Origin of the sequence: Nocardia implantans (assembly GCF_035544775.1) — a bacterium.
Taxonomy (GTDB): Bacteria; Actinomycetota; Actinomycetes; order Mycobacteriales; family Mycobacteriaceae; genus Nocardia; species Nocardia implantans.
In genome coordinates, this window is the sequence record NZ_JAYKYQ010000002.1 from 55,237 (window position 1) to 516,609 (window position 461,373).

The window sequence follows — 461,373 nt, forward strand, 5'->3', positions numbered from 1 at the left end:
TCGAAACCCGTGACCGCGAAATAATTGAGAAGAAAAGGAATACGACAATGATCATTCTCGGCCTCATCCTCTTGGTCCTGGGCTGGCTGCTCGGTATCGGGCTGCTCACCACCGCGGGCATCATCGTGCTGATCATCGGGCTAGTGCTGCTCGTGGCCGGTTCGGTGGGCCGTCCGGTGGGTGGCCGCCGCTGGTATTACTAGGAATTCCTCATGAAGTTCGACGATCGCCTCGCGCACCGAGTGCAAGCGAGCAGGGGCAGCGTGAAGAAATTCCTCGGCCGAGCGACCGGTAACTCCCGGCTGGAGGCCGAGGGGCGGCGGGAGCAGGCCCGCGGCAATCTGAAACGCGCCGCCGACAAACTGCGGGACGCTTTCAAGCACTGACCGCACACCGCACGCCGGTGCCGGGGGAAGGACGATGGCCTTCCCCCGGCACCGGCGTGTTCGCGTTCGGCCTCGGTCAGATTCCGGCGACGCCGGCGAGCTGCCCGATGCCGTAGGTGACGCCCATCGCCAGCGCGCCGCCCAGCACCACCCGCACCACCGCCCGGCCACGGGAACTCCCGCCGAGCCCGGCGCTGACCGACCCGGTGAGCGCCAGCGCGGCCAGCACGGCGGCGAACGTCACCGGGATGCGCGCGGTGACCGGCGGCAGCAGGATGGCGAGCAACGGCAGCATGGCGCCGAGTGTGAAGGCCACCGCCGAGGACAACGCCGCTTGCCATGGGTTGGTCAACTCGGTGGGATCGAGGCCCAATTCCGCCTCCGCGTGCGCGGTGAACGCGTCGTGCGCGGTGAGTTCTTCGGCGACCTTGCGCGCCGTTTCCGGCGTCAGTCCCTTGGCCTGGTAGATCCCCGTGAGCTCGATCAGCTCGTAATCCGGCTCGTCGCGCAACTCCCTGCGCTCTTTGGCCAGCAGGGCCCGCTCGGAATCGCGCTGCGTGCTCACCGAGACGTATTCGCCCACCGCCATGGAAATCGCTCCTGCCGACAGACCCGCGATGCCGGCGGTGAACAAGGCCGGTGTGTCGGTCGTCGCCGCCGCGACGCCGACGACCAGACCCGCGGTGGACACGATGCCGTCGTTCGCGCCGAGCACACCCGCGCGCAGCCAGTTGAGCCTGGACGCGAAGCCGTCGCCGTGCGGTTCGTGCGGATGTGCGTCGGTCGTGTGAGCCATGAGAAGCACACTAATCACCGCCGCACCGCGCGAGTGCCGACCGCGACGGGCTAGTCGCGGGGGTGGCGGGGAACCGCCATGGGATGCGGCACCATCGTGCGGTGGATGATCTGCAGGATCAGCAGGAACAGCATCGCCAGCGCGGCGGTGACGAGATCCCCTACCAGCACCGCCAGTACGGCGAACGCGCCGAACACGGGAAATTCCAGCACCGCGCACCAGCGCAGGATGCGCAGCCGTCTGGCGTTGGCGGACAGCCGCTGCACACCGTCGTCGATGATGGTCAGCGCCGTCTCGTAGCGCACCATGCCGTCGCCGACCTGGACGAACATGTGCACCGCCTGGTCGCGGCTGAGTTCGCCGAGCCAGGCCCGGTCGATCAGCCGCTTGCCCTCCTCGGCGACCTCCTTGATAACCGCGTCCATGCGGCCCCCTTCCCAGTCGATCGGAGATTCTAGCGACCGAATCGCGGCTTCCCAGCGACGATTCGAACGCCGCCGGCCGCGCCGGATCGCCGCGAAATCGTCCCGGATGCCGTTCTGTCACCCGAAAGTGTCGTGCGGCTGGCCGCTTCCGTGCGCCTCCGCGCGGCGCAGGGCGGTAGGCGTTGTGCCCCACCACCTTCGGGCGCAGCGGGTGAAGGTCGCCTGTTCGGAGAGCCCGATCAGCGAGGCGACCTGACTCATCGGCATGTCCGTCGTGGCGAGATACCGCCGCGCCGCGTCCCGCCGCACCTCGTCCAGGATCTCGGCGAACGAGGTGTGCTCGGCGGCGAGACGGCGCTGCAAGGTGCGCGGATGCACCGTCAGCAGCCGTGCCACCGCGCCGATCTCGGGCGCGGACGTGCCGAGCAACTGCTGCACGGCGGCGCGCACCTGCGGGGCGAGCGCCGCCGCCGCGTCACCGGACTGCTCGGCGAGAAAGGCCATCGCCAGCCGGTGCAGGTTCTCGTCACCGCCGGTGAGCGGCCTGCTCGCCAGGCTGCTCGGCACCCGCAGCGCCGGGAACGGCCGCCCGGCGCGCACCGGGGCGCCGAAGAATTCCTCGTACCGGGCGAGCGCCGCCTCGGGGCGATAGGGCAGCTCGACCGAGCGCAACCCGTACCTGTCGTCCACCAAGCGCTGGATGGTGCGATGCACGAAGGCCAGGCCCAGGTCGGTGCCCTGGACGGGTGTGGGAAGTCCCGGGCGCACGCCGTAGCGCAGCGCGATCACGCCGCGGTCCCCGTACGGGTCCGGTTCCAGCGTCAGGCTCAGCGACCGCGCGTGCAGGAACAGATAGCGCGCCGAGCACTCCAGCACATCCGCCAGCGACGGCGAATTCCGGATGGCCAGCGCCAGCGGGCCGAGCATGTCCAGATCCTGCCGCTGGGAGATCCGCAGGCCCAGGTCGGGACAGCGCAGCTGGTGCGCGGCCAGTTCCAGCACGGCCGCGACCCGCTCGTCGGGTACCAGCAGGTCGTCGGCGTCCAGGGCGGCCACCGGCAGGCCGCATGCCGAGGCCAGCGCCTCCGCGTCGCCGCCCAGTTCGGCCACGGTCGCGCGAAAGCCGCGCAACCCCGCGGAGCGAATCACCGACATGTCGTCGAGGATCAAATAGTTGTCGCGCAAAGTCAAGAAAGCGACCCCATCGGGCTCGCACACTGGAGACATGACGCAGACCGATGCAGCACCGGAACACCTCGATGTCGTGATCGTCGGCGCGGGACTATCCGGTATCGGCGCTGCCTACCGGTTGCAGACCGAGTGCGGGGGCAAGACCTACGCCGTCCTGGAAGCCCGCGACTCGCTGGGCGGCACCTGGGATCTGTTCCGCTACCCCGGCATCCGCTCGGACTCCGACATGTTCACCCTCGGCTACCCGTTCAAGCCCTGGCGGGACGCCAAGTCGATCGCGGACGGTCCCTCGATCCTGCGCTACATCACCGAGACCGCGACCGAGAACGGCATCGACCGGCACATCCGTTTCCGCACCAAGGTGCTCGCGGCCGATTGGGACAGCGCCGCCGCGCGCTGGACTTTGACCCTCGAGCGGCGCGACGCGTCCGGCTCGCCCGAAACGCACACGCTGACCTGCGGCTTCCTCTACGCCTGCGCCGGGTACTACGACTACGACCAGCCGTACGCGCCGGAATTCCCGGGCATCGCGTCGTTCACCGGCCAGGTGGTGCACCCGCAGTTCTGGCCCGAGGACTTCGACTATCGCGGCAAGCGGGTCGTCGTGATCGGCAGTGGCGCGACCGCGGTCACCCTGGTCCCCGCGATGGCGGAGCAGGCGCAGCTGGTGACCATGCTGCAACGGTCGCCGACCTGGATCAGCGCTGTCCCGGGGCGGGACAAGGTGGCCGACCGGATCCGCGAACTGCTGCCGCCGCGTCTGGCGCATCGCCTGATCCGCACCAAGAACATCCTGTTCGGCATCGGCTTCTACCAGTACTGCCGTCGCCGTCCGGAAGCGGCGCGCAAGCTGCTCACCGGCCTCACCACCCGCATCCTGAAGGACGAAAAGGCCGTCGCGGAGCACTTCACGCCCAGCTACAACCCCTGGGACCAGCGTCTGTGCGCGGTCCCGGACGCGGACTTCTTCAAGGCCATGAAGAAGGGCAAGGCCGAGGTCGTCACCGATCACATCGACACCTTCGTCCCGGAGGGCATCCGGCTGAAGTCCGGCCGGGTGCTGGAAGCGGACATCGTGATCACCGCGACCGGGCTGCAACTGCTGGCCTTCGGCGGCATCGTGCCCAGCGTCGACGGTGTGCGGGTCGACTTGTCCGAGCAATTCGTCTGGCAAGGGGCCATGCTCACCGGCGTCCCGAACTTCGCCGTGTGCATCGGCTACACCAACGCGTCGTGGACGTTGCGCGCCGACCTCACCTCCCGGTTGGTCTGCAAGGTGCTCAACCACATGGATCGCAAGGGCTACGCGGCTGTGGTGCCCGAGCCGCGTGGCACGCTCGAGGAGCACCCGCTGCTGGATCTGGCCTCCGGCTACATCCAGCGCTCCATCGGCGACTTCCCCCGTCAGGGCGGCCGTCATCCGTGGAAGGTGCGGCAGAACTACTTGCTCGACTCGGCCACCACGCTGCGCACCGACCTGGGCAAGACGCTCACCGGGACGCCGAAATCGGCCGTCCGGCGGCCGGCGCCCGTCGCCTGACCCGCGGCGCGGTCAGCGCGCCCGCAGGACGACGATGCCAGGGGTCGACCGGACGTACTCGGCGAAGGGTGAATCCACCACCTTGTCGTTGCCGGCGAGCGAGGACGCGTTGCGGAAGACCGGGCCCGCGTCGGTCATGACGAAGATGCCGACGTGGGTGACGTCCAGTCCCGGTTGGTCGGCGTAGGCGCCGATGTAGTCGCCGGTGCGCAGCCCGCTGACGACGTCCTGGCCGACGGCGGCGCTGGGAATGTAGGTGATCGCGCGATCGACCACGGGCAGCCCCGGCAGATACATGCCGCCGTCGGCTTTCGCGTTCAGGTGCCGGGTGACGGTCACCGCGGCGGTGCTCAACGTCGCCGTGATGTCGGTGGCCGCGATCTCGGGAACGTGCGCCCAGTCGGTGAAGAAGTGTTTGCGCTGCTGGAAATCCACGCGGCCACCGGCGTAGCGGGTGCGGATCAGGTTCGTGGTGAACTGGTCGCGGTCGGTGGCCGCGGTGAGCGCTTGGACGTAGTCCAGGAAGGTGAAGCAGTCCACCCGGCGCAGGTCGACGACCAGTTGTTCGGGCCGGGTGGCCGATCCGACGAGCATGTTCGCGCCGTAAGGCGTGCCGAGGAAGCGGCGCGACAGCAGTTCGATCAGCTCCGCCTTGCTCGCCGAGGCGGGCGCCTGAGCGCGCAGCGACAGCAGTTCGTCGAGCTTCTTCGCGGTCACGTCGTCGAGGTGCACGGCCTGCGGCGTGCCGAGCGCCACGGCCGGGGCGCAGACCGCAGCGCAGGCGAAGGCCACGAGGGCGAGCAGTACACGAGCGATGGTGCGCAAGACGCCTCCAGCAGCGGGAATCGGTAGATCCGTACACGACAGCGACCCCAACGGTAGCCCGGCGGCACGACCTAGCGCCGTCCAAACAGCCTTTCTGGTGGACTGACGCCGGGTCACGAGGTGGCCCCACGTCCCCACCGAAAGGGTTATCCGACATGACGAGAATCGTTCGAGCCACCCTCGCCCTGGGCGGTCTGCTCGCCGCGGGTGCGCTGCTGGTTCCGGCAACCGCTTCCGCGCAGCCGCAGCCGGGCGGACTGCTCGAGACGACGTGCAGCTTCGCGCAGATCGACGCCGCCGTGCACGCCCAATTCCCCGACGCCGCCGCCCGGCTCGACGCCCACCCGGACCGGAAGGCGAAACTCCAGGAATTCCTGAGCCTCCCGGTCGAGCAGCGCAAGCAGCGCGCCAAGGAGTTCCTGGACCAGCACCCGCAGGCCAAGAGCAGGTTCGAGGAGCGCAGGAACTCGCCGGAGGCGCAGCAGCACCGCGAGAAGTTCCGCGTCATCGCCGACACCTGCCACAACTACTGAGCACGGTACGGGCGAGGTGTCGGACTCGCCCGTCCTGCGCTACTCCCGCGCGCGAGGGAGGTCGACGGTGACGGCCAGACCGCCCTCCGGCCGGGCCGTCGCGTGGACGGTGCCTCCGTGGGCCTGGGCCACCGAGCGCACGATCGACAAGCCGAGCCCGGCGCCGCGGGCCTCGGAAGCGGCCAAGCGCTCGGCGGTGGACAGTCTGCGGAACGGCTCGAAGAGACTGTCGACCTCGAACGCGGGCACCCGGGGGCCGCTGTTGGCCACGGTGAGCACGGCGCGGTCGCCGCTCGTCGTCGACCGGATGGTCACCCAGCCGTTCTCGGGCAGGTTGTAGCGCACGGCGTTGTCGAGCAGATTGTGTACGAGGCGTTCCAGCAACAGCGGATCTCCCTGCACGGGAGCCGGTTCGAGATCGGCGGTGATCTCGGCCCCTGGCCGCTCGGCCCAGGTCCCCACCGCGTCGGCGGCGATGTCGGCGAGGTCGGCGCGGCGGTGTTCGGTCAGCCGCTGTTCGCTGGTGGCCAGTACCAAGAGGCCGTCGATGAGTCGTTCGTGCCTGCGGTTGACCTCGAGGAGCGTGGCGCCGAGCCTGCGGGTGGACTCGGGCGCCTCGGGGTCTTCCAACGCCACCTCGATCAGCGTCCGGTTGATGGTCAGCGGTGTGCGCAACTCGTGGGAGGCGTTCGCCACGAATCGGCGCTGTCCGTCGAAGGCGCGATCCAGCCGTTCCAGCATCGCGTCGAAGGTGTCGGCCAGGTCCTTGATCTCGTCCTGCGGACCGTCGAGGGCGATGCGCTCGTGCAGGCTGGTGTCGGCAACGCGCCGCGCGGTCGCGGTGATCCGCTGCAACGGATGCAGGGCGCGTCCGGCCAGCAACCAGCCGAAGCCACCCGCGGCGATGCCCACCGCGCCCAGGGATACCAGCGACCACATCAGCATGGCGCGCAGGGTGTCGCGCCGATTGCGTTGGGCCTGCTCGCTGAGCGCGTTGAAGAGTTCCGTGGAGATCGGGGCCCGGTTCCGCTCCGCCCGCTCGATGAGATATTCGCGCACCACTTGCTGCGCACCGCCGCCGGGCCGCCGCTCCAGCGACTGGTTGAGGTAGAAGTACGTCAACGCGATCAGCACCGCGCCCGCCAGGAAGAACGCGGTCGCGTACAGCAGCGTCAGCCGCAGCCGGATCGTGCGCCCGCTCATCGGATCCGGTAGCCCACGCCGGGCTCGGTCTCGATCAGCCGCGGGTCGCCCAGTTTGCGCCGTACGTTCATGATCGTGTACCGCACCACGCCGGTGAACGGGTCGATGTGCTCGTCCCACGCCTTCTCCAGCAGTTGCTCGGCCGAGACTACGCCGCCGTCCGCGCGCAGCAGTTCGGCCAGCACCGCGAACTCCTTGCGCGACAGGGTGACCGGCTCGCCGTTCCTGGTGACGGCGAACCGGTGCTGGTCGAGCCGGATGCCGGAGCGCTCCAGCACCGGGGGAGCGGCGCTGCGCGCCCGCCGCCCGAGCGCCTGGATTCGGGCGACCAGCTCGGCGAAGGCGAACGGCTTGGTCAGATAGTCGTCCGCGCCGAGCCCCAGACCGGCCACCCGCTCCGCCACGGCGCTCGCCGCCGTCAGCATCAGGATGCGCGCCGAGCCGCCGGACGCCACGAGCGTGCCGCACACCGCGTCACCGGAGACGCCGGGCAGATCGCGGTCGAGTACCACCACGTCGTAGTCGTGCACGCCGGTACGCTCCAGCGCCGCGGCGCCGTCGTACACCACGTCGACCGCCATGGCATGCCTGCGCAGGCCGTCGGCGATCGCGTCGGCCAGCAATTTCTCGTCCTCGACAACAAGCACCCGCACCCCGCCATCGTGCCCCTTCCGCTGTTGGGCGGGCGTTGGTTCGGCTCCGGCAGCCAGATCTGGGTAGGCTCGCGCACGACCCGGCGCACCCTACTCCCTAGGAGAGACAAGCCATGGCAGGCGACTGGAACACCCAGATCATCGAGGAATTTCGCGCCAACCAGGGCAAGGTCGGCGGCCCCTTCGCAGGCCGCGAGCTGCTGTTGCTGACCAGCACCGGCGCGAAGTCGGGTCGCCCGCGCACCAATCCGCTCGCGTTCATTCGCGACGGCGAGGACATCGTGGTGGTCGCCTCCAAGGCGGGCGCTCCCACCAATCCCGACTGGTACCACAACGTGCGCGCCCATCCGGAGGTCACGATCGAAATCGGCACCGAAACCCTCGAGGCGACCGCGACCGCGATCACCGATGGCCCGGAACGCGATCGCCTCTACGCCGCGATGGTCGAGGTGATGCCCGGCTTCGCGGAATACCAGGAGAAGACCGATCGGGTGATTCCGGTCGTCAAGCTGACGCCGCGCTGAGCGGAGCAGTTCGCGGCCGCGAGCGCGCTCATCCCGCCCCCACCGAGGACAGCAGCATGGGCAAGGCGTTCTGCATCTGGATCTTCCAGGCGTCCCAGTTGTGTCCCTGGGCGGGCACATAGCGCTCGTCCACCTGCGCGCCGAGTTCTTGCAGGCGGTCCACGAAACGGTAGTTCTGTTCGTAGGCTGCGGATTCCACGGGATCGCCCTTGCCGTAGGAGACGAACAAGGGGATGCCGGTGAGATCGGCGGCCCGGCTGTAGGGGTTGTTGGCGACCCAGATGTCGCGGTTGACGGTGTAATCGCCCCAGACTCGTTTCCAGTCGGCGGCGCAGCCCTGGCCGGGCTTGTCGGGTTCGCCGGGGGCGCCGGAGTCGTGCAGCGGATCGACGTTGCCGCTGAAGGAAGCGGCCGAGCGGAACCATCCCTGGTGGGCGGCGGCGAACTTCATCGCCCCGAGGCCGCCCATCGAATTGCCCGCGATGGCGCGGGTCGCATTGGCGCGGTAGCCGGTTTCCAGCAGGGTGCGCACGTCGTTCAACAGGTAGCTCTCCCACGCAGGCGGGCCGCCGTGGCCGTCGTTGTACCAGTCGGAATACGCGCTGCACCAACTGGTCTCGGGTAGTACGAAGATCGCTTCCCGTCCCGCGGTCAGCGCCGCCAGATCGCCTTTGTCGGTCCAGGATTTGTGGTCGTCGAAGCCGCCGTGCAGAACCCACACCGTCGGCCAGGTGCGGGCGGCGTCCTTGGACCAGCCAGGGGGAAGCAGCAGTCGCACCACCTTGACGGACCAGTCCGGGCCCTCGAGGTTCGGGGAGGACACTCCGATGTCGAGAATCCGGTCGCTCACCCTGGTCTCCCAGCGCACCGTCGGCGCCGCGTGCGCGGAGGCCACGGATAGAAAAGGCGCGATGAGGCCCGCGACGACGATGGTGAGGGCTATCCGGATCAGGCGATGCAACGGTCCAACCTTTCGCTTCGCGATCGTGTCGGAACGATCGCTGCCGCAAGTCGATTCACCGCTCATCATGCTCGGCGAACATTGGTGTTCGCAAGAGTGGTCCGGCACCGGCGGCGGAACGAGCCGGTCTCGGCCGGATGCCCTCAGCCCGCCGTGATGCTGGTGATCAGCGTTTGATCCGTTCCGGTTCGGGTCGTGATGAACTGCGTGAAGGTGTTCGCGTCCTCGCCGGGAAACTGCTGCGTCAAACGCACTTCCCACCGCGCCTGGCCGTCGGGCCCGTCCCCGGCCCGGGAGATCTGCACGCAGTAGCGGGTGCCCGCGGGCACCTGATTGATGCCGCGCTGGATCTGATCGGCGGGTGATACGGCGGCGTCGGGGGCGACCACCGCGCGCGCCCGGTAGCCGGACCGTTCGGCGTAGTAGGCGTACTCGAAGGCGAAGATGGCGTCGGGGCCGTTGCCGGTGCCACCCGGATCGGTGCCGGAAATGACGTCGCCGGTGCGTTTCTGCTCGCATCCCGGCGTGGCGATGGCCCACGGCGGCCTGACCCGCGAGGTTGATGTGGACGTAACCGGTGCGGGCCCGGCCGCGCGCGGCGGCGACGTCGCCGCCGGCTTGCGGGAATTCGACTCGGAACCGTAGATCATGGCCATGCCGATCGAGACGGTGGCGATCGCGATGCCGAGGACGATCAGGACGGTCAGCGAACGGTTGCCGCGCTGCTGATCGGTGCGCCGCGGACGCCGCACGGGGGTGCCGGGATGGATGCCGGATCGATTGACGACGGCGGGCGCAGGGACGTGGCTGTCCTCGGCCTTGACCTGCTCCGGCTCGGCCGGTGCGCCGCGCTGCTGTGGGGCAACGGGTTGCGCAGCCCGCACCGCGGCGGGTGCGGGCTCCAGCCATTGCTCCCATTCGCCGAAGCGCGGCCTGGTCTCTTGCCGCTGCGGCTGACGCGGTGGTTCCGGCGCCTCGTACTGCGGTTCACGACGACGGGTCTGCTTGCGGCGCCCGGGCGAACGACGTCGTTTGGACGGCTTGCTCGCGGGGATGCGCAGCATCGGCAGACCCGTGTCGAACGGGTTGGCCTGGCCCGCGCCCTGACTGGGATGCTCCCGGTCAGGGGGCGTCATCGTCGAATTCGCCCAGCACCGGCACGACCGCCGTCACGGCGGACGGGATGGTCACGCCGAGTTGGCCGTCGCGCGGCTTGTGTTCGTGGTCCTCACCGCCGGGCGGCGCGGCGGGCGGCACCACCATGCCGCCGGTCGGGCCGGGGTGCGCCGGATGGTCGGGGTTGCTCGCGGGCGCGGGCGGCGCGGAATCGGCGGGCGGGATGACCGCGGGCGCGGGCCTGCTCTCCGGCTTCGGCACGTCCGCGCGGGCGGCGGGGGCGGAGTTGCCGGGCGGGATCACCGAACCCGGGCCGCTGGTGGACGGCTTGTGCTCCGGCGATCCGCCGAAGTCGAACAACTTCGAGGAGTTCTTCGAGTCGTCGCCGTTCGAGCCGGGATTGGTGGTGGACCCAGGGTTGATCAGCTCCGGGATCGCCTTGTCCGCGGCCGCCGCGACGGTGTCGATGCCGTGGATGCCGACTTCGGCGATCTTGTCGATGATGTGCGTGCCGATGTCGACGCCCGCGTTGATGGCCGTGGTGCCCAGATCCACTCCCGCGGAGATGAGCTGCTGCTGCAATTGCAATTGCGCGACCATGGCCGGGTCCATCGGCTGGGTGGTGGCGGGTGCCGTGGTGCCGGGCACGACTTGACCGGTGCTGCCGGGAGAGACGGCTTGCCCTTGGGAGACGCCGGACGGTGTGGTGACCGTGAGCGGACCCATCTCGTCGAGTCGCCTGGTGTGGTCGTCCATTTCGGTGCGCGCGGCCGTCACGGTGGTGAGCGCGTCGCGCAGCGCCTGGGTGGCGCGGGTGATGACGGCGTCGGTCTCCGGTGCGGAGGTGGCGTTGTCCAGGATCTCGCGCGCGTCGCGCCGGAAGTCGGCGATGATCTGGTCGACCCGCCGCGCCGCGCGCCCCGAGGTGGCGTGCGCGTCGGCGAGCACGGACAGATAGGCCGGACCGCGATCGGAGATGTCGCCGATCTGGGTCTGCGTGGTGCGCATCGCGGGCACCGCGCTGTCGGCGGCCTTCGAGGTCCAGGTCGACTCCAGCGCGTGCAGGCCTTCCCGGTGCGGACCTTCGGTGTCGGCCGCCTGCGTGGAAGCGGCCGACAGCGCCCCGGTCGCGGCCGCGCTCGGCACGCCGACGCCGGTGCCGAGCGAGGAGCGAAGCGTCAGAAGGGGTTCGACCAGCGCGGCGACGATCGGCGGATCGACGCCCGGTTCGGTGCTCAGCGGCCGGGTGGTCTCGGTGGCGGGCTGGGTGACGTGCGCGCGTTTGCGCAGTCCCATCAGGCTTCTCATGCCGACGCCTCCCCGGACCTGGTGATCGCGCTCGCCGTCGCGGCGTCGACATCCTGCGCGCTCTCGCTGTAACCGCGCAGCACCTGGCCGTAGGCGCCGACCAGCTGGCCCGCCGTCGACAACGCTTCGGCGTGTTCGGAGACGGCCGCGGAGAAGCGCGCCGCGAATTCCGCGCCGACGAGCCCGAGATCGGCGGCCAGCCGTTCCGGATCCACCGCGCCGGAGGCGACCGTGGCCGCCGACGCCAATTGTTTCGACACCGCGTCCGCGATTGCGGTGTAGGCGGCCACCGCCGCCGGGTCGAGCCTGAGCGTATCCACTGTTCCCCTCCCGGATCCCAGTCTGTCGCTACCGCGCCATGATTCACCGCCAAGGGTACTGTGCCGGAGGCCCGCCATGCGCCCGTTCCTCGGTGGTCGGTTCCGCGCGTGGGCGACTCCTGGGCGTGTCCGGTGCCCGCCCCTGAGTGCGGGTGATGCCTCCGGCATCCGCGGGCGTGGCCGGAGGGATCGGCCGACATCCCTGTTCACGAGCCATCCCGCGCCCCTTGCCGATCCGGCCGCGGTGCCATCGACCTCGGCGAACGTCTGCGTGTCGAGATTGTTATCCGGAACAACAAATTAGCTGTTGTGCGCTGTGTCACAGTGGAATATGTTGCTGTCCACAACATTCGTTCCACTCCGACCGGCCGGGGCATCGTCTCGGCCGGTGATGAAAGGCCCACTCATGCGTAAGGGCATCTTCAGCGCCGCCGCGCTGTCGTTCGCGCTGCTGGCCGCCACACTCACCGCGTGCGGCGACTCGGGGGACTCCGGCGGCGAAACCCGGATCGGCGTGATCCTTCCGGACAGCAAGACCTCCGCCCGCTGGGAGACGGCGGATCGCAAATACCTGCAACAGGCGTTCGACGCCGCGGGCGTCAAGGCCGATATCCAGAACGCCCAAGGCGACAAGAACGCCTTCCAGACCATCGCCGACCAGATGATCACCAACGGCGTCTCGGTGCTGGTGATGACCAACCTGGACAGCGGCACCGGCAAAGCGGTGATCCAGAAGGCGAAATCGCAGGGCGTCACCGTGATCGACTACGACCGGCTCACCCTGGGCGGCGGCGCGCAGTACTACGTGTCCTTCGACAATGTGAAGGTCGGCAGTCTGCTCGGTGCGGGCGTCGCGCAGTGCCTGACCGATCGCAACGCGGTGCGCCCGGTGGTCGCGTACCTGAACGGCGGACCGACCGACAACAACGCCACCCTGCTGAAGACCGGCTACGACGGTGTGCTGAAGCCGCGATTCGACGCGGGCCAGTACGTCAAGGGCCCCGATCAGGCCGTCCCGGAGTGGGACAACACGAAGGCGGGCACCATCTTCGAGCAGATGCTCACCGGACGGCCTGACATCGGGGGCGTCGTCGCGGCCAACGACGGATTGGCCAATGCCGCGATCGCGGTGCTGAAGAAGCAGAAGCTCAACGGCCAGGTGCCGGTCAGCGGGCAGGACGCCACGGTGCAGGGCCTGCAGAACGTGCTGGCGGGCGACCAGTGCATGACCGTCTACAAGGCGATCCAGAAGGAGGCCGACGCGACCGCGAAACTCGCGGTCGGGCTGGTGAAAGGGGAGCAGGGCACGACCAACGGCACGGTGCGCGATCCGGAGTCGAACGCCGACGTGCCGTCGGTGCTGCTGGAGCCCAAGCCGATCTACCCGCGCGACGTCAAGGACGTAGTGGCCGACGGCTATGTCACCAAGGCCGAGCTGTGCACCGGCGAGTTCGCGAAACTCTGCGCGGACAACGGGATCTGATATCGCACGCCCCTTCCGCGGTTCGATGAGGGGAGCGCGGAAGGGGCTCCTTCCCTTGGCGAGGAGCCACCCATGTCCGAACCGCCGGTCATCGAATTACGCGGAGTAGAGAAGAGTTTCGGCTCTGTCCACGTGCTGCACGAGGTCGCGTTCAGCGCCTATCCCGGCGAGGTCACCGCGCTCGTCGGAGACAACGGGGCGGGCAAGTCCACGCTGGTCAAATGCATCGGCGGAACCCATCCGATCGACGCGGGGGAATTCCTGTTCGACGGCGCGCCGGTGCAGGTGCACAGCCCGCGCGACGCGGCGGCGCTCGGCATCGAGATCGTCTACCAGGATCTCGCGCTCTGCGACAACCTCGACATCGTGCAGAACATGTTCCTCGGCCGGGAACGCAGGCGCGGTCTGGTGCTCGACGAATACGCGATGGAGGAACTCGCCGAGAAGACGCTGGCGAGCCTGTCGGTGCGCACCGTCAAGTCGGTCCGCCAGCAGGTCGCGAGCCTGTCGGGCGGGCAGCGCCAGACGGTGGCCATCGCGAAAGCCGTGCTGTGGAACAGCAAGGTGGTGATCCTGGACGAGCCGACGGCCGCGCTCGGCGTCGCGCAGACCCAGCAGGTGCTCGAACTGGTCCGCAAACTCGCCGACCAGGGCCTCGCGGTGGTGCTGATCTCACACAACATGAACGACGTCTTCGCGGTGTCCGACCGGATCGCCGCGCTCTATCTCGGCCGGATGGCCGCCCAGGTACGGACCTCCGACGTGACGCACGCGCAGGTCGTCGAATTGATCACGGCAGGCCGCAGCGGCGCGCTCGGCCTCGAGGCGAGCGGAGTGACCCGATGACCGCGGTGACCACCGAGCGGCGACCGGCGGCGCCGGTGACCGACCTGATGACCGGCTACGTCGGCCGGATGCGCGGCGGCGACATGGGGGCGTTGCCGTCGGTGATCGCGCTCGTCGTGCTGTCGGCCGTCTTCTGGGCGGCGCGCCCGGTCTTCATGTCCGAGGCCAACTTCGCGAATCTGTTCACCCAGGGCGCGGCCATCGCGGTGATCGCGATGGGGTTGATCTTCGTACTGTTGCTGGGCGAGATCGACCTTTCGGCCGGATTCACCAGCGGGGTCTGCGCCGCGGTGCTCGCCGTGCTGCTGACCGACGAGGGGTGGCCGTGGTACGCGGCGGTGCTGGTCTCGCTGCTCACCGGCGTTGCGATCGGACTGGCGATCGGCACGGTCGTGGTGAAGATCGGGATCCCGTCGTTCGTGGTGACGCTGGCGGCGTTCCTCGCGTTGCAGGGCGTGGCGCTGAAGATCATGGACAACGGCCGCAACATCTCCATCCGGGACGAGACGATCGTCGCCATCGCGAACAAGAACGTGCCGCCACTACTGGGCTGGGTGCTGTACGCGGCGCTGATCGCGGGTTTCGCCCTCGTGCAGTACCGGAAGTGGCGGGCGCGCGCGAAACTCGGGCTCACCGGCACGGCGGCGCGGGTGGTCGTGCTGCGGGTCGCGCTGCTCGCGCTGGTGGCGGGCGCGGCGGTGCTGGTGCTCAACGGCGAGCGCAGCCGCAATCCGGCCGTGCACTCGCTGGCGGGTATGCCCATCGTGGTGCCGATGATCGTCGCGCTGTTGCTGCTGTGGACGTTCGTGCTGGACCGCACCGCGTTCGGCAGGCACATCTACGCGGTCGGCGGCAACGCGGAGGCGGCTCGGCGCGCGGGCATCGCGGTGGATCGCGTGAAGATCACCGCTTTCGTGCTGTGCTCGGCGATGGCGGCGGTGGGCGGGCTGATCGCGGCATCGCGGGCGAACTCCGTCGATCCGAACACCGGCGGCAGCGACGTGCTGCTCACCGCGGTGGGCGCGGCGGTGATCGGCGGCACCAGCCTGTTCGGCGGGCGCGGGCGGATGCTGGACGCGGTGCTCGGCGCCGCGGTGGTCGCCGTGATCAACAACGGCATGGGGCTGATGGGCTACAGCGCGGGCACGAAATTCGTTGTGACAGGATTCGTGCTGCTCTTGGCGGCCGGAGTGGACGCACTCTCCCGTAAGCGTGCGCTCCCGCGGCGATGAATCCCAGCCCCCGTGACGAAAGCCCGGTGAATGCGAGCAGCACCTTCGCCCGACGAGATCCGCACGCGCAACCTCGCCGCGTTGTTGCGGCACGTCCACCGCGACGGAGCGGTGTCGCGCGCCGCGCTCGCCGAGCGAATGGGGTTGAACCGCAGCACGATCCTCGCGCTCACCACGGATCTGGCGGCGGCGGGGCTGGTCAGCGAGGAATTGCCCGGTCAGACCGGGCGGGCGGGCAGACCGTCGCTGGTGGTGCGCCCGCAGGCCGAGCGCGTCTACGTCGTCGCGCTGGACGTCGGTGCGGACCGGCTCGCCGCCGCCCGGGTCGGGCTGGGCGGCTCGGTGCTCGATCGCACCGCGGCCGCCCGCCCCGGCGGCGCGTTCGACCCGGACGACGTGATCGCCGCGCTCGCCGCGATGGCGCGGGAGATGATCGCCGCCGCAGCGCCGGACGCCCGGTGCGTCGGGGTCGGGGTCGCGTTCTGCGGCATGGTCCGCGAACAGGACGGCGTCGTGCGATACGGACCGAATCTCGGCTGGGTGGATGTCGCGTTCGGCGCCGCACTGACGCGGGAACTCGGTCTCGGCCTCCGCGTCGCGGTCGGTAACAACGCCAACCTCGGCGCGCTGGCCGAACGCGAACGCGGTGTGGGCGAAGGCTTGGCGAACCTGATCTACCTGCACGGTGACGTCGGCATCGGCGGCGGCATCATCGTGAACGGCGAATTGCTCGGCGGCGAAGGCGGTTACGGCGGGGAGGTCGGGCACATGATCGTCAATCCTGGTGGGCGGCCGTGCGCCTGCGGTTCCCGTGGCTGCCTCGAAGTCGAAGCGGGTGAGCTCGGGTTGATCGCGGCGGCGGGACGGACCGAGCCCGCGGGTCAGGCGGCGGTGGACGCGATCATCGAGTCCGCCGCGCGCGGCGACGCGGCGGCACGCGACGCGCTGCACCAGGTCGGCGAATGGCTCGGCTACGGCGTCGCGAATCTGGTGAACGTCTTCAATCCGTCGATGGTGGTGTTCGGTGGCGTGCTGCGGGAGATCTATCTGGCCTCGGCGGCCCAGGTGCGCAGCCGCGTCGCGGTGAACGGCCTGCAAGCCCTCCGTGAACGAGTCAGGTTGCGCACCAGCGCGCTCGCGGGCGACGCCACCTTGCTCGGCGCCGCGGAGCTGGCCTTCACCGATGTGCTCACCGATCCTTTGCAGACTCTGTCGCGCAGGCAGGCCGCGCGCGCCTGACGGGCGCGGCGGGGTTCACGCCGCTCCCGCGGCGCTGAACTCCGACAGGTGGCTGGTCAGCAGTCGTACCCGAACCCGCTGTTCCTCCGTGGTCTCCTCGGGGTGATGGATCTCGATGCTCAGCCGGTCGTCGAAGGTGCTGATGATGATGGTGCCGCTCGGCTGCTGCAGCCGGTGCCCGGTCTTGTCCGGCTTGCCGAGCATGATCGAGCGGAAGTCGGTGATGCGCAGCTCGTCCGGCACTCCGGGCCTTTGCACGCGTCCCCAATTGGTCGCCAGCACGATGCCCGGTGCGCGCGGTGGGGGACCGGCGGCGATCTCGGGAATGTGCAGCGGGGTCTGCTGCACGAGGCCGGTGTGCAGTCCCGCGCGCAGCGTGTCGCTGATGGCGCGGGCCAGTTCGACCAACGTCGTGCCGGTGGTCGGCGTCGGGGCGAAGTTGGCGAAGCCGAGCACGTTGGTGCCTTCGGTCGTCCCGATCGGCGGGGTCACCCGGGTGCGCAGGTCCACCGAGTAGGTGTAGGCCAGTTCGGTCAGCGGCAATCCGCGCAGCTCGGCTTCGGTCAGCAGGATCGCGGCGGAGGCGAGGCCGTTGATCGTGGTGTTGTTCCGGTGCCCGAGTTCGATCAGCGCGGCGGTCTGCTTCCTGGTCAGCCTGCACCGTGCGGTGCGCGGGACGAGGTAGCCGGAATCTTCCGGCTCCGAGTGGCTTCCGGCGACGCCGGCGGGGCGGTGCGGCGCGACCGGTGTGCCGATCTTCCGCACGCCGCGCTCGCGCAGCAGCTCCTCCACCGAGCGCGGGAAGCCGTGCGGCGGCAGTTCGGCGGATCGGCCGCGGGTGCGGTCGGTGTAGCAGGACAACAGCTCGGCGAACACGGCCAGCGAATGACAGGCATCCGCGATGCTGTGGTGAGTCACCAACGTGACGCCCGCGCTGTCGCCGTCCCGGACCACGCACAGCGAGGCGAGCGCCTCGCGCTGGTCGAGGCGGGCGCCGGTGAGCAGTTGTTCGGGATCGCCCGCGGCGACCGTCAGCTCGGGTGCGGCGCCGGGGGATTCGAGCAGCAGGTGGCCGCCGCGCCCGTCCGGCTCCAGATGGGCGCCGAGGATCGGACGGGAGCGAACCACGGCCTCGAACGCCGCCGACAGCGCGGCGAGATCCAACCGGCCCGCGACCCGGATCGAATAGCCGACGAGGACTTCGCTGTTGGCGAAGATGGCCTCGCTCGGCGCCAGCGGGCGGATGGCGGTTGCTGCGGTCATGTCGCTTCCTTCACCTGGGCCTGTCCCGAGGCTAGTCCGAAGCCCGGACGCGCCAGGCTTTTTCGGCAGCATCGTGTGCTTGCTGTATCGGGCGATCCGGCGCCGTTGTTTCGTCTCTTCGCGGCGGCAGCACCTGGTCCTGCTCGGGCCGCCGCGACCGCAGCCCGCAATTAGCTGCGAGGCTCTGGAGTGCTACTCTAGAGTTCTGCTCTAGAGGAGGCTGTCATGACCGAACTCGTCACCTACCGGCTCGACGACGGCGTCGCCACGGTCACGCTGGACGACGGCAAGGCGAACGTGATGTCGGAGCACATGCTCGGCGCCATCGCCGCCGCCTTGGACCGGGCCGAGGCGGACCGAGCCGTCGTGCTGCTGACCGGCCGCCCGCGCGTGTTCTCCGCCGGTTACGACCTGGCGACGTTCTCCCGTTCCGCCGACGACATCCGCCGCACCCTCCGGGCCGGCGGCGACTTGGTCCACCGGCTGCTCGGCTTCCCCTATCCGGTCGTGGCGGCATGCCAGGGGCACGCCATCGCCCAAGGCGCGTTCACGCTGCTGGCCACGGACGTGCGGTTCGGCGTGACAGGCGATTTCAAGCTGGGTCTCAACGAGGTCGCGATCGGGCTGACCATTCCGCACTACGGTGTGGAACTGGCGCGGCACCGGCTCACCGCGCCCGGTTTCGACCGGGCGGCGAACACCGGGATGCTGGTCGGGCCGCAAGAGGCAAGGGAATTGGGCTTTCTCGACGTGCTCGCGGCCGATGCCGACGACCTGCGCACGCGCGCGACGGCCGAAGCGCGCCGGTTGACCGGAATCGACTTCGCGGCGCACGCGGGGACGAAACTGCGTGTGCGCGCTCAGGTGCTCGCCGCGGTCCGTTCCGGCATCGACGCCGAGTTCGGCGAGTAGCCCGGCCGTGCGCACTCGTGAGCGCATTCTGGCCGAAGCCACGCGCCAGCTGCTGGCCAAGGGGTACGCGTCCTTCACGGTGGCCGGTGTGCGGGACCGGCTCGGCTTGTCCAGCGGCAGCATGTTCCACGCGTTCGGATCGAAAGCCGAACTGGCCGCCGCCGTCTACGTCTCCGGGATGCTCGATTACCAGCGGACGGTGCTGGAGCGTCTCGACGCGCCGGACGCAGGCGCCGAACAGGCGATCCGCGCGATGCTCGCGGCCCATCTCGGTTGGGTGCAGGACCACAGGGAGCTGGCCCGATTCCTGTTCGCCACGCTGCCGGACGAGGTAGTGGGTTACGCGGAACCCGAACTGGCGCAGCACAACCGGGTCTTCTTCGGCGCGCTGCAGCGCCGGTATCTGGAGCTGCTCGGCGCCGCGGAGGCGGGCGGCGAGGGCTACCCGGTGGCGCACGCGATCTGCGTCGGACCGGCGCAGGAGTACTGCAGGCAATGGGTGCGCGGACGCGTCACGGCGCCGCCGCGCACGCTGACCGCGACCTTGCAGGAGGCCGCCGTCGCCGCCCTGGCCACGCTGACCCGCTGAGCGGCGACGCGCCGTGCGGCTCATCGGCGCAGGACGACGCGACCGCGACCGCGACGATGCTCGCCACGCCGGTTGCGGATCGGCCACGGGTGATCGACAGTGGTTGTCGAGTTACGGTGCGGCGACGGGAGGCCACCATGGACCGTGCGGACGTCGTTGTCGTCGGTGCCGGATATGCCGGGCTGTGCGCGGCGCGGGCGTTGCGAGCGGCGGGCCGGGAAGTCGTCGTCCTGGAGGCGAGTGAGCGCGTCGGCGGGCGCACGCTGACCGCCCGTGCCGGTGACGGATGGGCCGTCGACCTCGGCGGCCAGTGGATCTCGGCCGCCCATACGCGATTCGCCGCGCTGGCCGAGGAGTACGGCGCCGCGACCTACGCACCGCCCGAAGGGGCCGACCTCCTCGTCGAGGGTGTGGTCAGGCGGCCGTTCACCGGCGCGCGTCCGCCCCTTCCGACGTTCGTCCTTGTCGTGCTCGCACAGGCCATGTGGCGGCTGGAACGGCTGGCCGCCCGGCTGGATCCGGCGCGTCCGTGGGCCGCGCCGGACGCCGATCGGCTGGACGCGATGACCGCGGCGACCTGGCTGCGCCGGAATCTGCCGGAGCGGCGGGCGCGGAACCTGGCCGAGGTGATGATCGGCGAGGAACTGTGCGTCGATGTCGGCAGCATCTCGATGCTCGGTCTGCTGACCACGATCCGTTCGGCGGGCGGCGTCGAGGCGGGGGTCACCGCCGAGACGGTGACCCGCCTGTTCGTCGACGGCGCCGACGGGCCGGCGCGCGCGGTCGCGGCGGAACTGGGCGGCGCGGTGCGTCTCGGCGCGCCGGTGACCGCCATCCGCGGGCAGGCGGACGGCGTGGTGGTGCGCTTCGACTCCGGCGAGGTGCACGCCGAGCACGTGATCGTGGCGGTGCCGCCGACCCTGTCCGGGCGGATCGCCTACGACCCGCCGCTGCCCGCCGCGCGCGACCAGCTGACCCAGCGTATGCCGATGGGCTCGGTGCTGAAGGCGTTCGCCGTCTACGAGCGGCCGTTCTGGCGTGACGACCTGCTCACCGGGCAAGCGCTGAACCTGCACGATCCGGTTCCGGTCACCTTCGACGCCACCCGGCCCGGCGGTCCAGGCGTGCTCGGCGCGCTGGTGCCGGGCCGGGCCGCGCAGCGACTGGCCGCCCTGCCCCCGGCCGAACGACGCGCCATGATCATCGGTTCGCTCGTGCGCGCCTTCGGGTACACCGCGCGAGAACCGATCGAGTGGCACGAGAAGGTCTGGGCCGACGATCCGTACACGCGCGGCGGCTACGGGGCCTTCTTCCCGCCGGGCGTCCTGACCACCGTGGGTTCTGCTCTGCGCAGGCCGGTCGGCCCGATCCACTGGGCCGGCAGCGAGACCGCGACGGAGTGGTCGGGCTACATCGAGGGAGCGATCCGCTCGGGCGAGCGTGCGGCCGCCGAAGTGCTCGCGGCCGAGCGGGTCACGGCCACGGCATGATTGCCATGGTGTTGCCGGAAAGCTGGCTCCGGCTCGGCCGAGGGCTCACAATGAAGAGGTGTTCCAGCGGATCGTGGTGGGTTACGACGATTCACCCGGCGCCAGGACCGCCTTGACGATGGCGCTCGAGCTGGCGACGGTGCACCGCGCCGTGCTCACGGTCGTCGCGGTGGAGGAATACCTGCCGCACTACGGGCCGGTGGTCGGCGAGATCGAGGACGAACGCTCGATCGGCGAGCTGACCTGCCGCCGTTGGCTGGCCGCGGCCGCCGAGACCGCGCAACAGCGCGGCATCGCGGTGCAGGCCGAGATCCGCGCGGGCCAAGCGGCGCGCGAACTGGCGACGGCCGCCGCCGATCACGGCGCCGACCTGCTGGTGCTCGGGCGCAGCGGGCACTCGGGCATCTGGGGGCGGTTCATCGGCAGCACCGCGGAGAAGGCCGCACGTCATGTCGGCTGCTCGGTGCTCGTCGCGCACGACGGCGACGGAGAGGCCGAGCGCCGGTGAGCGCGGCGGCGGGGTGACCGGCGGTGGCGGCGGCGCGGGCAGTCGGGTAAGAGATCTGCGTGGCGGGTGAACTGATCGAGGAACCGACCGGCGTCGCCGATCGCGCGCGTGGCCGCGCCCGGCGGCGGGACTTCTGGCGTGCGCACGGGCCGGTGTCGGTCGTCGTCGCGTTCGGCGGTGCGCTCGGCGCGCTCGCTCGCTACGGCATCGCTCAGGGTTTGCCCGCTCACCCCGGGCACTTTCCGCTCGCCACCTTCGTCACCAATGTCGCGGGCTGCTTCGCGATCGGAGTGCTCATGGTCGCGGTGACCGAGATCTGGGCCGCCCATCGGTGGCTGCGTCCTTTTCTCGGCGTCGGCGTCCTGGGCGGGTTCACGACCTTCTCCACCTACGCCAACGAGATCCGCGCACTGCTGCGGCCGGACACGCTCGTCGTCGCGGCCGGTTATCTCGCGGGCACGCTGATCTGCGCCCTGTCGGCGACACTCGTCGCCATGGGGCTTACCAGGGCGGGATACGAACGCCTGCGACGCGCGCGGAAGGCGGCTCGATGACGGTTGTGCTGGTCTTGGTGGGCGGCGCGATCGGCGCACCGCTGCGGTATCTCATCGATCGCGCGGTGCAGGATCGTCGCGACAGCCTGTTTCCGTGGGGAACCTTCGCGGTCAACCTGATCGGCTGTCTCGTGCTCGGCGCTCTCAGCGGCGCGGGATCGGCGTTGTCCTCGCCGCTGTTCGCGTTGCTCGGCACCGGTTTCTGTGGAGCGCTGACCACTTACAGCACCTTCAGCTACGAAACCGTGCGGCTGGCCGAGCGGGGCGCGTACTTCTACGCGGTGACCAACGTGGTCGCCGGTGTGTCGGCGGGGTTGATCGCCACCGTGGCGGCTTACGCGGCGGTGCACGCCCTGTTCGGCTGATAGCACGCCGAAGGCGTATGCGACGTGATCCAGTTCACTCCGCTGCCCTGTCGCGCACCGCTCGGGGTGGGTTAAGCTACCCACAACAGATGCAGATATGCGCATACATCAGGTGCTGGAAGGGTTGGTCGATGGGACACGAACACGGTCACGCGCACGGGCACGGGCTCTCCGGTCAGGCCGATCGCCGTTGGCTGACCATCGCGCTCGCCCTCATCGTCGGCTTCATGTCGGTCGAGGTCGTGATCGGCCTGCTGGCCAACTCGCTGGCCCTGCTGTCGGACGCGGCGCACATGCTCACCGACGCCGCGTCCATTGTCCTCGCGCTCATCGCGATCCGGCTGGCGGCGCGTCCGGCGAACGGCAAGTACACCTACGGCTACAAGCGCGCCGAGATCCTCTCGGCACAGGCCAACGGCGTCACGCTGCTCGTGCTGGCGGGCTGGCTCACCTATGAGGCCGTGCGCAGGCTGCTGGAGCCGCCCGAAGTCACCGGCGGACTCGTGCTGGCGACCGCGCTGGCCGGTGTGGTGGTCAACATCGCGGCCACCTGGGCGATCAGCAAGGCCAATCGCTCCAGCCTGAACGTGGAGGGCGCCTTCCAGCACGTGCTCAACGACCTGTACGGGTTCATCGCCACCGCGGTGGCCGGTCTCGTCGTGCTGACCACCGGCTTCGCCAGGGCCGACGCGATCGCCACGTTGATCGTCGTCGCGCTGATGGTCAAGGCGGGGCTCGGGCTCGTGCGCGAATCCGGCCGGATCTTCCTGGAGGCGGCGCCCGCCGGCGTCGATCCCGACGCGCTCGGGCGCGGCCTGGTGGACATCGATGGCGTCGACGAGGTGCACGATCTGCACGTCTGGCAGATCACCTCCGGTGACATCGCGCTGTCGGCGCACGTGCTCGTCCGGCCGGGCGCCGACTGCCACGGCCTGCGCCAGCGGATCGAGCACCTGCTCGACCACGACTACGGCATCACCCACACCACCTTGCAGGTCGACCACTCCCACGCCGTTGCCGCCTCGGCCGAGGTGGACGCGCATCGCCTGCTGCCGGTGCTGGAAGACCACTGCGACGACGCCCACGGGCCGGTGCATCGCGACCGTCCGTCGTCGGAGGCGAACGCCGTCGCGCCTTGACCTACCGGCGCGCCACGAGCACGACGCCTCTGGGCGCCAGAAGAGCTGAGGGAGTCCGGAGTCCCCTCGAGGGGCGGGCGATCCGGCCCGTGCTCGGGCGATCCCGCCCCGCGCTCGGGGGAACGGGCGCCGCGCTCGGAGGAACAAGGCCCCGCGCTCGGGTGCAGTGGCCCCGCGCTTGGGTGTCCCGCGCGGGTGGAATCGCTCAGCGATCCAGACGGGGAAACGGCCGCTCGGCTTCGATCAGGTAGGCCAGCTCCAGCAGGGTGCGCTCGTTGCCACGGGTGGCGGCGAACTGCACGCCGATGGGCAGCCCGGCGTCGGTCAGGCCTGCGGGAACCGTGATGGCCGGTGTTCCGGTGATGTTGTTGATCGGGGTGAAGCAGACGTAGGCGCGCAACCGCTCGATGAGTTCGTCGAACGGCACGGTCGGGCTGAGATAGCCGAGTTCGGGTGTGGTGTGCCCGAGCGTGGGCAGCAGAACCGCGTCGTAGGGTCCGAGCGCCTGTTCATAGGTGGCAGCCGCCGCGCGGAGGCGGTAGAGCGTCAGCGGCGCGTGCAGAGCCCGGCGCAGGAACAGAGCGCGCAGGCCGACGGTCAGGTCGTCCACGCGACGCGCGTCGAACCGGCGGTCGAGGAACCGGCCCGTGGTGGTGATCGCGGCCGCGAGCAGGCCCCAGTAGTGCAGAAAGGCGCTCTCGATGGTGGCGTCGAACGGCAGCGGCACGGGCTCCACCGAATGACCGCTGGATTCGAGTGTGCGTGCGACGTCTTCGACAGCCGTTCGGGTAGGCCCTGCGGCCAGCGGCCCCGCGAGGTTGTCGAGCACCAGCGCCACCCGCATGCGTCGGGTCGGGGGACCATCCACGTGTCCGATCGGCCGGAGCGCGGGATTGCGCCAATAGTTCTCGGCCGCTGCGGCGTACGCCGCCGTGTCGCGCACCGTCCTGGTCAGTACACCTTCACTGACGATGTCGACCGGCAGCGTGCGCGCCAGCCCGGACACCACGTGCCGCCCCCGCGTCGGCTTCAAACCGACCAGACCCGCGCACGCCGCCGGGATCCGGATCGAACCGCCGCCGTCGTTGCCGTGCGCGATCGGGACGACACCCGCTGCCACCAGCGCCGCCGCCCCACCCGACGAGCCGCCCACCGAATGGCCGGTGTGCCAGGGATTGCGCGTTGGCGCGAGGTGCGGGGTCTCGCTGCTGGCGTTGAAGCCGAACTCGGGCATGGCGCTCTTGCCGAGCACGGTGAGGCCGGTGCTGAGGAACTGCCGGGTGTAGCCGCTGTGCGCACGGGCCGGCCGCGCGCGGAACGCGGCCGTGCCCTGATTGGTCGGCATGCCGGCCACGTCCGTGTTGTCCTTCACGAAACTGGGCACGCCGTAGAAGGCGCCGCTCCGCTCGGCGGGCAGCAGCGGTTGCGCGTAACTCCGGTAGGCGACGGCCGCCAGCTGTTCCACCTGTTCGGCGCGCGCCACCGCGGCGGCGGCGAGTTCGCGCGGCGAGACCGCGCCGTCGCGCACCAGCGCGGCCAAGGCGACGGCGTCGTGATCACCGAGCGCGTCGTCGCCGAAGGCGTGGACGCGCGGGGGTAGCGGAAGATGAGCATCGGCGGTCATGCCCCGAATCTAGTGTGTGCTTCAGGTGGTTCGTCCAGAACGGAAAGGACAGCAGGTGGCCGCGACATACCCGGATCCGGTGCCACCGAAAGGCCGAGTCGGCTCGCTGCTGTTCGCCTTGCCGCCCGCGGGCCGGCGGTGGAGCGTGGCATCGCGCGCCGCGCTGGCGTTCGCCGTACCCGCCGCGATCATCACCGGCGCCGGTCATCCGGATGTGGCGGTGTTCGTCATGTTCGGCGCCTTCGCCGTGCTCTACGGGGAGGGACGGCCGTTCCGAGTGCGCGGCAGGGTCGTCCTCGCCGCGGGTGCGGCGCTGCTGGCCGCGGTCGGCTCCGGTGCGGCGATCGGCGGCCTGCTGGACGCGGGCTTCGGCTCGTCCCTGCTCATGGTCGCCATGGTGTCGGCGATCGCGGTCGTGGCCGTGTTCGTCATCGACGCGTTGCGGCTTGGCCCGCCCGGGGCGTTGTTCTTCGCGCTGGTCTGCGCGGGTGCGATGAAAGCCGCGGAGGCCGGGACCGCGGTGGCGACACTGCTGTTCTGCACGGCTTGCGGTGTCGTCGCGTCGATCGTCGTCTCGATGGCCGGGGTGCTGCGGGACCACCGCAAACCCGAACGCGTGGCGGTCGGCACGGCGGTCCGGGCGGTCGAGGCCTATGCCGCGGCGCGAGAGGCGGGAACCCCCGCCATCGATCTGCGCCACCGGGCGGGCGCCGCGATGGCCGACGCGTGGGCCGCTGTCTACGACGCGGGCCTGCCTTCGGACCCGAGGGAAGCCGAGTTGCTCGCCACCTTGCAGCAGGCGCGGCGCGACCTCGCCGGGCACGCGCCCGACGACGACACCGACGATCTGCTGGTCGACCCCCTGGTCTCGTTCGCACGGCCCGGCATCGGCTTCCGGCTCCAGCGTTCCCTGTCGTTCTCCTCGCACGCGGCGATCAGCGCGATGCGTGTCGCCGCCGGCTGCCTGGGCGCGGGCTGCCTGAGCGTGCTGCTGGGTCTGGATCGGCCGCACTGGGCGGTGCTCAGCGCCCTCATCGTGTTGCAGACCGGGCCCGATCGGGTGCGCGGGCAGGTGCGGGCCATCCACCGGTTCGTCGGCACCATCGCCGGTCTCGGACTCTTCGCGCTGATCTACCAGCTCGGGCCGACCGGATACGCGCTGATCGCGCTGGTCGCCGCACTGCAGTTCTGCATCGAGCTGTTCGTGCCGCGCAACTACGCGCTGGCCGTCGTCTTCATCACGCCGGTCGCCCTGATCGCGGGCGGAGTCGCCACGACGGGCGGGCCGATCGGACCCGTGATCCGGGATCGGCTCTGGGAGACGCTGCTCGGTGTCGCCGTCGCCGTGCTCGCGCTGCGCGGGGTCGCGCCCCACGGACACCGGCGCACCTTCCATTGGTTGGAACACCGGGTGCGCGCCGCCGCCCGCGCGCTGCTCGACCGGCTGCGCCGTGAGCCGATGGACGCGGCGGCGTGGGTGCTGGTCCAGCACCTGCAATTCGAGCTGGTCGGCGTGGTGCGCAGCGGCATCGACTCGGCGACCGACGACCCGGAGTGGACCCGCGAACACTGGCCGCAGCACGCGGCCCTGGCGCACTTCGGTCATGATCTGCTCGCCGCCTGCTGGGTGCTGCGGCCGGACCAGCGGCTGGCGGACGTGGACGGCTGGGCGTACCGCTTGGCGGCGGTGCGGTCGCGGCCGCAAGCGGCGGGCGCACCGCCTGCTAGCGTTCGGCGCATGCACGACAGCGTCACGGTCCGGATGGCCGCCCCGGCGGACAAGATCTGGGAACTGGTCAGCGACATCGAGAACACCGGGCGGTTCAGTCCCGAGACGTTCGCCGCGGAGTGGCTCGGCGGCGCGACCGGCCCCGCGGTCGGGGTGAAGTTCCGCGGTCATGTCAACCGCAACGGCTGGGGACTGAAGTACGCGACGGTGTGCCGTATCGACGCCTGCGAGCCCGGCCGGGAGTTCGCGTTCACCGTGCTCGGACCGCGGGGCATGCCGATCAACACCTGGCGCTACGTTTTCCGGCCGGTGGACGGCGGCACCGAGGTCACCGAATCGTTCCAGCTGCACAGCAATCCGGTGCTGCGACTGTATTGGCTGTTGGCCGGTTGGGCGCGCGGCAAGACCAACGTCGAGGGCATGCGCGAGACCCTCGAGCGGATCAAGGCCGTCGTCGAATGATCGGTGCGAGCCGCCTGCGCGCGAACGAGTTCCCAGCTGGCCGATCGGACACGTCGGTGGCGACCGGCCCGGTGGGTGATCGGCCGCGGCGCGCCCCAGGTCGAACGCCGCGCCAGGCCGGTATCGGGTCCCGGACCCGAGGCGGACAACGATGACCGTGCTGCTGGTGCTCGGCGCCGGTCCAGGCGTCGGGCTGTCGGTCGCCCGCCTGTTCGCCGCCGACGGCTTCACGACGGTGCTGGCCTGCCGGTTACCCGAAGAGGCCGAACCGCTGGCGGCGCAGTTGCGCGAGGAAGGGTTCGAAGCCGAAGGCGTCGGCGTGGATTTGCGCGACCCCGCCGACGTGGCCCGCGTCGTCGCGGGAGTGGGCGAGCGGCACGGCCGCATCGACGTGTTGCACTTCAACCCCAGCGTTTTCCGGGAGGCCGATCCGTTGCAACTGACGGTCGCCGAGCTGATCGAGGACGTCACCGTGGGCGCGGGGGCGCTGCTGCCGGCCGTGCAAGCGGCGCGTCCTTTTCTGTCCGAGGGCGCCCGCGTGCTGGTCACCGGCAGCGCGGCCGCGGACAAGCCCTGGCACCGAGCCGCCTCGCTCGGTGTGCAGAAGGCGGCGGTGCGCAACCTGGTCGCCAGTCTGGACGCCACCCTCGCGCCCGACGGGATCCGAGCGGTCGCGGTGCAGGTCAACGGCGTTCTCGGCGAGGGAGCGTTCACCAGGGACCGGGTAGCGGAGGCGCTGTACGCGGCGGCCATCCGCCCCGCCGAGGGCTGGACGCCGCACGTCTCCTACGACGGCTGAGCTACCGGGGAGCGATCGCGGCGAATTCGACGGGCAGGTGCGCGGGCCCGCGCAGGTTGACGTGCTCCCGATACGGTGGCGGATCGACCGTCAGCCGGGGTGATTCGACGCGTTGCGCGAACCGGGTCAACGCCACTCGCGCCTCCAGGCGGGCCAGGGGAGCGCCGAGGCAGAAGTGGGCCCCGAGGCCGAAGGCCAGGTGACGGTTCTCCCGCGCCGGATCGAATCGGTCGGGGTCGCCGAACATCGCCGGGTCGCGGTGCGCGGCGGCGATCAGCAGCACCACCAGGTCACCGCGCTGGATGTCCGTGCCGCCGACGGTCAGGTCGTCGGCCGCGATGCGCGGGATCAACTGGACCGGCGGGTCGAAGCGCAGCGTCTCCTCGACGACGCCCTGCGCCCGGTCCGGGTCCGCGCGCAGGGCGGCGAGTTCGTCCGGCCTGCGCAGCAGGGCGAGGGTGGCGTTGGCGATCAGGTTGACCGTCGTCTCGTGCCCGGCGACCAGCAGCAATGCGCAGGTCGAGATCAGTTCCGCATGGGTGAGCGCGTCTCCGGCGTCTTCGGCGGCGATGAGTTCGGACAGCAGATCGGGGCCGGGGGTGTGGCGGCGGCGGTCGATGAGTTCTTCGAAATAGGCGTACAAATCGGTGCCCGCGCGCTGGATCTCCGCCGGGTCGGCGCGGAACTGGGCGGCCGCGCGCGAAGTGGGGTCGAGCGTGCGCGACAGCAGCGCGGACCAGGCGCTGAGCCGCGCTTCGTCCGCCAGCGGGACGCCGAGCAGTTCGCAGATGACGGTCACCGGCAGCGGATAGGCGAAGTGATCGACGGCGTCGAGGCTGCCCGCGCCGGCGCGCTGATCGAGCAGGTCGTCGACGATCTCGGTGATCCTCGGCTCGAGGCTCCGCACGACGGGCGGGGTGAACGCCTTGGACACCAGGCGGCGCAGGCGAGTGTGGTCGGGCGGATCCAGGAACAGGAACGACGGTTTCGCCCGCGCCGCACCGTTTTCCCGGGTGCCGTCGTAGATCGGCATGGAGCCGAGCTGCAACCGGGCCAGCGACCGGTCGACGCTCGCGCGCGGATCGCGCAGCACGGCGGCGCAGTCGGCGTAGCGGGTCAGCACGACCACCGGAGCCGTGCCGATCCGGAACGCGGCGGTCTCGCGCAGCCGTGCGAAGACGGGATACGGGTCGGGCCGCACCGCGGGGTCGAGCAGACGCACGTAGTCGTCGGTCGGGTGGTTCGTGGTCGTCATCGACACTCCCAGCTGTCCGGCCCGGAACGGGCACCGGTCTCGATCAGTATTATTCCGATACTGCCGGTAGGAAAGCAATACCGCAGCGAGATGCGAAGATGGCGCCATGACACTGCGGCGTCCGGTCGACGATTCGGTCACCCGCGTCGTCGAACTGCTCGGCGACCGGTGGACCATCCTGCTCATCGCCGAGGCGTTCTTCGGGGTGCACCGTTTCAGCGATTTCGCCCGCAATATCGGCATCACCAACCGCAATCTGCTCACCAGCCGCCTGCGCATGCTGATCGACGCGGGAATCTTCACTCGCACCGACCACGGCGGCGGCCGGGTCGATTACCACCTGACCGCAGCGGGCCGCGAGCTGTATCCGATCGTCACGGCGATGATGGTCTGGGGTGACAACCACCTGGCCGGGCCGGAGGGCAGGCCGGTCGTCCTGGAACATCGCACCTGCGGCCACTCGACCTCACCCATGCTGGTCTGCGACCACTGCCGCGAACCGATCGACCCGCGCGACGTGGAACCCAAGGCCGGGCCCGGCTTCCATCAGCCGCCGGGGGGCGAGCAAGCCGGTTGACATCGCCCGCCGGAACGTTCGACGCGCTCCCCGGCTCAGCTGGCTCTGTGAGTGGTGTATGTCTGCGTGCCTCTGGCCCGGCGGCGATCGCGCTGTATCGGTCCCCAGCTCAATCCAGCAGGTTGACGAGAGATTCGGCCAGATAGAGCGGTAGGAGTAGGTAGTACAGCAGCATCGCCATCGAGCCGGCTCCGATCGTCAACGCGGGTCCCACGCGGTGCCGTCGCGGGTACGTCGCGCGGGGAGGGGAGACCGGGTGGTCTCGCGAGTGCAGGAATGTAGTGCAGCTTCCCGCCATCGGCAAGACCGGCCGGTGTGCCGGCTCTAGTGGAGCGCGCTGCCGCGCACCCACTGGTCCCAGGGCACGCCCCAGTCACCGTTCTGCCAGACCTCCAGCGGGGCGCCGCCGGTGTTGCGGACCTCCACCACGTCACCCGGGACGGCGAAATTGAAGAACCACTGGGCGTTCTCCCCGCTGAGATTGAGACAGCCGTGCGAGACGTCGGTGTTGCCTTGGGCCCAGATGGTGGAATCGAGCTGGTGCAGGTAGATGCCGTCGGTGCTGATCCGGGTGGCCCAGCCGATGGCCTCCTTGTAGCCGAGACGCGAGTTGATCGGCAGGCCGTAGGTGGAGGAATCCATGATCACCGGATTGGCCTTGTCCATGACCGTGTAGATCCCGGGCTGGGTCCAGAACGTGATCGTCTTGCCCCCGACGACCTCGCTGCCGCCCATCCCCATCGAGGTAGGCATGGTGCGGATCAGCCTGCCGTTCTCGAAGACCTGGATCTGTTTGGTGTTGTCATCGGCGATCGAGATGTGCGATGCGCCGATGGTGAACGTGGTCTTGGTGTCCTCTTGGCCGTAGAGGCCGCCGCCCAGCTCCTGGCCGTAGATGTTCGCCGCCACGCTGACCTTGGTGCCCGGCGCGTAGTACTCCTTCGGACGCCAATGCGCGTTGCGGTCGTCCAGCCAGTACCAGGCGCCCTCCACCGGCGGATCGGTGGTGACCGAGAGGCGTTTCTCGGCGGCGGCGCGGTCGGGGATGTTCTCGTCGAAGTGGGCCACCACGACGGTGCCGACGCCGAAGGTGCCGCCGTCGGACAGCGGCGTGCCGCCCGTGGTGGTCAGTGACAGTTTCGTCTGATTGTTGGGGGTCAGCGTGGAGAAGGTCGATGTGGTCGGGCCCGTACGGCCGGTGATGCTCAAACCCTCCGCGGTCACGGTGTAGGTGCGGCCGTAACCGAGCGGCTCGGTGGGCTTCCACGCCGTCTTGTCCGGCGTCATGATGCCCTCGACGGCCTTGCCCTGCTCATTGGTCATCCGCACCGAGGTGAGCTGGCCGTCGGAGGTGCTCACCTGCACCGGCGCCAGCGGATCGACATCGCGTGCACCGGAAGCGGGCGTGATGGTGATCGGCGCGGGCGCGGAACCCGCCGCACCAGGTGCGCCGCCCGGCCCCGGCGAGGACGAGCACGCCCCGACGAGCACCGCCATGACCAGGGCCAACCCCGCGACGATGCCGGATCGGACGGGACTGGTCGCCATGCATTCTCCCTGTGCTCGCCCGGCGCGACAAATGGCGCACGCGCGCCCACTTTCCCCCTCGCAGTTTACCGACCGACCCCGGCACGACCTCGAGCAGAAGTTCACTCACGGCGTATTCCCAGCCATCGCAAAGGAAACGTTTCGGCGGGTGAACCGCTGGCCCCCGACCGCAACCCGCCATACGTTCACCCCGCATGGAGATCGACTATCGCTGGCGCTGACCGGCAGCGAAACGGGCTTCTACGACTGCGCGGCCACGCGTGACGGCCGAAAGTACCGATCGGGACCGCGCGGACGCGTGCCATGCTGAGGGCCGGAGTCGACCGAGGGGAACGAATGCAGAATCGCCCATCGGCAGCGGAGTTGCTGGACTCGCTCGCCGAGCTGCTCGAGGAGACGCTGCTGCCCGCCCTGCCCGCGGGATTGCAGCACAAGGCGCGGGTGGGGGCCAACCTCGCCAGGATCGTGCGCAGGGAGATCGAATCCGGTCCCGCCGCGGCCGAGCGGGAGCGTGCGCTGCTCGCCGCCGTGGCCGAGGGCGATGACGAGCAGCTCTGGGCGGCGCTGGTCTCCGTCGTGCGGGCCGATCTGGCGATCGCCAAGCCGGGGTACGACGAGTGGGCGGCCGAGTGAGCGCCGACCTGGCGCGCGGCTTGGCCGAGTTCCTCGGGGCCGGGAACCGGTCGGTGACGGTGACGAACGTCGAATATCTGTCCGCGGGCGCCCGCCGCCGCAATGTCGCCTTCGAGGCCGATCTGGGCGGCGGGACGCGACGGCTGGTCGCGACCATCGTGCCGGGCGCGATCGAGCTGGTCCCGGTGGACGTGGAGGCCGCGGTCAGGGAACTGGCGCGCACCCACGGCGTCCCGGTGCCGCCCGTGGTGGCGATCTGCACCGAGGCAGGCTATGTCGGTGGCCCGTTCGTGGTCTCCGAGCGCATCGATGGAGAGACCGTGCCGCGCAAGGTGTTACGGCTGGCCGAGGCCTCGGGCCTCGGCGAACGGGTGGCCGAGCAGTTGGGCGAGGCCATGGGCCGCCTGCACGCGATCGATCCGGCCGCCGCGCCCGCGCGGCTGCCCGCAGCGGCGGCCGATCCCGAGCGTCAGCTGGTCGAGGCCGCTGCGCAGGTGCGCGCACTGCTGCCGGACCGCCCGGTGTTCGCCTTGGCGCTGCGCTGGCTGGAACGCCACTGCCCGCCCGCGCCGCCCCGCACCGCGCTGCTGCACACCGACCTGCGCAACGGCAATATCGTCGTCGGTCCCGACGGGCTGCGCGCCGTGCTCGACTGGGAGGGCGCGCAGCGTCAGGGCGATCCGATGCGCGACGTGGCCTGGCCCGCGCTGCGCATGTGGCGCTTCCGCGCGGACGACCGGGAGTTCGGCGGCCTCGCGGGCCGTGAGGCGTTCCTGCGCGGATACCACCGCGGCGGCGGCAGCTTCGACGAAGACCGGTTCCGCTGGTGGAAGGCGATGTGCACGCTCGGCTGGGGCGTCGGACTGGCCGGGCAGGCCGCGGCCCACCTGGACGGCAGCGTGCGCGACATCGTGATGGCCGCCAGCGGGCGCCGCGTGTCGGAAATCGAATGGGATCTGCTGATGCAGATCCGACCCACTGCGAAAGGCTGACTGCCGATGGATTTCGAGCTACCTGCGGAACTGGTCGATTACCTGGCCGAACTCGACGCCTTCATCGACCGGGAGATCACCCCGCTGGAGCAGGCCGACGACAACATCCGCTTCTTCGACCACCGGCGCGAGGACGCCCGCACCGACTGGGAGCGCGGCGGCCTGCCGAACGCCGAGTGGGAGGAGTTGCTGGCCGAGGTCCGCAGGCGCGCCGACGCCGCAGGGCACCTGCGGTACGCGTTCCCCGCGGAATACGGCGGGCGGGACGGCACCAACCTCGGCATGGCCGTGATCCGCGAGCACCTGGCCCGCCGTGGCCTCGGATTGCACTGCGATCTGCAGAACGAGCACGCCATCGTCGCCAACAATGTCGGCCTGCTGCTCATGCTCGAGTACGGCACACCCGAGCAGCGGGCGCAGTGGGTGGACGGGCTGGCCTCGGGAACGAAGTTCTTCGCCTTCGGCATCACCGAGCCCGAGCACGGCTCCGACGCGACGCACATGGAGACCTCGGCGGTCCGTGACGGCGACGCCTGGGTGATCACCGGGCGCAAGACCTGGAACACCGGCGTGCACATCGCCGACGCCGACCTGATCTTCGCGCGCACCTCGGGCGGTCCCGGCGACGCCGCGGGCATCACGGCGTTCCTGGTGCCCACCGACGCACCGGGGTTCGTGGTCGAGGAGTACCTGTGGACCTTCAACATGCCCACCGACCATGCCAGGGTCGCGCTGAACGGCGTCCGGGTACCGGACACCGCGGTCTTCGGCGGCGAGGGACGCGGCTTGGCGGTGGTGCAGCACTTCTTCAACGAGAACCGCATCCGCCAGGCCGCGTCCAGCCTCGGTGCGGCGCAGTACTGTATAGACCAGTCGGTGGCCTACGCCAAAGAGCGCAAGCCCTTCGGTAAGGCGCTGGCTACCAACCAGGCGATCCAGTTCCCTTTGGTTGAGCTGCACACCCAGTGCGAGATGCTGCGCGCCCTGATCCACAAGACCGCGTGGTCGATGGACACCTACGGCACCTTCGCCGTCTCCGAGCAGGTCTCGATGTGCAACTACTGGGCCAACCGGTTGTGCTGCGAGGCCGCCGACCGCGCCATGCAGGTGCACGGCGGCCTCGGCTACTCCCGGCACAAGCCGTTCGAGCACATCTACCGGCACCACCGGCGCTACCGGATCACCGAGGGCGCCGAGGAGATCCAGATGCGGCGGGTCGCGGGGTACCTGTTCGGTTTCATGGGCAGCAGAGCCCCCAAGGGGGTGTGAGCCGGACGGCTCACACCCGGCGGATGCGAGCCAGCCACGCGGCGGCGTCGACCTGTCCGGACTCCGAGATCTCCAGGCCCGTCACCTGATCGGCCACCACGTCGGTGACCCGGCCCCGGTAGCGGGTCGGCCGCAGGTCCTCCACCGTCCAGCCGTCGCGGAACGACTCCCGGATCAAGGTGTCGCTGATGCGCGGGCCGAAGCCCGGCTCGACATCCGAGAGCGCGAGGACGTGGAGCGTGCCGCCCGGCTTGCACACCGCGTGCAGACTGCGAACGTACGCGGCGCGCGCCTCGTCGTCGGTTCCGAAGACGTGGAACAGCGCGCTGTCGACGACGGTGTCGAACGCGGGGGCGGAGCCGGGCGGGTCACCGGCGAAGTCCGGCCGGTCGCCGAGGGCCAACGCGTCGGCCACCTCGAACACGGCCGACGGCACACCGTGGCGGGCCGCGTTGGCGCGCGCGTACGCCACCGCGCTCGGCGACATATCGATTCCGCGCACGTCGTATCCCAGCCGGGTCAGCAGGATCGTGTGCTCACCCGCGCCGCAGCCCGGGTCCAGTACACGGCCGGTGATACCGCCCTCCCGTTCCAGCGCGACGATGGCCGGTTGCGGCTCGCCGATCACCCAGGGGGCGGTGTCGTTGTCGTAGACGGTGTTCCACATTTCCACTGGACGAGTCATGCGATCCATGCTCCATCCTCAACCGCCGTTGAGGTCAAGGCCGGTTCCCGTGCGTGGCACAGCGAGCGGTGTCGGCCACGTCGGCGCGGGTACGCGCGGGTTATGAGCACACCGAATATCGATCCGGAGACGGCGGAGTCGATGCAGCAGGACGCGGATTTCGCCGACGAGCACACCAAACCGACGCACGCCGACGAGCACCCCGCCGGTGAGCAGCTCGAGACCGACGAGTCGACCCCGCGCGGCCACGGCGGAATGGATCGGTGAGCACGGCGTGGCACGGTCGCGCGGAAACCGTGCCACGCACGCTCACGCGACGGCGACCATCCTGGCCGCGTTGGCGGCCTCGTCGTCAGCTGCCTGGTTGGCGGCGAGTTCGGCGCGCACCCGCTCGCGGTAGCGGCTGATCTCCCGCTCGGTGGCCGCGGCGTCCCAGCCGAGGTGCGCGCCGATCAGCCAGGCCACCTCGGGCGCGGCGGCGAGACCGCGGTCGGCGGTTTCGATGGAGACGCGGGTGCGGCGGGTGAGCACGTCGTCCAGGTGCAGCGCGCCCTCGTGCGTCACCGCGTACACCGCCTCCGCGCCCAGGTACTCCGGCGCGCCGGTGAGCGGGCGGCCCAGTTCGGGTTCGCGGGCGATCAGGTCGAACAGGTCGGTGATCGCCGAGCCGTAGCGGCCGAGCAGCCGCTCGACCGTCGCGCGCGGCAGGCCCGCCCGCTGCGCCAGGCTGTCGAGGTCGGCCGCGAGTTCCTGGTAGCCCACCGCGCCGAGGATCGGCAGGTGTTCGGTCACCGACGGGGCGACCGCGCGGCCGAGGCCCGCCACCGCCGCGTCCACGACATCGGCGGCCATCACCCGGTAGGTGGTGTACTTGCCGCCCGCGATCACGAACAGCCCGGGGACCGGTTCGGCCACCGCGTGCTCTCGCGAGAGCGTCGCGGTGTCGGCCGACGCGCCGGACAGCAGCGGGCGCAGCCCCGCGTAGGTCCCGACGATGTCGTCGCGGGTGATCGGCTCACGCAGCACCCGGTTGACGTGGTCGAGCAGATACTGCACGTCGGCGTCGCTGGCGGCCGGGTGATCCTTGCTCAGCGACCAGTCCGTGTCGGTGGTGCCGATGATCCAGTGACCGTGCCACGGAATGACGAACAGCACGCTCTTCTCGGTGCGCATGATCAGGCCGGTGTCCAGATGCAGGCGATGGCGCGGCACCAGGATGTGCACGCCCTTGGACATCCGGACATGGAACGGGAACTCCACGCCGGTCATCCGGTTCATCTCGTCGGTCCACACCCCGGTGGCGCTGATCACCCGGCGCGCGCGGACCGTGTGCACCCGGCCGGTTTCCAGGTCGGTGACCTCCGCGCCGACGACGCGTTCGCCGTCGCGCAGCAGCGCCGTCACCTTGGTGCGGGTGAGCACGGTCGCGCCGTGCTGGGCGGCGGTACGCGCGATCATCATTGTGTGCCTGGCGTCGTCGACCTGCGCGTCGAAGTACCGGATCGCTCCGGTGAGCGCGTCCTCGCGCAGCGCGGGCGCCAGCTCCAGCGCGCGGGTGCGCGACAGGTGCCGGTGCATCGGCAGCGCGCGGGCGCCGCCGATGGTGTCGTACAAGGCGACGCCCGCGCCGAGGTAGGCGCGCTCCCAGACCCGATGCCGCAAGGGCAGCAGGAACGACACGGGCCGCACCAGGTGCGGGGCCAGCCGGTGCAGCAGCAGGCTTCGTTCTTTCAGCGCCTCCCGCACCAGCCAGAAGTCCAGCTGCTCGAGGTAGCGCAGGCCACCGTGGATCAGTTTGCTGGAGCGGCTCGAAGTGCCCGCCGCGAAGTCCCTGGCCTCCACCAGGGTCACGGTCAGGCCGCGGGAGGCGGCGTCGAGGGCGGCGCCCGCGCCGACCACGCCGCCGCCGATGACGAGTACGTCGATCTCGGTGTCGCCGAGTGCGTTCACCGCGCCGGCGCGGTACTGGGCGTCCAATCGTGCGGACACAGCGGTATCTCTCCTTGTTTCGGTGTTATTCGGATAGGACGGCGTCGCCCCTCATTCGTCGACGTCGATCCAGTCGAGGGTGCGGGCGACGGCCTTCTTCCAGCGCCCGTAGCCACGCTCGCGCTGCTCCGCCGACCAGGTCGGATGCCAGCGCTTGGCTTCGTTCCAGTTCTGTTCCAGCTCGTCGGTGTCGTTCCAGAAGCCGACCGCGAGCCCCGCGGCGTACGCCGCGCCGAGCGCGGTGGTCTCGGCGACCACCGGACGCGACACCGGCACGCCGAGGAAGTCGGCCTGCAACTGCATGCACAGCTCGTTGGCGGTGACGCCGCCGTCCACCCGCAGCACGTCCAGCCGCACGCCGGAGTCGGCCTGCATCGCCTCGACCACGTCGCGGGTCTGGTAGCAGATCGATTCCAGCGTCGCCCGCGCGAGGTGGGCGTTGGTGCTGTAGCGGGACAGGCCGACGATCGCGCCCCGCGCGTCCGAGCGCCAATACGGCGCGAACAACCCGGAGAACGCGGGCACGAAGTACACCCCGCCGTTGTCCTCGGCCTGGCGGGCCAGCGATTCGCTCTGCGCGGCACCGGAGATGATGCCCAGCTGGTCGCGCAGCCACTGCACCGCCGAGCCGGTCACCGCGATGGAGCCTTCCAGCGCGTACACCGGCTTCTGCGCGCCCAACTGATAGGCCACCGTGGTCAGCAGGCCGTGCTGCGAGCGGACGATCTCGGTGCCGGTGTTGAGCAACAGGAAGTTGCCGGTGCCGTAGGTGTTCTTCGCCTCGCCGGGACGGAAGCAGACCTGCCCCACGGTGGCGGCCTGCTGGTCGCCGAGCACGCCCGCCAGCGGGACCGCGCCGCCGAACGGTCCGTCGGCTCGGGTGGTGCCGAACAGGTCCGGGTTCGCCGAGGGGGCGATCCTGGGCAGCATCGCCCGCGGCACCCCGAACACCGACAGCAGTTCGTCGTCCCAGTCCAGGGTCTCCAGGTCCATCAGCATGGTGCGGCTGGCGTTGGTCGGGTCGGTGACGTGCACGCCGCCGTCGACTCCGCCGGTCAGCTGCCACAGCAGCCAGGTGTCGGTGGTGCCGAACAGCGCGTCGCCGCGTTCGGCGTCCTCGGCCACCCCGGGAACGTTTTCCAGGATCCAGCGCAGCTTGCCGCCGGAGAAGTAGGTGGCGGGCGGCAGGCCCGACTTGCGCCGGATGATGTCGCCGTGCCCGGCCCGCTCCAGGTCGGCGGCGATGCGATCGGTGCGGGTGTCCTGCCAGACGATCGCGTTGCAGTACGGCCGCCCGGTCTTGCGGTTCCACACCACCGTGGTCTCGCGCTGGTTGGTGACACCGACCGCGGCCAGGTCGCTCGCGACGAGATCGGCCTTGGTCAGCGTGGTCTGGATGACCGCGCGGGTGCGCTCCCAGATCTCGGTGGGATTGTGCTCCACCCAGCCCGGGCGCGGCAGGATCTGCTCGTGCTCGAGCTGGTGGCGGGCGACCTCGTTGCCACCGTGGTCGAACACCATGAAGCGGGTGCTCGTGGTGCCCTGGTCGATGGCGCCGACGTACTGGCTCATCGCGGTCCTTTCGGGAAACTATTGGACGAGAGAAGGATTCAGAACAGCAACTGCGCGGCGAGTCCGGCCAGCGCGCCGCCCAACAGCGGGCCGAACACCGGCACCCAGGCGTAACCCCAGTCGGAGTCCTTGCCGCGCGATTCGGTGTCGGCCGATTCGGCCGGTGCGGGGGCGCCCGCGCCGACCGGGACCAGGACCGCTTCGGCGTGGGCGGGTTTGCTCACCGGCAGCAGCGCGTGCGCGATGCGCGGACCGAGATCGCGGGCGGGGTTGATGGCGTATCCGGTCGGTCCGCCCAGCGAGGCGCCGATGCCGACGACCAGCAGCGCGGCGGCGGCCGGGCCGAGCCCGCTCGGAGTGTGACCGAAGGTGAGGATCACCAGGACGAGGGTGAACGTGCCGATCACCTCGGTGACGAAGTTCCAGCGCAGGGCGCGAATCGCGGGGCCGGTGGCGAACACCGCGAGCTTCTTCTCCTCGTCGGTCTCGGCGTCGAAGTGGCGCTTGTAGGCCACGTAGGCGACGGTCGCGCCGAGGAACGCGCCGGCGAATTGGCCGCCGAGGTAGGCGAGCGTCGTCGATCCGGAGATCGCGATGCCGGGGGCGAACTCATCGGCGCCGCTGAACAGGATGCCGACGGTGACCGCGGGATTCAGGTGACCGCCGGTCTTGTAGGCGACGTAGACGCCCGCCAGGACGGCGAACCCCCACCCCACGTTGATCAGCAGCCAGCCGCCGTCCAACCCTTTGGATTTCGCCAGCAATACGTTCGCGACCACACCGACCCCGAGGAGCACCAGCACGCCTGTGCCGAGTGCTTCGCTGAGGAAGATCGAGCCGAAGTTCATCGTTGAGCCTCCGTTCGCCCCACAGGTCGCGGACGCGACCGTGCGTGAAACGGAAATTACGGCGGGACGTGGAACCCGGATACCGCTGCCGTTCGACATTGTCGAACGCCTCGACTGGTTGCCGGAAGGCGGCGCCGTTACCGTCCGACCCGCGAGGAGGATGTATGGCGCAGCTCACACTGGGTTTCGATGATGTTGCCCAGGTATTACCAATCGTTCGACATTGTCGAATCACGACGCGGGTAGGTTGTCCGATATGCCGGGTGCGATCCAATCGATCGAGCGGGCGGCGGCCGTGCTGCGGCTGCTGGCCCGTGGTTCCGGGCGGCTCGGCGTCGGCGACATCGCGGGCGCGCTCGATCTGCCGAAGCCGACCGCGCACGGCATCCTGCGCACCCTGCACGGCGTCGGTTTCGTCGAACAGGACCCGGCCACCGGCAAGTACCAACTGGGCGCGGCGCTGCTGCACCTGGGCACCAGCTACCTCGACGCGAACGAGTTGCGCTCCCGCGCGATCAACTGGGCCGACGCACTCGCCGCGCGCACGGGCGAGTCGGTGCGGATCGGTGCGCCGATGGACGGCGCGGTGGTCGTCGTGCATCACGTGTTCCGCCCGGACAACACCCAGCAGGCGCTCGAACTCGGCGAACTGCTGCCGCCGCACGCCACCGCGCTGGGCAAGGTCCTGCTCGCCTACGACACCGACCTGGCCGCCACGACGCGCCGCGCCGAGCTGGCCCCGCTCACGCACCGCACCCTGGTCGACCGCGCCGCGCTCGCCAGGGCGCTCGGCGGCGTCCGGCAGGCCGGATGGGCGGGCGACACCGAGGAATTCCGTACGGGCGAGGCGGGAATCGCGGCGCCGATCCGGGCCCCCGGCGGGCTCGTGGTCGGCGCCATCGGCATCACCGGCGCCGTGGACCGGCTCTGTGACGCCCAGTTGCGGCACCGGCCCGCGCTGGTCGGTCAGGTGCTCGACGCCGCACGGGCGGTGTCGCGTGATCTCGCTGCCGGGGACTGACTTTCGTCCCGGCGGTGACCAGCCGATGCCGAGCAGGAGCAGGAGCAGCCGAGCATGAAGCAGCGTTACGTGCTGGCCATCGACCAGGGCACCACCTCCACGCGGTGCATTCTGTTCGACCAGCGTGCCCGGCTGGTCGGCGTCGCGCAGCGCCCGCACCGGCAGCACTATCCGCGGCCGGGCTGGGCCGAGCAGGACGCGCTGGAGATCTGGCGCAACGTCGAGCGCATCGTGCCGCAGGCCCTGCGGGATTCCGGCGTGACCGCCGACCGGATCGCCGCGCTCGGCATCGCCAATCAGCGCGAGACCACCGTGGTGTGGGACCGCCGCACCGGCACGCCGATCGGGCGCGCGATCGTCTGGCAGGACGTGCGCACCGAGGAACTGGTCCGCGACCTGGAGCGCAAGCCGGGCTCGGAAAGGATTCGCGAGCTGTGCGGCCTACCGCTGGCCAGCTACTTCGCCGCCCCACGGCTGCGCTGGATGCTGGACTCGGTGCCAGGACTGCGCGAGCGCGCCGAGCGCGGCGAAGTGCTGTTCGGCACCATGGAGACCTGGCTGATCTGGAACCTCACCGGTGGCCCCGACGGGGGGCTGCACCGCACCGACGTCACCAACGCCAGCCGCACCCTCCTGCTGAACTTGCGCACCCTCACCTGGGACGACGAACTGCTGGAGTTCTTCGGCATCCCCGCACGCATGCTGCCGCGCATCCAGCCTTCGACCGCGTCCTACGGCAGCACCCGCCGGGTGGTGCCCGGTATCCCGATCGCCGCCGCGCTCGGCGACCAGCACGCGGCGTTGTTCGGCCAGACCTGTTTCGCGCGCGGGGAGACCAAGTGCACCTACGGCACCGGCGGTTTCCTCATGATGAACACCGGGCGTGACCTGGTGCGCTCCGAGCACGGTCTGCTCACCACGATCGGCTACCAGATCGGCCCGGAGCCGGTCTACGCGCTGGAGGGTCCGATCGCGGTCACCGGCTCGCTGGTGCAGTGGGTGCGCGACAACATCGGGCTGGTCACCAGTGCGCCGGAGATCGAGACCCTCGCGCGCACGGTCGAAGACAACGGCGGCTGCTACGTCGTGCCCGCGTTCTCCGGTCTGTACGCGCCGCATTGGCGCAGCGACGCGCGGGGCCTCATCGCCGGACTGACCTCCTACATCACCAAGGGCCACATCGCACGCGCCGTGCTGGAGGCCACCGCCTGGCAGACCCGCGACGTGGTGGAGGCGATGAACGCCGACTCCGGCCTGCAAGCGGCGGCACTGCGCGTCGACGGCGGGATGACCTCGAACAACCTGCTCATGCAGATCGTGGCCGACGTCTTGGACGTGCCGGTGTCGCGTCCGTTCGTCGCCGAGACGGTCTCGCTGGGCGCGGCGTACGCCGCGGGGCTTGCCGTGGGATATTGGCCCGACCTGGAAGGCTTGCGCAACAACTGGCGCCTTGCCGCCCAATGGGTTCCGCGGATGGACCCGCAGCTGCGCGAGGACGAGTACGAGAACTGGAGACGCGCGGTGGAGTTGACGTTCGGCTGGGTGCGGTCGAGGAATCGGGCGGCGCGGCGGTGAGTTCGGCGACCGGTCGCCGTGTCGGGGGCGTGGGTTAGCGTCGAAAGCATGCGGCTTCACGTGGGATGTGCGATGTGGGCGCACGCGGCCTGGCAGGAACGGCAGCTCTCCGCAGGGGAGCGGCTGCGCTGGTACGCCACGTGGTGCAACGCGGTCGAAGGCAATACGACGTTCTATGCCACGCCGTCGCGGCGAACGGTCGAATCCTGGGCGGGGCAAAGCGATCCCACGTTCCGATTCGTGCTCAAGTTGCCCAAGCCGATCACCCACGAACGCAGGCTGACCGGCGTCGAGGAGCAGCTGCGGTCCTTCCTCGCCGCGATGGAGCCGCTCGGCGAACGCATCCACGCCCTGTGGGTGCAGTTGCCCGGTTCGTTCGGACCCACCGATCTCGGTGTGCTGGCCGGGTTCCTGCGACAACTACCGCGCACCTACCGGGCCGCCGTCGAGGTACGGCACCCCGCGTTCTTCGAAGACGAGCAGGCGGCGCGCAGGCTGGAATACGTGCTGTCCAGGGTCGGCGCCGAATGGGTGCCGTTCGACACCACAGTGCTTTTCGACGGTCCGCCCACCAGCGCGGCGGAACAGGAAGCGGCCGCGAAGAAGCCGCGGGTGCGCCGCCGGATGCGGGCGCTGACCGAATACCCGATCGTGCGGTACCACGGCCGCGACGACGTCCGGCGCACCGTCGAGGGCTGGCGGCCGTGGGTCGGCACGGTCGCCGAGTGGCTGCGGGAAGGCCGCTCGCCCACGGTGTTCCTGCACACGCCGGACAACGCGGGCTCGCTGGAGCTGGCCCGCCGTTTCCACGACGAGGTCAGAGCCAGGCTGCCCGAGCTGGAACCCCTGCCGCAGCCGGCCGCCGCCGAGCCGATGACGCTCTTCTGACCGAAAACGCCTCCCGCGCCGGCATCCGAGCGCGGGAGGCGCCGGGGATCAGGCCTGCAGGCCGACCTCGACCTCCAGGGTGAGGGTGATCTTGTCGCCGATCACCGCGCCGCCGTCGGGCAGCGGCATGTCGATGGTGATGCCGAAGTCGCGGCGGTTGATCACGGTCTTGGCCTCGAAGCCCGCGACCGGCCCGTTGCCCATGCCCGGGTTGACGCCGAGGAACTCCACGTCGAGCGATACCGGCTTGGTGACGCCGCGAATGGTGAATTCGCCGTCCACCACGAAATCGTCGCCGTTCACCCGGAAACCGGTGGACTTGAACGTCGCCACCGGGAACTGCTCGGCCTGGAAGAAATCCGCGGTGCGCAGGTGGGCGTCGCGCTGTTCGTTGTCGGTGGTGACCGAGTCGACCCGGATCTCGGCCTCGGCCGAGGCGCTGCCGTCCTCGCCGATCACCAGCTTGCCGGAGAAGTCGGTGAAGCGCCCGCGCACCTTGCTGACCATCAGGTGGCGCACCGAGAAGCCGAGGGTGGAGTGGGCGGGGTCGATGGCCCAGGTGCCTGCGGTCAGCGCGTTGGTGGTTCCGGTCGACATGTCGTGCTCCTTGTTGGTTGAGAAATGAACTAGTTGCGGGTGTGGGTGGGGCGGATCGGTCGGAAGAAGATCAGTGCGTGCCGAGCAACTGTGCGAACGGCACCGGGTCCTCGTACGGATCGGCGGCACGCGGTCGCGGCCGCTTGGTCAGCTGAGCGGCGAATTCCGCTGCGGCGCGCTCGATTCGGGAACTCAATCCCTGCGCTGTCGCGGACGCCCAGTCTTCGGAGGCGGCGTAGACGGCGGTGGGCGTGACCACCGCGCGCAGGTAGCTGAACATCGGTCGCAGGGCGTGTTCCAACGCGAGGGAGTGGCGCGCCGAGCCGCCGGTCGCGCCGAGCAGCACCGGCATCCCGGCCAGCGCGTCCGGGTCGAGCACGTCGAAGAACGTCTTGAACAGGCCGCTGTAGGAGGCGTTGAAGATCGGCGTGACGGCGATCAGGCCGTCGGCGCCGGTCACGGTGTCGATCGTCGCTCGCAACCCGGTCGGCGCGAATCCGGTCAGCAGGTTGTCGGCCAGATCCCTGGCGTGCTCGCGCACTTCGACCACGTCGACGGTCACGTCCGCGCCGGACGCGGACAGCGCGGCGCCGGTCGCCGCGGCGAGCCGATCGGCCAGCAATCGGGTCGACGAGGGCTGCGACAGGCCGGCGGATACGACGGCGATGCGGGTCATCGGGTCGCCTCCACGGCGGCGTCGCGGGCGGCGACCAGGCTCGCGTGCGTCGGAGCGTCCGGCACGTGCGCCGGGCGCAGGGCCGCGAATTCCTTGCGCAGCACCGGCACCACTTCCTCGCCGAGCAGGTCGAGCTGCTCCAGCACGGTCTTCAGCGGAAGGCCCGCGTGATCCATCAGGAACAGCTGGCGCTGGTAGTCGCCGAACGTCTCGCGGAAGGTGAGCGTCTTGTCGATGACCTGCTGCGGGCTGCCCACGGTGAGCGGAGTCTGCTCGGTGAACTCTTCCAGCGACGGGCCGTGCCCGTACACCGGCGCGTTGTCGAAGTAGGGGCGGAACTCACGCACCGCGTCCTGAGAGTTCTTGCGCATGAACACCTGTCCGCCCAGGCCGACGATCGCCTGATCGGCGGAGCCGTGGCCGTAGTGCTCATAGCGCTGCCGGTACAGCCCGATCAGCCGCTGGAAGTGCTCCTTCGGCCAGAAGATGTTGTTGGCGAAGAAGCCGTCACCGTAGTAGGCCGCCTGCTCGGCGATCTCGGGGCTGCGGATCGAGCCGTGCCAGACGAACGGCGGGACGTCGTCCAGCGGACGCGGGGTCGAGGTGAACGACTGCAAGGGCGTGCGGAACTTGCCTTCCCAGTCGACCACGTCTTCGCGCCAGAGCCGGTGCAACAGGTGGTAGTTCTCGATCGCCAGGGCGATGCCGTCGCGGATGTCCTTGCCGAACCACGGGTAGACCGGCCCGGTGTTGCCGCGACCGAGCATGAGGTCGACGCGCCCCTCGGCCAGGTGCTGCAACATCGCGAAGTCCTCGGCGATCTTCACCGGATCGTTCGTGGTGATCAGGGTCGTCGCGGTGGAGAGCTGGAGCCGCTCGGTCCGCGCCGCGATGTAGCCGAGCATGGTCGTCGGTGACGACGGCACGAACGGCCGGTTGTGGTGCTCGCCGGTGGCGAACACGTCCAGCCCGACCTCCTCGGCCTTGCGCGCGATCGTCACCATGGCGGTGATGCGCTCGTGCTCACTCGGCGTCCGGCCGGTCGTGGGGTCGGTCGTCACATCGCCGACCGTGAAGATTCCGAACTGCACGACGCCTCCTTCGTTCTTCAGTCTGACTCAATTTGGTGGATATGGCAACCAAAAGAACCGGATGGCGTGCGCCGGTATTCCCCGCCCGTCGGTGTGGCGTGGGTTACGGCAGGTATTCCGCCAGCCAGGTCTTGGTGAGTTCGCGCGTGACCTGCGCGCCGGTGTCGAGTTCGGTGGTGCCGAAGGCGTGTTCCAGGAAGGGCAGCTCGACGTAGCGCTGCGGGACGCCCGCGGTCTCCAGCGCGGCGGCGTAGGCCGCGGTGTGCTCGGCGAGCACCAAGTGATCGCTCGCCCCCTGGATCAACAGGGTGGGCGGGGAGGCCCTGGTGACGTGCGGAGCGGAGCTCGTCGCGGTGTAGCGCTCGGGGTACTGCTCGGGCGTGCCGCCGAGGTACTGCCGCGCCGCGTCGACGCCGAGGGCGGTCTCGGTGCCGGACGCGACGAGATCGACCGCCGGATACAGCGCGATCGCGGCGCGCACCCGCGGCAGCTCCGCGGCGCTGCCGCAGCTGGGCCGCAAGGCGCCCGCGTTGATCTTGTCGGCGACATTGACGGCCAGATTGCCGCCCGCGGATTCGCCGAAGGTGGCGACCCGCCGCATGTCCCAGTTGTACCGCTGCGCGTTCGCGGCGGCCCAGATCAGTGCGCAGGCGACGTCGGCGTCCGCGGTGTCCCAGCGGTGGTCGGCGGCGCCGGAGAGCCGGTAGTCGACGTCGATGACGGCGTATCCGTTGCCGGCCAGCCACGAGGTGTAGGCGTCGGTGCCGCGGCTGCCGGTGACGAACGCGCCGCCGTGAATGCTCACCACCAGCGGTGCGGGTGCCGATCCCGGTGCGGGCAGGTACAGATCCGCTTCGATCGGCTGCCCGTCGAGGGTCGCGTAGGTGACGGTCTCGTCGGGCGGGTCGCCGACCGCGCGGAACGGGACGGCCGGAGCGAACGGAACCCAGACGCCCGCCGCGTCGTGCGCCGCGAACACCAGCGTCGCGCTGGTCGCGACCGACAGCGCCAGCCCGGCGACGGCCACGCCGGTCACCGTGCCCGCCAGCCGCCTTCCCCGCTCGCCCGAGCGAAGCGCCGCCAGCGCGAGCCCGGTCACGACCACGGCGAGCGCCATGTTCCACGAGCCCAGCGCGTCACGGACCGCGCCGAGCAAGAGCACCGCCGACTGCGCGATCGCGTTGCCCAGCAGCGGCATCGTCCAGGAAACCGGCAGGATCGCGAGCACTTGACCGAGCGCGAGATACACCGCGAGCGCTCCGGCGAGAACCAGCAGCGCGAGGCGGGCCGGGCGACGCGAGGTCGCGGGCTTTCCGGGAACGGCCACATCCGCTCCTCGCTCGTCGGTCATCCAGGTCTCCGCTTTCCGGTCGGGACTGCCTGCCCCTCCAACCTAGGTCGGTCTTCGTGCGCGCCGGATCCGGGTGTCGCTGTGTCCGACGGAATCGGGTAGCCGACTACGCGCGATTTCCGGTGGCCCGCCCGCAGAATCGGTCGCCACAGGATCTCGACCATCGGGTTTCGAAGGGATTGGCATGGCTGGTTATCACGATTGGTTGGCGCCCGCTCCGAATCCGGAGCCCCCCTTGGACAGCAGCGGGCGCGCCGAGGCACGCGCTCCCGAACCCGTCCGGGCGCTACCGTGCCGCGCGCGGCCGCGCGCCGGTTCGGGCCCGGCGAGTGCCGGGGTGCGCCGCGCGGTGCGGGGAAGTCATGCGTCCGCGGCGCGGGCGGGGGACGAAATCGGATCGTCCGCACGGCGGTTCGCCGAGTCGGCGGTGCGCATCGCCCTCGAGGTGTTCGACCGCAGGAGACCCGTGCCGCAACTGGCCGTGGTCGCCGACGCCACGGTCGTCGCCGCGGTGCGCACGTTGCTCGACGCCGGTCTCGTGCCGGGTCGCGGCCTCGGCGTCGCGGTGCCGATCCGGGTGAGCGTGGTGCTCGTCGACGCGAGGACCGCCGAGATCTTCGCCGCTTACGCGCGCGGCGGACGCCGCTTCGCGTTTGCCGGGCGCATCGTGCGCGGCCGCTCGGCCGGCTGGCGGCTGACAGCGCTGCGCATCCGGTGACGCCGTGCGCGGCGGTACGCACCACCGCCGCGCTCACCAGCGGGACGACTTGCATACCGCGGAGGCGGGGATCGGCGGTCAGCCGAGCTGGACGATCGTCGCGCCATGTCGAACCAGTAGCCGTCGATGACGGTGCGCAGCGTTCCGAGGTCCTCCTCGCCCGCGCCGAGCGCGACGAACAGCGGTGCGAAGTGCTCGGCACGCGGGTGGGTCAGGCGGTCGGCGGGCGCCTTGCGCTCGAAATCGAGCAGCGCGTCCACCATCGCACGCGGCCAGCGCCTCGCCGCCCCAGGCATCGAATTCGGCGGTGAAGGAGTGCGCCTGCTCGTCGTCGGACGTCATCGCGCGCAGGTTGTGGGTGAAGAAACCGCTGCCGACGATCAGCACGCCCTGCTCGCGCAGCGGCGCCAGTTTCCGGCCGATGTCCAGCAGCGCCCTCGGGTCCAGCGTCGGCATGGACAGTTGCAGCACCGGCACGTCGGCGTCCGGGTACATCTGTCTCAGCGGCACGTAGGCGCCGTGGTCGAGGCCGCGCTCCGGCACGTCGGCCACGGCGACGCCGGGTCCGCGCAACAGGTCTCGCACGCTCTCGGCCGGCTCCGGCGCACCCGGCGCGGGATAGCGCACCTGGTAGTAGCGCTCGGGGAAGCCCCAGAAGTCGTAGACCAGCGGCACCGTCTCGGTGGCGCCGAGCGCGATGGGTGCGGCTTCCCCGTGCGCGGAGACAATCGGTGGAGGCGTGGAGACCAGGTGGCTGAACGCGCGTGAGACGCAGGTGTGGCACAGCTTCCTCGCGGCGGGCGCGCTGGTCGGCCGTGAGGTGGAACGGCAGCTCGAGCGGGAAGGGTTGTCGCACACGCAATACGAGGTGCTGGTGCGGCTCGCCGACGCGCAGGAGGGCCGCCTGCGGATGACCGAACTGGCCGACGCGCTCTACACCTCGAAAAGCGGGCTGACCTACCAGGTGACCCAGCTGGAGAAGGCCGGATTGCTGATGCGCGAGACCTGCCCTACCGACGTGCGCGGCGTCATCGCCGTGCTCACCGCCGCGGGCCGGGAACGGCTGGCGCAGATCGCCGGAGCATGTCGCGACCGTTCGCCGAGTCGTCGTCGACGTGCTCAGTGCCGGGCAGCAGACCGCCGTCGCGGAAGGGCTCGGCGAGGTCGCGCGCCGGCTCGCCCCCTGACTCAGGCCAGCGACGCGAGCCAGTCGTGCATCCACGTCAGCGCGGTCGCCCTGCCGTCGACGCGGTAGCTGCCGTAGGCGGTGTGCGCCTCGGAGCGGTAGAACTCGTCGAGCAGCCGGGCGCGTTCCTGGTTCGCCGACTCGGACAATTGGCTCTGCAGCAAGGGGATTCCGCCGTTGGACATCAGATCGCCGACGATGGCGCCCATTTCCAGCTGGTAGCGCCAGAGATCGGCGGGATCGGGATGGGACGTCTGGGCCAGGAAACCGGCGAAGCGGGTCACGAAATCGTCCGAGGCCGTGGCGCAGTACAGGTCGCCGACCGCGCAGATGGTGCGGGTCTGCGGGGTGACCCAGCCGAAGCCGCCGATGCGGGGACCGCCCGCCCCCGCGCCGCCCACCGGCGGACCCACCAGCGCGTCGGTGGGGGAGCGGCGCGGGTCGGAGATGAGCCCGACCGCCGCGATGCGCTGCGGCGGCACGACGCCGAGCCCGGTGCCGATCTCGGCGGCGAGATCGCCCGCGGCGTCGGCGCCCTGGCTGTAGCCGAGCAATGCGATCTTGGTCGCGCCGCACGCCCTGGCCATCGCCCCGATCATGCCGCGCGCGTTGTCGACGGCCTCGCGTTTGGAAGCGCCGTAAACCTCGCTCTCCCAGGGGAAAGCGGTCGCGGCGTAGCTGACGTAGTCCACCCGCACCGAGGGCGGCAGTCCGTTGGTGACTCCGGCCAGCATGCCAGGGCCGGGGCGCTCGCCGTCCGGCCGATCGGTGGTCTCCCAGGTGCCAGGGATGGCCACCACGTACATGCTCGGGCACTCGGGCTCGGCGACGGCGGGCCCGCTGCCCGTTCCGACGCACGACAGCGCCATCACCGTGAAACCGATGGCCGCCGAGATCAACTTCGATCGCATGGCGTTTGCTCCTGGTAGTACAGGCGCCGCAGGCGCTCCCCGGCAGGAATCGGCCTCCGCCGGGCGCCGTGCGGTGGTCGAACCCGGCCCCGTCGAAGGCTGCATTGAGACTCGATGGTCTCAAAGTGCAGCCAGGATAGCGAGACTGTGTGAGACAGCACAATCCAGACTGTAAGTGATGCACATCACACTCGATTCGACTGTGCCGACGCTCCCGGATTGCTAAGTGTCCTGGGCGAGTAGGACCGCCATGGCCTGCGCCCATCGGTCGATGGTTGCCCTCGCGGCGCGCTCGGAGGTGCGCAGCGGGCGGGACATGGCGGTGCCGCGCAGTATCGCGATGGTGAGATCGCGGACGGCCGGATAACCCGGATGGGCGATGAGCTCCGGCCCGAACAGCCCGTCCACCACGCGCCGTAAGTCGCGCCCGGCCGCGCGTTCGGCCGCGCGCAACGCCTCGGCAAGCGCCGGATCGGTCCGCGCGGCCGTCCAGAGTTCGAACTCGGCTTGCGCGGCCGGCCGCGCCATCGACTCGTACAGGGCGGTCAAGGCCCGCAGCACCGGATCGGCCCCCTCGCCGAGTCCGGCCGCGACCTCGCGCACCGCCGCTTCGTTGCGCGCGACCAAATGGCCGACCAATGCGGTGATCAGCGCGCCGAACGTCGGGAAGTGGTGCAGCAGCGCTCCGCGGCTGACTCGCGCGGCGCGCTGCACGGACAGGGTGGACAGCGCCCGGTAGCCCTGTTCGGCCAGCAGGTCGGCGGCGGCGTCGAGGATGCGGGCGCGGGTCGCCCGCTTCTGCTCCTCGCGTAGTCCGGCCATTCCCCGGCTCCCTTCGTCGGCGCGGCATTTCACAGTCAATATTGACTGTGAAACCACGGTTGCGCCAGACTGCGGGGACGGGTTCCGCAGCGTCGAAGGGAAAGCGATGACCGACAGTGACATCCAGGCCGATGGCGGCGCGGGCGCGTGGTATCGCGGGTGGACCGAGCAGCCGGACTCGCCGTGGGCCGGACGCCCCGACCCGGACGACGCACGCGAGTACCGGACGCTGACCTACGAGCGGGACGGCCGCATCGCCCGCATCACCTTCGACCGGCCGGAGAAGGGCAACGCGATCACACCCGACACGCCGAACGACCTCGCGCACGCGGTGGAACGCGCGGATCTGGACCCGCGGGTGCACGTGATCCTGTTGTCCGGGCGCGGCAAGGGATTCTGCGGCGGATACGACCTGAGCCTGTTCGCCGAGCAGAGTTTCGCGGTGGCGGGCGGCCCCGGCGACGCGGCGGGGACGGTCGTCGATCCGGTGGTGCAGGGCCGCAATCACGACCCGGCGCGCACCTGGGACCCGATGATCGACTACGCGATGATGAGCCGGTTCAATCGCGGTTTCGCCAGCCTGATGCAGGCGAACAAGCCGACCGTGGCCAAAGTGCACGGCTTCGCCGTGGCGGGCGGCAGCGACATCGCTCTGTTCGCCGATCAGATCATCTGCGCCGACGACGCCAAGATCGGCTATCCGCCCACCAGGGTCTGGGGCGTCCCCGCCGCGGGCATGTGGGCGCACCGCCTCGGCGACCAGCGCGCCAAGCGCCTGCTGTTCACCGGCGACTGCCTCACCGGCAGGCAAGCGGTGGAATGGGGCCTGGCGATCGAATCCTGGCCCGCCGACGAACTCGACGCGCGCACCGAGGAATTCGTCGCGCGGATCGCGCGGATGCCGGTCAACCAGCTGATGATGGCCAAATTGGCGCTCAACTCGGCACTGTACGCCCAGGGCGTGGCGAACTCCGGCATGATCAGCACGGTCTTCGACGGCATCGCCCGGCATACCACCGAGGGTTACGCCTTCCAGACCCGCGCCGCCACCGCCGGTTTCCGCGCGGCGGTCCGGGAACGCGACGAACCGTTCGGCGACCACAAACGCGACCGGTCCGAGGGATGACACCCTGCTGAGACGTCCGAACTTCGGATCAACGGGCGCGAACGGCGAGGGGCGGTGGTCGGGTGACCACCGCCCCTCGCGCGTACTCGGCAGAATCCGTCAGCGGACGGGCGGGACCTTCCCGGTCGCCTCGTCCTCGATGTCGTAGCTCAGCCGCACATCGTGGGCCACCTCGCCGCCGCTCACCGTGATCCGGCTGGTGACCGCGGGGTAGCCGCGTGCGACGACGGTGTAGTCGCCTTCGGCGAGATCCGTGACGACATAGCGGCCGTTCTCGTCGGTGCGCGTCGTCGCGGTCAGGACGCCCGCCGCGTCGAGCACGCTGATCTGCACGTCCGCGGCCGCACGGCCGCCGTCCGACCACGCCGACCCGGCCAGCACCGCCATCGGCGTGAGATCGATGTCGTGGTGCAACAACCCGCTGTCCGGCACGGTCAGCGCGGACGCGCTCGGACGCATGTGCTCGGCGACCGCGACGACGGTGTAGGTGCCCGGCACCACGCCGTGGCACACGTAGCCGCCGTCGGCGGCCGCGGTCGCGGATCCGACGACCTCGCCGTCCAGGTCGGTCAGCGTGATGGTCGCGCCGGGCAGCGGCTCGCCGAGAGTGCTCGACCGGACCACGCCGGAGACCTCGCCGGAGCCCAGCAAGGTGATGTCGCATTGCTGCGGCCGGTCTGCGACGGTCACGTTCACCGCGGCGGGCTGATGCCCGGCGGCCGACACGATCAGCACGTAACTGCCCGCATCGGGCGCGCCGACGAGGTAACTGCCGTCCGCGCCGCCGCTCGTGCGCGCGGCCTGCCGCCCCTGATGGTCGATCAGCGTCAACGCGGCAGCCTGCACCGGCCTGCCGTCCTCGCGATGGACATAGCCGCTGAGCGAACGGCCTTCGTACTCGGCGCCGTCGAAACTCGCTCGCGGCTCGCGCAGGTATGCGCCGTTGCCCGCGGCATCACTCGAGCCGTAGCCGCCCGCGGCTGCGGCGAGCACCGGTTCCGGCTCCGACAGCGCCTGCGCGGCGCCCTCCCACACCTGATCCGCGTCCCAGTGCGACTCGGCGGCGCCGGTCTTCTCGACCGGCGTCTGCGCGACCGGCGCCGGAGCGTCCTGGAGCGGAATCTCCTTCATGAACATCAGCACCACGCAGGCCAGCAGCGCGACCCCGCCCGCCGCGTAGAACACGCCGTGCATGGAGTCGGTGAAGCCGGTGAGGATCGGCACCTTCAGCGCGTCGGGCAGCGCCGCGATGCCGCTGGTGTTGGACTGCATGCCGCTGAGCTGATCGGCGCCGAACCCGGGCGGCAGCGCGCCGCCGAACGCGTCGGTGATCCGGTGCGGCAGCAGGTTGAACAGGATGGTCAGGAACACCGCGACGCCGAGCGTGCCGCCCATCTGCCGGAAGAACGTGGCCGACGCGGTGGAAACTCCCATGTCCGAGCGCGGCCCGGCGTTCTGCGCGGCGATGATCAGCGTCTGCATACAGCAGCCGAGCCCGAGCCCGATCAGTCCGCCGATCGCCAGCGGCTGCCACAGCGGGCTGTCGTACTGCACTTGCGCGTACAGGACCGCGCCGACCGCGACGATGAACGTGCCCGTCACCGGCAGGATCTTGTAGCGGCCCGTGCGCTTGGTGATCCGCCCGGCCGCCTGGGAACCGATCGTGATGCCCAGCACCAGCGGCAACATCAGCAGGCCCGCCTTCGTGGGTGAATAGCCCCGCACCACCTGGAAGTACTGCGGCACCATGGTGATCGCGCCGAACATCGCGACGCCGACGATGAACCCGCCCGCGATGGTGACGCTGAAGGTGGAGTTCTTGAACAGCCGCAGCGGAATCAGCGCCGAGTCCTTCATCAGGAACTCGACCGAGACGAACAGCAGCAGGCCCGCCGCCCCGATGCCGTAGCAGAGCAGCGACCGGTGCGACGACCAGCCCCAGTGCCGTCCTTGCTCGGCGACGATCAGCAACGGAACGACGCAGATCGTCAGCGTCAGCGCGCCGAACCAGTCGATCCGGTGGCGCTGGCGCTGGTGCGGCACGTTGAGCACCTTGGCCACCACGAGCAGCGCGAGCAGGCCGACCGGGACGTTCACCAGGAACACCCACCGCCAGCCTTCGATGCCGCCGAGTTCCTCGTAGTCGGAGAAGAAACCGCCGAGCACCGGGCCGAGCACCGTCGCCGTGCCGAACACCATCATGAAATAGCCCTGGTAGCGCACCCGTTCGCGGACCGGGACGATGTCGCCGATGATGGTGAACGCCAGCGACATCAGCCCGCCCGCGCCCAAGCCCTGGAACGCGCGGAATGCCGCGAGCTGGTACATCGAGGTGGCGAAGGTGCAGGCCACCGAGCCGATGACGAACAGCCCGATCGCCGTGAGATAGAAGGGCTTGCGGCCGTAGATGTCGGCCAGTTTGCCGTACAGCGGCGTGGTGATCGTCGCGGTGATCAGGTAAGCGGTGGTCGCCCATGCCTGTTCGTCGAAGCCGTGCAGGCTGTTGGCGATCTTGACGATCGCGACGCTGACGATGTTCTGGTCGAGCGCGGCCAGGAACATGCCGAGCAGCAACCCGGACAGGATGGTCAGGATCTGCCGGTGCGACAGTGACGTGTCCGCGGCTGCGTCCGGGTTCCGCGGAGCCCGGGTGGTGGAAGTCGTCATGAATGAGCCCTATTTCGGATCGGCTGGGTGTCGGGTGGTGGTCTCTATTCCTGCGGTGAGCCGGTCGAGCAGCGCGGTCAAGGTGTCGCGGTCCGGTGCGGGCCAGTCGGCCAGGATGCCGGCCAGCCATCGGTTGCGCTGCGCGCGATTCTCCTCGAAGACACGAACGCCCTCCGCGGTGGCGGCGAGCACGCACGCGCGGCCGTCGACCGGGTCGGCCCGGCGCTCGACCAGGCCGTGCGCCACGAGTTGTCTGCTCTGTCTGCTGATGGTGGACGCCTCGGCGTGCAGCAGTTCGGCGAGCCTGCCCGCGCGCTGCGGTCCGTCGTGCACGAGCGAGAACAGCACGGTGTAGGCGAGTCGCTCCAGCCCGTCCGGTCCCGGCCGGACAGGTTGCCATTTCGCCCGGTTGACCGCGCGCATGAACCGGACCAGCCGCTGACCGAGTTCGTCGGCGGCCGCTAGTTCGGCCGCCGTGATCTCGTGCTCGCGAGCGGTTGCGGACATGACACTCACCTCGACGTTCCCCACCGGCAAATTGATTAGCAACTACAACTAGTTGCTTTAAGCAACTATACCTCCCGGTTGCCGGAGGTCTGCGAGGTGGGTCACGCTGCCCTCGCGTTGCTACCGTCGATGGCGTGTCCGAGTCGCTTCTTCGCTTCCGTGCCGCCTTGCCGTCCGATTGCCGCTGGGAGCCGGTCGGCGGCGGAGCGTCCGGCGCCGAGGTGTTCCGGTCCGAAGACGCGTCCCGCTACGCCAAGTGTGTCGACGCCGGACAGATCGCCGCCCTCGCGCTGGAGCGGGACAAGGTCGCCTGGCTCGACGGCCACGAAATCCCCGGCCCCGAGGTGCTGGACTGGCGGGCCGACGATAACGCAGCCTGCCTGGTCACCAGCGCCGTCCGCGGCGTGCCCGCCGACACTGTCTGCGCGCAGACGCTCACCCGCGCCTGGGAATCCATCGCGGACGCGGTGCGACGCCTGCACGATGTGCCCACCGAGGAGTGCCCGTTCGATCGTGGCCTGGCACGCATGTTCGCCATGGCCCAGGACGTGGTGGTGCGGGGCGCGGTGCACACCGAATTCCTCCCGGAGGAACAGCAGGACATTCCGCCCACCGTCCTGCTCACCAGGCTGGCCGGTGAGCTGGAGCCGAGGATGACCACGGAGTTCGCCGAAGCCGTTGTGTGCCAGGGCGATCTGTGCCTGCCCAACATCATCCTCGATCCCGAAACGCACACCGTCGCCGGTTTCGTCGACCTCGGGCGGCTCGGCATCGCCGACCCGTACGCCGATATCGCCCTGCTGCTGGCCAACTCCAGGGAGTCGTGGCAGGACGAGCAGCGCGCCGCGCACGCCGACCGAATCTTCGCCGAACGCTACGGCATCGATCTCGACCGCGATCGTCAGCGCTTCTTCCTCCATCTGGATCCGCTGACCTGGGGGTAGCTCGATCAGGGGAACCGCCCTCCGGCATTTCGGCCTTGTCTGTTGAGCATTCGACCGACAGAATCCGGAGAAATATGCAATGTTGTTATTGCGCAACGGCATTGAGAGGGAACCCACGGCGGCCGAATAGGCGCCGGTAAAAGGGGGTGCGGCGAGATCATGTCGTCGAACACGTCCGAGCCCGGCGGCCGACGCGCCCGCCGAGGCCAGGTCAGGGCCGAACGCGTGCCCACGTGGCCAGGGATGATCTCCGCCCACGAGCCACCGCCGCGCAGGGAACGCGACCGGCGCCGGGCCCACCGCGCTCGGCGCCGTGCTCGGCGTGGCGCGCGCCGCGCCTGGCTGGTCGGCGGCGCCGCATCGGCCGCCTCGCTCGCCGCCGCCGCGCTGGTGCTGGTCTACACCGATGCCGCCTCCGCGCCGCGGCAGTCGGCCACGGTGGCCGACCCGGTCCTCGGCGGCGGGCCCGGTTGCGAGCCGACGCGTGGCGCGCAGTTGGTGCGCGGCAACGGAACCGGCTCCACCGCGTCGGGCCCGGATGTGATCCTGGCCTTCCAGCACGCCTATTACGTGACCCGGTCGGGAGCGGTGGCGCGGTCGCTGACGCTGCCGGACGCCGTGGTGCCACCGGTCGCCGTGATCGACGCGGGCATCGCTTCCGTTCCCACCGGGACGCAGCACTGCGTCATGATCACCCCCATGCTGGACGGACGTTACGACGTGGTCATCACCGAGCTGCGCCCCGACGCGACCAGCCGCACCTACCGTCAGTTCGTCACCGTGGTCACCGCCGACGACGAGTCCACCATCAGCAAGATCACCGCACCGAACTGAGCGCGGTACTCCCGATGCGCCGTTCGGGCGCGGGGACTTTGGCTACGATGCCACTGCCGGAGCGGTCGATCGGCGCGAAACGCAGTGCGGAAGCGGTCGAGCCAAGGGGAGGTCGTCGATGGTGTTCACACGGTGCTGCGCGGTTGTCGGAACGGCTCTCTCGGTGCTGCTGGCGGCACCGGGCCCGCCGGCGCAGGCGGAGCCGGATGTCCCGGTGGTGACGGATCCGCCGCCGCCGGAGCAAGACCCCTTCTATCGGCCGCCCGCCGAGCTGGTCGGCTCCCAACGGCTCGGCGGGATTCTCGCCGCCCGGCCGATCACCGTCGCCGACCAGCTGCCCGCGGGGCTGGACACCGAGGCATGGCAGATCTCCTATCGGTCGAACAACAGCGCCGACCAGCCGATCGCCGCCGTCGCGACGTTGCTGAAACCGCGTGCGGCGAACGGGAAGCTGGTGTCGCTGCACGCCGCCGAGGATTCCACCGGGCTGTTCTGCGCGCCGTCCTATACGGTGCGTCGGTCGATGCCGGCCGGTCTGCTGGACGGGCAGATCGATCAGTTGCGTAGCGCTCCCGCGCTGTTGGCGCAGGGGTGGACGGTCGTGGTGCCGGATCATCAAGGGCCGAACTCGGCGTTCGCCCACGGCCCGCTGGCCGCGCGGATAGCACTGGACGGCATTCGCGCCGCACAGCGGTTCGGTCCGGCGGGACTGCCGGGACCGGACACCCAGGTGGCGATGTGGGGCTATTCCGGGGGCTCGGTTCCCACGCTGCACGGCGCCGAGCTGCGCAGCTCCTACGCGCCGGAGTTGCATCTCGTCGGCGTCGTCTCCGGCGGTACCGACGTCGACCTCGAGGCCTTGTCGCTGGCGGCGAACAAGGGGCCGGGCGCTGGCCTGGTCGCGGCCGCCGTCATCGGTCTCGCTCGCGAGGAACCGGAACTGGACGCCTACCTGCGGGCGAACGCCACGCCGCTGGGACGGCGGTTGCTGGAGGCGAAGGACAACGGGTGCGTGCTGTACCAAGCCGCGACGGAGCCGTTCCTCGACATCGACAGCCTGGTCCACGGCGGTCTGCTGCGCACGCCGGTGCTGCGCGCGGTCTTCGAGCGCACCAGAATGGGCAAGTCGGCGCCCGACGCCCCGGTCTTCCTCTACCACGCGACCGCGGACTGGCTCGTCCCGATCGGTCCCGCCGACGCGCTCGCCGCCACCTATTGCCGCGACCCCGCCGCGCGCGTCACCTACATCCGTGACCACGCGAGCGAACACCTGACCCTCAACACCCTCGCCGAGCCGAGCGTGCTCGCCTGGCTGCGCGACCGATTCGCGGGGGTGCCGGTCGAGCAGGGCTGCTCGGTCAGGGATATGGGGTCCATCGTGCTCGGACGATGACGCGGGCTGTGCAGTCGGCGTGGAAGCAGGAGCCCACCGGAAGCGCGGCTCAGCCCACGCGGGCCGGGATCATCGGCTTCCGGGCAGAGGACGACGTCAATCGAGCCCAGCGACCTTCCTGCAGCGCCATTCCAGGTAGTTGATCAGCATCCAGAAGTCCTTGAACGCCGGGTTCGTGGTCTGCCCGTGGTGATAGCGGTAATAGATCTGCTGGGCGATGACGGCCAGCCGGAACAGGCCGAAGACCTCGTAGAACGGCCAGTTCTCTGCGGAGCGGCCGGTGCGCGCGCAATAGTGTTCGACGATCTGCGCGCGGGTCAGCATGCCGGGCAGGTGACTCGGCTGACGACGCGAAGCCCGCATGACCTCGTCGTCGTCGGCCTGCACCCAGTAGGCCAGCGCGCCACCGAGATCCATCAGCGGATCGCCCAGGGTCGCCATCTCCCAGTCGAGCACGCCGACGATCGCGCCGGAGCCGGACGGATCCAGCACCAGATTGTCGAGCCGGAAGTCGTTGTGGATGACGGTGGTGGCGACGTCCGCGGGCTGATTGGCGTCGAGCCAGGCCATCACCGCTGCGAAGTCGCTGACATTGTCGGTGCGAGCGTTCACGAAGCGCCGCGACCAGCCCGCGACCTGGCGGCCGACATAACCCGCGCCTTTGCCGATCTCGGTGAGACCGGCCGCCTCGGGGTCCACCTGGTGCAATTCGATCAGGCAGTCGAAGGCCGCGGTGGACAACCGCTTCGCCTGCTCGGGGGACAGGACGGCGCCCTCTGGCAGATCGCCGCGCAGGATCGTCCCCGCCACGCGTTCCATCACATAGAAATCGCTGCCGATCACGTCCGGATCGGCGCACCGGGCCACCATCCGCGGCACGTAGCGGTAATGCGGACGCAACCGCTGCTGCACCAGGAATTCCCGGCCCATGTCGTGCGCGGAAGCCGCCTTGGTTCCGCTCGGCGGGCGGCGCAGGATCAGGTCGCGATCCGGGTAGCGCAGCAGATACGTCAGATTGGACGCGCCTCCGGAGAATTGGCGCACCTCGGGCGGACCGCTCAGTCCGGGCACCCGTTCGGCGAGCCAGGCGTGCATGGCGGCGACGTCGAAGGCGTCCTCCGCGCGGACGGCGGTGGCCTCCGCGGCAGTCACCGGTCGTTCCCGTACTTGCGCAACTCCTGACGGGCGATCACGCCGAGGTGCACCTCGTCGGGACCGTCGGCGAAGCGCAGCGAACGAATGCCCGCGAACGCGCGCGCCAGCGGGAAGTCGTCGGAAAGCCCGGCGCCGCCGTGCAACTGCATCGCCATGTCGAGCACCTCTTGGGTCATCCGCGGCACGACCGCCTTGATCTGGGAGACCTCGCTGCGCGCTCCCGCCAAGCCCTTGGTGTCCAGCAGCCAGGCGGTGTGCAGGACGAGCAGCCGCGCCTGATCGATCGCGACGCGCGCGTTGGCGATGCGCTCGCGGTTTCCGCCGAGGTTGGCCAGCGGCTTGCCGAACGCGGTGCGCGACAGCGCGCGACGGCAGGCCAGTTCGAGCGCGCGCTCGGCCAGGCCGATGGCGCGCATGCAGTGGTGGATGCGGCCGGGGCCGAGGCGGCCCTGCGCGATCTCGAAGCCTCGCCCAGGCCCGGCGATCACGGCGTCCAGCGGCAGGCGCACGTCGGTGAAGGTGACTTCGCCGTGGCCGAAGGGTTCGTCCAGGTAGCCGAAGGTGGTGAGCATCCGTTCGACCCGCACGCCCGGGGTGTCCAGCGGCACCAGCACCATCGAGTGCCGCTGGTAGGGGTGCGCCTCCGGATCTGTGAGGCCCATGAAGATGACGAACTTGCAGTTCGGATGGCCGACGCCGGTGCTCCACCATTTGCGGCCGTTGAGCACGATCTCCTCGCCGTCCACCACGGCGGTGGCGGCCATATTGGTCGCGTCCGAGGAGGCCACCTCGGGTTCGGTCATGCAGAACGCCGAGCGGATCGTGCCGTCCAGCAGTGGCCGCAGCCACTGCTGACGCTGCTCGGCGCTGCCGTAGTGCAGCAGGACCTCGGCGTTGCCGGTGTCGGGCGCGTTGCAGTTGAACACCTCCGGCGCCCACCCGGAACTGCCCATCGCCTCCGCCATCGGGGCGTACTCGACGTTGCTCAGCCCGGCGCCGAGTTCCGGATCGGGCAGGAAGAGGTTCCACAGACCCGCGTCCCGCGCCTTCTTCTTGAGCTCATCGACCACCGGAGGGACCGCCCACGGCGACTCCCGCAGGGCGGCGGCGTGCTCCTCGTCGCGCGGCTCGATCTCCTCGCGCACGAATTGCCGCACCTGGTCGGTGAGGCGGACGGCTCGGTCGGAATGCGTGAAGTCCATACCCATCCTCGAGGTCTGCTGAGCATTGCTCAACTTCCGGTCCGGTCATTGGTAGCATATTATTGAGCATTGCTCAATAGAGGAGGGTGGATGACCGAGGTGGCCGTGGAGTCGGGTGGCCGCCGCTCGGCGGACGACCGGCGCAGGCAACTGATCGGGATCGGTCTCGGCATGCTGATCGACCGGCCGTGGCACCAGATCACCGTCGACGCGGTCGCACAGCAGGCGGGCATCTCGCGCGGACTGCTCTTCCACTACTTCCCGACCAAGCAGGACTACTACGCGCAGCTGGTCCGTGCCGCGTCGCAGCGATTCCTGCGCGCCACCGGCCCTGATCGCGACGCCGCCGACCCGCTCGCGTCGATGATCGCGAACTTCGTGAGCTACATGCGCAGGCGCAGTGGACCGCTGGTGGGGCTGCTGCGCGCCGCGGGGCAGGACCCGGTGCTCGAGTCGATCATGGAGCGGATGCACGACGAACTGACCGATCGGGTGTTCGCCGCGCTCGGCAGGCCCGCGCGCTCGACCGCGGAGCGCCTGGTGGTGCGATCGTGGTGGGCGATGGCCGAGGACCTCACGGTGCAGTGGCTGTCCCGCGACGACGTCGACCAGGATCGGCTGGACCCGCTGTTGTTCGACACGTTGTCCCGGGTGCTCGACTCGGTGGAACCCGTGATCGATCCCGAGTGAGTGGTTCGCATTCCTGGGATCGCCCCGCGCAGCACCCGACCGGGGCTAGGTGTTTCGCGCTCGGCCCCTGAGTCGCGCTGCGGCATAGCCGAATCCGCGATCCGTATGGTCGTGCGCCGGAATGTACGGCGGGCTCATAGATGAAATACCCAGCGTGATCGGCCCGGTGCCGCCGAGGGGCGAATCTCGGCGGCACCGGCGTATCCGAACGCGCTGCGGGAGCGCACGCGCCGCCGCGAAGGGAAAGCGCGCACGTTCAGCATAGAGCGATCAATGGTCCGCTGCGCGGCGGAAGGAAGTGCCTGCGCCCGCCGGGAATCACGACCCGTCGCGTGTGTCGTGCGCGGCACGCCGAATAGTTTTGCGAGATGGCAAATGAACAGTTTCGCCAGTAGCGGTGGATCGACTATGAATAAAACGTGCCGTTGCCATACGTGATCACTTGTCTGCCATCGCGTCTCCCGTGCGGGGAGCGCTGATGGTCATCGAACATCCCATCGAGGACGAGGTTACACAGCTGGCGAGGCGGGTCGAGAAGGCCCGTGGACGGCTCGCCTACCAGTTCGATCCCGCGCTCACGGAGGCGTTGTCGGAGGACGAACTGTATGCCGAACGTGAACTCGCCGAACGGATTCGCACCCAGGAGCGCGGACAGCGCTGGAAGGAGGCGCAGGCGGCTGCCGCGGCATCCGACCGCGCCAGGCAGACCACCGAAGCGATCGAGAAGGCCGACATGCGAGACCTCCTGCTCGCCCGCAAGGCGATTGCCGCGCAACGACGCGAATCCAGCCCGCATGCGAAGCTGGCCTCGCTGTATCGGCATCGGTCCTGGTCGCTGCGCGCGCTGGCGGGTGTCGTCGCGGCGGGCATGCTGTGGTCGGCGGTCAACGTCCAGCACAACATCGCTCCCGGCGGCGCGACCGATCCGCTGTACTGGTTCAGTTACCTGCTCGAAGGCATGATCAGCGTCTGCCTGATCATCATCATGATCGGCACCAACAAGGTCGCCGAATGGGGCGTGGTGGACAACCGCCGCCAGGTCGCGGCCGCCGAGGTCGCCCTGCTTGCCCTCACCGTCAGCCTCAACACCTATCCCTACCTGCGCGCGGGCGCCTGGTACGACGCGGCCGTGCACGCCATCGCGCCGGTGATGATCGGTGTCGCGCTGCTCATCCACGACGCCGCGAGCGCCCGCTACGGCCTCGCCATCGCCAGGGCCACCGAGCAGGTCCGCGATCTGCCCGACCCGGCCGAGCAGATCCGGCTCACGCTGCCGCGATACCGCATGCCGGCCGCGCCCGAGGCGCCGAGCGTGCCGCACGAACAGGTGCACCAGCAGCCGGAGCCCGTGGTGGCGGCGCCCCCGGTGCAGACCGTCGAGCAGGAGGTGGTCGAGGTCGCCGAAACGCAGTTCCCGTCGGAGGTTCCCGACGAGCAGCCCGTGGCCACGGTGAAAGCGGAGAAGAAACGGCCGCCCGTCGAGGCCCCGCGCAAGCCGGTGCTGCCCGAGTCCATCGAGGATCTCGACGCGATGGAAGCCTTCACGTCGCCGGTGCGGGTCAAGGACGCCGACACCATCGTCACCAATGGCGGTGCGCCTGCCGCCAACGGGAAGAAGCTCGCCGCGGCCGAGCCCGTCGCGCCGGTTCCGGCCGTCAAGTCCGAGGACCGGCCCGCCGCGCGCGTGCCCGCCGAAGAGCCCGCCCCGGCGAAGGTGGTCGTCCGGCAGACGCCGCAGGCCACGCCGCGCCCGGCGGTGTCCGAGACCGAGGCCGCGACGGCGGAGATTCCGGCCGTCACCCGCCAGCCGCTGGCCGATGTCAAGAGCGACAGCACGATGCCGGAGCCGAAGAACGGCAAGGACATCCCCAAGCCCGACGTCGCGCAGCCGCCCACAGCCCGCCCGCCGGACATCTACGACACCGGTTCGTTCCGCGTCGCCGACATCCTCGAGCAGGAACTCGCCGAACTGCAGGCCGAACGCCGTCGCGCCCGCACCAGCAGGCAGCGTTCCGCCTCGACCGCCGGTCGCGAGTCCTAGCGATCCCGTCCCGGCCCGAGATGCCCGCCCCGCTGCACGCGCCCGGCGGGCATCGCCGTCTTCGCGGCCGGCATCATCCGGGGCTCCACGGATTTCGGGGACGCCGTTCATGATCGGTCGCTCGACTGCTGAGAGCGGATCTGCCCAGGGCAGCAAGGGTGCGGTCCGGCGTCGCGGGTACGGCACGGTGGAGCCATGGCTCACGATGACAAGACTCCGATGTTCAGCTGGCGGGCCCGCGAGCAACTGCTCAGCCGCCGCATAGTCGTGCTCGACGGCGCGCTCGACGACGACAACGGGACGCTGCTGATGACCCAGCTGCTCACCCTCGCCGCCGAGGATCCCGAGGCGGGTATCTCGCTGTGGATCCATTCGCCGGGCGGATCGGTGCCCTCCATGCTCGCCATCCGCGACGTGATGCGGCTGGTGCCGTGTGAAGTCTCCACGCTCGCGCTCGGATTGGCTTGCAGCGCGGGTCAATTCCTCTTGTCGTCGGGTAGCAAGGGGAAGCGTTTCGCGTTGCCGCACGCCAGGGTGCTGATGCACCAGGGATCGGCGGGCATCGGCGGCACCGCGGTCGACGTCGAGGTGCAGGCCGACGATCTGCGCTACACCGTGGACACGGTGCTGGGGATCATCGCCGAGGACACCGGCCAGCCGTTCGACCGGATCTACGAGGATTCGCTGCACGACCGCTGGTTCACGGCCGCACAGGCCAAGGAGTACGGCTTCATCGACCACATCGTCGACTCCTTCGGACAGATCGTCCCCCAACGCCAGCGCATCGGGATCTCGGCATGAACGGTCAGGCCCGGAGGCGGCAGCGCAGCGTGACCACGGAGGGCCCCGTTCATGCCGGAATCAGGCGGAGCATGAACGGTCAGGCCCGGAGGCGGCAGCGCAGCGTGAAGGAAACAGCATGAGCACTTACACCATCCCCAATGTGATCGCGCAGCATCCGCGGGGCGGCGAGCGGATCACCGACATCTACTCCCACCTGCTCGCCGAGCGCATCGTCTACCTCGGCACGCCGATCGACTCGGGCGTCGCCAACGCGCTCATCGCACAGTTGCTGCACCTGGAGTCGGAGAGCCCGGAGCAGGAGATCAACCTCTACATCAACTGTGAGGGCGGCGACCTGTCCTCCATGCTCGCCGTGTACGACACCATGCAGCACATTCGATCGCCTGTCCAGACCACTTGCGTCGGCCAGGCGATCGCGGTGGGCGCGGTGTTGCTGGCGGGTGGCGAGCCGGGTCGTCGCGCCATGCTCCCGCACGCCAGGGTGGTGCTGCACCAACCCGCCGCGCGCGGACAGGGCGCGATTCCCGACCTGATCCTGCAGGCCGACGAGCTGGTGCGGCTGCGGGCGGAGATCGAGTCGATCCTGTCCCGGCACACCGGGCAGTCGGTGGAGCGGCTGCGGCACGACACCGACCGCGACCGGGTCTTCACGGCGTCGGCCGCGATCGAGTACGGCCTCGTCGATCAGGTGCTGGGGCGACGCGACTGATCAGGCCGCCAGCGCCATGAGCGTGGGCCCGGTGCCGGAACGCGGCGCCGAGCGCGGCAGCAGGGCGATCTGGCGGCGCGCGCGCAGGTCGTCGGCCACCTGGCCGGTGAGCTCGCCCAGCGTGGTGCCGAGCGACCCGGCCAGGGCGGCGATCATCTCGCTCGACGGCTCCTTGCGGCCCCGTTCGACCTCCGACAGATACTGCGGGGAGATGCCGGCCCGCCGGGCCGTCTCGACCAGCGTCTCGTTCCGGTCCAGCCGCAGGGTGCGCAACTGTTCGCCGAGCACCTCGCGCCACAGGGGTTCCGGAAGCGTCCGCGAGTCCGGTTGGCGGGGACGGTCGTCGCGTCCACCGGGAATCGAGTGCAGTCTCGGGTGCTCGCTCATGAACTGAGCGTAAGGTCCGCGGGCGCGGGTCCGCCCGGCATTACGCTCAGGGCGGACGAGCGGCGGGTCGGCGTGGATTCGGCGTGGTCGCCGCCGCAATCGGTGCGGAGGCGAGCATGATGGGAAACCGTGCCCGAGAATTCGAAAGTCCCCGATTTGAAGCCACGCAGCCGCGACGTCACCGACGGCCTGGAGCGGACCGCCGCCCGCGGGATGTTGCGCGCGGTCGGCATGGGCGATGACGACTGGGAGAAGCCGCAGATCGGCGTGGCCTCCTCGTGGAACGAGATCACGCCGTGCAATCTGTCCCTGGAGCGGCTCGCCCGGGGTTGCAAGGACGGCGTCTTCTCCGGCGGCGGCTTCCCCATGCAGTTCGGCACCATCTCGGTGTCGGACGGCATCTCGATGGGACACGAGGGGATGCACTTCTCCTTGGTCTCGCGCGAGGTGATCGCCGACAGCGTCGAGACGGTGATGCAAGCCGAGCGACTCGACGGTTCGGTGCTGCTGGCCGGCTGCGACAAATCGCTGCCGGGAATGCTGATGGCCGCGGCCCGGCTGAATCTGGCGAGCGTGTTCCTCTACGCGGGGTCGATCCTGCCGGGGATCGCGAAGCTCTCCGACGGCAGCGAGCGCGAAGTGACGATCATCGACGCCTTCGAGGCGGTCGGCGCCTGTGCCCGAGGGTTGATGAGCCGGGACGACGTCGCCGCGATCGAGCGGGCGATCTGCCCCGGCGAGGGCGCCTGCGGCGGCATGTACACCGCGAACACCATGGCCAGCGCGGCCGAGGCGCTCGGCATGTCGCTGCCAGGCAGCGCCGCGCCGCCGGCGACCGACCGGCGCCGCGACGGTTACGCCCGCCGCAGCGGCGAGGCCGTGGTCGAGTTGATCCGCCAGGGCATCACCCCGTCGGACATCCTCACCAAACCGGCGTTCGAGAACGCGATCGCGGTCGTCATGGCGTTCGGCGGCTCCACCAATGCCGTGCTGCACCTGCTGGCCATCGCGCACGAGGCGAATGTCGATCTGTCGCTGGACGACTTCGCCCGGATCGGTCGCCGGGTGCCGCACCTGGCGGACGTCAAACCCTTCGGCAACCATGTCATGACCGATGTGGACCGGATCGGGGGCGTGCCGGTCATGATGAAAGCCCTGCTCGACGCCGGGTTGCTGAACGGTGACTGTCTCACCGTGACCGGACGGACAGTGGCGGAGAACCTGGCCGACATCACCCCGCCGGACCCGGACGGCAAGGTGATCCGTGCGATGGCTGCGCCGATCCATCCGACCGGCGGCATCACCATCCTGTCCGGATCTCTGGCACCGGATGGCGCCGTGGTCAAGTCGGCGGGCTTCGATTCCGACGTGTTCACCGGCACGGCACGGGTTTTCGATCGGGAACGGGCCGCGATGGACGCGCTCGAAGACGGCACCATCGCGGCGGGCGACGTGGTCGTCATCCGGTACGAGGGTCCGAAGGGCGGTCCGGGGATGCGGGAGATGCTGGCCATCACCGCGGCCATCAAAGGCGCGGGCCTGGGCAAGGACGTGCTGTTGCTCACCGACGGGCGCTTCTCCGGGGGCACGACGGGCCTGTGCGTCGGGCACGTCGCGCCGGAGGCCGTGGACGGCGGCCCGATCGCGTTCGTGCGCGACGGTGACCGCATCCGCCTCGACGTCGCGGCGGGCACGCTGGACCTGCTGGTCGACGCCGACGAACTCGCTGCCCGCCGCACCGACTGGAAACCCTTGCCGCCCCGCTACACCCGCGGCGTCCTGGCCAAGTACACCAAGCTGGTGGGCTCCGCTTCCGGCGGGGCCGTCTGCGGCTGACGACGCCCGATCCTGCGCCACTACGGCCTGGATCGGGCGGCGCGGACCCGCCGCTGATCGGTGGGCCGAGGAAAGGGACGCACATGCCAGGCTCGGTATCCGATGCGGCGCACCGGATACTCCGGCCGAGTGCGGTAGCCGCGCAGGCGGAAATCCGCGCCATCCAGCTGGGTCGTCGCGGCCCGCACGGAAGACTCTCCTGCCGCGCGGGCCGCGTCGCGTGACCGCGGATTCCTAACCGGCGGCGGCTCGGGCGATGAGCTCAGCTACCACGTCGGGAGCCGACACCGAGACGGCGTGCGAGGCCGAGACCTCGACGACTTCGGCGCCTGCGCGTTCGGCCATGAACCGCTGCGCTTCCACCGGGATGTTCTTGTCCTCGCCGGTGACCAGCGCGAACGACCGGATGCCCCGCCAGGCGGCGGCGGTCGCCGGCTGTTGCAACGCGTCGAGGGCGACCGGCCGCTGGGTCGCGGCCATCAGCTCGGCGGTGGCGGCGGGCACGTCGGCGGCGAACTGCCGGTGGAATTCCTCCTGCCGGATGTAGAGCTCGGTGCCGGCGCCCCCGTCGGGCAGTGGATAGGACGCCGCCCGGGTGGTGGGCCCGAGCGTCGATCCGGGGAACTTGTCGGTCAATTGCAGCGCGCTCTCGCCCTCGTCCGGAATGAACGCGGCGATATAGACGAGCGCTTCGACATCGGTTCTGCCTGCGGCGGCGACCGTGATGACGCTTCCGCCGTAGGAATGGCCGACCAGAATGCTCGGCCCTGCCACGGAATCGAGGACCGACGCTACATAGGCCGCGTCACTGTCGAGGCCGCGCAGCGGGTTCGCGGCCGCGATCACGGAATGTCCTCGGGCGCGCAGACGCTCGACGACTCCGTTCCAGCTGGATGAGTCGGCGAACGCGCCGTGGACCAACACGATGGTCGGCGCGGAAGGATTGGTGGGCTCGGTGCTCACGAATGTGGTTCCTCCGAATCGTTCAGTCGGTGTACAGAGCGGACCGCAGCGCCGCGACGGCCTGCGCCACCGCGGCTTTGGCGGCGTGGGTGTCGTGCAGCGAGTTGACCATCACGAAGTCGTGCACGATCCCGCCGTAGCGCACCTGGGTGACCGGCACGCCCGCGGCGCGCAACTTGCCCGCGAAGGCCTCGCCCTCGTCGCGCAGCACATCGGCTTCGGCGGTGATCACCAGCGCGGGCGGCAACCCGGCCAGCTGCTCGGTGGTCGCCCGCAGCGGTGACGCGGTGATCCGGGCGCGATCCTCCGCGCTGGTGGTGTACTGATCCCAGAACCACTTCATGCCCTCGCGCGTGAGGAAGTAGCCCTCGGCGAACCGCTCGTAGGAGCCGGTGTCGAAGTTGGCGTCGGTCACCGGGTAGAACAGCACCTGCTGAACGAAGGAGACATCGCCGCGCTCCTTGGCCATCAGCGTCAGCGCGATGGCCATGTTGCCACCGACCGAGTCACCCGCGATCGCGATGCGGGACGAGTCGAGGCCCTTCTGCGCGCCCTCCGCGGTGACCCACTGCGCCACCCGGTAGGACTGCTCGTTGGCCACCGGGTACCGCACATCGGGCGACCGGTCGTACTCGGGGAACACCACGGCGGCGTGCGTGCCGACGGCCAGGTCGCGCACCAAGCGGTCGTGGGTGTGCGCGTCGCCGAACACCCACCCCGCGCCGTGGGTGTAGATGATCACCGGCAGCGTTTCGGTGACTCCCTGCGGCTTGACGATCCGGACCCGCACCGAGCCGGTCGGGCCGCCGTCGACGGTGATCCACTCCTCGTCGATCTCGGGCTTGAAGATCGGCGCGTCCTGCACCGAGTCCACCGCCTTGCGCCCCTCCTCGGGCGGGAGCTGGTACAGGAACGGCGGCTGCGAGGTCGCGTCGACGAACTCCTGCGCCGCCGGTTCGAGCGAGATGCCGTGCGGGTTACCTGACATGGTCGTGCCTCTCTGGAAGGGGGTGGAACTACTGGAACTCAGGCGGATTGCGCGATCGCGTCGACGATGACGGCCACGACTTCGTCGGGGTGGGTCTGCATCACCAGGTGTGGCCCGTCGATCTCGACGGCCGCGCGCACTCCGGCGCGCTGGTAGCCGAACCGCTCGACGTCGGGATTGATGGTGCGGTCGGCGCTGGAGACGATGCCCCAGGCCGGTTTCGTCTTCCACGCGGCCGCCGAGGCGGGCTCGGTGAACGCGAAAGCCGACAGCGGCCGTTGCGAGACCGCGAGGACCGCGGCCTTCGCCGGATCCAGGCCCGCGGCGAAGACCTCGGGGAAGGCCGCGACGGCGACCGAGACGTCCGTGCCCGGCTCGGCGCCCTCGATCGGGTACGGCGCGTAGACGAGGTTGGCCGCCAGATCGGAATCCGGGAACCCGCCCTGCAGCTGCCCCAGGCTTTCGCCTTCTTCCAGCGCGTAGCCGGACACGTAGACCAGGCCGACCACGTTGTCGGCGACGCCGGCGACGGTGATGACGGCGCCGCCGTAGGAATGCCCGGCCAGCAGGACCGGGCCGTCGATCCGCTCCACGAACGACTTGATGTAAGCCGCGTCCGCCGAGAGGCTGCGATTGAACACCGGGGGAACCAGGACGCGATGGCCCTGGTCGAGCAGCCGTGCGGTGACGGGAGACCAGCTCGAAGCGTCGGCGAAAGCGCCGTGCACCAGAACGATGGTCGGATCAGCCGGGGCGGACATATGTTTCCTCTCTTCAGCGCTCGATCAGCGGCGCTGTGGCCGACTCAGTCTCGGCCGCGGCCCCCGCCGCGCGCCCCTCCCCACGGGCCACAAAAGCCTCCAATCAGGACACGGCCTGCTCCAGCGCCGGATCGGTCCTGACGGTCGACCGGAAACGCTGCTGGTACTTGCGCGGGGAGATGCCCACGCGCGCCACGAACGCCCGGCGCAACGCCTCGCTGGTGCCGTACCCCGCGGCCATGGCGGCCTCCGTCACGCTGTATCCGGCGTGCAGCATGTCCCTGGCGGTGCCGAAACGGATGAACGCGACGTATTCCGCGGGCGAGCGTTCGAGTTCCGCGCGGAACAGCCGGGTCAGATGCCGGACGCTGACCCGCGCGTGCGCGGCCAACGTCTGAACCGTGTGCGGGTACGCCGGGTCGGCACAGATCAAGTCCACCACTCTGCGTACCAGCGGACTGCGCGGCGCTGGTCCGCTCAGCGACGCGGAGAACTGCGACTGGCCGCCCGCGCGCTGCATGGGGACCACGAGCGCCTGCGCCACGCGCCGCGCGACGTCGGCGCCGTGGTCCTCTTCCACCAGCGCCAGCGCGAGATCGACGCCCGCGGCGACCCCGGCCGAGCTGTACAGGTTGCCGTCTCGCACGAAGATCGCATCCGGGTCCACGTCGATCGCCGGGTAGCGCCGCGCGAGTTCGTTCGCGAATTTCCAGTGCGTGGTCGCGCGCCGGCCGTCGAACAGGCCCAGATCCGCCAGCACGAACGCGCCGCTGCAAATGGAGGCCAGCCGCCGGGTGCTGCAGGACAGATGCCGCGCGGCGGCCATCACCTCGGGTGTCATGAATTTGCCCGGCGGCAGCTCGCTGCCCGGGATCACCACGGTGTCGAAACGGCCCGCGTCCGCCGCCGCGCAGCTCACCTCCACCCGGGCGCCGATCGAGGTCTGCGCGTCTTTGCCGTCGGCCGAGATCAAGACCACCTCGTAACCCGCCACCGACTGGTTCGCCTCGACGAACACCTCCGCCGGCCCGACGAAGTCGAGCATCTTCACGCCGTCGAAGACCAGGATGCCCACCCGTTTGCTGGGCGAGGCGGCGAAAGTGTTGGACATGTCATCATTATTATGGAGTGGTGCCTCCAGAACAAGCGGTGTGCGCCACCTCGCACGCCGATTGGTACGGTGAGCACATGGGACGGCCGCGGCGATTCGACGAGTCGAGTCTGCTCGACGCCGCGACGGAGCTGTTCTGGTCGCAAGGTTTCGACAGCACCTCGGTGGAAGACGTCTCGCTCGCGACCGGCGTCGGCAACGGGAGCATCTACGCCGCCTACGGCAGCAAGCGGGGATTGTTCCTGGCGGCGTTCGAACGCTATTGCGAGCGCCGCGCGCGTCTGGTGCGCGAGGCCATCGGTTCGGCGGGCGGTTCGGCACGCTCCGCGGTGCGCGCGCTGTACCAGGCGATCATCGAAGACTGTGCCGCGCAGCCGAACCGGCGCGGCTGCCTGATGATCAACAGCATCGCCCATCTCGGTACCCGCATCCCCGAAGTCGCCACCATCGGCCGCCGGACCACCACCGAGATGGAGCGGGGCGTGGCCGACCGGCTGCGGTCGGCGATGCACGCCGCGGGAGACGACGACGAAGCCGTGCTCTCGGCGGTCAGCGCCAATGTGGTGCTGGTCGCCCAGGGCCTGATCCAGCTCAGCCGTCAGGGATTTTCCGCACAGCGTTTGCACGAGATCGCCGATGTGTCGAGTGCGGCGCTGCCACGGGCATGGGCCGACCAGCTCGTGCACTGATCCGGCCGGCCCGGACGGCGTGCGTTCATGGCGGCGTGCCCGCCGCGCGACCGTTCGCGACGCGCAGATCACGCAGTGAAGGAGCCGCCATGCCGTCGACCATCGTGATGACCGGGGCGAGTCGCGGCATCGGCCGCGTCGCCGCGGAGCGCATCGTGCACGCGGCGCCGCAGACGCATCTCGTCGTCGCCGCGCGCGAGGCCACCGGCGCACGGCTGGCGGCCGAACTCGGCGCCGGCGGGGGGATGGTGTCGCACGTCCCGGTGGACCTCGGCGTACTGGACAGCGTGCGGTCGGCGGCGGACGAAATCCGCGGCAGGCTCGACCGCGGCGAGCTGCCGCCGCTGCACGGTTTCGTGGGCAACGCGGGAATCCAGTACACGAACGCGCTCACCGCGGGGCCCGACGGGCTGGAGTCCACCTTCACCGTCAACGTGCTCGCCAACCACCTGTTCGTGCGCCTGCTCGAGGATCGCTTGCGCGCCCCTGGCCGCGTCGTGATCACCGTGAGCGACACCCACTTCGGCGACTTCCGGCACAACATGGGTATGGTGCCGGGCCCGGCTTGGCGGTCCCCGGACGTCCTGGCCCGCCCCGGCGCGTTCTCCGCGCCGCGCACCACCGCCGCCGGCCGCACCGCGTACTCGACGAGCAAACTCGCCGCCATCTATCTGGTGCACGAGTACGCCCGCCGTCTGCCGACAGGGATCGATGTCATCGGCTTCAACCCCGGCTTCGTCCCCGGCACCGATCTCGCTCGCAACGCGGGCCCGGTCTCCCGGTTCGCGATGCGCCGCATCCTGCCCGCGCTGACCCGCACGCCGTTCGCGAACAGCCGTGCTGCCGCCGGGCGCGAGCTCGCGGACGTGGTCCTCGGCGCCACGGCCGCGCCGACCGGATCCTACGTCGACCGTGGCCGGGTCGCCCGCTCGTCGGAGGAGTCCTACGATCCGCGGCGCGAAGCCGAACTCTGGGCGGCCGTGGAGCAGCTCATCGCGCCTCACACGCCCTGAGCGGCGCGACCGGACCGGCCGGATGATCACAGTGGGCGCAGGTTCCCGCGAAACCTCACAGGTAAGGGAAGCAATCGATATCGCGGTGCGTCAAGCAGGGCTGCTCGACCGGCCGCAGCCAGCGAGCGGGGACTCGCAGCGGTTCGACCTCGGGCAGCCGCACGGGCCGGTCCTCGCCGTCGAACAAGGTCCCGCGCACTCGGAACACGCCGACCGGCAGCCCGAGTTCATTGGCTTGCTCACCGGTCAGCACCACGGCGATGCGGGAGTTCGCGGTGATCCGCAGCCCTTCGACGGTGGTCGGATCGCTGGTGTGGTCGATGTCGGTGACGGTGAGCCGGAACCGGCCACCGCGCAGCCACGACCACGCCCAAGTGAGCGAACCCGGCTGGTCGCAGTCGGGGTATCGACTGCGCGGCAGGCGCTGCGGGACCAGCACCATATAGGTGCACCCGACCTCGATATCGCGGGTCCGCATACCTTTCAGCGTGACCGCAGTACCGGCTCATCGCAAGGAAACCGGCAAATCAAGGGCTACACCGGGGCGTACTCGAGAGCGGACGCAAAGGGCGGCCGGAACCGCAGCACGAGCCGATTGCCGAGCCGTCCGAGGGTGGCATTCAGCAGTGGCGAGCGGGTGACCGACACCTTCAGACGGTTCAGGATGGGGGCGAGCGGGCGGGGATCGACGTCGGCGAGCGTTTCGGTGAGCAGGCGGACGGGTTCGGCGCAGGAGTCGTAGCGCTCGCCGGGGGCCTTGGCGAGTGCCCGGTGCAGGATCGCGTCGACCTCGGGCGGGATCCAGCGGTGGCGTGTGGATAGCGTGGGAGGCGGTTCGTTCAGCTGCGCTTCGGCGGTGGCCATGAGGTTGCCGCGAGCGAACGGCGTGTGCCCGGTGAGCAGTTCGACGGCGGAACAGGCCAAGGCGTACTGGTCGGTCGCCGGTGACACTGTGTCCGCTCGCAGCAGTTCCGGTGCGGCATACGGCACCGAGACGACGACGAACCCCTCGGTGGCCAGCGGCGGCTCCGGGCGGTCCAGCCATCGGGCCGAATCGAAATCCGAGATCTTCACCGTCGCGGGCTCGTCCGTCCCGACCAGCACGTTCGCCGGTTTCACGTCGAGATGGACCACTCCGTTGGCGTGTGCGAAGTCCAATCCCGCCGCGACGTGCGTCAGCACGTGGAGCACCTGCCGCAAGTCCGGGTACCGGCGCGGCGATCGCACCAACGTCGAACCCGTCGCGCCCGCGACGTACTCGTGAGCCGACCACAACCTGCCATCGGTTTCCCCGTGGGTGTACATCCGCACGATGTCGGGGTGCCGCAGCGCCGACAAGATGTCGAACTCGTGCACGAATCGAGCGCGCGCCTCTGGCGACCGGCTGTCCTCGGGTCCGAGAATCTTCAACGACACCGGCCGCGACCACTCCGGATCCTCGGCCAGGTACACCTGACTGCTGCCGCCGTGTCCCAGTGGGGCCCGCACGACGAAGCCCGCGAACTGGTCACCTGGTTCGAGCAGCACCGCCTCACCATAGTGCTAGGCGATCCGCCGCACGCGGATGTTTGCCTCGGGTGTGCCCAACGGCACTGTCTGCTCGGAGACGAGCAGGCGTCCGTGCTCGCCGGCCGGGGGCGGGCTGGGCACGGACTTCGCCCGCCGTCCCGGAGGTCGTGCCACGACTCATCGGGCCGGCGGGCGGAAGGCGTACGTCAGACGATGGTGACCTTGAGGGTGTAGCCGGCCGCCGAGCCGTCGGCGGAGGAGACGACGATCTGGTAGTCGTTGCCGTCGGCGACGAGATCGGCGTGCGGAACCTCGTTGGCGACCTGCGGGCCGATCAGCGGGGCCACCGAGACGCGGGCATTACCCGCGACGTCGAAGCTCAGGCGCTGCCCCGGCGCCGTGGCGATGGAGTAGCTGTCGGCCTTGCCCTGCGCGACGTTGCCGCTGGCCTCGATGCTGTTGTGGCCGGGAGCGATCTGCAGGCGCTGCACGACGCCGGGAACCGAGGGAATGCCGGGCGCGGCTTGGGCGGTCGCGACCCCTCCGGCCGCGGTGAAGCTGAGGACGGCGAGCACCGCGGGTGCGGTACCCACCAACGAACGAATCAGTCGAGAAGCGGTCATGGGCCACATCTTTCCTCAACGCGTGTGCGAGATCTCATGCGGCTGCGGTGGACAACGCCGAGCCGGGGAGTTTGTCGGTGCCTCATGCCACACTGACGGCGTAGTCACCTGGCCAGAGGAGAACGAATTGGCCGAGATTGATGACCGCCCCATGGTGCGACTGGTCGCGCATTGCCGTCGCTGTCACGGTTGGCTGCTGTCGCCGCAATCGGTCGCACAAGGAATCGGCCCGACTTGCGCGATCCGTGAGCGCGCCGAGCTGCGCGCCCAATCCGCGGGCGAGCTCACTCTTTTCGACGTCGCGGCGTGAGCTGCGGATTCGTCCGCTCGCCGACCGTCGGTCCGGTCGGTGCGGAAGCGTCGAGTGCGCGTCAGAGCACTCGAGTTCGGGCGCGACGCCGCTTGCTGTGGTTAAGATGAGCAACGCTCATTTTCAGTGAACGGGCGGGAGGAAGTCATGCCGCCGAAGGCTGTGGGTCAACGTCGTCGTCCCGCTCAGGCACGAGCCAAGGCGACCAGGGAGCACATCCTGGATACGGCGGCGCGGCTGTTCGGTGAGCGCGGTATCGCCAACACCTCGACCAACCGGATCGCGGCCGAAGCGGGCGTGAGCATCGGCACGGTCTACCGGTACTTCGCCGATCGCGGCGTCCTGGTCGAAGAACTGCTCGAACGGCTGCTCGAGACGGTGGAACGGCGCTTCACCCAGCGCGTCTTCGACGTGTCGGGGAAAACGATGCAGCAGGTCGCCGCCGACATCCTGGGAGTGATCACCGAAGAGTTGGTGGCCAACGCGAAGTTGGTGCGCGCGCTCGTCGCCGGCGTCCAGTTCTACAGCAGTGGCATCCCCGAGTTCGAACCGCGGCTGCGCCTGCTGGTGAAGGTGATGCTGATCCAGATGCTCGGTCCCGGTGACGATCACGAGTACGACGTGATGACATTCGTCGTGATCAACACCGGTTTCGCGGCGGTGCTGCGCGCGTCCGCCCTCGAGGTCGACGATCCGGTGCGCGCGGAGGCGATCGACATGACGGCGCGGATGATCGGCGCATGGGCCGACGCCGAGGTCGCGGCGCGCGCCGCCGTATGAGCAACCGCGGCGCGCCGCGCAAAAAGTGAGTACCTGACCATGTATGTGCTGCGGATGGGCTTCCGAAAGCGGGTGGCCGTTCATGATATTGCCTGGTCAAACCCACTTTTTCCGTTTCGGTACCGAGCGGCCGAAGCGGAGTAGCAACTGAGTCGGCCTGCGGTTTACCGTTTTTCCACAGACCGAACGGCAGGTAGCGCCGCGGACATCGCGAGGTGGTCACGGTCGCATCCAGCGCACATCCGGCGCGGCCTCGGCTCCACGGCGACAAGGAGGTCACCAGTGACGATCGAAAGCATCGCCAACCCCGGATCGAACCAGGCACGGCAGACCGTGCCGCTTTCCCCGAAAGCCCAGCGCACGGCCGCGAAGGTCGTCGCGCACCTCATCGATTCCGCCGCTCTGCCCGGCGGCACGGCCGAAGCGGAAGTCGCTGTCGTGGTGCGGATGTGCTTGGACTGGGCCGTCCAGCGCTTGAACGGGCAGGATTCGACCGGACGGACCGAGATTCTGCGGACCGCCGCGGCGGGATGGGCCAGGAAAGGCATCCCGATCGACGGCATCCTCCACGCGATCCATGCCGGGTTCAAATTCGGCCTGGGCATGCTGCTGGCCGACAAGGGCGCGACGGACCGCGCCCACCTCGTCACCGGCACCGCCGTCACGCTCGAGCTGCTGAATCTGATCACCGCGACGGTCAGCAAAGCCTATGTGCGAGAGTGCAAAGCCGTAGCGGCGGAGGGCCACACCGCGATGCACACCCTGACTTCGGCGCTGCTCGGCGGTCACGCGACCTCGATGATGGCTCGGGAATGCGGGATACCGGTCGCCGAGGAGTATTTCGTGCTCGCGGTCGCGTTACCGGCGCATCCCGACGAGCGTCTTCCCCAGCTCGACAGCCGAGTCGTCGCCCGGCGTAAGCTCCGCCGGCTCCAGTCCGGTCTCGCCGACCTGTTCGACGGCCGCGCGCTGTCGCTGCTGTCGGTCGACGGAGGAACGATCCTCATTCCCACCACCCAGGTCAGCGCGCTGGATCTCGACAGCGTGGTGGACAAGCTCGCCGCGGCGGCGCGTGTGCCGATCACCGCCGCCGTCGTGACCGCGGGGCCGAGGCAGGTCTCCGCCGCCGCTGCCCAAGCCCACGAACTGCTCGACACCGTCGAGCAACTCGGACACGGGCCCGGCTTGTACCGATTCACCGAACTGGCGCTGCAATACCAGCTCACCCGCCCCGGCATCGGCCGCGATGTCCTGAGCACCCAGGTCGCGCCGCTGATGGAGCACCCGGACCTCCTGGAGACATTGCGGATTCACATCGACAACGACCTCAACCGCCAGCGCACCGCCCGGCACCTCCATGTGCATCCCAACACCGTCGACTACCGGCTCCGCCGAATCGCCCAGCTCACCGGTCTCGACCCCGCCGACCCCAGGGGACTGTGGTACCTGCGTTCGGCGCTGATCGTCTGGACCGAGGACGGCACCCGGCGGATACCGGCCGGTGCCCGGCGCATGGCCGGCTCACGGTAGACCGGCATTCCGGCTACGGCGCTGCGTCGCGCCCTCGACAATTCGCGGTCCGGGTGCGAAGAATATCCGGACGTGCGACGCACGCCGCGCGGATGCTCATGGAGGTGCATGCCGTGGCCGATCGAGTGCCCGGAGGACGTCTGGCCAGGAGCGGTCGGTTGGGCAGACTGGCCGCGGGTCAAGCCGTGCGCGGGGTCGGCACCCGGTTGTCGATGATCGGCCGGACCGAAGAGGCCCGGCGAGTGCTGGCCGAGCGTTCCACGCTCGCGACCGCGCAGCAGGTCGTCACCGTGCTCGGCAGCATGAAAGGCGCGGCGATGAAGCTGGGCCAGATGTTGTCGGTGCTCGACGCCGACTTCGTTCCGGAATCGCATCGGGAACTCTTCCGCGGCAAGCTGGCCGAACTCCGCGATCAAGCGCCCGCCGTACCGTTCGCGGCGATGTCGAAGGTCATCGAGGACGATCTCGGGCCGCTCGCGCGCGTCTTCGCCGATTTCGACGAGACGCCGATCGCCGCGGCATCCATCGGCCAGGTCTATCGGGCGCTGCTGCACGACGGGCGCGCCGTCGCGGTGAAAGTGCAGTATCCCGGCGTAGACGAGGCCGTCCACGCGGACATGCGCAATCTCGAAACGCTCAGCAAGCTGTGGAGATCCATGCTGCCCAGCGCCGCCGACAGTGCCGTGCTGGACGAGATCGCGCGCAACATCGGCAACGAACTCGACTATCCGCGGGAAGCCAGGACCCAGCATCGCGTCGCGATGCGGTATCGCGGCCATCCTTTCATCACGGTGCCGGACAGTATCGAGGAATATTGCGTCCGAAGAGTTCTCGTAACGGAATTCGTCGCAGGAGAGAATTTTCAGCAGCTCCGGACGCTGCCCGACGCCGAACGCGATCGCTTCGGTGAGCTGATCTACCGCTTTTACATCAGTTCGCTGTTCCAGGACAACGAATTCTGCGGCGACCCGCATCCGGGAAATATCCTCCTCGCGGCCGACGGCCGGCTCGCGTTCGTCGATTTCGGGCTCTACGACCGGATGGACCCCGCGCATGTCGATTTCGAGCGCGCGTGTCTGCGGGCGGCCGGAGAACACCGCGCCGGAGACCTCTACGAGGCCTGGGTCGGACGCGGCATCATCGACCCGGACGCGGGTGTCGCCGCGGAGGAGTGTTTGGAATACGTCTGGGCGGCGGCGGGGTGGCATTTGCTCGACGAGCGGATAACGATCACCCCCGAGATCGCCACCGGCGCGGTGATTCTCGCTGTCGATCCTCGTGCCGCCGAGTTCAAAGGTATGCGGCAGCAGTTGCTTCCGCCGGAGCACGTGTTCTCCCGGCGTGCGGATCTGTTCACCTTCGCCGTGCTCGGTCAGTTGCGGGTCACCAACAATTGGCACCGGCTGGCAAGGGAGTGGCTCTACCACGAGCCTCCCGTCACCGAGGTCGGGCGCGCCATCGCGAAATGGCGGGACAGTTTGTGACACCCGCTACCGCTTCTTTCCGATCGCCTGCCGGAAAGGGGAGGTGGCGCGGTTTCTCACCGGCCGCCCGTCCTCGCCAGGTGTAGCTCGCGTTCCGCCGTTCTGTGGCCGCTCATATATGAGCCCGCAACTTCGCAGTGAGCCGCCCAGAGTCCCGCGCTGACCAGCATTTTCCACTGATCGGCGTCCTATCGTTGCTGCCGTTCGACATTGCGAGGCGCGCCTGCCGGCAAGGACAACGATGTCGAGATACGGAAAGGCATTCGATGAGATCAAGCGTCAGTCGGCGAATACTGCGTACCGCCGTATTCACCGTAACCGCGACCATGACGATGGGGTTGAGCGTGCTGACCGGGCACGCGGCGCCCGAGGCAGGACCGACGGAGCAGCAGCTGGCCGATTACATCGCGGCGGGCCGTAAGGCGGCGCCGGTGGCGGATTCGGGAAGCGCGGGGTCGGGTTCTGCGTGTACGTCGGGGAGTGGGGCCGGGTCGGGCAACGGCTCCGGTGACTGTTACGGAGGGTCGGGCAGCAGTTCGGGATCCTCGGGCGGTTACGCCAGCGACACTGTGGGTTTCGGTCCGCCGATGACGTCGTGGCTGGCGGCGTTCGGATACGGATTGACGCATCCGGACGTGGCGCCGCCGGGGACGAACGACTGGGCGTGTAAACCGACGGCCGAGCATCCGCGTCCGGTGGTTCTGGTGCACGGAACGTGGATGAACGCGTACAACGGATTCGCGTTCATGGGCCAGCCGATCAAAGACGCCGGATTCTGCACGTTCACGTTCAACTATGGGCGGTCGAATCTCCTGGAAGGCGGGGGCCTGGGATCGGTGCTGCCCGGGGTGATGGGCACCGGTTACATCCAGGATTCGGCCAAACAGCTGGCGGTGTTCGTGGATCGGGTGCTGGCGGCGACCGGCGCTTCGGAAGTCGATATCGTGGCGCATTCCCAGGGTGGATCGATGTCGAACTGGTACACGAAGTTCGAGGGCGGTGCGGCGAAGGTGAAGAATCTGGTCACTTTCGGCGCCACGCACCACGGGACTAGTTTGGACGGCATCGGCGCGCTCGGGCGGGCGATCAACAACTTCGGTATCGATGTGCTCGGTTTCGTGGAGATCTTCGTCGGGCACGCGGGAATCCAGCAGACGATCGGCTCGGATTTCGTCAACAAGCTGAACGAGCACGGCGACACGATCACGGGGGTGGATTACACGATCGTCGGCACGCGGTACGACGAGATCACCAATCCGTATGACCTGACGTTCCTGAAGGCGGCGCCGGGGGTGGCGGTGCAGAACATCACGCTGCAGGACGGGTGCGAGCAAGACGTGTCGGATCATCTGACGATGATGTATTCGCCGCGCGCGTTGTCGATCGCGCTGCGGGCTCTCGATCCGGCTGGTCACCCGAATCTGGAGTGCACGTTCAACCCGTGGCTGCTGGGCGGCGGCGGCTCACTCTGACGGTCCGCGCCACGGCGAAGTGCCCATCGAGCGACCTGGTCCCTCGCTCGATGGGCACACCCATGTGACCGGGACGACCGCCTGGTGACGGCGATTCGGTCAGACCGACTGCTTCGCAGGCTGATTCGTCTCCGACCGCCCGTAGTCGTCTTCGAGGCGGACGATGTCGTCCTCTCCGAAATAGTCGCCGTGCTGTACCTCCACGAAAACCAGTGGGGTCGGACCGGTGTTGTGAATGCGGTGAGCGGCGCCCAGCGGGATATCGATGGCCTCTCCGGTGCGCACTTCGACGGTGTCGCCGTCGAGCGTGACCAGCCCTTCTCCGGCTACCACGAACCAATGCTCGGCGCGGCGCGCATGTTTTTGGTAGCTGAGGCGCCGGCCGGGGTGTACCTCGATGGTCTTGACCTTGAAGCCGTCGCCTTCGGTGAGGATGGTGTAGCTGCCCCATGGGCGCTGAGAGGATTCGGTCACGGCGCTATCCTGCCTCAGCAGTCTCGTCCGGGAATCCGTCGGGGTGCGCACCCTGCGGTGGGGCGGGCCGGCGGTCGAACCGCTCAGTCGGCGGTCTCCCAGGCGAAACCGTCCGGGTCCACGAACGGGCCGATAGTGCCGCGGATGGCGAATCGGTGCGCCCCGGAGCCCTCTGGTGCGATGCCCGCGTCTTTGGCCGCGGCGCGCCGCCCGTAGAGCGCGAGTTTGACCGCATCGGCCGGGGTGGCGAACTCTACATATTTGCTGCCGAAGCTCTTCGCCACGGCCAGGCCGCGGTCGACGTAGAACTGCTTGGTCGCTTTGACATCGTCGACCCCGAGGAGCACTACGAAACTGTCGACTTCCCGGGTGGCAGGCCCGGTGTTCTTCTTCGCCGACGTCGCCACCTTCCAGATCGCCCCGTCCGGAGCCTGCACCACGCCGCCGTAGCCCCAGAAGCTCTTCTTGACCGGCTTCAACGTCGTCGCTCCCGCGTCGACGGCGGTACCGACGAGGCTGTCGACGGTGCTCGGCTGCGACACCACAAGCGACAGCACGTAACCCCGAAAACCGGTGGTCGCAGCGTCGGAGGCGCGCAAGCGCACCTTGTCGCCGAGTCCGAACGCGGCAGCGTAGAAGGCTTCGGCGGCGTCCGGGTCCGGCACCTCGAGCACGACGGAATCGATCGCGGCCTGATCAGTGGTGAGGTTCATGCCCCCAACGCTAGGCGCCCCGCGGCGCGCGCCGCTTCTCGATTCCTGACCGGTCGGTCGCGCCGCCTGGCATCCGGTCCGAGACCATCCGGCAGCTCGGGCGACGGACGAATCCGGCGGAGCGCTCGCCGGGGCGACCCTCATGGGTCGAGGTTGTCGCCGGGAGGGAATACGTCCCGGACGACGGCGCGGACCACCTCACGCAACAACTGGTGTTCCGGTTCGCTGTCGTAGGCCGGATGCCACCACATGGCCTGCACCAGCGGGTCGAGATCGACCGGGCACGGCCGCACCGACAGGCCCCGGCGGTAGGCCGGGTCGTCGGCCAGGTGAACGCAGTTAGGCCACCGACGGCGCGAACTCCATGCCGGCACAACTCAGTTGGACCAGCGACCCCCTCCCGACGACATCGACATGGTCGGCCACCCCGAACTACGGAACTGCGCGCCCGCGGCATCGAGCCGTGGGCGCAGATCGTGACCGAAACCTTCCTCACGGTCGGAGTCCGGGAAGCCGCCTACCACATCGAACCGGCGACCGGAGTGTGGTTCGTCTCCGGTCGCCACGATGCAGGCCCATCGCGGATCTGGGTCGCCGCACAACCGGCCGAGGCCGCAGCGCAGGGTCCCGGCGGGTCGCTGAAGCCGTCGACGTGCTGAGCCTGCTCGGAGCGGTCGGCGCGCCGTCCGGCGAACACGACACGGAGGTCACGCCGCACGGGAAGGTTTGAGCGGCCCTCGCCGCTCGGGGTGAGCACAGTCGTCGAAGGCGCGGACCCTCAGCGGGGCACCCCATGCAGGATGAGCGTGTGCTCGATGCAGCGCGCGATGAATTCGTCGTCGAGCGGACCATCCACCACCAGGAGACGGAAATATATCGGGGCGGAGAGGGTTTCGAGCACTTCGCGGGCATCGACGTCCGATGGCAGCTCGCCGCGATCGACGGCCCTGCCGATGACGTGCGCGGTTCGGTCGAAGCGGTCGACCCAGAAGCGTCGGCGCGCCTCGGCGACCTCGGGGTCGGCCGACAGGGCGATGGTCGTGCCCAGTAGCCGCGCGATGCCGGGGCGCGAGAGCAGGTGGGAGATCTGTTCGGCGAGTTGCCGGAGATCGCCGCGCAACGTCCCGGTATCGGGAGCGGGGTTGCCCGCCGCCGCCAATTCGGTGACGGTCTCGGCGATCAAGGCCGTGCGCGTGCCCCAGCGCCGGTAGATCGTCGTTTCCGCCACGCCCGCCCTGGCCGCGACATCGCCGATGGTCAACCCCTCGATCCCGTGTTCGGCCACCTGTTCCAGCGTCGCGGTCAGTACCGCCTCGCGTACGCGCGCCGACCGTCCCCCGGTCCGCTTGCGCGGGGCCGGGGGCGGTGACAGTTCCTCGATGCTCGCGTCGCGTCCGCGCCGGTCCATGCCCCTGTTCTACTCGATGCGCGAGCCGGCGACCGGCGGACCGGGCCGCGAGCGGTTCGGTCAGCGCGGATACGCGGTGATCCGGTTGCCGAACTCGCAGGCCAGATGCCACTCGTGTTCGGCGATGTGCAAGAGCCGCAGGGAAGATCACCCGCGTGGTCAGGATCGACCGATTCCTCTCGTCGGGCGCTTAAAGCTAGGAACACTTGCGTTTGTGAGGGTGTGGGATTACGTTGACGCTGGTCTGCCTCGTGGTTAGCCAACCGCGCTCCCCGAGCGGGCGGACGTTGGTTCATCCCCCGTCGACGGAAGTGGCCGGGACGGAAAGCGGAGAGGAAGGCGAGGCTCATGGGCGAGTCCATCGCGATTCGGACGTACCTTGGCGGCGAACAAATCTCGCGGGAACGAGTACGGGCATGGGAAGCCCGCCGCGCCGAAGTGGTGCTGACCAAACTCGCCCGCCGTCTGGGAGCGCGAGCCTTCGCCGAACTCGCGCCGGGAAAGCGTTTGGACGACCTGCTCGGCGCTCCGCTCGACGCGCAACGATCCGCGTTGACCTCGATGAAGACCCGCCTGGGTCACGCGGGCGTGTACGCCGCACTCAAGCGTGACCTCGAGATCTCCGAGCGGATGACGCGCACCGGGGTGGCGCTCAGCCGGGGCCGCACCGGGCACGCCGTCACCCGCCTGGAGGTTCCCGGTTACAGCGCCGAACGATTCGCCGCCTGGTTCTCCGACCTCACCGCCACCAACGCCGAGACCGATATGGTCGCCGCCTGCCCCGACCACTACCTCCTGCGCGGACTTCCCGACGGCCGCCAGGAAGTCGTCGAAGCCACCGGCGGGTCACCCCTGGCCACCCGATTTCTCGTCGACTACGGCAGAACCGAAGCACTCACCATCCCTGCCGACCCCCGCTACCCCCAGCAGATCGCGGGCCATGCCCTGCTCGACGACGGCCTCGTGATCGGCGGCGTACGACACCAATTCCTCGACCGCCGCGGAACGATGGAAGCCCTGCTGACCGTGCAGTTCCCGGCGAGTCTGCCCGCCCGGTTCATCCGCGAGCACCGATGGCACCTGGCCGTGGAATTCGGCAACTGGATCATCGCCGCCGCATCCACAGCCGCCACGTCGTAAGTCGCCTCGGGCTCCACCTCGACGCCGATGACTCCGCGGGCGGGCAATGCGATGACAGCGTGTCCGTCCGGTGACCTTCGGGCCAGCACTACTCCGCCAATCGAGTCGGGTCCGCTCCAGTCGGGTGCCCGGCCGCCACTCGAACGCGGTGCCGGTGTGCTTGTCGAGGACGCGACCTTCGTCGCCGCCGGTGGACAGATAGGGGACATCGCCGTCGCCGGTACGAACCACGCGGTTCGTGACCTGCGGTACGTAAACGAATATCTGCAACGGCGCCTGCGGCCGGATGACCGGCGCGATCAACGCCGACCGCCTGTGCCAGCAAACATTTCGCAGGGATCAAGTGTGGGGCGGTCCGGCAGATGGGCCAGGAATCGGAACAGGTCAGAGCGGTTTTCCGGGGGCGCCTTCGTGCGGGAAAGGGCCCTCCGACACGCGGCTCGGGCGAGCGTCACGACTGACGGGAATCTGTGCGCGAGAGGGGACTTGAACCCCTACGTCCGTGGACACCAGAACCTAAATCTGGCGCGTCTGCCAATTTCGCCACTCGCGCTTGATGGTACGACCGTCCAAACTCTACCGGGCCAATCGGTCATAGCGAAGCATTGGGTTGGCGTGGCGTACTGGTCAGTAACCCCACCTGGGATTATAACGATTTGATGAACCTCAATATGAGGGGCACTCATGTTTCGTACGCGTTGGTAACCCGATGGACCAGGGAGTTCAAACATGAGGCGGAGTCATGTTCACGACTATTCTGGTACGTACGTACTGAAATACTCCTAAGTAGCGGCCACGCCCGGAGGCAAACGTGAGGATTTCCTCATGATTTTGTGCCATCCTCGCCCCTATCAGGCCGATCACCCGCGATCACTCGTGAACCGGTAGGGACCGGCGTGTCGCCGAGGCATGTCGCATGGAGAAGGAAGTCGAAGCGTCTTGACGATCAACGAGAGCACCAAGACCGAGTCCGGACAGAGCACGAAGGTGGCCGGCGCCGCCGGGAAGGCCGCGTCGGGCGGGGCGCGGTCGCCGCTGTTGGATCGTCTGCTCGGCGGCGTGCCGTACGCGCTCGCCTTCGGTGGGCAGGGCGCGCAGTGGCTGCGTGAACTGGAGGAGATCGGGCGCGACAGCGCGCTGGAGCCGGAGCTGACCGCACTGGTCAACGAGGCGGCGACGCTGCTCGAGCCGGTCGCGGCGCAGTTGCTGGTGGTCCGTCCCGTCGGCTTCGATCCCATCGGGTGGATGCTCGAGAACGAGCTCGCCGACGGCGACGAGGGCGAGGCGTCCGCGGCCCCGTCCGAGGCGGTGCTGCGCTCGGCGGCGGTGTCCATGCCCGGTGTGCTGCTGACCCAGGTGGCGGCCGTGCGGGCGCTGCGCCTGCAGGGTCTGGATCCGGCCGAGCACGCGCCGGTCGCGATCGTCGGGCACTCGCAGGGCCTGCTCGCCGCCGCGGCGGTGGAAGCCGGTGGCGCCCGCGACGCGGAGCTGCTCGCGGTGGCCCAGATGATCGGCGCCGCAGCGGGTTTGGTGGCGCGTCGGCGCGGGCTGATGCCGGTGGGCGAGCGCTCGCCGATGGTCGCGGTGTCCAACGTCGATCCCGAGCAGCTGCGCGCCGTGGTGGCCGAGGTGTGCGCGGGAGCCGATCCCGCCGCCGCCGTGGTGGTCTCGATCCGCAACGGACGCCGCCGCGCGGTGCTGTCCGGGCCGCCCGCGCAGTTGGAGCGGGTGCGGCAGCGGTGTGCGCAGCTCCACGACGAGCAGGCGCGCGAACGCGACGCCAAGGTGCGCGGTGGCTCGGTGTTCGCTCCGGTCTTCGAGGACGTGGCCGTCGACGTGGCGTTCCACCACCCGGCGCTGGCCGACACGGTGGACTTGGTGAGCAGCTGGGCCACCCAGTGCGGCCTGGACGCGGAACTGGCGGGCGAGCTGGCGCGGCAGATCCTGGTCGATCCGATCGACTGGGTGGAGGTCGTCGAAGGCGTGATCTCCGCAGGCGCGGAGTGGATTCTGGACCTCGGCCCCGGCGACCTGCTCTCCCGCGTCACGGGCGGCACGCTGAAGGGCACCGGCCTCGGCATCGTCGCCGCCGCCACCCGCGCCGGTCAGCGCAGCCTGCTCACCCCGGGCGCCGCGCCGGAGCCTGCGACCCCCTGGTCGGCGTTCGCGCCGCGGCCGGTGCGGCTGCCCAACGGGCGCATCGTGGTCGAGACCGCCTTCACCAAGCTGACCGGACGCTCGCCGATCCTGCTCGCCGGCATGACCCCCACGACAGTCGACGCGAAGATCGTCGCGGCCGCGGCGAACGCCGGCCACTGGGCGGAGCTGGCCGGTGGCGGACAGGTCACCGAGCAGATCTTCGCCGACCGGGTTGCCGAGCTGAAGAAGCTGCTGCATCCGGGGCGTTCGGTGCAGTTCAACTCCTTGTTCCTCGATCCGTACCTGTGGAAGCTGCAGCTGGGCGGCAAGCGGTTGGTGCAGCGGGCCCGTTCGGCGGGCGCCCCGTTCGACGGCGTCATCGTGACCGCGGGCATTCCGGAGCTGGAGGAAGCCGTCGCGCTGATCCAGGAGCTCACCGAGGTCGGGATCAGCCACGTCGCGTTCAAGCCGGGCACCGTCGCCCAGATCAGGGCCGTGCTTCGCATCGCCGACGAGGTGCCGGACTACCCGGTGATCATGCACATCGAGGGCGGCAAGGCCGGCGGTCACCACTCCTGGGAGGACCTGGACGACCTGCTGCTGGAGACCTACGCCGAGCTGCGCAACCGCGCCAACGTGGTGGTGTGCGTCGGCGGCGGCATCGGAACGCCCGAGCGCGCCACGGAGTACCTCACCGGCCAGTGGGCGGTGCGGCACGGCTACCCGGTGATGCCGCTGGACGGCGTTCTGGTCGGTACCGCGGCCATGGCCACGCTGGAAGCCACCACGGCGCCTGAGGTCAAGCAACTGCTCGTGGACACCCCCGGCACCCCGGACTGGGTCGGTGCGGGCACCGCGTCCGGCGGCATGGCCTCGGGCCGCAGCCAGCTGGGCGCCGACATCCACGAGATCGACAACGCCGCTTCGCGCACCGGCCGGCTGCTGGACGAGGTGGCGGGTGACGCCGACGCGGTCGCGGCGCGCCGGGACGAGATCATCGCGGCGCTGAACGCCACCGCCAAGCCGTACTTCGGCGACCTGTCCACCATGACCTACCAGGAGTGGCTGGAGCGCTACATCGAGCTCGCCGTCGGGCTGGACCGCCGCAAGGACTTCGACTGCGGCAGCGACCTGGGCGACGCGATCGCGGAGGCCACCCGTTCGGTGTGGCTGGACATCACCTGGCGCGACCGGTTCGCGGAGATGGTGCGCCGCACCGAGTCTCGGCTGCACCCGGCCGACCGCGGCGAGATCCCCACCCTGTTCGCCAGTGACGAGGACTTCGAGGACCCGGTCGGCGCCCTGTGCGCGCTGAAGGACGCCTACCCCGCTACGGCGCAGACGCTGCTGCACCCGGCCGACGTCCCGTTCTTCATCGCGTTGTGCAAGACCCCCGGCAAGCCGGTGAACTTCGTTCCGGTCGTGGACGGCGACGTGCGCCGCTGGTGGCGCTCGGATTCGCTGTGGCAGGCGCACGATCCGCGCTACTCGGCCGATCAGGTGTGCGTCATCCCCGGCACGGTCTCGGTCGCGGGCATCACCCGGGTCGACGAGCCGGTGGGCGAGTTGCTCGACCGCTTCGAACAGGACACCGCGTACTCCCTGGTGCGCGCGGGCGTGGCCCCGGTCCCCGTGGACGCGCGCCGCACGGCGGGCGTCACCGGCGGCCCGATCGACGCCGTGCTCGCCGCCCCCGACGTGCAGTGGGCCGGGCGCACCGCGATCAGCCCGGTGCACCGGCTCGGCGACCTGTCCGAGTGGGTCGTCGACGGAAAGGGCGCGGTGCATCCGCCCAGCGGCGCGACGCTGGTCGAGACCACCGGTCCGGAGCCGGAGCACGCCTACGTTGAGCTGACCGTCCCGCTGCTGGCGGGCAACGCGGTCCGCATCCGGATCACCGTGCCGACCTCGGTCTACAACGGCGGCGCCCCGGTCGTCACCGAGGCCGACGCCGACGAGGCCATGTCCGCGCTGCTCGCGGTCGCGGCGGGCCAGGACCTGCCCGAGGTCAAGGGCAAGGTCGCCCACGTGAACCTGGCCTGGACGCCGGACCTGATCGCCGATCACGCCGGGGTCACCGGCTCCGGCCTGCCCGCCACGCTGAGCACGCTCGGCCGTACCGTGCCCGACGTGCTGGTCGGCGCGTGCTGGCCCGCCGTGTTCGCGGTGCTCGGCGCGACCCGCACCGCGCGGGGCGAGAGCGTCATCGAGGGCATGCTCGACCTGGTCCACCTGGACCACCAGGTGCATCTCGCCGGTGCGCTGCCCGCCGAGACCAGCGTGCTTGCGGTGCGCGCGGAGGCGGGGGAGACCGTCGACACCGACCTCGGCCGCGTGGTCGAGGTGCACGTGCGGATCACCGCCATGCTGGACAAGCCCGAGACCGGGATGTCGATGCCGGTGCTGGCCACCCTCACCGAACGGTTCGCCATCCGCGGACGCACCGGAGCGGGCGAGCTCGCCGATCCGCCGCGCGCGGCGGGCACGGTGTCCGACGCCGCCACCGACACCCCGCGCCGGCGTCGCCGCGACGTCACGATCGTGGCTCCGCGAAGCATGCACGCCTTCGCCGCCGTCTCCGGCGACCACAACCCGATCCACACCAGCGATGCCGCCGCCAAGCTCGCCGGGCTCGGCGGTCCGATCGTGCACGGCATGTGGCTGTCGGCGGCCGCGCAGCACGTCGTATCGGCGGTGGATCCGGCGAGTTCGGTACCCGCGCGGACGCTGACCGCATGGACCACCCGGTTCCTGGGCATGGTCCGCCCCGGCGCGCAGATCGATGTGCGCGTCGAGCGCGTCGCGCTCGACGCCGGCAGCGAGATCGTCGAGGTCTCCTGCCGCACCGAAGGCGAGCTGGTGATGACCGCCACCGGTCGCACCGCGGCGCCGAAGACCGTCTACGCCTTCCCCGGCCAGGGTATCCAGCGCAAGGGGATGGGGCTGGACGCCCGCTCACGGTCGAAGGCGGCCAAGGAGATCTGGGACCGCGCCGACAAGCACACCCGTGCGGCGCTTGGCTTCTCGATTCTCGCCGTGGTGCGGGACAACCCGACATACCTGAAGGCGCGCGGCGTCGAGCACCGGCACCCGGACGGCGTGCTGCACCTGACCCAGTTCACCCAGGTCGCCATGGCGACCCTCGGCGTCGCCCAGATGGCGGAGCTGCGCGAGTCCGGCGCGTTCGTCGAGGGCGCGCTGCTCGCGGGCCACTCGGTGGGCGAGTACAACGCGCTGGCCGCCGTCGCCGGAGTGCTGCCGCTGGAGGCGGTGCTCGAGGTGGTGTTCCAGCGCGGTTCCGCGATGCACGAGCTGGTGCCGCGGGACGCGCAGGGACGCAGCGACTACCGGATGGCTGCCATCCGGCCCTCGCAGATCGGACTGCCCGACGCGGAGGTCGTCGACTTCGTCAACGAAGTCGGGAATCGGGTCGGGGAGTTCCTCGAGGTGGTCAACCTGAACCTGCGCGGTTCGCAGTACGCGATCGCGGGCACGGTGGCCGGGCTGGACGCGCTGGAGCAGGAGATCGACCGCCGCCGTGCGGAATTCGGCGGCAAGCGCGCCTTCATCCTGGTCCCCGGCATCGATGTGCCGTTCCACTCGACGGTGCTGCGCAAGGGCGTTCCGGAGTTCCGGCAGAAGCTCGAACAGCTGCTGCCGGTGGACCTGGACCCGGCGACCCTGGTCGGCCGCTACATCCCGAACCTGGTGCCGAGGCTGTTCTCGCTGGAGCGGGCGTTCGTGCAGGAGATCGCGGACCTGGTGCCGTCCGAGCCGCTCACCGAGGTGCTGGCCGACTTCGACAGCTGGGCGGCGCGGCCGGTCGACCTGTGCCGCGTGGTGCTGATCGAATTGCTCGCCTGGCAGTTCGCCAGCCCGGTGCGCTGGATCGAGACCCAGGACCTGCTGTTCACCGACCCCGCGCAGGGTGGGCTCGGAGTGGAGCGGTTCGTCGAGATCGGTCTCGGCGCCACGCCGACGGTGGCCAACTTGGCCAGCCAGACGTTGAAGCTGCCCGCCTTCGGCGGAGCCAAGGTGGAGGTGCTCAACATCGAGCGCGAGGCGGCGATCGTCTACGCGACCGACACCGATCCCGCCCCGGTCGACGAGCCGGTGGACGAGCCGGCCGCCGCCGCGGCTCCGGCAGCGGTCGCCGCCGCCCCCGTGGCCGCGCCCGCGCCGAGTTCGGGCGGGCCGCGTCCGGACGACATCGCCTTCACCGCCGCCGACGCGACGCGCGTGCTGATCGCGCTGTGGACCAAGCTGCGGCTGGACCAGATCGGCCCGGTGGACACCATCGAGGGCCTGTGCGACGGCGTGTCCTCCCGGCGTAACCAGCTGCTGGTCGACCTCGGCTCCGAGCTGTCGCTCGGCGCGATCGACGGCGCCGCCGACGCCGACATGGGCGCGCTGTCGGCGACGGTGGAGCGGCTCGCCCGCACCTACCGTCCGTTCGGCACGGTGCTCACCGACGCCATCGGCGACCATCTGCGCAAGGTCTTCGGCCCGTCCGGCAAGCGTCCGGCCGCCATCGCGGACCGGGTCAAGAAGGTCTGGGAACTCGGCGACGGCTGGGCCAGCCACGTGACCGCAGAGGTGTCGCTCGGCACCAGGGAAGGCACCAGCGTGCGCGGTGGCGACCTGGGCGGGCTGGTCTCCGGCGCGCTCGGCGACGCCGCCTCGGTCGACGCGGCCATCGACGCGGCCGTGCAGGCCGTCGCGGCCCGCCGCGGTGTCGCGGTGTCGCTGCCTTCGGCGGGCGGGGGTGGCGGTGCGACCGTCGACGCCGCCGCGCTGGGCGAATTCACCGAGCAGATCACCGGCCGCGACGGCGTGCTGGCCACGGCCGCGCGCGTCGTGCTCGAACAGCTCGGTTTGTCCGAGCGCGTGTCCGCGCCGGAAGCCACCGAGGACTCCCTGGTCGATCTGGTGTCGGCCGAACTCGGTTCGGACTGGCCGCGTCTGGTCGCGCCTGCGTTCGACGCCCGCAAGGCGGTGCTGCTGGACGACCGGTGGGCCACCGCGCGCGAGGATCTGGCCCGACTGTGGCTCGCCGACGACTCCGACAGTGCCGACCAGCCGGTCACCGGGTTCATCGGCGCGGGTGAAGCCGTTGCAGCCCAAGCCAACTGGTGGCGGCAGCGGGCGATGCACGAGGCGCGTTCGGTGCTGGCCGGACTGTACGAGCGCATCGCCGAGGCGGCCCTGAGCACGGAGGAGCCCGGTCTGTGGTCCTCCGACATCGCGGTGATCACCGGCGCGAGCAAGGGATCGATCGCCGCGGCGGCGACCGGAAGGTTGCTCAGCGGTGGCGCCACGGTGGTGGTCACCACCTCGTCGCTCAACGACGAACGTCTCGCCTTCTACCGGAAGCTCTACCGCGACAACGCCCGTCACGGCGCGGCACTGTGGGTCGTTCCCGCCAACATGGCGTCCTACCAGGACGTCGATGCCCTGATCGACTGGATCGGCACCGAGCAGGTCGACAGCGCGGGCGGCGCGAAGATCAAGATCAAGGACGCGATGACGCCCACCCTGCTGCTGCCGTTCGCGGCGCCGCGGGTGGCCGGTGACCTCGCCGACGCGGGCGCGCGCGCCGAGATGGAGATGCGCGTGCTGCTGTGGTCGGTCGAACGGCTGATCGGCGGGCTGTCCAAGTTGGGCGCCGATCACGACGTGGACGCGAAACTGCACGTGGTGCTGCCGGGTTCGCCCAACCGGGGCATGTTCGGCGGCGACGGAGCCTACGGCGAGTCGAAGGCTGCGCTGGACGCGGTGGTCGCCAAGTGGCGGGCCGAGAAGTCGTGGTCGAGCCGGGTCACCCTGGTGCACGCCCTGATCGGCTGGGTGCGCGGCACCGGCCTGATGGGCCACAACGACCCGATGGTCGAGGCGGTCGAGAAGGCGGGCGTGCAGACTTGGTCCACCACCGAGATGGCCGACGAGCTGCTCAAGTGGTGCACCTCGCGGGCCCGTCAGGTGACCGCGAGCGGCCCGCAGCAGATCGACCTGACCGGCGGGCTGGCCAGGGCCAAGCTGGACCTGCCCGCGCTGGCCAAGCAGGCCGCGGAGCAGACGGAGGCGGAGACCGACGCGGACTCCGGCCGCACGATCGCGGCGCTGCCCGCGCCGCCGACCGTGACCTCCGCGCTGCCGGTCCCCGAGTGGGGCGAGGTGACCGCGGACCCGGCCGACATGGTGGTCATCGTCGGCGCGGGCGAGCTCGGCCCGTACGGCTCGGCGCGCACCCGCTTCGAGATGGAGGTCTCCGACGAGCTGTCGGCGGCGGGCGTGCTGGAACTCGCCTGGACCACCGGCATGGTCACCTGGGAGAACGACCCGAAGCCGGGCTGGTACGACGCCGCGTCCGGTGACTACGTGCCCGAGCACGAGCTGGCCGAGCGTTACCACGACGCCGTCGTCGCCCGGTGCGGTGTGCGGCGCTACGAGGACGACGGCGCCATGACCGACAACTCGGCGCCGCTGATGACCTCGGTCTTCCTCGACCAGGACCTGTCGTTCACGGTGGGCGGCGAGGCCGAGGCCCGCGCCTTCTACGCCGCCGACCCGGAGCACACGGTGATCACGCCGGTCGAGGGCTCCGGCGACTGGACGGTGACGCGCAAGGCGGGCACCGAGATCCGCGTGCCGCGCCGGGCCAAGCTCTCGCGCACCGTCGGCGGCCAGATCCCGACCGGCTGGGACCCCACCATCTGGGGTATCTCGCCCGACATGGCCGCTTCGGTGGACCGGGTCGCGCTGTGGAACATCGTCTGCACGGTGGACGCGTTCATCGGCTCCGGATTCAGCCCCGCGGAGCTGATGAGCTGGGTGCACCCCTCGCTGGTCGCCAACACGCAGGGCACCGGCATGGGCGGCATGTCCTCGATGCGCTCGCTGTACATCGACAACCTGCTGGGTGAGTCGCGCCCGAACGACATCCTGCAGGAGGCGCTGCCGAACGTGGCGCTGGCGCACGTGGTGCAGTCCTACGTCGGCAGCTACGGCGCGATGGTGCACCCGGTGGCGGCCTGCGCCACCGCCGCGGTGTCGGTCGAGGAGGGCGTCGACAAGATCCGGCTCGGCAAGGCCGACCTGGTCGTGGCCGGCGGTTACGACGATCTCGGCATCGAGGGCATCGTCGGCTTCGGCGACATGTCGGCCACCGCGGATTCCGCGGCCATGAGCGCCAAGGGCATCAGCGACCGGTACTTCTCCCGCGCCAACGACCGCCGCCGCGGCGGATTCGTCGAATCCCAGGGCGGCGGCACCATCCTGCTGGCGCGCGGCAGCGTCGCGCTGGAGATGGGTCTGCCGGTGCTGGGCGTGGTGGCCTACGCGCAGTCCTTCGCCGACGGCGTGCACACCTCCATCCCGGCTCCCGGTCTGGGCGCGCTGGGCGCCGGTCGTGGCGGGACGGAGTCCAGGCTGGCGACCGAACTGCGCAAGCTGGGCGTCACCCCGGACGAGATCGCGGTGGTGTCCAAGCACGACACCTCCACCGCTGCCAACGACCCGAACGAGTCCGAACTGCACGAGCGTCTCGCGACGGCCATCGGACGTTCGGACGGCGCTCCGCTGTTCGTCGTCTCGCAGAAGAGCCTCACCGGGCACGCGAAGGGCGGCGCGGCCGCCTTCCAGCTCATCGGCCTGTGCCAGGTGCTGGAACAGGGCGTCATCCCGCCGAACCGCAGCCTCGACTGCGTCGACGAGAAGATGCTCGCCTTCCCGCACCTGGTGTGGCTGCGCGAACCGCTGCGCCTGGGTGGCCGCCTTCCGCTGAAGGCCGGTCTGGTCACCTCGCTCGGCTTCGGCCACGTGAACGGTCTGCTCGCGGTGGTGCACCCGGAGGCGTTCATCCAGGCCATCGAGCCAGGGCGGCGCGAGGAGTACCAGCGCAGGGCGCAGGAGCGTCAGCTGGCCGGACGGCAGCGGTTCGTGGAGGCGATGTGCGGCGGCGCTCCGCTGTACGAGCGTCCCGCGGATCGCAGGCTCGGCGGTGAGGGCACCCCGTCCCAGCGGGCACGGCAGCTGGAGGCCGACGTGCTGCTCTCGCCGGAGGCGCGCTTGGACCAGGACGGGGCCTACCGCGCGAAGGGCATCGGATGCGCGTAACCGGAAGCGCGGCGGGGCAACTCGCCGCGCCGGGTCCGCGCGCGGGCGCGCCGGGCACGTCGTAGGCTGCCCGCCTATGACGATCCTCGGTATCGGCTTGGACTTGGTGACCATCTCCGAGTTCGCCGAACAGCTCGAACGCGCCGGAACGACCATGCTCAGGGAAAGTTTCACCGCGGGAGAGCGGCGTTACTGCCAGAGCAAAGGGACCGACCCGGCGCGCAGCTACGCGGCGCGGTGGGCGGCGAAAGAGGCGGTGCTCAAAGCATGGGCGTCGTCGCGGTTCGCCCGCCGCCCGCAGATCGGGGACAACCCGTATCCGCTGATCGAAGTGGTCAACGACGCGTGGGGCAGGCCGAGCATCAAGCTGCACGGCCTGGCCGCGGAATTCCTGCCCCGGGTGCGGGTCCACCTCTCGCTGACGCACGACGGCGACACCGCCGCCGCCATGGTGGTGCTGGAGGACCCGGGCGAGCTGGCCGACCTCATCGAAGGCCGCGACAGCGCGGGCTGAGCAGCGCGGTGGTCCCGGTCGCGGCCGGGACCACCCGTTATCCTTCGCCGCCGGTACGCGATTCCTTCTCCGCGACCAGCAGGTAGGCCACCATCAGGCGCTTGAGTTCGGCGACCGCTTCGGCGCTGCTCTGCTCGTCCTGCACGGAGAAATTGAGCATCGAATAGACCACGTGCACCAGCACTTCGGCCATCATGGTGCGCCGTGCCCTCGGCGTGCGCGGCGTGAGCGGCCGCAGCATCTGCGAGACGACCTCGGCGAACTGCTTCTCGTGGATCGCCCCGGTGGCCCGGGTGGACGGCGTGGACTGCATGGCAAGCCACACCTCCCGCCGGGACGGGTCGGTCATCCAGAGGTTGGCCAAGTGGTCGACGAACTGGTTCATGTGCCGCAACCAGTCCAGGGAGGGAATCTCACCGTGGAAGTCGGCCAGCTCCTGGGAAACGGCAACCAGGTCTTGGCGATTCAGCTCACAGACGATGACGTACTTGTTGGCGAAGAACTGATACAGCGTGCCGATCGGCACCTCCGCCCGTGCCGCCACCTCTTCACAGGTGAACGACTCGAACCCGACCTCGACGAGCAACTCCCTGGACGCCTGGAGTAAGGCGTCGAACTTTCGTTTGCTGCGTTCCTGCGTCGGCCGGCGTCGCGGCATGAGCTCCTGTGGGTCGGCCTGCAGCTCCAACGCAGGGTCCAGACGGTGCTTCACCCTGGCCTCCGCGCGTACTTCCACGCATCCAGGCTAACGGTAGGGGCAAGCGTGCGATACGCGCATCCGCCGTTCGCGTCCAGTCGGCTGGATTTCCGCTACCCATCCGTAACCGATGCGGCATCGAACATATACCGAGCGCGCGTGCATCGCGGCGTGTGTTCCGAGCAGGGGAATCCATGGGGCTCATGGCTTTCGGCAAGCCCGTGAGCTCGGTCAATGCACAGAGGGAAGGCGTGATCAGTGGTAGCTGAATCTGTGGTGACTCTCGGCGTTTCGACCGAACGCGGTGCCGTGCACGCGGTGGCGCTCGCCGACGGCAGGAAGCTGGCCGATCGAGTGCTGCTGCGCCGGGTCGAGCGAACCGGCGGCGACAGCAAGGCGGACGTGGCCGCAGCGGTCGAGGCCGCGCTCGACGCCGTGGCCGCGGGCCTGGGCGCGGAGCGGGAAGTCGGTGGTGTGGCGGTCGCCTATCGCGACGCCGCGGAGCGGCGCGCCATCGTGACCAGATTGGCGGCGGGCCGGTGGCACAGCGCCTCGATGGTCTCGGTGAAATCGGCCCACCTGAGCGTGGCGAGCATGATGACGTGGCTGGACGCCTACGACAACCTGCTGGTGTGTGAGGTGGTGCCCGGGTACCACGCGTTCACTTTGGTGGACCGGGGCCGCCGCCGAGTGCTCGCCGCGGTGGGGCAGGCGGGCCGGGCGACGCCGCGATCGCTCGGCATGGGCGTCACGGCCGCGTGGGATCAGCTGGACGCGGCCGGCGCGCGGCCGGACGCGGTGGCGCTGATCGGCTCGGCGGGCGCGGGTTCGGCCGTGCTGACGGCGGTCGAGAAATTCGGGGCTCCGGTGATCCCCTGCACCGTAGGCGCTTTCGCCTCCGCCGCGGGCGCGGCGTTGAGCGCACGGCTGGAGCAGGACAGCTACGCAGGCCCGGTGAGCGAGTCGAATCGACCGCGCGGCGGGGTGGCGGTGTTCGCCGCGGCCGGTGTGCTGGCCAGCGGAATGGTCATCGGCGGGAGCTACCTGCTGAACGATTCGTCTCGGTCGGTGCCGACCGTCGTGACCGACGCCAGGATCGAGGGCGCCGGTGCGACGCATCCGGTGGAGCCGGTCCGGCCCGCCGGTACCGAGGCGGACGAGTCGTTCGACGGCCCGCACGGTGGCGATGCCACCACGACCGGAGTGTGGCTTCCGGACCAGCGCTGGGGATCGTCCCCGCGGCACCGTCCGTTGCCGCTGGTCGCCGCCGATGCCCCTGTCGCGCCGGAGCCGGAGGCCCCGGAGCCGCTCGTGCCGGGGACCGGAATCCCGTCCGATCGCCAGGTGGGCGCGCCCGACGGCGCGTTGCTGTTCCCCGGTGAGGCTCCACCGCCCGCGGCGTTCACCCCGGAAGCGGCGGACTGGTGGGACGAGCACCTTCGCCTGATGGCGCAATGGGCCGCCCAGCAGGTTTTGCAGGCTTGATCCACCCGACTCCGGCCCGGCGCCCCTGCGGCGCCGGGCTTTTCGCTGCCCCGTGGGCTACACCGACAGGTCGCGGCGCAGCTTGGCGACGTGACCGGTGGCGCGGACGTTGTACTGCGCGAGGGCGATCTTGCCCGCTTCGTCCACCAGGAAGGTCGAGCGGATGACGCCGACGACCGTCTTGCCGTACATGGTCTTCTCGCCGTACGCGCCCCAGGCGGTCAGCACGGCGCGATCGGGATCCGACAGCAGGGGAAAGGTCAGTCCCTCCGCGTCGCGGAACTTGGCCAGCTTGGCGGGCTTGTCCGGCGAGATGCCCACCACGTCGATGCCCGCGCCGTCCAGGTCGGCCAGGTTGTCGCGGAAGTCGCAGGCTTGCTTGGTGCAGCCGGGCGTGCTCGCGGCGGGGTAGAAGTACACGATCACCTTGCGACCGCGGTAGTCCGACAGCGAGACGTTCTTGCCGTCGGCGTCGGGCAGCGTGAAGTCGGGGGCGGTGTCACCCGGGGAGAGTCGTTGGTTGGTGGTCACCTCCAGCACGGTATCCGAAGGTCGGGACCGCAGATCCGCGCACGGCCGGATCGCGCCGCGTGGCGGCGGATAGACTCGTCCGCGAGCCCCGGGTACTGCGCGAACGGCCGAGCGTGCGGCGTGATTCTGCACCGGGTGCGGCAATCGACAACAGGAGGGTGGAACGTGGCAAGGGATACCGAGCGGATCGAGCAGGAGATCGAGGCCGCCCGCACTCGGCTGGCGAGCACGCTCGACGAACTCGCGGTACGCGCGGACCCGCATCGCATCGCGGACGACACCAAGCAGATCGTGGTTTCGAAGCTGAACGAGCCGAAGGTGAAATACAGCCTGATCGGCGCCGCCGCCGTCTTCGTCGGGCTGGTGCTGCTCAAGATCTTCCGCTGAGCTGGAGAAACGACGACACCCGGTGGGCAGCTGCCCACCGGGTGTCGTCGTTTCGCGGTCGGTTCAGACCGTCGGGCAGGCGAAGCCGTCGCCGTCGGGATCCAGGTGCGGGCCGAAGCCGGGTTCGCCGCGGAACAGCGGCGCGCGACCGGCGGCACGGGCGTCGTCGCAGTTGGCGAAGGCGCCACCGGCCGAACCGGTCTGCGACAGACCGGCCGAGCCGGTCGCGGCGGAGCCGGTGTCGACGGCCGAGGAGCCGGTTCCGGCGGATCCGGACGGAGGGGCGGCTAGGGCGGCGGGAGCCGCGAGAAAGGTCAATCCCGCGACGGCCGCGCTGACGGAGAGCCGGCGAACGTTCATGTATTCCTCTATGTGGTTGCTGCGGTGGATGGGCGTCCGACCGGACGCCGCATCCACTGTTGTGACGGGCCGCTCCGTTGTCAACCTCGGGGGGACGGAACTAGGGGATTAGGGGATCACACCCGGTGCGGCCGCTCAGGCGGTCGTCCCGGCGCCGCGGATGTGTTCGGCGGGGATGTTTCCCATGCGTCCGGCCTGGTAGTCCTCCATGGCTTCGATGATCTCGGCGCGCGTGTTCATCACGAACGGCCCGTATTGCACCACCGGTTCCCGGATCGGACGTCCGCCGAGCAGCAGGACTTCCAGCGCTCCGGTCCGATTGTCTTGGCGCGCATCGGCGGTCACGCTGATCGCGTCTCCCTGACCGAAGACGGCGAGCTGCCCCTCGGCCAGTGGCCTGCGCTCCGCGCCGACCGTGCCGCTGCCCGACAGCACGTACGCCATCGCGGTGAATTCTTGCGGCCACGGCGTTTCCAGGATTCCGCCGGGTGTGATCGACGCGTGGGCGTAGGCGATCGGGGTGTATGTCGAACCGGGACCGGTGAATCCGCCGACCTCGCCGGCGATCAGCCGGACCAGCGCGCCGCCGTCGTGCGAACTCACCAGGGTCAGTTCGCGAGCGCGCAGGTCCTGGTAGCGCGGGGTGGCGAATTTGAGCGCGCGCGGCAGGTTCACCCAGAGCTGGATGCCGTGGAACCAGCCGCCCGAGGCGACCATCTCCTCCGGCGGGACCTCGTCGTGCAGGATGCCGGAGCCCGCGGTCATCCATTGGGTGTCGCCTTCGCCGATGACGCCGCCGCCGCCCTGTGAATCGTGGTGCACCATGGTGCCGTCGAGCATGTAGGTGACCGTCTCGAAGCCGCGGTGCGGATGCCACGGCGCGCCCTTGGCCTCGTGCGGTTCATAGGCGACCGGACCCATCTGGTCGAGCAGGATGAAGGGATCGGCCGTGCGCAGATCCATGCTGGGGAACGGCCTGCGCACCTCGAAGCCGGCGCCTTCGCGCTGTCTGTGCGCGGTGACCACGCTGCGCACCGGCCGTTCACGCAGGGTGGCGTCGGTGCGCGGGAGGCGTGGCAGGACCATGATGTCGGGAACGGTGACGGCGGGCATCGGGACCTCCTCGGGAGTTGGTGTCCATGTCAACCAACCGTGACTACACTTCATTCCCATGGTCCGGTGGTTGAGTGACGACGAGCAGGCGACGTGGCAGGCCTACGTGCGGCTGCGCCAGCGTTTGGACGGGGCGATTTCCGCCGGGTTGGCCGAGGACGGCCTGTCCCTGGCGGACTACGAGTTGATGGTGGCGTTGTCGGCGGCCCCCAACGGGTGTCTGCGCGCCAAGGAGCTGGCCACCGAGGTGTGCTGGGAGAAGAGCCGGTTGTCCAAGCATCTGGCCAGGATGGACGCGCGCGGACTGGTCGAGCGGCGGCCCGCCGAGGAGGATGCTCGCGGCATCATCGTGCAGCTCACGCCGGAAGGGCGCGTGGCGCTGGAGCGTGCCGCGCCCAATCACGTCGATCTGGTCCGTCGCGTCTTCGTCGAGCTGATGACGCCGGGTGAGGCGCGGGCGCTGCGCGCGCTGGCGGAGAAGGTGATCGCCGAGGTGGAACAGGTGACCGAGCTCGGCGCCTGATCGCCGGTTGCGGCGCTATCCGGCTTCGGTGCCGTGCCGCCGCCATCGACGCCACCACGGGCGGCGCGCGCGCGGCGCGATGTGTTCGTCCGGCGTCGGGGCGGCCGCGGTGGCCGCACGGCCGGGCTGCGCGCGCCGCGGCCGGTCGGCTTCGCGCGCGTGCCGCCATTGCTCGACGATCTCGTCCGCGTTCACCGGAGCGATCGGGACGAACGGCCCTTGCGGCATCCGCAGCCAGTCCACGATGCGCTTGTTGAGTTCGCTCACGGCGGCGCGCACCTCCCGTTCGCCGGTCGCGTCGCGCACGGTCTCGGGCAGGTGCTCGATATCGCGTCGCAGCACCAGCGACGGAGGAAGCAGCGCGTCACCGCTGACCCCTTCGCGGCGCAGATACGCGCGCAACCACCAGTCCTCGTCGGGGGTCGTGCCGGCTCCGGGAATCGGCTTGCCGGTGCCGGCCAGGTTGTCGAATTCGCCGCGCTCGGCCGCCTCGCGGATCTGTTTGTCGACCCACGATTCGAAGGTCTGCTTCGGCGGCTTGCGCTCGGTCATCGGGACGGCTGGGTCTGCTGGTCCATAACTCTACTCTACGTAATTCTGTAGTAGACGTGAGAAATGTTGCGGCACAGCATATTTGGCGGATCATCAGGTCCATGGTGTGATCGGCGGCTTCACCCAGAGCAGCTTCTCGTCGGTGTGCTCCCGCCGCGCCGAGGGATGCCGCGGATGGCGGGCGGCCCAGGCGTCCTTCTCGGTCAGCAGTCGCGCCACCGCGGTCCAGGTCTCGTCGGTGCTCGGCGGATTCGTCCCGGCGGCCCTGGCCAGTTTGCGCCGAATCGGCGCGGGCATCGCCAGCACCTCGGGTTCGGTGATGCCTCGGTGCCAGAGGTAGCTCGCCAGCCGGCGCGCCTTCTCGGCGCGGCTCTTGGCGGCCGCGTCGCTGTGTGCGTAGTCGGTCACGGCAAGGTCCAGTGGTCGCAGGTGTGCCGACCATTATGGCCGGAGCTCGGCCCGTCGATCGCCCGGCGCACGGCCGGGAGCCGGAGGGACGCGTCAGGCCGACGGCGCGGATCGGCCGGAAAGCGCCACAGCCTCCCCATCAATGGATGGGGAGGCTGCGTGGCGGGATGGCTCAGTACGCGCTGTTGACGTTGTCCATCGAGCCGTAGCGGTGCGCCGCGTAGTTGCAGGCGGCGACGATGTTGGCGACCGGGTCCCAGATGTCGAAGGGCGTGCCCGCGACGTGGTAGGTGGCGAAGGTGGGGTCGATCACCTGGAGCAGGCCCTTGGACGGGATGCCCATGGCTGCGTTGGAGTCCCACAGGTTGATGGCCTGGGGGTTGCCGGTCGACTCGCGCATGATGTTGCGGTAGATGCCGTTGTAGGTGCCGGGAATGCCGTTCGCCGACATGATGTCCAGCGCCTGGCGGATCCAGCCGTCCAGGTTGTCCGGGTAGACCGGCGGGGCCGGGGCGGGCATCGGGGCAGGCTCGGGAGCGGGCGCGGGAGCCGGGGCGGGCGCGGGTGCGGGCATCGGTGCGGGGATCGCCTCTGCGGCCGGAGCGGCGACCTCGGCGGCGACCGGAGCGGCGACTGCCTCCGGCTGCTGCTCGGCCACCATGGCGATGCGAGACGGGACGCTGTTGTCGGCAACGGACGCCGCGGAGCAGGCGGCCACGGCCACGACACCGGCGGCGGCGAATCCGACGGTGACGGTTTCGCGGAGCGAGGGGCGACGAAGGGCGGAAAGGCGTCTGTCAGGCATTGCGAATCGGTTCCTTGATCGGGGACTTACTCGATCCGGCCGCAGTTGGGCAGCACGGATCCTGCGGCGTACGCTCGTGTGCGTTCGCCGAAACGGCCATGTGCTGTTGTGTGGTTTTGTTGTGGGGGACGCTGATGTCCCCGGAACGCGACGCTTCGTGCGTACGGCACCGGATCGCCCTCGGTGGGGCTCGGCCGCTTGTCGCGTGAGACTCCGCATCCTCGATGCGGAGAGACGGGCGGAAGTATGGGATTGCGGGTCCGTTGCCGGATTCCGCTCCGCCGATCACGTGGCGGGCAGTGCCTGCCGTGTGATCGTTACCGAATCGGTGTCTACAACTCCTCGGGCTGACCAAACTTCAGGTCGCTTTGTGACCTGATTGCAGAATGGTCACGCATGGTTAACAGAGGGTGAACTGATCATGAATGGCAGGTGCTGCCGATCTTGGAACGCCCAGGGCGCGGTTGCCGAATCGTTATCCAAGCTGGGAGTTTGCTGCTAAACCTCTTGTGCTGTACATCACAGAACTTTTCAGCCACCGAGGTGGATTTCAGGGCCGCGACGGGCGTATCGCTGTCCGAATCGGGACAGCAGGTGCATCTGGGAAAGAGGCCAGGTCACGGTGATGTCACGGGAATCGGGACGCCGTGGAGACGAAAGAACCGTGCCCTTGCCAGCCGATGACTGACAAGGGCACGGTTCTCGAATTGTGCGCCATCAGGGACTCGAACCCCGAACCCGCTGATTAAGAGTCAGCTGCTCTGCCAATTGAGCTAATGGCGCTTGCTCCGTGTTCCGGTGCGGGACAAACCTTAACAGGCTGGGGCCGCAGAAGTGAAATCGTGTCCTGACCGGCGCGGATGTGATGTCCTCCCGCGCCGGTAACGCGGGGGTGCGGCGTGTTGATCTAGAGGGTGGTAACGCTGCAGTGACGGACGAGGTGTTCACATTGGCCTGGACGTGACGCACTGGCAGAATGTCCGATTGTGGTTTCGACCGCCCGCGTACACGGCGGGGTGAGCGGCGTGGCGGTCGGCATCCGAAGCCATCGGTGTGTCCTGGAGCACCGAGACTTTGAAACGGGGTTGAAATGAGTGTTGGTCTGGGTCGGCGCGAGCGTAAGCCGGCCAAACGGTGGTCGCTACGCACGTTCGCGGGGCCGGTGATCGTCGTGGCGGTCGCCGCGCTGGCATCGACGGGATGTTCGGCGTCCGACGCCGCCGATGCGGCCCAGGTGGCCATCGACCGCAACCCCATCACGGAATTGATCAAGCCCAAACTGATGTCGCCGGTGAAAGACGGTGAAGTCGGTGTGTCGCCCGGCGTCCCGCTGGCGTTCAAGGTCGAGGACGGCAAGTTCACCAATGTGACCTTGGTCAGTCCGCAGGGCAAGACGGTGGAGGGCAAGCTCGCCGCCGACGGCCGGTCGTGGGAGACCACCGAGGTGCTCGGCTACGGCAAGACCTACCGGCTGAAGGCGGACGCGATCGGGCTCGGCGGCGCGAACTCCGCGACGCTGAGTTTCACCACGAGCTCGCCCGGTAACCAGACCAAGCCCTACCTCGTCCCCGGTGAGGCGGAGGTCGTCGGCATCGGCCAGCCGGTGGCCGTCCAGTTCGACGAGAACATTCCCGACCGGAAGGCCGCGCAGGATGCGATCAAGATCACCACGGAGCCGCCCGTCGAGGGCGCGTTCTATTGGGTGAACAATCGTGAGGTGCGCTGGCGGCCGGAGCATTTCTGGGCGCCGGGGACGAAGGTCACCGTCGATGTGAACGTCTACGGGCGCGATCTCGGCAACGGTCTGTACGGCCAGGACAACATCCACTCGTTCTTCACCATCGGCGACGCGATGGTCTTCACCGCCGACGACAACACCAAGCAGGTGACCGTGGAGCTGAACGGTCAGGTGATCCGCACCATGCCGACCTCGATGGGCAAGGACAGCACGCCCACCGACAACGGCGTCTACATCGTGGCCGACCGGCACGAGAAGATCATCATGGACTCCTCGACCTACGGCGTCGCGGTCAATTCGCCCGACGGGTACAAGACGCCGGTGGACTTCGCGACCCGGCTGTCCTACAGCGGCATCTTCTTCCACTCCGCGCCGTGGTCGGTGGGTGCGCAGGGGTACAGCAACACCAGTCACGGCTGCCTGAACCTCAGCCCGGCGAACGCGCAGTGGGTCTTCCAGAACGCCAAGCGCGGTGACATCACGATCGTGAAGAACACCGTGGGCGGCACCCTGTCCGGTGTGGACGGCTTGGGTGACTGGAACATCCCGTGGCCGGTCTGGAAGGCGGGTAACGCCGAGGACAACCGCTGAGCCGAAACCAAAGCCGAACGGGCCGCCGGAGCGAATCCGGCGGCCCGTTCGGCGTTCACGGTGCGTTCACGGCAGCATGTTGCACCCTAATTGGGCGTCGCCCAGGATCGCGATGGCGCTGCCGGTGGCGGCGCACAGCAGCTTGCTGCCCGCCGAACCGGTGCCGGAGGAACCGGTGGTGGCCAGGCCGCCCGCCGATCCGCTCGACGCCGAGCCGGAGTCGGGCAGCGTGGGCAGTCCGATGCCCGCGACCGCGGTCCCGCTGGATCCGATGACGAGGGTGGCGCCGACGAAGGCTGCGATTACCGCGGAACGCATCACGAGGTGTGTCTTTCTGGTCGAACCGGGAAGGCGCCCCAGCGACACCGTCCCACGTGCACCGCAGTCTACGGACGAGTGGCGGATTCTGGAGTGGATTTGTTTCACATCGCGGCGAATGGGCGCGCGGTGGAAAGGATTGGGGCGCAGTGGGAAAGCCGTCGTGGCTCGGTGCCGCGGCAGCATCGGCGGCTGCCTGGCGAGCGCCGCCTGCGGTGAAACGGCTGCGATCGGCCTGCTGGCGGGCGTTGCTCGTGGCCAGGACATACTTCGGAAAGCCGCTCGGCACCGCGGTCATACGCACACCGTCGATCAGGTCGTGCTAGGCCGACGACCATTTCGCGCCGTCGCCGACGCTGGGAGGATTCCGCGAAGCCTCCGCTGTGGCGGATGAACAGAGAGGAAGAGGCTGGTCTGGTGTGCGAACCGCCCCGGAGGACGGTTCGCACACCGCGACACCTGGGGTGAGCGACGGGACTCGAACCCGCGACAGCCAGGATCACAACCTGGTGCTCTACCAACTGAACTACGCTCACCATCGCCGGTGAAGAACCGGCGGGCTAGATATTAGCGTGTCAACCCGCCCTGGCCCTAATCGGCGTCTGGCGACCCGTTGACCTGCGCCGATTCGGACCGCTGCGTGGCGCTCTCGGCCACCTCGGCGGCCACGGCGGCGATTTCGGTGGTGGAAGGGCCCGGCGGTGCGACGAACGCGGTGCGCCGGTAGTACTCCAGCTCGCGGATGGACTCCTGGATGTCGGCCAGGGCGCGATGGCTCAGCCCCTTCTCCGGCTGGCCGAAGTAGATACGCGGGTACCAGCGGCGGCACAGCTCCTTGATCGAGCTCACGTCGACCATCCGGTAGTGCAGATGGGCATCGAGCAGCGGCATGTCCCTGGCGATGAAACCGCGGTCGGTGGCGATCGAGTTGCCGGCCAGCGGCACGGTGCGCGGGGTGGGGATGTACTGGCGGATGTAGTCGAGCACGCGATGCTCGGCCTCTTCGAGGGTGACGGTGGAGCGGCGGACCTCATCGGTCAGCCCGGACCGCGCGTGCATCTCGGCGACCACGGCGGGCATCGCGGCCAGCGCGTCGTCGTCGGCGTGGATGACGATGTCCACGCCCTCGCCGAGGATGTTGAGATCGCTGTCGGTCACGAGTGCGGCCACTTCGATCAGCTTGTCGCTGTCCAAGCGCAAGCCGGTCATCTCGCAATCCATCCACACCATGTATTTGTCGGACACCCGTGCAACATTAGCCGGGCGAAGGGCCGGTGCAGGCGGTACGGCACGGCAACCCCGAAGCCGCCGATGTGGCCATGAACTCGACCAGCGGAGATACAGTTTCTTCTGGTTCGCAACCAGGTGTTTTCGGGGCCGCGGCAAACAGTGAGTGAAGCAGTCGGGTCGAGCCAGGACGGAGACGTGCGATGACCACTCCGCAGGAGAAGGCGGCCGCGGCGCGTAAAGCGGCCGACGAGGCGGCGCGGATCGCGGCGGAGGCGGCAGCCGCCGCGGAGGCGGCGGAACGGGAACTGGCCGAGCAGACAGCGGGCGGAGCCGGTGCGCAGAGGCGGGACGAACCGTCCGAGGGCCAGGCCGCCGCAGGGGAGATCGCCGCAGGCTACGCGTTCGAAGGGGATGCGCTGGATCTGGGCACCGTCGTGGTCGACGGGACGGTGGATCCCGGCGCGCGCATCCGTATCCCGTTGCGGATGATGAACCGGCACGGCTTGGTCGCGGGGGCGACCGGAACGGGAAAGACGAAAACCCTGCAAAGCCTCGCGGAGCAACTGTCGAGCGCCGGGGTTCCGGTGGTGCTGGCCGATGTCAAAGGCGATCTGTCGGGGTTGGCCGAGCCGGGACGAACGAGCGAACGACTCGCCACGCGCATCGCCGAGACGGGCGCGGACTGGGCGCCGACCGGCTTCCCCACCGAGTTCGTCTCGCTGGGCACCGCCGGGGCCGGGCTTCCGATCCGCGCGACGATCAGTTCGTTCGGTCCGGTGCTGCTGAGCAAGGTGCTCGGACTGAACGAGACGCAGGAATCCACCCTCGGCCTGATCTTCCACTGGGCGGACCGCAACGGTCTCGCGCTGCTGGATCTGAAGGACCTGCGCGCCGTGATCACCCACCTGACCAGCCCGGAGGGCAAGGACGACCGGAAAGGTATCGGCGGTGTCTCCGCGGCCACCGCCGGCGTGATCCTGCGCGCACTGGCGAATCTGGAGGCCGACGGCGGCGACACGTTCTTCGGCGAGCCCGAACTCGACCCGGCCGACCTTGTGCGGATGGTGGACGGGAAAGGGGTGATCACGCTCTTCGAGCTGGGCGCGGACGCGGCGCGGCCGGTGATGTTCTCCACCTTCCTGATGTGGGTGCTCGCCGACCTGTTCCAGACCCTGCCGGAGGTCGGCGACGTGGACCGGCCCGTGCTGGTCTTCCTCTTCGACGAGGCGCACCTGCTGTTCTCCGACGCTTCGAAGGCGTTCCTGGATCAGGTGGAGCAGACCGTCAAACTGATCCGGTCCAAGGGGGTGGGTGTGTTCTTCTGCACCCAGCTGCCCACCGACATCCCGAATCCGGTGCTGTCCCAGCTCGGCGCGCGCATCCAGCACGCACTGCGCGCGTTCACCCCGGACGACCAGAAGGCGCTGGCCAAGACCGTCCGTACCTATCCGACGACCGGTGTCTACGACCTGGAGCAGGCCCTGACCTCCCTCGGCACCGGCGAGGCGATCGTGACGGTGCTCTCCGAGCAGGGCGCGCCGGCGCCGGTGGCCTGGACCAGGATGCGGCCGCCGCGGTCGCTGATGGACACCATCGGCGCGGACGCGATCCGCTCGCGGGCGCTGTCCAGCCCGCTGGCCTCGAAGTACGCCGCGACCATCGACCGCGAGTCGGCCTACGAACTGCTGGCCGCGAAGGTCGCCGAGGCGCCGCGGGAGCCGCAACCGGCGCCCGTCCCCGGCCGCAGCGCGACCCGCGTGGAGGAGGAGTCCGCCGCCGAGCGGATCATGCGGAATCCCGCGGTGCGCGGCTTCCTGCGCTCGGCGGCCAGCGCGGCGGGACGTGAGATCACCCGCGGCCTGTTCGGCACCAGGCGCCGCTGAGCGGACGGCCGGATCAGCGCCCGACCTCACGGGCGAGCAGGTCGGTTGTCGTCTCCCTGCGGATCAGTTCGCGGGCGCGGCCGTGGCGAACGGCGATGATCGGAGGACGCCCGACACTGTTGTAGGACGAAGCCAAGCTGTGGTGGTAGGCGCCCGTACACGGCACCGCCAGCACTTCGCCGGGACGCAGATCGGCGGGCAGCCGCACGTCGGCGGCGAGGATGTCGCCCGCCTCGCAGAAGCGACCGGCGACCGTCGCGGTCATCTGCGGGCCGCACGGGTGACGGTTGGCGACCACCGCGTCGTAGCGCGCGCCGTACAGCGCGACGCGCGGGTTGTCGCTCATCCCGCCGTCCACGGTGACGTAGGTGTGCCCGCCCTCGACGTGTTTGATCGAGAGCACTCGGTACAGCGTCACCCCGGCTCGGGCGACGATCGCGCGGCCGGGTTCCAACGCGAGCACCGGGCGCGGGAAATGGTGGCGGGCGCAGGCGGCGTCGAGGGCGTCCTCCAGGATGTCGGCGAGTTCGGCGAGGTTCATTTCGGCGTCGCCGCCGCGATAGGCCACCGCGTGGCCGCCGCCCAGATCCAGCTGGGTCAAGACGACACCGTGGTCTTGCCGCACCTGTGCCATCGCCGCGACCATGCGCCGCACCGCCTCGCCGTAGTGGTCCGGCTGATGGATCTGTGAGCCCAGATGGCAGTGGAAGCCGACCAGGGTGAGGTTCGGCCTGCGCAGCACCCGGTCGATCGCCTCGGCGGCCGAATCGCCGCCGAGCGGAAAGCCGAATTTCTGGTCGTGTACGCCGGTGCGCACGGCCGGGTGACCGTGGACATCGATGCCGGGCGAGAGCCGCAGCAGCACCTGCTGCGATGTCGTGGTCAGGGCGGACAGCAGCGTGATCTCGGTGTGCGAGTCGATCACGATCCGGCCGACCCCGCCGCGCACGGCGGCGGCCAGTTCGTCGAACGACTTCCCGTTGCCGTGCAGGACGATGCGGGCGGGGTCCACCCCGGCCGCCAGCGCGACGGCCAGTTCGCCAGCCGAGCACACGTCCACCGAAAGCCCTTCCTGGGTAACCCAATCCAGCACCGCCCGGACAGTCAGGGCCTTGCCCGCGTAGATGATCTCGGCCTCCGGGAAAGCCTTGCGATAGGCCCGGCAGCGCGACCGCACCTCCTGCTCGTCCAAGACGTAGGTGGGCGTGCCGTACTGATCGGCGATATCGGCGAGGGCGACGCCGCCGAGGGTGATCCCGCCGTCGCCGTCGTAATGCGTTTCTCGCGGCCAGACCGTGGCATCCAGGCGCGAAGACGATCCCGAGCGCAAGGACGGGATGATGTCGAGCAGCGTCACGATGTTCTCCTGGGTCGCCCCCGCTTTCTCGAATTGCGGGGCCGATGCCAGGACTACGCCGGGTACCGGGCCGGTGGGCGCGTCGTTTGCGGATCCTTGACCACCCGGCGTCGCTTCTTGACGGCTCGCTGACGCGGTGGGCTCAGCTGCCGAGTTTCCGGTAGAACGCGCCCGCGATGGGGGCGGTGACCGCGCGCGGAGCATACTGTCCCGCCACGCTCATGCCCTTGCTGATCAGGCCGGGGACCACACGCATCTTGTTGCGGGCGAGCGCGTCGATGGACACCTTGGCGGTGTACTCCGAGGAGACCCACATGAAGTCGGGCACCATCCGGTCGACGATGGAGGCCTCGGCGGGGTCAGGGGTCTCGGTGCGGACGGGGCCGGGGGCCAGCAGGGTGACATGCACCCCGGAGCCTTTCAGCTCGCCGCGCAGCGATTCGGAGAACGTGTTGGCGAACGCTTTGCTCGCCGCGTAGGTGGCGTTGTTCGGGATCGGCATGTTGCCCGCGGCCGACCCGCTGATCAGGATGCCGCCGCTGCCGCGGGCGAGCATGCCGGGCAGCACGGCCAATGTCAGATCGTGCACGGCGACGGCGTTGAGCTCCATCTGCGCGCGCTCGTAGGCCGGGTCGAGTTCGGCGATCGCGCCGAAGGTCGCGATGCCCGCGTTGTTGCACAGGACGGCGATCTCGCGGGTCGCCAGTTCTTTCACCAGCACACCGCGCTGGTCGCGGTCGGCCAGATCGACCGCGCGCACCTCGGCGGTGATGCCGTGGGCCAGGGTCAGCCGCTGCGCGAGCTCGGTGAGCAGTTCCTCGCGGCGGGCGACGAGGATCAGCGAGTAGCCGCGGGCGGCGAGTTCGGCGGCGAGCGCGGTGCCGATGCCGGAGGAGGCGCCGGTGACGACCGCGCGGTTCTCGGAGGTGGGGGAGGGCAGGCTCACCCGATGCAGCCTAGGCGACGCGACGCGGTGGCCGGCCGCACGATCCCCGGCGCGGCATCCGTGCCGGGGCCGAGGCGGCCGGCGCGCGGCCCGGCCGCCGTCCGCTCACAGCCGCGCGGCCAGCCGGGTGCCCTGGTCGATGGCGCGCTTGGCGTCCAGTTCGGCGGCCAGATCGGCGCCGCCGATGAGGTGCGGGCTGATCCCCGCGGCGCGCAGCGGGGCCTCCAGATCACGCACGGATTCCTGGCCCGCGCAGACGACGACGTTGTCGACCGGGATCAACTGGGGCCGTTGTCGTTTCTCCCCGAAGCTGATGTGCAGGCCGTTGTCGTCGATGCGTTCGTAGTTGACGCCGCCGATCTGCTCGACGCCCTTGGCCTTCAGCGCGGCGCGGTGCACCCATCCGGATGTCTTGCCCAAATCCTTGCCGAACGGCGTCGACTTGCGTTGCAGCAGAACGACTTCGCGCGCCGCCGGCGCGGGCCGAGGCGTGGTGAGCTGTCCGCGGACCTGCTCGTCGTCGGAGGTGACGCCCCACTCCTGCTTCCACTCGTCCAGCTCGAGCGTGGGATGCCCTTCCACGGTGAGGAATTCGCTCACGTCGTAGCCGATGCCGCCCGCGCCGATCACGGCGACGCGCTTGCCGACCGGCTTCTCCTCCCGCACCAGCTCGGCGTAGGACACCACCATGGGGTGGTCGATACCGGGGATGTCGGGGATCCGCGGCCGCACGCCGGTGGCCAGCACGATTTCGTCGTAGCCGCCAGCGATGAGCTCGTCCGCGCCGACCCGTTTGTTCAAGTGCACCGTGACGCCGGTGAGCTGGAGCATCCGGGTGTAGTACCGGATCGATTCGCTGAACTCCTCTTTGCCCGGGATGCGGCGGGCGATGTCGAACTGGCCGCCGATCTTGTCGTCGGCCTCGAACAACTCGACGCGGTGGCCGCGTTCGGCGAGGTTCACCGCCGCGGAAAGCCCGGCCGGGCCCGCGCCGACCACGGCGACGCGCTTGCCGCGGCGGGTCGGCAGCAGCTTCAGCTCGGTCTCGTGCCCGGCGCGCGGATTGAGCAGGCACGACACGGTCTTGTGCTGGAAGGCGTGATCGAGGCAGGCCTGGTTGCACGCGATGCAGGTGTTGATCTCGTCGACGCGATCCTGCGCGGCCTTGTTCACCCACTGCGGGTCGGTGAGGAAGGGACGGGCCAGCGAGATCAACTGCGCGTCACCGCGGGTCAGGATCTCCTCGGCGACCTCGGGCATGTTGATCCGGTTGGACGCGCACACCGGGATGTTCACCCGCGCGGAGATCTTCGCGGTGAATTCGACGAAGGCGGCGCGGGGCACCGAGGTCACGATGGTGGGCACCCGCGCCTCGTGCCAGCCGATGTCGGTGTTCAGGATGTTCACCCCGGCGGCTTCCAGTTCCGTGGCCAGGGCGACGATCTCGTCGAATGTCTGCCCCTTCTCCACCAGTTCGGCCATCGACAGGCGGAACACGATGATGAAATCCGGGCCGACCGCGGCGCGGGTGCGGCGCACGATCTCCACCGCGATCCGGCGCCGGTTCTCCGGGGAGCCGCCCCACGCGTCGGTGCGCTTGTTGGTGCGCGGCGCGAGGAACTGGTTGATGAAATACCCTTCACCGCCCATGATCTCGCAGCCGTCGTACCCGGCGAACTGAGCGAGTTTCGCGCAGCGGGCGTAGTCGTCGATGGTGCGCTCGATGCCTTTCGCCGACAGCGCGCGCGGCCGGAACGGGTTGATCGGGGCCTTGATGGACGACGCCGACACGCTGCCGGGCATATACGAATAGCGACCGGCGTGCAGGATCTGGATGGCGATCTTGCCGCCGTGCTGGTGCACCGCCCTGGTGATCGTCCGGTGCCGGTACGCCTCGGTCTTGTTGGTCAGCTTGGCGCCGAACGGCAGCAGCCAGCCCGCGCGATTGGGCGCGTAGCCGCCGGTGATGATCAGGCCGACACCGCCGCGGGCGCGCTCGGCGAAGTAGGCGGCCAGCTTGTTGGTGTCCCAAGCGCGGTCCTCCAGCCCGGTGTGCATCGACCCCATCACCACGCGATTGCGCAGGGTGGTGAAGCCGAGATCCAGCGGCTCGAGCAAATGGGGGAACGAACTCATGGCTGCGGTCGCCTTTCTCCGTCCGCGTGCGGGGCTGTCGCGCGCGGGTGCAGTGCTTGCAGAACTTCGTCGCACCATTCGACGAATCCCGCCTCCACGCGGACGCCCGCGCGCAGGACGAGGTACTGGTGCAGGGCCGTCCCGGCGAGCCGGCCGGGGTCGGGGAAGTCGCGCTTCTCGATGTGCCGGTACAGCTCGAGCCGCTGGGCGTGCTGGTCGCGGTGGCGGGCCACCTCGGCACGCAACGCGGTGACATCGCCGTAGGCCGCCGCGCGGATCTTCACGGCGAGTTCGTTGCGCGGAGTGGCGGTATCGCTCGGCGCCGCTATCCAGCGCGCGAGTTCGGCGCGTCCGGTCTCGCTCACCGAGTAGACCTTCTTGTCCGGCCTGCCCTCTTGGACCACCGTCTCGCCGTCCACCCAGCCGGACTCCTCCATGCGCTTGAGCACGCGGTAGATCTGCTGGTGGGTGGCACTCCAGAAGTAACCGATGGACTTGTCGAAGCGGCGCGCCAGCTCGTAACCGGAGCCGGCGCGCTCGGTGAGCGATACCAGCAGCGCATGCTCGAGTGCCATGCGGTGAGAATAGCCGTGACACTCGGTACTATGCAACTGGGTGCATAGCAATGCGGCCGGTCTCGATTTCGGCCGGACTCGTGACGTCCGCGCGCATTAAGCTGCGCGGCATGACCGAGGTGAACGCCAGGGCGACCGTCGGGCAGGCCGCCGGGCGCGGGCAGGTGGTGGCGTGGGGGCTGTGGGATTGGGGGTCTTCTGCGTTCAACGCCGTGATCCTCACCTTCGTCTTCTCGGTGTATCTCACCGACAAGGTGGGTGACGATCTGCCCGGCGGTGTCTCCGCCAGCGCGTGGCTGGGGTGGGCGCTGGGCATCGCGGGGTTGATCGTGGCGTTGACCGCGCCGGTCAGCGGGCAGCGCTTCGACGCATCGGCGAAACGCAAGGGCTCGCTCGGTACCCTGACCGCGCTGACCATCGCGGCGATGACGCTGATGTTCTTCGTGCACGACGACTACCACGACCTGTGGTTCGGCTTGGCGCTGCTGGCGTTCGCGTCGGCCTGCTTCGAACTGGCGAACGTGCCGTACAACGCGATGCTGCGACAGGTCTCCACGCCGCGGACCGTCGGCCGGGTCTCCGGGTTCGGCTGGGCGATGGGCTATTTCGGCGGCATCTTCCTGCTGCTGATCTGCTACTTCGGCTTCATCGCAGGCGAGGGCGACAACCGCGGGCTGCTCGGTGTGCCCACCGACGAGGGGCTCAACATCCGCTTGGTGGCGGTGCTGGCCGCCGTCTGGTTCGCCGCCTTCGCCCTGCCGGTGCTGTTCGCGGTGCCCGAGCTGCCGCGGACGGACGCCGATCCCGGCGCGGCGAGCGCGGGCCTGCTCGGCTCGTATCGGGTGCTGTGGCGCGACCTGCGTGAACTGTGGCGCGTCGACCGGCGCACGGTCGGGTTCCTGGTGGCCAGCGCCGTCTTCCGGGACGGCCTCGCCGGGGTGTTCACCTTCGGCGCGGTGCTGGCCGTGCGGGTCTACGGGATCGCCGACTCGGACGTGCTGCTGTTCGGCATCGCCGCGAATGTCGTTGCGGCGCTGGGCGCGATCGTCGCGGGGCGCTTCGACGACCGGGCCGGGCCCAAGATCGTCATCGTGGTGTCCCTGGCCGCCATGCTGGTGTGCGGGCTGGCGCTGCTCGTGGTGTCGGGGCCGATGATGTTCTGGATCTTCGGGTTGCTGCTCACCGTCTTCGTCGGTCCGGCCCAGGCGGCGGCGCGCTCGTTCCTGACCCGCCTCGCGCCGCCGGGCCGCGAAGGTCAGCTCTTCGGCTTGTACACGACGACCGGACGGGCGGTGTCCTTCCTCGCGCCGAGTCTGTTCGGACTGTTCGTCTGGCTGTTCGGCACGGACCGGGCGGGCATCGTCGGCCTGCTGGTGGTGCTCGCGGCCGGGCTCGCGGTGCTGCTGCCGGTGCGGTCACCCGATCCGGTCGCCGTGGCGCGCGACGGCGTCGAGGACGCGCGGCCCGTCGAGTGAGCTAGCGCCGCTTCGGTGGCCGCCAGCCGCCCATGCCGAGCGCGATCAACCGCATCTGCTGGACGGTGCGGTCGATGATCGCCTGCTCGTCGCGCGGTGCGGCCGACACGTAGGCGGCGATCCCGTCGGTCACCGTGGTGACCATCAGGTCGGCGGCGATCTCCAGGTCTCGCGGTGTCCAGGAGTCAAGGGCCCGGATCCGGGACAGATCGGCGACCAGTTCGCGCACGATCAGTTGGATCTCCCTGGCGATGGCCGTGCGCAGCGCGGCGGACCCGCCGTGGCGCTCCCTGGTGAGGAAGCCGAACAGTTCCCGTTTGGGGCCCACTTGCGCGAAGACGAAGCGCACCGTGTCCGACAGCCCCGCGTCGGCGTTGCGGCGGACTTCCCGCAGCGCCAGCCGCAGCGCCGTGACGCCGTCGTCGACCAGAGTGGCGCCCAGGTCCTCCAACGACGCGAAGTGCCGGTAGAACGCCGTGGGCACGATGCCCGCCGAGCGGGCGATCTCCCGCAGGCTGAGCGCGGCGAATCCGCGCTCGGCGGCCAGCGCGAGGGTGCCGTCCAGGAGTGCCTGCCTGGTCCGCTCCTTGCGTTCGCCTCGGGTCGCTGCCTGCTCATTCATCCCGGTGAGCATACATCCGTTCACCATTCGACCTATCCCCAGATGTAGTTCGAGTCACATGTTTCGCCGGTTGACACCTAGCCCCGGTCATCGGTCACACTAGTTGAGTGTACAGACGTGCACTGAAATTCGGTCGCACGTCGTCAGCCCGACAAGAGGCACGGAGAACTAATGGTGGATCTCATCAACCTGGTGCAGACCCTGACCTCGCCACACCCGCTGGACCGCTATCTGGAGCTGGTCCGCCCCACCCTCACGGTGCGGGACATGCGGGCCGAAATCACTCACGTGCGCCGCTCGGCGCCGGGTTCGGTCACGCTCACGCTGCGCCCGACCCGGCAGTGGAAGGGCCACGTCGCCGGACAGTACGTCCAGATCGGCGTGGTGATCGATGGTGTGCGGCACACGCGGTGCTATTCGCCGGTGAACCCGGAAGGCGATCGGGATCGCCGCATCCAGCTGACCGTGAAAGCGCATCCGGACGGCTTGGTGTCGCAGTACCTCTACCGCAACGCCGCCCCCGGCATGGTGGTCGACTTGACACCCGCCGACGGCGTGTTCCGGCTGCCGGAGCCGCGGCCGCGGCGTGTGCTGCTGATCAGCGGCGGCAGCGGCATCACGCCGGTGCTGTCCATGCTGCGCACGCTCGCCGCGGAGGAGCATCCGGGCGAGGTCGTCTTCCTGCACTACGCGAAATCGCCCGCCGCGCTGCCGCATCGAGCGGAGCTGGACGCGATCGCGCGACGGCACCCGAACTTCCGCATCGAACTGCGCTACCCGCGCCGCACGCGGGACCTGCCGCCGAAGGTGGATCCCGATGCGCCGTGGGTGGACCTCGCCCAGCCGAAGGGCGACGGATATTTCGGCTACGACGAACTCGAGCGCGTCGCGCCGTGGTTCGCCGATGCGCAGACCTTCGTCTGCGGCCCGCCGGCGCTGATGGACGCGGTGCGCACGATCTACGAGGCCGAGCAGCTCGCCGACCGGCTGCACTCCGAGGAGTTCACACTGTCGCTCGCGCCGGTGGACGCCGCCGACGCGCACGGCACCGTCAGCTTCTCGGCCAGCGGCGTGAGCGCGCCGAACAACGGCGCCACGCTGCTCGAGCAGGCCGAATCCGCCGGTCTGAGTCCCGAGTACGGCTGCCGCATGGGGATCTGCTTTTCCTGCACCGCGGTGCGCCGCTCGGGCTGCACGCGCAATCTGCGCACCGGCGAAACCGACACCGACCCCGACCAGCCGATCCAGCTGTGCATCAGCGCGCCGGTCGGCGACGTCGACATCGACATCTGATTCACGAAGGGGAACGAATCATGACCATCCTGACCGAAACCGAGAACGGACCGCTGGTCCTGAGCCCGGACCAGATCGAAGAGCTCGGCCGCGAGCTCGACGAGCTGCGCGCCGTGATCGTCGCCGACCTCGGCGAACGCGACCGGGAATACCTGTATTCGATCATCAAGGCGCAGCGCGGATTCGAGATCGCCGGGCGCGGCCTGATGTATCTGGGCTTCCTTCCGCCCTTCTGGCTGGCCGCGGTGGCGGCGCTGAGTGTGTCGAAGATCCTGGACAACATGGAGATCGGCCACAACGTGATGCACGGCCAGTACGACTGGATGCGTGAGCCGGGCCTGAATTCCCGTGTCTTCGAATGGGACACCGTCTGCCCGGCCGACCAGTGGAAGCACTCGCACAACTATCTGCACCACACCTACACCAACATCCACAACAAGGACCGCGACATCGGCTACTCCATCCTGCGCATGGACGAGGCGCAGGAGTGGAACGTGCTGCGGCTCGGTCAGCCGCTGTACGCCTTCGTGCTCATGATGCTGTTCGAGTGGGGTGTCATGGGCCACGACCTCGAGGTCGAGAACATCCTGGCGGGGAAGAAGAAGTGGCCGGAGGTCAAGCGGCTGCTGCTCGGCCAGTGGCGCAAGGCCGGCAAGCAGGTGCTCAAGGACTACCTGGTGTTCCCCGCGCTGACCGGGCCGCTGTTCTTCCACACCTTGGCCGGTAACGCCACCGCCAACCTGGTGCGCAACGTGTGGGCCTTCGCCATCATCTTCTGCGGTCACTTCCCGGCCGGCGTACAGACGTTCACCGAGGAGGAGACCGCGGACGAGACCCGCGGCGAGTGGTACATCCGGCAGATGCTCGGCTCGGCCAACATCACCGGCAGCAAGCTGTTCCACATCATGTCCGGTAATTTGTCGCATCAGATCGAACACCATCTGTTTCCCGACCTGCCCGCGAGCCGTTATCCGGAGATGGCGCCGACCGTGCGCGCATTGTGTGAGAAGTACGGTTTGCCGTACAACACCGGCCCGCTCGGTAAGCAGATCGGCTCGGTGTGGAAGAAGATTTTCAAGCTGGCACTTCCGCCGCGCTGGGTCGAGAGCGAGCCGTCCCCCGGTGTTATCGTGATGCGTCAGCGAAAGGCGAGCGAAGCGGGCGTGTGAATGATCGGGAAATTCGAGAGCCGCAAGGATCTCATTCAGGAATTGACGTCCTCCGGCGCCAAGCACGTCGGCAATATCGCCAACATCATCACGGGGACCGTCGCCGAGGTCACCAGGGAGATCGGTGAGTGGATCACCGACGCCATCGAGATGAACGAAGCGGCGGCCGCGGCGCGCAGGGACGCGCAGGCGCAGCGGGATCTCGATCGTGACCTCGGTGACGAGGCCGAGGTCACGGTGCCGAAACCGCGGGCGGACGCGACCGAGGCGTTTCTGGACGCCGAGGTGGTCGAGCCCGGGGTGGACGAGCCGCGCTGATCACCACACCGGCAGCCTGCGCCGGTGCTGGAGGACGTCGGTGATCAGATCCTGATACCCGTCGAGCAGCTCGGCCAGCCTGGACCACTGCAGGTGGGCCTCCCCGCCCGCCTGCGCCGGGTGCGGCCCGGTCGTGATCTCCTCGTCCAAAGAGTGACGAGCCGCAACCCATTTGGCCGCGATTCGGTCGACGACCGCGCCGAGCGTCTCGGTATGCAGGGAAGCGCCTTCCCGGTGCTGCACGTTCGCGGCCACCCAGGCGTCGATCCGCCCGATCCATTCGGTGCGGCAGCCGTCGATGTCCTCCACTTGCTGGGTGCACGCCGCGACGCGGGTGCTCGATGCCTCCGGGGCGTGTGCCCGCTCGAGCGCCCGCTGCCGTCGCTCATGGCAGTCGACGAGTTTCCGCGCCGCGTGCAGCACGCTGTGCCGGTGCTGGTTGTCGCCTGGTTCGCGAATCGCGCGAAGGAGTGCGGCGGGCGGCGGAAGCTCTTCGGCTCCGAAACTGCGCTGAGCGTATTCGGTGGGCATGACCTACCTCTGCGACACGACGAATCCTGGATACGCCAGGGCCGAGGGGGATTTCGGGGAGGGGCGCCCCTCGGCTCCGGCGCAGTCCCGCACCCGGCTGCCATCCCACGTTCCACCGGCACGGCAGAGAAACCGGGAATTCCGCGACGATGCGAGAGAAGACGGTCCGAGAAATCAGGACACTTTCCAGGAAAGCGCGGTAGCCGAAGCCGCGCAACACTCTGGTCTGCGAATCCGAAAGCTGCCGGGAAATCGTTATGTTCCGTTACGGATCGGTCAACCGGGCGCCGGCGTTCTCGGAATTGCCGAGCGTATGAGCGGCAACCGATTCGGCGCGAGCGCTGCGCGCCGGTGCGCGATCGGCTAGCCTCGGTATTCGTGCCCGCCTACGTGTCATCGCCGGAGCTGACATTCGGCTTCATGTTCGCGCTGGAAGACCCTGAGCGAATCGCGGAGGTCGTGCGTAACCTGATCGTCCGCAAGACCGTCTCGGTGTTCCGGCTCGCCCGGCTGTCCGACGACGACGGTCCGCCGGAGCGCTACGTGGTCAACTGGGCGGTCATCCCGCAGATCTCGATCACCACCGCCGCGCCGGACGAGGAGGAGCTGCGCACCACCCGCACCATGCTGGTCAACGCCTTTCTCAGTGAGGACGGCGAGGTCAGCCTGTATTCGGCGCAGGCGAGCGGACCGGCCTGAGGCCGGCCGACCCGGATGACGCGCGTCCGGGACGGCCGGAGGCGTTCAGCCGATCGGGACGGGCGCGTCGAGCCGTCCGGACCGGGCGAGCGCGAACAGCCCCGCCGCCGCGACGGCGCCGACGGCGACGAGCGCGGCCCACGACAGTGCACTCATTCCGGCTTCCCTGGTGCGGTCCAGCAGCGTTCCGATGCCGAGATTCCCGAGCAGGATGCCGACGCCGACAATGGTGTTGTACAGGCCGTAGTGGGTCGCCACCAGGCGGTTGCCCGACAGCGCGACCACGGTGTCCATCTCGAACGGAAACACCGCTGCCGCACCGATTCCCAGGACGGCGGCGGTCACCAGCAGTGCGCCGATCGCGGGCCACACACCGATACCGGTGCCGGGGATCAACACCAGCGGAACGAACGCGGACGCGAGTATCGCCATGCCGATCGCGAGGCTGTGCGCGCGGCCCCATCGCCGACCGAACCAGCGGGTGATGCGCAGTTGCCCGGCGATCGCGATCAACCCCGACAGCACGAACACCGCCGTCATCAGCATCGTCGCCGAGTCGGCCGCGATCCGCGCGGCGTGCACGGGTAACGCCAGATAGACCTGGAAGGCGAGGACCGAGGAACTGATCATCGCCCCCGCGAACAGCAGGAACGGGCGGTTGGCCAGCACCACGCGCCAATCGTCCAGCACCGAGGTGGTTTTCGGCTCCGCCCGGTGTTGCGGGAGCGCGCGTAACTGGGCCACGGTCAGCACGCCGAACACCACGGCGGCGCCCGTGGCGGTCGCGCGGAAGTCGACGGCCATCAGCGCGAGCCCCGCGATCGGTCCGAACAGGATGCCGGCCTGGTAGAAGACGTTGAACACGGCGAACGCCTCCACCCGGCGCTCACCCGAGTCCGCGGCCAGATACGCGCGGACCGCGGGGTTGAACAGCGCGCCCGCGAAGCCGGTCGCGGCCGAGGCCACCAGCAGCGCCGGCAGCGTGTCGGCGACCGCGAGCAGCGCGAAACCGGCCGTGCGCAACAGACATCCGGCCACGATGAGCGGTTTGTAGCCGAGCCGGTCGGCCAGCGTGCCGCCGACGAGGAACATGCCCTGCTGGGCGAAGTTGCGGATGCCGAGGACCAGCCCCACCGCCCACGCGGCGAGTCCGAGCGAGGCGGCCAGGTAACCGGCCAGGTAGGGCATCAGCATGTAGAAACCGGTGTTGATGGCGAACTGATTGACCATCAGCATGCGGCTGGGCCGGTTGAAGCCGCGGAAGGTGGTGATCAGGCCGGTCATCGCGTCCGCTCCTTCCCGGCGGCGCCACGGGGATCGACGACCGTCGTGCATCGGGTCCACGAGACCGCGACGGCCTCGCCGGGATGCGCGATACGCCGCGGTGCGGCGGGCGGTGCGACGCCGAGCAGGCCGTGCTCGCGGCAGTAGTCGTCGTTGTACACGGTGTCGAAGTAGCGCAGCGGACCGTCGGGGAAGACCGCGGCGATCCGCGTGGCCGGATCGCCGGTGCGGGCCAGCCAGCCCGCGACCAGGGCGACCGCGCCGACGCTCCAGCCGCCGCTGGCGTGGTGGGTCGCCGCGAGCCTGCGGCAGGCCCACACCGCCTCCGCGGGCGCGACCCAGTGGACCTCGTCGAACGCCGAATAGTCGACGTTGTCCGGATGGATACTCGAACCCAGCCCGCGCATCAGCCGCGGTCCCGCGGGCTGTCCGAAGATCGTGGACGCCACGGTGTCGACGCCGACCAAGCGCAGGTGCGGAAAGTACCGGCGCAGCGTGCGCGTGATACCCGCGGAATGGCCGCCCGTGCCGACCGAACAGACCAGGACGTCGATCCGTCCCAGCTGGGCGACCAGCTCGAGCGCAAGGGACTGGTAGGCGTCGCTGTTGTCGGGGTTGCGGTACTGGTCCGGGCACCACGCCCGAGGTTCGCGCGCCAGCAGTTCGGCGACGCGGTCGCGGCGCGCCTGCTGCCAGCCTCCGGTCGGGTGCGGCTCGGTGACCAGTTCCACCCGCGCGCCGTAGGCCGCGAGCATGCGGTGCATGAGCGGCTCCATCCCGGGATCGGTGACCAGCGTGACCGGGTGGCGGTACACCATGCCGGCCAGCGCCAGGCCCGAACCGAGCGTGCCGCTGGTGGATTCGATGATCGGTGCGCCCGGTGCGAGGTCACCGCGCGCGATGGCGCGCTCGACCATGTGCAGCGCGGGCCGGTCCTTCATCCCGCCGGGGTTGGCGCCCTCCAGTTTGGCCCAGAAGCCGCGGCCGTCCGGTCGCGTCGCGCCGTCGAGCGGTTCGGTGATCCAGAGCACCGGCGTGTTACCCACCATGGTGGCCGGACGCGGACAGCGCTGGGCCGCCGTCAGGAGACTCGCCGGGCTGGCGAGCGGCAACGTCTCGCCTGGAGCCGGATCGGGCACAGCCGGGTTCTGCAGCGCAGAAGTCATGAGGAATCGTCGATTCTGTGCGGTCGCCGTGCGGCGACGGTGTGAGTGCGGGACTTCGCACGAACACCGGCCGGGCCCCGGCAGGCTCCGGCCTGACGCTGACCGATCAGTTCCGATCGATGCCGAATCGAGTGAGTCTGTCTCTGCCCGGATATACCGGGAGGGTCGCGACCGGGGGCGCGCGCACACCGCCCGCGAGCGCGGACACGGGCCTCATGAGCAACACCGACACGGACGCGAGCAGCAACAACAGCAGCAGCGAGACAGCGCGCGGCAGGGCGGCGAGTACCCCATCGGCCGGCACGTGCGGGTCCGGCTCGGCGACGTGCTGATGCCGGTCGGCGAGGATCGCCGGGGAGACGGTGGAGACCATGACCGGCCCGGCGGCTTCGATGTGGGCGTGCGAGGCGACGACGTGGCCGAAGACATGGCACTGGGGCACCGCCATGGCGACCACCCAGACGGTGTACGCGAGTACCACGATCACCCGGATCACCGGTAGTCGCAGCGCGCCGAACGTCACGCCTTCCGATGGTACAAGTCCGTCCGCACCGGGATCGGCGGGTGGGAACGACGATGCGAGTGATATCCGCTGCGGCGCAACGCGGGTCGTTCGCCGAAGACCGTCGTGCACCCCGATTCGTTGGCGTGTCGGTATCAGATGGTGCCGTTCGCGGGCAGCCGGATACGCGACAATCAGGACACCTACTGGTTGTGGCATGGATCACAGCAACCATAAGGAGCGTTGCTCATGGAACTCGAGAAGCCCGCCGCGCCGTCCAGCCCGATTCGTGTTCGAGGCGATCTGGACCCCGCGTTGTCCCGGTGGCTGTGGCTGGTCAAATGGCTACTGGCGATTCCGCACTACGTTGTGCTGTTCTTCCTGCACATCGCGTACGCGGTGCTCACGGTCGTCGCCTTCGTCGCCATCCTGGTCACCGGCAGGTATCCGCGGCGGCTGTTCGACTTCAACGTCGGCGTCATGCGCTGGGGATGGCGGGTGACCTTCTACGCGCTCTCGGTACTCGGCACCGACAAGTACCCGCCGTTCAGCCTGCAACCGAACGCGGAGTACCCGGCCGACTTGGAGATCGACTATCCGGAGACGTTGCACCGCGGCTTGGTGCTGGTGAAGTGGTGGTTGCTCGCCATTCCGCACTATCTGATCGTCGGCGCGGTGGTCAGCGGCGGCATCGCGGTCGCGGGGAGCGATGGTGACGACTGGGGCGGCGCTTCGATCTCGTTGCTGAGCATCCTGCTGATCGTCGCGGTGATCGCGCTGCTGTTCTCGGCGCGCTACCCCCAGGGGCTCTACGACTTCGTGATGGGCGTCAACCGCTGGATCATTCGGGTGCAGGCCTACGCCAGCCTGATGCGGGACGAGTACCCGCCCTTCCGGCTCGACCAAGGCGCTCGCGAGTCCGACCGAACCTGATCGCCACCGAATCCGCCCGCCGAGGTCAGCGGGCGGATTCGTATATCCGCCTGACCACGTCCTCGATCTCGGGTTCTTCGATCGACAGGTCCCGCACTTCGGCGCGGTCGGACACCGCGGCCAGCAATTGCGCGGCCGTGATCCGCTCCGGATCGAAGGCCAGCCGCTGCCGCATGCCGTCGCCTTCGCTGCCGAGCAGCTGGGCCGAGGGCAGATCGTCGAGGTCGGGCGCAGGTTCGGCCAGATCGACCACCAGCACGCGGCGCGCTCCGACGGTGGCCGCCAAGCCGGCCAGCGACCCGTCGTACACCAAACGGCCGTGGTCGACGACGAGCACACGCTCGCAGAGTCTCTCGATGTCGCCCATGTCGTGTGTGGTGAGCAGGAGCGTGGTGCCACGCTCGGCCCGCTCGGCGCGCAGGAATTCGCGCAACCGCTGTTTGGACAGCACGTCCAGGCCGATCGTCGGCTCGTCCAGGATCACCAGCTCGGGTGAATGCAGCAGTGCGGCGGCGACTTCCGCGCGCATGCGCTGGCCCAGCGAGAGTTGGCGCACGGGTGTGTCGAGTGTGTCGGCCATTTCCAGCTGCTCGATCAGTTCGTGCGCGCGCTCGCGCGCGGCGGCGGGCTCCAGCCGGTGGATCGCGGCGAGTATCGAGAACGATTCGCGCAGCGGCAGATCCCACCACAGCTGAGAGCGCTGGCCGAACACGACGCCGATCCGCCCGGCCAGTTCGCGTCGCTGCCGCACCGGGTCCAGCCCGCAGGTGCGCACGGCGCCGGAGGTGGGGACCAGGATGCCGGTGAGCATTTTGATCGTGGTGGACTTGCCCGCACCGTTGGCGCCGATGTAGCCGACGGCGGCGCCCCGCTCGATCCGGACGGTCATCCCGTCGACCGCGGTGAGCGTCTCGCGGCGCCTGCGCCAGCGGCGGCCGTCCTTGCGATACAGAGTGAATTGCCTCGTGAGGCCCTCCATCTCGATGATCGGCTCCTGGCTGCCGAACCGGTCGGTGCTCATCCGCCGCCTCCCTGGTAGTGCCGAGTGCCCGATCGCCACAAACCCAGCGCCAGCAGCCAGACCCACAGCGCCGCCACCGGCGTGAGCCAGGCCAGCCAGGTGGGCAGCAGCGGCGGCCCTGGCAGGTCGAGCAGCGCGAGGGTGGGCAGGTAGGCGGTGAACGAGACCGGGATCGCGAACCCGAACAGCAGTCGCATGGGTGTGGGGAACACCGAGGCGGGTTGCGTCGCGGCGAACGAGCCGCCGTAGGTGAAACTGTTGGTGAGCTCGGAACCGTCGATCAGATAGAACTGCAATCCCGCCGCGCAGACGAATACCCCACCGAACAGCGCGATACCTCCGACGAGCGTAAGTGTCAGCAGCGCGGTGGTTTCCGGGGTCCAGGCGATGTCGTTGCGCGCCGCACCGGCCGCGAGCGCGACGATCGAGACCGAGGCGCGCGCGAACCGGCGCAGGGAGATGTCGCTGGTGATCAGTTGCAGCAGCAGCGGTTGCGGTCGCAGGTGGTATGCGTCGAGCTGGCCCATCCTGATCAGCACCGGCAGCGTGTCGAGATGGCCGAACAGCACTTGGGACAGCGCGAAACTCGTGTTGCTCAGACCGAACAACAGCAGCGCGGCGTCCAGGTCGAGCCCGCCGAGGACACGCGCGGTGCGGAAGATCAGCCACACTTCGGCCAATTCGACCAAGCCGACCAGGAACGCGCTCAAAAGCTCACTGGCGAAGGACAATCGGTAACTGCGCTGCGCCCGGATCCTGGAGCGCAGAACTGCGACATACGGCGTCGACCACGATCCGGAGCGCGCGGTGGCGTCAACCACCCTGCACCTCCAGCCTGCGGCGACCCGCGATCAGCAGCACGCGCCCCGCGATCGCGGTCACCAGCACCCAGAACACCTGGACGCCGACGACCGACAGCGCCTCCGCGCCGGTGAGCCGCCCCGAGAGCACGTCGATCGGGGATTGCAGCATCGACGGAAAGGGACTGGCCGCCGCGATGGCGCCCAGCCACGACGGGAACATGTGCACCGGCACGAACAGGCCGGCAAGGAACGTGCCGCCGGTGTAGTACAGCACCCGGATGCCACGGGTCTCCACGACCCAGAAGCCGATCAGCACCACGAGGAACCGGCACAGGAACGAAACCACCACGGCGAGCAGGATGCTCACCGCTCCGAGCAGGTAGGGACCCGGCGTGACCGGCATCGCCAGCCCGAAGGTGAGCGTGCCCACCAGCACGCTCGGCACTCCGCGTGGGAGGAAGGTGCAGGCCGCGCGCCCGAGATCGTCAGCGAGATAACCGCATTGGATATCGACCGGGCGCAGGAAATCGATCGCGATGTCGCCGTTCTTCACCCGATCGTCCAGTGGCCCCAGCGGCCCCATGAACTGCAGCGCGCCGAGCAGACCCTGGGAGAGCCACACGTAGGCGCCGATGCTGCCCCGGTCGTATCCGCCGAAGTCGCCCGCGGCGTCCACCGCCGCGGCGAGGACGGCCGCGCGGACGAACCCGAACACACAGTTGGTGAACAGCCCCGCGAACATGGCCATCTTGTATTGCCACTGTCTGCGGAATCCGGCGCCCACGAGCGATGCGTAAAGGGCGACGGCGCTGCGAAATCGTTCCTCGACGGCACGCTGTCCGCCCCCCTCCGGTCTGCCGCGCACAAGGAGTCGACTCTACCGGCCCCGCTCGGCCCGGGAAAGGCTTCGACGCGGTTTCGGGGAAAAGGCCACATCGGGATGCCACCGATGTTAGAAACACTCTCACTTCAGATTGTGGAGCGCTCGCGCACGACGAGTAAGGAACGCCGATGACCGTCGCCGAGATGACCGTTTTCGAGGCACTCGAATCGAACGTGCGCGGGTACTGTCGCTGCTGGCCCGCCGTCTTCGACACCGCCAGCGGCGCGTGGTTGCGCGACGAGACCGGCAAGGAGTACCTGGATTTCTTCGCCGGGGCGGGTTCGCTCAACTACGGTCACAACAATCCCGTGCTCAAGCGGGCATTGCTGGACTACATCGCCGGGGACGGCATCACGCACGGGCTGGACATGTCGACCATCGCCAAGCGGCGGTTGCTGGAAGCGTTGCGGGACACCGTCTTCACCCCGCGCGGACTGGACTGGAAAGTCCAGTTCCCCGGGCCGACCGGAGCCAACGCGGTCGAGGCAGCGTTGAAGCTGGCGCGCAAGGTGACCGGGCGGCAGACGGTGCTGAGCTTCACCAACGCTTTCCACGGGATGTCGCTGGGCGCGCTGGCGGTCACCGGGAACGCCGCCAAGCGGTCGGGCGCCGGGGTGCCGCTCGGGTATGCGCTGCCGATGCCCTATGACGGGTATCTCGGTGGCGCCGACGATCTGCTGTGGATGCGTAAGGCGCTGGACGACCCGTCGTCGGGATTGGACAAGCCCGCGGCGGTGATCGTGGAGACGGTGCAGGGTGAAGGCGGCATCAATGTGGCCAGGGCGGAGTGGTTGCGTGGGCTGGCCGAGCTGTGTGCGGCCCGCGGCATCCTGTTGATCGTCGACGACGTGCAGATGGGCTGCGGGCGTACGGGGCCGTTCTTCTCCTTCGAGGCCGCGGGGATCACGCCCGATATCGTGACGTTGTCGAAGTCGATCGGCGGCTACGGTCTGCCTATGGCGTTGGTGCTGCTGCGGCCGGAACTCGATCAGTGGGCGCCGGGAGAGCACAACGGCACATTCCGAGGCAACAACGCGGCGTTCGTCACCGGGCGTGTCGCGCTGGAGCACTATTGGTCGGATTCCGCACTGGAACTCGCGACCGTGGCCAAGGGGGAGCGGATCGCGCAGGCGCTGCGTGCGGTCGTCTCGGCCTTCCCCGGCGTCTCGACACGGGGACGGGGCCTGGTGCACGGCGTCGTGTTCGAGGACACCTCGCTGGCGGAGAAGGTCGGCCGGGCCGCTTTCGATCGGGGCTTGCTGGTGGAGACGTCCGGTTCGATGGACGAGGTGATCAAGTTGATGCCGCCCCTGACGATCGCCGACGACGAGATCGACCACGGCATCGAGCTACTGACGGCAGCGATGGAAGCGGTTTGCCGGTAGAGATTTTCGGGCGTGTTGCGGAAGTATCTCAGCCCGGCCGAAGTGTCGGTGAGGGGCGAGTAATCGCGCCGCGACGAAGGCAAACGAGTCGCGACATCGTACTAATCCGGACGCAACAGTCCGCTGGTGTCCTGGTAGCCATGCGAATGCCCTCCTGGCTCGGGAAGAGCAAGACAACCAGCAGCATCTACGACAAGATCGGCGGTCACGAGGCGCTCGAGATCGTCGTGGAGGATTTCTATACCCGCGTGCTCGCCGACGACGAGCTGGCGGGCTTCTTCACCGGCACGAACATGTCGCGGTTGAAGGGAAAACAGGTCGAGTTCTTCGCCGCCGCTCTGGGCGGGCCCATCCCGTACACCGGCGCTCCGATGAAGCAGGTCCACCAGGGCCGTGGCATCACCATGCACCACTTCGGCCTGGTGGCGGGTCATCTGGAGGCGTCGCTCACCGCCGCCGGGGTGCCCGCCGATCTGGTTGCCGAGATCCTGGGCGCGATCGCACCGCTGGCCGACGACATCACCTCGTCGCCCGCGAAGATTTGACGGCCGTCCCGCCGGGCGCCGAGCGCTGGCCTCGATCGCGCCGAGACCGGCAGACGCGGGGTGGCCACGCCCGCAACCGGCTCGCAAGTTTCGCGACGACTTCGGCGGGATCCGTGCGGCACGCGCCGTCCGGAGCACATACGGGCGAAAGTTTCGCGTGTTTGAGCCTCGCGCGTCCTGGGTAATAGGACTGGAGACCCACAGCTATAGCTGCGGGTCTCCAGTGTGCTGCGCCCCCGGCAGGAATCGAACCTGCGACCTAGGGATTAGAAGGCCCTTGCTCTATCCAACTGAGCTACGGAGGCAGCGGGTTCTACGATGGCCGACATTGGCCGTGCTGTCCAGCGAGTCGATTATAGCGACCGTCCAGGTGACCGGAATCTCAGCGTTAGCAACGTTTCAGCCATTCCGAGACAGTAGGTGACGCGCCCGTGGTGACGGGCCAAGGATATCGGTACAAACCCGGCCGGGCCACGGAATACTCGCCGACTACGCTCAGTCGTATGTCGTCCGCCCCCACCTCGTCCGCCGCTCCCCGAGCCGAGGCCGCTCGCTCCGGGGCGACGTTCGCGACGATCACCGCGCTGGCCGGCGCCATCGCGGCCGTGGTCGCGGCGCTGGTGGTGGGGTTGTCGGCGGCGCAGGCACTGAGCCTGCTCGGCATCCCCGACCCCGGTGTCCCGACCACCTACGGCCTGCCCGCGGTCCGGGCGCTCGCCGATCTGTCGGCCGCGCTGACGGTCGGCTCGCTGTTGTTCGCGGCCTTCCTGGTACCGCCGCAGCCGAACGGGCTGCTGGACGTCGATGGGTATCGCGCGGTGCGCAGGGCGTCGAATTTCGCGGTGGTCTGGGCGTGCTGCGCGGCGCTGCTGGTGCCGCTGACGGTGTCGGATACCACCGGACGGCCGGTGACCGACGTCCTGCGGCCGCAGGAGCTGTGGCATGCCATCGCCCGGATCGAACTGGCCGGAGCCTGGCGGACGACCGTCGTCTTCGCCCTGATCGTCGCGGTGGGCTGCCGGCTCGCGTTGCGCTGGGGCTGGACTCCGGTCCTGCTGGGGGGCGCGATCGCCACCATGATGCCGCTGGCGTTGACCGGCCATTCGTCCTCGGGCGGGTCGCACGACGTGGCGACCAACAGCCTGATCCTGCACCTGATCGGGTCGGCCGTCTGGGTGGGCGGTCTGTTCGCGGTGCTGGCGCACGCCCTGCGCGGCGGGGCGCACACCGATGTGGCGGCGCGCCGCTTCTCGCTGACCGCCACCGTCGCGTTCGCCGTGATCGCGGTCAGCGGCGTGATCAACTCCTGGGTCCGCGTGCCGCTGGACGAGCTGTTCTCCAGCACCTACGGCAGGCTGGTGCTGGCCAAGGCCGCCGCGCTGATGGTGTTGGGGGTGTTCGGCTATCTGCAGCGCCGCGCGGCGCTGCCCGCCTTGGCCGCCGATCCCGGCGACCGGTCGGCCCTGGTGCGGTACGCGGGCGTCGAGGTGCTGATCTTCGCCGCGACCATCGGCCTCGCGGTCGGGCTCGGCCGCACGCCGCCGCCCCCGCCGGACTCCGTGCCGACCCCCGTCGAGGTGGAGTTGGGCTACGACCTGGCCGGACCGCCCAGTTTCGCCCGCCTGGTGTTGGACTGGCGGTTCGATCTGATCTTCGGAACGCTGTCCGTCGTGCTCGCGGTGCTGTACCTGCTCGGCGTGCGGCGGCTGCGAGCGCGGGGCGACGCGTGGCCGGCCGGGCGGACGGTCGCCTGGCTGTCCGGTTGCGCGGTGCTGCTCGTCACCACCTCCTCCGGCGTCGGCCGGTACTCGCCCGCCATGTTCAGCGTGCATATGGGAGCGCATATGGCGCTGTCCATGCTCGCGCCGATCCTGTTGGCTCTCGGTGGCGCGGTGACGCTGGCGCTGCGGGCGCTGCCCCCGGCGGGCCGCGGTGGCGTGCCCGGTCCGCGGGAGTGGCTGCTTGCCGCGGTGCACAACCCGGTGTCGCGGTTCCTGACCCACCCCATTGTGGCCTCGGCGATCTTCGTCGGCGGCTTCTACGCGCTATACCTGGGCGGCATCTTCGACGCCTACGCCGACTCGCACGCGGCACACCTGCTGATGAACGTGCACTTCCTGCTCAGCGGTTACCTGTTCTACTGGGTGGTGATCGGCATCGATCCCAAGCCGAGGCAGGTGGAGCCGCTGACCAAGCTCGCCATGGTGTTCGGCTCGCTGCCGTTCCACGCGTTCTTCGGCATCGCGCTGATGAGCACGACCACGGTGCTCGGCGGCTGGTTCTACCGCGGCCTCGGCCTGGGCTGGCACGGCGATCTGCTCGGCGATCAGCGCACCGGCGGTAGCCTCGCGTGGGCCAGCGGCGAGGTCCCCCTGGTGGTGGTGATGCTGGCGTTGCTGATCCAATGGTCGCGCAGCGACCAGCGGCTCGCGCAGCGCACCGATCGAGCCGCCGAACGCGACAACGACGCCGCACTCGCCGCACACAACGCGATGTTCGCCGAACTGGCCAAGCGGGATGGAGAAGTGCGTAAGTGAGTGAACGCGCCACCACGGTCCAGCCACACAGACCGGTCGGGCGGGTGGAACGGTCGGACGTGCGATCCGCACGCAGGCGGCTGGCCGGGCAGATCCGCAAGACACCGGTCTTCCACACCTCCATCGCGAGCCCGTCCGGCCCCGTGCCGGTGACGATGAAGCTCGAGCACCTGCAGCACGGCGGGACGTTCAAAGTGCGCGGCAGCCTCAACGCGCTGCTCGAGTCGGGCGCGGGCGTCGATGAGGTGGTGATCGCCTCCGGCGGTAACGCCGGTATCGCGGCGGCGCTGGCCGCCGCGCGGCTCGGCAAGTCCTGCACGGTCGTCGTCCCGGAGACGGCGCCGCACACCAAGGTCGCCGCGATGTGGTCGCACGGCGCCGAGGTGCTCTGGCACGGCACCTCCTACGCCGAGGCCTTGCGGCACGCGACGGAGCTGGCCACCGAACGCGGCGCGCTGCTGCTGCACGGCTACGACCTGCCCGCGGTGGTCGCAGGCATCGGCGTGGTCGGGCTCGAACTCGAAGAGCAGGTCCGCGGCAGGCCGCCGGTGCTGGCCGCGGTGGGCGGCGGCGGGCTGGTCGCCGGGATCGCGGCCGCGGTCGGGCGCCGTCAGCGGGTGATCGGTGTGGAGCCCGACGGCGCCGCGATCCTGCGCGCTGCGTTGGGCGCGGAGCGTCCGGTGGACATCGTCGGGTCCGGAATCACCGTCGACTCGCTCGGCCCGACGCGGATCGGTGACATCGCACTAGACCTCGCCCGCCGCCACGGCGTGCGGTCGCTGCTGGTCAGCGACGACGCGATCAGCGCGGCGCGGGAGTATCTGTGGCGCGAGTTCCGCATCCTGGTCGAAGTGTCCGGAGCCACGGCGCTGGCCGCCGTGCACAGCGGCGCCTATGTGCCCGCTCCGGACGAGCGGCCGGTGATCGTCCTCTGCGGCGCCAATACCGACGTGGCGGTGTTCTGACCGCGCGCGGAACGCTCGGTCTTCACATCTGGGGAAGTTGTCCACATTCCTGAATCGAATCGCTCGGGTCCACGGAATCGGCGCACGCTGGAAGAGCCCTCCTGGAGGGGAGGAAATCCCGGGTGATTCCGGATCCGAATGTGAAGGGGCGTGGATATGTACGAGGCAAACGCGACGGTGATCGGAACGATCGCCACTCATCCGGTCAAGCGCGACCTGACCAATGGCGAGCAGGTGGTCACCTTCCGGCTGGCGAGCAATTCCCGCCGACTGGACCACACGTCGGGGCAATGGGTGGACAACGGCACCCTGTACCTCACCGTCAGCTGCTGGCGCAGGCTGGTGGCGGGTGTCGACGCGTCCCTGCGGCGCGGGGATCCGGTCATCGCCTACGGCCAGCTGCGCTCCCATGAATACCGCAGCAAGGACGGCGTGGAACGGCGGGACCTGGAGATGCGCGCCACCGCGGTCGGACCCGACCTGGCCCGCTGTGTCGCGCAACCGACGCGGTTGTCCGACCTGCCGCCGCGGAATACTTCCGGGCTGGTGAGCGCTGAAGGTCGGGTGCCGGTCGCCGACGCGCCGGGGGAGAATAACGCTGCCGTCGGTTCGGCGCCGCCTCACGGCAGTGCACCCGAGCCGGTCGACGCCTGATCCCGCGACCGGTTTTCGTCCCGGCGGCAGGGTAGCTCTGCTTCGTCCTCCCATCTCTCGCACCGATAGGCTTCACACTTATGGCTGAGTTCATCTACCAAATGAAGAAGGTTCGCAAGGCGCACGGCGACAAAGTCGTGCTCGACGATGTCACCTTGAACTTCCTTCCCGGCGCCAAGATCGGCGTCGTCGGCCCGAACGGCGCGGGTAAATCCAGCGTGCTGAAGATCATGGCCGGACTGGACCAGCCCAACAACGGTGACGCGTTCCTCGCCGCGGGCGCCACCGTCGGCATCCTTCAGCAGGAGCCGCCGCTCAACGAGGAGAAGACCGTCCGCGGCAACGTCGAGGAGGGCCTCGGCGAGATCAAGGTGAAGCTGGATCGCTTCAACGAGATCGCCGAGCTGATGGCCACCGACTACTCCGACGAACTCATGGAGGAGATGGGCAAGCTGCAGGAGGAACTGGACCACGCCGACGCGTGGGACCTGGACTCCCAGCTCGAGCAGGCGATGGACGCGCTGCGCTGCCCGCCGCCGGACGAGCCGGTCACCAACCTCTCCGGTGGTGAGCGCCGCCGCGTGGCGCTGTGCAAGCTGCTGCTGAGCAAGCCCGACCTGCTGCTGCTCGACGAGCCGACCAACCACCTCGACGCCGAGAGCGTGAACTGGCTCGAGCAGCACCTGGCGCAGTACCAGGGCGCCGTGCTCGCGGTCACCCACGACCGGTACTTCCTGGACAACGTCGCCCAGTGGATTCTGGAGCTCGACCGCGGCCGCGCCTACCCGTACGAGGGCAACTACTCCACCTACCTGGAGAAGAAGGCCGAGCGGCTCGAGGTGCAGGGCAAGAAGGACCAGAAGCTGCAGAAGCGGCTCAAGGAAGAACTCGCCTGGGTCCGTTCCGGCGCCAAGGCCAGGCAGGCCAAGAACAAGGCCCGCCTCGGCCGGTACGAGGAGATGGCTGCCGAGGCGGAGAAGATGCGGAAGCTGGACTTCGAGGAGATCCAGATTCCCGCGGGCCCGCGCCTGGGCAACGTGGTGGTGGAGGTCGAGCACCTGGACAAGGGCTTCGGCGACCGTCAGCTGATCAAGGACCTGTCGTTCACCCTGCCGCGCAACGGCATCGTCGGCGTGATCGGGCCCAACGGCGTCGGTAAGACGACGCTGTTCAAGACCATCGTCGGGCTCGAGTCGCCGGACAGCGGCGAGGTGAAGGTCGGCGAGACGGTCAAGCTCAGCTACGTCGACCAGAACCGCGCGGGCATCGACCCCAAGAAGACGGTGTGGCAGGTGGTCTCCGACGGCCTCGACTACATCGAGGTCGGCCAGCAGGAAATGCCGTCGCGCGCCTACGTGAGCGCGTTCGGCTTCAAGGGCCCCGACCAGCAGAAGCCCGCGGGCGTCCTGTCCGGCGGTGAACGCAACCGGCTGAACCTGGCGATGACGCTCAAGCAGGGCGGCAATCTGATCCTGCTGGACGAGCCGACCAACGACCTGGACGTCGAGACCCTCGGCTCGCTGGAGAACGCGCTGGAGAAGTTCCCCGGCTGCGCCGTGGTCATCTCCCACGACCGCTGGTTCCTCGACCGCACCTGCACCCACATCCTGGCGTGGGAGGGCGATTCCGACAACGAGGCCAAGTGGTTCTGGTTCGAAGGTAACTTCGAAGCGTACGAGGCCAACAAGGTCGAGCGGCTCGGCCCGGAAGCGGCTCGCCCGCATCGGGTTACGCACCGCAAGCTCACCCGCGGCTGAGTTCGCCCGCACAGGGCGGGTGCGCGGTGTGGCCGCACCCGCCCTATGCGACGCACGGCCTTGGATCTTCTGGGCGGCCCGGGGTGCCGGCCGCCGCAGCGGTTCGAGGTCGTCGTTCGGCGAAGGATCTCGCCCGTGGAGCTCTCGGGCTGAATGCTCGCATACGAGTGCGGTGCGTTTGGGGGTTGATAGGGGGCAGGACGAGGGCGGGGGACGCGTATGAGCCAGGCCGGGGCACGGGGCTGCAACCGCGCTGCGACAGCGTGATCCTGTCCGGCCCGTGGCGAGCAGGGACAGTGGTTCGGCTCTGTTCATCGCCGGTGGTTGTGCGACCGATGGCGCTGCCCGGCATCTCCGCGGAGATCGCCCGCGCGGGTTACGTGCAGGGCGTTCGACACGGCTGCCTGCGGCGACTCCGGACAATATCGCCGAGGTGCGCTCGCAGGGGTACCGCTGCCTGCTTCGACGAGCGGGCGCTGCCTGGCGTTTGCTGGTGTGGCGTGCGGTGCGGGTAGGCCCCGAAATTCGGGTCGGAAGCAGGGGATGAGAGCTGCGGTGGGGTGGAGCGAAAAGTCTTTCCGGGGAACGCGGAACAGGAGTGACACCTACCCGCGCGTAGCTCGCTAGGGTGGGAGTTGTGAATGCGCAGGCGCAGTTCGAGCAATCGGTGGCATCGACCGCCGACGCGGTGGCCGAGCTGACCCGAGGTACCGGTGCGGCGCCGCTGCCGCCGCGGATACGACCTGTAGCGCTCACCTGACATTCGCGGGTCCGACTTCTGTGCTGTGCCCGAGGTTGTCGCGTGCGATCTCGGCATACGAGCGGCGAACTCCGCCGTCGTGGTGAACCACCGGATGTGAAAAGGGAATTCACCCACGCGTCATCGGCGCACAGTTACCCTCGGACCGGCGTCACTTTGTTACGGAACCGATATCCGAGGGAGTTGGCGAAAAATGACCGTCTCGTCCGAATTGTCCAGCGCGGCGTGGGCCGCGGGTTTGCCGCAGTCGCTGCGCGGCGAACTCGCGACGCTCGAGGAGGCGTACTTCCGCCACGTCGACGCGGGCGATGTGGACTGTGCGATCACCGGCATCACCCAGATCTTCCGAAGGCATCTGGAGTTGGCCGTCACCCGCCGCCCCGGTCGCGCGCTCGTGCGGGTGTATCACCCGGACGATCGCTCCGGAATCGGTGCGGCGGTGCAGATCGTCACCGACGACATGCCGCTGCTGGTCGAGTCGATCAGCTCGTCGCTGAGCCGCCTCGGTGTCAGTGTCAGCGAGATCATCCACCCGATCTTCGAGGTCGAGCGAGACGAAGAGGGACGGCTGACGCACGCCGCCGCGCACGAGGTGGACGGCACCGGTGGCGCGGGGCTGCGCGAGTCCTGGATGCATGTGCAATTGCACCCGTCGACCAGCGCAGCGCTGCTGGCCAAGGTCGAGTCCGCGGTGCCGGACGTGGTGGACGACGTGCGTCAGGTGATCGGTGACACCGAGGCCATCGAAGCCGTGCAGAGCAAGCTCGCCGACGATCTGGAACAGGCCGCGCGATCCGGGTCGGCGCCTTTCCCGGCCACCGAACTGACCGACACCGCCGCCTTGCTGCGCTGGCTGGCCGGGGGCAACTTCACCCTGCTCGGATACGCGCGCTACCGGCTGAGCTCCGACCAGGGCCGGGAGTTGTCCACCGTCGTGCCCGACACCTGCCTCGGCGTGCTGCGCCCGGACGTCGGCACCGACTTTCACGTGCCGGTCAACGGCGGTGACCGTCCGCTGCTCACGCTGACCCAGGGTCTGGTCCCCGCCACCGTGCACCGTGCGGTGTACCCGTACTTCGTCGGCGTAGCGGATTTCGACGCCGAGGGAACGATCGTCGGCGAACACCTGTTCATCGGCGTCTTCACCGTCACCGCCGTGCACGAGAACGTCCTGGACATCCCGGTGATCGAACGCCGGGTCCGCTCGGCGATCGAGGCGAGCGGATTCGACCTGGATTCGTTCTCCGGTCAGGCCATGCTCGAGGTGATCCAGTCCTTCCCGCGCACCGAACTGTTCTCCGCCGACGGTGACACGCTGCGCCGCACCGCCACCGCCGTGCTGAGCGTCGGCCTGCGGCGCCAGGTGCGCCTGTTCCTGCGCGCGGACACCTACGGCCGCTATGTCGCCTGCCTGGTCTATCTGCCGCGTGATCGGTACACCACCAGCGCGCGACTCGAGATGCAGGAGATCCTGGTCCGCGAACTGGGCGGCGTGTCCATCGACTACTCCGCGCGGGTGGGCGAAAGCGAATTGGCGCGAGTGTATTTCACCGTGCGCATGCCGGAGGCCGAACTCGGTGTTCCGCGTCGTACGCCGCCCGCCGTCGACACCTCCGAGCCCAACCGGCTGCGTTTGCAGAGCCTGCTCGCCGAAGCCAGCCGCACCTGGGACGACCGGCTGAACGACGAGGTGAGCACGTCGACGGTGCTCGATCCCGCGGTGGTGCAGCGGTACGCGGAAGCCTTCCCCGAGGGCTACAAACAGGATTTCGCCGCGGACCGCGCGCTGAAGGACATCGTGCGCCTCGACCGTCTGCGCGACGGCGACATCGACCAATTCCTGTACCGGAAGCCCGATTCGGCGCCGGGTTCGTGGCGTTTCACGCTCTACGTCGGAGGCAGCGGCATCTCGTTGAGCCAGGTGCTCCCGCTGTTGCAGAGTCTCGGCGTGGAGGTGGTCGACGAGCGGCCGTACCAGATCGAGCTGGAGGCCGCGGCCGACAGCGCCGGCGGTGAGCGGTGGATCTACGACTTCGGCCTGCTCGCTCGCCCGGAGTTGCTGCGCAGTTCGCTCGATCGCGATCTGGACGCCGAACTGCTCGAGTCCTCCAAACGCGCCGACGTGCTGGAGGCGGAGGTGCGTGGGCTGCGGGAACGGTTCGTGGAAGCCTTCGGGGCCATGTGGTACGGCCGCGCGGAGGCGGACGGCATGAACGAGCTGGTCCTGCGCGCCCGGCTGCCGTGGCGGGCCGTGTCGATCCTGCGCACCTACGCGAAGTACCTGCAGCAGGCCGGTTTTCCGTACAGCCAGGCCAATATCTGCCGCGTGCTGCTCACCTATCCGGATATCGCGCGCCTTTTCGTCGACCTGTTCGCGGCGCGCTTCGACCCCGACACGGTGTCCGCCGAGCATGCCACGGAGCTGGAAACCCAGGTGCGGGGGCGGATCGACGAGGTGGTCAGTCTGGATGCCGACCGCATCCTGCGCGCGATCCTCGGCCTGATCAAGGCGACCTTGCGGACCAATTACTACGTGACCGACGCGGAAGGCAGGCCGCGCGACTTCGTCTCGGTGAAGGTGGAACCACGGGAGATCGCCGAACTGCCGAAGCCGAAGCCGCAGTTCGAGATCTTCGTCTACTCGCCGCGGGTGGAAGGCGTGCACCTGCGCTTCGGTCCGGTGGCGCGTGGTGGTCTGCGGTGGTCGGACCGGCTGGAGGATTTTCGCACGGAGATCTTGGGTCTGGTGAAGGCGCAGGCGGTGAAGAACGCGGTGATCGTGCCGGTCGGCGCCAAGGGCGGTTTCGTGGTGAAGCAGCCGCCCGCGTCCACCGGCGATCCGGTCGCCGACCGGCAGGCGTTGGGTGCGGAAGGCGTGGCCTGCTACCGCACGTTCATCTCCGGCCTGCTGGATGTCACCGACAACGTGGATCGCGCGAGCGGGGAGGTCTTGCCCCCGGCCCGGGTGGTGCGGCGCGATGGGGACGACACCTACCTGGTCGTGGCGGCGGACAAGGGGACCGCGACGTTCTCCGACATCGCCAACGAGGTGGCGCAGAGTTATGGCTTCTGGTTGGGTGACGCGTTCGCCTCCGGCGGTTCGGCGGGGTACGACCACAAGGCGATGGGCATCACCGCCAAGGGTGCGTGGGAGAGCGTCAAGCGTCATTTCCGTGAGATGGAGATCGACACGCAAACCCAGGACTTCACCGTGGTCGGCATCGGTGACATGAGTGGTGACGTGTTCGGCAACGGGATGTTGTTGTCCGAGCACATTCGTCTGGTGGCCGCTTTCGACCACCGCCACATCTTCCTCGATCCCGACCCGGACGCGGCTCGCTCGTACCGGGAGCGGCAGCGGATGTTCGCGTTGCCGAGGTCGTCGTGGGCGGATTACGACACCTCGCTGATCAGTCCCGGCGGCGGGGTGTGGGATCGCACCGTGAAGGCCGTGCCGATCAGCCCGCAGGCCAGGGCGGCCCTCGGACTGGGCGATGATGTCGTGTCGCTGTCGCCGCCGGATCTGGTGCGCGCGCTCCTGCTGGCGCCGGTCGATCTGCTGTGGAACGGCGGCATCGGCACCTACATCAAGGCCAGCACGGAGACCAACGCGGAGGTGGGCGACAAGTCCAACGACGCGGTCCGGGTCAACGGAAACCAACTGCGGGCCAAGGTGATCGGCGAGGGCGGCAACCTCGGCGCCACGGCGCTGGGCCGCATCGAGTTCAACCGCAACGGCGGCAAGATCAATACCGACGCGCTGGACAACTCGGCCGGCGTGGACTGCTCCGATCACGAGGTGAACATCAAGATCCTGCTCGACGCCGTGGTCTCCGGCGGTCAGTTGCCGCAGGATGAGCGCAATCCGCTGCTGGCCTCGATGACCGACGAGGTCGCCCGGATGGTCCTGCAGGACAATGTGGCGCAGAACTTCCTCATGGGCCTCTCGCGCACCGAGGCGCCGCAGATGCTGAGCGTGCAGACGCGGCTGATCGAGGAACTCGAGGAGCGGCGCGGCCTGGACCGCGAACTCGAGGCGCTGCCGTCGGATCAGGAGATGAAGCGCAGGCTGGAGGAAGGCTCCGGACTGGCCTCACCGGAGCTGGCGAATCTGATGGCGCATGTGAAGCTGTCGCTGAAGTCCGATCTGCTCGGGTCCGATCTGCCCGACAGCCAGTACTTCGCGGCCCGGCTGCCGGAGTACTTCCCCACACCGCTGCGGGATCGTTTCGCGGCGGCGATCAAGCGGCACCGGCTGCGCCGGGAGATCGTCACCACCATGATCGTCAACGAGATGGTGGACTACGGCGGCATCACCTACGCCCACCGGTTGAACGAGGAGGTCGGCGCCACCACCACCGACGCGGTGCGCGCTTTCGCCGCGGCGAGCGGGATCTTCGACCTGCACGAGCGATGGGCGCGAATCCGCGCTTGCGACGCGCCCACCCCGGTGCGCGACCTGCTGGAACTGGAGACGAAGCGGACCCTGGACCGGGCGTCCCGGTGGCTGCTGAGCAACCGCCCGCAGCCGATCGCGGTGGGCTCCGAGATCAGCCGGTACCGCGCCGACGTACGGGAACTCGCACCGAAGGTGCCGGGATGGCTGCGCGGGCACCACGTGTTCACCCTGACCGACCGGTCCGCCGAGCTGATCGCTCGCGGCGCGCCGACCGACCTGGCCACCGAGGTCTTCGGCCTGCTGCACCTGTTCCCGCTGCTGGACATCGTGGACATCGCCGACATCACCGACCGGGACGGTGACGAGGTCGGTTCGCTGTACTACGCGCTCAACGATCACCTCAAGATCGACTGGCTGCTGCAGGCGGTCAGCCACCTCGAACGCGGCGACCGCTGGCACGCGCTGGCGCGGCTGGCCCTGCGCGACGACATGTACGGGTCGCTGCGCTCCCTCACGCTCGATGTGCTCTCCGGCGGCGACCCCGAGGAGACGGCGGACGAGAAGATTGCATACTGGGAGTCGAAGAATCAGTCCCGCCTCGGGCGAGCCAGGGCGGCGCTGTCGGAATTGTTCGAGTCCGGAACCCACGATCTCGCCACGTTGTCGGTTGCAGCGCGGCAAGTGCGGAGCATGGTGAGCGGGGTGGGCGCTCAATCGGAGGTACCACGTTGACGAGTTCGGTGAGCGGAAGCGGGAAGGCCGCGGGCAGCCTGGTACTGCCGCGGCGGTTCCACGCCAAGGTGGACGTCAGGTGGTCGGACATGGACGTGTTCCAGCACGTCAACCATGCCCGGATGGTGACGCTGCTGGAAGAGGCGCGGATTCCGTGGCTGTTCGAGGACGGCCGCCCGACCGCGCCGCTGCGTGAGGGCTGTGTCCTCGCCGACCTGCGGGTGCGCTACCGCGGTCAATTGCGGCACGAGGACACGCCGCTGGACATCGCCATGTGGATCGAGCAGTTGCGCGCGGTCGATTTCACCATCGGCTACGAGGTGCGTGCGGCGGGCGCGCAGCCCGATTCGCCCGCCGCCGTGGTGGCCTCCACGCAGATCGCGGCGTTCGACATGCGAGCACAGCGATTGCGCAGGCTCACCGACGCCGAGCGTGATTACCTGTCGGAATGGATGGAGTGAACGACCGCGCGCCGATGGTGGCCGAGTGCTGACGGCGGAGCAGCCGTGATGACGGAACAACGAGTGCTGCGCGTGCCCGATCCGGCGGAGCGGGAGAATCTCGCGACGTTCCTGACCAGGGCCGTGCGGCTGGACCCAGCGGCGGTGGTGCGCTTGCGCCGCCGCGGGGAGAAGTACGTCTCGGCCTGGGTGGCGACGGGCTTCGAGGCGCTGGCGATGCGCACCGTGGTCGCCGAACTGGGCGTCGACGACGTGACGGTCGGCGCCGACCTGGTGCTCGCCGGTTCGGCTGTCGGCGGTCCGATCGACCTCGGATTTTCGATGGACTCCGCGTGGCGCGGCGCGCTGCCACCCACCGACGGTTTCGTGCACGTCGACGATGTGCCCGCGCGCACGCTGGTCGAACTCGCCGAGCAGGGTGCGCAGCTGGCGCGGGAACACGGCAGCGGTCACGGTCCGCCCGCCTCGCTGCTGGATCAGGCGGTGCTGACCGTGTCCGGCGGAGGCACTCGGGTGCAGGTGCCGATGCGCGTGGTCTTCGCGCTCACGGCGATGGACTTCATCCCGCACTCGGGGGAGAAGGCCGACCCCCGGCGTATTCCACCCGCCGAGATCGTCCGTGTCCGCGCGACCAGAACGTGGCTGCGGCTCGACGCCCGCTACGGTTCGGTGGCTCGTCGGCTCGGCGGTGGGATTCCCTTACTGCCGCAGTGAGTTTCGCCAGGGTGCTCAGGGGTATGCGGGGCAGGTGATTCGCGCGGGGACACAAGCGCTTCGCCGTGCAAGTGGCTATGTGGATAGCTTCCTCGGCCCGGCCGACTCACCCCACGAGCCATAGCCAGCGGCGACGCAGGCTATGCACTTCTCGTGCCGTTCCGCGTGCCAGGCGAAGGCCCGAACGTAGCAGATCGCGAGGTCGAGGCCGGTTCCGGCAGCGTTGGTCCCGAGAGTCCTCCAGCCGGTCGAGGGTTGGATTCGGGTGGCCCGGAAGGCGGATCAGATCATGCTGTTACGTTTCCGCGCACCCCTTTCGCGGTGAAGGGTTCCACCGTGATTTCTCGCGTAGCAAACAATTGCTCGGAAGCGATCGATGGGTAGGCGGCGCCGTCGGCAGGAGGGGACGGCGCCGCCTGCCTCTGTGCGAAACCGGCTGTCGCGCATCCCGGCTAGGCGACGCCGAGCAGGCGGATGAATGCCGTTGTCGCGGCGGCGGCGAGAATCACCAGCAGGATCGGTTGCCGGAACCAGGCCACCAGCCCACCGGCGAGAACGCCTGCGGGCACGGCGAATCCGAGGTCCGCGGTGCCCAGCGGCAGGGTGGTGACGGCCACGAGCGCGGTGAGCAATACGACGGCGCCGATCTCCAGCAGGCGCACCACACGCGCGGGCAGGCGTACTCGGTCGCGGAGTGCGGGTCCGGCCCAGCGGAAGGCGTAGGTGCCCGCGGCGAGTGCGACGACTCCGGCGGCCAGCATCACGCCGCTCCCGTCACGGTCGCCTGCCGCGGCTTCTCCCGCGCCGCGACCAGCACCCCGGACAGGGCGAGCAGCACCGGCAGCCCCGTAGGCAGGAACGGCGCACTGACCAGAGCGACCGCGGTGCCGACCGCGACCGCGGCGAGGGTGGTGCGCTCCCGCAGCGCGGGCAGCACCAAGGCGAGCAGAACCGCGGGGAACACGGCATCGAGTCCCAGCGCCGAGGTGTCGGTGACCACCGATCCGATCAGCGCTCCGACGGCGGCGCCGCCCGGCCAGGCGAGCAGCACCCCCGCGCCGGTCATCCAGTAGGCCGCGCGCCTGCGTCGCGCGTCCGGTTGCGCGATGGTCATCGCGACGGACTCGTCGTTCATGAGATGGACCCCTAGCGAGCGCCGCCAACCCGTGCCGACCGCATCGGGTACCGACAGCCCGTAAGGCACGTGCCGGGCGTTGACCAGCAGCCCGGCCAGCACCGCCGCGATGGGATTGCCCCCGGCCGCCACGATCCCGAGAAACAGGAACTCCGAACTCCCGGCGAGCACCACGCACCCGAGCAGCACCGGCAGCCAGACCGGAAAGCCCGCCGCGACCGCGGTCGCCCCGTAGGAAATCCCGATCACCCCGACGGCGAGGCAGACCGCCCCGATCCCGAGCAGCGCATCCCGATCCAGTGTTCGCCATATCGAACGCATGTTGTTTATAGTGAACACAGCGCCGCGCTTCGTCAACATGGTTTCCCCGGCGAAAGCTTCGTCCGGGCAAGCACCGGCGGGGCCGGGCCATTCTGCGGCAGGCGTGTCGCGGAGCATGGTGCCAGGGAGCCGGATCACCGGCGGTGCGCGAGAAGGATGGTTGCGAGATGCCCGGCGCTTCTGTTCCGGGGTGAGCCTGATCGGCACCGTGGCGGCCTCGCCCGTCCCGCTGCCTCGGTCACGCGGTCCTGGGCCGCAGGCAACCAAGGCTCGCGCCGCAACCGAGCCAGGCCGCCCAGCGCAACACCAGGCCGCCGGCGCAGCAACAGACGCCCACAGCGCCAACTGCCCCTCGCGCAGCAAGTGCCTCGCGCTGCAGCAGGTCGTTCGCAACAGCAGGCCGGTGGCGCGACAGCGGGTGGTATCGCACGGCAGGCGTTCCCGCCGAAGCGTCAGCGCCGGGTGGAACCGCAGGACGAGACCACACAGCCCGACCGCAGGTTCCGAGCGGAGCGAGACCTGGCATTGTCGAACACGCCGCGACGAAGTCGCGGCCGAACAAGCACAGCGAACACCAGCGCCGCAGGCGCTGGAAGAACCAACGGAGCGGGAGATGACGCAGCAAGACGCGACGACGACCCCGAAGGCGGTGATCGCCGCCGCCCTCCGCCGCGAGCGCACTCGGGCCGGACTGTCGTTGAGCGAGGTCGCCAGCCGGGCGGGCATCGCGAAATCCACCCTGTCGCAACTGGAGTCGGGAACCGGGAACCCGAGCCTGGAGACCTTGTGGGCGTTGTGCGTCACGCTGGACATGCCGTTCTCCCGCTTGCTCGACCCGCCGCGCCCGAACGTGCACGTCATTCGCGCCGGTGAGGGCCCGGTCGTGGCGGCGGAGCGATCGGAGTACCGTGCGACGCTGCTGGCGGCCGGACCGGCCAATTCTCGCCGCGACCTGTTCCGCATCACCGCCGAACCGGGGCATGCCCGCCGATCGGATCCGCATATCCCCGGTGTGGTCGAGCATGTGCTGCTGGCGGAAGGGCGTGCACTGGTCGGCCCCGTCGACGCGCCTGTCGAATTACACCCGGGCGATTACATCGCGTACCCGGGTGATCAGCCGCATGTCTTCGAGGCACTGGCGTCGCCGACCTGGGCGACGCTGGTGGTGGAGTACACCTGATCGATCAGGCGGCGCCTTCGCCGAGATACTGCAACCACACCGGGTCGAGATCGGCAGTGGTGGACAGCAGGCGCCAGTGCGGGCCCTTGGGGGAGACCAGCGGGGCGCGCAGCGTCCAGCCCAGCTCGCTGAGCAGTTTGTCGGCTTTGCGATGGTTGCACGGCGCGCAGCTGGCGACGCAGTTCTCCCAGGAATGTTCCCCGCCGCGGCTGCGCGGGATGACGTGGTCGATCGTCTCGGCCTTGCCGCCGCAGTAACCGCAGCGGTAGCGATCGCGGTGCATGAGGGCGGCACGGGTCATCGGCACCCTGGCGCGGTACGGAACGTGCACGTAGGTGCGCAGGCGGATCACCGAGGGAATGGTCACCGACGTGTCGGCGGAGTGCACTACCGGTCCCTCGTCGTTGTGGTGGACGGCGTCGGCCTTGTCGCAGATGAGCAGCACGATCGCGCGGCGCGCGGACAATGCGGTGAGCGGCTCGTAGGTGGCGTTCAACAGCAGCACCCTGGTCTTGAGCCAGTTCGTGCCCTCGGACGGCGGGGCGGTGGGGCGGGGTCCGTGGTCGTGATGACCACGATGTCCACCCGGATATCGTTCGGACAAGATGTGCAGCGGAGTAGCCCCCGACCCACGATTGTGGACGTCGGCGGGCTGGAGTTGTCGGTGCGCTCGCGCCTCTGATCGGGCGCCGTGCCGCTGCTTCATCTCGACCTCGATTTCATGATTGGCAGGATCATGTGGTATCTGCAAAGCAGAGACTGTCACCCAGTTGACCATGGAATGTCGGGCATTGCACGGTGATTTTCGACAATGTCCGGTTAACTGTGGCTGAAGTGCCATTCCGGCGCGATGTTCCGGTTGCCGATCGGCGGTGCGAGGGCGGTGCGGCGGCGGTGCCGGGGCGCGGGCACAATGGACAGCGGCGCATCCGGTGAAGCGAGAGGGTCTATGACTTCGGGCGAGCAAACGGCGACGTCGTTCTACGAGGCGGTCGGTGGGGCGGAGACGTTCCGGCGGCTCGTCGCGACGTTCTATCGCGAGGTGGCCGCCGACGAAGTGCTGCGTCCGCTGTATCCGGAAGAGGATCTCGGTCCGGCGGAGCGTCGTTTGCGGATGTTCCTGGAGCAGTACTGGGGCGGTCCGCGCACCTACTCCGACGAGCGCGGCCACCCCCGGCTGCGCATGCGGCACATGCCGTTCACCATCGGGCCGATCGAGCGCGACGCGTGGCTGCGGTGCATGCATATCGCGGTCGCGGAGATCGAGCCGGAAACCTTGGACGACGAGCACCGCAAGGCGCTGCTCGACTACCTGGAGATGGCGGCCAACTCATTGGTGAACGCGCCGTTCTGACCACGCGCCCAGCACGGCGGCGATGGTGTGTTTTCTACCGCGTTGTGGTGGTGAAAAATTCGCTGATGAACAACGGGTGACGCGGTGCTTGCCCGCGAGAGACGGAGCTGAGCACCGTTTTTCGCTCATCCCGGTGACGGTGCTGAATATTTGCCCACGATTCGAAGCGGGGTGACGCCTGAAGGCTTTCGCGTCGGAACTTTGGCACTATTGCGGATGTGAGTGATGCACCAGCCTTAACGGCGCCGGTGGATCGTGCCACGCAGTCGTGGTGGCGGTCGGCCGTGTTCTACCAGGTTTATCCGAGATCCTTCGCGGACTCGAGCGGAGACGGGATCGGCGATCTCGGGGGAGTCCGGGACAAACTGGGCTATCTCGAACTGCTCGGCGTCGATGCCCTGTGGATCTGCCCCGTGATGCGTTCGCCGATGGCCGACGGTGGCTACGACGTTGCCGACCCCCGCGACATCGATCAGCTCTTCGGCGGGCTCGCCGCGATGGACGCGCTGATCGCCGAGGCGCACGCCCGCCGGATCAAGGTCACCATGGACTTGGTGCCCAATCACACCAGCGACCAGCATCCGTGGTTCCGCGCGGCGCTGGCGGCGGCTCCCGGCAGCCCGGAGCGCGACCGCTACATCTTCCGCGACGGCCGTGGCCCCGGTGGCGCCGAGCCGCCGAACAATTGGCCCAGCATCTTCGGCGGCCCCGCCTGGACCAGGATCACCGAACCCGACGGCACGCCCGGCCAGTGGTACCTGCACCTGTTCGCTCGTGAACAGCCCGACCTGAACTGGTCGAATCCCGAGGTCGCCGCCGATTTCGAGCAGACGCTGCGGTTCTGGCTCGACCGCGGGGTGGACGGATTCCGGATCGACGTCGCGCACGGCATGGCCAAACCCGACGGTCTGCCCGACATGCCGGAGCTGTCCGTCTCGGCCCTGCTCGCGCACGACGACAGCGACCCGCGCTTCAACAATCCCGCCGTGCACGACATCCACCGCCGGATCCGCAAGGTGGTCGACGAGTACCCGGACGCGGTGCTCATCGGCGAAGTGTGGGTCGAGGACAACGCCCGTTTCGGCGAGTACGTACGCGCCGACGAACTGCACCTCGCGTTCAACTTCCGCCTCGCGGAATCGGCGTTCGACGCCGACGCGGTGCGCGACGCCGTGGACAACTCGCTGGCCGCCGTCGCGCCGGTCTTCGCCGTGCCCACCTGGACGCTGTCCAACCACGACATCGAGCGGGAGGTCACCCGGTACGGCGGCGGCGCGCTCGGCGTCGCGCGGGCACGGGCGATGATCCTGCTGGAACTCGCGCTGCCCGGCGCGGTGTTCATCTACAACGGCGCCGAACTGGGCCTGCCCAACGTCGACGACCTGCCGGACGAGGTCTTGCAGGATCCGGTGTGGGAGCGCTCCGGCCACACCCAGCGCGGCCGCGACGGCTGCCGGGTGCCGCTGCCGTGGGAAGGCGCAGCGCCGCCGTACGGGTTCACCACCGGGACGCCGTGGCTGCCGATGCCGCTCGGCTGGGCGCCGTTGACCGTGGAAGCCCAGCTCGAGGAGCTGGGATCGACCTTGTCGCTGTATCGCCTTGCGATCGAGTTGCGTGCCCAGCGGCCGGAGTTCGCCGGGGACCGGATCGAGTGGTACGGCAGCCCGCCGGGTTGTCTCGCGTTCCGCAGGCCGGGTGGACTGGTGTGCGTGCTCAACGCCTCGGACCTGCCGATCCAGCTCCCGCCGGGAGACGTGCTGCTGTCCAGCGCGCCGACCGACGGCGGCCAGCTGCCGCCGAACGCGGCCGCATGGTTGGTTTGAGGAAAACCGGAAAGACCCAGCTCACGGTGGGTGCACCGGACACGGGCGGCACTCCGGCTCGACCGGACGGAGAACTACTACAGAGGATCGTCTACCTTTGATCCGTGAGCATTCTCGAGACAGTGCTGATCTTCGCCGGCATACCGCTGGTGATCTACGGCATCATCGCCGGATTGTCGTTCCTCGGTAAGCCGCTGCCTGGCGAGAAGCCGGTCCACTTCACCCTCGGTCAGAAGTGGACCGCGTCGCCGGTGCTGTGGAGTGCCACCGAAGAGGTGATCGGTTCGGGTCACCACTTCGCGGATACACCGCATGAACCCCATGCGGCCATCGAGTCCACCGCGGTGGAGCTGATCGGAGGACGGGCAAGTGGCAGGTTCTAAGTGGCCCGCGGTGGTCGAAGCCGATCTGCCGCACGGATACGCGATCACCAGTAGCGGCCGCGTCTCCGGCGTGCACGAGGCGGGCGACGTGTTCAAGGAAGCGCCGTTCGACGACGTCGAGCGGCTCACCATGGACAACGTGCTCACCGAGGCGACCCGCGCGACGAAGGTGCGTTTCAACGTCTACATCGGCGATCTGGGCGAGGACCCGGCCGCCGCGGCGGACGCGATCTTCCCCGGCACGCCCGAGGCGGCGCACTCGGTGCTCATCGCCGTCTCGCCGAACGAGAAGGCGATCGAGGTGCGCTCGGGCCGGGCCGTCGCCGACCGTGCGAACGATCGGGTCTGCCAGCTCGGCGTCACCGCCGCGCTGAGCTCGTTCCGGCAGGGCCAGCTGATCGATGGCGTGGTCTCCGCCGTCCGCGTGATGGCCGCCGCCATCGGCAGGTAGGGACAGCGAAACCCCGTACCGGCGCGTCCACCCGTCCAGGGTGGACGCGCCGGTTTCGTTCTACGGCTGCGCGTCGAAGGCGCGGGCGCGCAGCGAGCGTTCGATGCCCGCCTTGCCCTCGCTGACCAGCCGGCGCAGCGCGGGCGGGTGATCGCCGGCGAGGAACTTGTCGGCGACGGCTACCGCGTCCTCGCTGATCGCCCAGTGCGGGTAGAGGCCGACCACCACGGTCTGGGCGACCTCGCTGGAGCGCCGCTCCCAGACGCCGGGCACCTCGGCGAAATACCGCTCCACGTAGTCGGCGAGCAGCTCACCCTGCCCGGCGGGCGCGAAACCGCTGACGATCGAGCGCGCGGTGACATTGGGCACCGAGTCGTCGCCCATCACCGTCGTCCACGCCTGCTCCTTCACCTCGGCGATCGGGCGCGCCGTCGCCGCGGCGGCCGCCTGCCGCTTGCCCGCCGCCGTGGGATCGTTGGCCAGCTCCTCGTCGATGACCGGCGTGTGCAGCCCCTCGGCGTCGATCTCACCCGCCGCCGCGAGCGCCGTCACGATCCGCCAGCGCAGGTCGGTGTCGACCACCAGGCCGGGCAGGCCGACCTTCGCCGGGTCGCCGTCGCGCAGCTCGCTGAGCACCTCGGTGTGCCAGGCCGACAGCTTCGCGCCGGTCAGCGCGTTGACGAAGGCGAGCTGGTGGTCGGAGCCCGGTTCGGCTTCGCGCGCCAGCTCCAGCAGCCGATTCGCGTATTCCGGCCAGCCGGTGGTCGCGGCCCATTCCGGCTCGGCGTAGCTGCCGAGCGCGGTGTTGGCCTGCATCAGCAACCGTTGCACCACACCGATCTCGCTCTCGGCGCCGACACCGCGCTGGACCAGCGCGACGAAATCGCGGGCGCGGAACTCCGCCTGGCGTGTCATCTCCCAGGCCGCCGACCAGGCCAGCGTGCGCGGCAGCGGCTCCGCGATGTCGGCGATGCGGTTGACCAGCACGTCGAGCGAATCGGCGTCGAGCCGGATCGAGCAGTAGGTGAGGTCGTCGTCGTTGACCAGCACGAATTGGCCGCGCGGCACGCCGACCAGCTCGGGTACCTCGGTGCGCTCGGCGGCGTCGAGGTCGAGTTCGACGCGCTCGGTGCGCACCAGTTTTCCGTCCTGATCGTCGTAGACGCCGATCGCCAGACGGTGCACGCGCCGCTCGCCCGCGCCCGGCTGCGCGCCCTCCTGCACGACCGCGAACGAGCTGAACCTGCCTTCGGCGTCCACCTCGAACTCGGGGCGCAGGATGTTGAGGCCGGTGGTCTTGAGCCACTGCGCGCCCCAGGTGGACAGGTCGCGGCCGGACGACTTCTCCAGCGCCGACAGCAGGTCGTCGAAGGTGGCGTTGTCATAGGCGTGGTCGGCGAAGTACGCGCGCAGGCCGGCCAGGAACGGCTCCAGGCCGACGTAGGCGACGAGTTGCTTGAGGACGCTGGCGCCCTTGGCGTAGGTGATTCCGTCGAAGTTGACCTCGACCGCGGCGAGGTCGGGGATGTCCGCGGCGATCGGGTGCGTGGACGGCAGCTGGTCCTGCCGGTAGGCCCAGGACTTCTCCACGTTCGCGAAGGTGGTCCATGCGTTGGTGTACTCGGTGGCCTCGGACTGGCACAGCACCGAAGCGAAGGTGGCGAAGGACTCGTTCAGCCACAGGTCGTCCCACCACTTCATGGTGACCAGGTCGCCGAACCACATGTGCGCCATCTCGTGCAGCACGGTCTCGGCGCGGCGCTCGTAGGACGCCCTGGTGACCTTGGACCGGAAGACGTAGTCCTCCAGGAAGGTCACCGCGCCCGCGTTCTCCATCGCGCCGGCGTTGAACTCGGGGACGAACAGCTGGTCGTACTTGCCGAACGCGTACGGGACGCCGAAGTTGCGGTGGTAGAAGCCGAAACCCTGCTTGGTCTCGGTGAACAGCCGCTCGGCATCCATGTGCTCGGCCAGCGACGCGCGGCAGTAGATGCCGAGGGGGATGTCGCCGTGCTCGTCGGTGTAGACGTCGGTCCATTGCGCGTACGGGCCCGCGATGAGCGCGACGAGGTAGGTGCTCATCTTCGGGGTGGTGCGGAAGACGTGCTTGCCCGGCTCCGCGACGAGCGTCTGCACGACGGCCGCGTTGGAGATGACCTGCCAGTCCTCCGGCGCGGTGACGGCGATGTCGAAGGTGGCTTTGAGGTCGGGCTGGTCGAAGCAGGCGAACATCCGCTTGGCGTCGGCGGTTTCGAACTGCGAGTACAGGTAGACGGCGTCGTCGGCGGGGTCGACGAACCGATGCAGGCCCTCGCCGGTGTGCGAGTACTCGCAATCGGCTTCCACCACCAGCTCGTTGCGCTCGGCCAGGTCGTTCAGCGTGATGCCGGTCGACTCGTCGTAATCGGAGACGTCCAGCGCGGTCCCGTTGAGCACCGCCGAGCGCACGCCGCGCGCCACGATGTCGATGAACGTGCTCGCACCCGGTTTCGCGGTGAAGGTCACGGTGCTGCGGGAGAAGAAGGTCTGCTCGCCCGGCTTGCCCGCGCCGTCGGTGAGATCCAGCTCGACGCGGTAGTTCTCGACCGACACCGTCGCGGCGCGTTCGATCGCCTGGTCGCGAGTGAGATTGGGTGCGGACATAAGGCTCCTTCGTGGTCGAAGAACTGGCACGGGCGACACCCACGATGCCATTCGTCATGGCAGTTCGCGCGGGAGTTTCCCGATCAACCCTAGTGTTCACGGGCACTCGCGCGCCGGTTCGGCGGCGCGACCGCGACGGCGCGGCGGGCGCGCTCGGGGACGGCGGTATTGTGCCTGGTACAGCGCAGGTTCACCCCACGGATTCGGAGGCTCGACGTTGAAGCATGTGCACGCCGGGAAGGTGCGTGACCTGTACGAGGACGGCGACACGCTGCTGCTGGTCGCCTCCGACCGGGTGTCGGTGTACGACGTGGTGCTGCCGACGCCGATCCCGGACAAGGGCGCTCTGCTCACGCAGCTGTCGAACTGGTGGTTCGAGTACTTCACCGACGTGCCCAACCACGTCGTCTCGGCCACCGACGTGCCCGCCGAGTTCGCCGGTCGCGGCATCCGGGTCAAGCCGCTGAAGATGGTGCAGGTGGAATGCATCGCGCGCGGCTACCTGACCGGGTCGGGGCTGGTGGAGTACCGGCAGACGGGCTCGGTGTGCGGGATCGCGCTGCCGCCCGGCCTGCGTGAGGGCGACAAGCTGCCCGAGCCGATCTTCACGCCGACCACCAAGGCGTCCGAGGGGCACGACGAGTCGATCACCTTCGCGGACGTGGTGAACCAGGAGGGGCGTGAGGTCGCCGAGCGGCTGCGCGAGCTGACCTTGCACATCTACGCCCGAGGCGCCGAGCACGCCGCCGAACGCGGTGTGATCGTCGCCGATACGAAGGTCGAATTCGGCTGGGACGGTGATGTGCTCACCCTCGGCGACGAAGTGCTGACGTCGGATTCGTCGCGGTTCTGGCCCGCCGACGAGTGGGAGCCCGGCCGCGCGCAACGCTCGTTCGACAAGCAGTTCGTCCGCGACTGGGCCACCTCGACGGGCTGGAACAAGGAGGCGCCAGGCCCGGAGATCCCGGCCGAGATCGTCGCGGCGACCCGGCAGAAGTATGTGGAGGCCTACGAACTCGTCACCGGCCGCAGCTGGGCGGGCCTGCCGCGCTGACGGTCAGTCCGCGAGCAACTCGGCCAGCCGATCCAGACAGGGTCGCTGCCCCGCGACGAGCTTGTCTCGCGCGGTGGCCGTATCGAACCACTCCGCGCGGTCGACCTCGGGGAACTCCGCGAGGCGACCCGAACGCGGCGGCCATTCCAACTGGAAGGTCCCCGGTACCACGGCGGCGGGATCGAGATCGCCTTCGACCGCCCACACGGTGAGGATCTTCTTGCCGCCGCTGTAGCGCACCTCGCCCAACGGCAGCCACGTGCCAGCCGGGACCGGCAGCCCGAGCTCCTCGGCGAACTCGCGGCGCGCCGCGGCCTCGGCGTCCTCCGTCTCCGGCTCGTACTCGCCTTTCGGAATCGACCACGCGCCGAGGTCTTTTCGCGCCCAGAACGGACCGCCCATGTGTCCGAGCAACACCTCGGCGGCGCCATCGGAGTTCCGGCGGAAAAGAAGGACTCCCGCACTGTGTTTGCCTGCCACCCGGGATAGTCTGCCCGGTCGCGATCGGCCGAGTGCCCTCGCGTGGCGGTGCCCGGCGCGTCGCCGGAGCAGACGCTTCCGACGAACGTATCGCCGGCTTCCGGTGACGCCGAACCGGGAATGGCGCCGCCGCCCACCTGAAGCAAGGAATCCGCTCAGTCGGTGAGGTTCACCCGCGCTTCGTGTCGCAGCCGTGCCGCACGGATGGTCAGATAGTCGCGCTCGGGCACGCTCGTCGTGCGCGCGGCCGCCTTGGTGTAGCAGTCGATGGCCGCGTCGACCGCACCGGCCATCTCGTACAGATGGCCGCGCACGGCGTCGAGCCGGTGCGTGCCGGACAGGTGGTCGTCGAGGGTCTCGACCAGCGCGAGACCCGCTTGTGGTCCCGCCACCATCGCCGTCGCCACCGCCCGGTTGAGCGTCACCATCGGATTGTCCGAGAGCCGTTCGAGCCGGTCGTACAGCGCGAGGATCTTGGTCCACTCGGTGTCCTCCGAGCGCGGAGCCTGCGCGTGCAGGACCGCTATGGCCGCCTGGATCTGGTACGGCCCGCGCAAGCCGCCTGCGAGCGTGCCGGTGACCAGGGTCGTCCCTTCGGTGATCAGCGCACGATCCCACCGCGCGCGATCCTGCTCGGCCAGCGGGATGAGTTCGCCGTGCGCGCCGGTGCGTGCGGCCCGGCGGGCGTCGGTGAGCAGCATCAGCGCGAGCAAACCGGTGACCTCGCTGTCTTCGGGCAACAGCCGGTGCACCGCTCGGGTGAGCCGGATCGCCTCGTCGGACAGGTCCGTCCGCTGCAACGTGTGCCCCGAGCTGCTGGTATGGCCCTCGTTGAAGATCAGGTACAGCACGTGCAGCACCGCGCCGAGCCGCTCGCGCCACCGCTGATCGCCCGGCTGCGCGAAGGGACGCTCGACCGTGGCCAGTTTCTTCTTCGCCCGCGTGATGCGCTGCGCCATCGTCGCTTCCGGCAGCAGGAAGGCGCGGGCGATCTGGTCGGTGCCGAGACCGCCCACCGCGCGCAGCGTCAGCGCGATGGCGGCGGCGGGCGTCAGCGCCGGATGGCAGCACAGGAACAGCATGGTGAGGGTGTCGTCGTGATCGACGGGCACGGCGTCGGTGACCTCGCGGTCGAAAGCCGTGGTCTCCCTGCGCCGCCGAGCCACCTCCGCGCGCACGGCGTCGGCCATCCGGCGCTGCGCGACCTGGATCAGCCAGGCCCGCGGATGGTCCGGCAGGCCCTCCCTCGGCCACTGGGTCGCGGCCGCGAGCAGCGCTTCCTGCAGCGCGTCTTCCGCGGTGTCGAAGTCACCGAACCGGCGGACGAGCGTTCCGAGGACCTGCGGCGCCAGTGTGCGCAGCAGGTCCTCGGTGCTCGCCGGGAGCGGTGTGTCGTCGGGCACCGCACTCCGGTCGCTCATTGCTCGGTGGCGGGGGCACCCATCACCGCGCGAACTTCGATGTACTCGCCGATCGGTTTACCGCCTGGGCCGGGTGCGGCGGAGGCCTGCGCGGCGATCTCGTAGGCCCGCTCGGGGCTGTCCACGTCGACGATCCAGTACCCCGCCAAGAACTCTTTGGTCTCCGGGAAGGGCCCGTCCGTGACCACCGGCGCCGACCGGCCGTCCGAACTGACGATCCGCGCCTCCTCCGGACCGGCCAATCCCTGCGCGTCCACCAACTCGCCCGCCTCGGCCAGTTGCGCACCCAGCGCGCGCTGGAAGTCTATGTGGGCCCGGATCTCTTCCGGGGACCATTCGTTGATCGGTGTGTCGCAGTACGCGGTCGGCCCGTAGGTCTTCAGCAGCATGTACTTCATGATCGGTTTCCTCTCCGGCGTTCGGTCGGATGCAGCGCGCGGGTGGCGCTCGCGATGGGGTCGGAGCGCGGCGCGCGCATTCGACACATCGCGGAGGTGATCCACGTCACAGCGGCGCCGAGGTGTCGGCCAGCCGATCCGGATCCACCGGTTCGCCCGCCAGAATCAATTCCTTGATCCGGTCGGTGACGTCCCAGACGTTCACGTTCATCCCGGCCAGCACCCGGTTGTCGGCGTCCAGCCAGAACGCCACGAATTCACGTGCCGCCTTGTCGCCGCGCACGACGACCCTGGCGTGCTCGCCCGGCGCGGCGAACCCGGTGTACTCCATGCCCAGGTCGTACTGATCGGTGAAGAAGTAGGGCAGCCGGTCGTAGGAAGCCTGCTTGCCGAGCATGGTCGCGGCGGCGACCGCGGGCTGATTGAGCGCGTTCGCCCAGTGCTCGACCCGGACCCGCCTGCCGAGCACCGGGTGCTGCTGGGCGGCGATGTCGCCGACCGCGACGATGTCCGGATCACTGGTGGCCAAGCGCTCGTCGACGAGCACGCCGTCGTCCACGGCGAGTCCGGCGTCGGCGGCCAGTTCCACGTTCGGGCGCGCGCCGACGGCGACCAGCACCGCGTCGGCCTCGATCGTGCTGCCGTCGCCGAGGCGCACGCCGTTGGCGACCGCGGTGGCGATGGCGTCCTCGGTGGTGATCGCCTCGACCTGCGCGCCGAACCGGAAGTCGACGCCGTTGGCGCGGTGCAGGTCGGCGAACACCTCGCCCATCTCCGGCCCCAGCACCGCCAGCAGCGGCAGGTCGGCGCGTTCGACGATGGTCACCGCCACGCCCGCCGCCCTGGCCGCGGCGGCGACCTCCAGGCCGATCCAGCCCGCGCCGATGATGACCAGCCGCCGCGTCGCGCCGCTGAACAGCTCGATCAACGTGTCGGAGTCCTCGATGGTGCGCAAGGTGTACACGTTGGGCGCGTCGGCGCCGGGAACGGGCAGGGTCCGGGGCGTGGAGCCGGTGGCGAGCGCGAGCTTGTCGTAGGAGAGCGTGGAACCGTCGGGCAGGGTGACCGTCTTGGCCGCGGGGTCCAGCCCGGTGACGGTGGTGCCCAGCCGGACCTCGATGTGGTGATCGCGGTACCACTGAGCCGGATCGATCGTGAACTCCGGCAGCGACTTCTTCCCGGCCAGATGCTCCTTCGACAGCGGCGGTCGATCGTAGGGCAGGTGCTCCTCGGCGCCGATCAGCGTCACGGTTCCCTCGAAGTCGTTGGCGCGCAACGCTTCCGCGACCTTGGCCGCGCCCAGTCCGCCGCCGACGATGACGAAACGCTGGTCAGAACTCATCGCGGACTCCTTCTCCGAAGGGAACCAAGCTCCTGCCGGTCAACCCTACTGGCAGCCGTGCGCGCGGCTCGGGAAAACGGGCGCCGCGGGTGGGAACGAATCGCGAGCCGCCGTGGTTGCTCGGTAGGGCGGCGCAGTGTGCGGCCGCCTGTCCGCATGCGATCGAGAGGAAGCCGCCCGTGACCGACGAAGCCACCAAGGACGTCGCCGATTTCTGGTTCGACCCGCTGTGCCCGTGGTGTTGGATCACGTCGCGCTGGATCCTCGAGGTCCAGCAGGTGCGCGACATCGAAGCCCGATTCCACGTGATGAGCCTGTCGGTGCTGAACGAGGGCAAGGATGTGCCGCCGCAGTACCAGGAACTACTGGACACGGGGTGGGGCCCGGTCCGCGTCGCGATCGCCGCGGCGCAGGAGCACGGCGACAAGGTGCTGTCGCCGCTGTACACGGCGATGGGCACGCGCATCCACAATCGGCGGGCGGAATACGAACGCGAGAGCCGCAAGGAGACCCTCGCCGCGGTGATCGCCGACGCGCTGGCGGAGGTCGGCCTGCCCGCCGAGCTGGCCGCGGCCGCCGAGAGCACCGACTACGACGAGGCGCTGCGCAAGAGCCATCACGAGGGGATGGACAAGGTGGGGCCGGATGTGGGCACCCCGACCATCCACATCAACGGCACGGCGTTCTTCGGTCCGGTTCTGTCGCGGATCCCCCGCGGCGAGGAGGCGGGCAAGCTTTGGGACGCTGCGGTGGCGCTGGCGTCCTACCCGCACTTCTTCGAGCTGAAGCGCACGCGGACCGAAGATCCGTCGTTCGACTGAGCACCGTGCCCGGGTGCCGTCGCGCGGCACCCGGCCCGGTCACAGCACGGACTTCGGCGGGCCTGCCGGCGCCTGGCCGTAGGAACTCGCGTAGCCGCCCGTGGGCACAGCGGCGCCCGCGGGCGGCGCGGGGCGCAGGAACAGTTTCCCGTGCCTGCTGCGATCGCGCAGCGCCCACATCCGCCAGGTGAGCACCGGGTGGCTGGACAGAGCGTTCACCATCCAGACGAAGAACCCCTTCTCGACGGCCGCCCGATCGGCCATCTCGTCGAAGCCGACCAGCCGGTTCATGTACTTGCCCGCGGCGAGCGTGCCCATGGCGGCGGACGCGCCGGTGTGGCGATTGCAGAAGCCGTGGTTGTCGGCGGTGTACTCCTGCGCGCGGATCAAGCTGTTGCCGATGATCGGCAGGAACGGCACGAGGAACATGCCCAGCTGCCGCCAGTACGACGTGTGCCCGGCCGCGATGTGACCCACCTCGTGGCCGATGATGAACGCCAGCGCGTCGGGTTCCCGTGCGGCGCCGCCGATCTCGAACAGGTCGCTGTAGACCACCACGTAGCGCCGGAACCCGTGTCCGCTGGCGAACGCGTTGATCTGGCCGTTGCCGAGCACCACGTACGCGTCCGGCACCTTCGCCATGCCGAAGCGGGCGGCGGCGTCCACCACCATCTGATAGCCCTCGGGGAACTGCGTGGGCGACATCTTCACGCCGTTCACCCGCTGGCCCGCGTAGTTGATACCGCGACCGAACCACAGCAGCAGCGGGGCGGCCGCGAACGCGAGGACGTACTGGTCGAAGTTACCGGTGGCGAGCAGCAGCAGCGCGATCAGATACGCGAGCACGGTGAGCACCACCACGACGACGAGCATGGGGATCTCCCAACTGTGCCGGGCGGGCATGCCGAACGGTGACAGGCCGCGCGGCTGCCGCTGCGGCGGCGCCACGGGCGGCACCGGGGCGCCGGGGTAGGACCCGTAGGGCGCCGGGTACGCAGCCGGGGGCGCGGACGGATACGAGCCCGAGGTGTACTGCTGGCCGTAGGACGCGGCAGGCGTGCTCTGAGCCGGGACCCACCCGCCCTGCGGGGCGTACGGGTCGGCCTGTCGGCCCGCCTGGTCGGACGGCTGGGGTTCGAACGGCTGCATGGGATGAACTCTATTCAGTTGCCGGGAAGTGGGTCGGCGCGTCGGCGGTGTACGCGGGCGCTGTGGCCGTGAACACAACTGGCGCATCAGTCGATTCGCGCAGGCCCGCCGCGGTGTTAATGGCGGGGCAAACCCTCTCGCCGCCGCGACGCGGTCACCTGACACAATGCCTGGCATGCGCGTTTACCTGGGTGCCGACCATGCCGGTTTCGAACTGAAGAATCACGTCAAGGCCCATCTGGAGCAGGCGGGCCACGAGGTCGTCGACTGCGGCGCGCTCGAGTACGACGCGCTGGACGACTACCCCGCCTTCTGCATCGAGGCGGCCCGCCGGACCGTCGCCGACCCGGGCAGCCTCGGCCTGGTGTTCGGCGGCAGCGGCAACGGCGAGCAGATCGCCGCGAACAAGGTGCCCGGCGCCCGCTGCGCGCTGGCCTGGAGCGTGGAGACCGCGAAGCTGGCCCGCGAGCACAACAACGCGCAGCTGATCGGCATCGGCGGCCGCATGCACTCGACCGAGGAGGCGCTGGCCATCGTGGACGCGTTCGTCGCCACCCCGTGGTCGGGCGAGGAGCGCCACCAGCGGCGCATCGATATCCTGGCCGAGTACGAGAAGACCGGCGTCGCCCCGGCGGTACCCGCGTACTGAGCGCACCGGGATCGTAACCGGCTGTGCCGGAAGGACATACGCTGCACCGCCTCGCGCGGCTGCATCAGCGTCGCCTCGCGGGCGGTGTGGTGCGCGTATCGAGCCCGCAGGGCAAATTCGCCGCGGGCGCTGCCCGGGTGGACGGGCAGGTGCTGACCAGAGCCGAGGCGTGGGGCAAGCACCTGCTGCACCACTATGACTCCGGCTTGGTGGTGCACGTGCATCTCGGCCTGTACGGCACGTTCACCGAATCCGCGCTGCCGATGGGGCAGCCGGTCGGGCAGGTCAGGATGCGCCTGTTCGGGCAGCGGGACGGGCAGCCCGGCTTCGGCACCGATCTGCGCGGACCTACCGCCTGCGAGATCCTGCTTCCGCCCGAGGTGACGGCGCTCACCGACCGGCTCGGGCCCGATCCGCTGCGGCGCGGCGCCGATCCGGACCGGGCGTGGCGGCGCATCCATCGTTCCCGTAGGCCGATCGGCGCGCTGCTGATGGATCAGCAGGTGGTCGCCGGGGTCGGCAACGTCTATCGAGCGGAATTGTTGTTCCGCCACCGGATCTCGCCCCACCGTCCCGGCACGGAACTGTCCGCGGGCGAATGGGCCGACATGTGGTCGGATCTGGTCGCGCTCATGCGGGTGGGGGTGCGCGTCGGAAAGATGGTCGTGGTGCGGCCAGAACACGATCACGGCGAGCCCTCCTACGCCCCGGATCGTCCGCGCACCTACGTCTATCGCCGCCAGGGCGCCCCGTGCCGTCTGTGCGGCACGCCGATCGCCCATCAGGTGATGCAGGCGCGGAATCTCTTCTGGTGCCCCACCTGTCAACCCGGCTGACCCCGGCCGGCCGCGTGGCAGCCCGGGTCAGCCTGCGACGGCGGTATCGATGTCCGGCTGGTCCGCCAGCGCGAAGCGGCGGCCACCCGCCGTCTTCGCGGAGTACATCGCGCGATCGGCGCGGCGGAGCAGATCGGTGAAATCGAGCGGGCTGCCCGGCGGGTTGTAGGCGGTGCCGACGCTCGCCGACACCGGAACGGGGCCTGCCGAGGACCAGACCGGGTCGCGCAGCGCGGCCACGATCCGGTGCGCGAGGTCACCGAGGTTGTTGTGGTGCGGGTTGGTCGCGAGCACGAATTCGTCGCCGCCGTACCGGCAGATCACCGTGTCCGGCGGACACGCTTCGCGCAGCCTGCCCGCCAGTTCGACCAGCACCTCGTCACCGATCGCGTGCCCGTAGCCGTCGTTGATCTGCTTGAACCGGTCCAGGTCGATCAGCAGCAGCCCGACGCCGCGCGTCGGGTCGGTGGCCATCAGGCGCACCTTGTCCTGCAGCAGCGTCCGGTTGGCCAGATCGGTGAGCGCGTCGTGGGTGGCCTCGTGGCGCAACCGGTGCTGCAGCGCGGCGATCTCCTGCACACGCAACGACACCTTGGCCGACAGGTTCTGCTCCTGCTGCGCGAGCGCGCGCTCCTGCAGCGCCTGGGCGTAACTATCGATGGCCTGGCTGGCGATGAAGGGCCAGCGCGTGGCCACCAGGGAACCGGGAGCGCCGGAGGGGAAACCGAGCAGCCAGCGCGTGGCCTGCGCCAGCATCCGGATGCGGTCGAACGGCGCCTCGGCCAGTCGCGCGCCGAGCATCCGTGCTTCCGGGACCGGGAACGGCTCGGACCTGGCGAGCGTGAGCAGGCGCTCGACGATTTCGATCAGCACCGGTTCCAACTGCTGGGGCGCCGCGCCCGAACCGGGCTCGGCGCAGACCGCACGGGCCCATGCTCGGGCCATGGCGGCTACCGGGGGCTCGATGTCGGTCGACATCGGACTCACCCGGTGTGGGCGACGTCGGTACCCGGGTGCCCTGTAGTCACACAGGCGCCGGCGTCACCCTGATCGTTCCCACTGCTACGCGGTTGTGTCCACCTGGTTCGGCGCACGGTCACCGCCCCCTTTCCAGATACCCCCGTCCGGCAAAAAGGATCCTAGCAAGCCACTCGGCATCGAAAAGCGGCGATTTGCAACGTGTTCTCGACGCCAGGCGAATGGCGATCGGGTATGTGATCGTTCCCGTCGCGTTGGTGTTACACCCGATTCGGGTTCGCCGCAAAATCGCGCCGCGACGCGCTGGCGACACGCGGTGCGAGGTGTGCGGAGAGTGGGGCGTGAGCCGCGGTGACGGTCCGGACCGGCCCCGCGCCGCCTGCCTCACGAGAATCGGTTCTCGCACGCGACGTCCTCGTCTTCCCTGTCGAGTTGCGGATGGTTGTTCCTGGCGTGTTGCGGGTCGCCCGCACGTGGTCGTCCGGCCGGGGCGGCTCGGGGTGTGTCCGCCGTCGCGAGGCACGAGGCCGGATACCTCCGGGAACGGGATGAGGGCGCCTTCCCGTCGCCGCCCTGCCGGGAGCCGGGTTGCCGTGCGATCGGCCAAGTGTTCGCCGGACGCACTTCTCGGCGCGCACCGCCCGCTATGCCCGGTGGGGCGGCCGTGGCCGCCCCATACGCCGAGCGCGTCGGCTGTGGCGGCGAGTCCTGCGGTCCTCATCGGAATTCCCTCGAGCGAAGTTCCTGGCGTGACATGTGTGTCATCCGAGTTTCGCCCACCGGAATCCGACACGCCAGAGTTTCAATGAAAAATCACCTTTAAAATTTCCGATCGGCGCGGTATCGAGTGCCGACGGGCCTGGCGTGCGACACTGGTGCGGCAACCCTCGAGCGCTCCGCCGGGCAACCTGCGACATCGCGCTGCGCGGGGGGCTGATTGGCGTTTCGCAAGCCGGGTTCGGTACAGTCGGATCGCACACGACATCGTGGCGATCCCATCGGTGTCGTATGCCTGCGGGTGTAGTTCAATGGTAGAACCTCAGCCTTCCAAGCTGATGGTGCGGGTTCGATTCCCGTCACCCGCTCCACGGAGTATTCATCCTCGCCTGCGGTTCCGGTCGCAGGCGAGGGCCACGGGGTGTAGCGCAGCTTGGTAGCGCATCCGCTTTGGGAGCGGAGGGTCGCAGGTTCAAATCCTGTCACCCCGACCATCGTTCGGGGGCGAGGTTCGCACAGGGCTGATCGGTAGTCGGCGGTGGGGTCGCGGGCGCGGTCCGCTTTGAGATGAGCATGGCCATCGCGGCGCCGGCCTTCCGCGGATCGGTATACCTACGTATCGCAGAGGAATTCACGCGGGCGGGAACGGGTGGACAACGCGCAGCCGCTACGAACGCCCGGATCACCGCTTCCGTCTTCGGGTCGGCCGCCGGGCACCCTGCGGCAACCCTTCGGCACCGGTCCTGCGTAGCCGAGTTCGGCGATTCGCCGAGCCCCGCGTTGGACGGGCTACGAGCCATTCCGTCCGCCGTCCCCGGCGCAGCACTCGAAAGGCCCGAAGGATTTCGTCTACTTAAGTATTGGACGGTGCCGGAAGGAAATTGGAGAACGGTCGGTTCGCGGCGCGCGCTGTCACTGTTCGGCTTGCGCTTGCGGGGTGGTCGCCACCGGCGGCAGCTCCGAGTGCCGGGCGAATGCCTGATCGATCAGTTCCGACGTGGCGCGGGTGACGATCAAGCGGGCGATCGCCAGGTCGGTCTCCAGTTTGGTGCGGTCGCGCGGGGTGCGTGCGGACTCTTCGTAGGTCTGCCCGGCCAAGCGGAAGAACAGCTCGGTGGCGAACCGGTCGGCGATGCGATCGCAATCGGCGCGCAGGCGTTCGACCAGCTGGAACGTGTCCTGCATCGGCAGCCCGGTGTCGTGCAGCCTGGTCGCCAGATCGCAGCACCGCGGATTCGTGACCCGATACGCCTCGAGCGGGTCTTCGCTGGAGGCCAGCGCCTGCTTCGCGTAGTCGGGCAACTCGGCGTAGCTGTCCTGTGGCTCGGTGGTGGCTTCCGATTCCGGTTCAGCCGCGTTCTGGTTCTTCACGCCGAGCACATCGGCGAGTCCGTCACCGCGGTCCCAGGCTTCGAGCAGTTCCCTGATCCCGTTCAGCTTCATGCCCCGCCCCAGCAAGCGGCTGATCGTCTGCAGCCGGTTGAGGTGGTCCGACCCGTAATACCCGATCCGCCCGCGCACCTCCGGCGAGGGCAGGAGACCTCGCTCGTGGTACACGCGGACGCTGCGCACGGTGGTGTCGGCTGCCCGCGCCAGTTCGTCGATCGTGAATTCAGAGTCCGCAGCCATGTTTAAAAGGAAACCATAGTAGAGCCCCCGTGGAAAACGGTCCGTTTCATAACGTGCCGTTAAAGACGGTAGCTGGGTGTTGCTTCAAGGTCAACGAGCCGTTACATAGCGGCACAAAGGGTTGTGGTCTGGGCAACAGTGGGCTACCGTGCGTAGACCAGCTTATCGCGGCTGGGTTCCGGGGACTGTTGAGCAGCCCTGATGACGTCCGATCCATGGGCCACGCACCTGCCAGAGGTGTGTGCTCGGCATCCCCGGAGATGGCTATGAGCATTACGCGAACCCTTCCGATGGACACGGGATCCATTGCACCGGCAAAGATCTCGTCGATTCCGGCAAAGTCGAACCAGCGGCCCCCGTGCGCCGACGTCCCGGACAACTGGGACATGGACACCGGGAATCCGGATGCCTGGCGAGCGGCAGTGCGCACCTGCCAGAGTTGCCCCTTGCTCGCGCAGTGCCGCCAATTGGCGCAGGCGCTGACCACCCGCGGTGACGGTCCGCGCGCGATGATCTGGGCGGGCGTCGCCTATGACAACTCCGGCAGCGTCATCGAGAACCTGGACCGCCACCGCGCCGCGCCGATCGACCACAAGCGCCCGATGCGCATCATCCGCAACGGACCGCGTCCGCTGCGCACCGTATCCACTCTTCCCGCTCCCCGCAGGCACATCGTGCTCGGGCAACCCCTCAAGCCGACCGGAACCGACGGTCTGTGACTATGCTGCGTGCGGTCTTTCGCGTCGAGTCCTCCGGTGGTGCGTAACTCATGACAGTCCTGGCATTGGCAATCGGTTCGTCGGGCTTCGCGGCCAGCCGTATCGCCGACGACGTCGATACCGAGGACATCCGGAGGATTCCGATCCCGGAGGCCGACGCCTGGGATGAATGCAGCCAACTGCTGCTCGAGGTCGCCGGCGGTGGCGAGGTCACCGACCTCGGCATCGCTTCGGCCGGCCCGATCGACATGGCGGCCGGTGTGATCGCGCCGCCGGATGTTCCGCAGTGGCGAACCGGCTTCGGCATCGTGGAAGCCGCGCGGAAACTGTTCCCGAAAGCGACCGTTCGGCTCGCGCTGGACGGCGTCTGCCTGGCGATGGCGGAGCGAACTTTCGGCGCGACGGGCGCCGTGATGGACAGCTTGGCGATCGATGTCTCCGATCGCATCGCCGGCGGGGTCACGGTGGGCGGCTTCGCCCTGGTGGGACGGACCGGCAACGCCGGGCACGTAGGCCATGTCCTGGTGCCGGGCTTCGACGACCGGTGCGCCTGCGGCGGCCGCGGCTGCTTGGAAGCCGTCGCCGGTGGCCTGGCGGTGGTGCGCTGGGCGCAGGAGCAGGGCTGGGCGGGCACATCGATCCCGGAGCTGCTCGAGGCCGCCCGCGTCGGCGAGGACATCCCGGCCGCGGCGCTCGGCCGGGCGGGCACGGCGCTCGGCCGGGCGATCGCCTCGGTGGCTGCGCTGCTCGACCTCGATCTCGTCGTGCTCGGCGGCTCGCTCGCCGAGGCGGGGCCCGCGCTGTGGAAGCCGCTCGGCGAAGCGGTCGCCACGCACGCCAGGCTCAGCTTCCTGCCCGGATTGCGGGTGGTTCCTTCGCGGCTCGGCGACGCCGCGACGATCATGGGCGCGGGCGTGCTCGCCCTCGCCGGCGCGGCCGCCGCCTGATCGACCGCGGGGAAGGCTCATGGCGAGGGGGACCGCGCGCCGCCGCGCGTGGCATTAGCCAAGAGAGTGCCATCGGCTCCCGGGTGCGGCGCCCGTTGTTCTCGCGCACCGGTTTGCGATGGATGTGCCGTTGGGCCGCGCGCCGGTCGAGGAGCGGGTCTGTCGTAACTCCACGTGAACAAAATGAACACCCGCGCGCGTGTCCGGTGAACATGACGCAGACTGCAGGAGAACCGGCCGCCATGTCACGGGTTGATTGAGCCGCTAAATAACGGTACATTGCCTGAGTCGCAAGAGGTCTCATCCGGGTTGAGGCGGATCCGGAGGAACGGCTGGTCGGGCAAGTGCGAAGCGAAGTGGCGCAGTGATTCCATGGGTGACTATCGAGACGTTGGCGCCGGACGGTATGTCCGTCGCCTCGGTGGGGGATGCACCGCGTGAGTTCGCGAGCTGGCAGCGAGTACTGCAGCGAACGCTGTCCAAGACGCCCGCGTTGTACGACAAACTCACCACCGCGGCGCTGACGGAGGCGATCCATACCGCGCACGATCAAGCGCAGGACGTCGACCTGGCCATCCAGACGCGCGCGGGAAGGCATCAACTGCTCATCCGCCCCATCTTCGGCCCGGCCGGCGACGTGCACGCGGTGCGGCTGTGGCTGGGCCCGGCGTCCGAACGGGTGCCCGCGTTGCGCCCGGCGGTGGGCGCCATCTGGGACCTGAGCAGTCAAACCATTCAGCAACCGAGCGGCATCACGCGGCTGTCCGGCAGCACCGCCGAACAGTACGTTCCGCGGATGTCGATCGCGGAACTGTTCCACCGGGTGTCGAGTTTCGATCGGCACGCGGAGGTTCTCGATCTGCTGTACGACCCCAAACCCGGTGAGCGCATGCAATTCGACACCACCGTGGTGCACGGATTCGGGCGTCCGGCCCAGTGGCGGATCACCATTCGCGCCCGGGACGACGAGCGCACCCGTGGCGCCTGGTGGCTGATCGAGGACGTGACGTCGGAGAACGCTCCGGCGGCGTGGCCGACCTTGGAGCGAATCGGATTGCGCGAGGCGCATCGCCGCGCGGGCACGCATCTGGCCGTTGTCCAGCTCGAGCACACCAGCATCTCGCACTGGCTCACCGATCCCGCGCCGTGGGTCCGGTGGGACTATCTCTTCCGGCCCGTCGACGTCTTCCATCCCGAGGACCGTCCGCGGCTGGTGGAACTCGGCGACCGGCTGCGGTCGGGCGACAGCGCCGGTGTGACGTTGCGGGTGCTCAACTACGGCGGCGGTTACACGCCGACCTCGCTGCTGCTGTATCCCTATCCCGGGTACTCCAGCAGACAGCTGGCGATCGCGCAGCTGGTGCGCGTGGCCGACGACGTTCCGTTGCTGGAAACCCATCGTCAGGTCCTCGAGCCACGGCAGCGCAGCGCGCCGATCGGCTATGACGAACAATTGCGGCATTGGCTCGCGGGGAGAATGAAAAGCAGCCCGGCCTGCTGATGATTAGTTCCCACGGATGGGAACTACCGGCCGGTTAAGAAGGCCTGTGCTCTCTACCATTTCGGGAGTGAGGACAGTGGTTCGGGGACCGGCAGATTCGGGTGAGGCGCTGCTTCGCCGGATGGCCGCCCGCCGCCGTCGCGACAACATCGTGGTCGCGGTGCTCGCCGTGCTCGCCGTGCTCGGCGGTGGCCACGCGATCCTCAGCGTCTTCGATTCGGGCCCGCCCGCGCCGTCGGACGATTCGACGACGGCAATCGTCGGGCATGCGCAATTGGCCGGTTCTTTCGCCGAGCAGTTCGTCGTCGCCTATCTCACCGCCGTTGGGGGACAGCAGGATCGAATCGGCGAATTCGTCGGTTCCAATCAGCAGATCACTTTGCCTTCGTCCGCACGTCAGGTCTCCGACCCCGCGGTCGTCTACGTTTCGCGCGCGGTCGCGGCGGGCGGGCTGGAAGTGTGGTCGGTGACGGTGTCGGTCCGCGTCGGCAAACCCGGAGCCGCCGCATCCGACCAGCGGCAGTTCTACCGGGTCGCGGTGTCGCTGACCGATGGGCGGCTGCGTGCGCTGTCCACGCCCGCTGTGGTCCAACCCCCCGGCAAGGGCGTTGACCTCAAACTGGCCTACGGAGCGCCCTGTGCACCGGATACGCCACTCGGCCAGGTCGCCTCGGGTTTCCTCAGCGCCATGCTGACCGGAAACGGCGACGTCGCCCGCTACACCGTCCCGGATTCCGGGCTGGCCGCGCTGAAGCCGTCCCCGTTCACCGCCGTCGAGCTGACCTCGCTCACCACGGACGATTCCAGCTGTGGCTCCGGCGGCGCGAAGGCCCAAGTACTGGCCACCGTCAACCCCAAAGCCGACACCGGCGCCACCGCGACATTGGCTTACCCGCTCACCATGATCCGCAACGCGGGCCAGTGGCAGGTGGTGTCCATCGATCCGATCCCCGCATTGTCGAGTCCGCTTGCGGTGGTGGTCGGCGGGGATGCGCGCGGCGGAGCGCCACCTACGTCGACCACGACTTCCTCGCCGACGGTGACGATTCCGCCGGCGACACAGAACTGATCCGAGAGGCAGCCCGATGGGTAATCTGAGCAACATCCTCTATGGCATTCTGATCTTTGTCCGGTGGGGCGGAATGATCATCATCGCCATCGTCACGATCGGTGTGGTGATCTCCGAGGCGGCGAAATCCCGGCTGTCGCCGTCGCGGATCATCGTCGTCTTCGGATCGGGCTTGATGGCCGGGGTGGTGATCTGGATTCTGCCCACGACCATCAACTACGCCCGAACGGATGCCAACCTCATCGTCCCCGATCACCCCATCGGTGGCTATCGATGACGACCCAAGTCATCAAGGTCTTCACGCCGGTCAAACGTGTGCCGACGATGATCGGCAAGGCCCAGAACGGGCAGAAACTCCCGTTCGGCCCCTACACCCTGCCCCAGGTCGCGGCCGGCGTGGTGATGATGTCGGTGTCGTCGGTGTTCGCCATGACGCTGCCGGTCAACCCGGCCGTCACGTTCATCACGGGGCTGGCCCTGACGATCTTGGCGGTGTTCGTGCTCGGACTAGTGCCGTACACGGGCGTCCGGATGACCTCACGCGCCCTGTGGCTGGGCAGGCTCATCGTCTACCGCAAGCCGGTGTCCGCCTCCGGCATGCCGGTCACCAGCGACTCCTCGCGCAACACCGTTTTCGTCGACGAGAGCGTAGTCCTCTTGCTGCCCGACCGCTCCGATGAGGCGATGGCCGCCGCGCCGAAGTCCGGTGTCCGGCTGCTCGAGGTGATGAGTGGTGGCGGAAAGGTCACCGACCTGTGGCAGCGACTGAACGGCAACGACGAAGACAACGGTAACGGCAGCGGCCAGGCCCCCGGAGGACGCCCCTGATGGCACTCGGACGAGATCTACAGCCCACCGCCGCGATTCGCGGCAATCTCCAGTTCACCCATTCCGGTCTGGTCACCGCGACGTACTTCATCAATCCCCTCGGCTACGGATTGCGTAAGGCCAGCGACAAGTACGACGTGAAGCTGGCGCATCACGCCCTGGTCAACAACTTGCCGAACGGGTCGCTGCTGCTCGGTATCCAGGCGCGGCTGAACACCATCGACGTGCTCACCAAGATGGTGGAGGGCGTTGACCTCGACGAGTGCGAGGACTACGCCGACGAGGTGGTCGCCTCCTACGAGCGCGTGCACGCGATCATGCCGCAAACCCGGATCTTCCTGCTGTCGATCCCGGTCGGGGCCAGCAACTCGAGCATTTCCGCGCTGTCGCGCCTGTGGCGCGGCAGCACCGCCACCATCGACGCGACCGCGATCTCCCGCGCCGACCTGGACGAGTACGACGAGAAGGCGAACGAGATCCTGTCCAGGATCGGCGGCGACTTCGATCCGGTGCCGGTGCCCGCGGCCCTGTTCCAATGGCTGTGGGAACACTATCTCTCGCGCGGTGCGGCGGGGGACCCGGTGGCGCCCACCCGGGCCGGCGCGCTGGACGACGCGACGGCGGCGGTGTTCCGCTCCGCGGCGCTGGACGAGGGGGCCCAGGCCGACAGCAACCGGCGTATCCGGCCGTCGTTCGTCCCCGTGATCAAGGTGGTCCAGCCGGATTTCGATTACCGCCCGTCGTATCAGGCCATGCTGACGCCGCACTCGTTCCCGTACGCGGGCATGACGTTTCCCGGCGGCAGCGAGTTCCTCAACGTGCTGGAGGGCCTCGGCGACGTCACGGTGGACTGGGGCATGCGGATCTCCACCAAGCCCGCCGACGAGGTGCTCAAGAACAACGAACTCAGCTTGCGCAGGCTCGGCGAGCAGATGGATCAACGGGATCAGGAGATCTCGTTCGCGCAGAACACGCTGGCGTCGAAGGCGCAGATGCTCAGCGAGTACAACCAGCACTTCGAAGTCAACGGCGGTGAATCGGAGGTCTCCTTCACCACCGTGATCGCCATCGGCGGACCCACGCGGGACGCCACGATGGACGCGGTCAACACGCTCAAGCGGCGCTACAAGCGGTTCCAGGTCGACGTGACCGCGCCGGTCGGCGCTCAGGTCGACCTGTGGTCGATGCTGGTTCCCGGCAGTCCGCCGCGACGCGCCTTCGACGATTTCGCCCATATCGTCCCCTCGGACATGTGGGCCGGATTCGTGCCGTTCACCACCAGCCAGATCGGCGACGACAGCGGGCCGGTGATCGGCGTCAACCTGCTGTCGGGCCATTTCGAGCCGATCCACTTCGGCATCATGGAGGCCGCGCTGCACGACCTGTCCGCCTCGTTCGCCGTGACGGGCGAACTCGGTTCGGGCAAGTCGTATTTCCTCAAGCTGATGGCGGTGCTCGTGCACGACATGGGCGGTCAGTTCCTCGCCATCGACCGCAGTCAGGTCGGGGAATGGGAGCACTTCGCGCGATCGATCGATGACGCGGTCATCATCGATCTGGCCAATCCGACGGTCTCCCTGGATCCACTGCGGCTGTTCAACCCGCGGATCGCGGGCGAGCGCGCGCTGGATTCGATCCTTCCGCTGCTGGATCTGTCACCGACCTCGGGCGCGGGCGCGGCGGCGAGCAATCTGCTGTCACCGCGAGGCATGGCCGAGCACAAGATCAAGAGCCTGCTCGACCTGTTCCATGTCGTGCGCCGCCTGCGGGAGCACCCGGAGCGAGGGGAGGAGTACGCCGATCTCGCGGCCCGGCTGGGCACCGTGGTGGAGCGGGTGCCGGTGCTGTTCGATCCCAAGCTGCGACCGCTGCGCCTCGACGCCGCCGCCACCGTTGTGCGCAGCCACAACCTGCAACTGCCGAGCGCGGAGGAACTCACCACCCCCCACCTGTACAACCGGTTGCCGCTGACGAAGCGGCTCGGCACGGCGCTGTACGAACTGGTCGGCGTCGCGGCGCGGGAGGCGTTCCTCTCCGACAACGGCAGGTTCGGCCTGCTGGTCGGCGACGAGGCGCACCACTTCACGCAGACGCAGGTCGGCTCGGCGGTCACCTCGGACTTCAGCCGCGACGGCCGTAAGCACCTGGCCGCGATCGGGCTCGCCTCGCACGACCCGGCCACCGACTTCCAAGGCGCGGCGCACAATCTCATCCCGAACCGGTTCGTCTTCCGCCAGCGCGACGAGACGCTGGCGCGCAACAGCCTCGAGTGGCTGGGCGTCGATCTGGAGGAAGCGCCGTTCCTGTTGCAGATCCTGCGCGAGGAGACCTCGCCGCCGGTCGGGCCCGGCCGTCAGATTCCCGAGGAGCGCCGCGGCGAGATGTTCATGCGCGACGCGCTGAACCGCATCGGGCGAGGCAAGGTGCTCGGTCCTGCGCGTCCGGACCGCGCCGCGGCGATCACCAGTACGCCGACCAGTGCCAATGGCATGCGTTCGGCGCTGCCGGAGCGGTCGGTGCGCTGATGAGATCTCCGCTCGGGTCGAGCACGCGCGCACGTCAGGCGTCCTTCGGCATGCCGTGGGAACCGCAGTTCTGGGACGCGGAACGCTGGCGGCCGCAAATGATGTTCCGGCGCTTCCGGTCCTGGATCGCCGCGTCGCGCCGTCGCCGTCGGGTCGCGTGGATCGTCCTCGCGCTCTTCGTGCTGTTCGTCTGCCCTGGCCTAGTGCACGCGGTGTCGATCGCGCAGACCGGCACCCCGACTCAGGGAGCCGCGCCCAACAGCGCGACCAGCTGGATGAATGTCAAAGACTCCTTCGGGGTGAATGTCTCGAGCTATCGCTTGGTGGTCGATCAGGGCGGAGTGTTCAACCTGGGCAATTTCGCGCTGTGGATCATCCTCATGCCGCTGTTCGCGGTCTGGCTGCTCTGTTCGACCACGGGGGTCTGGCTACCCGGCGAGGCGATGAGTTTCGGGTGGTTGAATCTGATCACCGCGCCGTTGCGCGGTATGGCCCAGAACTTCACGGGGACCATCGCGACGCCCCTGCTGGCGGGGACGGCGGCGACGATCGGCGCGTTCTTCGTGGCCTATTTCCTCGTGCGCTTCTTGATCGCCAAGGCGGTGATGCAGATCGTCACCATGATCGTGGTCGCGATCGTGGGCGTGCCGATCCTGGCCGACCCGTTGGCCGAGGCGCTGTCGGCCGACGGCTTCCTGGTGCAAGGGCGTGATCTGGGGCTCTCGGTCGCGGCGGGATTGAACGGGAACAACAATCCGAATCCGGACCAATTGGTCAGCACGCTGCAGGCGACCATGGCGGACAACTTCGTACGGCTTCCCCTGCAGGTGTGGAATTTCGGGCACGTGGTGGACAGCAGTCCGTCCTGCCGGGCGGCGTGGTCGTCCGGCATGACGGCCGGCAGCGACGACCGCGTGAAGAACGGCATGAAATCGTGCGGCGACAGCGCGGCCTATGCCGCGGTGGAGAATCCGAGCGTCGGTCAGATCGGCGCCGGACTGCTGCTGTTGCTGTGCGCGATCATTCTCCTCGCCTTCGCCGCGTACTTGTCCATCAAGATCATGTGGGCGGTACTCGATCTCATCTATTACGGGTTCGCGTCGGTCTTCGGGTTCGCCGCGGGGGGATACATCTACGGTCCGACGCAGACGTTCACCGTTCGCTGCGTGGTCCACGGCTTCATCGCCGCGGGCAAGATGGCCTTCTTCGTCATCGCTCTCGGTGTCTACGAACTCTTGCTGGGTAGCCTGTTCCGAGCGGCGAACGGCCAGGTCATGGTGGTGTTCGTCATCGGGGCCGGCGTAGAGATCGTCGCCATCATCCAGGTGCGGCGGCTGAGCAGGAATATCGACGAGGCCAACGACTGGGTGACCAACCGGATCGGGGCGGCGATCCAGAGCGGCGGATCGACAGGGGGCGGTGGCGGCGGCGGAGGCGGCTCCGCGCTGGGCATGGGCATGGGCATGGGCAATTCGAATGTGGCCAGCTCGATGACTCCGCTCGCGATGGTCGGCGCGATCAGCACCATCAACAGCTCGCCGCTCACCGCGTGGCTCGCCGGTGGTCGCCTCAACCCGCTGAATCCCTTCTCACGGGTCGACTACATCGACAAGAAGAACAAGGCGAAGGGACTGAAGACCAAGGACCTGCGCGAGGCCGCGCACGCTGGACTGTACGACCGTGTCGCGGCGGCGAACGCGGCGCGGCGCGGTATCCGCCGCTCCGGCAACAGCCAGCGCAGTGAGCGGGGCGCCGCGTTCGCCATGGAGAATGTCACGCACCTGTTGGGTAGCGGCGGCCCGCAGTCCGGTGGATATCACGCCCTGCTGATGGCAGGTGTCCCCGAGCACATCGCCCAACGGGCTATCGAGGCGCGAACGGACATCATTCGGCACGCCGACGCGGAGCCGCTCGCCTCGAAGCACCTGGCGAACGTGGTTGCCGCGCACAAGCATCTGGAGAATGCGTTCAACTCGAACGACCGGCACATGTACATGGCGAGGCTGCACGGGCTGGAGGCCAGTGTCGATCGGTATCGAGGTGACTATCCGGGCGGCGTCTCCTTCGAGAGGTCCGCACTGAACCGCCTCGGCCTTTCCTACATCCGGAACCCGGAAGAGAAGTTCATCAAAGATCTGCAGACCATCGCGAGCGGTCCGGCTGCGGGTAACCACATCGAACTCGGCGGCCAGCGAGTTTTCATGACGGCGAACGAAGCCGACCGTATGCGAAGCTGGATCTCGAACGAGCATGCGCTCCGTGTTCAGGCGGCCACCAATTGGGTGGCGGAGAATCCGAACGACTTCCAACGGATCCGTGCGCTTCGCTCCGAGGTCGACAAGGCCGCCCAAACCGACCAATGGGCAGCGGGCCGGAGTATCACGGGCGCGGTGTCGCTCCCGCAACCGAGCGCCGCTCGCCGCCTCCCGACGCCCGCGGGCAACCGCGATCGCAACGAGCCCATCCCGGAGCGGTTGCTGGACGCGATCAGGTTCCAGCGCGCCCACCCCTGATCGGATTCGCGTTCGCGCGACCTGGTGACACGCACAGAAAGGTAGTCGATGATCGGTCGTCTGTTGACGTTCGTCCTGATGCCGCTCTGGGTATGGGTGGTGCTGGGTGGCGTGAGTGTCGTGTCCCTGCTCCTGATGGTCCTGGTGCTGGTCATCGGCGGTGCGACCTCGTCGGTCGCCGCGGACCTGCATTACCAGTGCGACAGCGCGGTTGGTCCCGATCCCTCCGTGACGGTGACCGCTACCGCCTTGCCCGCGGCGCCGAGGACGCAGGGCGCTCCGGTGGCCGGTGTGACGACCGCTCCGACCACCAACCCCTACGCGAAACTAGAGATCGAAGCGGACGACACCAATGTGTCGGACTGGCAGCGCGCCTGCGTGTCAGCGCTGAAAGACGCGCCGTATCAGAATTCTCCGTTGCTGGAGGGCAGCTCGGGAATCGGTGCGGCGTGCGCGCGTCAACTCGCGCTGGCGAGGGTCTCGGCGACCGGAGACGTGAACGGCTCCGGGGACGGCCAGACCGCCGCGGAGTTCACCAGGTCGGTGATCTATCAGGCCTCGGTCGCGCGATCGACGGGACGGTGCGAAGCGACCTCGGGCACGGCGGCGCAGGCAGGGGGCCGATCGAGCGGTTCGGAGCGGCGGGCGTGCGGTCAGCTCGACGGCGCGGGGGTCGTCGAGCTGCCGAATACCATCGCGGCACAGGGTGCGTGCGGTCAGCGGGTCGATCCTTCCGCGGTATCGGCGGGAGACCTCGTCTTCTGGAGTTATCGAAGCAACGCTCCGACCCGGGTCGGCGTCGCGGTCAGCGATTCCCGGCTGGTCACCACCGATGCGTCGACCGGCGGTTTCGTGGAGTTGGTCATCCCGAGCACGACCGACGTGCGGGTGAAGCGAGTGCTCGGCAGCGAGAGGTGACGAGTAGACGATGCCGCCGACAGAAGTAGAACCGAGGACGGATACGGGGGAGGAGTCCGGCGCGCCGGCGGGGCCGGTGACACCGTGGTCGCACCCGCCGGATCAGCAACGGCCGCGACCGGGCGGGGTGCCGGGGCAGTCCGGCGGTCCGTCTCCCGGATCGGAGCGGTCCGACTCGCCGGAGCCGGGCCGATCGGCGCCGGTTCAGCCGAACAGCGCCGGTGAGCCCGGTGTTTCCGGCCCGTCTCAGCCGGGTCCGTCCGGCCAGGCGGCAGCGCCGGGGCACCCCGGAACAACGCCGGGCACCTCCGGTCAGGGCGCTGCGCCCGGTGATGGCACAGCGGCGCCGGGTGGTGCCGTGACTCCGCAGATCCAGCGGGTGCCGCCGGTGGATCATGAGCCGCCGCCGGTGGATCCGGAGTTGGTGGCGGATGTGGTGCCGGTAGCGGCGACGACCGGGGCCATGGCGATGGCGATGCTGCCGATGATCGCCTCGGCGTTGGCGGGGCTCGGCAGTGGCGGTGGTGGTTCGGCTCCGGTGGCGTCGGATGGTTCCGGCGACGGCGGGTTGTCGCCGGAGGCGGCGAAGGCGCTGGATGTGTTGAAACAGTTGGAGGGCGTGTACGGGGAGGCGGATCCGACGGATCCGCGGGCCGGACAGTTGCCGCAGCATTCGGCCATTTCGTCGGGTAGTGGGGCGGGGGCGCGGTCGCTACGGGCCGAGCAGTTGTTCCAGCAGAACGCGGCGGAGGCGTTGAGCGATGTGGACGACCAGTTGACCTCGTATATGCGGGGTTTGGCGGGGACGAACAAGATCGACAAAACGGAGATCAGCGGACTGGCGCGCCAGGCGAACACGGCGCTGGCGGAGCTGGGGCCGCAGGCATATACGAGGGCCGGGCGGCAGAAGGCGCACCAGATCCTGGCCGCGGCCTTGCAGAGGGCGCATGCGATCGTCTCGGGTGGGCAGGAGACCACCAGTGATATCGCCGTCGCCATCAATCGGCTGACCAATCAGTATCTGGGCGACATCGCGGGGAAGCGCTCCACGTGATCCGCGAGCACGGCCGGTATCTCGGACGGCCGAATGCTCGGGCTGGTCGGCGGGGCACAAGTCATCCGGTGTTCCCGTAAGCGGGAACACGGCGGGACTGCACCTGGATCAAGCTGCGGATACGCTTCGAGGCGAGCCTCGGGGAAGAGTCCGTCCGAGTCGGATGAGCCGGCAGCGGGCAAGGCGGCACCAGGGCGATAGGCGGGTCCGGTGCGGGTACCGAAGCGTCTGGCGGAAGGTGGATCATGGCTGCCTCTGTGGTCACCGCGCGTAGCCCGCGGGCGTCTCGGGGGCACTGATGGCACCGGTGAATCGCACCCCGCCCGACGCGGATCCCGACGATCCCGGCGGTGTTCGCGACGGGCGGGCGAGCGCCACCACGTCCGCTCCGCGCCGTTCCGGCAAGTCCGCGACGCGCACCGCTCCCACACCGATTCCGCGGCCACCGGCAGGTGCGCCGACCGCGGCGCCGCAGGCAGGCGCGGCGGCGCAGGGGCGAGCCCAGAATGCGCCCACGGTATCCGAAACAGCGTCCGCGCCATCGGTTTCGACAGCCGCGCCACGGTCGGATGCGCTCGGCATGGCCGGTTCGTCCACACCGATGGCGGCCGCGGCGATGGGCGCGTTGGCGGCCATCGCGGCCCAGTACGGTGACCACACGCCGACCGCCGCCACGGGGCAGCCGTACGCGCCGCCGGATCTGGGCGCCGGGCGGCCGAGCGGACCCGTCGCGTGGGACGGCGCGCTCGGCTCGCAGTACGCCATGAGCGATCAGAATCGAGCACGCCACGGCGACGCGACGCAATCGATGAACGCCGAGCTGGAACGCATCCTCGGCGGCGCGGTCGACAGCACCACGCAGGGTCGCGCCGCGATCGGCGCGATCATCGCCGAGGTGAACACCGCTCTGACCGCGCTCGGAACCATCCAGGACGCGAACGCGAGCAGGCAGCTGGTGATCTCGACCATGGAGAACGCCTTGCAGCGCGCGGGTTCCGTGCTCGGTCAAGGGCAGACCGCGGCAGTGCTCACCGCCGATCGGGTGGCCGCGCTGGCCGACAGCTACTTGCGTGAGTCGCGACCGTCGCCGCCGCGCCGATCCCGCCGCACCTCGCACTCCGGCCTGCGCAGCGGCGGTCCGCCACGCACGCGGCCGTCCGGGCAACAGGGCCAATGGATCAACGAGGCGTTGCAGGTACTGCGTCAGCACGGGTACGACACGCGCCAGATCGATACGGCCGATATCGCGGCGATCATCCAGCACGAGTCCGGTGGCAACCCGAACGCCATCAATCTCTGGGACAGCAACGCGGCGGCGGGAATCCCGTCGAAAGGCCTGATGCAGACCATCGATCCGACGTTCAACGCGTATTCGCTTCCCGGGCACCGTGATATCTGGAATCCGGTGGACAACATCGTCGCGGGCGTTCGCTATGCCATCGATCGTTATGGATCGGTCAGTAATGTGCCGGGAATCGTGCAGATGCGCGGCGGAGGTTCGTACGTGGGATATTGATGCCGCCACCGGTCGTGAGTTCGGCCATCGCTCGCCCGCCCCGTGTCCCGCTGCCGAGGGCAGGTCCGCGGAGCTGCGACGCGCCGGGAGCCGCCTCGCGCAGCCCAGGCTCGGAGTCGAGATTCACCGCTCCTGATGCCGCGCGACCGCCCGACCGAACCGCAATGCGGACCCGCGACCGGCACCGGGCCAACCCGGATCCCGGCCGTCCTGCGTCGACCGACGGCCCGGTGCGGGCAGCTACGGAGGACGGGGCGACGGGAGCGCCTGCCGCGCCGGTACAGCAGGCGTGCTGGGTGATTCGTGCGGTTCGGTATGCGTTCCGCGGGGCACGTGGTCAGGCCGTACGAAGGAAACCCCGGTTCCCATCAGTGGGAATCCTCGACAATGGTGATGTCGAGAGGACTCCCGAGCATGGTCGATGTGCAGCCGCAGGACCAGGTCGCCTTACCTCGTCTACCTGCGGCGACAGCGAACGGCTTGGCTCGATAGATACTCGCTGCGCGTCGAATGGGTGAAATCGCATGGGCTTGTTCGGTCTCGAATGGAAAGATGTCGTCTCGGGCGTAGCCAGCGGTGTCGGATTCATGGTCGGCGGTCCGGTCGGCTCCGCGATCATCGGCGGCGCGGTCAGCGGCATCTGGACCGGCATCGAGCGGGGGTCCTTCGAAGAGGGTTTGCAGGCCGGCTTGATCGGCGCGGCGGTCAGCGCGATACCCGGCGGTGTGGTCGGCGGTGCGACGAGGGGCCTGACCGGTGGTGGGCTTCAGGCCTTGGGCATGGCCGTCCGTGATGCCGGCCAGCTCATGACCCAGCGGGGCTTGGGGGGACTCGGGTCACGGTTGGCTCTGTCCAAGATGTATATGCCGCGATTGGGTGCAGGCGCGGCGGTCGCGGGCCTCGGTAACGCTCTTGCCAGTAAAACGTACGACGCCGTGCATCCCGTGCCGGGGCCTCAGCAGCCCAAGCAGCAGGATATTCCCGATACGCTGCCCACCCGGCCTGCGGGTGCGCAGTACAGGGGTACCAGTTCTGACGCACTGGTGTATGCATGAGCGACGACATGCCGATGCTGGTGGTTCCGGATGTCTATTCGCCCAAGTGGCCGGCGAAAAGGCTCAAACTTTTCGCCACCATTCACGATTGGCTGGATGTAGACAAAGGGGATGACAAGTCCCTGCACACGATTCTCCAAGAGGACTGGAGCGCTCTCGGTGACGGCGAGAAGGACGACGTGCCCGACAGCGGCACGGTGCCGCAAGTCGAACTGAACAGTACGCACATCAGATCGTTGTTGTTCACCAACTACGCCAATGTCAACAGCGCGCTCAAGGACAATTTCGACCAAATGCTGGAGCGGGATGCGAAGCTCGCCGCGAAGGTCAACGATTCGAAGATTTCCGTCGACAACGCCAGGAGCAGTCTGAAGAAACTGATCTCGTTCCTGAACACGGAGGCCGCGAGACCGCCTGCCGATATGGACGAGAACAAGCATGTCATGACGTATGTGTCGAGTGGCTTGGAGGCGGCGCTGGGCACCATGGACACCGCGAAGACCGAACAAGAGAAGACGGCGGACGGCATCGATGAGCAATCGGCCGCCAACAAGGAACTCGCCGACCGGATAAAGGCGCTGGAGGCAGCCCAGAAAGCCGGGGCGGCCCAACCGGACGATATCAAGCAGCCGCAGGTCCCCGGCGTCAACGACGGCACGAAACCGAACGATGTCGGCAACCCGGATCCGGGCGATGTCACGAAGAACCCCAACGGCACCGACGACGGCACCAAGCCGAAGGACGTGGACCCCTCCGACCTGGGCGACTCCACGAAGGACAACACCGGCACCGACAGCACGAAGCCGCAAGATGTCGACACCTCCGGCCTGGGCAACGGGACAACCCCCGGGACGAACGGTCTCGGGGACACCTCCGGCGTAGGTACACCCGCCGCTTACACGCCGACGTCCAGCCCGACTCCCGGCATGGATCTGGGTTCCCTGCTCGCGCAGCAGATGATGATGCGAAACCTCGCCGACCAGGACATGAACAACCGGCGGCGGGACCTCGATCCCAGCCGCTACGACGACGAGATCGACCCGGTCGCCCCACAGCCGGTGGCGTCGCCGGTCACCGCGCAGCCTGCGGCCGCGCAGCCCGCCTCGACAGCTCCGGCGTCGACGCAGCATGCCGCGGCGCCCGCGAGCGCGACGTCTACCCAGCCCACGGCGGCGCCCGGCCGCACGCCGGGCGAGGACGGCAGCGTCGTCTACACGTTCCCGAACGGGAAGACGCAGAAGGTGTCCGTCACCACCGCCCAAGGTCTCGACGCCGCGTTCGGCAACCACAGCGGCACCGACGCGCAGAAGGCCTACGAGAAGACGCCGGCGAAGTGGTCGGACAAGAAGCAGATCGGCCAGCGGGTGGGTGACTTCCAGCTGATGACCGGTGACGTCGCCACGTGGACGAACTCGACCGCGATCCTCGTCGTGTGGCCGCCCGAGGAAGGTGGCACGGAGGCAGGCACATTGGAGGTCATCGTCAAGGGCGAGCTGAAGCCGTTCGACCCGAAGATGCCCGAGATCGCTTCGGACACGAACTTGTTCGAAGGATTCGCGCATCCGAACGGCATCGAGGTGACCGCGCCGGCGGACGGGGCCGCGCCTCAGACGACGCCGGGCACGGCCGATCAGCCCGCGGACGCGGCAATGCCGGTTGCCGCGATGCCCGCGGGCTGATCGCGCGGGCCAGCGCGCGGATGAGGAGAGGAGGTCGCGATGGTGCTCAAGGTGGATCCGCAGGAACTCGTCGCCGTGGCGTCGAGACTCGCCGCGGTGGCCCGTGATGCCGGGGCGGCGATGCCCACCGGGTGGGTCGTGCCCGGCGGCGCCGACCCGGTCTCGGCCGCCGCGGTGCCCGCGCTGAACAAGCAGGCCACCTCGCTGCTCAACGGAGTGGCGAGCGTTCTGACCGATGTCCAGCGCACCGCCTACAACATCGGCGCCGCCGCCGCCGACTACACCGATGCCGATGACCGCGGCGCCAGGACCGTGAACGGCAGCGGCGGCGAGATTCTCGCGAATCCGGTGGGTGAAGTGCAGGAGATCGGGCGGCGCAGGATGCCTGCGATCCAGTTCCCCTCCGCCGGCGGCAGTGTCGATCCGTTGACTTTCGCTCAGCAGTTGCACTCCGGCCCTGGAACGAGCGCGGCCAAAGGTTTCGCGGACTCACTGCGCCGATTCGCCGGGAGCGCGCATCTGGCGGCCATCGAGGAAGTGAGCGCCGCGTCGAAGTCGATGCAGAACTGGGAACCGGTCGGCACGGCGGCGGCGGGGGAACTCGACCAGCGGCGCGGGTTCCTCGACCAGCTCGGCACCGGACTCGGGCTCCTGGCCGACGGCATCGATACCTACAGCAACGCGTTCCAGACCGCGAAAGCCAAACACCCCACGCCGGAAGAGATCATCGCCACCCGCAAAGAACTCCTCACGGCGATGCGCTCCAAGAACGAAGCCGCCATCGCGGCCGCGATGGCGAAATTCAACGAGCAGAACGCGCGTTCGGCGGAGACGATCACCGGCTACTCCACCGAGGTCGGCGCGAAAGTCGGCGAGAGCGAAGCGGGCAGTTCGACCGGCAGCGACGGCAAGACCGGCAGCGGCAGTGGCGACAGCAGCAGCAACATGCTGAGCCAGATGCTGCCCGCCCTGATGAGTGCGATGTCGGCGGCCGGAACGCCGCTGAGCCAGCTCGGGCAGTCGGATTCGGAGGCATACGACGACTACGGCCTCGACGACTACGGCTACGACGACCTCGGAATCCCGAGCGGGCTCGGCACGGGCAGTCCCAGCGGAATGCCCGTCGGCAGCCCCGGCGCCGGTATCCCGGACGTCGAGGCCGAGACCGTTCAGGCGACCGCGTTGCCGGTGGCCTCGGCGGCCAGTCTGGGTTCCGGTCTGCCGCGCACCTCGGTGATCGAACCCCTCGGCACGTCCTCGGCATCCGGCGCGACGGCCGCGCGAGGCAGCGGTTCGCCGATGATGCCGTACATGCCGATGTCGCCGGGCATGGGCAACTCGAGCGGCGGCAACGACCGCAACCGCGTGGTGGCGTGGCATCCCGACCGCCTGATGTACGTCGACGACACACCGCACACCGAAGCGGTGATCGGTGAGCGGCCGACCATCGCGCCGACCGTGACCCCGCCGACGCCCACACCGGGCAACCAGACCCCGACCCAGACCGGAGGTAACGCATGATGAGGGAGTGCCGCGAACGAACAACCGGCACAGCCGCCATCGCGGTGATGACGGAGCCGAGCGCGGGCGAGGTGGCGTCGTGAGTTCCGTCCACCCGGACGTGCAGGCGGCTCTGGACGCCGCCCGCAGCCTGCGGCACCGGATCGCGGAGATGCGGGAGAAGATCGACAACATTCGCGCCCGCAGACCGTCGCCGAGCGGTGCGGTCATTCCGGAAGTCGATGCCATGGGCAGGCTGACCGACCTCTACCTCGCACCCGGGACCGCCGCGCGGCTCACCTGTCCCGAACTGGTCGCCGAGATCATGGCCGCCATCAGGGAGAGCACCGCCGACGCGGCGCGGCAGTACCAGAGCGTCATGGAGGCGCCCGTCGAAGAACCCGGAACGGTCGCGAGCGCTTGGGGGCGGACCGGATGACCGAGCCCGCCCCTGAGGTCACCGTCGCCGACACCGTGCGGTGGCTGCACGACGAGGGGCTGGTCCGGCTGGCCGGCGTGGCGGACGGCATCTCGGAGACGATCGTCGCCTACACGATCGACGTCGCCACCGGGACCGTCTCCGCGCATCCCGCGACCGGGGGCGGGGTCGGCGCGGACGTGGTGTCCCTGGCCGCCGACGACCTGCCGTACCCGGTCGGCACGGCACGGCGTCTGGTGATCGCCGGTGTCACGAGTACGGACGCGGTGCTGGTGATCGATTTGGCGGCGACTCTGACGATCGCGATCAACGCCGACCGCCCAGAGCACACGGCCCGATCGTGGGTGTTGCAACTGCTGTTGAATCCGGAGATCACCATCACCACCAACAGCGCCGACGTCGCGATCGGCAGCAGTGCCAGACTGCGGCAGAGTTTCATCCCTGGCGGCGGCGCGACACTGGTCAACGTCGACGACACCCGCCCGCCGTTGACCGCGGTGACGTTGAATCCGTCCACCGAAGGCCCCGACCATCTGGACGTGGCCCCCGACGGCACCGGCGAGCTGTATCTCGGCGCCCGGTTCTGGCAGATGCGCCAGGTCATGCGCATCGAGGACGCCGCCTGGTCCGCACTGGCGGCACGCCTGGAATCGGTGACCGACGATGCCGATTACCTGATCAATCCCCGTCCCGGCGACCAATTCTCGGAGAGCAGCCGATGACCGACATGCATTCGATCCACATGGACGACTACGACTACGACGACATCGATGAGGTCGACGAGCCGGTGGCGGCCGAGCCGGACTGGCGGAACATGACCTACGAGGTGTTCAACCCCGACCACACCGTCGGCGTCGGATGCGACCGGGACGGCGAGATCATCGGTCTGTACATCACCGACGACGCCCGCGACAACGGCGACGAGTGGCTGGCCGCCCAGATCGTCAAGCTCGCGCGGCTGGCGCACGCGAAGTCCCGCGTGGGGCTGCGTGCCGAGATGGAGTACAAGGGCACCCGCTCGTACACGATCGATTCGTTCGACCTTCCCACCGAGGCGTCGTATCGCGCCATGGAGCAAGCCGAGTTCCGCCAGACCTGAGTGCCGACCGCCGCAACGGCGAGACAGGACAGCGACATGACCGACAAGTTCGATACCGACGACCCCCACGAGGTGGTCGCCGTCGCGCAGAAATTCCGGACCGCGATCAACACCGTCGGCAGCCAGGTCGGGCAGATCAGCGGTGATTTCGTCGTGCCACGGCGGCCCGAATCGGAGATCGATCGGCGGTTGACGGCGCACACGCAGTGGATGAAGACGACTTTCGAGCGCGCCGTACGGGCCAACGGCCGCCGGGTGGACGCGACGACAGAAGTCACCACCCAGGTGACGTACACCCACGGCGATGCCGATCGCGCGGGCGCCGCCGCGGTGCGCCGTCGCGCCGAATCCGTCTGACTCGCGCATGGAGCCCGAGCGCGACAGTCCGTACTGGGATGCCATCGTCGGCGACAACTGGCCTGCGATCTCCCCGGGGGACTGGAGCGCGCTGGAACGTCTCGCGCGCGACGGCGCGGGGGCGTTGGATCTGCTCGACGCCGACGGCAGACGGCGTGAGTTCGACGATCGGGTTCGTTCCAGCGCCGGTCTGCTTCCGGTCAAGCTCGACATGCTGCGCCAGCGGATGAACCCGCAGGCGTTCGCCGACGCGCTGGAAGCCGCGGCGGACACCTTCCGAGACTTCTCCGATCTGGTGTACCGCACCCGGCACAAGATCCTGGACATCGTCGACGACACCACCGCGCGGATCAACGCGATCAAACGACGGGCCGCGGCGGAGGAGGACGAATCCGATGCCCAGGCCCTCCGCAACCGGATTCCCGGGATGATCGCCGCGGCGAGGGAAGACGTGGAGGACGTCGTCCGCGCGGCGCTCAACTCGATCAGCCCGCAGGGCCTGCCCAGTCTCGCCGCCATCGCCGACGCACTGGGGCAGCCGGGACCTTGGGAGCCGGGCCACCGCTATGCGGACGACCACAGCGGGACCGACAACGGGCAGCACCGGCAGGCCACCGACCACTCTGGCGATCCACGGCACGACGGATCGCCGCGGACCGATCGGCCGAAGGACGATTCGCCGGTCGTGGTGTCTCCGGAACACCCCGCCGATCAACCGGCCGCCGACCCCGTCGATCCGCTGCTCGGTGACGAACCCGGACAGCAGACGGATCCCGTTGCGACGGAAGAGATCCCGGTCGACCCCTCGTCGACGGGCGACCAGTACACGCCCGGAGGGACGACGACCGTCCCGGTGAGCAATCTGCCGGGCGGGACATCCGATCACGGACCCGGCCTGCCCGCCGCCGGTGTCACGCCTCGCGGGCAGATTCCCGGCGCCGACCCGTTCGTTCCGGGCCGGTCCGCGCCGGTGGACGGCCCCGACGGGGTCGTGCCGGCGCACACCTCGGACGGGGCGGTGCAGGCAGACGACAACCATCAGAGTGTCGCGGACACGAATACGCGTGATGCGCAGGGAAGGGATCCGGATGCTTCCGGTCACGGCGCCGAACCCGCGACACCCGATGACTCGTCCACCGCTGCGGCAGCGGAACCGCACGACGCCGCCGAAGCGGGCCGGTTCACGAGTACCGCTGTGTCCGCGGCAGATCCGGCCGCGTCGATGCCGCCGCCGGTGATCCTTCCGCCACCCGTCGTGGCGCCCGGTTCCATCGCATCGTCCGCACCGGCCGCCTCGGTCGCTCCCCCTGGATCGCCGGTGTCCGCTCCGGCGGCGCAGGGGAGTTCGACGCCGCCGCAAGCCCAGGCGAAGCAGACCGCAGCGGCCCCGCCGAGCGACGCGCGTCCGGCTGCCGTCGCGCCCAAGGTCACGGCGGTGAGTTCGGGGCCGCCCCCCGGCGCGGGCGGCGCGGGCAAGGCGCAGCCGCCGGAGCGAATCGAGCAGCGCGCGGACGCCGCGAAGGACGAAGACGACGGCGACGAGTCGATCCGCACTGCGGTCGGCGCCGCGATGGTGTCGGCGGCCGCCCCCGCGTTCGTGCTCGGCGAGCGAGTGGACGGCGACCTGGTGCTGGCCCGCACATTGCTCGGCGGAATCCTGGCCGCTGGTGGCGACGCGGTCCTCGGGCTCGGGTGGGCGGTGTCGGTGATGCGCAATCCCAGCGGCATCACCGCGTTCGTCACCTCGAACGAGGGCCGTGGCTGGCTGCCTGCGGGCTTGTTCCTGCCGCGTGAGTTGTCCACGCCGTGGGTGTGGGAGGTGGCCGAGAACGCTTGGGAGGGGGTCGCCGACCCCGCACGCGTGCTGGCCGAATTCGGGATCGCCTGGGGACGCAAGTCCGGCGCCCGGCTGACCGCTGTCGCCTCATCGGTGGAAGTCGATGCCGGGCTGCGACGGCAGTTGGGCGAGGTGCCGATCGAGGGCTCGGTGGCCGCCTCGTCGGCGATGGATTTCAGCGCACCGAAGCCGACCCTGGCCGACCGTCTCGAATTGGTCGGCGCGCCGGCGCTGGTCCGGCGTGCCGTGACCACACCCGAGGCGGAGATCGGGGTGCGGCGCTGGGAATTGGCCTCGGACGCGCACGTCCGCGTCCACAAGGCCGGGCTGGGCTCGCCGGCCGCGCTGGGGGCGCCCGCTGCCCGCGAGCGGATTCTCGGTGCGCTGCGGCGGGGCCGTGAAGTGCCGCAGGAGTGGTGGGACGAGCTGCGGGACGCCGACGACCTGCTCACCGCGTCGATGCTGTCGCGGCGCGCCGACGTGTCCAGGGTCGCGCTGGGTGAGTTGCGTGCCGACCATGCCGAAGGGCGGTCGGCGTCGGAGGCGGGCGCTCTGCGCGCCATGGTCTTCGAGCGGCGATGCGATGAACTCGTGCTGCTGCTGGCGGAGGACGCGACTCGGCAGAGCATGCGCGACGCGGTGTACGCACACGCCCAGATCGTGGGCCACCCGGCTTTCGTCGCGCCGGCCCCCGCCCCCGCCGCTCCGGCGCCGCGTCGCCCGACCATCACGGCGGGGCCGGGGCGCTGAGCAGGGCGGAGTCGGATCCCGAGCGCCACCGCGAAAGACTCCCCATGTATGGGAAGGATCGACAATGGGGAGACGTGTGGTGGGAAAGGATCTGATCGAACATGCCGGAAAACAGCATGGAAGTCGACCCTGTGGTTCTGCGCCAGCTGGAGGAACAGCACCGCCGAGTCGGGCGCGACATCACAGAGTGGGCTAAACCGCCGACGGAGTGGCTCGCGAATTTCCTGCCCACTTACGGCAAGATCGCTTACCCGGTCTACGAAGCGCTGGTGCGGTATTACGACGCCCGCCAGCGTGCGGGGGAGGCGCTGGCCAAAGAGCACGAGCGCACGGCCGACTCGTTGCGTGCGTCCGCCGACGCGTACGAGCAAGCCGACGAGGATTTCGCCAATCAGATCCGTAAGTCCAACGACCTGTTCGATCAGGCGTCCCCGACGGGCCCCGGCACCAGCCACAGCCTTCCGTACCCGAGCCAATCCACGCCGACGCCGTCCGCTGCCACGCCCGGCGACGGACCGGCGACGGCCGACCCGTCCTCGGCCCAGCCGTCTGCCACCGATCCCACGACCGCCAGGCCCACCTCGACCGCGCCCGACGGCACCCAGGCCGACCCCGTGGGCACCTCGCCCGGTGGACCCAACGGGACATCTCCCACGGGCACGGGCGTGCCCGGCGCTCCCGGCGCTCCTGGCGAGCAGGTCGGCACCAACGGCGCGGGTACGCCGAACGCGAACGGAACGACACCTCCTCCGGGCGGACCGTCGAGCTCCGGAGTGACGGCGCCCGCGGCGGCGGGCATGCCGCCGGGCGGTGTCGGCCCCTTGAACGCAGGCCCGGAGGATCGAGGCGCCACACAGCCGGCCGACGGCGCGGGGCGGTCGGACGCGTCGCCGATTCCGGTGCCTGCCGCGAGTCCGTTCGCCGCCGCCGTCGCCTCGGCGAAGGACAAGGAGGCCGAACCCGCGTACGTGGTCGGCAGCCAGGTGAACGACGACCTGGTGCTGGCCAGAACGCTGCTCGGCAGCGTGCTCGCCGCCGTGGACTCGCCGGTGGGCATGGCCTGGTCGGTCGCCGTGATGCGCGGTCCAGGCGGGGTCGGCGTCTTCATCACGTCGAACGAGGGCCGCGGCTGGTTGCCCGCGGGGCTGTACCTGCCGCGTGAGGTGTCCACCCCGTGGAACTGGGACGAGCTGCTCTCCGCCGACGACGGCGCCGGATCGCCGTGGGAGGGCGTCACGGATCCGGCCCGGATCCTGGCGGAGTTCGGTCTGGCCTGGGGCGCGAAGGCGAACGCGAGCCTGTCGGCCCTCGTCTCGTCCGGACCGATCGATCCCGGCTTGCGTTCGCGGTTCGGCGAGGCGGCGATGGAAGGACTCGTGGGCCCCTCTTACGACGTCGACCTGCGCCAGTTCACCCCGGACACGGCCGACCGCCTCGGGCTCGCCGGTTCGATCGCCGGACTCGAGCACGTCTCCTCGGTACCCGACACGGGGGTGCGGTCGCGTTGCGTGGAACTGGCCGTGGACGCCCACGGACAGCTCGGGCGCTCCGGACCCGCACCCGCGGAAGCCGCTACCTCGCGCCGGGTCCGGGAACGGATTCTCGCCGATCTGCAAGCCGGACGGCCGGTGGCGCGCGAACTGTGGGACGAATTGCGCGACGCCGACGATCTGCTGGCCGCGTCGATGCTCGGACAGCGGGTCGACGTGGGCCGGGTCGAGATCGGTCAGCTGCGGCTGGACGCGGGAACCTCCCCGTTGCGGAACATGGTCTTCGAGCGGCGCTGCAACGAGTTGGTGCTGCTGCTGGCCGACGAGCCGAGCAGGCAGACGCTGCGAGACGCCGTCTACGCGCACGAACAGATCACGCTGCATCCGCAATTCGTCTCCACACCGGCGCCCGTGTCCACCACCGCGCAGCCCGAGCGCGTCGCCCGCCCCGCCGCGGTTCCCTCGGTCACCGCGCCGGAGGTCGCCGGAGGGCCGCCGCCCACCGTGGTGGCTCCGCCGTCCACCGTCGTCGCGCCGCCCACCTCACCGCCATCGGCGAACTCGCAGCGGTCGTGAATCGCCGGTCGTGACATCGTTTCGGTGCTCCGGGCCGTGGCGGGGCGCTCCCCGCGACCCGGACACCGAAACGGCCCTTGTCACGAGGGCCGCACGAGAAGACGGTGTGCCGTGGCTGCTCGACGGCACACCGTCCCGCAGAGCGAGTAGAACGATTCGATCAAGTACGACTGCCGCTGGCATCGGCATCGTGCCGGCGAGCGACCGCCGCGGTCAGGGCGAAGACGCTGCTGGATGACGGCCGAGCGCGCGAATCACGCCGGAGCGCTGGATCCTTCCCAACCGAGTGATCGGCCCTCGCGTCAGCGTGGTCGAGCGCGCGAATCACGCCGTATCTTCGGACGGGTCGTTCCGAGCGGGGGTGGTCGACGCTCACGTCAACGGGGTCGGCGGCACGCACCGAATGCTTCCGAGCGCCGCGCGAAAGATCGCTCGGCGCGACGGCTACACCTCGATGACGGCGCCCGCGTCCTGATCGGGCTGTTCGTCGGTCGTCGCGTCCTGCGTGGACCCGTTGGCCGGCCGATCGGCCGCCGACACGTCCCTGGTCCGCCGGGCCTGGACCACGCTGGGCGTCGTGCCCGCGGTGGAAGTCCCATCCGGCTCGGGCGGCGGCGCGGTATTCGCGGCGGGGGCGGCGGTGATGCCGCCGGGTTGTGCGGTGGCTGTTTCCACCGCGGCGGGTTGCGCATTCGGATCGCCCGGCTGCGGTGCGGCGGCGGGGGCGGCTTGAGTGCCGGGCGGCTGTGTCTGACCCGGCTGGCCCGGCTGTGGCTGGCCGTTCTTCCGGTCTTCCTCTGCCTTCTTCTGCTTCTGCTCTTCGGCGTTCTGCAACATCTGCGGTATCTGCTGGACCAGCGGTAACGCCATCATCGGCAGCATCGCCAACGACGAGAGGAGCGAGGACAACCCGCCGTCGCCGCCGCCACCGGAGCCGGCCGCGCCGCCGGTGCCGCCGGCGGCACCGCCGCTGCCGGAGCCGTTCGATCCGCCGGAGCCGCTGTTGCCGCTCCCGCCGCCGTTGGCCATCTGCTCGTTCAGTTCGGCGATCGCGATGACCTTGTCGTACACCGCGTCCACGGCTTGGGCGACCGCCTTCAGCAGGGACAGCTCCTGCGCCGATTTCAGTTTGCCGGTGCCAACGGCCTTCAGGGTGGTGTTGAGGTCCTCGACGATGTTCTCGATGGAACGCAGTGCCTGTACCTGCTCGGCGGCGACCGTCGCGGAGGTCTTGATCACCTTGTCGTCCATCTGCAGCAGCTGCAGCTGTCTGGCTTCGACTTTGTTGACGGTCGCGCGGTATTCGTCGTCCGCCTTGCCGCTGCCGAGGGTTTCGTAGATCTCGGGCTCGAGCAGGTCGGACACTGCAGGCGGCAGCGTCGTCATGCCGCGGCCGAGGAGGTCGACGGCGGTTTGGATGGCGGTCTCGGCCATGGCGATGTAGGCGCGCAGCCCTTCCGAGGCTCCGGGCGGGCAGTACAGCTTCACCACCCAGAAATGCTTGCCTTTGGAGGTGGTCGTCGTTTTCTTGGCTTCGGTTTCCGTCGCCGTTGTTGCCATACCGCCGCCACCGCCTCTCAGAAGTCACCCCCATTGTCTCGGCTTCCCGATTATGGGAAGTGGCGCATAGTTCGATTACCCACCCAGCGATGGGAATACGGCGGGATCGGCTGGGGCGACACAATAGCTGGAAAGTGTGAGAGGCGGTCGGTGATGAGCGATGGCGAGTTCGAATGGCGCCGGCACTGACGAACGACCTGGACGGTGTGCTCCGCTCGCTGCTCGCGCTGTACGGCGACGGCCAGCCCGCCGGCCAGGCGGCGAGGACCACCGAAGCGCTGGCCGGCGGGCTGTCTCCCCAGGCGGGGGCAGTGGCGCTGCGGTACGGCGAGGCGCAGAGCATGCAGCTGTCGGTCGCGCAATCGCATGCGGGCAAGGACAGCATCGTGAGCAAAGCCGTCGGCGAGTCCGGTGACGGAACGGTCAACGGCCGTGGCCGCCTGAACAACCACATCGCGGATCTGCAGAGCCGGATCCAGGCGATCGCCGCGGTGGGCGACACCCGTTTCAGCGGTCCCGCGCTGCTGGATGCCGCGCAGACCACCATCTCCAACGCCACCAGGCAGGTCGACGCCGACGTCGCCGCCGCACGGCAGCAGGCCGCGCAGATCATGCCGCCCGCGACACCCGCGACCCGGCAGACCCGGCGCGGCACCACCCCGCGCAGGCGGCGACGGACGCGCTCGAGGTCCAGGTCCGCTTCCCGGTTGCGCCGCGGCAGCACCGTGCGTTCGGACGGCACGCGGGGCAGCAACGCGGTGCTCGCCGCGAGCGAATGGCTCGGCACCCCCTATGTCTGGGGCGGTGGCGGCGCGGGTGGTCCCAGCGGCGGCGGATTCGACTGCTCCGGCCTGACCCAGTACGCGATCGCCCAGGCCAGCCACGGCGACGTGGTGCTGCCGCGCACCACCTACGAGCAGATCTACAGCGGCGTCCGAGTGCACCCCGAGGACGTGCGCCCCGGTGACCTGGTGTTCCCCGCCAGCTCGTTCAGCACGCGAGGACCGGAGCACGTGCAGCTGGCCGCGGGCAACGGCATGGTCATCGAGGCGCCGTACACGGGTTCGACGGTGAAGTGGTCGCGGATGCCGAGCGAGGCCGTCGTCGTGCGGGTGCTGTGAGCCGGTGACCGGGGAGGAGAGTGCGGCGTGGCGATCGAGATCCCCAGCGAGGTAGCGCTCTTCCTCAACATCTGCGGCATCCCGTACCCGGACATCGACGAGGACGATGTGCGCGCCTTGGCCGGGCATGTGCGCACATTCGCCGCGCAGGTGCGCGACACGCACGAGTCGGCGACGGGCGTGATCGGCCAGATGGGCGCTTTCTACTCGGGTGAGTCCTACCAGCAGCTGGTCGCCACTTGGTCGCACATGAGCGCCACGCACATGCGGCGACTCGAGGGCGCCTGCGAGCTCGTCGGCGGCGCCCTCGACGTGGCGGCGACCGTGATCACCGTGGTCAAGGCCGCCGTGCTGGCCGAACTCGCCGCGCTGGCCGCGACTTACGCCTCGATCATGGTGACGCCGCCGCTCGCTTCGTCGGCTCCGCTGGTCGCCGCCGCCGCTCGCCGGGTGTGCGAGCAGATGTCGCAGTACCTCATCGGCTACATCGTCGCCGAAGTGGTCGGCAAGGCGATCGAACCGCTGGAGCAGGCGATCGACGACTTGGTCAGGGGGATCGTCTACGACGCCACCCGCGACGCGCTCGGTGTCCCGTCGTCGAGTCGCCCCCAGCCGCTGCACATCGACCCCGACGCCGTGCAGCACTTCGCGAAGGTGCTCGACGACCACGCCGACGACATCATGCGGCACGCCGCGGACTTCGCCGAGAACGTCTCGACACTGGACTTCACGACCTCGACGCTGCTCGACGACGCGGCGCGGCACGCCGTGGCCGACGCCGGACCGGCAGCTCCGGGCCACACCGCGCGGGACTATCCGCTCGGGCGCGGCGAACAGCGCGCGGGGCTGCCCGCCCCCGCAGCGGCATCCGGTCTGGACGGACAGGGAACCGGCGGTGCGCCTGTCCCGGTCGCGCCGCGCGATGCGGCGAACGCGGTCGGTGTCAGGGAACGGCCCGTCGACAGGCATTTAGCCGATCGGCATGAACGCGAAAGCGGTGCGCGAGTACCGATCCGGGGCGGTGACAGTTCCGCCTTGCCGCCTTCGGCGGAAGGCCCGGTGGCCGACCGTTCTGCCTCGGCCGCATCGGCGCAGAGCCGGGTCGCCGACTCCGCGCGGCACCCGCAGATCTCCGCGGTCGCGCCGAAGGACGCGGCGGACCTGCTCGATGGACTGATGAGCCCTCCTGCGACGTCCGCGCACGCAGGCGCACCTGCCGGAACGGCGGTCGGCGGCGACGCGGTGTCGGAGGTGGCGCAGCGACCCGCGTCCGACTGCGAGCCTCGCCGAAGCGGCTCGGCCACCGAGCCGGTCGCTTCCGCCGGTCAGGAGCCTTCGGCCGATGCGCCGGTCGCGGGAGTCGCGTTCTCCGCGCAGCAGAACCCGGGAGCGACGGCCACCCCTTGGGGACGTGCCGCGCAGCCGCCGGGTACGCCGAACCCCGTGCCGGCGAAGCGCGGTCGTCTGGAGACGATCTCGCCGAAAGTGCGCAGGCCCGCGGTCACCCCGTGGAGCAAGACCCGTCGTTCCCGGGAAGTTCCCGCCGTGGTGCACGCACCGTCCACACGGCCGCGACTGCGCTTGGTCGGGGAGAAGGGCGCCGAAGCGCACGGCGCCGAGCTCGCCGACGCGAACTCGGTGCGATCGCGGGTGGCGGCACCGGCGCCCGAGCACGGGGACGCGCCTCCCACGCGCGGCTGAGCGAGGCCGCCGAAACGCGAAAACCCATTCCCAAGAACGGGAATGGGTTGCTGAGTCGGATCGACGGCAGTGGTAGACGTAGAAGCGTCGTTCGGCGGGAAGTCCTACCCCCACAACGGCCGGTGGCCTGCCGGTGCCACCGGCCGTTGCTTATTGGGTTCAGATCGTCAGGATGAGGGACTGGCGATCTGTGTTCAGACAGTACCCTCTTCTGTCGGAACGTTCAATAGTGTGCACCTAAATAGCGGCAAGAATTTTCGCGGGGTCCTCCGACCTGCTGCGCGGCGGCTGGGGGACCGGATCGCGGCTGGCCAGCCGCCGCCGAAGGGGCCGTCTGCAGGCGGATGATTGCCGGCCCCGAGGTAAACATACCGTTAACCGACGGCACGTTCAAACCTGGCATGTGACAGCACGGTCTCCGCGGTGACGACTGCTTCCCATGACTGGGAAGGCGCTGGACCCGGGGTCCGACGCCGGAATCTATCTTTTGAACAGGCTAGATCGGCGGAAGGGAAGTCCGAGTGTCAGCGGCCGAGGACGCGTTCTACACGGGTGTTCAGAATCTTGGGTTGGTCGCGGGTGGCGTGCGCAACGAGCAGCACGCGGCGGCGGCGTTTCGGGCCGCCACCGACCTCGACCCGGACATGTGCGATGCGTGGCTCGGGCGGGCCATGGCCGGCGAGGTCACCTCGGAGGTGATCTACGGCGCCTACCGCTCGGTGCACAATCTCTACCGCGATCAGCAGCGGGCCGGTCTGGTCGACCGCGCCCTGTGGTGCCAGGTCGAGATCGGCATGTACGGCCTGCGCGTCGCGATGGCCGATCGCGACCAGATCGCGATCGCGCAGGCGTGCTCCTATGCCGAAGGCGGTGAATGGCAGGAAGCCGCGGCGATTCTCGACGAGGTCCCGCGCGACGACGTCTCCGACTTCGTGCGCATGTCGCTGTACTTCCGGACCAAGCAGTGGCCGGAGGTGCTCGCCGCACGCAACGCGCGGCCGGTGCTCGAGGACGGCCTGCTCGACATCGCTGCCGAGCTGATGACCGCCCAGTCGCTGGCCCATCTGGGACGCTTCGGCGAGGCCATGCCGCGCGCGCAGCGGATCGTGGAGGACAGCTCCTCGGGCAATCTGTCCTACATCTGGGCCGACGCGCACTTCCTGCTCGGCATGCTCATGCGGCACAACGGCGATCACGACGCCGCCGACAAGATCCTCAAGGGACTGCAGGGCTCGGCGCTGTGGCCGGAGCGCGAGGAATGGCAGCGCGCGGTGCGCGACAAGACTTACCGCTTCGAGATCGCCACCGCGGAACTCATCGCGTCCAGGACCAACCGGTGGGACCCGAAGACGGGTGACGATCCACGAGAGGCGGCCGCCAGCGCGGCGCGCGCCGAGCGCGAGAGTCTCCTCGCCGAGGCCTCCGACCTGCTGCAGGCGCAGATCGGCATGGACTCGGTCAAGGAGCAGGTCGACCGGCTCAAGTCCGGCGTGCTGATGGACCAGGTGCGCGCCAAGCGAGGGCTCGCGGTGGATTCCAAGTCGCAGCACTTGATCTTCTCGGGGCCGCCCGGCACCGGCAAGACGACCATCGCCCGCGTGATCGCCAAGATCTTCGCCGGTCTGGGCGTCGTGGAGAACGCCGATGTCATCGAGGTGTCACGCAACGACATGGTCGGCACCCACCTGGGCCACACCGCGCCCAAGACCAACGCGCTGATCGACACGGCGCTCGGCGGCGTGCTGTTCATCGACGAGGCGTACACGCTGATCCAGGAAGGTCTTTCCGGCGGCGACGCGTTCGGCAAGGAAGCGGTCGACACGCTGCTGGCCCGGATGGAGAACGACCGCGACAAGCTGGTCGTGATCATCGCCGGTTACGAGGATCAGATCGATCGGTTCCTGGCGTCGAACGACGGCCTGGCTTCCCGTTTCACCAAGCGCATCCGTTTCGCCAGTTACGGTGCCGACGAACTGGTGCAGATCGCCGAGCACATCGCGCGGAAGAAGGATTCGATCCTCTCCGAGGAGGCCCGCGAGGTGCTGCGGCTGCGGTGTGAGGAACTGGCGGGGCAGACCAAGAACGGCAGGCGGCTGATCGACCTGGCCGGCAACGGCCGTTTCGTGCGCAACGTGGTCGAGGCCGCCGAAGCCGAGCGGGACTATCGCTTCACCAGGGAGAACGCCGATATCGCCGCGATGACCGACGAGGAACTCATGACGATCGACGCGTTCGACATCACCGCGGCGCTGGAGGGTTTGGCGCCGAGCACGCGGGTGTGAGGCGTCCGCTGGTCCGCTGTTCCCAGTCGCGGGAATAGCGGTCGTATTCATGCTGTGACCGCTGGTTACGGTTTGGTGAGGGCGGCGGAAGGAACGAGAACCGGTGGCGCGCTTCCGGGTTGTGACCAAACACCAGATCTCCGGCTGGCGTTTTCTGCTGCGCCGGATCGAGCACGCGCTGGTCCGACGCGACGCGTCGATGATCGATGACCCGCAGCGCGGTCGCTCGACCGCGCTGTCCATCGGCATCGCGCTGGCCTGCGTGATCATCGCGGGCGCTGCGGTGCTGGCGTTCTTCAAGCCCGCCAAGAAGGTCGGGGACTCGAACATCGTCGCGGAGAAGGACACCGGGGCCCTGTTCGTGCGCCTGAACAATCGGCTGTTCCCGGCGCTGAATCTGACCTCGGCCCGGCTGATCGTCGGTTCTCCCGACACCCCGGTGAAAGTCTCCCGGGACGAGCTGGCGAAATACCCGCGCGGGCCGTGGGTGGGCATCCCCGGAGCGCCCGCCAGCATCGTCGATACCGACGAGCGGGATTCCTCGTGGACGGTGTGCGACACGGCGCGCACCGGCGCGGCGGCGCCGGTCAACCCCAGCACCGGTCTGCCGACCGTGAGCCGCTCCGCGGTGCGCACGACCGCGATCGGCGGCCCGCTCACCGTGGACGGCGACGCCAATCGCCCGTTGGGGGACGGCGAGGCCCGGTTGCTGCGCGACGACACCACGACCTGGCTGGTGTACGGCGACGCCGAGAAGGGCGTGGTGCGCGCCGCGATCGATCTCGCGAACACCGCGGTGGCCATGGCGCTCGGCATCGATTCGACCGCTCCGGTGATGGCGGCGTCCAAGGGCTTGATCAACGCCATTCCCGAGGCTCCGCCGCTGCGGGTGCCCGAGGTGCCGGGTAAGGGCGAGTCGATCACGCTCAACAACGGATACACCACGCCGGTCGGATCGGTGCTCACCGTGTCGGTGCCGGACCAGGGCGTCTCGTACTACCTCGTCTCCCAGTCGGGACTGGTGCGGATCAGCACGGTGCTCGCGGCGATGGTCCGCAACGCGGACTCGCAGGGTTCGGTGTCCACCCGGACGGTGGGACCCGACGTGATCGCGGCGAATCTCCGCCCTGGACAGTGGCCGGGCACCGCGACCTACCCGCCCCGTCCCATCCGCCTGGTCGACCCCGAACGGTCCGGCGTGACCTGCCTGCACTGGTCGCGCTCGGGGAACGATCCGAACGCGGCCACCGAACTGCTGGTGGGCAGGCAATTGCCGCTCACCAAGGAAGAACAGGGCCGCGCGGTCGACTTGGTGACCTCCGCGGCCTCGCGCGGCACCACCGCGGACGCTGCCTACCTGCCGCGCGACACCGGTCGCTTCGTCCAGGTGACCGGAGCGGAACCGGGGTCGCCGCTGCGGGAATCGCTGTACTGGGTCTCCGACAGCGGCGTCCGCTACGGCATCATCACCGACCCCAGCAGTATCGGCGCCGCCGACCCCACTCTGACCTCGCTCGCGCTGCGGGCCCCGGTCCCGGCGCCGTGGAGCATCATCTCGCTGTTCGCGATCGGACCGGCCCTGTCCCAGAAGGAAGCTCGCATCCAACACGACGGAATTCCGAACAACAAGATCGTCGCGGGGCTCGGGGGTTCGCAGTGACCACCACTCGCCGATTCGTCCGGCCCGCCAGGATGGTGCGCGGCCCCAAAGCTCCCGCCGTGACCGAGCTGCGGCTGCAACCGCCCACCGAGCTGCCCAAACCGGTGCCGCCGTCGCGGCTGCGCATGATCATGCCCGTGGTCATGGTGGCGGCCATGTGCGGGATGATGGTGATGATGTTCCGCGGCGGCGGAACCATGAACCCGATGATGCTGATGTTCCCGGCCATGATGCTGGTGTCGATGTTCGGCATGATGGGCGGCGCGTTCGTCGGCAACTCCAGCGGCGGCGCGGCGAGCCTGAACGAGGAACGCAAGGACTATCTGCGCAGCCTCACCGACAACCGCAAGACGGTGCACGCGGCGGAAGCCGAGCTGCACGCCTTCCTGCGGTACACCCATCCCGGTCCGGATGAGATCGCGCGGTTGATCGGCGGCAAGCGGATGTGGGAGGTGCAGGTCGCCAGTCCGCAGTTCCTGCGCGTGCGGGTCGGTCGCGGGCGCATCGCCAACCAGGTGCGCGTGATCGTCCCGGAAGCCGCACCCACCTCGGATCTGGATCCGGTCGGCGTCGTCGAACTGACCCGCTTCGCCAAGGCCTACTCCACGGTCGGCGGCATGCCGGTCGCGATCAACCTGCTGTCGGCGCCGCAGGTCGGCATCGACGGCGACCCGGAGCTGGTGGCCGGGCTGATTCGCGCGATGATCGCCGAGGTGGTGGTGCTGCACGGCCCGGACCAGGTGGCGGTCGCGGCGGTGCTGTCCGACCCGGACGCGCCGGAATGGTCCTGGCTGAAATGGTTGCCGCACACCCAACATCCGAGCGAGACCGACGCGATCGGCTCCAGCCGGATGGTCTACCGCACCGTGGCCGAGCTGCGCACCAAGGTGCTCGCCGGACTCAATCGCGGCCCGTTCTCGGCCAATTCGCAGCCCACCCTGGACCGCACGCACTTCCTGCTGATCGTGGACGTCGGGGGACCGGCCAGCGACCGTGACATCTCCGGCATCGACGGCTGCACGTGGCTGCGGCTCGGCCCCGCGGAGCAGAATCTGCCGCGGGCGCTGCGCTTCAAAGTGACCGAGGACCGGTCGCTGAACGAGGTGACCCCGCGCGGATTGCGTCGCGTCGGAGTCGCCGACTCGCTGTCCACGGCGGCGATCACGGCGATGGCGCGCAGCATTTCGCCGTACCGGTTGTCCACCGTGGTCGAAGCGGTGGCCGCCGAGCAGGCCAGCGGCGGCACGTCCTGGGAAGAGATGGTCGGGATCGACGACCCCGGCGCCATCCGGGTCGAGCAGGCGTGGGTCCGGCGTCGCGACCAGGACCGGGCACGCCTGAACATTCCGTTCGGCCATGACCCGGCCGGTGGCGTCGTCTATCTGGACATCAAGGAATCGGCCGAAGAGGGCATGGGCCCGCACGGCATGTGCATCGGCGCGACCGGATCGGGTAAGTCGGAATTCCTACGTACCCTGGTGCTTTCGGCGGTGGCGACGCATTCGCCGGATGTTCTGAACCTGCTGCTCGTCGACTTCAAGGGCGGCGCGACCTTCCTCGGTTTCGACCGGCTGTCGCATGTGACGGCCATCGTGACGAACATGGAGGAAGAAGCCGACCTCGTCACCCGTATGGAAGACGTCATCAACGGTGAAATGGCCCGGCGGCAGCGCATTCTGCGTGACGCGGGGAACTTCGCCAACGTCGCCGATTACGAGCGTGCCAGGGAGCAGGGCGCGGACCTGCGCCCGCTGCCGACATTGCTGATCATCCTCGACGAGTTCGCCGAACTGCTCGAGCAGCATCCCAGCTTCTCGAAGCTCTTCGTGGCCATCGGCCGGTTGGGCCGATCGCTGCGTATCCACCTGCTGCTCGCGTCGCAGAAGGTGCCCGCGAACCGCATGGGTGAGCTGGAGGCCCATCTCTCCTACCGAGTCGCGCTGCGCACCAACCAAACCAGCGACTCGCGTGACGCGATCGGCACCGCGGACGCCTACCACCTGCCGAAAAAGCCCGGAGCGGGCTACCTGCGCGTCGGCTCCGGCGACCTCCAGCGCTTCCAGGCCGCGTACGTGGGTGAGAAGTACGCGCCGCCCGCGCAGATCTCCGCGGCCTCCGCGCAGCGGGCGCGGCGACCCGGTGGGGGGTACCGGCCGCCGCAGCGCTTCACCGCCGGTCATATCGTCGACACGCGGCCCACGGTGGTCGAGCCGATCGTCGTCCAGCAGGCGCCCGAATCCGCCGACGGCGAGTCGATCACGGTGATGGAAGCGGTGTTGCAGCAGCTGGCCCGGCACGGCCAGCCCGCGCACAAGATGTGGCTGCCGCCGCTGGGTACGCCACCGACGCTGGAGCGAATGATCCGCGCCGTGCCGCAAGGGGCGTTGCAGATGCCGTTGGCGCTGGTCGACAAGCCTCGGCAGCAGCGCCAGGATGTGTGGTCGGTCGATATGTCCGGCGCGGGCGGGCACATGGCGATCGTCGGCGGCACGCAGTCGGGTAAATCGACCGCGCTGCAGACGTTCATCATGTCCGCGGCGCTGACGCACACCCCGGAGCAGGTGCAGTTCTACTGCCTGGACTTCTCCGGTGGCGGTTTGACGACGCTGGCGAACCTGCCGCACGTGGGATCGGTCGCCGCGGCCAGGGACGGCGACCGCATCCGGCGCACGATCGCCTTGGTCACGAACCTGCTCGAGAGCAGGCAGTCGATGTTTTCCGAGTTCGGGATCGACTCCATCCGGAAGTTCCGCACACTGCGCGAAGGCCCGACCGCCCCGCCGTGGCACGACCGCGATCCGTACGGCGACATCTTCCTGGTCATCGACGGATGGGACGTCGGTTTCGGTACGAACGGCCCGTACTACGACGAGTACACCCCGGTGATGGAGTCCATCGCCCTGCAGGGCCTGAACTACGGCATCCACTTGGTGGTGAGCAGCTCGCGCTGGATCGCCATCCGCCCGGCGATCAAGGACCTGATGCAGACGCGCGTGGAGATGCGTCTGGGCGACCTGGCCGACACGACCTTCAATGTCCACCGCACCGTGGTCGCGGCGATACCGGCCAACCGGCCCGGTCGCTGCATCTCGACCGACGGCCTGCACATGCTGACGGCGTTGCCGCGTATCGACGGCGTCGGCGAGCCGGATTCGGCGGCCGAGGGTCTCGCCGCCGCCGTCGCCGAAGTCGCGCAGCGTTATCCCGGCAGGCGCGCGCCGCAGGTGCGACTGCTGCCGCCGCAGATCGGCATCGACGAGGTTCGTGCGGGATGGCCGGTGCCGCAGACGCTCGCTCAGCGTCTCGTCGTGCCGTTCGGCGTCCGGGAATCCGATCTGAGTCCGGCGACGATCGATTTCAGCGTGTCGACACATTTCATCGTGCTCGGATCGACGGGGTCGGGGAAGTCGACCACCTTGGCCGCGCTGCTGGAGTCGATCAAACGCCAGTACGATCCGTCGCAGGCGCGCGTGTTGCTGATCGATTACCGGCGTAGGCATCTGGAGACGGTGCCGCAGGAGATGCTCATCGGGCACGTCACCAACGAGCGCGATGTGCGCGAGGCGCTGCCGCCGCTGGTGGAGAAGATGCGCTCGCGGCGCCCACCGGAGAACGTGACCACCCGGCAGCTCGCGGAGCGGTCCTGGTGGTCCGGGCCCGAGGTCTTCGTCGTGATCGACGACTATCACATGATCGCGCAGCGCGGTGCGATGAACCCGCTGGAGCCGCTGAAGGACATCCTGGTCGACGGACGCGACACCGGCTTGCACGTCATCGCCGCCCGCAATATCGCCCAGGCGGATACGGCGTTGTACGACAACGTGATCGGTCAGATGAAGAACCTCAATTCCTCGGGTCTGATCATGGACGGTTCGAAGCTCGACGGCGTGCTGATCAGCGACGTGCGCGCCACCAAGCAGCCGCCGGGCCGCGGAATCTACGTGGAGCCCATGAGTTCTCGGCGTGACCTCGTCCAAGTGGCCTGGATTCCACAGCAGATCTGACCTCGGCGCTCCATCCCAAGGTTGGGAATAAATTACCGTTTTCCTTAGCAGCCGCTCGATCCGAGCTGGTAGTCACGCTCGATTGGAGTCTCGCCATGGCACTCCCGGATCTCGGCATCGCGCCGCCGGACGTGCGGGAGGCCGCGACCGAGTTCAGGCGCATGCTCGGTTCCATCTCCGGCAGCGTCGCCGATTCGCGCAGGTCTGCGAGCCGGTCGCGGGGCGGACAGTCGCGTTCGGCCGCGAGGCGCCATCGCGCCGCAGACGGGACGCCACCGGAACGACGGGAAACTCTCTGTCCGGCGGCGGTGTTCGTCGCCGGAGAAACTCAGGAGGTGCCGGTACTGGAGAGATCCCCTGTATTCGGTGTGGTCGAGGACGTCGATGGCCCGAGCCGCGCATCGACGATTGCGACGCACACGCTGTCAACGTCCTCGGCGAACCCGTCCGAGGCAACGTAAACGCCTTATAGGATAGGAACAGATATGCCCATCGGCTACACCGGCGACCCGTCCGAGATCAACGCCGCCGCCAAGAAGTTCTTCACGCACGCCGATACCTTCAAGAACCACCAGGGTATTCTCGAGGGCATCAAGATGGAGTACGCGCCCGCTGTCCAGGGCGCGACCGGAAACGCCATCCAGGCGGCGATGCAGGGAGCCCTCGACAAGGGGTCGAAGCTGCACCAGACCTTCATGGAAATCGTCGACGCGCTGAATGCCGCAGGTGCGACGTTCGACAGCCAGGACCAGGAGAACGCGTCGCAGGTCAACAAATACAACCTCAATTTCTGATGCCGGATCCGCAGCAGAAAACAATCAGGAAAGGTTTCGGAAAATGGCTTTGAAGAATGATTACGATGCCGTCGAGGGCCTGGTCATCCGCACCGACCAGGTGCTCAGCAACATGATGGTCGACGCGGGCGAGCGCGACACGCTGGCCAAGCTGCTCGCCGAGAACTTCCAGGGTGACGCCGGTACCTCCAACGGCGACCTGCAGACTCGCGTCAAGCAGCAGATCGACCAGTACAACGAGGCGCTGACCCAGCTGAAGGCGGCCACCAAGGCTGTGTCCGGTATCGACGGTCAGTTCCGCGTCGTCGACACCGGTCAGGCCATGCGGTTCTCGCAGATCGGGATCTAGCGACTCCGCTCGGGTCGCTGTCGCGCGCCCGAGGCGAGACCACGATATCCGCCATCGCCCTCGACGAGTTCGCTCGAACGGACTTCGTCGAGGGCGATCGCATGTCATCGGTCCTATGCGGGGAGGGCGGCCCCCGGGTCGTGTCACGTGACGTGCCGCCCGTGGATGTATGGATCAATTCTGGCCCAACGAGTTTCGGCCGGACAGGGGTGGAATGCGCGTCCCGCACCGCTATCCCCAACACTGGGAATGCCTTAACGTTCTGATTGCACCGCTCGACGCGAGCACGGCGCCCTTCGTTAGGAGCTTTCCATGTACTTCAGTCTCACTCCAGGGCAACTCCCCGCTATCGCCGCGCAACTGAGCACCGGGACGGCCGCGCTGGCCGCGACGACAGGTACGACCGCGGCCGGGTGTGTCCCACTACCGCCGGGCTGCGATTCCGTGAGCGAGAAGATCACCGAGGCATTCTTCGGCTTCGCGACCGACCTCTACGACAAGACGGTCCAGGGAGTGAACCACCGCATCATGGCCGAGCCGCACCTGCCCGAGGTGGACGCCTGCTATTGCGCCGCGGACGCCGCCGGCGACAGTCACATCAGCGCGAGAGGCGTGGCGTTCGGCGAGTAGTCCGAGCCGCTGCGAGCGAGGCCGATGCCATGCCGTTCATGTCGTTCGATTACTTCGCGTTGCCACCGGAAGTGAACATCCACCGGTTGCTGTCCGGCCCCGGCGTGTCCGCGCTCACCACTGCCGCGGCCGCCTATGCCGACTTGGCCGCCGGGTTGGCGGCCACCGCCAGCGGCACGGATGGCTCGACGGCCGAGATGGGCGGGGCGTGGGAAGGACTGTCGTCCGAGCGCGCCCAAGCGGCATTTCGTCAGCACGCGGGCTGGCTGCACAGGCAGGCCGTCGTCGCTATGGATGCCGCGAAATCCGCGGCCGAGCTGGGGATGATCTTCGGCGAGGCCGAGGCAGCCATGCTGGGTGTGGAAGCGTGGCTGGCGGAATGGTATGCGAAACAGGCGGCTCTCGCCGCCGCCAGCACGACGCAGCTGGCCCCGCTGACCCTCGGGGCCATGGCGCTGAGCGAGCTCGAATATCTGGCGATCACGGCAGCGGCGGCGGGGGTGATGGCCGGCTACGATACCGCGGCCTCCGGAGTGCTGGCCGGGTTGCCGACGCCCGAGGTTCCCCTGCCGATCGTCAACGGTGGTTCGGGGCTGGAGTCGGCGCCGAACCTGCTGTCCACGCCGGATATCACGAATCCGCTGGACACCGATACCGGGCACACGACCCAGGACGTGGTGAATCACCAGACCGGTGACACCGGTAGCGATCCGGTCAAATCCAATCCCGATCCCACCGACACCAGCCAGCCGAGTGACACGACGCAGCCCGGCGACACCACGCAACCGGGCGACACGACTCAACCCGGCGACACCACACAGCCCACCGACACCACGCAGCCGGTGGACACCACACAACCCACCGATCAGCTTCCGGACATGAACAACTCGTCGCTGTCGGATTCACTGGCCAATTCGGGGATGGACGGCTCGTTCGACCAGCAAGGTCTCCTCGGAGCGTCGCAGAATTCGACCACGCTGGCGGGCTTGTACGGCGGAGCGGGCACCCTGGTGGCGCTCAACATGACCACCGGAGGACTGAACGCCATGCCCGGCGCCGCCAGCGGTTTCCGGATGCCGTCCAACTGGTCCCTCGGCCGAGGAACCGCGTTCGGCGCGTCGCCGAATCCGACCGGCGGCGGGCCCGCCTCGCGTCCGACCGCACCGCGCGGAGCGACCGCACCCAAGGCGCAGATGCGGCGGCGCAGGCGCGACGAGGACCGCAAGAAGTCGAAGGTGTTCGTGCCCGGTGAGCCGCAGGATGTCCCCGTGCTCGAGCAGCCCCCGGTGATCGGCGTCATCGAATACGGCGACGCCGACCGGCGAGACGAGATCGACGAGCCGGAAAGCGAACAGCTGCTGCTGGTCGGGGTGATCGAAGGCGCCGCGGACGAGCCGGCGACGGCCGACTCGGAGCCCGCGCGGTGAGCCACACCGTAGCCGAGGTCCGGTGCAAGGAGAGGAGGCCTTTCCCCTGGAAGCAGATCCGGTAGCCATCGATCTGAATGTCGATGCCGCCCTCGTGCTGAAAGAGCTGGTCGGCATCGACTCGTATCCGCCGGTGCTGGCGCTGCTACCGAACATCTACCGGCTCGAGGATCGGGAACGGGTGCACGCTGTCGTAGCGCAGCGACTCACCGAGGCGGGCATCATCGACGGTGACCGTGTGCACCCGGTGGTCGAGCACTGGGTGCGGTGCCTGGACCGGCCGGACGTGGAACTGGCGGCCAGGATCATGTCCACCGGATCGGACGGGCAGCCGCGAGCGATGCTGCGGTTCTCGCTGGTGCGCAGTGATGACACCCATGTGCTGGCGTTGCGCTGCGACGATGAGGTGGTGATCCAGACGATGTTCCAGGACGGGCAGAATCTGGACAACCTGACGGCCGCGCTGGCCGCCGCGCTCGGTCCCGCGGAGGCACTGCGCTTCACACCGGTGACCGCCACGGTCGAGCAACTCGGCGAGGTTCCGTCCGACCCGGACGAACGACGACAGGCGTTGCTGGAGTTGGGCGCCCAGCCGCACACCGCAGCGGTCCTGAGCCGGGCGCTCACCGAGGTGGTGCGCCGGGCCGAGATCCTGGTTATCGAGCACCGGGACGGCAGCCAGGCGCGGCCGGAGGTGTCGGTGAGCGTGCTCGACACGACGTCGGGGCGGCTGATCGTCACCCCGAGCAGGGCGATGGATGGAGAGATATGGTCCACGTTCGCCCCTGGGGACGACGCGGCCTTGCGGTCGGGCATCGGTGCGCTCATCGATCTGGTGCCCGGCCGAAGTTGGTTCGACACCAGCAGAACGAGCTGAACGTCGGACAGTGTTTGTCGAGAGGACGACGGAAATGAACCGAGCACCGAGCATCAACGGTCATGCGGCCGAGTCCGCGCGCGCTCGCGGCGGTTACGACGCGTACTTCGCACCGACGAACGACCTGGCCGACGCGGCCGTCGCGCCGGGCCCAGCCCCCGAGACCCGCCAGGACGCCGAGAATTCCACGCCCGCCGACCCCGTGATCGGCGCGCCGCGCGAGCCGCAAGCGCCCCCCGGGGAATCCGGCCCCCGCCCCACGCAGGCGGGGGTGACGCCACCTCCCGTCGCGAGTGGGCCACCCCCACGGCAGGCGAACGCAGCGGCGGCGCACCCCAATACACCTCCGGCTCCGACGAACGCGCCGCCGCAGGCGAGCACGCCCGCGCCGCATCCCCCGGCCGCACCGCCCGGAGCCGCGCAGCAGACGGCGCAACAGCATTCGGCAGGGCAGCGGTCCGCCGAGCAGTACCAGGCCGACTACTCCGCCGCCACGCCGTCCCAGGCGATCGCGCGCAACGAAGCGGCATCCGCGAATCAGGAGTGGTCGTCGAGTTCGGCGACGCCATGGGTGCCCGAACGCGTCGACCACTCCGCCTACGAGCCGACGCCGCGGATCGAGGTGCTGCCCGCCGCCCTCAGCTCGATCGAACTGCTCGCCGACATCTCCGCCGCGAAGCGGGCCCAGCTGCGCTCCAACTCCGGTGTGCGCGGCGCGCTCAACAAGGTCGGCTTCAACCTCGGCCTCTCCCCGGCCGAGCAGCGCGCCGAGGACCGCAAGGCGCGCATCCGGCGTCAGCTCACCACGACGTATCAGATCGCGGTGATCAGCGTGAAGGGCGGCGTCGGCCGCACCACCACCGCGGCGACGCTCGGCTCCACCTTCGCCAGCCTGCGCCCGGACCGGGTGGTCGCGATCGACGCCAACCCGGACTTCGGCGACCTCTCGACCCGCACCTGCAGGCACCCCTACGGTCTGACCTTGCGCGACCTGGCGCAGTCGCAGAACCTCGACGCCTTCTCGGCGGTGCAGTCGTTCACGTCGATCAACTCCGCCGACCTCGCGGTGATCGCGTCGCCGTGGAGCACCGAGGCCACCGAGGCGCTGTCGGGCCGCGAGTACAGCACCGCCGTCGAAGTACTGCGCAAGCACTTCAACCTGCTCGTGGTCGATTGCGGCACCGGTGTGCTGGATTCGGCGACGGCGACGGTGCTGCAGACCAGCGACGCCGTCGTGGTCGTCACCCCGGCCACGGTCGGCGGCGTGACCGGCGCGGTGGCCACCCTGAACTGGCTGAGTTCTCATGGGCTGCAACACCTGATCGCGAAGTCGATCGTCGGCATCGTGCATCACCAGCCGCTGAAGCCGACCGTGGACGTGGACGCGATCGAGAAGCTGTTCGAGACCGCGCAGCGCCCCACCTGTGTGCTGCCCTACGACGCGCATCTGGCCGAGGGCGGCGAAATCGACCTGCGGCTGTTGGAGAAGGAGACCGTGCTCGCGTTCGAGGAACTGGCCGCCTGGCTGGCCGATGGATTCCCTGGATACCTGGCCGGCGGCGCCGACAACTCCGGTGACCGCGGAGGATGGCGATGAGCACTGCCGTCGCGCCCGCGCCTGCCGGGACGCAGCCGTCGGCGGAGGTCGCGCGGGCCAGGATCGCCGTGCTGGTCTCCAGCTATCAGGTCGACGTGGTGGTGCCGACCAAGTTCACCATCGAGACGTTCATCGATGATCTGCTGGTCGTGCTGGCCTCGGCGATCGATGACGAGAACGTCGATTTCACGCCGCCGCAGGGCCAGTGGAGCCTCGCGCGTCCGGGCGAGCCGCCGATCCCGCGCTGGCGCAGCCTGGCCGACCACGACATCACCGACGGCACGGTGCTGATGCTGTCGGTGGTCGAGTCGGCGGAGGTGTTCACGCCGGTGGTCGAGGACATCACCGACGCGCTCGCCATGATCAACGAGCGCGAGTTCGCCGAGTTCGACGCGAAGACCGCCGCGATCGTGGGCTTGACCGTGCTGGGGATCGGGGCGTCGGCGGTGGCCGCCATGCTGGCCTGGTCGTGGACCATGACCGGTTCCACCTTGTGGTGCGGCCTGCCCGCGCTGTTGCTGGGCGGCTTGTGCTGGGCGGCGGCCGCGCAGTCGCGCAGGCGCGACGCCGCGGCGATGATCTCCCTCGGCTTGACGCTGGCGGCGACGCCGCTGCTGTTCGCCGGAGGCGCGATGCTGGTGCCGCCTGCTTACGGCCAGCCGGGTCCGTTCGCCGCGGCCAATCTGGCGGCGGGGGCGGTGGTCGCCGCGGTGGCCGCCGCCACCATGATGCGGTTGAGCGGGGTGGGCATCGCGACCCTGATGGCGGTGACCGTACTCGGCATCGTGCTGACCGCGGCGGCCTTGCCGCTGACCTACGCGGACCTGTCCGTGGGGCAGGTCGCGGGCGGCACCGCTTTCGTCGCGGTCGTGCTGCTGACCATGGCGCCACGCCTGGCCGTGGTCATCGCCCGCATCCGGCCGCCGGATCTGCCCGACCCGGGCAACGAGGTCTCGCCGACCACGCTGACCGACATCTTCGACGCGGAGACGGTACGCGAGGGCGACGAGCACACCGCGGTCGGCGAGCAGCAGCGCAATGCCAACGAAGCGGGCATCGAAAGCCGCGCCCGGCTGGCGGTGACCAGCCTGCGCGGCCTGATGGCCGCGATCGCCACGGTGCTCGCGGTCTCCGCCGTGGTCGCGGCCGCGGCGAGCCCGGGTGGTATTCGCGAAATCGTCATGGCCGCCGCGATCGGCGGTCTGCTGGCGATGCGCGCGCGCTGGCATCCGGACCGGGTCCAGGCGATCGCGCTCATCGCCGGATCCGCCGTCACCGTGTGCGGTGTCGGTTTCGTCTTGGTCGGCGCGTACGAGACTCCGGTCGCCCGGTTGGTCGTCGGGCTCGTGGTGGCCTCGGCGGCGTGCGCGGCGTGTCTCGCGGCGCTGCGGCTGCCGGGCAAGCGGTTGTCCCCGGTCACCCGCCGTGTCATCGATCTGGTGGAATACGCGCTCATCCTGGTGGTTCCGGTGATCGCCTTCTGGATCATGGGCGTCTACACCGCGATGCGAGGGATCTGATGAAGGTCGGCAGTGCCGCTGCGGCGGTTCTGGCGGGGGTGATACTGGCCGTTGCGGCCGCCCCCGCCCTCGCCCTGGAACCGCCGCAGGTCGTGGTCGGCGCGCCGCCCGCGGACGACCCGCCGGGGCCAGAGCAGCCGATGAAGCAGGAAAAGGGCTGTCTGGCCGCGGGTGTGCTGCCCGACAGCGACCTCACCCGCACTCCGCCCGCGGAGCTGGCGCTCGATCTGCGCCGGGCCAAGGCGCTGAGCCGGGGCGCGGGGGTGACCGTGGCCGTCATCGACACGGGAGTGCAGCCACATCCGCGCCTGCCCAACCTGATCGGAGGCGGCGACTACCTCGCGGCGGGCGGTGACGGCCTGTCCGACTGCGACGCGCACGGCACGCTGGTGGCCGGGATCATCGGCGCGACGTCCGATCCCGCGGACGGATTCGCCGGCGTGGCCCCGGACGCGCGCATCGTCTCCATCCGCGTCCGCTCCGGCGCGTTCAGCCCCGAACGACCGGGTTCGGACCCGAACCAGCGGAAGGCCGTCGACATCAGGACGCTCGCGCGGGCGATCACGCGCGCCGCGAATCAGGGCGCCTCGGTGATCACGGTGTCGCTGCCGATCTGCCTGCCGGTGGACGCGCAGGTCGATCAGTCCATGCTGTCGGCGGCGATCGGCTACGCGGTGCACGGCCGCGGCGCGCTCATCGTCGCGGGAGCGGGCAACGCCGCCGGCGGCGACAACTGCGTACAGAACCCTGACATCGACCCGACGCGTCCCGCCGACCCGCGCAACTGGCGCGACGTGAAGACCATCTCCACGCCGGGGTGGTTCGGCCCCGACGTGCTCACGGTGGGATTCACCACCGCCAACGGCGCGCCCATGCCCGATTCGCTCACCGGACCGTGGGTTTCGGTCGCCGCCCCCGGCACCGGCATCGAATCGCTCGGTCCAGGCGGCGGTGGCCTGATCAACGGCATCGGCGAGCCGGACAAGCTGGTGCCGGTCGGCGGCGCGTCGTTCGCCGCGGCCTACGTCAGCGGGGTGGCCGCCCTGCTGCGCTCACGCTTCCCCAACGAGACCCCGCGCGAGATCGCCGCCCGCCTGCAGGCCAGTGCGCACGCCCCGGCCCGCGGCATCGACAACGTGGTGGGCGCGGGCGTGATCGACCCGCTCGCCGCCCTGAGTTACCGCACGCCGCCGCAGCAACCCGCGGGCCTGTTCCGGTCCGCGGAACTGCCCATACCTCCCGCGCCGCGGCCCAAGGATCTGCGTCCCGCCATCACCGCGACCGTCGTGATCCTCGCGGCGCTGCTGCTCGGCCTCGCGGGCAGTCACCTCAACTCGGCGATGCGGAGGCGCCGGTGAGCTTTCCGAGCGTACGGGTCGCCGGCGTCGAGCGTGGTCCGTTCGCCGCCTTCGTCGTCGTCGGCAGCCCGCTGCTGGTCGGCCTGTCGGCCAAGACGCCGTGGTGGGTGAGCGCGGTGGTGGTCACGGTGCTGGTGGCGACGGTGACCGTCCGGGTGAACGGGCGGACCGGTATGCGCTGGCTGCTCGACTGGGCGGCCTACCGCACCGGCCGATCCGCGCGGGCCCGCGAACGCACGCAGACCGCCAGGATCGACGACGTGCAGGTCGCCGCCGGCGTCTGCGGCGTCAACGAGGCGGGCAGCACCCTGATCGCGATGATCCAGCTCGCGCCGAATCTGGACCTGCCCACCGTGATCGCCGAGCGGACGCTCTACACCGAGGACACCATTCCGGTCGACCTGCTGCTGCCGATGCTGGACCAGTACGGCATCTCGGTGGACATCGACATCGTCACGACCGGACAGCGCGTGCGTTCCACCGGCAGCTACAGCATGCTCTACGACCAGCTGATCGGCTCGCACCCGGTGGTGGGCGACCGGCTGACCTGGCTGGTGGTCCGCCTCGACCAGGAACGCAACCTCGCCGCGCTGAGCAAGCGCGGGCCGTGCGCGGTGGTCGCCCCCAAAGCACTGGCCAGCGCCACGCATCGGATCGCGGGCCGGCTGCGCGAGCGGGGCATCGCCGCGCACCCGCTGCCCGCGGCCGCCCTGCGGGACGCGACGCGCCTGCTGCACGCCGGAATCGAATTGTCCGACCTGCGCGAAACCTGGAGCAACCTGCAGACGCCGGTGCCGGGCCGGTGTGTGACCAGCTTCCTGATCGACTGGTCCCGGCTGGACGGGGTCGGCCTGGACGACTGTTGGACCTGGAACCGCGGACGAACCACCTTGGTGGTGAGCCTGACCTCCGACACCGAGGGTCCGCGCGCCCTGGTGCGGTTCATCGGTCCGCCCGTCACCACCGAACCGCCGGACTATCTGCGGCTGCTCGGCGGCGACCAGTCCACGGCTCTGCTGGCGTCGCTGCCCACCGGCTCCTCCATCCGCGCCCTGCGCGGCTTCGAGTCCGGCGCCGACATCGCGCCGGAGGACCTCGCCGCCGGGCTGGCCATCGCGATCGGCCCGAACGGCCAGATCCTCGGCGCGATCAGCGGCCAGCCGCGCCACACCCTGGCGCTGCCGCTGTTCGATCCGGCCCGGTTCAACCCGCGCAGACGCACCATCGATGTCCATGCCAAGCTGCCCGTCGCCCAGCAGATCATCCTGCGGGCGATGGTGGTCGGCGCCGACGTGGAGATCCACTCGGCGCGGCCGGACAGCTGGCGTCAACTCGTCACCGCCGTCGGCGACCCGCGCTCCATGCGCTTGGCCGACCCCGGCGACGAGCACACCGGCCCAGCAAATGGGGAGGCGGAGACCACGGCCACCATCGCGGTCTTCGACCATCTGCCGCCGCGTGCGTCCAGCGCGCACACGACGGTCACCATCAGCGAGCCCGGCGGTCCGCGCAGGCGCGCTGTCGATCTCGCGATCAACCAGGTCAGCGCGACCGCGGTGGACGTGAGCATTCCCATGCGCACGGTGCGGGTCGATCTGATCGAGCCGAGAGGCGAAACCCGATATTTCGATACTGTCGACGGTCCGCCCGCGCATCCCGCGGGGGCACCAGGACCCGTGGTTGCGCCTCCGCAACCCGGTGGCCGTCGCGTGAGCTGATGGGAGCGGTCGGTTAATGTCTATCACCGTGGTAGCGGACACCCATTCCGATGGCGGCGATCTCCCTCATCAGGACGCCGGGGACGCGCTCACCCCCAGACAGGCCGCCGCGGCCATCTTCTCCAGCCGGTTGTCGGAGCTGATCGCGGAGTCCGTCGTCTCGACCGAGGACGGATCGACGCGGTCGCTGACGCTCTACTCGCTGGCGCAGCACCTGGAGCTGGCCTACCCGGACGTGCCGGTGTCGCAGTCCGGTCTGTACCGGCTGATCCACGGTGACGCGATCCCGCGCCTCGACCTGGTGATCGCGCTGGCGCGGGTGTTCGACGTGCCGCCGGAGTACTTCGTGACCGAGGAGAAGAAGCGCTGATCCGGCCTGCCGGCTGTTCTCTCCAGCGGGAATAGCGCGGTCTCGGCGGGAGGCCGCGGGCGGATACGATCCGGATCATGCCCGTCGAGGACCCGGGAGACGTCTTTCTCCGTCATCGAGGTGCGGTCCTCGACACTCTGCTCGCCGATCCTTCGCTCGGGTCCCCTGCCGCGACTTCGGTGGACAGCGTCGGCTTCAGCCGCGGCGTCGAGGTGGGCGGCGGGGAGAGCAGCGTCGCGTCGATCGGATTACCCGATCTGGACTCGCAGCCGAGCGAGGTCGCGCCGCGGCGGCGCAGCGGTGACGGTCCGAAGGCGAGCGAGCGAATTCTGGCGCTGCTGAACGGGCAGGCGCAGGATGCCACGCCCGCGATGGATTTCGCGAACGACTACTCCTCGGTCGCCGCGCGCACGAACGCGCCCGCCGAGCCGGAGCCGGAGCCGCAACGCCAGCCCGCCGCGACGGGCAACCGGCTTCCGCCCGCGCAGCAGCTCGCCAAGGACGTGCTCACCCAACTGCGCAAACCCAAGGTCGCGCTGATCGTCGCCGCGGTGCTCGCCGTGCTGCTGGTGCTGCTGCTGATCACCACCGGTGGCCAGGAGAACACGTCGAGCAATCAGGTGCTTGTCGTCACGCCGCCGCCGACCTCGGCGGCGCCGACCTCACCCGCCGCGCCGTCGAGCTCGATCATCCAGCCGAAGTCGGCGGAGTCGAAGTGCCCGCCCGGCAGCACCTCGGCGATGGACGCTTTCGGCGGTCAGACCGGCAAGGCATGGTCGTGCGTGCGCGCCTACAAGGTGGACGGTCAGGTCATCACCATCGATCTGGGCAAGACCTACCAGATCGAATCGATCGGCATCGTGCCCGGCTGGGATCACATCAGCGCGGACGGCGTCGACCAGTGGGCGAAATACCGCACGGTGAGCAGGGTTTCCTACCGGTTCGACGACAGCGCCAAGACCGTCTACACGCAGCCGACCCTCGACCAGCGAACCTTGGTGGTGACGAAGATGGAGCCCGCGGTGAGCGCATCGAAGATCGTGCTGACCGTGCTGGAGTCCAAGGGCGAACCGTCGATCAACACCACCGCCATCTCCTCCATCGTCATCACGGGGCGCTGAGGTGTCCGCGCCGCCGGAGCTGGTCTGCCAGTACTGCTCGCACCGCAACACCGGTGCCGATTCCCGCTGCACGCATTGCGGAGCGCCGCTGCGCAGGGCCGTGGACACGATGAAATCCGTCGGGGAGAAGCTGCCCACCCAGGTCGCCGAAGTCGCAGAGAAGGTCGGCGGCGAGGCGAAAAGGTTTGTGGACAAGACGTATCCGCGCTGGCAGTGGCAGGCCGTCGGCGTGCTCGCGCTGCTGATGGTGGTGGCCGTGGTGTGGGGGCTGCGGTCGTGTTCGCCGTCGCTGCCGTCGCTCGCGCAGGGGAGCGCGCCGGTCCGGGCCATGCCCGACATGCTCCGCACAGCGGCGACCTGTCAACCGCTGGATTCCGGAGGGCAGCGGGAGAAGTGCGTCGTCGCCGCCACCGACCCGATGCTGTTCGGCAATATCGCCGGCGGCCGTGACCTGACCTTCTACGCCGAACTCCTACCGCAGGATCGCTTGGCCGAGACCATCTCCCGCTGGCGCGGCGCGGGCGCGACGGCCATCGTAGACGGCCCGGTCTACGCGGCGATCGGCCCCTCGGCAACCGTCTGGTACGCCGACACCCGGACCGGTCTCCGGTTGGAGACGGGCAACTTCGCCGGGCGGACGGGCGCGCAGACTTTCCTGTCGCGTGCGGGGCTGGTCCGCTGACGTAGCAGCGCTCCCTTCCGCCGGACCCGGAAAATCCCTGATCCGGCCGCCGTAACCCATGTCGGCCCAGGGAAATTATTGTTACACTGTTGATTGTGCCGTTATCCAGCGGTACGTTATGTGAAGTACGAAACACGTACGAGCGCAGTTCTCGGGAAGGCAACGGATCGATGGTGGCAACCACCCAGCAGACGATTTCACCGAAGCGGTTCCGCGATGATCCGACCGATTTGGAAGCGGCGTACTTCCGCTGGATCCAGCCGGGGTCCTCGGCGTCGGCGATCACGGATCGGGCCGAGCGGATCTTCCGTCAGCATCTGGAGCTGGCGGCCACCCGCGCGCCCGGCTCGGCGACCACCCGCGTCTACCGGCCGGACGACAGCGCCGGGGTCGGCGCCGCGATCCAGATCGTCAACGACGACATGCCGTTGCTGGTCGACTCGGTGACCGCCGCGCTGCGCCGCCTCGGCGCCACGGTCACCGAGGTCGTGCATCCGGTGTTCGACGTGTCGCGCGACGCCGACGGCCGGGTGCTGTCCATCGCGCCCAGGGACGGCGTGGCCGAACCGGCCGGTGAAGCCGACGGGCGGACGCTGCGCGAGTCGTGGATCCACGTGCAGCTCGGCACGGGCCTGTCCGATGAACTGGTGGACCGGATCGAAGAAGCGCTGCCGCCGCTGCTGGCCGACCTGCGCCGCGTCGCCGACGACACGCCGACCATGGTCGAGGTGCTCAATACCGTTGCCGACCAGCTCGATCAGGCGGCGCAATGGGCCGGTGACGCGGAGATCCCGCAGACCGCCGGGCTGCTGCGCTGGCTGTCGGACGGACACTTCACCCCGCTCGGATACGGCTACTACCACTTCCGCCGCTCCGCGCCGAGCGCCGACGCGCCCTTCGAGCCGTGGCAGCTGCCCGGCACCGGGCTCGGCATCCTCGGCAACGGCGCCACCGCGGACATCAGCGTGCCCGTGGTCGGCGCCAAGCGCACGGTCCTGCGGATGGCCAACGGCTCGGTGGACTCGCTGCTGCCCGGTTCCAGGGACCTGTACTTCATCAGCGTGGCCGACTACGGCGCGAGCGACCCGAGCGGCCGTGCGGCCTGGGGCGACACCGTGAAGATGGTCAAGGGCGAGCACGTCTTCGTCGGCACCTTCACCGTCGCTGGCCTGCACGAGAACATCCTCGACATCCCGGTCATCTCCCGGCGCGTGCTGCAGGTCATCGAGTGGGCCGGCTTCGGTCTCGACTCGTTCTCCGGGCAGGCCATGCTGGAGATGATGCAGTCGTTCCCGCGGGTGGAGCTGTTCTCCACCGACGCGCGCAGGCTGTTCGAAACCGTCTCCGCGGTGATGAATCTGGGCCTGCGGCGGCAGGTGCGGCTGTTCATCCGGCGCGATTCGCGCAGCGACACCATCTACTGCCTGGTCTACATGCCGCGCGACCGCTACTCCACCGAGGTCCGCGTGCGCATGGGCGACATCCTGCGCGAGCAGTTCGACGCCGAGCAGATCGCGTACTCGGCGCGGGCCACCGAATCAGAGCTGGCCGTCGTCTATTTCACGGTGCATCGCAAGCCGGGCGCCGACGCCGCCGACATCTCCGAGGACAATCGCGAGCGGATCCAGGAGCTGCTGCTGGCGACGACGTGGACCTGGGGCGACCGGCTGGTCGCCGAGGCCGCGGGCGCGTCCGACGTGCCGCAGGCGCTGGCCACCGACTACGCGGCGGCCTTCCCCACCAGCTACCAGCAGGAGCACGAGCCGGCCCACGCGCTCAGCGATCTGCGCCGCCTCGAGCGGCTGTCGGACGGGGAGATCGACACCGACTTCTACCGCCAGGGCGACTCCGCCGCCCCGGAATGGCGATTCACGCTCTACGTCGCGGGCGAGGGCATCTCGTTGAGCCGGGTGCTGCCGGTGCTGCACAGCCTCGGCGTGGAAGTGGTCGACGAGCGGCCCTACCGCGTCGAGCTGGCCGACCGGCCGGACCGGTGGATCTACGACTTCGGTCTGCGGGTGACCGCCGCGCCGCTGCGGGAAGCGCTCGCCGCCGAGCCGCCCGCCCAGCTGGCGCACGCCGTCGATGCCGCGTCGCTGCCGGAAACCAGTGTGCGGCGGCGTTTCCCGGACGCGGTGACGGCGATGTGGTTCGGCCGCGCCGAAGTCGACGGCCTCAACGAACTGGTCCTGCGCGCCGGCTTGCACTGGCGTGAGGTGGCGTTGCTGCGGGCCTACGCGAAGTACCTGCAGCAAGCCGGATTCGCCTACACGTTCGGGAACATCACCCGCGTGCTGCTCACCCATCCGGCGACGGCGCGGTCGTGCATCGAATTGTTCGCGGCGTACTTCGATCCGGAGGGCGTCGGGACGGAGGCGGCCGACCGCGCCGCGGAAATCGCCGAGCGGGTGCAGGCCGAGATCGACGCGGTGGTCAGCCTGGACACCGACCGCATCCTGCGCGCGCTGTTCGGCTTGATCGAAGCGACCCTGCGGACCAACTACTACCGGCGCGACGCGGCCGGTTCCGCGCTGGACTACCTGTCGGTCAAGCTGAATCCGCACGCGATCGCCGAACTGCCCAAGCCGAAGCCGCAGTTCGAGATCTTCGTCTACTCGCCGCGGGTGGAAGGCGTGCACCTGCGCTTCGGCTCGGTGGCGCGCGGTGGTCTGCGGTGGTCGGACCGGCTGGAGGACTTCCGCACCGAGATCCTCGGCTTGGTCAAGGCACAAGCGGTGAAGAACGCGGTGATCGTGCCGGTCGGCGCCAAGGGCGGTTTCGTGGTGAAGCAGCCGCCCGCGTCCACCGGCGACGCGGCCGCCGACCGGCAGGCGCTCGGTGCGGAAGGCGTCGCCTGCTACCGCACGTTCATCTCCGGCCTGCTGGACATCACCGACAACGTCGATCGCGCGACCGGCGAGGTCCTCCCTCCCGCGCAGGTGGTGCGCCGGGACGGCGACGACACCTACCTGGTCGTCGCCGCCGACAAGGGCACCGCGACGTTCTCCGACATCGCCAACGACGTGGCCCAGAGCTACGACTTCTGGCTCGGTGACGCGTTCGCCTCCGGCGGTTCGGCGGGGTACGACCACAAGGCGATGGGCATCACCGCGAAAGGCGCCTGGGAGAGCGTCAAGCGTCATTTCCGTGAGATGGAGATCGACACCCAGACACAAGACTTCACGGTCGTCGGTGTCGGTGACATGAGTGGTGACGTGTTCGGCAACGGGATGTTGTTGTCCGAGCACATTCGTCTGGTGGCCGCTTTCGACCACCGCCACATCTTCCTCGACCCGATTCCCGACGCGGCGCGTTCCTACCGGGAGCGGCAGCGGATGTTCGCGTTGCCGAGGTCGTCGTGGGCGGATTACGACACCTCGCTGATCAGCCCCGGCGGAGGCGTCTACGATCGCTCGGCCAAAGCGATCCCGGTGACGCCGGAGGTGCGCGCGGCACTCGACCTGCCCGCGAACGTCACCACGCTGTCGCCGCCGGAGATGATCAAGGCCATTCTGCTGGCTCCGGTCGATCTGCTGTGGAACGGCGGCATCGGCACCTACATCAAGGCCAGCACGGAGACCAACGCGGAGGTGGGCGACAAGTCCAACGACGCGGTCCGGGTCGACGCGGATCAGTTGCGGGTCAAGGTGATCGGCGAGGGCGGCAACCTCGGCGCCACGGCGCTGGGCCGCATCGAGTTCTGCCGCAACGGCGGGCGGATGAACACCGACGCGCTGGACAACTCGGCGGGCGTGGACTGCTCCGATCACGAGGTCAATATCAAGATCCTGCTCGACACCGTCGTCTCCAGCGGCGAGCTCGCCGTCGAGGAGCGCAATCCGCTGCTGGCCTCGATGACCGACGAGGTATCCGAACTCGTGCTGCGCGACAACATCTCGCAGAACTTCCGGCTCGGGATGTCGCGGGCCGACGCGGCAGGCATGTCCGGGGTGCACGCCAGGCTGATCAACGACCTGGAGCAGCGCCGCGGTCTCGATCGCGAACTCGAGGCGCTGCCCACCGACGCGGAACTGGCCCGCCGGGCCGCGGATGGGACCGGGCTCACCTCGCCCGAGCTGGCGAATCTGATGGCGCACGTCAAGCTCTCGCTCAAGGCCGACCTGCTGGCAGGCGACCTGCTCGACAGCGCGGCGTTCGCCTCGGTGCTGCCCGCCTACTTCCCGGCGCCCCTGCGGGAGCGGTTCGCCGCGGCGATCGGCAGGCATCCGCTGCGGCGTGAGATCGTGGCCACCGTCGTGGTCAACGAGATGGTGGACTACGGCGGCATCACCTATGCCTTCCGGCTCGCCGAAGAAGCCGGCGCGACCACCGACGACGCGGTGCGCGCGTACAAGGCGGCGGTGGAGATCTTCGATCTGCACGAGTTGTGGGAGCGGATCAGGCAGACGCCGATGTCCACGGCGGCGCGCAACGAACTGGAGCTGGAGACCAAGCGCACCTTGGACCGGGCCGCGCGCTGGCTGCTGTCCAACCGGCCGCAGCCGATCGCGATCGGCGCGGATATCGCCAGGTACCGCGATGGCGTTCGCGCCCTCTCCGGCCGGGTGCCCGGGTGGTTGACCGGTTACCTCAGCGACGATCTCGCCGAGCGTTCGCGGCGGTCGATCGCCCGCGGCGCGCCGCGCGAACTGACCGAGGAGGCGTTCGGCTTGATCCACCGCTTCCCGCTGCTGGACGTGCTCGACCTGGCCGACATCGCCGATCGCGATCCCGCCGAGGTCGCCGAGCTGTACTACGCGCTCAACGAGCACTTCCAGATCGAACGGCTGGTGACCGCGGTGGGCAAGCTGGAGCGCGGCGGCCGCTGGCGGGCGCTGGCCCGCCTGGCGGTGCGCGAGGATCTCTACGATTCGCTGCGGTCACTGACCCGAGACGTGCTGACCGCGACCGAGCCGCAGGACAGCACCGAGGAGAAGATCGCCTACTGGGAGTCGACCAACCGGTCACGGCTGGCCCGTGCCGGCGCGTCGCTGGCGCAGATCTTCGCCGCCGAGACGCACGATCTCGCGGCGCTCTCGGTGGCGGCGCGGCAGGTGCGCGGCATGGTCAGCGGCGGTGAGTCGACCGTCGCGCCGACGGTCGCGGGCTGACCTTCCCCACGATGCCCGGAGGCAGGCGCGCGGCGTCAGCCTCCGGGCATCGGCGTTCCGCAGTTGCCGCAGAACTTGGCGCCGGGCGTCGCTTCCGATCCGCAGTTCGGGCAGTGCCTCGGTGGCGAGGCCAGGCGCGCTCCGCAGTTCATGCAGAACTTCGCGCTCGCCGGATTCGCGGATCCACAAGCGGCGCAGGAGGTCTGGGCCGTCTCCGGCGACGCGGCCGGCGGCTGCGGCGCGGGGGAGTGGTTGCCGACGTGGTGACCGATCGCGTTCAAACTCAAAGCCGCGCCGAGAAATCCGCCTTCGACGCCGTGGTGGTGTCCGCGCGCGAACCCCTGGCTCGCTCCGAGCGCGAGCTCGCCCGCGGCATAGCGCTGGAAATCACCGGTGAGGTTGATGTACTTGACGTCCTTGGCCAGGCGCTTGAGGCGCTCGGCGTCCTCCGGGGCCAGACTGATGTCGAAATTGCCCATCCGCGGGATGCGCAGCCCGTATTCGTAGAGGGTGGTGTTGGTCTGGCGCAGCACCGCCTGCTCGATGGGTTGCAGTTGCGCCGAGAGACCGAGCACCGGCCAGTCGCCGCCGGCGACACCCCGGGTCACCGCCATCTTCATGGATTTGAGCAGTAGGTCGGCGCACCAGTTCTGCACGCGCTCCTGGTCGGTGAGATCGGCCGTGCCCGACAGCGCGGTGAGCAGCTCGGCCGGGTCGCGAACGCTCAGGGCGAATTCGCCGAACACGCGCAGCGTCACCACCTGCTCGCTGACCGGGTCGAGGATGTCGTCGAGCCGTCCGCCGAAGCGAATCCCGGGGAACTCGCGGGTGGAGACGAAATACAGTTCGGCGCGGTAGAAGTTGCCGCCGGTGAGGGTGTCGACGAGCGCGCCGAGCACGGGGAGCTCGTCGGCGTCGATGCGGTGGCGCCCCGGGCCCATCGCGCCGACCACCCGCCCGGATTTGAGGAAGAGGGCGATCTGGTCGGCATTGACCATCGCGCGGCTGTACCGGCGGATGTTGATGTCCGGCCACTTGTAGACCAGTTGGTTCTTGCGGTCCTCCGGGACCGCGATGAATTCCCGCTCGAACCAGGCCATCTGCGCTCCCTCATCCGATTTGTCTCATCCAGCGTACCGATATGCGGTGGCACGATCAACGAATCTGGGGCGATCGTCGCTGCTCTGGCACCTTTTTTCGAAAGTCTTTGATGTCCAGCGTGTTACAAGTCGCGACTCGCTATTGAACGTACCGCTATGTAACGGTACATTGAGCGAAGTTATGATCGCCGTCACCTGAAAGGCCATCGCCATGACCACAGTTCGACCACCCGCGGAGGCGGCCGCGCAGCCTGCCGGGCTCGAAGACGAGGACTCGGGTTACCACAAGTCGCTGCGCCCGCGTCAGCTGCAGATGATCGCGATCGGTGGGGCGATCGGCACCGGCCTGTTCCTCGGCGCGGGTGGCCGGCTGGCCAGTGCCGGCCCCGGCTTGTTCCTCGTGTACGCCATCTGCGGCGTGTTCGTCTTCTTCATCCTGCGGGCGCTCGGCGAGCTGGTGCTGCATCGCCCCTCCTCGGGATCGTTCGTCTCCTACGCCCGCGAGTTCTACGGCGAGAAACTGGCTTTCGCGGTCGGGTGGATGTACTTCTTCCACTGGTGCATGACCGGGATCGTAGACATCACCGCCATCGCGACGTATGTCCATTACTGGGTAGCGTTCGAGGCGATACCGCAGTGGACGATCGCCCTGGTCTCGCTCGCGATCGTGGTCAGCATCAACCTCGTGTCGGTGAAGTGGTTCGGCGAACTCGAGTTCTGGGCAGCGCTGATCAAGGTGGTCGCCCTGGTGACCTTCCTGATCGTCGGCACGGTGTTCCTCGCCGGTCGCTTCAAGATCGACGGCCAGGTCACCGGCCCGAGCGTGATCGCCGACAACGGCGGGCTGTTCCCGACCGGGTTGCTCCCGCTGGTCCTGGTCACCACCGGCGTCGTGTTCGCCTACGCGGCGGTGGAGCTGGTCGGCACCGCGGCCGGTGAGGCGGAGAACCCGGAGAAGATCATGCCGCGCGCGATCAACTCGGTGATCGCCCGGATCGCGCTGTTCTACGTGGGCTCGCTGGTCCTGCTGGCGCTGCTGCTGCCGTACACCGCGTTCAAGAACGGTGAGAGCCCCTTCGTCACCTTCTTCTCGCGCCTCGGCGTCGACGGAGCCGGCTCCGTGATGAACCTCGTGGTGCTGACCGCGGCGTTCTCCAGCCTGAACGCCGGTCTCTACTCGACCGGCCGTATCCTGCGCTCGATGTCGATGAACGGCAGCGCGCCGACCATCGCGGCACGGATGTCCAACGGCGGCGTGCCCTACGTCGGCATCCTCGCCACCGGCGCGGTCGCGCTCATCGGCGTCGGCCTGAACGCGGTGGTGCCCGAGCAGGCCTTCGAGATCGTGCTGAACATGTCGGCGCTCGGCACCATCTTCGCGTGGGCCGCGATCGTGGTCTGCCAGCTGCAGCTGTGGCGCTGGTCGCGCACCGGCCGGGCGCAGCGGCCGTCGTTCCGGCTGATCGGCGCGCCGTACACCAGCTTCGCCACGCTGGCCTTCCTGGTCGTCGTGGTCGGGCTGATGGCCTTCAGCGACGACCACGTGCAGCGCGGCGCCGTGATCGCGATGGTCGTCATCATGGTTCCCGCGCTCGTCGGCGGCTGGTTCCTCGCCCGCAAGCGGGTGCTGCAGATCGCGGAGATCCGTCAGGGCATCACCGGTCAGTTCCCGGTCCTCGCCGAGCGGCCGCGCCGCGAATCGGGCGATCCGGTGGTGATCCTCGACAAGCCCGACGAAGAGTGAGGCAGTATCCGCCCCGGGCCGCTCGCCCGGGGCGGATATATTCCCAATGGCGGGAACAACCCCAGCGCGCATCGACAGGCGGCGGACCAGAATGAAACCGCGATCACACGGCGGGTCTGAGAGGTTCGTATGCCGGAGCACCCCAGCGCATCCGACCGTCCACTTGCGCACCCTTGGGCGAATCGGCGCATGCGCGGTACCGACGTGCCCCGGCGAACTTCCCACCCGTGGGCGACTCGGCATCTGCTCAAGACCGAAGTGCCCCCCCGGCTACCCAATCCGTGGTCGACACCCCAGTACGTCGCGCCACCACGTGCCCTGGCCGTCGACTCCGTTCCCAGCGCCGTCGAGCCGGACGGCCGGGAGGACGGCGGTGAGCACACCATCGGGACCGCCGAGCTGCTGCTCGGCGCACTCGAGTCCGACCCGGGTTCCGGGCGCAGCGGGCGCTCGCGGCCGAGCGGGCGCAGATTGGGCGGCGGTCTGGTGTCCATGCCCAAGGTGAGTCCGCTCGATCCGCGCACCGCGGTGATGCAGAACCCGGAAGTGCCCGAGCACAAACGGTTCTGCTGGAAATGTCAGCAGCCGGTGGGCCGCACCGCCGAAGGGAAGCCGGGGGCGGTCGAAGGCGAGTGCGGCAGATGCGCTTCGCCGTTCAACTTCCGGCCCTTGCTCCAGCCGGGGGAGATGGTCGCCGACCAGTACGAGGTCCAGGGCTGCCTGGCCCACGGCGGACTCGGTTGGATCTACCTGGCGATCGATCGAAACGTGAGCGACCGCTGGGTGGTGCTGAAGGGGTTGCAGAACCCGCTCGACTTCGAGGCGCACGTGGTCGCCCTGGCCGAGCGCCAATTCCTCTCCGAGGTGGCCTATCCCGGCATCGTCAAGATCCACAACTTCGTCAAGCACCGCTCCGGGCGCGACGTGGCCGACGGCTACATCGTCATGGAGTACGTGGGCGGGCGCTCGCTGAAGAAGATGCTGGATCTGCGCGCGCCCGAACGCATCCCGGCCTCCGAGGCGATCGCCTTCATGATGGAGATCCTGCCCGCGCTGGACTACCTGCACTCGTTCGGGTTGGCCTACAACGATCTCAAGCCCGACAACATCATGGTCAGCGAGGACGAGGTCAAGCTGATCGACCTCGGCGCGGTGGCCGCGATGGAGTCCTACGGCAGCATCTACGGCACTCCGGGCTATCAGGCGCCGGAGATCACCGAGACCGGCCCGACGGTCGCCTCGGACATCTACACCGTGGGGCGGACACTGGCCGCGCTGGTGCTGGACATGCCCAAGAACCCCGAGGGACACCAGCTGCCAGGCATCCCCTCCCCGGAGGACCAGCCGCTGCTGCGGGACTATCCGGCGTTGTACCGGCTGCTGTGCCGCGCGACCGACCCCGATCCGCGCCGCCGCTTCCCGACCGCCTACGCGATGTACGGCCAGCTCGCCGGCGTGCTGCGCATGGTGCTCGCCTACGACACCGGCAAGGAGCATCCGCAGGCGTCGCTGGAATTCGGCGCGATGCGCGGCGATTTCGGCATCGAGACGTTGATCGGCCAGACCGACGGCATGACCGACGGACGGCATCGCCTGCCCGCGCTGGACGCGCCCAGCGTCGTCGCCGCCCTGCCGGTGCCGCTGATCGACAGCGAGGACCCCAGCGCCGATCTGCTGTCCACGCTGCTGCACGGTGATCCGAGGCATGCGCTGGACGCGCTGCGCCGCACCGCCGACCGCATCGTCTCCGGGACCATCCCGGAGCCGGAGACGTTCGAACTGGAGGGCACGCTCACCGCGGTGCGCGCGCACCTCGACCTGGGCGAGGTGGTGCCCGCCTGCGACCGGCTCGCCGATCTGCGGCCCGACTACGGCACGGACTGGCGCATCGAGTGGTACTCGGCCGTCGCCGCCCTGCTGGACGGGCAGTACGAGCGCGCCTACGAGTACTTCGACCTGGTGCACGGCATGCTGCCCGGTGAGATCGCCCCCGCGCTGGCGCTGGCGGCCACCGCCGAACTCACCCTCCAGCACCTCGGGGATGCCGCGGACGACCGCTGGCATCGGCTCGCCGAGGAGTACTACCGCACGGTGTGGCGGACCAATCACGGCGTGGTGAGCGCGGCGTTCGGCCTGGCCCGCAGGCTCGCCGCCGACGGCGATCTGCTGGAGGCCGTCGAGGTGCTCGATCAGGTGCCTGAGGCGTCGCGGTATCAGAGCGTGGCGCGCATGACCGGCTGTCTGCTGCTGGTCTCGCAACCGATCCCGGAGACCACCGAGGCCGATCTGCTGGAGGCGGCCGCGCGGCTGGACGCCGCGCCCGACGAACCGCGGGCGCTGCAACTGCAAGTGATCGTGGTGGGAGCGGCGCTGGAATGGGTGCGCGCGGGCGGGCAATCCGCCACCCCCGACGCGACCCTGCTCGGTTTCCCGTTCACCACGCTGGGTCTGCAACGCGGACTGGAGACGAGCCTGCGGGCGCTGGCCAGGATCGCGCCGCACCGGCTGCACCGCTATCGCCTGGTCGACCTGGCCAACTACGTGCGGCCGAAGTCCAGGTGGTGACCGGTCTCAGGTGGTGCGCGCGGTGAGCATGAAAAGAGCTGGCGCGGCCAGGATCAGCAGCAGCCACAGCCAGGTGCCCGTGGTCACCGCGAGCGCCACCGAGAAGACCACCGTCGCCCCGGCCAGCACGGCCAGACGTGGCAGCGGGTTGACCGGCGTGACCTCGGCCGGTGGCGGTGTGCTGCCCGGCAGGTCGGCGAACAGTTCGGCCAGCTGAGTCTTGCTGGTCGCGGCCGAGACGGCCGCGCTGAGTTCGTCGAACTCGGCCAGCGACAGCCGGCCCGTGCCCAGGTGGTGGGTCAGCTCGCGCATCGCGCGCTCGCGGTCGGCGAGACTGGCCGGAGGGCCCGCGGAATCACCCATGCCGGAAGGATAGGGCGCAGCGGCGCGACCGGGCGCCGGACGGATTTCCAGCGGCGGGAAGAAGGGGCGGCCGGCGCGCCCGCGGCGGGTCGATCCGCCGCACGCAGTGGTGTTTGCTGAAACGTCGCTAGAGACCGGTCGGTCGCCCCGGCAATGGCCGCGCACCGGCGGTCGTCACGTGTTGCGATGTGGTTTCCTTGAGGTATGACTGCGGGTGTGGAATACACGATCGACGAGCTGGCGCGTGAGGCCGGTACGACCGTGCGCAGCCTGCGCGTTTACCACGAACGCGGTGTGCTGCCGCCCCCGCAGGTCAAGGGGCGTACCGGGTTCTACGGCGCCGACCACCTCAACCGGGTGCGCACCATCAGCAGGTTGCTCGATCGTGGGATCAAGCTCAACGGCATCAAGGAATTGCTCAACGCCTGGGACCGTGGTGACGACCTGGGGGACATCCTCGGTGTCGGCGAGCCCGGCTCCACCGAGGCGCCCGTCGTCGACGCCGCCGACACGATCGCGGCGACCGAGTTGGCCGAGCGCTATCGCGACGTGCCCAACGGTCTGGCCCGGGTCGTGGCCGCGGGTCTGTACGAACCCGTCGACGCGGCGACCTACCGGATCGCCGACCGCCGCCTGGCGCACAGCCTCGACCAGATGACGGCCGCGGGCATCCCGGCCGAGGAGGTCCTCGGCGAACTGGAGAAGCTGCGCGCCGACGCCGAGCGGATCGCCCGGCGCTACGTGGATCTGTTCCGTCGCACCGCGTGGGCGTCGTTCCAGGACTCCGAACGCGGCCCCGCGCAGGTCGACGAACTCGCGCAGCGGCTGGCGGCGACAAGGGCGGTCCCGGCGGAGACCACGGCCGAACTCGTGAACCGGCTCGTCGCAAGGTATCTCGACCAGGACGCGGAGCTGGCCGAGACGCTGCCGGACGCTTGATCCTCCCGCGCGGCCGCACCGATCGAAGTATTTCCGTTTCAGATTCCCAGCATTGGCGATACGTAGCGGTAACGTGCCGTTGATCAACGGTATATTGGGGTCATCCGGCGCGCGATCGCGGCGCCGAGCCGCCTGAGTTCCCCTACTTAGGTATGTCTGCGGGCAACCTACCGATGCGCCGAAGTGTCGCTTCGCCCGACAATCTCTCTGTCGCACAAGGGCAGCAGATGGGTGTGGGCACATGGGAAGCGTGACGCTGTGGATGCAGATGTCGCTCGACGGCTTCGCGGAAGGGCCGGATCAGGAAGTCCACTGGCCGGTGGTGGACGAGGAACTGTGCGAATCGTTCCTGGACGAATTGCGCTCGGCGGACCTGTTCCTCTACGGCCGCAAGACCTACGAGATCATGGCGTCGTTCTGGCCGACGGCCGACGTGGATCCGGCGATCTCGGAGTTCTACGTGGATTTCGCGCGGTGCTGGAAAGAGACGCCGAAACTGGTGTTCTCCCGCACCATGTCGCGGGCGAACTGGAACACCCGCGTGGTCGGCGGCGACCTCGTCGAGGAGGTCACGGCGTTGCGCGCGCGGCCGGGGTGCGACATGGTCCTGTTCGGCGGCGCGGAGACGGCGTCGGAGTTCATGAAGCACGACCTGATCGACGAGTACCGGTTGTTCGTGCACCCCATCCTGCTCGGCGGCGGGATCCCGCTGTTCCCGACGCCCGCGGTGGTGTCGGGATTGCAGCTGGTGGACGTGATGACCTTCGACAGCGCGGTGGTCCAGATGCACTACCAGCAGACGGCGTCGGCCAGGTAGGAACCGGCGCGGGAAGCGCGCACCGCCTCCGCGTCCGCGTGAGCGGCCGACCGGACCTCGGACGTAACCTCTGATTGTCGAGCGCGTTGCCGCGTCGTCGGCTAACTTTCGTTTTATGTCCCTGGTTCAGGCACGTGGCGGCGTGCTGCCTGCATCCACCAGTGAATTCGTCGGCCGGGAAACGGAATTGGACCGGCTCGGCGCGTTGCTGGACGGCGGCGCGCGCCTGATCACCCTGGTCGGGCCGGGCGGGATCGGCAAGACGCGCTTGGCGGCGGAGGCGCTGCGCCGCGGCGTCCGCGCCCGCGGCAGGCCGGTGTACTGGGCGCGGCTGGCCGGGTTGGAGGCCGGCAGCACCGCCACCGCCCAAGACGTCATGCAGTCGGCCGTGCGCGCCGACCTCGGTGCGCCGCCGACCCGGTCCGCGCTGGTGCGCACCTTCACCAGCGCTGACCGCTCCGCCGAGCGCGCCATCCTGGTACTGGACAACTGCGAACACCTGCTCGGCGCGGTCGCGGCGATGATCACCGAGTTGCTGGAAGCCACACCGGGACTGACCGTCGTGGCCACCAGCCGCGAACCGATCGGCTGGGCCGACGAGTACATCCTGCCCGTGCCGCCGCTGTCGCCGCGGCAGTCGCTCGAATTGTTCCGGCAGCGGGCCGAACTCATCGGGCGGGCGATCCCGGACGAGCGCGAGGCGACGGCCGTCGCCGCGCGGATCTGCCGCCGGGTCGACCACAATCCGCTGTTCATCCGCCTGGCCGCGGCGCGCCTGCGGCATCAGCCGCCGCTCATGGTGCTGCACGAACTCACCGGCGACGCGGACGACAAACGGTTGCACTGGACCCACGGGGCACGGGCGGGCGCCGAACGGCGCCACCGCGGCGTCTACGACGTGATCGCGTGGTCGTTCGCGCTGTGCGGCCCCGCCGAGCAGTTGCTACTGGAGCGGCTGTCGGTCTTCGCCGCCGGGTACGAGACCGATGACGAGTCGCTGCGCGGCGGCATCGAACTGGACGCGGCGATCGCGGTGTGCGCCGACGAGGACCTGCCGGCCGGTGCGATCGAACAGCTGCTGGAGCGGCTCACCGAACGGTCGCTGTTGTCCGCGCACCTCACCGCGACCACGGTCAGCTGGTATCTGGTGGGAAGCGTCCGGGTGTTCGCCCGTGAGCGGCTGTGCCGCCGGGGCCGCGCCGAGCTCGACCGCCTCGCCGCACGGCATCGCCGGTATTTCCGGGACAAGGTGGTCGCCGGGCAGGCCATGTGGCTCGGCCCGCAGGATCAAGCCTGGCTGGCCTGGGCGCGATCGGCTTGGAACGACATCGTGCTCGGCATCGAGTCCGGCTTGGCGGACCCGGCCGAAGCCGTGGTCGCGCTGGAGACCGCCACCGTGCTGTTGTCGATGAAGGTGCCGTACGTCAAATCCGGCGCAGGCGTGCTGACCCGGTTGACCGAACGCGCGCTGGAGGCCACCCGCGGGTGCGGCCTCGGCCCCTCCGGGCTCGCCGACCTGGCCACCGCGCTGCTCGGCTGGATCGCGCTGTGGCAAGGGCGGACCGATCACATCCCGCGACTACTCGCCGACCGCGCGGCCCTGCCGCCCGGCGCGGGCCCGCGCTACACCGACACGGATTTCGGTCTGCCCGCGCCGGTCGAGTGGATGTGGGGACTGGAACTGATGCTCGTGCGCGGCGACCCGCGCGCGATCGCCGTCCTCACCCGGGCCCGCCGCAAGTTCGCCGAACAGGGCGATCGCATCGGCGCCGAGCGCAGCGACGTGTTCGTGGTCTTCTGCGCCGCCCTCGTCGGCGACCGGCGGCAGGCGCTGGAGCACACCGAGCGGTTCCTCGCGCGGTCGGCGTCCTCCGGATCGACGCTGTCGCGCGCCTGGGCCGAGATCGCGCGCGCGGTGGCGCTGGCCAAGCACGGGTCCGCCGCGGAGGCGCTGACACTGACGCACGGCGTGCTCACCCGCTACCGCGGCGAACCGGACACCTGGACGGCTAGCTGGGCGGTCGGCGCGCACATCGTCGCGCTGGCCCAGGTGCTCGTCGCGGAGCGCGCCGAGGGCCGCGATCGGGCCGCGTGCGCCGACACCGCGACGGAGATCGCCTATCTGGTGGGGAGTTTCAAGGCGCGGCAGCGTTCGATGGGCATCTCCGTCGAACGGGTACCGCTGATCGCCGCCGAGATCCGCGGCGCGGCGGAGGTCGCCCGCGCGGTGCTCGGCGACCGGGCCTACGCCGCCGCCGAGCGCAGAACGCGGTTGCGTCCCGAACTGGACGCGCTGTGGTGCCCCACCGCGGACGCGGTCGCGCCCGCCAGGCGGCCGGATCGCCCGGCCGCCTCCAGACCGGTGTCGCGGCGGCCCGCTTCGCGCTGGGACGATCTGTCCGACGCCGAACGCGATGTCGCCGTCTTCGCCGCCGCGGGCTGGCCCAACAGTGCCATCGCCGGGCACCGGCGCAGCTCCATCCGTACGGTCGACGCGCAGGTCGCCACCATCCGGCAGAAGCTGATGATCGCCTCGCGCGCCGACATCGCGGCCCACATACCCGACGAGCTGGCCGATCGGGTCAGGTACGAAGCCGAGCGTCGGCCCAGGCGCGGTCACAGGAAAAGGACCGGTCGCAACCATTAGGCTGCTCGAGCGGTGGAGTCCCGGATCGGTAGGTGCGTCGGCATGTCGGAGGTGAACAGCGGTGGCGACAACGGCCCCGCCGCGCCCGGTGAGTTCGTGGGCAGACACGCCGAACTGCGGCGGATAGAAGCCCTGCTCAGCTCGTCGAGCGCCCGGTTGATCACTTTGGTCGGGCCCGGCGGCATCGGGAAGACGACGCTGGCGGTCGAAGCCGTGCGGCGCTATCGCGGCGCGGCCCGGCACCCGGTGTACTGGACCAGGCTGGCCCGGCTCGTGCCCGGCGCGGAGACCGGGGCGGTCGCCGAGGAAGTGCTGCTGTCGGTCGCGAAGAACGGCATCGCGGGCCGCTCCGCCTGGGACGGCTTGGTGGAGATCTTCGCCGACGGCTTCGTCGAGGGCGAGGCGCACCGGACCATCCTGGTGCTGGACAACTGCGAACACGTGCTGGCGGGCGTCGGCCCGCTCGTCATCGGGCTGCTGCAGGCGGCCCCCGGCCTGACCATCGTCGCGACCAGCAGGGAGCCGATCGGCTGGATCGACGAGCAACTGGTGACCGTGCCCCCGTTGTCGAGCGCGCACGCCCTCGAACTGTTCCGGCGGCGAGCCGAGCGCACCGGACGGCCGATTCCCGAGGATCCCGGCCAGCTCGACATCGCCACCCGCATCTGCGGGCACGTCGACAACAACCCGCTGTTCATCCGCCTGGCCGCGGCGCGGCTGCTGCACCGGCCACCCGCGATCGTGCTGCGCGAGTTGTCCGGCGACACCGACGATCGCCGCCTGCAGTGGACGCACGGCGCCAGGGGCGGCGTCGGCGAACGGCACCGCAGTGTGCGCGACGTGATCGCCTGGTCCTACGGTCTGTGCACCGCGCAAGAGCAGTTGCTGCTGGACCGCTTGTCGGTGTTCGCCACCGGTTGCGACGCCGAGGACGACGAGACGCCGTGCGGCGGGGCCGAGGTGGACGCGATCGTGGCGGTGTGCGCGGACGCGGCGCTGCCCGCGGAGCGGATCGGCGGGCTGCTGGAGCGCCTGGTCGAGCGCTCGCTGCTGTCGGCCCGCATCACCGCGTCCACGGTGCGCTACTACCTGCTGGAAAGCGTCCGGGTGTTCGTGCGCGACCGGCTGTCCGCCCGCGGCGACCACCTCGACGAGGCGCGGCTGCTCGCCCGGCACCGGCGGCACTATCGCGACCGCGTCGCCTCGGGCCCCTCCTTCTGGTACGGCCCGAGGGAACAGGAGTGGATCGACTGGGCCCGCGCGGCCTGGGACAACATCCTCATCGCCATCGAGACCAGTCTGGCCGATCCGGAAGAGGCCGTGGTCGGGTTGGAGACCGCCGCGACGCTGATGGCGTTGCGCGTGCCGTTCATCACCGGGTCCAACCGCGCCATCACCAGCCTCACCGAACAGGCGCTGGAAGTCACCGCGCAGGTCGAGCCGCCGCCGACCCGGCTGCGGATCAACGCGACCGCCCTGGTGGGCTGGATCGCCATCTGGCAGGGCAGACACGCCTACACCGCGCAACTACTGGACGAATGCGCCGCGGAGTGCCTGCCGGACGCGCGACTGCGGCGTCGCTGGCGTGAGACGACCGCCACCGATGCCGGCCTGCCCGCCGCGGTGGAGTTCACCTGGGGGCTCGAGCTGCTGCTGATCCACCTCGACATCCGCGCGGTGGACGTGCTGGCCAGGGCGCGGCGGAAATTCGCCGTGCTCGGCGACCGGGCCGGCGAGCAGCGCAGCGAATTGTTCGAAGCGCTCACCTACGCGAACCTGGGTGAGGCGGACGTCGCGCTCGCGGCCGCGCGCAGGCATCTGGACCGGGCCGTGGCCTCCGACGCGGGCTGGGCGACCTCGTGGGCCGAGCTGGCCTGGATGATCGCGGTCTCCCGGCACGGGGACGCGCGGGAGGCGGTCACGCTGGGGAATTCCATTCTGGAACGCCTGCTGATCACGGGCGACACCTGGACGGCGGGCTGGGTCGCGCATTTCATCATGATGGCGCTGACCTACCTGCTGTCCGCCCGGATCGAGGCGGGGGACACCGACAGCGCCGAGGCGATCGCCGCCGCCACCGAGATCGCCCATCTGCAAGGCGGGATCGCCACGCTGCACCGTTCCATGGGCATCGTCGCGGATCGGGTGACCCTGGTGGCCAGGGGCACCGCTCAGGCCGTCGCGGCGGTCACCGCGGTCATCGGCGCGGAGGCGCACGAGGCGGCGGTCCAGCGCGGCGCGCGCCTGCGTCCCGAACGCGACGAACTGCAATTGCTGCTGCTTGGCAGGCTGCCCGCCGACCGCCTGCTGCCCGCGCGGCGGCCGCAGGCCAGGTCGACGGCCTCGCGCTGGGACGAGCTGACGCCCGCCGAACGCGAGGTCGCCGTGCTGGCCGCCGCGGGCTGGGCCAACAGCGCCATCGCCGCGCGCAGGGGCAGTTCGATCCGGACGGTCGATGCCCAGGTGGCGACCGTGCGCAGGAAGCTGATGGCGGCCACGAGGGCCGACATCAGCTGGCATGTGCCGGATCACCTCGAGGAGCGGATCCGGCTGGAATCGCAGCGGAGGCCGGCGCGCACGCGAACACGCCCGTGACCGCGGCGGTCACGGGCGTGCCGGTGGATGGGCCGTGTCAGGTCAGCGAGCCGTCGTAGCACAGGCTCGACGAGCGCCAGGAATGCTGCGGGCCGGTGCCGGGATCGAAGGTCCACTGGTCGATCGATCCGGCGGCCTTCCACCACACGGAGCCGCGGCCGTCCGAGACCACCTGGTAGACGTCCTCGGAGCCCTCGATGAGCTGGCTTCCGACGCAGTAGTCGTTGTATTCCGTGCCGTACTGGCGGGCGCCGGGGCTGAACAGGCCCGCAGGGTGGGTGTAGGCGCCCGGGTTCGGCACGGTGCTGCCCTGCCGCACGGCGTTGCCGCGATGCCAGTAGGGCGCGCCGACCGCGTCGGTGCCGCAGCTGAAGGTCCAGCCACCCGCGACGACCGTGGTGCCCTGGCCGTAGGCGCCCCCGGCCCAGAGGCAGGCAGCGCCCTGAGCCTCGGCGGTGCCCGCGCCGAGGCTCAGGCCGCCCGCCGCCACCGCTGCCGCCGCCAGCAGGGTGAGCGTCCGTGCCGTGCCGCGCTTGTCGTCACACGCGGTCGTCCGGCGAAGCCCGTTGATCTTGAACATGGGTGTTTCTCTTTCGTGCGCTATCCCGGCCGGAGTGGATTTCCGGGATGGGTGATACTTCAAGTAGTGTGCCGCTAGATAGCGGTACGATCGGTCCGAGTGGACGTCACGGAAGGTTCGTGGGTGCAGCCGGTCCGGCGCTCACTGGCACCAGCGGGCCTGCGGACGGCAGACGGTGTAGCCGCTGCCGTCCGGGCGGGCGACGCGCGACCAGCTGGGGCTGGCCGACGAGTCGCCCGTGGTGGTGTCGGCCGGGGCGGGACGGCTCTGGCGCTGGTGATAGTCGCGGATGGCGTCGTCGTGCTCCTCCGCGCGCAGCGGGTCGTTGTCGCTGTGGTTGTAGCCCATCGGATCGATGTGGTGCCAGCCGTTGGTGTCGCCGGTGCCGTTGCGCGGGTCCGACGGGCCCGAGTGCGACTCGGCGCCTGCGATGCCGGCGGCGGCGGCGGTGAGCATGCCGACGATCGCGGTACAGGCGAGCAGTCGCCGTGCGGCGGAATGGGTGGTGGCGGTCATCGTAAGTCTCCGTTCGGGATTCGAGCCGTGCGCGGCGACACGGTTCGAGCGGCGGCGGTGCGGCGAACGTCGATGGTCGTGGTTGCCGCGCGAGGTGGGGGCGGGGAAGGGATCGGGGCGGCATCCGTCGCGGACGGCTCGTCCGCGGGCCGGTGCCGGTCGGCTCGGTCCCGGTTGTCGGGATGGGAGGAGCCCGGCCTGTCGTATCCGTGGCGGCCCGGGTCTGCGGGGCGCGGTGCCGCGACGATCGCGTCGGGCCCGGCCAGCGCATCGGCTTGCGCCGGGGTTTCCGGCGTTGCCGCTATCGCGCTCACGATCAGCGGGCGGACGAGCCACGTCTGTGTCCGTCGCTGGTGCGGCGTGATGCCGGTCATCGTTCGCGTCCGTTCATCTCGCCACCTCGGGCTCGGGGATCGGTCCGGTGGGGTCCGATCGGCGGGTCCCTATCCATCGTGCCGTTGGATAACGTCACATTAATCGACGGGTCGATCCCTTGTCGAGTGCTTTCTCGAGCATGGGAAGAGTTGCCACGTTTTCCGCGCGGCCCGGCACCGCGACCAGCGGCGACGCCAAGCGTCTTGAACCCGAGGGGCTGCGCGACCTCCCAGGGGTGGCGCATTTCCGGGCTGGAATCCGCGTACATATGCGTTGTCGACGCGCGCTGGGGTGGTCGGAATCGACGTCCGCGCAACCTCGTCGAGCGGACTGCGGTTTGCTACCCACGGGGCTGGACTTCGGTGGGCATTCGTCGTCCGAGACCGGCCGCACCGCCCGGCGAGAGGGTAATAGGTCGCGACGCGAAAAAGGGCGCCTGCCGTGATGGCAGACGCCCTTATGGGGTCGCTGAATCAGGCTTCGGTGACCGCCGCGTACGCCGGAGCCGCCGCGCCCGCGGCCGCCGCGGGCGCGCGGCTCGGCTTGGCGGCGGCGGGGTCGCGGAACGGCGCCTCGATCACGGCGCGCTCCCGCCACAGGTAGTACAGCGCCATGGCGAAGATGCTCGTGCCGATCACGTTGGCCAGGAAGTGCCACCAGATGCGGTAGGTGGACGCGCCCGCGCCCGGATCGAGCAGGCCGAAGAAGGTCGACAACCCGATCGCCTTGGTGCCGAACGCCACCGTCAGCGTGAGCGCGAGATGTTCGAGCCCGTGGATGCCCTGCATCAGCACGCCCATGCGGCCCCACTTGCGTGCCTTGCTCTCCAGGGCGTGATGGGTGACCAGTGCGACGCCGACCAGTCCGGCGAGGAAGTGGAAATTGCCGACCAGGTGCAGGATTTCCATGCCCAGCGCCGGTTTCATGTGGTTCACCTGGCCGAATCCGTTGGCCAAGCCGGTGCCCCACGGGGTCATCCACGACGGTGCGTTGGGGTGCTGGACCCAGTATCCGACCTGTGCCACGTGCTCCTGGAAGTGACCGATCTGGGCGATGACGCCCAGCGCGACGACCCCGAGCGCGGTACGGAACATCCACGGTCGCAGCGGTTTGCGTATCGCGACGGCGAGCACGCCGACGGCCGCCCACATGACGACCATCCACGCCACCATCAAGATCGCACCTAGGATGTCCAACCCGGTCGCTTCGGCTGTGTGGTTCATGAGAACCGCCCTTCTGCGCGCCCTCCGGCAACGGCGACGGATGGGGGAGTTGCTACGGAAACGCGCGAAACGCGTTGTCCGCAAGATACAAGGTGGCGACGGTCTCTGTCCGCGATTTTCTAATGTCCTGAAATCTCTCACAATTCGGCCCGAGTCATACCGAAGACGTATCGGGCGTGGTCAGGGTGTGCGCAAGAAGCTTTCGACGATGCGGCGTGCGCGGTCGGCGGCGTCCGGATCGCCGATCCGCAGGGCGGTGTTCGTCGCGCAGAGCACCGCGTCGATCTGGAACGCGGCCAGATCGGCGTCCAGCTCGGCGATCTCACCGGCGGACGCCGCGGCGCGCAGTTCCCGCGCCAGCAGCCGCACCCACGCTCGCTGGTCGCGGAACAGGGCGTCGCGCACCGGCCCCGGCTTGCTGTCGTGCTCGGCCATGGTCGCGACGCGGAAGCATCCGCCAGGGAACAGCGGCGTCGTGGCGTAGACCATCCAGTGCTCCACCAAGGCGCGCAGGCGAGCGACGCCGTGCGGCGCGGACCGGGCAGGTTCGACGACCGCTTCCACGAACCGGTCGCGCGCGTGGTCGACGGCGGCCAGCTGCAATGCCTCCTTGGTGCGGAACAGGGTCTGGATCCCGGCCTTGCTCAGCCCGGTGTCCTCGGCCAGCCTGCCGAAGCTCAGGCCGTCCAATCCGTCGAGCGAGGCGATGTCGACCGCGTGTCGCAGCACCGTGGCGCGGGTCCTGGCGCCGCGCAGCAGGCGTTTGTCGGTGATTTCGGCGGTTCGCGGGACACTTTCCATACGGTCGATCGTACTTCTGCCGGGCCGGAACCCGCACCGGCCGGGACGGAAGTCCGTCGTACGGTTCAGGCGCGCTCGTAGGGCCAGCTCCAGTCGGCGACCTCGGGGATGTCCTCGCCGTGTTCCCTGGTCCACGCGCGGGCCGTCCACCGCGCGTCGGCCATCTCCTGGCGCAAGCCCGCGGCCCGCTCGCGCAGGCTCGGCACCCGATCGATGACGTCCATCACCAAGTGGTAGCGGTCCAGATCGTTGAGCATCACCATGTCGAACGGCGTGGTGGTGGTGCCCCGCTCCCGGTAACCACGGACGTGCAGTCCGTCGTGGTTGGCGCGCCGATAGGTCAGCCGGTGGATCAGCCACGGATAGCCGTGGAAGGCGAAGATCACCGGCCGGTCCCGGGTGAACAGGGTGTCGAACTCGCAGTCGGGCAGGCCGTGCGGATGTTCCTCGCGCGGTTGCAGCCGCATCAGGTCGACCACGTTCACCACCCGGACGCGCAGCTCGGGCAGGCGTTCCCGCAGGATCGCCGCCGCGGCGAGGGTCTCCAGCGTCGGTATGTCGCCCGCGCAGGCGAGCACCACGTCCGGTGTGGTGCCCACCTCGTCGCCGTGGCAGGCCCACGGCCAGATGCCGATCCCGCGCGCGCAGTGTTCGGCGGCTTCGGTCACCGACAGCCAGTCGGCCTGCGGCTGCTTGCCCGCGACCACGACGTTCACGTAGTGGCGCGAGCGCAGGCAGTGGTCGTAGGTGGACAGCAGTGTGTTCGCGTCCGGCGGCAGATACACCCGCACGATCGAGGCCTTCTTGTTCAGCACGACGTCCAGGAAGCCGGGGTCCTGGTGGGTGAAGCCGTTGTGGTCCTGGCGCCACACGTGCGAGGACAGCAGGTAGTTCAGGCTGGGGATCGGACGCCGCCACGGCACCGCCGAACTGGCGTCGAGCCATTTGGCGTGCTGGTTGAACATGGCGTCCACGATGTGGATGAACGCCTCGTAACAGGTGAACACCCCGTGCCTGCCGGTGAGCAGATACCCCTCGAGCAACCCCTGGCACATGTGCTCGGACAGCACCTCGATCACCCGGCCCGCGCGGTCGAGTTTCTGGTCGCGCGGGTCGATCTCCGCCTGCCAGTTGCGGCCGGTGACCTCGAGGATGTCCTGCAGGCGGTTGCTGGCCAGTTCGTCCGGCGCGAAGGTGAGGAAGTTGTCCGGATTGCGCCGGGTGACCTCGCGCAGCCAGCCGCCGAGCACCTTGGTCGCCTCGTGCGAGGTCGCGCCGGGCCTGCCGACCTCGACGCCGAAGTCGCGCCAGTCCGGCAGGCGCAGGTCGCGCAGCAGCATGCCGCCGTTGGCGACCGGATTGGCGCTCATCCGCCGATCACCGACGGGTACCTGAGCGGTCAGCTCCGGTACCGGCTTGCCGTCCTCGTCGAACAGTTCCTCCGGACGGTAGGACCGCAGCCACTGTTCCAGCACCGCGCGGTGCCCCTCGTCCGAGCGCGCCCCCGGCAGCGGCACCTGGTGCGCGCGGAAGGTTCCCGCCACCTGGTCGCCGTCCACCACCGGGGGACAGGTCCAGCCCTTGGGTGTGCGCAGCACGATCATCGGCCAGTTCGGGCGCGTCCCGTCCGTGCCGTCGCGCGCGGCGCGCTGGATCCGTCCGATGCGGTCCATGCTCTCGTCCACCGCCGCGGCCATCGCCTGGTGCACGGCGGCGGGATCGTCACCGGCGACGACGACGGGCTCGTAGCCGTAGCCGCGCAGCAGCGTCAGCAGCTCCGTTTCCGGAATGCGGGCCAGGATGGTGGGGTTGGCGATCTTGTACTCGTTCAGTGCCAGGATCGGCAGCACCGCGCCGTCGCGCGCCGGATTGAGGAACTTGTTCGCATGCCAGCTGGTGGCCAGCGGGCCCGTTTCCGCCTCGCCGTCGCCGACCACGCAGAACACGGTGAGATCGGGATTGTCCAGGGCGGCGCCGAACGCGTGCAGCAGCGAATAGCCGAGTTCGCCGCCCTCGTGGAAGGAGCCGGGCGTCTCCGGTGCGCAGTGGCTCGGCACCCCGCCCGGGAAGGAGAACTGGCGGAACAGCGCGCCCATGCCCGCGGCGTCCTGCGGAATGTGGCTGTAGAGCTCGGAGTACGTGCCTTCCAGCCAGCCGCACGCGTTCGGGCCGGGACCACCGTGCCCGGGACCGGCGACGAAGACGGCGTTCAGGTCGCGCCTGCGGATCGCGCGATTGGCGTGCACCCAGACGAGGTTCAGGCCGGGCACCGTGCCGAAGTGCCCGAGCAGCCTGGGTTTGACGTGCTCGGCGCGCAGCGGTTCGCGCAGCAGCGGATTCGCCGTCAGGTAGATCTGGCCGACCGCGAGATAGTTCGCGGCCCGCCACCACGCGTCGATCGCCGCCAGCTCCTCGCGCGCCAGCGGTCCCGGCACGTCCGCCAGCCGATAGGGACGCGGTGCGACGGTCCGGCCGCCGGTGCTGCCGACGTTGTCCGCCGAAGTATCGCCACCCGCACTCGCCATGTGGGTCATGGGCCGACTCTCCTCACGCTCTTGGCATCGGGGGCGACGGCGACCGGCCGCCGTCCCGGTCCTGCAACGGTTGCCGACCGGAATCGACAACGCCGGATGGAGAATTCACCGCCAAGCCTAGCCGCAGCGGGCTCCGCGGGGCGGCCCGCGCGTGTCGCGTGAAGTCCGTCCAGCCCCGCGGCCGCTCGTGGTCTAGGGTCCGCGGCATGCACATTCTCGGACGGATCATCGGGATCGGCGTCCTCGCCGCGACCACCGTCGCGCTGGCGGCCTGCGGCTCGGACGACGAGTCCGCCACGGCCGTCTCCACGACGAGGACCACCGTGGCGGCAGGGCCTTCCGCGCAGCGCCCCGCCACGCAGAGCAAGGGCAGGGAGTGCACGGCCGACGATCTCGGGGTCAGCGGCGATTTCGGCGCCGCGCCGAAGATCACCCTGCCCGACAACTGCGACCCGCCGAAGCAACTGATCGTCAAGGATCTGAAGGAAGGCAGCGGGCCCGCCGCCGCGCCCGGTCAGCAGCTGACCATGAACTACGCGCTGGTCACCTGGTCGGACAAGAAGACGCTGGACAGCTCGTTCGATCGCGGCAAGCCGTTCCAGCTCACCCTCGGCGCGGGCCAGGTCATCGACGGCTGGGACCAGGGGCTGGTCGGTGTGAAGGAAGGCGCGCGCCGGTTGCTGATCGTGCCGCCTGAGCTGGGCTACGGCGCGGGCGGACGCGGCATCGCCCCGTACGAGACGCTGGTCTTCGTGACCGACGCCGTCTCGGTGGGGAAGTAGCCCGCCCGCTCACGCGCCGCCACGGGCACCGCCGGGTGCAGCCCCGCCGGGCCGGTCAACTAACCTGGTCGGGATGCGTGGCGTACGCCGCACCCCCTCGTCGTCTCGGCCGAGGCCGGGACTCCGGTTCGGATCGGCGCCGGTGGGGGAGCGCGGCAGCCGGCGTAGGGCCGCTTCGCCCGCCGTTCCGAACCGGGAACGCCGCGGGCGTGGCGCCGCAGAACGAACGTCAACCAGTACGAACAACGAACAAGGAGCATGTCCGTGAAGAGCACCGTCGAGCAGCTGAGCCCGACCCGGGTCCGGATCAATGTCGAGGTGCCCTTCGAGGAGCTGAAGCCGGATTTCGACCGCGCGTACAAGGCACTGGCCAAGCAGGTCCGCATCCCCGGCTTCCGTCCCGGTAAGGCGCCCGCGAAGCTGCTCGAGGCCCGTCTCGGCCGTGGCGCGATCCTGGAGCAGGTCGTCAACGACGCGCTGCCGGGTCGCTACAGCGAGGCCGTCACCACCTCCGAGGTGAAGGTCATCGGTCAGCCCGAGATCGAGATCACCAAGATCGAGGACGGCCAGGAGCTGGCCTTCACCGCCGAGGTCGACGTGCGTCCGGAGATCACGCTGCCGGACTACTCGAGCATCGCGGTCACCGTCGACGCGTTCACCGTCGGCGACGAGGACATCGAGGAGCAGTTGCAGTCGCTGCGCCAGCGCTTCGGCACCCTGACCGGGGTCGAGCGTCCGGTGCAGAACGGTGACTTCGTCTCCATCGACCTGTCGGCGACCGTGGACGGCGAGGAGGTGGCCGAGGCCGCCACGACCGGCCTGTCCCACGAGGTCGGCTCCGGTCAGCTCATCGAGGGCCTGGACGAGGCGCTGGTCGGATTGTCGGCGGGCGAGTCGAAGGAGTTCACCTCGAAGCTCGTCGCCGGCGAGCACGCGGGCAAGGACGCGGTCATCACCGTGACCGTGCAGACCGTCAAGGAGCGGGAGCTGCCCGAGGCCGACGACGAGTTCGCCCAGCTGGCCAGCGAATTCGACACGCTGGAGGAGCTGAAGGCCGATCTGCGCAGCCGCGTCGAGCGGGTCAAGAAGGTGCAGCAGGCAGGCGAGATCCGTGACAAGGTGCTCGACACCCTGCTCGAGCAGGTCGAGGTGCCGCTGCCCGACGCCGTGGTGCAGGCCGAGATCGACGCGGTGACCCACGACGCGGTGCACGGCTTCGACCACGACGAGGCCAAGTTCGCCGAGGCGCTCGCGGCGCAGGGCAGCACCCGCGAGGAGTTCGACGCCGACACCAAGCAGGCCGCCGAGAAGTCGGTCAAGACCCAGCTGCTGCTGGACGCGATCGCCGAGGCGGAGGGCACCCAGGTCGGCCAGGAGGAGCTCACCGAGCGGATCCTGTTCCAGTCCCAGCGCTACGGCCTGTCGCCGGAGCAGTTCATCCAGCAGGTGCAGCAGGCGGGCCAGCTCGGCGCGATCTTCGCGGACGTGCGGCGCGGCAAGGCGCTGGCGGGCGTGGTCGGCCAGGTGACCGTCACCGACTCCGCGGGCAACCCGGTGGACACCGCCGAAATGTTCGGCGCGCCCGCCGATTCCGCGGACGAGGACGCGGCCGAGGAGACGGCCGCGGCGGACGCCGAGTAAATCCATGGAATGTCGGCGTGATCGATGCCCGCGAGGTGCGCTGATTGCGCTGTGAGCGAAGAAAGGGCGGTACCGGGAGTTCGGTGCCGCCCTGCTTCGTTAATGTTTGTGACGGCAAGTTGGATGGCCATGTCCGACCGGGTGCGGCGTATCCAACCAGTGATGGCTATGTGGCAATCCGCAACGAGCCGGCGAGAGAAGGCAGGTATCCGTGACAATCAACCAGGCAGGGGTCATGACAACCGCGACTGCTGGTCTCAACCTCAGTGATTCGGTGTACGAGCGCCTGCTGCGTGAGCGCATCATCTTCCTCGGCACGCAGGTCGACGACGACATCGCGAACAAGCTGTGCGCGCAGATCCTGCTGCTCTCGGCGGAGGATCCCACCAGGGACATCTCGCTCTACATCAACTCGCCGGGCGGATCGGTGACCGCCGGCATGGCCATCTACGACACGATGCAGTTCGCCGAGTGCGACATCGCCACCTACGGCATGGGCCTCGCCGCGTCCATGGGGCAGTTCCTGCTCACCGCGGGCACCAAGGGCAAGCGCTACGCGCTGCCGCACGCGCGGATCATGATGCACCAGCCCTCCGCGGGGATCGGCGGCTCGGCGGCCGACATCGCGATCATGGCCGAGCAGTTCGCGCACACGAAGCGGGAGCTGAACGAGCTGCAGGCGCTGCACACCGGCAAGTCGGTCGAGCAGGTCACCGCCGACGCCGACCGCGACCGCTGGTTCACCGCGGCCGAAGCCCTGGAATACGGCTTCATCGACCACGTGATCAGCCACGCGAATCAGGCCAACGGCGCCAAGAAATAACGCACCGGATCACCCACAGGCCCCCGGACACCTCGAACGTCCGGCCGCCGCACCGACTTTGGAGACGAAGATGGCCAATTCGATCGACCCGCGCGCCGGCCTGTCCGGCATGGCACCGCAGAGCCCGCAGGCGCGCTACATCCTGCCGTCGTTCATCGAGCACTCGAGCTTCGGCGTCAAGGAGTCCAACCCGTACAACAAGCTGTTCGAGGAGCGCATCATCTTCCTCGGCGTGCAGGTGGACGACGCCTCGGCGAACGACATCATGGCGCAGCTGCTGGTGCTGGAGTCGCTGGACCCCGACCGCGACATCACCATGTACATCAACTCGCCCGGTGGCTCGTTCACCTCGCTGATGGCCATCTACGACACCATGCAGTACGTGCGCGCCGACGTCGCCACCGTCTGCCTGGGCCAGGCCGCATCGGCCGCCGCCGTGCTGCTGGCCGCCGGTACGCCGGGCAAGCGGGCCTGCCTGCCCAACGCCCGCGTGCTGATCCACCAGCCCTCGCTGGAGGGCGGCATCCAGGGTCAGGTGTCGGATCTGGAGATCCAGGCCGCCGAGATCGAGCGCATGCGCCGCCTGATGGAGACCACGCTCGCGCGGCACACCGGCAAGGACGCCGACACCATCCGCAAGGACACCGACCGCGACAAGATCCTCACGGCCGAGGAGGCCAAGGAGTACGGGATCATCGACACGGTCTTCGACTACCGGAAGCTCAGCGCGCAGAAATAAGGCGCGAATCGCCGTTCCGGCCGGTCCGGGACGGCGGGGCGAATTGCCGATCCCGGCGGCGGTCCGCTCTGAATTGCTTTGTGACAGGGAATTCCGGCCGGGAAGTACGCAATGGGGCATACCGCCCGGCCGGACCGCCCACGCGTGGCCGCGGGTTCGAGAATTCGTTCGAACCGGCGGCGCGGCGCCGCGGGCGGTGCGGAGGTGTCGACGCGGCTCCGGCGGACGCTTCGCCTTTCGGCGTCGTGACGACTCGCACAACCCGCGCGAGAAACATGCGCGAGTTGTCGACCTCCATCCCGAACACCGGGTACGGTCAACCTAGGGACCTTTGCTCCCGGTTGACGGCACTGCCCCACCGGCCACGAAATCAGCCGATGCGTTTGCGGCTGCGAAAGTGGTGGACAGCTGGCAACCTGGACGGACGGTTGCACGCGGACAAGGAAGTAGGGACCCACGAGATGGCGCGCATCGGAGATGGCGGCGATCTGCTGAAGTGCTCGTTCTGCGGAAAGAGCCAGAAGCAGGTCAAGAAGCTCATTGCGGGACCAGGGGTGTACATCTGCGACGAGTGCATCGATCTCTGCAACGAGATCATCGAGGAGGAACTCGCCGAATCCAGCGAGGTGAAGCTCGATGAGCTGCCCAAGCCCGCCGAGATCCGGGAGTTCCTGGAGAACTACGTCATCGGCCAGGACACCGCCAAGCGCACTCTCGCGGTGGCCGTCTACAACCACTACAAGCGCATCCAGGCCGGCGACAAGGGGCGCGACAGCCGCGGCGAGACCGTCGAGCTGGCCAAGTCCAACATCCTGATGCTCGGTCCCACCGGCTGCGGCAAGACCTATCTGGCCCAGACGCTGGCGAAGATGCTGAACGTCCCGTTCGCCATCGCCGACGCCACCGCGCTGACCGAGGCCGGGTACGTCGGCGAGGACGTCGAGAACATTCTGCTGAAGCTGATCCAGGCCGCCGACTACGACGTCAAGCGCGCCGAGACCGGCATCATCTACATCGACGAGGTCGACAAGATCGCCCGCAAGAGCGAGAACCCGTCGATCACCAGGGACGTGTCCGGTGAGGGCGTGCAGCAGGCCCTGCTGAAGATCCTGGAGGGTACCCAGGCGAGCGTGCCGCCGCAGGGCGGGCGCAAGCACCCGCACCAGGAGTTCATCCAGATCGACACCACGAACGTCCTGTTCATCGTGGCGGGCGCCTTCGCGGGTCTGGAGAAGATCATCTCCGATCGCACCGGCCACCGCGGCATCGGTTTCGGCGCCGAGGTGCGCTCCAAGGCCGAGATCGACACCACCGATCACTTCGCCGACGTCATGCCCGAGGACCTGATCAAGTTCGGCCTGATCCCCGAGTTCATCGGTCGTCTGCCCGTGGTCGCCTCGGTGACCAACCTGGACAAGGAATCGCTGGTCAAGATCCTCTCCGAGCCGAAGAACGCGCTGGTCAAGCAGTACGTCCGGCTGTTCGAGATGGACGGTGTCGATCTCGAGTTCACCGACGACGCGCTGGAGGCGGTCGCCGATCAGGCGATTCTGCGCGGCACCGGCGCGCGTGGCCTGCGGGCGATCATGGAGGAAGTCCTGCAGCCGGCGATGTACGACATCCCCAGCCGCGACGATGTCGCCAAGGTGGTCGTCAACGCGGACACGGTCAACGACAACGTCCTGCCCACCATCGTGCCGCGCAAGGCGCAGCGCCCGGAGCGCCGGGAGAAGTCGGCGTAATTCGGGGTGTGGCGCCCCGTCGTAGTGGGTACTCCTTCGTGAGGGTTGAACAAACAGCCTAGTTCCGGCGTTCCGCGCCGGGGCGCATCATTCCCGCGAGCGAATCCGGTTCCCGAGATCGCTCGCGGGCGACTGGACCGAGGTCCTCATGTCGGCAGGCTTGGCCAATCCCTCGTACGTTCTCACCGCTGCTCGCAATGCCGATCACCCTGCCGAGCGGCTCAAGATCTCCGTCACCGTGCCGAGCGATTCCGTCACGCTGTGCGCGCTGGCCGGCGAAGTCGATCATTACACCGCCGAAGTGTTTCGCCGCAGGCTGATCGGCTCGCTGGGCACGGCGGCGCCGCTGGTGGTGGTCGATCTGTCGAAGGTCACCTTCTTCGGGGTCGCCGGGTTGCACGTCCTGGTCGACGCACGGTCCATGCTGGCCGAGACCGGCCGCAGGATGCGCCTGGTCACCGGGCCCCGGTGCGTGGACCGGCTGCTGCAGCTGGCCGGGGACTTGGCGCGCTTTGAGACCGTGTCGAATCTCGCCGACGCCGTGCTCGACGCGGCGTGACGTGATCCCGGTCGTTACCATCGGGGCATGTTCGCCAACCGGCGCTTGGAGCGCGAGGTCGATGCCCTGCACGCCAAGCTCGATCTGATCATGCGCCATCTGGGCATCGAGGCCCCTGCATCGGCCGCGCCGCGCGCCGTGCCGTCCGTCCCGCACGGCGACGGCATGGCCGAAATCGATGCTCTTCTCGCGCAGGGCAAGAAGATTCACGCGATCAAGCGGTATCGCGAACTCACCGGGTGCGGGCTCAAAGAGGCCAAGGACGCCGTCGAACGGCGGTATCCGTACTGACCTCCGGGCGATACGAGCACCGGGCTCGACGGCTCGCACACCGTCGCTGTCATGTGCTGGTAAGGCGGCGCTTCCCGAACGACTTGTGCTGTGCCGCTGCCGAATAGACCTAGCCGTGTGCGCCCTGGACGGCGGGGGTGTGCAGCTCCACCGGGAAGTCGGCGCCCGCGCTGGACGGGCCGTCCGCCGCGGAGCGTTCCGGCAAGGGTTCGTGCCCGGTCGGGTCGGGCAGGCTGCGCACCTGCTCGGTGGCGTAGCCGATCGCGCGTCCGTATCGCGCGCTCGCGGCATCGTGGATGAGCAGGGCGACGCCGATCATCACCGGGGCGACTCCGTGCACGCCCGCGTCGAACCACCGCCCCGCACTCACGTACGGGTAGGTGTTCAGTCCCACGGTGAGCGCGAGCAAGGCCATCTCGGCCGCCGCCACTTGGCTGCGGTTGTCCAGCACGCCCCATTCGGTGACCTTGTTGGTGCCGATCATGATGATGATCAGCGACACGCTGATCATCGCCTCGAGCAGATAGCTGAACCAGTACAGCGGGTCGTCCGGCCCGCCCGGCGCGATGTTGTGCTGGACGTTGACCGCCGACCACAGCATTCCGGCGGCGACCACGCCGGCCAGCGCGCCGAGCGACCAGGAGCGGTGCCGGTACAGCGACGCCAGCCTGGCGTGCGGGCTGGAGGCGCGCCGTTGCGCGGCGATCGCCTTTCGCGCCAGCAGCAGATCTCTGATCTCGGCCTTCTCGATGGCCTCCGCGGTGTGCCTGGCCCGGTCGGCGCCCGCGGCGCCCGCCTCGGCGTGCTTCCAGCGCTGTTCGCGGTCCTGGGTGCGGATGCGTTCGGCCAGTTCGCGTTCGGCGAGCAGCTCCTCCTCCGACAGCGCGCCGGTCAGCGCGGGGTCGAACTGGTAGGCGAGCCGGCCACGGGCCTTCTCGACTCGCCTGGCCAGCCGTGCGACGTCGTCGTCCGGGGTCTGTTCGTCGAGCATGCGGCTCCAAACGGTCGGGCGGAGGGGAACTCGAGACACCGAAGACGCCGACACGGCCTATCCCGCACCGAAACTCGCGAAGATAGCTCGCAGGCCGCGGTACGGCCAGGCGACGTCAACACCTCTTATTCTTAGTGCATTCCGGGCCGTAGCGACAGCCCGGAGCGGACGCGGCGCTGAAGTGCCAGGTGAGGCCGGACCATTTCCGCAGCGCCGCGGCCGTTTTCAGGCCCAGGGCACGCGGCAGGAATCGGTGCTGAAGCCCTGCGCGGTGATGCCGAGTGCCGAATTGAACCTGGCGCGTGAGTTTTCCAGCGCGATGTGGTAGCTGAGCTCGACCACGCCCGCTCGGCCGAACCGCCGCTCCAAGTCGGCGATCTGCTCGTCGGTGACCGTGGTCGGCGTCGCCGTCATCGCGTCGGCGTAGGCGATGGCGGCGCGCTCGTCGTCGGAGTACAACGGCGAGGTCGCGTAGTCGGCGATGTGTTCCAGCCGCGCCACGTCCAGCTCGCCCAGGCGCATGAGCATGGCCCCGAAGTCGACGCACCACGAACAACCGATCGTCCACGCCGTGCGATAGACCGCGATCTCGCGGATGACGGCGGGGAGGGCGGTGCTGGCCTTGTCGACCATGGTTTCGTGGACCGCGCTCGCGCGCAGCAGTTTCGGATGGTTGGCCGTCACGGCGAAGGGCTCGGGCACTTCACGGAAGCGGCGCTTGGCCAGCCGGTACAGCAGCTTGGTCGTCGGTCCCGCCTGCTGCGGGGTGACGGCGGCGATACGGGTGGCGCCCATGTCGATCTCCTTCGATCAGCGGATGTGGTTCCTACTTCTCGGACGAGAGACCGCGCCGGAATGTGATGGGGCCGCGATGTGACGTGGCGCACCCGGCCGTCGCGCGCTACTCGGGCTCGACCCGCATGTCCTCCTGGCTCCAGTAGGCGCGCATCCCGGTGATCCGGCCTTCCTCGTCGAACTCCATCACGTCGATCGGCGACAGGACGAAGCGCTGTCCGCCGACCTTGGTGACGATGGTGAACGGGAACGCGGCCTGATTGCCCGCGATCCTGACCTCCTCCGGCCGCAACTCGGTCTCCCGATCCAGTGCGGCGATCACCTCGTAGAACTCGCGGATGGCGTCGTGGCCCCGCTTGGGCGGGGTGCCGACGGGGTCCTCCACGATCGCGTCGGGCGCGTACAGCGCGACGATGTCCTCGGTCGGACCCGAGCCGACCAGCTTGACGTACTGCTCGACCACGTCGCGTATCTGCTTGGCCACGGCGTCTCCTTCGAAATGAAACGTGTTCTAATTCGTAGCCTAGCGCGTTCGCGCGCCCGATTCGATCCCCTTCGTTTCGTTCAGTACGACGATCCGCACCGCGGTGGTGAGCTGTGCTGTGGCCGACCGGCCGCTCAGTGCGCGTCATGCGGCCCGGAATGCGGCGTGAACCCGGATTCGGATGACAGAACATCATCCGGTCGCCGCTCGCGACGACGCGGCGCGCCCGCCACGGCGGGATCAAGGCGCTGCGCACGGTACGCGACGTCAACGGTCGCGAGCACGAACGGAACGTCCACCCCGACGGAGAGGGCCGCGGCGGTCGGATGCGCCTTCGGCGAGGCGACGGTGCGATGGCTCGCCTGCCGGGCCCGCGCAGCGCCGAGGACGAAGGCGTTTCCGGCGGGGGCTCGGCCTCCTGCCGTCATGCCGTCACGGTTCGTGCGAACCGGACGATGTTCTGTTGTGCGGGCTGACAGGTCCGCCCGGTGCGACCCGGGCGGACGCGGGCGATCGCCGTTGATCTCCCAGGTTCGCCGTTGAACCATGACCCGCGCTCGGCATCTGTTGATTGTGTCGGGAACAGCGGACCGCGTGTTACTGCTCGATAGCCGCCATTTCCGGGTCGTCGCTGCCGGAGCGCCCCGTCTTCGGCACCGGCCATCCGGCGTGGCGAACCGACCGCGGAGCAGCCCGCTGACGTGATGGTCCTTTCGTCCTTTTCGCCCGGCGAGCGTCGGCCGTTCACCTGTTCCGACGGCGCGGAGCGGGGAAATTCATCGCTATTTCCGCTGTTCGTGCGCGGTGTGTCGAGCTTGCGTGCCCGGTGCCGTGCTGTTTACTCGGTCCGGTCAACCAGATGTTCGAGTGACGAGTGGAAGCGGAGGAGACATGGCACTGCCTACCATGACCGCAGAGCAGCGCACCGAGGCCTTGGCCAAGGCGGCTGCGGTCCGCAAGGCACGCTCCGAACTGATCGGCAAGGTGAAGGCGGGCAAGGTTTCGGTCGCGGATCTGCTGAAGAAGGCCGACTCCGACGAGCTGGTGAAGAAGACCAAGGTGGCCGCGGTGATCAAGGCCCTGCCCGGTGTCGGGCCGGTGAAGGCCGCGAAGCTGATGGACCAGGCGGAGATCCCGGAGGATCGCCGGATCGGTGGGCTCGGGGCGCGCCAGCGCGCGGCACTGCTCGAAGCGCTGAAGGACTGACGGGCGGGGAATTCGGAAGACGCGGCGTCATCCGCGGATTCACCGGATCACGCCCGTGGTGATCGTCCACGGGCGTCCCGGACTCGGCCGCCGGATCTGCCGCTCGGACGGCGGCGGGGGAAACGCAGCGTCACCGGTCGCGGCTCCGAGAGGGGCAGCTCGCCCCGCGGCGGCAGGAAGACGCAGACCGCCCCGCCGATCACCAGCAACAACGCCGCGATCAGGCTGGCGGTGAAACTCGCGGCGCCGAGTTCGGCGGGCTGGTGCAGCAGGTGGTACAGGAAATGGGGCACACCGAAGGTGAGCCAGCCGACGCCCGCGATGCGGGCGGCAGTGGTCCGGTTGACCACCAGCGCGGCGATCGTCACCGCAGTCAGCGCCAGGAAGAAGGCCCCCACATCGGCCGCCAGATGGTGGTTGTACGGCCCGTCCGCCGCCACCCATCGGGCGCCGAACCCCGGAAAGCTGGTGTACCAGGAGTGCGGCGCGAGCGTGGCCCAGAGACCGACGATCGCTCCTTGCACCGCCAAGACGGCCAGCACGATCCGCGTCAGCAGCAGGCGGCGGTATTGTTCGAACCGCATCCGCACCCGCAGGCCATCGGAGTTCCCCTCCACCGAAATCCGCATCGGCCGCTCCGTTCTCGCAGAATCCGTTCCGGCTCCGTGCAGTCACGGTAGAACGGGCGTCGGGCGCGGGCAATAGTGAGTCAGGCCAACAACGAGTCCGCGCCCGGAGCGGCGCGGACGCGGTCGGGAGCGGTGTACACGTTCATGGTGTCGCCGCGCAGGAAGCCGACCAGACTCAGTCCGGCGTCGGCGGCGAGATCGACCGCGAGCGAACTCGGCGCCGAGACCGCGCCGAGCATCGGGATTCCGGCCATGACGGCCTTCTGCACCAGTTCGAACGACGCGCGCCCGCTCACGATCAGCACCGAATCGTGGGCGGGTATCAGGGATTCACGCAGGGCCCAGCCGATCACCTTGTCCACCGCGTTGTGCCTGCCGATGTCCTCGCGTACGGCGAGCGCTTCGCCGTCGGCGGTGAACAGGCCCGCGGCGTGCAGGCCGCCGGTGGCCTCGAATACCGATTGGCGGTCGCGCAGCAGGCCGGGCATCGCGGCCAGTACCCGGGTATCCACCACCGGGCCGCCGGCGGGCAGCGGGAACCTGGTGCGGGTGCGAACTTCGTCCAGGGCGGTCTTTCCGCACAGTCCGCAGGCTCCGGTGGTGAGGAAGGAGCGTGTCGGCACCGGGACGGAGGTGCGCAGGGTGACGTCGAGGACGTTGTAGGTGTTGCGGCCCTTGTCGTCGGTGCCCGCGCAGTAGCGGGCCGCCACGATGTCCTCGGCGGAGCCGATCACGTCTTCGCTCAGCAGGAAACCGTGCACCAGGTCGATGTCGTTGCCGGGGGTGCGCATGGTGACCGTCAGCGACTGCCCGCCGATGCGGATCTCCAGCGGTTCTTCGACGGCGAGGGTGTCCGGGCGGTGGATCTCTCCGCTCGGCGAGATCCGGCGCATCCGGCGGCGGGCGGTGACGCGGCTCATGCTGTGTTTCCTACAGCGCGAGCGGTGCTCGACGCGCGGGGTCTGCCGCCCATGCGGCGTTGCTCGGCGGCACCAGCGAGCCCGTGTGTGGCCGCGCAGTCCTGCTGACGGACCCGGTCGGTCATGCCTTGCTCGCCTCGAACCTAATGGTGACCGCTTTGGAGACGGGCGTGTTCGATCGTTTCGCGACGTGATCCAGCGGTACGAGAGGGTTGGTCTCGGGATAGTAGGCGGCGGCGTTGCCGCGCGGCGTCGGGTAGGAGACCAGGCGGAACCCTTCGACGCGGCGCTCGGTGCCGTCGGTCCATTCGGAGACTATGTCGACCGGATCGCCGTCGCGGAAACCGAACGCGGTGATGTCGTCGGGGTGGACCAGCACCACCTTGCGGCCGTTGTGGATGCCGCGGTAGCGGTCGTCGAGGCCGTAGATGGTGGTGTTGTACTGATCGTGACTGCGCAGGGTTTGCAGGATCAGTCTGCCTTCGGGGACCGGCAGCCAGGTCAGCTCGTTGACGGCGAAATTGGCCTTGCCGGTGGCGGTGCGGAATTCGCGGGCGTCGCGCGGCGGATGCGGTAGCTGGAAACCGTTGCGGCCGCGGACTTTCGCGTTGTAGTCGGCGCAGCCCGGGACGACGCGGGCGATGGCGTCGCGGATGCTGTCGTAGTCGCGGGCGAAGCGCGCCCACCCCACCGCGTGATCGGGGCCGAAGAGCGCATGGGCGAGTTCGCAGACGATGGCGACTTCACTGCGCAGATGGTCGCTGACCGGCTTCAACCGTCCGGTGGACAGGTGCACCATCGACATCGAGTCCTCCACCGACACCTGGTTCTTGCTGCCGTCGGGGGCGAGGTCGAGGTCGGTGCGCCCGAGCGTCGGCAGGATGAGCGCGGTGCGGCCGTGCACGATGTGGCTGCGGTTGAGTTTGGTGGAGACCTGCACGGTGAGCGCGCAGCCGCGCAGCGCGGCCTCGGTCACGGCGGTGTCGGGGGTCGCGGAGACGAAGTTGCCGCCCATGCCGACGAACACTTTCGCCCGTCCGTCGCGCATGGCGCGGATGGCGGCCACGGTGTCGAAGCCGTGCTCGCGCGGGCTGGTGATGCCGAACTCGCGGTCGAGGGCGTCGAGGAAGGCGGCGGGCATCTTCTCCCAGATGCCCATGGTGCGGTCACCCTGCACATTCGAGTGGCCGCGCACCGGGCACACGCCCGCGCCCGGCTTGCCGATCATGCCGCGTAGCAGCAGCAGGTTGGTGGCCTCCTCGATGGTGGCCACGGCATGGGTCTGCTGGGTAAGGCCCATCGCCCAGCACAGGATGATGTTGCGGGAGCGGGCGAACAGTTCCGCGGTGTGCTCGAGCTCCGCCCTGGTGAGGCCCGTCGCTTCCAGTACCGTGTCGAAATCGACCGCGCGCATGTGCTTTTCGTATTCGGCGTAGCCCGCGCAGTGTGCGTCGACGAACGCTCGGTCGACCACCGTGCCCGGCGCGCGGTCCTCGGCTTCCAGCAGCAGGCGGCCCAGCGCCTGGAACAGGGCCAGGTCACCGCCGAGGCGGATCTGCAAGAAGTCGTCGGCGATCGGCACACCGGTCGTGACCCCCTTGATCGTCTGCGGGTCCCGGAAGCCGAGCAGCCCGGTCTCGGGCAGGGGGTTCACCGCGACGATCCGGGCGCCTTTCGCTTTGGCGTCGGCCAGCGCGCTGAGCATCCGGGGATGGTTGGTGCCCGGGTTCTGTCCCGCGACGACGATCAGGTCGGCCTCGGCGAAGTCATCGATGGAGACCGAGCCCTTGCCGATGCCGATCGAATTCGACAGTGCCGCGCCGGAGGACTCGTGACACATGTTGGAGCAGTCCGGCAGGTTGTTGGTGCCGTAGCTGCGCACCAGCAGCTGGTAGAGGAACGCGGTCTCGTTGCTGGTGCGGCCGGAGGTGTAGAACACCGCCTCGTCCGGCGAGTCCAGTCCGCGCAGGGTTTCCGCGATCAGGTGGTAGGCGTCGTCCCAGGCGATCGGCCGGTAGTGGGTGTCGCCGGGCCGCAGCACCATCGGGTGGGTCAGCCTGCCCTGCCGGCCGAGCCAATAGCCGGACTTCTCGCTCAGCTCCGCCACCGAATGCGCGGCGAAGAACTCGGGAGTCACCGTGCGCAGCGTGGCTTCCTCGGCGACGGCCTTCGCGCCGTTCTCGCAGAACTCGGCGGGCCTGCGGTGGCCGGTCGGCTCCGGCCACGCGCAGCCGGGGCAGTCGAAGCCGTGCACCTGATTGACCCGGGCCAGGGTGCGCGCGGCGCGGACCACGCCCATCTCCTCGATCGAGCGTTTCAACGCCACCGCCACGGCGGTGACGCCCGCGGCCTGCTCTTCGGGCGGGGTCACCGTCAGCTCGGACTCGTCGATGTCGCGGCTCGGTCCGTTTCGGTGCATGTCGCCATTGTCCTCCCCGCGCGGGCCGGACCGGACGCGACCGGGTGATCGGCTGGTCTCCGGCTCGAGGCCGACGCACCCTGCGGTCACGAACGGCGGCGTGCTCCCGCGATATCCGTCGTGCCCGTGCGTTGCGTATCGCCGCGGTGGGTGAGGACTCGCTCGCTGATGCGGACGCGCCAGCCGGGCGGGAGTTCGGTCGGAGAGGTGCTGATCCGGGTCCACTGATCGGTGCCGGGGCCTGCGATGAAGGTGCCGGAGGTGGCGGCGGCATCCCGGATGTACACCTTGCCGCCGTCCACCGACACATAGGCATGGACTCGCGAGACGTGGCGGTCACGCTGGATGACGATCGGCTCGGCGGCGGCGGTGCGGACCGCTTCGTCCACCTGCGGTCCGCGCCCGATGACGTAGGCGCGGTCCAACGGGTAGGCCGCCCCCTCTTCGGTGACCAGGGCGCCGACGGTGGCCTCCGCGGACAGCGCTGCCTGGCGCAGGCCACGCGTTCCGCCGTTGTCGGGCGCTTTGCGCAGGGCGACCGGTTCGTGCGCGGGCTGCACCTGCGACCACGCGAGCGGTCGATCCGGAACGGGCCGGGGCGGGCGCGGTTTGACGAGGGGGCGGGACGACTCGGTCGGCCGGGCGGGTGCGACGGCGTCGGCGGCGCTGGTCGGCCGGGGAGCGGGGGTCGCCTGCGCGACGGCGTCGGACGTACCGGTCTGCCTGGCCCCGGGCTTTGCCTGGACGACGGCGTCGGCGGCGCCGGTCGGTTCCGGCATCGCGGCGAAACCGGCCGCGGCCGTCGGCTCGGGCTCGCCCTGGGCGGAAGGCTCGGATGTCCGCGGCCCGGCGGGCTTTCCGGCGCGTCGTACCGCGGCGTGCAGCACGAAGCCGCCACCGGGGACCACGCCTGAGCGCAGGTCGGTGCGGGGCAGCGCGGTGGGCGGCGCGCCGGTGCCCGCGCCGATGGTGATGCGGCGCACCGGTTCGCGCACGATCTCGTCCACCCAGGTGAACGCACGCCCGCCGTCGAGGCGGCGGGCGCCCTCCGCGCCTTGGATCTCCGCGGTCACCGGTCCGCGCAGCAGGATCAGCACCCCGTCCGCGGTCGGCGCGACGACGCCGAACGGCGGCGGTTGCACCGTGCTGCCGAAGATCACCGCGGCCAAGCGCTGCGCCAGCGCGGCGCCGGGATGCTCGCCTTCGGCCACGGCTTCGATGGTGCCGAGTATTCGGTCCGTGGAGGTCGTTTCGGCCCCGAGGTAGGCGACGACCGCACCGAATCGGGCGACGAGCCCGTCGCCCGGTGCGATACCCACGGTGGACGGTTGTCTGCGCACCCGCGCCCTCCTTCCCGGCGCACTACCGGCATACCGAAGCCAGCATAGAGCGTCGGCGACAACCGAACCGGGCTCCGCGCGCATCGCGCGGCGGACATCGCGATCGCCGCGCCATGCCGCCGGATGCTCGAATCACACTCCGCCGGGCGGGTTCTCGCCAACGGTCGGTTCCGCCTTCGGCAGGGGCTGTGAGCTGCGCGTTGTGGTGTTTTCCGCAGCGAGCTGCCGGTCATGTGGGGCGATATATCACTATGTCGTGGGTCACCCACCGACGGTACGAGGACTCACCGGGGCCATGTCTCGGATCGCCTGCCCACCCGTTGTGCGAGGGCGCTAGGCGGGTGTCCCTCCGCCGTGGAATTGCGCCGTTCGTCCGAACGCCGTTCGCCCGTGGTTATGCTCACCCGATGAGCGCAGCAGCCGTCAGCCGCAGGGCCCGTCCGGCCAAAGCTCCGCTGAGCCGCGAGGTGATCGTGCAGACCGGCCTGCGCATTCTGGACCGGGACGGAGCGGCGGCGCTGACCATGCGCCGGGTGGCGCAGGACTTGGACACCGGCGCCGCGTCGCTGTACGTGTACGTCGCCAATCGCGACGATCTGATGGCCGCCATGCTCGACCATGTCCTCGGTTCGGTGCCCGAACCCGCCGGGGCGAGTTGGCGCGAACGGCTCACCGCGCTGGTCGATGCCATGGTGGCGGCGATGAGCAGGCACGAAGGGCTGGCGCTTGTGGCGCTCGGCGTGATCCCGAGCAGTCCGAACGCCATACGCCTGGTGGAGCTGATGCTCCGCTCGCTCATCGAGGCGGGACTGGACGACCGGACCGCGGCGTGGGCGGTGGACCTGCTGTATCTGCACGTCACCGCGTCGGCGGCCGAACAGAGCGCGCACCGCACGGGCGGCGGCAGCGAACAGGAGTACCTCGCCACGATCGAGCGGCGCTTCGCGGAACTTCCGGCCGACCGCTATCCGACCGTCGTGGCCATGCGGGAGACGCTGCTGGCCGGCGGCGGCGAGGCGCGCGCGGCCTGGGCCGTGCGCGTGCTGCTCAACGGCATGCTCGCCACACGGGCGGAGTGAAATGCGCTGGCCCGCCCGCCGATGGGCATTCACAATGAGCCGGTGATCCGGCCCGCGACGCCCGAAGACCTCCCCGTGCTGCAAGACATCGAGTGTGCGGCGGGCGAGCCGTTCGCGGAAATCGGCATGACGACGGTGGCCGACGACGAACCACCCCCGCTGGCGACGCTGCGACAGTTCCAGCAGGCGGGACGGGCCTGGGTGTGGACCGATGACGAGCTGCCGATCGGTTATCTCCTGGTGGGAGTGGTCGACGGGAACGCCCACATCGAGCAGGTCTCGATACGCCCGGAGCACGCGCGGCGCCGCATCGGCAAGCGCTTGCTCGACCGGGCCGCGCGCTGGGCGGCGACCGCGGGCCTGCCCGCGTTGACCTTGACCACGTTCACCGAGGTGCCGTGGAACGGCCCGTATTACGAACGCCTCGGCTTCCGGTATCTGTCGGCCGCGGAAGAGACGCCGGGGCTGATCGCGCTGCGCGCCGCCGAGCGGGCCCACGGGCTCGACCGCTGGCCGCGCGCGTGCATGCGCGCGGAGCTGTCCACGTGGTCGATGGACTGAGCGAACCGGCCCGTCAGGTGAGGGCGCGCGCGGCTGCGGGTGCCGCGGCGACCCGGTCTGCGGTGATCAGGCCGATGCGCGTGCGCCGATCCAGCAGGTCGCCGGCATCGAGCGCCCCCTCGTGGGACACCGCGAACGCGAATTCCGCCGCCAGCACGTCGATTCCGGGTGCGACCGGTTCTGCGAGCGCGGGGTCACGGCGGGCCGCGGCCAGCACGGTGGCCGCCTCGCCGCCGTAGCGGTCGATCAGTACGGGCGGGGCGTCGATGCGATCGCGCTCCGCGCCGGAGACCGCGCCCACCAGCGGCAGCCGCCGGGTGCGGCACGGTCCCGCGGTCAGGCCGCCGTGCGCGACCGCGGCGTCGATCGCGTCCTCGGCCATTTTCCGGTACGTGGTGAGCTTGCCGCCCACGATGGTGACGATCCCGGTCGGGGATCGCAGCACCGCGTGCTTGCGGGAGATGTCGGCGGTGCTGTCGTCGGCGGTCTCCAGCAGCGGGCGCAGTCCGGCGTACGAGCCGCGGATGTCGTCGCGGGTCAGCGGCTCGCGCAGGGCGGGATTGACGGTGTCGAGCAGGAAATCGATCTCACCGTCGGTGGCCTTCGGCTCGTCGGGCACCGGGCCGGGGGCATCTTCGTCGGTCAATCCCAGGTACACCCGGCCGTGCGCGGCGGGAAAAGCGAAGACGAAGCGGCCGACGCTGCCGGGCACCGGTACGGTGAGCGCTGCGGTAAGGCCACCGAAGGAGGCGGCGGAGAACACCAGGTGGGTGCCGCGGCTCGGGCGCAACCGGATGCTCGGATCCACCTGATCGGCCCAGACGCCGGTGGCGTTCACCACGGCGCGCGGCCGCACCGCGAGGGTCTCGCCGGTGCGCGTGTCGCGCAGGGTCGCCGAATTCCCGGTGACGTCTCGGGCTTCGACGCGGGTCAGAATCCGTGCGCCGTTGGCCGCCGCGGTGCGCGCCAGTGCCACGACCAGGCGCGCGTCGTCGACGAGCTGTCCGTCCCACGCCTGCAGCCCGCCGCGCAGATCCGCCCGGCGCACGGTCGGTGCGAGCCGCACCGCCTCCGCTGCGGCGACGCGCCGGGACCGTGGCAGCAGCGCCGCGGGGGTGCCCGCACCACGCCGCAGCAGGTCACCCGCCAGGAAACCGGCGCGCACCAGCGCGGCTTGCGCCGTGCCGACGTTCGGCAGCAGCGGTACCAGCTGGGGGAGCGGGCGCACCAGGTGCGGCGCCGTGGTGCGCAGGAGGATGCCGCGTTCCACCGCGCTCTCGTGCGCGATGCCGACCCGGCCGCTCGCCAGATAGCGCAGGCCGCCGTGCACCAGCTTGGAACTCCAGCGGCTGGTGCCGAAGGCCAGGTCGTGGCGTTCCACCAGCACGGTGCGCAGCCCGCGGGCCGCGGCGTCCAGTGCCGCGCCCGCGCCGGTGACGCCGCCGCCGATCACCAGGACGTCGACCTCGGCGCCGTCGCCGAGCCGGGACAGATCCGCGGCGCGGCGGGCGGCGTTCAACGCGGAATCACCGGTGTGTCCCGGATCAGGGTTCATCACGAGGCCTTTCGGTTCTGACGAGAAGCGCGCGAAACACGGCTCATCGCGTGTGCCTCGGTTCGCCGGTCTCGCGGTGGTCGAGGTATCCGTCGATCGCGCGGCGGAGTTCGGTGTCGAGGTGCTCGCCGGCCAGCAGCGGTGCGACGGTGCCCGCCGACTGCACCGCGGACTGGGCGATCAGCAGCAGCATCGTGGCCATGCGATCGGGGTCGCCCGCGCGGATCGAGCCGTCCCGCTGGCCGTCGCGGATACCCGCCGCGAACAGCTCGATCAGAGCGCGCTGGTTGCGTCCGAGCCTGCCGAAGACGTAGGTGAGCATGAGGTCGGTGTCGGTGCGGAAGATCTTGCCGAACAACGGATTCGACCGGACTGTCGCCGCCCCGGCGACCACGCCGTCGACCAACCTGGCGCGCGCGCTGCCCGCGGACGGCATCGTCGCCGCCACGATCCCGCGCAGCTCGCGCACCAGCAGTTCGGCCACCAGCGCGCCGGTATCCGGCCAGCGGCGGTAGACGGTCGGTCTGCTGACGCCCGCTCGGCGCGCCACCTCGGTGAGGGTGGTGCGGCGCACGCCGAACTCCGCCACGCAGGCGCGAGCGGCGTCGAGAATCGCCAGGTCGGTCGCCGAGAGGCGCTCGGCGGAGTCGTCGGGAGCGGTCAACGTGTCACCACCGGGAAGTAGATCGGCAAATCATTACTGCTTGACACTTTATGTCAAACTGTAACGCATGGTGGAGACAGAGCAGCGCACCCCGGCCGATCCGGCTTCCGCCGCGAAGCCCGACGTGAGCGGGCCGGCGGCGAGTATGGTCTGGGATGCCTGGGGTGTCCCGGCCGGGCACCAGCCACTCTCGGATCGGGTCCGCGGCCTGCTGACGCAGGTGTTCGGGGTATCCGGCGACTCGGTGGCGCGTCGCGACGAGGGCGACGTGCCACTGCGCGAATCGGCGTTGACGCCCGCGCGGCGAGCCGGGTTGGTCGAGGTGGTCGGCGCCGGCAACGTGTCGACCGACCACCGCGATCGGCTGCGGCACGCAGGGGGCAAGAGCACACCCGATCTGCTGCGCCGCAGGGCCGATGGCCCGCAGGACGCGCCGGACGCCGTCGTCTTCCCGGCCGGCCACGACGAGGTGCTCGCCGTGCTGGCCTACTGCGCGGCGAACTCCGTCGCGGTGGTTCCGTTCGGCGGCGGCACCAGCGTGGTGGGCGGCGTGCAACCGCTGCGTGGTCGTTTCGACATCGTGATCGCCCTGGATCTACGCAGGCTGGACACGGTCACCGAGATCGATCCGATCAGCGGCACGGCCACGCTGGGTGCGGGACTCACCGGTCCCCGCGCGGAGGAACTGCTCGGCGAGCACGGGCTTTCGCTGGGGCACTTCCCGCAGAGTTTCGAGTTCGCCACCATCGGCGGCTTCGCGGCGACGCGGTCATCCGGCCAGGCTTCGGCGGGCTACGGCCGCTTCGACGACATGGTGCAGCGGCTGAAGATCGCCACGCCCAGTGGCACCCTGGCGCTCGGGCGCGCCCCCGCCTCGGCGGCCGGGCCGGACCTGCGTGAGCTGTTCGTCGGATCGGAAGGGACGCTCGGCGTGATCACCGAGGTCACCTTGCGCGTGCACCCGGTCCCGGAAACCGTTGCCTACCAGGCATGGTCGTTTCCCGATTTCGCGACCGGCGCCGCCGCCCTGCGCGCTGTGGTGCAGGAGGGCGCGGCGCCGACCGTGCTGCGGCTGTCCGACGAGGCGGAGACCGGGATCAACCTCGCCCGGTCCGGCGACGTCGGCGGCAACCCGGTGGCCGGATGCCTGGCCATCACCACCTTTGAGGGCAGCGCCGCGCACGTCGCCGCGCGCAGCGCGGAAGCGGGTGCGCTGCTGGCGGCGGCGGGCGGCTCGGCCCTGGGCGAGACACCGGCCAGGGAGTGGGAGCACGGTCGTTTCGCCGCGCCGTATCTGCGCGACGCGCTGCTGGATGTGGGCGTGCTCTGCGAAACGCTGGAAACCGCCACCACCTGGTCCAACGTGATCGCGCTCAAGGCGGAGGTGACCGCGGCGCTGAGCGAGTCGCTCAGCGCCGAGGGAACGCCGCCGCTGGTCATGTGTCACATTTCGCACACCTACCCGACCGGGGCGTCGCTGTATTTCACCGTCGTCGCCAAGCAGGCGCACGACGCGCCGGCCCAGTGGCAGGCCGCCAAGCGCGCGGCCGGCGACGCCATCATCGCGGCGGGCGGCACCATCACCCATCACCACGCGGTCGGCGCCGACCATCGTCCCTGGGTTCCGGACGAAGTGGGTGAGCTCGGCGTGCGCGTCCTGCGCGCGGTGAAGGCCGAACTCGACCCGGCCGGCATCATGAACCCCGGAAAGCTGGTGCCGTGAACGACCATTCGCCGGTGCGCAAGGTCACCGTCGTGACCAACCCGCGTTCCGGGCACGGCAGGAGCGGCGAGGCGGCGAGCGCCGCGATCGGCCGCCTGCGCGCGGGCGGCGCCGAGGTCACCGAGGTGTGCGCGCCCTCGGCCGCCGAAACGGCCCGGCAGGTGCGGGAGTCCATCGCGGACGCGGTCCCGCCCGATGCCGTGGTCTGCGTCGGCGGCGACGGCTTGCTCAACGTGACCCTCCCGGCCGTGGCGCAGACCGGCGTCCCGCTCGCCATGGTTCCCGCAGGCACCGGCAACGACCTGGCCAGGGAACTGGGTGTGCCGACCGACGACCCGGTCGCCGCCGCTGCGCTCGTGCTGCGCGGGCGGACCAGGACGATCGATCTCGGCAGGATCGAATCGCCCGGCGCGCCGATGTGGTTCGCCACGGTGACCGGCACCGGGTTCGACGCGCGGGTCACCCTGCGCGCCAACGAGATGCGCTGGCCCAAAGGCAGGCTGCGCTACACCCTCGCCGCGCTGTCCGAGATTTCCGGCCGCTTCACCGTGCCCTACCGGGTCGAGCTGGTGGACGCGGTGACCGACGGTCTCACCAACCCGGGCGCGGGCTCTGTGCTGGAGACCGAAGCGGTCATGGTCGCGGTCGGCAACACCCGCACCTACGGCGGCGGCATGCTGATCTGTCCGGACGCGATCATGGACGACGGACTGCTCGACCTCACCGTGGTCGGCGCGCTGTCGCGCCGGGAGATGCTGCGCTTGCTGCCCGCGCTGTCGGCGGGAAAACGCCAGGATCATCCGGAGGTGAAGCAGTTCCGTGCCGCGGCCGTGACGCTCACCGCAGCGGGCGCGCCCGCCACCGCCGACGGCGAACCGGCGGGCGTCCTGCCGATCACCATCCGGGCCGTCCCGGCGGCTCTGACCGTGCTGGTGCCTTGAGCCGCATCGGCTTTCGCCGGTCAGGCGAAGGTCACGCACCGCAAGTTGTCCACGGTGGCGCGGTCGGCGATGACCACCGACCGCGCGCCGCGGGCGGCGTGTCCGGTGGCCACCGCGCTCATCAATCGGCCCCAGCCGCGCACGTGCAGCCGGAAGGCGACGCGGTTGATCCGCCGTCCGCGACTGTGCTGACCCGCCTTGGCCACCGGTGCGGGCACATCGAGCAGGAGCAGGTGCAGTTCGCGATGCGCGGCCCAGCGGGCGATCAGGGTGCGCGCCCACTGGAAGGTGGCGCAGTCGTGGATGACCACCGGGCCGCCCGCACGCAGCGCGGCGCGGATGGCGAGGAAGTGCGCCACGTGCACCACCGGTCGCCATAGGAGATACGGCAGCCACCGGAGTTTGGGCCGCCACCGATTGCGCGCCTGTATCGAGTCGAGCACCAGCACCCCGGCGGAACTGCGCGACGGTGCGGTGGCCGCCGCGTCGGCGTCGAAGAACTTGCCCAAGGCGGTGCTCTTGCCCGCGCCGGGGACGCCGGCGACGATCAGCGCCGCCGCGGCGGGATATCGGAGCTCCGCGACCGCGTGACCGCGCAGATCATGCAGTGCGGCCGGGAACAGGATCGGCGGCGCCGGTTCCGGGACGTGCTGCGGCGCGGCTTCCAGCGGGGGGTTCACCTCTCCCAGCGTCCGTGGCCGAGACGCGTTCGACAACCGGGAAAACCCTGGTTTTTCTTGGTGATTCGCCGGGGAGGGCGCGCCTGGGGTGTTCACCCTCTCCAGCCTCCCGAGTTTTCGCCGATTCGGCAATATCGGACATTTCAGGCACGTGTCGGTTCACGTGGGTTTGCGGCCAGCCGACCGCGCTCTCAGATGCATTCGCTCGCCCTGGGAACCGAATAGGCTCAAGATTTCCACCGGGCCCCGCCCCGCGCTGCCGAACCAATGGGGTTGGCGGGTGTCGAATTCCGCGGCTTCGCCGGGGCCGAGCGTCAGATCGTGCTCGCCCAGCACCAGCCGCAGCCGTCCCGACAGCACGTAGAGCCACTCGAAACCCTCGTGCACCTTCGGGTCCGGCTCGCTGCGCTCGGGTGGAATGACGATCTTGAACGCCTGCAGCGGCCCCGGTTGCCGGGTCAGCGGAAGAATGGTCAGCCCGTTGGTCTTGCGTGCCGTCGTGTGGACCCGGGGGTCGGCGATCTTCGGTGCGGCCACCAGTTCGTCCAACGGCACCTGATGGGCCATCGCGATCGGCAGCAGCAGTTCCAGGCTGGCTTTTCGCTGGCCGGATTCGAGCCGCGACAGCGTGCTCTTGGAGATCCCGGTGCTTTCCGCCAGCGCGGTGAGTGTGACATTGCGGCGGGTCCGCAGTGCTTTGAGTCGCGGACCGATGTCGGCGAGGGCTCGGGCGACGCCCGGTGGTGTGGACATGTCACCAGTGCACCGCGTTTTCCCGGATTCGGCAATATTAGTTGCTGAATGCCGCCGGTCGACGGCACTGTGTCGGTGGAGGTGATCGCGAATGAGCGAGACATATGACGTGGTGATCGTGGGTGGCGGTGCGGCGGGGCTGTCCGGGGCGCTGGTCCTGGCCCGCGCGCGGCGGCGGGTCGCGGTGGTCAGGGGCGGTGCGCCGCGCAACGCGCCCGCCGAGCACATGCACGGGTTCCTGTCCCGGGACGGCATGCCGCCCGCGGAATTGCTGGCGGCCGGAGCCGAGGAGGCGGCGGGCTACGGCGCGGAGCTGATCTCCGACTTCGTCGTCGGCGCGGAACCGGCGGGGGACTCGGAGTTCGCGCTGCGGCTCGGCGGCGGTGCGACGCTGCGAGCGCGCCGCGTGCTGGTCGCGACCGGACTGCGCGACGAACTGCCGCAGCTGCCCGGAGTGCGCGAACGATGGGGCCGCGACGTGCTGCACTGCCCCTACTGTCACGGCTACGAGGTTCGTGACCAGCCGATCGGCGTGCTCGGCGGACCGGAACCCGGCGCCATGGCCAGGGCGGTGCACCTGGCGCTGCTGCTGCCGCAGTGGTCCGGCGACGTCGTCTTCTTCCCCAACACGATGCCGCTGTCCGATGGTGAGCGCGCCCACCTGGACGCGCGCGGGGTCCGTGTGGTCGAAGGCGCGGTCGCGCGGTTCGTGGTGGACGACCGGCTGCGCGGTGTGGAACTGGCCGACGGGCGAGCCGTGCCGAGAACGGCGATGTTCGTCGCGCCGGCCTTCCGCGCCGCCGACGACGTGCTGGTGGCGCTCGGCTGCGCCTTCGACGACAACGGCTGGGTCGTGACGGACGCCACCGGGCGCACCAGCGTGCCCGGTGTCTGGGCCGCCGGTAATGTGAGCAATCCGGCCGCCCAGGTGATATCCGCGGCGGGCGCCGGCTCGACCGCGGCCATCGCGATCAACGGCGATTTGGTGCTCGCCGACGTCGCCGTCCTCGCCCGATAAGGGGTGTATCCGGGGTAGAAAATGCCGGAAGCTGAGAATTGCTTATGGATTCCGAGTGCGGTCGTGGATCGCCGGTAAGCTTCTGACATAGGCGGAGTGTTCGGTGTCCCTCATCCACCGAAGACTCCGCCTTTCTTCGTCTTCGTCGTGGAATTCCCCTCCGAACGATTCCGCGCGGCGTCCCTGCGGGCCGATACCCTGCCGATTTCCGAAGTGCCACCGGCGGGTGGATGCGTGGGCGGCGGTGATCCGGGTCGACCGACCCGAAGTCGGCCGATCGACGCGCTCTAGAATCGCGGGGTGACCAGCGCAGCCCCTGACAACACGCGTAATCGTGCCGATGCACTCCCCAAGAGCTGGACGCCCAGCGAGGTGGAGGCCGAGATGTACGAGCGCTGGGTAGCCGCTGGCTATTTCACCGCCGACCCCGGCAGCGGCAAGCCGGCCTATTCGATCGTGCTGCCCCCGCCGAACGTCACCGGCACGCTGCACATGGGCCACGCCCTCGACCACACCCTGATGGACACGCTGTCGCGCCGCAAGCGCATGCAGGGTTACGAGGTGCTCTGGCTGCCCGGCATGGACCACGCGGGCATCGCCACCCAGACCGTGGTGGAAAAGCAGCTCGCGGTGGACGGCAAGACGAAGGAAGACTTCGGCCGCGAACTGTTCGTGCAGAAGGTGTGGGACTGGAAGCGGGAATCCGGCGGCGCCATCCAGTGGCAGATGCGCGCTCTCGGCGACGGCGTGGACTGGAGCCGCGACCGCTTCACCATGGACGAGGGCCTCTCGCGCGCCGTGCAGACGATGTTCAAGCGGCTCTACGACGCGGGCCTGATCTACCGCGCCGAGCGGCTGGTGAACTGGTCGCCCGAGCTGCGCACCGCTATCTCCGACATCGAGGTCAAGTACGAGGACGTGGAAGGCGAGCTGGTCTCGCTGCGCTACGGCTCGCTCAGCGACGACGAACCGCACGTCGTCGTGGCCACCACCCGGGTGGAGACCATGCTCGGCGACACGGCGGTGGCTGTGCACCCGGATGACCCGCGCTACCGACAGCTGATCGGCACCACTCTGGAGCATCCGATCACCGGACGGCAGATCCCGATCGTCGCCGACGACTACGTCGATCCCGAGTTCGGCTCCGGCGCGGTGAAGATCACACCGGCGCACGACCCCAACGACTTCGAGCTGGGTCTGCGGCACGGGCTGCCGATGCCGACCATCATGGACGAACGCGGCCGGATCACCGGCACCGGAACCGAATTCGACGGCATGGACCGTTTCGAGGCGCGCGTCAAGGTGCGCGAGCGGCTCGCGCGGGAGGGCAGGGTGGTCGCGGAGAAGCGGCCGTACCTGCACTCCGTCGGGCATTCCGAGCGCACCGGCGAGCCGATCGAGCCGCGCCTGTCCATGCAGTGGTGGGTGAAGGTCGAATCGCTGGCCAAGGCCGCCGGCGATGCCGTGCGCAACGGTGACACCGTGATCCACCCCAAGAGCCAGGAGCCGCGCTGGTTCGGCTGGGTCGACGACATGCACGACTGGTGCATCTCGCGCCAGCTGTGGTGGGGCCACCGCATCCCGATCTGGTACGGCCCCGAGGGCGAAGTGGTGTGCGTCGGACCCGACGAGCAGGCGCCGGAGGGCTGGGTGCAGGACCCGGACGTGCTCGACACCTGGTTCTCCTCCGGCCTGTGGCCGTTCTCCACGATGGGCTGGCCACACGCCACCGCCGAACTCGAGAAGTTCTATCCCACCAGCGTGCTGGTCACCGGCTACGACATCCTGTTCTTCTGGGTGGCGCGGATGATGATGTTCGGCACCTACGTCGCCGAGGACGCCGTGCTGACCACCGGCAAGGGCGGCCAGCGGCAGGTGCCGTTCAAGGACGTGTTCCTGCACGGCCTGATCCGCGACCAGTTCGGCAAGAAGATGTCCAAATCGCGCGGCAACGGCATCGACCCGCTGGACTGGATCAACGCCTTCGGCGCCGACGCGACGCGCTTCACCCTCGCGCGCGGCGCGCAGCCGGGCGGCGACCTCTCGGTCGGCGAGCCGCACGTGCTCGCCTCGCGCAGCTTCGTGACCAAGGTGTTCAACGCGACCAAGTTCGCGCTGATGAACGGCGCGCGGGTGGGGGAACTGCCCGACCGCGCCCAGCTCACCGACGCCGATCGCTGGATCCTGGACCGGCTGGACGCGGTGCGCGCCGAAGCCGACGCCGCGTTCGACGCCTACGAGTTCGGCAAGGCGTGCGAGGCGCTCTACCACTTCGCGTGGGACGAGCTGTGCGACTGGTACCTGGAGCTGGCCAAGGTGCAGTTCGCCGCCGACGGCGCGCGCGCGGAAGCGACCAGGCTGGTGCTCGGCGCCGTGCTCGACGCGGTGCTGCGCCTGCTGCACCCGGTTGTCCCGTTCGTCACCGAGGCGTTGTGGCAGGCGCTGACCGGCGGCGAGTCGATCGTGATCGCGCCGTGGCCGCAGGCCTCCGGCGTGCCCGCGGACCGGGAAGCGGCGCAGCGCATCTCGGACACCCAGCGGTTGATCACGGAGATCCGGCGGTTCCGCAGCGACCAGGGCCTGGCCGACAAGCAGAAGGTCGCGGCCAAGCTGATCGGGGTCGACGCGGCCGGGCTCGGCGAGCAGGCGGCGTCGGTGGCGAACCTGGCGCGGCTGACCGAGCCCGGCGCGGGCTTCGCCGCGACCGCGTCGGTGGAGGTCCGCCTGAGCACCGGGACGGTCACCGTGGAGCTGGACACCTCCGGCGCGGTCGATCTGGACGCCGAACGCCGCAGGCTGGAGAAGGACCTGGCCGCCGCGCAGAAGGAACTCGAGACCACCACCGCCAAGCTCGGCAACGAGGCGTTCCTGGCCAAGGCGCCCGAGCACGTGGTCGAGAAGATCCGCGGCAGGCAGCAGGTGGCCGCCGACGAGGTGGCTCGGATCGGGGCGCGACTGGCGGAGTTGAGCGGCAAGTGAACCACGAGCCGGAACCGCAATACGGCGACGACGAGCGCCGCGGCGGCGGCGCGCGGCTCGGCTCCGGCCCCTCGCCGGTGGAACTGGCCGAGATGGCGCTGGTCGAGGCGGAACTCGACCGGCGCTGGCCGGAGACCAAGATCGAGCCGTCGCTCACCAGGATCGCCACGCTGATGGACCTGCTCGGCTCGCCGCAGCAGAGCTACCCGGCCATCCACATCGCGGGCACCAACGGCAAGACCTCGGTGACCAGGATGATCGACGCGCTGCTCACCGCACTGCATCGGCGCACCGGCCGGATCACCAGTCCGCATCTGCAACTGGCCACCGAGCGGATCAGCATCGACAACGCGCCGATCAGCCCGGCGAAATACGTGGAGATCTACCGTGAGCTGCTGCCGTACGTCGAGATGATCGACAGGCAGTCGGCGGCCGCGGGCGGGCCCGCCATGAGCAAGTTCGAAGTGCTCACCGGCATGGCCTACGCTGCCTTCGCCGAGGCGCCGGTCGATGTCGCGGTCGTCGAGACGGGATTGGGCGGCACCTGGGACGCCACGAACGTCATCGACGGCCAGGTGGCGGTGATCACGCCGATCGGCTTGGACCACACCGACTACCTCGGTCCGGACCTCGCTTCGATCGCGGGGGAGAAGGCCGGGATCATCAAGCGCGCCCCGGAGAGCCTGGTGCCCCGCGACAACGTCGCGGTGATCGCGCAGCAGGAGCCGGAGGCGATGGAGGTGCTGCTGCGCCGCGCCGTCGAGGTGGACGCGGCGGTCGCCCGCGAGGGCTCGGAGTTCCGCGTGCTCGCCCGGCAGATCGCGGTGGGCGGGCAGCAACTCGAGTTGCAGGGCCTCGGCGGGGTGTACGACGAGATCTTCCTGCCGTTGCACGGCGAGCATCAAGCGCGCAACGCGGTGCTCGCGCTCGCGGCGGTGGAGGCATTCTTCGGCGCGGGCGCGCAGCGCAGGCTCGACATCGACGCCGTGCGCGCGGGTTTCGCGAGCGTCACCAGTCCGGGGCGGATGGAGCGGATGCGCAACGCGCCGACCATCTTCATCGACGCCGCGCACAACCCGGCGGGCGCGCGAGCGCTTGCCGCGACGCTGACCGACGAATTCGACTTCCGCAAGCTGGTCGGCGTGGTCGCGGTGCTCGGTGACAAGGACGCCGCCGGCATCCTCACCGCGCTGGAGCCGGTGTTCGACGAGATCGTCGTCACCAGCAACGGTTCGCCCCGCGCGCTGGACGTGGACACCCTCGCCGACCTCGCGGTGCAGCGCTTCGGCGACGAGCGCGTGGTTTCCGCCGCCACGCTGCCCGACGCGCTGGAGACCGCGATCGCGATCGCCGAGGAGGTGGGCGACGCGGGCGAGATGGTGTCCGGCGCCGGGGTGATCATCACCGGGTCGGTGGTCACGGCGGGCGCGGCCCGCGCACTGTTCGGAAAGGACCCGGCGTGAGCGCCGGGTGTGCGTACGGCGGCCCGCTCGACCATGACGGGACCGAGAGCCACCGCACGAGCGCCGGTCGCCCGGTGCGTCCGGTGGATACCGAGGAGGGCACAGCATGAGCGAACCGGCCGAACGAGACGAACAGCCGGTGCCCGCGCCCGCGACCGACCCGTGGAAGGGCTTGCGCGGGGTGATGGCGGGGACGCTGGTGCTGGAGGCGATCGTGGTGCTGCTCGCGTTACCGGTGGTCGCCGACGTGGGCGGCGGGGTGACCTGGTTGTCCGGCACCTACCTCGTGGCGCTCGCGGTGGTGATGTTCCTCGGGGCCGGAGTGCAGCGGCGGCCCTGGGCGCTGCCGTTCAATCTCGCCTTGCAGGCGCTGGTGCTGCTCGGCGCGTTCATCCACGTGTCCATCGGCGTCATCGGCGTGGTGTTCGCCGTGGTCTGGGGCTTCATCCTGGTGCTGCGCGCCGACGTGCGCGGCCGGATGGAGAAGGGGCTGCTGCCGAGCCAGCGCATCCAGCGGTCCTAGCCGCGGGCGCACGGCGCGGGAGCGCCGGAAACGATCAGCCGACCGCTCGTGCGGGGGCCGGAAGGATGCCCGATAGGCTGGGCGCCGTGACTGAGCAGACGTTGGTACTCATCAAGCCGGACGGTGTGGCCCGTGGCCTTGTCGGCGAGGTGCTGGCACGGATCGAGCGCAAGGGCCTGAAGATCGCCGCCCTGGAGCTGAAGCACGTATCGGAGGAACTGGCCAAGGGCCACTACGCCGAGCACGCCGAGAAGCCGTTCTTCGGGTCGCTGATCGAGTTCATCACCTCGGGCCCGGTCGTCGCGGCCATCCTGGAGGGCCCGCGCGCCATCGCCGCGTTCCGCCAGATCGCGGGCGGCACCGATCCGGTCGAGAAGGCCGTGCCGGGCAGCATTCGCGGGGACTTCGCTCTGGAGACCCAGGAGAACCTGGTCCACGGGTCCGATTCGCCCGAATCGGCCAAGCGGGAGATCGCCCTCTGGTTCCCCGAACTGCCCGCCTGACCGGGTCTCGATCGCCGGGCCCGCGCCGCCGCGACACCTGCGTTCGCGTCGCGGGCCGGGCCGAGTCGAGCGCCGATGGCGAACGCCCGGCGCGCGGTATGGGATACTGGCATCGGCTGCTTTCGACGCCGACTGTTCGTGCAGGTGCGCGAACGAAACGTGACGAGGGCAGCCGGATGACACCACGGTTCGATGCCGATCATCGCTGCCATGGACAAACGGCCTGGTCAACGGGCTCGCTGTTCGTGTAGGCACGCTGGATGAGCGCTCGCGCCGCGGAGTTCAGCCATACAGCCAGGCGCCGCGTGACCAGTTAGCCCGACCGACGCACAACCGAGGAGATAACCGGGCACGCGGGGCGAGACCACTGATCTCGCGCCCACCGGGTGTGAGTCGAACGGACAGCGCCCCCGCGTCGGCCGCGTCACTCCCGCCGGGAGGGACGCGCCCGGGGGCCCGAGGAGACTTCGTGGCCGATCAAGAGCCGCTGGAAACAACATCACAGGATGCCGAACAATTGCCGGAGCGAATCCGAGTTCACGCACTCGCCAAGCTGCTGGGGGTAACGAGCAAGCGCATCCTGGCCAAGCTGACCGAGATGGGGGCGGACGCGCGCAGCGCCCAGTCGAACGTCGACCGGGCCGTCGCGGAGTCGGTGCGCGACGCCTTGGTGACGGTCGAGGCCGACGCCGCGACCGAGCAGCCCGCCGCAGGGCCGCAAGACGCCGCCGCGCCCGCGCAACCCCAGGAGGACGCGCCCACGCGGACGGCGCCCGCCGCCGAACAACCGGCGCCTCGGGCCGAAGAGCCCGAACCGGGCCGTGACGGTCCCTTCTCCGGTGCGGGCGTCATCTTCTCCGCACCGGACACGCCGTCCACCACGCAGCCGCCGCTCGGCGCCACCCCCAGCCACACGCAGCTGTTCACGCACTCGGTGCGGCCGGAACCGGAGCCGGCGGCCCCCGCGGTGTTCGAGTCCGCCGCCGTCGTGCAGGCGCCGCTGTTCCTGTCACCGGATGCCGCGGCCGCCGAGCAGGCGCGCAAGCAGCGCCGCGCCGAGCGGGAGGCGCGCCGCACCGAGGAGCAGGCGCCCGAGCCCGTCGAGGACGAGACCGAGGTCGCCGAGGACGAACGCGAGTCGGCCGATCAGCAGGATGATGCCGAGGGCCAGCCGAGGCGCAGGCGCCGCGGCCGCCGGGGGCGTGGCCGCGGCCGGGGCGAGCAGCAGTCCGAGACCGACGGCGATGGCGAGGACACCGAGTCCGAGACCGACGAGGAGTCGGCTCCCGCGCCCGCGGAGCAGGCCGAGTCCGCCGCGGCGGAGTCCACGGAGGCCGCCGAGGGCGATGGCGAGGACGAGGACGGCGTGCCGGAAGGTTCCAGCCGTCGTCGCCGTCGCCGTCGTCGCCGCAAGGTGGCCGGTGAATCGGGCGAGAACGAGTCCGCCGACGACGACCCGCCGAACACGGTCGTGCACGAGCGCGAGCCGCGCAACAAGAGCCGCAGCCGGGCCGCGGTCGACGAGGTCCAGGGCATCACCGGCTCCACCCGGCTGGAGGCGAAGCGGCAGCGCAGACGGGACGGACGCGAGGCCGGCCGTCGCCGTCCGCCGATCCTGACCGAGTCGGAGTTCCTGGCCCGGCGCGAAGCCGTCGACCGGGTGATGGTCGTGCGCGAGAAGTCCTTCCCGGACCACCCCACCGCGACGCAGGTGGCGGTGCTCGAGGACAACGTCCTGGTCGAGCATTTCGTGACGAGCACCGGCTCCGCGTCCATGGTGGGCAACGTCTACCTGGGCAAGGTGCAGAACGTGCTGCCCAGCATGGAGGCCGCGTTCGTCGACATCGGCCGCGGCCGCAACGGCGTGCTGTACGCGGGCGAGGTCAACTGGGAGGCCGCCGGGCTCGGCGGCAAGGAGCGCAAGATCGAGCAGGCGCTCAAGCCGGGCGACCAAGTGCTGGTGCAGGTGAGCAAGGACCCGGTCGGCCACAAGGGCGCCCGGCTGACCACGCAGATCAGCCTGGCCGGACGTTTCCTGGTGTACGTGCCGGGCGGCACCTCCACCGGGATCAGCCGCAAGCTGCCGGACACCGAGCGCAAGCGCCTCAAGGAGATCCTGCGTGACATCGTGCCCGCCGACGCGGGCGTGATCATCCGCACCGCCTCCGAAGGCGTCAGCGAGACCGAACTGGCCCGCGACGTGGAGCGGCTGCAGGCGACCTGGCGCAAAATCCAGGAGCAGACCGGCAAGGACAACAACGCGCCCAAGACGCTCTACGAAGAGCCCGATCTGCTGGTCAAGGTCATCCGTGACCTGTTCAACGAGGACTTCTCCAAGCTGGTCATCGAGGGTGACCGGGCCTGGAGCACGGTGGAGAAGTACATCGGCACCGTGGCGCCGGACCTGCTGGCCAGGGTCTCTCGGCACGACAACAACGGCGTCGACGTGTTCGAGACCTACCGGATCGACGAGCAGCTGGCCAAGGCGCTCGATCGCAAGGTGTGGCTGCCTTCCGGCGGCACCCTGGTGATCGACCGCACCGAGGCCATGACGGTGATCGACGTGAACACCGGCAAGTTCACCGGCGCGGGCGGCAGCAATCTGGAGGAGACGGTCACCAGGAACAACCTGGAGGCGGCCGAGGAGATCGTGCGCCAGATGCGGCTGCGCGACATCGGCGGCATGATCGTCGTCGACTTCATCGACATGGTGCTCGAGTCCAACCGCGACCTGGTGCTGCGCCGCCTGACCGAGGCGCTCGGCCGGGACCGCACCCGCCACCAGGTCTCCGAGGTCACCTCGCTCGGCCTGGTCCAGATGACCCGCAAGAAGCTGGGCACCGGCCTGGTCGAGGCGTTCTCCACCACCTGCGAGCACTGCCACGGACGCGGCATCCTCGTGCACAGCTACCCGGTGGAGACCGGTTCCGGCGAAGAGCCCGCAGGGCGCACCCGCGAGAGCGGTTCGCGCAGGCGTCGTGGCCGGGACAAGGGTGCGGCCGCGGCGCCGCAGCCCGCCAACGGGTCCGGTCCCGCCGCCGAGCACACCGAGGACGACGCGGCCGTCAAGCGGGCGCACCCGGTGGCGCTGGCGATGGCGGCGCACCAGCCCGACGACACCGAGCAGGCGCCGGGGACGGCCGGCGATACCTTCGCCGAGCCGCAGGTCGCGGGGGCGGGCGAGGCCGCCGTCGCCGACGCGGCCACCGAGGAGCGAGTCGTCACGGAGACCGTGGAGGCCGCGGTGGCGGTGCCCGCCGGGGAACCGGAGACCGAGCCCGCCGAAGTGGTCGAGGTCGTCGAGGAAGTCGAGAAGACCGAGGCGGTGCCGGCGGAAGAGCCCGTCTCCGCGGGCGAGGCCGACGCGGAACCCGCCGGTGCGGTTGTCCCGGCCGCCGAGCCCGTAGCGGTGTCCGCTCCGGTCGCCGAACCCGAGCCGGTCGCCGAAACCGCGGCGGCCGCCGAGCCCGTCGCGACGACCGAGAACGGTGCCACCGCCAACGGTGCCGCCGAGCCGAGCCGTCCGGCTCGTCGCCGGAGGGTTGCCCGTTCGGCCGCCGCGCCCGCCGCGGACAGCTCCGGCGCGGTGTTCGTGCTGCCCACCGGAGAGCAGGCGCCCGCGCCGGCGATCGACTACTCCCAGCCGGAGCCGGTCGAATTGCCGCAGCGCAGCAGGCCGCGCAGGCGGTCGGTCGGTCGCCCGGCAGGCGCGCCGGACGCCTCGAACTGAGGTCTGGCCGCCGTCCCGTGGCCCTCGCCGGTCCTTCCGGCGGGGGCCACGGGCGTCCGGGCAGCGAATCCGCGGCACGACCGCAGTGCTCGGGCGGACGCCGGTTTGGTCGTCACGGTGGCCGTCCTGTAATCTTGGACAGTCGCTGCCCGGTGACAACATGTTTTGTCTTCGTGGCCCGGTTCTCGACAGTGCGATACCGAGAGCCACCAGATGCCGAGGCGGTGGCGATTACCAGACCAGTCGTGTGGCGGTTTCCGGTGGCATCAGACCGGAGGAGTCGCCGCGTGAGCAAGTGCCGAGCACTATAGGAAGAAGGGCAGCCGACCGATGGCAACGTACGCGATCGTCAAGACCGGCGGAAAGCAGTACAAGGTCGCGGTCGGTGACCTGGTGAAGGTCGAGAAGATCGAGGGTGCGCCGGGTACCGCCGTGGCGCTGGATCCGGTTCTCGTCGTCGATGGCGCCGAGCTGACCACCGATGCCGACAAGCTGGCCAAGGTCTCCGTGGCCGCCGAGGTGGTCGAGCAGACCAAGGGCCCGAAGATCCGCATCCACAAGTTCAAGAACAAGACCGGCTACCACAAGCGCCAGGGTCACCGTCAGCCGCTGACGGTCCTGAAGGTCACCGGCATCAAGTAAGACATCCCGAGGAGAACCAGCCATGGCACACAAGAAGGGTGCGTCCAGTTCCCGGAACGGACGCGATTCCAACGCCCAGCGACTCGGCGTCAAGCGCTTCGGCGGCCAGACGGTCAAGGCGGGCGAGATCCTAGTGCGTCAGCGCGGCACCCACTTCCACCCCGGCGTGAACGTCGGCCGTGGCGGTGACGACACCCTGTTCGCCCTGGCGGCGGGCGCGGTGGAGTTCGGCACCAAGCGCGGACGCAAGACCGTCAACATCGTCACCCCGGAGCCGGTTCAGGCCTGACCGCCGAACCATATCCGGATAGACAGCGAGCGGGTCAGGGTCTCGGAACCCTGGCCCGTTTTTCGTGTTCGCGAACGACCGCTCTCAGTACGACCAGTCCCGAAGGAGGATGATTCGGCGTATGTCCAAGTTCATCGACCGTGTCGTGCTACATGTGCGTGCGGGCAAAGGCGGCCACGGCTGCGCTTCGGTGCACCGCGAGAAGTTCAAGCCGCTCGGCGGCCCGGACGGCGGCAACGGCGGCAACGGTGGAGACGTCATCCTCGAGGTCGACTCCAACGTGCACACGCTGCTGGACTTCCACTTTCACCCCCACGCGAAGGCCGGCAACGGCAAGCCGGGTGAAGGCGGCAACCGCGACGGCAAACAGGGCGCCGACCTGGTGCTGAAGGTGCCCGACGGCACCGTGGTGCTCGACGACGACGGCAAAGTGCTCGTCGACCTGGTCGGCACCGGCAACCGCTTCATCGTCGCCCGCGGCGGCCGCGGCGGGCTCGGCAACGCCGCGCTGGCGTCGAAGGCCCGCAAGGCCCCGGGTTTCGCGCTGCTCGGCGAGGACGGCGAAGAACTCGACTTGGTGCTCGAACTGAAATCGGTCGCCGACGTCGGGCTCGTCGGCTTCCCTTCGGCGGGCAAGTCCTCGCTGGTCTCGGTGCTCTCGGCGGCCAAGCCGAAGATCGCGGACTACCCGTTCACCACGCTGGTGCCCAATCTCGGCGTCGTCGCCAGCGGTGAGACCACCTTCACGATCGCCGATGTGCCGGGACTGATCCCGGGTGCCAGCGAGGGCCGCGGCCTCGGGCTGGACTTCCTGCGGCACTTGGAGCGCTGCGCGGTGCTCGCCCATGTGGTGGACTGCGCGACGCTGGAGCCGGGCCGCGATCCCGTGTCCGACGTCGACGCGCTCGAGGCCGAACTCGCCGCCTACCAGCCCGCGCTCAGCGCGGACGCAGGGCTCGGCGACCTGGCCGACCGCCCCCGCGTGGTGATCTTGAACAAGATCGATGTGCCCGACGCGGCCGAACTGGCCGAGATGGTGACCCCGGAGTTCACCGCACGCGGTTGGCCGGTGTTCGAGATCTCCGCCGTGAGCCGGGCGGGTTTGCGCCCGTTGACCTTCGCTCTCGCGGACCTGGTGCGCCGCTACCGCGAAGAGCATCCGAAGGCCGCGCCGAAGCGCCCGGTCATTCGCCCGATCGCGGTGGACGACACCGGATTCAGCGTGATCGCCGACCCGGAGGAGCCGGGCGGCTTCATCGTGCGCGGCACCCGGCCGGAGCGGTGGGTGCGGCAGACCCAGTTCGACAACGACGAGGCCGTGGGTTACCTGGCCGACCGTCTCGCGCGCTTGGGCGTGGAAGACGAGCTGGTGCGGCAGGGCGCGGAGCCGGGAGCGCCGGTGACCATCGGCGACGTGACGTTCGACTGGGAGCCGCAGATCTCGGCGGGCATCGACATGGTGCCCACCGGGCGCGGCACCGACATCCGGCTCGAGCAGACCGACCGGGTCAGCGCGGCCGAGCGCAAGCACGCGTCCCGGGTGCGCCGCGGCCTGGTACGCGAAGACGAGGAGTAGGACGTGGACCACGGTCGAGCCGCCGTGCGCCCCTGGTGGGCGCCGGACTCGATCGTGCGCGGTCCGGTCCAGGCCGGGACAACCGCCCCGGCCGACGTGGATTCGATGGTGGTGCAGGGAGTTCGGTGGCGATGCAGGTGAGGTCTATCAGCGCCGAGGCGGATTCCTCGGGCCTGAGCGAGGCGCGGCAGGCGATCGCGGCGGCGCGACGGGTCGTGGTGAAGATCGGCTCGTCCGCGCTGACCAGCCTGAAGGGCGGACTGGACACCGCGCGGCTGGATCGGCTGGCCGACGCGGTGGAGGCGCGGATGCGCGCCGGATCCGATGTGGTGGTGGTCTCCTCGGGCGCCATCGGCGCAGGCATCGCGCCGCTGGGCTTGACCAGCCGTCCGCGTGACCTGGCGACCAAGCAGGCGGCGGCGAGCGTCGGGCAGCTGGCCCTCGCGCACGCCTGGGGCACGTCGTTCGCCCGCTACGACCGCACGGTGGGGCAGGTGCTGCTGAGCGCCGACGACTTCGCCCGGCGCGAGCACCACCGCAACGCGCAGCGCACCCTCGATCGCCTGCGCTCGCTCGGCGCGATCGCGGTGGTGAACGAGAACGACACGGTCGCGACGGAGGAGATCCGCTTCGGCGACAACGACCGGCTCGCCGCGCTGGTCGCCCACCTCATCGGCGCCGACGCGCTGGTGCTGCTGTCGGATGTGGATGGCCTCTACGACGGCGACCCCCGCAAGGGCGCGGCCACGCTGATCCCCGAGGTGCGCAGCAGCGCCGATCTGGACGGCGTCATCGCGGGCAGCGGTGGCGCGCTCGGCACCGGCGGCATGGCGTCCAAGCTGTCGGCGGCGCGCCTGGCCGCGGACGCGGGCGTGCCGGTCCTGCTCGCCGCCGCGTCGTCGGCCGCCACCGCGCTGAGCACCGGCACCGTCGGGACCGCGTTCGCCGCCCGCCCGGTACGGTTGTCCGCCCGGAAATTCTGGGTCCGGCACGCCGCCGACAGCCGTGGCACGCTGCTCATCGATGACGGCGCGGTCCAGGCGGTGGCGCACCGGCGCCGGTCGCTGCTCGCGGCCGGGATCGTCGGCGTCCGCGGCCGCTTCTACGGCGGTGACGTGGTGGACCTGGTTGCCCCGGACGGCCGCGTCGTCGCCAGGGGCGTCGTCGAGTACGACAGCACCGAACTGGCGGGCATGCTCGGCCGCTCCACCGCCGAACTCCCCGACACGATGCAACGTCCCGTCATCCACGCCGACGACCTCGTGAAGGTCTGAGCACGCGCCGTTCGAGTCGGCGCCCGATGCGCTACGTCCCGGAGCTCCGATCACCGCGAGGCATGGCTGCTGAAGCCCTCCGTATCTCGGGGGCAGTCGCACCGACCGCTGCCAGCCGAACGCAGTACGACGTGGTCGGGCATCATGGCCGGCATGCACGATTGGCCCGCACCCGACTCCGGAGAGGTCCCGACCCCGGAATTGGTCGCAGCGTGGGTAGCGCTCGACACCATCCCGTCCGAACGAATCCCACTCTGGGCAGCGCAGTGGCTGATTCAGGGGTACGACGGTGAAACGCTCAGAGAATTGGCTGGGTTGAGTGGCACGGATCCTCATGAGGTCCACGACATACTGCCCGCGGCGCTGGCCGACTGCGGCGCAGCCATCCCGGACTCGGACGCAGCCGCGGCCCAGGTGGCGTTCACCAAACTCGCACGCATGCACGCCGACAACCGAGCCACCGAGAGATGGGTCCTGGGCAAGGTTTACGAGATCGTCGCCCGGTCCGGCTATGCCGACAGCGTCCTCGCACTTCCACTCGGCCGGATATTCGATCTCGAAGACGAGTGGGGAGCGGGCTGGGGTCGATCGGAACAGCAACTCGCATACGAGATACAGAACGCATGCAGAACCCAACTCGCCACGAGTCGCCCAGCACACGACCACTAGGCCGTTCGACCCCCTCACGGTGTCCTGCGCAACATGATCAGGCGTATGCAGCCGAGAGGTGCGGCGCTGTCGTGGCGATCGGAGTGGTCCGACCGCCACGAGTGCTGCTGACGAGTCCGAGGTCGCCAGGACGCGCCTCGCGTTGCGGCGGAAGATCCGGTGCGGGGCGTCAGGATGGGACGACGCCGGGTTGGTTGGTGGTCGGGATCTGCTGTTGGCTGCCGTCCACCGGTCCCGTGACTCCGGGTTGGCCGTTCGGGTCGGGCATCGGCACGGAGGGTGCCGGAGGCGGCGCGGGCTGCGGGCTCGGCGGCGGTGCCTGAGGCGGTTGGGGGGCCTGGGGCGCTGGCGGCGCGGATGAGCTCGGTGGTTCGGGGGCCGGCGGTGGGCTCGGTGGCGCAGGTGGCGCGGATGAGCTCGGTGGTTCCGGGGCCGGAGGCGGGGGTGGTGGCGCGGATGAGCTCGGTGGTTCCGGGGCCGGAGGCGGGGGTGGTGGCGCGGACGAGCTCGGCGGCTGCGTCGGTTCCGGGGTCGCAGGCGCTGCCGGGGCGGATGAACTGGGTGGTTGCGTCGGCTCGGTGGTCGGCGGCGGGGGAGGGGCCGACGAACTCGGCGGTTGCGTGGGCGCCGGGGACTGTGGCGCCGGAGTGGGGCTCGGCGGCGCGGTTGTGGACGGCGCCTGCTGTGTCGACTCCGGTGACGGTGTGGGCTGTTCGGTGGACGGCGCTTGCTGCGTCGGAGCCTGCTGGGCAGGCGGTGCGGAAGGAGTCTGCTGCGATTCCGGCTTCGGCTGTGTGGGTGGCGACGAATTGTGTGATGGCCCCGGCGTTTCCGGACCGGAAGGCTCGGGCTGCGTTGCGCGCGGCGACCATTCGTCGTTCGGTGATGTCTGCTCGGGCGCCGAGTATCGCGGCGTGCCGGGCGAGGCGGACTGCGGCGCCGTGGCCGCGGGCGGTGCGGGCAGCGCGGGCACGGCGGATCCCGCCGCGGAATAGGCTGGTTTGTAGACCATGTTCATCGTGAGCACGGCCTCTTGGCGCAGCGCCTCCTGCGCCATCTGCGCGTCGATGACGTGCGCCGCCTCCAGCAGTTGCGCGATCGCGCCGACCGGTCCGGAAGCGCCCGGCGGAACCACCGCGAGTTTCACCGCCTCGGCGGCCGCGGCGACCCCGCCGAGCCGTGCGCCCACTTGACCGAGCACCGCGGCCAGCTCGTCGGCCGACGCCGCGAAACTGCGAGCGCAGGCCTGGGCGGCGTCGGCGGCGGCGCCCCGCCACTCGGCCGTGTTCATCACGCGGTCGACGCCGCCGTGGGTGAGCGGGAACGACGTGGCGAGCGCGCCGGCCGCGTCGAGCCAGATCGTCGAGGCGCGCAGCACCTGCGCGGCGTCGATCTGCTGCGCCTTCGCGTAGATCTCCTCGTGCCGCAGCGACTCGAAATGTTCCATCGAGTTGATGTAGGTGGGATCGGAACCGGTCATCGGGGCAACCTCGTCCGGACCGCGCGCAGAGCGGCGGCACTCGCCGCGTCGGCCTCTTCGAACAGTCCTCCGCTGATCAGGAACGCTTCCTTCATGCGGTAGGCCGCCTCGATGTAGTGATCGAGCAGCGCCGCCGCGTCCCGCGCTTTATGGCTGAAACCCGCCTGCAACTGCTGGGCGGAGACGAACCCGCCGAAACCGCCGAGTTCCGCGGCGGATTCGAGGCTCTGCTGTAGGTGGATCAGCCGATCGGCCTGCCGTTCGTACATCTCGGCGCACTGCCGAGCCGCCGCCGGATCGAACTGGACGGTCCCGGCCTGCGCGGCCTCCTTGAATCGGGCGATATCGGCTCGGCTGTTCTCGATCGTCATCGCTCACCCCTGAGATCGGTCGGTCCGCCCCAGACTAACCGGAAGCCCTGTGCGGGGTCAGCAATAGGCACCGGCCGCGGTCACGAAAGTGAGCTATATCGGTATGCGCTTTTGCAATTGGGTGGCGATCTGCTCGGCCGACGCGGGCGCGATGCGCACTTCGTCGCCCGCCTTGATCAGGTATCTTCCGTCGTCACGCACATCGATCCAGGTGTAGTGGATCGGTGGAGGCGGGGTCGGGCGATCCAGCCGCGGTTCGATCCTGATGTGGCCCTCGGCGGTATGCGGCTCCAGCAGCAACTTGCGGATCCGTGGCGCCGCCTGCTGTCGTGCGGGCACGGTCTCCTGATCGCGCACCGCGGCTCCGGACGCGACACGAGCGGGTTCGCGGCCCGCGGGGGTCTTCGGCAGCAGCGCCGCGATCCGCCGGCCCAGTTTGGCGCTGTGTCCGATCGAAATACGCACGCGTCCACCGAAATCGGGGCTCGTTCCGGGTTCCTGCACCGCGAGCACGGCGCGGTCGTAGATGGTGGCGGCCAGCAGCCGCAGTTCGCCCCCCGGCTGGTGGGTGCCGCCGATCGCCACGATCCTGGTGTGCGGCCTGGCCAGAATGCGCAGGCAGGCCGACAAGTCGGGATCGGAGCCGAGCGGCAGCCGCTCGGCCAGAGTGATGCGCAGCTTTTCGGCGTCGTCCTCGGTTCTGGGCGTTTCCAGGATGCGCAGCGGGAAGGGGTGGCGGTCCAAGTCGGTCTCGCGCCATATGTGGGCGAACTCGTCCGGAGTGAAGGTCCATTCCACGGCCGAATCACATCCTCACCGAACCCGCCAATGCTGCTCGTAGCCTAGCGTTTCCGACGCCGGACGGGGGAAGTCCCGCGCGGGGACCCCGGCGCCCCGCCGGACGCGTCCGGCATCCGGCCTGAAAAACCCTGGTTTCGCGACGGTGTCGTGCTCGACCCTCCCCTTCTGTTCTGCTGAAATAAGAGAAAGGCACGGCAACGACCGGGTAGGAATGCGATCTGCCGAGGAGGGATTGCGGTGCACACCATGAAGCGGCAGCTGGGCGCGGGAGCCGTTCTGTCTTTCCTGGCCGGTGGCCTCGTCTGCGCTGGAGCCGGGCCCGCCGCAGCGGAACCCGGCGGCTGCTATGTCGACCGTGGCGTCACCGATGCGGCCGCGTTGTGCCACAGCGGTGAAGGGGCGTCGGTGCTCGAGGCCGAATGCCTCGGCTTCTTCCTGCCGTCGGAGCGGTCCACGCCGGTGTTCGGCTACTACAGCGGCTTCGAGTCGCGACAGACGCCGGTCGGCAAGCCGATGCGCGTCACCTGTGTCTCCGAGGGCGCCGTGGGGATCGCCACGCTCGCGTTCATCGTCCCCGCGACGTCGTAACACCGCGAATCGGCGCCGACCGGGATCGCGGCGGTCAGCTCGGCCTGGCCTCGAGCACGTTGTCGGGGGAAGCCGTCGGCACGCGCCGGATCAGCGTGAATCCGTGCCCGGCGAGGAAGTCGCGGTACTCGGCCTCGGTGCGTTCCCGTCCGCCCGCGTTGACCAGCATCTCCAAGTCGATGTACTTGCTCGGATGCGGTGCGGTGTGTTCGGGGACGACCAATTCCACGAGCAGCAACCGCGCGTGCGGTGGCATGGCCGCGCGCACGGTACGCAGGATGCGCCCGGCGTCCGGCTCGGCCCAGTCGTGCAGGATGTGCTTGAGGATGTAGGCGTCCGCTCCCTTCGGAACGCGGTCGAAGAAGGAGCCGGCTTCCACCGCGCAGCGATCGGCCAGGCCGAGGGCGGCGAGCCGGGCCGGGGCCGCGGCCACCACTTCGGGCAGGTCGAACAGGATGCCGCGCGACCGGGGAGCGCGGCGCAGGATTTCGGTGAGCAGCGAACCCTCGCCGCCGCCGACGTCGACCAGGGTCTCGTAGCGGCCGAAATCGTAGGCGGCCAGCAGCGATTCCATCGACAGGGTACCGATGCTGCTCATCGCCCGGTCGAACAGTTCGCCGAGTTCCCGGTCGTGCTGGACGTATTCGAAGAACGGCATCCCGTCGAGTTTCACGCCGACCGGTTCACCGGTGCGCACGGCGTCGACCAGGTGCGTCCAATGGTTGCGGTGGCCGGGCGAACCGAAGAACAGCACCGCGTCGCGCAACGACACGTCCGAGTCGCGGCACAGGGCGCGCGCCATCGGCGTCAGCGCGTACCGCCCGTCGCGCCGCTGGGTGAAGATGCCGTGGCTGATCAGCAGCCGCAGCAACCGTCGCAGCGCGTCTTCGTCGGCGCCGACCGCCGCCGCGAGGTCCGCACCCCGCCGCGGCCCCGCCGCGAGCGCGTCGGCCACGCCGAGCGCCGCGGCGGCGTGGATGGCCTGCGTGATCCAGCCGGCGGCGATCAGCTCCATCAGCGCGAGGTGCCCCGGCACCAGCTTGCGGAACGCGACGGCCATGGCGGCGCGCACCGATTCGACGGCCCGTACCAGCGGCAGTGGCGGAATTCTCGGTCGATCGGACGCCACGGCGACTCCATCCGTCGAAGGTAGGCACTCTGCGCTTCGTCTAGGAGGGTACGTCGCGGCCGGATTCGCTGCGCTGTTTGTCGCGCTCGGCGGCGGTGGCGAGATAGTCGCCGAGTTCGCGGCGCAGCGTGACGTCCAGCGAGCGGGCGAGCGTGGCGTGCACCGAGGCCACCGCCAGCTCGCGCATCTTGTTGAGCATCGTTGTGGTCTCGGCGATCTCGCTGCTGGTGTCGGGCATCCAGCCGGGGCCGTGCTCGTCGATGATGTGCTGTTTGGCGGCGGTGATCATGATGTGCGTGATGTCATCGATCCGGTCGGCCACCTTGGCATAGATCTCGATGAGCGTGCGCAGCTCGAGGCCGTACTCGTGCAGTTCGGCGAACGAGGTGAGCAACTGGGTCTCGGTGAACACGACCGTGTCGCCCTCCAGCCGGACCAGCCGCATCTCGCGCAGCCGGTCCACCAGCTCGTCGGCCTCGGCGCCGAGGATGGTGCCGATCAACTCGCGCGGCACCTCGAAGGTCTCGTCCTTGGCCCAGGACGCCGTCACGGCGTGTTGCAGGCCCAGCACCTCGGTCAGGTCCTTGCCGGTCTCCCAGCTGGTGATGAAGTCGGCGATGTGCGCGGTGGTGAAGCCGCGCTGCAGCAGCGCGTCGATCAAGCGCAGCCGCTCGAGGTGGGCGTCGTCGTAGATGCTGGCCCTGCCGTCCTTGCCGACCGGCGGCGGCAGCAGCCCGCGCTCCTGGTAGGCGCGCACGTTGCGGGTGGTGGTGCCCGCGGCGCGCGCGAGGTCATCGATCCGGTACTCCGGCGTCGACCTCACCTCCCTCGCTGACCACGGCGCCGATGACCGGCGGCGCGCCGTAGAACTCCCTGCGGACCGAGTCTATCGTCCGCGCCGCCGGTGTTCCGGCACCTAGGAAACCGGCGCCACTCGTTGTCGCCGCTGGTCGGCGGTCGATTCGACCACCAGGTAGTCGTCGAGATCGACCTTGCGCAGCTGATGGACGTACTGGGTGGCGAAGCCCGGGTACATGGTCGCGTTGAAGCCGTCCTCGGTGAGATACCAGCTGCGGCATCCCGAGTTCCAGGTGGTGGCCGACAACTTGCGCTGGATGGCGGCGTTGTAGCGGTCCTGCCGGTCGCGCCGCACGTCCAGCATGCGCAGGTTCCGGTCCAGGATGATGCCGATCGCGCCGACGAGGTAGTCGATCTGGGCTTCCATGTACACCAGTGCCGAGTTGTGTCCCGGGCCGGAGTTGGGTCCGAACGTGAGATAGAGGTTGGGATAACCGGAGACCGCGACGCTCTTGTAGGCGTAGGCCCCGCGCGCCCATTCGTCCGCGAGAATCCGGCCGTCGCGTCCCACCACGGGAACGGGCGTCCCGGTCTTGGAGACGTCGAACCCGGTCGCGAAGACGATGCAGTCCGCTTGGTGCTCGATACCTTCGGCGGTGCGGATGCCGTGCTCGGAGATGCGGGCGATCGGCCAGGTGATCAGCTTGCAGTTGTCCCGTTGCAGGGCGGGGTAGTAGTCGTCGGTCATCAGCAGGCGTTTGCAGCCCGCCCGGAAGTCGGGGGTGAGCTGGCGGCGCAGCCACGGATCCTTGACCTGCCTGCGCAACTGGGCTTTGCCGACCAGTTCGACCACCCTGGTCAGCGGCGTGTTCCAGACCACGCCCAGCGCCACCGACTCGTGGCCGTAGAACCAGGCGCGCCGCGCCAGCTGCTCGGCGGCGGGCACCCGGCGGTAGAGCTCTTTGGTCAAGCCGTTGGTCTGCCGGTCGACCCGTGGCAGCACCCAGCCGGGCGTGCGCTGGAAAACCTTCACCGAGGCGGCCTTCTCCACCAGCTCCGGGATGATCTGGACCGCGCTGGCCCCGGTGCCGACGACGGCGACGCGTTTGCCGGTGAAGTCGTAGTCGTGATCCCAGCGGGCACTGTGGATCTTGTGGCCTTTGTAGGTCTCGATCCCGCGGATGTCCGGGAAACTGGCGTTGGCCAGCGGGCCGGACGCCAGCACGACGGTGCGGGCGAGGATCGGCTCCGCGTGGCCGTCGACCGCGATCTCCCAGACTCCCGCCCGCTCGTCGAACACCATGCCGGAAACGTTGTGTCCGAGCCGGATGTGCGGACCGAGCCGGAACTGCGCTGCCATCGTCTCGATGTAGCCGAGGATCTCGTTGCTGCCGGAGTAGGTGCGCGACCAGTTCGGGTTCGGCGCGAAACTGTAGGAGTACAGCCGCGACGGAATGTCGCATGCCGCACCGGGATAGGTGTTGTCGCGCCAGGTGCCGCCGATCGCGGCGCCGCGTTCGAGGATCGCGAAATCGCGGATCCCGCGTTGCTTCAGCCGGATGGCCGTGCCGATTCCGGCGAACCCGCCGCCGATGACGGCGACGTCGAGGGTGTGCGTGCTCATCGGATTCCCTGTCATGCGGCGGGCTCGTAGGTCAGTTCCTTCGACCACGTGGGGTTGTTGCGCAGCAGCGTCTTCGGCACCAACCCGGTGATCTTCACCAGCGCGTCGGCCACCAGGTGATACGGGTGTCCGCGGTCGATCACCCAGCTGCCGTGCATCTTCACGATCTGGTACATCGGCAGCCTGCGGGCGAACTCGCTGCGCTCGCCCACGTTCGCGTACCGCTTGAGCGCCCCGTAGAGCTTCTCCTCGTCCACGCCCATCGCGACGATGTTGTCGCGCATCTTGTTCAGCAGCGGGACGTAACTCAGCACGCCGATGATCAGCGACGGCTTGGCCCAGCCGCCGACCAGGTCGATGAGCAGCTTGCGCATTTCCGCGTGGCCGAGCAGGTCCATCACGGCGAAGTCGACGGCGAGGTGGCGGGATTCGTCGGAGTTGATCTTCTTGAACGCCTCCTGGCAGACCGGGTCCTCGATCTCGTCCATGATGAACTTGATCAGCGCGCCGTCGAGCGCGACCTCGAGCATCGGGATGACCGTGCCGAGGAACGACAGCGACATGTCGTCGGAGTACTTGTCCAGGAAGTCGATCACCAGCTTGACGTTGACGTTCGGCTGCGGGATCTCGTCACCCTCCAGCATGCCCCACCGGCGCATCAGCGCCAGCTCGGCGTTCGCGTGCTTCTGCTCCTCGGCATGGAAATAGCGGTAGATCTCGCGCAGCGTCTCGTTCGGCGCCTTCTTGGCCATCGCCGCGAAGCCGCGCGCGCCCACGTTCTCGATCCACATCAGATCGGCCATGAACGGCTTGAGCTTGGCGTGCAGTTCCGGCGTGATCGTCTCGGCGCCGGGAGCGTCCCAGTCGATGTCGGCCAGCGCCCACTGGCGGTCCTTGATCTTGCGGAGCATGTCCTCGAAGTCCATCGCGATGGCGGCCATGTCAGACTCCTGTCTTGTCGGTGACCGACGTGCGGTCGGCGGGGCTCGAGTCGTCCTGGGGCAGCAGCCGCTCCAAGAGCCCGAGGGCGAAGGTGTACTGCGCGGGGAAGTACCGCTTGAGCAGCCAGACGACGTGCGCGTCCACCTGGGGGAGCACGTAGAGCTGCCCGCGGTCGTGCGCGTCCAGCGCGGTGCGCGCGACGCGCTCGGGGGAGAAACCGGTCCAGCGCATGAGGAAGTCGGCCAGCTGCGCCGAGGCCTCGGTGATCCGGCCGTCACGGGCGACGTTGGTGCGGACGAACGTCGGGCACAGAACCGTGACCGCGACGCCGGAGCCGCTCAGTTCGGCCGCCATGGTCTCCGACAGCGACAGCACGCCCGCCTTGGACACGTTGTAGGCGGCCATAGAGGGGGCCGCGGCGAATCCGGCGGCCGAGGCGACGTTGATGATGCCGCCGCGCCCGGCGGCGCGCAGAAGCGGGGCGAAGACTTCGCAGCCGTGCACCACGCCCCACAGATTGATGCCGAGGGCCCACTGCCAATCGTCGAAACCGATGTTCCCCACCGGTTTTCCGCCGATGCCGACGCCCGCGTTGTTGATCACCAAGCTGACCGGGCTCTCGAAGAGGGTTTCGGCGAAGCGGGCGAGCAACTCCACGTCTTCCCGTTGCGCGACGTCGCAGCGGAAGGCGTGCGCGGCGCCGGGGTGATCGCGTTCGATCAGGGCGACCGTCTCGTCGGCGCGTGCCTCGTCGATGTCGGCGCAGATCACCCGGCCGCCGCGGGCGGCGATCTCCAGGGCGAACGCGCGGCCGATGCCGCTGCCCGCGCCGGTGACGACGGCTCGCGCGCCGTGCGTGCGCCGGGTGCGGCCCAGGGCCGCCAACTTGTCCAATCCGAACATCTCAGCTCACCTTTTTCGTGCCGGAGGTAGCGACCAGCGCCGCGCGCAGGAAGTCGGCGGCGCGGGCGAGGGCCTGGTCGGCCTCGGGCACCACCATGGGAAGGGCCTGGAAGACGTGCAGTTGTCCGGGCCAGATCTCGAGTTCGCAGCTGCCGCCCGCGCGCCGGACCATCTCGCACAGCGCCTGCGCGTCGGCGCCGAGCATCTCGGTGCCGCCGACCTGCACCAGGATCGGCGGCAGCGCGAGACCGTCCGGGATGGTCAGTCGCAGGCGCGCCGCGTCGGCCGGGTGGCCGCTGGTGTAGGCCGCGGGCAGTCTGCTCGCGGCGGCGGCGGAGATCAGCGGATCGGTCCGGACGCGTTCCCGTTCGGCCGCGAGGCCGAGGGTGAGGTCGAGCAGCGGGGAGAACATCGCCACGGCCGCGGGTTGCGGTCGTCGGTGCCGTCCGTTCTCGACCAGCAGGTCCAGTGCGAGATGACCGCCCGCGGAGTCGCAGGCGATCACCAGGTCGTCCGCGGCGATGCCACGACCGAGCAGCCAGCGGTAGCCCGCCTCGACGTCGTCGGCCGCGGCCGGGAACCGGTGTTCGGGCGCGAGGCGGTAGTCGGTGAGGAAGACGGGGAGCCCGGTCTTGGCCGACAGCCGGGCGGCGAGCCCGCGATGGGTGCGCGCCGAGCAGATCACGTATCCGCTGCCGTGGATGTAGTAGACGGCCCGCGTTCCGAACGGCACGCCCGCCGCCCGGACCCATTCGCCGCGCACCGCGCCCGACCGGATCTGGGTGACGGAAGTGCCTGCCGGAACGGGACCACCGACGGCCATCAGAGTGGCGATGAGTTTGCGTGCGAACCACACGCCCGGCGCGTTCATCGGAACCGCGCAGTTCAGCGGACGCAGGGTGAGCCTGGTGGCCGCCGCGGTCAGAGTGGCGCGTGCCGAGGGCGCGGTGGGAACACCGGGGACCGAGGTCCTCGTCGACCTTGTCATGCGCTAAGAATCAGTGATGAATGTGCCAGTTGTCAATGGCACATTTATAGAAGGCTGGTTTGTCTCCCGATTTACCGTGGAGGTATGGCCACGTTGGACGACGCCGGCATCGCGGCCGCGACGGTCGGCGCACTGCAGCCCTATGCGGTCACGGTGGTGCTCGAGGAGTACAACCCGGCGTGGCCGGTCTGGTACGCGGAAGAAGAAGCCGCGATACGGGCGGCGCTCGGCGATGACCGACGAGGCCGCCTATCTACCCGCGCTCGAGGCTGCCGGATATGCGTTGCGTATCCGGCAACCGGACTGGTATCAGCATCGCTGTCTCGTGCGCCGTGTGGAAAGCGGTGCGCCATGGAGCGTGAACCTGCACGTGCTCTCGCCGGAATCGGGCGCGCACGAGATCGAGCGGATCCTTGCTTTCCGCGACCGGCTGCGCACACACGATGACGATCGAGCGTTTTACGAGCACGCCAAACGGCGACTGGCGCAGCGTCGATGGAAGCTCGTGCAGCACTATGCCAACGCCAAGAGTGAGGTCATCGAGGAAATCCTGGGGCGGGCACTGTCCGGCTGAGACATTCGGATGCCGCGCCGCCCGAACGGATTGCGTCAGTACCCGAGCGCGGGATCGACCGGCGCGAGGAACGGGCGGCCCTCGATGAAACGCTCGACGTTCGCTTGGACGTGGTCGGCGAAGGCCGCCAAGCGCAGCTGCGGCGGATTCGAATCATGCGGAGTGACAATGGCATTCGGCAGCGACCAGAGTGGATGGCCCGCCGGGAGCGGCTCGGGGTCGGTGACGTCCAGCCCGGCGCCGCCGATCGCGCCCGAGCGCAGCGCGGCCACCAGCGCGTCGGTGTCGATGAGGCTGCCGCGGGCGACGTTGACGATCCAAGAGGACGGCTTGAGCCGCGCGAGTTCGTCCGCGCCGATGAGGTGCCTGGTCTCGGGCGTGGCGGGCGCGGCGACCACCACGTGATCGGTGTGCGGCCAGACCCGGCCGAGATGCTCGGTGGAGATCGTCTCGACCGACGGCGGAATGCCGGGGCCGGTGACCGGCCGTCCGCTACGGTTCACCGCGATGATGTGCGCGCCGAGCGGCGTCAGCATCGGGATCAGCGCCCGGCCGATGCCGCCCGCGCCGACGATCGTCACCGTCTTGCCGCGCAGGGTGTCGACGTGCGGGAAGAAGTCCTGTTGCCGCCAGTCCGCCGCGCGCAGGTGCTCGGGCAGGTAGCGGACGCCCGCGAGCAGCAGCATCAGCGCGTGCTCGGCCACGCTCGCCGCGAAAGCGCCTGCCGCGGAGGTGAACCGGACGCCGGGATGTCTGGCGATGACGCCCGCGGCGAACCATTCCTCGATACCGGCGGCCGGCAGCTGCACCCACTCCACACCGGCGGGCAGCTGCTCCGGGAACTCGCCCGGACCGCCGACCCAGATCAGTCCCCGCGCCTCGTCCGGATCGGAGATGGCGGCGCCCGCCTCGATCACGGCCTTCTCCAGCAACGTGGGAGGAGGATCGATGGGGCTGATCGCGATCGTCACTGCCTGCCGGTTCATGGCTGGACCTCCTTCGGAGCAGTAGGACGTGGTCGCGAGCGGGTGGACGTTGCGACCGTAGCACCGCGTCGGCGCGGCACTAGGCCCCGCTCTGCTCGTCGTCGAGCTCCACGTCCACCTTGTCCCGCTCGGCCCACTCCAGGAGAGGATCCAGCTGGAACACCGCGTCGTCCATGCCCGCGTGCAGATCGCCGAGTTCGGCGAAGCGAGCGGGAACGGTGGACATGGTGAAGTCGCGCGGATCGATGTCGGGAATCTCGTCCCAGCGTACCGGCGTGGAGACCGTGGCGGCGGGGACGCCGCGCACCGAGTAGGCGGCGGCGATGGTGTGATCGCGCGCGTTCTGGTTGTAGTCGACGAACAGCATCTTCGGGTCGCGGTCGCGCCGCCACCACGTGGTGGTCACGTCATCGGGGGCGCGGCGCTCGACCTCGCGGGCGAACGCGAGCGCCGCCCGGCGCACCTCCTGGAATCCCCAGTGCGGCGCGATCCGGACGTACACGTGCAGGCCCTTGCCGCCGGAGGTCTTCGGCCAACCGACAGCGCCGATCTCCTCGAGGACCTCCCGCACCACCCCGGCGACGCGCTGCACCCGCGGCCACGGGCAGTCCGGCATCGGGTCGAGGTCGATGCGCCACTCGTCCGGACGCTCGGTGTCGGCGGCGCGGGAATTCCACGGATGGAACTCGACGGTCGACATCTGCACCGCCCAGATGACGTCGGCGAGCTTCTCGACGCACAACTCGTCGGCGTGCCGTCCGTAGCGCGGGAAGTACACCCGCACAGTCGGAATCCACTCCGGCGCGCCCGAAGGTAGCCGCTTCTGATGCACCTTGTCGCCCGCCAGTCCTTTGGGAAACCGGTGCAGCATGCAGGGCCGGTCGCGCAGCGCGTTGACGATGCCGTCACCGACGCTCAGGTAGTACTGCACCAAGTCGAGCTTGGTCGCGCCGGACTCGGGGAAGTACACGCGGTCCGGGTTGGAGACGCGGAGCGTGTGGTCACCGACCTCCAGCTCGATCGCCGACCCGGTGGATTTGCTTGCCACGCCTCGACTCTAGTGGCCGAACCGAAGGATATCCGTGCACGAGCGCGAGCCGCCGCGACGGATGTGCCGTACCGCTCACCGCCGCCGCACCGCTCTGGTATGCATACCGGTATGAGCAAGGCGACGCGCGTGACCGTCACGCTGGACCCGCAGGTGGCCGAATGGGCCAGAGAGGCGGCCGATCGCCAGAACCGCAGTCTTTCGGCGGTGATCAACGCCGCGCTGCGCACCACGCTCGTGCACGACAGCCTGACCGCGCTGACCATCGATGAGGACGCCGAGCTGGCCGCCGCCTACGACGACGTGACGCTCACCCAGGCCGCCGCCGACGACGACGCCGACGGCGCCGCATGAGACGCGGTGAGGTCTGGCGCTACGCCCCGACCCTCAGTGACGGCACCCCCTTCCCGCGGCGCATGACAGTGGTGCTGGTGTCCGACTCCGCGGTGATCACTTCGCGCTATCGCTGGTTGCAAGTGGTTCCGCTGCGCGCCGCCGACCCCGGCCACGTACTGGCCACCCATACCGAGCACGGCTGGGCCGACACCCTGAAACTGCACCGCGCCTACCGGCCCTGGCTCACCGAACACCTCGGCGTGCTCACCCAGGAGGAAACGGAATCCCTGGACGCGCGCCTACGGGCCACGCTCAGTCTGTGACTTCGGCCGCGCCTTCGGCGCGAACGAGGAACAGGCTCGGTCTCGCTTCGCTCGAAACCTGTGGTTGTGGTGCGCTGGGCGCGTCGGGTGTCGATCTTCGGTGTGGGAGTTCCGAAGTGGTGGATTCTGGCCGCCTACTGTTTGGCCGACGTGGTGATCGGTGGATCGGCCGGGGTTTTGGAGTCCGGTACTCCTGCATAGTCCGGCAGCTCGACGCCATGGATCGCGCGTTCGATCAGCTCGGTGAACCATTCGCCGGTGAAATCGGGGCTCGGTTCGGTGTCCGGTCCGGGGACCTCGCGGCTGAGGGCGTGCAACCGGCCGATCTCCTGGTTGGCCTCGACGAACGAGCGCATCCGCGCCTCGTAGTGGGTGAACCCGGTCTGCGGGTCCCACTCGGCGGCAGCCAGCTCTCCGGCCAGCAGGTAGGCGCCGACCAGGGCCAGGCCGGTGCCCTGACCGGACATCGGTGACGAGCTGAACGCCGCGTCTCCCAGCAGCCCCACCCGTCCGTGCGACCAGCGGTCCATCACCACTTGGGCGACCTGGTCGAGGTAGAAGTCCGGGGTGTCGTCCAGGTGCGCGAGGATGCGCGGGGTCAACCAGCCCATGCCGGTCATCCGTTCGCGCAGCAGGCGCTTCTGGGCCGCGACGTCGCGGTAGTCGACCTCGAAGTCCCCGGAGGGGAAGGAGAACATGGCCATCGCCCGGGTGGCGTCCTGGATGGGCCGCAAGCCCGCGGAGCGCCCGGACTCCTGGTAGTCGATCAGCCAACCGTCCAGCCCGAACTCGTTGGGCACACTGTAGAAGGCCAGCACGTGCCCGAGATGGCGGACGAACCGCTCACGCGGCCCGAAGACCATCGTCCGCAACGAAGAGTGCAGCCCGTCGGCCCCGACCACCAGTTCGAAACGCCGCCGGTCACCGCCCTCGAAGACCACGTCGACCCCGTCCGCGTCCTGGGTGAGTTCGGCGATCCGGTCGCCGAAGACGTACTCGACCTCGTCGCGGGTGTCGTCGTAGAGCACCCGCGACAGGTCCCCGCGCAGGATCTCGATCTCGGAGATGAACCCGTCGCCGCCGTCGTCGTCCGCGCGATAGGTCTCCAGCACCTTCCCGTCGGCGTCCACGATGTAGGCGCCTGCGGTCTTGGTGCGCGCCGCACGCACCGCCGCGTCCAGCCCCATCCGCCCGATGACCTCTTTGGTAACCCCCCGCGCGTCCACCGCTTGGCCACCCGGACGCAGCTCGGGGGCCCGCTCCACCACGGTCACCTCCGCGCCCCGCCGGTGCAGCCAGTGCGCCAGCGCGGGCCCCGCGATGCTCGCCCCCGCCACCAAAACCCTGATACCACTCACCGCTCCACCTGCTCACCCGTCCGGATCGTCTGCTCGTCGACGCTTTCGCCGTCGAGCGAGACGTCGACGCCGAGAATCAACTCCCGCATCCAGTGCCTCCCTGTGCTTCCTCCCGCGCTGGAACGGTTCCAGCACCGGCCACCGCTGTCGGTGCGTCCAGAGGTACCGACGACGGATCCACACAGAATTCATCGGTGCGGTACATGCGGAGGCGCATTCTCAGGTGCGCGTCATGGGCGAAGCCGATCATGCCGGTCAGCGGGCGGGACGAACTCTGCACGCGGAGCAGCGGCACGCCCAGTTGTCGTTATGTCGGTGTGGCCAGGGCGAAGGGCAGGACGGCGTCGGCGCCCGCCGCTCGGAGGGCGTGGGCGGCGACGGTGAAGGTCCAGCCGGTGTCGGTGACGGCGTCCACCAGCAGGATCGGACCCGATACCTGGGTCAGGTCGGGAACCTCCCACGAGTCGAACAGGCCGGCGACCCGGTGCGCGGAGTTGGCCGCCGAGACGGGCGGGCGGTCCGGGCGGGTGCGCAGCGTGCCGAGATCGCGCAGGCGGCCGACCTCGGCGAGGCGGGCGGCGAGGGTGGCGGTGAGCACGGGGTGGCGCGGCGATTCCAGGGCTAGCACCGAGGTGGGGCGGGTTGTCCAATCCCATTCGCGCAGAACGGCGACGCAGGCTTCGAAGACCGCGTCGGGAACCGGGGCGTCGGGGCCGTCGAGCAGCGCGCGCAGTCGCTGCCCCCAGCCGAGGTCGGTCAGCCTGCCGAGCACGCGACCGGTCTCCGCGCCACCGGTGATCTTGCCCGACAAGGGGATTCCCAGCTTGGCCATACCGGTGGGCCACTGTTTGCGTGGCGCGAGGTCGAGGCCGGGACGGTCGAGCCTGGCCTTGGTCGCGGCCACCGCGTCGGCGGCGACGGTGCGGTCGGGGCGGTGGCCGGTGCAGTTGTCGCAGCGGCCGCAGCCGGGCGAATCCGCCGACAGCCCCGGGTCGTCGAGCTGGCGGCGCAGGAATTGCATGCGGCACTCGGCCGTCGATTGGTAGTCGATCATGGCCTGCTGCTCGGCCTCGCGGGCGATGGACAGGCGCTCGTAACGTTCGGTGTCGTAGGTCCACGGCCGGCCGGTGGCGATCCAGCCGCCGCGCACGCGGCGCACCGCGCCGTCCACGTCGAGCACCTTCAACACCATCTCCAGCCGGGAGCGGTTCAACTCCACCAGCGGCTCCAACGCCGCGGTGGACAACGCCCGCTCGGAGTCCAGCGCGTCGAGCACCGCGCGCACGATGTGCTCGCGGGGAAAGGCGACGGAGGCGAAGTAGCTCCAGATCCGCGCGTCCTCGGGGCCGGGCAGCAGGATCACCTCGGCCCGGTCGGTGCCGCGCCCGGCCCGTCCCACCTGCTGGTAGTAGGCGATGGGCGAGGAGGGCGCGCCGACGTGCACGACGAAACCGAGGTCGGGCTTGTCGAAGCCCATGCCGAGCGCGGACGTGGCGATGAGCGCCTTCACCTCGTTGTTCAGCAACGCCGCTTCGAGCGCCTCGCGTTCGGCCGGGTCGGTCTGCCCCGTGTAGGCGGCCACGGTGTGGCCGTGCGAGGCCAGCACGTCGGCGAGATCGTGCGCGGCGGCGACGGTGAGCGTGTAGATGATGCCGGAGCCGGGCAGCCGGTCGAGGTGCCCGCTGAGCCAGGCGGTGCGTTCCACGGCGTCGTCGAAGCGGACCACCGACAGGTGCAGCGACTCGCGATCCAGCGTGCCGCGCAGCACCAGGGTCTCGGTGCCGATCTGGGTGGCGACGTCGGTGACCACCCGGTCGTTGGCGGTGGCGGTGGTGGCGAGCACCGGGACGTCCGAGCCCAGGTCGGCGATCAGCGTGCGGATGCGCCGGTAGTCCGGCCGGAAATCGTGGCCCCAATCCGACACGCAGTGTGCTTCATCGATCACCACCAGCCCGGCGTCGGCCGCCAGCCGGGGCAGCACCTGATCGCGGAAATCCGGGTTGTTCAGCCGTTCCGGGCTGACCAGCAGCACGTCGACCGAACCCGCGGCGACCTGTGCGTGGATATCGTCCCACTCGGTGACATTGCCGGAGTTGATGGTGGCGGCGACCACGCCCGCACGGTGCGCCGCGGCGACCTGGTTGCGCATCAGCGCGAGCAGTGGCGAGACGATCACCGTCGGCCCCCTCCCGGCCCTGCGCAGCAGCTTGGCGGCGATGAAGTACACCGCCGACTTGCCCCAGCCGGTGCGCTGCACGACCAGGGCCCTGCGCCGCCGGACGACGAGCGCCTCGATCGCGGTCCACTGATCCTCCCGCAGCCCGGCGCCTGCCCCGGCCAGCTCACGCAGCAGCTGTTCGGCGTGCTCGCGCAGGCCGGGGGCCGTGAGGTCGAGCGGAGACGCGTCGGTGGCCGTGGTCATGGGCTCCATCGTGCCCGACGCCACCGACAGGCGGCCGGGGCGCCGCCGGTCGGTCAGCCGCGCGCGGCGCCTTCCGGCCACATACTCGCCACCCCGGGTGGCCTCGACGTGCGCCGTGATCAGGCGGGCCGCGTGGTAGCGGCCGCCAGCTCGGCCAGCCGGGCCCGGACCAGCTCCGGACGTTCCTCGAGGATGAAGTGGCCGCAGCTACGCACCAATTCCAGGCGGTAGTCGTCGGCACGCGCGGTTTCCTCGGCGGCGAGCGCTGGATGGATCGCCGCGTCTTCGACCCCGAACAGCGTGCGGATCGGGATCGTCGCCCGGCGTCGTTCGCCGCGGCCGGCCGAACGGGGGACTTCGCGCAGCAGGAAAGTGCGGTAGGTGTCGGTCGCGGTGCGGGCGCAGACGGGATCGCGGAAACGGTCCGAGTAGACGCGGACCGCCTCGGGCCCGAACGTCGCGCGATCGCGTACCGAGCCGGCGAAGACGAGCTCCAGGAAGCGGGTTCGCCGGTGCAAGTAGTCGCCGAACGCCGCGACGGCGGGCTGGTAGAGCAGAAACCGCCACGCGTGCGGGAGGAAGGTACGCGCCGTCTGCCACGGGTGCGCGATGTTGAGTGCGAGCAGCGCGTCGAATCGCTCCGGTTCGCGCAACACGAGCAGGTGGGCGATATAGCCGCCCCAATCGTGGCCGGCCAGCAGGGCCCGCTCGCAGCCGAGCTCGTCCAGCAACGCGAGCAGGTCGGAAGCGACGTCGTCCTTGGCCCATCGGTGCGGCGGGGGACCGGACCAGCCGTAGCCGGGCAGGTCCGGCGCGATGATCCGCAGCCCGTCCGGCGGATCGGCGAGCAGATGACGGTAGGCGTAGTGATGCTCGGGCCAGCCGTGCAATGCCAGCACCGGGCGTCCGTCGGGCGGACCCGCCTCGGTCACGTGGAAACGCACACCACGGGCGGTGACGTAGGAGCGCCGCACGCCGGGAATCTCCGGCGGACCGGCCGCGGGGTCCGACTCAGGAGGGCGCGAGAAGAACGAAGGCCGCCAGCGCATATCCGATGGTATCGAGCGGGTCACCAGGACATCGAGACCGACACGAATCTCGGCTGACGCGCTCGTCGGCTTGTCGGCGCCACCGATCGGGATAGGCGTCGAGCGCCCGGTAGCGGTGATCCACGGTGGAGCGGCCGGGAGCGCCGGAACTCGAACGCCTGGAGAGCAGAGGCCGCTGTCGCGGAAATCGGGATGGGCGGGGCTCGGCCCGCTGTCGTCGGAGCCGGTTCGCCGCGGCCCTTGCGGCGATGCCGACCGCCGGACCAAGCGAATCGCCCGGCGGCAGTCGGCTCACGCGACGATCAGCCTTTGACGCAGAGCACCTGGCGCAGCGTCGCGACCACGTCGACCAGGTCCCGCTGTGCTGCGATGACCTCATCGATGTCCTTGTACGCGGCCGGGATCTCGTCCACCACGCCCGCGTCCTTGCGCGACTCGACGCCCTCGGTCTGGGCGATCAGATCGGCGACCGAGAACTGCCTCTTGGCCGCGTTGCGGCTCATCCGCCGTCCCGCGCCGTGCGAGGCCGACTGGAACGAAGCCGGATTCCCTTTGCCGCGAACGACATACGAGCGGGTGCCCATCGAGCCGGGGATCAGCGCGAGGTCGCCCTCGCCCGCGCGTACGGCCCCCTTGCGGGTGACCAGCATGGGCACGCCGTCGATGATCTCCTCCGCCACATAATTGTGGTGGCAGCTGATGGGCTGCTCGAAACGCACACCGCGCTCGGCGAATTCGGCCGCGACCGCGCGGCAGACCAGGGCGAGCATCACCGCGCGGTTGCGCGCCGCGTACTCCTGCGCCCAGGTGAGGTCGCGCCGGTAGGCCTCCATCTCCGGCGTGCCGGAGACGAAGACCGCCAGGTCGCGGTCGGGCAGATCGGCGTTGTGCGGCAGCGTGCGCGCGATCGCCATGTGGCGCTCGGCGAGTTCCTTGCCGATGTTGCGGCTGCCCGAGTGCAGCAGAATCCAGACCCGGTCTTCGGTATCCAGGCAGATCTCGATGAAGTGGTTGCCGCCGCCGAGCGTGCCCATCTGCTTGTGCGCCTTGGACTCGCGCGCCCGCACCCCGTGGTCGAGCGCGGCGAACGAACCCCAGAACCGGTCCCAGCCCGCGCGCAGCGTCGCGGTGCTCGCACCGAGCCCGGCGACCTGGTGACCGAGCCGGGTGACGTCCACGGCGTCGCGATGCGCCTGGAAGCCGACCGGCACCGCCGCCTCGATGCGCGACCGCAGCGAACGCAGGCTGTCGGGCAGGTCGGCCGCGGTGAGATCGGTGCGCACGCTCTCCATGCCGCAGCCGATGTCCACGCCGACCGCGGCGGGTGACACCGCGTCCTTCATCGCGATCACCGAGCCGACCGTGGCTCCCTTGCCGAGGTGCACGTCCGGCATCACGCGGACGCCGTGGACCCATTTCAGCGCGGCGATGTTGCGCAGCTGCTGGAGCGCGGCCTGCTCGACATCGTGCTCATCGGCCCACATCAGCGTCTGCGCCTTGGTGCCGCGCAGCTCGACGGGAAACATGGTCTCGGTCCTTCCGTTGGGGTACGCCATCAACGGTAGGTATCGAGGACACCCGGCGCACCCGATTATCCGACCGCCCGGTCGTGCCGGTCAGCCGACCGTCCGCGAGAACCGCGCGGGATAGACGCGCTCGGCATTCCCGTGGCCGAAGGCGCCGACCAAGGCTTCCGCGTCGGCGGTGGTGATCGCGTCGTCGGCGAGCCATTCGTCGACGAGCTTTCCGAGGCCACGCCGCCAGAGCAGCGCGCCGAGGTAGTGCAGCTCCGGCAGGCCGTAACCGTCGGAGGAATAGCACAGCGCCCGGAACGGGGCCAGCTCCAGCGTCTCGGCCAGCACGGCACCGGCCCGCTGTCCCACGTAGGGGATGGTCAGGCCGAGATCCAGATGGACGTGCTCGAAGACGTGCGCGAGGTAGGCGGCATGGCGGTGGAAGGGCCAGCAGTGCAGCAGCATCACCGACAGGCCGGTGCCCGCGGTCCGGCGCAGGAAGTCGGTGAGCAGCAGCGGGTCGCCGTGCCGCAGGCGCAGGTCGGGGTCACCGAAGCCGGTGTGGAATTGCAGCGGAAGACCGAGTTCGGCGCCGATGCGCGCGCCGAGGCCGACCAGCCAGCCGAGGACGTCCGGGTCGGTGAGCCGGTGTTCGGGCGCGAAACTGGTCGGCGGGTGATCCCGCAGCGGGAAGTCGAGACCGTATCGGTAGGCCACGATCGTCTTCAACCCGACGGCGCCTGCCGCCCGCGCACGCAGTTCCGCTTCGATCCGCTCGTACACCCCCGACACCGCGCCGACCTGCGCGACGACTTGCTCGGCCACCTCCTCGAGCCGGATCACCTCGCGCACCTCTCCGTCCACGAGAGCCGCGAAATCAGCGGTGCCCCCGCCGATTCCGGTATCCAGGAACCATCGGTTCACCCCGGATGCGCGCAGCAGCCGGGCGGCCACCTCGCGGCCACCGAGCCGGGCGCGATGACGGAGGTAGACATCCGGGCCGACATGGGCGGGCAGATCGAGCGCGGGGGCGCACCAGCGGCGCACGGCGAGCCCGATCGCGGAGTCGAAACTGCCGCGCGCGCCTTCCCCGAGCAAGCGCTCGAAGCCGGGCCGATCCAGATCGCCGGTGTCCACCCCGTGACAGTGGTGGTCGGTGAGCCGGACATCGTCGGTGAGCATGTCAGAACCGCCAGCGGGTGAGGGCGACCAGCTCTTCGGCGCTCGCGGCGGCGTACCGCTCGGCCTCCGCGTGGCGCACGGTGAGCAGCGCGTCGTGCAGCTCGACGCCCATGGCGTCGGCGAGCACCTTCGAGGCGGCGAGATGGCCGGCGGCTTCGGACGGGGTGGTCGGCAGGCGGCGCACCTCCGACATCCTGTGGGCTTCGGCGTCGAAAGTCGCGGGGTCGCCGACGATCTCGGGCGGAAGACGCAACTGTTCGGCGACACCGGCGAGCCCGGCGGCGAGCACCGCCCCGACGATCAGGTACGGATTGCCGGTCGCGTCGAGACACTTGATCTCGGCGTTGGCCGCCCACGACTCGGTGCCGCGCACCCCGGTGACGAAGCGCAGCGCGGCCTCCCTGGTCTCGTGGCCCCAGCACTGCCAGACCCCCGCCCAGCGCGACGGCTCGGACCGCAGGAAGCTGGCCGGATTGCCCGCTCCGACCGCGACCAGCGCGGGCAGTTCCCGCAGCACCCCGGCCAGGAACGCCTCGCCGGACGGCCGCATGCCGTGCGGACCGTCGCCGCCGGCGAACAACGGTCCCTCCGCGTCGGCCACCGACAGGTGCAGATGCGCTCCGGAACCGGCTCCTCCCGGTTCGATGCACGGGGCCAGCAGCGCACGCCAGCCGTGCCGCGCGCTCACCTGCCGGATCGTGTGCCGCACCAGCACCGCCTGGTCGGCGGCCGTGACCGGTTCGGACGGTTCGACGGACAACTCCAATTGCGCGAGCGCGTATTCCGGATGGAACTGCGCCACGGTGACGCCCTGCCGCTCGAGCGCCGCGACCAGGTCGGCGGCGTAGTCGGCCACCTGTCCGAGCCGCACCAGGCCGTAGGCGGGGCCGTCGATCGCGGGTGTGAAACCGTCGGCGTCGTCGGCGCGGCCCACCGCCCATTCGGTCTCGAACGCCATGGACAACCGCAGCCCTGCCGCCCGCGCCGCCGCCGTCTGCCGGGCCGCGAAGTGGCGCTGGCAGGCGGCGAATCGGGTGCCGTCCTGGTTGTACTTGTCCGTGGGCGCCCACGCCCAGCCGGGTTGGCAGGCCAGTTCGGTGAGCATGCTCAGATCGGGGACGAGCCGCAGATCGCCGTCGGGCCCGCCGAGATAGCGCCCGATCGCCATCAGGTCGTCGAAGGCGAAGGTCTCGAAGCACGGCGACACCCCGACGCCGTACCGGGACGCCGGATCGAGCCGCTGCCTGGGGACGGCTTTGACGCGCGTGATGCCCGCGTTGTCCACGAAGCTCAGCGCGACCATGGACGCGTCCAGCCGCTCGATCGGCGCGGGGTCGCCCTCGGCGGGGATGCGATCCGGCGTGGTGGCCATGCCCATCACGATATCGGCCCTGGCGCACCGGGAGCCGCCGCGGCGCTACTGCGCGACCAACGCGGCGGTGATCTCCTCGCGGGCCGGGATCGAACTGCTCGCGCCCAACCGGGTAGTCGCCAGCGCTCCGGCGGCGCAAGCCCAGGTCAAGGCCCATTCCGGACCCCGATGCCAGGCCGCGGCCAGCGCGCCGGTGAAGGCGTCGCCCGCGCCGGTGGTGTCGACGACATCCACCCGCGGACTGGGCCGGGACAGGCGGACGCCGCCGGGCCCGCGATAGTCCGCGCCCGCCGCCCCCCGGGTCACCACCAGGTGCGCGACGGCGTCCAGGTCCGCGCCCAGCCGCTCGGCCTCGCCCGAATTCACCACGGCCACATCGATATTCGCCCACAGTTCGGCGGGCAGCGGACGGGCAGGCGAGGGGTTCACCAGCACGGTGGTGTCGTTCGCGCGGGCGTGGCCGGCGGCGGTGGTCACCGTCTCGATCGGAATCTCCAACTGGCACAACAGGATATCGGCGTCCGCTATAGCGGCCATGTCGTCCTCGGTCAGCTCGGTCATCCGCGCGTTGGCGCCTCCGACGACGATGATGCTGTTCTCGCCGTCGTCGTCCACGACGATCGTGGCGATGCCGCTCGGCCCGGCGACGGTGCGCAGCAGATCGGTGCGCACCGCGGCGTCCGTGAGCGCGCCGCGCAGTTCACCGGCGAAGACGTCGTCGCCGACCGCTCCGAGGAAGCGGACCTCGCCGCCCGCGCGCTGGGCCGCGATGGCCTGATTGGCGCCTTTCCCGCCGGGCACCATGGCGAAGCCGCCGCCGAGGACGGTCTCGCCGGGGACCGGTCTGCGTGCGGTCGTGGTGATCAGATCCATGTTGATGCTGCCGAGCACCACGATCGCGGGAGCGTCCGATTCGGCCGTCATATCGCCGGACGGTAGTCGCCGTGGCCGCGTCGCGCACGCGTAGCAGCGGGTGGGATCGGCGGTGTACCCGGTGCGTAGGCTGTACCCATGACGGTAGGAACGACCACCCAGCCCGATGTCCGCGAGGTGGTGCACGAGGCCGCGCGCAAGGCCAGGGTCGCGTCGCGGGCGCTCGCCCAGCTGACGACCGCGCAGAAGAACGAGGCCCTGCACGCCGCCGCCGACGCACTGCTGGCCGCCGCCGACCGGGTGCTGGCCGCCAACGCCGAGGACATCGCCGCGGCGCAGGCCGCGGGCACCGAGGAATCGCTGCTGGACCGGCTGCGGCTGACCAAGCCGCGCATCGACGGCATCGCCTCCGGTCTGCGTCAGGTCGCGGGGCTGCCCGATCCGGTCGGTGTGGTGGTGCGCGGCTCGACCTTGCCGAACGGTCTGGAGATCCGTCAGGTGCGCGTGCCGCTCGGCGTGGTGGGCATGGTGTACGAGGCAAGGCCGAACGTCACCGTCGACGCGTTCGGGCTCGCGCTCAAATCCGGTAACGCCGCCCTGCTGCGCGGCTCGTCCTCGGCGGCCCGGTCCAATGCCGCGCTCGTCGCGGTGCTGCGTGAATCGCTTGCGGCGCAGGGCATCCCGGCCGACGCCGTGCAGCTGCTGCCGAGTGAGGACCGTTCCAGCGTCACCCATCTGATCCAGGCGCGCGGCCTGGTCGACGTGGTCATTCCGCGCGGCGGCGCCGGGTTGATCAACGCGGTGGTACGCGACGCGCAGGTGCCCACCATCGAGACCGGCACCGGCAACTGCCACGTCTACGTGCACGCCGCCGCGGACCTGGACATGGCCGAGCGGATCCTGATCAACGCCAAGACCCGCCGTCCCAGCGTGTGCAACGCGGCCGAGACCGTGCTGATCGACGCGGGCATCGCGGACACGGCGCTGCCCCGGCTCACCGCGGCGCTGGAACGTTCCGGCGTCACCATCCACGGTGACCTGCCCGGCCAGGTTCCTGCCACCGACGCCGACTGGGGCGAGGAGTACCTCACCCTGGACATCGCGCTGAAAGTGGTCGACGGCCTGGACGCGGCGGTGGAGCACATCAACACCTGGGGCACCGGCCACACCGAGGCCATCGTCACCGGCGACCTCGCCGCGGCCCGCGAATTCACCAGCCGGGTGGACGCCGCCGCGGTGATGGTGAACGCCTCCACCGCGTTCACCGACGGCGAGCAGTTCGGCTTCGGCGCCGAGATCGGGATCTCCACCCAGAAGCTGCACGCTCGCGGGCCGATGGCCCTGCCGGAGCTGACCTCCACGAAGTGGATCGTCTGGGGCGAAGGGCAGATCCGGCCCGTCTGACCCGCGTGCGTGGCCGCGGCCGATGCCGAGTCGGCGTCGGCGGCGCGCTGCCGTAGCGTGGGGGATGGTTCGGAAGGAAGGTGCCGGGTGGTGTCGGAGAGCGCAGTACAGGAGCCGATCTTCACGTCGGTGGACGATGTGATCGAACGGTTGGCGAGCACGGGCTACCTGGCGGACAAGGCCACCGCCACCTCGGTGTTCCTCGCCGATCGCCTGGGCAAGCCGTTGCTGATCGAAGGGCCGGCGGGTGTGGGCAAGACCGAGCTGGCGCGCGCGGTCGCGCAGACCTCGGGCGCCGAGCTGGTGCGGCTGCAGTGCTACGAGGGCGTCGACGAGGCCCGCGCGCTGTACGAGTGGAACCACGCCAAGCAGATCCTGCGCATCCAGGCATCCAGCGAGAACGACTGGGAAGAGACGAAGGCCGACGTCTTCACCGAGGAGTTCCTGCTGTCGCGCCCGCTGCTGACCGCGATCCGGCGTTCCGATCCCACGGTGCTGCTGATCGACGAGACCGACAAGGCCGACGTCGAGATCGAGGGCCTGCTGCTCGAGGTGCTCAGCGACTTCGCGGTGACGGTGCCGGAACTGGGCACGATCACCGCGAGCCGTAAACCGTTCGTCGTGCTCACCTCGAACGCCACCCGCGAGCTGTCCGAGGCGCTCAAGCGCCGCTGCCTGTACCTGCACCTGGATTTCCCGGACGAGGAGCTGGAGCGGCGCATCCTGGCCAGCCGGGTGCCCGAACTGTCGGCGGCGGTCGCGGCGCAGCTGGTGCGGATCGTGCACGTGCTGCGCGGCATGCAGTTGAAGAAGCTGCCCTCGGTCGCGGAGTCGATCGACTGGGGCCGCACGCTGCTGGCGCTCGGCCTGCGCGACCTGGACGACACCACCGTCCGCGCCACGCTCGGCGTGGTCCTCAAACACCAGAGCGACCATCAGCGCGCGCTGGCCGAACTGAAGCTGGCCTGAGTCATGGCGACCGGTCCGGTCCCCGCCGATGTCGCGGCGCTGAGCGCGCCGCACGGCATTCCGGGGCATCTGGTCGGATTCGTGGAGGCGCTGCGGGCGCGCGGGATACCGGTCGGACCTTCGGAGACGGTGGACGCGGGCCGTGTGGTGACCGTGCTCGACCTGATGGACCGTGAGGTCCTGCGCGAGGGATTGGCGTGCGCGTTGCTGCGGCGCACCACCCACCGCGCGACCTTCGACGGGCTGTTCGACCTGTGGTTCCCCGTCGCCGTCGGGCAACGCGCCGCGGACCAGGACGAGCTCGAGATCCCGCAGACGCCCTCGGGGGACGTGGACATCCCGGCGCTGCGCGAACTGCTCGCGGAACTGCTGGCGCAGGAGTCGGCCACCCCGCAGCTCGAGGCGCTGGCCGCGCAGCTGGTCGAACAGCTCGGCCAGTATCAATCCGCCCGCGGTCCGTCCTTCTCGTCGTATCAGGCGCTGAAAGAGGTGCAGCCGCAGACCTTGCTGGCGAAGATTCTCGCCGGCATGGCACTCGGGCCGGACGCGAGCGAGTTCGACGCCGAGATCGCCCGCCGCGCCGCCCGGCAGCGCATCGCCGGTTTCCGTGCGACCGTGGAGGCCGAGACCAGGCGGCGGGTCGCCGAACGGATCGGCCGCGAGCGCGTGGCGAGCTACGGCGTCGCCCGGCAGGCCGAGGAGGTCGACTTCCTGCGCGCCTCCGAAGCCGAACTCGGCGAACTCAAACGCAGTACCCAGCGGTTGGCCCGGATCCTGGCCGCGCGGCTTGCCGCCCGCCGCAGGCATGCCCGCCGCGGTGCCATCGACCTGCGCCGCACGCTGCGCGCGTCGATGTCGACGGGTGGCGTGCCCATCGATCTGGTGAACCGCAAGCCGCGGCCGGGCCGTCCCGAGCTGGTGCTGCTGTGCGACGTCTCCGGCTCGGTCGCCGGTTTCAGCAACTTCACGCTGTTGCTGGTGAGCGCGCTGCGCGAGCAGTTCTCCCGGGTGCGCATCTTCGCGTTCGTCGACCAGATCGACGAGGTGACCCGGTTCTTCGACCCGCACACCCAGCTGGACCGGGCGATGGCCCGGATCTTCGGTGAGGCGAACGTCGTCGGCCTGGACGGGCACTCCGACTACGGCAACGCGCTGGCCGGGTTCGCCAGGGACTTCCCGGACGCCGTCACCAGCCGCAGCTCGCTGCTCATCCTCGGCGACGCACGCACGAACTACCGTGACCCCGAGCTGGACACCTTGCGGTCGCTGGTCGAGGTGGCCAAACACGCGCACTGGCTGAATCCGGAACCGCGCAACCAGTGGGGTTCCGGCGATTCCGCGGCGGACAAGTACCGCGACGTGATCGAGATGCACGAATGTCGTTCGGCCAAACAGCTCACCGCGGTGGTCTCGCGGCTGCTGCCGGTGTAGGAAGGCGGCATGGACGATGCCGCGCTGCTGAGCTACTGCCTGGCCAAGCCGGGCGCCTGGCAGGACGAACCGTGGGAGGGCGACGTCGTCGCCAAGGTCGGCGACAAGATCTTCGCGTTTCTCGGCGCGACGTCGGTCGGACTCAAATGCGGGCGGACCCGCGAGGAGGCCGACGAACTGGTCCGGGTGTATCCCGAGGACGTGTCGGCGTCGGCCTACATCGGGCGCTACGGCTGGAACGTCATCCGGTTCGGCGGCGCGGTCTCGGATAACGAACTGTACGAGCTGGTGGATATCTCCTACGAGGCGGTCGTGAGCAAGCTGCCGAAGAGCAAGCGCCCGACCGCTTGAAAAGCGTTCGTTAAGCGGATCTTTGGCGTACGCCGAAAAGATCGGCGGCCATGAACTATTCGTTCCCAGTCGATTCGCGCGCCCCGCTGATGATCCACCGCCCGCTGAGCGCGGGCGATCGTGCCTGCGGCGGCTTCCTCGGCCAACGCGCCGCCGCCCGCGGCGTAGAGACGGAGTGAGCATGGACTCCGCCGAGATCGGCGCGGCACTGGCACAGATCGGCGCGCTGCCGCACGGCCGGACGCGGACCGAGCGACTGGAGACCCTCGCCGCGGCCGCGCGAATCGGAACGAATCGCGCGCTGGAAGGCAGGGTGTTGCTGGAACTGGCGCAGTCCTACATCTCTGCGGGCGAATCCGACCTGGTGCCCGGCGCCTATGGCAGGTTGCTTCGGATCTACGACGATCACCCCGCCGAGCTGGGCTCGATGACACATTCGGTGCACTGGTACCTGAAACGGGTGACTCGGGGCATGATCGACAACCCCGCGATACCGCTGTCCACGATCGATCGCTGGTTCGGTGAACTGGACAGCCGCTATCGGCAGCGCGGCTACAGCCCGCGTCCGGTGCTGGCGCTGCGCTCCGAACTCAGCCGCGCGATCGGGGACGGCGCGGCCGCCGCCGCGTGGCTGGACCGGGCGATGACCGCTCCGCGCGACAACATGTCCGACTGCGAAGTGTGTGAGCGCGGCGAATGGGGCGTGACGAGCGTGTCGCGCGGCGACGACGAGGGCGGGCTCGCACAGTGGAAACCCGTGCTGGACGGCGAGCGAACCTGTGCCGACGAGCCGCACCGCGTGCTGGCGCGCGCATTGCTCCCGCTGGTGCGCACCGGCCGCGTCGCGGCGGCCCGCGGCGCGCACCTATCCGGATATCCGCTGGTCCGCCACACCGCCGAGCTACGTCCGTCGGTGGCGCTGCACCTGGAATTCTGTGCGCTGACCGGCAACGAGGCACGGGGGCTGGAAATCCTCACCGAGCACGCGAGCGCGCTGGCCGATCCCGGCGCGGTCGTGGGTGCGCGCCTGGCGTTCGCCACCGGGGTGTGCGTGCTGCTGCGCAGGCTGGTGACGCTGCGGCTGGGTGATCTTCCGCTGGCGGAAGGGACGGTGGAATCGGTGCGCGCCCGGCTGGAGGTGCAGATCGGCGCGCTGTGCGCCCGCTACGACGCCCGCAACGGCACCAGCGCGGTCAGCCTGCGCACCGCGGCCCGGCTCGCCGCCGAACCGCTGGTGGATCGGTTGCCGCTCGGTTTACGCAGCACACTGCCGCGCGCGGGGAGCCGGCCGGACAGCGTTTCGGTGGCCGACGACTTCTCCGGTGACCGGGCCGCGGAGGTGCGCAGGCTGGGCGAACTCGGCGCCGCCCGGCTCGCCGATACGCCCGACGAGGCCGAAGCGCACCTGCGCGAAGCGCTGGCGCTCGGCGCACCGGTGCTGGCGGCGGAGGAGGCCGCCCGGTTGGGCGCCCAGCTGGTCATCGCCATCGCGAGCCAGCCCGACCGGGAACTCGATCTCGCCGACGCCGCGGTGCGCGCCGCGGCGCGCTGGGCGGGGCTGTCGGAACCGGACGCGCTGCATCACACCCTGGTCGCCGCACGCGCGTTCCATCGCGCCGGGCGGCACGGCGAGGCCGCGGCCCTGTTCGAACAGGCGCTGCGCAGCGATGCGATTCCGTATCCGTCCGGTGAACTGGCGGTGGTGCGCGCGCAGTTCGGCCGATCGCTGGACGCACTCGACCGTCATCGCGAGGCCGCGCGGCAGTTCCTCGCCGGGGCGCGACTGGTCGAGCGCGACCCGGAGCGGACGAAGTTGCACGCCGAGCTGGCGTGGGCGGCCGCCACCGCGCTGGAGCGCTGCGGGCAGGACGCCGAGGCGGTGGCGGCCTACCACCGCGCCGCGCGGCTGGGGGGCGGCGCCGAAACCACCGTCTGAGGCGTCGCCGCCGGACCCTCGCGGCGAGCGTAGTGCGGGCGGGTGTCTCCAGTCGGTTCCCGCCCCCGCTCACCGGCCCCGCGCCACCCGTTAAGCTCGGCAGTCATGCACGAGAGAGGTCGGCGCGGCCGCAAGCTCGGGGTGATGGGCGGCACGTTCGACCCCATCCACCACGGGCATCTGGTCGCCGCCAGCGAGGTCGCGCACCGGTTCGACCTGGATGAAGTGATCTTCGTCCCGACCGGACAACCGTGGCAGAAATCGCACAAGCAGGTCAGCCCGGCCGAGGACCGGTACCTGATGACCGTCATCGCGACCGCGTCCAACCCTCGGTTCTCGGTGAGCCGCGCGGACATCGACCGCGGCAAGGTCACCTACACCGTGGACACCCTGCGGGAGATGCGATCGGCCCATCCCGGCGCCGAGCTGTACTTCATCACCGGTGCTGACGCGCTGGCCAGCATCCTGACATGGCAGGATTGGGCAGAACTGTTCGAACTGGCGAAGTTCGTCGGGGTGAGCCGTCCGGGGTACGAGCTGAACATCGATCATCTCGAGGAGCATCTGCGGGATCTCCCGCCGGATGCGGTGACCATGGTCGAGGTCCCCGCGCTGGCGATCTCGTCGAGCGAATGCCGTCGCCGCGCCGCCGAGAACCGGCCGGTGTGGTACCTCGTCCCCGACGGCGTGGTGCAGTACATATCGAAGCGGCACCTGTATGTGCCCGGAGCAGCGGAAGGTAGCTGAGCGTGAGCGAGCGCAGCGAAGGTGCGGGCATGAGCGAGCCGACGATCGACGAAGCCGCGCGTGCGGCCGCGCCGAGCGCCCGGGAGGTGCTGGCATGACCGCGTCGACCGAGTCGGTGGAGATCGCGCAGGTCGCCGCGCTGGCCGCGGACGAGAAGCTGGCGTCCGACGTGGTGGTGCTCGACGTGTCGGAGCAACTGGTGATCACCGACTGCTTCGTGATCGCGTCCGCGCCCAACGAGCGTCAGGTCAACGCCATCGTCGACAACGTGGAGGAGAAGCTCCGCGCGGCCGGGCACAAGCCGGTCCGGCGCGAGGGCACCCGAGAGGGCCGCTGGGCGCTGCTGGACTACGTCGACGTCGTCGTGCACATCCAGCACAACGACGAGCGCAATTTCTATGCGCTGGAACGTCTGTGGAAGGACTGCCCCGTGGTGCCGGTCGAAGGCATCACCGGTGCCGCGCCGGATTCGCGCGCCACGGCGACGGAGGACGAGGCGCGATCGTGAGCAGACATGCCGGCGTGCGCACCCTCATCCTGTTGCGCCACGGGCAAACCGAGTGGAACGCCACCGACCGCATGCAAGGCCAGATCGACACCGATCTCACCGAACTCGGCCGCAGGCAGGCCAAAGAGGCGGCGCGCGAACTCGTTTCGCGCAACGCCATCGCGATCCACTCCTCGGATCTGCGCCGCGCCTTCGACACCGCGACGGCTCTGGCCGAACACACCGGGCTCACCGTCGTGCCGGACGTCAGATTGCGGGAGACCAACCTCGGTGACTGGGAGGGGCTGACCCACCTGGAAGTCGACGCCGACTATCCGGGCGCGCGCATGGCGTGGCGGCTGGACGCGCGCTACACCCCGCCCAACGGCGAGAGCAAACTCGAGGTCGGAGCGCGGTCGCTGCCGGTGGTGCAGGAGTTGCTGGCCGAGCGACAGGACTGGCCGGGCCGGACTATCATCCTGGTGGCGCACGGCGGGCTGATCGCCGCCCTCACGGCCGCGCTGCTCGATCTGCCGCCGCAGAACTGGCCGATCCTCGGAGGACTGGCCAACACCAGCTGGGTGCAGCTCAGCAGCCACGGCCCGAGCATCGAACAGCCCGGCTGGCGTCTGGATGTGTGGAACGCAGCGGCGAAGGTAGCACCGGATGTCCTCTGAAGAGCCGATCAGATCGGTCCCGGACGAACTGTTCCGTAAGGTGTCGGCGCGGCCGGAACGGCAGTTGCCCGACGCGTTGTTCGGCGGTCCGCCACCGGCTTCCCGCGAACCCGAGGCCACCTCCGGCGAAGCTTCCGGCGCGGCAGGCGAATCCGGCGGCGGGTCGGCGTCCGGAGAGGAATCCGACGCGGAGGACGACGGTTCCGGCGATATCGTCACCGAGGTACCGCCCCAGGTGCACGTCGGCGGCGCTCCCTCGCCTGTCGGCATTACGAACGACGTTTCGGTGGCGGATGGTTCCGTGGCAGCGGTGGGGGAAATCGTTGCTACAGGGGCGGATCGGTCTGCGGTAGCGCTCGGCGAATCGGTTGCTCCGGCGGCGGATGGTTCTGTGGCAGAGCTGGCGGAACCGGTTGCTCCGGTGGCGGATCGGTCTGCGGTAGCGCCCGGCGAATCGGTTGCTCCGGCGGCGGATGGTTCCGTGGCAGCGCCGGGGGAATCGGTCATTTGGGCGGCCGACGCGATCGCCGAATCGGCTGCCACAGTGGCGGATCGGTTCCTCGCGGTGTCCGAGGAATCGGTCGCCTCGGTGGCGGACCGGTCGGTGGCAGACGCGATCCCCGCATCGCCAGCGCCGGCCGACCTTGTGTTCGAGTCCGCCACGACGACTCGGTCCGCTGTGACCGGGGAAGCGGGACTCGGTTCGGGCGAGCCTGCTTCCGCTGCCGCGGACCAGCCCGTCGAAACGCGGGAAGCCGCGCGCCCGGTGCTGCTGGTGATCGCCGATTCCCTGGCCTATTTCGGGCCCAAGGGCGGGCTGCCCGCCGACCATCCGCGCATCTGGCCCAATCTCGTTGGGGCCGAGCTGGACTGGGATGTCGAATTGGTCGCCCGGATCGGCTGGACCTGTCGCGACGCCTATTGGGCGCTGATCGGCGATCCCCGGGTATGGGCCGCGGTGCCGCGCGCGGGTGCGGTGGTCTTCGCCGTCGGCGGCATGGACACGCTGCCCTCCCCGCTGCCCACCGCACTGCGCGAACTGATCCGCTATGTGCGCCCGCCCGCTCTGCGCCGCGTCGTCCGCGCCACCTACAACTGGCTGCAACCCAAGCTTTCGAAACTCGGCAGGCCCGTGGCGCTTCCGCCCAAGGTGAGCGTCGACTATCTGGAGCAGTGCCGTACGGCGCTGGCGCAATTGCGGCCCGACCTGCCCGTCGTGGCGGTGCTGCCATCGGTGCACGACTGCGCGGCCTACGGTCGCGTGCACTCCGGCCGGCCTCGGGCGGTCGAGGCGCTGCGCGCTTGGTCCGGCCGGACCTCGGTGCCGCTGGTCGACCTGGGCGAGGCGGTGCGCGACAACATCTTTTCCGGCGAGGCGAACCCCGACGGCATCCACTGGGGCTGGGACGGTCACACGGCGGTGGCCAACGCGATGGTCAAGACCCTGCAGGAGGTCCGGTAGTCCGTGGCAGTCGTGGTCGTCACCGATTCGTCCGCCAGCCTCCCTGCCGAACACCTCGACGAGCTGGATATCGCCGTCGTCCCGCTGCACGTCCTGGTCGGTGACCGGGCGATGCGGGAAGGCGTCGACCCGGTCGAGATCGACTATGCCTCCGACACCGTGACCACTTCGGCCGCATCACCCGGCGAGCTGCGGGAGGTGTACGAGCGGGCCTGGGAGCGAAGCGGCGGGGACGGCGTTGTCGCGGTGCACATTTCCCGCCAGCTGTCGGGCACCTGGGAGGCCGGTCGGCAGGCCGTGCGCGACATGGACGCCGCCCACCGCGTCCGGCTGGTCGACTCGCTCGGGGCCGGGCTGGCCACCGGGCTGCCCGCGCTGGCCGCCGCGCGGCGAGCCAAGACCGGGGCGCCACTGGACGTGGTCTACGACGCGGCCGTCGCCGCCGCCGCGCGCGCCCGCACGTTCATCCTGGTCAATCGCACCGAACAGTTGCGCCGCGGCGGCAGGTTGTCCTCGGCGGCGTCGTTCTTCGGCAGCGAGCTGGTCACCAAGCCGCTGCTGCACATCGTCGAGGGCCGGTTGGAGTTGCGGGAGAAAGTCAGGACGCGTTCCAAGGCGTACGCGAAACTCGTCGCCGCGGCGGTCGACGCGGCCGGCGAGGACGGCGCCGCGGTGGCCGTGCAGCATCTTGGCGCCGAGGACGCGGCACAGACCATCGCGGGTCAGTTACGCGAACTCGTTCCCGGCCTGGAAGAACTGGTCGTCGCCGAGTTCGGGCCCGCGCTGGCGGTGCACCTGGGGTTGGGGGCGCTCGGCGTGCTCGTCGTCCCCGGCGGGTGTCACTGATCAGGCGAGAGTTCCAGGCCGCCAATGATCTCGGTGATCCGAATGCGGGTGTGTCGCCCGGCGTACGGCTAGCGTCGGAGCATGAGTTCCGCGCAGCCACCGGTCCGCACGCCGCTCACCGTCACCTCGGTGGACTGGGACCATCCCGACGCGGTGACGTTGCGCGCGGAGATGGCCGCCGAGGTCGGGCCGCGTTACGCGCATCTGGCCAGGCAGCTGCCCACGAATCCCAACGCGGTGGATCCGGCCACTGTGCACAGCACTTTCGTAGCGTATTCGGACGGCCCGGTCGGCCATGCCGCGCTGCGGTGGAACGGGGAGGAACTCGAGGTCAAGCGCATGTTCGTCCGTCCCGCGCACCGCGGTTCGGGCGCAGCGGTCCTGCTGCTCACCGCCGCCGAGGACGCCGCCCGCGCGGCCGGACGCCCCCGCCTGATCCTGCAAACCGGTCACCTGCAACCGGAGGCCGTCCGCTTCTACGAACGCAGCGGTTACCACCGAATCCCGATCTTCGCGCCGTACGAGGTACTGCCGTTGTCGAACTGCTTCGCCAAGGATCTGGGCTGAGGCGCGTCGCCGGACGCTCCGCCGCGACATCATCGGGGTGAACCGCCGAATGCTGCTGTGCGCATAGCTGTCGACTGCCCGGTTTCCGCTTCGGCGAGGCTCTTCTGTGAAGAGTAACGGCGTGTCCCTGGCAGGGCGCCACGCTCCGGTGCGAATTGTGCACAGGGCGGCGGTTGTCAACAGATTCGTCGAACGCGCTGGTCGGGCCGATCTTTCCGGTGCGGTCCCGCACTACCGTCGCGGCCATGTCACGACAGGACGAACGCGAGCGGGTACGAAGGCGATTGGGTGAGCTGACCGCCCGGGTCGGCGCGAGCATGACGGCCGGGGCGGGCGGGCCGGAAACGGAGCACGGACCGTCTGGGCGGGAGACCACACCGTCTCCGCGTGGCGTCCCCGTGGGAGCGACCGGACAGCGCGATAGCCCCAGCCTCGCGGCCCCAGTCCAGGCGGCGGACACCTCACGCGATGAAAAGGTCTCGTCTCCAGGGGGAATCGGGTGGCAGGCCAGCCCAACTCCGCCTGACGTTCGTTTCGCTCGCGCGGCTGGCGAGACGCAGCTCGCACCCGATGTCGGAACGGTGGTGGATTCCCGCACAACCGCATTCGAGGACGATGACCGCCGGTCGGGGACGATTGGTCACGCCTCCGATACTGCTGTGGCGGCGGGTCAAGCACCGCCCGGACCACGTTCGAGCACGGCGGGGAAATGGGATCTCGTGCGGTTGCCCAGTCATCCGGCGCCGGGCCCGCAAGCCGAGGACGATGTCGGTCGCGTCCGGTCGCCCGGCTGGCTGGAGGATTCGGCGCCCGCAGCGAATCGGCTGCACCGCCTCGTGCCGGAACGATTCCGGGGTGCCCGGCTCGATCCGGGTCGTCGCGGGGTCCGTACGCTCGCGTTCGCTGGCATCGCCGCGATGGTTGTCGCCGGTGTGGTCGTGTTCCGCGAGCGCCCGGTCACGCATCCGGTGCCGCCGTTGCCGGTCGGGCAGAGCGTCACCTTGGCGACCACCGGCGCTGCCGCCCCGACGACTGCGGCCGGGGCGCAACCGGGGCGAGTCGATCCCGCTCCGCCGACGGCCGAGCTGGTCGTCAGTGTGGTCGGCTTGGTCCACCGCACCGGTTTGGTTCGGCTCCCCGAAGGTGCGCGTGTCGCCGACGCGCTCGCCGCCGCAGGCGGCCCGAGCGAGGGCGCGGACACCACCGGCCTGAATTTGGCGCAGCGGTTGTCGGATGGCGACCAAGTGCTGGTCGGGCCGGTCGTGCCGAGTTCGGGCGCGCCGCAGCACGGCAGTGGCACGATCGGCGCGGGCGGGCGTCCGTCCACCGGGTCCGCCGCCGCGCCGAGCCGTCCCTCGAGCCCGGCGGGCCGGATCGATCTCAACACGGCCTCCGAGGCCGAACTCGATGCTCTTCCCGGTGTCGGCCCGGTCACCGCGCGGGCCATCGTCAGCTGGCGTACGACCAACGGACGTTTCACCTCCGTCGAGCAGCTCGGCGAGGTCGACGGCATCGGCCCCGCCCGCCTGGCCCGGCTGCGTGATCTGGTGCGGGTATGAGTGCCGCGGCGTTGCTCGAACTGCTCCGACGGAAGTCGGGCGCCGATACGCGATCGAAGGCCGGTACAGGCGTCGGAGCCGCTCGAGGTCGTGGGGACGGCGCGGCGCCGGAGGAGCCCGGCGCAGGTGCGGCACTGGACGCTCGCCTGTTGCCCGCCGCCTTGTGCTGTTGGGGCGCGACCATCGTGGCGGTGGCGGCGGGGTGGCGGGCGGGGATCGCGCTGGCGGTCGCGTTGACGGCGATGGCCATCGGATTGTGGATGCTGCTGCTGTGGGCGATCGCGCCCCGCGGCGAACGCAGGCGCGCGGTGGCGATGGTGGCGCTCGCCGCCGTGGTGCTCGGAGCGGGATTCGCGGCCGCGGCCGCATGGCGGGAACATCGCGTGGCGACGCATCCGCTGCGGACGGTGACAGGGCAGTCCCTGCGTGTGGTGGTCATTCCGGCAAGCGACCCGAAACCGTTGCGCACCACAGTGTCCGGTGCGGATCGTCAGTGGATGGTCCGGGCAGATCTGCGCGAGTACCGGCGCGGTGGGGTGACGGTGCGCGCCGGTGGCGCGGTGGTCGTCCTTGCGTCCGGCTCGGAATGGGGCGGCTTGTCGCCGGGAGGGCCGATCGAGTTCCGTGCTCGGGTGGAAAAGCCGCGCCGATCCGACCTCACGGTCGTCACGCTGCATGCGCAGGGCGCGCCCACCTCCGCCGGGCCGCTGCCGTGGTGGCAGCGCGCCGCCGATTCGGTGCGCGCCGACTTCGCGGCATCGGCTGAGCGGGCGCTGCCGCCCGACGCCGCTGGACTGCTACCGGCGCTCGTCGTCGGTGACACCTCGATGCTGCCGGATCAGTTGCGTGACGATTTCAAGGTCGCCGGGCTGCAACACCTGACCGTGGTCAGCGGCGCGAATTTCACCATTTTGCTCTCGGTCGTGTTGTTCGCCGTACGCCTGCTGACGCTCGGGCCGCGGGGCGCGACGGCCGTCGCCGCCGCGGCGCTGCTCATGTTCGTCGTCGTCGCCCGGCCGGACCCGAGCGTGCTGCGCGCCGGTGCGATGGGCGCGATCACCTTGCTGGCCGTGCTCACCGGCCGCCGCAAGCAGGCGCTGCCCGCGCTGTGCGCCGCGATCATCGCGCTGCTGGCCCTGTGGCCGGGACTCGCCGTCGACGCCGGGTTCGCGCTGTCGGTCGTCGCGACGGGTGGTCTGATCCTGCTGGCGCCGAGCTGGGCCGATTGGCTGCGGGCCAGGGGATGGTGGCGGGTGCCCGCCGAGACGGTGGCCGTGTCCGCGGGGGCCTTCGTGGTCACGACGCCGATCATGATCGCGCTCACCGGGCGGCTCAGCTTGGTCGCGGTGCTCGCGAACGTGCTGGTCGCCCCGGTCATCGCACCGATCACCGTCGCGGGGGCCGGTGGGGCGGTGCTGTCGATCCTGTGGTCGCCGCCGGCCGACTCGGTGCTGCGCTGCGCGGTTCCGCCACTGTGGTGGTTGCTGTGGGTGGCCCGTCACGCGGCCGCCCTGCCCGGCGCGTCCCTCGCGGTCCCGGGCGGACCGGCGGGCGGGCTGGTCGCGGGTGCCGTCGTGGTCGGCGTGATCGTGGCATTGCGTGCGCGTGCCGCGCGGCGAATCGCCGCCGCGGTCGTGGTCGGGGTGGCGGTGGTCCTGGTTCCGGTACGGCTCTGGCATCCAGGCTGGCCGCCCACCGGCTGGGTCCTCGCGGCGTGCGATGTGGGGCAGGGTGATGGTCTCGCGCTGTCGGTCGGTCCCGGCGCCGCCGTGGTCATCGATGTCGGGCCGAATCCACGTCCGATCCGCACCTGCCTGGATCGGTTGCGCGTTTCGCGAATCCCCCTGCTGATCCTCACCCATCCGCACGCCGACCACATCGACGGGCTCAGCGGCGCGCTGCACGACCGCGCGGTCGACGCGATCGCCGTCGGCATCCACGAACTCGAGGCACTCGCACCGCGGGCTCCATCCGGAGGCGGTGCTCCCGAAGCCGCGCTGGGGTGCGTTCCCGTGCCGACAGCCGCCCCGGCCGCGCATCCCGACGGCTTCACCGGTGCCGCCAAAGGCCATGCGAGCAGCGACCCAGCTTCTCTACCGGAGTGGCGAGGCGCGAATGGCCGTTCGGCGGGTGGTGCCGATCAGCCTGGCCGGGTACCGCGACATGCGCCCGGCTGTCGTCCCGGCGAAGACGGGATCGGAAGGCAAGAGCGTTCGGGTGACGCGCGCGCCCCTGGCTCGGGTCTCGCGCAGGTCGCGACCATCGCCAGGAGCGCGGGAGTGCCGCTGCTGGAATTGTCGGCCGGACACGTTCTGAGTTTCGGGTCGATCGAACTCCAGGTGCTCGCGCCAGGCCGGAACGGTCCGCGACCGGTCCCCGGCGCCGAAACCGAGGACGCCAACAACCGGTCGGTGGTCGTCACCGCCCGCACACCCGCGGGCAGGATCCTGCTCACCGGGGATATCGAAGCCTCCGCGCAGCGGGCTCTGATGCATGCCGGGATTCCCATCCAGGCGGAGATCCTCAAACTTCCGCACCATGGATCGCGCACCACCGCAAGGGAATTCCTCGACGCGGTGCGCCCGCGGCTGGTGCTGGTCAGCGTCGGCGCGGGCAACGCCTTCGGGCATCCGGCCCCCGCTGTCCTCGCCGACCTGTCCGCCCTCGGCGCGACGGTGGTCCGAACCGACCAGGAAGGCGACATCGTGGTCTCGGGCGGCGGCGGGCAGCTGCGCATGACGAGTTCTCGATGAGCGGCGGACGCCCGGATCGCAGGCGGGATTCGCTCACGTGCACCGCACCGGAACGGCTCGCCACTGGCGCGATGGCGGCAGCCCCGCGATCGGCCACTGTGAAGGAGGCCCGCGGCACCTCGCAGTACTCCGCGGGCGCTCGCCCGGCGCCGGGGTGTAGCAGCGCGGGATCTCTTCGGTGCCGGGTCGAGCAGATGAGCTGGCACCCCGCCGAGGTTCGCCCTCATCAGGATGCTAGGACAGCCACGATCGCCGGTTCGTCTCGCGTGCCACGACTACCCGTGGCGGGGGTGAGGTGTCGGTCATGGATCGTAGGATCGGGCTGTGAACCAGCACGGCGAATGGAGCAAGGCGGCAGAGCCCGCGAGCACGACGCCCTCCGGCAACGGGGAGGCGCTGTCGTGAGCGAGCGGCCCGCGCCGGTGCACTTGGTGCTCGGGGAAGAAGAGTTGCTGATCGAGCGGGCGCTGGCCGCGCTCACCGCGCAGGTCAGGGCGCTGGCTGCGGACCCGGACGCGGTGCCGGTCGATCGTTTGCGCGCGGGGGACGCGAGTACCGCGGAGCTGGCCGAACTACTGAGCCCGTCGTTGTTCGCCGAGGACCGGGTGATCATCCTCGAGTCGGCGGCCGAAGCGGGTAAAGACGCGGTCGCGGTGATCACCGAGGCTGCGCAGAGCCCGCCCGATGGCGTGGTGCTCGCCGTCGTGCACTCCGGCGGCGGACGGGCCAAGGCACTCGCGCCCGCGTTGCAGAAAGCCGGGGCCGTCACCCACGACTGCGCCAAGCTGACCAAGGCCGCCGAGCGCGTCGAGTTCGTGCGTGGCGAGTTCCGCAACGCCGGAGTGCGGGTGTCCGGCGAGGTCGTCCAAGTGGTGCTGGAGGCGGTCGGCTCGGACCTGCGTGAGCTGGCGGCGGCGTGCGGGCAGCTTGCCGCGGACACCGGAGGGAAGATCGACGTGGCGGCCGTGCGCCGCTACTACTCGGGCAAGGCCGAGGTCTCCGGCTTCGACGTGGCCGAACTCGCGGTGGCGGGGGACCGTCCCGGTGCGATGGAGGCGCTGCGCTGGGCGAACGACCGCGGCGTGCCGCACGTGCTGCTCGCCGACGCGCTCGCCGACTCGGTGCACACCATCGCGCGCGTCGGTTCGGTCGGGCGCGGCGACCCGTTCAAGCTGGCCCAGCAACTCGGTATGCCGCCGTGGAAGGTGAAGAAGGCGCAAGCGCAGGCCCGCAACTGGACCCCCGCGACCATCGGCTCCGCTCTCCAGGTCGTCGCGACCCTCAACGCCGACGTGAAAGGCGGCGCCGCCGACGCCGGCTACGCCTTGGAACACGCCCTCACCCGAATCCTCGACCTGCACGGCGCGGATTGAGCCACGCCCGTTCCGATCGCTCGGCCGGAGCGCATGGCGCATGTCGAGCGGGGCTGGTTGGCATCGTTCGGCTGGAGTGCGCGGCGCATGTCGAGCGGGGTCGGTTCGGATCGTTCGGCTGGAGTGCGCGGCGCATGTCGAGCGGGGTCGGTTCGGATCGTTCGGCTGGAGTGCGCGGCGCATGTCGAGCGGGGTCGGTTCGGATCGTTCGGCCGGAGCGGCGTTCCACCGCGTGCCGTCGATCCGTTCGGTCCGCAGTGGAACGGAGCGGATCACTGAGCCGTCCGCGCGTCAGCTCACCGAAGACGGGCAGTCTGCGCGAGAACGCGCTTCAATGGATCGCGGATGAGATCGGCTCGAGCATTTTTGGGCTCCGCGGTGATGCTCCCGGCGGGCAGATCACCGGCGTGCGCCGTGGCGACGGCTCCGGCAGCGTGAATGCCCGGCACCTGCAGTGCCTGTGGCGATCCGCGATGTGGTGCACCTCGGCTGGATCCACGTAGACGCCCGTGCCTGCGCAGACCGATGCGGCGGTGCGATTTTTTCTTCGCACCGCCGCATAGCGCGCGTCGCTCAGGCGCGCCCTTCGATCTTCAGATCACCGAAGGTGACGCTCTGGGTCATCGGGCGGTTCAGGAACTCGTGCGGGAAGCCGAGGTCCACGGCGCTGGCCTGTTCCAGCCTGGCGAGCTGGGCGGCGTCGAACTCCACCTCGAGCGCGCCGAGGTTGTCCTCCAACTGCGCCGCCGTGCGCGCGCCGATGATCGGCGAGGTGACTCCGGGCTCGCGCAGCGTCCAGGCCAGCGCTACCTGCGAGGGCGTCTTGCCGATCTCGGCCGCGACCTGTTTGACGACGTCGGCGATGGCGAGGCCGCGTTCGGTGAGCGAGCCGTTGGCGGCGGCCACGTTCTTGCGGCTGCCTTCGGGTGAGCCGTCCGCCTGGTGGTCGAGGTCGGCGCGGCTGTACTTGCCGGTGAGCACACCGCTGGCCAGCGGTGACCACGGGATCACGCCGAGGCCCAGCTCCCGCGCCATCGGGATGAGGTCGCGCTCGACGGTCCGCTCGATCAGGCTGTATTCGATCTGCAGCGCGATCAGCGGCGACCAGCCGCGCAGATCGGCGATGGTCTGCATCCGCGCGATCTGCCAGGCGGGCGCGTCGGAGATGCCGACGTAGAGCACTTTGCCCGAGCGGACCAGATCGTCCATGCCGCGCAGGATCTCCTCGACGGGAGTCAGGAAATCCCAGGCGTGCAAGTAGAGCAGGTCGATGTAGTCGGTGTTCAGCCTGCGCAAGCTGGCCTCCACCGAGCCGACCATGCTCTTGCGGTGATTGCCACCGGAATTCGGGTCGCCCTGACGGCGCAGCATGGTGTATTTCGTGGCCAGCACCAGACTTTCGCGGTTGTCCGCAGTGAATTCGCCGAGCAGTTGCTCAGAGGTGCCGTTGGTGTACTGATTGGCCGTATCGATGAAGTTGCCGCCTCGATCGACATAGGTGTCGAAGATCTTGCGGGCCTCGTCCCGGTCCGCGCCCCAGCCCCAATCGGCGCCGAAGGTCATGGTTCCCAGGGACAGGGGCGACACCCGAAGGCCCGATCGGCCGAGCAGCCGGTAGGTGTCGAGGGTGCGAGCTCCGGACATGTCCAGCTCCTTGTGTTTTCGCGATGCCTTGTTGCCGGAAGCCAGTCTTCAGCGTCGTGCGCAGGTCAGTAAGGGAAGTCTCATCCTGGGAAGGCCAGTCCTAGGCAGCCGTAGGATCGACGGTGATGACTGGCACGGTGAACCCCACACAGCGCCGCGACACCAGGTCCGGCGGCGGCAGCCCGCGTGACCAGGCCGGGCCGGGGAGCGGCGCGGAGTCGGCCCAGCGGCGCGACCTCGGCTCCGGTGGCGGCAGCCCGCGCAACCACAGCGGAGCCGGTAGCAGCGCGGATTCGAGCAAGCCCCGCGACCTCGGACCCGGAGGTCGGAACCCGCGCAGTCGAGCGGTGTCCGGTAACGGCGCGGATCGAGTGCAGGAGATGGCCGCCTTCCTGCGGGCCCGCCGGGAGCGGCTGACGCCGGACGATCTCGGCCTGCCGCAGCGCAGGCAGGCGCGCCGGACGCCGGGGCTGCGGCGCGAAGAGGTGGCCGAACTGGCCGGCGTGAGCACCGACTACATCGTGCGGTTGGAGCAGGGGCGGGGCCTGCGGCCGTCGGTGGAGGTGCTGAACGCGCTGGCACGGGCCCTGTGCCTGAACGACGACGAGCGCGCCTACCTGTTCGACCTGGCGCGACAACGGCAGCCCGACAGCGGCAAGCCGAGCACGGCGCCCGCGCCCGCACTGGCCATGCTGGTGCGCGATCTGTCCCCGCTGCCCGCGATGCTGGTCAACCACCGCTACGACATCCTGGCCTGGAATCGGGAGATGGCGGCGTTGATCACCGATTTCGGCGCGCTGCCGGAACGGCAGCGCAACTCCATGTGGCTGTGCCTGCTCGACCCAGGCATGCGGGATTTCTATGTCGAGCGGGAACGCATCATCCGCGAGGGCATCGCCGATCTGCGGGCGGCATGGGCTGCGCATCCGGACGACCGGGCACTGGCCGACCTGATCGCCGAGTTCACCGCCTACAGCGCGGAGTTCGAACAGGCCTGGGCGCGCCACGACGTGTGGGTGCAGGGACGGGGGAACAAGCCGCTGCGGCACCCGGTGGTGGGTCCGCTGGTCGTCAGCTACGAGGTACTCATGCCCGTACAGGATCCCGACCAGCGGATCATCATCTACCGCGCCGCGGACGCGGACTCCCAGGCGGCGCTCGACCGGCTCACCGCCGCGCTCGCCGCGCCGTGACCTGGGGCTATTCCGTGGTGGAACTCAATACCAGTTCGCCGTCGTCGTCCGCGTCCTCGTAGCGGCCTTCCCACTCCTCGTAGGCGGGCACATCCTCGTCCCTGGTGACGATCCACTCCAACGAGTAACCGCCGTCGTCGTCGGGAACCAGCACATTCTCGATCTTGAGTCCGAAGCCGAGCACCTCGGCCGCGCGGATCACGTCGGGCAGATCCTCGGCGCGAACGACCGTCTGATTGGCATACACGGTTACCATGCGCGGAATGGTAGCTGGAACCTCCGACACGGCGCGGGCCGAACGTCGAAACACCAGCTGGAACGGCTTCGGCGCCTCGGTTGCCGTCCGGGCACGACAAAAGCCGCCGTGGTCATCGAGGCCACGACGGCTGCGTCACACCACGAACTCGGTACCGGCGCGCGGTACCGGGTGAATCAGAGCTTGTTGTAGGCCAGCGCCAGGGCCGACTTCTTGTTGGCGGCCTGGTTGGCGTGGATGACGCCCTTCGAGGCGGCCTTGTCCAGCTTCCGGCTGGCGAACTGCAGGCGCGCGGCGGCGGCTTCCTTGTCACCGGCGGCCGCGGCCTCGCGGAAGCTGCGGATGGCGGTGCGCAGCGCGGACTTGACCGACTGGTTGCGCTTGCGCGCTTCCTCGTTGGTGCGGATCCGCTTCAGCTGGGACTTGATGTTGGCCACGCCGGTTCCTCGTGTTCCTGTCTGGTTGGTCTGTCCTGGAAAGTTCGTCGGGCGCGCGACATGCCCGAGGAGAACGGGTAACGCAGCGCCGAAGGTCGAGGGTACCAGTCACCCTTCGGCTCGCGAAATCGACACCCGACCGGCCGCGGCGTCTCCGGGCGACGTCCGAGTCGGCGGGCGCACGGCGCACCGCCGTGCTTCGGAACGCCACCTACGCCACCACGGTATGCGGTCGCGGCACCCGGCAATCTGCCAGCTCCCTGTCTCACGTGACCGTTTAAGCAGGCCGGAGGTGTGACTCGACCGGCATCGAAGTCGTTGTAGAGATCATCCGACTCGCGTAGCGTCCTCCTAGCAACCGTTGCTTTCATGCGGCTGGCTGTCGAAGCGGTACCACGACTCGTCCGAGTACATGTCTGGAACGCGGAAGGTGGACAGATGTCTCCAACGGCCCAGGAAGTAGTCGAAGAGGCTGTCGAGAACAAGCCGGTGCCCGAGAGCAAGAAGTGGGGCGCGGAGGCGCTCGGCACCTTCGTCCTGGTGATCGGCGGCGTCGGCACCGCGGTGCTGGCGGGGGAGAAGGTCGGTCCGCTCGGCATCGCGCTGGGCTTCGGTCTGTCGCTGATGTTTCTCGTGTACTCGATCGGGCCGATCTCGGGCTGCCACGTCAATCCGGCGGTCACCGTGGGACATCTGTTGCTCGGCCGGCTCAGCGGCGTGTCCGCGGCGGGGTATGTGATCTCCCAGCTCATCGGCGGGCTCCTGGCCGGTCTGGTGTTGTTCGCGCTGGCCAAGAACCTGCCGTCGTACGACCGGTCCGTCGACGGCCTCGGGGCGAACGGATGGGGCAAGCACAGTCCGTCGGCGATCCGCGGGCCGCTGGGGGAGGTGGTGGTGCAGAACGGTTTCGGCATCGCCGCCATGATCATCGTCGAGGTCATGCTCACGGCGCTGCTGGTCTTCGTGGTGCTGTCGTCCACCGACCAGCTCTCCGACGTGCCGCTGGCCGGTCTGTCCATCGGCGTGACGCTGGCGGTGATCCACCTGGTGTCGATCCCGGTGGACAACACCTCGGTCAACCCGGCCCGCAGCCTCGCCGTGGCGCCCTATCAGCACGGCGCGATGGGGCAGGTCTGGGCGTTCATCGTCTTCCCGCTGATCGGCGGCGCGCTCGGCGCGCTGCTGTACGGACTGCTGTTCGGCCGTTCCCGGGACATGATCTCCTGAACGAACGCGTCCCGCGGCGGTCAGCTCGCGGCGCGCTCCTGCGGTGCGGTGCACACCAAGGTGACCAGCGCCGGGATGGGGAACAGCAGCAGGAAGAGGTTGGGCACCCACCACACAGGGCTGAAATCACCGCGCAGCGTCCAGAACGCGATGGCTTGCAACCCCGCCACGCTGGTCAAGGTCAGCGACACGGTCATCAGGGTGCGTCGACCGGGCGAGCGGCACAGGCAGGCCAAGCCGGTGGCGCTCGCGGCCAGGTCGAGCACGACGAACGAATAGTTCCAGTCGCTGATGATCGGGTCGGTGTAATCCTTGTACGCCCATTCTGGCGGGATCACGTGGGCGAACGCGATCGCCCAGTAGAGCAGGAAACCGACGTCGGTGATCAGCATGGCGATCTTGGTCGGCCCGAGCACGCGCGACATCGGCGGTCAGTGCCAGGAGTATTCGGCGCAGAGCCGGTGGGCGACCAGATCGAAGGTTTTGCGGGGCAGGATCGCGCCCTCGCGGCGGATGCCCGCCTCCGGTACGTCGAGCACCCGGTCGAGCCGTACCCAGCTGGGCCGGTTGTCGTGGTCCCAGGACCCGCTGCCGATCCCGATCCAGTTGCGGTCGTACGCCCGTTCGGGATTCGACGACAGCATCAGGCCCAGCAGCGTGCGCCGGTCCCGGCCCACCACCAGCACCGGCCGGTCCTTGCCGTTGCTCGGGTCCTCTTCGAACGGCACCCAGGTCCAGACGATCTCCCCGGGGTCGGCCCGCCCGTCCAGTTGCGGCGAGTAGACGATCTGCCGCGCCCGCTCGGCGGTCGGCACCGGCGTGGACGCGGCGGGCCGCACCGCGACACCGGTGGCGGTGCGCCGCTGGGCCAGCGACCCCACCAGCCGGTCGACCAACCGGGGACCCTGCTGCTTGACGATCTTGGGCCCCTGTTGCTTAGCGATGAGACCGATCTGCTTGCCGAGAGAGTTCCAACTTCGGGCCATCTCAGGAGGATAACGGCGCACCTGCCGCTTATCACCCGCGTGGGATTCGTTGTGTCGCGGGGGCCATTCGTCCGCGAGCGAGCTATGGAAGCGGATGTGCCCGCCGATCCGGGACCGATCGGACATGTCCGGCTCCCTGCCCGCCGGCAAGGTGCGCCGAGGCCGAGCGTGATGATCGCAGCGGAGGACGGCGCAGCGCGCCCGAAGCATCCGCAGCTCGACCACACTCTCGACCCGCCAGGGTGCGAGTCTTACGAGCACCGTTCGCGGCCCGTCTCGCGTCCGAGTGACCGAAGCGCATGCGACGCAGTCGCGAGTCTCGGTCGCTCGGACGCGAGACTTCCCGGGGCCGCGAACACGCAGCGTCGAAGGCGCTGCAAAAACCAACACAGCACCATGGGACGATAGACGGCAGTTTGCCGATACCCATGAGGAGTGGAGTGCCCGCCAGCTTCGCCGACACGACGTTCACCGATCCTGCCCGGATCCGGAACTTCTGCATCATCGCGCACATCGACCACGGCAAGTCGACGCTGGCCGACCGGATGCTGCAACTGACCGGTGTGGTCGAGGAGCGGCAGATGCGTGCGCAGTATCTGGACCGGATGGACATCGAGCGTGAGCGCGGGATCACCATCAAGGCCCAGAACGTGCGGCTGCCCTGGACGCCTCGGACGGGCGACCACGCGGGCACCGATTTCGTGCTGCACCTCATCGACACGCCCGGCCACGTCGACTTCACCTACGAGGTGTCGCGGGCACTGGAGGCGTGCGAGGGCGCGATCCTGCTGGTCGACGCCGCGCAGGGTATCGAGGCGCAGACGCTGGCCAACCTGTACCTGGCGCTGGACAAGGATCTGACGGTCATCCCGGTGCTGAACAAGATCGACCTGCCCGCCGCCGACCCGGAGCGCTACGCCGCCGAACTGGCGCACATCGTCGGCTGCGACCCGTCGGACGTGCTGCGCGTCTCCGGCAAGACCGGCGAGGGTGTGGCCGATCTGCTGGACCAGGTGATCGCCCAGGTGCCGCCGCCGGTCGGTGAGGCGGACGCGCCGGCCCGCGCGATGATCTTCGACTCGGTCTACGACACCTACCGCGGCGTGGTCACCTATGTCCGCGTCGTGGACGGCAAGCTGACCCCGCGCGAGAAGATCAAGATGATGTCCACCGGCGCCACCCATGAGCTGCTGGAGATCGGCATCGTCTCGCCCGAGCCGAAACCGACCCAGGGGCTCGGCGTCGGCGAGGTCGGCTACCTGATCACCGGCGTGAAGGACGTGCGCCAGTCCAAGGTCGGCGACACGGTGACCGGTGCGCGCGGCGGCGCGAGCGAACCGCTCACCGGATATCGCGAGCCGCGCCCGATGGTGTACTCCGGCCTGTACCCGGTGGACGGCTCCGACTATCCCGACCTGCGCGACGCGTTGGAGAAGTTGCAGCTCAACGATGCCGCCCTGACCTACACGCCGGAGACGTCGGTCGCGCTCGGGTTCGGCTTCCGCTGCGGCTTCCTCGGCCTGCTGCACATGGAGATCACGCGCGAACGCCTGCAGCGCGAGTTCGACCTCGACCTGATCTCCACCGCCCCGAACGTGGTGTACCGGGTGGAGATGGAGGACGGCGCCGAGCACGTCGTCACCAATCCCTCGTACTGGCCGGAGGGCAAGGTCCGCAAGGTCTACGAGCCGGTGGTGAAGTGCACCATCATCGCGCCGAGCGAGTTCATCGGCTCGATCATGGAGCTGTGCCAGTCCCGCCGCGGCGAGCTCGGCGGCATGGACTACCTGTCGGAGACCCGCGTCGAGCTGCGCTACACCATGCCGATGGCGGAGATCATCTTCGACTTCTTCGACTCGTTGAAATCGCGCACCCGCGGTTACGCGAGCCTGGACTACGAGGAGGCGGGCGAGCAGGAGTCGCAGCTGGTGAAGGTGGACATCCTGTTGCAGGGCGAGGCGGTGGACGCGTTCAGCGCGATCGTGCACCGCGACGCCGCCCAGGCCTACGGCCACAAGATGACCACCAAGCTGCGCGAGCTGATCCCGCGTCAGCAGTTCGAGGTGCCCATCCAGGCCGCGATCGGGTCGAAGATCATCGCCCGCGAGAACATCCGCGCCATCCGCAAGGACGTGCTGGCCAAGTGCTACGGCGGTGACATCAGCCGCAAGCGCAAGCTGCTGGAGAAGCAGAAGGAAGGCAAGAAGCGGATGAAGACGATCGGCCGCGTCGACGTCCCGCAGGAAGCCTTCGTGGCCGCGCTGTCCTCGGACGCCGCGTCGGACAAGCCGAAGGACAAGAAGTAGGGGTCAGCCCGCCGCGCGCAGCCGCACGCGCAGGCGGGCGCCGCCCAGCGGACTTCTGTCGAGTTCGGCTGTGCCGGAATGGAGTTCGGCCTGCTGGCGGACCAGGGCGAGGCCGAGGCCGGAACCGGGGGAGCCGGGGCCTTTGACGAACCGGTCGAAGGCGTCGCCGCGCAGCGCCTGTGGAATGCCGCGACCGTCGTCGTCCACGGTGATCTCCACCGTGTCCCGCGGGCCGGAGCGTGCGCTGACGGTGACGGTCGCGGCTTCGCCGTGCTGCACGGCGTTGGCGACGGCATTGGTGACGACGAGCATGACCCCGCCCGGCAGTCCGGTCATCGTGATCGGCGCGCATTCGGCGAGTTCCACCCGTACCCCCGGATGCCTGCGCCGCGCGTCGTGCACCGCCCGGTCCAGGGTGTCGCAGAGGTCGAACGGCTCGAAGACGTCCGGTTCGGTGAGTTCGCCGACCGCGAGACGTTCCAGGTCGGTCAGCGTGTTCTCGATCTGCCGTTCGGCCAGGAGGATCTCGGACAGGATCGCGCCGCGCTGCTGTTCGGGAATCTCTTTGGTGGCCAATACTTGCAGGTCCGTGCGCAGCGCGGTGAGCGGCGTGCGCAACTCGTGCGCGCAGACCGCGGCGAAGTCGCGCGCGCCGGTCAGCGCCCGCTGGGTGGCACGGTGGGCGGCTTCCAGCCGGGCGAGCATGCGGGTGATCGCGTCGGAGAGTTCCTCGGCTTCCCGCGCGCCGCGCCCGGACAGCGGCGGCAGTTCCTCCAGGGTGTCGATACGGTGGGTGGCGTCGGCCAGACGACGTAGCGGGCGTGCGGCGAAGCCGGCGAGGAACCAGCCGAGCAGGGCGGCCAGCAACGCGCCCGCCACGCCGATGCCGAGTCCGACGCGCTGGCTGCGATGAATGGCCGCCTCCACCACGTCGCGGTCGGGATCGAGCGCGACCAGCACGCCGGGCAGCCCGTCGACCCGGGCGATCGCCGCGTCGGCGGGCCTGCCGGCGTCCACGGGCGCCTGCTCGGGGGACAACGTGGCCGCGGACGGCGGAACCGGTTGCGCGGGAGCGGCTTCGCGCGGCCCGGCGACCCGCACCGCCATCGACGACACGGTCTCGTCCAGCTGACGCTCACCGGTGGCGCCGAGCAGGGCGGCGAAGGTGATCGTCAAGGTGAGCGCGACCAGTGCCGCGACCACCCCCGACACGACCGCTACCCGCGTGCGCAGCGACGGCGATCCGCTCATGGTTCCTCCCGGAGGACGAAGCCGACGCCGCGCACGGTGTGGATCACCCGGGGTACGCCGTCCGCTTCCAGCTTGCGTCGCAGGTAGCTGACGAACACGTCGACGACATTGGTGTCGGTGGGAAAGTCGTAGCCCCACACGGCGGACAGGATTTGCTCGCGGTCGAGCACGACCCCGATGTGCTCGGCGAGCAGGGCGAGCACATCGAATTCCCGTTTGGTCAGCTCCACCGGCCCGCCCGCGACCAGCACCCGGCGTCCGGCGGGGTCGATCCGCACCTGCCCGACCGTGCGCGCCCGGTCGGGGCGGTCCACCGGTCGGCGCCTGCGCCGCAGCAGCGCGTTCAACCGGGCGACCAGCTCGCCCAGATCGAACGGCTTGGTGAGGTAGTCGTCGGCTCCGCGTTCCAGGCAGGCGATCCGGTCGCTGACCGCGGTGCGGGCGCTGAGCACACAGATCGGGATGTCGTTGCCCATCGCCCGCAGCGCGGTGACCACGCCGACGCCGTCGAGCTCGGGCAGGTTGACGTCGAGCACCATCGCGTCGGGCGTGGCGGTGCGGACCATGCTCAGCGCCGCGGCGCCGTCGGCCGCGGTGACGACCTCGAAATCGGAGAGTTCCAGTCCCCGCCGCAGCGACGCGAGCACGCGAACCTCGTCGTCCACGACCAGGATTCGGTGTCCGGCCATGGGGTCAATCTAATCCCACAGTCTGAGATCGCGACGGTGGCTGCGGGTGTAGGCGCGAAATGGCCCGATACCGGGCGGTGAACCCGAGCAACGCGGCGGCGGAAGATTCGCGGGTCAGGCGGCGCCCGGCAGGCCACCGCCCGGCTGGGCAGTGACGCGATGCGCCGGACCGAAAAGTGAGGCATTGACCACGGCGAAATCATGTAACGGACGTGCACCCGCCGACGGGCCCTGGCGTAGCCGAAAAGTGGCGCAGCGAGAGTCGACCGGGTTCGGCAGCCGTCCGGTTAATGCGTCCGCTCCCCGCACGTCCGTAGCGCCGAACGGCTGGTTTGTCGAGTCCGACGGTGGAAAGCGTGACTTCGGCACTCCGCCGGCAACCTTTACAGCTCCATCAGTTCCGCTGCCGTGTGCTCGGCACGTGCTCGATCAGGCCAGGTGGCGGTGCCTATTCGAGACTGCGTGCGGTCCGGACAGCCGCCGGAAATAGGGCTTCCGATCCGGTAATCCGGATGGCAGGGTTGTGTTGCCCACCACAGTCGCGTTGTCTCCAGACCTGGAGAATGTGACAGGTTGGTATTCCCGAAATACTGTTGGGTGATCTTCACTTGCTCGGACCGGCGCGGTGAGGATGCTGGACGAACCGAGAGTGGAGCTTCTATGACGCGGGATCTGCCCTTCGACGACGACACCGAAGGCGCCGAGCGCGCGGGCGACACCGCCTACCGTGTGGCCACCGGCGTCGCGCGGGTCGCGCGGGCGGGCGCCTATGTCACCGGCGGGGCGCTGGTGGCCGCCAACGGCGGCGGCGTTCCCGCACAGCCCGGCGAATCCCGTCTCGACAGCTGGCACACCGGCTGGGCGCACAGCACCGATCCCGATCCGGACCAGCCGAGCCCGGTGATCACCTTCCCCGACCCGGTCGTCGAGCCGGCGCCGTTCTCCTCGCACGGCTCCAACGTTCCGGTGGCGCACGGCAATCCGGCTCCCAATCCGGTCGGCCCCGCGCCCGGGTTCGCCCTGCCGGGCGCGGACTCCGCGCCATCGCTGCCCACGCTCGGCGGGGAGTACAGCGGAACCGACGCGGGCATGCCGTTGCCGACGCTGCCCGGCGAGTCCGGGGCGCATGGGATGCAACTGCCCGGACACTCCGGCGGCGGCGTCCCGGGGCTCGGCGGCATTCCCGGCGTGGACGAGGAGGCCGGCAGCGGACTGTCCATTCCGGGGACCGAGGGCCACGGATCCCACGGTTTCTCACTGCCCGGCGTCCGGTCCGACGCCATGAGTGAATCCGACGCGCCCGGCGGGCACGGGTTCGGACTGCCCGGCCACGGGCTCGGCCAGGCCGGGCACGGCTTCGGCCTGCCCGGCGCGAACGGCTTCGTCGCGCCCGGCTCCACCGTCTTCGACCTGCCCGGCAGCGGCGGCGCGAGTGCGGCGCACGCGGCGGGCGATCCGTTCGACGGTGTCGGTCAGGGCGGCGATCTCGGGATGTTCGTCGGCACCCAGTGGTCGGTCGATTTCGGGCTCGGCCCGAACGGGATCTACTTCACCTCCGAGATGAAGGTGGACGTCGGGGTCGGGCACGTCGGCGACCAGCTCGACGAGTACACCGACTGGCTGGCCGACGGCATCCATGTGCCGGACGGCACCGACAGCGCGGCCGCGCAGCCGAACGCGTTGAGCAACGGCCCCTCCGGGCTGCTCGGCGGGCTCACGTCGTCGGGAGCGTCCGCCACGCAATCGTCGGCGGCGTCCGGCGTGGCGCAGTCCGCGCCTGCCGCGGGCGCGCCCGCGGCAACGAGCGTCGCGCAGCCGCTGGCCGCCTCGGCGCCGGTCGCTCCCGCGGCAGCGGTCGCGCCGGTCGCGCCGGTGGCCCCTGCCGCCGCGGTGCCCGCGCCCGCGCCTGCCGCGGTCGCGGCGGCGCCGGTGGTCGCGGCCACCCCGTTGCAGACCACGATCCAGCCCGACGCCGCCTCCACTCCGATCGCGAATGTGATCGCCGCGCCGGAGGGCCCGTCCGTGCTGACCGCTCCCGCCGCGACCGTCCCCGCGTTGTTCGACGCGATTCGGCCGACGCCCGCGGTGAAACCCGCCCCGGTCACCGACCCGCAGCCGTCGCACCCGACGCAGTCGCCCGCGTCGAGCGTCACCGCGCCCACCACGATCGTCAAGACCACGCCGACGCCGACCGTTCCCGGCGACGTCACCACCCCGTCCGTGCCGAAGACGCCGGATCAGGACGTCACGAAGCTCCCCGGCGCCACCACGGTGCCGCACGGCGGCGTCACCACCGCGCCGGACGTGCCCACCACCAAGGTCCCGACGGTCACCCAGACCCCGGCGCCCACGCACGCGCCGACCACCCCGGACGACGACGTGACCACGCCGGGTGGCGTCACCGGACGGCCGAGCACCGGTGGCACGTCGAACAGCACGCATCCCACCAACGACGTACCGACCCACGAATTGCCCACCGGTGACGTGCCGACGGTGAGCAGGCCGTCGCAGCCGACATACGACGCGCCGGACCCCACCTACAGCGCCCCCGCGCAGGCGCCCACCATCGAGCCGCACGCCCCGTCCGCGCCGACGTACACCGCCCCCGTGCCCACCCAGGCGCCGATCAAGCCGCAGGTGATCGACCCCAAGCCGCACGGCATCTCGGCGCCGCTGGCGCTCGACCACCCCGCCGATTCCGCTTACCCGGTCGCCGACTACACCTACGACCACTCCACACTGGCGTTGTCCTCCGGGGGCAGCCTCTCGGGCGCCCTGTTACCGGAGTCGGGCATAGTGGATACGCACCACTATGCGTCCGATGTCTCGGACATCTCCCTGCTCTAGCAGGGCCGCGGAGGTTCCGACGACCGCGGAGTGGCCGCAGGGGGTACCGGAACGAAAGTCACCGAGAAGTAAGGAGGAGGGTTGTCTGCCGCTGCCGGGCTGAAGGCCGCGACCGTGAAACACCCGGACGCGATGGCCCCGCTCATTCGGATCCTCGACGAGCTGCGGGAGACGGCCCGATCCGCCGGACGCGACGACCTGGGCAGCAGGCTGGGCATGGTCCGTGCCAGGGTGAGCGATCCCCGGGTGCGGCTCGTGGTCGTCGGTCCTCCGAAGAATGGCATGAGCACGCTGGTCAACAGCCTGGTCGGCGCCTCGGTCAGCGCGACGAACAGCGATCTGAGCGTCCCGGTGATCGTCGAGTACGGGCCGGAGCCGACCGCGACGCTGGTGCGGCAGACCGAGTACGGCCGTACCGAACGTCAGTCGGTCGACCCGCTGGATCCCGGCCCGGCGCTGGCTGCCCAGGGTGTGGTCCGCGCCGAGTTCACCCAGCCGAGCCCGCTGCTCGCCGACGGTGTCGTGGTCATGGACGCGCCCGGTGCGCTGGGCGACAATCGCACCACCTGGTCGATGATCGCGGCGGCCGACGCCGTGCTCTACGTCGGCGACGCGGGCGCCGAGCTGACCGTGGAGCAGATCGCCGAGTTGCAGCGCATCCAGCAGATCTGCCCGACCGTGATCTGCGTGCTGAACAAGATCGACCTGTTTCCGCACTGGTCGCACACTCAGCAGCGCAACCGGGAACTGCTCGACTCGGCGGGCCTCGGCTTCGCGGTGGCCCCGGTCTCCGCGGAACTGCACCGGCAGGCCGGATCGACCGGCGACTACCAGCGCGACATCGAATCCGGCGTGCCGCAGCTGATCGACCATCTGCGCGACTACGTGGTGGCTCGCGCGGACGCGGTGGCGCTGGAAGCCGCGGTCGGTGACATCCGCCTGGTCTGCGATCACCTCGCGCTGACCCTGCGCACCGAGGTCGAGGCGCTGCGCGACCCCCGCCGCCGCGCCGAGATCACCGACCAGCTCGCCCGCGCGCGCGACGAAGCCGACCAGCTGCGCCAGCGCACCGCGAACTGGCAGGTCACGCTGGTCGACGGCGCGACGGAGCTGATGGCCGACATCGAGCACGACCTGCGCCACCGGCTGCGCAGCCTGATCCGCGACGCCGAGGCCGAGATCGCCCAGACCGATCCCGCGCGCCGCTGGAAGGAATTCGGCGCCGATCTGGACGCGCGCATCTGCGAGGCGGTCGAGGAGAACTTCGCCGTGGCGCACTACCGCTCGATGGAGCTGTGCGAGCAGGTGGCCGCCAAGTTCCCGGCCGACAACCGCACGCCGCCCCTGCCGGACCTGCGCTTGGCCGACCCCGGTGAGGTGCTCGAAGCGGTGCAGCCGCTGGAGCCGCTGGAAAGCGCGCAGGCCGGGGTGACCCAGCAGTTCCTGACCGGTCTGCGCGGTTCCTACGGCGGCATCCTGATGGTCGGTCTGGCCACGAGCCTGCTCGGCATGTCGCTGGTGAACTGGTATTCGGCGGGTGCGGGCGTGCTGCTGGGCGTGAACGCGCTGTGGGACGACCGCAAGAACCGCAAGCTGCGCCGCAGGGCCGAGGCCAAGGTGGCGGTGGCCCGCCTGATGGACGACGTGATCTTCCAGGTCGGCAAGGAGTCGCGCAACCGCTTGCGCGCCGTGCAGCGGGTGCTGCGCGACCACTTCACCGACATCGCGACCGAGGTCTCGCGCGCCGCGGACGAGGCGCTGCGCTCGGCCGAGGAGAACTACGGGAAATACGGCGACCGCAGGCCGGAGCGGATCGCCGACCTCGAGGCGCAGCTCGGCAAAGTGCGCGTGCTGCGCGAGGAGGCCGACGGCCTCGTTCCCGCGTAGGCGGGTCCCCCGGTCAGACCGGATGACCCTGCGGCGTGTGCGCGGGCTGGAAGCGGCCCGCGTGCTGGGAATTCTCGGCACGGATCACGTGGGTCACGGCGTTGATCAGCGCCAGATGGGTGAACGCCTGGGGGAAGTTGCCGAGGTGGCGTCCACTGCGCGGATCGATCTCCTCGGCGTACAACCGCAGCGGGCTGGCGAAGCCGAGCAGGCGCTCGCACAAATGCCGCGCCCGCTGGATCTCCCCGATCTCCACCAGCGCGGAGACCAGCCAGAACGAGCAGATGGTGAAGGCGCCCTCGGTACCGCTCAAGCCGTCGTCGGTGGTCTCGGTCCGGTAGCGCAGCACCAAGCCGTTCTCGGTGAGCCGGTCGGCGATGGCCAGCACCGTGGCGCGCACCCGGTCGTCCTCGGGCGGCAGGAAACGGGTGAGCACCACCAGCAGCAGTGAGGCGTCCAGCGTGTCGCCGCCGTAGACCTGCGTGAACACGCCTTCGGAGGTGACGCCGTTGGCCAGGACGTCGGCCTTGATCTCCTCCGCGATCGCGTACCACTCTTCTGCGTGCTCGTACTGACCGTGCAGTTCGGCGAGTTTCGCGCCGCGGTCCAGCGCCACCCAGCACATCACCTTGGATGAGGTGAAGTGCTGCGGCTCGCCGCGCACCTCCCAGATGCCGCGGTCGGGCTCCTTCCAGTGCTCGATGGCGGCGCGCACCTGGCGGACCAGCAGCGGCCACAGCGTCTCCGGCACCTGCTGGCGCGACTTCACGTGCAGGTACACCGCGTCGAGCATGGTGCCCCAGATGTCGTGCTGGTCCTGGTTGTAGGCGTTGTTGCCGATGCGCACCGGACGGGACTGGTCGTAGCCGCCGAAGTGATCGAGGATGATCTCGTCGAGCTGCCGCTCGCCCCCGATGCCGTAGAGCACTTGCAGGGGAACGGGCTCGCCGTCCTCACCGGTCGTCGCGTCGTTGAGGAAGGCGAAGAAGTCGTCGGCCTCCCGGTCCAGGCCGAGTGTGTACAGACCCCACAGCGCGAAGCTGGCGTCTCGCACCCAGGTGTAGCGGTAATCCCAATTGCGTTCTCCGCCAGGACTTTCCGGGAGAGAGGTGGTGGCGGCGGCCATCAGCGCGCCGGTCGGCGCGTAGGTGAGGCCCTTGAGGGTGAGCGCGCTGCGCTGCAGATAGTTGCGCCACGGGTGATCGGGGAACTTGCCGAGCGTGATCCACTGGCGCCAGCATTCGGTGGTCTGCCACATCTTCTCGGCGGCCTCGTCGAAGGTGCGCGGCGCGGGCAGTTCCGACCAGGTGAGCGCGACGAAGACCTCGTCGCCCTCCTTCATCCTGGTACGGGCGCGCGCCTCGCGGCCCTCGAGCCCCAGACGCAGATCGGTGGTGAGCACCAGGGTGGGCCCGGCGCTGGGATCGTCGCCGCGCACCGCGGTCGCCTCCTCGTACACCTTGCCGGTGTACTCCCAGCGGGCGCTGGCCCGGTGGTAGTCGAACGCGGGCTCGCAGCTCACCTCCAGCTCCACGGTGCCGTTCACGCATTTCACCGTGCGCAGCAGCAAGTGCTCGGCATCCCAGTCCATCGGGGTGCGCCGGTGGGTCTTGCTGCGCTGATCGTTGTTGTGCCAGCGGCCGAGCACCAGCGCGTCGCGCACGACCAGCCAGCCGGTGCCGGTCTGCCAGGTGGTCTCCAGGATCATCCCGCCGGGCAGGTAGCGGCGGGCGGCGGGCACGTTGACGCCGTACGGCCCGACCCGGAAGTGCCCCGCGCTGCGGTCGAGCAGCGCCCCGAAGATGCTCGGCGAATCCGGTCGCGGCACGCACATCCATTCCACCGCGCCGTTGCTGGCGACCAGGCAGCTGGTCTCGCAGTCGGACAGGAACGCGTAGTCATCGATCGGCGGGTAGGCGCCGCGGCGATGTGTTTCGGCCAGGTTGGTCGGCAGGCCGTCGGAGTCGTTGAGGGTGAGGTCATCGGTGGACGCCATACCCCATCTTCGGGCCGATGGGCGTCCGTCGTCCACCGCCCGCTTCCCCGGTCGGCCGATGTGACCGACGGTCTCGTGGAGCCGGCCGGCGTACCGACTAGGCTGGAGCCGTGCATCGCATCGCAGGGTGGTGGGACGGCTTCGAGCTGTGGGTGGCGGGACTCCCGTTCATCCCGCAGTTCCTCGTCGTGCTCGTGGGCATGGTCCCGATCAGTTTCGCCATCGCCTACGGGCTCGATCGCGTGCTGCGTGCGGTGCTGCGCATCCTGGATCGCCGCTACGGCGCCCGTCCCGCGCCGGTGCGGCCCGCTCCGGCAGGCGCGCCGGTGCTGGAACCCGAGCCGATCGCCGAGGTGCGCACCCCCGTGCAGAGCGGGGCGCGCTGATGCCTCGTTCCCGGGTGCAGCTCGCCCTCATCGCCCTGCTCGTGCTGATCGTCGTCGCCTGGTTGCTCACCCGCTGACGGTCGGTTGCCGCCGCCGCGCCAGTCGCCGGACCGCTTGCCGAGTTCGGCGACGGAGTCATCGACCTCGTGGGCGGCGGTTTCGCCGCCGCGCCGACATCCCGGCCCAGCGTGCGCACGGTGCGGATGAACGGGTCCTCGGACTGGTCGACGTTCGTGCGGTAGGTGCATTTCGTCGGTGATCCGGGTGGCGCGATCCTGGTCACGCGCGGGTAGTCGCCCACGAGCGCGCGGTCGTAGTCGCCGCTCGGGATCCGGCGGCGCAGTGCGGCCGCGCGCGGCAACGGAGAACGGAGTGTGTGCAGCACCACGTCGAACCCCGCCAGTGACCGCGAGGTAACCAGAGCGGTGCGGCCGGCGGGGTGCTCCCACGTGCGCGTGCTGATGCCGGGAAAGGCCGTTCGGACGCGATCCGGACTGCTGGTCATCGGATGAAACCGCCCTCTTCCTGGGCTCTTCGATTCGAACTCCGCCTTGTGCTCTGCTACAGTCTGCCCGTGTCTTCGAGCGCAGTCCCGCAGGTCCGCCATGAATTGGCGTTGATTGCTGTCGGTGACCTCGCGGTCGCGGACGTCTACTGTCGCTGATCGGCGACCGGGCACGTCCGCGTCTCGTTTGTCCGCAGACTGGCGCGCTTCTCGCAGATGTGCTTTTCGCTTCCCCGACGGCCCGTTGTGGCCGCTAGTCGCGCCGCTGCCGTATCAGTCGATCGGCGGGTCTGCTGCTTCGAAAAGATGGTCGCCGCCACCGATGTGTTACCGGAGAAATGGCGGTCCGCAAGAAAGGTCCACCCCGATGGCTCGCAAATCCTGGCTTTCGCCGCGCCGACGCTACAGCGCCGTTGCCCTAGCCGCCCTAGCGGCGGTCGCGCTGACCGCGTGCGGCGGCGGAGCCAGCGACACGGTCGGGGGAAACGCTTCCGACGGCAGCGGCGGCACCCTGAACCTCTACGCCTACGCCGTACCAAAGCCCGGTTTCGACAAGGTGATCCCCGAGTTCAACAAGACCGAGCAGGGCAAGGGCGTCCAGATCCAGCAGTCCTACGGCGCCTCCGGTGACCAGTCCCGCAAGGTGAAGGACGGCGCCGAGGCCGACGTCGTGAACTTCTCGGTCGAGCCGGACATCACCCGCCTGGTCGACGCCGGGCTGGTCGACGCGAGCTGGAACGCCGACGCCACCAAGGGCGTGCCGTTCGGTTCGGTGGTCGCGATCGTCGTGCGCAAGGGCAATCCCAAGGGCATCAAGGACTGGGACGACCTGCTGAAGCCGGGCGTCGAGGTGGTCACCCCGAACCCGTTCAGCTCCGGTTCGGCCAAGTGGAACCTGCTCGCGCCGTACGCGGCCAAGAGCGACGGCGGCAAGAACCCGCAGGCGGGCCTGGACTACCTGAGCAAGCTGGTGTCCAAGGAGCACGTGAAGGTGCAGCCGAAGTCCGGCCGCGAGGCGACCGAGACCTTCCTGCAGGGCACCGGCGACGTTCTGCTGAGCTACGAGAACGAGGCGATCTTCTCCGAGCGCAACGGCGATCCGATCGAGCACTTCGTCCCGCCGGTCACGTTCAAGATCGAGAACCCGGTCGCGGTGCTGAAGAACAGCAAGAACGCGCAGAAGGCCGTCGCCTTCCGCGACTTCCTGTTCACCGCGGAGGGGCAGAAGGCATGGGCCGCCGCCGGTTTCCGCCCGGTCGATCCGAAGGTCGCCGCCGATCACGCCACGGACTTCCCGACTCCGCAGAAGCTGTGGACCATCGCCGACCTCGGCGGCTGGAAGACCGTGGACAAGGAACTGTTCACCCCGAACACCGGCTCGGTAGCGGTGATCTATGACCAAGCGACCAAGTGACCGGGTGACCCCCGTTACACGGGATACTGGACGACTGTGACTACGAGCAGTAACGCCGGGACCGCGCAGGCGGCGGCTCCCGGCGTCTCCGAACCCGCGCGCAAGGAACGCCGCAGGAACTGGTCGTGGCTGCGCGTGACCGGCTCGGTGGGTCCGCTCGGCATCGCCACCGCGGTGCTGTGGCTGAGCATCATCGTGCTGCTGCCGCTGGCGGCGCTCACCGTCACCAGCTTCGAGGACGGATGGTCCGGTTTCTGGGACGCCGTCACCGCGCCCGCCGCGCTGGACTCGCTGCGCATCACCGTGCTGGTCTCGGTGGTGGTCGCGGTGGTCAACGTGGTGATGGGCACGCTGATCGCCTGGGTGCTGGTCCGCGACCGGTTTCCCGGCAAAGGCGTGGTCAACGCGCTGATCGACCTGCCGTTCGCGCTGCCGACCATCGTCGCCAGCATCGTGCTGCTGTCGCTGTACGGTCCGCAGAGCCCGATCGACGTGCACCTCAACGCCACCCAGCCGGGCCTGGTGGTGGCGCTGGCGTTCGTCACGCTGCCGTTCGTGGTGCGTTCGGTGCAGCCGGTGCTGATCGAGGCCGACCGCGAGGTGGAGCAGGCCGCGCTCTCGCTGGGCGCGAACAACTGGACCACTTTCCGCAGGATCGTGCTGCCCGCCCTGACACCCGCGATCATCAGCGGCGGCGGTCTGGCCTTCGCCCGCGCGATCGGCGAATACGGTTCGGTGGTGCTGATCGGGGGCGCGATCCCGCGCAAGACCGAGATGGCCTCCCAGTACATCCAGAAGCAGATCGAGATCGATCGGCCGGTGAACGCGGCGGCCGTTTCGGTCGCGCTGCTGGCCATCTCGTTCGCGACGCTGCTGGCGCTGCGGTTGCTCGCCGAACGCAGCGCGCGCAAGGAGCAGGCGACCCGATGAGAAACAATCGCGCAGCGCTCCCCGGGTCGCCGGGGCGCGGGCTTTCCCCCGGGACGGAGCAGGGCAGATGAAATTGCATCCGCTGACCCGCATCTCGTTGCGGACAGTGGCGCTGGGCTACTTGTTCGTGCTGCTGGTCCTGCCGCTGATCATCATCCTGTGGCGCACGTTCGAGCGGGGGATCGGTGCGTTCGTCGACTCGATCACCACGCCCGCGGCGATCTCGGCGTTCCAGCTGTCCATCCTGATCGTCGCGATCACCGTCCCGGTGAACGTGATCTTCGGCATCGTGACGGCGCTCGCGCTGGTGCGCGGAAAGTTCCCCGGACGCAACCTGGTTCAGGGCATCGTCGACCTGCCGTTCGCGGTCTCGCCCGTGGTGGTCGGCGTCTCGCTGATCCTGCTCTGGGGCGCGGGCGGCTGGTTCGGCGGCCTGGAAGACCTGGGCTTCAAGGTCATTTTCAACCTACCCGGCATGGTGATCGCCACCATTTTCGTCACGCTGCCGTTCGTGGTGCGCGAGGTCGAGCCGGTGCTGCACGAGATCGGCGACGACCAGGAACAGGCCGCGGCCACCCTGGGCGCGTCCAAGTGGCAGACCTTCTGGCGGATCACGCTTCCCGCGATCCGGTGGGGCCTGACCTACGGTGTGGTGCTCACCGTGGCTCGCGCGCTCGGCGAGTTCGGCGCGGTGATCATGGTGTCCTCCGCGCTGCCGGGCAAGTCGCAGACGCTGACGTTGCTCGTGCACGGCCGGTACATCAACGACCACAACACCTTCGGCGCGTATTCCGCCGCGACCTTGCTGATGGGCATCGCCCTCGTCACCCTTCTGCTGATGACCCTCCTCGAACGTAAGCGGGGCGCAAAGTGATCACCGTGACCAACGCGAACAAGAACTACGGCACGTTCGCGGCCCTCGACGACGTCAGCCTGGAGATCCCCTCCGGCGAACTCACCGCGTTGCTCGGCCCGTCGGGTTCGGGCAAGTCGACGCTGCTGCGCTCGATCGCCGGACTCGAGTCGCTCGACTCCGGCGTGGTCACCATCGCGGGCCGCGATGTCACCCGCGTGCCGCCGCAGAAGCGCGACATCGGGTTCGTCTTCCAGCATTACGCGGCGTTCAAGCACATGACCGTGCGCGACAATGTGGCGTTCGGCCTGAAGATCCGCAAGCGCCCGAAGAACGAGATCAACAAGCGCGTCGACGAATTGCTCGGCATCGTCGGCTTGGACGGCTTCCAGCACCGCTACCCGGCCCAGCTGTCGGGTGGTCAGCGCCAACGCATGGCGCTGGCCCGCGCCCTGGCCGTCGATCCGCAGGTGTTGCTGCTGGACGAGCCGTTCGGCGCGCTGGACGCCAAGGTCCGCGCCGATCTGCGGACCTGGCTGCGCAGGCTGCACGAAGAGGTTCACGTGACCACCGTGCTGGTCACCCACGACCAGGAGGAGGCGCTCGACGTCGCCGACCGGATCGCGGTGATGAACTCCGGCCGCATCGAGCAGATCGGCACTCCGGAGGACGTGTACGACCGGCCTGCCAACGAATTCGTCATGTCGTTCCTCGGCGCGGTGGCCCGGCTCAACGGGCATCTGGTGCGGCCGCACGACATTCGCGTCGGCCGTGACCCCAGCATGGCGCTCGCCGAGCACGAGGGCACCGCCGACTCCGCGGGCGTCACCAGGGCGACGGTCGAGCGCGTGGTGCATCTCGGCTTCGAGGTCCGCGTGGAACTGCGCAACGCCGCGACCGGCGACCTGTTCGCCGCGCAGGTCACCCGCGGCGACGCCGAAGCGCTGCGGCTGTCGGACGGCGAGACGGTCTACGTGCGCGCCACTCGGATCCCGGAACTGCCCGCGCAGTAGGAGTTTCGGGAGCTGATCGACCCGGCCGGCGAAGGAGTGTGGCGCTGAAAGATTGCTGCACTCCCTGACGTTGCCGTGGCCGCTGCCATCCCGCCGCGCTCTGGAAGGGTTCCGGCGGGTGTGCGCTGATGCGCCCGTCATCACGGCGCCAGGACGGACTCGGGAGGCGGTGTGGATGTCCACGGTCGTCTCCTGTCCGCAGACCCACCCGCTCGGCTAATCAGCGGCATCGCGCCGGGCGGAGCTGTCAAGGGGAGTCTCCCCATGTGGAGCGCTAACGCTGGGCGCAATGCGGGCCGGCGGCCGGAATCCGGCAAACTTCCACCGGGCACGATCGATCCCCGCGTGTCGCAAGGAAATCCGACTGGACGGCATGTGTAACGCTGGTCGGCCAGGTGAGGGCGTCGAAGATCGCGGGAACGGGTGCGGCGCGGCACAGGCGGCTTGCGGACAATCGGTTGTCCGGGCTTGGCACGAAGATCGCGGAGTGGTTGCCTAAACGGCGTTCGAAGCAAATCGGCACGGCGATCGGGTGGATTGCGATGGCGGTTGGTCTCGGGTTGAGCATCGGTACGGTGAACACGGTTTCGGTTCTCGCGGAGGAAGGTTCGGCCAAGGCTCCGCCGGGGCGACGCAAAACGCAGCGGGCGCAGACGATCACGCGCCGCACCACGCTGACCTTCGACAGCACCGGCGTGGCCAGGGTCGGCATGATTCCACGGCACGGCCGCGCGGTCACCGAATTCGCCGACCTCACGCAGCGTTCCAGTACGTGGGCGCGGGTGGGCAACCGCGCGCTCGCGCCGGCGGATCTCGTCGCCACGGTGGCGAAGTGCATGATCGACGAGGTGCGGCAGGACCGTCCCGGCGGGGGAAGCGGTCTCGGCATCGCGGTCACGTATCCGGCTCGCTACGCCGACGAGCAGGTGGACGCGTTGCGTGCCGCGCTGGACGGCGCCGACCTCGCGCAGGCCGCGCTGGTGGCCGAGCCCGTGGCAGCGGCGGCCTGGCTGGAGGCCGACCGCGGTCCGCTCACGCCCGGCCTCGCCCTCGTCTACGACCTCGGCGGCGCCGGGCTCGACGTCACGTTGGTCCGGGTGGGGGCGGGTTGTCCGCGCAATCCGATCGTCGGCGTCTCGCTGCGTTCCACCGAATTCGGTGGACGCGCGTTCGGCGCGCTGATCGCCGAGCACGCCGGGCCGGGGCTGTCCGCGTCCTCGGTCGCCGAGTCGGTGGCCGACACGATCGCGGGCGAACTGCGCGTGCGGCATGTCCGGGAGTCGCTCGAACTCGTCTACCGCTGCTTGCGGGTGGCCGACGTCACCATGGCCGATGTCGACCGCGTCCTGGTGGTCGGCGGTGCGGCGCGACCGGCGGAGGTGGCCGAGGTCCTGGCCGCGGAGCTGGCCAGGCCGGTGATCGTCGCCGCCGATCCCGAGCGGACCACCGCGGACGGCGCCGCGATCCTGGGACGCAGAGCGGCGGCCGCGGCGGAGGCGACGGCCGAACTGCGCAGGGTCAGGCGTCGCCGCGTCCGTCGTCGTGCGGCTACGCGGGCGCTGATGCTGTCGCGCCGGACCAGGCGCAGGCTGGGCCGGGTGGTCGTCGTCACCAGTATGTCGGCGGTCTTCGGTTTCGGGACCTCGATCCTGGCGGTCGGTGACGGGGTGCTGGTGAGTTAGCCCCGGCACGGCCTGCGATATGAACAGGGGCCGTCCGGCGGTGCGCGTGATGAGGGCGCGCATCGCCGGACGGCCCTAGCAATTGCTGGGTTGACGTGACTCTCCGTTGGTGTAACTATGGGATACAGTTAAACGGTTCCATCGAGGAGAGGCAGTGACGACGATGTCCGCAGCCGTGACACCAGCCGTCGATCCCGATCTGGAGAAGGCACAGGAGTACGCCGCGAAGCTGCTGCTGCTCTCCGAGGGATCGGTCAACAAGCACTTCGATCCCTTCGAGGACATCGACTGGGACAATCCCGACTTCGCCGCCGACGCCGGTGAGGAGCGCTGGATCCTGCCCGTGTCCGCCGACACCGTGGCCCGCCACCCCTGGTATCAGGCGCTGTCGACCGAGCAGAAGATCGCGGTCGGCAAATACCGGCAGGCGAACATCGCCAAGGTCGGGCTGCAATTCGAGTCGATCCTGATCAGCGGCATGGTCATCCACAACTTCGGCCTGCCCAACGGTTCGCCGGAGTTCCGGTACTGCTCCCACGAGATGATCGAGGAGCACAACCACACCCTGATGTTCCAGGAGATGGTCAACCGGATCGGGCTGGACGTGCCGGGCATGGGCCCGCTGGTCAGCAAGTTCAAGTACCTGGGCGCGCCCGTGGCGGCCTGGTTCCCGAACCTGTTCTTCATGGCCGTGCTGGCCGGTGAGGAGCCGATCGACCACATCCAGAAGCAGATCCTGCGCTCGGGTGAAGAGGTGCACCCGATCATGCGCGGCGTGATGGCCATCCACGTCGCCGAAGAGGCGCGGCACATCTCCTTCGCGCACGAGTTCCTGAAGAACCATGTGCCGGAGGCGAAGCCCGCGCAGAAGTTCATCCTCTCGCTGGCCATGCCGATCGTGATGTGGATCCTCGGCCGCGCGATCGTCACCCCGCCGCGCTCGTTCTTCGCCGAGTTCGACATTCCGGAGAAGGTCCGCAAGGAGCTGTTCTACGGCTCGAAGGAGGCCAAGCAGGTCTTCAGCGACTACTTCTGCGACGTGCGCGCGCTGGCCAAGGACATCGGGCTGATGAACCCGGTCGCGAAGGCGCTGTGGAAGGCGCTCGGCATCGACGGTCCGAGCACCCGGTACCGGTCCGAACCGCTGCGCGCCGCGAACAAGGTCGCCTGAGTCGCATGCCGTACGTCGTCACCCAATCCTGTTGCAGCGACGCGTCCTGCGTCTACGCCTGCCCGGTCAACTGCATCCATCCCACGCCCGACGAACCGGACTTCCGGACCGCCGAGATGCTGTACGTCGACCCGCAGGCGTGCGTGGACTGCGGCGCCTGCGCCACCGCGTGCCCGGTCGACGCCATCGTGTCAGCGAAGAAGCTGACCGCTGAGCAGAAGCCGTTCATCGAGATCAACGCCGATTTCTACCGGCAGGCGCGACCGCGACCCCTGCTGGCGCGACCGGTGCCAGCGGCGCGGATCCACACCGAGCGCTCGCCGCTGCGGGTGGCGATCGTCGGATCGGGTCCGTCGGCGATGTACGCCGCCGACGAACTGCTGACCCAGCCGGAGGTGTCGGTGACGGTGTTCGACCGGCTGCCGGTGCCCTACGGGCTGGCCAGGCACGGCGTCGCGCCGGACCACGACAAGACCCGCAAGGTCGGCGAGCTGTTCGACGTCATCTCGGCGCAGCCGGGATTCGGCACTTACTTGAACGTCGAGGTGGGCGCGCACGTTTCGCACGCCGAGCTGCTCGACCACTTCCACGCCGTGATCTACGCGGTCGGAGCGTCGTCGGATCGCAAGCTCGGCATCCCGGGTGAGGGCTTGGCGGGCAACGTGTCGGCCACCGACTTCGTCGCCTGGTACAACGGCCATCCCGACTACGCCGACCACACCTTCGATCTGTCCGGTAGGCGTGCGGTGATCGTCGGCAACGGCAATGTCGCGCTCGACGTCGCGCGCGTGCTCACCAGCGACCCCGCGACGCTCACCGGCACCGACATCGCGCCGTACGCGTTGCGGGCGCTGCGCGAGAGCAAGGTGGAGGAGGTGGTCGTGCTCGGCCGGCGCGGTCCGCTCGAATCCGCCTTCACCGTGCCGGAATTCGTCGGCCTGCTCGGGTGCGACGTGGACATCGTGATCGAGGGCGAGCTGCCCGAACTCGGTGCGGAACTGCCGTTCCATGTCGAACAGAAGCTGCGGCTGCTGCACAGCGCGCGCACCCGGCCGGTGGGGGAGTGCAAACGCATCGTGTTCCGCTATCTGGCCGCGCCCACCGAGATCCTCGGCACCGACCGGGTGACCGGACTGGAAATCGATCGCACCGAGCTGGTCACCGATCCGGACGGCCGCGTTCGCGCCGTCGCCACCGGGCAGACCGATCGGCTCGACGCGGGCCTGGTGCTCACCTCGGTCGGCTACCGCGGCGTCGCGGTGCCGGGTCTGCCGTTCGACGAGCAGGCCGCGGTGATCCCGAACGAGGACGGCCGGGTGCTCGAGCGCCCCGGCGGCGCTGTGGTCACCGGCACCTACGTGACCGGCTGGATCAAGCGCGGCCCCACCGGCTTCATCGGGACCAACAAGTCCTGTGCGCAGGAGACGGTGCGGCAGCTGGCCGCGGACTTCAACGCGGGCCTGCTACCCGAACCAACCGGCAGCGCAGCGGAATTCGATCGCCTGGTGCGGCTGCGCCAGCCCGCGGTCCATGCCGGGGGAGCGGTGCAAGCCCGTCCAGGCAGGGTTCGCCGCTTGCTGGCACGCGCGTGACCGACCCGCCTCGGGATACCACGCCGGTATCCCGAGGCGGGCCCATGTCCGGGGTCAGCGTGCGGTGAAGCCGCCGTCGACGGCCAGCGCGGCGCCGGTGACGAAACTCGCTTCCTTGCTGAGCAGATAGGCGCAGAAGGAGGCGATCTCCTCCGGTGCGGCGATGCGGCCCAGCGGGTGCAGCGCCGCGATGGCGGCCACTCCTTCGGGCGTCGCGCCCATCGAGTTGCGGAACGCCGGGGTGTCGACCGCGCCCGACACCAGTGCGTTGACCCGCACCCCCTGGTCGGCGGCTTCCAGCGCCACCGCCCGGGTCAAGCCGACCACTCCGTGCTTGGCGGCCACGTACGGCGCGACCGAACCCATCCCGACCACACCGAGATTCGACGCGTTGTTCAGGATCGCGCCGCCGCCGGAGGCCGCCAGCGCGGGAACCTGGTGCCGTAGACCGTAGAACACGCTGGTGAGGTTGAGTTCCAGATCGGCGCGCCAGCCCGCCTCGTCGATCTGCTCGACCGGGCCGAAGGCGTGCACCGCGCCCGCGTTGTTGAACGCGGCGTCCAGACGGCCGAACTCGGACAGCGCGGCGTCGGTCAGCCGGGCCACATCCTGCTCCACCGTGACATCGGTCGGCACGAACAGCACGCGACCACCCGCCGCGCGGATGTCGGCGGCCACCTGCTCACCCGCGTCTTTCCCGCGCGCGCCGAGCACTACGGCGGCGCCTTCGCTCGCGACCCGCAGCGCGACCGCCTTGCCCACGCCCGAGGTCGCGCCGGTGACCAAGACGACCTGCTCCGCGAACCGTGTTGCCATCGTTCGATTTCCTCTCCGCTCTCGCGATCGCGCCTCCGTGGTGCGACCCGCTGTCGAGTCAAGCTGGAGGGGAACGACGATGCTGGCGAGAATCGGACGTCTAGTTGATGTGTCAATTGAATGTCGCGCGGTGCTGCTGGGCCCAGATGGCCAGGTGCGGCAAGGGTCTGGTTACCTACCGGTAGGTGCCTGTCGCGCGGTGTGATCTCGCGGGCGCAAACCGGCGGCCGGTCGGATTTCCGCCTGGAATCCGAGATCGCTGTGTGATTGCGGAAATGCTGGTTCTGCAGTCGGATTCGCGATGTCGAGTGGTATGGACGTGTCAACTGACTCGTATCTACCTGGCATTTCGGACGATTATTGCCGTCGGTCGAACAATCCATATCAATTGCGCATCCACGCGAACGCGAAACAGCTAACCTGTGGTGGCTGTTTGGAAGACGACCGCGGCCACAGGGGAACGCCATGTGATGGACGTGGTCACGGTGCGTTGACGGGATAGCGAATGACTACAGGTCTGGGTTTCAGCATCGGTGCGGTGAATTCCGTGACGGCTTCGGTCAGCGCGGATCGGCCACGACCGTCCGTGCGGTCTCGCCGCACCGCGGTGACCTTCGACAGCGCGGGTGGGCTGCGGCTGGGCGGGATCGCCCGATTCGACATGGCGGTCACGGATTTCGCCGATTTGAGCAAGGATCCGGAAGCGGTGATCGTCGGCGGTCGCATCTGGTCGCCGGCCAATCTCGTCGCCGCGGTGGTCAAGGAGCTCAGGGCGGCCGAGCCGGGCGCGTCCGAGGCGGGGGTCGTGACCACCTATCCGGCGGTGTATTCCGACAAACAGGTGGCTTTGCTGCGCCAAGCGCTCGACCTATCCGGGGCGGGGGACGTGCTGCTGGTGCCGGAGCCCGTCGCGGCGGCGGAGTGGCTCGAGCACGAGCACGGCCCGCTGGAGACCGATTTCGTCCTGATCTACGACCTCGGCGGCACCAGCCTCGACGTGAGCATCGTGCGCGTCGGGCCGGACTGGGACAACCATCCGATGATCGGAAAGCCCGTGCGCTCGCACGATTTCGGTGGCCGTCCGCTGGGGTCGATGATCGCCAGGTACGCCCCGGACGTGTCGTCCGCAGGACTGCCGATGACGTCGATCGTCGACATCGACGGGCTGCGCGCCGCGCATGTGCAGGACTCCCTTCACCTGGTCCGCGACTGCGTGCGGGAGGCGGGCATCACCCTGTCCGATATCGGCCGGGTGCTGCTGGTGGGTGGCGCGTCCCGGCCTGCGGAGGTGGCGCGCACGCTGGCCGAACTCGGTCGCCCCGTGCTGATCTCGGCCGATCCGGGCCAGACGATCGCCGCGGGCGCGGCCCTGATGGCGGCGCGCACCATGGCGCTCGGCGCGTCGCACCGCCACTCCGCCGTGCCGCGGGTAGCGGTGTTCTCCAGTGCGGCGGTGGTCTCCGCGGTGGCCATGTCGGCGGTGACGGTCTTCGGCAGCCCCACTGTGCCCGAACTGGCGCCGATGCTCGAGCGTCTTCCGGAACTGGGCGCGCCGGCCGATAATCTGCTGGTCGACGTCGGCAGCGAACAGCTCGCCGAGGCCTGGTCGCGAATATCGGCGCCCGCGACGTGGGCCTCCGGCCGGGCGCTGCCCGCGCTTCTATCCCAACCGACCTCCGCGTATACCCGATTCATCACGCCGGCTCCGCGCAGCGCCGGTTATGGTCCATCGGTGGCCGAGTCCCGGATCGGCACCCACCGCGACCCGCGAAACTGCTGCGCCCCGGGGGGATTGCGCTACCGGGGTTATGGCGATCCCGCCTACTTCGTGAATCCGCTGCCGTTCGGGCCGGTCGTTCTTCCCGCCCCCGGAGAGGTGGCGCAGCCGCCCGTTCCCGGGCAGCCTCCGAATCCTGGTGCCGGGCCGGGTCTGCCCCAGCCGCCCGCGCCGGGACAGATACCCGCTCCCGGCTCGGGCGCGCCGCCGGTGGGGACGCCGGAGTCGGCCGTCCCCGCGCCGCAGAACGGTTCGAAGCCCGCGGAGCCGGGTGGGACCGCGCCGGGCGGTCCGTCGACCGGAACGTCCAGCTCGCCGGGCGGCGGCGCGGCGTCGGGCGAGCACAATGCTTCGAGTTCGTCCGGCGCGGCGAACACCGGGGGCTCGTCGTCCGGAGACGGCGAAGGAACGTCCACCGGCGGAACGTCTTCCGAGGGCAGCGCATCGAGCGGTGGTTCGGCGAACGATTCCAGCGCGCACGGACCGTCCGGTGGATCGCCGGGCGGACCGGCCGGTGGATCGCCGGGGGGCGCGCCCGGGAACTCCACCACGCACGGGTCGTCCTCGGGCGAGTCGGTGGGCAACTCGTCGTCGGAGAGTGGTTCCTCCGCGCACGGTTCGTCTTCGGCTGGGGCGGCGGGCGATTCGCCGGCCCATGGTTCGTCGCCGGGTGCGTCGGCAGGCACTTCGGCGACCGGCGGCTCGGCATCCAATGGGCGTCCGGGCGCGTCGTCGGCGGGCGGCCACGCGGGCGGGAACTCTTCGGGCGCTTCGTCCAGCGGCTCACCGGGCCGGTCCGGTTCGGTCGGCGGGGCGTCGGCGGGCGGGTCGTCCAGGGGCGGCGCGGGAGGCGCCGGAGGCGGAGGCCGCGGTCGATAGCGCCTGCGCTGCGGGCGGTGAATTGTCCGGCGCGGGTGTGCATCCGGCCGCGATGGAATCGACGGCGGACGCGGCGGCCCGGATGCACAATGGATGCATGGCATCCGGGGGTCCCCAGCTGATCGCGCTGGATGTGGACGGCACGCTGCTGGATACGGGAACACCGATCAGTGCGCGAGTGGTCGCGGCGGTGCGCGCGGCCGTGGCCGCGGGGGCGCATGTCGTGGTGACCACGGGCCGCACGCTGCTGACCACACGCCCCGTGCTCACCGAACTCGGTCTGCGCGAGGGACATGCCCTGTGCTCGAACGGCGCCGTGCACATCGACGTCGCCAGGGGCGAACCGGTGGCGATCCAGTCGTTCGACCCCGCGCCCGCGATCACCGCCTTACGCGCGCTGTTCCCGGCGATGATCTTCGCCGTGGAGAAGGTCGGCATCGGCACCTGGGCCACCGGTGCGAGTCCGGGCGAATACTCGCTCGGCGAATACCTGCTCGTCGATCACCATGCGTTGAGCAGCGAACCGACGCCGCGACTGAACGGCTGGCTGCCGGACGGCTCGCTGGAGGAGATGCTGCTCGCGCTGCGCTCCTTGCACGTGCCGGGGGCGAGCTGGGTGCACGGCGAGTTCGGGCCGTGGCTCACCGTCGCCCGTCGAGGCGTGTCGAAGGGCTGGGCGCTGGAACAGCTCCGCGTCGCCCTCGGTATCCCGGACGAAGCGACGCTGGCCATCGGCGACGGCTACAACGATCGGGAAATGCTGCGCTGGGCAGCGCATTCGGTCGCGATGGCGAACGCGCCGACGGACGTGCGCGAACTCGCGGACGAAGTCACCGGCCACGTCTTGGACGACGGCGTCGCCACCGTCCTGGAACGCTGGTTTCGTCCCTGATATCTCTACCGCGCGATGCAGTAGCCGCCGCACGTTTCCGCCAGGGAAGTGGCCCGCTGCCGATTCGGCGATGCCAGGGACCGGCCCGGGGCGGTCGCGGTGGGCGGCAACGAGGACGGCACGGACGGATACCGCCCCTGGTACGCGCGGGCCATCGGGGCTCCGGCCGTAGCGCGCGGCGGGCTGTGCGGCCGGAGGGTCGGGCCGTGTTGTGCGGCCCTGCCGATCAGGCGGGTCCGGTCTCGGCGAGCACCTCGAGGTAGTGCGGGTTGGACATGATGCCGAGAACGTTGCCGAACGGGTCGACCACGGCGGCGGTGACGAATCCGTCCCCGCGCGGGGTGATGGGCTCGTAGACGGTCGCGCCGAGTTCCAGCAACCGGTCGAACGTGGCCCGTACGTCGTCGACATGCCAGTTGACGATCGCGCCGCCGGGGGTGTTGCGCGCTCCCGCGGGGGCGTAGGCGCGGTTCACGATGCCGAATTCGTGCTGATAGTCGCCGATGCGGAACTCGTAGTAACCGTTCGGCACGTGGTAGTAGGGCTCGGCGCCGAAGAACCGGGCGTACCAGTCCTTGGCGGCCTCGAGGTCGTCGGCGTAGAACGTGCTCGTCGCCATTCCGCGCAGCATGGTGGTTCTCCTTCGTTCTCGGTTGTGGTCGTGCACCCATCATCCGAGGCAAAGTGCGCACCGAATGAGCACTTTCAGCGGCAGAATCGTGCCCATGCGAGCGGACAGGTTGGTGGCGATCCTGCTGATGATGCAGACCCGAGGGCGGGTGACGGCCGCGCAGGTAGCGTCGGAGCTGGAGACATCGGTCGCGACCGCCCGCCGCGATCTCGAGGCCCTGTCGGCCGCCGGGGTGCCGGTGTACCCGCAGCCGGGTCGCGGCGGCGGCTGGTCGCTGGTGGGTGGAGCGCGCACCGATCTGAGCGGCCTGACGGCGGGCGAGGCGCGGGCATTGTTCCTCCTGGCCGGCCCCTCGGCGGGCGCGGTGCCGGAGGCCAAGTCGGCGCTGCGCAAGCTGGTCCGTGCGCTGCCGCACACCTTCCGCGGCGAGGCGGAGGCGGCGGCCGACGCCGTGGTGATCGACCCGGCGCGCTGGGGTGCGACCGATCGCGAACTCCCGCCCCTGGTTTCGCGGCTGCAACGCGCTGTGGTGCAGCGCGAGAAGGTACGCCTGCGTTATGCGAACCGGACCGGGGAACGATCCGAGCGTCTGGTCGATCCGTGGGGCCTGGCCGACAAGGACGGTGTCTGGTATCTGATCGCCGGAACCGAACGGGGGCAGCGGACCTTCCGCGTCGATCGGATCTCCGAGGCGTCGCTCACCGGTGAATCAGCCCAGCGCCCAACGGATTTCGATCTGGCCGACGCTTGGGGCCGGGTGGTGGAGGAGATGGAGCAGCGGCGCGCGACCACCGCCGCCACCGTGTTGATCGCCGAGCGCGTGTTGCCGATCCTGCGCGACCAGCAGGGCCGCAACTGCCTCGTGGACGGACCGGTTCCCGACGGCCGCGTCCAGGTCCGCGTCACCGCTCCCACCGCCTGGATGCTGGCTCAGCAGCTGGCAGGCTGGGGCGGCGCGATCGAGGTCACCGACCCGCCCGAGGTACGCGCCGAACTGGCCCGCCTCGGCGCCGAACTGCTCGAACGATACGGACCGGACCATTCGCCCACCCCGTGACGTGTCCCGCGTAGTGGATACCGGCATCCCGGAGCGTGGGCAGCTGTTTCGAGTCACCGTTCGAACGTGGTGGAGGCAACCGTCGGCGGCGGCCTCCGCCACATCCGGCTCGGTCAGCGTGACACGAGCGCGTGACCGGCCAGGGTGCGCACCATGTCGGAGGCGAGGACGGCGTGACCGCTCATGCTGAAGTGGATGAGGTCGGCGCTCATCAGGTCGGGCCGCAGGCGCAGGGGGTGGTCCCAGAGTTCCAGCAGCAGCGCGTCGTAGCGGGCGGCCAATTCGCGGACCAGGTCGTTGAGCGCGGCCATCCGGTCGCGCATCGGACGCATCGGGGCCATGCGTTCGACTTCCCAGACGTCGGCGAGGGTGAAGGTCACGATCTGCGCTCCGGTGCGGGCCAGCGTCCCGAACAGTGTGTCGAGGTTGGTCCGCAACCCGTCGAGGTCGCCGCCCGGCAGGAACAGGTCGTTGCCGCCGCAGGTGAGATGAACCAGGTCGGGCTGGAATTCGAGCACCGACGGCAACTGTTCGGCGATGACCTGGGCGGATGTCGCGCCGATCCGGCCGGTGTTCAGGTAGGCCAGGTCCGGGCGGACCGAAGTGAGCACGGCCGCGACCCGGTCGGCCCAGCCGACGGGTTCGTACCCCGGGCTCGGATCGCCGACGCCCTGCGCGATGGAATCGCCGAGCACCGCGTAGCGCCGCCACGGGGCGTCGGCGAGCAGACGTCGCTGTTCCGCAGGGGGCAGCAGTAGAGGATCGTTCACTTCGGTGCGAATGTGGTTGTCGCTCATGTGTTTTCCTAGTGGTCCGGTGAAGGGGACGGCGTGCGGGCCGGTAGTGCGGCGAGGCAGGCGGCCACGGCGGCGATGCCGGCGCACACGGCGAAGACGGTGTGGAACGCGCCGAGCGGATCGTCGGGACGTGCCGCGAACACGGCGGCGAGCACGGCCACGCCGAGCGCGCCACCCACCTGCCGCGCTGTGAGATTCATGCCGGTGCCCGCGGCGAACTGCTGCGGCGGGAGGGCGCCCGCCGCCGCGGTGCCCAATACCGTGACGACGAACCCGATGCCGCCACCGCCGAGCACACCGGCCGGAATCCACGCCGACCACAAGGCGGGGGTGGCGCCGAAGGCGTCCGTGCTCATCCACACGGTGCATGCCGCGAACATGAGCGCACCGAGCACGCCGAGCCACCGCCTGGCCGTGGGGGAGCCGACCCGGCCCGCGACGGTCGCCGTCACCATCGACGCGACCGCTCCGATGGTCATCGCGCCCGCGGAGCCGAGCACCGAGTAGTCCCAGATCGCGTCCAGGAACAGCGGCCCCGACAGCAGCCAGGCGAACATGGCCGCGCCGAAGACGAACGACGTGGCGTTGGCCAGCGCGTACGGCTTGCTGCGCCACAGGTCGACGGCGATCGCGGGCTCGTGGTGCCGCGCGGAACGGACGAGGGCGGCAACGACCAGCAGCCCGCCGCCGATCAGAGCGGTCAGCGTCCCCACCGAGGTCCACCCCCAGCGCTGCCCTTCGGTGACGCCCGCCACCAGCCCGCCCAGCCCGAGCGCCACCGCCACGGTGCCGAGCGGATCCGGCAGCGCGCCGCCGGAAAGACGGTCGTCCCGGGCCGAAATGCGCGCCGCAGCGACGATGAGCAACAGGGCCACCGGAACGTTGATGACGAACACCGCCCGCCAGTCGAATCCCTCGACCAGCGCGCCACCGAGCGCGGGACCGACCACCGCGGCGAATCCACCCGCGGCCGACCAGGCCCCGATGGCCGCCCCGATCTTCTCCCGCGGTGTGGCGGCCAGGACCAAGCCGAGTGCGGAGGGCACCATCAGCGCCGCGGTGCCGCCTTGCAGCACCCGGCCCGCGATGAGCCACCCTGCGGTCGGCGCGAGAGCGCACAGCAGGGACGTGACGGCGAAACCGGCGAGCGCGCCGAGGAACAGCCTGCGGCGGCCGAGGGCGTCGGCGAGACGTCCGGCCGGGGTGAGCAATGCGGCGAAGGCGACCGCGTATCCGCTGACGACCCAGGTCAGCGTGGCGGTGGCCGTGCCGGGGTAGTCCCGCGCGATCGAGGGGAAGGCGATATTGACGACCGAGAGGTCGAGGAAGGCGATGAAGGCCGCACCGCAGGCGATCAGCAAGGTGCGCGTGGCCGCGGTCGCGGTCGGTGGGCTGGTGAGCCGCACGGACGCGTCGGTCATGGGAAGTCCTTAGAAGCGTGGGAAACAAAACGCACGATCGTTCGTTCACTTAAAGTACGACCATACGTTCGTATGTGCAACAGCGAAGTGGAAGAATGACCTCATGACCGAGTCCGTTGTCGCGGGTAGCCGGGCGCGCGAGTCCGATCAGCGTCTGGCCAAGGGCGCTCGCGCCCGGGCGTCGATCGCTCGGCGCGCCGCCGACGTGGCCTCCGTCGAGGGCCTCAACGGCATCAGCATCGGCCGCTTGGCCGCGGATCTCGGGGTCAGCAAGAGCGGCATCGCCACCCTCTTCGGCAGCAAGGAGAGTTTGCAGCTGGCGGCGGTGCGGTGCGCGCGGCAGGTCTTCATCGACGAGGTGATCACGCCGAGCCTGAGTGAGCCCGCCGGGCTACCGCGCCTGCGTGCCCTGGTCGAGCGCTGGTTCGGGCAGGTGGCCGACCCGGCGTTTCCCGGCGGGTGCTTCCGCGTCGCGACGCTCGCCGAGTTCGACAGCAGGCCGGGCCCGGTGCGCGACGCCATCGCCGAAGACCGCCGGGACTGGCTGGCGTTTCTGGTCGAGGAGATTCGCCGCGCCCAGGAGCAAGGACATTTCGACGGCAGATCCGCCGACGCCGTCGCCTTCCACTTGGACGCGGTGATCGCCGCCGCGCACACCGCACGGCAGATGGGTGACGAGCCGGGCGTGACCACTGCCCGAGCCATCGTCGACGACCTGCTGCGCTGAGCCGCTACGGCGTTCCGTGGCCGCCGCAGGGACCCGGGGCGCTGTCACCCGGCCGGCGTGGGAAATCAGTGGCTCGATGGGCGCGACGGCGTTGCCGTCGAACCAGGCAGGCAATGGGAATCAGTGTTCTCGACGGCCGCGACGGCGTCGTGATCGACCCGGCGAAATGGCGAGGACGGTGATTACCGGCGCGCTGTCGTGGCGGATCATGCCGACCTCGTCGCAGAAGTGCCAAGCACAGGCGCGCTGGCACATCCGGGGCGAACGGCCGGTTCGTCGACAGTCAGCGGATGCGCAGGTCCGGGTCTCTTGCCTGGCCGCGTATTCGCTCCTGCGCCGTGGCCGGACCGTCAGTCACCCGGCGAGCCGTGAACCAGGTAATCGAGGTAGGAGCCGGGAATCGGGCACATTTCCACGCCTTCGGCGTCCACGATGTGGGGCCGGATGGTGCCGGTGGGGGTGATCTCGGGGCTTTCGATCAGCACCGTCGTCGTGGCCGGAAGGGCGAAGAACTGCACCGCGAAGGGCATGGCGGTGGCCAGTTCGAGCAGCGTGGTGTAGTACGACGCGCGGTGGGCGTGGTCTTCGAAGCACTCCACCGACCAGCCGGAGAACTCCGGGTCGTCGGTTTCGGCGCGGGCCAGTACGAGCACCGGTGATTCGAGCCCGCACGACGAGACGACGGCCTGCTGGTCCTCGCCGGGGAAATCCAGACGATCGGCCAGACCGACACCGGCCGCGACTTCGCGCTGGTACCACACGTCGCGCAGGGTGCGGTCCACCTGCTCGGCCCAGGTCTGGGCATCGGTGCGTTCGGCGAGCCCCAGCGTGCCGTCGGCGCGGCCGCGTACCCGCACGAGATTCCAGCCCACCCGGATCGTCTCGCCGGGTTGGTAGCGGGTGCCCGCCGCGACGGTGGACTCCAGATACGACAGCAGCCAGTTCTCCATTCCCGGCAGCCGCGGCTCGGTGAAGAGGACGGTGAACTCGGGATGTCCGTGGCTGGCGCAGGAGGTGGTGCGGAAGGACTCGGCCATGCCACTGTTCCTAGCACGCGGCGGTGGCGCCGGGACGCTCGCGTCGTCGTCGCGGAATCCGGGGCGGTGTCGCGCGCCCGGGACGCCCGGTCAGGCCGAGAGCGCGCGGGTTTCCGCGATCGCGGCGTGGTAGCGATCGAGGATGACCTCGGTGAGGGCCGGATGCGCGCCGAGCACGTCGGCGTGGACGGCCTCCGGCGCAGCCTGGATGAGGCGATCGGTCAGCAATCCTGGCGCGAGGAACCAGGGAGCGACCAGCACATGGTCCGCGCCGTGAGCGCGCAGTCGCGAAACAGCCTCCGGGACTGCGGGCTCGGTGGTCGCGAAGCAGATTTCGGTGCGCCACCCGGTGCGCGCGGCCAAACGGGCGGCCACCTCGGCGGTCCTGGCGTTGGCCGCCGCCGACGACGATCCGACCGCCGCGACCGCGACGCCGCGACGCCGATCCGAGAGGCCGTGCGCGGCGGCGACGACACGGTCGTGCAGCGCGCCGATCAGTGCGGCGTCCACGCCCAGCACGTCGGCCTGGGTCAGGCGCAAACCGAAATGGCGAGCGCGGGCAGCGGCGAGCAGGCCCGGCAGATCGACCCTGGCATGGAAGGCGCTGCCGAGCAGCAACGGCGTCACCACCGCATGCGTGTGCCCGTCGGCGGCGACGGCATCGACGACCTGTTCCACCGACGGGGCGGTGAGATCGAGGAACGCCGTCCGGACGTCCAGATCCGGCCGGGCGGCGGCGACGGCGTCGACCACCGCCGCGACGGTCGCGGCCGATCGCGGATCGCGGCTGCCGTGGGCCACGGCGATCAGCGCGGGCGGTCCGGCCGGGCTCGTGTCGAGCGCGGGCGGATGGCCGCCGCGGGAAGTCGCGCAGTCCGGACGGCCCGCCGGGGCGATCGCGCCCAGGACCGGCGGGGCGCCGAACGGGACTCGCGACACGGCCATGTCAGGCTCCGGTGCCGACCTCGACGGCGGTCAGCACGTCGCCGACCAGACCGGCCGCCAGCGTGTTGCCGCCCGCCGGATCGATCAGCAGGAAGCTGCCGGTGTGCCGGTTGAGCCGGTAGTCGTCGGCCGCGATCGGCTCGGCGACCCGCACCGAGATGCGCCCGATGTCGTTGAGCTCCAGCGACTCCGGGTTCGGATCGGCCGCCAGGCGCTGTTCGTCGAAACGCTCCAGCAACGTGCCGACGATCGCCTGGGTGGTGCGGGTGCCGTGCTTGAGCAGCAGCCGCGCGCCGGGACGCAGCGGCTTGTCGCCCAGCCAGCACACGGTGGCGTCGAAGGTGTCGATCGGCTCCGGCGCGTCGGTGGCCGAGGCGATGATGTCGCCGCGGGAGATGTCGACCTCGTCGGACAGGATCAGCGTGACGCTGCGGCCTGCCTGCGCCACCGCCAGTTCGCCGTCGGGGGTGTCGATCCGCTCCACGGTCGTGCGGATGCCGGAAGGCAGCACCACGACCTCGTCGCCGGGAGCGACCGCGCCCGCGGCGATCTGTCCGGCGTAGCCGCGGTAGTCCGGGTATTCGGCGGTGCGCGGCCGGATCACGTACTGCACGGGGAACCGCAGGCCCAGCTCGTGGTTGCCGGTGCTGTCGGCGTCGACCGGCACCGATTCCAGGTGCTCGATCAGCGACGGACCGTCGTAGTACGGAGTGTTGTCCGACCGGGTGGCGATGTTGTCGCCGTGCAGCGCCGAGACCGGGATCTCCAGCACGTCCTCACTCGACCAGCCCAGCCTGCTGGTGAGTTCGGTGAACTCCGCGGAGATGGCGGCGAACACGCTCGCGGCGTCGTCGACCAGGTCGATCTTGTTCACCGCCAGCACCAGCTTCGGCACCCCGAGCAGCGCGAGCACGGCCGCGTGCCTGCGGGTCTGCTCGATGACGCCCTTGCGCGCGTCGACGAGCAGGATCACCAGCTGCGCGGTGGACGCGCCGGACACGGTGTTGCGGGTGTACTGCACGTGCCCCGGGGTGTCCGCGAGCACGAAAGAGCGGCGCGGAGTGGCGAAGTAGCGGTAGGCGACATCGATGGTGATGCCCTGCTCGCGTTCCGCGCGCAACCCGTCCACGAGCAGCGAGAGATCCGGGGTGGCGAGACCTTTGTCCACCGACGCGCGGGTGACGGCGTCGATCTGGTCGGCCAGAACGGATTTCGTGTCGTAGAGCAGGCGTCCGACCAGAGTGGACTTGCCGTCGTCGACAGAACCGGCGGTGGCCAGCCTCAATAGGTCGGACATGTCAGAAATAACCCTCTCGTTTGCGGTCTTCCATCGCGGCTTCGGAGACGCGGTCGTCGCCGCGGGTCGCACCACGTTCGGTCAGTCGGGACGCGGCGACCTCGGCGAGGATCGCCTCGTTGTCGGCGGCGTCGGAAAGGACGGCGCCGGTGGAGGATCCGTCGCCGACGGTGCGGTAGCGCACCGATCTGGTCTCCAGCACCTCGCCCTCGCGCGGGCCGCCCCACACGCCAGGCGTCATCCACATGCCGTCGCGCAGGTACACCGGACGCTTGTGCGCGTAATAGATGCTCGCCAGGTCGATGTCCTCGCGGGCGATGTAGCGCCAGATGTCCAGCTCGGTCCAGTTGCTCAGCGGGAACACCCGCACGTGCTCGCCCGGCGCGTGGCGGCCGTTGTACAGATTCCACAGCTCGGGGCGCTGCCGCTTCGGGTCCCACTGGCCGAAGGCGTTGCGCAGCGAGAAGATCCGCTCCTTGGCGCGCGAGCGCTCCTCGTCGCGGCGGCCGCCGCCGAACACGGCGTCGAACCGGTGCTCGCTGATCGCGTCCAGCAGCGGAACGGTCTGCAGCGGGTTGCGGATGCCGTCGGGGCGCTCGCTGAGCCTGCCGTCGGCCAGATAGTCCTCCACCTTCGCCACGTGCAGGCGCAGGCCGTAGCGCTCGACCACCTTGTCCCGGAACTCCAGCACCTCGGGCAGGTTGTGCCCGGTGTCGACGTGCAGCAGCGCGAACGGCAGCGGCGCCGGCCAGAACGCCTTGAGCGCCAGATGCAGCAGCACGGTGGAGTCCTTGCCGCCGGAGAACAGGATCACCGGCCGCTCGAACTCGCCCGCCACCTCGCGGAAGATGTGGATCGCCTCGGATTCCAGCGCGGCGAGAGTGTCGAAATCGGTGATGCCGAGCGAACGTTCGCTTCGAATGGTCTCGGTCATGATTGGTGCAACCCGCATTCGGTCTTGGCGAGGCCGGCCCAACGGCCGCTTCGCGGATCGGATCCCGGCTCCGGCTTCCGTGTGCACGGAGCGCAGCCGATGGACGGATACCCTTCCTCCACCAGGGGATTGACAAGGATGCCGTGCTTTTCGATGTAGTCCTGCATCTCGTCGTCGGACCACGGCGCGATCGGGTTGATCTTCACCAGTCCGAATGCCTCGTCGAACGAGATCAGCGGCGCGTTCGCCCGCGTCGGCGCCTCCACCCTGCGGATGCCCGTGACCCAGGCGTTGTAGCCCGCGAGCGACTTCCGCAACGGGACGACCTTGCGCAACCGGCAGCACTCGTTCGGCTCGCGGGCGAACAGATCCTTGCCCAGCAGCCGGTCCTGTTCGGCCACGGTGTGCTCCGGCTGGACGTTGACCACGTTCACCCCGTACACGGCCTCCACCGCGTCCCTGGTGCCGATGGTCTCCGCGAAGTGGTAGCCGGTGTCCAGGAACAGCACGTCGACGCCGGGGCGCACGCCCGCGGCCAGGTGCACCAGCACGCCGTCCTGCATGTTGGAGGCCACGATGTAGTTCGGGCCGAAGGTGTCCTCTGTCCACCGCAGGAGTTCGGTCGCGGAGGCGCCGTCGAGTTCGGCGGCGCCGCGCGCGGCGATGGCGCGGAGCTCGTCCTCGGACAGCTTTTCCGCGAGTTCGGTTGTCACAATTGATCTCCCGTCGACACTCATCTCAGGTCGGCCTCGTCGGCGCGGACCGCCCACTGGGCGAACCGTTCGCCGTCCGTACGCTGCTTGACGAAGTTGCGCACCACCCGGTCGATGTAGTCGCCGAGTTCGCCGGTGGTGACCTTGTGCTGGCGCAGCTTGCGCCCGAACGCGCTGTCGAAGCCGAGGCTGCCGCCGAGGTGAACCTGGAAGCCCTCCACCTGATTCCCGGCGCCGTCGTCGACCAGCTGGCCCTTGAACCCGATGTCGGCGATCTGCGAGCGCGCGCAGGAGTTCGGGCAGCCGTTGATGTTGATCGTGATCGGGACATCCAGCTGCGCGTTGATATCCGCCAGCCGTTCCTCCAGCTCCGGCACCAGCGCCTGGGAGCGCTTGCGCGTCTCGGCGAAGGACAGCTTGCAGAACTCGATGCCGGTGCAGGCCATCAGGTTGCGCCGCCACAGTGAGGGCCGCGCCTGCAGCCCGAGCGGTTCGAGCTCGTCGATCAGCGCGTCGACCCGGTCGTCGGGCACGTCGAGCACGATCAGTTTCTGGTACGGGGTGAACCGGACGCGATCGGAGCCGATCCGCTCCACCGCGTCGGCGACCTTGGTCAGGACGGTGCCCGACACCCGGCCCGCGATGGGGGAGAAGCCGACGGCGTTGAGCCCGTTGCGCAGCCGCTGCACGCCGACGTGGTCGATCGGCTTGGTCGGCTGCTCGGGCGCGGGACCGTCGATGAGCTTGCGCTTCAGGTACTCGTCTTCCAGCACCTGGCGGAACTTCTCGATGCCCCAGTCCTTGATCAGGAACTTCAGGCGCGCCTTGGTGCGCAGGCGGCGGTAGCCGTAGTCGCGGAAGATCGACACGACGGCTTCCCACACATCCGGCACCTCCTCCAGCCGCACCCACACGCCCACCCGCTTGGCGAGCATCGGGTTCGTGGACAGGCCGCCGCCGACCCACAGGTCCAGGCCGGGGCCGTGCTCGGGATGCACGACGCCGATGAACGCCACGTCGTTGATCTCGTGCACCACGTCCTGCTGGCCGGAGATGGCGGTCTTGAACTTGCGCGGCAGGTTGGAGTACTCCTTCTTGCCGATGTAGCGGCGCACGATCTCCTCGATCGCGGGAGTCGGGTCGATGACCTCGTTCAGCGACTCGCCCGCCAGCGGGGACCCGAGCACAACGCGCGGGCAGTCGCCGCACGCCTCGGTGGTCTTCAGGCCGACCGCCTCGATCCGCTTCCAGATCTCGGGGACGTTCTCCACCTCGATCCAGTGGTACTGCACGTTCTCCCGGTCGGACAGGTCCGCGGTGTCCCTGGCGAACTCGGTGGAGATCTGGCCGAGCGTGCGCAGCTGCGCGAGGTTCAGCGCGCCGCCGTCGCAGCGGACGCGCATCATGAAGTACTTGGCCTCGAGCAGGTCGATGTTCTCGTCACCGGTCCAGCTGCCGTCGTAGCCCTGCTCGCGCTGGGTGTACAGGCCCCACCAGCGGAACCGGCCGCGCAGGTCGCCCTTGTCGATGCCGTCGAAGCCGGTCTTGGCGTAGATGTTCTCGATCCTGGCCCGGACGTTGAGCGGGTTGTCGTCCTTCTTGGACTGCTCGTTCGGGTTCAGCGGCTCGCGGTAACCCAGCGCCCACTGACCCTCGGCCTTGCGTCGCACGGGCTTGCCGGTGCGCGCGCGCGGTCCGGTCGTGGTCGCCTCCGGACGCGGCCGATCCGGGCGCACCCGGCGTTCGGAGGCCGGGCGCACGCGGCGCTCCGGCTGGGATTCGGGCGTGGGCTGATCGGTCGGACCGGCGTCGGTGCTCGACGTCATGGGGTCGCTCCTGCGGGGTGGGTGGTACATCCTGCTGAGGGCGCGAGGGGCTGACTCACGCCTGCGGTGTCAGCGGGCCGATGAAGTCGGGATCGCCGGGGACCCGGGATCTGGCGCGCTGAGCTACCGGAGAGAACCGGGCAGACAGCAGGCGCTACAGACGCGCTTGTAATCGACGTGGCGACGGGCCACCAGTCGAATCTCCAAAGCGCGCATGCGGCCTATTGTGCCACGTCAGCGATGGCCTTCCGACCCCGTGTCCAGTATTTCCCGCGATTCAGCGGGAAATCCCCTGGACGCTCGACCCAGTTTGTGACGGCAGTCATAGTTCCCGGGCCGAACCAGGCGCGTGATACGGCCACCGCGCCGGGTGTGATGCTGCGCACCGCGCTTGACCTCGAGTGAAGTGGAGGTTGCACGCTCGGTGCCATGAGTACCGCAGCTGTCGACACCACCGCCGAACTCGAAGCCATCCGCGCGGTGGTCGCGAGCGTGCAACACGCCCAGCGCAACGAGCTGGTCGACGAATTCGTCGCGCTGTTCCGCGCGGACGCGATCTGGACCACCGGGCACGGCCACCGCCTCTACGGACGGGCGGCAATCGCCGAGTTCACCGCCCGCGTGCTGCCGGGGGCCACCGCGCACGGCACGGCGACCTACGAGGTGGAGCACGTGCTGTTCATCCGCCCGGACGTGGCGGCGGTGAAGGTGCGCCAGCGCTATTTCACCGCCGACGGCGTGCTGGACAGCGAAGGCAGCCCGATGTACGTCATGTCCAAGGAGGACGGCCGGTGGTTGCTCACGGCGAACCAGAACACCCCGGTCGTGGCCGACTGAACCCGATCACCGCCGGCCTGTGCCCGACGCTCGGCCGCCGCGCTCCGAATGGACGTCGCGTTCGGTGAGCCCGGGGGTCTCGTGCGTAGCGGAGTCCCGGGCGTCGGCGCGGTCGCGGCGACGTTCACACTGGACAGGTGAGTTCTTCCGCCGCCGCCACCGCGAGCACCGACACCACCACCCCGGTGCTACGCGACTTCGGCGACGGCCCGTTCGGGATCTACGTGCACGTGCCGTTCTGCGCCACCCGGTGCGGTTACTGCGACTTCAACACCTACACCGCGGGCGAACTCGGCAGCTCGGCCTCGCCGCAGTCGTGGCTGACGGCGTTGCGCGGGGAACTGGCTACCGCGGCCACGCAGTTCGCGGCGCTGCCCACCGCGACACCGGAAGTGTCCACCGTCTTCGTCGGCGGCGGCACGCCCTCGCTGCTCGGCGGTGACGGGCTCGCCGCCGTGCTGGACGCCGTGCGCGCCGAGTTCACCCTCGCCGCCGGGGCGGAGGTCACCACGGAGTCCAATCCCGAATCCACCTCGCCGGAATTCTTCGAGCGCATCCGCGCCGCCGGGTTCACCAGGGTGTCGCTCGGCATGCAGTCCGCCGCGGCCCACGTGCTGAAGGTGCTCGACCGCACGCACACCCCCGGCCGCGCGGTGGCCGCAGCGCTGGAGGCGCGGGCGGCGGGATTCGAGCACGTCAACCTCGATCTGATCTACGGGACGCCGGGCGAGCGCGACGCCGATCTGGACGCCAGCCTGGACGCGGTGCTCGGCGCGGGCGTCGATCACGTCTCGGCCTATTCGCTGATCGTGGAGGACGGCACCGCGCTGGCCCGGCGGGTGCGCCGCGGCGAGTTGCCCGCGCCCGACGACGACGTGCTCGCCGCCCGCTACGAGCGCATCGACGCGCGACTGCGCGCGGCGGGATTCGGCTGGTACGAGGTGTCCAACTGGGCCATTGGCGACGCGGCGGTCTGCAGGCACAACCTCGGCTACTGGGACGGCGGCGACTGGCTCGGCGCGGGGCCGGGCGCCCACAGTCACGTCGGCGGCGTGCGGTGGTGGAACGTGAAGCACCCCGCCCGGTACGCCGATCGCGTCGGCGGGGGCGGGCTGCCCGCCGCGGGCTGGGAGGCGCTGAGCGCGGACGAGCGATACACCGAGCGGGTCATGCTGGCCGTCCGGCTGCGCACCGGCCTGCCGCTGGCGGAGCTGGACGCCTCCGCGCTCGCCGCCGTCGAGCGCGTGGTCGCCGACGGCCTCGCCCTGCGCACCCCGGACGACCGGCTCGTGCTCACCGACCGCGGCCGTCTGCTCGCCGACGGTGTCGTCCGCGACCTGCTCGACTGATACGCGAGTGGCACATGACGGAGCCCGATCGCGAGTGACCCTCGACCATGCGCCGGATCACGGTCCGGGCAAGGCGGTGGAGTTTATGTCTCGTTCGAGTAACACGGCGACCACCGGCCGCGTAGTCTGCGACCAACCCCCCAAGGAGACTCATGGCCTCGGCACCACACTTCACCCTCATCCATGAACCGGGCGAGTTCGCGGAGGCGCGAGCAGCGGAGAAGGCGCAGAACGCGCGCCAGTGCGCCGTCGCCGCCCGCACCGTCGCCAGCTACGCGGAGAACGCCGCGGACTGCGAGTCGCTGCTGGCGATGCTCGGTCTCGACGCCCTCGCGGGCAAGCAGGCGAAGGCCTGCGACTGACCGTTACGGCTCGTCCCGGCCCAGGGCGCTGCTGCGCCATTCCCGGGGTGAGAGCCCATAGGCGGCGCGAAAGCGCCGGGCGAAATGCGACGGATCGCGGAAGCCCCAGCGGCGCGCGATCATCGCGATCGTCCGGTGCTTGTGGTCCGGCCGGGTGAGTTCGCCGCGCACCTGCTCCAGCCGCTGGCCGATGATCCACTGTTCGAGGCGGTAGTCGGTGTTCGCGCAGATCTTGTAGAGCTGCCGGACCGACATGTTGTGCGCCTTGGCGATCCGGTCCGCCCCGAGCTCGGGATCGGCCAGGTTGCGCCGGACGTAAGCGCGGATCCGGGACAGCAGGACGTCGGACGGCACGACGGAACCGTTGCCGTCGTCCGCGCCCGCCGACAACAGCAGTCCCCGGATCAGCTCGATGCTGGCGCAGCCCGACAGCGCCGCCGCAGGGTCGGCGCTGAGCGCGTCGGCGTCGGCGGTCAGCTGGACGATGTGGTTGGCCACCAGCCGGTAGTGCGGGCTGTCCTGCACCCTGGCCGCGGCCTGACCGATCAGATCGGCGGGCAGGCCGAGTTGATCGAGCGGTACCCGTAGGCAGGTCGACGCGCCGTCGCCGCGCCAACCGAAGTCGTAGGGCGCGTTGAGGTCCATGACGTGCAGATCGCCGGGTCGCAGGACGCGCAGGACGCCGCCCTGCTCGTACCGTCCGTCGCCCGCCTGCTGCACCGCGACCGCCAGCACCGGCGCGGGGGAGGCCCGCACCTGCTTCGGCGTCCGGATCAGCTGGATGCCCGAGGTGCTGGCGCGCACGACGCTCGCCGCGCCGAACCGCCACACGTCGAAGGTGGCGTGCACACGTTCGTCCGGCCCGTCCAGCACGACATGGGACGGGACCGATGTCTCCTGCGCCGCCGCGGCCACCGCGGCCGCCCGCTCGTGCGGCGCGATGGTGTCCGAATCGAACACGACCGTCATCACAGCCTCCGTCGCAAATGAGACAGATTCGGCAATCCTCGCACGGAACCTGCCGACGGGGCCGTGCATTCTGAGCCGAAGATCGTGCACGCACAGTCGCTTTTCCGGCGGGCGCCCGTCATACGCTGTCGGACGGCGCTCGCTCGAGATCGATTCCCGGTTCGGCCGATCATCCGTCCAGATCGAAGGGAACTGCGATGCCGACGATCACCACCACCGATGGCGTCGAGATCTACTACAAGGACTGGGGCGCCGGGCGTCCGGTGGTGTTCAGCCACGGCTGGCCGCTCAACGGCGACGCCTGGGACAACCAGATGAAGTTGGTGGCGGCCAACGGCTATCGCGCCATCGCGCACGATCGGCGCGCGCACGGCCGCTCCAGCGACGTGTGGGACGGACACGACATGGACCACTACGCCGACGACCTCGCCGCGGTGCTCAACGAGCTGGACGTCGAGGACGCGACGCTGGTGGGGCACTCGACCGGCGGCGGCGAGGTGACCAGGTACCTGTCCCGGCACGGCACGTCGCGGGTCGCCAAGGCGGTGCTGCTCGGCGCGGTGCCTCCGTTGATGCTGAAGACCGGGAGCAATCCGGAAGGGACGCCGATCGAGGCGTTCGACGACATCCGCGCGGGCGTGGCCGCCGATCGTTCGCAGTTCTGGAAGGATCTGTCGGTCCCGTTCTACGGCGCCAACCGCGCGGGAGCGAAGGTGTCGCAAGGGCTGCGCGACCACTTCTGGCTGATGGGCATGCAGGTGGGGCTCGCGGGCGCGTTCGACTGCGTCAAGGCGTTCTCCGAGACCGATTTCACCGCCGAGCTGCCGAACATCGATATTCCGGTGCTGGTCGCGCACGGCGACGACGACCAGATCGTGCCGTTGGCCGCCGCGGGCGTCAAGACCGCGAAATTGCTGCCGCGGGCCCAGTTGAAGGTGTATCCCGGCGCCCCGCACGGCCTGTGCGGGGACTACGAGAAGGCGTTCGAAGCAGACCTGCTGGACTTCCTGAACAGCTGAGGAGCACACACCCGATGACGAACACTCGCCGTGTGCGCCGCGCCGTGGCCGCGCTCGCCCTCGCACTCGCCGCCGCCGTGTCGGCCGGACCCGCGCGGGCGCAAACGCTGCCCACCGTCGTGCTCGTGCACGGCGCCTTCGCCGACACCACCAGCTGGGACGGCGTCGCCGCCGTGCTGCGCGAGCGGGGCTACCGCGTGCTGACTCCGGAGAACCCGCTGCGCGGACCGGCCTACGACGCGGCCGCCGTGCAGCGCATGCTGGACACGATCAGCGGTCCCGTCGTGCTGGCCGGGCACTCCTACGGCGGCTTCGTGATCAGCAACATCCACGACCCGAAGGTCGAATCGCTGGTATACGTCGCGGCGTTCGCGCCGGTGGAGGGGGAAGTGGCGCAGGCGGCCCTTGACCCGATCCGCTTTCCCGGCAGCCGGCTGTGGCCGCCCGCGCTGCAGGTGAAGGTCGTCGACGATGCGACAGGGGTCGCGGGGAAGAACCTGGACGGCTACGTCGCGCCCGACAGCTTCAACGCCGTCTTCGCCCAGGACGTCGGTCCTGCGACCGCGGCGGACATGATCGCCCATCAGCACTCCATCGCGCTGAAGGCCAACCTCGAACCCTCCGGATCGCCTTCCTGGTCCGGGACGCCGAGCTGGTATCTGGTCTCGGCCGCCGACCGGGTCATCCCGCCGTCCGCACAGCGCTTCATGGCCCAGCGCATGTCGGCTCGCACCAGCGAGATCGACGCCTCGCACGCCTCGCTGGTCTCCCGGCCCGACGCCGTGGCCGCGGTGATCGACGCCGCCGTACCTCGCTGAGCGCGTTTCGTCCCGCCCTCCCGCGGTTACATTGCAGGCGAGCGATCCGGTTGCCGACAATTAGACTGGATCAACGGACGAACCGCGTTTCGCCTGCGATGCATGGCGGCCGCGGGACGTCGGCGCCGGATACGGCGGGACGGGAGACGAAAGCGAGGAGGTGCGGCCGATGTCGAGCACCGAGGATCGGCGCTTCGAGGTCCTGCGCGCCATCGTCGCGGACTATGTCGCGACCAAGGAGCCGATCGGGTCGAAGACGCTGGTCGAGCGACACAACCTGGGTGTTTCCAGCGCGACGGTGCGCAACGACATGGCGGTGCTGGAGGCGGAGGGTTACATCACCCAGCCGCACACGAGTTCCGGCCGCATCCCCACCGACAAGGGCTACCGGCAGTTCGTGGACCGGATCTCCGAGGTGAAACCGCTGTCGTCGGCGGAGCGCAGGGCGATCCTCGAGTTCCTCGAGTCCGGCGTCGACCTCGACGACGTGCTGCGCCGTGGCGTCCGCTTGCTGGCCCAGCTGACCAGGCAGGTCGCCGTGGTGCAGTACCCGACGGTGTCGGCGTCCACGGTGCGGCACATCGAGGTGGTCGCGCTCAATCCGGCCCGCCTGCTGCTGGTGGTGATCACCGACACCGGCCGGGTCGATCAGCGCTTGGTCGAACTCGGCGCGGTGATCGACGACGAGGATCTGGCCGCGCTGCGCGGCATGCTCGGCGGCGCGATGGACGGCAAGCGCTTGGCCGCGGCCTCCGCCGCGGTCGCCGAGTTGCCCGAGCACGCTCCGTTGCGCCTGCGCGACGTGCTGGTGCGGGTGTCGACGGTGCTGGTGGAGACCCTGGTGGAGCACCCGGAGGAGCGCTTGGTGCTCGGCGGCACCGCCAACCTCACCCGCAACGCCGCCGACTTCGGTTTCCCCGGCTCGCTGCGCGCGGTCCTGGAGGCGCTCGAGGAGCAGGTGATCGTGCTCAAACTGCTCGCCGCGGCCCAGCAACCGGGGACGGTGACGGTGCGCATCGGCGAGGAGACGCAGGTCGAGCAGATGCGCGGCACCTCCGTGGTGTCGACCGGCTACGGCGCGGCGGGCGCTGTACTCGGCGGTATGGGTGTGCTCGGGCCCACCCGGATGGACTACCCGGGCACGATCGCATCGGTGGCGGCCGTCGCCCGATACATCGGCGAGGTGCTCGCCGAGCGCTGACGCGCCGACGCCACTGCTACGCTCGATCCTTCGGCCGGATAAAGTTGAGTGCACAAGACTAATGCTGTTGTCGGCGCGCTTCGCACGCGGCGCGGGCACCGGCGGCACTGTCGAGAACGACCAAGGACTAGAGACTCAAGTGGCACGGGACTACTACGGACTGCTCGGCGTCGCGAAGAACGCGACCGACCAGGAGATCAAGCGGGCATACCGCAAGCTGGCGCGTGAGCTCCACCCCGACGTGAACCCCGACGAGGCGGCGCAGGCCAAGTTCAAGGAAGTGTCGACCGCCTACGAGGTGCTGTCGGATCCGGAGAAGCGGCGCATCGTCGACCTGGGCGGCGACCCGCTGGAATCCGGTGGTGGCGGGGCCGGATTCAACGGCGCCGGCTTCGGCGGGCTCGGCGACGTGTTCGAGGCGTTCTTCGGCGGCATGAGCGGATCGGCCAGCGCGCGCAAGCCGCGCGGTCGCGTCCAGCCCGGCGCCGATTCGCTGATCCGCACCAGGCTCAGCCTGGCCGAGTGCGCGGTGGGCGTGACCAAGCACCTGACCGTGGACACCGCGATCCTGTGCGACATCTGCCAGGGTTCCGGCACCAACGGCAAGTCCAAGCCGGTGCGCTGCGAAACCTGTGGCGGCGCGGGCGAGGTCCAGTCGGTGCAGCGGTCGTTCCTCGGCCAGGTGCTGACCTCGCGTCCGTGCCCCACCTGCCGTGGCGCGGGCGAGACCATCCCGGACCCGTGCCACAAGTGCGGTGGCGACGGGCGGGTGCGGGCGCGCCGCGAGATCGCGGCCCCGATTCCCGCGGGCGTCGCGAACGGCATGCGCGTGCGGCTGGCCGCGCAGGGCGAGGTCGGCCCCGGCGGCGGTCACGCGGGGGATCTGTACGTGGAGATCGTGGAGCAGCCGCACGACGTGTTCGTGCGCGACGGCGACGACCTGCACTGCACCATCCGGGTGCCGATGGTGGACGCGGCGCTGGGCACCACCGTCGTGATCGACACCATCCTGGACGGCCCCACCGAGCTGACCATTCCGGCGGGCACCCAGCCCGGTGAGATCTCGGTGCTGCGCGGTCACGGCATGCCGCGACTGCGCTCGAGCGCCCGCGGCGACCTGCTGGCGCATCTGGACATCGTGATCCCGTCCAAGCTGGACAGCAAGCAGACCGAACTGTTGCGCAAGTACAAGGGATTGCGCGAGCGGGAGCGCGCCGAGGTGATGTCGGCGCAGTCCGAGCACAACAGCGGCCTGTTCGCGCGGCTGCGCGCGTCCTTCAGCGGGCGCTAGGTGGCGGCGACGGTCTTCTACCTCGACGAGGTGCCCGAGCCGGGCGCGGTCGCGGTGCTCGACGGCCCCGAGGGCAGGCACGCCGCCACGGTGCGCCGCATCCGGGTCGGGGAGCCGATCACCCTCTCCGACGGGCGCGGGGTGCTGGCCGCCTCGGAAGTCGTTGCGGCGCAACGCGACCGGCTCGAGCTGGCGGTGCGCGATCGAGTGCTCGCGGACCCTCAGACGCCGCCGGTGACGGTCGTGCAGGCGCTGCCGAAGTCCGATCGATCGGAACTGGCGGTCGAGCTGATGACCGAGGCGGGCGCGGACGTGGTCGTTCCCTGGCAGGCCGCGCGCTGCGTCGCGAATTGGGAGGGCAAAGCGGCCAAGGGTGTGGAGAAGTGGCGCGCCGCCGCGCGCTCGGCCGCCCGTCAGTCCCGCCGGGCCTACATTCCGGATGTCGCCGACCTGCACCGGACGGCGGATGTGCTGGAGCTTGTGCGCGCGGCCAAAGGGCGCGGCGCGATCGTGGCGGCGCTGCACGAATCCGGCGCCGCCCGCTTCACCGCATTGCCGTTCGCCGACGCCACCGAGATCGTTCTGGTGGTGGGCCCGGAAGGCGGGCTGGACGACGCGGAACTCACGGCCTTGGCCGAGGCGGGCGCGGAGATCACCTTGCTCGGCCCGACCGTGCTGCGTACCTCCACGGCGGCAGCGGTCGCGCTGGGCGCGCTCGGTGCGTTGACGCCGCGCTGGTGAGGGTTTCGCGGCGCGGCCGGGAGTGTGCGTGCGATCTCAGACCTCGACAGGCGCCGCTTTCCCGGAGTCACCGGCGGCGGCGTTCACCGACACCGCACCGCGATGCGCCCGGTGCGATACCGCCAGCAGTAATGCCGCGATGACCATCAGCAGGCCGATACCGCCGACCAGTGCGAGCCACCCGGAGTGGGCGTAGGCGATGCCCGCCGTTCCGCCGACGAGCGCGCTGCCGAGGTAGTAGGCGAACAGATACAGCGACGACGCCGCGCCCCGGTTGCCTTCGGCCATCGCTCCCACCCACGCGCTCGCGGCGGTGTGCGCCCCGAAGAAACCGGCGGTGTAGAGCAAAACGCCGAGGATCACGGTGCCGATTTGGTCGGGGATGGTCACCACGAGACCGATCGCCATGACGATCAGCGACATCCCGAGCACCCAGGACCTGCCCACCCGATCCGTCAACCGGCCGGACGCCGCCGAGGCCGCCGTTCCGGCCAGATAGAGCACGAACACCAGTCCCGCCAGTGCCTCCGGCAGCTCGAACGGCGGGCTGGTCAGCCGGTAGCCGAGATAGTTGTACATCGAGACGAACCCGCCCATCAGCACGAACGCCAGCCCGAACAACGCGAGCAAGCCGCGGTGGCGCAATTGGCTGCCGAGGTCGCCCAGCACCGTCCGGATTCCGGCGGGGCGCGCGACGAAGCCCCGCGATGGCGGCAGCCACCGGACGAACCAGACGGTGCAGGCCGCGGCCGCGATCGAGGCCGCCGCCTGCGCCCATCGCCAAGACGCCAGATCCAACGTGAACGCCGGAATCAGCCGCCCGGCCAGCCCGCCGATGGTGGTGCCTGCCACGTAGATGCCCATCGCGGCGCCCAACCCTTCCCCGCCGATCTCCTCGGCCAGATAGGCCATCGCGACCGCGGGCACACCGGCCAGCGCGATGCCCTGCACCGCGCGTCCGGCCAGCAGGACCTCCAGCGAGGGACTCAGCGGCAGCAGCAGTCCGATCACCGCCGCGGTGACGGCGGAACCGATCATCACCTTGGTCCGGCCGATCCGCGACGACAGCGCGCTCACCGGAATGATCGCCAGCGCGAGGAAGCCGGTCGTGAGCGACACCGCCAGCGCCGCGCGTGCGGGCGTCGCGCCGAACGCCGCCGACAGGCTCGGCAGCAGTGCCTGGGCGCTGTACATGGAGGCGAAGGTGGTCAGACCGGCGGCGAACAGCGCGATCGTGATCCTGCGTTCGTGGGCGATGTCCCTGGCCCCTTCGATTCGTCTGGTGGTCATGGCTCCTCCTTTCATCCAGCATCACCAGCCCGCTTTCCGGAAGGAAATGAATAATGGAAGGCAAGTTGATTCCCTGAATGCATATAGCGAGGTCGGACTGTGCTGGGTGAGGATCTGGAGTGGTTCACGACACTCGCCGAACTCGAGCGGGTCGGCGCCGCCGCGGAGCGATTGCACCTGGCGCAGCCGACGCTGTCGCGCATGCTGGCCCGTTTGGAGCGCAGGGTGGGCGCCGAACTGTTCGACCGGCACGGAAAACGGATCGTCCTCAACGAGTACGGCCGCATCTACTACGAGCACGCCCGCCGCGCGCAATCGGAACTGGATGCGGCGAAACAGGCCCTCGCCGATCGGGTCAACCCGGCCGGTGGCGTCGTGCGGCTGGCGTTCCAGCACTCGTTCGGCGGCTCGCTGGTGCCGCAGCTGATCAGCGGCTTCCGGCGCGTGTCCGGCCGGATCACGATCACGCTGTGGCAGGGAGCGGCCGAGGCGGTGACCGAGCGGGTCCTCGCCGGTGACGCCGATCTGGGCATCGTCTCGCCCCGTCCCGCCGTCGCGGGCGTCGGCTGGCGCGCCGTGCTGCGTCAGCCGCTGGTCCTGGCGGTGCCGCAGGAACACCGACTGGCCGGACGACGGCAGGTTCGCCTCGCCGAGGTGGCCGACGCGGAGTTCGTCACCATGCACCACGGCTTCGGGATGCGGCGCATCTTCAACGAACTGTGCGCCGCCGCGGACATCCGGCCCCGGATCGCGTTCGAATCCAGCGATCTGGTCACGGTGGCGGGACTGGTCTCGGCGGGGCTGGGGGTGGCGATCCTGCCCCGAGAGGACCCGCTGTCCGCCGGGCCGCTGTCGGGACCGGTGACGGTGCCGCTGGCGGACGCGGGCGCGGCTCGGGCGGTCGGGCTGATCTGGCCCGCGGCGACCACGCCACCCGACGCGGTGCGACGCTTTCGTGATTTCACCGAGGATTGGGCGCGCCGACGTGGGGGAATCCCGTGAGCGGCCGATTCCGCTCGCGGCTTATTCACTGGGCGGTGTCGGTGGTGCGGGTTAAACTTGCTCCATACCGCAGTCGAGACCGGAAAGCAGGCTATAGCCACTTTTGAGAACACAAGGCGAGATCGGCGACCCCACCACCCCAGCGGCAGGCATCGGCGCCGGCGACAACGGTTCGGGTCCCGCAGCGCGCACCGTGCGCTCGAGTATCGAACTCGCTCCTGAATCCGTGTTCCCCTTCCTCGGTTCGGCCGACCAGAACCTTCGTGAACTGGAAACGCTGCTCGACGCGGACATCCACGTCCGCGGAAACTCCGTCACCCTCACCGGCAAGGCGGCCGACGTCGCGCTCGCCGAGCGGGTCATCGAGCAGTTGGTCGCGCTCACCGGCCGCAACCGCGTGGTGACCCCCGAGGCGGTGCGCCACACCGTGTCGATGCTCACCGAGGGGTCCAGCGAGTCCCCCGCGGAGGTGCTCAGCCTGGACATCCTGTCCCGGCGCGGCAAGACCATCCGGCCCAAGACGCTGAACCAGAAACGCTACGTCGACGCGATCGACGCCAACACCATCGTGTTCGGCATCGGACCCGCCGGTACCGGCAAGACCTATCTGGCGATGGCCAAAGCGGTCCAGGCGTTGCAGACCAAGCAGGTCAACCGGATCATCCTCACCCGTCCCGCGGTCGAGGCGGGGGAGCGGCTCGGCTTCCTGCCCGGCACGCTGAACGAGAAGATCGATCCGTACCTGCGCCCGCTCTACGACGCGCTGCACGACATGATGGACCCGGAGGCCATTCCCAAGCTGATGGCGGCCGGTGTCATCGAGGTCGCGCCGCTGGCCTACATGCGCGGACGCACCCTGAACGACTCGTTCATCATCCTCGACGAGGCGCAGAACACCACCGCCGAGCAGATGAAGATGTTCCTCACCCGTCTCGGATTCGGCTCGAAGATCGTGGTGACCGGCGACGTGACCCAGGTCGATCTGCCGACCGGCGCCCGGTCCGGTCTGCGCGCGGCCAGCGAGATCCTCACCGAGATCGAAGACATCCACTTCGCGGAGCTGACCAGCAGCGACGTGGTCCGCCACCGGCTGGTCTCCGACATCGTCGACGCCTACGACCGCTTCGAGGCCCAGTCCCGTCCGCAGGTCGCCCCGCATTACGGCGGCAACCGCGCACAGCGCCGCGCGGCGAGCCGGGCCGACCGGCGCTGACTCGTCTCGCCGGGCGGGGCTCCGCTCCGCCGACGCGATCGACGGGATCGTAGGCTGTTCGGGTGAGCATCGAGATCGCCAACGAGTCGGGTATCGACGTACCCGAAGAAGAGCTGGTCAGCGTCGCACGGTTCGTGATCGCCCGGATGGACGTGCACCCCGCCGCGGAGCTGTCCATGGTGCTCGTCGATCTCGACACCATGGCCGACCTGCACATGCGCTGGATGGACCTGCCCGGCCCCACCGACGTCATGTCCTTCCCGATGGACGAACTCGAGCCCGGCGGGCGGCCCGACAGCCCCGAGCCCGGCCCGTCCATGCTCGGCGACATCGTGCTGTGCCCGGAGTTCGCCGCCGGACAGGCGCGCAAGGCGGGGCACTCCCTCGATCACGAACTCGCCTTGCTCACCGTGCACGGCGTGCTGCACCTGCTCGGCTACGACCACGCCGAGCCGGACGAGGAGAAGGAGATGTTCGCCCTGCAGGCGCGGCTGCTCGAGGAGTGGTACGAGAGTCTGCGGGAGGCTCAGCGGCGCGCCGAACTGGCCGAACGCGACGCGCGATTGCTGGGTAAGGCGGGCTTCACCACACCGGGTGAGTCGCTGGGTCCCGCGTGAATTCCCTGACCCTCGTTCTGCTCGCGGTCCTGCTCATCTTCGTGGGCGGGATCTTCGCCGGGGTCGATTCCGCCCTGAACACGATCTCGCCCGCCCGGGTCGAGGACCTGGTGCGCGCCGACCGGCCCGGCGCGGTGCGGCTGGGCCGGATCGTGGACGACCGGGCCCGTTACGTGAATCTCATGGTGCTGCTGCGCATCCTGTGCGAGATCGGCGCGACGGTGCTGCTGGCGGCGGGCCTGATGACGCTCTGGGGCGAGAATTGGGCGCTGCTGATCACCGCTGTGGTGATGGTGCTGGTGTCGTACGTGGTGATCGGTGTCGGCCCGCGCACGCTGGGCAGGCAGCACGCCTACTCCATCTCGCTGGCCGCGGCCTTGCCTTTGCAGTTCATCGGCGCGCTGCTCGGGCCGATCAGCCGACTGCTGATTCTGATCGGCAACGCGATCACCCCCGGTAAAGGCTTCCGCAACGGGCCTTTCGCTTCCGAGATCGAGCTGCGCGAGGTGGTCGAGATGGCCGGTGAGCGCGGGGTGGTGGCCGACGACGAACGACGAATGATCCAGTCCGTCTTCGAACTCGGCGACACGGCGGCGCGCGCGGTGATGGTGCCGCGCACGGAGATGGTCTGGATCGAAGCGGACAAGACCGCCGCGCAGGCGATGTCGCTGGCGGTGCGTTCCGGGCATTCGCGGATCCCGGTGATCGGCGAGAACGTCGACGACATCCGCGGCGTGGTGTATTTGAAAGACCTCGTGCCCTTCGCCGAGCGCAGCCGTAAGGTGCGGGTGCGCGAGGTGATGCGTCCCGCGGTGTTCATGCCCGACTCGAAACCGCTCGACAGCCTGCTCGACGAGATGCAGCGCAGGCGCAACCACATGGCGTTGCTGGTGGACGAGTACGGCGGCATCGCGGGTCTGGTGACCATCGAGGACGTGCTGGAGGAGATCGTCGGAGAGATCGCCGACGAGTACGACGTCGACGAGACCCCGCCCGTCGAAGATCTCGGCGACGGCCGCTACCGCGTCTCGACCCGGCTGCCGGTGGAGGATCTCGGCGAGCTGTTCGGGTTGGAGATCGAGGAGGAGGACGTCGACACCGTCGGCGGCCTGCTGGCGCACGAACTGGGCCGGGTGCCGCTGCCCGGCTCGAAGATCGAGGTGCACGGGCTGGTGCTGCGCGGCGAAGGCGGTCCGGACGCGCGGGGCCGGATGCGGGTGAACACCGTGGTGGTACGCAAAGCGCGCGAGAAGGTCCCCGCGGGGAAAACCAACGGGGACAATGCCAATGGCAAGCGCAAGGCGAACGGATCGGAGCGGGAGACCGCTGCCGATCGCGACGAGGACGGAGACACCGAATGACCGAACTGGACGCCGAGGACACCAAGCTGGTCGTCCTGGCCCGTGGCGCGCTCGGCCGCACCGGCGGGGCGAGCGGAGCCGCTATCCGCGACACCGACGGCCGCACCTACGCCGCGGGCGAGGTCACGCTGAGCGCGCTGCGGTTGACGGCGCTGCAAGCCGCCGTGGCCGCGGCGTTGTCCAGCGGCGCGGAGGGTTTCGAGGCGGCCGTCGTGGTCGGCGGGCGGCTGTCGGACTTCGGCGTGACCGCGGTGCGTGAGGTTTCGGCGGAGGCGCGGATCATCTTCACCGATCGCGACGGCGCGGTGTTCGAGATCGTCGACGACTCCGCCGACGCGGCCGACGCGGTGAGCGCCGATTCCGGTGAGGTCCGCGGTGGCTGACGCGCGGGAGAAGGGCGCATTCCGGTCCGGTTTCGTCTGTTTCGTCGGTCGTCCGAACACCGGCAAGTCGACTCTGACCAACGCGCTGGTCGGCGCGAAGATCGCGATCACCTCCTCGCGTCCGCAGACCACCAGGCACACGATTCGCGGCATCGTGCATCGCGAGCACACGCAGTTGATCCTCGTCGACACCCCCGGTTTGCACCGTCCGCGCACCTTGCTCGGTCAGCGCCTCAACGACCTTGTGCGCGATACGTATTCGGAAGTGGACGTGATCGCGCTGTGCATCCCGGCCGACGAGAAGATCGGCCCCGGTGACCGCTGGATCGTGCAGCAGGTCAAGCAGATGGCGCCGAAGACGACGCTGCTCGGCGTGGTCACCAAGATCGACAAGGTGAGCCGGGACCAGATCGCCGAGCAACTGCTCGCCGTCTCCCAGCTGCTCGGCCCGGAGGCCGACGTGGTTCCGGTGTCGGCGGTGCGGGGCGAGCAGGTCGAGGTGCTCGTCGACGTCATCGCGTCGAAGATGCCGGAGGGCCCGGCGTTCTACCCCGACGGCGAGCTCACCGACGAGCCAGAGGAAACGCTGATGGCCGAGCTCATCCGCGAGGCCGCGCTGGAGGGCGTGCGCGACGAGCTGCCCCACTCGCTGGCCGTGGTCATCGAGGAGGTCCTGCCCTACGAGGACCGCGAGGACATGCTCGACGTCCACGCCTTGCTCTACGTCGAGCGGCCCAGCCAGAAGGCCATCGTCATCGGCAAGGGCGGCTCCCGGCTGAAAGAGGTCGGCACCAACGCCCGCAAACAGATCGAACACATCCTCGGCACCCGGATCTACCTGAATCTGCACGTGAAGGTGGCCAAGGACTGGCAGCGGGACCCGAAACAGCTGGGCAAACTCGGTTTCTGACCTGATCGGAGTTCGGCTGTGATCGGGCGGATACCGTGTCAGCGGTGGTGTCAGATCCGCGTCAGGCCGGTGTCAGCCGGGGCGGCGACAGTAGTCGTGTGAACAGCACAGCAATCGCGACTCCCACCACCGTCACCCTTTCCGACCAGGACAAGAGCACACTGCGGACCGCCGCGTACGGTGCCCTGTCGCTGATGGCCGCCACCGGTACGCCCCACGCGGCCGCTACGAACGGCTCCATCGCCTTGACGTCGGCGACCGGCCTGGTCGGGCACGTGCTCGCCGCGAGGTCCAAGGACATCGAACTGAAGGGCAGGACCGTCGCCGAACTCGCCGACCGAGTGCTGCCCGCCCTCACCGCGGCCATGAACCTGCTCGGAAAGCACGATCCGGCCGAGGCCGACAACTTCCGCGGCACCGTCCTCGCCGCCGTCGACGCAGCCGCCAGGCCACGCGGCGGCGAACCCGGCCCCGCCGCGGCCGAGATGGCCCGCAAGATCACCGCGGCGCTCGACGCCGCCACGGTGCCGACGGCTGCCGCCGGGCCGGATCGGCCGGAGCTGCAGAAGGCCATCGAGGAGATCGTCGCGTCCGGTATCGCCGGAATCACTCTGCGCGTGCAGGACGAGCGCGGCGAGTGGGTCGGCAGCGCAGGCGTGCGCGAGCTGGGGGAGACCGCGAAGCCGCCGACCGACGGGCACGTCCGGATCGGCAGCAACACCAAGACCTTCACCGCGACCCTGGTTCTGCAACTGGTGGCCGAGGGCCGGATCGCGCTGGACAACGCGGTGGCCGACTACCTGCCGGAGTTCGGACTCGACCCGCGGATCACGGTGCGGATGCTGTTGCAGCACATCAGCGGCGTATTCAACTTCACCGGTGAGTATTACCAAGACGGAACCGTTGTGCCGGGAATCGCCGCCACCACCGCGGGCAGAGAGTGGGTGGACAACCGGTTCGCGACCTACCAGCCGGAGGAGCTGGTGCGACTCGCGCTGTCCAAGCCGCCGCGGTTCGAACCCGGCACGGACTGGAGCTACTCCAACACCAATTACGTGCTGGCCAGGCTGCTGATCGAGAGGGTCACCGGCCGCTCTGTCGCCCAAGTGATGCAGCGGCTGATCGTGGGGCCGCTGGGGCTGTCGGGCACCGTGGCGCCGACCACCCAGACCCAGGTGCCCGAGCCGCACGCCCACGCCTACTACCGGTACGAGGACGACGGGCAGGAGAAGACCGTCGATGTCACCAGCCAGAACCCGTCCTGGATCTCCAGCGGCGGTGACATGATCTCCACCACCCAGGACCTGCACACCTTCATCTCCGCGCTGATGAGCGGCAAGCTGCTCCCCGCCGAGTTGCTGGCCGAGATGTGCACACCGCATCCGACACCCATCCCGAACATGGGCTACGGCCTCGGTGTCTTCGTGCAAGACACTGGCCTGGGCGGCACCGTCGTCACCCACAACGGCGGCGCGGCGGGCCACGCGGCGCTGATGTACAGCACACCCGACGGCAGCAAGACCATGACCGCCACACTGAACTACGTGGACGACGCCGCCCTGTCCTTGGCCGTGCCGTTCCAACAGGCGACCCAAAAGCTCGTCGACGAAGTGTTTCGCGGCGGATCGTCCGATCCGGCTCAGCCGACAGACTGAACACTCGTCAGCGCACAACTCGAGCGTCACTCCGGTGTGTACCGGGCGGAACGCGAATCGGGCTATCTCGAACTCAGTGAGTTGGAGATAGCTCGATTCGCATGCTCGGCCGAAGTTTTCAACTCATGGTGGCATCCCGAATCTATGGTCGGGTAGATGAACGACGCTATTGCGGTCCGGCTCGGAACCACCGATGACGCACGGCAGCATTTCGATGCGATCTGCGAGCTGTACGACGAAGTATTCTCGGCGGCACCGTACGTTTGGCCGGACACCGAGTCGCAGCGCCATCGACAGATGCTCACCGACATGATCACCAGGCCGGGGTTCGGCGTGGCTCTCGCGACATCCGATGACGCCCTGGTCGGATTCGTGTAAGGAACCATCCTGACCACCGACACCGGGTGGTGGGAGGGGTTCCAGCAGCAGGTACCGCCGGAGATAACACAGGAATGGCCCGGTAGGACCTTCGCTGTGATCGAGCTGGCCGTTCGGGAGTCGGCACGTCGACACGGCCTCGGCCGCCGATTGCTCGACATCCTGCTGGATAGCCGACCCGAGCAACGGGCGACGCTGGCAGTCCAGTCGCAGGCGGCAGATGCACATGCGTTCTATCGGGCGATCGGTAGCTGGCACCTGGTAGGGCGGCAAGACACACCAACATTCGTGTCCCCGGAGTTCGACATCTACGTCCGGGAGTTGAGGAGTCCATAGTCCGCCAGCAGTTGGTCCAGCTCGCGCACGCACAGCGCGTCCGACCATGGGGCAAGGTCTGATCGCGTATCGGAGATCATGCCGAGGAGACGGTCGGAACGGCACGACACCGCCAGCCCCGCTGCCTCGCCGACCACCCGTGCGGCTTCATCGATTTCCCGTCCTGCGATGTGGGCGTGTGCTAGGTCGATGTAGGCCATGGCCCGATTGCGGGTGAACCGGTACGGGCCGTTCCCGATGAGATCGAGTGAAGATTCGGCGGCATGCCGTGCATCGGCCGCACGTCCGAGCCGGTACATGCAGTCACTTCGAAACGACAATGACAACCCTGGCCTATGGAAATGGGCGACGGAGTTCTCCGCTGGCTGGACACTGCTCAACGTGGCGTCCGCGGCGTCGAGTGCTGCGATACAGGCCTGGTCGCGTCCAGTGTTGGCGTAGGCATATGCCGTGATGACATCGGCATATGAGCGAAGCAAACCATCATCCACCGACCGGGCCCAGTTCTGGGCAGCCACCGCGTGATCGATTCCCATCCGCAGGGATCCACGCCAGACTGCGAGGTAGCTCATGTTGCACAAGATGAGTGCCACTTGTGCGTCATCACCGACCTCGTGCGCGGACTGGTGGGCCTGCGCGTAACTTAGACTTGCTGAATCGAAATCGCGCATATCAAACTGCATCCAGCCCGCCAGCCTCGCTAGTTGACTGTGGACGATCAAGAGCTGCGGCCGCAAATGTGCAGGCGCCTCCCGCAACAGAGTGGACGCGATAGCCAACTGGGCGGAAACCATCGGAAGTACCGCGTACGGACCGTAAAGGTCCTCCTGTGAGGACGCAATCTTCATCGCAGCCTCGATGTGGCCGATGGTGGTGCTGTCGATTCGGCCTGGCTCGATGAGCACTTCACCGACTCGTCTTTGTTCATCTGGATTCAGGCCCGCCAAAATTGCGGCGACAGCGGATAGTCCGCCGGAGACGCCGCCGAACAGGCGAAGCAATTCACGTCGGTTCATCTCGACCCACGTCCTCAGTTCGGCATCCGGAGACGAGTGTAGGCGGATCGACGGTGACGAGGTGGCGATCGCACGCGTCGGTGATGCACCTTCGTTGTAGAAGCGGTAGGCCTGCTCGGGGCTGAGACCGTCCAGCACCGTGTCCATGGCATCCGACGACCGCGGACTCAGTGTCGCTTCCTTGCCCTGCTGTTCCCACTTCCCGACCGTGCGCACCGCACGCCCGCAGACCGCCGCGAACTCCTCCTGTGTCAGTCGCATCGCCGTGCGGAGCGCCAAGACCTCGGCGCCGGTCCATTTGTCGATCATCGCTCGCCCCCTCACATCGACGTGTCGAATACCGGAAGAGTAGGACCAAAATGCCTGCTGCGTACCTGTATTGCGTCGCTCCGACACCGGATCCTGGTTCTGCATCCGGCGCCGGGTAGATGCCGTTTCGCCCAACGGCACATTGATCGGCTGTGAGCGGCCGATCGGTGGCACATGCTCCTCGGCGCCGGGTGCTCATCACATCACGAGCAGGGGAGACGTAGGGATGGGGTTGGAGGACACTCAGGTGCTGTCGCCGGTGCAAGCGGACACGCCGGTGACGCGGTGCCGCTTCTACCGTGAGATCTGCGGACTACCCGCCAGGGTCCAACCCGAAAGAGGAAGCATCATCGTGCCTGCGGGCAGCGTCGGCGCGATCACCATGCCGCATCAGCTCGGCGCTGCGGTGAAGCGCCGTATGCACGGGCTCGGCCTGCGACTCGGCCCGATCGTCTCGCATCCGCGTTCGAAACGATGGACGTACCTGATCGTCCCGGACGTGCCGGACGAGATCAGGCTGTTCGCCGAGTTGTTCCGGCTCAACGCCTCGGTGTCACGCTGCGGCGCACAAATCGCTTTGCCGTCACCAGGCGCCCGCCAGGCCGGATTCCGTGTCTGGGTGGCGCCACCGCGCGACGCCTTCCGCCCCTCCGGCGTGACCGTCATCGAGTCGATCCGAGCATGCCAACCGCAGCGCGGGTGGTGATGCATGGATCCCCAACTCTCGCCACGACCTGAAGAAGACGATGTCCGGCTGTCGATCCAATTCCACGATCTCCGCCTGGAATTCGCCGCCTGCACCACCGCCGCGGAGCGATTCGTGCAGGAATGGCGCGCCTACCACCACCAAGGTGCTGTGACCGTGATACCCGGAAACCCCGCCGGATTACCTCGATTGCCAACTGAACGCCTTCATCTGGAGGGGCAGAACCAGGATCGTCGAGCGGTATGGCTCGGCGAGAGCCGCTCGTGTGATGATCGGAGAGGGAACAATGGGTGACCTGAGACGACCCGATAGTGCGAACACCACGTCCGGCACAGGCATGCTGGTTACGCTCGATGGGCCGGGAGGAGTCGGTAAGTCCAGTATCGCTCATGCACTCGTCGACTATTTGCGCAGCCGAGCGGTTCGGGTGCATGCCACAGGCCCAGCCCAGTCCCACCGCGCTCGGCGAGTTCATACGTGCTCATGCCGATACCTACCGGGGTATCGCTCTTGCCTGTTTGGTTGCCGGCGATCGTCATCATCAACTTCTCAGCGAGATCGTCCCTGCGCTCGAGGCAGACATGGTGGTGGTATGTGACCGGTATCTGCCGTCCTCGCTTGTGCTGCAAACACTTGATGGGGTCGACCCGCAACTGGTATGGCAGCTCAACCGGGGCGTGCCTGAGCCGGATTTGGCGGTAGTGCTGCATGCTGACGTTCGCACTTTGGCGGCACGGCTCGCCGTACGCGGTGCGCACGATCGGTTCGAACGGGACAGCGACAGCAGCAGTGCCCAATCCGAACGGTTCCACGAAGTAGCTGCCGAACTTGCTGACATCGGCTGGCCGATTGCCGAGTTCGACTGCACACATCGACGTCAGTCCGACACTGCCCGCGCGATCGGTGACCTCATCATGGCTCACATTCAGGCACCACCCCGGCACCGACCAGGGCGGTCCACTTCTTGAATAGCAAGGAAGCGACGATGATGACCGAACTCGAACCACTGAAGGGAGCAGTGCATGATCTTCGGCCGGATGATGCTCGACCACCCAGGCTGGGTGCAGGTCAGCCATGATGTGGCTTACCGCGCCGTGACCGACGGCCACCACACCGCGATCGTCACCGATGCGGGAGCGGCCGAAGGGTGGTTGCGATCGGATGAGTTCGATCCTGCTGCGCTAGCCGGTGTCGATGACATGTTGATGGGGTTGAAAGCCGCCGGCGTGGTCACACGGCTGGCGAATCCGAGCTTGTGGGATGCCTTGGCTACGGCGATTGTGCGGCAGGTGATTCGGGCCGGGCAGGCCCGGAAGCTGTATCTGTTGTTCAGCCGGGCCCATGGGCAGCGGGTGAGTCACGGCGACACCACGGCATGGCTGTTCCCGGAACCGCAGAAGATCCTCGAACTGCCCGATCAGACGTTCTCCGATCTTGGAGTCGCGTTCAAACGGCCCGCGCTTCAGGCCGCTGCTCGGGCTTACCTCGAACACGGCAAGGAGTGGACTGCAATGGCGGAGTCTGCCGGTGAGCGTCTTGCACTGATCGACGCCTTACAAGTGGTTCCGCGGATCGGACCATGGACCGCTGGCGCCGCGGTGGCCGACTTCACCAACGACTTCTCTGTGTACCCCTACGCGGATCTAGCTGTCCGCACCTGGGCGAAGCGGCTCTCGCCGGAGCGAATGTGGCATGACGACGAGCCCGGGTTCGCGGCACAATGGCAAAAGCTGGCGGGAAATCAGTTGTCCGCGTGGACCTTGCTCACTCTCGCATGGGGGATAAACAATGCCGACCTCACCAAAGTGGCCCCGTCGTGACCTGATCGCCGGAGCCGCCACGAATCACCCAGTCGATGCGCTGTTCGTCAACGCGCCACTGCGTGATTACAGTTTGCGTCCCAGAGTCAACGACTTCACGCTTCCCGTGCTGGGCATGGCCTATATCGCCACCTACGCCGCACAGCAGGGATTCAACGTCGGTGTCCTCGACGCCGAAGCCCATGGCTTGGGCATCGACCAGACGATTGACCTCATCAATGCCACCAAGCCACGGTGGGCGGGGTTCAACCTGCTCGCCCCCACATACGAGATCAGCGCCCGCATCGCCGCCGGGCTCGACCAGGACATCGAGGTCATGCTCGGCGGACATCACGCCAAAGCCATGCCGCGCCGAATACTGACCGATCCACGCATGACGCGGTGCGCCGCGCTGGTACTCGGCGAAGCCGAGACCCGGGTCTCCGAGCTGCTCGATGATCACCGCAACCGATCTCGCTTACCAGGCGTAATGTGGCTGGACCCGATCATGCGAGTTCCGGTCACCGGTGGAGTGCCGGGCGCAACGCATCATCTCGCACCCGACATTGATACCTTGCCGTTCGTCGACCGGACCTATCTGTGTCAGGACCCGCATTACGAGCATGCGCGGTGGGAAGCGAACATGGTCGGTGCTCGGGGCTGCCCATACAACTGCTCCTTTTGCGGAGCGGCGGTCAGCGCCAACCCGGATGTCACCATCCGAACTCGCCACCCGCGCAACATCATCGATGAAATGGTTGGGCTTCGCGAACAGCGCAGCGTCACCGCGTTCCGGTTCGTCGACGACTTGTTTCTCGGGGCACGCCGCGTAATCGACACCATGATGCGTGCCTTCGCGGCCGAACAGGTCGGCGATTGGGCGCACTGGGATGCCACCGGCCGGATCAACGTGTTGCATCGAGCTGACGATGCGACGCTCGATCTATTGGCGTCGAACGGTCTGCGTGAAGTCGCGCTCGGTATCGAGTCCGGCAGCGCCCGGATGCTCGAGTACATCGACAAGCGCATTACACCTGAAATGGCGGTCGGCGTGGTGACCCGACTGGCCGAACGCGGCATCGGCGTGAAGGGATATTTCATTCTCGGATTTCCCGGTGAGACCCGCCGAGAGATCGACGCCACCGAGCGGCTGATCCACCGGCTATGGGAAGCTACCGATCAGCTGCCCGGACGATTCCGCGCATCGGTGTTCGAGTTTCGCCCCTATCCCGGAACGCCGGAATGGCATCGACTCATGGCGACAGGTCGCTACCAGGCGGAACAACTTCTGAACTATTCGCCGGTGGACCTGACCAGCGGGGGTGTCGACGAGTCGATGCTCGCCCGCGACGAGTTCAACTTTTCGGTCGATCTCCAGCTCGCGGAGGCACCCACCAGCTACATCCGTGCCAAACTGGTCGACTTGGCGCATGCCCAGCACGTGCGCGCTGCCGCCGGTTAGGCGCCGATGTCGGCGACTGCGTGCGGTATATCCCAGCCATGCTCGCTGAACGGCGCTCGCCCGTCGAGGAATGCGCGGATTCCGACGGCGGGGTATTCGATCAAGTTGTCGGGGAGGTCGTCGATCGGGAACCATCGCACAGCCGCGCACTTGTCCGGTTCTCGATTCACCGGTTCCCCGATCCAACGCCGTGCTTGTAGGAACAGACCCAGCCGTGGTTCCGGGCCTGAACCGGCGGCGTGCACCGCGTGAACGAATCCGAGGTCGGCCGGGTCGATGAGCACGCCGATTTCCTCACGGGCTTCTCGGGCGGCGGCCGTCGTAATCGGCTCGCCCGCGTCCAATTTGCCCGATGGCAGATGCCACTGGCCTGCGAACATGTCTCCTCGACGCTGAGTCAGCAGTAGCTTGTCGTCGCGCACGAGCAGTATATGAACGTCTACCAGGTGACGATCGGCCATCGGCATCTCCTCGCGTTCCACGGACGGCCGAGACCATACTGCATCGGCAATCGGCACACCAGCGGACTTGCTTGGCATCGACGCGGCTGATCACGCGAGTAGTTGGTGGGCGGAAGCGGGTTGAGCGCACCGAGAATGACGGGGGCACAGCGTTGTGGTGCGGGCTCACCACCAAGGTGTTGGTCGGTGGTTCTGCCAGTTCAGTTCGGATTCGAGTTGGGCGGCCAAGGAGATCAGGATGGGTTCGGTGTTCGCGGTGCCCATCAGTTGGGCGCCGATGGGGAGGCCGGTGTCGGTGAAGCCGGCGGGGATGTTGATGCTGGGCCAGCCGAGGACGTTCCACGGCCAGGTGTATGGGCAGGCGGCGGTGATGAGGTTGTTGGTGGCGTTGACGCCGATGCCGTCGATCTCCTCGACGCGGGGTGGTGGCGTGGCGGTGGTGGGGGCGAGGACTACGTCGTAGTCGCGGAAGAAGGTGCCGATCCGCTTGTGCAGCAGAGGTTCCAGTCGACGGGCCGCGTAGAGGGCGGGGCCGTCGAGCACCCGGCCGATTCGAGCGTTCGCGGTGGTGCGCGGATCTACTTCCAGGCCGGGCATGCGGTGGTAGACCCGCCGGATACCAGCGAGCGAACGAGGCAGGAACGAGGCGCCGATCAAGATGCCGTAGTGCAGGTCGGCCACGGTCACGGTGTGGGCCAGCGCCCGCAGCGTGGCGGCGGTGCGGCGCACCGCCTGCTCGATCTGGGGATCGAGCGCGGTCCTGGTCGCGGTGAAGGGAATTCGCAGCGACAGCGCGATCCGCAGTTTTCCCGGGTCGCGGCCGACGGCGTCCGATGCCGTGATCGGTTCCGGGGTGTGCAGGTCCCCTTGGTGCGGACCGGCCGCCGCGTCCAGCAGCAGCGCCGCGTCCGCGACGGTGCGCGCCAGCGGCCCGTTCACGGTGAGCCCGTAGAACGCCTCGGCCTCCGGCCAGGTGGAGATGCGTCCGCGCTGCGGTTTGATGCCGACCAGGTTCGTCCACGCGGCGGGGATGCGAACCGAGCCCGCGCCGTCGGAGCCGAGGGCGGCGGGGACCAATCCGGCGGCGACGGCCGCCGAAGCTCCGCCGGAGGATCCGCCCGGAGTCCTCGTGCGGTCCCAGGGGTTGCGGGTGTGCCCGAACCACGCGGCGCTGGTGAACGGCCACTGCCCGAGTTCGCAAGTATTGGTCTTCCCGACGATCACCGCGCCCGCGGCGCGCAGACGCCGCACCGATTCCGCGTCCTCCGTCTTCGGCGCGAAGTCGCCGCCGCAGCCGAAGGCGGTCGGTTCACCTGCGACGTCGGTGTCGTCCTTGACCGCGACGGGCACGCCGAGCAGCGGTAATCGCTGCCCAGCGGCCAGTCGCCGGTCGGCTTCGGCGGCCTCGGCCAGCGCCCGTTCGCGGCGCACGACTCGGAAGGCGTTGAGGGTGCCCTGCGCCGCGTCGATCCGGTCCAACGCGCCGCCGACCGCGGCGGTCGAGGTGACCGCGCCGCCCGCGATCGCGGACGCCAGTTCGGCCAGGCCCAGCTCCCGCGTGTCGGGCGCGTGAGCAGGATCGGACACCGTCATGTGAGCTCCGTCTCGTCGTGGTCAACCAGACGGTAGCGCCAATTTGGTCAATCGTCCAGATTGCATTGCATGACGAAAGCCGCTGGCAGTGCTCGCGCCACGAGTGGAAGGCTCGCGTCAGCGAATGTGCTTGCATTCGCCGTATGGCACCCCCTGGGTGAGATCGGGCCTGCCGAACATGCGGCCGACCAGCGCGTTGAACGCGGCCACCGACAGCCGGTCCATGTCGTTGCACAGGAAATCGTTCTTGGTGCCCGAGACATCCTTCGATTTCAGCGATTTCGCCCACTTCTGCGGCGTGCCCCCGCACCCGACGTGCACTTGATAGTCCCCGCCCTTGTCGAGGGTGAAGGAGTAGTCGACCTTGGAGTGGCCGCCGAGCCGGACCGGGACCTTGGTCTGCGCCCATCCGGATTTCGACGTCTTGGCCTGGATCCACACCCCGACCGGCGAGGCGCTGTTGATGCAACCGATCGTGCCGCTCACGGTGGTCGACGCCGCCGATGCGCTCGGCACGCCCAGGGCGAGGAACACCGCCGCGGCGGAGAGCGGAAGGGCCACGCGGAGGGAATTGCGCATTGTTCGATCCTTTCGATCGGATTTCCGTTTTCGACGGTCTGGGGCGCTGCGGGAAACTCACCGGAAGGTGCGCCATCCCCAATGGCGCTCGGGCAGGGCTTGCCCCGGGAGTGGTGCGATGGATTGATAGATGTCGTACAGCCAAGCCCGCACCCTCGCGTCCTCGATCTCCTTGCCGAGGATGGCTCCGACTTCCACGTACCCGACGACGGCGGCGATCGCGGTCATTCGCGCCCGCAAGCCGCGAGCCCGAGGGTGCAGTCGAAGGTGGAAGTCGCGGTGGCCCGTCGCCAGGCGGGAGCAAACGTGACGCAGGATCGCCGCTGCCAACGGGGCCGCGTCACCGGCCAGGCAGGCGTCGATCAAGAGGTCGAGGGCGTCTCGCTCGCCGGCCGCGAGTCCTCGGGCGGTGAGATCTCCGATCGCCTGGTCCACTTCCCGCGGGGTCCTGATCAGCAGCCGGTAGCGATAGAGCAGCATCGGCACCGTCACCGGCCGATAACGCACGAGCGCCGGATCGGCGGCCGCCCCCAAGGCGTCGCCGAGGTCGGTGGCGTGAGGCGCGCTGAGCAGTTGACGCCACGCGGCGGAGCGGGGGCCGTAACCCAGACCGGCGAGGTAGGTGATGTCCTCCGTCACCCAGGCGGGCCGCCGTCCGTCCTGGCCGCGAACCACCAGATACTCGCCTATGACGGTCGAGATGACGACGTCCCATGCGGGATCGGGTTCGGGTGCTGCGGTCAGTGCTCCGGCCAGGAATCCGGGGCGGCGGCCGGCATCGAGACGGGGCAGAACCGTGCCCAGAAGCAGGTGGCGCTCACGCGGATCCAGCGCCTGCGCGGTAGCTGTCGCGACGCTGTAGGCCAGCACCTGATCCAGCTTGCCGACAGCCTCGCACAGCGGTGCGACGGAAGGTAGCGCCTCGACGAAGGATGAGGCCAGGTCTCCGGGATGGCGCAGCCGGGCCAAGGTCGTCGCGGGGTCCTTGCGCGTGGCCGAGAACGCGCGTGCCAGCGCGGTCGCCCGCACCCGGACCGGCAGTCCGGCATCGTCCGCGATGCGCAGGCAATCGGCGACGGTGGTGTCGAGCAGAGGGCCGATGACGGCGGTGGTGTCCGCGCAGCGCCCCGCGATGTGCAGCAACACGCGCCGGTCGGCGAAGGTGAGGTCGGCGGTGTGCAGGACATGGGGCGGCAAGCGGCGGAGCAGTTCGAGCAAACAGATGTCACGGTACCGGTGGAGACTTCGCCCGATCTTGTGCACATACTCGCCCAGCATGCGCGCGGTCGATCGGTCCGCTATCACCCGCCCCAATCGGGTTGCCACCTCGCCGGCCTGATTCGCGCGGACGGAATCGAGTTGTCGCAGTGCTTCCCACGCCGGCGACCCGGAATCCAGGAGGAGAGCGACGAGGATGTCGCTGCCGTTCGGCAGCGCCAGCACCGTCATGAGGCCGCCTTCGCGGCGGAGCACGGGCAGCAGCAGATCGTGATCCGGCGTCCCGGTGGTGAGCACCGTGATGCAGCGCAGGACGGCATCGAGCGTTACGCCTTCGCCATTCGCCGCGTCACCACTGCGCATTGCGCCGACGGCAGCGCGCACGACGGCGCGCTGGCCCGCGTCGTCGGAGAGGATGAGACGTGCATGGCTGACTCGGGTAGCCGGATAGGAGGGCTGATCGGCCTGGGCTCGCAGCGGCGACCGTTCGGTGACCGCCATACCGGTGATATCGAATTCGTCGACGAAACGGGAGGTTTCGTAGGTGGACAGCGTGAGCCCATCGGCTACCTCGGGGAGCCGCCACGCCAATTCGGCGAACGCGGCGACGATCACCTCCGGTGGTTTCCGCAGGATCACCGGCAGTTGCCCGTCGTGCGCCAGAATCGCAGCGACGACGTCCGACAGCTCTTCCGGGTGGAGGGCCCGCAGCGGCGCGGCGGGAATCTCGCCCAGGCCGATTCGGGGCAGAACGGGGCCCACCGGTAATTCGCCCCGCCACCAGAACGGCGAGTCGAAACGCGCCGCCAGTTCGTGCACGGGAAGTGCCGCCGCCGGTCCGGCCACTACGTGGGCGTAGAAGTTGCCGGGGCGTCCGGTCGTATCCAGCCCGAGATGGCCGCGGCGGAACACCAACCGCATCCCCTCGAAGTCCGTCCACCCGTAGGACACGGGCGTGGCGGAATCGCGATGACTGCCCCGGGGAGCGGTGTATCGGCACAGTCGCACCGCGGCTCGCGTGAGCACGTCTTCGCGATCCGCCAATCCGCGTGACGCCGCGACAGGTTGCAGGCCGAGGCCCGCCGCGCCGCGGGGTACGCGCGTATACAGAAGTTGCTCCAGCTCTGTCATCCGCGGCGACCGCTGATCTCGGGCAAGCGGAGCAGCACCATCAGCAGCGGATCCAGGCAGCGCACCGGCTTCAGCACGTCGATGGTGTCGGCGTTCGGGGTATCCCCGATAGCGGCGACGGCGTGAAAGGAGACCAGGTCCCCGGGCCGCCGCCGGCCTGCCGCCACCACGTCGTTGCCGCCGAATTCGCGCAGGACCTGCCGGACCTCCTGGTCGATCCACTCGGCGTCCTTGCGCCATGCCGCGACGGAACTCATGTCGGCAGGCGCGGCGAACGCGACCGGGCGTCCCAGCGCGTTCGCCACGAGATCGGATTTGGACAGCGCGATCGCGATCGGCGTCCGCCGGCGATGCGCGTGATCGAGTTCTTCCATGCACGCGTTCAGCAGGTTCGCTTGATTGGCGTAGGCGGTGTCGACAGCGCCGTCGACCGGCCATGGCCGCCCGTCGGGCCGATCCAGCGACAGCGGATCGATCAGGAAGATCGTGGCGTCCGCACGGCGCACGAATCCCGCGGTCGAAGCGCGGCGGCGCGGATCGGCCAAGTCCTCCCCGGCCACGTCGTGGAACAGGACCAGCGCCGGATCGTTCTGTCCCACAGCCACTTTGCACACCAGCGGATTACGTGCCACGTCCGTGCCCTCGGGGGTGGGCGCGAGCAGAAATCGCTGACGGAACACCGGTATGAAGTAGTCGTTGTCGAATCGGTTGCCGCTGTCGTTGTCGAAGGTGAATTCCGTGAAGTCGCAGTGCTCCAGCCCTTGCCGGTAGACGGCCTCGCGCAGCGCGCTCGTCAAGTAGTGCGATTTGCCCGCTCCGCTGGTTCCCACCACCGCGATGGTGTAGATCGGGTAGTTGTCGATGTCCTCCGGCATCGGAGTGGCACACCGATGACACAGGCGGCGCGGAACCAGCGCCGGATCGACGTCGCTGAGCAGGGGGAGTGCGGGCGGCAGCGCCTTCTGGAGCACCCGGTTGTGCAGGCGTTCGGCGGTCGTGTTCAGCGGAGCTTCGACGACGACGGGCCAGCTGCGGATGACGTCGTACACCGGGACGTGCACGGCCGGAGCGAAGAGTTGTTGTCCGCCGCCGTTTCCCACCGGTCTGCGTTTGACGCGGTTGGTCGCGACGATCGGCAGTTCACCGAGCATCACCACGTGACCGCAATAGGGGCAACGACGTTTCGAGAACACGTCCATCTTGTGTTTCCTCTACTCGGCTGCCCGCGTCACCGGACGAACCGGCGGTCGGAATGATCGCCGGGGCGTCCGTCGGTGCGGTCCGGTTGATGGGTGTAGGTGATGCCGACGTAGATGATGATTCCGACCACGAAGGCGACATTCGGGATCACGGCGGTCCCCATCGCGAGGCCCGAGGTGCGGATGGCCTGGGCGTACACCAAGAGGAATTCGATGATCGAGATGGCGCCGATGAAGATGGTGATGCGTTTGGCGATGTCTTCGCTTTTGGGGAAGACGTGCACGAAGTACCAGCCGACGGCGGCGCCCGCGATTCCGGGCAGGACGGTGCCCGCGAGCAGCGCGATGGGCGTGGCGTTGGACAGCGCGCTGACGGCCAACTCGGCGACGGTGAGTCCGGCGACATGGGTGGCCAGGACGACGAGTCCGCCCGCGATCAGCATGCAGCCGCGAATGGTGGATTCCATCAGGTCGTTCGGTTCGAGCACCACTCGAAAGCAGTAGACGATGAAAAGCATCGCCGATCCCAGCAGGACCAGATGGAACAGGGCATAGAGCAGCAAGATGACCATCTACAGGGGTTTCCTCGGGTTGTCGTCGAATGGTCAGCCGGAGGCAGCATGGTTGCCCGCGGTGCGCGCACACCGGTGCGGCGTCCGATGACCGTCCGAATATCGAAACACGCGGCGGTGCCGAAAATTTGCCTCTGCGCCGATCGTGCGACTAATCACTTGACCAAATAGACGTTCGCCGCAAAGTAACTCGCGAAACGGCGGGGTGGGCAAGATCTTGCCAGGAATACCGAAATTCGAAACCTACTGGTTCGAAAGGGCTTTCAGATCTTGCCCCTGCGTATCCCCAGCGTTGAAGATCGCGTGATGGAACCGAGCTTACGAGTACTCGTCGCCTCGCCACTGGGGGGAATCATCGCTCCGACGCTGAAGCAACATTTTCCGGCATCGACGGTCGCGATCGCCTCCGATGTCGACGAGGTGCGCAGTCAAATCGTGGGACGTTTTCGGTTCGATGTGGTCATTTCGGATCTGATCTGGAACAAGCCCGAAATGGAGTACCGATTCGACGGTTTGGATGTTCTCGACTTGCTCCGGGACACCAAACGCGAGAGCGAGGTCCTGCTCGCCGCCCAAGGCCACAGCATGGAGCGGGACCACCTCGACGAGGCGCGGCTGCGCACCGCGGAGATCGCCGAGTTCTACGACAAGTCGTCCGGCGTGCCCGCGCTGCTCGAGGCCATCGAACGCGCCGCGACCGGCCGCAGCAGGCGGATCGCGCCGCCGCCGCAGGGGCCGCCCGCGTTGTGCACCCTGTTCACCGACCAGCGTGGCGAGACGGCGGGCCGGCTCGCCGGTGCGATCGCGTCCAAGTCGGCGTGGGACTACAACTCTCTCGCGCAAGTCGCCAGCGTCGGTCTCAATACGGCCAACAAAGCGGCCAACACGTATATCGGGCCGATCATCCTCGCTCGCGGGGAGTTGCCGGAGGGAACGCCGTTGACCCAGGGCGCGGTCTTCCGTTGGTGCGGTGAGCACGCGCACTACCTCATCAGCTGGTGCCGCCGGAACGGGCATGCCGATGTCCTCGGTCCGCGATTCGCCTGAGACCGGAGATTTGCGATCCGGCGTCACCGGGTCAGCACTTCCGTGTGCCCGTTGCGGCGGCACCAGCTCACCAGATAGCGCGCGTGCATTCCGCACCAGCGGTACACGACGGCGGGAGTCAGCTCTCCTCGGGAATCGCTCTCGCCACGTCGCGCGATGATCCACCCGAGACGGCCGTCGGCGATCGAACGGGCCGTGTCCACGCCCACGTTCGCCGCGGCGGCCAGAGAGCCCGGATCCCAGGTGTTGCCTGCGGCGATCGCTCCGGCCAGCCGTCCCGCGATCTGGCCTTCAGGGCCGGTGAAGAGTTCGTAGAGTGACGGGACGCCGTTCGGCGGAGGTCGGCGCGGAAGGTGTTTCCCATCGGCTACGTGCCGGATTGCCGACAGCAGTGCTGAAATCCCCGCAGCTTTCTCGTGCACGCCGGCGATCTCGTCCGCGCGGTGATAGGCCTCGTCGAGATGATCCTGCTCCATGCTGTGCCCTTGCCCGGCCAGCAGGACCGGTGTGCGCGCGGATTTCGCGCGCACCATGTCCACGACGTCCAACCCGTCGAAGCGGAATTCCTGCTCGGGGTGGTTCCACACCAGGTCCGCGAGCACCACGTCGAAGCTCGCGCTGTCGGCGAGAGCGCCGGCCACCTCCGCTCGGTCGTGAGCGACGATGACGTTCGCCGCCGGAAACGCCGCCGACAGGGTCGGTTCGATGACATCTCCGAGCGGTGAAGCGACGAGAAGTCGCATGAATGGTTCCCCTCTCGTGGGCCCCCGGTGGAGAGTTCTCTGTCGCGTCGGCGGTGATGGAAGTGGAATCAAGTATGGACCGCGCGAAGGCGGTAACAAGGGGCCGATCGTTATCGGATCTGGCATTTCGCACAACTCGTCACGCATGAAAGTGCTTGCTGCGCAGTAGCTTCGGTAACCAATTGCGTGACGGTGGCCGGGCTGTGCAACATCTTGCTCGCCGGTGCGCTACTTCGCGCAGAGACCTCGCTGGGCGATGGTCGGCAGGTACCGCTGCCATTCGACGGCGGTGATCGGCCCGCTGCCGCTGTCGCAGAGGTCGGCGGCGACTTGGTCGACGTCAGTCGCCCAGACGCGCACGACCCGGTCCGGTCCCGCGGCGAGCAGCAGACGGCCGTCCAGCGCGTACACGGCATCGTTGACCCGCCCGGTGTACGCGTCGAGCACCGCCACCCGTCGCGGAGCGCGCGGGTCGGCGATGTCCCAGACCCAGATGCCGTTGTCGCTGGCGCCGCCGACGAGCCGCCTGCCGTCGGGGCCGAAGTTGACGGTGATGATCGCGTCGGCGGCGCCGGTCAACGTGGACAGATGGCGAGGCGCTTCGGGATCGGACAGGTCGAACAGTTTGACGGTGTGGTCCATGCTGCCCGCGGCGAGAATCGGGGCGGTGGGGCTGAAGGCCACGGCGGCCAGGTCGTTGGTGAAACCGGAGAGCTTCGGCAGTTCACGCGGCCGTGTCCGATCACGGATGTCCCAGCGGTACACCGACTCGTTGGACGTGGCGATGGCGAGCTGCGTTCCTGCCGCGTCGACGGCCGCGATGCCAGGCAGGCCGGGGCCGGTGTAGAGCGAGCCGAGCCGCCGCGGCACGGCGAGATCGCCGAGATCCCACAGCGTCACCGTCGGATCGTCCTGTCCCGCGACGACGAGCGTCTTGGCGTCGGGCGTGAAGGTCATGGCCGAGACGATGCCTTCGACGGCGGCCACCTTCGCGGTCAACCGCGGATGCGCCGGATCGCGCAGATCCCAGAGCAGGACCGAACCGGCGCGGGTGCCGACCGCCGCCGTCGAACCGTCGCCGGCCAGGGCGACCGCTCCACAGCTTCGCTCGTCCGGACCGACGGGCAGCGCCGCGTATTCCACCGGCGTCTCGGGAGCGCCGAGGTCCCACAGATGGGCGTTGCCGTCGGAAGCACCGGTGCCGACGAGCATGAGTTTCCCGCTGCGGTCGACGGGTGTCTGGAACACCACGCTCTGCGCGCCGCGCAGGATCGGCCCGGGCAGCGGCCAGATCCGGACGGTGCCGTCCAGACTGCCCGTGACCACCGCGCGCCCCTCCAGCGCGAACCGCACGGATACGACGATCACCGGGTTGGGCAGCTCCATCTCCAATTGGTCGGTGTCCAGCCGCCATACGCGCGTCTTGTTGTCCGAGCTGCCCGCGGCCAGCCGTGTGCCGTCCGGACTGAAGGCCACGTCGTTGACGTAACTGGTGAATCCACGCAGCGACGGCTGTGCCGCAGGGCGGGCCGGGTCGCGGACATCCCAGCGGCGTACCTCGTTGGCGCGGCCGGGAACCGCGAGCACGGTGCTGTCCGGGCTGAACCGGAGCGACAGCGCCTGCGCCGGGGAATTGTCGGGCGCGACGTCCGCCAGCGGGATGTCCTCGACGGCATCGGCGGCCCAGATGCGCAGCGCTCCGGCGTTTCCCGCGGCGGCGAGCAGTTTGCCGTTGGGGGCGAACGCGACGACGGGAGCGCCCGCGGGCAGTCGCAGGTCCGGGAGCCGGACCGGGCGCCGGAGGTCGGTGATGTCCCATCGCACGATCTCCGATGCGGTGGTGGTCGCGACGAGGGAGCGTTTGCCGGGATCGATGCCCGCGGTGCGATACCGGGCGCCCGCGAGGGTGACCAGCAGCCGGGGTGCGTTCGGGTCGGCCAGATCCCACAGATCGATGTGGTCGCCGAATGCCGCGGCGAGCAGCGAACCGTCCGGCGTCATCGTCACCGAGCCGAGGACCGCGTCGGGAGCGGGAGCGGGGATGCGGCCGCGGAAGTCCGCCGCGCCCCGCCGGCCGGGGCCGTTGCCAAGGCGCAAGAGATGAATATCTATCGTGGCGTCGCTGCGGCCGACGGCCAGCACGCCGCCGGACCGATCGGTGGCCACCAGCGTGCCGCCGTCCGGACCGAGCAGCCGGGTCGGAGTGTGCACCGCGGTGCTGTCCAACAGCGCGGAACGGGCCTCGAGCGTCGGCTGGATCCGGAACGCCGCCAGTGCCAGCTGCGCCGACAACGCGGGATCGGTGCCGCGCAGCCGCTGCGCCTGGAGCGCGACCTGGCGCGACAACGCCTCGTCTCGTGCGTGCGCCGCGTTGGATCGGGCCACCAGCGCGACACCGGTCAAAACGATCGTCGCGATCAGCGCGGTCGCGAGACCGGCGACCATCCGCTGCAATATCCGGGTGCGGCGGCGCTCCCTGGCCCGTATCTCCGCCTGGTGGGCGATGCTGGCGGCGATATAGTCGCGTTCGCGTTGGTTGAGGTCGCGGAGATGCCCGTCGCTGCGGGTCCACTCCTGGACGAATTCCAGCCGCGCCGGCCCGAGCAGCGCGCTGGTGTCCTCGTTGTTGTCGAGCCAGACCTGCGTGGCCTGGGTCAGGCGGCGGTGCACCGCCAGGCTCTCCCGGTCGTGCTCGAGCCAGCCGTGCATGCGAGACCACGCGCCGATCAGCGCCTCGTGCGTGATCGTGACGGTCTCCTCCTCGACGGTGAGCAGGCGGTGCGCGGCGAACCGTTCGATCACGGTGTTCACGTTCGCCACCGAATCGTGGTCGAAGAACAGCTCTTGGCGTTGCACCCGGCGTCGGGTGGTGATGTCGTCGTCGATGTTGAGCAGGCGCAGGAACGTGCGGCGTGCGATCTGCCGCTGCGGCTCGGTGAGCCCGCGATACACCGTTTCCGCCGTTTGCTCGATGGCGCCCGCGATACCGCCGACGGCGTTGTAGTCGGCGACGGTCATCTTTCGCCTGCTGGACCGCTGCCAGGTCTCCAGCAGGGCGTGCGACAGCAGCGGCAGCGCGCCCGGGTCGTGGGCTACGGACGACCCGCGCGGCGCGAGCTCCATGATCAGCAGCTGGACGAGTTCGTCTTCGACGGTCCAGTTCGCCTTTCGCGCCGGTTCGATGATCACGTCGCACAAGGCCTGCTTGCTCAGCGGGCCGACCAGGACCGAATGCCGCGCCAGCGCGTGGTGCAGGAACGGCTCTTCGGCGGCGTGGCGATAGAAATCCGCGCGCAGGCCGAGCACGAAGGTCCGGCCGCAGGCGTCGCGGGCGACCGCCGACAGGAAGCCGGACCGTTCGTCGTCGTCGAGGCACAGCGTCCAGATCTCTTCGAACTGGTCGATGACCAGAACGCCTGCCGACTCCCGCAGGACGTGTGCCGGGTGGGCGCCCGGGGTGACGACCGCCGCGGTGCGGCCTTCGCGCTGGAGGGCGGGGAGCAGGCCCGCGCGCAGCAGCGACGACTTGCCCGAGCCGGAAGCGCCGGTCACGATCAGGATGCGCTGTTCGGCTCCTGCCAGTGCCGAAACGCGCTCGAGCAGTGCCGCGGTGAGTTCCGCGCGGCCGAAAAGCCATTCGGCGTCGTCTGGTTGGAAAGGTTCCAGCCCGCGGTACGGCACGGGGCCCTGGCTGCGCCTGCGTCCGCTCGTCGGGCGCACCCGCCGGACCGCCGCGAGCCACCGCTGTTGCTCCTGCGGGTCGCCGACCCCGCAGACGGTCAGGACCTCCCGGAACATCCGCTCGTTCTGCTCGGTCGGCACATGATGACCGGCGAACCATCCGCTAACCGTGCCGTGCAGGCCGCCGGACCGGTCGACGACCTGCCGGACGGTGAGCCCGGCAGTGGTGCGCAGACGCGTGAAAGCCGCCGCGAATTCCTCTCGCGTCCAGATCGTTCCAGGATCGACCCCCGCCGCGCCCCCATCGCTCATGACGGGAGTCTAGCGAGATCCAGGCTGCGGCGCCGCGTGTCGTATGGACCTTGTATTGACTTCTTTCCCGGCCGTACGCCGTGCTCAGACGCTGTTTTCCGAACCCACGGCGCGACCGCGCACCGCGAATCGCCGGAGTGGGGAGGGAAAGGAATCACCACCATGTCCGCACCGTCACTGCTGTTGCCGACCGGGTCTCGACCCGGATTCGAGCGCGCACTCGACACCTTCCGCAGGGCAGCCGTTCACGTTCCGGCCTACGCCGACTTTCTCGCGCGCCGCGGAGTGGAACCGGCAAACATCCGCACCGTCGAGGATTTCGCCGCGCTACCGCCGATGACCAAACCCGATTATCTGCGGCACTACCCGGTGAACATGCTGCTCTGGCACGGCGACGTGGGTGCGGCCGGAACCTGGTCGTGCAGCTCCGGCTCCACCGGCAGGCCCAGCTATTGGCCGAGGGATCTGGTCGCCCAGGAAGAGGCCGTCGAACTCTACGCACGGGTGTTCCGGGACAGCTTCCAGACGCGCCAGCGCTCCACGCTGCTGGTCGTCGGGTTCGCGATGGGCAACTGGATCGGCGGTACCTACACCTACGCGGCGGCCACGGCGCTGCGGCAACGCGGGCACCGCATCTCGACCATCGCGCCCGGCATCGAACCGGACACGATCCTGGCCGACATCGCCGAACTGGGGCCGCACTACGACCAGGTCGTGCTCGCCGGCTACCCGCCGTTCGTCAAGGACGTCCTGGATCGTGCGCCCGCGGCGGTGCTGCGCCAGAACCTGCGCGTGCTCCTGGCGGGCGAGGCCATCACCGAAGAATGGCGCGACTACGTGCTCGACCGGATCGGTAAGCCGGGGCAGCCCGGCGAGATCCGTGTGGTCTACGGCACCGCCGACGCGGGCATCATGGGCTGCGAGACCGCCACCAGCGTCGCCGTCCGTCGCGCGGCCGCCGCAGATCCCGCGCTGAGCGAGGCGCTGTTCGCGGACGCGCAGCTGCAACCCACCTTCGTCGAGTACGACGCGGACTATCGGTACACCGAGGCCGACGCCGAAGGCCGGTTCCTGTTCAGCGCCGATACCGCGATCCCGCTGTTGCGCTACCGGATCAACGACGTCGGCCGGATCTTCTCCGCCGCCGACCTCGCCGCCGTTCTCGACGCGCACGGGCACCGCATGCCGGTCCGTACCTCCACCGACTCCTGCGGGTTCCTCGCCCTGCACCGCCGTACCGATGTCGCCGCGTCGTTCTACGCGCTGGAGATCTACCCGGAGAACGTCCGCGCCGCGCTCGAGGACCCGGACATCGGTCCGACGGTGACGGGGAAGTTCGTGCTGGCGACCGACGCGGACGCACGGTTCGAGCAGACCTTGCGGTTGCGTGTGGAGTTGCGCGACGGCGTCTGTCCCGCACCGGGATTCACCGCGCTGCTGCGGCGCAAGGTGGTCGAGGCGCTGGCGCGGACCAACAGCGAGTACCGGCGCCTGCACCGGACGCTCGGGCCGGCCGCCGAGCCGGAGATCACCCTGCACAGCCCTGGCAGCGCGGGCTTCGAGACGGGCGTCAAGCACAGGTGGACGGGGGTCCGGTCATGATCGAGATACTGCATCCGGAACGCGACCGGCGGCGCATCGCCGAACTGTGCGCGCCGGGATCCGGGTACCGGCTGGTCGACGGGTGGGCCGGCGCGGCCAGGGAACTCGCGTTGATCGACCGGCCCGATCTCGCCGCGGGTACCGCGGCCGCGGAAGCGGAGCTGAGGGACTACCTGGCCGGCGTCGCGGTCGATCGGATCAGCCGCTACGTCGTGTACCCATGGCGGCGGACGGTCGTCGCACTGCCCGATCGAGAGCACTTCTGGCGGCTGCGCACCGCCAGGAACCGGCACCTGCTCACCGACGAAGAGCAACGGGCCTGGTCCGGCGCCGTGGTCGGAGTCGCGGGGTTGAGTGTGGGGGCTTCCGCACTCGCGGTCTGCGCGCTGTCGGGCGCCCGCCGATTCCGGCTCGCCGAGCACGACACGCTCGGATGCACCAACCTGAACCGGCTCCAGGCGTCGGTGTGCGACCTCGGCGAGTCCAAACTCACGCTGGCGCAACGCCGGACGCTGGAGCTGGACCCCTACTCCGAGATCGCCGCCTTCCCCGCCGGCTACCAACCGGAGCACGCCTCGGACTACTTGGCCGGTCCTGGCGCAGCCGCGCCGTTGACCGTGCTCATCGAGGAGATGGACGACCTCGGGCTGAAGGTGGACATCCGGCGGCGAGCCCGTGCGCTCGGCGTCCCCGTGGTCATGGCGACCGACCACGGCGACAACGCCTTCGTGGACGTGGAGCGCTACGACCTGCAACCGGACTATCCGCTGTTCCATGGCCGAGCGGGCGACCTGATCGAACTGACGACCGCCGAACTGCGCGATCCGGCCCGGCGGATCGCGCTGGCGACCGCCATCGTCGGCCCCGACATCACCGCACGCACCCGCTATTCGCTGACCGAAGTCGGCCGGACCCTGCCCGCGTGGCCGCAACTGGCCACCGCGGTCACGCTCGCGGGAACGCTGGCCGGCCTGGCCGGACGGTTGATCGCCTGCGGCAGCGGGCTGTCGTCGGGCAGATACCGCGTCGATCTCGAGACGCTGCTGCCGGGTAGGCGTGCCGGAGCGCATGGGCGTTGGAACGAAATGGGCGAGGGGGAGTTCCTGGCGATGCTCGCGAGTTCTTAGCGCCATCGCGTCGGCAAGATCTTGCCGGTAAGGACACGTGTCGAGCCGGATGGAACCCGGGTGCCGCCGGTAACCGGTCAGAGTTGGTACGGCATCCGGATTCCGCTCGGCTCGATTTCGGCAAATGCTTGGCTGGCGAGGTGCGATGCGCCGAGTGTCAGCATTCCAGCCGTGACCACCACGTCTTCTGCCGTAGGTGTTCCGGGCGTGCCCGCCGAAGGCGCACCAGGAACAACAATGTGGCAACTGCGGAAGCCGTGGGGGAATTGCGTTCCGTCCTGAGCGATCTGCTCGACCGGATCAGCCGGTGTGACATCGACCTGGCGGAACGGGAGTTGGTCGAGGAGACGACTCGACGGGCGGCCGCCGAGGCGGCGAAGGAGCGACCGAATCGGATCGTGCTCGCGGGGGTCCTCTACGCGCTCGGAGAGTCGGTCGCGGGTATCGCCTCCCTGGCGAACGCGGTGGCGGCGTCGAAGGACGCGGTCGACGCGGTCTTCAGCCGATCCGGCGCCTAGACATACATACCGTATGTATGTAACAGTGGTCTGGAACAGCGATCACCGGGAGGACCCATGGCAACCAGCGCAGCACTCGGCCGCACCCACGAAGTGGACCTGCCCGGCGGCCGCATTCGCTACTACGAGACGGGGGAGGGCGCCCCCGTCGTCTTCGTGCACGGCCTGCTCGTCAACGCGGACGTCTGGCGCAAGGTGGTGCCCGTCGTCGCGGCGGCCGGGTACCGCTGTCTCGCGCCGGACTGGCCGCTCGGCTCGCACGAGATCCCCGTGCCGGACGCGGAGCTGACTCCGACCGGTGTCGCCGATCTCATCGCCGCGTTCCTCGAACGCCTCGACCTCACCGACGTCACCCTGGTCGCCAACGACACCGGCGGAGCGATCACCCAGGTGTTGCTCACCCGCGACCGCTCCCGCGTCGGCCGGGTGGTGCTCGCCTCGGTGGACAGCTACGAGGGCTTCCTGCCACAGCCGTTCACCGCGCTGCCGCTGCTGGCAAGGATTCCCGGCTCGCTGCGACCCCTGACGGAGTTGCTGCGCATCCGCGCGCTGCACCGGCTGCCGCTGGCTTTCGGCTGGGTCACCAAGCGGCCCGTCCCGCCGGAGATCGTCGACTCCTATCTCCTGCCGAGCCGCAGGTCCGCCGCGATCCGCAAAGACCTGCGCCGCTTCCTGAAATCGGCGCATCGCCGGTACACCCTGGAGGCCGCGCGGCACTTCGCCGAGGTCGACATTCCGGTGCTGCTGGCCTGGGCGCGGGAGGACCGGTTGTTCCCGGTGTCGTTCGCCGAACGCCTGGCCCACGACCTGCCGAACGCGCAGCTGAAGCTCATCGACGACTCCTACACCTTCGTGTCGGAGGATCAGCCCGAGTTGCTCGCCGAATCAATTCTGGAGTTCACTCGGCTGCATGCCACGCCGTAGCCAGGAAGACCGCTCCCGAGCGACCAAGGCCGCGCTCGAACAGGCGGGACGCCGCCTGTTCACCGAGCGCGGCTTCGCGGGGACCTCCGCCGAGGAGCTGGTCACCGAGGCCGGCGTCACCAGGGGCGCGTTGCACCACCACTACGGCGACAAGCGCGGACTGTTCCTCGCGGTGCTGGAGCAGATCGAAGTCGAGATCACCGAGGAGATCGAGAACGCCATCGCCGCGGTCGATCCCGGCGATGTGATGGCAAGCATGACGGTGGGGCTGGGCCTGTTCCTGGAGATCTGCCAGCGGCCCGCGATGCTGCGGATCGCGCTCACCGACGCCCCCGCCGTGCTGGGCTGGCAAGCCTGGCGCGAATTCGAATCCGCCCACGGTCTCGGCCTGATCACCGCGCAACTCGAGCGCGCCCGCGACGCCGGATTGATCGCCGACGCCCCCGTTCCCGTCCTGGCCCAGCTCGTGGTCAGCGTGGTCAGCGAGGCCGCCCTCATCGTCGCGCACGCCGAGGACCCCGATCTCGCCCGCGCCCAGACCCAGCAATCGGTGCTGCTGTTGATCTCCGGCCTCCTGCGCGCCGACGGCTGAACCGGGCCGGCCACGCTGGGCCAGGACGGGAGCGGGGGCGTCGGCTCACCGAAAGCCACGCGGGCGACATCGTCACCTGCCCCGATTCCGCCCCCCGGGGTCTTATCCTGCGCGTGTGACAGAGCAACCAGCGCGCTCGGCACATCGATTCCGGCGGCGTGCGACGCCGCAGGCCGTAGGGCTCGTTCTGGCCGCATGCGGCGCCGCGACCAGGCCGTTCAGCTGGCAGGCGACCGCGATGGTGGCGATCGCGGCACTCGCCGGAGTGGCACTGACGTCGCGCCGTCGAATCCAGCGACCTCCGCGCACCGCCCCGCTCAGGCGGGGCGTCGCCGTGTGGTCCGCGCTGCTGGTCGCGGCGTCGGGGTGGGAGGCCTACACACTGCTGCGGCAGCCCGCCCTGAACCAGCCGAGTCAGGAACACCCGACTTTGTCCACGCTGCTCGACCCGGCGCTGGAACACTGGCCGCTGCGATTCGCCGGATGGGCGGTGTGGCTCACGGCCGGCTGGTGGCTGGTGTCCAGATGAGCGACCGATCCATCGCCCTGCTCGGCTTCGCCCTGCTCTGCGCGGCAGCGCTCGCCATGACCGTGCTCACGCACCTGCGCCGGGACCTGGTCGCGACGCTTGGAGACACGATCGCCTACCTGACCAGCACACGACCGGCAAGAATCACCGCCGTCCTCGTGTGGGCATGGTTCGGCTGGCACTTCCTGGCCCGGTGACGGAGGTCCGTAGACTCCACCTGTGCGGTTGTATCGGGACGAGGCGGTAGTGGTGCGCCAGCACAAGCTGGGCGAGGCGGACCGCATCGTCACGCTGCTCACGCGACAGCACGGGCTGGTTCGCGCGGTCGCCAAGGGGGTGCGGCGGACCAAGTCGAGGTTCGGGGCGCGGTTGGAGCCGTTCTCCTACATCGACGTGCAGCTGCACCCAGGGCGCACGTTGGACACCGTCACCCAGGTGCACACCATGGAGGCGTTCGCCGCCGACATCATCGACGACTACGGGCGCTACACCACCGCGTGCGCCGTCCTGGAGACCGCCGAGCGCCTGGCGGGTGAGGAGCGCGCGCCCGCGCCACGGCTGCACGCGCTCACCGCGAGCGCCCTGCGCGCCATCGCGGCCAAACAGCGCCCGCACGAACTGATCCTGGACGCGTTCCTGTTGCGCGCCATGGGTTTCGCGGGCTGGGCGCCCGCCTTGGACGAATGCGCCAAATGCGCGACACCGGGCCCGCATCGGGCCTTCCATGTCGCGGCCGGGGGCGCGGTGTGCGTGCATTGCCGTCCGCCGGGTGCGGCGACGCCCGCTCCGGGGGTGCTCGACTTGCTGGTCGCGTTGTTGCGGGGGGAGTGGGAGCGGGTCGAGGCGACGCCCGAGGCGGTGCGCAAGCAGGCCAGCGGGCTGGTCGCGGCGCACTTGCAGTGGCATCTGGAACGCCAGCTGCGCACTCTGCCGTTGATCGAGCGATCCAAAGACGCACGGACTCCGCCCCTGCCCGCGCGGGGTTGAGGTAGCGAGGGTTCAGGCGAGGCCGCCGCTTACTCCACGAATTGGAGCTCTACCTGGGGCAGCTCGTTCATGACGCGGGCGCACACGGCGCGATGCCAGGTGGCCGGGTAGCGGGTGTCCGGCTCGTGCTTGGCGTAGTCGTCGTTGGTCCGGTAGGTGTGCAGGCGGGGCGAGATCTCCCCGGCGTCGATGGCATCGACCATGGCCTCGACCACCTGCTCGGTCTCGTCCGCGATGGCGGCGAGCTCACGGGCCACGCTGTCGGGGATCTGGAAGGCCCCCTTCTCCCACCGCTCGACGGTGCGTTCGGCGACCGCGAAGAACCGCGCGCACCACGGGACCGGAAGGCCGAGCAACTCACGAGTGGCGCGGAAACCCGCCGCGGTCCCGGTGCCTGGTAAATCGGTCACGTTCGAGAAACCCCTCCCCAGTATCACGATAGGGAAAAGAATAAGTCACCAGTGCCGGTCGGAACCGTGGAATTCGTCAGGAAGCAACGCGGCAGTGGGGTCGGCGAGGGCGATCAGGCAGGATAGAGGCCGTGATTCTCCGTCGTGACTCCGCCACCGCGACCGACTCCGCGCCTGCGGGCGCCGTGCGTCCGCCCGCGCCGCATCCGTCGGGAGCCCGGCCGCCGCAGCTGCCGCCGGAACTGGTGCCCAACCATGTCGCGCTCGTCATGGACGGCAACGGACGCTGGGCCCAGGAGCGCGGGTTGCCGCGCACCGCCGGGCACGAGCGCGGCGAGGCGGTGCTGATGGACACCGTGGAGGGCTGCATCGAGATCGGCGTCAAATGGTTGTCGGCCTACGCCTTCTCCACCGAGAACTGGCGGCGCAGCCCCGATGAGGTGCGCTTTCTCATGGGCTTCAACCGCGACGTGATCCGCAGGCGCCGCGACGAGATGCACGAGATGGGCGTTCGGGTGCGCTGGGCGGGGCGGCGACCGCGCCTGTGGCGCAGCGTGATCAAGGAACTGGAAGTCGCCGAGGAACTCACGAAGAACAACACGGTGATGACGCTGACCATGTGCGTCAACTACGGCGGCCGCGCCGAGATCGCCGACGCGGCAAGGGAGATCGCGCGCCGGGTGGCGGCGGGCGAGATCGACCCGGAGAAGGTCACCGAGGCCACGGTGGCGAAATACCTGGACGAGCCCGACATGCCGGATGTGGACCTGTTCCTGCGTCCTTCCGGCGAGTTCCGCAGCTCCAACTTCCTCATCTGGCAGTCCGCCTACGCCGAATTCGTCTACCAGGACACGCTTTTCCCCGATTTCGATCGCCGCAACCTGTGGGAGGCGTGCCTCCAGTACGCCGCGCGGGACCGCCGTTTCGGCGGCACCAAGTGAACGGCGGCGCGGACATGGGCGCGGCGGTGACCCCGGACCGGGAGTTGCAGGCGCGGGCCGGGGCCTGTCTGTCGAGTTACGGCATCGACGTACGCGTCGACGCCGACGGGTCGCTCGGCTTCGAATACGAGGGCGCCCTCTCGTCGCTGCGCGCGGTGAATCTGGCGCCGGGCTTGGACGTGCTCAGCCTCACCTGCGTGCTCGCCTGGGACCGTCCGCTGAAAGCGCAGCTGCACAAGCGGGTCGCCGAACGCAACAACGCGCTGCAGTTCGGTTCGCTCACCGTGATCGCCCGCGGCGGGCTGGCCGACGTCATCCTGCGCTACACCTTCCCCGCCGCCGGACTGGACGACCAGGCGCTCACCACCATGCTGCTGCTCGTACTGTCCAACGCGAGCCGGGCGAGGCAGGGCCTGGTGCCCTGAGGCACGACATTCGTCATGCCCAAGTCGTGACAGCCGTGCCGGGTCGTGGGTGGCTGCGCGAGCCGGAGGCTATCGGGTGGGCTCGCCGTAGGGCAGCAGGGTCCGCACGCCGAGCGCCAGCGTCTGCGGGTCGAGGTCGCCGAGGATGAGGTGCTGGAGGATGAAACCCGGCAGCAGTCCGATGATCGCCTTGGCCACGGCGTCGACATCGGCGTCCTCGGGGAGCCAGCCTTTGTCGCGCATGCGTTCGGCGTAGGTCACCCACAGCGCGCGCATCGCGAGCATCGTCTCGCGGACCATGACCGCCGCCCCGGGATGCACCAGGGCCAGGGCCCAGGCTTGCGGCGCCAGTCGCACCGGGCCGTCGGGCCCGCTGCGCCGCACCACCTCCTCGGCGATCATGGTGATCAGTTCGGCGGGCGTCGGCAGCGGATCGCGGTGGATCGCCTGGTCCATGGCGATGCGCAAGGCCACGGTCGTCTCCGTGGCCAGCGCGGTGATCAACTCGTCCTTGCTCTTGAAATAGCGGTAGACCGCACCGGCCGAAAGGCCCGATTCCGCGAACACGTCCTGCATGGAGGTCTCGTAGAACCCCTTGCGGGCGAAGCAGAGCCGGGCTGCGTCCATGATCTGCTGCCTGCGGCGTTCGAGGTGTTCTTCGGTGACTCGGGGCACGGGTCAAAAATAAAACGAATATCCGTTCTTGACAACTTCCCAGTCGCGTGCGACGGTAGCCCCAATAAAGAACGAGCATTCGATTTTTAAGGGAGAAGGCCATGAACAGCACGCAGCGGGCGCTCGCTCTCGGCCTCGGCGCCACCCTGCTCCAAGCGCTGATGCTGATCGCGTTCGCCTGGCCCGCCGCGAACATCGCGCCTCGGGACCTGCCGCTTGCCGTCACCGGTCCGCAGGCCGCGATGGTCGCGGGCAAGCTCGCCGAGCACAGTCCGGGCGCCTTCGAGATCAGCACGCCCGCGGACGAGGCCGCCGCCCGCGCCGCCATCGAGGACCGCGAGGTCTACGGGGCGATCGTCACCGGCGACGGGCCGCCGCGCGTACTGGTCGCCTCAGGCGCGAGTCCCGCGGTCGCACAGCAGCTCACCCAGATCGGGCAGCAGCTCTCCGGCGCGCCCGCCGCCCGGGTCGAGGACGTGGTGGCGGCCGACTCCGACGATCCGCGAGGCGCGGCATTCGGCGCGATGGTGTTGCCGCTGGTGATGTCCGGCATCGCGGCAGGGGTGCTTCTGGCCCTGCTGATCCCGTCGATCGGGGGCAAGGTGCTCGGGCTGGTCACCTTCGGCGTCGCGGGCGGACTGCTGGGCATGTCGATCATCCAGGGCTGGCTGTCGGTGGTGCCCGGCTCGTACCCGGTGCTCGCTGCGGTCGGCGGGCTGGTGTCGTTCGCGGTCGCCGGTTCGGTGGTCGGGCTCGCCGCCGTCATCGGCCGAGCCGGCATCGGCATCGCCGCGCTCACCATGCTGCTGATCGGCAATCCGTTCTCCGCGGCCACGTCGGCGCCGGAGCTGTTGCCGCAGCCGTGGGGCGCCGTCGGCCAGTTGCTGCCGCCCGGCGCCGCCGCGTCGCTGCTGCGCTCGGTCGCGTTCTTCGACGGCGCCGCCGCGACCGGACCGCTGGTGGTGCTGCTGGTCTGGAGCGCGGCCGCCCTCGGGTTGCTCGGGGTGGCCGCACTGCGCGGTCGTCCGGCCGAGGCGCAGGCTCCGGCGCGGGATGCGGTGCCGGTCGGCTGAGCCGGTCACCGCGGCGGGTCGCCCTCGCAAAAGGGCGACCCGCCGTCGGCGTTTCCGGCGATACATCGCAGCCGTTCTCGTCCGTGCGGAGCGGCGGCTGCGGGCGCTCAGCCCACCGTGAACGACAGAGTGGGTGCGGTGGCGGCGCCCTCTTCCTTCTGGGGGTTGTAGATCACCGTGTAAGGGCCGGTGCCGGGAGACGGCACCACGAAGACCACGTAGTTCTTCGGGTTGTCGATGGTCTCGTTCGCGTTCAGCAACTCGTTGATCGGGCCGCGGACGTCGGCGGGCACGGTCTGGCCGTCGGGTGTGCGGACGGTGAAGTAGTCGTAATAGATGTTCGTCCCGCCCGCCGCGATGCCGGGCCCGCCGACGAGCTTGACGCGCAGCGCCAGATCCGATTTACCGTTCTCGTTCTTCGTGTAGCTCGGGCTGATCCGTCCGCCGGTGACCTGGATGGTGGTCTGGTCCTGCACCAGGGTGCCGGTGACGGTCAGCGCCTTCGGCTGGACGCTGTCCACCTTGCCCGCCGCCGCGAGCGGAATCTTGGTCTGGTTGTCGGCGGCCTGGCCGTACAGGACGGTCATTGTGTCGATGAGGTGCTCGGCGTCCTTGACCGACTGCAGCGACGTGGTCGCGGTGCCGGTGGCCGAGCCGTTGCCGGGCACCGTGGGGCTGTCGAAGATCGCGCCGCCGTCCACCTCTTTGCCGACCAGCAGCGACGGCGTGATGCTCAGCGTGTGGTCGTCGAGCGTGGTGTTCTTGTAGGTGATGTCGATGCGCACCTTCGCGCCGCCGTATTCGTCCGGCGCCACGGTCGCCTTCTGCACGGTGATGTCGAATCCGTCGTACCAGCCGGTCTTGCCGACGGTGCGGACCGTCGACTGCCCAGTCGGGCCGGCGGCGACTCCGATGGCGGTGGTCGACGGGACGGCCACCGGCGTGCCGTCCTCGTCCTGGCACGCCGGAAGCAACAGCGCCGAGGCCACGAGGAGCGCGGCCCCGGCGACGGTCACGGCCCGGCGGCGCACCGGGCGTACGGATGAATCGATGGTCGTTGACACGCTGCCTCCCCAGCAGATGGCGAATCCTTCGTATCGAGCCGGGATCGTCCTGCCACTCCGAGGATCTCGCCGGTGAATCTCCGCTGGTCGCAGGCACGTTAACCCGACACGCCGGGAATCGGGCCGCTCACCGGTCGCGGCGGCGCGCCGTCCCGCATGTCGTGCAGGTGCCGAACACCTCGAGGGTGTGGCTGATCTCGGTGAAGCCGTGCTCGCTCGCGATCGACTCGGCCCACGCCTCCACGGTCGGACCCTCCACTTCCACGGTGCGGCCGCAATGCCTGCACACCAGGTGGTGGTGATGGCCGGTGGAGCACTGGCGGTAGACCGACTCGCCGGAGTCGGTGCGCAGCACGTCCACCATGCCCGCGTCGGCCAGCGACTGCAGCGTCCGGTACACCGTGGTCAGCCCGATGCCCTCGCCGCGTTTGCGCAGCTCGTCGTGGAGGTCCTGGGCGGAGCGGAACTCATCGATGTCACCGAGCAGCGCGGCGATGGCGCTGCGCTGCCTGGTGCTGCGGATGCCGACCGGCTTCTGCGGGACGGCCGTGTTGTCTGGCACGAATCACCCTTCCTCGGCGTGCGCGACGGCGTCGACGACGATGTGGGCCAGATGGTCGTCGACGAGTTCGTAGAGCACCTCGCGACCCGAACGCTCACCGTGCACGACACCGGCGGCCTTGAGGATACGCAGATGCTGACTGACCAGTGGTTGCGTGACACCGAGCGCGTCGACCAGTTCGTGCACACACCGCGGTGATTCACGCAACTGCAGCACGATAGCAATCCGAACCGGCGCGGCCAGCGCCCGCAACAGCTCGCCCGCGTCCTCCAGCACGGTTCGCGGGGGTACCGGCGCCGGTCCCGGCGACCGGTACGGGTTGTGCGGCGGTGCCGCGGCGGTCTCGGCGGTCATGTCACCAACTCCTTAATGGAAAGCATTACCAGTTTGCGTATGCACAGGTGCGCATGTCAAACAGGCACGCCGGACCGTGCGGTTGAAACCACTGCGGCGACTGCCGATAGGCTGGGCACAATCGCAGCATCGACACAAAACTATCGTGTCGGGGCAATGCAGAAATCCGACTCGCAGTGGATGGAGAATTCTCGCGTGGCACCCAAGTCGAAGGTGGACACCGTTGCCAACCTCGCCAAGCGCCGGGGTCTGGTGTACCCGTGCGGTGAGATCTACGGAGGCACCAAGTCGGCATGGGATTACGGGCCGCTGGGCGTCGAACTCAAGGAGAACATCAAGAAGCAGTGGTGGCGCGCCATGGTCACCGGCCGTGAGGACGTCGTCGGTCTCGACTCCTCGGTGATCCTGCCCCGCCAGGTGTGGGTCGCCTCCGGCCACGTCGGGGTGTTCAACGACCCGCTGGTGGAGTGCCTCCACTGCCACCACCGCTTCCGGCAGGACCACCTGCAGGAGGCGTACGCGCTGAAGAACAAGATCGACGACCCGGACACGGTGTCGATGGAACTCGTGGCGTGCCCGAACTGCGGCACCGTCGGCCGCTGGACCGAGCCGCGCGACTTCAACATGATGCTCAAGACCTACCTCGGCCCGATCGAGTCCGAGGAGGGCCTGCACTACCTGCGCCCGGAGACCGCCCAGGGCATCTTCGTGAACTTCGCCAACGTGATGACGACCGCGCGCAAGAAGCCGCCGTTCGGCATCGCGCAGATCGGCAAGAGCTTCCGCAACGAGATCACCCCGGGCAACTTCATCTTCCGCACCCGCGAGTTCGAGCAGATGGAGATGGAGTACTTCGTCAAGCCGGGCGAGGACGAGGAGTGGTACAAGTACTGGATCGAGACGCGGTTCTCCTGGTACACCGATCTCGGCATCTCCGCCGACAACCTGCGGCTGTTCGTGCACCCGAAGGACAAGCTGTCGCACTACTCGGCGGGCACCACCGACATCGAGTACCGCTTCGGCTTCCAGGGCAACGAGTGGGGTGAGCTGGAAGGCATCGCCAACCGCACCGACTTCGACCTGAAGACGCACTCCGAGCACTCCGGCACCGAGTTGAGCTTCTTCGACCAGACCACCAACGAGCGCTACATCCCGTACGTGATCGAGCCCGCCGCGGGCCTGACCCGCTCACTGATGGCCTTCCTGGTCGACGCCTACGCCGAGGACGAGGCGCCCAACGCCAAGGGCGGCGTCGACACCCGCACGGTGCTGCGCCTGGACCGCCGCCTCGCGCCGGTGAAGGCGGCGGTGCTGCCGCTGTCGCGCAACGCCGATCTCACGCCGAAGGCGAAGGACCTGGCCGCCCAGCTGCGCAAGCACTGGAACGTCGAGTTCGACGACGCGGGCGCCATCGGCCGCCGCTACCGCCGCCAGGACGAGATCGGCACGCCGTTCTGCATCACCGTCGACTTCGAGACGCTCGACGACCAGGCGGTGACCATCCGCGAACGCGACACGATGACCCAGGAGCGCATCGCGCTGGACAAGGTCGAGGGCTATCTGGCGCAGCACCTGATCGGCGCCTGAGCCCCGGCACGGCGCCCCGTGGCGGGGCGCCGTCGTTCAGTCCTTCTTGCGGGTGACGATGCCGATCGTGGTCGGGATGAGCAACGCCAGGCCCCACGGCACCGCGACCCAGAACGGCCAGAAGTAGCCCGCGCCGGTGGCCAGGTAGATCGCCACGCACAGCGCGTTGACGAACACCCACGGCGTCCACATGATCGTGATCCACTGCGGGATGCCCTTGGCGCGCGCGGGCCGCGCTTCGCGTTGTGCGGGAAGGTCCGACAGCAAGGGCGTCAGCTCGCCGTAGGTCTTGGCGGCGTACACCTGTCGCAGCCGGTCGTCGAATTCGGCGAGCGACAGCCTGCCCTCGTTCATCGCGAGGCGCAGCCGGTCGATGATCTTCTCCCGATCCGCGTCGGAGGCTCGCACGTGGTCCTGACTCACGATGTCAGCGTAGGTCCACCCGGCCGACGGCGCGGTGCGAACATGCTGGGCAACAGGATTCAGGTCAGCGGGACGTCCCAGAACGCCAGCTCGTGCCGGAGCCCCGCGCGGAACAACTCTTCCGCCCGCGCCGGGTCGGCCCCGGACTCGTCGATCATCTGCGCGCAGCGGCGGGTGAGGGCGGCGAATCCGGGATCGGCGTAGGTGTCCACCCAGCGGCGGTAGCGCGGTTCGGCGGGCGGGTGCTGGGCCAGCCGCGTGCCGAGCGTGGAGTATCCCCACATGCAGGGGTAGAGCGCGGCGAGGCCTTCGCCGTAGGACGCGGCGGAGTCGAGCAGGAACGCCGTGTACGCCGCGCACGCCGGGCCTTTGACCGCGCCGTGGAGGTCGGCGCCGAACTCGGCCGCCAGCGACCGGTGCAGTGACAGCTCCTCGTGGTAGGTGGCGTGCGCGAGATCGACCAGATCGCCGAGATGGGCTGCCGGAGCCTGCCATGCGAGCCGGGCGAACACCCGGACGTAATCGAGCAGGAACAGGTAGTCCTGCTCCAGCCAGGACCGGAACACCGCTTCGGGCAGGGTGCCCTTGGCGATACCGAGCACGGTGGGATGGGCGAGTTGTTCCTCCACCGCGGGAAGGCCGATCTGTTCCAGATGCGCCGCGAGACTCATACCCGCAGTCTTCCGTATCCGCCCGGTCGGTTTGCGCCTGTGCCGGTAGTGCAGCACCCTTGCCGTGTGGTGTGGGATGAGGACGCTCCGATTCGGGTGCTGGCGCCGTCGGAGCAGCGGTTCGTGCGGCACGGCACCTATACGGGCCGCTCGGTGTCGGTGCGGGGAGCGCTCGACGTTGCGACGCTGCGGGAAGCGTTCGCGACGTTGCGGCGCGGATATCCGGTGATCGGTTGCAGAATCGTGGAAGACGGTGCGGGGCAGGGGTATCTGTTCGCCGCGGACGAGACGGCGTTGGTCCCGGTCGCCGTACGCGAGGGTGATCCGGCGGTGATCGGTGTCCCCGCCATGGATCCGGCGGTTCAACTGGCGTATCTGGACGTCATCGGCTCGGGCGGGGGCGAGTGGCGTGTCACGCTGTTCGTTCATCACAGCGTCGCCGACGCCGGCCACTGCGTGGAACTGCTGTCCCGGCTGTGGGATTTCTACACCGGCCATGTCGAGGGTCAGTCAAGTCATGTTGCGCCACAGGGGATTCCACAATCTCTGGAGTGGTATGTGGCGGCGCGGGGCATCACCGCGACCGCGAGGTCGGGATTCGAGGACGTGACCGTGCCGCTTCCGCCAGAGGCGCGGGAAGCGCCGTCCGATGACGCGAAACCCGCGCCGAGTACGCTCGCCCGTCCGGTGCGCGTGCGGCTGAACAGGGCGGCCACCGCCCGGATCGCAGAACTGGGGCACAAGTCGGGTACGACGGTCAACGGGCTGCTCACCGCCGCGCTGCTGCGCGCGTATGCCCGTGAGACAGCAGGCGGCGCGACCACTTTGGGCTGCCTGTATCCGGTCGACCTGCGCAACCGGCTGGATCCGCCGGTCGCCGCCTCCGCGGGCACCAACATGGCCGGACAGGCTTCCTTCGCCGACGAAGTGGACCCGGCCGCCAGCCCGGTCGAACTGGCACAGCGTATTTCGGCTCGGCTGACCCGTGACCTGTCCGAAGGGGTCGTGCAGCAGTCCGTGCTGCATTTCCCGGATTACTACGGAGCCAAGAGGATTCATTCGCTGGCGGGGCACATCGCGGTCACCAATACCGGCGTCGTCCCCGCGTTCCGCACACCCGCCGGGCTGGAACTCACCGATTACGAGATCGTCTACGTCTCGGCCCATCCCCGCCCATCCGCGGGGGCGTCGGCCGCGGTCACCTATCTCGCCTACACCTTCGCGCAGGAGCTGACCGTCGGCGTGCTCGGCGGCGGCGCGCACGCCGACGGCCTCCCGGAGGCGGTGCGAGCCGAACTGACCGCCCTGTCGGCGGCCGGGGCCCACTGACCGGTGCGGACGGCCGCTGAGCCGAGGTCAGAATCTCCCGCCGCGGCCGATGCGCCGGGAGCCGGACGAACCACCGTACGAACCGGGGCTCCAGCCGCCGCCGGGGCGTACGGCGCCGCCGGCCGCTCCGCGCAGCAGTCCTTCGAGCAGGATACCGCCGAGCACCGCCCCGGTGTTGGCGCTTGCGGCGGGCATCCGTTCGGCCTCCCACGCCCGCACGCTGGCCTGTGCCGCTTGCAGCGCGCGCCCGGCCAGATCCGCCGCCGCCTGCGCGTGCCGCAGGGCGGCGGCGGGATCGCTCGTGCTCGAACGCCGCGCTTCGTCGAGGTTGCGCTGCGCTTCCGACAGGCGGGTGCGCGCGTCGGCGTCGATGCCGCCGCGCCGGGTGCCGATATAGTCTGCGGCCGAACCGATCCGGACGCCCGCGTCGGCGAGCGCTCGATCGAGCCTGCGTCGCAGGTCCTCGGCGGCGAGCTTGCGATCGGTGGCGCTCGCGACGGCACGGTCGAGATCGGCGTCGGCGGTGACCGCGTCGTGGAAGGCGCTCAGCGGATCGGTGTCACCCGTGGCCGTCGCCTGCTCCAGTGCCGACTGCGCGGCGGCGCGGGCGTCGGCCAGCTCCCGCCCGCCGTAGTCGCCGAGTCCGGCGGCGGAGGCGAGGTCGCGGCGCAGCTCCTCCAGCGCGCCGGGCAGGCCGTCGCGGGCCTGCTGGATGGCGCTGGAGGCGTTGTCGACGGCGTCGAGCAGGGAGCGGGCCTGGCCGATCGCGGCCTCTGCGGAACGAATGGCGGCGACCGCGCCGCCTTGCTCGCCGACCGGCTCGGCGAGTGCGGAACGTCCCGCGTCCACGTTCTGCTCCGCGAAGGCGAGGCGCTCGCGTGCCATCCGCACGTTGTCCTCGATCGGCGCGAGCACGCTGGCCGGATGGGCGGCGGCGAGCCGGCTCAGCTCGGCTTCCGAGGCGGGAATCCGGGCGGTCACCTCGACCACGTCCCTGGTGAGGGCGTCCAGCCGAGCCGGGGCGTCGAGCAGCAGATCGCGCATGGCGTCGAATTCCGCGACCTGCGCGTCGAGTTCCCGGTCGGCGCGCCCCACCTTGCCGATCAGCTCGACCAGCAGGGCGCGCTGTTCGTCGGGTGTCTCCGGAATCGCGTCGTCGAGGCGCTGCCGGATCGTGAACGCCTGAGCCGCAGCGGCTTTCGCATTCTCCAGAGCGTTGCGGAACGGGGTGGTCGCGGTGGCGCCGAACTCCCCGGTGGCGAGCTCGAGCTCCTCGCCGCTGGTGCGGATCGCGTTGTCGATCTCCACCAGCGTCTCCCGTGACCGGGCCTGCAGCGCCTCCGTCGACAGCGCCGACAGCGCCGTCGTGTCCTCCGGATCCAGCTGCCGCGCCACCGCCAGCTCGGCCGCGGACCGTTCCCGCCGCCGCTTGCGCGCGTACCAGACCAGGCCGCCCGCCACCAGCACCACCAGCAGGCCGAGGACGAGCAAGGCGCGGACGTTCACGCCGCCGCCGCGCATGGCGGCGTCGAGCCCGTCGGCCGTCGCGATTCCCGCGTCGGCCCAGCGTCCGTCCCGCAGGGCGGGCTCCACCTCGCCGATCAGGATGTCGTCGAGTTCGGCATCGCTGACCTCGCCGGGCACTTCGCCTTCCAGCCAGTACGCGCGGTCCTCGGTGGCGACCGCGAGCAGCAGGTCCCGTGGGCCGAACCCGGATATCGAGGCGGTGCGCCTGGCCCAGTCGCGCGGATCGAGCCCGTCGAAGCCGCGCACGTACACCACCCACAGTCGCAACTGCTGGTCGGCGTAGAGCCGGTCCACCGCGCCGCTCACCCGATCGCGCTGACTCTGATCGAGCACGCCAGCCGGATTCTCCACATAGGTGTTCATGCGCAGCGGCGGTTCCGCCGCGATCGTCGGAGCGCCCAGCAGGGCGATCGCGGCCAGGAGGACGCTGATCGCGAGCAAGCGAACGAAGCGGATCGGCGACGGCAGTGACATGGCACGAATCTAGCTCGATAGCATCGTTTCGTGATCACCATCGATCGCCCCTACAGCGGCCACGTGTCACCGGATTCGAACCCGCAGCAGCGGGATGTCCCCGGCGCGCGCATCGTCAAGATGTCGGTCGGCGGCATGGACAACAACTGTTATCTGGTGCAGTGCGCGGGCACCGGCGCGGCCCTGCTCATCGACGCCGCCAACGAGCCCGACCGCATCGCGGCTCTGGTCGAGCAGGAGGCGCGCGGCCAGATCCGGCTGATCGTCACCACCCATCAGCACCGCGACCACTGGCTGGCGCTGCGCGAAACCGCCGAGGCCACCGGCGCTCCCACCGCCGCGCACCCGCTCGACGCCGACCCGCTGCCGGTCCGCCCCGATCGGCTGCTCGCCGACGGCGACACCGTCACCATCGGCGATCTGGTCTTCGAGGTCATCCATCTGCGCGGTCACACGCCGGGCTCGATCACCCTCGCGCTCACCGACGGGGCGGGACGCACGCATCTGTTCACCGGGGACTCGCTGTTCCCCGGCGGCGTCGGACGCACCACCTCCCCGGCGGACTTCACCTCGCTGCTCACCGACGTGTCGGCCAAGCTCTTCGACCGCTACCCCGACGACGCCGTCGTCTACCCCGGCCACGGCGACGACACCACGCTCGGCGCCGAGCGTCCGAGCCTTCCGGCCTGGCGAGACCGCGGCTGGTAGCCGCCCCTGGCGGTAAGCGGTCGGTGGCCCGCGCCGCTTTTGGCAGACTTGGGGAGTGGATTTGCCAACGATGCGCACCCGAGCCCTTCCCGCGCCCGAATCCGCCCGGCCACAGGGCTTCGGCGCCGGGTTGCTGCGCTGGACGCGGCGGCTGGTCGTCGGTTCCGTCGTGATGGGCGCGGTGCTGGTCGGCGGGACCGCCTTCCGGGTGTGGCAGGTCGCGCGCATCGATGACTACACGAAGGCCGACGCGATCGTCGTGCTCGGCGCGGCGCAGTATTCCGGAACGCCGTCCTCGGTGTTCGAGGCGCGACTCGACCAGGCTTACAAGCTGTTCCGGGCCGGTGTCGCGCCCCGTGTCATCACCGTGGGCGGCAAACAGGAGGGCGATATTTTCACCGAGGCCGCCTCCGGCAAGAACTATCTGCAGGCGCGCGGCGTGCCCGCCGACAAGATCCTCGCCGTGGAAACCGGATCGGACACGCTGCGCAGCATCGAAGCGGTGGTCACCGCGATGCGCGCGCGGGACATGTCGTCGGCGGTGCTGGTCAGCGATCCGTGGCACTCGCTGCGCACCCGAACCATGGCACGCGACGAGGGGCTTGCGGCCTGGACCGCCCCCACCAGAACCGGCCCCGCCGTCTACACCAGGGAATCGCAGGCGCACGGCATCGCCAGGGAGACCGGCGCCCTGCTGTGGTACCAGCTCACCCACTTCTCGGCGGACTTCACCTACACGGCGGGACAGTGAGCCCTCGATGAGCGCCCGGTACACCGATCACGACACCGAACGCCTCGTCGTCGAGGGCGCCAAGACCGCGGGACTCGGCCCTCCGCGCAGCGAGTTCGAGACCGGCCACCGCACCGAATTCGCCCGCGACCGCGCCCGCGTGCTGCACTCCGCCGCGCTGCGCAGACTGGCCGACAAAACGCAGGTCATGGGTCCGCGCGAGGCGGACACCCCGCGCACCCGGCTCACCCATTCCCTGGAGGTAGCCCAGATCGGCCGCAGCATCGCCGACGGTCTCGGCTGTGACCCGGACCTGGTCGACCTGGCCGGCCTCGCCCACGACATCGGCCATCCGCCCTACGGCCACAACGGCGAGAAGGCCCTCGACGCCTTCGCCGACGCCTTCGGCGGATTCGAAGGCAACGCGCAGAACCTGCGCATCCTCACCCGCCTGGAACCGAAAGTGCTCGAGCCCGACGGCGCCAGCGCGGGTCTCAACCTCACCCGCGCGGCGCTCGACGCCGCGCTCAAATACCCCTGGGGGCGAACCGGTCCCGGCACCAAGTTCGGCGCCTACGAGGTCGACACCGAGCGCCTGGAGTGGATCCGCAAGGGCGCGCCGGACGGGCGCCGCAGCCTCGAATGCCAGATCATGGACTGGTCCGACGACGTCGCCTACTCGGTGCACGACGTCGAGGACGGCGTCATCGCGGGCCGGATCGATCTGCGCGCGCTGGCCGACCCGGCCGAACAGGACGCGCTGGCCGCGCTCGGCCAGTTCCAGCACTCGCTGGCCGCCGACGAGTTGATCGCCGCCGCGCAACGGCTGTCGGAACTCCCGGTGGTCGCGGCGGCGTCCGGATACGACGGCACGTTCACCGCCTCGGTCGCGCTCAAGCGTCTCACCAGCGAACTCGTCGGCCGCTTCGCCACCGCGGCGATCATGGCGACGCGCGCGGCGGCCGGGCCGCAGCCGCTGTCCAGATACCACGCGGATCTCGAGGTGCCGCGCATCGTCGCCGCCGAGGTGGCGCTGCTGAAGACCGTCGCGTTGCGCTACGTGATGTCCGACCCCGCGCATCGGCTGCGGCAGGCCGCACAACGCGAACGCGTCCTCGCCGTGGCCGAGCGCCTGCTCGCCACCGCACCCGGCAGTCTCGACCCGCTGTTGCTGCCGTTCTGGAACGCCGCGTCCGACGACACCGCCCGCGTGCGCGTCGTGGTCGATCAGATCGCGTCCTATACCGAGAGCCGGTTGGAGCGGGTGGCGGGGGAGTTGAACGTCTAAGGCGTACCTCCGCCTTCGCTCCGGCCGTGCGCGGAAAATAAGGACGGACTGCGTCCGGCTGCGCCTATTGTGCGTACCTCCGCCTTCGCTGCGGCCGTGCGCGGGACTGAGGGCGGACTGCGTCCGGCTGCGCCCTTTATGCGTACTGCCCATCCAGTCTCACGCCGACAGGTCGTCGGAAGACTCCACTCGGGCCATTTTGACCAGCGCGCCGTGCAATTCCTTGGCCGTCGCGCTGGCTCGCTCGCCTCGCAGCACCACCTCGGTGAAGCCGTCGATCAAGGCGCGGCCGGGGTCGAGCAGTCCGAGTCCACCGCCGCCGCCGCGCAGTGACTCGTTGATCAGAGTTCGCAGAGCTTCTTGCCGAGCCCGGAACGCACCGGCGACATCGAGCGCCCCCGCGAATTCGCGCACCACCGCCGTGTACACGGGCCGCTCGGCAGGCCCGCGGCGCCGGAAGATCCTGCGCGTCTCCACCGGAGCCGACCGCGGCGGAGACAAGGCCGCGTGGTCAAGCAGCAACCAGATCGGGGCGTCGGCCGACTGCGCCGCTGTGGGGTCGCGCTCCGGTCGCGGGCGAGGCTCCGTGTCAGCGGTCAGTTCGACGCCCCGCAGCGGCATCGGGTATTTCGTGAGCAGCTCATCGATGGCGGACGCGATCTCACGGATCACCTGGAGATCGACATTCGCGGTATCGAACCCGACGACTTCCACCCCGTGCCGCGCCGACATCTCCCGCGCGATGCGAAGCGCCTCGAACGGGTCGGGAGCGTCGGTCTGCTCGGAGACTGCGGGGCGGCGTGCGGAATCGCCGCGCTCGATGAGTGCGCGCTCGTGTTTCCGGGGGGATGCGGGGCCGGGGCGTTGGACCGGTACGCCGCCTGTGCTGCCGGTCCGCCGCGGAGTCGCCGACTCGCTGCGGTGCACCGCGGTGGAGTTCTCCGCGCTTGTTGCGGCCGAGGCGGCCCGGTGAGGGTGTGTGACGTCTGTTCGGGGTGACCGCGTCGGGTTTTTAGCGATGCCGATGGAATCGGCGTCGTCAGCGGCGTGCCGAGGGTGTCCGGTAGCGCTGACTTCGGTTTGCGTCGGCTGGTCGGCGGCGTCGGGTTTCCGGTTGGGTGCGGTCCCGGGGTGTTCGGGCGCGGGATCGCTCCGTCCGCCGCTCGAGGGGTGGCCGATGCTCCGGCGGGCTCCGGAGTTGTCTGTGCTGCCCAACTGCTGAGCGACGCTGCCTGCCTCCCCGGCCCCTGGGGGCGATCCCGCCTGGTGGCCCGAGGCGTCCGTCGTTCCAGCGCCGGCGGGCGGTGAGCCGTTCGGGGAATCGAGCCAGGAGAAGCGCAGCGCGTCGAGCCAAGCAGCCGAGCCGGGCGCGTTCCCGATCGTTCGCCGCGATACGGGTTCATCAGTGGCGTCCGCCTGCAGGCCCGGCGCGGAGCCTGCCCGCCGCTCGGCCGCGCAATCATCCGTGGCATCGATCTGGGGACCTGGTGCGGTAGCCGCCGGAACGGATGCCGCCTGCTCGGCGGTATCCCTCGGCGGATCGGGTGCCGAGTCGCCGATGCTGCTCGTGGGCTGGGAGCGGGCCGTGTTCCCGCTCGAGTGATCGGGCGTTGCGGTTGTCTGCTGCTCGGCTGCGGGGTGGTCTGTGGCGTCGATCTGGCCGGAGGGTTCGGGGAGGGGCGTGGTGGCTGCCTGGGCGGGTGCCGTCTGCTCGGTAGCCTCCTTGTGGCGGTGAGGTAGCGAGTCGTCGGCATTGATCATCGGTTGGCGGCTGGGAAGGTTTGCGTTGCCGCTCGACTGGTTTGGCGCTGCGGTTGTCTGCTGCTCGGCTGCGGAATGACCTGGGGCGTCGAGTTCAGGAATGGGGTCGGGGCGCAGTGTGGTGGCTGTCCGCGGGTTCGGCGCCTGCTGCTCGGCGAGGTTCGTCGGTATGTCGGGGTCCGCGTCGTTCTCGCTGATCATCCGCCGGGGGAGATCCGCGTTATCGGTCGAAGGCGTAGGTGTGGTGTCGGTGACGTGACCGGCTGCGGAATCGGCCGCACGGTCGGTCGGGACCAGGGACGCCGCATCGTATCCGTGGGTGGCCTCGGGCTCGGTTCTTCGGATACGTGCGAGCTCGCTCGATCTCCCGGACTGGTCGGTGGACGTGATGGGGACCGGAAGGTACGGGGGCACTGAACCGGGCGGGGAGTCGTCTGCGATGCCGGGCGGCGGGGTAGTTGCGGTGCCGATCGTGGTGTCGTCCCGCAGCGTGACCGCCGGACGATCGTCGGCTTCTTCGATGAGTACGTCGTCGTCTGCGGCTTCGATCGGTGCGCCGCGCCGGGCGTTCGGCACGACGGGTGCGGGGTCGTCGGCGATGCCGGTTCGTTCCGGGGGCGCTGGTTCCGTCGTTTGCGGGACTTGCTCCGGGTGGGGTGCAGGGCCGGTCTCCGGGGCAGGCGGGGAGCCGTCAGCGGCAGCGATATGTCGCGGTGACGCGAAGGCTTCTTGGATGTCCTTCTGGCGAGCCGGTGCCCGGTTATGCGCGGCACCCGCTTGCTGGATGGGTTCATGGTCGTCTCGGGCATCGGTCCATCGCGAGGGGGACCGGTGTCCCTCCGCGGCGGCGCCGGCCGAATCGGTCGCTGCGGAGGCGTCGATGAAGTCGGTCGGCTGGCCCGGTGCCGACCCGCTGCGCGCAGCTGGCGCGGGGGCCTCTGGTCGCACGAGCCGCACCGAGTCGTCCAGGTCGATGTGCGGGCGAGGGGGACGACTGCCACCGGCCGCACTGGGAGCTGACACCTGGTGCCGCGGACTCCCGATCGGTGCGAGGTCCTCGGCGCGGTGCGCTCTTCCGACGCTGGGTGCGGCGCCGGCCGACCCATCCGGAGGGGAGCCGTCAGGAGTGTCCGTCCGGTGGGCGGATGCGGCATCGGTGCGCCGGCGAGGCACGGAGTGTTCGCCCCGGTCCGTCCCACGGCTCGACGCCGCGGCGGCGGCGGGGGGAGGGCCGTCGGCGGCAACGGCGCGCCGGACCGATGCCCGCTCGTCGACGGCATCGGTTCGACGACCTGCGGGCTGGAACTCCGAGTGGCGGGCCGGGGCCAATCGACGTGCGGGCGCGGAGACCTCCGCTGGCGGGACGCCGATCTCGCGGGGCGCGGATACGTGAACAGGTGTGCTCTGCACCGTCGGGCACGGCCGCACCACACGCCTTGACCAGGGCGTTTCCTGGTTCTTACGGGACCACGGCGTCGGCATCGCCTTCGGCTCGGGCGACGATTCCGCCGCGAACACCGCGGGCTCCAGGACAGGCGATGCTTCGGCATGATCGACCGGGTCGCCGCCGACGAGCCCTTCGGCGGAGGCGATGGCCGCTTTCAGTTGGCCGACCGTCCGGGAAGCGTCGGCAATGAGCCGTTCCAAGGTCGAGACCATCGCGCGCAGCTCGCCGGTGTCGATCCGCGACGGCTGACTCACGATGTCTCCCGCCTGTCCTCATCAGGTCTTGCCGCGGTGCGCCGGCCTGCGCCGACATTCTGATCCCGGTTCATCGAGAACAGACTGTGGTTGCGGCCATTGTCGCTCAGATCTCCCTGACCTCTCCGGGCTGGGAAGCATGGATGATGCGCCCGCCGCGGCCGAACAGCTATCGATTCGCAACCTTCCCGCCACCTTGCCGCTGCGATCGTGGCGCGGGGAAACCGGTGGTCCGAGCCGTCACCTGGCGGACCGGCTTCGCCTGGCTCGTGAAATTCATTGTGCCACAGTTGAATTCGCCATCTTCCCAGGTTGGCTACCATAGAGGGGTGCGGATCGGAGTAGGGCTCTCCACCGCGCCGGATGCGCGGCGAGCGGGCATGGAAGCCGCAGCGCGCGCCCGCGACGAGATCGCGGGCGCGGCGCCGTCCCTCGCTGTGCTGCTCGCGTCCCGCGCGCACACCGACGACGCCGTGGAAGTGCTCTCCGGCGTCCACCGGACGGTCCGGGTGCCCGCCCTGATCGGATGCGTGGCCCAAGCGGTGGTGGCGGGTCGCCGCGAGATCGAGGACGAGCCCGCGGTGGCGGTGTGGCTGGCCTCCGGACTGCCCGCCGCCGAAACCTTCCAATTGGACTTCCTGCGCACGGCCAGCGGAGGGCTGCTCGCCGGCTATCGCTTCGACAAGGCCGCACGCGACTTCCACCTGCTGCTGCCCGACCCCTACTCGTTCCCGGCCGATCTGCTGCTGGAGTACGTGAACACGGATCTGCCCGGCACCGTCGTGATGGGCGGGTTGGTCAGCGGTGGCCACGGCCCGGAAGGCAGCCGCCTGTTCCGCGATCACGCCGTGGTGACCTCGGGCGCGGTCGGCGTGCGGCTTCCCGGCCTGCACAACGTGCCGATCGTGTCCCAGGGCTGCCGTCCGATCGGCCACCCCTACACCGTCACCGGCGCGGACGGCATGGTGATCACCGGGCTCGGCGGCCTGCCCCCGATCGAGCGGTTGCGTCAGATCGTCGCCGTGCTGCCGCCCGACCAGCAGGAACAGCTGGCGCGCGGCCTGCAGATCGGCTTCGTCGTCGACGAGCATCTGGCCGAGCCGGGGCAGGGCGATTTCTTGATCCGCGGCCTGCTCGGCGCCGATCCGTCCAGCGGCGCGATCGAGGTGGGCGAGGTGGTGGAAGTCGGCACCACCGTCCAGTTCCAGGTCCGCGACGCGATCGGAGCCGACCACGACCTGCGGGCGGCGCTGGCGCGGGCACGCACCGACCTGCCCGGACCTCCGGCCGGCGCCCTGCTGTTCACCTGCAACGGACGCGGCCGCCGGATGTTCGGCGTGGCCGACCACGACGCCACCACCATCGAGGACTTGCTCGACGGCATCCCGCTCGCCGGCTTCTTCGCCGCCGGTGAGATCGGGCCCATCGCGGGCCGCAACGCGCTGCACGGGTTCACGGCGTCGATGGCGCTGTTCGTCGAATGAGCGTCGATCTGCGGGTATACGCCGAACTGAACGACTTCCTGCGGCCCGGCGAGCGATACACCGTGCTGCGACGGCCATGCCGTCCGCACCAGACCGTCAAGGACGTCATCGAGGCCGCCGGCATTCCGCACACCGAGATCGATCTGATCCTGGTCGACGGAGAACCGGTCGACTTCGACCATCGCCCGCGCCCCGGCGCGCGGATCACCGCGTACCCCGTCTTCGAAACACTCGACATCGGCCGGGTGACGCTGGTGCGCCCGCATCCGCTGCGCGAGCCCCGCTTCCTCGCGGACGTGAATCTCGGTGGTCTAGCCAAGCTGATGCGGTTGCTCGGTCTCGACGTGCACTGCCGCTGGACGGCCGGGGACGCCGAACTCGCCGAGGCGTCCGCGGCCGAGCATCGGATTCTGCTCACCCGTGACCGGGGGCTGTTGAAGCGCCGCAATGTCACCCACGGCGTCTACATCCGATCCGACCGGCCGGGCGACCAGGTCGTGGAGCTGATCCGGCGGCTCGACCTCGCCGCGCGCCTGGATCCGTTCACCCGCTGCCTGCGTTGCGGCGGCGTCGTCGCCGAGGTCGGTAAAGCCGAGGTCGAGGACCGTCTGGAACCGCTCACGCGTCGCTACTACGACACCTTCCGGCAGTGCCGCGCTTGCGGCCGGATCTACTGGCAGGGCTCTCACCAGGCACGTCTGGCCGAGACGGTCGCGGCGATCCGCGCGGAACTGGACCGCTCGTGACGGGCGGGGCCGCCGGAAATCGCGGTGTGGAGCCGACCGGGCGCGTCGGCCCCGCCTTCGCCTAGACTCTCTGCCGTGGCCGGACGACTTCCTGATCGCGATATCGCGGCAATACGCGAGCGCGTCCGGATCGAAGACGTGGTGGGGGAGTACGTGGCGCTCAAGCGCGCCGGAGCCGACTCCATGAAGGGCCTGTGCCCGTTCCACGACGAGAAGTCGCCGTCATTCCACGTGCGACCCAATCACGGCCTGTTCCACTGCTTCGGCTGCGGCGAGGGCGGCGACGTGTTCGCTTTCCTGCAGAAGATCGAGCACGTCGGATTCGTCGAGTCGGTCGAGCAGTTGGCCGACCGGATCGGTTACCGGATCAACTACGAGGGCGGCGGCACCTCGGTGCAGCGCGACCGCGGCACCCGGTCCCGGCTGGTCGCGGCGAACGCCGCCGCGCACGAGTTCTATATCGCCCAGCTGCGCGAGCCGGAAGCCGAAGCCGCGCGCAAATATCTCACCGATCGCAACTTCGACGCCGCCGCCGCGCACCAGTTCGGCTGCGGCTACGCACCGGCCGGGTGGGACACACTCACCAAGCATCTGCTCCGCAAGGGGTTCGACTTCAAGGAGCTGGAGGCGGCCGGGCTGTCGCGGCAAGGTCAGCGCGGCCCGATCGACCGCTTCCACCGGCGGCTGCTGTGGCCGATCCGCAACCTGTCCGGTGACGTCATCGGTTTCGGCGCCCGCAAGCTCTTCGACGACGACACCATGCCCGGCAAGTACATCAACACGCCGGAAACCCTGCTGTACAAGAAATCTCAGGTCCTCTTCGGCCTGGATCACGCCAAGCGCGAGATCGCCAAGGGGCACCAGGCGGTGGTGGTCGAGGGCTACACCGACGTCATGGCGATGCACCTGGCCGGGGTCAAGACCGCCGTCGCCTCCTGCGGCACGGCGTTCGGCGACGAGCATCTCGCCCTGTTGCGCCGCCTGATGATGGACGACAATTTCTGGCGCGGCGAGATCATCTACACCTTCGACGGCGACGCCGCGGGCCAAGCGGCGGCTCTGAAGGCCTTCTCGGGCGATCAGAAGCTGGCCGGTCAGACCTACATCGCGATCGCGCCGGACGGGCAGGACCCGTGCGAACTGCGGCAGCACTCCGGTGACGCCGCCGTGCGCGATCTGGTCGCCCGCCGGACTCCGCTGTACGAGTTCGTGATTCGCGGCCTGCTGGCCGACCACGACCTCGACACCGCGGAGGGGCAGGTGGAGGCGCTGCGCCGGGCGGTGCCGGTGGTCGCGCAGATCAAGGACAACGCCCTGCGCAAGGCCTACGCCACCAAACTGGCCGGCTGGGTCGGCTGGGACGACATCCAGACCGTCGTGCGCCGCGTCGGCGAGGAAGCCAAGCGGCATCGCAACGGCGGCGGGCGGACCGGCACGGTGCGCACGCCCGCGCCCCGCGAGGTGGTCGCCGAACATCCCGCCGCGCGGCCCAATCCGAACGATCCCACCCTGCTGCCGCAGCGCCAGGTGCTCGCGGCCGCCCTCCAATACCCGGCGATGGCCGGAGCGGGTTTCGACGCGCTCGAGGCCGAAGCCTTCACCCACCCCGCCTACGCGGTGCTGCGCGGCCTGATCGCCGAGGCGGGCGGCACGGCGGCCGGACTCGGCGGCGCCGAATGGGTCAACGCCGTCGCCGACCGCACCGAGGACCTGACCATGCGCGCGCTGCTCTCGGAACTCGCCGCCGAGCCGCTGCCGGTGAAGTCGGAGTCCGATATCCCGCGCTTCGTCTCCGGCGTTCTCGCCCGCACCCAGGAAGCCTGGGTGGGCAGGCAGATCGCCGAGCTCAAGTCCAGGCTGCAGCGGATCTCCTCGACCGAACAGCCGGAGGCCTACCTAGCCCTCTTCGGCGACCTCGTCGCCCTCGAGCAGTACCGCAAGAGCCTGCTCACCCAGGCGATGGGCAACCACGGGGACTTCGCGACCGGGGCGTAGCGCCGACCCGGTCACGTCGCGGGTGAGGTCAGCGGCGCAGCTGGTCGTGCGGCACCAGGACGGTGGTGCGCTCATCGATCGGTTCCATCGGCTCCAGGCGGGGGCGGGTGCTGAGCTTGTCCGCCAGTTTCTGCCTGCCCACGAGCACGAGCTTGCGGGTCACCGGGCTCTCGGTCAGCGCGCGGGTCGCGGCGCTGATCTGTTCGTAGCGAGCCCGCCCGGCCTTACTGCCGAGTACGTAGCCGGCCGCCACGCCGATGATCAACCGCAGCATCTCGATGTGCTCCTCCCAGTTGCCAGTTCGCCGCCCCCATCCTGCCCGACGCCCCACACGCCTGTCGATCCGGACACCCGGTGCCGACACCCCGCCTCCGGCGGACAAGACAGCAGGTAGCGACGCGATTTGGGCTCCCGCCCAGCGATACGCTAGAGTTTCTCCTCGGCCCGCCCGATACCAACCGGACGAGCCGAGGGCAATCCCCTATAGCTCAATTGGCAGAGCAGCCGACTGTTAATCGGCAGGTTTCTGGTTCGAGTCCAGATGGGGGAGCTGTGACCAGGGCGAACGTACAAGTTCGACCCTGGTTTTGTCCGATTTGGGGGTCGAACGACACGGAAACGACACGTTTTCATCCCGCGAGGCGTCCCAGGGCTGCGGTGAAGTCGGGTGCTTCAGTCGGTTGGTCGATGTAGTGGCGTTTGGTGTCGGAGTCGTTGGCGTGGCCGAGTTGCTGTGCGGCGGCTTGGGGGCCTATTGGTCGGTGATGAGGGATGCGACGGTCTTGCGGAAGGTTTGGGGGTGACCCATGCGAACTTCTCTCCGCGTGCTTGACGCCACAGCCGGTTGAAATTGTGGGGGTCCCAGATGCCGCCGTCGCGGTTGGGGAAGACGAGGTCCAGTTCGTTCTCGACGGTTGAAAGACCTCGAACGCGAGAACACCACACTCAAGCGGCTTTTGGCCGAAGCGGAGTTGGAGAAGGCGGCGTTGAAGGAGATCGCCAAGGGAAACTTCTAGACCCGGAACGCCGGCGCGCGGCCGTGGCGCATCTGATGCGCCTCATGGGCGTCAGCGAACGGTTCGCCTGCCGGGTGACCGGGCAGCATCGCAGTACCCAGCGCCGTCCTGCGGGCGCGCAGCAGCCCACGGATCGGGATGCACCGTTGCGGGCATGGTTGCGTGACTGGGCACGCAACCATCCACGGCAAGGGTTCCGTCGCGCCTACCACGACGCCCGCGGCGAGGGCTGGACGGTGAATCACAAGAAGATCCAACGCCTGTGGCGGCAGGAAGGGCTACGGGTGCCGCAGCGACGGCGCCGTAAACGAATCGGTGACTCGACGGTCACGGCGGTGACCGCGGACGCGCCGAATCGAGTGTGGGCAGTCGATTTCCAGTTCGACGCCACCGACGACGGCCGTCCGGTCAAGATCGTGTCCCTCATCGATGAGCACACCCGCGAATGCCTGGGCGGGCTGGTCGAACGCTCCATCACCGCCGACCGGCTCATTGACGAACTCGACCGTATCGCCACCGGCCGCGGATACCCGGCCGCGCTACGCAGCGACAACGGCCCGGAACTGGCATGCCAGGCGATGCGGGACTGGGCCGGTGAACGCGTCGGCCTGGCGTTCATCCCACCCGGACAGCCTTGGCGCAACGGCTACATCGAATCGTTCAACGGCCGACTGCGCGACGAATGCCTCAACATCAACAACTTCTGGTCGCTGACCCAAGCCCGCGTCGTGATCAGCGACTGGAAGGACGACTACAACCACCACCGCAGGCACTCAGCCCTGGGCTATCAAACCCCCGCGGGATACGCTGCTGCCTGCATCCACCGATAACCGACTCACACTCACGGTGGACCGATCAACGGGGACCCGTCAGCCCACCTATCTGAGCCGGGGGCGTGTTGTGGCGCTGGCGGTTGTGGAAAATTGCGAGGTCTGGCAGGCCAGGCTGAGCCGGGATGCATGGTTGCGGGTTACCGCCAGGGTCGCCAATTACCAGGTGAGAGGTTAGTCCGTTTCAGCATGACACGTACGCCATTAGGCTGCTCACCGTCTTTAGTGGCGTGAGTTTGACGCGTCAGCCGCCGGAATATCGGTCCAATACCGCGATGATTCTCTCGAGATCACGTACCGACCGGTGGCAGAAATCTGGGTCTGTCCGCACCAGTAGGTCGACAGCTTGTGCTTCGGTGGCCAGTCCGTGGCGTTCTTTCTCTGCCATCACTCGTGAAGGTACGAGTACCCAGTTTCGTCGGGTGGTGTCGAACAGCCAGTCGATCTCTCGCTTCGCGGCGGAGGCGGCCTCGTGCAAGAGTTCAGCGAGGCGAGCCGGCTGAGGTTCGGGAAAGCGCCAGACAACAAGTGGTGGAGTGGGAGTACCGTCGTCGCCGGTGCCGCCCGCATGGCGGTACCACTCCAGGTCTCCGTACCGCTTCAATCGAGTGATGAAGTCGCCAGAGTTCATTACCCTACCTTCTTGACTGTGGCGCCGGGGTTATCTCCCATAATAGTCTTCCGCCATTGCTCTGCGCTCATTCGACGAACGACACGGAAACGACATGGATTCACCGCGAACTGCCGGGATTCAGTGAGAAGTGTCGGAGGATCGAAATCGGCTATCTGCGCAGCTCATGGGTACTTTTGAGAATTCTCGGGAAGTGTTATCGAACACATCGATAACGGCAGGTTTCTGGTTCGAGTCCAGATGGGGGAGCAAATGGCCCCTGACCCGCGGGTTTTCCGAGGTTGGGGGCCGATTTCGTATTCGACCCCAGAAAAGCGCCGAACGTCTATTGCGGGTGCTTCGGGTATCCATCCGCGTCACAGGGTTGCTCATCAGGCTGGTTCACGTCAATTGCCTCCTTCCAAGAGGATGAACTGTTGTGGCTGTGTATCGAAGGCTGGAACCGATCCCGCGGGATGAGGCGATGGCAATGTTGGCATCCGACGAAAGCGCGGCTGTTCGTGAAGCGATTCCGCGGGTGGCACTGCATGATTCGGATGCCGCGTGGGTGACCGATCGGGCTCTGGGTTTGCTCGGCGATTGGGACTCCCATGTGCGTGGGGTTGCGGCCACGGCCCTCTGGCATGTCGCTCGCATCCATCGAGCTATCGATGGAAAGCGTGTCATCCCCGCTTTGCGGGGGTTGTTGAACGACCCCGCGACTGCGGATCGCACCGAGGACGCTCCGGATGACATCGCGGTCTTCGCACGGACGTCGGTGCCGTGACGGCCCGTGGCCGTCTCCCGGGCGTGCCGAGGTAGTGACCAGGCTCACGATTTGGTCTCGGTGGCTGCGGGCGCGAGCTGTTGACCAGCGGGTTACCGGTAGATTGCGGACTCGGGCGGCGGGAAAACCAGGTGATTTGTGTCGGTGCCGGGCGGAATACTGACCCGCGCCCGATGAGTTCGACCGAGTGACGACGTCTCTACAGCTGTGGCGCCGGGACGCGATCCGGTGACTCGGCAACGGGCCACATGTTCTGTCAACGACCCATGCCTCCGGAGGTATCCGATGTCCGCCGCACCATCCGTTCCAGCTTCGGGAGGGCGGACGCCGACCGTCATCCGGGTGCTGGTTCTCGCTACCTTCGTGGTGATCCTGAACGAGACCATCATGATCAACGCGATTCCGCGCTTGATGTCGGATCTGGCGATCACCGACCGGGCGGCGCAGTGGGTGTCGACGGCGTTCATGCTGACGATGGCGGCAGTCATCCCGACCACCGGCTGGTTCCTGCAACGCGTGTCGACCCGGCAGGCGTACGCGGCGGCGATGGGCGTCTTCCTGGCGGGCACCGCGTTGTCGGCGATCGCGCCGTCGTTCGCGGTGCTGCTGCTCGGCCGGATCGTGCAAGCCTTCGGCACCGCGGTGATGATGCCGCTGTTGATGACCACATTGATGACGGTGGTGGCCGAGCACGACCGCGGCAGAGTGATGGGCAATGTCACCTTGGCCATCTCGGTGGCGCCCGCGATGGGGCCGGTGATCTCCGGCGGTGTGCTGCAAATCGCGTCGTGGCGTTGGCTTTTCGTGTTGGTGCTGCCGATCGCGGGTGTGATCACTTGGCTGGGGCTGCGGCAGCTGGAGAACGTCGGTGAACCGCAAGCCGGGCAGATCGATGTGGCCAGCGTGGCGCTTGCGGCGCTCGGGTTCGGTGGACTGGTGTTCGGGCTCAGCCGATTCGAAAGCGACGACTTCGCAGGCCCGATCGGCATCGTCGCCGTGGGCTCGGCGCTGATCGCCCTGTTCGTGTGGCGTCAGTTGCGCTTGCAGCGCACCGGCACCCCGCTGCTCGATCTGCGCGTTCTGCTGTCGGGCACCTACGCCAAGGCGTTGATCCTGATGTCGGTGGCGTTCATGGCCATGCTCGGGTCGATGATCCTGCTGCCGCTGTACCTGCAGAACCTGCGCGGACTGAGCCCGTTGGCCACCGGCCTGCTGGTGATGCCGGGCGGTTTGGCGATGGGTCTGCTCGGACCGACGGTCGGTCGCCTGTTCGACCGGTTCGGCGGTCGCTGGCTGGTGATTCCCGGGTCGGTCGGCATCGCCGCCTCGCTGGCCGGGTTCACCCAGATCTCGATGACCATGCCGTACTGGCAGCTGCTCGGCCTGCACATCGTGCTGATGGTGTCGCTGGCGGCGGCCTTCACCCCGGTGTTCACCCTGGGTCTCGGTGCGCTGCCGCAGCATCTGTACTCGCACGGCAGTTCCATGCTCGGCACCTTGCAGCAGGTCGCCGCGGCGTTCGGCACCGCTCTGGTGGTGACGGTGATGTCGGCGCGCGCCACCTCGCTCGCCGCCGATGGCGCCGACCTCGTCGCCGCCCACCTCGACGGCATGCGCCTGGCCTTCCTCGTCTCGGCGGCGCTGGCGCTGATCGTGATCGTCATGGCGGTGCTGCTGCCGGGCCGGTCCGCCGCACCGGAGGGAGCGGAGGAGCCGGAGTCCGCGGCTCCCGTACTCGCCAAGCACTAACGGATTCCCACACGGCGAAGGCCCTGGTCGCATCGACGGCCAGGGCCTTCGGCGTATGGACAGCCGCTGGGTCGGCATTCGACACTCCCGTAGACACGCCGAGGCGGTAACGGCGGTCCGTTCGGTTCCGATCGGTCTGTCACAGGGGCTCGTCAGATGACGTACCGGCTGGCAGGGTGCGGATTCGCCACGCTGCCGCGAGTGCGTCTCCGGCGGAACCCGGTACGGGGCACCTCGAAGACGGTCCGCACGCCGACTATTCTCGACGAAGCTGGCGGCGGACCCACACAGGTCGCCGTCACGCCGTCCCCGCGTACCCCGCATCCGATGCCGAGGATGCGAGTCACCGGAAGGACACAGGCTCAGGCTTGGTCGGCCGCACCGTCCAGGTCCGTGGCACCGGAGAAGCGACCAGCGCATCCGGTGCCGATAACCGGGGTTCAACAATTCGCGCGGCTCGTGGCCGCGCTGCTTACGAGCGAGGTATGGCCTCGCTACCACCCGACCGGTTGTCCCGGGGCGCTACGGTGTTCCCCATTCGAACGTCCGGCCTGGCGGGGCCCGCGTCGGCTGCGACATCCATCGCGTGGGTGCTGCGCGGCAGACCGGGCAAACGGGGCTGTCAGGGAATATGGTTCGTCGACTCGCGAGGCTCGAAACCATCTGGTTCTCCGGAACGGCCGCAGGTGGAACCGAGAACGGGAGTGACCCACGTGATCAAGATACCCAGCAGCGACCACGTCGAGCCCGCGCAGGCACGGCTCGGCCGTTCCTCGCGCGGATCCCGGGTCGCCGGCACGCCGCCGCGGATAGTGGCGACCGCGCATGACGCCAGTTCGGCCGACGAGCATGTGCTGTTCTGGCTGGCGGCGACGGAGTTCTTCGTGCCCAAAGTGGAATCAGGTTGGCGCCGAGTCGATCTGGTCGCTCCGTCCGGCGGCGCGGCGCGGTCGGCCCTACCCGTCCGAACGCACTACTCGGTGGTCTTCGAGGCCACTTTCGACAGCCGGTTGCGCTACGACCCAGTCGTCGAAGCGCGCGCCATTCGTGGTCAGCTCGATCGGCCACCGGACGTGGCAGTGGCCGTCGTGGCTCCCACCCTGGAGGTTTCGGTGGCGACGCAGCACGCGATCGCCTATGAGACCGGACTCGAGCTCGGTGCGACCGACATCCGGGTGGTGACGTTGTCGGAGCGCAGGTCCAAGCTCAGCGACCGCAAACTACGCAAGCTCGAAAGCCCCGAAGCCGGCCGTGAGACGGCCGAGCCGGCCACCATGGCGATCGAACGGGCGCTGGAAATTGTCGCGGGCCGAGCCGACGGGGAGAGGGTGGATCGAACGGCGGCGGCGTTCGTCTACGCCTATGTGTCGCGTCGACCGCGCCGAAGCCCGTTTCGCTGCACGCCTTTGCAACGGAGCATCCTCCAGGTTGTCGCGGCCGGATCGATCGTCCCGACGACCGCCGCCATCGCGGGCGCGGTGTACTCGACGGAGAAGAAGGTCAGCGAGAGCATCGCGGAGTTGGTTGCTCAACTGGTTCCGCCGACGGCCGATGGAGACCGGGCCCGAGACGGGCACCAGCGGCTGTATTGGCTCATGCACCGGTATGGCGCTTGGATCCGGCTCGTGGATGGACGTTCGTAACGAGGGGCGAGCCCGCGAACCGGCTGAATTTTGCGGGCACTGCTCCATACGCGGCAAGATATTTGGGGGAATCAATCCTCTAGAGCCGCACCTAGCTGTAGCTCGAAAATTGCCCCATGACAGATGAGGACTACCCGTGGGATCGTTCGGAACCGGTTGAATCGGACGCGCCGATACCCCGTTCCATGGTCTTCGACAGTCCGCCGACCAGTAGCGACATCGTGCCGCGCCCGCCGTTCGCGCACGAGGAGGATGTCGTCGACGGAGGTCTGACCGAGACGTCCGTGCCCGGACGCCATCCCCGGGTCGAGGTCGCGCGCGACGGGTCGATCGATATCGTCGATGCCGAGAGCACAGCCAGGGAAACGGTGGCCGAGGTCACCGGCGACACCTTCTATGGCCTGCCGTGGCGCCGGACCCGTGATTCCGGGCGTTTCGCCACGGTCACCGGCCTGACCATGGCGGTCGATCTCAACGCGATCGCAGACGCGGTCAAAGAGGCGCAGCGCAACGACGGGCAGCCGGACGATCCGACGAAGCACGTGTACGTCGGCAGGGAAGGCGAGCTGTTCATGGGCGATGACGCCACCGGCGGCGAGCGCATCGCCGAGGTCACCAGCGACACGTTCTACTCGTCCGGCCGCATCGCGACCGAGTCGAGTTTCGTGCGGTCCAATATGCCGCGCAACACCGTTCGAGTCTCGGACGGGACCTACAACGGTTGGCATTTCAGCATCACGAACGAGTTCGGCGACAAATACAGCCTGTTCCTCTACTACCACGAAGGCTATGGGGTGTATCGGGTGGCGCTGGTCGAACCGCGCCTCGGCGGATCGGTGGACCCGCACGGCAGTCACCTCTGGCCCGACGGCACACTCTGCCTGACCAAGCGGGACGGCAGCGGCTACCCCAGCATGGCCGCGACCTACGCGAAGGCGGCGCTGTGGACGCGGGGCGCGTCGTGCTATCGGCGTGGCCACGGGTTCCAGTTCAACGTCGGACAGGACTGACCATGACGAACCTCGAGGTCGCGTTCCACGACACCGTGCTCTGGGAAATCGACAGCTTCATCGCCGCCCATCCGCCCGAGCGTGGCGGAGCCCTCGTCGGGCCGGTAGGGCAACCGGTGGTCTCCCGGTTCGTTCCCGATCCCCACGCCGCGGTTACCGGCGTAACGTACACGCCCTCGCCGACGTTGCGGCAACGGGTCGCGCAGACCGAGCGGTCCGACGCGAATCTCGAGTTCAAGGGCATCGTGCATTCGCACCCGATAGGCATCGACCATCCCTCGGCAGGCGATCATCGAGCCTTCGCCGACCAACTCGGCAAAGCGCCGTGGCTCGGACGGATGATCTGCCCCATCGTCACCTCGCCGGGTGGACGGCAGCTCCTGGATGAGCATCGGGTGGCACTGGGGTCGGGCACGCTGTCGGTGTATGTGGCGGAGGCGCGAGTTCGCGGAGCGGTGCGAGTCGAACCCGCACGGCCGCGGGTGATCCCGATCTTCCGTGACACGAACCTGCTCGCGCGCAGGCTCGGCGCGCGGGTGGAGTCGCCGGTCTCCTACGCCACGATCGACGGTGTGCTGTACGCCGTCGTTTCGCTCAGCGAGCGCAGTGCCGATGTCACCGCGTTGTTTCCCGCGCTCTATCCCACTGTGCCGCCGTTGGTGCTGCTGACCCGCCGGGCGGGACGACCCGGCCCGCTCGCGGAGATCGCCGCGGGCCTCGGTTCCTCTGCCACAGTCGCGTTGCCGCTGGCCTGGAGCCTCAACACCGATGAGGGATCGCGTCTGGCGTCCGCGCTGGACGAGGCCATGGCGAGAGATACGGTGCGATCCGGCAGGCACCCTACCGTTCCCTCGGACGCATCCGCTTCCGAGGGATCAGACGCCGCTCGTGAGGGTCTGCGGGCTCGCCTCGACGGGGCGGCCGCTGCCACGCTGCGGACTGCGCGGGTGCTGATCGTCGGCCTGGGTTCCGGCGGATCGCAGACCGCGGAGGCGCTGGCGCGCGCGTCCGTGGAGCGGTTCACGCTGATCGATCCGGATCGGGTCGCGCCGGAGAATCTGTCCCGGTCGGTGTACGACCTCGCCGATGTCGGCTCGGCCAAGACCGAGGCGCTGGCTTCCCATCTGCGGGCGATCAACCCGGCCGTGACCGTCGATACCCGCACTGCCGCACTGAGCGACGTCCCGGACCACGAACTGCTCACCATGATCCGCGATTGCGACCTGGTGATCGCGGCCACCGACGACCCGAAGGCGCAGCGGGAACTCGACCACCGCGCGTGGACTCTCGGCGTGCCCGCCGTCTTCGGCGGCGTCTACGCGCGCGGACACGCGGGGGAGGTGGTGTTCACCGTGCCCGGGATCACCCGCTGCTATCGGTGCGCGGCGGCCAATCGCCAGGCGCGGGAGCGTGATTCAGCCGGTCTCGACTACGGCACCGGCCAGTTGATCGCCGAGCCTGCGCTCGGCGCCGACATCAGCCATATCGTGACGGCGTCGGTGAAGATCGCCATCGGACTGCTGGAACTCGGACATGCGGGCGCGCCCGCCCATTCCGCCGGGAATCTCGTGTCCACCGCGTTGATGCGCGGGTACCAATTCCTCATCCTCTCCACCGTTCCCGGCTACGAGTTCTTCCCCCGGCTCTTCGGGGACGCCGCCGCGCAGCACGGGTATCAGTCGGTTTGGCTCAGCGTCCAAGGCGACCCCGAATGCCCGACCTGCGGGCGGAACCCGGTCGGAGCCGAGGTGGATCTCACGGGGGCGCCCGATCTGGCGGCGCTGCATCCGGCGGACGACGAGTGCGCCGGTGCCCCCGCGCCGCAGCCGGAGGACGAACCCAAAGCCGTGCGAGACACGGTCTCGGAACCCGAAGACCCGGTCGAATCGCCGGTGGCGCTGCCCGAACTGGGCGACGCGGCCGCGGTGGTCGCCGACAGCCCGAGCGATCCCGTGGCTGTGGAGCTGTCCGTCGCGGAGAGCGGGGAGCAAGGCTGACGGGAGGTGGACAGGATCGTCTCGCACGCTGGGCGTGGGTCCGGGTGCGGGCGATCCGACCGCAGGCCGATTGGAATTTGCCGGGGGAGGCGGATGCTCGGCAAGATATTGCTCGACACTTGTCGGTCTCGGTGAGAAATAACTTCTTTCATCTGCCTCCATCGATGTAGCTCGGCGGTAACATGATTGAGAGTATGACCGGAGACAGGGACGTACATGTCCGCATCTCCGCCGGGGTGATGAGGTATGTATTGTGCTCGTGAGCGCTTACAGAAATGCGCCGTTGCGGCATCGAATTCTGAAGGGCTACGTGATCGCCGCGGACGATGTCGATGAAATACATCGAAAATTGCAGCGGTCATTTGTCGCGTCATCGCCATCCGGCGATGATTTTCCGCGAGTGTATTTGAAGGCGAATCGGCCTGGCTGTCTGTGGATTGATACGGGACCGGTGTGGGTCAGCGAGCCCGCGCAGCGTTCCGCGGTTGTCGACGGCTTGGCCGAGTCCGTCTCCGCCGCCGCGGAGCGGGTACGGCAGGCCGGTGGGACGATGCTGCCGTCGGGCGTCTCCTGGGGCGCCGCGCCGCATCGCCTGCTGTGCGAGGACGGGCATGCCATCGAGGTCGCCGATGATCTCCAACGCGAGATCCTCAGCAACCTGATCCGGCGCTACGTCCCGGAGCTCATTGCACTCAGTGGGCGTGCGCTGTTCGTCGCGGGCCGCGTCACCGGCCGTGGTTCGCTCCGTTTGGCGGAGTCGAAAGACCAGGTCTCGACTCGGTATATCGCGTCCGCCTCCGTCCGGCACCTGCGGCGGGTCGAGCAGGCGCTGCGCCGCGACGATCGCGTATCGGGCTTCGCGGTGATGGACGTGAATCCGGTCGGCGACGGCGAGTTGGGGATTCCGAATGTCAGCCTCCGATGCCTCGATGCCCAGGTTTTCCCGAGTTCCGCTGTAGCGCAGGCTGTTCTGCTGCAGGCACTTGCGGTGCGCGCGCGGATGATGGGGCGCGAGGGAGGGCGCATGTCCGCCCCCAGGCAACAGATGCTCGATCGGAATCGAGCCAACGCCATTGCCAAGGGCATGGGCGGGGAGTTCGAGCACGAAGCCGACGAGCGGCGCAGGACGCGGGAACGGGAACAGGGAACCGTTCGCCGCTCGGCGGCCGAATCGGTGGCCGATCTGCTGGAGGACCTGAGCGCCGAACTGTACGCGATGCAGATCGAGCCGCGCGAGATCCTGCCGTTGCTCTCCGCTCCGGCGCTCGCGTCGCTGCACCCGGAATACGCACAGACCGAGAACGATCTGCTCGCGGCCTGGGGCCGAAAGCACCGACTCGGAAGCAGCGAGTTCGCGGCGCTGCTGCGGGACCGGGCGGCGCTGGCGGACGACCAGGTGACCAGGCACAACAGGCAGGTCGCTCCGGGCAGCCTGGGAACTCTGGAGGCGGCTTGGCGAACCAGACTGGCCGCTCAGCGGTCGAGGCATCCTGCGGCGAACGGGCGGAGAGCGCCGGTGCGTCCCGCCCGTCAGCGCAGGCCGGACGAGGAGATCATTCGCGAGTTCGACGAGCTGACCGAGCAGCGCGACATGGACGACAGGCTGCGCGTTCTGCTGTCCGGCCGCCCGCCGCGCAATCTGGCGCCCGCGCTGTCGCGTCTCGGCCGCGGCAAGGAGATCCGCCGGGTACTGCGGCAGCCGAACGCCACGGTGCTCGTCCTCGGCGGACCGGCGGAAATCGGCGATGGCGTACCGGACGAGCTGAGCAGCCTGCTGTCGGACAACGGCCGGGCCTGCGTGCGTCTCGATGTGCCCGAGGACGAACGGAGATCCGCGGTGGACGCGTTGCTGGGCTTGGCGCGCAGACTGCCGAAAGGAGTATGCGCCGGATTGATCACCAATCAGACCTACGCGCGCAAGACCGATCGCCGCGCCAACGTCGAAATGATCATTTTGGACTCCGACGGAGGGGCGCAGGCATGAGTCAACCCGTCAACGTCGTGCTGGATATCCGGCAGACGAGCAATCCGCCGACCGATCTGGCCGGATTACGCGCGCTGTGGACGCAGATCGAACAGCAGCTGGCCGGCGCAAGTCTTCGCGGCACCGAGAAGATCGTCGTCCCGCTGCGGGACAACCGGACCTGCGTGCTGTGGGTACAGGATCGACTGTGTGCTCCGGCCCGGGTGGACGCCGACACGACCTTCTCCATACGCGGCGTCCTGGAACCCGCGATGGTCCGGCACAAGTGCACGACCTGCGCGGCCTCGGGCCGGGTCACCTACGCGCCGTTCCTGTGCGCCGGATGCGACCAGGGCGATCGGCAGGGACGCGTGTGCGACGAGCACGCCGTGGTCCTCGAAGGCCGGATGACCGCGACCTGTGCGCGTCATCGGCCGAGTTGCGCGTGCGGAGCAGCGGCTACGTTCCGGTGCAACGGGGACAACTGCCGCGGCCGCAACGCTTTCTGTGACCGGCATCGCGTCGCGCATCCCGGCGCCGCCGACCTGTCGTACTGCCCGGACTGTTACCGGAAGGAATTCCCGGAATGCGCCGGACCGGGATGCACCTCGACCGGGAGCATCGCGTGCGAGTTCGTCACCGACGGCAGGACTAGGACCTGCGGGAACGCGGCGTGTGCCAAGCACGCTTATCGCTGGCAGATCTTCGGCCCCCACAAACGAGGGCTGGGGCTGTGCCCGGAACACGCGCGCCGATTGAAATCGCTGGAGGACCGCCAGATCGTCTTCCAGATCGTGGCGGGAACCGCGAACCGCCGGCGCGGCCCGCGCACCGAAGCCAAGCGCGCCTATATCAGTTTGCCTCGGCTGACGATCGTCAGGCATATCTTCATCAACTCCCGCTCGCGCAAGCTGGACATAGCTTCCATCGACCGGATGTTCGCTGAACTCCAGCGCGACAGCCGCACGGAAAGCGTGATGCGTCGCCTGTTGCAGGAACAGGAGAAACTTCGCGGTACGGACGTGACTGCCGCCGCCATAGCCGAGCGACGTGGCCGCGAACTCTTCGATCGACTCACCGCTTGGTTGCGGGCGCGCGGCCGCGCCGAGGTCGCGGACCACATCGCCTTCTCGGACTACCGGCCTCGGTCCAACCTGTTGTTTGTGCATGTCGAGCCGGACTACAAGGGCAGGTTCATCGGCCGCGGCGGCGCGGAGCGTCGAGCGGCGTCGAAAGCCCTCGGTGTCGAGGTCAAAGTGGAGGAGAGATGACATCGACCGTATGGGACAACCGGCGGCACACATTGCAGGTCGCGAAAGGCGACGGTCTCGTCGGCGCGAATATCGTCGCGGTCCGCTCCGTGGACGGCCACGGCACGGCCGGTGGGGCGGACATCGCGCGGATCGGCGTCTTCGAGGTGGGCGCCGGCTCGTCACGGCAGGCGACGGTGCGGATCGTCGTCTCGCCTTCGGTCCCGGAGGGGTCCGTCGTCGTCAGCACGGAACTGGTGGACCAGCTGCGGCTGGAAGTGATTGATGAGCACGGATGGCGCCTGAGCACGCTGGCTTGCGAACCGGCCGCGCGGATCGTCCTGGAACCGCTCACCGAGAACCGCCTGGACGACGTGTGCAAGCAGCTGCGCAACGCGCAAGACCTTGTGGGACAACAGGTTCATCTCGGCGGCGATCCGTGGGTATCCGCCGACGGCGAGTCGTTCCGGGTGCGTCAGGTTTTCGACCGCTCCGGGCGGGAGCGGACGGACCTCTGCTACATCGACACCGAGACCGAACTGGACGTGTTCCTGGCCGGCAATCGCAACGGGGTCGATATCGTGATCCTCGCCGATTGCAGCGGGTCGATGGGCTGGAGCGACATCGCGTATCAGGCCGAGGTGGTCGGTTTCGGGTCGCAGCGGCGATCGAGCTTCATCTCGCGGATGGAAGCTCTGAAACGTTCCCTCCTGGATATGGTCGAGATCCGTCGGCATGTCACCGGCCGGGTATCCCGTATCGCTCTGGTGAAATTCACCACTACGTCGATGTGCGTCTTTCCCCGGTCGGGCTCCATGGCCGAGATCCAGGGTCCTGACGACGAGCGGACCCTGCGGGACTTCCAGGGCGCTATCAGCCTGCTGCGACCGGAGAACGCGGCGACCGACATCGGGCAGGCACTGCATTTCGCGTCCGACTTGCTGCACCGCCATGGCGTGCCGGGTAACGACCGATTGATCGTCCTGGTCAGTGACGGAGCCGACTGGCACGAGCAGGGCGAGGAAAGCGCGGGAGAGGCCGTGGTCGCGGTGACCGACCCCGTCTCGCTGATGGAGGAACTGCACGAATTCCTGAGCATCAACCTTCATGCCGTCGGAATCGGTGAGCGCGACACCTTCATGCGCTGGTGGCGGACGAACCGTCCACCGGGCGAGGGCGATCCACAGGAATGGTTGATCCCGAACCACACACTGCTGCGGGAGTTGGTGCGGGTGGGCGGTGGCGACCCGAGCCGGACCGGCGGTGTGGACGTATTGCACGGATATTTCGCGGATCTGGGCACCGGCGTCGCGCACCACGTCGGCAAACCATCCGGTCCTCGCGGCGGCAGGTTGCAGTCGACGATCGACATACTTCATCCCGCGGGTCTGCGAGTCGATCGCGAGGCGAGGCGGAGACTGGAGCAACTGTCCGAAGAGTTGCTGGATCTGCGGACCCACCTGAACGATCTCTCGCGCCGATGCGGTGCGGATGAACTGTTCGGTTCCTTGCACGAAGACAGGCTGCTCGGGCTCGGGCGTCCGCTGCACGGCGCGCACGACTTCACGGCCTGGATCATTCACTGCCAGCAGGCTTTCGGCGAGGCGTTGGACAAGCGACTCAAGGGCGAGCTCCCCAAGAAGCCCGAGGATCGGTATCCGATCGACGGGGTCCGCGAGGCGATTCGCGATTGGCGGATGGATGCCGTCCGGCGGTTCCGGAACAACGACGGTCACGCCTCCATCAATCCGGAGGATGCCGAAATTCTCGGGGGAATCTGCCTCAGATTGACCGGAAGGAAAGTCCTCGCGAACGACGACGCCGAGTCATGGACGAAATTGCAGGTCGGTCTGCTGACCGGCGTCGCCGAGGTGCTGCGCAACGTCAAGACCGTGCTCGAGAACGCACCGCTGTCCCCGAAAGCGGAGCAGTTCGCCGCCGCGTTCTCCTTCGAAGGCTACTAGGCCGGTGACCGCCGAAATCAGGAGAAGCCGTGGCCGCTGATGTATTCGCATGCCTGATCTTCCAGGTGCGCTGGACGGCCGATCGCACGCCCTCGGCCTGTGGCTGGTTCCCCGGCCCGTTTCCGGTGCCGATCCCGGAAATCGGCTCCGTAGCCGAGCGCGGGGGCGAAGCGGCGGTCGCCGACCGCACCGCTCGAGCCGGGTACTTCTCGGCCCGCGTGCACGACGCGCTGTACGGCGCACAGTATGCGGTGGGGGGCACCGGCCGCTGGTACCGGCAGATGATCCGAGCGGCGCCGGACCTGCACGGTGCGACCGTCCACGGCTGGGAAGTGCTGCTGAGTCCGGAAAGTGCTTACGCCGTCGCGCATGTACAGCTGTCGGAGCAGCCCGTCGAGGTCTTGTCCGAATTGACCAAAGCGCGCGGCGACGGCCGCCGATGGTTGTCCGCGCTCGTCGGCGAGGTGTCGTTCGAGTCCGGGCGACCTCGCGTCGTCAGCCACCTCCACTGGGCAGGCGATCGGATGCCGGAGCCGGTTCCCGACCCGACGACACTGGGGTGCTGGTCGGAAACGCGACGGTGGCAATGGTTCCTGGCGTCCGGCACGTCCGTAGCCGACGGCCTGCCCGACCCTGGCGATCCGGGAATTTTCGACGATACCGTCCACCTCTCGGGCGATTGGCGCGCGCTCGTTCTGCGTGACGGTGTGAACTACACCGCGCTGACCTCGACCGACACCACCGACTTCCACACCGTCGCACGCGCTTACGTGCGGTCGATCCACTTGGACGCCGTTCTGCTCGGCTCACTGCAACTGAACGCCTTGCACCGCATCGCAGATAGCATCGCGGACATTCGGGTGGACCGCACCGGGGCGGGGCCGGTCGAGACGCTGGAAGCCGAGATCCTCGACACGCGCGCGAAACTATGGTGGAACAATGTCTCCGAACGCGGAGTGCAGGTTGCGGACGTGCTGCGTGCCTTCCAACGCCAGCATCGGATGACCGAACTCTACGCACAGGTTGTCGCCGATCTGGACGATATCTCGCGCTATCTGCAAGCTCGTCGCGCTCGTCTGGAAGACGAGGCGCTCGCCGAAGCAAAGGCACGGCAGCGCCGCACCGAGGAACGCCGACGGGTCTTCGAGGACCGCGACCGCCGCAATCAGACCACCATTGCCCTCATTTCGTTCCTGCTCCTGCCATTCGCCGTCACGTTCGCCGGCGCGGCTGTGCTCACAGATCCGAGTGTGGCCGCCTTCGCCGGGAGTATCGTCGCGGCCCTGGTGCTTGGGCTGATCGTCGCCACCGTCTCCGCGCTGCGCGATCGGTGAGGGCAGCCGCCGCACCGGCGTCGATGCGCCGTTCGGTGGCGACGGTCACAGCATGATTGTCCGCGCCGGAGGCGGGTATGCGACGCATGTCAGCCGACGAGGAATTGGGAGGTAGTGATGCCGGAGCATCGGAGCGGACCCCTGGAAGCTGTCGAAGGGGTTGTCGAGGATGTCAAGGGGAAGGCGAAGGAAGCCGCTGGCGTCGTCACCGGTGACGCGGACCTGAAGAACGAGGGTCGCGCTCAGCAGGACAAGGCCGAATCCCAGCGCGATGCGGCGCAGAAGGAAGCCGAGGCCGAGAAGGCCCGCGCCGAAGCGGATCTGGACGAGGCTCGCCAGAGCGCGTACGAGAGCGGCAAGGACGCCTGACTCACGGCGTGAGATGCGATATGGCCGTTCGGTGACGGCCAGATACCGGCCCGGCGGTGAGTTACCGCCGGGCCGGACTCAGCAATTGCTCGGCGCTGGAACGCCCTTGAAGCGCGCTTCCAGCCAGCTGAGGGCGGACGGTATGCCGAGCACCGCCGCGGACAGATGATCCGGGCTGAGGAATTTCTCGTATTGCACTCGGGTGCCCGCGGCGCAATATCGCCGCACTGTGTTGTCCACCGAGTCCACTGGGATGAGAGAGTCCTGCTCCGCACGCCATTGGTAGACCGGCGTGGCCGGGATGTCTCCGTAAACTTCCAGGCTGTTCTCCTCGAGCACCTTGCGCGCGCGTTCGTCGTCGGCCAGCGAATTGGAGGCCGCGACGTCGACGATGCCGCGCCCGGCCCCGACCAGCAGGATCTCGTTGGTGCAGCTGTTGGCGATTCGGCCGCGAACCGACAATCCGAGCGAGTTGAGCTGATCGCTCACCGGCAGCCGGGTCGGGTACTCGCGCTCCAGTCCCAGGGCGGCCGCGAAAGCGAGACCGAACACCGCGTGCGGTGCATAGCCCAATCCCTCGATCATCTTGACCAGATTCATCGGCACCCCGCCCGACGCGACTCCGACGAGCGGCAGTTCCGGCGCATAGGTGGGCGCCAGCGCGGCCGCCCATGCGCTCGCCATGCCGCCGCCGGAATATCCGAGCAGGCCGATCGGGCTGTCCGCCAGGCCGAGTTCCGTGACCTGCCGTGCGGCGCGGAGGCCGTCCAGCGTGATCATCCCGCCCAGTTTCGCGGCGCCGTACGCGCTGGTCGGACCCAGGTGGTCGGGGAGAGCGACCGACCACCCGCGCAGCAGCAGAGCGTTGAGGGCGGGCGCTTCGCGGATCTCCAGGTTGGGGTCGCTGGTGTAGAGCACGCGGGACACCGTGCACTGGGTGCCGAGCGCGTTGATGATGTGCTGATAGGACAGCAGCGGCCTACCGGGAGCGGGATTTTGCGGGGTCAGGACGGTGGTGGTGGCCGCGATCGGCTCGCCCGCCGAGTTGGTGGAGCGGAATTTGATCATCGTGACCGTCGAGCCGGGGAACGTCGGTAGGGCGGGCATCGGCCGCACGGCGAGGACCTCGCCCGGTGCGGCTCGGTCCAGTCCGGCCGGAGCGGCGTAGAACGGATCGGGATCCGGTGCTGGGTAGATCGGTTGCGCCGCGGCTTGCGGTGCGATCACACAGAGGGTGGCCGCCGCGGCGGCGATGAATAATCGAAGCATGTTTTTCGTCGACTCCCCTTCATCACAACGTGCTGTTCCGTAACGCTGGTGTGCTGAAGCCGAATGCAGCCGGACACCGGTCGTCTACGACCGATGCCCGGACTCGCACACTGTAGGGGAAAGATCGGGAAAAGCCGAGGTCGCCGCGCCGCTCGTGGACGGGGGCGGCGCGCCGCGCACCCCTCGGTTACCGTGGCCCGGTGCTTCTGCTGGTCGGCGTGGTCCTGCTCGGTGTGTTCGCGGTGCGATTCGGCAGGGACCGCAGGCGGCTGGGGCACGGGGTGTTCTTGCTTCTGGGACTGGGGTTCGTCGGTGCGTGGGTGGTCGGCCGGATCACCGAGGGCGATGCCACCGTGGTGCTCGCACCGCTGACGGTGCTCCTGTCGCCGGCGCTGGTGCTGGTGCTGGCCGGGTTGGCCATCGCCAATGGCGTACAACTGGTGCGGCGGGAGGGGTGGCGTCTTCCGAATCTGTTGCCGCTCGGACTCGGTTTCGCCCTGCTGGCGCCCTACGTGGTGCTCGTCTTCGCGCTGCTGACCGAGAACGTCTGGCTGATGGTGCTTCTGGCCTCGCTGACGATGGCGATCAGCTATGCCGGATTCCTGTTCGCGGCGTTCCTGTTGTACTCGCTCTGCTACGGACTGTTGCCCTACCGTCCCGGAATGGACGCGATCGTCGTGCACGGAGCCGGTTTGGCCGGCGGCGAGGTGCCGCCGTTGCTGGCCGCACGCCTGGATCGGGCGATCGAGGTCTACCGTGCCGAAGCCGATGCGGGCCGGGCTCCCTTGCTGATCGCCAGTGGCGGCAAGGGAGACGACGAGAAGGTCTCCGAGGCATCGGCCATGGCCGATTACCTGATCGGTCGGGGCGTGCCGGGAGACCGCGTGGTGCTGGAGGACCGGTCGGGGACGACCGAGGAGAATCTGCTCTTCACCAAGCGGCTGCTCGGCGAGCGCGGGCCGAGCACGCGAATGGTGCTGGTGACGAGCAACTTCCACATGTTGCGCACCGCGATCCTGGCCCGCCGCCTCGACCTCGACGCCGAGGTGACGGGCGCGGGAACCGCCTTCTACTACTTGCCGAGCGCCTTCCTGCGCGAATTCGCCGCGCTGCTGGTGGCCTACAAGTGGAGCAACGCGACCGTGGCCGTGGCGCTGGTGGCGCTGCCGCCGCTCGCGCTGCTGGCCACCCGCGGGTGAGTCAGAAGCTCTTGTGCGGGACGCCCACGGTCAGACCGCCGTCGATGACGAACTCGGCGCCGGTCGAGTACGACGATTCGTCGCTGGCCAGGAAGGTCACCAGCGCGGAGACCTCGGACGGGTCGGCGCCGCGGCCGAGCGGGATCTGCAGGAAATCATCCGGGATGTTCTCCGTCATCGGCGTCCGGATCAGGCCGGGGTGCACGGAATTCACCCGGATCTTGTACTGCGCCAGCTCCAGCGCGGTGGATTTGGTGAGCCCGCGTACGGCGAACTTGGTGGCCGTGTAGCCGTGCAGCCCAGGGCTGCCGCGCATGCCCTCGACGGAGGAGATGTTGATGATCGAGCCGCCGCCCGCCTCGATCATCGCGGGCGTCGCGGCCTGCATCCCGAGGAATGTGCCGGTGAGGTTGATGTCGATGATCCGCTGCCATTCGGCCAATTCGAAAGCCACCAGCAGGTTGCCGTTCACGATGCCCGCGTTGTTCACCAGTACGCTCAGCGACCCGAATCGCTCCACCGCCGTGCCGACGGCTTTGCGCCAGTCGTCCGGCTCGCGCACGTCCAGGTGGACGTAGGCGGCGTGGTCGCCGAGTTCCGCGGCGACCGCGGCGCCCTCGTCGTCGAGCACGTCGCCGAGCACCACGCGCGCGTCCTCGGCGACCAGGGCCTTGGCGTGCGCCGCGCCCATTCCGCGCGCTCCGCCGCTGATCAACGCCACCTTGCCGGTCAACCGCCCCATCCGGGGTACCTCCGTCTCTCGAATCGTCTGTAACACGTTACAGAAACACGCCTCGTGGTGGCGTGTCTCGCGACAGTAGCCCAGACGGTCGCCGGTGACGGCGCGATCGTCTTCGCGTCCCGGTGAGCGGTCCGTATGCCGAATCGGGCCATCCGGAGCCGACGTGGCCGCGAAGGATCCGAACGTGCCGGTACGTCGACGGAGAAGGGTGGTGTTCACGGGAGCTGCGACGCCGCCTCGACGAAGTCTGGGCCGGGTCCCCTTCGCCGGGTCCTGACGGAGCGCGCGTGGTGCCCGAAGGTCCAGGCGCGTCCGCGTCGGCGGTCATCGGTCGCGACGGAATGGACAACTCGCCCGGAGGGCGGACTCGGGATGCCTCGGCTGACGACCAGCGGTGGGCCTCTCTGTAGAACGTGTTCTAAAATATCTCCCATGTGAGCACTCGGGAGGTGCGCTATGACGAACTCCGGCCGCGGCGTGACGCGATTCGGCGGACGCCTGCGGGTGCCCGACATCGCCGAGGTGCCCGGTGGCCGCCTGGTCGATCTGGCGGGCCGGGGCCGGACCTACGTGGTCGACATCCCCGGACCCGAGCACGCGCCCGTGCTGGTGCTCCTGCACGCGACCGCCTGCACCGCGTACCTCACCTGGTTTCCGTCGCTGGCGGAGCTGGCGCGGCGGTACCGGGTCATCCTGTTCGACCAGCGGTGGCACGGGCGCGGCATCCGCTCGCAGCGGTTCACCCTGGAGGACTGCGCCGACGACGTGGCGGCCGTGCTCGACGCGTTGGAAATCGACCGAGCCATCTGCGTGGGATTCTCGCTGGGCGGAATCGTGAGCCTGCTGGCGGGGCATCGGCATCCGGACCGGGTGAGCGGGCTGGTGCTCTGCGCGACGCCCTATCGGTTTCGCGAGAAATGGAGCGAGCACGCTTTCCATCGGACGTTCGGCGCTTTCGCCGCCGCTGTGGAGCAATACTCCTACCGCCGTGCCGAGCGGCTCGCGGGCCGTCTGCCCGAGCTTCCCGAGATCACCTGGGCGCCAGGACGATTGGATCGGTGGGCGCTCGGCGAGTTCCGCAGCACCAGCGGGTGGGCGCTCACCCAGGTGCTCGCGGCGGTGGGGCGCTTCGACGCGACCGCGTGGCTGCCCGACCTGGCGATGCCGACGGCTGTGGTGATCACGACCAAGGACCGGGCGATTCCGGTCTCTCGGCAGCTGGAGCTGGCGACATTGATCCCGGGGGCGAGCAAGCATCTGGTCGCGGCCGGGCACGCGTCCTGTGTGCTGGAGGCCGACCGTTTCGTGCCGGTGTTGCTCGAAGCCTGTGCGGCCGTCGCCGCGAAGAGGTGATTCGGCCGATCCTGTCCGGCGGCGGTGGCGGACAGGGGCCAAGGGCTCAGCCCGAGGTGCGTGCCGCGGCGAGCAGGTCGGCGACCACGCCGGGAACGGCGTCGGCCAGCGCCGCGATGTCGGGCACCAGTTCCTTGCAGGCGATGAAGCCGAAGTTCAATTTGTCGTTGTTCGACAGCACGGTCACCGTCAGGCCCGCGCCGTGGAACACCGGTCCGAACGGGTACATCCCCTCCACACGGACGCCGAGGAAGTACAGCGGCATCGGCGGACCCGGCACGTTGGACACCACCAAGTTGTGCACCACCGGGTGCTTCTCCGCCAGTTTCAGCGAGGAGTACATTCGCGCCGCGAGCCGGAAAGTGTTCGGCGGGGCGTATTGCGACCAGTCCTGCAGGAAGTCCGCACCTATCACTTTGTGCTCTTCCTTGGCTCCCTGATTGGCCTCGGCCACCTCGCGCAGGCGTTCCACCGGGTCGGCGATGTCGGTGCCGAGCTGCGCGAACAGCGCGGACACCTTGTTGATGCCCGCCTTGTGCCGGGTGGACTCGTGCACCGACACCGGAACCGACGCGATGAGCGAGCGGTCGGGCAATTCGTCGCGCCCGGCCAAGTAGGTGCGCAGCGCGCCCGCGACGACGGTCAGCACCACGTCGTTCACCTTGACGCCGAACGCGGAGCGAATCTCCTTGACGGCGTCGAGTTCGGCCTCGGTGAACGCGACGGCGCGGTGCGGGGTGATGGCGAGATTGAAGGGCGTGCGAGGAGCGGAGAACGGTATGGCCATGCCCGCCTTGTTCTGGCGACGGCGCTGTGCGAACCCGGCCACCACGCCGAGGGTTTTCGGCAGCATTCCGACGATGCCCGCGCGGGCCGGGAATCTCACCACCGCCTCGGCCAGCAATTGCCAGTCGTTCGGTTTCGGCTCGGGACGCCACTGCTGGTCGGGCACCGCCTTGGTGACGCCAGGCTCCGGATCGCACAGGTGCATCATCAGATCGGCGCCGGTGATGCCGTCCACGGCGGCGTGGTGATATTTGCAGATCACCGCGACCTTCCCGTCGTCGAGGCCCTCCACCACGGACATCTCCCACAGCGGGCGGTCGCGATCCATCGGGCGGCTTGCGATGTCTCCGACGAGCTCGGCCAGTTCGCGTCGTCCGGCCGGCGCCGCGATCGCGATCCGGCGGACGTGGTAGTCGAGGTCGAAATTCTCGTCCTCCACCCAGACGGGGTGGTCGAGGTTCAGCGGCACCTCGTGCACGCGGCGGCGCATCTGCGGAATCAGGGGAAGCCGCCGGGCCAGTTCGGCTTTGAATCCGTCGAACGAGTAGTCGCCCGACGACGGGTCGAGGATCAGCAGCGCGCAGACGTGCAGATGCTGGGTTCCGGTTTCCAAGTAGAGAAAGCTGGCATCCAATCCGGTCAATCGTTCCATAGCAAAAGCCTACTAGAACCTGTTCTAATTTTGGGCCGGACGCGACGGGGTGTGACGACTCTCGCGAGTTGTGTCACCGTACAGCCGACAGGGCGGATTTGTATGTTACCGGAAGTTTCATGTATGTGTATGATCCTTGCTACGGAAACGTAGGAATCGCGCGGCGACGCGGGCGCGGGAGGATCGAGGAGTACCGATGAAGCTACTTCGCGGGCGGCGGCCCGACACCGACCCGGGCGCCGTGGCGCTGCACGCCCGCAACGTGCGCTTCGACTGGTCGGACACGCCGCTGCGCTGGATGCCCGCCGAGCCCATCGCCTCGCATCTGATCAACTCGCTGAATCTCCTGCTGCCCGAGGGCGAGCGCATGTTCTGCGCCGCGTACGCCGAGGCGTGCCGTACGTGCGGGACGAGCGGCTGCGGGAAGCGATGCTCGGGTTCATCGGTCAGGAATCGATGCACGCCGAGACGCACGACAAGGTGCTGCACGAAGTGCTCGCCGCACACGGCATCGATCCCGAACCCTATGTGCGGCACGCCGAGTACCTGTTCCGCCGGACGCTCGGACCGAGGGATGTCGAGGGCGTGGCCGAACGGCAGGTGATGGTGGAGCGGCTGGCCTTCATCGCGTGCCTGGAGCACTTCTTCGCCTACCTGGGCGACGGGGTGCTCAACGCGGATCTGGAGCGGTTCGGCGCCGACCCGCGCATGGCGGACCTGTTCCGCTGGCACGGGGCGGAGGAGGTCGAGCACCGGCACGTCGCGCACGACGTGGCCGTGTACTTCGGCGCGGGATACCTGCGGCGCGCGGCCCTCATGCTGCTGGTATTCCCGATCTTCCTGACGCTGGTGGTGCGGGGCACCAAATTCCTGGTCCATCAGGACCGCGACCTGCCCGACCTCGGTTACCCCCGGTTGCTGGGGCGGGTCTTCGGTGCGATGTGGCGCGGCGCGTTGCCCGGCGTCCCCTCGCTGTTGTGGAGCGCGTTGAGCACATTCAAGCCCGGCTACGACCCGGAGACGGTCGGCTCCACCGCGCAGGCGGTGGCCTATCTGGCCAAGTCCCCGGCGGCGCGGGCGATGGCCTCGTGAAATCGCCCGTTCCCGACCAGCTGCCCGCCGACCTGTTCGGCAGGCGCGACCGCGACCGCACCGTGCGCGTGCTGCACGCGGTCGCCTCGGCGCGACTGCGCTGGACCGCTCTGGTCAACCGGCGCGATCCGCGTCCGAAGGTGGATGACCGGCGGCTGGCGCTGGTGGTCACCGAGCGGCGGATCGAGGCCCGTGACCAGGACGTGGTGAGCCTGCGGCTGGCCGCCCCCGACGGACGCGCGTTGCCGCCATGGCGTCCGGGCGCGCACCTCGACCTGGAGCTGCCTTCCGGTCGGCTGCGGCAGTATTCGCTGTGCGGCGACCCGGCCGACGTGCACGCCTACCGTGTGGCTGTGCGCCGGATCCCCGAAGGCGGCGGTGGATCCGTCGAAGTGCACGATCGCCTCCCGGTGGGTTCGCCGATCGTGGTGCGCGGTCCGCGCAACGCCTTCCCGTTCGCCGTGCCCGGCCACGGATCACCCGCCACGCGTTCGCATTTCGTGGCGGGCGGCATCGGCGTCACGCCGATCCTGCCCATGGTCGAGCTGGCGCACCGGCTGGGCATCGAGTGGTCGATGGTGTACACCGGGCGCAGCCGGGACACCTTGCCGTTCCTCGGCGAACTGGCGAGATTCGGCGATCGCGTGGTCGTCCGCACCGACGACGAGCACGGGCTCCCCGATGCGAGCACCTTGCTGCCGGGCGTGCGGCCCGGTACCGCCGTCTATTGCTGCGGCCCGGTGCCGATGATCACCGTCATCGCCGACGCCGTTCGGGAAATGCCCTGCGCGGAACTGCATTTCGAGCGGTTCTCGCCACCGCCGATCGTGCGCGGCAAGCCGTTCGAGATCCAATTCGCCTCCACCGGGGAGGTCGTCGAGGTCGGCGCGGATCGCACCGCGCTCGACGCCGTTCTCACTTCCCGGCCCGATCGTCCGTACTCGTGCAGGCAGGGATTCTGCCGCACCTGCAAGGTGCGCGTGCTCGGCGGCGAACCAGATCACCGCGACAGCGTGCTCACCGACGCCGAACGCGAGGCGGGTGCGATGCTCGTCTGCGTCTCGCGCGCCGACGGCGGCCGCCTCGTGCTCGATCTGTGAGCTGACCTGCGGGTGTGTACGAGACGGTCGGGCCGGTGCTCGCGGATATCGGGTCGCGCCCGGCTTCGTCCGGTTTCTGGCGGATCAGGAAGCGCGGGTGCGCGCCAGCTCGGCCTCGACGGCCGCGACCCGATCGGAGTCGATTCCCCATGGGTGCTCGACACCGACCCGCCGGTCCAGATCCCACAGCACGCATTCCTCGTCAGGAGCCGCCACCAGCGACCACGCGACCACGGTGCGGCCGAGCTGTTCGGCCATCGAGCCGTGCGCCGGGTTCGGCGGTCCGGCGCCCTCCGGGAAGTGGTGCAGGAAGCGGCCGTAGGCCTTCGCGCAGAAATCGGCGTAGCGCATGGTGCACAGGATGAATCCGTGCCATGCCTCGTCCACCGCGTGTGACGGCATGCCGATCACCTGATCGTCGCGCATGGCCGCGCCGCAGCACAGCAGCCACTGCCGCAATCCCTTGTCCACCAAACCCCTTGGCTGCCAAGGGCACGTCTTGTAGACCGCCTCGGGCAGTTCCAGCGCGTCGACGGCGGCGCGTACGGCCGCCGGATCGATTCCGCGCGCCGGGGATCGACGGAACCTGAAGTTCACCACAGTTCACTGTACGTGCGCGCCGATCTGCCGCTACCGTTCTGACATGAGCGCACTCATCCTTCTGTTCGTCTTGCTGATGGTGCTGCTCCTCGTGGCGGTTCCGATCATCGTCGTAGTCGTCATCATCCGCTCGCAACGCAACCGGTTCATGCCGCCGCCCCCATACGGCGGGTGGGGCGGCTACCGCGGCGGCGGATACGACGAGGGGGGTTCCACAGATCCGTTCTGGGCGGCCGGCGGAGCCGGTTTGTTCGGCGGATCCGACCAACCCGGCGGCTCCAGCGGCGGGCATCACCACCACCACGACCATCATCACCACGGCAGCAGTTGCGGTGGCGGAAGCGGGTGCGGCGGCGGAAGTAGCTCCAGCTGCGGTGGCGGGAGCAGTTCGAGCTGCGGCGGGGGCAGTAGCTCCAGCTGCGGTGGTGGTAGCAGTTCCAGTTGCGGCGGCGGTTCCTGACGCACGATTTGACCTCAACATGACTTCAGGTTTCATGCTGATCTTCGTCCGAAGAAGGCAAGGAACGATGAAGGGTTGTGTCATGCGGGCTGTGCAAGCCAGTGAGTTCGGTGGACCGGAAGTGCTCGTCGTGCGTGAGCTGCCCGATCCGGTGGCCGGACCGGGGGAGGTGGTGGTCGACGTGGCCGCCGCGGACGTGATGTTCCTGGACACCCGGCTGCGGTCGGGCTGGGGGACCGATTTCTTCGCGATCGAACTGCCTTATGTGCCCGGCGGCGCGGTCGCCGGGGTGGTGGCTTCGGTCGGGCCGGGCGTCGATCCGTCCTGGGTGGGCAAGCGGGTGTCGACGCCCACCGCGGCCAGCGGTATCGGCGGGGGCCTGCCGATCGGCGGATACGCCGAGAAAGCGCTGGCGAAGGCGGACACGCTGGTCGCCTTGCCGGACGGGTTGACCCCGGCGCAGGCCGTCGCGCTGGCGCACGACGGCAGGACCGCGCTGGCGGTGTTCGACCGCGCCGCCGTCCAGCCGGGCGAATGGGTACTGATCACCGCCGCCGCCGGTGGGCTGGGCGTGCTGTTGATCCAGCTGGCCCGCGCGGCGGGCGCGAACGTCGTCGCCGCCGCGCGTGGCGCCGCCAAGCTGGAACTCGCCCAGCGGCTCGGCGCGACCGCGGTGGTCGACTACTCCGAGCCCGACTGGGCGGAGAAGGCGCGCGCCGCGACCGGGGGAGCGGGCGCGCACGTGGTGTTCGACGGTGCGGGCGGTGCGCTCGGCGAGGCCGCGCTCACGGTGGCCGCGGATGGCGGGCGTTTCCTCGGATACGGCGCTGCGGCAGGGGAATTCGCCGCACTGGATCGGGACGCCGCCGCGGCGCGCGGAGTCACGGTGTACGGGCTGTTCGACATCACCGGCGCCGGCATCGATTGGCCGGCGCTGGCCCGGCGCGCCCAGGAGGAGGTCGCCGCGGGGCGCTTGGAGGTCGTCATCGGCCAGACCTTCCCGCTCGACGAAGCCGCTCGGGCGCATGCCGCCATCGAGTCCAGGGCGGCGCTGGGGCGCACTTTGTTAACAGTGTGAACAATGCGTCGAACTGGACAATCGATGTAGTGCGCCGCCCCGGCGACGGCGCTAGGGTGCCGGGGTGGGAACTCTGCTCGTCGTGGTAATCGTCATCGTGGTGCTCGGCTTCGTGGTCGCTGTCGTGCAGTTCGCCAGCCGGCCGCCGAAGGAAGCCGAGCCATGGGACGACCACGACGACGCCGAGGACTACGAGGACGACTGGGACGACGACTATCGCGAGGGCTGACCCTGCGCCGGGGTCAGCACCACGACCGCGATGGGCCGCTTGGTCAGCTTCTGATAGGCGCTGTAGCGACCCTTGTTCACCTTGTCGACGAGCTCCCACCGCCGTGCGTACTCGGGATCGTCCGGCAGCGTCGCCCGCGCCCGCACCATGAGTTTCCGCCGCCCGACCTGGATTTCGCATTCCGGTCGCGCTCTCAGATTCGCCAGCCACCCCGGCGGCCGCGGCGACCCGCCGTTGGACGCCGTCACCAGATAGTCCGCGCCGTCGCGCGCGTACGTCAGCGCCGAGGTGCGCTCCTTGCCGGACTTGCGCCCCACCGTCCGCAGCAGCAGCGTCGGATTCCCCAACGGCAGCCGATGCCCCACCAATCCGCCACTGTTCTCGTACACCCACTGATGCGCCTTCAGCACCTTCGTGAACAGACCGGCCATACCTGACCCTCCAGTAAGTTTCCGACCCACCCACCCTAGGTCATCCCCCTCCGACTGGTCCGGAACCCACCCGACCCGGTAGCATCCCCAACGCTCGCGGTTCCCGCGGGATGGGGCGGTAGCTCAGTCGGTTAGAGCCGTGGACTCATAATCCATTGGTCGCGGGTTCGAGCCCCGCCCGCCCCACAAATAGGCCCTGATCAGGGGGTTTTGTTTTTTCACGAGCGGTTTCGATCTTGAACAGCGCTCGTCCACGATAGATAATGCGCCTTCGCATCGGGCCGTTGACAACCGGTAGAAGTGATCGTTGAAATAGCCCAACGATGATCGAACCTGACCCCCAACTCGAAGACGAACTCAAGGCCGCGCACGGCCTTTATCCGATCGGTGACCATGTGACCGGAGTGGTCACGCTGATTCCGCGACCCGGCGTTGTCGGACTGTTCGTCGACTTGGGCCATCCACCCACCGGATTCGTCGACATCCTGAGTCTGCCGTTTTCCGCCGAGCAATGGCCGGCCGTGGGCACAGTGACCGAGTTCGAGGTTCTCCAGCACACACGCGGCCAGGTTCGCCTCTGGCCTCTCGATCCCGCCTTCCGATCGAGCACGACAGGGTTTCCCGTCTCGAGCGAGTCCGAATGGTGCGCCGCCAAGAACCGCCACCCCGTCGGCTCCGCAGTCACCGCCGAGATCACCGACGTCTTCCCAAGCAACCGCGAATACTGCGTAGCATTCGACGGCCTCTGGTCCGTCCTGTCCTGGTCCGGCACGCCCCCCATCGTCGGCACCACCGCACAGTTCACCGTCGACCGGCATCTCGACGCGACCCGAAGAATTCGGCTGCGCAGCGCATGACGAACCCGGCATCCCGTCACGGCTTGTCCCTGAACGAGGCCCGCCTATCAGTGCAAATACCCATGCCGGCGGCCAAGTTGCTCCAATTCTCCAACTCGCCGCATCCGTGCCGGGCGTTTGCAGGCGGGGCGCGTCCGATCCCGCGCGTGAGTGGCACATGACGGAGAGGTCACTCGCGATCGGCCTCCGTCATGTGCCACTCGCGGGTTCTAGGCGGGCTGAGGACGGCGCCGGGGTGTGCTGGGTGCGGTGCGCCATTCGCGATCATCTTCGAGACCAGGCGCACCCTGACGCCCCTTCTTCCGCTGTCGCGAAATCTTGCTGCCGAGTCGGTCACTCACGGCGGAAAGATCGTCGAGCGGGAATCGCGGGCACTGGCCGGACGGCTCGGCGTCACGGTTTAGTCGACGGTTGTCGTTCGGTCCGTGTATATGGATGAGATTCGTCGCGAAGCGTTAGGGGCAAGCCACCAAACGGGGGTGAAGCTCGTATTCAGGCGCAGGCGCGGTTGAGTTCGTCGGTGTAGGGGTTGAGGTCGGTGACGTTCTCGTCTACCAGCGCGTTGGCGTAGGCGGTGATGGCATCCTGCTCCGCGCCTTGGGTGAGATAGGCCAGGGCGTTCAGTCGGTCGGACAGCTCTGCCGCCGTCGCGCCGTCGAGGGTGCCGCCGTTCGTGTCGATCGCGATGTTGATCAGTTCGATGGCCCTGGCGCAGAAGGGGGATCGGGCTTGCGCGGGGGCGGCGGGCAGGAAGAGCAGAGCGGCGGCGGTCGCGGCGAGCGCAGCGGCGAAGGACTTGGTCATGATTTCCTCTCAGAAGGTCGGGCTGATCGTAGACCGGCGGGAGAGCCCCCATTTCTCTTGGCTCGGTGGGTATCGAGACGGCGGTGGGCATGCCGAGTTGACGTATCCCGGCCCGCGCTGGACGCGGTTGGCAGACCGGGCGCGGTGGAAGGAAGGACGTAGACGAGATTTCTGCCATTAGCACGGCACCGGCGCGGGTGCCCGTGCTCACCTCCGGTTTCACCCCGGAGGGTGAGTGTTTCCGACCCCGGGGACGATGATGTCGCGCGCTTCCTGAGAGAAGAGTGAGAGAGGTCATATGCGGGAGGTCTTCAACGAACGGGCGAAGGCATCCCACCAGTCAGTTGAAGGAAGCATCATGACCAAAACCAAGGTTATCGCAGCCGTATCGGCGGCAGCCTGTGTGCCGCTGATCGCTTTCGGTTCGGGCGTGGCTACCGCCTCCCCCGAAGGAGCCCCTGTGCCTGCCCCTCCGGCAGCCGTGGACGTCTCCCAGCATGGGCAAGTGCAGACCAATGACGCATTCTTGTTCTGGGCGCCATTCTTCTGGCCGGTCTGTTTCTTCCCGCCGTTCATCTTCTTCTTCCCGGTCTGCCTCGCCTGATTCGCTGGGCAGCATCGCCGACAAAACGACGAACGCCGCACGGCACGCCCGCGCACCAGATCGTGGCGTGACCGTCGGCGTTTCGTCATCAAGGACGCACACCTGAACCGGCTGCATCCCGCACCATTGGTGATGGACGCCTGGTCGACGAGCCTTTCAAGTGCACAGCAGTATGTTCGCGCGGCATGGGGGGACGATCTTCCCTTCGACCGATTGGATGCGGCATGTTCGAGAAACTTGCGGGAACAGCTGCTGCGCTCGCAGCATGCGCGACACTGATCGGGGCGCAGGCGGGTACGGCGCGCGCCGCCGTTCCGGTCGTGCTGGGCGGCGGCTCCGGCATCGTCGTCAACGAGCAGGGCATCTGTTCGCTCACCACCATCGGGCACGATGGCGCGGGCCGGCTGGTGGGCTTCACCGCGGCTCACTGCGGTGGGGAGGGCAGCAGCGTCACCGCGGCGGCCGATCGCGAAGCAGGCCCGGTCGGGACTGTCGCCCAGACCAACGTCGACATGGATTACGCCGTCATCGTGTTCGAACCGGACAAAGTGGTGCCGGTGAGCCGCGTCGGCAACACGACGATCACCCAGGTGGGCGGCCCTGCGAAGTTCCCCGATATCGCGTGCAAGGAAGGCTATAGCACCGGTCAGACCTGCGGACTGACCTACGGAGACGTGGTGGAGCCCAGCACGTGGACCTGGACGCAGATATGCGTCGTCCCCGGTGACTCCGGTGGGCCGGTCGTAGTCGGGACGACGCTGGTGAGCATGGTGAACGCGTACGTGACGGTGCCGTGCCTCGGGCCGCAGCTCGGGATGAAGATGACCACCATCCTCGACGACGTCGACGCGCGCGGCGGCCCCGGAGCGGGGTTCCGCCCGATCTAGCCCGCCTGCGTACCCATCGCAACGGGTGTCGCCGACAACGCCCCTGCCGGGACGAATACGAAATCGCGGAGTCCGGCCTTCAGCGATTGCGTCCGCGGTAGTCGAGGCAGGCGCGGCCGTCGGCGGGCGGGTTCACCGGTGTGGCTTCGGCCGCGAAGGCCTCGGTGTACGCGCGCAAACCCTCGGCCAGCTTGCCCGCCATGTTCTCCAGTTGTTCGGGTCCCAGATGTTTGCCGAACGCGGCCGCGTCCAGCAGCTGCCTGCGCACGTCGTTGATCCGCGTTCGAGCGAAGAGGATGGGCTCGTGGTCCGGCATGCTCCGGCACCTTACCTCGAGTCGAACGTATTTTCGATCCCGGTGGACTGGCGCGTTGCACCGGGTGACTCCATCCCTGACGGGCCGCGCTTCCGAGCGTGGCCACCGTGTCAGCGGACATGTCAGGCCGGTGTCAGGACCGTATCAGCCGGGCTGGCGACAGTATCCGTGTGAACAGTTCAGCGATTACAGCTTCCGGGCTGCGAAAAGCATACGGGGACAAGACGATCCTCGATGGCATCGATTTGGAAATAGGTGCCGGCACGATCTTCTCTCTGCTCGGCCCGAACGGGGCGGGCAAGACCACGGCGGTGAACGTGCTGACCACCCTGCTGAAGATCGATGGCGGCACCGCGCGCGTCGCCGGGCACGATATCGCGACCGAGCCCGACGCGGTGCGCGCGGCGATCGGGGTGACCGGCCAGTTCGCGGCGGTGGACGATCTGCTGACGGGGGAGGAGAACCTGCGGCTGATGGCGGATCTGCACCATTTGCGGCCCCAGGAGGGCAAGCGGGTGGCCGCCGAGTTGCTGGAACGGTTCGATCTGACCGGATCGGCGCGCAAGCAGGCCTCGACCTACTCCGGGGGTATGCGCCGGAAACTGGACCTGGCGATGACGCTGGTCACCAAGCCGCGGATCGTCTTCCTGGACGAGCCGACCACCGGACTCGATCCGCGCAGCCGCCGCACCATGTGGGAGATCGTCCGGGAACTGACGACCGAGGGTGTGACGATCTTCCTCACCACCCAATACCTCGAGGAAGCCGATCAACTGGCCGACCGGATCGCGGTGCTCGACCAGGGCCGCATCGTCGGCGCGGGCACGCCCGACGAACTCAAGCGCCGGATACCCGGCAGCCACATCCGGCTCCGGTTCACCCACGTCGACGACCTGGACGCGGCGGCGCGGATTCTGCCCGCCGCCACCCGCGACGACGAGGCGCTGATGTTGCGTGTCCCGGGTGACGGCGGGACGAAATCGCTGCGGGAGCTGCTGAACCGGCTCGCCGAACACTCGGTCGACGCCGACGAGGTCTCCGTCCACACCCCTGATCTCGACGATGTCTTCTTCGCCCTGACCGGTCACGCCACCACGGAGGCTGTCGCACAATGAGCACCATTTCCGCACCGCTGGCCGATTCGTCGATCATGCTGCGCCGCAACTTCAAGCACATCGCCCGGACCCCGGTCACGATATTCAACGCGGCTCTGATGCCGGTCGTGATGATGCTGATCTTCGTGTACGTGTTCGGCAACGCGTTCGACGTCGGAGAACAGTACATCGACTACGCGACGCCGGGCATGATCCTGCTGGCCATCAGCTACGGGTTGTCGGGCACCGCGGTGTCGGTGAGCTCCGACATGGCCAAGGGCGTCATCAACCGGTTCAAGGTCATGAGCGTCTCCCGTGGCGCCGTGCTGACCGGCCATGTGGCGGCCACCGTGCTGACCAACGTGGTGGCCATCGCCGCCGTCCTCGGTGTGGCGTTCGCACTGGGGTTCCGGTCGCCGGCGAGCGCGCTCGACTGGCTCGGCGCGATCGGCATCATGGCGGCGACATCGTTCGCGGCCGCCTGGCTCACGGTCGCGCTGGGAATGGCCGCGAAGACGCCGGAATCCGCGGGTATGACGGTGGTGCCGCTGATCATGCTGCCGTTCGTGAGCAGCGCGATCGTGCCCGCCGAGCAGATGGGGCCCGGCATCCGGCAGTTCGCGCAGTATCAGCCCTTCACGCCGATCATCGAAGCGTTGCGGGGGTTTCTGTTCGGCCACCCCTCCGGCGGTTACACGGCCGCCGCGCTCGCCTGGTGCGCCGGGTTCGCCCTCGTCGGATACCTGTGGTCGCGCGCCACATTCGACAAGCGCGTGTAGTCGATCCGCCGGCTCTGCCAGCCCCTGTTCCACCCTCACAGGAGACAGCCATGCCCACATTCGAGACCCCGGAACCGATCGACGTCACCATCGACGTGCTCTCCGGTCACGTCACGGTGATCGCCTCGGACCGCACCGACACCGTCGTCGCGGTCCGCCCTGCCGACCCGTCCAAAAAAGGCGACGTGCGCGCCGCCGAGCAGACTCGAGTCGAATTCACCGCGGCCGCTTTGACCGTGAGAACGCCGAAAGACTGGCGGACCTACACCCCGTTCGGCGGCAACCCGTCGATCGAGCTGACCGTCGAGGTGCCCATCGGCTCGCGGCTGAAGGGCACCGCCGCGGTGGGCCGATTGCTGGGCGCGGGCGAACTCGGCGAGTGCGACCTGGAGGTATCCGCGGGCGACATCACCGTGGAGCGTCCGCGCGATTCGGTGACCGCGAAAACCGCCAAAGGCGACATCCGCATCGGCGAAGCGTCGCGCGGCGTGCTCCGGCTGGAAACGTCCATGGGCGAGGTGCAGGTCGGAATCAGCCCGCGCAGTGCGGTGGAGCTGGAAACCAACGCCCTGCACGGCGCCGTGCGCAACCAGATGGGACCGGTGGACCGGGCGGACGGCAACGCGGACGTCGTGCGGGTGTACGCGCGCAACTCCTACGGCAACATCGTCATCCGGCACGCCACCGCCGCCTGACCCGCTCCGTGCCCCGTCAGCCGGCGAGCGCGGCGGCGACCAGTTCGCGCCAACTCGCCTGCGCTCCCTCGCTCGTCGCCTCGGTGAACCGTTGGTCACCGAGGCGACGTCGTGCTGTCTGCTCGATTCGGGTCACATCCGGCTGGGACCGGTCGGACAGACCGCGCACCCCGGCGCCGGCCGCGAGCAGTCGCACGGCCTGCTCGTCGTGGCCCGCGCGCAGCGCCAGGTCGGCGATCCCCACGAGTATCTGCGCGATCAGCGGCGCGTACCCCGTGTCGGCTGCCGCACGGAAGGCGGCGGCGTGTTGTTCGCGGGCTTCGTCGAGACCGGCTGCGAGGTAGCCGAGCAGGCTGTGGGTCAGCGCCGTGACGTAGGGCTGTTCCGCATCGCTGCCCAGCATGGTCGCCGCGATCTCGATCTGCCGGCGTGCCTGCTCGGTGTCGCCGCTCCACCGGGCCAGCTCCGCCTTGGTCATGGCGAGTTCGGCCAGCGCGTTCGGCCAGGCCGACCGATCCGCGTGCCGCTGCGCCTCCGCCATGGCCGCCGCGCTCGCCCGCGTGTCACCGAGCAGCCAGTACAACTGAGCCTGCCGGGCCCGCATGAGGAAGATGTCCTCGATCGCGCCGACCTCGGCCACTACCGCGATCGCCTGTTCGAGGTACTCGCACGCACCGGCGAACTCACCGCGCATGGCGATCCGATTCGCCAGTTCGGTCAGAGCGAACGAAATACCCCAGCGCTCGCCGATGGCCCTGAACTCGGCCAGCGCCGTCTCGAGATACTCGTCCGCTTCCCGCCCCGCCCGGCCGAGCGCGATCCGCGCCTTGCCCAACTGCAGCCGCGCCAGCGCCCGCACCCAGGGGTCGTCGTCGGTGAGGAGCGGTTCGAACGCGGGCAGCAACGCGTCCGGCCCCTGCAACATCTGTTCCAGCGCGGCCACGAACGCCAGCAGCGGGTACCGGCTGGGACCGCGCCGGCTGAACCGGTATGCCTTGCGGATCCATTCCGCCACTTGGCGCTCGTCACCCGGCCCGGAACTCATGAAATGCGCGATCAGCCCGTACACCCTGGCCCTGGTCTCGTCGTCCACCTCGCCGGACGTCTCGGCAGCCGCGGTGATCAATTCCATGCCCTCGGCCTTGTGCCCGCCGAGCCACCAGTACCAGCCCGTGGCCGCCGCGAGGCGCATCGCCCCGGCCGCGTCCGAGGCCGCGAGCGCGCCGCGCATCGCGACAGCGATGTTGTCGTGTTCGACCTCGAGCGTGGCCAGCCACTCCAACTGCTCGGCTCGGCGCAGGTGCGGCTCCGCGCTGTCGGCGAGTTCGGTGAAGTACGCCAGATGCGCTCGGCGCGCCGATTCCGATTCCCCCGACTCCGCGAGCCGGTCGCGGGCGTACTGCTTGATCGTGTCGAGCATCCGGAAGCGCGGCCCGCTGTCCTCCACGGTGAGCAGCAGCGATTTCTCGGTCAGCGCGGTCAGTAGCTCGAGCACCTCCCACCGCCCGACCGTCACGCTCTCCTCACCGTCGACGTGCGCGCAGACCTGCTCGGCGGCCTCCAGGCTCGCGCCGCCGGAGAACACCGCGAGCCTGCGCAGCACCATCCGTTCCGCGTCGGTGAGCAGCTCCCAGCTCCAGTCGACCACCGCGCGCAACGTCCGGTGCTGTGGGATCGCGGTCCGGCTGCCGCCGGTGAGCAGGCGGAACCGATCGTCGAGGCGGTGGGCGAGCTGATCGAGCGACATGGTGCGCAGCCTGGCCGCGGCCAGTTCGATGGCCAGCGGGATGCCGTCGAGCGCGCGGCAGACGCGCGCCATGGTCGCCAGGGTGGAGGCGTCGGCGGTGAGATCCTTGCGCACCGCGCCGGCCCGGTCCCGCAACAGCTGAACGGCCGGGGAGGACTCGATTTGGCCGGGGTCCGCGTCCTGCGCCGGTAACGCCAACGGCTCCACCAGCCACAACGCCTCGCCCATGATGCCGAGCGGTTCCCGGCTCGTCGCGAGGATCCGCAGCCGCCCGCACTCCCCGAGCAATCGGTGGGCGAACGCCGCGGCGGACTCGATCACGTGCTCGCAGTTGTCCAGGATCAACAGCGTCTCGCGCTCGCGGATCGCCGCGACGAGCCGGTCCATCGGTTCGGTGTTCGGTGCGCCGCCGAGCAGCGCGTCCCGCAGCCCCAGCGCGGCGAGCGCCGATTGCGCCAGGTCGCCGCTCGCGCCGATGGACGCCAGTTCCACCAGCCAGGCCCCGTCCGGCAGGTCATCGAGCATGGTCCGCGCGGTTTCCAGGGCCAGCCTGGTCTTGCCCGAACCCCCGTGGCCGGTCAACGTGGTGAGCCGATGGTTCGCGATGAGTTCGCGCACGGCGGCGACGTCGGCGTATTTGCCGATGAATGTGGTCAACTCTGCCCGCAGATTCGTCTTGCGGCCGGCTTCCTCGGACCGCACTTCACCGCGCAGCAGTGCGACGTGGAGCGCGGAGAGCTCCGGCGAGGGATCGACGCCCAACGTGTCGGCGAGCGCTTCGCGTGCGCGCTGGTACACGACCAGTGCCTCGGCGCCACGCCCGGCGGCGCCGAGCGCACGCATCAGCGCGGCGACGAGCCGTTCCCGTACCGGGTGCATGGCCACCAGCTCGGTGAGTTCGGTGATCAGTTCCGTGCCGCGGCCGAGGCGGATCTCCGCTTCGTATCGGTCCTCCATGGCGGCCAGGCGCAGCCCCTCCAGCCGGGTGACCACCGTGTCGAAAGCCGCGCTGTCCGGTATCCCGACATCCTGCATGGGCGCACCGCGCCACAGGCCGAGAGCTTCGCGCAGGAGTTCGGCCCGGCGCGTGTCGTCACCGCCGCGGGCTTGGTCGAGAAGCTGCTGGAACCGCACGGCGTCGACGGCGTGGGGTCGCACCGTCAGCCGGTATCCGCCCGCCTGCCCGTCGAGCGACCCCTCCGGCAGCAGCCTGCGCAGCCGGGAGACCAGCGCCTGCACGGCGTTCGCCGCGTCGGCGGGCGGCTGCTCGCCCCAGATCCAATCGACCAGCGTCGTTCTCGGGACCGTGCGGCCCGGTTCGAGCGCGAGGGCGATCAACAGCGCCCGCAATCGGGCACCCGGTACCTCGATCGATCCACCGTCGTCTAGCCGGATCTCGAGCGGTCCAAGCATCCCGATCTGCACCGGCCCATTCTGCCGTGGGCTCGAGGTGGTCGGCGTGGCCGCCCGTTCCCCGGGATGACGAGCACTGCTTGCGGGTGGGAAATGAACTCGCTCAGTTCGCATCGGAGTCGCGCCACGAATGCAAGGGACGAATTCTCGGACCGGCAACTTTTATACTCACCGGTAACTGCTGGAACTGCCAATTGCCGGTAAGTAGCTGACTGCTTATTTCCGACTATGGGAAGTGTCTGACATCGAACTTTGTGGGTGGTTGCTGTTTGCGAGTCGCACCCGTGTTGACGGATGGGAAGGGGAACGGGCAGAATCGGCCGGGTTGGTCCCGGGGGTGGAGGAGTTATGCGCGTAAAAACCGATATCCATTTCGCCGTCGGCGTCCATCCCGCACAGGTCTTCGATGCGGTCGCCGCGATCGAATTGCTTCCCGAATGGTCGACGCATTCGGATGCGCGCGTGGCCACTCGTGACGAATCCGGTCGTCCGCAGCGGGTTTACGTCACCGCGGAGACCCCGCTTGGCAGGTCCGATCTCCAGGTGCTGGAGTACGAGTGGACCGAGGATCGAGTGTCCTGGCAGGTCGTGGACAGCTGTGTCGGGGTCGGCGGCGGTGGCTGGTTCGAAGTCTCCGAGGACGTCTCGGGATCGCAGGTCTGGTATCACACCGAGCTGCAATCCTCGCTCCTGCTGCCCGGCCTGCTGCTCAAGCGCACTGTGCGGCGGGAGGCCGAGACCGTCGTGCAGAACTTCATCGAATTCGCCGAAGGATTCACCGCTCCTGGGCAATCCCGCGCCGTATAGGAATCCGCCTGCGAGACAGCCGATTCCGATAACCGGGGCGGTAAGCGCGGCCCATTGGCTACTGTCGATTTCGGCGACGTTCGAATTGGGGCAACTGCCGTCGCGGGACCGGCTCGTGCCGATGGGGTCGGCTCAATAGGACACGCGCGTCATGCGAATCTCGGAGATCGACACGCCGCGGCGGCGGCGGAACAATCCGCGCAGGGTTCCGGCATTGAGGTAGCCCACCTTGGCGGCCACCGCGTCCACCGTGAGCGAGGTGGTTCGCAGCAACTGCACGGCGCGTTCCAGGCGGATGTCGTGCACGAATTCGGTGGGGGACATGCCGAGTTCGGCGTGGGTGGCCCGCTGCAGGCTGCGTTCGGTGACACCGATGGCGCGAGCGGCCTGGGATATCCGGAAATTCTCGCCCAGATGGGCGCGCACCCAGCGTTCGAAGGCGGCGGTGACGGAATCGCCACGGGCGATGATCTCCGGAACGATGAACTCACGTTGCGGTCGTCCCGCGCCCACCGCCAGGTAGCGCATGGCGCGTTCGGCCAGCGCCGGGCTCTTGCCCGCGATCAGCGACAACGCGAGGTCCATGTGCGACAGCGCGGCGCCCGCGGTGGTGACGCGCGGGCCGCGGCACAGCGTGCGTCCCTCGTCGAGTTCCACGCTGGGGTAGCGGCGCCGGAAGCTGGGACCGAGCCACCAGCTCGTGGTCGCCGGGGAACCGTCCAGCACGCCCGCCTCGGCGAGGAAGAACGTTCCGGTGCAGGCCCCGGCGAGGTGCGCGCCCCGATCGCGGGCCGCCACCAGCCGGTCGAGCACCGGCCGGCTGGCGGGTGCGGAAACGAGGTCGATCAGCGCCGCGGCCTCCATGACGTTCACGGCGGGCACGATCATCAGCTCGAACGCGTCGCCGAGCTCGTCGAGCGGGACCGTCGGCACGGTGTTGCCGTTGCCGGATCGCACCGTGGTCCCGAACGACGCGCTGCGCACCCGCCACGGCTGCGGCGGGTCGGGCAGTTCGGTGCGCACGGCGTTGGCGGTGTTGAAGGTCTCCAGCAAGGCGGCGTATCCGAAATCGGCTACGCCGTCCACTACGAAGACGACGACATCCATGTCGGAAACGGTACCGAAGATGTCGTTCACGACACTCGGTTCCGCCGGGATTCTGTCCTACCGTCATCGCGAGACGGTTGCCCGCCGACAGCGCGAGGGAGCCGATCGGACCGCCGTACACCGCTCGGGAGCGTGACCATGATCGAAACGACCGGGACGCATCACATCCGGCTGACCGTGACCGATATCGCTCGGTCGCGTGCCTTCTACCGCGACGTGCTCGGTTTCCCCATCGCCGCCGAATCGCCGGGCAGTCCGGACGATCCTGCGGTGCGCACCGATCCGATGCGGCTGTTCGGCGGGGTGGTGTTCCAGGCCAACGGCATGTTGCTCGGCCTGCGCCCGGTCGCCGATCCGGCGGACCGATTCGATTCCGAGCGGGTGGGTTTGGACCATCTCAGTTTCACCGTCCCGGCGCGGGACGATCTGGTGGCCGCGGCCGCTCGCCTGTCCGAGGCGGGCATCGAGCACGGCGAGATCACCGAGATGGCCGATTTCGGCATCGCGATCCTGTCGTTCTCCGATCCGGACGGCATCCATCTCGAACTCACTGCGCCCCTGTGAGTTTGCCTCTGCCCGCAGCGGGCATGCCCGATCGGGTATGAACGCTGTTCTGATGAAGGCTTGGACGACCGGCCGTGCGAGCGGTGCGGTCGGCCGGGGAGGTAGGCCGATGCTGGTCCAGCGTGCGCGACCGCGAAAGCTGTCCGAGGGTTCGGCCTTGCCGAGTCCGAGCGCCCTGCTGTGCGCGCTGGGCGGCCAGCACGTGGATGGCCCGGTGAGCCGGTGGGCGCGCGAGCTGACCGAACTGCACCGGCAGTGCCGGGAGGACGGGCGAGAGTCGGTCGACACGCGGCGGCGACGCGCCGAGCTGGTCGATCGGATCGACACCTGGGCGGCGCTGCACCTGCCGAGTGCCGACCCCGCGGTGCGGGTGCACGACGAGAGCCTCGGCGAGATGATCGACCGGATGGCCGCCGTCGCGGAAGACGCGTTCCATCTGCTCATGCACGACGATCCCGGTGGCGAGCGCATGCACGCGGCATGGACCCGGCTGGCCGAACTGGAGATCGCCTATACCGATCTGGTGCGCGCGATCGGCGACGGCCGTCGCCGTCTTCCGTCCGAACGGACCGGGGTTCCTGCCGCGCCGGAGTCCAGGTGAGCGCAGGGACGGCGAGCGCGGGCCGATGCGCCGGCGAACGCGCTGTCCATCGGCGTCGAAGGCCGTCGCGGGGAGCGCGTCGCGGCCTCGCGCGACGGGCCGTCCACGGCGCAGACGCGCGCGCTGTGCCGTGGCCGATCGAACCGCCCGGACGAGAGGGCGTAGGCTTGGCGCTCCGACGGACGGCGCGACTTCTGGGAGCGGTGCATGAGCAAGGGTGAGGGGACTCCTCCCGCGACGACGCGGACCGGCACGATCAGCGTGCGGGTGCCCGCGGTGTCCGAACAGCTGGCGATGTTGCGTGCCTTGGCCGAGACCGTCACGCTCATGGCCGATTTCGGCATCGACGAGGTGACCGACATCCGGCTCGCCCTCGACGAGGTGGCCAGCGCGCTGGTGCTGGACGCGGTGGACGGCGCGGAGCTGGAGTGCGCGTTCGGCTTCGAGGACGACGCGGTGGACGTGCGCGTCTCCACCGTCACGGTGTCGGACAGCAGCCCGGACGAGTCCGGTTTCGGCTGGCACATCGTGGCGACGCTCACCCACTCGGTGTCGGCCACCCGAGGCGCGCACGACGCCGCGGCGGGCGGCTACCCGACTGTCGTCGACTTCCGGTGGGTGCGCGGCGGCTCGAATAATGAGTAGCGAGCCGAATCAGGTCGCTTCCAAGCGGAAATCGCGGGGAGATACCTACGACAATATCGAGCCGCTCTTCGCCGAACTGGCCGCGCTGGCTCCGGACGATCCGCGCCGCGAAGCCCTGCGCACCGAGGTGATCGAGCGGTGCCTGCCGCTGGCCGAGCACATCGCGCGCAAGTTCAGCGGCCGCGGCGAGAGCTTCGAGGACCTGTTGCAGATCGCGCGGGTGGGCATGCTCGCCGCCGTCGACCGCTTCGATCCGGGGCACGGCGCGACCTTCCTCTCGTTCGCGGTGCCGACGATCATGGGCGAAGTGCGCAGGCATTTCCGCGACTACGCCTGGTCGGTGCGAGTGCCGCGCCGGCTCAAGGAGATTCAGTCCACCATCGGTCCGACGGTGGAGATCCTGTCGCAGCGGCTGGGCCGGATGCCGCGGGCGCGGGAGATCGCCGAGGAGCTGGGCGCGGATCTGAACGAGGTGACCCAGGCGCTGATCGCCCGCAACGCCTACCAGACCTCATCGATCGACGCCGCCTCCGACACCGACGAGTCGGAGTCCGGCGGTCCCTCGCTGCTGGACACGCTCGGCGCCGAGGACCCTGACTTCGGCACCGTGGAGAACTACCTGGCGGTGAAGCCGCTGCTGGCGGCATTGCCCGAACGCGAGAAGCAGGTGCTGGTGATGCGCTTCTTCGACTCGATGTCTCAGGAGCAGATCGCCCAGCGGATCGGGTGCTCGCAGATGCAGGTCTCGCGGATTCTGTCGAAGACCTTGAAATCGTTGCGCGAGCAGGCGCTGCGGGACTGACGCGCGCCCCGGGCGGCATTCAGTCGCCGGTCAGCTCGCCGTGGTAGCCCCGCATCGCCTGCACGACGGCGACCAGCACGCGGTGCGCGGCGCGCAGGTCCGCGTCGGGCAGTTCGGCCATCGCGGCGCGGGTCCGCTGCCCGAGCGGTGTGAAGAAGCCGCGGGCCACGTCCATGCCGTGCTCGTCGTAGTGCAGGATGACCCGCCTGCGGTCGGCCGGATCGGCGGCGCGGCGCAGGTGGCCGGAATCGATCATGCGCTCGACCAGGTAGGTCACCGCCGACGAGGAGATTCCCATCAGCTTGCCGAGCGCGCCCGCGGTCAGCGGCGCGCCCTCGATCTCGGCGGTCGCGACGTGCATCAGTGCGCGGAAGTCGCCCGCGCGCAGGTCGTGCGACCGCGCGAAGACCTGCCCGATCTGCTCCGAGATCGCGGTGAGTGCCCGGATGTCGGCGGCGATGTCGGCTTCCAGTCCGGTGCGGTCCGGTCTGTCGACGTTCGGATCAGCGGTCAATGGGGCATCCTTTCGCACACGGGCGTCAGCGTAGTTCACCGAGGTGTCTCAATTGCTTAATATTTCAGTTTCTGAGAGAGTTGCGGGGTGAGTGCTTGGGATCGTTATGCGTCGGTGGTGACCGCCCGGACCTCGTGGGTGCTGCTCGTGGTGCTCGCCGCGGCATCGATCGGCCTGATCGGCGCGGTGGGCGAAAACGAGTCCGCCGGGCAGGCCCCCACCGCGCTGCCGTCCTCGGCGGAATCCGCGCGGGTGGAACAGGCGCTGAAGGAATTCCCGGACGCGGGGTCGGCCGCGGCGATCATCGTGGTCACGCGCGCCGACGGCGGCGAACTGACCGATGACGACCGCGACGCCACCGTGGCGGCGGTGGCCCGCGCGTCGGGACGCGCCCCTGGTCCGACCGACCTGCTCGCCTCCCCGGATCGGAAAGCGGCGATCGGGCAAGTGCCCGTGGACGCCGAGCTGAGCGGATTCGCGCTCACCGACCGCATCGGCGACATCCGTACCGTCGCCGGGGACGGGCTGCCCGACGGACTGTTGCTGCAGGTCACCGGCGGTCCGGCATTCGGCGCCGACATCGCCGACTCGTTCTCCGGCGCGAACGTCACCCTGCTGGCGGTGACCGCGGTGGTCGTCGCCGTGCTGCTGATCGCGACCTACCGTTCCCCGGTGCTGTGGCTGGTGCCGCTCGCGGTGGTGGGCGCGGCCGATCGGGTGGCCACCGGCGCCGGAACCGCGCTGGCGCGCCTGACCGACCTGACCTTCGACGGCTCGACCTCCGGTGTCACCAGCGTGCTGGTGTTCGGTGCCGGCACCAACTACGCGCTGTTGCTGGTGTCGCGCTATCGCGACGAACTGCACCGGGAAGCCGACCACCGCACCGCCTTGCGCCAGGCGGTGCGGCGCGCCGGGCCCGCGATCCTGGCCAGCAACGTGACGGTGGTCGCCGCGCTGCTGGTGCTGCTGCTCGCCTCGGTGCCGAGCACGCGCAGCCTCGGCGTGATGGCCGCGCTCGGCTTGCTGGTGGCGGTGGTGTTCGTGCTGCTGGCGCTGCCCGCCGCGCTCGCGTTGTGCGGGCGTAACGTGTTCTGGCCGTTCGTGCCGCAGGCCGACGACCGCGATACCGCCGATGAGGGCATCTGGCACGCCATCGCCGCGCGTGTGGTGCGCAGGCCCGCGGTGGTCGCCGCAAGCGCCATCGCGGTGCTGGTCGTCTGCGCGACCGGGTTGCTGTCGACGCAGGTGGGGTTGTCGCAGACCGAGCAGTTCCGGGTTCGCGCGGAGTCGGTGGAGGGATTCGACGCCCTCGCCCGGCACTTCCCCTCCGGCGCCTCCGATCCCGCGATCGTCCTCGCGCGCAGCGACGCGGCGGTGGGCATCGACGCGGCGTTCCATCGCACGGAGGGCGTGGTGATGACCTGGCAGACCGGCGCCTCGCCGACCGGGCTCACCCGGTGGTCGGTGGTGATCGACGCGCCGCCGTCGTCGGCGCGCGCGTTCGACACGATCGAGGCGCTGCGGGCGTCGGTGGCCGCTGTGCCAGGGGCCGACGCGATCGTCGGCGGTACCGATGCCCAGGCGCTGGACGTACAGACGGCCGCGAGCCGCGACCGGAAGCTGATCATCCCGCTCATCCTCGTCGTGGTGCTGGTGGTGTTGCTGGCCCTGCTGCGGGCGGTGCCCGCCGCGGTGCTGCTGGTCGCGGTGACGGTGTTGAGCGCGCTGGCCGCGCTCGGTCTCGGCAGCTGGATGAGCGAGCACGTGTTCGGCTTCCCCGCGTTGGACATCAGCGTGCCGCTGTTCGCGTTCCTGTTCCTGGTCGCACTCGGCGTCGACTACACGATCTTCCTGGTGACCAGGGCCCGCGAGGAGACTCCCCGGCACGGCACCACGCGCGGCATGGTGCGGGCGGTGTCGGTGACCGGCGCGGTGATCACCAGTGCCGGCATCGTGCTCGCCGCGGTGTTCTGTGTGCTCGGCGTGCTCCCGCTGATCACATTGACGCAGGTCGGCATCGTGGTCGGCCTCGGCATCCTGCTCGATACGTTCGTCGTGCGCACGGTGGTGATCCCCGCGCTGTTCAGCCTGATCGGGCGCAGGATCTGGTGGCCGAGCGCACTGCGGCTCGTCGAGGAGGAGGGCGACGGGCGCGCCGCCGCGGATCAGTCGGCCGGCGCCCAGCCGGGGCCGCGGAACAAGTAGCCGCCGCGGGCGCGCCACGACGGCGCACCGCGCAGGTCGCGCCAGATCGAGGCCCACTCGTGGGTGGCGACGCGCGCCGGATTGAACGTCTCGATGTTCTTGGTCAGCCCGTAGCGGACGCGTTCGCCCTCCGGCTCGAAGGTGCCGAACAGCCGATCCCAGATGATCAGGATGCCGCCGTAGTTCTTGTCCAGGTAGCGGTCGTTGGAGCCGTGGTGCACGCGATGATGGGAGGGGGTGTTGAACACGAACTCCAGGGGGCGCCACAGCGTCGCCACGCGCTCGGTGTGGATGAAGAACTGGTAGACCAGGCTGACCGACTGTTGCAGCAGGATCATCCAGGGCGGGAAACCGGCCAGCGCCAGCGGCAGCCAGTAGGGCAGCGAGCTGAACGGGGTCCACGGCTGGCGCAGGGCGGTGGAGAGGTTGTAGAACTCGCTGGAGTGGTGCACCACGTGGCTGGCCCACAACACGCGCACCGTGTGATGGGTGCGGTGATACCAGTAATAGGCGATCTCGTCGGCGAAGAACAGCGCGACCCAGGTCAGCGGATGGTCCGCGGGAAGATGCACCGGGGCGAGAAGGTACGCGGCGGCGTAAACCGCGACCACCACGAGTTTCCAGCCGAGATTCACCACCACGTTCCCCAGTCCCATGAGCACGCTGGTGCGTGCGTCGCGGAACTGGTAGCCGAGTTGGTCGTCGTCTGGCAGCAGGTGGAAGGAGGCCGCTTCCAGGGCCAGGCAGAGCACGAAAACCGGTATGGCGTGGGCGATCAGGTCGAACAAGGGGTCAATCTTCCGGTGCTGCTTGGGCGTCCACCAAGCGGGTGAGCAGGGTGTACGCGGTGTCGTAGGCCGCGTCCGAGTCGCGGCGGGCGATGCACTCCGCGAGTGCGCGATGCGCGCCGGGGTCGATGTACTCCTTGTTCAGGCCGAGTTCGGCGACGAGCTCCATGCCGATCCCGAAATAGCCCGCCACCAGGGTGTTCAACGCCAACCGGTAGGCGAGGTTGCCGGAGCCGTCCAGGATCGCGACCCAGAACGCCAGATCGGCCTCCACGACGGTGTCGAAGGGCGCGGTGGCGTCCGGGTAGGTCGCCGCGGCGCGTCGCACCGCCGC

At 69.3% G+C, this 461,373-nt stretch carries 416 protein-coding genes, 8 tRNA genes and 3 pseudogenes (2 of these 427 cut by a window edge); 258 read left to right on the forward strand and 169 right to left on the reverse strand.

Annotated features, from left to right (window positions below; translation table 11 throughout):
- The 3 genes in view from U3653_RS04485 to U3653_RS04495 are tightly spaced (at most 23 nt apart) and all read left to right on the forward strand, a layout consistent with a single transcriptional unit that may run on beyond the window.
- Nucleotides 1-24, forward strand: partial view of a hypothetical protein gene (locus U3653_RS04485; RefSeq protein ID WP_195077363.1) — the 3' portion only. It extends 414 nt beyond the left edge of the window; 24 of the gene's 438 nt are visible here — the last part of the coding sequence; its start codon lies off the left edge, out of view; it ends in the stop codon at nt 22-24.
- A gap of 23 nt (nt 25-47) precedes the next feature.
- Complete coding sequence (locus tag U3653_RS04490) at nt 48-203, forward strand: DUF6131 family protein (protein WP_086006372.1); 156 nt, start codon at nt 48-50, stop codon at nt 201-203.
- A gap of 9 nt (nt 204-212) precedes the next feature.
- The gene (locus tag U3653_RS04495; RefSeq protein ID WP_195077364.1) at nt 213-386 is read left to right on the forward strand and encodes a CsbD family protein; all 174 of its coding nucleotides are present in this window, start codon (nt 213-215) and stop codon (nt 384-386) included.
- Between the two features lie 76 nt (nt 387-462).
- On the opposite strand, the gene U3653_RS04500 is transcribed toward U3653_RS04495, so the two are convergent.
- From U3653_RS04500 to U3653_RS04510, 3 genes are all read right to left on the reverse strand, one after another.
- On the reverse strand, nt 463-1,182 hold the full coding sequence (locus U3653_RS04500) for a VIT1/CCC1 transporter family protein (RefSeq protein WP_195077365.1): 720 nt from the start codon (nt 1,180-1,182) through the stop codon (nt 463-465).
- A gap of 50 nt (nt 1,183-1,232) precedes the next feature.
- On the reverse strand, nt 1,233-1,607 hold the full coding sequence (locus U3653_RS04505; RefSeq protein WP_195077366.1) for a hypothetical protein: 375 nt from the start codon (nt 1,605-1,607) through the stop codon (nt 1,233-1,235).
- A 117-nt stretch (nt 1,608-1,724) separates the two neighbouring features.
- The gene (locus U3653_RS04510; RefSeq protein WP_323123947.1) at nt 1,725-2,798 is read right to left on the reverse strand and encodes an AraC family transcriptional regulator; all 1,074 of its coding nucleotides are present in this window, start codon (nt 2,796-2,798) and stop codon (nt 1,725-1,727) included.
- Between the two features lie 34 nt (nt 2,799-2,832).
- On the opposite strand from U3653_RS04510, the gene U3653_RS04515 reads away from it, so the two are divergent.
- Complete coding sequence (locus tag U3653_RS04515; protein WP_195077367.1) at nt 2,833-4,338, forward strand: flavin-containing monooxygenase; 1,506 nt, start codon at nt 2,833-2,835, stop codon at nt 4,336-4,338.
- Nucleotides 4,339-4,350: 12 nt separating this feature from the next.
- On the opposite strand, the gene U3653_RS04520 is transcribed toward U3653_RS04515, so the two are convergent.
- Nucleotides 4,351-5,163, reverse strand: a complete 813-nt coding sequence (locus U3653_RS04520) for a DUF1460 domain-containing protein (RefSeq protein ID WP_195077368.1) — start codon at nt 5,161-5,163, stop codon at nt 4,351-4,353.
- A 155-nt stretch (nt 5,164-5,318) separates the two neighbouring features.
- Between U3653_RS04520 and U3653_RS04525 the strand changes: the two genes are divergently transcribed.
- Nucleotides 5,319-5,696, forward strand: a complete 378-nt coding sequence (locus U3653_RS04525) for a hemophore-related protein (RefSeq protein ID WP_195077369.1) — start codon at nt 5,319-5,321, stop codon at nt 5,694-5,696.
- A 39-nt stretch (nt 5,697-5,735) separates the two neighbouring features.
- Here U3653_RS04525 and U3653_RS04530 read toward each other — a convergent pair whose 3' ends face one another.
- Nucleotides 5,736-6,899: a sensor histidine kinase gene (locus U3653_RS04530; RefSeq protein ID WP_195077370.1), complete on the reverse strand. Its 1,164-nt coding sequence runs from the start codon at nt 6,897-6,899 to the stop codon at nt 5,736-5,738.
- Nucleotides 6,896-7,552, reverse strand: a complete 657-nt coding sequence (locus U3653_RS04535; RefSeq protein WP_067802961.1) for a response regulator transcription factor — start codon at nt 7,550-7,552, stop codon at nt 6,896-6,898. The genes U3653_RS04530 and U3653_RS04535 overlap by 4 nt, the downstream gene beginning before the upstream one ends.
- Before the next feature lie 113 nt (nt 7,553-7,665).
- On the opposite strand from U3653_RS04535, the gene U3653_RS04540 reads away from it, so the two are divergent.
- Nucleotides 7,666-8,076 (forward strand): nitroreductase family deazaflavin-dependent oxidoreductase, encoded by a 411-nt coding sequence (locus U3653_RS04540; protein ID WP_195077371.1) that lies wholly within the window; start codon nt 7,666-7,668, stop codon nt 8,074-8,076.
- A gap of 28 nt (nt 8,077-8,104) precedes the next feature.
- Here U3653_RS04540 and U3653_RS04545 read toward each other — a convergent pair whose 3' ends face one another.
- The 4 genes from U3653_RS04545 to U3653_RS04560 form a co-directional block, all read right to left on the reverse strand.
- Nucleotides 8,105-9,037, reverse strand: coding sequence for an alpha/beta hydrolase (locus U3653_RS04545; RefSeq protein WP_323123946.1), 933 nt, complete (start codon nt 9,035-9,037; stop codon nt 8,105-8,107).
- Nucleotides 9,038-9,180: 143 nt separating this feature from the next.
- Nucleotides 9,181-10,173, reverse strand: a complete 993-nt coding sequence (locus tag U3653_RS04550; RefSeq protein WP_195077372.1) for a DUF8176 domain-containing protein — start codon at nt 10,171-10,173, stop codon at nt 9,181-9,183.
- Complete coding sequence (locus U3653_RS04555) at nt 10,160-11,461, reverse strand: hypothetical protein (RefSeq protein WP_195077373.1); 1,302 nt, start codon at nt 11,459-11,461, stop codon at nt 10,160-10,162. Before U3653_RS04555 ends, U3653_RS04550 begins: the two co-directional genes overlap by 14 nt.
- Nucleotides 11,458-11,781 (reverse strand): hypothetical protein, encoded by a 324-nt coding sequence (locus U3653_RS04560; RefSeq protein ID WP_195043187.1) that lies wholly within the window; start codon nt 11,779-11,781, stop codon nt 11,458-11,460. Before U3653_RS04560 ends, U3653_RS04555 begins: the two co-directional genes overlap by 4 nt.
- A 406-nt stretch (nt 11,782-12,187) precedes the next feature.
- Here U3653_RS04560 and U3653_RS04565 point away from each other — a divergent pair, with 406 nt between their 5' ends.
- The 4 genes from U3653_RS04565 to U3653_RS04580 all read left to right on the forward strand — a co-directional run bounded on the left by U3653_RS04565 (nt 12,188) and on the right by U3653_RS04580 (nt 16,581).
- Nucleotides 12,188-13,264 carry a sugar ABC transporter substrate-binding protein gene (locus U3653_RS04565; RefSeq protein ID WP_195077374.1) on the forward strand — a complete coding sequence of 359 codons (1,077 nt, stop codon included), beginning with the start codon at nt 12,188-12,190 and terminating at the stop codon, nt 13,262-13,264.
- A 72-nt stretch (nt 13,265-13,336) separates the two neighbouring features.
- Entirely contained in the window at nt 13,337-14,110 is a 774-nt protein-coding gene (locus U3653_RS04570) for an ATP-binding cassette domain-containing protein (protein WP_195077375.1), read from the forward strand.
- Nucleotides 14,107-15,342 carry a sugar ABC transporter permease gene (locus tag U3653_RS04575; RefSeq protein ID WP_195077376.1) on the forward strand — a complete coding sequence of 412 codons (1,236 nt, stop codon included), beginning with the start codon at nt 14,107-14,109 and terminating at the stop codon, nt 15,340-15,342. The genes U3653_RS04570 and U3653_RS04575 overlap by 4 nt, the downstream gene beginning before the upstream one ends.
- A gap of 30 nt (nt 15,343-15,372) precedes the next feature.
- Nucleotides 15,373-16,581 (forward strand): ROK family protein, encoded by a 1,209-nt coding sequence (locus U3653_RS04580; protein ID WP_195077377.1) that lies wholly within the window; start codon nt 15,373-15,375, stop codon nt 16,579-16,581.
- A 15-nt stretch (nt 16,582-16,596) separates the two neighbouring features.
- On the opposite strand, the gene U3653_RS04585 is transcribed toward U3653_RS04580, so the two are convergent.
- Nucleotides 16,597-17,844, reverse strand: coding sequence for a phthiocerol/phthiodiolone dimycocerosyl transferase family protein (locus U3653_RS04585; protein WP_195077378.1), 1,248 nt, complete (start codon nt 17,842-17,844; stop codon nt 16,597-16,599).
- A gap of 225 nt (nt 17,845-18,069) precedes the next feature.
- Here U3653_RS04585 and U3653_RS04590 point away from each other — a divergent pair, with 225 nt between their 5' ends.
- The 7 genes from U3653_RS04590 to U3653_RS04620 all read left to right on the forward strand — a co-directional run bounded on the left by U3653_RS04590 (nt 18,070) and on the right by U3653_RS04620 (nt 23,401).
- Nucleotides 18,070-18,756: a crotonase/enoyl-CoA hydratase family protein gene (locus U3653_RS04590; RefSeq protein WP_195077379.1), complete on the forward strand. Its 687-nt coding sequence runs from the start codon at nt 18,070-18,072 to the stop codon at nt 18,754-18,756.
- 7 nt (nt 18,757-18,763) lie between these two features.
- The gene (locus U3653_RS04595) at nt 18,764-19,345 is read left to right on the forward strand and encodes a TetR/AcrR family transcriptional regulator (RefSeq protein WP_195077380.1); all 582 of its coding nucleotides are present in this window, start codon (nt 18,764-18,766) and stop codon (nt 19,343-19,345) included.
- 137 nt (nt 19,346-19,482) lie between these two features.
- Complete coding sequence (locus tag U3653_RS04600) at nt 19,483-20,835, forward strand: flavin monoamine oxidase family protein (protein WP_195077381.1); 1,353 nt, start codon at nt 19,483-19,485, stop codon at nt 20,833-20,835.
- A 58-nt stretch (nt 20,836-20,893) separates the two neighbouring features.
- On the forward strand, nt 20,894-21,343 hold the full coding sequence (locus tag U3653_RS04605) for a universal stress protein (RefSeq protein WP_195077382.1): 450 nt from the start codon (nt 20,894-20,896) through the stop codon (nt 21,341-21,343).
- A gap of 59 nt (nt 21,344-21,402) precedes the next feature.
- Entirely contained in the window at nt 21,403-21,897 is a 495-nt protein-coding gene (locus tag U3653_RS04610; RefSeq protein ID WP_323123945.1) for a fluoride efflux transporter FluC, read from the forward strand.
- A complete protein-coding gene (gene crcB, locus U3653_RS04615) occupies nt 21,894-22,262 on the forward strand; it encodes a fluoride efflux transporter CrcB (RefSeq protein ID WP_195077383.1) in 369 nt (122 codons plus the stop codon). The genes U3653_RS04610 and crcB overlap by 4 nt, the downstream gene beginning before the upstream one ends.
- A gap of 131 nt (nt 22,263-22,393) precedes the next feature.
- Entirely contained in the window at nt 22,394-23,401 is a 1,008-nt protein-coding gene (locus U3653_RS04620; RefSeq protein WP_323123944.1) for a cation diffusion facilitator family transporter, read from the forward strand.
- Nucleotides 23,402-23,606: 205 nt separating this feature from the next.
- Here U3653_RS04620 and U3653_RS04625 read toward each other — a convergent pair whose 3' ends face one another.
- Complete coding sequence (locus tag U3653_RS04625) at nt 23,607-25,025, reverse strand: amidase (RefSeq protein ID WP_195077385.1); 1,419 nt, start codon at nt 25,023-25,025, stop codon at nt 23,607-23,609.
- Nucleotides 25,026-25,968: 943 nt separating this feature from the next.
- On the opposite strand from U3653_RS04625, the pseudogene U3653_RS04630 reads away from it, so the two are divergent.
- The 3 genes and pseudogenes from U3653_RS04630 to U3653_RS04640 all read left to right on the forward strand — a co-directional run.
- Nucleotides 25,969-26,364, forward strand: a pseudogene (locus U3653_RS04630) (FUSC family protein); the annotation flags it as partial.
- Between the two features lie 399 nt (nt 26,365-26,763).
- Nucleotides 26,764-27,216: an SRPBCC family protein gene (locus U3653_RS04635; RefSeq protein WP_084486269.1), complete on the forward strand. Its 453-nt coding sequence runs from the start codon at nt 26,764-26,766 to the stop codon at nt 27,214-27,216.
- Between the two features lie 151 nt (nt 27,217-27,367).
- Nucleotides 27,368-28,015 (forward strand): SDR family NAD(P)-dependent oxidoreductase, encoded by a 648-nt coding sequence (locus U3653_RS04640; protein ID WP_195077386.1) that lies wholly within the window; start codon nt 27,368-27,370, stop codon nt 28,013-28,015.
- Nucleotide 28,016: 1 nt separating this feature from the next.
- Here the strand turns inward: U3653_RS04640 and U3653_RS04645 are convergent, their stop codons facing one another.
- Complete coding sequence (locus U3653_RS04645; RefSeq protein ID WP_195077387.1) at nt 28,017-29,270, reverse strand: cytochrome P450; 1,254 nt, start codon at nt 29,268-29,270, stop codon at nt 28,017-28,019.
- 106 nt (nt 29,271-29,376) lie between these two features.
- Here U3653_RS04645 and U3653_RS04650 point away from each other — a divergent pair, with 106 nt between their 5' ends.
- On the forward strand, nt 29,377-29,847 hold the full coding sequence (locus tag U3653_RS04650; protein ID WP_195077388.1) for a winged helix-turn-helix transcriptional regulator: 471 nt from the start codon (nt 29,377-29,379) through the stop codon (nt 29,845-29,847).
- A gap of 324 nt (nt 29,848-30,171) precedes the next feature.
- On the opposite strand, the gene U3653_RS04655 is transcribed toward U3653_RS04650, so the two are convergent.
- Entirely contained in the window at nt 30,172-31,395 is a 1,224-nt protein-coding gene (locus U3653_RS04655) for a L,D-transpeptidase (RefSeq protein WP_195077389.1), read from the reverse strand.
- Between the two features lie 336 nt (nt 31,396-31,731).
- Here U3653_RS04655 and U3653_RS04660 point away from each other — a divergent pair, with 336 nt between their 5' ends.
- From U3653_RS04660 to U3653_RS04670, 3 genes are read left to right on the forward strand one after another with little or no spacing between them, the layout of a single operon-like run.
- Nucleotides 31,732-32,028, forward strand: coding sequence for a DUF6285 domain-containing protein (locus tag U3653_RS04660; RefSeq protein ID WP_195077390.1), 297 nt, complete (start codon nt 31,732-31,734; stop codon nt 32,026-32,028).
- Complete coding sequence (locus U3653_RS04665; protein ID WP_195077391.1) at nt 32,025-33,020, forward strand: phosphotransferase family protein; 996 nt, start codon at nt 32,025-32,027, stop codon at nt 33,018-33,020. Before U3653_RS04660 ends, U3653_RS04665 begins: the two co-directional genes overlap by 4 nt.
- 6 nt (nt 33,021-33,026) lie before the next feature.
- The gene (locus U3653_RS04670) at nt 33,027-34,289 is read left to right on the forward strand and encodes an acyl-CoA dehydrogenase family protein (RefSeq protein WP_195077392.1); all 1,263 of its coding nucleotides are present in this window, start codon (nt 33,027-33,029) and stop codon (nt 34,287-34,289) included.
- 10 nt (nt 34,290-34,299) lie between these two features.
- On the opposite strand, the gene U3653_RS04675 is transcribed toward U3653_RS04670, so the two are convergent.
- Nucleotides 34,300-34,974, reverse strand: coding sequence for a class I SAM-dependent methyltransferase (locus tag U3653_RS04675; RefSeq protein WP_323123943.1), 675 nt, complete (start codon nt 34,972-34,974; stop codon nt 34,300-34,302).
- A 102-nt stretch (nt 34,975-35,076) separates the two neighbouring features.
- On the opposite strand from U3653_RS04675, the gene U3653_RS04680 reads away from it, so the two are divergent.
- Nucleotides 35,077-35,241, forward strand: coding sequence for a hypothetical protein (locus tag U3653_RS04680; RefSeq protein WP_169810691.1), 165 nt, complete (start codon nt 35,077-35,079; stop codon nt 35,239-35,241).
- A gap of 42 nt (nt 35,242-35,283) precedes the next feature.
- Here the strand turns inward: U3653_RS04680 and glpD are convergent, their stop codons facing one another.
- The 3 genes from glpD to U3653_RS04695 are packed head-to-tail and all read right to left on the reverse strand — an operon-like array spanning nt 35,284 to nt 39,383.
- Nucleotides 35,284-36,963: a glycerol-3-phosphate dehydrogenase gene (gene glpD, locus U3653_RS04685; protein ID WP_195077394.1), complete on the reverse strand. Its 1,680-nt coding sequence runs from the start codon at nt 36,961-36,963 to the stop codon at nt 35,284-35,286.
- Nucleotides 36,964-37,014: 51 nt separating this feature from the next.
- Complete coding sequence (gene glpK / locus U3653_RS04690; RefSeq protein WP_195077395.1) at nt 37,015-38,535, reverse strand: glycerol kinase GlpK; 1,521 nt, start codon at nt 38,533-38,535, stop codon at nt 37,015-37,017.
- Nucleotides 38,536-38,573: 38 nt separating this feature from the next.
- Entirely contained in the window at nt 38,574-39,383 is an 810-nt protein-coding gene (locus U3653_RS04695) for an MIP/aquaporin family protein (protein WP_195077396.1), read from the reverse strand.
- Between the two features lie 256 nt (nt 39,384-39,639).
- On the opposite strand from U3653_RS04695, the gene U3653_RS04700 reads away from it, so the two are divergent.
- Genes U3653_RS04700 through U3653_RS04710 form a run of 3 tightly spaced genes read left to right on the forward strand, consistent with a single transcriptional unit; the run spans nt 39,640 to nt 42,867 of the window.
- Nucleotides 39,640-40,404 carry an IclR family transcriptional regulator gene (locus U3653_RS04700; protein ID WP_195077397.1) on the forward strand — a complete coding sequence of 255 codons (765 nt, stop codon included), beginning with the start codon at nt 39,640-39,642 and terminating at the stop codon, nt 40,402-40,404.
- Nucleotides 40,405-40,458: 54 nt separating this feature from the next.
- Nucleotides 40,459-41,979, forward strand: a complete 1,521-nt coding sequence (gene glpK / locus U3653_RS04705) for a glycerol kinase GlpK (protein ID WP_195077398.1) — start codon at nt 40,459-40,461, stop codon at nt 41,977-41,979.
- A gap of 48 nt (nt 41,980-42,027) precedes the next feature.
- Nucleotides 42,028-42,867, forward strand: coding sequence for a DUF72 domain-containing protein (locus U3653_RS04710; protein ID WP_323123942.1), 840 nt, complete (start codon nt 42,028-42,030; stop codon nt 42,865-42,867).
- Between the two features lie 48 nt (nt 42,868-42,915).
- Here U3653_RS04710 and U3653_RS04715 read toward each other — a convergent pair whose 3' ends face one another.
- The 4 genes from U3653_RS04715 to U3653_RS04730 form a co-directional block, all read right to left on the reverse strand.
- Nucleotides 42,916-43,464: a YceI family protein gene (locus U3653_RS04715; protein ID WP_195077399.1), complete on the reverse strand. Its 549-nt coding sequence runs from the start codon at nt 43,462-43,464 to the stop codon at nt 42,916-42,918.
- A 70-nt stretch (nt 43,465-43,534) separates the two neighbouring features.
- Nucleotides 43,535-44,140 (reverse strand): FMN reductase, encoded by a 606-nt coding sequence (locus U3653_RS04720; protein ID WP_195077400.1) that lies wholly within the window; start codon nt 44,138-44,140, stop codon nt 43,535-43,537.
- Nucleotides 44,137-45,231: an LLM class flavin-dependent oxidoreductase gene (locus U3653_RS04725; protein ID WP_195077401.1), complete on the reverse strand. Its 1,095-nt coding sequence runs from the start codon at nt 45,229-45,231 to the stop codon at nt 44,137-44,139. The genes U3653_RS04720 and U3653_RS04725 overlap by 4 nt, the downstream gene beginning before the upstream one ends.
- Nucleotides 45,232-45,334: 103 nt before the next feature.
- Nucleotides 45,335-46,582 carry an alpha/beta hydrolase fold domain-containing protein gene (locus U3653_RS04730; RefSeq protein WP_195077402.1) on the reverse strand — a complete coding sequence of 416 codons (1,248 nt, stop codon included), beginning with the start codon at nt 46,580-46,582 and terminating at the stop codon, nt 45,335-45,337.
- Between the two features lie 349 nt (nt 46,583-46,931).
- Between U3653_RS04730 and U3653_RS04735 the strand changes: the two genes are divergently transcribed.
- Nucleotides 46,932-47,300 carry an Rv3235 family protein gene (locus U3653_RS04735; RefSeq protein ID WP_195077403.1) on the forward strand — a complete coding sequence of 123 codons (369 nt, stop codon included), beginning with the start codon at nt 46,932-46,934 and terminating at the stop codon, nt 47,298-47,300.
- A 78-nt stretch (nt 47,301-47,378) separates the two neighbouring features.
- On the opposite strand, the gene U3653_RS04740 is transcribed toward U3653_RS04735, so the two are convergent.
- Nucleotides 47,379-47,975, reverse strand: coding sequence for a DODA-type extradiol aromatic ring-opening family dioxygenase (locus U3653_RS04740; RefSeq protein WP_323123940.1), 597 nt, complete (start codon nt 47,973-47,975; stop codon nt 47,379-47,381).
- A gap of 64 nt (nt 47,976-48,039) precedes the next feature.
- Here U3653_RS04740 and U3653_RS04745 point away from each other — a divergent pair, with 64 nt between their 5' ends.
- A complete protein-coding gene (locus U3653_RS04745; protein WP_323123939.1) occupies nt 48,040-48,555 on the forward strand; it encodes a MarR family winged helix-turn-helix transcriptional regulator in 516 nt (171 codons plus the stop codon).
- Here U3653_RS04745 and U3653_RS04750 read toward each other — a convergent pair.
- Both U3653_RS04750 and U3653_RS04755 read right to left on the reverse strand, forming a co-directional pair.
- Entirely contained in the window at nt 48,489-49,397 is a 909-nt protein-coding gene (locus U3653_RS04750; RefSeq protein WP_195077404.1) for a cutinase family protein, read from the reverse strand. The two genes, U3653_RS04745 and U3653_RS04750, sit on opposite strands and share 67 nt — an antisense overlap.
- A gap of 222 nt (nt 49,398-49,619) precedes the next feature.
- Nucleotides 49,620-50,219, reverse strand: coding sequence for a TetR/AcrR family transcriptional regulator (locus tag U3653_RS04755; RefSeq protein ID WP_195077405.1), 600 nt, complete (start codon nt 50,217-50,219; stop codon nt 49,620-49,622).
- Nucleotides 50,220-50,325: 106 nt separating this feature from the next.
- Here U3653_RS04755 and U3653_RS04760 point away from each other — a divergent pair, with 106 nt between their 5' ends.
- Nucleotides 50,326-51,345, forward strand: coding sequence for a crotonase/enoyl-CoA hydratase family protein (locus U3653_RS04760; RefSeq protein ID WP_195077406.1), 1,020 nt, complete (start codon nt 50,326-50,328; stop codon nt 51,343-51,345).
- Nucleotides 51,346-51,444: 99 nt separating this feature from the next.
- On the opposite strand, the gene U3653_RS04765 is transcribed toward U3653_RS04760, so the two are convergent.
- Both U3653_RS04765 and U3653_RS04770 read right to left on the reverse strand, forming a co-directional pair.
- On the reverse strand, nt 51,445-54,012 hold the full coding sequence (locus U3653_RS04765) for an MFS transporter (RefSeq protein WP_195077407.1): 2,568 nt from the start codon (nt 54,010-54,012) through the stop codon (nt 51,445-51,447).
- Nucleotides 54,013-54,021: 9 nt separating this feature from the next.
- Nucleotides 54,022-54,519 carry a MarR family winged helix-turn-helix transcriptional regulator gene (locus tag U3653_RS04770; RefSeq protein ID WP_067802854.1) on the reverse strand — a complete coding sequence of 166 codons (498 nt, stop codon included), beginning with the start codon at nt 54,517-54,519 and terminating at the stop codon, nt 54,022-54,024.
- Between the two features lie 134 nt (nt 54,520-54,653).
- Here U3653_RS04770 and U3653_RS04775 point away from each other — a divergent pair, with 134 nt between their 5' ends.
- From U3653_RS04775 to U3653_RS04785, 3 genes are all read left to right on the forward strand, one after another.
- Nucleotides 54,654-55,463, forward strand: coding sequence for an APH(3'') family aminoglycoside O-phosphotransferase (locus tag U3653_RS04775; protein ID WP_195077408.1), 810 nt, complete (start codon nt 54,654-54,656; stop codon nt 55,461-55,463).
- A gap of 159 nt (nt 55,464-55,622) precedes the next feature.
- On the forward strand, nt 55,623-56,297 hold the full coding sequence (locus tag U3653_RS04780; RefSeq protein ID WP_323123938.1) for a DUF8176 domain-containing protein: 675 nt from the start codon (nt 55,623-55,625) through the stop codon (nt 56,295-56,297).
- 118 nt (nt 56,298-56,415) lie between these two features.
- Entirely contained in the window at nt 56,416-57,690 is a 1,275-nt protein-coding gene (locus tag U3653_RS04785) for a lipase family protein (protein ID WP_195077409.1), read from the forward strand.
- A gap of 96 nt (nt 57,691-57,786) precedes the next feature.
- Here U3653_RS04785 and U3653_RS04790 read toward each other — a convergent pair whose 3' ends face one another.
- Nucleotides 57,787-58,785: a phosphotransferase family protein gene (locus tag U3653_RS04790; protein ID WP_195077896.1), complete on the reverse strand. Its 999-nt coding sequence runs from the start codon at nt 58,783-58,785 to the stop codon at nt 57,787-57,789.
- 53 nt (nt 58,786-58,838) lie between these two features.
- The gene (locus tag U3653_RS04795; protein WP_195077410.1) at nt 58,839-60,047 is read right to left on the reverse strand and encodes an acyl-CoA dehydrogenase family protein; all 1,209 of its coding nucleotides are present in this window, start codon (nt 60,045-60,047) and stop codon (nt 58,839-58,841) included.
- A 90-nt stretch (nt 60,048-60,137) separates the two neighbouring features.
- Here U3653_RS04795 and U3653_RS04800 point away from each other — a divergent pair, with 90 nt between their 5' ends.
- The 4 genes from U3653_RS04800 (at nt 60,138) to U3653_RS04815 (ending at nt 64,291) form a co-directional block, all read left to right on the forward strand.
- Nucleotides 60,138-60,737, forward strand: a complete 600-nt coding sequence (locus U3653_RS04800; RefSeq protein ID WP_195077411.1) for a TetR/AcrR family transcriptional regulator — start codon at nt 60,138-60,140, stop codon at nt 60,735-60,737.
- A gap of 478 nt (nt 60,738-61,215) precedes the next feature.
- Nucleotides 61,216-62,778, forward strand: coding sequence for a hypothetical protein (locus U3653_RS04805; protein WP_195077412.1), 1,563 nt, complete (start codon nt 61,216-61,218; stop codon nt 62,776-62,778).
- 195 nt (nt 62,779-62,973) lie between these two features.
- The gene (locus U3653_RS04810; protein ID WP_195077413.1) at nt 62,974-63,579 is read left to right on the forward strand and encodes a ClpP family protease; all 606 of its coding nucleotides are present in this window, start codon (nt 62,974-62,976) and stop codon (nt 63,577-63,579) included.
- A 118-nt stretch (nt 63,580-63,697) separates the two neighbouring features.
- Nucleotides 63,698-64,291, forward strand: a complete 594-nt coding sequence (locus U3653_RS04815) for a ClpP family protease (RefSeq protein WP_039799894.1) — start codon at nt 63,698-63,700, stop codon at nt 64,289-64,291.
- On the opposite strand, the gene U3653_RS04820 is transcribed toward U3653_RS04815, so the two are convergent.
- The gene (locus U3653_RS04820) at nt 64,292-64,678 is read right to left on the reverse strand and encodes a helix-turn-helix domain-containing protein (RefSeq protein WP_195077414.1); all 387 of its coding nucleotides are present in this window, start codon (nt 64,676-64,678) and stop codon (nt 64,292-64,294) included.
- 129 nt (nt 64,679-64,807) lie between these two features.
- Between U3653_RS04820 and ilvD the strand changes: the two genes are divergently transcribed.
- Nucleotides 64,808-66,514: a dihydroxy-acid dehydratase gene (gene ilvD, locus U3653_RS04825; protein WP_195077415.1), complete on the forward strand. Its 1,707-nt coding sequence runs from the start codon at nt 64,808-64,810 to the stop codon at nt 66,512-66,514.
- Nucleotides 66,515-66,748: 234 nt separating this feature from the next.
- Here the strand turns inward: ilvD and U3653_RS04830 are convergent, their stop codons facing one another.
- The 4 genes from U3653_RS04830 to U3653_RS04845 form a co-directional block, all read right to left on the reverse strand.
- Nucleotides 66,749-67,477: an alpha/beta fold hydrolase gene (locus tag U3653_RS04830; RefSeq protein WP_195077416.1), complete on the reverse strand. Its 729-nt coding sequence runs from the start codon at nt 67,475-67,477 to the stop codon at nt 66,749-66,751.
- 22 nt (nt 67,478-67,499) lie between these two features.
- On the reverse strand, nt 67,500-68,465 hold the full coding sequence (locus U3653_RS04835; protein WP_195077417.1) for an alpha/beta hydrolase: 966 nt from the start codon (nt 68,463-68,465) through the stop codon (nt 67,500-67,502).
- 38 nt (nt 68,466-68,503) lie between these two features.
- Nucleotides 68,504-69,226: an alpha/beta fold hydrolase gene (locus U3653_RS04840; protein ID WP_195077418.1), complete on the reverse strand. Its 723-nt coding sequence runs from the start codon at nt 69,224-69,226 to the stop codon at nt 68,504-68,506.
- 103 nt (nt 69,227-69,329) lie between these two features.
- A complete protein-coding gene (locus U3653_RS04845; protein ID WP_195077419.1) occupies nt 69,330-70,337 on the reverse strand; it encodes a GlxA family transcriptional regulator in 1,008 nt (335 codons plus the stop codon).
- A gap of 20 nt (nt 70,338-70,357) precedes the next feature.
- Here U3653_RS04845 and U3653_RS04850 point away from each other — a divergent pair, with 20 nt between their 5' ends.
- Nucleotides 70,358-71,026 (forward strand): TetR/AcrR family transcriptional regulator, encoded by a 669-nt coding sequence (locus tag U3653_RS04850; protein ID WP_323123936.1) that lies wholly within the window; start codon nt 70,358-70,360, stop codon nt 71,024-71,026.
- Nucleotides 71,027-71,115: 89 nt separating this feature from the next.
- Complete coding sequence (locus tag U3653_RS04855) at nt 71,116-72,039, forward strand: SDR family NAD(P)-dependent oxidoreductase (protein WP_195077420.1); 924 nt, start codon at nt 71,116-71,118, stop codon at nt 72,037-72,039.
- A 55-nt stretch (nt 72,040-72,094) separates the two neighbouring features.
- Here U3653_RS04855 and U3653_RS04860 read toward each other — a convergent pair whose 3' ends face one another.
- The 3 genes from U3653_RS04860 to U3653_RS04870 form a co-directional block, all read right to left on the reverse strand.
- Nucleotides 72,095-72,517 carry a hypothetical protein gene (locus U3653_RS04860; protein ID WP_195077421.1) on the reverse strand — a complete coding sequence of 141 codons (423 nt, stop codon included), beginning with the start codon at nt 72,515-72,517 and terminating at the stop codon, nt 72,095-72,097.
- 56 nt (nt 72,518-72,573) lie between these two features.
- Nucleotides 72,574-73,566 (reverse strand): serine/threonine-protein kinase, encoded by a 993-nt coding sequence (locus U3653_RS04865; protein ID WP_195077422.1) that lies wholly within the window; start codon nt 73,564-73,566, stop codon nt 72,574-72,576.
- 188 nt (nt 73,567-73,754) lie between these two features.
- Nucleotides 73,755-74,171: a hypothetical protein gene (locus tag U3653_RS04870; RefSeq protein WP_195077423.1), complete on the reverse strand. Its 417-nt coding sequence runs from the start codon at nt 74,169-74,171 to the stop codon at nt 73,755-73,757.
- Between the two features lie 127 nt (nt 74,172-74,298).
- On the opposite strand from U3653_RS04870, the gene U3653_RS04875 reads away from it, so the two are divergent.
- From U3653_RS04875 to U3653_RS04895, 5 genes are all read left to right on the forward strand, one after another.
- Entirely contained in the window at nt 74,299-74,481 is a 183-nt protein-coding gene (locus tag U3653_RS04875; RefSeq protein WP_195077424.1) for a DUF6011 domain-containing protein, read from the forward strand.
- A 147-nt stretch (nt 74,482-74,628) separates the two neighbouring features.
- Complete coding sequence (locus U3653_RS04880; RefSeq protein ID WP_195077425.1) at nt 74,629-75,261, forward strand: TetR/AcrR family transcriptional regulator; 633 nt, start codon at nt 74,629-74,631, stop codon at nt 75,259-75,261.
- A gap of 282 nt (nt 75,262-75,543) precedes the next feature.
- Complete coding sequence (locus U3653_RS04885) at nt 75,544-76,791, forward strand: PucR family transcriptional regulator (protein ID WP_323123935.1); 1,248 nt, start codon at nt 75,544-75,546, stop codon at nt 76,789-76,791.
- Between the two features lie 113 nt (nt 76,792-76,904).
- Entirely contained in the window at nt 76,905-78,275 is a 1,371-nt protein-coding gene (locus tag U3653_RS04890) for an ABC1 kinase family protein (protein ID WP_195077426.1), read from the forward strand.
- A gap of 326 nt (nt 78,276-78,601) precedes the next feature.
- On the forward strand, nt 78,602-79,747 hold the full coding sequence (locus tag U3653_RS04895; protein ID WP_323123934.1) for an esterase/lipase family protein: 1,146 nt from the start codon (nt 78,602-78,604) through the stop codon (nt 79,745-79,747).
- A 99-nt stretch (nt 79,748-79,846) separates the two neighbouring features.
- Here U3653_RS04895 and U3653_RS04900 read toward each other — a convergent pair whose 3' ends face one another.
- The 4 genes from U3653_RS04900 to U3653_RS04915 form a co-directional block, all read right to left on the reverse strand.
- Complete coding sequence (locus U3653_RS04900) at nt 79,847-80,221, reverse strand: phosphomannose isomerase type II C-terminal cupin domain (RefSeq protein ID WP_195077428.1); 375 nt, start codon at nt 80,219-80,221, stop codon at nt 79,847-79,849.
- A gap of 83 nt (nt 80,222-80,304) precedes the next feature.
- Nucleotides 80,305-80,934: a VOC family protein gene (locus U3653_RS04905; RefSeq protein ID WP_195077429.1), complete on the reverse strand. Its 630-nt coding sequence runs from the start codon at nt 80,932-80,934 to the stop codon at nt 80,305-80,307.
- A 140-nt stretch (nt 80,935-81,074) separates the two neighbouring features.
- On the reverse strand, nt 81,075-81,308 hold the full coding sequence (locus tag U3653_RS04910; protein WP_195077430.1) for a type 2 periplasmic-binding domain-containing protein: 234 nt from the start codon (nt 81,306-81,308) through the stop codon (nt 81,075-81,077).
- A 404-nt stretch (nt 81,309-81,712) separates the two neighbouring features.
- Nucleotides 81,713-82,342 (reverse strand): TetR/AcrR family transcriptional regulator, encoded by a 630-nt coding sequence (locus tag U3653_RS04915; RefSeq protein WP_195077431.1) that lies wholly within the window; start codon nt 82,340-82,342, stop codon nt 81,713-81,715.
- 348 nt (nt 82,343-82,690) lie between these two features.
- Between U3653_RS04915 and U3653_RS04920 the strand changes: the two genes are divergently transcribed.
- Nucleotides 82,691-83,482 carry a hypothetical protein gene (locus U3653_RS04920; protein ID WP_195077432.1) on the forward strand — a complete coding sequence of 264 codons (792 nt, stop codon included), beginning with the start codon at nt 82,691-82,693 and terminating at the stop codon, nt 83,480-83,482.
- A gap of 471 nt (nt 83,483-83,953) precedes the next feature.
- Here the strand turns inward: U3653_RS04920 and U3653_RS04925 are convergent.
- Nucleotides 83,954-84,035, reverse strand: a tRNA-Leu gene (locus tag U3653_RS04925).
- 386 nt (nt 84,036-84,421) lie between these two features.
- Between U3653_RS04925 and U3653_RS04930 the strand changes: the two genes are divergently transcribed.
- Both U3653_RS04930 and acpS read left to right on the forward strand, forming a co-directional pair.
- A complete protein-coding gene (locus U3653_RS04930) occupies nt 84,422-93,736 on the forward strand; it encodes a polyketide synthase (protein ID WP_323123933.1) in 9,315 nt (3,104 codons plus the stop codon).
- A 76-nt stretch (nt 93,737-93,812) separates the two neighbouring features.
- A complete protein-coding gene (acpS, locus tag U3653_RS04935; protein ID WP_043721202.1) occupies nt 93,813-94,250 on the forward strand; it encodes a holo-ACP synthase AcpS in 438 nt (145 codons plus the stop codon).
- Between the two features lie 37 nt (nt 94,251-94,287).
- Here the strand turns inward: acpS and U3653_RS04940 are convergent, their stop codons facing one another.
- On the reverse strand, nt 94,288-94,908 hold the full coding sequence (locus U3653_RS04940) for a TetR/AcrR family transcriptional regulator (protein WP_323123958.1): 621 nt from the start codon (nt 94,906-94,908) through the stop codon (nt 94,288-94,290).
- Between the two features lie 297 nt (nt 94,909-95,205).
- Here U3653_RS04940 and U3653_RS04945 point away from each other — a divergent pair, with 297 nt between their 5' ends.
- A complete protein-coding gene (locus U3653_RS04945) occupies nt 95,206-96,432 on the forward strand; it encodes a DUF7159 family protein (RefSeq protein WP_195077434.1) in 1,227 nt (408 codons plus the stop codon).
- A gap of 57 nt (nt 96,433-96,489) precedes the next feature.
- On the opposite strand, the gene bcp is transcribed toward U3653_RS04945, so the two are convergent.
- The gene (gene bcp / locus U3653_RS04950) at nt 96,490-96,963 is read right to left on the reverse strand and encodes a thioredoxin-dependent thiol peroxidase (RefSeq protein WP_195043242.1); all 474 of its coding nucleotides are present in this window, start codon (nt 96,961-96,963) and stop codon (nt 96,490-96,492) included.
- Nucleotides 96,964-97,128: 165 nt separating this feature from the next.
- On the opposite strand from bcp, the gene U3653_RS04955 reads away from it, so the two are divergent.
- Nucleotides 97,129-97,350 (forward strand): DUF3618 domain-containing protein, encoded by a 222-nt coding sequence (locus U3653_RS04955; protein WP_195077435.1) that lies wholly within the window; start codon nt 97,129-97,131, stop codon nt 97,348-97,350.
- A 63-nt stretch (nt 97,351-97,413) separates the two neighbouring features.
- Here U3653_RS04955 and U3653_RS04960 read toward each other — a convergent pair whose 3' ends face one another.
- Together U3653_RS04960 and U3653_RS04965 are read right to left on the reverse strand one after the other, a co-directional pair.
- Nucleotides 97,414-97,710, reverse strand: a complete 297-nt coding sequence (locus U3653_RS04960) for an excalibur calcium-binding domain-containing protein (RefSeq protein WP_195077436.1) — start codon at nt 97,708-97,710, stop codon at nt 97,414-97,416.
- 135 nt (nt 97,711-97,845) lie between these two features.
- Nucleotides 97,846-98,823 (reverse strand): pirin family protein, encoded by a 978-nt coding sequence (locus U3653_RS04965; protein WP_195077437.1) that lies wholly within the window; start codon nt 98,821-98,823, stop codon nt 97,846-97,848.
- Between the two features lie 70 nt (nt 98,824-98,893).
- Between U3653_RS04965 and U3653_RS04970 the strand changes: the two genes are divergently transcribed.
- Nucleotides 98,894-99,346, forward strand: coding sequence for a MarR family winged helix-turn-helix transcriptional regulator (locus U3653_RS04970; protein WP_324722340.1), 453 nt, complete (start codon nt 98,894-98,896; stop codon nt 99,344-99,346).
- A 15-nt stretch (nt 99,347-99,361) separates the two neighbouring features.
- Here the strand turns inward: U3653_RS04970 and U3653_RS04975 are convergent, their stop codons facing one another.
- The 4 genes from U3653_RS04975 to U3653_RS04990 all read right to left on the reverse strand — a co-directional run bounded on the left by U3653_RS04975 (nt 99,362) and on the right by U3653_RS04990 (nt 101,894).
- The gene (locus U3653_RS04975; RefSeq protein WP_195077439.1) at nt 99,362-99,898 is read right to left on the reverse strand and encodes a DnaJ family domain-containing protein; all 537 of its coding nucleotides are present in this window, start codon (nt 99,896-99,898) and stop codon (nt 99,362-99,364) included.
- A gap of 93 nt (nt 99,899-99,991) precedes the next feature.
- Nucleotides 99,992-100,306, reverse strand: coding sequence for a hypothetical protein (locus tag U3653_RS04980; protein WP_195077440.1), 315 nt, complete (start codon nt 100,304-100,306; stop codon nt 99,992-99,994).
- A gap of 172 nt (nt 100,307-100,478) precedes the next feature.
- Nucleotides 100,479-101,111 carry a transglycosylase SLT domain-containing protein gene (locus U3653_RS04985; protein ID WP_195077441.1) on the reverse strand — a complete coding sequence of 211 codons (633 nt, stop codon included), beginning with the start codon at nt 101,109-101,111 and terminating at the stop codon, nt 100,479-100,481.
- A gap of 710 nt (nt 101,112-101,821) precedes the next feature.
- Nucleotides 101,822-101,894 (reverse strand) — tRNA-Lys (locus tag U3653_RS04990).
- Between the two features lie 307 nt (nt 101,895-102,201).
- Here U3653_RS04990 and U3653_RS04995 point away from each other — a divergent pair.
- Nucleotides 102,202-103,440 (forward strand): L,D-transpeptidase, encoded by a 1,239-nt coding sequence (locus U3653_RS04995; protein WP_195077442.1) that lies wholly within the window; start codon nt 102,202-102,204, stop codon nt 103,438-103,440.
- A 66-nt stretch (nt 103,441-103,506) separates the two neighbouring features.
- Here U3653_RS04995 and U3653_RS05000 read toward each other — a convergent pair whose 3' ends face one another.
- The 3 genes from U3653_RS05000 to orn all read right to left on the reverse strand — a co-directional run bounded on the left by U3653_RS05000 (nt 103,507) and on the right by orn (nt 104,988).
- Nucleotides 103,507-103,758 (reverse strand): hypothetical protein, encoded by a 252-nt coding sequence (locus U3653_RS05000; protein ID WP_195077443.1) that lies wholly within the window; start codon nt 103,756-103,758, stop codon nt 103,507-103,509.
- 460 nt (nt 103,759-104,218) lie between these two features.
- Nucleotides 104,219-104,294, reverse strand: a tRNA-His gene (locus tag U3653_RS05005).
- Between the two features lie 55 nt (nt 104,295-104,349).
- Nucleotides 104,350-104,988, reverse strand: a complete 639-nt coding sequence (orn, locus tag U3653_RS05010) for an oligoribonuclease (RefSeq protein ID WP_397070126.1) — start codon at nt 104,986-104,988, stop codon at nt 104,350-104,352.
- Nucleotides 104,989-105,188: 200 nt separating this feature from the next.
- On the opposite strand from orn, the gene U3653_RS05015 reads away from it, so the two are divergent.
- Nucleotides 105,189-106,871 (forward strand): helicase HerA-like domain-containing protein, encoded by a 1,683-nt coding sequence (locus U3653_RS05015; RefSeq protein ID WP_195077445.1) that lies wholly within the window; start codon nt 105,189-105,191, stop codon nt 106,869-106,871.
- Between the two features lie 13 nt (nt 106,872-106,884).
- Here the strand turns inward: U3653_RS05015 and lysA are convergent, their stop codons facing one another.
- From lysA to U3653_RS05035, 4 genes are all read right to left on the reverse strand, one after another.
- Nucleotides 106,885-108,228, reverse strand: coding sequence for a diaminopimelate decarboxylase (gene lysA / locus U3653_RS05020; protein ID WP_195077446.1), 1,344 nt, complete (start codon nt 108,226-108,228; stop codon nt 106,885-106,887).
- A 142-nt stretch (nt 108,229-108,370) separates the two neighbouring features.
- Nucleotides 108,371-109,174: a mycolate reductase gene (gene cmrA / locus U3653_RS05025; RefSeq protein WP_195077447.1), complete on the reverse strand. Its 804-nt coding sequence runs from the start codon at nt 109,172-109,174 to the stop codon at nt 108,371-108,373.
- Between the two features lie 105 nt (nt 109,175-109,279).
- On the reverse strand, nt 109,280-111,310 hold the full coding sequence (locus U3653_RS05030) for an FAD-dependent oxidoreductase (RefSeq protein WP_195077448.1): 2,031 nt from the start codon (nt 111,308-111,310) through the stop codon (nt 109,280-109,282).
- A complete protein-coding gene (locus U3653_RS05035; protein WP_195077449.1) occupies nt 111,307-111,885 on the reverse strand; it encodes a PadR family transcriptional regulator in 579 nt (192 codons plus the stop codon). The genes U3653_RS05030 and U3653_RS05035 overlap by 4 nt, the downstream gene beginning before the upstream one ends.
- Before the next feature lie 110 nt (nt 111,886-111,995).
- On the opposite strand from U3653_RS05035, the gene U3653_RS05040 reads away from it, so the two are divergent.
- Nucleotides 111,996-113,360 carry an MFS transporter gene (locus U3653_RS05040; RefSeq protein ID WP_195077450.1) on the forward strand — a complete coding sequence of 455 codons (1,365 nt, stop codon included), beginning with the start codon at nt 111,996-111,998 and terminating at the stop codon, nt 113,358-113,360.
- 1 nt (nt 113,361) lies between these two features.
- Here the strand turns inward: U3653_RS05040 and U3653_RS05045 are convergent, their stop codons facing one another.
- Complete coding sequence (locus U3653_RS05045; protein ID WP_323123932.1) at nt 113,362-113,982, reverse strand: TetR family transcriptional regulator; 621 nt, start codon at nt 113,980-113,982, stop codon at nt 113,362-113,364.
- Nucleotides 113,983-114,153: 171 nt separating this feature from the next.
- Here U3653_RS05045 and U3653_RS05050 point away from each other — a divergent pair, with 171 nt between their 5' ends.
- From U3653_RS05050 to U3653_RS05060, 3 genes are read left to right on the forward strand one after another with little or no spacing between them, the layout of a single operon-like run.
- A complete protein-coding gene (locus U3653_RS05050) occupies nt 114,154-115,275 on the forward strand; it encodes a ferredoxin reductase (protein WP_195077452.1) in 1,122 nt (373 codons plus the stop codon).
- A 20-nt stretch (nt 115,276-115,295) separates the two neighbouring features.
- Entirely contained in the window at nt 115,296-116,444 is a 1,149-nt protein-coding gene (locus U3653_RS05055; RefSeq protein WP_195077453.1) for a fatty acid desaturase family protein, read from the forward strand.
- Nucleotides 116,445-116,762 (forward strand): hypothetical protein, encoded by a 318-nt coding sequence (locus tag U3653_RS05060; RefSeq protein ID WP_195077454.1) that lies wholly within the window; start codon nt 116,445-116,447, stop codon nt 116,760-116,762. It abuts the gene before it with no gap.
- Here U3653_RS05060 and U3653_RS05065 read toward each other — a convergent pair whose 3' ends face one another.
- Nucleotides 116,763-117,293 carry a DUF4254 domain-containing protein gene (locus tag U3653_RS05065; RefSeq protein WP_195077455.1) on the reverse strand — a complete coding sequence of 177 codons (531 nt, stop codon included), beginning with the start codon at nt 117,291-117,293 and terminating at the stop codon, nt 116,763-116,765.
- Between the two features lie 378 nt (nt 117,294-117,671).
- Between U3653_RS05065 and U3653_RS05070 the strand changes: the two genes are divergently transcribed.
- Nucleotides 117,672-117,992, forward strand: a complete 321-nt coding sequence (locus U3653_RS05070; RefSeq protein WP_195077456.1) for a hypothetical protein — start codon at nt 117,672-117,674, stop codon at nt 117,990-117,992.
- A gap of 45 nt (nt 117,993-118,037) precedes the next feature.
- On the opposite strand, the gene U3653_RS05075 is transcribed toward U3653_RS05070, so the two are convergent.
- The 3 genes from U3653_RS05075 to lpqS all read right to left on the reverse strand — a co-directional run bounded on the left by U3653_RS05075 (nt 118,038) and on the right by lpqS (nt 120,965).
- On the reverse strand, nt 118,038-119,276 hold the full coding sequence (locus U3653_RS05075; RefSeq protein ID WP_195077457.1) for an MFS transporter: 1,239 nt from the start codon (nt 119,274-119,276) through the stop codon (nt 118,038-118,040).
- A complete protein-coding gene (locus U3653_RS05080) occupies nt 119,273-120,325 on the reverse strand; it encodes a PLP-dependent cysteine synthase family protein (protein ID WP_323123957.1) in 1,053 nt (350 codons plus the stop codon). The genes U3653_RS05075 and U3653_RS05080 overlap by 4 nt, the downstream gene beginning before the upstream one ends.
- A gap of 223 nt (nt 120,326-120,548) precedes the next feature.
- Nucleotides 120,549-120,965 carry a putative copper homeostasis (lipo)protein LpqS gene (gene lpqS, locus U3653_RS05085; protein WP_195077459.1) on the reverse strand — a complete coding sequence of 139 codons (417 nt, stop codon included), beginning with the start codon at nt 120,963-120,965 and terminating at the stop codon, nt 120,549-120,551.
- 228 nt (nt 120,966-121,193) lie between these two features.
- On the opposite strand from lpqS, the gene U3653_RS05090 reads away from it, so the two are divergent.
- Nucleotides 121,194-121,877: a DUF4389 domain-containing protein gene (locus U3653_RS05090; protein WP_195077460.1), complete on the forward strand. Its 684-nt coding sequence runs from the start codon at nt 121,194-121,196 to the stop codon at nt 121,875-121,877.
- Nucleotides 121,878-121,902: 25 nt separating this feature from the next.
- Here U3653_RS05090 and U3653_RS05095 read toward each other — a convergent pair whose 3' ends face one another.
- Genes U3653_RS05095 through U3653_RS05105 form a run of 3 tightly spaced genes read right to left on the reverse strand, consistent with a single transcriptional unit; the run spans nt 121,903 to nt 124,485 of the window.
- The gene (locus U3653_RS05095; RefSeq protein ID WP_195077461.1) at nt 121,903-122,898 is read right to left on the reverse strand and encodes an ABC transporter ATP-binding protein; all 996 of its coding nucleotides are present in this window, start codon (nt 122,896-122,898) and stop codon (nt 121,903-121,905) included.
- Complete coding sequence (locus U3653_RS05100; protein ID WP_195077462.1) at nt 122,895-123,719, reverse strand: ABC transporter permease; 825 nt, start codon at nt 123,717-123,719, stop codon at nt 122,895-122,897. The genes U3653_RS05095 and U3653_RS05100 overlap by 4 nt, the downstream gene beginning before the upstream one ends.
- Complete coding sequence (locus tag U3653_RS05105) at nt 123,712-124,485, reverse strand: ABC transporter permease (protein ID WP_323123931.1); 774 nt, start codon at nt 124,483-124,485, stop codon at nt 123,712-123,714. The genes U3653_RS05100 and U3653_RS05105 overlap by 8 nt, the downstream gene beginning before the upstream one ends.
- Before the next feature lie 227 nt (nt 124,486-124,712).
- Between U3653_RS05105 and ectB the strand changes: the two genes are divergently transcribed.
- Nucleotides 124,713-125,969, forward strand: coding sequence for a diaminobutyrate--2-oxoglutarate transaminase (gene ectB, locus U3653_RS05110; protein ID WP_195077463.1), 1,257 nt, complete (start codon nt 124,713-124,715; stop codon nt 125,967-125,969).
- 146 nt (nt 125,970-126,115) lie between these two features.
- Complete coding sequence (locus tag U3653_RS05115; protein ID WP_195077901.1) at nt 126,116-126,514, forward strand: group I truncated hemoglobin; 399 nt, start codon at nt 126,116-126,118, stop codon at nt 126,512-126,514.
- 231 nt (nt 126,515-126,745) lie between these two features.
- On the opposite strand, the gene U3653_RS05120 is transcribed toward U3653_RS05115, so the two are convergent.
- Nucleotides 126,746-126,819 (reverse strand) — tRNA-Arg (locus U3653_RS05120).
- Between the two features lie 198 nt (nt 126,820-127,017).
- Here U3653_RS05120 and U3653_RS05125 point away from each other — a divergent pair.
- The 8 genes from U3653_RS05125 (at nt 127,018) to U3653_RS05160 (ending at nt 139,493) form a co-directional block, all read left to right on the forward strand.
- Complete coding sequence (locus U3653_RS05125; RefSeq protein WP_195077464.1) at nt 127,018-129,051, forward strand: bifunctional copper resistance protein CopD/cytochrome c oxidase assembly protein; 2,034 nt, start codon at nt 127,018-127,020, stop codon at nt 129,049-129,051.
- A complete protein-coding gene (locus tag U3653_RS05130; protein WP_323123930.1) occupies nt 129,048-130,016 on the forward strand; it encodes a serine/threonine dehydratase in 969 nt (322 codons plus the stop codon). Before U3653_RS05125 ends, U3653_RS05130 begins: the two co-directional genes overlap by 4 nt.
- 156 nt (nt 130,017-130,172) lie before the next feature.
- Nucleotides 130,173-130,670, forward strand: a complete 498-nt coding sequence (locus U3653_RS05135) for a single-stranded DNA-binding protein (protein ID WP_195077465.1) — start codon at nt 130,173-130,175, stop codon at nt 130,668-130,670.
- Nucleotides 130,671-130,750: 80 nt separating this feature from the next.
- Nucleotides 130,751-132,427, forward strand: coding sequence for an energy-dependent translational throttle protein EttA (gene ettA, locus U3653_RS05140; RefSeq protein ID WP_195077466.1), 1,677 nt, complete (start codon nt 130,751-130,753; stop codon nt 132,425-132,427).
- Nucleotides 132,428-133,064: 637 nt separating this feature from the next.
- Nucleotides 133,065-133,187 (forward strand): hypothetical protein, encoded by a 123-nt coding sequence (locus tag U3653_RS05145; protein ID WP_267465347.1) that lies wholly within the window; start codon nt 133,065-133,067, stop codon nt 133,185-133,187.
- Nucleotides 133,188-133,380: 193 nt separating this feature from the next.
- A complete protein-coding gene (locus U3653_RS05150) occupies nt 133,381-138,318 on the forward strand; it encodes an NAD-glutamate dehydrogenase (RefSeq protein ID WP_195077467.1) in 4,938 nt (1,645 codons plus the stop codon).
- Nucleotides 138,319-138,326: 8 nt separating this feature from the next.
- The gene (locus tag U3653_RS05155; RefSeq protein WP_063053764.1) at nt 138,327-138,779 is read left to right on the forward strand and encodes an acyl-CoA thioesterase; all 453 of its coding nucleotides are present in this window, start codon (nt 138,327-138,329) and stop codon (nt 138,777-138,779) included.
- Nucleotides 138,780-138,827: 48 nt separating this feature from the next.
- Nucleotides 138,828-139,493 carry a DUF8185 domain-containing protein gene (locus U3653_RS05160; protein ID WP_195077468.1) on the forward strand — a complete coding sequence of 222 codons (666 nt, stop codon included), beginning with the start codon at nt 138,828-138,830 and terminating at the stop codon, nt 139,491-139,493.
- Between the two features lie 452 nt (nt 139,494-139,945).
- Here the strand turns inward: U3653_RS05160 and U3653_RS05165 are convergent, their stop codons facing one another.
- On the reverse strand, nt 139,946-140,254 hold the full coding sequence (locus U3653_RS05165; RefSeq protein ID WP_195077469.1) for an AzlD domain-containing protein: 309 nt from the start codon (nt 140,252-140,254) through the stop codon (nt 139,946-139,948).
- Complete coding sequence (locus tag U3653_RS05170; RefSeq protein WP_195077470.1) at nt 140,254-140,949, reverse strand: AzlC family ABC transporter permease; 696 nt, start codon at nt 140,947-140,949, stop codon at nt 140,254-140,256. The genes U3653_RS05165 and U3653_RS05170 overlap by 1 nt, the downstream gene beginning before the upstream one ends.
- Before the next feature lie 613 nt (nt 140,950-141,562).
- Here U3653_RS05170 and U3653_RS05175 point away from each other — a divergent pair.
- Nucleotides 141,563-142,129 carry a helix-turn-helix domain-containing protein gene (locus tag U3653_RS05175; protein ID WP_195077471.1) on the forward strand — a complete coding sequence of 189 codons (567 nt, stop codon included), beginning with the start codon at nt 141,563-141,565 and terminating at the stop codon, nt 142,127-142,129.
- A gap of 4 nt (nt 142,130-142,133) precedes the next feature.
- On the opposite strand, the gene U3653_RS05180 is transcribed toward U3653_RS05175, so the two are convergent.
- Nucleotides 142,134-142,835 (reverse strand): HNH endonuclease, encoded by a 702-nt coding sequence (locus tag U3653_RS05180; protein WP_195077472.1) that lies wholly within the window; start codon nt 142,833-142,835, stop codon nt 142,134-142,136.
- Between the two features lie 243 nt (nt 142,836-143,078).
- On the opposite strand from U3653_RS05180, the gene U3653_RS05185 reads away from it, so the two are divergent.
- The 4 genes from U3653_RS05185 (at nt 143,079) to U3653_RS05200 (ending at nt 146,140) form a co-directional block, all read left to right on the forward strand.
- Entirely contained in the window at nt 143,079-143,483 is a 405-nt protein-coding gene (locus tag U3653_RS05185; protein WP_195077473.1) for a globin, read from the forward strand.
- A 218-nt stretch (nt 143,484-143,701) separates the two neighbouring features.
- Nucleotides 143,702-145,306: a glycoside hydrolase family 13 protein gene (locus U3653_RS05190; RefSeq protein WP_397069867.1), complete on the forward strand. Its 1,605-nt coding sequence runs from the start codon at nt 143,702-143,704 to the stop codon at nt 145,304-145,306.
- A gap of 104 nt (nt 145,307-145,410) precedes the next feature.
- Nucleotides 145,411-145,689 (forward strand): aa3-type cytochrome oxidase subunit CtaJ, encoded by a 279-nt coding sequence (ctaJ, locus tag U3653_RS05195; RefSeq protein WP_067802579.1) that lies wholly within the window; start codon nt 145,411-145,413, stop codon nt 145,687-145,689.
- Entirely contained in the window at nt 145,676-146,140 is a 465-nt protein-coding gene (locus tag U3653_RS05200) for a DUF5130 domain-containing protein (RefSeq protein WP_323123929.1), read from the forward strand. The genes ctaJ and U3653_RS05200 overlap by 14 nt, the downstream gene beginning before the upstream one ends.
- A gap of 60 nt (nt 146,141-146,200) precedes the next feature.
- Here the strand turns inward: U3653_RS05200 and pepN are convergent, their stop codons facing one another.
- Nucleotides 146,201-148,783 (reverse strand): aminopeptidase N, encoded by a 2,583-nt coding sequence (pepN, locus tag U3653_RS05205; protein ID WP_195077475.1) that lies wholly within the window; start codon nt 148,781-148,783, stop codon nt 146,201-146,203.
- A gap of 217 nt (nt 148,784-149,000) precedes the next feature.
- Here pepN and U3653_RS05210 point away from each other — a divergent pair, with 217 nt between their 5' ends.
- A complete protein-coding gene (locus U3653_RS05210; protein ID WP_195077476.1) occupies nt 149,001-149,837 on the forward strand; it encodes a phosphoribosylaminoimidazolesuccinocarboxamide synthase in 837 nt (278 codons plus the stop codon).
- 3 nt (nt 149,838-149,840) lie between these two features.
- Here the strand turns inward: U3653_RS05210 and U3653_RS05215 are convergent, their stop codons facing one another.
- From U3653_RS05215 to U3653_RS05230, 4 genes are all read right to left on the reverse strand, one after another.
- Nucleotides 149,841-150,317 (reverse strand): NUDIX hydrolase, encoded by a 477-nt coding sequence (locus U3653_RS05215; protein WP_195077477.1) that lies wholly within the window; start codon nt 150,315-150,317, stop codon nt 149,841-149,843.
- 155 nt (nt 150,318-150,472) lie between these two features.
- The gene (locus tag U3653_RS05220; RefSeq protein WP_195077478.1) at nt 150,473-151,738 is read right to left on the reverse strand and encodes an RNA polymerase sigma factor; all 1,266 of its coding nucleotides are present in this window, start codon (nt 151,736-151,738) and stop codon (nt 150,473-150,475) included.
- Nucleotides 151,735-152,136, reverse strand: a complete 402-nt coding sequence (locus U3653_RS05225) for a YciI family protein (protein ID WP_195077479.1) — start codon at nt 152,134-152,136, stop codon at nt 151,735-151,737. Before U3653_RS05225 ends, U3653_RS05220 begins: the two co-directional genes overlap by 4 nt.
- Nucleotides 152,137-152,242: 106 nt before the next feature.
- Nucleotides 152,243-153,478: an NAD(P)/FAD-dependent oxidoreductase gene (locus U3653_RS05230; protein WP_195077480.1), complete on the reverse strand. Its 1,236-nt coding sequence runs from the start codon at nt 153,476-153,478 to the stop codon at nt 152,243-152,245.
- A 179-nt stretch (nt 153,479-153,657) separates the two neighbouring features.
- On the opposite strand from U3653_RS05230, the gene U3653_RS05235 reads away from it, so the two are divergent.
- Entirely contained in the window at nt 153,658-154,299 is a 642-nt protein-coding gene (locus tag U3653_RS05235; protein ID WP_195077481.1) for a mycothiol-dependent nitroreductase Rv2466c family protein, read from the forward strand.
- 39 nt (nt 154,300-154,338) lie between these two features.
- Here the strand turns inward: U3653_RS05235 and U3653_RS05240 are convergent, their stop codons facing one another.
- Nucleotides 154,339-155,448, reverse strand: a complete 1,110-nt coding sequence (locus U3653_RS05240) for a M48 family metallopeptidase (protein ID WP_323123928.1) — start codon at nt 155,446-155,448, stop codon at nt 154,339-154,341.
- A 175-nt stretch (nt 155,449-155,623) separates the two neighbouring features.
- On the opposite strand from U3653_RS05240, the gene U3653_RS05245 reads away from it, so the two are divergent.
- Complete coding sequence (locus U3653_RS05245) at nt 155,624-156,097, forward strand: ribose-5-phosphate isomerase (RefSeq protein ID WP_195077482.1); 474 nt, start codon at nt 155,624-155,626, stop codon at nt 156,095-156,097.
- Nucleotides 156,098-156,120: 23 nt separating this feature from the next.
- Nucleotides 156,121-156,933 (forward strand): Fpg/Nei family DNA glycosylase, encoded by an 813-nt coding sequence (locus tag U3653_RS05250; protein WP_195077483.1) that lies wholly within the window; start codon nt 156,121-156,123, stop codon nt 156,931-156,933.
- A gap of 27 nt (nt 156,934-156,960) precedes the next feature.
- Here U3653_RS05250 and U3653_RS05255 read toward each other — a convergent pair whose 3' ends face one another.
- On the reverse strand, nt 156,961-157,911 hold the full coding sequence (locus U3653_RS05255; protein WP_195077484.1) for a diguanylate cyclase domain-containing protein: 951 nt from the start codon (nt 157,909-157,911) through the stop codon (nt 156,961-156,963).
- A gap of 1,014 nt (nt 157,912-158,925) precedes the next feature.
- On the opposite strand from U3653_RS05255, the gene U3653_RS05260 reads away from it, so the two are divergent.
- Both U3653_RS05260 and U3653_RS05265 read left to right on the forward strand, forming a co-directional pair.
- Nucleotides 158,926-158,999 (forward strand) — tRNA-Gly (locus U3653_RS05260).
- A 46-nt stretch (nt 159,000-159,045) separates the two neighbouring features.
- Nucleotides 159,046-159,122, forward strand: a tRNA-Pro gene (locus U3653_RS05265).
- A 418-nt stretch (nt 159,123-159,540) separates the two neighbouring features.
- On the opposite strand, the gene U3653_RS05270 is transcribed toward U3653_RS05265, so the two are convergent.
- The gene (locus U3653_RS05270) at nt 159,541-160,257 is read right to left on the reverse strand and encodes a MerR family transcriptional regulator (protein ID WP_195077485.1); all 717 of its coding nucleotides are present in this window, start codon (nt 160,255-160,257) and stop codon (nt 159,541-159,543) included.
- A gap of 386 nt (nt 160,258-160,643) precedes the next feature.
- Here U3653_RS05270 and U3653_RS05275 point away from each other — a divergent pair, with 386 nt between their 5' ends.
- From U3653_RS05275 to U3653_RS05370, 20 genes are all read left to right on the forward strand, one after another.
- Nucleotides 160,644-160,976, forward strand: a complete 333-nt coding sequence (locus U3653_RS05275; RefSeq protein ID WP_067802535.1) for a hypothetical protein — start codon at nt 160,644-160,646, stop codon at nt 160,974-160,976.
- Nucleotides 160,977-161,041: 65 nt separating this feature from the next.
- A complete protein-coding gene (locus tag U3653_RS05280) occupies nt 161,042-161,923 on the forward strand; it encodes an ROK family protein (RefSeq protein ID WP_323123927.1) in 882 nt (293 codons plus the stop codon).
- Nucleotides 161,924-162,299: 376 nt separating this feature from the next.
- On the forward strand, nt 162,300-163,424 hold the full coding sequence (locus U3653_RS05285) for a GAF domain-containing protein (RefSeq protein ID WP_195077487.1): 1,125 nt from the start codon (nt 162,300-162,302) through the stop codon (nt 163,422-163,424).
- A gap of 67 nt (nt 163,425-163,491) precedes the next feature.
- Nucleotides 163,492-164,493, forward strand: a complete 1,002-nt coding sequence (locus U3653_RS05290; RefSeq protein ID WP_323123926.1) for a conjugal transfer protein — start codon at nt 163,492-163,494, stop codon at nt 164,491-164,493.
- A gap of 16 nt (nt 164,494-164,509) precedes the next feature.
- The gene (locus tag U3653_RS05295; protein WP_067802523.1) at nt 164,510-164,770 is read left to right on the forward strand and encodes a hypothetical protein; all 261 of its coding nucleotides are present in this window, start codon (nt 164,510-164,512) and stop codon (nt 164,768-164,770) included.
- Nucleotides 164,767-165,321: a hypothetical protein gene (locus U3653_RS05300; protein ID WP_195077488.1), complete on the forward strand. Its 555-nt coding sequence runs from the start codon at nt 164,767-164,769 to the stop codon at nt 165,319-165,321. The genes U3653_RS05295 and U3653_RS05300 overlap by 4 nt, the downstream gene beginning before the upstream one ends.
- A complete protein-coding gene (locus U3653_RS05305; protein ID WP_195077489.1) occupies nt 165,321-167,846 on the forward strand; it encodes an ATP-binding protein in 2,526 nt (841 codons plus the stop codon). The genes U3653_RS05300 and U3653_RS05305 overlap by 1 nt, the downstream gene beginning before the upstream one ends.
- A complete protein-coding gene (locus U3653_RS05310) occupies nt 167,846-170,359 on the forward strand; it encodes a hypothetical protein (RefSeq protein WP_195077490.1) in 2,514 nt (837 codons plus the stop codon). The genes U3653_RS05305 and U3653_RS05310 overlap by 1 nt, the downstream gene beginning before the upstream one ends.
- Nucleotides 170,360-170,407: 48 nt before the next feature.
- A complete protein-coding gene (locus U3653_RS05315; RefSeq protein ID WP_195077491.1) occupies nt 170,408-171,277 on the forward strand; it encodes an NlpC/P60 family protein in 870 nt (289 codons plus the stop codon).
- Nucleotides 171,278-171,635: 358 nt separating this feature from the next.
- The gene (locus U3653_RS05320; RefSeq protein WP_195077492.1) at nt 171,636-172,331 is read left to right on the forward strand and encodes a DUF4226 domain-containing protein; all 696 of its coding nucleotides are present in this window, start codon (nt 171,636-171,638) and stop codon (nt 172,329-172,331) included.
- A 580-nt stretch (nt 172,332-172,911) separates the two neighbouring features.
- On the forward strand, nt 172,912-173,847 hold the full coding sequence (locus U3653_RS05325) for a transglycosylase SLT domain-containing protein (RefSeq protein WP_195077493.1): 936 nt from the start codon (nt 172,912-172,914) through the stop codon (nt 173,845-173,847).
- A gap of 524 nt (nt 173,848-174,371) precedes the next feature.
- The gene (locus tag U3653_RS05330; protein ID WP_195077494.1) at nt 174,372-174,902 is read left to right on the forward strand and encodes a hypothetical protein; all 531 of its coding nucleotides are present in this window, start codon (nt 174,372-174,374) and stop codon (nt 174,900-174,902) included.
- On the forward strand, nt 174,899-176,581 hold the full coding sequence (locus tag U3653_RS05335) for a coiled-coil domain-containing protein (protein WP_195077495.1): 1,683 nt from the start codon (nt 174,899-174,901) through the stop codon (nt 176,579-176,581). The genes U3653_RS05330 and U3653_RS05335 overlap by 4 nt, the downstream gene beginning before the upstream one ends.
- 39 nt (nt 176,582-176,620) lie before the next feature.
- A complete protein-coding gene (locus U3653_RS05340) occupies nt 176,621-178,102 on the forward strand; it encodes a PPE domain-containing protein (RefSeq protein WP_195077496.1) in 1,482 nt (493 codons plus the stop codon).
- Between the two features lie 79 nt (nt 178,103-178,181).
- Complete coding sequence (locus U3653_RS05345; protein WP_195077497.1) at nt 178,182-178,520, forward strand: YbaB/EbfC family nucleoid-associated protein; 339 nt, start codon at nt 178,182-178,184, stop codon at nt 178,518-178,520.
- Nucleotides 178,517-179,242, forward strand: a complete 726-nt coding sequence (locus U3653_RS05350) for a hypothetical protein (RefSeq protein WP_195077498.1) — start codon at nt 178,517-178,519, stop codon at nt 179,240-179,242. Before U3653_RS05345 ends, U3653_RS05350 begins: the two co-directional genes overlap by 4 nt.
- Nucleotides 179,239-179,619: a hypothetical protein gene (locus tag U3653_RS05355; protein WP_323123925.1), complete on the forward strand. Its 381-nt coding sequence runs from the start codon at nt 179,239-179,241 to the stop codon at nt 179,617-179,619. Before U3653_RS05350 ends, U3653_RS05355 begins: the two co-directional genes overlap by 4 nt.
- Nucleotides 179,620-179,655: 36 nt before the next feature.
- Nucleotides 179,656-179,976, forward strand: a complete 321-nt coding sequence (locus U3653_RS05360; protein ID WP_195077499.1) for a hypothetical protein — start codon at nt 179,656-179,658, stop codon at nt 179,974-179,976.
- Between the two features lie 7 nt (nt 179,977-179,983).
- Nucleotides 179,984-182,563 carry a hypothetical protein gene (locus U3653_RS05365; protein WP_195077500.1) on the forward strand — a complete coding sequence of 860 codons (2,580 nt, stop codon included), beginning with the start codon at nt 179,984-179,986 and terminating at the stop codon, nt 182,561-182,563.
- A gap of 101 nt (nt 182,564-182,664) precedes the next feature.
- Nucleotides 182,665-184,629: a type VII secretion target gene (locus U3653_RS05370; protein WP_195077501.1), complete on the forward strand. Its 1,965-nt coding sequence runs from the start codon at nt 182,665-182,667 to the stop codon at nt 184,627-184,629.
- A gap of 444 nt (nt 184,630-185,073) precedes the next feature.
- Here U3653_RS05370 and U3653_RS05375 read toward each other — a convergent pair whose 3' ends face one another.
- Nucleotides 185,074-186,189 (reverse strand): hypothetical protein, encoded by a 1,116-nt coding sequence (locus U3653_RS05375; protein WP_195077502.1) that lies wholly within the window; start codon nt 186,187-186,189, stop codon nt 185,074-185,076.
- Nucleotides 186,190-186,362: 173 nt separating this feature from the next.
- On the opposite strand from U3653_RS05375, the gene U3653_RS05380 reads away from it, so the two are divergent.
- From U3653_RS05380 to U3653_RS05465, 18 genes are all read left to right on the forward strand, one after another.
- Nucleotides 186,363-187,310: a C40 family peptidase gene (locus tag U3653_RS05380; RefSeq protein ID WP_195077503.1), complete on the forward strand. Its 948-nt coding sequence runs from the start codon at nt 186,363-186,365 to the stop codon at nt 187,308-187,310.
- Nucleotides 187,311-187,337: 27 nt separating this feature from the next.
- Nucleotides 187,338-189,011, forward strand: a complete 1,674-nt coding sequence (locus U3653_RS05385; protein WP_195077504.1) for a WXG100-like domain-containing protein — start codon at nt 187,338-187,340, stop codon at nt 189,009-189,011.
- Nucleotides 189,012-189,532: 521 nt separating this feature from the next.
- The gene (gene eccA / locus U3653_RS05390) at nt 189,533-191,293 is read left to right on the forward strand and encodes a type VII secretion AAA-ATPase EccA (RefSeq protein WP_195077505.1); all 1,761 of its coding nucleotides are present in this window, start codon (nt 189,533-189,535) and stop codon (nt 191,291-191,293) included.
- A 103-nt stretch (nt 191,294-191,396) separates the two neighbouring features.
- The gene (eccB, locus tag U3653_RS05395; protein WP_195077506.1) at nt 191,397-192,953 is read left to right on the forward strand and encodes a type VII secretion protein EccB; all 1,557 of its coding nucleotides are present in this window, start codon (nt 191,397-191,399) and stop codon (nt 192,951-192,953) included.
- On the forward strand, nt 192,950-196,957 hold the full coding sequence (gene eccCa / locus U3653_RS05400; protein WP_195077507.1) for a type VII secretion protein EccCa: 4,008 nt from the start codon (nt 192,950-192,952) through the stop codon (nt 196,955-196,957). Before eccB ends, eccCa begins: the two co-directional genes overlap by 4 nt.
- Nucleotides 196,958-197,442: 485 nt before the next feature.
- Nucleotides 197,443-197,751: a WXG100 family type VII secretion target gene (locus U3653_RS05405; RefSeq protein WP_195077508.1), complete on the forward strand. Its 309-nt coding sequence runs from the start codon at nt 197,443-197,445 to the stop codon at nt 197,749-197,751.
- A gap of 43 nt (nt 197,752-197,794) precedes the next feature.
- Nucleotides 197,795-198,100 carry a hypothetical protein gene (locus U3653_RS05410; RefSeq protein WP_195077509.1) on the forward strand — a complete coding sequence of 102 codons (306 nt, stop codon included), beginning with the start codon at nt 197,795-197,797 and terminating at the stop codon, nt 198,098-198,100.
- Between the two features lie 312 nt (nt 198,101-198,412).
- Nucleotides 198,413-198,730, forward strand: a complete 318-nt coding sequence (locus U3653_RS05415) for a PE domain-containing protein (protein ID WP_195077510.1) — start codon at nt 198,413-198,415, stop codon at nt 198,728-198,730.
- 38 nt (nt 198,731-198,768) lie between these two features.
- Complete coding sequence (locus tag U3653_RS05420; protein WP_195077511.1) at nt 198,769-200,157, forward strand: PPE domain-containing protein; 1,389 nt, start codon at nt 198,769-198,771, stop codon at nt 200,155-200,157.
- Between the two features lie 22 nt (nt 200,158-200,179).
- The gene (locus U3653_RS05425) at nt 200,180-201,034 is read left to right on the forward strand and encodes an ESX secretion-associated protein EspG (RefSeq protein WP_323123924.1); all 855 of its coding nucleotides are present in this window, start codon (nt 200,180-200,182) and stop codon (nt 201,032-201,034) included.
- A gap of 34 nt (nt 201,035-201,068) precedes the next feature.
- On the forward strand, nt 201,069-202,631 hold the full coding sequence (locus tag U3653_RS05430; protein ID WP_195077512.1) for a MinD/ParA family ATP-binding protein: 1,563 nt from the start codon (nt 201,069-201,071) through the stop codon (nt 202,629-202,631).
- Nucleotides 202,628-204,151 (forward strand): type VII secretion integral membrane protein EccD, encoded by a 1,524-nt coding sequence (eccD, locus tag U3653_RS05435; RefSeq protein WP_195077513.1) that lies wholly within the window; start codon nt 202,628-202,630, stop codon nt 204,149-204,151. The genes U3653_RS05430 and eccD overlap by 4 nt, the downstream gene beginning before the upstream one ends.
- Nucleotides 204,151-205,509 (forward strand): type VII secretion-associated serine protease mycosin, encoded by a 1,359-nt coding sequence (gene mycP / locus U3653_RS05440; RefSeq protein WP_195077514.1) that lies wholly within the window; start codon nt 204,151-204,153, stop codon nt 205,507-205,509. Before eccD ends, mycP begins: the two co-directional genes overlap by 1 nt.
- On the forward strand, nt 205,506-207,227 hold the full coding sequence (gene eccE / locus U3653_RS05445; protein WP_195077515.1) for a type VII secretion protein EccE: 1,722 nt from the start codon (nt 205,506-205,508) through the stop codon (nt 207,225-207,227). The genes mycP and eccE overlap by 4 nt, the downstream gene beginning before the upstream one ends.
- 16 nt (nt 207,228-207,243) lie before the next feature.
- Nucleotides 207,244-207,597 carry a helix-turn-helix domain-containing protein gene (locus tag U3653_RS05450; RefSeq protein ID WP_040775643.1) on the forward strand — a complete coding sequence of 118 codons (354 nt, stop codon included), beginning with the start codon at nt 207,244-207,246 and terminating at the stop codon, nt 207,595-207,597.
- A 77-nt stretch (nt 207,598-207,674) separates the two neighbouring features.
- Entirely contained in the window at nt 207,675-208,718 is a 1,044-nt protein-coding gene (locus tag U3653_RS05455; RefSeq protein ID WP_195077516.1) for a hypothetical protein, read from the forward strand.
- Nucleotide 208,719: 1 nt separating this feature from the next.
- Nucleotides 208,720-209,400: a hypothetical protein gene (locus tag U3653_RS05460; protein WP_195077517.1), complete on the forward strand. Its 681-nt coding sequence runs from the start codon at nt 208,720-208,722 to the stop codon at nt 209,398-209,400.
- 170 nt (nt 209,401-209,570) lie between these two features.
- On the forward strand, nt 209,571-214,511 hold the full coding sequence (locus tag U3653_RS05465; protein ID WP_195077518.1) for an NAD-glutamate dehydrogenase: 4,941 nt from the start codon (nt 209,571-209,573) through the stop codon (nt 214,509-214,511).
- Nucleotides 214,512-214,546: 35 nt separating this feature from the next.
- Here the strand turns inward: U3653_RS05465 and U3653_RS05470 are convergent, their stop codons facing one another.
- Nucleotides 214,547-215,611 (reverse strand): SPFH domain-containing protein, encoded by a 1,065-nt coding sequence (locus U3653_RS05470; protein WP_195077519.1) that lies wholly within the window; start codon nt 215,609-215,611, stop codon nt 214,547-214,549.
- 211 nt (nt 215,612-215,822) lie between these two features.
- On the opposite strand from U3653_RS05470, the gene U3653_RS05475 reads away from it, so the two are divergent.
- Nucleotides 215,823-217,355: an amino acid permease gene (locus tag U3653_RS05475; protein WP_195077520.1), complete on the forward strand. Its 1,533-nt coding sequence runs from the start codon at nt 215,823-215,825 to the stop codon at nt 217,353-217,355.
- Nucleotides 217,356-217,544: 189 nt separating this feature from the next.
- Nucleotides 217,545-219,920, forward strand: coding sequence for a serine/threonine-protein kinase (locus U3653_RS05480; protein ID WP_323123923.1), 2,376 nt, complete (start codon nt 217,545-217,547; stop codon nt 219,918-219,920).
- Between the two features lie 6 nt (nt 219,921-219,926).
- On the opposite strand, the gene U3653_RS05485 is transcribed toward U3653_RS05480, so the two are convergent.
- Entirely contained in the window at nt 219,927-220,283 is a 357-nt protein-coding gene (locus U3653_RS05485; protein ID WP_195077522.1) for a DUF1707 SHOCT-like domain-containing protein, read from the reverse strand.
- 204 nt (nt 220,284-220,487) lie between these two features.
- Here U3653_RS05485 and U3653_RS05490 point away from each other — a divergent pair, with 204 nt between their 5' ends.
- From U3653_RS05490 to U3653_RS05505, 4 genes are all read left to right on the forward strand, one after another.
- Nucleotides 220,488-221,222: a MerR family transcriptional regulator gene (locus U3653_RS05490; RefSeq protein WP_067802421.1), complete on the forward strand. Its 735-nt coding sequence runs from the start codon at nt 220,488-220,490 to the stop codon at nt 221,220-221,222.
- A gap of 241 nt (nt 221,223-221,463) precedes the next feature.
- Nucleotides 221,464-222,039: a dihydrofolate reductase family protein gene (locus U3653_RS05495; protein WP_323123922.1), complete on the forward strand. Its 576-nt coding sequence runs from the start codon at nt 221,464-221,466 to the stop codon at nt 222,037-222,039.
- Nucleotides 222,040-222,154: 115 nt separating this feature from the next.
- A complete protein-coding gene (locus U3653_RS05500; protein ID WP_195077523.1) occupies nt 222,155-224,686 on the forward strand; it encodes an ATP-binding protein in 2,532 nt (843 codons plus the stop codon).
- 42 nt (nt 224,687-224,728) lie between these two features.
- On the forward strand, nt 224,729-227,281 hold the full coding sequence (locus U3653_RS05505; protein WP_195077524.1) for an ATP-binding protein: 2,553 nt from the start codon (nt 224,729-224,731) through the stop codon (nt 227,279-227,281).
- Nucleotides 227,282-227,318: 37 nt separating this feature from the next.
- Here U3653_RS05505 and U3653_RS05510 read toward each other — a convergent pair whose 3' ends face one another.
- The 5 genes from U3653_RS05510 to U3653_RS05530 all read right to left on the reverse strand — a co-directional run bounded on the left by U3653_RS05510 (nt 227,319) and on the right by U3653_RS05530 (nt 233,310).
- The gene (locus tag U3653_RS05510) at nt 227,319-227,861 is read right to left on the reverse strand and encodes a hypothetical protein (protein WP_195077525.1); all 543 of its coding nucleotides are present in this window, start codon (nt 227,859-227,861) and stop codon (nt 227,319-227,321) included.
- 141 nt (nt 227,862-228,002) lie between these two features.
- The gene (locus tag U3653_RS05515) at nt 228,003-228,377 is read right to left on the reverse strand and encodes a hypothetical protein (protein WP_195077526.1); all 375 of its coding nucleotides are present in this window, start codon (nt 228,375-228,377) and stop codon (nt 228,003-228,005) included.
- Nucleotides 228,378-229,225: 848 nt separating this feature from the next.
- Nucleotides 229,226-229,975, reverse strand: a complete 750-nt coding sequence (locus U3653_RS05520) for a DUF6008 family protein (RefSeq protein ID WP_195077527.1) — start codon at nt 229,973-229,975, stop codon at nt 229,226-229,228.
- A gap of 180 nt (nt 229,976-230,155) precedes the next feature.
- Nucleotides 230,156-230,776: a TetR/AcrR family transcriptional regulator gene (locus tag U3653_RS05525; protein WP_195077528.1), complete on the reverse strand. Its 621-nt coding sequence runs from the start codon at nt 230,774-230,776 to the stop codon at nt 230,156-230,158.
- A 65-nt stretch (nt 230,777-230,841) separates the two neighbouring features.
- The gene (locus tag U3653_RS05530) at nt 230,842-233,310 is read right to left on the reverse strand and encodes a phosphoketolase family protein (protein WP_195077529.1); all 2,469 of its coding nucleotides are present in this window, start codon (nt 233,308-233,310) and stop codon (nt 230,842-230,844) included.
- A 206-nt stretch (nt 233,311-233,516) separates the two neighbouring features.
- Here U3653_RS05530 and U3653_RS05535 point away from each other — a divergent pair, with 206 nt between their 5' ends.
- From U3653_RS05535 to U3653_RS05565, 7 genes are all read left to right on the forward strand, one after another.
- Nucleotides 233,517-234,092 (forward strand): FKBP-type peptidyl-prolyl cis-trans isomerase, encoded by a 576-nt coding sequence (locus U3653_RS05535; protein ID WP_195077530.1) that lies wholly within the window; start codon nt 233,517-233,519, stop codon nt 234,090-234,092.
- A 264-nt stretch (nt 234,093-234,356) separates the two neighbouring features.
- On the forward strand, nt 234,357-235,733 hold the full coding sequence (gene tig / locus U3653_RS05540) for a trigger factor (protein WP_195077531.1): 1,377 nt from the start codon (nt 234,357-234,359) through the stop codon (nt 235,731-235,733).
- 235 nt (nt 235,734-235,968) lie between these two features.
- Nucleotides 235,969-236,556, forward strand: a complete 588-nt coding sequence (locus U3653_RS05545; RefSeq protein WP_067802392.1) for an ATP-dependent Clp protease proteolytic subunit — start codon at nt 235,969-235,971, stop codon at nt 236,554-236,556.
- Nucleotides 236,557-236,626: 70 nt separating this feature from the next.
- The gene (locus tag U3653_RS05550) at nt 236,627-237,295 is read left to right on the forward strand and encodes an ATP-dependent Clp protease proteolytic subunit (RefSeq protein WP_039796610.1); all 669 of its coding nucleotides are present in this window, start codon (nt 236,627-236,629) and stop codon (nt 237,293-237,295) included.
- Nucleotides 237,296-237,756: 461 nt separating this feature from the next.
- Entirely contained in the window at nt 237,757-239,037 is a 1,281-nt protein-coding gene (gene clpX, locus U3653_RS05555) for an ATP-dependent Clp protease ATP-binding subunit ClpX (RefSeq protein WP_067802795.1), read from the forward strand.
- A gap of 148 nt (nt 239,038-239,185) precedes the next feature.
- On the forward strand, nt 239,186-239,596 hold the full coding sequence (locus U3653_RS05560) for an STAS domain-containing protein (RefSeq protein WP_195077532.1): 411 nt from the start codon (nt 239,186-239,188) through the stop codon (nt 239,594-239,596).
- Between the two features lie 27 nt (nt 239,597-239,623).
- On the forward strand, nt 239,624-239,887 hold the full coding sequence (locus U3653_RS05565) for a ribosomal protein L7/L12 (protein WP_195077533.1): 264 nt from the start codon (nt 239,624-239,626) through the stop codon (nt 239,885-239,887).
- Nucleotides 239,888-239,996: 109 nt separating this feature from the next.
- Here the strand turns inward: U3653_RS05565 and U3653_RS05570 are convergent, their stop codons facing one another.
- The 4 genes from U3653_RS05570 to U3653_RS05585 all read right to left on the reverse strand — a co-directional run bounded on the left by U3653_RS05570 (nt 239,997) and on the right by U3653_RS05585 (nt 242,585).
- A complete protein-coding gene (locus U3653_RS05570; protein WP_323123921.1) occupies nt 239,997-240,878 on the reverse strand; it encodes a hypothetical protein in 882 nt (293 codons plus the stop codon).
- Between the two features lie 225 nt (nt 240,879-241,103).
- On the reverse strand, nt 241,104-241,673 hold the full coding sequence (locus U3653_RS05575; protein ID WP_195077534.1) for a carboxymuconolactone decarboxylase family protein: 570 nt from the start codon (nt 241,671-241,673) through the stop codon (nt 241,104-241,106).
- A 106-nt stretch (nt 241,674-241,779) separates the two neighbouring features.
- The gene (locus tag U3653_RS05580) at nt 241,780-242,157 is read right to left on the reverse strand and encodes a nuclear transport factor 2 family protein (protein ID WP_195077535.1); all 378 of its coding nucleotides are present in this window, start codon (nt 242,155-242,157) and stop codon (nt 241,780-241,782) included.
- Nucleotides 242,158-242,291: 134 nt separating this feature from the next.
- Entirely contained in the window at nt 242,292-242,585 is a 294-nt protein-coding gene (locus U3653_RS05585; protein WP_195077536.1) for a hypothetical protein, read from the reverse strand.
- 463 nt (nt 242,586-243,048) lie between these two features.
- On the opposite strand from U3653_RS05585, the gene mihF reads away from it, so the two are divergent.
- Nucleotides 243,049-243,363 (forward strand): integration host factor, actinobacterial type, encoded by a 315-nt coding sequence (gene mihF / locus U3653_RS05590; protein ID WP_039796616.1) that lies wholly within the window; start codon nt 243,049-243,051, stop codon nt 243,361-243,363.
- A gap of 47 nt (nt 243,364-243,410) precedes the next feature.
- On the opposite strand, the gene U3653_RS05595 is transcribed toward mihF, so the two are convergent.
- The 4 genes from U3653_RS05595 to U3653_RS05610 all read right to left on the reverse strand — a co-directional run bounded on the left by U3653_RS05595 (nt 243,411) and on the right by U3653_RS05610 (nt 248,671).
- Nucleotides 243,411-243,992 (reverse strand): hypothetical protein, encoded by a 582-nt coding sequence (locus U3653_RS05595; RefSeq protein WP_195077537.1) that lies wholly within the window; start codon nt 243,990-243,992, stop codon nt 243,411-243,413.
- Nucleotides 243,993-244,072: 80 nt separating this feature from the next.
- On the reverse strand, nt 244,073-244,912 hold the full coding sequence (fdhD, locus tag U3653_RS05600) for a formate dehydrogenase accessory sulfurtransferase FdhD (protein WP_195077538.1): 840 nt from the start codon (nt 244,910-244,912) through the stop codon (nt 244,073-244,075).
- Between the two features lie 121 nt (nt 244,913-245,033).
- Nucleotides 245,034-247,331, reverse strand: a complete 2,298-nt coding sequence (locus tag U3653_RS05605) for an FdhF/YdeP family oxidoreductase (RefSeq protein ID WP_195077539.1) — start codon at nt 247,329-247,331, stop codon at nt 245,034-245,036.
- An 86-nt stretch (nt 247,332-247,417) separates the two neighbouring features.
- Nucleotides 247,418-248,671 (reverse strand): FHA domain-containing protein, encoded by a 1,254-nt coding sequence (locus tag U3653_RS05610; RefSeq protein ID WP_195077540.1) that lies wholly within the window; start codon nt 248,669-248,671, stop codon nt 247,418-247,420.
- Between the two features lie 407 nt (nt 248,672-249,078).
- Here U3653_RS05610 and U3653_RS05615 point away from each other — a divergent pair, with 407 nt between their 5' ends.
- Nucleotides 249,079-249,750, forward strand: a complete 672-nt coding sequence (locus tag U3653_RS05615) for a TetR/AcrR family transcriptional regulator (protein ID WP_195077541.1) — start codon at nt 249,079-249,081, stop codon at nt 249,748-249,750.
- Nucleotides 249,751-249,792: 42 nt separating this feature from the next.
- Nucleotides 249,793-250,311: a GNAT family N-acetyltransferase gene (locus U3653_RS05620; protein WP_323123920.1), complete on the forward strand. Its 519-nt coding sequence runs from the start codon at nt 249,793-249,795 to the stop codon at nt 250,309-250,311.
- Between the two features lie 13 nt (nt 250,312-250,324).
- Here U3653_RS05620 and U3653_RS05625 read toward each other — a convergent pair whose 3' ends face one another.
- Both U3653_RS05625 and U3653_RS05630 read right to left on the reverse strand, forming a co-directional pair.
- Entirely contained in the window at nt 250,325-251,866 is a 1,542-nt protein-coding gene (locus tag U3653_RS05625) for a glycerol-3-phosphate dehydrogenase/oxidase (RefSeq protein WP_195077543.1), read from the reverse strand.
- Nucleotides 251,867-251,909: 43 nt separating this feature from the next.
- Nucleotides 251,910-252,530 carry a TetR/AcrR family transcriptional regulator gene (locus U3653_RS05630; protein WP_195077544.1) on the reverse strand — a complete coding sequence of 207 codons (621 nt, stop codon included), beginning with the start codon at nt 252,528-252,530 and terminating at the stop codon, nt 251,910-251,912.
- A 145-nt stretch (nt 252,531-252,675) separates the two neighbouring features.
- Between U3653_RS05630 and U3653_RS05635 the strand changes: the two genes are divergently transcribed.
- Nucleotides 252,676-254,253: an FAD-binding oxidoreductase gene (locus U3653_RS05635; RefSeq protein ID WP_195077909.1), complete on the forward strand. Its 1,578-nt coding sequence runs from the start codon at nt 252,676-252,678 to the stop codon at nt 254,251-254,253.
- Complete coding sequence (locus U3653_RS05640; protein WP_397069913.1) at nt 254,250-255,194, forward strand: YegS/Rv2252/BmrU family lipid kinase; 945 nt, start codon at nt 254,250-254,252, stop codon at nt 255,192-255,194. Before U3653_RS05635 ends, U3653_RS05640 begins: the two co-directional genes overlap by 4 nt.
- Before the next feature lie 20 nt (nt 255,195-255,214).
- Here U3653_RS05640 and U3653_RS05645 read toward each other — a convergent pair whose 3' ends face one another.
- Together U3653_RS05645 and U3653_RS05650 are read right to left on the reverse strand one after the other, a co-directional pair.
- Nucleotides 255,215-255,874 carry an AAA family ATPase gene (locus tag U3653_RS05645; RefSeq protein ID WP_323123919.1) on the reverse strand — a complete coding sequence of 220 codons (660 nt, stop codon included), beginning with the start codon at nt 255,872-255,874 and terminating at the stop codon, nt 255,215-255,217.
- A 159-nt stretch (nt 255,875-256,033) separates the two neighbouring features.
- Nucleotides 256,034-256,627, reverse strand: coding sequence for a helix-turn-helix domain-containing protein (locus U3653_RS05650; RefSeq protein WP_195077545.1), 594 nt, complete (start codon nt 256,625-256,627; stop codon nt 256,034-256,036).
- Between the two features lie 91 nt (nt 256,628-256,718).
- Here U3653_RS05650 and U3653_RS05655 point away from each other — a divergent pair, with 91 nt between their 5' ends.
- From U3653_RS05655 to U3653_RS05705, 11 genes are all read left to right on the forward strand, one after another.
- Nucleotides 256,719-257,645 (forward strand): NAD(P)/FAD-dependent oxidoreductase, encoded by a 927-nt coding sequence (locus tag U3653_RS05655; protein ID WP_195077546.1) that lies wholly within the window; start codon nt 256,719-256,721, stop codon nt 257,643-257,645.
- Nucleotides 257,646-257,945: 300 nt separating this feature from the next.
- The gene (locus tag U3653_RS05660) at nt 257,946-260,624 is read left to right on the forward strand and encodes a valine--tRNA ligase (protein ID WP_195077547.1); all 2,679 of its coding nucleotides are present in this window, start codon (nt 257,946-257,948) and stop codon (nt 260,622-260,624) included.
- A gap of 77 nt (nt 260,625-260,701) precedes the next feature.
- Nucleotides 260,702-262,087: a bifunctional tetrahydrofolate synthase/dihydrofolate synthase gene (gene folC / locus U3653_RS05665; RefSeq protein WP_435406549.1), complete on the forward strand. Its 1,386-nt coding sequence runs from the start codon at nt 260,702-260,704 to the stop codon at nt 262,085-262,087.
- 106 nt (nt 262,088-262,193) lie between these two features.
- Complete coding sequence (locus U3653_RS05670; RefSeq protein ID WP_195077548.1) at nt 262,194-262,610, forward strand: DUF4233 domain-containing protein; 417 nt, start codon at nt 262,194-262,196, stop codon at nt 262,608-262,610.
- An 86-nt stretch (nt 262,611-262,696) separates the two neighbouring features.
- Nucleotides 262,697-263,113, forward strand: a complete 417-nt coding sequence (ndk, locus tag U3653_RS05675) for a nucleoside-diphosphate kinase (protein WP_039796656.1) — start codon at nt 262,697-262,699, stop codon at nt 263,111-263,113.
- 469 nt (nt 263,114-263,582) lie between these two features.
- Nucleotides 263,583-266,843: a translation initiation factor IF-2 N-terminal domain-containing protein gene (locus U3653_RS05680; protein WP_323123918.1), complete on the forward strand. Its 3,261-nt coding sequence runs from the start codon at nt 263,583-263,585 to the stop codon at nt 266,841-266,843.
- Between the two features lie 330 nt (nt 266,844-267,173).
- A complete protein-coding gene (gene rplU, locus U3653_RS05685) occupies nt 267,174-267,485 on the forward strand; it encodes a 50S ribosomal protein L21 (RefSeq protein WP_039796660.1) in 312 nt (103 codons plus the stop codon).
- Between the two features lie 22 nt (nt 267,486-267,507).
- Nucleotides 267,508-267,774 (forward strand): 50S ribosomal protein L27, encoded by a 267-nt coding sequence (rpmA, locus tag U3653_RS05690; protein ID WP_195077549.1) that lies wholly within the window; start codon nt 267,508-267,510, stop codon nt 267,772-267,774.
- A gap of 121 nt (nt 267,775-267,895) precedes the next feature.
- Nucleotides 267,896-269,350, forward strand: coding sequence for a GTPase ObgE (obgE, locus tag U3653_RS05695; protein ID WP_195077550.1), 1,455 nt, complete (start codon nt 267,896-267,898; stop codon nt 269,348-269,350).
- Between the two features lie 131 nt (nt 269,351-269,481).
- The gene (gene proB / locus U3653_RS05700; protein ID WP_397069921.1) at nt 269,482-270,624 is read left to right on the forward strand and encodes a glutamate 5-kinase; all 1,143 of its coding nucleotides are present in this window, start codon (nt 269,482-269,484) and stop codon (nt 270,622-270,624) included.
- Between the two features lie 153 nt (nt 270,625-270,777).
- Nucleotides 270,778-271,293, forward strand: coding sequence for a hypothetical protein (locus U3653_RS05705; protein WP_195077551.1), 516 nt, complete (start codon nt 270,778-270,780; stop codon nt 271,291-271,293).
- A gap of 169 nt (nt 271,294-271,462) precedes the next feature.
- On the opposite strand, the gene U3653_RS05710 is transcribed toward U3653_RS05705, so the two are convergent.
- From U3653_RS05710 to U3653_RS05720, 3 genes are all read right to left on the reverse strand, one after another.
- Nucleotides 271,463-272,773: a superantigen-like protein SSL4 gene (locus U3653_RS05710; protein ID WP_323123917.1), complete on the reverse strand. Its 1,311-nt coding sequence runs from the start codon at nt 272,771-272,773 to the stop codon at nt 271,463-271,465.
- A complete protein-coding gene (locus tag U3653_RS05715; RefSeq protein ID WP_195077552.1) occupies nt 272,770-273,144 on the reverse strand; it encodes a hypothetical protein in 375 nt (124 codons plus the stop codon). The genes U3653_RS05710 and U3653_RS05715 overlap by 4 nt, the downstream gene beginning before the upstream one ends.
- A 93-nt stretch (nt 273,145-273,237) precedes the next feature.
- The gene (locus tag U3653_RS05720; RefSeq protein WP_195077553.1) at nt 273,238-273,942 is read right to left on the reverse strand and encodes an ESX secretion-associated protein EspG; all 705 of its coding nucleotides are present in this window, start codon (nt 273,940-273,942) and stop codon (nt 273,238-273,240) included.
- Nucleotides 273,943-274,182: 240 nt separating this feature from the next.
- On the opposite strand from U3653_RS05720, the gene U3653_RS05725 reads away from it, so the two are divergent.
- The gene (locus U3653_RS05725) at nt 274,183-274,533 is read left to right on the forward strand and encodes a hypothetical protein (RefSeq protein WP_195077554.1); all 351 of its coding nucleotides are present in this window, start codon (nt 274,183-274,185) and stop codon (nt 274,531-274,533) included.
- A gap of 34 nt (nt 274,534-274,567) precedes the next feature.
- Here U3653_RS05725 and U3653_RS05730 read toward each other — a convergent pair whose 3' ends face one another.
- The 6 genes from U3653_RS05730 to U3653_RS05755 form a co-directional block, all read right to left on the reverse strand.
- The gene (locus U3653_RS05730) at nt 274,568-275,662 is read right to left on the reverse strand and encodes a methyltransferase (RefSeq protein WP_323123916.1); all 1,095 of its coding nucleotides are present in this window, start codon (nt 275,660-275,662) and stop codon (nt 274,568-274,570) included.
- Between the two features lie 40 nt (nt 275,663-275,702).
- On the reverse strand, nt 275,703-276,485 hold the full coding sequence (locus tag U3653_RS05735) for a MerR family transcriptional regulator (protein WP_195077555.1): 783 nt from the start codon (nt 276,483-276,485) through the stop codon (nt 275,703-275,705).
- Nucleotides 276,486-276,578: 93 nt separating this feature from the next.
- The gene (locus tag U3653_RS05740; RefSeq protein ID WP_195077556.1) at nt 276,579-278,084 is read right to left on the reverse strand and encodes a flavin-containing monooxygenase; all 1,506 of its coding nucleotides are present in this window, start codon (nt 278,082-278,084) and stop codon (nt 276,579-276,581) included.
- Nucleotides 278,085-278,095: 11 nt separating this feature from the next.
- Nucleotides 278,096-279,025, reverse strand: coding sequence for a ferritin-like domain-containing protein (locus U3653_RS05745; RefSeq protein ID WP_397069926.1), 930 nt, complete (start codon nt 279,023-279,025; stop codon nt 278,096-278,098).
- Nucleotide 279,026: 1 nt separating this feature from the next.
- Complete coding sequence (locus U3653_RS05750; protein WP_195077557.1) at nt 279,027-279,929, reverse strand: SDR family NAD(P)-dependent oxidoreductase; 903 nt, start codon at nt 279,927-279,929, stop codon at nt 279,027-279,029.
- A gap of 1 nt (nt 279,930) precedes the next feature.
- A complete protein-coding gene (locus U3653_RS05755; RefSeq protein WP_195077558.1) occupies nt 279,931-280,917 on the reverse strand; it encodes an alpha/beta hydrolase in 987 nt (328 codons plus the stop codon).
- 232 nt (nt 280,918-281,149) lie between these two features.
- Here U3653_RS05755 and U3653_RS05760 point away from each other — a divergent pair, with 232 nt between their 5' ends.
- Nucleotides 281,150-281,491 carry a GrpB family protein gene (locus U3653_RS05760; protein ID WP_323123915.1) on the forward strand — a complete coding sequence of 114 codons (342 nt, stop codon included), beginning with the start codon at nt 281,150-281,152 and terminating at the stop codon, nt 281,489-281,491.
- Nucleotides 281,492-281,526: 35 nt separating this feature from the next.
- Here U3653_RS05760 and U3653_RS05765 read toward each other — a convergent pair whose 3' ends face one another.
- Together U3653_RS05765 and ligD are read right to left on the reverse strand one after the other, a co-directional pair.
- Complete coding sequence (locus U3653_RS05765; protein WP_195077559.1) at nt 281,527-282,477, reverse strand: D-isomer specific 2-hydroxyacid dehydrogenase family protein; 951 nt, start codon at nt 282,475-282,477, stop codon at nt 281,527-281,529.
- A gap of 79 nt (nt 282,478-282,556) precedes the next feature.
- Nucleotides 282,557-283,525: a non-homologous end-joining DNA ligase gene (gene ligD, locus U3653_RS05770; protein ID WP_195077560.1), complete on the reverse strand. Its 969-nt coding sequence runs from the start codon at nt 283,523-283,525 to the stop codon at nt 282,557-282,559.
- A 111-nt stretch (nt 283,526-283,636) separates the two neighbouring features.
- Here ligD and U3653_RS05775 point away from each other — a divergent pair, with 111 nt between their 5' ends.
- A complete protein-coding gene (locus U3653_RS05775; RefSeq protein WP_195077561.1) occupies nt 283,637-283,879 on the forward strand; it encodes a hypothetical protein in 243 nt (80 codons plus the stop codon).
- Nucleotides 283,876-284,184, forward strand: a complete 309-nt coding sequence (locus tag U3653_RS05780; protein WP_323123914.1) for a hypothetical protein — start codon at nt 283,876-283,878, stop codon at nt 284,182-284,184. The genes U3653_RS05775 and U3653_RS05780 overlap by 4 nt, the downstream gene beginning before the upstream one ends.
- Nucleotides 284,185-284,318: 134 nt before the next feature.
- On the opposite strand, the gene U3653_RS05785 is transcribed toward U3653_RS05780, so the two are convergent.
- The 7 genes from U3653_RS05785 to U3653_RS05815 form a co-directional block, all read right to left on the reverse strand.
- Complete coding sequence (locus U3653_RS05785; protein ID WP_195077562.1) at nt 284,319-285,542, reverse strand: FAD-dependent monooxygenase; 1,224 nt, start codon at nt 285,540-285,542, stop codon at nt 284,319-284,321.
- 307 nt (nt 285,543-285,849) lie between these two features.
- Entirely contained in the window at nt 285,850-287,964 is a 2,115-nt protein-coding gene (locus tag U3653_RS05790; RefSeq protein WP_195077563.1) for a RecQ family ATP-dependent DNA helicase, read from the reverse strand.
- Between the two features lie 119 nt (nt 287,965-288,083).
- Complete coding sequence (locus U3653_RS05795) at nt 288,084-288,938, reverse strand: alpha/beta fold hydrolase (protein ID WP_324722343.1); 855 nt, start codon at nt 288,936-288,938, stop codon at nt 288,084-288,086.
- Nucleotides 288,939-289,315: 377 nt separating this feature from the next.
- Nucleotides 289,316-290,539, reverse strand: a complete 1,224-nt coding sequence (locus U3653_RS05800; RefSeq protein ID WP_195077918.1) for an RtcB family protein — start codon at nt 290,537-290,539, stop codon at nt 289,316-289,318.
- Between the two features lie 90 nt (nt 290,540-290,629).
- A complete protein-coding gene (locus tag U3653_RS05805) occupies nt 290,630-291,709 on the reverse strand; it encodes an amidohydrolase family protein (RefSeq protein ID WP_195077565.1) in 1,080 nt (359 codons plus the stop codon).
- Between the two features lies 1 nt (nt 291,710).
- Entirely contained in the window at nt 291,711-293,081 is a 1,371-nt protein-coding gene (locus U3653_RS05810; RefSeq protein ID WP_195077566.1) for a type I glutamate--ammonia ligase, read from the reverse strand.
- Between the two features lie 45 nt (nt 293,082-293,126).
- On the reverse strand, nt 293,127-294,005 hold the full coding sequence (locus U3653_RS05815) for a ribokinase (RefSeq protein ID WP_195077567.1): 879 nt from the start codon (nt 294,003-294,005) through the stop codon (nt 293,127-293,129).
- An 87-nt stretch (nt 294,006-294,092) separates the two neighbouring features.
- On the opposite strand from U3653_RS05815, the gene U3653_RS05820 reads away from it, so the two are divergent.
- The 15 genes from U3653_RS05820 to holA all read left to right on the forward strand — a co-directional run bounded on the left by U3653_RS05820 (nt 294,093) and on the right by holA (nt 310,516).
- Nucleotides 294,093-295,358 carry a glutamate-5-semialdehyde dehydrogenase gene (locus tag U3653_RS05820; RefSeq protein ID WP_195077568.1) on the forward strand — a complete coding sequence of 422 codons (1,266 nt, stop codon included), beginning with the start codon at nt 294,093-294,095 and terminating at the stop codon, nt 295,356-295,358.
- Between the two features lie 87 nt (nt 295,359-295,445).
- On the forward strand, nt 295,446-296,327 hold the full coding sequence (locus U3653_RS05825; RefSeq protein WP_157112116.1) for an AAA family ATPase: 882 nt from the start codon (nt 295,446-295,448) through the stop codon (nt 296,325-296,327).
- A 3-nt stretch (nt 296,328-296,330) separates the two neighbouring features.
- On the forward strand, nt 296,331-297,758 hold the full coding sequence (locus U3653_RS05830; RefSeq protein WP_195077569.1) for a vWA domain-containing protein: 1,428 nt from the start codon (nt 296,331-296,333) through the stop codon (nt 297,756-297,758).
- Nucleotides 297,759-297,767: 9 nt separating this feature from the next.
- Complete coding sequence (locus U3653_RS05835; RefSeq protein ID WP_195077570.1) at nt 297,768-298,109, forward strand: MmcQ/YjbR family DNA-binding protein; 342 nt, start codon at nt 297,768-297,770, stop codon at nt 298,107-298,109.
- A 50-nt stretch (nt 298,110-298,159) separates the two neighbouring features.
- Nucleotides 298,160-298,288 (forward strand): hypothetical protein, encoded by a 129-nt coding sequence (locus U3653_RS05840; RefSeq protein WP_323123913.1) that lies wholly within the window; start codon nt 298,160-298,162, stop codon nt 298,286-298,288.
- Between the two features lie 2 nt (nt 298,289-298,290).
- On the forward strand, nt 298,291-300,045 hold the full coding sequence (locus tag U3653_RS05845; RefSeq protein ID WP_195077571.1) for a hypothetical protein: 1,755 nt from the start codon (nt 298,291-298,293) through the stop codon (nt 300,043-300,045).
- A gap of 105 nt (nt 300,046-300,150) precedes the next feature.
- Nucleotides 300,151-300,792 (forward strand): nicotinate-nucleotide adenylyltransferase, encoded by a 642-nt coding sequence (gene nadD, locus U3653_RS05850; protein ID WP_084823829.1) that lies wholly within the window; start codon nt 300,151-300,153, stop codon nt 300,790-300,792.
- 94 nt (nt 300,793-300,886) lie between these two features.
- A complete protein-coding gene (gene rsfS, locus U3653_RS05855) occupies nt 300,887-301,300 on the forward strand; it encodes a ribosome silencing factor (protein WP_195077572.1) in 414 nt (137 codons plus the stop codon).
- Complete coding sequence (locus U3653_RS05860) at nt 301,294-301,956, forward strand: histidine phosphatase family protein (RefSeq protein WP_067810516.1); 663 nt, start codon at nt 301,294-301,296, stop codon at nt 301,954-301,956. The genes rsfS and U3653_RS05860 overlap by 7 nt, the downstream gene beginning before the upstream one ends.
- Nucleotides 301,957-302,722: 766 nt before the next feature.
- Nucleotides 302,723-303,418: a diglucosylglycerate octanoyltransferase gene (gene octT, locus U3653_RS05865; RefSeq protein WP_195077919.1), complete on the forward strand. Its 696-nt coding sequence runs from the start codon at nt 302,723-302,725 to the stop codon at nt 303,416-303,418.
- A gap of 3 nt (nt 303,419-303,421) precedes the next feature.
- On the forward strand, nt 303,422-304,264 hold the full coding sequence (locus U3653_RS05870) for a DegV family protein (protein ID WP_195077573.1): 843 nt from the start codon (nt 303,422-303,424) through the stop codon (nt 304,262-304,264).
- A gap of 81 nt (nt 304,265-304,345) precedes the next feature.
- The gene (locus U3653_RS05875; protein WP_195077574.1) at nt 304,346-304,831 is read left to right on the forward strand and encodes a GNAT family N-acetyltransferase; all 486 of its coding nucleotides are present in this window, start codon (nt 304,346-304,348) and stop codon (nt 304,829-304,831) included.
- A 917-nt stretch (nt 304,832-305,748) separates the two neighbouring features.
- Nucleotides 305,749-306,390: a ComEA family DNA-binding protein gene (locus tag U3653_RS05880; RefSeq protein WP_397069938.1), complete on the forward strand. Its 642-nt coding sequence runs from the start codon at nt 305,749-305,751 to the stop codon at nt 306,388-306,390.
- Between the two features lie 149 nt (nt 306,391-306,539).
- A complete protein-coding gene (locus U3653_RS05885) occupies nt 306,540-309,143 on the forward strand; it encodes a ComEC/Rec2 family competence protein (protein ID WP_323123911.1) in 2,604 nt (867 codons plus the stop codon).
- 401 nt (nt 309,144-309,544) lie between these two features.
- Nucleotides 309,545-310,516 carry a DNA polymerase III subunit delta gene (gene holA, locus U3653_RS05890; RefSeq protein WP_323123910.1) on the forward strand — a complete coding sequence of 324 codons (972 nt, stop codon included), beginning with the start codon at nt 309,545-309,547 and terminating at the stop codon, nt 310,514-310,516.
- Nucleotides 310,517-311,089: 573 nt separating this feature from the next.
- On the opposite strand, the gene U3653_RS05895 is transcribed toward holA, so the two are convergent.
- Nucleotides 311,090-312,160, reverse strand: a complete 1,071-nt coding sequence (locus U3653_RS05895; RefSeq protein ID WP_195077577.1) for an aldo/keto reductase — start codon at nt 312,158-312,160, stop codon at nt 311,090-311,092.
- 125 nt (nt 312,161-312,285) lie between these two features.
- On the opposite strand from U3653_RS05895, the gene U3653_RS05900 reads away from it, so the two are divergent.
- The gene (locus tag U3653_RS05900) at nt 312,286-313,353 is read left to right on the forward strand and encodes a helix-turn-helix domain-containing protein (protein ID WP_323123909.1); all 1,068 of its coding nucleotides are present in this window, start codon (nt 312,286-312,288) and stop codon (nt 313,351-313,353) included.
- Nucleotides 313,354-313,360: 7 nt separating this feature from the next.
- Here U3653_RS05900 and U3653_RS05905 read toward each other — a convergent pair whose 3' ends face one another.
- On the reverse strand, nt 313,361-313,609 hold the full coding sequence (locus U3653_RS05905; RefSeq protein ID WP_067810480.1) for a hypothetical protein: 249 nt from the start codon (nt 313,607-313,609) through the stop codon (nt 313,361-313,363).
- A gap of 176 nt (nt 313,610-313,785) precedes the next feature.
- The gene (rpsT, locus tag U3653_RS05910) at nt 313,786-314,046 is read right to left on the reverse strand and encodes a 30S ribosomal protein S20 (RefSeq protein ID WP_067810479.1); all 261 of its coding nucleotides are present in this window, start codon (nt 314,044-314,046) and stop codon (nt 313,786-313,788) included.
- A gap of 438 nt (nt 314,047-314,484) precedes the next feature.
- Here rpsT and U3653_RS05915 point away from each other — a divergent pair, with 438 nt between their 5' ends.
- Nucleotides 314,485-315,273 carry an aquaporin gene (locus U3653_RS05915; protein WP_195077578.1) on the forward strand — a complete coding sequence of 263 codons (789 nt, stop codon included), beginning with the start codon at nt 314,485-314,487 and terminating at the stop codon, nt 315,271-315,273.
- Between the two features lie 20 nt (nt 315,274-315,293).
- On the opposite strand, the gene U3653_RS05920 is transcribed toward U3653_RS05915, so the two are convergent.
- Both U3653_RS05920 and U3653_RS05925 read right to left on the reverse strand, forming a co-directional pair.
- The gene (locus U3653_RS05920; protein ID WP_195077579.1) at nt 315,294-315,698 is read right to left on the reverse strand and encodes a DUF5360 family protein; all 405 of its coding nucleotides are present in this window, start codon (nt 315,696-315,698) and stop codon (nt 315,294-315,296) included.
- A 6-nt stretch (nt 315,699-315,704) separates the two neighbouring features.
- Entirely contained in the window at nt 315,705-316,259 is a 555-nt protein-coding gene (locus tag U3653_RS05925; RefSeq protein ID WP_195077580.1) for a type II toxin-antitoxin system PemK/MazF family toxin, read from the reverse strand.
- 428 nt (nt 316,260-316,687) lie between these two features.
- Between U3653_RS05925 and lepA the strand changes: the two genes are divergently transcribed.
- A complete protein-coding gene (gene lepA / locus U3653_RS05930) occupies nt 316,688-318,565 on the forward strand; it encodes a translation elongation factor 4 (protein ID WP_067811521.1) in 1,878 nt (625 codons plus the stop codon).
- Between the two features lie 3 nt (nt 318,566-318,568).
- Here the strand turns inward: lepA and U3653_RS05935 are convergent, their stop codons facing one another.
- Together U3653_RS05935 and U3653_RS05940 are read right to left on the reverse strand one after the other, a co-directional pair.
- The gene (locus U3653_RS05935) at nt 318,569-319,816 is read right to left on the reverse strand and encodes a sensor histidine kinase (RefSeq protein WP_195077581.1); all 1,248 of its coding nucleotides are present in this window, start codon (nt 319,814-319,816) and stop codon (nt 318,569-318,571) included.
- Nucleotides 319,813-320,505, reverse strand: coding sequence for a response regulator transcription factor (locus U3653_RS05940; RefSeq protein ID WP_195077582.1), 693 nt, complete (start codon nt 320,503-320,505; stop codon nt 319,813-319,815). The genes U3653_RS05935 and U3653_RS05940 overlap by 4 nt, the downstream gene beginning before the upstream one ends.
- A 660-nt stretch (nt 320,506-321,165) precedes the next feature.
- On the opposite strand from U3653_RS05940, the gene U3653_RS05945 reads away from it, so the two are divergent.
- Nucleotides 321,166-323,352, forward strand: a complete 2,187-nt coding sequence (locus U3653_RS05945; protein WP_195077583.1) for a hypothetical protein — start codon at nt 321,166-321,168, stop codon at nt 323,350-323,352.
- Nucleotides 323,353-323,433: 81 nt separating this feature from the next.
- Entirely contained in the window at nt 323,434-325,239 is a 1,806-nt protein-coding gene (locus U3653_RS05950; RefSeq protein ID WP_195077584.1) for a dynamin family protein, read from the forward strand.
- Nucleotides 325,240-325,252: 13 nt separating this feature from the next.
- On the opposite strand, the gene U3653_RS05955 is transcribed toward U3653_RS05950, so the two are convergent.
- The gene (locus U3653_RS05955) at nt 325,253-327,235 is read right to left on the reverse strand and encodes a glycoside hydrolase family 15 protein (protein ID WP_195077585.1); all 1,983 of its coding nucleotides are present in this window, start codon (nt 327,233-327,235) and stop codon (nt 325,253-325,255) included.
- A 110-nt stretch (nt 327,236-327,345) separates the two neighbouring features.
- Here U3653_RS05955 and U3653_RS05960 point away from each other — a divergent pair, with 110 nt between their 5' ends.
- From U3653_RS05960 to U3653_RS06000, 9 genes are all read left to right on the forward strand, one after another.
- Nucleotides 327,346-327,621 (forward strand): hypothetical protein, encoded by a 276-nt coding sequence (locus U3653_RS05960; protein ID WP_195077586.1) that lies wholly within the window; start codon nt 327,346-327,348, stop codon nt 327,619-327,621.
- Nucleotides 327,622-328,129: 508 nt separating this feature from the next.
- Nucleotides 328,130-328,285 carry an Ms4533A family Cys-rich leader peptide gene (locus U3653_RS33225; RefSeq protein ID WP_353963123.1) on the forward strand — a complete coding sequence of 52 codons (156 nt, stop codon included), beginning with the start codon at nt 328,130-328,132 and terminating at the stop codon, nt 328,283-328,285.
- A 208-nt stretch (nt 328,286-328,493) separates the two neighbouring features.
- Complete coding sequence (locus U3653_RS05970) at nt 328,494-329,540, forward strand: sulfate ABC transporter substrate-binding protein (protein ID WP_195077587.1); 1,047 nt, start codon at nt 328,494-328,496, stop codon at nt 329,538-329,540.
- Between the two features lie 129 nt (nt 329,541-329,669).
- Nucleotides 329,670-330,470, forward strand: a complete 801-nt coding sequence (gene cysT, locus U3653_RS05975) for a sulfate ABC transporter permease subunit CysT (RefSeq protein ID WP_195077922.1) — start codon at nt 329,670-329,672, stop codon at nt 330,468-330,470.
- A gap of 67 nt (nt 330,471-330,537) precedes the next feature.
- A complete protein-coding gene (cysW, locus tag U3653_RS05980; RefSeq protein ID WP_195077588.1) occupies nt 330,538-331,344 on the forward strand; it encodes a sulfate ABC transporter permease subunit CysW in 807 nt (268 codons plus the stop codon).
- Nucleotides 331,341-332,336: a sulfate/molybdate ABC transporter ATP-binding protein gene (locus tag U3653_RS05985; RefSeq protein WP_195077589.1), complete on the forward strand. Its 996-nt coding sequence runs from the start codon at nt 331,341-331,343 to the stop codon at nt 332,334-332,336. Before cysW ends, U3653_RS05985 begins: the two co-directional genes overlap by 4 nt.
- 575 nt (nt 332,337-332,911) lie before the next feature.
- Complete coding sequence (locus U3653_RS05990) at nt 332,912-334,018, forward strand: Hsp70 family protein (RefSeq protein WP_323123908.1); 1,107 nt, start codon at nt 332,912-332,914, stop codon at nt 334,016-334,018.
- 163 nt (nt 334,019-334,181) lie between these two features.
- The gene (locus U3653_RS05995; protein WP_195077923.1) at nt 334,182-335,189 is read left to right on the forward strand and encodes an AurF N-oxygenase family protein; all 1,008 of its coding nucleotides are present in this window, start codon (nt 334,182-334,184) and stop codon (nt 335,187-335,189) included.
- Nucleotides 335,190-335,194: 5 nt separating this feature from the next.
- A complete protein-coding gene (locus tag U3653_RS06000) occupies nt 335,195-336,781 on the forward strand; it encodes an FAD-dependent oxidoreductase (RefSeq protein ID WP_195077591.1) in 1,587 nt (528 codons plus the stop codon).
- Nucleotides 336,782-336,835: 54 nt separating this feature from the next.
- On the opposite strand, the gene U3653_RS06005 is transcribed toward U3653_RS06000, so the two are convergent.
- A complete protein-coding gene (locus tag U3653_RS06005) occupies nt 336,836-337,597 on the reverse strand; it encodes an SDR family NAD(P)-dependent oxidoreductase (RefSeq protein ID WP_195077592.1) in 762 nt (253 codons plus the stop codon).
- Nucleotides 337,598-338,102: 505 nt separating this feature from the next.
- Here U3653_RS06005 and U3653_RS06010 point away from each other — a divergent pair.
- Both U3653_RS06010 and U3653_RS06015 read left to right on the forward strand, forming a co-directional pair.
- Entirely contained in the window at nt 338,103-340,253 is a 2,151-nt protein-coding gene (locus tag U3653_RS06010) for an Hsp70 family protein (protein ID WP_195077593.1), read from the forward strand.
- 97 nt (nt 340,254-340,350) lie between these two features.
- The gene (locus U3653_RS06015) at nt 340,351-341,145 is read left to right on the forward strand and encodes an HAD hydrolase family protein (protein WP_195077594.1); all 795 of its coding nucleotides are present in this window, start codon (nt 340,351-340,353) and stop codon (nt 341,143-341,145) included.
- A gap of 226 nt (nt 341,146-341,371) precedes the next feature.
- On the opposite strand, the gene U3653_RS06020 is transcribed toward U3653_RS06015, so the two are convergent.
- Nucleotides 341,372-341,776, reverse strand: coding sequence for a VOC family protein (locus U3653_RS06020; protein WP_195077595.1), 405 nt, complete (start codon nt 341,774-341,776; stop codon nt 341,372-341,374).
- 94 nt (nt 341,777-341,870) lie between these two features.
- Between U3653_RS06020 and U3653_RS06025 the strand changes: the two genes are divergently transcribed.
- Complete coding sequence (locus U3653_RS06025) at nt 341,871-342,833, forward strand: helix-turn-helix transcriptional regulator (protein ID WP_195077596.1); 963 nt, start codon at nt 341,871-341,873, stop codon at nt 342,831-342,833.
- A 113-nt stretch (nt 342,834-342,946) separates the two neighbouring features.
- Here the strand turns inward: U3653_RS06025 and U3653_RS06030 are convergent, their stop codons facing one another.
- Complete coding sequence (locus U3653_RS06030; RefSeq protein WP_195077597.1) at nt 342,947-343,630, reverse strand: SGNH/GDSL hydrolase family protein; 684 nt, start codon at nt 343,628-343,630, stop codon at nt 342,947-342,949.
- Nucleotides 343,631-343,638: 8 nt separating this feature from the next.
- Entirely contained in the window at nt 343,639-345,051 is a 1,413-nt protein-coding gene (locus tag U3653_RS06035; RefSeq protein WP_195077598.1) for an MFS transporter, read from the reverse strand.
- 103 nt (nt 345,052-345,154) lie between these two features.
- On the opposite strand from U3653_RS06035, the gene U3653_RS06040 reads away from it, so the two are divergent.
- Nucleotides 345,155-345,778 (forward strand): TetR/AcrR family transcriptional regulator, encoded by a 624-nt coding sequence (locus U3653_RS06040; RefSeq protein ID WP_195077599.1) that lies wholly within the window; start codon nt 345,155-345,157, stop codon nt 345,776-345,778.
- Nucleotides 345,779-346,128: 350 nt separating this feature from the next.
- Here U3653_RS06040 and U3653_RS06045 read toward each other — a convergent pair whose 3' ends face one another.
- The 7 genes from U3653_RS06045 to U3653_RS33230 all read right to left on the reverse strand — a co-directional run bounded on the left by U3653_RS06045 (nt 346,129) and on the right by U3653_RS33230 (nt 352,746).
- A complete protein-coding gene (locus U3653_RS06045; protein ID WP_195077600.1) occupies nt 346,129-346,815 on the reverse strand; it encodes a hypothetical protein in 687 nt (228 codons plus the stop codon).
- 90 nt (nt 346,816-346,905) lie between these two features.
- Nucleotides 346,906-347,760 carry a sirohydrochlorin chelatase gene (locus U3653_RS06050; RefSeq protein WP_195077601.1) on the reverse strand — a complete coding sequence of 285 codons (855 nt, stop codon included), beginning with the start codon at nt 347,758-347,760 and terminating at the stop codon, nt 346,906-346,908.
- A gap of 1 nt (nt 347,761) precedes the next feature.
- Nucleotides 347,762-349,057, reverse strand: a complete 1,296-nt coding sequence (locus U3653_RS06055) for a sulfate adenylyltransferase subunit 1 (protein ID WP_195077602.1) — start codon at nt 349,055-349,057, stop codon at nt 347,762-347,764.
- A gap of 1 nt (nt 349,058) precedes the next feature.
- Nucleotides 349,059-349,991 carry a sulfate adenylyltransferase subunit CysD gene (cysD, locus tag U3653_RS06060; RefSeq protein WP_195077603.1) on the reverse strand — a complete coding sequence of 311 codons (933 nt, stop codon included), beginning with the start codon at nt 349,989-349,991 and terminating at the stop codon, nt 349,059-349,061.
- On the reverse strand, nt 349,988-350,728 hold the full coding sequence (locus U3653_RS06065) for a phosphoadenylyl-sulfate reductase (protein ID WP_195077604.1): 741 nt from the start codon (nt 350,726-350,728) through the stop codon (nt 349,988-349,990). The genes cysD and U3653_RS06065 overlap by 4 nt, the downstream gene beginning before the upstream one ends.
- Nucleotides 350,725-352,530, reverse strand: a complete 1,806-nt coding sequence (locus U3653_RS06070; protein ID WP_323123907.1) for a nitrite/sulfite reductase — start codon at nt 352,528-352,530, stop codon at nt 350,725-350,727. Before U3653_RS06070 ends, U3653_RS06065 begins: the two co-directional genes overlap by 4 nt.
- Nucleotides 352,531-352,653: 123 nt before the next feature.
- On the reverse strand, nt 352,654-352,746 hold the full coding sequence (locus U3653_RS33230) for an Ms4527A family Cys-rich leader peptide (protein WP_350356343.1): 93 nt from the start codon (nt 352,744-352,746) through the stop codon (nt 352,654-352,656).
- A 213-nt stretch (nt 352,747-352,959) separates the two neighbouring features.
- Between U3653_RS33230 and U3653_RS06075 the strand changes: the two genes are divergently transcribed.
- From U3653_RS06075 to U3653_RS06085, 3 genes are all read left to right on the forward strand, one after another.
- Nucleotides 352,960-353,367: an SgcJ/EcaC family oxidoreductase gene (locus tag U3653_RS06075; protein ID WP_195077605.1), complete on the forward strand. Its 408-nt coding sequence runs from the start codon at nt 352,960-352,962 to the stop codon at nt 353,365-353,367.
- A 185-nt stretch (nt 353,368-353,552) separates the two neighbouring features.
- Nucleotides 353,553-354,716, forward strand: coding sequence for a radical SAM family heme chaperone HemW (gene hemW / locus U3653_RS06080; protein ID WP_323123956.1), 1,164 nt, complete (start codon nt 353,553-353,555; stop codon nt 354,714-354,716).
- Nucleotides 354,717-354,868: 152 nt separating this feature from the next.
- The gene (locus tag U3653_RS06085) at nt 354,869-355,078 is read left to right on the forward strand and encodes a hypothetical protein (RefSeq protein ID WP_195077607.1); all 210 of its coding nucleotides are present in this window, start codon (nt 354,869-354,871) and stop codon (nt 355,076-355,078) included.
- A 3-nt stretch (nt 355,079-355,081) separates the two neighbouring features.
- On the opposite strand, the gene U3653_RS06090 is transcribed toward U3653_RS06085, so the two are convergent.
- On the reverse strand, nt 355,082-356,047 hold the full coding sequence (locus U3653_RS06090) for an AraC-like ligand-binding domain-containing protein (RefSeq protein ID WP_195077608.1): 966 nt from the start codon (nt 356,045-356,047) through the stop codon (nt 355,082-355,084).
- A gap of 197 nt (nt 356,048-356,244) precedes the next feature.
- Here U3653_RS06090 and U3653_RS06095 point away from each other — a divergent pair, with 197 nt between their 5' ends.
- The 5 genes from U3653_RS06095 to U3653_RS06115 all read left to right on the forward strand — a co-directional run bounded on the left by U3653_RS06095 (nt 356,245) and on the right by U3653_RS06115 (nt 361,117).
- Nucleotides 356,245-357,066 carry an alpha/beta fold hydrolase gene (locus U3653_RS06095; RefSeq protein WP_195077609.1) on the forward strand — a complete coding sequence of 274 codons (822 nt, stop codon included), beginning with the start codon at nt 356,245-356,247 and terminating at the stop codon, nt 357,064-357,066.
- A gap of 14 nt (nt 357,067-357,080) precedes the next feature.
- Nucleotides 357,081-357,884 (forward strand): alpha/beta fold hydrolase, encoded by an 804-nt coding sequence (locus U3653_RS06100; RefSeq protein WP_195077610.1) that lies wholly within the window; start codon nt 357,081-357,083, stop codon nt 357,882-357,884.
- A 169-nt stretch (nt 357,885-358,053) separates the two neighbouring features.
- Entirely contained in the window at nt 358,054-359,085 is a 1,032-nt protein-coding gene (hrcA, locus tag U3653_RS06105) for a heat-inducible transcriptional repressor HrcA (RefSeq protein WP_195077611.1), read from the forward strand.
- Between the two features lie 139 nt (nt 359,086-359,224).
- Nucleotides 359,225-360,376 (forward strand): molecular chaperone DnaJ, encoded by a 1,152-nt coding sequence (gene dnaJ / locus U3653_RS06110; RefSeq protein WP_195077612.1) that lies wholly within the window; start codon nt 359,225-359,227, stop codon nt 360,374-360,376.
- Nucleotides 360,377-361,117: a 16S rRNA (uracil(1498)-N(3))-methyltransferase gene (locus tag U3653_RS06115; RefSeq protein WP_195077613.1), complete on the forward strand. Its 741-nt coding sequence runs from the start codon at nt 360,377-360,379 to the stop codon at nt 361,115-361,117.
- A 36-nt stretch (nt 361,118-361,153) separates the two neighbouring features.
- On the opposite strand, the gene U3653_RS06120 is transcribed toward U3653_RS06115, so the two are convergent.
- Entirely contained in the window at nt 361,154-362,407 is a 1,254-nt protein-coding gene (locus U3653_RS06120; RefSeq protein WP_195077614.1) for an MFS transporter, read from the reverse strand.
- Between the two features lie 99 nt (nt 362,408-362,506).
- On the opposite strand from U3653_RS06120, the gene U3653_RS06125 reads away from it, so the two are divergent.
- The 9 genes from U3653_RS06125 to U3653_RS33235 all read left to right on the forward strand — a co-directional run bounded on the left by U3653_RS06125 (nt 362,507) and on the right by U3653_RS33235 (nt 370,262).
- Nucleotides 362,507-363,409: a LysR family transcriptional regulator gene (locus U3653_RS06125; protein ID WP_195077615.1), complete on the forward strand. Its 903-nt coding sequence runs from the start codon at nt 362,507-362,509 to the stop codon at nt 363,407-363,409.
- Nucleotides 363,410-363,560: 151 nt separating this feature from the next.
- Nucleotides 363,561-364,622 carry a PhoH family protein gene (locus tag U3653_RS06130; protein WP_195077925.1) on the forward strand — a complete coding sequence of 354 codons (1,062 nt, stop codon included), beginning with the start codon at nt 363,561-363,563 and terminating at the stop codon, nt 364,620-364,622.
- A gap of 62 nt (nt 364,623-364,684) precedes the next feature.
- Nucleotides 364,685-365,239 (forward strand): rRNA maturation RNase YbeY, encoded by a 555-nt coding sequence (gene ybeY / locus U3653_RS06135; protein ID WP_195077616.1) that lies wholly within the window; start codon nt 364,685-364,687, stop codon nt 365,237-365,239.
- Nucleotides 365,236-366,600, forward strand: coding sequence for a hemolysin family protein (locus U3653_RS06140; protein ID WP_195077617.1), 1,365 nt, complete (start codon nt 365,236-365,238; stop codon nt 366,598-366,600). Before ybeY ends, U3653_RS06140 begins: the two co-directional genes overlap by 4 nt.
- Nucleotides 366,597-366,983, forward strand: coding sequence for a cytidine deaminase-like protein (locus U3653_RS06145; protein WP_195043399.1), 387 nt, complete (start codon nt 366,597-366,599; stop codon nt 366,981-366,983). The genes U3653_RS06140 and U3653_RS06145 overlap by 4 nt, the downstream gene beginning before the upstream one ends.
- Nucleotides 366,976-367,893 carry a GTPase Era gene (gene era, locus U3653_RS06150; RefSeq protein WP_195077618.1) on the forward strand — a complete coding sequence of 306 codons (918 nt, stop codon included), beginning with the start codon at nt 366,976-366,978 and terminating at the stop codon, nt 367,891-367,893. Before U3653_RS06145 ends, era begins: the two co-directional genes overlap by 8 nt.
- 98 nt (nt 367,894-367,991) lie before the next feature.
- Nucleotides 367,992-369,548 carry a serine hydrolase domain-containing protein gene (locus U3653_RS06155; RefSeq protein WP_323123906.1) on the forward strand — a complete coding sequence of 519 codons (1,557 nt, stop codon included), beginning with the start codon at nt 367,992-367,994 and terminating at the stop codon, nt 369,546-369,548.
- Nucleotides 369,549-369,704: 156 nt separating this feature from the next.
- Nucleotides 369,705-369,926 (forward strand): hypothetical protein, encoded by a 222-nt coding sequence (locus tag U3653_RS06160; RefSeq protein WP_195077619.1) that lies wholly within the window; start codon nt 369,705-369,707, stop codon nt 369,924-369,926.
- Between the two features lie 63 nt (nt 369,927-369,989).
- Nucleotides 369,990-370,262 carry a GNAT family N-acetyltransferase gene (locus U3653_RS33235; protein WP_353963920.1) on the forward strand — a complete coding sequence of 91 codons (273 nt, stop codon included), beginning with the start codon at nt 369,990-369,992 and terminating at the stop codon, nt 370,260-370,262.
- Here the strand turns inward: U3653_RS33235 and U3653_RS06165 are convergent.
- Nucleotides 370,235-371,587: a helix-turn-helix domain-containing protein gene (locus U3653_RS06165; RefSeq protein WP_195077621.1), complete on the reverse strand. Its 1,353-nt coding sequence runs from the start codon at nt 371,585-371,587 to the stop codon at nt 370,235-370,237. The two genes, U3653_RS33235 and U3653_RS06165, sit on opposite strands and share 28 nt — an antisense overlap.
- 226 nt (nt 371,588-371,813) lie before the next feature.
- Between U3653_RS06165 and U3653_RS06170 the strand changes: the two genes are divergently transcribed.
- From U3653_RS06170 to U3653_RS06190, 5 genes are all read left to right on the forward strand, one after another.
- Nucleotides 371,814-372,293 (forward strand): DNA-directed RNA polymerase subunit beta, encoded by a 480-nt coding sequence (locus tag U3653_RS06170; RefSeq protein WP_195077622.1) that lies wholly within the window; start codon nt 371,814-371,816, stop codon nt 372,291-372,293.
- A 3-nt stretch (nt 372,294-372,296) separates the two neighbouring features.
- Nucleotides 372,297-372,587: a hypothetical protein gene (locus U3653_RS06175; RefSeq protein WP_195077623.1), complete on the forward strand. Its 291-nt coding sequence runs from the start codon at nt 372,297-372,299 to the stop codon at nt 372,585-372,587.
- Between the two features lie 137 nt (nt 372,588-372,724).
- Nucleotides 372,725-373,261, forward strand: coding sequence for a dTMP kinase (locus U3653_RS06180; RefSeq protein ID WP_195077624.1), 537 nt, complete (start codon nt 372,725-372,727; stop codon nt 373,259-373,261).
- Nucleotides 373,262-373,315: 54 nt separating this feature from the next.
- The gene (locus U3653_RS06185; RefSeq protein WP_323123905.1) at nt 373,316-374,113 is read left to right on the forward strand and encodes a DNA glycosylase family protein; all 798 of its coding nucleotides are present in this window, start codon (nt 373,316-373,318) and stop codon (nt 374,111-374,113) included.
- The gene (locus U3653_RS06190) at nt 374,082-375,554 is read left to right on the forward strand and encodes a B12-binding domain-containing radical SAM protein (protein WP_195077625.1); all 1,473 of its coding nucleotides are present in this window, start codon (nt 374,082-374,084) and stop codon (nt 375,552-375,554) included. The genes U3653_RS06185 and U3653_RS06190 overlap by 32 nt, the downstream gene beginning before the upstream one ends.
- On the opposite strand, the gene U3653_RS06195 is transcribed toward U3653_RS06190, so the two are convergent.
- From U3653_RS06195 to U3653_RS06220, 6 genes are all read right to left on the reverse strand, one after another.
- Complete coding sequence (locus U3653_RS06195; RefSeq protein ID WP_195077928.1) at nt 375,551-376,015, reverse strand: NUDIX hydrolase; 465 nt, start codon at nt 376,013-376,015, stop codon at nt 375,551-375,553. The two genes, U3653_RS06190 and U3653_RS06195, sit on opposite strands and share 4 nt — an antisense overlap.
- Nucleotides 376,016-376,180: 165 nt before the next feature.
- A complete protein-coding gene (locus U3653_RS06200; protein WP_195077626.1) occupies nt 376,181-377,608 on the reverse strand; it encodes an amidase in 1,428 nt (475 codons plus the stop codon).
- A gap of 117 nt (nt 377,609-377,725) precedes the next feature.
- Nucleotides 377,726-378,187 carry a hypothetical protein gene (locus tag U3653_RS06205; RefSeq protein ID WP_195077627.1) on the reverse strand — a complete coding sequence of 154 codons (462 nt, stop codon included), beginning with the start codon at nt 378,185-378,187 and terminating at the stop codon, nt 377,726-377,728.
- A gap of 57 nt (nt 378,188-378,244) precedes the next feature.
- The gene (locus U3653_RS06210; RefSeq protein ID WP_195077628.1) at nt 378,245-380,536 is read right to left on the reverse strand and encodes a GAP1-N2 domain-containing protein; all 2,292 of its coding nucleotides are present in this window, start codon (nt 380,534-380,536) and stop codon (nt 378,245-378,247) included.
- Nucleotides 380,533-381,735, reverse strand: coding sequence for a GTPase domain-containing protein (locus U3653_RS06215; RefSeq protein ID WP_195077629.1), 1,203 nt, complete (start codon nt 381,733-381,735; stop codon nt 380,533-380,535). Before U3653_RS06215 ends, U3653_RS06210 begins: the two co-directional genes overlap by 4 nt.
- Before the next feature lie 29 nt (nt 381,736-381,764).
- Nucleotides 381,765-382,307, reverse strand: a complete 543-nt coding sequence (locus U3653_RS06220) for a hypothetical protein (protein ID WP_195077630.1) — start codon at nt 382,305-382,307, stop codon at nt 381,765-381,767.
- 306 nt (nt 382,308-382,613) lie between these two features.
- On the opposite strand from U3653_RS06220, the gene U3653_RS06225 reads away from it, so the two are divergent.
- A complete protein-coding gene (locus U3653_RS06225; protein ID WP_195077929.1) occupies nt 382,614-383,354 on the forward strand; it encodes an MSMEG_1198 family transcriptional regulator in 741 nt (246 codons plus the stop codon).
- Between the two features lie 23 nt (nt 383,355-383,377).
- Here the strand turns inward: U3653_RS06225 and U3653_RS06230 are convergent, their stop codons facing one another.
- A complete protein-coding gene (locus tag U3653_RS06230) occupies nt 383,378-384,097 on the reverse strand; it encodes an MSMEG_1198 family transcriptional regulator (RefSeq protein ID WP_195077631.1) in 720 nt (239 codons plus the stop codon).
- 228 nt (nt 384,098-384,325) lie between these two features.
- Nucleotides 384,326-388,090, reverse strand: coding sequence for an nSTAND1 domain-containing NTPase (locus U3653_RS06235; RefSeq protein ID WP_195077632.1), 3,765 nt, complete (start codon nt 388,088-388,090; stop codon nt 384,326-384,328).
- A 162-nt stretch (nt 388,091-388,252) separates the two neighbouring features.
- Between U3653_RS06235 and U3653_RS06240 the strand changes: the two genes are divergently transcribed.
- The 8 genes from U3653_RS06240 to recO all read left to right on the forward strand — a co-directional run bounded on the left by U3653_RS06240 (nt 388,253) and on the right by recO (nt 394,369).
- The gene (locus tag U3653_RS06240; protein WP_195077633.1) at nt 388,253-389,692 is read left to right on the forward strand and encodes a phenylacetate--CoA ligase family protein; all 1,440 of its coding nucleotides are present in this window, start codon (nt 388,253-388,255) and stop codon (nt 389,690-389,692) included.
- Complete coding sequence (locus U3653_RS06245) at nt 389,689-390,819, forward strand: ThiF family adenylyltransferase (RefSeq protein WP_195077634.1); 1,131 nt, start codon at nt 389,689-389,691, stop codon at nt 390,817-390,819. The genes U3653_RS06240 and U3653_RS06245 overlap by 4 nt, the downstream gene beginning before the upstream one ends.
- Before the next feature lie 239 nt (nt 390,820-391,058).
- Nucleotides 391,059-391,337, forward strand: coding sequence for a hypothetical protein (locus tag U3653_RS06250; protein WP_195077635.1), 279 nt, complete (start codon nt 391,059-391,061; stop codon nt 391,335-391,337).
- A 57-nt stretch (nt 391,338-391,394) separates the two neighbouring features.
- A complete protein-coding gene (locus U3653_RS06255; RefSeq protein ID WP_195077636.1) occupies nt 391,395-392,261 on the forward strand; it encodes an alpha/beta fold hydrolase in 867 nt (288 codons plus the stop codon).
- Nucleotides 392,248-392,853 carry a TetR/AcrR family transcriptional regulator gene (locus U3653_RS06260; RefSeq protein ID WP_195077637.1) on the forward strand — a complete coding sequence of 202 codons (606 nt, stop codon included), beginning with the start codon at nt 392,248-392,250 and terminating at the stop codon, nt 392,851-392,853. The genes U3653_RS06255 and U3653_RS06260 overlap by 14 nt, the downstream gene beginning before the upstream one ends.
- 115 nt (nt 392,854-392,968) lie before the next feature.
- Nucleotides 392,969-393,382 carry a hypothetical protein gene (locus U3653_RS06265; protein ID WP_195077638.1) on the forward strand — a complete coding sequence of 138 codons (414 nt, stop codon included), beginning with the start codon at nt 392,969-392,971 and terminating at the stop codon, nt 393,380-393,382.
- On the forward strand, nt 393,379-393,579 hold the full coding sequence (locus U3653_RS06270) for a DUF6186 family protein (RefSeq protein WP_195077639.1): 201 nt from the start codon (nt 393,379-393,381) through the stop codon (nt 393,577-393,579). The genes U3653_RS06265 and U3653_RS06270 overlap by 4 nt, the downstream gene beginning before the upstream one ends.
- A gap of 22 nt (nt 393,580-393,601) precedes the next feature.
- Nucleotides 393,602-394,369, forward strand: a complete 768-nt coding sequence (gene recO, locus U3653_RS06275) for a DNA repair protein RecO (protein ID WP_195077640.1) — start codon at nt 393,602-393,604, stop codon at nt 394,367-394,369.
- 29 nt (nt 394,370-394,398) lie between these two features.
- Here recO and U3653_RS06280 read toward each other — a convergent pair whose 3' ends face one another.
- The gene (locus tag U3653_RS06280) at nt 394,399-394,779 is read right to left on the reverse strand and encodes an Aca2/YdiL-like domain-containing protein (RefSeq protein ID WP_195077641.1); all 381 of its coding nucleotides are present in this window, start codon (nt 394,777-394,779) and stop codon (nt 394,399-394,401) included.
- Nucleotides 394,780-394,910: 131 nt separating this feature from the next.
- On the opposite strand from U3653_RS06280, the gene U3653_RS06285 reads away from it, so the two are divergent.
- Both U3653_RS06285 and U3653_RS06290 read left to right on the forward strand, forming a co-directional pair.
- Entirely contained in the window at nt 394,911-395,720 is an 810-nt protein-coding gene (locus tag U3653_RS06285; protein ID WP_195077642.1) for an isoprenyl transferase, read from the forward strand.
- Nucleotides 395,721-395,734: 14 nt separating this feature from the next.
- Nucleotides 395,735-396,145 carry a YbjN domain-containing protein gene (locus U3653_RS06290; protein ID WP_195077930.1) on the forward strand — a complete coding sequence of 137 codons (411 nt, stop codon included), beginning with the start codon at nt 395,735-395,737 and terminating at the stop codon, nt 396,143-396,145.
- Between the two features lie 69 nt (nt 396,146-396,214).
- Here the strand turns inward: U3653_RS06290 and U3653_RS06295 are convergent, their stop codons facing one another.
- Nucleotides 396,215-396,820: a TetR/AcrR family transcriptional regulator gene (locus tag U3653_RS06295; RefSeq protein WP_195077643.1), complete on the reverse strand. Its 606-nt coding sequence runs from the start codon at nt 396,818-396,820 to the stop codon at nt 396,215-396,217.
- Between the two features lie 101 nt (nt 396,821-396,921).
- On the opposite strand from U3653_RS06295, the gene U3653_RS06300 reads away from it, so the two are divergent.
- On the forward strand, nt 396,922-397,893 hold the full coding sequence (locus U3653_RS06300) for a hypothetical protein (RefSeq protein WP_195077644.1): 972 nt from the start codon (nt 396,922-396,924) through the stop codon (nt 397,891-397,893).
- Nucleotides 397,894-398,000: 107 nt separating this feature from the next.
- Here the strand turns inward: U3653_RS06300 and U3653_RS06305 are convergent, their stop codons facing one another.
- The 3 genes from U3653_RS06305 to U3653_RS06315 all read right to left on the reverse strand — a co-directional run bounded on the left by U3653_RS06305 (nt 398,001) and on the right by U3653_RS06315 (nt 399,873).
- Entirely contained in the window at nt 398,001-398,957 is a 957-nt protein-coding gene (locus U3653_RS06305; protein WP_195077645.1) for a hypothetical protein, read from the reverse strand.
- Between the two features lie 127 nt (nt 398,958-399,084).
- A complete protein-coding gene (locus U3653_RS06310) occupies nt 399,085-399,519 on the reverse strand; it encodes a Fur family transcriptional regulator (RefSeq protein ID WP_195077646.1) in 435 nt (144 codons plus the stop codon).
- A gap of 3 nt (nt 399,520-399,522) precedes the next feature.
- On the reverse strand, nt 399,523-399,873 hold the full coding sequence (locus U3653_RS06315; RefSeq protein WP_039796803.1) for an ArsR/SmtB family transcription factor: 351 nt from the start codon (nt 399,871-399,873) through the stop codon (nt 399,523-399,525).
- Nucleotides 399,874-400,068: 195 nt separating this feature from the next.
- Here U3653_RS06315 and U3653_RS06320 point away from each other — a divergent pair, with 195 nt between their 5' ends.
- Nucleotides 400,069-401,460 (forward strand): glycine--tRNA ligase, encoded by a 1,392-nt coding sequence (locus U3653_RS06320; RefSeq protein ID WP_323123903.1) that lies wholly within the window; start codon nt 400,069-400,071, stop codon nt 401,458-401,460.
- A gap of 36 nt (nt 401,461-401,496) precedes the next feature.
- On the opposite strand, the gene U3653_RS06325 is transcribed toward U3653_RS06320, so the two are convergent.
- On the reverse strand, nt 401,497-401,883 hold the full coding sequence (locus U3653_RS06325) for a DUF1707 domain-containing protein (protein ID WP_195077647.1): 387 nt from the start codon (nt 401,881-401,883) through the stop codon (nt 401,497-401,499).
- Nucleotides 401,884-401,942: 59 nt separating this feature from the next.
- Nucleotides 401,943-402,554 (reverse strand): TenA family protein, encoded by a 612-nt coding sequence (locus U3653_RS06330; protein ID WP_195077648.1) that lies wholly within the window; start codon nt 402,552-402,554, stop codon nt 401,943-401,945.
- A 66-nt stretch (nt 402,555-402,620) separates the two neighbouring features.
- On the opposite strand from U3653_RS06330, the gene U3653_RS06335 reads away from it, so the two are divergent.
- On the forward strand, nt 402,621-403,883 hold the full coding sequence (locus U3653_RS06335; protein ID WP_323123902.1) for a phthiocerol/phthiodiolone dimycocerosyl transferase family protein: 1,263 nt from the start codon (nt 402,621-402,623) through the stop codon (nt 403,881-403,883).
- A gap of 27 nt (nt 403,884-403,910) precedes the next feature.
- On the opposite strand, the gene U3653_RS06340 is transcribed toward U3653_RS06335, so the two are convergent.
- Nucleotides 403,911-405,884 carry a TPM domain-containing protein gene (locus U3653_RS06340; protein WP_195077650.1) on the reverse strand — a complete coding sequence of 658 codons (1,974 nt, stop codon included), beginning with the start codon at nt 405,882-405,884 and terminating at the stop codon, nt 403,911-403,913.
- Between the two features lie 30 nt (nt 405,885-405,914).
- On the opposite strand from U3653_RS06340, the gene U3653_RS06345 reads away from it, so the two are divergent.
- The 3 genes from U3653_RS06345 to U3653_RS06355 all read left to right on the forward strand — a co-directional run bounded on the left by U3653_RS06345 (nt 405,915) and on the right by U3653_RS06355 (nt 408,610).
- On the forward strand, nt 405,915-406,592 hold the full coding sequence (locus U3653_RS06345; RefSeq protein WP_323123901.1) for an MBL fold metallo-hydrolase: 678 nt from the start codon (nt 405,915-405,917) through the stop codon (nt 406,590-406,592).
- Nucleotides 406,593-406,662: 70 nt separating this feature from the next.
- Complete coding sequence (locus U3653_RS06350; protein WP_195077933.1) at nt 406,663-407,343, forward strand: YdcF family protein; 681 nt, start codon at nt 406,663-406,665, stop codon at nt 407,341-407,343.
- Between the two features lie 7 nt (nt 407,344-407,350).
- The gene (locus tag U3653_RS06355; protein WP_195077651.1) at nt 407,351-408,610 is read left to right on the forward strand and encodes a deoxyguanosinetriphosphate triphosphohydrolase; all 1,260 of its coding nucleotides are present in this window, start codon (nt 407,351-407,353) and stop codon (nt 408,608-408,610) included.
- 159 nt (nt 408,611-408,769) lie between these two features.
- Here U3653_RS06355 and U3653_RS06360 read toward each other — a convergent pair whose 3' ends face one another.
- Nucleotides 408,770-412,072: a hypothetical protein gene (locus U3653_RS06360; RefSeq protein ID WP_195077652.1), complete on the reverse strand. Its 3,303-nt coding sequence runs from the start codon at nt 412,070-412,072 to the stop codon at nt 408,770-408,772.
- 329 nt (nt 412,073-412,401) lie between these two features.
- On the opposite strand from U3653_RS06360, the gene U3653_RS06365 reads away from it, so the two are divergent.
- From U3653_RS06365 to dnaG, 3 genes are all read left to right on the forward strand, one after another.
- A complete protein-coding gene (locus tag U3653_RS06365; RefSeq protein WP_195077653.1) occupies nt 412,402-413,556 on the forward strand; it encodes an FIST signal transduction protein in 1,155 nt (384 codons plus the stop codon).
- Entirely contained in the window at nt 413,553-414,302 is a 750-nt protein-coding gene (locus tag U3653_RS06370) for a Mut7-C RNAse domain-containing protein (protein WP_195077654.1), read from the forward strand. Before U3653_RS06365 ends, U3653_RS06370 begins: the two co-directional genes overlap by 4 nt.
- 75 nt (nt 414,303-414,377) lie before the next feature.
- Entirely contained in the window at nt 414,378-416,297 is a 1,920-nt protein-coding gene (gene dnaG / locus U3653_RS06375; RefSeq protein WP_195077655.1) for a DNA primase, read from the forward strand.
- A 28-nt stretch (nt 416,298-416,325) separates the two neighbouring features.
- Here dnaG and U3653_RS06380 read toward each other — a convergent pair whose 3' ends face one another.
- Nucleotides 416,326-416,571: a hypothetical protein gene (locus U3653_RS06380; protein ID WP_039796811.1), complete on the reverse strand. Its 246-nt coding sequence runs from the start codon at nt 416,569-416,571 to the stop codon at nt 416,326-416,328.
- Nucleotides 416,572-416,774: 203 nt separating this feature from the next.
- Here U3653_RS06380 and U3653_RS06385 point away from each other — a divergent pair.
- Nucleotides 416,775-416,847, forward strand: a tRNA-Asn gene (locus U3653_RS06385).
- 355 nt (nt 416,848-417,202) lie between these two features.
- Nucleotides 417,203-418,143, forward strand: a pseudogene (locus tag U3653_RS06390) (IS3 family transposase); the annotation flags it as partial.
- A gap of 244 nt (nt 418,144-418,387) precedes the next feature.
- On the opposite strand, the gene U3653_RS06395 reads toward U3653_RS06390, so the two are convergent.
- The gene (locus U3653_RS06395; protein ID WP_195077656.1) at nt 418,388-418,774 is read right to left on the reverse strand and encodes a hypothetical protein; all 387 of its coding nucleotides are present in this window, start codon (nt 418,772-418,774) and stop codon (nt 418,388-418,390) included.
- A 463-nt stretch (nt 418,775-419,237) separates the two neighbouring features.
- Between U3653_RS06395 and U3653_RS06400 the strand changes: the two genes are divergently transcribed.
- From U3653_RS06400 to mbp1, 10 genes are all read left to right on the forward strand, one after another.
- Nucleotides 419,238-419,540 (forward strand): hypothetical protein, encoded by a 303-nt coding sequence (locus U3653_RS06400; protein WP_195077657.1) that lies wholly within the window; start codon nt 419,238-419,240, stop codon nt 419,538-419,540.
- A gap of 285 nt (nt 419,541-419,825) precedes the next feature.
- Entirely contained in the window at nt 419,826-421,289 is a 1,464-nt protein-coding gene (locus U3653_RS06405) for an MDR family MFS transporter (RefSeq protein WP_195077658.1), read from the forward strand.
- Nucleotides 421,290-422,002: 713 nt separating this feature from the next.
- On the forward strand, nt 422,003-422,932 hold the full coding sequence (locus U3653_RS06410) for a hypothetical protein (protein WP_324722346.1): 930 nt from the start codon (nt 422,003-422,005) through the stop codon (nt 422,930-422,932).
- A 116-nt stretch (nt 422,933-423,048) separates the two neighbouring features.
- Nucleotides 423,049-423,942, forward strand: a complete 894-nt coding sequence (locus tag U3653_RS06415) for a hypothetical protein (RefSeq protein WP_195077660.1) — start codon at nt 423,049-423,051, stop codon at nt 423,940-423,942.
- Between the two features lie 2 nt (nt 423,943-423,944).
- The gene (locus tag U3653_RS06420) at nt 423,945-425,939 is read left to right on the forward strand and encodes a ThiF family adenylyltransferase (RefSeq protein ID WP_195077661.1); all 1,995 of its coding nucleotides are present in this window, start codon (nt 423,945-423,947) and stop codon (nt 425,937-425,939) included.
- A 259-nt stretch (nt 425,940-426,198) separates the two neighbouring features.
- Nucleotides 426,199-427,923: a hypothetical protein gene (locus U3653_RS06425; protein WP_323123899.1), complete on the forward strand. Its 1,725-nt coding sequence runs from the start codon at nt 426,199-426,201 to the stop codon at nt 427,921-427,923.
- Nucleotides 427,821-429,173, forward strand: a complete 1,353-nt coding sequence (locus U3653_RS06430) for a KH domain-containing protein (RefSeq protein ID WP_323123898.1) — start codon at nt 427,821-427,823, stop codon at nt 429,171-429,173. The genes U3653_RS06425 and U3653_RS06430 overlap by 103 nt, the downstream gene beginning before the upstream one ends.
- Nucleotides 429,170-431,116 carry a vWA domain-containing protein gene (locus tag U3653_RS06435; RefSeq protein ID WP_195077664.1) on the forward strand — a complete coding sequence of 649 codons (1,947 nt, stop codon included), beginning with the start codon at nt 429,170-429,172 and terminating at the stop codon, nt 431,114-431,116. The genes U3653_RS06430 and U3653_RS06435 overlap by 4 nt, the downstream gene beginning before the upstream one ends.
- A 218-nt stretch (nt 431,117-431,334) precedes the next feature.
- Complete coding sequence (locus U3653_RS06440) at nt 431,335-432,450, forward strand: hypothetical protein (RefSeq protein WP_195077665.1); 1,116 nt, start codon at nt 431,335-431,337, stop codon at nt 432,448-432,450.
- A 117-nt stretch (nt 432,451-432,567) separates the two neighbouring features.
- A complete protein-coding gene (gene mbp1 / locus U3653_RS06445) occupies nt 432,568-432,819 on the forward strand; it encodes a microaggregate-binding protein 1 (RefSeq protein WP_195077666.1) in 252 nt (83 codons plus the stop codon).
- Between the two features lie 78 nt (nt 432,820-432,897).
- On the opposite strand, the gene U3653_RS06450 is transcribed toward mbp1, so the two are convergent.
- Entirely contained in the window at nt 432,898-434,088 is a 1,191-nt protein-coding gene (locus tag U3653_RS06450; RefSeq protein ID WP_195077667.1) for a lipase family protein, read from the reverse strand.
- A gap of 200 nt (nt 434,089-434,288) precedes the next feature.
- Here U3653_RS06450 and U3653_RS06455 point away from each other — a divergent pair, with 200 nt between their 5' ends.
- The gene (locus U3653_RS06455) at nt 434,289-435,287 is read left to right on the forward strand and encodes a YdcF family protein (protein WP_195077668.1); all 999 of its coding nucleotides are present in this window, start codon (nt 434,289-434,291) and stop codon (nt 435,285-435,287) included.
- A 1-nt stretch (nt 435,288) separates the two neighbouring features.
- On the opposite strand, the gene U3653_RS06460 is transcribed toward U3653_RS06455, so the two are convergent.
- Entirely contained in the window at nt 435,289-436,029 is a 741-nt protein-coding gene (locus U3653_RS06460; protein ID WP_195077669.1) for a glucose 1-dehydrogenase, read from the reverse strand.
- Nucleotides 436,030-436,485: 456 nt separating this feature from the next.
- Here U3653_RS06460 and U3653_RS06465 point away from each other — a divergent pair, with 456 nt between their 5' ends.
- Nucleotides 436,486-437,382: an alpha/beta fold hydrolase gene (locus tag U3653_RS06465; protein ID WP_195077670.1), complete on the forward strand. Its 897-nt coding sequence runs from the start codon at nt 436,486-436,488 to the stop codon at nt 437,380-437,382.
- Between the two features lie 46 nt (nt 437,383-437,428).
- On the opposite strand, the gene U3653_RS06470 is transcribed toward U3653_RS06465, so the two are convergent.
- Nucleotides 437,429-438,820 carry a WS/DGAT/MGAT family O-acyltransferase gene (locus U3653_RS06470; protein ID WP_195077671.1) on the reverse strand — a complete coding sequence of 464 codons (1,392 nt, stop codon included), beginning with the start codon at nt 438,818-438,820 and terminating at the stop codon, nt 437,429-437,431.
- Nucleotides 438,821-439,118: 298 nt separating this feature from the next.
- On the opposite strand from U3653_RS06470, the pseudogene U3653_RS06475 reads away from it, so the two are divergent.
- Nucleotides 439,119-439,912 (forward strand): annotated as a pseudogene (locus U3653_RS06475) (metal-dependent hydrolase).
- A gap of 20 nt (nt 439,913-439,932) precedes the next feature.
- The gene (locus U3653_RS06480) at nt 439,933-441,012 is read left to right on the forward strand and encodes a PDR/VanB family oxidoreductase (RefSeq protein ID WP_435406550.1); all 1,080 of its coding nucleotides are present in this window, start codon (nt 439,933-439,935) and stop codon (nt 441,010-441,012) included.
- Between the two features lie 84 nt (nt 441,013-441,096).
- On the opposite strand, the gene U3653_RS06485 is transcribed toward U3653_RS06480, so the two are convergent.
- A complete protein-coding gene (locus tag U3653_RS06485) occupies nt 441,097-441,612 on the reverse strand; it encodes a UCP032817 domain-containing protein (RefSeq protein WP_435406544.1) in 516 nt (171 codons plus the stop codon).
- 312 nt (nt 441,613-441,924) lie between these two features.
- Nucleotides 441,925-442,077: a hypothetical protein gene (locus U3653_RS06490; protein WP_195077672.1), complete on the reverse strand. Its 153-nt coding sequence runs from the start codon at nt 442,075-442,077 to the stop codon at nt 441,925-441,927.
- 77 nt (nt 442,078-442,154) lie between these two features.
- Here U3653_RS06490 and U3653_RS06495 point away from each other — a divergent pair, with 77 nt between their 5' ends.
- A complete protein-coding gene (locus U3653_RS06495; protein ID WP_195077673.1) occupies nt 442,155-443,150 on the forward strand; it encodes a zinc-binding dehydrogenase in 996 nt (331 codons plus the stop codon).
- Nucleotides 443,151-443,214: 64 nt separating this feature from the next.
- The gene (locus U3653_RS06500) at nt 443,215-443,379 is read left to right on the forward strand and encodes a hypothetical protein (RefSeq protein ID WP_195077674.1); all 165 of its coding nucleotides are present in this window, start codon (nt 443,215-443,217) and stop codon (nt 443,377-443,379) included.
- On the opposite strand, the gene U3653_RS06505 is transcribed toward U3653_RS06500, so the two are convergent.
- Nucleotides 443,364-443,810 (reverse strand): nitroreductase family deazaflavin-dependent oxidoreductase, encoded by a 447-nt coding sequence (locus U3653_RS06505; protein WP_195077675.1) that lies wholly within the window; start codon nt 443,808-443,810, stop codon nt 443,364-443,366. The two genes, U3653_RS06500 and U3653_RS06505, sit on opposite strands and share 16 nt — an antisense overlap.
- 112 nt (nt 443,811-443,922) lie before the next feature.
- Here U3653_RS06505 and U3653_RS06510 point away from each other — a divergent pair.
- Nucleotides 443,923-443,996, forward strand: a tRNA-Ile gene (locus U3653_RS06510).
- Nucleotides 443,997-444,133: 137 nt separating this feature from the next.
- The gene (locus U3653_RS06515; RefSeq protein WP_195077676.1) at nt 444,134-444,667 is read left to right on the forward strand and encodes a hypothetical protein; all 534 of its coding nucleotides are present in this window, start codon (nt 444,134-444,136) and stop codon (nt 444,665-444,667) included.
- A 492-nt stretch (nt 444,668-445,159) separates the two neighbouring features.
- On the opposite strand, the gene U3653_RS06520 is transcribed toward U3653_RS06515, so the two are convergent.
- Nucleotides 445,160-445,471: a hypothetical protein gene (locus U3653_RS06520; RefSeq protein WP_195077677.1), complete on the reverse strand. Its 312-nt coding sequence runs from the start codon at nt 445,469-445,471 to the stop codon at nt 445,160-445,162.
- A gap of 358 nt (nt 445,472-445,829) precedes the next feature.
- On the opposite strand from U3653_RS06520, the gene U3653_RS06525 reads away from it, so the two are divergent.
- Nucleotides 445,830-446,075 carry a hypothetical protein gene (locus U3653_RS06525; protein ID WP_195077678.1) on the forward strand — a complete coding sequence of 82 codons (246 nt, stop codon included), beginning with the start codon at nt 445,830-445,832 and terminating at the stop codon, nt 446,073-446,075.
- A gap of 224 nt (nt 446,076-446,299) precedes the next feature.
- Nucleotides 446,300-446,962 carry a chymotrypsin family serine protease gene (locus U3653_RS06530; protein ID WP_195077679.1) on the forward strand — a complete coding sequence of 221 codons (663 nt, stop codon included), beginning with the start codon at nt 446,300-446,302 and terminating at the stop codon, nt 446,960-446,962.
- Nucleotides 446,963-447,041: 79 nt separating this feature from the next.
- Here U3653_RS06530 and U3653_RS06535 read toward each other — a convergent pair whose 3' ends face one another.
- Nucleotides 447,042-447,278, reverse strand: a complete 237-nt coding sequence (locus U3653_RS06535; RefSeq protein WP_195077680.1) for a DUF6374 family protein — start codon at nt 447,276-447,278, stop codon at nt 447,042-447,044.
- A 119-nt stretch (nt 447,279-447,397) separates the two neighbouring features.
- Here U3653_RS06535 and U3653_RS06540 point away from each other — a divergent pair, with 119 nt between their 5' ends.
- The 3 genes from U3653_RS06540 to U3653_RS06550 are packed head-to-tail and all read left to right on the forward strand — an operon-like array spanning nt 447,398 to nt 449,846.
- Nucleotides 447,398-448,393 carry an ATP-binding cassette domain-containing protein gene (locus tag U3653_RS06540; RefSeq protein WP_397070003.1) on the forward strand — a complete coding sequence of 332 codons (996 nt, stop codon included), beginning with the start codon at nt 447,398-447,400 and terminating at the stop codon, nt 448,391-448,393.
- Nucleotides 448,390-449,151, forward strand: coding sequence for an ABC transporter permease (locus U3653_RS06545; protein WP_195077682.1), 762 nt, complete (start codon nt 448,390-448,392; stop codon nt 449,149-449,151). The genes U3653_RS06540 and U3653_RS06545 overlap by 4 nt, the downstream gene beginning before the upstream one ends.
- Before the next feature lie 50 nt (nt 449,152-449,201).
- Nucleotides 449,202-449,846 (forward strand): DUF4097 family beta strand repeat-containing protein, encoded by a 645-nt coding sequence (locus U3653_RS06550; RefSeq protein WP_195077683.1) that lies wholly within the window; start codon nt 449,202-449,204, stop codon nt 449,844-449,846.
- A gap of 16 nt (nt 449,847-449,862) precedes the next feature.
- On the opposite strand, the gene U3653_RS06555 is transcribed toward U3653_RS06550, so the two are convergent.
- Nucleotides 449,863-453,018 (reverse strand): AfsR/SARP family transcriptional regulator, encoded by a 3,156-nt coding sequence (locus U3653_RS06555; protein WP_195077684.1) that lies wholly within the window; start codon nt 453,016-453,018, stop codon nt 449,863-449,865.
- Nucleotides 453,019-453,354: 336 nt separating this feature from the next.
- Between U3653_RS06555 and U3653_RS06560 the strand changes: the two genes are divergently transcribed.
- Nucleotides 453,355-453,813, forward strand: a complete 459-nt coding sequence (locus tag U3653_RS06560) for an SRPBCC family protein (RefSeq protein WP_195077685.1) — start codon at nt 453,355-453,357, stop codon at nt 453,811-453,813.
- A 132-nt stretch (nt 453,814-453,945) separates the two neighbouring features.
- Here U3653_RS06560 and U3653_RS06565 read toward each other — a convergent pair whose 3' ends face one another.
- A complete protein-coding gene (locus U3653_RS06565; protein ID WP_195077686.1) occupies nt 453,946-454,920 on the reverse strand; it encodes a GlxA family transcriptional regulator in 975 nt (324 codons plus the stop codon).
- 138 nt (nt 454,921-455,058) lie between these two features.
- On the opposite strand from U3653_RS06565, the gene U3653_RS06570 reads away from it, so the two are divergent.
- The 4 genes from U3653_RS06570 (at nt 455,059) to U3653_RS06585 (ending at nt 457,532) form a co-directional block, all read left to right on the forward strand.
- Nucleotides 455,059-455,484 (forward strand): VOC family protein, encoded by a 426-nt coding sequence (locus tag U3653_RS06570; protein WP_195077687.1) that lies wholly within the window; start codon nt 455,059-455,061, stop codon nt 455,482-455,484.
- A gap of 109 nt (nt 455,485-455,593) precedes the next feature.
- Entirely contained in the window at nt 455,594-456,085 is a 492-nt protein-coding gene (locus tag U3653_RS06575) for a DUF4254 domain-containing protein (RefSeq protein ID WP_195077688.1), read from the forward strand.
- 207 nt (nt 456,086-456,292) lie between these two features.
- Nucleotides 456,293-456,730 (forward strand): ATP-binding protein, encoded by a 438-nt coding sequence (locus tag U3653_RS06580; protein WP_195077689.1) that lies wholly within the window; start codon nt 456,293-456,295, stop codon nt 456,728-456,730.
- Nucleotides 456,723-457,532: an RNA polymerase sigma factor SigF gene (locus U3653_RS06585; RefSeq protein ID WP_195077690.1), complete on the forward strand. Its 810-nt coding sequence runs from the start codon at nt 456,723-456,725 to the stop codon at nt 457,530-457,532. Before U3653_RS06580 ends, U3653_RS06585 begins: the two co-directional genes overlap by 8 nt.
- A gap of 19 nt (nt 457,533-457,551) precedes the next feature.
- Here the strand turns inward: U3653_RS06585 and U3653_RS06590 are convergent, their stop codons facing one another.
- Nucleotides 457,552-458,046 carry a MarR family winged helix-turn-helix transcriptional regulator gene (locus tag U3653_RS06590; protein WP_195077691.1) on the reverse strand — a complete coding sequence of 165 codons (495 nt, stop codon included), beginning with the start codon at nt 458,044-458,046 and terminating at the stop codon, nt 457,552-457,554.
- Between the two features lie 87 nt (nt 458,047-458,133).
- On the opposite strand from U3653_RS06590, the gene U3653_RS06595 reads away from it, so the two are divergent.
- Entirely contained in the window at nt 458,134-460,251 is a 2,118-nt protein-coding gene (locus tag U3653_RS06595) for an MMPL family transporter (RefSeq protein ID WP_195077692.1), read from the forward strand.
- Here the strand turns inward: U3653_RS06595 and U3653_RS06600 are convergent.
- The gene (locus U3653_RS06600; protein ID WP_195077693.1) at nt 460,212-461,039 is read right to left on the reverse strand and encodes a sterol desaturase family protein; all 828 of its coding nucleotides are present in this window, start codon (nt 461,037-461,039) and stop codon (nt 460,212-460,214) included. The genes U3653_RS06595 and U3653_RS06600 overlap by 40 nt on opposite strands.
- 4 nt (nt 461,040-461,043) lie before the next feature.
- A protein-coding gene (locus U3653_RS06605; protein ID WP_195077694.1) for a FadR/GntR family transcriptional regulator crosses the window boundary here: on the reverse strand, nt 461,044-461,373 show its 3' portion. It continues 384 nt past the right edge of the window; 330 of the gene's 714 nt are visible here — the last part of the coding sequence; the start codon falls outside the window, past its right edge; its stop codon occupies nt 461,044-461,046.

Bases quoted from the DNA above. Each gene is read 5' to 3' on its own strand.
- U3653_RS06300 (WP_195077644.1), top strand. From the start codon at position 396,922: ATGAACAGCACGCAGCGGGCGCTCGCTCTCGGCCTCGGCGCCACCCTG.
- U3653_RS04710 (WP_323123942.1), top strand. From the start codon at position 42,028: ATGCGGCTTCACGTGGGATGTGCGATGTGGGCGCACGCGGCCTGGCAG.
- ettA (WP_195077466.1), top strand. From the start codon at position 130,751: ATGGCTGAGTTCATCTACCAAATGAAGAAGGTTCGCAAGGCGCACGGC.
- U3653_RS05040 (WP_195077450.1), top strand. From the start codon at position 111,996: ATGACCGAGGTGAACGCCAGGGCGACCGTCGGGCAGGCCGCCGGGCGC.
- U3653_RS05800 (WP_195077918.1), bottom strand. From the start codon at position 290,539: ATGTTTCCCGTCGAGCTGCGCGGCACCAAGGCGCAGACGCTGATGTGG.
- U3653_RS06145 (WP_195043399.1), top strand. From the start codon at position 366,597: ATGACCGAACTGGACGCCGAGGACACCAAGCTGGTCGTCCTGGCCCGT.
- U3653_RS04960 (WP_195077436.1), bottom strand. From the start codon at position 97,710: ATGAACGTTCGCCGGCTCTCCGTCAGCGCGGCCGTCGCGGGATTGACC.
- U3653_RS05810 (WP_195077566.1), bottom strand. From the start codon at position 293,081: ATGGCCACCACGCCGGATCGCATCCCCGCCGAGGGCGACCCCGCGCCG.
- U3653_RS06190 (WP_195077625.1), top strand. From the start codon at position 374,082: ATGCCGACCTCACCAAAGTGGCCCCGTCGTGACCTGATCGCCGGAGCC.
- U3653_RS05935 (WP_195077581.1), bottom strand. From the start codon at position 319,816: ATGAGCGGATCGCCGTCGCTGCGCACGCGGGTAGCGGTCGTGTCGGGG.
- U3653_RS05315 (WP_195077491.1), top strand. From the start codon at position 170,408: ATGATCGGTCGTCTGTTGACGTTCGTCCTGATGCCGCTCTGGGTATGG.
- U3653_RS05050 (WP_195077452.1), top strand. From the start codon at position 114,154: ATGGTGGATCTCATCAACCTGGTGCAGACCCTGACCTCGCCACACCCG.
- U3653_RS05355 (WP_323123925.1), top strand. From the start codon at position 179,239: ATGACCGACATGCATTCGATCCACATGGACGACTACGACTACGACGAC.
- U3653_RS04585 (WP_195077378.1), bottom strand. From the start codon at position 17,844: ATGACCGCAGCAACCGCCATCCGCCCGCTGGCGCCGAGCGAGGCCATC.
- acpS (WP_043721202.1), top strand. From the start codon at position 93,813: ATGACGATCCTCGGTATCGGCTTGGACTTGGTGACCATCTCCGAGTTC.
- U3653_RS06245 (WP_195077634.1), top strand. From the start codon at position 389,689: ATGATCGAGATACTGCATCCGGAACGCGACCGGCGGCGCATCGCCGAA.
- U3653_RS06575 (WP_195077688.1), top strand. From the start codon at position 455,594: ATGCTGGTCCAGCGTGCGCGACCGCGAAAGCTGTCCGAGGGTTCGGCC.
- U3653_RS05165 (WP_195077469.1), bottom strand. From the start codon at position 140,254: ATGCTGGCCGCCGGAGTCGTCGCACTCGCCGCGGGCACCTACGCCTTC.
- U3653_RS04985 (WP_195077441.1), bottom strand. From the start codon at position 101,111: ATGCCTGACAGACGCCTTTCCGCCCTTCGTCGCCCCTCGCTCCGCGAA.
- U3653_RS05350 (WP_195077498.1), top strand. From the start codon at position 178,517: ATGACCGAGCCCGCCCCTGAGGTCACCGTCGCCGACACCGTGCGGTGG.
- U3653_RS04620 (WP_323123944.1), top strand. From the start codon at position 22,394: ATGGGACACGAACACGGTCACGCGCACGGGCACGGGCTCTCCGGTCAG.
- U3653_RS06160 (WP_195077619.1), top strand. From the start codon at position 369,705: ATGAACGACGCTATTGCGGTCCGGCTCGGAACCACCGATGACGCACGG.
- U3653_RS05605 (WP_195077539.1), bottom strand. From the start codon at position 247,331: ATGCACCGAAACGGACCGAGCCGCGACATCGACGAGTCCGAGCTGACG.
- U3653_RS05035 (WP_195077449.1), bottom strand. From the start codon at position 111,885: ATGGCACTCGAGCATGCGCTGCTGGTATCGCTCACCGAGCGCGCCGGC.
- U3653_RS05175 (WP_195077471.1), top strand. From the start codon at position 141,563: ATGACGCAGCAAGACGCGACGACGACCCCGAAGGCGGTGATCGCCGCC.
- U3653_RS06005 (WP_195077592.1), bottom strand. From the start codon at position 337,597: ATGGCAACACGGTTCGCGGAGCAGGTCGTCTTGGTCACCGGCGCGACC.
- U3653_RS06495 (WP_195077673.1), top strand. From the start codon at position 442,155: ATGCGGGCTGTGCAAGCCAGTGAGTTCGGTGGACCGGAAGTGCTCGTC.
- U3653_RS05060 (WP_195077454.1), top strand. From the start codon at position 116,445: ATGATCGGGAAATTCGAGAGCCGCAAGGATCTCATTCAGGAATTGACG.
- U3653_RS05710 (WP_323123917.1), bottom strand. From the start codon at position 272,773: ATGACCGGTTCCGATCCCACCTACATCAACTCGATGGAACATTTCGAG.
- U3653_RS06225 (WP_195077929.1), top strand. From the start codon at position 382,614: ATGGAACCGAGCTTACGAGTACTCGTCGCCTCGCCACTGGGGGGAATC.
- U3653_RS05180 (WP_195077472.1), bottom strand. From the start codon at position 142,835: ATGAAGCAGCGGCACGGCGCCCGATCAGAGGCGCGAGCGCACCGACAA.
- U3653_RS04530 (WP_195077370.1), bottom strand. From the start codon at position 6,899: ATGAGCGGGCGCACGATCCGGCTGCGGCTGACGCTGCTGTACGCGACC.
- orn (WP_397070126.1), bottom strand. From the start codon at position 104,988: ATGGTGTGGATGGATTGCGAGATGACCGGCTTGCGCTTGGACAGCGAC.
- U3653_RS05880 (WP_397069938.1), top strand. From the start codon at position 305,749: ATGGTTGTCGCCGGTGTGGTCGTGTTCCGCGAGCGCCCGGTCACGCAT.
- U3653_RS06055 (WP_195077602.1), bottom strand. From the start codon at position 349,057: ATGTCCGACCTATTGAGGCTGGCCACCGCCGGTTCTGTCGACGACGGC.
- nadD (WP_084823829.1), top strand. From the start codon at position 300,151: ATGCACGAGAGAGGTCGGCGCGGCCGCAAGCTCGGGGTGATGGGCGGC.
- fdhD (WP_195077538.1), bottom strand. From the start codon at position 244,912: ATGAGCCGCGTCACCGCCCGCCGCCGGATGCGCCGGATCTCGCCGAGC.
- U3653_RS05635 (WP_195077909.1), top strand. From the start codon at position 252,676: ATGGTCTGGGATGCCTGGGGTGTCCCGGCCGGGCACCAGCCACTCTCG.
- U3653_RS04730 (WP_195077402.1), bottom strand. From the start codon at position 46,582: ATGACCGACGAGCGAGGAGCGGATGTGGCCGTTCCCGGAAAGCCCGCG.
- U3653_RS05765 (WP_195077559.1), bottom strand. From the start codon at position 282,477: ATGAACCGGCAGGCAGTGACGATCGCGATCAGCCCCATCGATCCTCCT.
- U3653_RS05270 (WP_195077485.1), bottom strand. From the start codon at position 160,257: ATGGCTGCGGACTCTGAATTCACGATCGACGAACTGGCGCGGGCAGCC.
- U3653_RS04920 (WP_195077432.1), top strand. From the start codon at position 82,691: ATGGGCGAGTCCATCGCGATTCGGACGTACCTTGGCGGCGAACAAATC.
- U3653_RS06235 (WP_195077632.1), bottom strand. From the start codon at position 388,090: ATGAGCGATGGGGGCGCGGCGGGGGTCGATCCTGGAACGATCTGGACG.
- U3653_RS04785 (WP_195077409.1), top strand. From the start codon at position 56,416: ATGGTGTTCACACGGTGCTGCGCGGTTGTCGGAACGGCTCTCTCGGTG.
- U3653_RS05170 (WP_195077470.1), bottom strand. From the start codon at position 140,949: ATGCGTTCGATATGGCGAACACTGGATCGGGATGCGCTGCTCGGGATC.
- U3653_RS05775 (WP_195077561.1), top strand. From the start codon at position 283,637: ATGAGCAAGGCGACGCGCGTGACCGTCACGCTGGACCCGCAGGTGGCC.
- U3653_RS06395 (WP_195077656.1), bottom strand. From the start codon at position 418,774: ATGAACTCTGGCGACTTCATCACTCGATTGAAGCGGTACGGAGACCTG.
- U3653_RS05485 (WP_195077522.1), bottom strand. From the start codon at position 220,283: ATGGGTGATTCCGCGGGCCCTCCGGCCAGTCTCGCCGACCGCGAGCGC.
- U3653_RS05520 (WP_195077527.1), bottom strand. From the start codon at position 229,975: ATGAACCACACAGCCGAAGCGACCGGGTTGGACATCCTAGGTGCGATC.
- U3653_RS05740 (WP_195077556.1), bottom strand. From the start codon at position 278,084: ATGAGCACGCACACCCTCGACGTCGCCGTCATCGGCGGCGGGTTCGCC.
- U3653_RS33230 (WP_350356343.1), bottom strand. From the start codon at position 352,746: ATGCGCGCTTTGGAGATTCGACTGGTGGCCCGTCGCCACGTCGATTAC.
- U3653_RS06380 (WP_039796811.1), bottom strand. From the start codon at position 416,571: ATGCTGCGGTTGATCATCGGCGTGGCGGCCGGCTACGTACTCGGCAGT.
- U3653_RS04750 (WP_195077404.1), bottom strand. From the start codon at position 49,397: ATGCGATCGAAGTTGATCTCGGCGGCCATCGGTTTCACGGTGATGGCG.
- U3653_RS05945 (WP_195077583.1), top strand. From the start codon at position 321,166: ATGACGCGGGATCTGCCCTTCGACGACGACACCGAAGGCGCCGAGCGC.
- U3653_RS06530 (WP_195077679.1), top strand. From the start codon at position 446,300: ATGTTCGAGAAACTTGCGGGAACAGCTGCTGCGCTCGCAGCATGCGCG.
- U3653_RS04565 (WP_195077374.1), top strand. From the start codon at position 12,188: ATGCGTAAGGGCATCTTCAGCGCCGCCGCGCTGTCGTTCGCGCTGCTG.
- U3653_RS06205 (WP_195077627.1), bottom strand. From the start codon at position 378,187: ATGCGCAATTCCCTCCGCGTGGCCCTTCCGCTCTCCGCCGCGGCGGTG.
- U3653_RS04700 (WP_195077397.1), top strand. From the start codon at position 39,640: ATGCCGGGTGCGATCCAATCGATCGAGCGGGCGGCGGCCGTGCTGCGG.
- U3653_RS04680 (WP_169810691.1), top strand. From the start codon at position 35,077: ATGAGCACACCGAATATCGATCCGGAGACGGCGGAGTCGATGCAGCAG.
- U3653_RS06075 (WP_195077605.1), top strand. From the start codon at position 352,960: ATGAGTACCGCAGCTGTCGACACCACCGCCGAACTCGAAGCCATCCGC.
- crcB (WP_195077383.1), top strand. From the start codon at position 21,894: ATGACGGTTGTGCTGGTCTTGGTGGGCGGCGCGATCGGCGCACCGCTG.
- U3653_RS06470 (WP_195077671.1), bottom strand. From the start codon at position 438,820: ATGGAACGATTGACCGGATTGGATGCCAGCTTTCTCTACTTGGAAACC.
- obgE (WP_195077550.1), top strand. From the start codon at position 267,896: ATGTCCAAGTTCATCGACCGTGTCGTGCTACATGTGCGTGCGGGCAAA.
- U3653_RS05755 (WP_195077558.1), bottom strand. From the start codon at position 280,917: ATGACAAGGTCGACGAGGACCTCGGTCCCCGGTGTTCCCACCGCGCCC.
- U3653_RS05940 (WP_195077582.1), bottom strand. From the start codon at position 320,505: ATGGCCGGACACCGAATCCTGGTCGTGGACGACGAGGTTCGCGTGCTC.
- U3653_RS05570 (WP_323123921.1), bottom strand. From the start codon at position 240,878: ATGCTCGACGAACAGACCCCGGACGACGACGTCGCACGGCTGGCCAGG.
- U3653_RS06585 (WP_195077690.1), top strand. From the start codon at position 456,723: ATGAGTAGCGAGCCGAATCAGGTCGCTTCCAAGCGGAAATCGCGGGGA.
- U3653_RS05615 (WP_195077541.1), top strand. From the start codon at position 249,079: ATGAGCGCAGCAGCCGTCAGCCGCAGGGCCCGTCCGGCCAAAGCTCCG.
- U3653_RS04590 (WP_195077379.1), top strand. From the start codon at position 18,070: ATGACCGAACTCGTCACCTACCGGCTCGACGACGGCGTCGCCACGGTC.
- U3653_RS04915 (WP_195077431.1), bottom strand. From the start codon at position 82,342: ATGGACCGGCGCGGACGCGACGCGAGCATCGAGGAACTGTCACCGCCC.
- U3653_RS05560 (WP_195077532.1), top strand. From the start codon at position 239,186: ATGTCGGCAGGCTTGGCCAATCCCTCGTACGTTCTCACCGCTGCTCGC.
- U3653_RS05065 (WP_195077455.1), bottom strand. From the start codon at position 117,293: ATGCCCACCGAATACGCTCAGCGCAGTTTCGGAGCCGAAGAGCTTCCG.
- U3653_RS05625 (WP_195077543.1), bottom strand. From the start codon at position 251,866: ATGAACCCTGATCCGGGACACACCGGTGATTCCGCGTTGAACGCCGCC.
- U3653_RS06450 (WP_195077667.1), bottom strand. From the start codon at position 434,088: ATGCTTCGATTATTCATCGCCGCCGCGGCGGCCACCCTCTGTGTGATC.
- U3653_RS05505 (WP_195077524.1), top strand. From the start codon at position 224,729: ATGTCGGAGGTGAACAGCGGTGGCGACAACGGCCCCGCCGCGCCCGGT.
- U3653_RS05515 (WP_195077526.1), bottom strand. From the start codon at position 228,377: ATGACCGCCACCACCCATTCCGCCGCACGGCGACTGCTCGCCTGTACC.
- U3653_RS06550 (WP_195077683.1), top strand. From the start codon at position 449,202: ATGCCCACATTCGAGACCCCGGAACCGATCGACGTCACCATCGACGTG.
- cysW (WP_195077588.1), top strand. From the start codon at position 330,538: ATGAAATTGCATCCGCTGACCCGCATCTCGTTGCGGACAGTGGCGCTG.
- U3653_RS05015 (WP_195077445.1), top strand. From the start codon at position 105,189: ATGACCACTCCGCAGGAGAAGGCGGCCGCGGCGCGTAAAGCGGCCGAC.
- U3653_RS05080 (WP_323123957.1), bottom strand. From the start codon at position 120,325: ATGGTGGGTAACACGCCGGTGCTCTGGATCACCGAACCGCTCGACGGC.
- U3653_RS05995 (WP_195077923.1), top strand. From the start codon at position 334,182: ATGTCCGCAGCCGTGACACCAGCCGTCGATCCCGATCTGGAGAAGGCA.
- U3653_RS05220 (WP_195077478.1), bottom strand. From the start codon at position 151,738: ATGAGCGACCGGAGTGCGGTGCCCGACGACACACCGCTCCCGGCGAGC.
- U3653_RS04780 (WP_323123938.1), top strand. From the start codon at position 55,623: ATGTCGTCGAACACGTCCGAGCCCGGCGGCCGACGCGCCCGCCGAGGC.
- U3653_RS04800 (WP_195077411.1), top strand. From the start codon at position 60,138: ATGACCGAGGTGGCCGTGGAGTCGGGTGGCCGCCGCTCGGCGGACGAC.
- U3653_RS06070 (WP_323123907.1), bottom strand. From the start codon at position 352,530: ATGACGTCGAGCACCGACGCCGGTCCGACCGATCAGCCCACGCCCGAA.
- U3653_RS04625 (WP_195077385.1), bottom strand. From the start codon at position 25,025: ATGACCGCCGATGCTCATCTTCCGCTACCCCCGCGCGTCCACGCCTTC.
- U3653_RS06165 (WP_195077621.1), bottom strand. From the start codon at position 371,587: ATGATCGACAAATGGACCGGCGCCGAGGTCTTGGCGCTCCGCACGGCG.
- U3653_RS06430 (WP_323123898.1), top strand. From the start codon at position 427,821: ATGCGCCGGATTGATCACCAATCAGACCTACGCGCGCAAGACCGATCG.
- U3653_RS04795 (WP_195077410.1), bottom strand. From the start codon at position 60,047: ATGGACTTCACGCATTCCGACCGAGCCGTCCGCCTCACCGACCAGGTG.
- U3653_RS05875 (WP_195077574.1), top strand. From the start codon at position 304,346: ATGAGTTCCGCGCAGCCACCGGTCCGCACGCCGCTCACCGTCACCTCG.
- U3653_RS05900 (WP_323123909.1), top strand. From the start codon at position 312,286: ATGACTGGCACGGTGAACCCCACACAGCGCCGCGACACCAGGTCCGGC.
- U3653_RS04650 (WP_195077388.1), top strand. From the start codon at position 29,377: ATGACACTGCGGCGTCCGGTCGACGATTCGGTCACCCGCGTCGTCGAA.
- glpK (WP_195077395.1), bottom strand. From the start codon at position 38,535: ATGAGCCAGTACGTCGGCGCCATCGACCAGGGCACCACGAGCACCCGC.
- U3653_RS04635 (WP_084486269.1), top strand. From the start codon at position 26,764: ATGCACGACAGCGTCACGGTCCGGATGGCCGCCCCGGCGGACAAGATC.
- U3653_RS04995 (WP_195077442.1), top strand. From the start codon at position 102,202: ATGAGTGTTGGTCTGGGTCGGCGCGAGCGTAAGCCGGCCAAACGGTGG.
- U3653_RS06010 (WP_195077593.1), top strand. From the start codon at position 338,103: ATGACTACAGGTCTGGGTTTCAGCATCGGTGCGGTGAATTCCGTGACG.
- U3653_RS04880 (WP_195077425.1), top strand. From the start codon at position 74,629: ATGCCGCCGAAGGCTGTGGGTCAACGTCGTCGTCCCGCTCAGGCACGA.
- U3653_RS06200 (WP_195077626.1), bottom strand. From the start codon at position 377,608: ATGACGGTGTCCGATCCTGCTCACGCGCCCGACACGCGGGAGCTGGGC.
- U3653_RS06090 (WP_195077608.1), bottom strand. From the start codon at position 356,047: ATGACGGTCGTGTTCGATTCGGACACCATCGCGCCGCACGAGCGGGCG.
- U3653_RS06260 (WP_195077637.1), top strand. From the start codon at position 392,248: ATGCCACGCCGTAGCCAGGAAGACCGCTCCCGAGCGACCAAGGCCGCG.
- U3653_RS04760 (WP_195077406.1), top strand. From the start codon at position 50,326: ATGACCGACAGTGACATCCAGGCCGATGGCGGCGCGGGCGCGTGGTAT.
- U3653_RS06000 (WP_195077591.1), top strand. From the start codon at position 335,195: ATGCCGTACGTCGTCACCCAATCCTGTTGCAGCGACGCGTCCTGCGTC.
- U3653_RS04790 (WP_195077896.1), bottom strand. From the start codon at position 58,785: ATGCACGCCTGGCTCGCCGAACGGGTGCCCGGACTGAGCGGTCCGCCC.
- U3653_RS06270 (WP_195077639.1), top strand. From the start codon at position 393,379: ATGAGCGACCGATCCATCGCCCTGCTCGGCTTCGCCCTGCTCTGCGCG.
- U3653_RS05115 (WP_195077901.1), top strand. From the start codon at position 126,116: ATGCCCTCCTGGCTCGGGAAGAGCAAGACAACCAGCAGCATCTACGAC.
- U3653_RS06435 (WP_195077664.1), top strand. From the start codon at position 429,170: ATGACATCGACCGTATGGGACAACCGGCGGCACACATTGCAGGTCGCG.
- U3653_RS04525 (WP_195077369.1), top strand. From the start codon at position 5,319: ATGACGAGAATCGTTCGAGCCACCCTCGCCCTGGGCGGTCTGCTCGCC.
- U3653_RS04895 (WP_323123934.1), top strand. From the start codon at position 78,602: ATGACGATGGGGTTGAGCGTGCTGACCGGGCACGCGGCGCCCGAGGCA.
- U3653_RS06545 (WP_195077682.1), top strand. From the start codon at position 448,390: ATGAGCACCATTTCCGCACCGCTGGCCGATTCGTCGATCATGCTGCGC.
- U3653_RS06420 (WP_195077661.1), top strand. From the start codon at position 423,945: ATGACGAACCTCGAGGTCGCGTTCCACGACACCGTGCTCTGGGAAATC.
- U3653_RS04550 (WP_195077372.1), bottom strand. From the start codon at position 10,173: ATGACGCCCCCTGACCGGGAGCATCCCAGTCAGGGCGCGGGCCAGGCC.
- U3653_RS04870 (WP_195077423.1), bottom strand. From the start codon at position 74,171: ATGACCGCTTCTCGACTGATTCGTTCGTTGGTGGGTACCGCACCCGCG.
- U3653_RS05805 (WP_195077565.1), bottom strand. From the start codon at position 291,709: ATGCTCACCGACGATGTCCGGCTCACCGACCACCACTGTCACGGGGTG.
- U3653_RS05000 (WP_195077443.1), bottom strand. From the start codon at position 103,758: ATGCGTTCCGCGGTAATCGCAGCCTTCGTCGGCGCCACCCTCGTCATC.
- U3653_RS04720 (WP_195077400.1), bottom strand. From the start codon at position 44,140: ATGACCCGCATCGCCGTCGTATCCGCCGGCCTGTCGCAGCCCTCGTCG.
- U3653_RS04715 (WP_195077399.1), bottom strand. From the start codon at position 43,464: ATGTCGACCGGAACCACCAACGCGCTGACCGCAGGCACCTGGGCCATC.
- U3653_RS05415 (WP_195077510.1), top strand. From the start codon at position 198,413: ATGTACTTCAGTCTCACTCCAGGGCAACTCCCCGCTATCGCCGCGCAA.
- U3653_RS04770 (WP_067802854.1), bottom strand. From the start codon at position 54,519: ATGTCCGCAACCGCTCGCGAGCACGAGATCACGGCGGCCGAACTAGCG.
- U3653_RS05475 (WP_195077520.1), top strand. From the start codon at position 215,823: ATGACCACAGTTCGACCACCCGCGGAGGCGGCCGCGCAGCCTGCCGGG.
- U3653_RS05565 (WP_195077533.1), top strand. From the start codon at position 239,624: ATGTTCGCCAACCGGCGCTTGGAGCGCGAGGTCGATGCCCTGCACGCC.
- U3653_RS05420 (WP_195077511.1), top strand. From the start codon at position 198,769: ATGTCGTTCGATTACTTCGCGTTGCCACCGGAAGTGAACATCCACCGG.
- U3653_RS06030 (WP_195077597.1), bottom strand. From the start codon at position 343,630: ATGAGCGACAACCACATTCGCACCGAAGTGAACGATCCTCTACTGCTG.
- U3653_RS06180 (WP_195077624.1), top strand. From the start codon at position 372,725: ATGCCACAGGCCCAGCCCAGTCCCACCGCGCTCGGCGAGTTCATACGT.
- U3653_RS05045 (WP_323123932.1), bottom strand. From the start codon at position 113,982: ATGAATGAGCAGGCAGCGACCCGAGGCGAACGCAAGGAGCGGACCAGG.
- U3653_RS04490 (WP_086006372.1), top strand. From the start codon at position 48: ATGATCATTCTCGGCCTCATCCTCTTGGTCCTGGGCTGGCTGCTCGGT.
- U3653_RS06465 (WP_195077670.1), top strand. From the start codon at position 436,486: ATGACGAACTCCGGCCGCGGCGTGACGCGATTCGGCGGACGCCTGCGG.
- U3653_RS04765 (WP_195077407.1), bottom strand. From the start codon at position 54,012: ATGACGACTTCCACCACCCGGGCTCCGCGGAACCCGGACGCAGCCGCG.
- U3653_RS06330 (WP_195077648.1), bottom strand. From the start codon at position 402,554: ATGAGTCTCGCGGCGCATCTGGAACAGATCGGCCTTCCCGCGGTGGAG.
- U3653_RS05545 (WP_067802392.1), top strand. From the start codon at position 235,969: ATGACAACCGCGACTGCTGGTCTCAACCTCAGTGATTCGGTGTACGAG.
- U3653_RS05030 (WP_195077448.1), bottom strand. From the start codon at position 111,310: ATGAGTTCGTTCCCCCATTTGCTCGAGCCGCTGGATCTCGGCTTCACC.
- U3653_RS04675 (WP_323123943.1), bottom strand. From the start codon at position 34,974: ATGACTCGTCCAGTGGAAATGTGGAACACCGTCTACGACAACGACACC.
- U3653_RS05915 (WP_195077578.1), top strand. From the start codon at position 314,485: ATGTCTCCAACGGCCCAGGAAGTAGTCGAAGAGGCTGTCGAGAACAAG.
- U3653_RS04515 (WP_195077367.1), top strand. From the start codon at position 2,833: ATGACGCAGACCGATGCAGCACCGGAACACCTCGATGTCGTGATCGTC.
- U3653_RS05905 (WP_067810480.1), bottom strand. From the start codon at position 313,609: ATGGTAACCGTGTATGCCAATCAGACGGTCGTTCGCGCCGAGGATCTG.
- rplU (WP_039796660.1), top strand. From the start codon at position 267,174: ATGGCAACGTACGCGATCGTCAAGACCGGCGGAAAGCAGTACAAGGTC.
- U3653_RS04755 (WP_195077405.1), bottom strand. From the start codon at position 50,219: ATGGCCGGACTACGCGAGGAGCAGAAGCGGGCGACCCGCGCCCGCATC.
- U3653_RS06290 (WP_195077930.1), top strand. From the start codon at position 395,735: ATGGGCGCGGCGGTGACCCCGGACCGGGAGTTGCAGGCGCGGGCCGGG.
- U3653_RS05760 (WP_323123915.1), top strand. From the start codon at position 281,150: ATGACCGACGAGGCCGCCTATCTACCCGCGCTCGAGGCTGCCGGATAT.
- U3653_RS06255 (WP_195077636.1), top strand. From the start codon at position 391,395: ATGGCAACCAGCGCAGCACTCGGCCGCACCCACGAAGTGGACCTGCCC.
- U3653_RS06460 (WP_195077669.1), bottom strand. From the start codon at position 436,029: ATGGGGCGGTTGACCGGCAAGGTGGCGTTGATCAGCGGCGGAGCGCGC.
- U3653_RS05585 (WP_195077536.1), bottom strand. From the start codon at position 242,585: ATGACGGCAGGAGGCCGAGCCCCCGCCGGAAACGCCTTCGTCCTCGGC.
- U3653_RS06100 (WP_195077610.1), top strand. From the start codon at position 357,081: ATGACGAACACTCGCCGTGTGCGCCGCGCCGTGGCCGCGCTCGCCCTC.
- U3653_RS05535 (WP_195077530.1), top strand. From the start codon at position 233,517: ATGCACATTCTCGGACGGATCATCGGGATCGGCGTCCTCGCCGCGACC.
- U3653_RS04670 (WP_195077392.1), top strand. From the start codon at position 33,027: ATGGATTTCGAGCTACCTGCGGAACTGGTCGATTACCTGGCCGAACTC.
- U3653_RS06095 (WP_195077609.1), top strand. From the start codon at position 356,245: ATGCCGACGATCACCACCACCGATGGCGTCGAGATCTACTACAAGGAC.
- ectB (WP_195077463.1), top strand. From the start codon at position 124,713: ATGACCGTCGCCGAGATGACCGTTTTCGAGGCACTCGAATCGAACGTG.
- clpX (WP_067802795.1), top strand. From the start codon at position 237,757: ATGGCGCGCATCGGAGATGGCGGCGATCTGCTGAAGTGCTCGTTCTGC.
- U3653_RS06520 (WP_195077677.1), bottom strand. From the start codon at position 445,471: ATGACCAAGTCCTTCGCCGCTGCGCTCGCCGCGACCGCCGCCGCTCTG.
- U3653_RS05470 (WP_195077519.1), bottom strand. From the start codon at position 215,611: ATGGCCTGGTTCGAGCGGGAATTCATCGCGGTCCCGGAGGACCGCAAG.
- rpmA (WP_195077549.1), top strand. From the start codon at position 267,508: ATGGCACACAAGAAGGGTGCGTCCAGTTCCCGGAACGGACGCGATTCC.
- U3653_RS06505 (WP_195077675.1), bottom strand. From the start codon at position 443,810: ATGGCCGGTCTGTTCACGAAGGTGCTGAAGGCGCATCAGTGGGTGTAC.
- U3653_RS05550 (WP_039796610.1), top strand. From the start codon at position 236,627: ATGGCCAATTCGATCGACCCGCGCGCCGGCCTGTCCGGCATGGCACCG.
- U3653_RS06415 (WP_195077660.1), top strand. From the start codon at position 423,049: ATGACAGATGAGGACTACCCGTGGGATCGTTCGGAACCGGTTGAATCG.
- U3653_RS04840 (WP_195077418.1), bottom strand. From the start codon at position 69,226: ATGTCCGCCCCGGCTGATCCGACCATCGTTCTGGTGCACGGCGCTTTC.
- U3653_RS06540 (WP_397070003.1), top strand. From the start codon at position 447,398: ATGTCAGGCCGGTGTCAGGACCGTATCAGCCGGGCTGGCGACAGTATC.
- U3653_RS06015 (WP_195077594.1), top strand. From the start codon at position 340,351: ATGGCATCCGGGGGTCCCCAGCTGATCGCGCTGGATGTGGACGGCACG.
- U3653_RS06120 (WP_195077614.1), bottom strand. From the start codon at position 362,407: ATGACCACCAGACGAATCGAAGGGGCCAGGGACATCGCCCACGAACGC.
- U3653_RS05650 (WP_195077545.1), bottom strand. From the start codon at position 256,627: ATGTCCACACCACCGGGCGTCGCCCGAGCCCTCGCCGACATCGGTCCG.
- U3653_RS05240 (WP_323123928.1), bottom strand. From the start codon at position 155,448: ATGCAGCCGTTCGAACCCCAGCCGTCCGACCAGGCGGGCCGACAGGCC.
- U3653_RS05840 (WP_323123913.1), top strand. From the start codon at position 298,160: ATGAACTATTCGTTCCCAGTCGATTCGCGCGCCCCGCTGATGATCCAC.
- U3653_RS05895 (WP_195077577.1), bottom strand. From the start codon at position 312,160: ATGTCCGGAGCTCGCACCCTCGACACCTACCGGCTGCTCGGCCGATCG.
- U3653_RS05275 (WP_067802535.1), top strand. From the start codon at position 160,644: ATGGACACCGGGAATCCGGATGCCTGGCGAGCGGCAGTGCGCACCTGC.
- U3653_RS06065 (WP_195077604.1), bottom strand. From the start codon at position 350,728: ATGAGTGTCGACGGGAGATCAATTGTGACAACCGAACTCGCGGAAAAG.
- U3653_RS04695 (WP_195077396.1), bottom strand. From the start codon at position 39,383: ATGAACTTCGGCTCGATCTTCCTCAGCGAAGCACTCGGCACAGGCGTG.
- U3653_RS05745 (WP_397069926.1), bottom strand. From the start codon at position 279,025: ATGGCCGCCATCGCGATGGACTTCGAGGACATGCTCCGCAAGATCAAG.
- U3653_RS06525 (WP_195077678.1), top strand. From the start codon at position 445,830: ATGACCAAAACCAAGGTTATCGCAGCCGTATCGGCGGCAGCCTGTGTG.
- U3653_RS05500 (WP_195077523.1), top strand. From the start codon at position 222,155: ATGTCCCTGGTTCAGGCACGTGGCGGCGTGCTGCCTGCATCCACCAGT.
- U3653_RS04555 (WP_195077373.1), bottom strand. From the start codon at position 11,461: ATGAGAAGCCTGATGGGACTGCGCAAACGCGCGCACGTCACCCAGCCC.
- U3653_RS05330 (WP_195077494.1), top strand. From the start codon at position 174,372: ATGGGCTTGTTCGGTCTCGAATGGAAAGATGTCGTCTCGGGCGTAGCC.
- U3653_RS04835 (WP_195077417.1), bottom strand. From the start codon at position 68,465: ATGTCAGGTAACCCGCACGGCATCTCGCTCGAACCGGCGGCGCAGGAG.
- U3653_RS06210 (WP_195077628.1), bottom strand. From the start codon at position 380,536: ATGACAGAGCTGGAGCAACTTCTGTATACGCGCGTACCCCGCGGCGCG.
- U3653_RS33225 (WP_353963123.1), top strand. From the start codon at position 328,130: ATGAAACCGCCCTCTTCCTGGGCTCTTCGATTCGAACTCCGCCTTGTG.
- U3653_RS05510 (WP_195077525.1), bottom strand. From the start codon at position 227,861: ATGTTCAAGATCAACGGGCTTCGCCGGACGACCGCGTGTGACGACAAG.
- U3653_RS05450 (WP_040775643.1), top strand. From the start codon at position 207,244: ATGTCTATCACCGTGGTAGCGGACACCCATTCCGATGGCGGCGATCTC.
- U3653_RS05835 (WP_195077570.1), top strand. From the start codon at position 297,768: ATGGACGATGCCGCGCTGCTGAGCTACTGCCTGGCCAAGCCGGGCGCC.
- U3653_RS05670 (WP_195077548.1), top strand. From the start codon at position 262,194: ATGAGCGAACCGGCCGAACGAGACGAACAGCCGGTGCCCGCGCCCGCG.
- U3653_RS06570 (WP_195077687.1), top strand. From the start codon at position 455,059: ATGATCGAAACGACCGGGACGCATCACATCCGGCTGACCGTGACCGAT.
- U3653_RS04940 (WP_323123958.1), bottom strand. From the start codon at position 94,908: ATGCCGCGACGCCGGCCGACGCAGGAACGCAGCAAACGAAAGTTCGAC.
- U3653_RS04810 (WP_195077413.1), top strand. From the start codon at position 62,974: ATGGCTCACGATGACAAGACTCCGATGTTCAGCTGGCGGGCCCGCGAG.
- U3653_RS05790 (WP_195077563.1), bottom strand. From the start codon at position 287,964: ATGACCACGGCCACCGACGCGTCTCCGCTCGACCTCACGGCCCCCGGC.
- U3653_RS05595 (WP_195077537.1), bottom strand. From the start codon at position 243,992: ATGCGGATTTCGGTGGAGGGGAACTCCGATGGCCTGCGGGTGCGGATG.
- U3653_RS05750 (WP_195077557.1), bottom strand. From the start codon at position 279,929: ATGTTCGGATTGGACAAGTTGGCGGCCCTGGGCCGCACCCGGCGCACG.
- eccD (WP_195077513.1), top strand. From the start codon at position 202,628: ATGAGCACTGCCGTCGCGCCCGCGCCTGCCGGGACGCAGCCGTCGGCG.
- U3653_RS06195 (WP_195077928.1), bottom strand. From the start codon at position 376,015: ATGGCCGATCGTCACCTGGTAGACGTTCATATACTGCTCGTGCGCGAC.
- U3653_RS05160 (WP_195077468.1), top strand. From the start codon at position 138,828: ATGACGGAACAACGAGTGCTGCGCGTGCCCGATCCGGCGGAGCGGGAG.
- U3653_RS06230 (WP_195077631.1), bottom strand. From the start codon at position 384,097: ATGCGACTTCTCGTCGCTTCACCGCTCGGAGATGTCATCGAACCGACC.
- U3653_RS05575 (WP_195077534.1), bottom strand. From the start codon at position 241,673: ATGGGCGCCACCCGTATCGCCGCCGTCACCCCGCAGCAGGCGGGACCG.
- U3653_RS05530 (WP_195077529.1), bottom strand. From the start codon at position 233,310: ATGACCCACATGGCGAGTGCGGGTGGCGATACTTCGGCGGACAACGTC.
- U3653_RS05365 (WP_195077500.1), top strand. From the start codon at position 179,984: ATGGAGCCCGAGCGCGACAGTCCGTACTGGGATGCCATCGTCGGCGAC.
- U3653_RS04645 (WP_195077387.1), bottom strand. From the start codon at position 29,270: ATGACGACCACGAACCACCCGACCGACGACTACGTGCGTCTGCTCGAC.
- U3653_RS05075 (WP_195077457.1), bottom strand. From the start codon at position 119,276: ATGACCGGCCTGATCACCACCTTCCGCGGCTTCAACCGGCCCAGCCGC.
- U3653_RS06215 (WP_195077629.1), bottom strand. From the start codon at position 381,735: ATGGACGTGTTCTCGAAACGTCGTTGCCCCTATTGCGGTCACGTGGTG.
- pepN (WP_195077475.1), bottom strand. From the start codon at position 148,783: ATGTCCGCACCCAATCTCACTCGCGACCAGGCGATCGAACGCGCCGCG.
- U3653_RS04805 (WP_195077412.1), top strand. From the start codon at position 61,216: ATGGTCATCGAACATCCCATCGAGGACGAGGTTACACAGCTGGCGAGG.
- U3653_RS05245 (WP_195077482.1), top strand. From the start codon at position 155,624: ATGCGCGTTTACCTGGGTGCCGACCATGCCGGTTTCGAACTGAAGAAT.
- U3653_RS06535 (WP_195077680.1), bottom strand. From the start codon at position 447,278: ATGCCGGACCACGAGCCCATCCTCTTCGCTCGAACGCGGATCAACGAC.
- U3653_RS04965 (WP_195077437.1), bottom strand. From the start codon at position 98,823: ATGCCCGCCGTCACCGTTCCCGACATCATGGTCCTGCCACGCCTCCCG.
- U3653_RS04855 (WP_195077420.1), top strand. From the start codon at position 71,116: ATGCCGTCGACCATCGTGATGACCGGGGCGAGTCGCGGCATCGGCCGC.
- U3653_RS05655 (WP_195077546.1), top strand. From the start codon at position 256,719: ATGAGCGAGACATATGACGTGGTGATCGTGGGTGGCGGTGCGGCGGGG.
- U3653_RS06370 (WP_195077654.1), top strand. From the start codon at position 413,553: ATGAGCGTCGATCTGCGGGTATACGCCGAACTGAACGACTTCCTGCGG.
- U3653_RS05360 (WP_195077499.1), top strand. From the start codon at position 179,656: ATGACCGACAAGTTCGATACCGACGACCCCCACGAGGTGGTCGCCGTC.
- U3653_RS05370 (WP_195077501.1), top strand. From the start codon at position 182,665: ATGCCGGAAAACAGCATGGAAGTCGACCCTGTGGTTCTGCGCCAGCTG.
- U3653_RS05295 (WP_067802523.1), top strand. From the start codon at position 164,510: ATGGGTAATCTGAGCAACATCCTCTATGGCATTCTGATCTTTGTCCGG.
- U3653_RS05090 (WP_195077460.1), top strand. From the start codon at position 121,194: ATGGAACTCGAGAAGCCCGCCGCGCCGTCCAGCCCGATTCGTGTTCGA.
- U3653_RS05780 (WP_323123914.1), top strand. From the start codon at position 283,876: ATGAGACGCGGTGAGGTCTGGCGCTACGCCCCGACCCTCAGTGACGGC.
- U3653_RS05705 (WP_195077551.1), top strand. From the start codon at position 270,778: ATGCACGATTGGCCCGCACCCGACTCCGGAGAGGTCCCGACCCCGGAA.
- U3653_RS05430 (WP_195077512.1), top strand. From the start codon at position 201,069: ATGAACCGAGCACCGAGCATCAACGGTCATGCGGCCGAGTCCGCGCGC.
- U3653_RS06050 (WP_195077601.1), bottom strand. From the start codon at position 347,760: ATGGCCGTGTCGCGAGTCCCGTTCGGCGCCCCGCCGGTCCTGGGCGCG.
- U3653_RS06220 (WP_195077630.1), bottom strand. From the start codon at position 382,307: ATGGTCATCTTGCTGCTCTATGCCCTGTTCCATCTGGTCCTGCTGGGA.
- U3653_RS04660 (WP_195077390.1), top strand. From the start codon at position 31,732: ATGCAGAATCGCCCATCGGCAGCGGAGTTGCTGGACTCGCTCGCCGAG.
- U3653_RS06560 (WP_195077685.1), top strand. From the start codon at position 453,355: ATGCGCGTAAAAACCGATATCCATTTCGCCGTCGGCGTCCATCCCGCA.
- U3653_RS06175 (WP_195077623.1), top strand. From the start codon at position 372,297: ATGGATCCCCAACTCTCGCCACGACCTGAAGAAGACGATGTCCGGCTG.
- U3653_RS04600 (WP_195077381.1), top strand. From the start codon at position 19,483: ATGGACCGTGCGGACGTCGTTGTCGTCGGTGCCGGATATGCCGGGCTG.
- U3653_RS06025 (WP_195077596.1), top strand. From the start codon at position 341,871: ATGCGAGCGGACAGGTTGGTGGCGATCCTGCTGATGATGCAGACCCGA.
- mbp1 (WP_195077666.1), top strand. From the start codon at position 432,568: ATGCCGGAGCATCGGAGCGGACCCCTGGAAGCTGTCGAAGGGGTTGTC.
- U3653_RS06045 (WP_195077600.1), bottom strand. From the start codon at position 346,815: ATGGCCGAGTCCTTCCGCACCACCTCCTGCGCCAGCCACGGACATCCC.
- U3653_RS05815 (WP_195077567.1), bottom strand. From the start codon at position 294,005: ATGACGGCCGAATCGGACGCTCCCGCGATCGTGGTGCTCGGCAGCATC.
- glpK (WP_195077398.1), top strand. From the start codon at position 40,459: ATGAAGCAGCGTTACGTGCTGGCCATCGACCAGGGCACCACCTCCACG.
- U3653_RS05310 (WP_195077490.1), top strand. From the start codon at position 167,846: ATGAGATCTCCGCTCGGGTCGAGCACGCGCGCACGTCAGGCGTCCTTC.
- U3653_RS06580 (WP_195077689.1), top strand. From the start codon at position 456,293: ATGAGCAAGGGTGAGGGGACTCCTCCCGCGACGACGCGGACCGGCACG.
- U3653_RS06020 (WP_195077595.1), bottom strand. From the start codon at position 341,776: ATGCTGCGCGGAATGGCGACGAGCACGTTCTACGCCGACGACCTCGAG.
- U3653_RS05135 (WP_195077465.1), top strand. From the start codon at position 130,173: ATGTACGAGGCAAACGCGACGGTGATCGGAACGATCGCCACTCATCCG.
- U3653_RS06355 (WP_195077651.1), top strand. From the start codon at position 407,351: ATGAGCGCCCGGTACACCGATCACGACACCGAACGCCTCGTCGTCGAG.
- U3653_RS04570 (WP_195077375.1), top strand. From the start codon at position 13,337: ATGTCCGAACCGCCGGTCATCGAATTACGCGGAGTAGAGAAGAGTTTC.
- U3653_RS04815 (WP_039799894.1), top strand. From the start codon at position 63,698: ATGAGCACTTACACCATCCCCAATGTGATCGCGCAGCATCCGCGGGGC.
- U3653_RS05525 (WP_195077528.1), bottom strand. From the start codon at position 230,776: ATGGAAAGTGTCCCGCGAACCGCCGAAATCACCGACAAACGCCTGCTG.
- U3653_RS04640 (WP_195077386.1), top strand. From the start codon at position 27,368: ATGACCGTGCTGCTGGTGCTCGGCGCCGGTCCAGGCGTCGGGCTGTCG.
- U3653_RS06340 (WP_195077650.1), bottom strand. From the start codon at position 405,884: ATGTCACTGCCGTCGCCGATCCGCTTCGTTCGCTTGCTCGCGATCAGC.
- U3653_RS06240 (WP_195077633.1), top strand. From the start codon at position 388,253: ATGTCCGCACCGTCACTGCTGTTGCCGACCGGGTCTCGACCCGGATTC.
- U3653_RS05970 (WP_195077587.1), top strand. From the start codon at position 328,494: ATGGCTCGCAAATCCTGGCTTTCGCCGCGCCGACGCTACAGCGCCGTT.
- U3653_RS06185 (WP_323123905.1), top strand. From the start codon at position 373,316: ATGATCTTCGGCCGGATGATGCTCGACCACCCAGGCTGGGTGCAGGTC.
- U3653_RS05495 (WP_323123922.1), top strand. From the start codon at position 221,464: ATGGGAAGCGTGACGCTGTGGATGCAGATGTCGCTCGACGGCTTCGCG.
- U3653_RS04540 (WP_195077371.1), top strand. From the start codon at position 7,666: ATGGCAGGCGACTGGAACACCCAGATCATCGAGGAATTTCGCGCCAAC.
- U3653_RS05335 (WP_195077495.1), top strand. From the start codon at position 174,899: ATGAGCGACGACATGCCGATGCTGGTGGTTCCGGATGTCTATTCGCCC.
- U3653_RS06350 (WP_195077933.1), top strand. From the start codon at position 406,663: ATGCGCACCCGAGCCCTTCCCGCGCCCGAATCCGCCCGGCCACAGGGC.
- U3653_RS04845 (WP_195077419.1), bottom strand. From the start codon at position 70,337: ATGTCCAACACTTTCGCCGCCTCGCCCAGCAAACGGGTGGGCATCCTG.
- U3653_RS05185 (WP_195077473.1), top strand. From the start codon at position 143,079: ATGACTTCGGGCGAGCAAACGGCGACGTCGTTCTACGAGGCGGTCGGT.
- U3653_RS05955 (WP_195077585.1), bottom strand. From the start codon at position 327,235: ATGGCGTCCACCGATGACCTCACCCTCAACGACTCCGACGGCCTGCCG.
- U3653_RS05300 (WP_195077488.1), top strand. From the start codon at position 164,767: ATGACGACCCAAGTCATCAAGGTCTTCACGCCGGTCAAACGTGTGCCG.
- U3653_RS06040 (WP_195077599.1), top strand. From the start codon at position 345,155: ATGACCGAGTCCGTTGTCGCGGGTAGCCGGGCGCGCGAGTCCGATCAG.
- U3653_RS05405 (WP_195077508.1), top strand. From the start codon at position 197,443: ATGCCCATCGGCTACACCGGCGACCCGTCCGAGATCAACGCCGCCGCC.
- U3653_RS05820 (WP_195077568.1), top strand. From the start codon at position 294,093: ATGACGGTAGGAACGACCACCCAGCCCGATGTCCGCGAGGTGGTGCAC.
- U3653_RS05305 (WP_195077489.1), top strand. From the start codon at position 165,321: ATGGCACTCGGACGAGATCTACAGCCCACCGCCGCGATTCGCGGCAAT.
- U3653_RS05375 (WP_195077502.1), bottom strand. From the start codon at position 186,189: ATGGCAACAACGGCGACGGAAACCGAAGCCAAGAAAACGACGACCACC.
- U3653_RS05830 (WP_195077569.1), top strand. From the start codon at position 296,331: ATGGCGACCGGTCCGGTCCCCGCCGATGTCGCGGCGCTGAGCGCGCCG.
- U3653_RS05465 (WP_195077518.1), top strand. From the start codon at position 209,571: ATGGTGGCAACCACCCAGCAGACGATTTCACCGAAGCGGTTCCGCGAT.
- U3653_RS04500 (WP_195077365.1), bottom strand. From the start codon at position 1,182: ATGGCTCACACGACCGACGCACATCCGCACGAACCGCACGGCGACGGC.
- U3653_RS04655 (WP_195077389.1), bottom strand. From the start codon at position 31,395: ATGGCGACCAGTCCCGTCCGATCCGGCATCGTCGCGGGGTTGGCCCTG.
- rsfS (WP_195077572.1), top strand. From the start codon at position 300,887: ATGACCGCGTCGACCGAGTCGGTGGAGATCGCGCAGGTCGCCGCGCTG.
- U3653_RS04860 (WP_195077421.1), bottom strand. From the start codon at position 72,517: ATGCGGACCCGCGATATCGAGGTCGGGTGCACCTATATGGTGCTGGTC.
- U3653_RS06315 (WP_039796803.1), bottom strand. From the start codon at position 399,873: ATGACCGCCGAGACCGCCGCGGCACCGCCGCACAACCCGTACCGGTCG.
- U3653_RS05340 (WP_195077496.1), top strand. From the start codon at position 176,621: ATGGTGCTCAAGGTGGATCCGCAGGAACTCGTCGCCGTGGCGTCGAGA.
- U3653_RS05225 (WP_195077479.1), bottom strand. From the start codon at position 152,136: ATGAAGTACATGCTGCTGAAGACCTACGGGCCGACCGCGTACTGCGAC.
- U3653_RS05325 (WP_195077493.1), top strand. From the start codon at position 172,912: ATGGCCGGTTCGTCCACACCGATGGCGGCCGCGGCGATGGGCGCGTTG.
- U3653_RS04905 (WP_195077429.1), bottom strand. From the start codon at position 80,934: ATGAACCTCACCACTGATCAGGCCGCGATCGATTCCGTCGTGCTCGAG.
- U3653_RS04975 (WP_195077439.1), bottom strand. From the start codon at position 99,898: ATGACCGAGCGCAAGCCGCCGAAGCAGACCTTCGAATCGTGGGTCGAC.
- U3653_RS05095 (WP_195077461.1), bottom strand. From the start codon at position 122,898: ATGAGCACCGACCGGTTCGGCAGCCAGGAGCCGATCATCGAGATGGAG.
- U3653_RS04820 (WP_195077414.1), bottom strand. From the start codon at position 64,678: ATGAGCGAGCACCCGAGACTGCACTCGATTCCCGGTGGACGCGACGAC.
- U3653_RS04575 (WP_195077376.1), top strand. From the start codon at position 14,107: ATGACCGCGGTGACCACCGAGCGGCGACCGGCGGCGCCGGTGACCGAC.
- U3653_RS05845 (WP_195077571.1), top strand. From the start codon at position 298,291: ATGGACTCCGCCGAGATCGGCGCGGCACTGGCACAGATCGGCGCGCTG.
- U3653_RS05055 (WP_195077453.1), top strand. From the start codon at position 115,296: ATGACCATCCTGACCGAAACCGAGAACGGACCGCTGGTCCTGAGCCCG.
- cysD (WP_195077603.1), bottom strand. From the start codon at position 349,991: ATGACCGAGACCATTCGAAGCGAACGTTCGCTCGGCATCACCGATTTC.
- U3653_RS05150 (WP_195077467.1), top strand. From the start codon at position 133,381: ATGACCGTCTCGTCCGAATTGTCCAGCGCGGCGTGGGCCGCGGGTTTG.
- U3653_RS05125 (WP_195077464.1), top strand. From the start codon at position 127,018: ATGTCGTCCGCCCCCACCTCGTCCGCCGCTCCCCGAGCCGAGGCCGCT.
- lepA (WP_067811521.1), top strand. From the start codon at position 316,688: ATGAGGAGTGGAGTGCCCGCCAGCTTCGCCGACACGACGTTCACCGAT.
- U3653_RS05925 (WP_195077580.1), bottom strand. From the start codon at position 316,259: ATGGCCCGAAGTTGGAACTCTCTCGGCAAGCAGATCGGTCTCATCGCT.
- U3653_RS05410 (WP_195077509.1), top strand. From the start codon at position 197,795: ATGGCTTTGAAGAATGATTACGATGCCGTCGAGGGCCTGGTCATCCGC.
- U3653_RS04495 (WP_195077364.1), top strand. From the start codon at position 213: ATGAAGTTCGACGATCGCCTCGCGCACCGAGTGCAAGCGAGCAGGGGC.
- U3653_RS06085 (WP_195077607.1), top strand. From the start codon at position 354,869: ATGGCCTCGGCACCACACTTCACCCTCATCCATGAACCGGGCGAGTTC.
- U3653_RS05715 (WP_195077552.1), bottom strand. From the start codon at position 273,144: ATGACGATCGAGAACAGCCGAGCCGATATCGCCCGATTCAAGGAGGCC.
- U3653_RS05920 (WP_195077579.1), bottom strand. From the start codon at position 315,698: ATGTCGCGCGTGCTCGGGCCGACCAAGATCGCCATGCTGATCACCGAC.
- U3653_RS06515 (WP_195077676.1), top strand. From the start codon at position 444,134: ATGATCGAACCTGACCCCCAACTCGAAGACGAACTCAAGGCCGCGCAC.
- U3653_RS05480 (WP_323123923.1), top strand. From the start codon at position 217,545: ATGCGCGGTACCGACGTGCCCCGGCGAACTTCCCACCCGTGGGCGACT.
- U3653_RS05230 (WP_195077480.1), bottom strand. From the start codon at position 153,478: ATGAGTTCTGACCAGCGTTTCGTCATCGTCGGCGGCGGACTGGGCGCG.
- U3653_RS06170 (WP_195077622.1), top strand. From the start codon at position 371,814: ATGGGGTTGGAGGACACTCAGGTGCTGTCGCCGGTGCAAGCGGACACG.
- U3653_RS06405 (WP_195077658.1), top strand. From the start codon at position 419,826: ATGTCCGCCGCACCATCCGTTCCAGCTTCGGGAGGGCGGACGCCGACC.
- hrcA (WP_195077611.1), top strand. From the start codon at position 358,054: ATGTCGAGCACCGAGGATCGGCGCTTCGAGGTCCTGCGCGCCATCGTC.
- U3653_RS05255 (WP_195077484.1), bottom strand. From the start codon at position 157,911: ATGTCGACCGACATCGAGCCCCCGGTAGCCGCCATGGCCCGAGCATGG.
- mycP (WP_195077514.1), top strand. From the start codon at position 204,151: ATGAAGGTCGGCAGTGCCGCTGCGGCGGTTCTGGCGGGGGTGATACTG.
- U3653_RS04580 (WP_195077377.1), top strand. From the start codon at position 15,373: ATGCGAGCAGCACCTTCGCCCGACGAGATCCGCACGCGCAACCTCGCC.
- proB (WP_397069921.1), top strand. From the start codon at position 269,482: ATGCAGGTGAGGTCTATCAGCGCCGAGGCGGATTCCTCGGGCCTGAGC.
- U3653_RS06035 (WP_195077598.1), bottom strand. From the start codon at position 345,051: ATGACCGACGCGTCCGTGCGGCTCACCAGCCCACCGACCGCGACCGCG.
- U3653_RS05455 (WP_195077516.1), top strand. From the start codon at position 207,675: ATGCCCGTCGAGGACCCGGGAGACGTCTTTCTCCGTCATCGAGGTGCG.
- U3653_RS04505 (WP_195077366.1), bottom strand. From the start codon at position 1,607: ATGGACGCGGTTATCAAGGAGGTCGCCGAGGAGGGCAAGCGGCTGATC.
- U3653_RS06565 (WP_195077686.1), bottom strand. From the start codon at position 454,920: ATGGATGTCGTCGTCTTCGTAGTGGACGGCGTAGCCGATTTCGGATAC.
- U3653_RS05380 (WP_195077503.1), top strand. From the start codon at position 186,363: ATGGCGCCGGCACTGACGAACGACCTGGACGGTGTGCTCCGCTCGCTG.
- U3653_RS06400 (WP_195077657.1), top strand. From the start codon at position 419,238: ATGGCAATGTTGGCATCCGACGAAAGCGCGGCTGTTCGTGAAGCGATT.
- U3653_RS05490 (WP_067802421.1), top strand. From the start codon at position 220,488: ATGACTGCGGGTGTGGAATACACGATCGACGAGCTGGCGCGTGAGGCC.
- mihF (WP_039796616.1), top strand. From the start codon at position 243,049: ATGGCACTGCCTACCATGACCGCAGAGCAGCGCACCGAGGCCTTGGCC.